Here is a 360,670-nt window from a genome sequence, read left to right as displayed (position 1 = left end):
CGCTTGCGCCGAAGGTAGTGCCAGGGTCACTTGGTGTGAGACTAGGAAGATGCACCTTCTATATAAAAAGCCAGATCAATGATCTGGCTTTTTTTGTTTGTGGGTAAAAAAATAAGTCACACTACTTCAAGATTGAATTTACCTTTTCAAGTACTTCCTCAACAGTAATAAGATTCATCATATCGTCTTCTTTTATACGAAAGCGCCAAGGGACATCGTTCTCTGTTTTATGAAAGTAGTGTTCTAAGGCCCTAGGGTAGGCATTAATACAGTTTTCTATTTGACCGAATGGTCCAGTGTATTCTGGAGGTACGGCCGTATATAAACCTATTACCGGTGTATTTAGCGCTGCTGCCATATGGGCAGGTCCAGAGTCTGGAGCAATCACCATTCTAGCTTTTAAAAAGACATTCTTAAGTCCATTAAGAGATGTTTTTCCACATAGATTTATGATATCGGCCTGTGATTCTTGTTCAATAGAATCACATATATCTTTATCGCTTGGAATTCCAGTTAGTACAATTGGTATATTGTGTAGCTCTTTTATTTTGTTTGAAAGCTCGATGTAGCGCTTTGTAGACCAAGTTCTTTGAAGTGAAGAAGCTTTTGGATGTATAACGATAAAGTCTTTTGGAGGAAGTTGTGAAACTTCTTCAGTCGTAAAAGGTAAGTTGAATTCGATTTCGTTTGAATTGATTCCTAAGTAATCAGCGAAGCCTAAAAAAGCGTCTACAGAATGCTCCTTCTTGAAAGGGATTGATTCATTGATGAATATTTTTTGTAGATCACGTCCTCTTTTTGAGTCAAAGCCAATTTTTCTCTTAGCTTTTATAAATGGGTAGATAAAATTAATTCTAAGGTTTGCCTGTGTACATAGAAGTACATCAAAGTTGTAAGGGGCAAATACACTTTTTAATTTAAAGTAGTCTTTTAACTTCTTTGGCTTATCAATTCTTATAAGTTCAATATCCTCAATTCCTTCGATTAAAGGGGCAAAGGTATTGCTCGTTATAAAATATATCTTAGCTTTTGGAAGGGCCTTGCGAATGCGATTAAGCATTGGAAGTGTCCAAATAATGTCCCCAAGGGCAGATGTTCGCATAATAGCGATTGATTTAATTTGATCTAATTTCATGTGGTTATTATAGTGATTTTTTGTGAAAAAGAAAGGCCCACTTTGCGTGGGCCTTAAAGTATTTAGCTAATAATTAAAATTAGAATTTTAATTGAACACCAGCTGCTGCCATTGATGCATCATTTTGTGTTGCACCAGTATCAACTTCATATGTTAGGTAAGTGATATTGAAGTCAATATTCTTATTAAGCATATATCTGTAGTGAGCTGCAATTTGAGTGTAGTCATTATTAAGATCTTTCTCATCACGATTTTGGTAAGTAACAGAGAAAACATTCTTATTTAGCATATAAGTGATACCAGCAAGAATACGATTAATTTCGCTATCAGCTACTGTCGTGTCGTTGTTTTCGATACTGTAACCAAGGTTGATTTTGAAGCTTCCTAGTCCAAGATTTACACCTGCTAGAGTGTAGTTGCTATCTTCAGTTGAAGCACTTGCCCATTGGTCATAACCAGCGTAAACGTCTAGATCTACCTTATCCATTTTTCTTTGGTATCTTACTAGACCTGAGTAGTGTGTATCGCCGTAGTTAGCTGTTGGGTCGTTATCATTTCCATTTCCACGATCTGTTGAAAGAGCGATTGTAAGACCACCCATACTTGGTGTTTCGTAAGAGAACATGTCTGTTCTTGCACGGTATCTAAAACCAAGACCACCTGATGCTGCTCCATCAATTCTAGCACTAGTATCAGAACCGGCCATTGAAGCTACTGTTGAGCTTAGTGGATCTGATTTTAGCATTACATAATCAAGTGGAGTATATGTTTGACCCATCTTGAATGTACCAAAAGAAGTCTTTGCTCCAACTGCAGCTTGACGCATTCTGATTCTGTAATCATTACCAGAGTTTGATTTACTTGAGTTAAGGCCCATTTCAAGTACGTAAGTACCTTCAATTCCTTCTGTTCCCCATTTTCCTGTAGCTCCTAGTCTAGACTCAGAAGAATCAACGTCTACAAAGCCAGAAAAAGAAGTTCTGTTTGAGTTTTCGTTGTCAGTGTAAAGTGCAACTCTGTTTAATTTTCCGTAAATTGTTGGCGCATCAATTGTTGCTGTCGCTGCGATTGCTGGAATTGCAACTAGCGTAGCTGCAACTGTCATTAGTTTTTTCATAATTCTCTCCATGAATAAATAATCTAATATAAATATTAAAACGAGAGGTTACAAAATTGGCAAGTTAAATACCTGAAAAATATAATGATGATTTAATGAAGAGAGCATGGTATAAGGCAGCATGAAGAAAAATTTAGAAAATATGGTTTTACTTGGTACGGCAACTAGGCCTCATGGAATTAAAGGTGCTTTTGTTTTTAATCTTGAAAATAAAGTGAATAGTGTCCTTGAAAATGGCTCAACTTTTATAGCTATGCCTTTAAGCGGAAGTAAAATAAGTAAAGATGGCGAAGAGAAGGAGATTAAAACAATTTCTTTTGGTAATAAAGTCATCGCATATTTAAGTGGTGTTGATAATCGTAATATTACAGAAGATATGCTTCCTTTTGAAATCTACGTAAGTCGAGATATTTTTCCTGATATTGAAGATGAGGACGAGTTTTACATGTCTGATATTGTCGGTCTTGATGTTTATGACTTAGAAAAAGAAGCGGTAGTGGGTAAAGTTGATAAGTACTTTGATAATGGAGCTCACATTGTTCTAGTGACAAAAGTAGGTGGCAAATTTGTGGATATCCCATTTGTTGATCATTTTGTTAAATTAGTTAATTTAGAAGAGAATCGTGTGGAATGTTATATTCCACATCTAATGTAAATGAAGAAAGTTTGGGTCCTTACATTATTTCCACAATTTTTCACTGCCTTTAAAGATAGTGGAGTCATTGGTAAGTTCTTAGGTAGTGAAGTTGAGTTTAACCCTCTCTACCTTGGAGACTTTTCACCAAAGAGTTTTAAAGGTGTTGATGGAGCTCCGTATGGGGGAGGGCCTGGAATGGTTATTCGCGCAGATGTTTTAGAGCGTGGAATTAATCATATCCTAGAGACAGAATCTCTTGATAAGTCTCAGTTAGAGATTATTTATACTTCTCCTCGTGGTGATGTTTTTAATAACGAGGAAGCCAAGTTGTTAGCCAAAGACTTTCAACAAAATAATAAGCAGTATGTTTTTATTTGTGGGCGATATGAAGGGATTGATGAGCGCTTCATTTCTCAGTATGTAACTAAAATAATTTCTCTTGGAGATTATGTGTTATCTGGTGGAGAGTTGGCCGTCATGACTATTGTTGATGCTATGATGAGGTTTTTGCCTAAAGCTCTTGGGAATGAAGATAGCGCAATTCTTGATTCTTTTGAAGATGGACTTATTGAAGGTCCTGTTTATACAAGGCCTTCTGAGTTTAATGGCATAAAAGTTCCCGACGTTTTACTCGAGGGAAATCATAAGTTGATTGATGAGTTCAATCACAGTAAAAAACTAGAATATACAAAGAAGTATAGGCCAGATTTGTATAAAGCCTATATGAGAAATAAAGATTAAGGATATACCAAAGATGAAAGATAATATTTATCTAGGCTTAGTACACCACCCAATTAAAAATAAAAGAGATGATATTGTTACGACTTCAGTAACGAATCTTGATATACACGACATCGCAAGAAGTTGTCGTACTTTTGGGATTAAGAACTACTTTATTGTAACGCCACTAGAGGCCCAACATAAGTTAGTTAATAGAATCCTAGGACACTGGGAAGAAGATGATGCAGGAGCTTATAATCCTGATCGCCAAGATGCACTTGCCATTGCACGCCTAGTAAACTCTGTGGAAGAGGGAATCAATAAAATCAGAGAGATAGAAGGTGTTGATCCTTTGGTCTGTGTTACTGGAGCAAATTTTGAATCAAATAACGGTGTAGAAACTGACCTGATCAATAATGCGCGCCTTGACAAAAAGCCTATCTTCCTGTTATTTGGTACAGGATGGGGTCTTCATGCACAAGTACTCGAACGGGCACATTTTGCGCTTGAGCCAATTTTTGGTGGAAGTGCTGATGGGTATAATCACTTGTCTGTTCGCTCGGCAGTTGCCATCTATTTAGATCGACTGAATAGTGCCTCTGAGACCATGAAATAGAACTTACTTAAGAACAACACGGTGTTGGTCCTCTGAGAAGTTCAAGACGTTAAAGTAGGAGTTCGTAATGAATTTAGTAGACGTTGTAAATGAAAATTACAAGAACACAAACGTAGAATCATTCCCAACATTTAAAACTGGGGATACAGTTGCTGTTCACGCAAGAATCACTGAAGGTCAAAAATCTCGTATTCAGATTTTCCAAGGTGTAGTTATTGCAATGAAAGAAGCTGGAAAACTTACTGGTCACTTCAGAGTTAGAAAAGTTTCTTCTGGAATTGGTGTTGAAAGGGTATTCCCATTCCATTCACCAAACGTAGAAAAGATTGAGATCGTTCAAAGAGGTAAATCTAGAAGATCGAAACTTTACTACCTAAGAGATCGTTCAGGTAAATCTGCTCGTATCGCAATTGACTACGATAGAAAATAATCAAAACTATTTAAGTCATAGAAGGGCCCCTAGAAATAGGGGCTTTTTTTATTTTAGGGTCAAAAATGTTTGAATCACAGTTTGTCGATAACCATAAATTTATCTTAGCAACAGATGAAGTAGGTAGAGGACCTCTTGCAGGCCCTGTTGTAACCTGTGCTGTAAAGGTATCAATTGATAACTTGAAGTCTCTCGTCGAAAGGCTAGATTCAGTTGGTGTGACAGATTCTAAAAAATTAACACTTAAAAAAATGGAGAGTATTCTCAAAGAATTGGGGGTAGAGAAGTTTTCAAAATTCAATGAACATGAACTATTTCAATACAGTGTTGAGAAAGTTGCGCCAAAAAAAATTGATGAACTCAATATCTTTCAGGCGAGTTTATTTGGAATGAAAAAAAGCTGTCATAATCTTCTTTGCGATTCAAGTTCAGTCGTTCTTGTTGATGGAAAGTTTCCATTCTCTTCAAAAAAAATTAACGATATTCATCCGATTATTAAGGGTGACTCAAAATCATCACTCATTGGACTTGCTTCAATCATTGCAAAAGTGTGTCGTGACCACCTTATGATAAGAGAGGCGAAAAAATATCCTCATTACGGATTTGAAAAAAATGCTGGTTATCCAACGGCCGTCCATCGCAAGGCCATAGAAGATTATGGTATCACCCCGATTCATCGAAAATCATTCAAAGGGGTAAAAGAATTTGTCACTCAGGAAAATAGCTAAAGGAAGTTCATTAGAACTTAGAAAGTCTCGACTTGTTCACTCTGAATCTGTTCCTCTTTTGGTTTGTTCGACAATGCTTCGTAGGCATGGTTGTGGGCAAGTCGATATAGCAGGTATTTATAAGCTAAATGGAGAGTTTCTCATTAAGCTGTTTGAAGTTAAATCGAGCGGTTTTATGTCAGAGTCTCAAAGGTTGAGGTTATTAAATAGTGCTCATTTTATCTCTTCTTATTTTGAAATATCGTGCATAGTGTCGCTAGTTTGAACAACATTTACCTTGCATCGAACGAGGCCTTCTTTTACAATTTTCATATGGTTAAAAAATTATTCTTAATTACTCTTTTTATTTCAACAACTTTTACTAGCTTCCAAGCAAAAGCAGATATGGATCCTCGTGTGAAAATCGTCGCTTTAAATGCAGGATATGGAACCGTTGGAGGAGCTCTGCTCGGTACTGCTGCCATGGCATTTGGTTCTTCGGGACGCTCAGTTGCAATTGGTGCATCTCTTGGTCTTTATGCTGGATTAATTTTTGGTGGGTATATTGTAGGAAGCCATGAGTACAGAAAGAATGATCGTATGCAGCCTAGCCAAGAAAATTATTATTATCCAGATACGAATGATAGTCCTTATCAAGATTCTCGCTACCAGGGTGGTGGTTATAATTACCAGGGATCAATTAATCAGGATGGCTTCTCTTTAGAAGGCCCGGCCGAAATTGGTTTTAAACAAGAGCGCCCAGGCCAAGATTTTTATGTGAATCTTTTAAATTATCAGTTCTGAAAAGTACGTTTTCTCTGACCGTAGAATTGTGAAAGCTCTGTATCGTCAGTTTCGAATTCGTTAATTAGAATATCCATTGCATCAAAGTTATAGATTTTGAAAACTTTTAAAAACTCTGGCGCAACATTTGAAAGTCTAACTTGATCACGTCTTTTATTTAATGCTTTGATTGTATCAACGAATACACCAATTCCTGAAGAGCCAACAAAGTTAAGGGCCGTCAGGTCAAGAGTGATTAATGAAGTAGGGTGAGTGTTAGTGATTGTAGCTAACTCTTGCTTAAGAGGAATGATATTTTCATAATCCATTCCACCTTCGATATGGACAGTGATATTTCCTGTTGAATCTGTACGTACTCTTGCTTGCATTGTCATTTAAACTCCTTCTTCTACAAAATAACAGCATCTAATAATTATTGTAACGCATTGCGTATTAAGATTTTAGATGGAAGTTATTTCTTATGTAAGTTATAAATAAGGGGAATCATTAAATATTAGGACTAACTTTGAAACTGACTCTAGTAACAACACCAATAGGAAACCTTGGAGATATAACTGAGAATATGCGTCAGGCATTTGTGAGTTGTGATCTCGTTTTGGCCGAGGATACTCGTGTTTTTCGCTCACTCTTATCAAAATTAGAAATAGAGCGTTCAGATTTAAAAGTTGTCTCATTTAATGATCATTCACAGGATCGTCTTAAGTATTTTCTTGATTTAATCAGATCGGCACAACACCCAATTCTTGTCTCTGATGCTGGAAGTCCTATCATTTCTGATCCAGGGCATATTCTAGTGAAAGAGCTCATTAATGAAGGCGGTGAGGTTACATCAGTAGCAGGGCCTAGTGCAGTTACTGTTGCACTTGAGTTAAGTGGAATGGCACCAAATCCATTCTGTTTTTATGGATTTCTTCCACGAAAAAAAGGTGAGATTTCGGCAAAATTCCAACAAGCATATCAGACAAATGTAACATCTTTATTCTTCGAATCACCACATCGTATTCATGGGACACTAGAGCAATTGTCACAAGAATTTCCAGAAGCGCAGGTAAGCGTTTGTCGCGAATTAACGAAGAAGTTTGAAGAGTGTGTACGCTTTAAAGCACAAGAATTTAAAACTGATTTGGTTAATGCAAAAGGTGAGTTTGTTTTGGTTGTATCATGGCCTAAGCTAGAATCTGGAGCAACAGCATCTAATGAAGAATTTGAAAAGTTGGCCCAAAATTATCTCGGTAAGCAAACGCCGAAAAACCTTGCAAAACTTCTTTCAAAGATTACAAATCGAAAAACACAAGAGATTTATCAAGAGCTTACTTCTAAATAAACCTATTTTTTCAGTATCTTATTACTAGTAAAAATTTCTAATCCAAGTTAAAATTAAATAAATTGGAGTTAGAATGATCGTTAAAGTCATTGGAGGCCACGGTGGGGTCTCACCACAGTGTCGGGCCACATCGTACTTGGTGGATGATAAATTATTAATTGATGCAGGATCTGTTGCAACAGGTATCAGTGTAAAAGAACAGATAAATATAGATAATATTCTTATCTCACACTCTCATCTTGATCATATTTCTGACTTAGCATTTTTGGCCGATAATTGTTTTGGTTTAAAAGGTGACCCATTTTATATTTGGACATCTAACGAAGTTCAAACAAGTATTCAAAAGCATCTTTTAAATGATGAAATTTGGCCGGATTTTACTAAGCTTCCAACTAAAGATGATCCAACTCTTAAGTTTTCAAATATTGAAAATGGTGAAACAAAGAAAATTGGAGAGTATACAGTTCACGCAATTAAAGTGAATCACTTTGCAGGCTCTCTTGGCTTTATTATCGAAAAAGGTGATTGTGCAATCATCTTTACACAAGACACCGGGCCTACAGATGCAATCTGGCAAAAGGCCAAAACAATCAAGAATATTAAAGCAATCTTTTCTGAGGTTAGTTTCCCTAATTCTTATGATCAGTTGGCCAAGGATAGTCGTCACCATACTGCGCAGACGATGGGGCTTGAGATCGCAAAGATGCCTAAAGATATTCCAATTTACTTAGGGCATCTAAAGCCAAATTACTTAGACCAGTTAACGAAAGAAATTGAAAAAATTAATACTCATGGACGAATTAATATTATTGGTTCTGAGAATAAGAGCTATCAATTTTAATAGATTTTTATAGTCAAAAATTTCTTTTCGTGAGATATCTCTTGCCGTGAAAAATACAGATAATTTCCAAAGTCAAAAACTTGAAGAGTCATTTCTAAAACGTCTTACACTTTTATGTGGAAAGGAGAGTTTTAGACCTAAGTTAGATCATATCAGAGATTTTCTTTCTCAAGACAGACGCGTTATTGAAGCAAGGTCTAAGGTTATTATCGTAGGTGGTACTAATGGGAAAGGTGAAACTTCCCATAGCTTAAGTTACTTATATGAACGTGCAGGGTTTACAAGTTGTCTTTGGACTTCTCCGCATGTTTTATCAATCACTGAGCGCTTTAAATTGAATGAAAAGAATATTTCGATTGAAGAGCTAACAGAATTATTAGATGAGAATGAAGAAGTCATCAAAAGTTTAAAGCTCTCTTTTTATGAAGCACTATTTGTTCTTTTCATTAAATTTGCACTTAAGCATGAAACTGACTTTGTCATTCTTGAGGTAGGCTTAGGCGGGCGCTTTGATGCAACAAATATCTTCACAAGGCCAATTGCTGCTATTACATCAATTGGATTAGATCATACAGAAATTTTAGGTAACACATTAAAAGAGATTTTATTTGAAAAATATGGAATCACTCGTTTTGGTGGAAAACTTTTTGAAAATATTGAGCAGACATTTCTAAAAGATATTCTTTCTCAGTGGTGTGAGCGCGATGATATCACTTTAACTTCTGTATCTAAACAAAGTGATTTACCATATTTTGAAAGAAATAGGCAGATGGCCGTTGCGCTATTTGAAGAATCAACTCAGCAGAGTCTTGATAAGGATTCGTTGAAGAAAATTGAGTGGCCTCTTACACCTGGACGTTGGGATAGTATGCTGGTTGGAGATAGGGAGTTTGTTTTTGTTGGAGCTCATAACCAATTAGGCCATAAAGTACTTTTAAAAAGTATTTCAGATTGTCAGGGCAAAGAGTCATTTGATGTACTGATGAGTTTCTCCACAGGTCGTGAAGATCAAATTAGTAGTACGATTAAGCTCTATAATACTTATCCTTGTATTATTAAATCAGTGAATATTTTAAGCTTTCAGCACGAGAGAGCATTAAGTAAGGAAACACTTCAACAAAACTTAAAGACTGGCACAAAAGTGTATGAAATACACGATTTTCTCGATACAATATTAAGTACTAATGAGGAAATTGACACAGAAAAACAATCAAATATCGAATCACTTAGATCTGGTTCCAACAAACTTCTTGTTGTGGGCTCTTATTACTTTATCGCTTGTATGCAAAAGTATCTTCGTACTAAGTATTCAAAATAATATCTACGCAGATACTCCAAAAGTTTTAGCTTTTGGAGAAAATGATGAAGTCCAAATTCTTTCTGATAAAGCCTATCGTAAAAGTAGTGATAACTCTTATGAAGCTCACGGCAATGTTATTATCAAGCTTGGTACAGATACAATCTATGGTGAAAAGGCCAGCATCTCTCTTGCGACGAAAATTGGTAAGATTTGGGGAAATGTTCGCTACGCCGGTGCCAAATTTAATCTTTATGGAACACAGATTTCATACTCTCTTCAAAAGGCCGAGTTTTCGGTACAAAATGCAAAACTAGTTGATGAAAACTTTGTCCTAAGAGGTAAGGAAATTGTTCGTCATGATAGTGGAGTTTTTAAAGCGATTGAGGCGGAGTTTACAACATGTAAAGATTGTCCTGAGTCTTGGAGTATTCAAGGGCAAGAAGTCACAGTTGTGCCTGATGATTATATTAGTCTAAAGCATGCATTTGTTAAGATTAATGGTGTGATCATTGTTTATATCCCATATGTTTCACTACCTATTAGAAAGGTTAGAGAGTCAGGGCTCCTTTTTCCAACGATCGGTCTTGATTTTGATGAGGGCTTCTACTTTAAGCAACCAATTTATTGGGCAATTAATGATAATAGTGATGCTACTTTTTCACCGACTGTTTTTGGTAAGCGTGGAAATGGTCTAGCTCTTGAGTATCGTAACTCTCTTGGTAAATATTCTAATATCGAATTTGATGGGAAAACTGTAAACGATAAAATTTGGCAGCCAGGCAAGCTCGATCTTGAACCAAGTGGCAAAGATGAGATTAGGGGGGCGTACAAGTTTAACTATTTTTATCATCCAAATAATAAATTATCATTTTGGGCAAACTCTACTTATTTAACAGATCTTGATATTCAAAGTGATTATGAGGAGTACTTCGAAAAAAATATCTATATGGGTAGTGAGAAAGGCTCTCGTATTTCTACTGATTATATGGGTGATTCAGTTATCGCAAACTTATACTCTAGTTTTATGAGCAATAGTATCTTCAGTGATCCCGAAGGTTTCGATACTGATTATGTACAAAATACTGTGAGACTAGGATTAGGACATAGACCTTTTAATATTTTTAATTCGAAAGGTGTTCTATCAAAAATAAACTTTTATCAAAATCTAAAGTTTGATTACTTTAAACAAGATGTTGTTAACGAAAATCTCTATTATAGAAATATTCAGCGTTTTGACTATAACCCTTCCTTAGAGTTTGTTTTAAGGCCGATCTCTCATATTAATATAAAAATGGAATCGGGTCTCGATGCTCAATACTATGTACTTCCTACAGAGAAATTTGAGAAGCAAAACGGTTATAAGTATGGGAACTATGTTAATACTTCAATGTGGGTCGATATCGAAAAAATTTATGGACGTGCTTATATTCAAGAAGAGATTATCAAGCCTGTTTTAATCGAAGATGAGGAAAGAAACTTAATTGCTAAAATTCCACGTACAGAAAAAGAAGAATTAGACGTAAGAAAGCTTTATCGTTCTTCATATAAACATAGTTTAAAATTCGGTGTGAACCATTTTTATTACAATGCTCAAAAATATCGTGGAAATAAGAGACTAGGGGATCAATTCGCTCTTCTTGAAGACAATGGGCGTTTTGATGAAAGAGATATTATTAGAGGTCGAAATAATACACTTCAAGATGTATCGACTCGTACTGATTTACCTGAATCAAATACGATTGAATTAGTGTTTAACAATAATATTTTAAAGAAAACTCCTAAGCCTAATTATCAGATGTTTAAGAATTTTAATTATCAACTTGATAATTATGAATATTCCAAAATTGCTTATTTCAATATCTCTCAAGGTTTAATCCTAGAAGATAATGAAGAGTCAACGATTGATACTGATGATAGGCTGACAAGGCTTGCAATTTTAAGTGGTCTTAACTTTAATAACTTTTCGCTTAATTTATCAGAGTATTATTTCCATACAGAAAGTAAGCATATTACTTCATTAACAATGAAGCATGATTTGAAAAGATTTCAATATGAACTAGGCTTCAACTACGACTCTTTCTCTGAAGATCGACGTTATTTTACTATTGATGTTGATTTTGAATTAAATGATATCTTTTCATTTAGAACTGGTTATTACTATGACTTCGAATTAGAAAGGGTATATGAATCTTATCTTGGAACTCGTTACAATCCACTTAATAATTGTTGGGTATTTGATATTGAATATCGTCAAAAGGATGAGTTTGTTAATAATAAATTAAATCTTGATCAATCAATCTCATTAAAGATTTTAATTAACTACAATGCTAAGAATTTTGATTCAGTCTTTGGGGTAACTTTGTGAGACTAGTCTTTATCGACTTTGAAGATAGTTTTACAAATAATATTCTCTCTTATTTTGATCAGTTTGATTTTCATATTGATATCGTAAACTTTCGAAATCTTTCTAAAAGCAATATTTCAGACCTCCTAGAAAATCAACTAGTCGTTTTAGGGCCAGGCCCTGGCCACCCAGAGGAATATTTAAAATCCTTTGTAAGTGTTGGTGTCAACTTTAAGGATGAACTTTCAAAGGCCAAGCGGATCATAGGGATATGTCTTGGTCATCAATTAGTTCTTAATATTTTTGATGAACTTCGAGTTGTGAGAAGCTCTAGGCCAATGCATGGTCAGGCCATTACGATGAAGCTTGAAGAAGATGAGGATCTGTTTGATTGTTTTAATCGAGAAGATAGGACTGAGCTAATTCATGCTAAGCTTCAGCGCTATAATTCCTTAAAAGTAGAAATCGATAGTGGAGAGTATAAGTCTGGTAATAAGGAGAGTCTGACTCAATTCATTTTCGACAATAACGATGAATTATTAATGGCATACCGCCCGAACTTCTTTTTTACGATGCAGTTTCATCCTGAATCAGTTGGTACCTCATGCAATAATATCCTCTTTGAAGCAATGAATAAGTTTTTAATGTAGAATTATTAGGATGAGATTTGTACTAGAAGGTATATACGACAAAAGAGGATTTAAATTTGCCAATGAAATGGCAAAAGGGGCCTATGGTTTTGATTTTAGACCTAGGAGTTTTAATTTTATCCAAGGTTATGTCATTGAAGAACTTTTAAAAGAATCACTTCTAAAGCTTGAAGATATTATTGAACTACATTTTGAAAATGATGCTCCATTTGTAGTGGATTCAATTATCGAACAAGTTGCAAAAATTCATCCAAATATCAGAATTAACTATGGTACTAGTGGACTTCACACTAAAGAAGAGTTGGAAAGATCTGGTAAACCTTTTTCTATTATTTTTGATATCTCTGACTCACAAGTTTACGAAAAAATTCAGTCTCACTTATGTCAAAGTGTCGTTTTCCTATATGATGATATTCATCAGATGGCGCAGCAGGGACAATTAAATAGCTTCATTGTTAATTTTTATACAAAGGTTATGTCTTCTAAGAATGAGAAGTTTGAATTAGGTATGAAACTAAACTGGGATTCAAATCTTTCAATTGGAATTATTGAGCAACTAGATCCTGACTATATTAAGTTTGAAATCTCATCTCAAGTTGAACGCTGTTATCGAAATATTGATGTTCCTAAGTTATCAGAATACTTTGGTGCTACGATAAAGGCCCTTGCTATTTAATAGCTTTTGATTAATAAGTAATCTATGAATATTTTACTCTCAAATGATGATGGATACTCTGCTGAAGGAATTCAGTGTCTTTATGAAAGTCTAAAAGATATCGCCAATGTTGCAATTGTCGCTCCTGATAAAGAGCGCTCTGCTACATCTCAGGCTTTAACTCTTCATGACCCAATTCGCGTAGAAAAAATTAATGATTACACTTTTAGTTGTAATGGCTATCCGGCCGATAGTGTATTAATTGGAATAAACTCTGTTTTAGACTTTAGGCCAGATTTGGTTATTTCTGGAATCAATCACGGGGCCAACCTTGGACAAGATATCTATTATTCTGGAACAGTTGGTGCTGCAAGACAGGCCGTATTTCAAGGAATAAGGGCCATTGCTGTTTCTACTGTTATGAGATCATCTGATGATGTTAGGCACTTTCAGACGGCCGCTGGAGTCGTTAGAGAGCTCGTTGAAAAGAAGTCTGAAGCATTGCTTGCAATGCCTGAGTGCTCACTGTTGAATATTAATGTACCAAATGTGTCGGCCAATGAGGTTGGAGAGATCGTTTGGACAACTCCTCAGATGAGAAGATACAGTGAAGAAGTCTATGAAAGGGTAGATCAAATGGGCCGTCAGTATTTTTGGATTGGTGGATCTCCTTTAGAAATCGATCCAGACACGACATCTGATCACCATGCCATAATGAACGGAAATATTTCGTTTTCTTTCCTAAACCTTTTGAATTTTTCGTCCGATGTATTCCATGAATGGGCGGCAAAAATTTCCAAATAATTTGAAATAATTGATCATTTTTGTCCTCATTTGAAAATTAAACGAATGAGGACGAATGAAGAAGTCATTGCTATTTCTTATAACATTAATGTCGCTACTTAGTTGTACGACCCTTAAAAATGGGCGCTATATTAAGTTAACGGATAATTATAATGCTAAGAAATTAGCAGAGATTTTTAGTATCCCTGAGTGGCAAATCGAAGAGTTTAATAAAGGTGCTGCCTTTAAAAAAGGTGATACGATCTTTCTACCTTATAAGAATGGTATTTTATATAATCGTGTTGAAGGACGATCTATTTCTTCTATTAACTATCAAAAGCTTCGTCAAAGCTCTCGCTTCCTTTGGCCTGTGCCATCATCTAATCGTGTAACTTCAGGTTATGGGCATCGCTGGGGCAGACCTCATGAAGGTATTGATATTGCTGCCCGTAAAGGGACATATATCGTTTCGGCCGATTCTGGTGTCGTTGTTTATAGTGGTAGGAAGTCAGGTTACGGTAATATCACAGTCGTTTCTCATATTGGTGGATTCTTCACTGTCTATGCTCATGCACATAAGAATTATACGAGAAAGGGACAAAAAGTTGCTCGTGGCCAAGTTATTGCTTCAGTAGGAAATACTGGTAAATCAACTGGTGACCACTTACACTTCGAAATTCGACATGACTCTAAGGCCTTTGACCCTCTAGAGTTTTTTCACAAGCACTAGGTCTAATAACTTAAAGTACATTAGAGCAGTGTTAACAGCATCTTCAAGTGCCGTGTGAGCAACATCACCCATATTTAAAAACTTCATAAGTTTTGAGCCTGACTCACATTCTGCTGGTATGATGTCCATATCAATGAGTCCGTAGGCAATACATGAAAGATCAAGTTGACGGTGCTCAAAGTAAGTTCTCATAAAATCCCAGCCAAGATCTCTTGTCATAAAAGGAAGATCAATCGCACTCATCGATTTTCCAAATAGTGTGATTTTTTTATTTCCAAAGTATTCTTTAACTTCTGGTGATTCAAAATATTTAATAAGCTCTTGTTTGAAGTCTTCAATTGCAACGCCTTCAGAGTGGGCCTTTTCAATAAGTTCTTTATTATGATCAATAACCCATTGGTTTAGATTTGGCTTTAACTCTTCAAAGCTTGGGCATTTTATATAAAAATGTTTTTGAAGTTCTTTATTAATTGTTTTTGTTTTTGCACAAAAGGGAACCATTGCAAATTCGATGATTAAATCTTTTTCTTCAAGTCCAGTAGCTTCAATATCGAATGATAAGTAACGCATAGTTTTTCCTTTTTTATATAAGTTTATAAATATGAAATAGTAATATTAGAATTATACTTTTGAATGATATCTTTTACTAGTAGGCCACATGCCAATTGATCTTCATTAATTAGGCAGAGTCTACATACTTCTTCACCATCACAACTAGATGCAACAGGTATGTTATGTTTTCTTAGGAATTCAAGAACAGTTAGCTCAAGTTCTGACTCGTTGACCTCTAGGGACCAACTCTTTTGTGAGGCATCTCCCTTGAGTGTTAATTGCATGTAAGTTGACCATTTCTTGGATCTTTATATGTACTTAATCCATTATTGAGCTCAAGTACCGTAAGCTTACCAAGTGCAGGCGTATAGTATTGTGCCGTACCTTGTTCGTTCTTAGTCGTTCCATATATTTCAGAGATTGTTCTTTTTGGATTTTGAAGAACTAAAGATCTTTTTGTATTCATATACTCTTGCGCCGAGGAAACACTTGGAAAGTTATTAATTAGTTCTGTTAATACTTGAGCATTATATGTGATTCCATTCATGAGTAGGATATAGCGTCTACCTTGCTTTAATTCACTCATACAAAGTGCTGTGTAATTATCATTTTCAAAATTCGACAGTAGAACATCTTTGATTGAATTATTAATCTCAGGTAGGGAACTTGTAATCCCAATAATATAATTATTCTGGTCTTTATAATGAGAAAAAGTGTTGTAGTAAGATTTCTTAGGCCTTTTTAAGATGGCCATTTTTGAGTCATGAAGTTTTGAATCAAATGAGCAACTATAATTACCTCTTCTAAACAGGTAGTTGGAGTTGTAGCTATTTATACTATTATGATCTTTAGCAAATTTTGTTAATTTACTTAGTCTTTTTACATAACTAAGTCTTGCAAATAATTCATTCTCACGTACACCTTGAGCACCTCTAAAATACAATCTTTTCAAATCTTTATTCTTAAATAATTCGGCCTGATTATCTTTAATAAATTGTTCCAAAGAGTTTGAGGCGTAGATGTATTCACTAATGTTCTTTTCGATAAGCGTTAGTCGATTTTTGATTGCGAGCGGTTTTTTATAGAAATTTGCCATTTGAGAAATGGCATTCAAAAAAGCGAAATCATTTTGTTTTTGTGGAATACTGTTAATGAAGAAATCTTTTCCTGCAACCTTTGCAATCAATAAGGTATGAGAGTTGAGCGTAGTCGCGTGCGGAGAGAAGTATAATTGAGAGAGTGTAAAATTTAATATCTGATTACGATAGCTTGAGTTTGTTGATTTCGAGCTAATTATCTTACTAATCTCGGGTTCATTTTTTTCGTTATCTAATAAAATATTATTTTTCTTTTCTACAATAGGACAAGTATGGTTAATACTTTGAGAAGTATTTAACTGCTTTTCAACTTCAGAGCATCCGATAAGAGGGATTAATCCTAGGAGTATAATTAAAGTTTTAAATTGATTTGTATTAAGCTTTGTAATTATCATCTTTATGAAACTCTTCATTTTCTTCGTAATAAATCTCAAGCTCTGAATCACTCTCTGTACTGTAACTCGAATTAAAGGAATCATTTAGCTCTTGAATTAATTTTGTAACTTCTTTTTGTTTTCCAAAAATCTCAATTATTACCCAAAGGCCTTTGTCATTAACAGCAGTATGAGCAATATGATAGGCCATCTCTTTTGCATTTAAGAACTGAGTAACTTGATCAAATGCTTTTTCTTGATATGGTGTCGATCTGGCCGGTGGGGAAGGAATAAAATATGTAAATGTTTGTTTGTATTTTTGAGACTCAAAAGCATGAGTGCTATTATTTGCCGCTTTATTCCTGTTGAAAATACTCATCTATTCCCCGTAAGTTTTTGTGATTACGTTTAATTATAAACGTGCTTCAAGGTAAATGGAAATGTTTACCCATTTATTTTTTTTCTGCATTTTTCATTATTGTGCGTTATAATTTAATTGATCGACAGGATGTCGTAGCAAGAGATAGGCATGAAGCCGAAAAAATGGAGGGCCAGTTGCAGGGCCCTCTTTTTTTTACTCAAAAATCTCGTTATCAAAATTCTTATTCAATTCTTTAATAGTTAATCCATTGGCCATATTTAAAACTTTAAATTTTCCATCTTCAATTTTAAAGCTTCCACATTCAGTTACAACGTAATTAACGACACTTTTTCCAGTGAGAGGGAGAGTGCACTCTGGTAATAGTTTAGGCTCACCAGTTTTGCTATAGTGACTCATCATAACAATGATATTTTTAGCGCCATTGACTAGGTCCATAGCTCCACCCATTCCCGTGATTTTCTTACCTGGGATCTTCCAGTTTGCAAGTGAGCCTTGTGTATCAACTTCCATTCCACCAAGGACGCAGAAATCGATATGGCCACCTCTAATCATTCCAAAGCTCATCGAACTATCAAAAAAGCTTGCACCTTTTTCAACCGTAATAGTTTCTTTGCCTGCATTAATTAAAGTAGCCGATACTTCGGCCTCTGTCGGGTTGTCACCTACACCAAGAACACCGTTTTCACTATGAATGATATAGCTATGATTCTTAGGAAGTTGTGATGGGATTATTGTTGGTAGTCCAATTCCAAGATTAATCGTAGAGTTCTCTGTAAAGAGAGTTGTAACTTCTTTGGCCATCTGCTCTTTCGTCCACATAATTATGACTCCCTCGTTTTTAAAAATTCAATAGCATTTTCATAATTTGAACCTTGATAAATTCGCTGAACAAAGACTCCTGGTATATGCACATCTTCAGGTTTGATATCTCCAAGTTCAACTATTTCTTCCACCTCAACGATCGTTGTCTTTGCTGCCATTGCCATAAGAGGGGAGAAGTTTCTAGCTGTTTCTTTAAACCATAGATTTCCATATGGATCTGCTTTTTGTGCTTTGATAATTGCAAAGTCTGCGTGTAGTGCTTCTTCTAAAATACATGGACGATCAAATTCTTTGACTTCTTTACCTTCGGCCACTTCTGTCCCATATCCTGTTGGAGTATAGAAGGCACGAATTCCCATACCTGCCGCTCTAATTCTCTCACTTAGCGTTCCCTGAGGTACTAGTTCGATTTCTATTTCATTTGCGAACATGGCCGCTTCTAGGTCTGGATTACCTCCTACATATGAACAGAATCCTTTTGAGATCATTTTCTTTTTCAAAAGTTTTACAAGTCCTCGTCCAGAGTTTCCAATATTATTTGAAACAACTTTTAAATCTCTTAGTTCCATTTGAGCTAACTGATTAATTGAGTTTTCCGGGATTCCACAAAGGCCGAATCCGCCACTCATTATCGTTGAGCCACTTGTTACATCCTTGAGCGCTTCTTGGGCACTTGGGTAAATCTTACTGTACATATGAGTCCTCGATTATATTTAATAAATTATTTAAGCAAGCTTCTAGTTCTTTTGGTGCGTAATTTAGATACGGACAAAGGATTAGAGAGCGGTTTGTGATATTAATGAAAAGACCATTTGAAAGTAATTTGTTCCATAATAGAGAACTTTCTATGATTACATCACTAAGGTCAATGGCCATGAGAAGGCCAATATGCCTGATGGAATCTATCGCATGAGAGTTTTCTAATTTGATCTTAAATTGATTTAAGAGGTCATAGTTCTGGTTTCTTATTTTAATAAAATCATTCGATTCAATTAATGACATAACTTCATCAAGAACTTTTAATCCGATAGGGTGTGCAGCATTTGTAAGTCCACAGCTTAGTATATTGTCATCAAAGTAAGCTGCATTATCTTCACTAACAAAGACTGCTCCAAATGGAAAGAATCCACCAGAGATATTTTTTGCAAGACTAATAAAATCAGCTTCTAAATTTGTATAATTTTGAAAACCAAAATTAGTCATTGTTCGACCAAATCCACACACGACCTCATCTAAAATGAGTTTGATTCCATTTTCCTTGCAAATTTTCATGATTTCATCATAGTAGCTTTGTGGGGGAATGAAGACGCCATTGCCACCTGTTATAACTTCGATACAAATCGCTGCAATATCACTACTTCCAATGTCTTGAATGACTTTTTTTGTTTTCTCTAAGTCTGGATCATTAAAGAAGTTTGGAATGAAAGCGTGAAACCTTGAAGGAACACCCGCACCATCTCGGCGCCAATCTCCTGTCAGAGCAAGAGCACCCAGTGTCGCTCCATGATAGGAAGTTTCACATGATAGTATAAATTGGCGCCCTGTAATTTGCCTGGCCATCTTTATGGCATTTTCATTTGATTCGGCCCCTGAAGTTGTATAGAAGATTCTTCCGTCAAGACCTATCAGGTTAACGAGCTTTTTCGATACAGTCTCTTTTAGTTCAAATTGACATTTTGGGGTTGCCATTGGCATTGACTTGATTTGCTCAATCATTGCCTTTTCAATTTGAATATTTCTATTGCCGAATGACTGATGATAACTTCCTGAAGAAAGGTCATAAATCTTCTGATTAGAAGATGTAATATAGCCCCATTCAAAAGTATTTTGGATATCGATTTTCTTGGCCTGGTTTTGTTTTGTCCATGTGTGAAAAAAAGGTAGATGGGCCATAAACTCTCACTTTAAAATCTAATTTCTCATAAAATTAGGGGTAGATGAATTTCTACATATTCAAAATTTTTGTCATATTTTTTGCAGCCTCTCCAGGCCTTAAATATCTGTGTTTGATAATTATAAAGTGCGCCACCACATGTTTGAGAAGGATCACTTGCTCCCTCTGGAGAGTAGTGTGAGCAAATTGATAAAGGATGGCCGTCGTGAGACATAAGAAGTTTCATAATAGATGCTTCATCCTTAAGTTCACTTCTATACTTTTCGACAAGATCAAACCTTGCATGTGTCGTTTTACTAATATTGTTTCGATCTTCTACTTTTCTAACAGTGCTACCAAGACAGTGATTTGTATGGAAGATCAGACCTTGTGGGTTTGTATTTAAAATTTCTTTTTGCGTAGGTGTGATCTCATAATTGAAGGCACTTTTTCCATCGCTTATAAGATAATTATGGCCTGATGTAATGGGAGCTTCCATTAGTAATTTTCCCATATCATTGAGGCTTTTTTGTTTCGCTGCTTTTCTAATTAATGCAGGCCAGATAATTCCATTTGTTCCATCTAGGACATTAATATTGTTAACACCAATGAATTGACCATGGTTATTAACGGCCATTAATCCTAAACATCCACAAACTGTGTAGATAAGTTCTTTTGTACCATTATCCTTATCGTCAATTTCAATTAGCATGAGATAATTTTTTGCACTTTGATGCATATCCCATGTCTGAGCAGCGATGCTATTTTTATCATCGATATATGAGACCGATGTACACCCTTCGTCTTGATTCTCACTATCGAGTTGAATATCTCTAAAGTCAGTGTAGTTATTTAGGATAATAATGTCTTTGATTGAAGTTTCACTGCCTTTCGCTATCCCTTCAATCTCTTGTGCTAGGCTTGCATCAAACTTCATGGTTTCTTTAAACTGTAAGTTTGCAAACTCATCAAGTTTATCTTTCAAATGCGGTGACCTTTTAAGAAGAAGGCCAGTTCTAATCTCTATAAGTTCTTGTATTGCTTCTTTAAAAGTTTCACCGTGCTTAAGCCCATTTTCGTATGGGCCACAAGCATCGTATTTGAATATAGGTAAATTTAAGTCTGTCATTAACATGTAAAATACCACTTCTTACTTGTTTGGTTACCAAAAATACTTGGCGCTTTTAATGTAAAAGCGTAAGAAGTGTCGTTAATAATTTTAAATTCTTTTTTAGCGTCAGCAGGTGACTCTAAATATGATACAGCTTGAGAAAGAGCATAAGCGTCACCATCCCACGTTGAGATCATCATTAGAGGCCTTGACTCATAGACTTCTTCTTGCAGCATACAAATACCAATTTGTCCTGCGATGTGAATGTAGCTAGCATCCGGAATAATTCCATGGTCTTTTGAAAAGAGTTTCTTTTTATTATGAAAATAAACACTTTCGTTAAAAACAACTTTTGTTCCGTTGTCATGTGCGATTTTTATAATTTCTTTTAGTTCTTCATTAGTAAAATTGACTAAAAGATCACCAATGAAAAGAGCTAAGTAATCTTTGGTCGCAAGTTTTTCTTTTAGTTGGCCAATCGTATCTACTTTAGAGTTCGGATAGAAGTCTAAAACGCCTGAAAGAGTAGCGGACATAAAGCTTTGCTTACCAAAATAGTCATGGTTAAAAGATATTACTTTTGTTCTTTCTTTTTGATTTTTGATAAGAATCGATTTGAATATTTTTTCTACACACTCACTATGTCCACTCGCTGTAAAAAAGTGTTGTAGTTCTTTAGGTGCGATATCTTTGAAACGCTTAAGATTTGCCATAAAACTTTCATCAATGAAGTTTGAAAGACAGATCTTGTTTACAAGTGTTGGCATACTCTCGAATGAAGCAGCATTTAAGATAGGGGAAGTTGAGTACTTTAATTTCTCATTACTCCATCTCAGGTTTTGGCGATAGATGATAACATCGCGATGCTCTTCATCATCGAGATAATTCTCTTTAAGTTTCATCTCAATGATGGCCCCAAGAGAACAGTTTATAGAAAGCATTGCTCCTGCGTGAATATCACGGTTTCTTCCGTAGATATATTCGTTGCCATTGGCACTTGCAATAAGTGTTAGCGCATACTTTAGGTATTTTCCCATTCCTTGTGATTGCTCCATATTTATAATTGTTGTATCGAGCATATAAAGAGTTTTTGGACTATTGAAATACTTAACTAAGCGTAGTCCACTCTCATGAGGGAAGTGAGTAATTTTACCTGCAAATGAGATTCCTACCAGTTGTCTTGTTTCGCTTAGTAGGGCCATCGCAATTGAATCTTTACAATGAGCAATTTTTTCGAATTTCTCAATGCTTGTTTGTCTCGTTGGCTCATATGTATGACGTTGGATTTCTTCAATCTTGTGTTTGTAATAGTCGAAGTTTTCACCATCAATTTTAATTAATTCTAAGTTAAATTCTTCATTAAAGAATTTTTGGGCAAAGCTAAATGCCGCTTTGTCTTGAAGGTTCCCACTGAAGGCTTCCACTAATTTTGCATGCCATAAGTATTCATTGGGAGAATTTACTTTAGTTTTTGGAGTATATTCTAGTTTATTTGTTTCACCTTTATAAATTCGGTTAGCAATCTCGTTAATTGCGTCGAATAGATAGTCGATATCTTCGTTAGTCCAGGCCGTATTAAGTCTAAATCTTAGTGTATTATCTCCAGCTTGATAATAGAGTAGTCCTAGGTCAAAGCGGTTTGAGATAAAAGGTGCAATATCTTTTGCATCCGATAGATCAAAAGCAAATGCGACACCAAAGCATCTAGGTGATGAAAGCTGATCCCACTTACTTATAAGTTGATTAAGTTTATTTCTTGTATATTCTTCGATTGTTGCAATTTTGTAGCGAAGTTGATCGATTGCTATTGCTTGATAGTAACCTCTGATAACAGAAGAAGTTTGAAACTCATTATTCTCCCAGCATGGATCTTGTGTCAGTACAATTCCACTTTGGGCCTTCTTTGCACATGTAATATACTCAGGATTAATTTGATTTCCTTGTGAATCTTTTAGATCAAATGTTCTGTGCCAGAAGAAGTCTCGTCCAAGTCCAAACCCTGTTTGAACCTCATCATAGATAAGTGCAACTTGATAAGATTTTACGATCAAATTAAGGGCCACATGGAAGCGATTTGTTGAATAGCGATCACCACCTTCGCATTGCATTGGCTCAACTAAAATTGCAAAGTGAGTATTCTCTTTTAGAACTTCATGAAGTTGCTTTAAAGAGGCGATTTCTGATTTAAGTAAATCATCAGCTTTACTTTCAAATTCTTTTAAATTTGCTTCAAAGCTTGGTGAAAATGGATTCTCCCATAATCTAATCCACTCTGGATCTATATCTAAAATAAATTGATCATTCTTTGTTTCAGGATAATCGATGAAAGTTGTTTCATGTCCTTCGATTTGATATGGCTCTCGCTTACTTGGATTCCAAGTCGAGAAAAGTGTTGATAGGAAGCGTCCGTGAAAACTGCCTTCAAAAGCTATGATTTTGTTTGCACCTGTATGGGCCCTTTTCATATAGGCCATAATAAGGGCCGCTTCATTGGCTTCCGCTCCAGAGTTCACAAATACTGGTGTAAGTTTGTCGTTAGAAGCTTTCTCTCTTAGAAGAGTTTTAAAAGACTCGGCGATTTCGATAAAAGTTGAATCGAGATAATTTCCTGTCCATGCACTTTCATGCATTGTTGTTCCAAAAAGGGCCGTTGCATTGAAACCAAGTCCTAGTGTGGCTATCTGTGAAGCAGCATCGAGGAGAAATTCTGGAGAATTTTCATCTCTTGTTTCCATCGCAAGGTATGCTCCTTGTGAAAATTTATGATGAGGAATATATTCTTTCTTCTCTGCAGAAGTGAAGTTATCCTTGTACATTGTTGCTAGCTTTTCTTTAGCGTGTTCGTGACTGTTTTTACCAATTAAGTTGATTTCCATCTCTTTAACCCTTAAGTGTTTTATATTATCTAACTTCTTTTTGAATCTTCTCTTTTAGAAAATCACTAAATTTGAGTCCTGTGTTTTCTAGCATTTTTGGAAACATTGAAATACTTGTCATACCTGGAAAAGTATTGATTTCATTTAAGTAGATATCCCCATCGCTTAAGAAGAAGTCTATGCGTGACAGATGTCTTAGCTTTAGGCATTTGAATGCTGTCTTAGCTATAATTTGCATTTGAGAGATCTGTTCATTAGTTAACTCAGGCGCCTCAACATAAGTTTTAGCTTTTGATTGCTCACTATATTTTTGCTCATAATCATAAAATTCATCACTTGCATTTACGATTTCACCAGGTTTAGATGCGTGGAGATTTCCTTCTTGCTCAAATACTGCAATTTCTAGCTCACGCCCTTTAAGTGTTCTTTCAATGAGAATATCATCGCTATACTCGAGTGCTTTATTGATTGCATCCACCAAATCTTCTCTATTTGTTACGTGGTAGCAACCTACTGAAGAGCCCTGACTAGCAGCCTTGATGAAAACGTCATTATTTGATTTTTCAAAAAAATCCACAACTTCACTTCGTTCATAAGGTAAATCTTTGTGAATCGACATCCACTTCGTATTTGGTATACCTAGATGATCAAACCATAACTTTGTCGTTACCTTGTTAAAACAAATACTACTTCCTTCATGGCGTGGGCCAAGGTAGGGAAGCTTATGCATTTCAAGGAAGCATTGTATTTCTCCAGTTTCTCCTGGAGGTCCATGAATAACTGGAATGACATAATTGATATATGGCCTTTCTGTTGCCGTTTCTAATATCTGTCCATTTAGGCTAACTTTTTGACCGTTTAAAGTAAGATCCCCCGACTTTGTCATTTCAACGACAATAGGGTTGAACTCTGGATTGATGGCGACTTGCTCTTTTATATATTGAGCAGAGCGAAGAGACACTTCATGCTCGGTAGACCCACCACCACATATGATTAAGATATTTTTCCTTTCCATGGAAACCTTCTTTTAAAGTGAATATATAAAAAACCCTAAAGCTTATGCTTTAGGGTATTTTAAACTATCTAGTGCCTTAAGTTTCTCAAGCATTTCTGCATTCGTCCAATTGAACGAACCTTTTGCTCCATGCTTTCTAACTGCTACGGCATTGTTTTCAATTTCACGATCACCAACAACGAACATGAATGGAATTTTAGACTTTTGAATTTGGCGAGTCTTATATCCCATTGTTTCATTACGATCATCTACGCTTACACGATAACCTTGCGCAAATAATTGCTCTTTAAGTTTGTGAGCAGCTTCCCCGTGTGCTTCATTATTAACTGGAACAATAACGATCTGCTCTGGTGCTAGCCAGAAAGGGAAAACACCTGCAACGTGCTCAGTGTAAACACCAAAGAATCTCTCAAGTGACCCAAGTAGGGCACGGTGTACAACAACTGGTCTTTCTTCGCCACCGTCTGCCGTCGTGAATTTAAGATCAAAACGGTCTGGTAGTTGGAAGTCTAGCTGAATTGTCCCAAGCTGCCACTTACGTCCAATTGCATCTGCAACCTCAATATCAATTTTTGGTCCATAGAATGCACCGTCACCTTCTTTGATAACATAATTGTGACCAGAAGCTTTTAGTGCTTCTTCAAGTGCGTTCTCTGCAATATCCCAAGTCTTATCATCACCAGCTTTCTTTTCTGGACGAGTTGATAAATTAACAGTGATATTATCGAAACCAAATAGCTCGTAAGCTGTGAAGATCATCTTCATTGTTCTTTGAATTTCTTCTTGAACTTGATCAAGTGCTAAGAAGATATGGGCATCATCTTGGCAGAATGAACGCACGCGAGTTAGACCTGCTAGTGCACCTGCTTTTTCATTTCTGTGAAGACGGCCAAAGTCCGCATAACGAAGTGGTAGGTCACGGTAGCTATACTTATAGTGCTTGAACATTAGCATGTGACATGGGCAGTTCATTGGTTTTACCGCATATTCACGATCGTCAATCTTTGAAAAGAACATGTCGTCTTTGTAGTGCTCATAGTGACCAGAAGTATGCCAAAGAGAGCTATCTAAGATTTGAGGCGTGATAACTTCATCGTATTCATAGATACGGTATAGTCTTCTAATATAGTTCACAAGTTCGTTAATAACGATTGTTCCTTTTGGCATAAAGAAAGGAGCACCTGGAGCAACTGGCTCAAAGTGGAATAATTCTAGTTCTTTTCCTAACTTTCTGTGATCACGCTTTTTTGCTTCCTCAAGCATCATAAGATGTTGCTTAAGTTCTTTCTTATCTGAGAACGAAGCAGCATAAATTCTTTGCATAACTTCACGCTTTTCATCACCACGCCAGTATGCACCCGCAATGCTAAGAAGCTTAAAACCTTGTGGTAGGTCAGTTGTATTTTCTACGTGTGGCCCACGACAAAGGTCAATGAATTCACCTTGCGAATAACAGCTAACTTCTTCGTCTTCAGGGATTGCTTCAATAAGTTCTACTTTAAGTTCCTGACCTTGCGACTTGAAGAATTCAACAGCCTCAGTTCTAGTCATAACTTTTCTTTCGATTGGTAATTTTTCTTTGATGATTGTTTTCATCATATCTTCAATTTTTGGAAGATCTTCCTCGCCCAGGGTTCGATCCATCAGAATGTCGTAGTAGAAGCCATTTTCAATAACAGGTCCAACGCCAAATTGAACGCTCTCATTAGGATAAAGTCTTGAAATTGCTTGCGCCATTAAGTGGGCGCTCGAGTGTCTGATTGTGTCTAAATCGTACTTGGGCATGTAATCTCCATAAAATTTTGGAATAATTCCTACTTTAAAGGCCCATAATATCAAATAATTAAAGGGTTCATCAATATTTTGAGTGTAATTATTTTAGTTATTATAAAGAGTTTTGACGGGCAGCGTGATGACATGTTATGAACATGTTGTGGTAAGATTCCACAAAATTCTCACAGCGGAATAGAAATAGGGAGTTGATATGCAGATTGTCGGGGGACAAGAATCTGGAAATAGTGTAAACAGCGGCTTTAAGACTGAGGTTTTAGGCTTTCTTGGTCATGGTGAAGGGCTTATTCCTTCACAAGATATTTTGACTAAGTTAGAGGTTGGTAAGGCTTATTACCAATTAGGAAAACTTCATTATGATAAAGCCGATCTTAATAAGGCCGAAGTAAACTTTTTAAAGGCCATCGACTGTGCTGAGTGTCCTCAGGATAATTATCGCGTTTTAAAAATTCTAAGTTTTCTTATTAGAATTGCTGCTGAAAAGCTTGAAGATGAAAAAGCCGCTAAGTATGTAAATCAGAGTGAGAATATCATTAATGACTTACAGGTAAACCTTGGTAGTCTTTCTGCTGAATACTTCTATTATGCAGGTTTAATCAAGTCGTATCGAAATGATTTTGCAGGTGCATTTAGCGACTTAGAGCTATCTTATAATAAATCTAAAGAAGAAAATGATCCTGATCTTCACTCAAAGTGTTTATTGGCCCTAGCTAATAATGCTTATAATAGAGGTGAATTCGACCTTTCTCTTGATTACATGGCCCAACTGGATAACTTATTAAAGATTATTAATAAGGAATATCTTGGTGGTTCGATGCATATGACTTATGGAAAAATCCTAATTGCCAAAGGTGATGTGGAGGCTTCTTTAAAGCACTTCAATCTTGCTAATATTACACTTCAGAATAAGAAGTGTTGGAATCTTTATGGTTATATTCTTTTAGGAATTGGTCAGGTTGAAAAAGTGAAGGGTGATTATGATAAAGCTACTCTTTACTATAACCTTGCAAAGCAAGCAGTTGATTCAACAACTTTTAAGCGTCTAACTAATGTACTTGATGCTGAAATTCATGAAGTTAATGATTCAAGTGTTGATATTTACCTTGATCGCAATAATAGAAAAGTGAAAGAAAAGAATATTGGTGTTATCGACTTTAAGCACCGTTTTGTTCTTCTTGAAATTCTATTCTTGCTAGCTAAGAACCGTGGTTCTTTTTATGACAAAGAAGATCTGGCACGTGAGATTTGGAAAGACGAGTACAATCCACTAATTCACGACAAACTTATTTATACGTCAATCTCTCGTCTAAGAAAGCTTATCGAGCCGAAAGACAATAGTAATACGAAGAGAAAGTACATTATCCGTGGTAAAGATGGATATACTTTCAACCCAGACGTTAAGATTCGTTATCAGATGGAGACAAAACTTACTGCAGGTAAAGCTGTAGCAAACGTTGACATTAGTTCTCCAGTTTAATTAGCATTATACTTAATGCGATTTATTCTAGTTTCAATATTTTTAATGAATACATGGGCCCTCAAAGATAGGGCCCTTTTCTCTGTAAATGGCCAAATCTATTTCGGTCAAAACACAAATGATCTTTTAAAAGCTTATAATCAAAGTTTGTGCCTGATAGGGAAAAAGAACTATATTGCTAAGTTAACTGGCCTAGCTCCTGCTCTTGAGCAAGTTACAATTGCGCCAGAGTCCCTTAATGCAAAACAGAAAGACTTAATAAAGAGAGTATTATTGCTCTCAAAGTCTATGGATTTAGAAAGTGAGTACGCTTCGTATCCAAAGTTTGGCACTTGTAAAATAAGTAAAGAGCTAACTAAAAAAGTGGTTCAGATTTATAACACAAATTACGAATTGAAGAAGAGATACCAAAATTTTCTAGAAACTCATAAATTAGATAATGGCCCTTATATAGATGAGGAATATAAAGACTTCGTTTTAAAGAATGTTGACTCAAGGTTATTCTTATAAAGATGAAAGAATTCAAAATAGACTTAATAAGCAATATTGACGAAGAGATACTGTCGAATTTATGCGACTTTGAAGCTGCATTTTTCAAATGGCCTTGGTCAAAAGAAAATTGGCAACAATTGGCATCCTCTGGTCGAGACATTTCATGTATCTGGGCCGAAGATGATCAAGTTGTGGGAATTTGTGTGTTTGAGGTGAATCAACCAGATTTTTGTCATTTATATAAAATTATCGTTCACCCTGACTTTAGAAGACGCTCAATTGCCAAAAAGCTATTTGAAGACATGCTGAGTCATTGCAAGAGTGTTTTTAATGGCCAAATATTTCAAGTTTATCTTGAGGTGGAGGCTTCAAATGAGGGGGCCATCAGGTTTTATGAGAGATTGGGCCTTGAAAAAATTCATCTAAAGAAGAATTTCTATGCAGATGGAAGTAGTGCTGTTATAATGCAGGCAGTCGTAAGCTGAAGTTGTTTTCATAAGTTATCAATGACAAACCTTGACAAGATTTCAAAATCTTTGATAATTAATAAGTACTTAGAAATTAGAAAGTTTTTTTCAGGTTTTTGAGTAAATAACGATTAGTTAAATATTTAACAAGATATAATCGGGTAGACTTTTAGGGCTACCCTTTTTTTTTATTTTTATAGGCTTTTTTGTAAAAGCATATGGGATGCGTTTTAATGGATTTAGATATCTCTTATTCAGGTATGGAACAAAAATTTTTCGAACTTGCTACTGAAGTTGTAAGTGGGGAAGGTTACCTTCTTTATGATATGGAGTATATCAAAGGTTCTAAAACTTTACGCGTCTACATAATGAATAAAGAGACAAGAACAGCTGTAATCGAAGATTGTGTGAACGTTGACCGCGCTTTTAGTGAGCCAATGGAAGCACTTGATTGGATTCCAGATGATATTGTTCTAGAAGTTTCTTCTCCAGGAATGTTTAGAAAAATTAAAACAAGAGAGCACTTAGAGTTAAGTATCGGCGAGCGTATTCTTGTTCAACTTAATAAGAAATTTGGGGATCTTTTCCCAGGTGAAAAGTTTGATAAGAAAACAGCAAATGCTAAGAAAGTTATTTGTAGCTTAAATAGCTACGGAGACGACTATATCGACGTGACTCTCGATAGTGATTTTGATTTAAAATTAAACTTAAATGATATTAATAAGATCGCACTTGAACCAGAAGTGTAATTGTTTGAGGTGAAAAATGAGTTTCTCAGAATTAAGTAAAATTATTGATGTGTTAGGTAAAGACCGTGGTATCGATAAGGCCATTATCGTAAACGCAATTGAACAAGCTTTCTTAGTAACTGCTAGAAAGAAGTTTGGAATTCAAGGTGAATACGAAACTCGTTATAACGAAGATGACGATGATGTAGAGATCTTCCAATATAAAAACGTTGTAGATGAAGTAAGAGATTCAATTATTGAAATCAATCTAGGTGATGCTAGAGAGCTTGATGAAGATGTTGAAATCGGTGACCAATTAGGGATCAAAATTGAAAACCCTAACTTCACACGTGTTGACGTACAAACTGCGCGTCAGATTATTATGCAAAAAGTTCGCGATGCTGAAAGAGAAATCCTATTCTCTGAGTTTAAGCACAGACAAGGTGATCTTGTAACTGGTATCGTTAGAAGATATGAGCGTGGAAACGTGGTTGTTGATCTTGGGAAGGCCGATGCTGTTCTTTCAAGAAGAGAGCTAATTCCTGGTGAGCAATTTAACCCTGGTGACAGAGTACAAGCTTACTTAACTGAAGTAGTTATGACTAACCGTGGGCCAGAAATTAGACTTTCAAGAACTTCACCAATGTTCCTTGTTAAGCTTTTTGAAATTGAAGTTCCAGAAATTCAAGATGGAACAATTGAAATCAAATCAGCTGCACGTGAGCCAGGTCAAAGAGCTAAAATCGCTGTTCAATCAGTAGATAAAGATATTGATCCAGTTGGTGCTTGTGTTGGTATGAAAGGATCACGAGTTCAAAATATTGTTAATGAACTACAAGGTGAAAAAATTGATATCGTAAGATGGAATGATGATCTAGCTACATTTGCTATTGCAGCTCTTGCTCCATCTGAAATTGAAAATATTTCTATTGATCACGATTCAAAATCAATGGACGTAATCGTAGAAGAAGATCAGCTATCACTTGCTATTGGACGTCGTGGACAAAACGTTCGTCTTGCAGCAATGCTATCTGGTTACAATATTAACATTATCTCGAAGTCTAAACTTCAAGAAAAAGTTAATAAGTCAGTTGAGAACTTACTTCAAATCCCATCTGTTACAGATGCAATGGCACAAGTACTTGTACAAAATAGCATCATGGCAATTGGTGACTTCATGGCAACTCCTGCGGATGAAATTGCTACTATGACTGGTGTTGATGCTGCTACAGCACAAACTGCAATTGATGAAGCTGCAAAGTTAGTTGAAGAAGGAACAATTGAGCTTCAACCAGAAGGTGAAGAAGAATTAGTATCTGCTTCTGCAGTTCCTAAGTACCTAGGTATTATTAATAAAGAAGGTGCTGAGCAGGAAGATGAAGGTTCAGACAAATTTAATGAAGCAGAAAGAAGATTAAGAGAAGAATTAGCTGCATTTAAAATTAAGTAATTTTAAAATAGAAAAGTGTAGTCATACTACGGAGATAAAATGCCTAAGAAAATATTTGAATTGGCCAATGAACTCGGAAAGAAGCCATTAGACCTCGTAGAAGAGCTGAAGTCACACGGATTCTCAGTAAGAAACCACATGTCGGTATTATCTGATGAAGATATTACTAAGTGGGAATCACTTACTGGAGGAAGTGCTGGAGATGCACCTGCTGAGAAGGCGACAAAGAAGAAAACGGTCAAAAAGAAAGCTGCAAAAAAGGCGACTGTAAGAAAGAAGTCTGCGGCACAAGCTGACGATGATAGTGAGGAAGATAAACCTGCTAAGAAGACAGTTACTCGTAAGAAGAAGACTGTTGTACGTCGTAAAGCTTCATCAAAATCTTCGGAGGCAACTTCTGATGATGAAAACACTGAAGCTATTGTTGAATCTTCTGAAGATATTGAAGTAAATGCAGAAGAGACTGTAAGTACTCCTGTTGCTGAAGAAGCTCACGCTCCTGAAGTAGAGGAAGAAAAAGAAGTTGAAGCTAAGGAAGCAAAAGAAGAAGTTGCTGTCGAGGCTAAGACTGAAGAGAAAAAAGCTTCTGAAGAAAAAGAAGAGAAGAAAGAATCGACGACTCTAGATGGAAAGCCATTTGGTCTAAGAATTGTTTCAGCTCCAACTAAAGAAGATAAAGAGAAAGCTGCTGCTCGCAAGGCAAAGAAAGCTGCTACTAAGGACGAAGAAGTTCAAGATGATATCAACACTAAAGCAGGTGTTGTTGAAGGTGATGAAGATCGTACAGCTAAGAAGGATAAAAATCGTCTAAGTGGTCTTGCTTCTATGTTAAGTGCTAAGAAGACGGTTAACCGTTCACAAGCTCTTAACGAAGAACGTGCAACTTCAGAGCTTAAGTCTTACTCTTCACTTCAAGGTACTGGACGCCCAATGTATACTCAAGTTAAGAGAAAGCGTCAGTACTCAGGACCTTCGAAATCAACTGAGATTACAGAAGTAAAAGAAGCAAAGAGAATTATTAAGCTTCACGGTGGTGCTTACGCTGAGCAATTAGCGAAGAAGCTATCTATTAAGCTTAAAGATATGATCGATAAGTGTCTTGACTTAAATCTACTTGTTAGAAATGGTGACTATATTGGTCTTAAATTAGCGGGACAAATTGCGTCTCTTTACGATTATAGAGTAGAGGATCAGACTTTTGATGAGGATGCGGCACTTGGGAAAGAATCTCTTTCTGAAGAGCAACTAAATAAGCTTCCACTTCGAGCTCCTGTTATTACAATTATGGGTCACGTTGACCACGGTAAAACAACTCTACTAGATTATATTAGAAATGAATCGATTGCTGCTGGCGAAGCTGGTGGGATCACTCAGCACATTGGAGCTTACTCGGTAGATGTTAAAGACTCTAAGCTTACTTTCCTAGATACTCCAGGTCACGCGGCCTTTGGTGCTATGAGACAGCGTGGTGCTGATATTACAGATATTGTTATTTTAATTGTTGCTGCTGATGATGGTGTTATGCCTCAGACTGTAGAGTCAATTAAATACATTCAATCTGCAGGTAAGCCTTTAATTGTAGCGGTTAACAAAATGGACCGTGAAGGTGCTAACCCAGATCGTATTAAACAAGCTCTAACAGAATTTAATATCACTCCTGAGGAATGGGGTGGGGAAACTCAATTCTGTCATATTTCTGCACTTAAAGGTGATGGAGTTGATGAACTTCTTGAAGCAATTGCACTTCAAGCTGAAATCATGGAGCTTAGAGCTGAACCTAAAGGGCCAGCTGAAGGTGTTGTTATTGAATCAAGAATTGAGCACGGACGTGGTCCTGTTGCAACTGTTCTTGTTCAAACAGGGACACTTAAAAAAGGTGACTCAATTGTTGTTGGAGAAACTTTTGGACGTGCAAGAAGTTTAACTGACCATAAAGGTGTTCAACATAATAAAGTTGGGCCTTCGATGCCAGTACAAATTATTGGACTTGCAGAAGCGCCATCTCCAGGAGATAGCCTAAACGTTGTTAAAAACGAAAGAGAAGCAAAGAAGATTGCTCAAAACCGTATTGATGAAAGAATCAGAATTGAAACTGCAGCTCAGACTCAAGGGCCAAAAGTTTCTCTTGAAGACTTCTTTGCAACTGCTGTATCAGATGAGGGACAAAAGAAAGATCTTAACCTTATCATTCGTTCAGATGTTCAAGGATCTTTTGAAGCGATTAAATCTGCTATTGAAACAATTTCAAATCCAGAGGTTGAAGTTAAAGTTATTCGCGGTGGTGTCGGTCAAATTAGTGACTCAGACATTGAACTGGCAAATACTTCGGGTGCCTTTGTTCTTGGATTTAATATGAGACCATCAACTTCTGCACGTAAGCTTTCTGAGCAGTATGGAATTGATGTTAAAACTTACTCAATCATCTATGAACTAATCAATGATGTGAAACTAGCTGTTGAAGGTCTTCTCGATCCTGAGTTTACTGAAGAGTACATCGGGCGCGCGGAAGTACGTGATACATTCTCTGTTCCTAAAGTTGGAACAATTGCTGGTTCAATTGTTGTTGATGGTGCTATCCAAGTTGGTTGTAACGTACGTCTTCTTAGAGAAGGTAAGATCATGTTTGATGGTAAGATGTCTTCTCTTAAGAGATTTAAAGATGATGTTAAAGAAGTTAAAAATGGTTACGAATGTGGTGTTGGCCTAGAAAATTACAACGATGTAAAAGTTGGCGACCTATTCGAAGCATATAAACTGAAAGAAAAGAAACGTAAGCTTGAGGATGTTTTAACAGCAGACTCACCAATTCTTTAATTCGGTTGGAGATGTCATGAGTGGCAATAAGAAAAAACTTCAATATGAAGAACAAATTAAAAATGAAGTAAATCAATTACTTCGTCGTGGACTAGATAACTCTGCGTTCACATTTTGTTCGATTACTAAGGTTGAGATAAGCCCAGACTTTTCTACGGCAAAGTTATATTGGGATACATTCGATCCTTCTAGAAGAGGTGATATTGCTAAGGCGATGGATACTTCTCTAGGTAAAATTAGAAGTCACCTTGCTAAGACTTTACAAGTAAGACACACACCTTCATTAACTGCTGAGTATGACTCGCAATTTGAAGATGAGCAGGAAATTGAAAAACTACTGCAATCTGAAAAAGATAAAGGAAAGTCTTTCTAATGGCTTCAAGAAATAAGAAATTTAAGGGCCCAATCTTTGGGCCTTTCTTTTTTAAAGTTGATAAACCAAAAGGGATAACTTCCTTTGATGTTATTAGGCGCTTTAAAAAAAACCTTCCTAAAAATATTGGTAAGATCGGACATTTTGGAACTCTTGATCCATTTGCAACTGGTCTACTTGTTATTGGTATTGGACCTGCAACAAGATTAAATCAATACACTCAAATTGATTCTAAAGAGTATATTGCGACAGGAATTCTTGGTGTTAATTCTCCAACAGGTGATTTTGATACTGAAGAAGGTACAATTGAAGAATTAGAGTTTTCTGACGTAAGCTTCGATGAGGTAAAGAGTCAGCTTGAAACTTTTATTGGTCCGTATATGCAAAGCCCTCCCGCTTTCTCAGCAACTAAGCACGAAGGCAAGGCGCTTCATGAGTGGGCACGAGAAGGTGTATTTATTGAAAAGCCACCTGTTGAGCGAACAATTCATGAAATTGAACTATTAGAGGTTCAGGGCCGTAAGATCGTCTTTCGTGTTTGTGTTTCTTCTGGAACTTATATCCGAGTTCTCTTTGATGACCTTGCTAAGAAATTAGGAACAAGAGGTGCTCTGGAAGACTTAAGACGAACTAATTCAGCAGGAATTGATTTAGAAAATAGTATTGATTTGGCAATCTTTGATGATGAAAATTTCAGTGCTAATGATTTTTTATTGAACTACACAAATCCGATAACTGAACTTATTGGATTTGAAAAAATAGAATTAGACGAGGCCATGAGCCTATGTTTTGTTAATGGCCAAACATTAAAAATGGATGTGGCCGATGGCCACTATTGGATGAGATCGCAAAATCAAACACTTGGACTCGCGGTCGCTAATGGTGGACTACTTAAGAGTTGCGTGGGCTTTAGTCCAGCTGCGTTAGATAAAATCGATTTAACTATGTGTAATTCCTTAGACGAATAATTTTAATTCGTGCTATACTCTAGGAAATTACAAGTGAAATTTAAGGAGATAAAGTGAATACTACTTTAATTGCATTAGCTATTGCATTATTAGTTGTAACAGGGATGGTTGTCCAACTAGGTGTTTTAAGCCTTCTTTCAGGTTCATTCTTCTTCCTATTTGGGAAGTCGAAGTTTGAAGTTCTAAAATCTTCAGATGATGAAAGTTTTGCTTTTGGTTACCGTTGGAATAATTCTAGGCAGCCTGCTAAGTTTAACCACGTTACTGTAAGGCTATTCAACCCATTTGGTAAGAAAACTCAAGTAACTGTTTCAAGTGACTTTGCTGTTCAAGATTCTGACTTTGGTATTGAAGTTAAAATGGGACCGGCTTTTAAAGATATTTTAGAGCTTGAAAACCTTGATTCTTCAACAGTTGAAATCGAACTTAAGTCTAAAGACGGTGTTACTCAATCTCGCACAATGAAGGGACGCAAGTTTATTGAAGCATTCCGTGGTGCTGAAAATACTGTTGAAACATTTAATGAAAAATATGGTTACGTAAAACCAAAGATGTTTTATCACCAAACAACTCGTTCATTTATTGCAGATGCCATTCCACAAGGTGATATTCCTGTAGGACTTAGAATTTCTGCAAACCCACAGTTTGCTGGTGAATTCGCTGGTGCTGCTGGTGCAGGAGCTCCTGCTCAAGAAAACTTTGCTGTTTCTAAGGTATGGATTGAAGAAGGTTGTATTGTTTGTAACGCTTGTGAAGGTATTTACCCTGAAGTATTCGAAGTTACAGATACTAACTGTGTGATTCGTCCAGATGCGCCACTTGATAACGGACTTTTAATTCTTGAAGCTGCTGAAGCTTGTCCAACTGAAGTTATCAAATTCAATAAAGCATAATTCAGATTTTAAATTTTGATATAAATAAGGCCCTCGAAAGAGGGCCTTGTTGTTTCTATTTTCTGTTATAATTATTAAATGGAAGTAGATAAATATTCAACACTCTTATCTCCTGCTGATAACGAGCATTTTAAACGCCGTTTTTTCTTAACTGAGAACCAATTAACGAATCCCTTATAACCAATGTTTTCTTTGTTCCTAGGGCCGGTGACAAGTGGCTATACCTTGTTAAAGACAGTGGTAAGCTTGACTATCCTGGAGGAGAATTAAGAGAAGGGGAAAGCGTTATTTTTGGTTTAGAGCGAATGCTAGGTCTTGAACTTGGCATTAGTATGAAAAGTATTAACAAACTTGGGCATTGGATCTTAGAAGATAAATACGAGACGCCCTTGCGAGAGCATTTTTCTCATCCTATCTCAGCTGCTGTCGTTTTCACTGGAGATGCAAATTTCGTTAACTCTAATAATTTAAAATCAGCTACCACTGAAGAGGTTTGCCGACTTCTAAAGTCAGAAAACCGTCATTTACAAGCAGATATTTACTTAGCATGCGCTGAGTATTTAGAGTCTTTGGATTAGTTTAAGACGAAGGGGATACATGAATAGAATTACTCTAAGATATTTAACTCATGAGGATAAAGATGAATTCTTTGCTGCTTTCCATGAGGACTGGGAAAACAATTTTGACTTTGTTCATTACTGGGAAACTCTAGCTAATAGAGAGTTTGAGAAATATGTTTCGATAGCTCCGGAGTTTGCAAGGGGAATTCATATTCCAAAAGAGCACGTAGCTGCCGCATTACTTTTTGCCTCCAACGAGGACGGGAGAATTGTAGGCCGTACATCAATTCGTTTTGAATTAAACGATCATCTTTTAAAGGTTGGTGGCCATATTGGTTATGGAGTATGCCCCAGTTTCCGCCGTCAAGGATATGCGACTAAAATTCTTGCTGAGTCCTTAAACTACGTTAGGGCCAATATTAAGGGCCTTAAAAAGGTTCTTGTTACTTGTGATGAAGGTAATATTGGATCTGAGAAGACAATTCGTAAAAACCGTGGCCAGCTTGAGAATGTTATTGAGGTTAATGGTGTTAAGAAGATGAGGTTTTGGTTCGAGTTGTAATTTTTTAGGGACTTTAATTCAATGAGTAGTAGTGTGGTCTTTGAAGTTGGTTACCCGAAGGCTCCCTTTATGTTCAGGAAGAATTGTATGCCTGCGTGAGGCAGGAGCCGAAGCAGGCCGAGGTCGCCTCTGGGTTGTTCGGCATCATTTTGCCATCGTGGTTTTAAATTATAACATTCTTTAATTCAATGAGTAGTAGTGTGGTCTTTGAAGTTGGTTACCCGAAGGCTCCCTTTGTGGTCGCCTCTGGGTTGTTCGGCATCATTTTGCCATCGTGGCAAATGACGCCTCCAAAAAAAGAAACCCGCCTGGACAGGGCGGGTTTCAAATTTAAGAACAATTTATCGGTAGATGGTTCGGATTATTTTCCTTCCATCGGATTAATTAGTCTGAAGTATAATCCAAGAAGTTTTACGTTTCTCTTCATATCACCGTAGAAGCTATCTACATCTTTAGTAACTTTCATTTTCGTCATCGCTTCACCAACAAGCTGATCCATTTGCTGAATCTGAGCGAAGCTGTTTTCTTGGATATCTCTTAAGAAAACATCTCCTAACTTGATTTGCTCGTTATTATTTAGACCTTGGATGATCTTTGTAATAACTGGTGCGAATAGCTCAACTTGACCTTGCTCGTTCACAGAAGGCATTGAAAAGTTGTTCAGAAGGTTAGTGATCTTATTGTCTAAGTAAGTATCCTTGTTTCCAGTCTTTGCCATTTGAATCATATCAACTGTTGAACAGTATTGCTCAGAAAGACGACATGCTTCAGCTTCAAATGCGATTGGAGCGATTGCCTGGCTTAGTACTTGGTTAATGTATTCAAGTGACACACCTTCAAGACCAATCTCATTCATCATCGTTGTAAATTGTGCTGATACAAAGTATGAACCAGCTTGTTTTACAAGTGCTCTTTGAGCAAGGAATCCTGCAATCATCTCTTTTTGATTTTGTGAAGCAAGAAGAGCGTTGATCTGAGCGAAGTATTTCTCCATCTCTGATTTAATTGCTGTTGCATCACCAAGAGCTGCTGCCATATCAAGCTCTGTCTTTTGAGCTTTCATTGTATCTTCAGTTGCACCTTGTGCCGCTGGAGTTTGAGCAAGTTGAAGTCCTGCGATTTGTGCCTGCTCCCATTCTTTAAAGAATGTTGACCAACGCTCATCGTGAGAGATTAACTGCATCATACTCGCTTTCTTAATAACGTTACCAGCTACATATGAATCTTGTGCGTAAGGTACATATGCTTTTCTGATATCAGTTTTCTCAGCTACATAATCCTCTGGGATTTGGTAAGTTTGCCCTTCGTGCTCAAAAGTCTCAGTAAGTAGGTCGTTTTGAGAAATGTGGTTTACCCAAAATGCACGAGCAGGGTTAGCTGTTTGTTCAAAAGTATCAATGTTACCGTAAACTAGACCACCGATAGCAGCATAGTTAGTTTCAACTTCACCAACTTCAACTTTAAAAGCTCCGTTAGTTAGTGGGATATTACGTCCAGTTTCTGGGTCATATACTAGTGGTGTAACTTGACCAGAAAGAACTTCTCCAATTGTTGATTGTACAATTGAATCTTTAATATCAATTCCAAATAGGTACTGCTCTAGTAACTGGTATGGAATTCTTAAAGAGTTTGAACGGTACTTATAAGAGTACGACTCTGACTCTGTAAGTGCTACAAGAGCTGCAGCCTTATCATATTCAACACCACGGTTTTTAGCTCTGTATGAATCACTATCTAGTGAGATTGCCTCATTCCACTTAGTTTCAACAACCATTGGTTTTTGCGTTGCTACTTGTAGAACTGTTCCATCTTCAGCTGTTACTTCAGTTTGAGATGGTACAAGAGTCGAAACAAATCTCTTGTTTCTTTGTGCTTCAGTATCAAGTCCAGCACCTGGAGTGATATCTGGAGTTGCAACTACCGACTGTAGGAAGAATAGTGATTTAATTACACCATTAACTAGGTCGTTAGTTGTTGCATCATGAGTTGCTTGATCTGCTTGAGAGTACAACTCTGGAGTATAAATTAGGTGGTAGAATACCTCTTCATTCATCATTCTAAGCTTGTAGAACTTGTCCATTAGCCAACCAAATGCTGCTCCACCGTAGAATTCCTTACGCTTACCTGGGAAGTAGATATACTCATACATCTGACGGTAGTCTGCAATTTGGTAATCTACGATTTCTTCAAAAGATGAACCAAAGTCGTGTCTGTTACACTGAGGAGAGTTTCCAGCGTCCTCATCTGAACAGAATCTAATTCTCTTAAGACCAGCTTCCGCCATAAGTCTATGCTTAGAGATATTTGATGGGTTTCCATTTTCTCCAACTAGTGCATCAACAACATCTTTAATTCTTACTAGGTGATAGTATAGACCTGGTTCGAATTCAGACTCTACAGAAGATACCTTAACGTCAACACCGTTGATCTCTACAGATTTCTTTCTTGAGTTTGTGTAACCTTCAAGTTCAACCATCCCTGTATAAGCTGCACGTAGTGCGTATACATCGTATGGAGCTAGACCATCGTAAGTAGCGTGGTCATCAATTGTATAATCCATAACAGAAGATGAAGTTCTCTTAGTTTCTTTTTCTCCTGGGAATACCCAGTTCTTCTTATCAAATGATCCAACGAAGTTGTGACGTAGACCAAGGTTGTGTCCAATTTCGTGAGCAAGAGTCGGCATCCAAATATCAATTAGGATATCGTTCTTACCTTCGTCAGTTTGTGCCATCTTTAGAACATCGTAGTTCTTAGCAAGATTACTTAGAGCAAACTCAGCTGTTTCGTGGTTACAAATTGGGTTTTTATTACCTTTTGCATCGTACTCCATTGAGTGCTTGATCTTCGCTTGAAGGGCCTCAATTGAGTTGTCACCATGAATCGCAGCTTGTAGTGCAACATCATCTTTATTAGCAATTGCTTGCCAAGCAGCATGTACTGCTTTTGCTTCTTTTTGGTTAGCTCTTGTGAAGTTAGAAAGAACTTCATCTTTATCAAATGAGCTAGCTCTAAAGTCGTTCTTCATTAGACGGTGAGCATCTTTGATTTTCCCCATCTGTGAAGCGATATTTGGACGCTTAATTGTGTTAAGTAGGCTGCTCTTTAAGTTAGTATGAGCAACACCATGACGGTGAGATTTCATCTCAGCTTTCTTTGTGCTTTGAGATACTGTTTCACCTTCAATTTCAACTTCAACTTCATCAGAGTCAGCAACTTGTGTATTTTGTCCTGCCGCTTGAGTCTTTGCCTTGTGCTCAGCTAGAGCATCTTCAATAGCTTTCTTATTAAGCTCATCAGCAAGGTTTTTAAGCTCTTTAGTTGGAGTAATATTCTTAACAAAGTTCTTCTCTGCGATGGCCTTATCAACCATCCAGTTAATTGAAGACTTCATGTTACCACCGTATAGGTAAACAGAAGCTGATTCAACAACACCATTTCTTGGGTTAAATGACGGTCCACCAAGTCCAATGATTGAACTTGAAGTTGCTTTTTCTACCCAGTAGATGTGGTTACGTTGTAGATCACCAAGGTGAGTTTTTTCTACTACCTCGATATTTACTGAACGTGACTCACCATCAAGATTGTGAGTAAGAGAAAGATTCTTCGTTCCTGCTGGAATTGAATCATCTTTTTCTATTTTTAGAGTGATAATATCACCACGTCCTTCATATTGTGTACCTTTGAAAGCACGCTTGAAGCCTAGGTTGATATCATCAACAACTTTTTGAGAAGAAACGATAATCTTATTTCTTAAATCAAGTTCTGTTTGAGTCAGTTTTCTAATTAGCTTCCCATCTTTATCATATTTATTTGATGGAATACCTGTAAGTACGTACTCGATATTTTTACCATTTCTGATATCAAATACCATTGGTAGGTCTACTGTTGTATCAAAGTCACGAGTTTGCTCAGTGTATCCTTTTGGTACTAGCTTAGAACCAGTGAATAGACCAAAGTTAAACTTCTTTTGTACTTCGTAAGAAAGGTTTTGCTCTGGTTCTTCGAACTCTTGATTATACTTCATGAAAGTAGTTCTTTCTTTGAAAGTCATCGTTTCATTCTGTTGTCCCCAGTAATCTCCACCGAAGTCAGCACAGTTAAAGAAGTTTCCTTTCTTATAAGTTGATTGAGTAGAGAAGTTAAGGAATTCATCTCTTCCGTCAACTACTTGTACGATGTCACTTACTTCTGTAAGACCATGGGCCTTACCTCCACCACATACGCTCATTAGGTAAGGGTCTAGTGACGTAAGAACATCACCAATTTGATCGTTTCCAAGATTAACTACTGCAATTGCTCTTTCATCATTGTGACTAGCTGGAACGTAAACGATTCCACCTTTGTCATTCTTACTTTCACGGAAGTATTCTGCTTCAAAAGCTAGTAATGGTTCAGTGTCAAGATCAGTTGATCCTGTCTTATCAAGTAGTGGTCTTGATCTTTTTACTAGAACACGATCTGGCTCAAAGTGGAACTTAACGATTTCAACGTGGAAAGTCGCTTTAGAACCTGCAAAACTGTAGTTAAAGATATTTGGAGAGTCTTCTAATACTCTTCTAAAAGTGAATTCTTGATTCTTAAATTTTTCAAGTTTTAGCCAAGCTGTCGATAGCTCTTCTCTGATCTCAGTTGGGTAAATCTCTTCTGGTTGAGAGTCTTTTTCTAGTTGAATGAATTTTGCATCTTCTGCAACAGTACTAGAAGAGATTTTCGTCTCAGCTAGGATCTCATCATTATCATCGATATCGTACTTGAATTTAACGTACTTAATTTTTTCAGAAATTTCTGAACGTAGGAAACAGTTATCAAGAGCGATTCTAGCCCTCTTTGCTGTATCAGCGTCACATCTAGAAAATAGTAGGTTAAATCTTTCTGCACGAACTAATTTTTCTTCGTTATCAGTTAGGTCTTCTTTCTTGATAACACGAGCAAAGTAAGCTTTGCTTTCATTGTCATCAAGAATAACCTTGATTAGATCCTTGTTTTCAAAAATATGACCATCATGCTTTGACGTTGTGAAAGCATTTTCGTTATTAAGGATTCGGTCTTCAAGTTGTCCTACTGTGAATAGGTTATTTTCAACTTTATCACGACGGTAGATTGTCGCGATTTCTTTTTGATCCATTCCGAAAACACCTGTGTAAGTTCTGTTTTCGATTAGGTAGTCAACTTTATAGTGAGTTGATTCCGAACGGTCCTTCTCAACATATCTGATATGTCTTGTTTTCTCATCAAGATCATTCTTTACATTTTCTCTTTGGTAGAAATCAACACCGTATTGAAATAATGGAATACGATCAAGCTTTGAAGCTTTAACTGGAAGAACATCGCGAATGATTTTATTAGAAGCGCTAAGAGTTTGTGCACTAGCATTTACTGGAGCGATATACGCTACTAGGTAGTTTGTCGTAAGATCAAATGTAATCTCAAACTTCTGACCTTCTTTTTCTGCGAAAATAAGAAGATCTTTTACAAGAACATTATAAGTCTTATCATTAGAACTAACGATTTGAGTTGAGTAAAGAGTCTTTGCTTCACTTCCAACACTTGTGTCGATTAGGTCTGTTGAAATTCTGTTTTTAGAAAGCTCTTCTTGAGTCGCAACTGCTTTTGATTCAATAACTAGCTTAGCTGAAGTAACAGAGTTCTTAGTACGGTAACTTTCTTGTGCAAAATCAGGCTCTTTGTCCGGAAGAGTCTTTGCACAACTTGAAAGGATCGCTGCCAATGCGAAAGCATGTGTAAGGCCTCTGAGCATTCCAAACTTGTTTTCATTTTTGATTTTCATTTTTTCTTCTACCTTTGTTCTTTTTGTCATTTGTTCTTCTTTCTCTTTGTCTTCGTTATGTGTGTTCTATATTTTTATTGTTAGTGATGCATAAACTGATGAATCTCTTTCATCAAATAGGTCGATCTCAACCTTCTTCCCATCAGGTGATAGGGGAGTTCCTCCAAATTCATGACCTACCTCTAGGTTGTATTTAGGGCCAAAGCTATAGCCAATGGCCTGTGAGAACGAATAAGCATCTTTTGTATTATTCTGGTATGTCCAACCCTTCATATACGTTCCTCCAAGTGATAGGTATAGCGCATCCGACACGCTGTATGTCAGATATGCAACTGATGAAAGACTATATGAAGTATTTGAGCTTCCAGTCATTGTTGTTTCATACTCATGGAAGTTCTTGGATGCACCAAGAATAACTAATGCAGATAGGTCCTTAATCCCAATAACACTATCGGCTATTGATAGGCCTTCACTTAAGCTAATTCCTGCTTGAAGCTTAGAATATTTTCTAGAAACCTTACTTGTTGGAAGTTTTAACGATGCTGTACCAAATGAAACAACACCATCAAATGGCTGAGAAGCCTTTCTAGTAAAGGATACTGACGTATCGCTGATTCTACTTTTTCGCTCATCAACAAAGTCTTTTGATACTGTTGTTTTAGCGGCGAAACTACCTTTATCTGTAATAATATTGAAACGAAATGAGTTATACATTCCACTATAGTGGCCTGCCTCAGATGTCTTTAATAAATCTCTTGAAACTGTCGTATCAACTCTAGCTGACCAATTTCTAGTCGCACCTGGTGCTTTTTTGACACCCTGGATATTACTAGTGCTACTTTGGGCAACAACAGATGTTGTTGTAAGCGCAAGTAAAATTAATGAGATACACTTAAATGGTGTCACTCTGTCTCCTTTTTTCGTTCCTGAAAATGAAATTCGTTCAATACTTGATGCAAAAGGTATGCCATTTGTTCATCTTCGGACGAGTTCGCATTTGAAGTAAATATATAACAATAGGGGTACGAAGACGCTGACTTTGGAAAATCTACAGGGTTGTTTAGGGAGTTGACGATTTTTGAGGGAAGTATAAAGGGAGGCCGTGGGACGGCCTCCGATTACACCTAGGCCCAAAAGAGAGAGGGATTATGAGGGATATTGGGGCCTAAATGATATTTATACCAAAATATAAACATGGGCGCCGCAACGCAGCACTCTCATTTTGAATATGCCTTATTAACGGATTTAGCGCTATCGAAGATAAGTTAATTTTGTTTAAGAAGAGTAAATTAACCTTTAGAGGAATCGTTTCAGAATTCCTGATGTGATCATTTCTTTGAATCCGACTTCATTTTCTTGCCACACTTCTTCAACAGTTACACCAGTGTCTACTGTTGGGCATTCAAATGTAAGTACAGGTGCTCCAAGCTCAACACTTCCGTAAGTTCCGAGTGAGCCAGGAGTTGGGTAGCCGATATCATCTGCAATTGGATAATTATTGTGTTTGGCCAAAAGCTGCGCAACATCCTTACAGTCACCATTGTAATTTACAATTGGTTTCCATGAGTGAATTGATAAAATAAAGGCCGGAGGATACTCATTAAAGAGCTTATTTAGGAATTGGTTTTCAGGCTCACTTAATGGAGCACTTCCTGGATTGTACTTATCTTCTTCGAATTCACTTTCCCAGCTTTGAGTAGGTAAGTTTCGATTAAGATCAACACCATTAGCATTAACGCGCGTTCCTGCATTAACACCATCTTTATTGACGATAGGAATAACGACTAGAGGTAGATCTGTCTCAACCTCAGTTTTAAGCCATGAAAAGATTTCTTTTAGGCAGTGAACTCCCTCGATTTCATCTCCATGAACTCCTGCCATCAGATAGATATAGCGAGGTGAATCAACTTTATTTTTAAAAGCTTCGATTTCAAGGTTGTTAACTGTTTTTCCAGACTCTAGTTTAATAAATTCCATAAAGAAATTGTGGTGGAAGTTTCCTTTTTTGTAAATGAAGTTTTATACTTATGACTTTAAAAAGGAATACTTAAGTAATGAAAAAGAAAAACATACTAAAAACTTTAGAATATTTAGAAAGTGTACTTGATACACAAGATGATCATGATGCAATTGCTCAGCTTCGCGAAAGCGTCGAGCTCCTTGAGGATGTCGATAATGGCGTTGCAAGTGGCAATGGACACTTCAGTATACCAATGGAGGCCATGGGGGCCTACACTGTCTATAGTGACGGTGGATGTCGTGGAAACCCTGGACCTGGAGCGTGGGGGGCAATGGGACAAAATCCAGATGGCGTCGTTTTCTTTGAAAGCTCTGGCTTCGAGTATCAGACAACTAACAATCGAATGGAGCTTACTGGTGCCATTGAATCATTGAAGTCACTAGAGAATGAATTGGAAGAGATGGGGCTAGATCATGGACATGCCGCTTTCCTTTATAGTGATTCGAAATATGTTGTTGATGGAATTACGAAATGGGTTCCTGGTTGGAAGGCACGTGGTTGGAAAAAAGCCGACAAGAAGACTCCAGAAAATATTGAGCTGTGGCAAAGTTTTGATGAAGTGGCAGGACGTTTTTCTAATCTTCAGTTTCGTTGGGTAAAAGGACATAGTGGTCATCCGCAAAATGAGCACTGCGATATGTTGGCCAATAAGGCAATGGATGAAAATATTTAAGGCTTGAAAAGCAGACCAAAGCACTTTAATCTATTTATATAAATATTAATTAGTAAAAAGACTTCAATAAATTTAGACAAAGGATGTTAAATGAAGAAACTACTAGCAACAATGGCAATCGCGCCATTACTATTTGTTTCATGTGGTAAGAAAGAGGAAGTAAAGCCTGAGACTGAAAATGATAAAATCTTCTATTCAGTTGGACATGTTTACGGAAAGAGATTTAAGGATTTCAAACTTACTGAAAGAGAAATGAATAACCTTGTTCAAGGTGTTCGTGACGGTATGACTAAAGATGCAACTGATATTGATACAAGACAATTTGCATTTAAATTTAGAGATATCGTAAACCAAAGAATGAGCGAAGTATCTAAAACAGAAAAAGATGCAGGTGCAAAATTCCTAGAAGAATTTGTTGCTAAAGAAGGTGCTAAGAAGACTGAATCTGGTTTAGCTTACAAGATCATTGAAGCTGGTTCTGCAAAGAAGCCAACTGAAACAGATACTGTAAAAGTTCATTACAAAGGTACTTTAAGAGATGGAACTGAGTTTGATTCTTCTTATAAGAGAAATAAGCCAATCGAATTCCCTCTTAACAGAGTTATTAAAGGTTGGACTGAAGGGATGCAACTTATTGGTGAAGGTGGAAAAATTAAGCTAGTAATTCCATCTGAGCTTGCTTATGGTGATCAAGGTGCTCCTCCATCAATTCCTGGTGGCGCAACACTTACTTTCGAAGTTGAACTAATCGAAGTTCTTCCAGCTGCAAAGAAATAATTCTTAATCGAATTAATCAAATAAAAAGTCGATAAAGTATAGGCCTTCTTAAGTTATCTTAATGAAGGCCTATTTTTTTTCACATCAAATGACATTCAATTTTCGTTATGCTTTCCTTTTACTATTGTTTCTAATTAGGGAGGAAAGATGAAAGTAATTCTACTGATTGCCTTATTGTTACAACCTGTCTCTGAAGCTTCTTTCTTTAAGCATAAAAGAGAGAAAGAATCATTCTTTGCTTATATTATTAGGATATTGATTAAGCCTTCAATTCCTCATGATGGTGAAGGTGATACTTAAAAGGCATATCCAACAGATAGGCCAAACATTGTTTGATCTGTCGATTGTTGGAAGCCATCTGCGAATTCTTCATCAGTTTGGATAGCATCAAAATTAGCTTTGAAAATAAGTGATTGAGAAGTTGAAACCTTATACTCAAGACCTAAGCTGACTGATGGAAGAAGCATTGCGCTTCCAACTCTAACTGTATCTTGGATACTCGTTTCAGAACGGCCAAAGCCTGCGCCTAGTGAAATAAAGTAGCTGAAGCGATAACTCCAACTATTATTAAATGAAATTTTTAAGGCCGCTGTCCCCATCATTCTTTTGGTTTCCTGCTCAACATTTGGATTTAGAAGTGTCAGAAGGTCTAGATCGTAGCGAAATCCTATGATTGTTTGAAAAGTTTGATTAATAGGGATGGCGTAGTTAAATTGAAACGTGTCACCAGTTCTCGTTCCATCATTATTAATACTTGAACTTGTCGATTCACTTAAGCCTTGATTCTTCCCGTAGAAAAATTCAAATCGATTATCATAGCGTTGAAATTGTTTTTCTCTAAGAGACATCTCTTCTTCTGCTAGCATCTGTTTGTATTTTGCATCTCCAAGAATTTTAGGGATTTCTAACCATACTCGCTCAGGAGAGTAGTTAACTGTAACAATTTGACCTTTTTCAAAAGGCACGCGCATATTATTATCAGTCACAATCCACTGAGAGTATTCTTTCGTTATGGAGATAGCACGGGCCGTAAAAGAAATCTTCTTTGAAGAAAATAGAGAGACTTGTCCCTTTACAATATTATCAACTCGTCCTTTTCGAATAACAAAAGACATTCCATCATTAGCAATATTTTGAATAACAATTAGGTTTGTATTGAGGTCATACTTTTCGGCAAAGGACGTTGTGGCCAATGATAGAAATGTAATTGTGACTAAAAGAGTTTGCAAAAATCTTTGAACGCTATTCATATAAGTATTTTATAACCAATGACAAGTTTAAGAAATCATTGGCAAATACTCCTTATTTGTAATTGATAACCAAGTGCTTTGGTATAGTAATATTAATAGTTTAACTTTATTTATTAATCTCCGATATGAAATTAGGGATTTATGGATATGAAACTTAATAATGCATTTTACATTCTCTTCGTTGTACTTTTTGTCGCGTGTAAGCCGGTGAGTAATACCGCTCGCAATAACGTTGATTCATCAGACACTTCTGATATTACTAAAAGACATCAGATTACACTTATTGAAGTTTCTTCAAATCAATTGATTCTTAATGGGACAAACCTTTCAACAATAAGTGCTGTTAAAACAAAGAATGGCCCACAAGTTATTAATTTAAATATTTTATCAAAGTCAGCAAATATGGTGAGGTTAGGAGTACCTAATGGTTTAAAGATCGTTGGTGGCTTTATTTATGACCTTATTGTTACAGATGCCTTTGGACAAACAGTGACATCTGTAAGTTTTGATGTCCAAAATAGTTCGATTTCTACAAGTAAAATTCAAGATGGAGCAATTACGAATTCGAAATTGAGTTCTCTTGGCGCATCTAGTGCAGGACAAGTTCTACAGTATAATGGATCAGCTTGGGTTGCTGTTGATTACCTTGGTGGCTCAAACTACTTAGGTCGATTAATTCTTGATGCTGGAGGAGGAGTTACACCACCTTCTGTAGCAGGAGTTAATAATGGTGACTTCTATGTTGTTAATGATGCAGCACCAGTTGTTGGTGATCTAAATGGTGATGGAAATATTGAAACCTTCACTGCAGGGGACATCATTCGCTTTAATGAATCGACTAATAAGTGGGATCTGCAATTAAGTAATGGTAGTTATGCTGGCCCTTGGGATATTAGTGGTTCACATATTAGACGAGTAGGTTCAGGTGGAAAAGTTACAATTTCTGATGATCCTTATGAAGGCCCTTCAAAATTAACTGTAAGTGGAAATATTGCAGGCCCTACTACTGCTGAAGAAAGTATTCTACTGCATGTTGGTGGAAATGTTAGTTCTGGTTTAGGATCTAGTTGGGCAAGGGCATTATCATTTGGTTTAAGACAAGAGCATAATGCCACGATGGGAGTATACGGAAGTAACACTAATGTCGGTGGGATGAATTACTTCTTTATCGATGTTGATGGAGACGGAGATAGTTTAACTTCATCTTTTTGGAATTCTGCTGAATTCTATATCGACTCTTCAGGGAGAACATCAGTTGGTGGTATTCCTAATCCACTATATCTGTTCTACGTTTATGGTAACTCGGGAATAAATGGAAACTTTAATGTTTCATCGACTGTTACAGCTGCTGCATTTGTAGGGGACGGTTCTGGGATTACAAATATTAATGCTATCAATATGACTAATTCTGGAACGACGACAATAACGGCCGGTAGTTCTGGACCTGGTGATATTGCATTTCAATCTGAATCTTCAGATTTTGCTCTCTACGATGCAAATGGTTTTCTTTCATTTGGGCACACATCAAATCTTGGAACATTCAATGCGACTGCTCAAATTGATGTTCGTAGTGACTCTGGAGATGCGAGTGGACAATTCTATTCTTATGGTGGAAATCAGTCATCAATTAATCTTGCAAGTTCACAAGGTCTAATTACTGCACCTTCGATGACAACAACTAACGATGTTCTAGGTCTCTTAAACTTTGGTGGAGATACTGGTAGTGGAATAGTTAATACTGCAAGTATTCGCTCAACTGCGACAGAAAATTTTAGTGCGACAAATCTTGGTACTGAATTGAATTTCTATACAACTGCAAATACTTCTAATACTCAACAAGAAAATATGAGACTGACAAATAATGGAAGGCTATTAGTTGGTAGTTCTGCCGTTTCCAATACATCGGGTTACCAGATGGTTGTTGGTGGAAGTACTCAACTAGCAGGCAATCTGAATGTTACAGGTATTTCTCAGTTAAGTAGTACTGTTGTTTCTGGAACACTTTCTCATACCGGAAATTTATCAACAACAAATTTAACAGCAAGTGGGACAATTCAAGGAAATGGAATTACTTCAACAGGTGGCCTTGTAAATACAGGCGTACTTACAAATAATGGAAATGCTGTTGTAAATGGAGCTCTACAGGTTACGGGCGCCGCTACTTTTGACAGTGATATTACTGTCACTGGAAATGTGGATTTTGGAAATATTTCTGTTAATACGATTGCAGGTGATGCAACGACAAGTTCAGCATTCTTTGGTCAAGTTACTTCAGCACAAAAGATTATTTCTCAAGGTGGAATTGATAATGTTGTTTTTAAAGGTGGAACGCTTAATAATTTTGAAGTTCTTGTAGATAATGGAACTGGTATAAAGCTTGGAAATATGAACTCAGCAGGAGTAGTTGGCTCAAGCCTTCCTGTTACAATCACTACAGCAAATACTGATCGTATGACTGTTACGGCAGCAGGTCGTGTTGGAGTTGGAACAACGACACCTTCAGAGCAATTTCATGTCGTAGGCAATCTAAGAGTTCAAGGTGCAACAGACTGTACGCTTGGAGGTGGTGCCGGTGCCACGAACTGTACATCTGATGAAAGATTAAAAGATAATGTTGTCGAAATTGAAAATGCACTTGATAAGATTAAGGCACTAAAGGGGGTTGAATTTGATTGGAATGAAAAATCACTTTCTCCTGGAATGCACTCAATCGGTGTAATCGCTCAAGATGTTCAAGCGCAATTTCCAACGGCCGTCATTGAGAATGCAGATGGATGGCTATCTGTGGATTATGCAGTCTTAGTGTCGCCACTTATTGAAGCTGTAAAAGAGCTAGATAAGAATATTTCCATGTATAAGCTTATGAGTGAAGGTGTTGAAGTTCAGTTGGCAACAAATACTCGTGAGATAGCTACACTAAAAGAAGAAAATAATAAGCTTAAAGAAGAAAATGAAGAAATGAGGCAAGCACTTTGCTCGCTTAATCAAAGTTTCAAATTTTGCAAATAGAAGAGAGCGCCTGTCAGTTATTTAAGGCGTTTTCATTCTTTAGTGCATATCTAAGTATCCATAATTACATAAATATAGAGGCGGGATCAGCTATCTTCTATAATATTGAAATAACATAAGTGTTTGTTTGTCTTTATTTAAAGTTAAGAAATATTTTGGCGATAAGTTATTGGGATACTTGGGAAAGATAATGAATCGTTTACTTTTATTTACAATATTTTTAAGTGCTTTCATCGGTTGTACACCGCAGATGAATTCTTTGAAGCAGGCAAGCTGTGATGATGGACACTATTTCGATGAGATCACAAGAAGTTGTGTTCTAGATGTATCTCCCAAAGCTCCAGTTATCACGACAACTTCAGTCTCTATGATGGAAGATGCGCTTAAGACAAGTTTTCCAATCTCTTTTACTGATCAAAATGGGGGAATCCCAACTTCATGTACGATCGTCAATAGCTCTTCAGGCCTTAATCAATCGATTACAATTGGATCAATGACTTTTGAAAGAGTTAATACTTGGCAAAATGCAATTAACTATGCTGATCTATATATTGAACTTGTGGATAATCCTTCTGTTATTGCAGGATCAGAACTTGTTTCAATTGCAACAAATACAATCACAGTACAAATTGATTCTGGATTTTCAACTTCACTTCAAATTACGAATGCTATAAATTCTAGTTCATTGATTAACCCAATTATCGTGGCCTCAATTACTGGGCCTAACACAACAGAGAGTCCAACTCCTGGAATAAAAATGTTAGGTGCTACTTGTGAATGTATTAGTGGTACTTGTTCAATGGATATTGAACCATCACGCCATATTAATGGTTCATCATATATTGATTTCTATATCAGTGATGATGATGGTGATAGTGCCGTTTCAAGATTATATGTTGATGTGACAAATGTTGATCAATCACCAAGTGTTGCTGCAACAAGGTCTGCGACAGTAAGCGAAGATGACTTAATTACTTTTGTTTTTGATAGTGAAGTAAATGAAATTCCAGTTTCTGGATATTTTGATTATGATGGAGACTTTGCAACTTTCTGTAGTGCTAACTCAATTCATGCAAGTGTCCAAAACTCATCAATTTCATGTAACTGTTCGCTAGGTAAGTGTACTTTAGCCTTTAGAGCAAATACTGATTACTTTAATGCTTCTTCAGAGGCCATGGTTGAGTATCAAATCTATGCAAATGGAAAGTACTCTAATACTGGTGTTGCTTCTGCAAGAATTGTTGAAGTCGATGATGAGCCTGTTGCTGCTAATATTATCACTGTTACAGTGGATGAAGATAGCACAGGAACGCCAGGTGCCCAAACTGCCGTTGGTTTTTACTTTCCAACTGCATCAGATGATTCTTATATGGGATTTCCAAGTTCAGATCTCCGTTATAAATTTAAAAATTTAACAAATTATTCAGATATCCAAGGTTCATGTACAGGTGCTCCTGGAGATAACTTTCATGCTAATAGTGTTGATGATGCCACTTATTGTAATCTCTACTTCGATGGAGATGCTAATGGTGTCTATACAGTAGAATATCAAATTTCTGACTCACCATTACCTTTAACGAGTATGGCAGATTTCCATACAACAGGTTATATCAATGTTGTTATCAATGCTAAGAATGATCCGCCAGTTGTTGCAGGTGGGCCATTTACGCATACAATGAATGAGTCTTCTGATTGGAATAGCGTAAGTGAAACGATTTCATTAGGTAGTGTTTCTGATGTCGATAATACAACATCGACTCTTACTGTTTATTTTATCGATGGTAGCGGAAGTCGTATTAATACGATGGCCGGACAAAGCTCTGTCTCAGGAACAGAGGGGACAATTAAGGATTGTGCAATTTCTTCAGGTGGTGCAATTACATGTTTATACGAAACCCTCAATGGTAATAGCGCTAATACGCTAGGTACACCTGATGATTTCCAATTTGTTGTAAGAGATTCAAGTAATGCGGAGTCTGTTGTTCAAACACTTGATGTTGTTGTTCTTGAAACATCTGATGCACCTGTTATTTGTAATTATTCTGTATATAATCGCCGCGCTGGACGTACCGAGTGTGGTGTAAATAACTGTATTGGAAATGGAGCACCTAGCTTCAATCCTACGTCACACGTAAGTAATGACCCTGTCATTTATTTTGATCGCACAAACGGCCTATGTTATGAATCAATTGATACAGACGAGTGGTCAGTGGCTTCTAATAACGGTACTCAAAACGCTAGTTACATGAGTGATGTTATCGTTGGTGAAAAAGAAGATATTATTATTGATAATGTTATTATTAGTGAAGGTGGAAGTATCAATGAAGCTTCTCAAACAGTAACGATTGAAAATGTTGTTTCAACTAATAATGTACTGATTCAGCCAATGAATATTCAGTTTTTAAAAGATACTGATCTAGATGGTGAATATAGTGAAGCCGGAGATCTTGCTGCTGTAAATGGTGCTATGGCAAGTGGTGTAATTGATAATGGAATTTCTATTAATGAAATTCTAAGAATAAAAATGATCCCAACGGCATCTCAATTTGGTGAGACAACGATTTCATTTGATCTTGTGGATAATGGAACTGGATCACCGAGAACTTCTGTTTCTTTCAAAGTTAGAGTTGAGCCGCAGACAGTTGCTCATCATGGTTGGGCAGATGTAAAGGCCCTTGGTACAAAGGTTAACCATTTTGGAATTCGTGTTGAATCAAACTTTACTTGTTCACATTCTCTTACTAAGTGTGACGGTGGAAAAGAGTGTTATGGAACGGTTGCTCCAAACACATCAAATGTAAAACCTGATTCTGCTGGTGCTATTTACCGTACGGCAGGAAATCTTTGTTATTATTCAACTGGAACGACTTCAAGTGATTGGGTACTAATTAATAAGTCTGTTGCATGTAATATCTCAGAGGTTAATCGCGACTACACAACTGATGGACTTTTAGAAGATACGACAACAACTTGTGATGATCTTGGAAGTGCAAGTTGTATTGGTGATGTAACATATGATTCAGGTGATGCTAGCTCTGTAAGTGTTGTTTTCAATTCTCAAACTGAGACATTACTTGCAAGTGATAATAACGGAAAATTCTTATTTAATACTGCTTATCAGGCAACTACTGGTCAGGATTGTTTTTATTCAGATGGATCAAATTGGATTCCTTATCATGGTACTTCTAGAGTGAACCTTGAATGGGAGAATTTCACTGTCGGTACTTCTGGAGCAATTCAAGGCTACAATGTATATCGTAAGAAGGCCGGCCCTCTTTATACGTTTAATTATAGCAATCCACTAAATAGAGAACTTATTACTTCGTCAAATACATATGTTGATAACGGTGAGAACTCGCGTTTAGCTCCTGTTCCAAACCACACTTATGTTTATGAAGTTAGACCAGTTCTTAGCTACACTAATCAGCTAGGGGATAATGAATCTCTAGAGATTACAACTAATAATAATGTTGCAAAACTAACTGTGGTTGCACCTCAAGAAAACTTTGCATTTGTACATCGCTGGATGGTTAATAAGAAGGCGTGTGAGATGATGCATTCTGATTCGTTTATCGATAGTAACTATGTATGTGAGTATAAAGGCTTTGGTGATACTGCCTCAGCTCTTGGAACGATTGGTTCTGTCTATGACTTTGGTAAGGACTTACTTGTACCTCGTTTTGAAATGGGATGCCCTTATTCAAAAACAAGCTGTGATACAACTGATGGACAGTGTGTGGCCCAAAATCTTGGAGCCTATGATGGTCCTGACGGGTCAATCTTCTATGAAAGATCAACTGGTACTTGTTATGTTAAAAACGGAACTTGGCAAAACTTTTCAACTCAGACTTTAGACTCTGCTGTTGCATTCCAGTCGTTCTTGCCACCATTAACTAATATTACTAACTCTAGTGCTGTTAATGCATGTACAACACTAACTGGCGCTCCAACGATCGTTGGTTATGGTGCTGCTACTACTTATAAGCTGCCAACTCGTGATGAGCAAATTGCTTATAGTGCATGGGATGTTAGAGCGACTTCTGATGCTAATGTTGAAGTTGTGGAAAGAGGACTTGCGCTTAATTCTTCAAGTAAGTGTAATGCTTCATTAGCAAGTGGGCTTGAGTCTTCGTTCATGGATATTGATAACTTAAGCTCATCAGATATTCATACAATTCCTGGAACAAATTCTTCAGGAATTCGCTCTTTGCATACAGGTTCTGTATTCACGCAAGATTGTACATCTGCCTTTGGTGTTCAAGATGCTGTAGGAAACGTTTCTGAGATTTCTAATACGGCCTATAGCTTCAATGCTAATATTTATTCTTTTGCTTCAATTGTTTCAACTAAAGCTGATATCTATGGTGGGACAGGTGATTATCTGATGGATTCACTCATTGGGCCATGTAATGACTCTGATGGCGACAATGATTGTGACCTAGAGCTTGAAAGTCATTTATTTGAAAATGTTTCTGATTATAGTGCAAGATATTTTAACTATGTTTTCGGTATTCCTATTTCAAATGCAGCAAAAGCTACTGAAGATGCTATGCCAGGAAGTGTTATTAATGATTATACTCTAAGAATCGGATCGACTGCTGGTATCACTAACTCACAACTTCACGATGATGAGATCTTTAGAATCTTTGACAATACTGGTGGAGTTAACGGAAGTATGGCAAGTGGTGGTGATTATTCAAGTCTTTCGGGTGCTGGCGTGTACGCATTTGAGTTTCTTCCAGATACTGAGGCAAGTAGTCGAATTGGTCTGCGTTGTGTTATCGAACTTGATCCAAATCAGTATGACTAATTGGTACCCACTTCTAAATTTATGATATAATCTTTAAGCATCATGACAATGAATGATTCTTGGGAGAAGGTTATGTTCTTTGGTCGCAATCGCACAAATACTTTAGAAGATTTAGGTAAAGGAAAGATAATATCTTTTCTTAATCAAAAGGGTGGGGTTGGTAAAACAACAATGTGTTTTAATACTGCCCATGCCTTGGCCCAGAAAGGTCACAAAGTTCTTGTTATTGATATGGACCCTCAAGCGAATATGAGTTACTTGTTTGGTCATGAAGAAAGTAGAGAGAGTATTAGTATTTTCAATCTGCTTCTTAATTCAATTAAAGAACTTAAGCATCTGCATTCTTCAACGATTTTCGAAAAAGTTGTTTTCAAGTCCGAGTTAGGTGTTGATCTACTTCCGGCGGCCCAAGAATTATCTGGATTTGAATTATGTGTCGCTGCCATTAATTCTCCAAGACAAACAATTCTAAAAAAATATGTAGAACAAGCGGGATTAAGAAAACGCTACGATTATATTCTTATTGATTGTCCACCAACTCTTGGGCTTTTAGTTGTTAATAGTATTTGCGTCAGTGATGGAGTGATTGTTCCATTTAGACCAGATGATTTTTCAATGAAGGGGCTAGAGCATTTTTATGGGATGTTATCAGACATAGAAGATATGGATATAGTGAAGCTTCCAGAGATCATCACTCATATTCCGAATCTAATGGATACGAGACGTAAGCAAGAAGAGAGTGATCTTGATGAGATTAAGGAACTGATTCGTAAAGTAACTGGAGATGACCGCTTCATTGCTCCATTCTTTAATAAGGCCCAAATCGTGAAATCACAGGCCGCTAAGAAGTCAATTTATGCTTATAATTCTAAGGAATATCAGCCGCTTCATGAACAATTTAATAAAATCGCAAATTTAATTGATTCGTGGAATGATTCGACTTTATAACTATAGTTAAGAGACAAAAAAGGAGCTTTCGTGGCCACTATTAAGAACCCATTATATGTTGTAACAAACGAAGGACGTGACGTGGAAGGTGTCGCTACTTATATCGAATTACTAGTCAAGAAATTTGGTTTGCAGCCGTATCTTGATATACTGGACTCAATGATTGCGATGCTAACAAATCAGGTTGGAAATTACGGCTTTTTCATTGCCCTTCAAAACTTTATTGACCACATTGCCGCTCAAATTGAAAAAGTAGTGGAGTTTGCTTCACGCATTATCTAAAAAATGCTAGACTCCGACTCATATTGACTTAAGGAGTTCATTTTGCAAATACAAGAAAGAGTTGACGCACTTATTTCAGAATTTAATGGATTTGGTGATTGGGAAGATCGCTACATGCACATCATTTCTCGCGGGAAACAGATGGAGTCCCTACCTGAAGATTTACAACAAGAAGAATATAAAGTTAAAGGATGCCAGTCTCAAGTTTGGCTAATTCCAGAGCTTAAAGATGGAAAAGTTTTTTTTCGTGCCGATAGTGATGCGGCCATCGTAAAGGGGATTGTTTCAATTCTAGTTGGTGTCTACTCAGATGCTACACCTGATGAAATTCTCGCAACTAAGCCTGACTTCTTAGATACTATTGGTCTTCGCCAGCACTTATCAATGTCTCGTGCGAATGGACTTTCAAGTATGATCAAGCAAATTTCAATGTATGCCCTTGCTTATAAAACTAAAATTCAAATGGGATTATAATCTATGTATTTAAATAATATTCGTCCAAGAAGAAATAGAAAGAATCACGCCATGAGATCTCTAATGCGTGAAACAACGCTAACAGTAGATGATCTGATTATGCCACTTTTTATCGTTGGTGGAGAAAATCAAACGATTCCTGTAACTTCAATGCCTGGGATTAATCGCTACTCACGCGATCTAATTGTAAAGGAAGTGAAAGAGCTTTGGAACCTTGGCATTAAATGCGTTTCTCTTTTTCCTGCGCTTGATGATTCTATTAAAGACCGTTTTGCAACAGAATCAAAGAATCCAAATGGGCTTCTACAAAAAACAATCAAAGATATTAAAAACGCATGTCCTGATATGCTTATCATGACTGACGTTGCCATGGACCCATACTCAAGTGATGGTCATGATGGACTTGTTTGTGAAAAAACAGGTGAGATCTTAAATGATGAAACTCTGGATATTCTAGCAGGGATGGCACTTGCTCAGGCCCAAGCGGGAAGTGATATCATTGGTCCTTCTGATATGATGGATGGACGAATTGCAGTTATCCGCGATGCCCTTGATGGTGAAGGTTTCTCAAATACACAAATTATGTCGTATACGGCCAAGTATGCTTCAGCCTTCTATGGGCCTTTCAGAGACGCTCTGGATAGTGCTCCTAAAGCAGGTGATAAGAAGACTTATCAGATGGATCCGGCCAATGCTATCGAAGCTCTACGTGAGATTGAGCTTGATGAAGCAGAGGGGGCAGATATCTTAATGGTTAAGCCAGGTATTAGCTATCTAGATATCATTGCTAAAATGAAAGAGCGCACTAATCTACCTGTTGCCGCTTATAATGTATCTGGTGAATATGCCATGGTTAAAGCAGCAGCTCAAAATGGCTGGGTTGATGGTGATGCCGTAGCAATGGAGATGCTTACGAGCTTTAAGCGCGCTGGATGCGATATGATTTTAACGTATTTCGCTAAAGAAGTGGCCGTTCAATTTGCCAAAAACTAAATTTATTTGACCTTAATAGGGATGTAGGCCTTAGCTCTTTTCTCGCGGGCCTGCTTCTCTTTCACTGAAGCAATTCCAACTAAAATACCAACGATAATAACAGGAATCCACATAATCACTCCTTGGTTCCTTTCCTAAGGAAATTATATCATTATTATCGGATAATATTTGATAAAACTAAGTCAATTTTTTGTGAACTTACTCTAAATGCTTGAATCTACGTAGTCTTTTAGGCTCTGGGCCGACTCTTTAGTGCCATCTTTAAACCACTTTGCCTCTGGATAACTGACAATATGGATACCTTCACGGCATTTTCCAAGGCAGTCGCTTGAAGTAACTCTAACGACACCTTTTCCATATTTTTCGTTGAAATATGTCTTTAACTCGCTCTTTAATGCCATGGCATCATCAAGCATAGGGCAATCATTCTTCTTACAGCTCTTGCAAATAAAGATGTGTTTTTTAAAGAGATTCGTGTCGTGTTCTTTTGCCATATAGAGTCCTAAGCTGTTATTATAATTAAAAAATTTTAAGGATTTATACTATGGATTTTTGCCAAATTCTATCAGCAAAACAAAAAGCATTACAAATTAATTTAGATAATAAAATTTACGGCAGTTTCGCAGAAATTGGTGCAGGACAAGAAGTTGCTCGTGAGTTCTTTAGAGCTGGCGGTGCAGCGGGGACTGTTGCTAAGACGATGTCTGCTTATGATATGCAAATTTCGGATGCTATTTACGGTGTCGAGACATCTGGACGTTATGTTTCTCAAGGACGTCTACATACGATGTTAGAGACAGAATTTACAAAAATGTACAAGCGTCTTAAAGATCAAAGAGAAGAGGGAACAAAATTCTTTTGCTTTGCTGATACTGTTGCAGCAAAAAGTTACTCTGGTCGCGGAGAGTGTCATGGTTGGCTTGGTGTACGTTTCCAACATCAAGCAGGGGCAGCTCCTTCTGATTTAATCATTCACGTTAATATGCTTGATCAAGAAAATCTTCAGCAACAAGAGGCCATTGGTTTTCTTGGTGTGAATATGATCCACAGCTGTTTTTATAATTCAAATGATTCATCTCATCTTGTTTCATCTCTAATGGATAACTTATCTGCTAGTCGTCTTAAGATTGATATGATTGACGTTAAAGGTCCGGCCTTTGATGGAGTTGATCCTCGTATTCTTTCTTTAGAACTTGTTAAGAGAAAGTTTACTTCTGCTGTTATGTTTGATGAGAATGGTAAAGTTGTTCAAATCAAAGATTACTTATATCGAAAGCCACTTGTTGTTTTAAGAGGCTCTTTTAGGCCGCCAACAAAGGGAAATGTTGATGCGCTTAAAGTAGGGCGTGAGCTTTTATGCACAAGTGAGAAGTGTGAGAATATTGTGACTCTTTCTGAGATCTCAATGTCAAAATTACTTTCTCGTTCATCTTCAATTGATAACGCTGATTTTTTAGCTCGTGTTGATTTACTTGCAAAAATTAAGCAAAAAGTTTTAATTACAAACTTCGCTTCTTACTTCGAACTCAATCAGTTCTTACAGCCAATTGCTAAGAATCAAATTGCATTTATTACTAACACTTATAATTTAAATGAGATTTTAAATATCAAGCATTATGAGGATACTTCATTTGGGATCCTAGGTGGATTAGGTGAATTATTTGGCCTTAATACTAAATTATATCTTTATCCATGTGCAGATGATAATGATGCAAAAAATCGCCTAAGCTTTGCTGATGTAACTTATGACAAGTCTCTTGAGTTTCTTGTTAAGTATCTTCGTGAAAATAAGTTAATTGTCGATCTTGAAGGTTATGATCATGAAGCATCAGGAATCTGGTCTCGTACAGTTATTGAGATGATCTCAAGCGGCGAGAGCGGCTGGGAAAAAATGCTTCCAGAAGAAGTTGTTGAATTAGTTAAGAGTAATAATTTATTTAAAAATTAAGAGAACATCATGAAAAAGATTCTAAGTATTATTGCAGGCCTTCTTATATTAATCATAGCAAGCGTCTACTTTATGCTATTGGGATCTTTTCCAGTAATGCATGGTAGTCTTAAAGTTGATGGCCTAAATGGTCTCACTAAGATCTATCGTGATCATGAAGGAGTTGTTCATATCGAAGCAGACTCTCGTCACGATATGAATTATGCTCTAGGCTTTTCAATGGCCGGTGATCGAAGCTTTCAATATGAGCTAATTAGTCGTGCTGGCCAGGGAAGACTTGCAGAAATTCTTGGGCCAGATCTTGTCGCTGTTGATAAATTATTTCGTACTTTAAACTCTAAGTATATTCGTGATGGCATCTTGGCCTCTCTTGATCCGGTTGTGAGAAAAGATCTTGAGTCTTTTATGGCCGGCTATAACTACTATCTTGAAAATAATGTTAGGCCGATTGAATTTTTCTTACTGGGAATAAAGCCTAAGAAAATTGATATCGAAGATATCTATGGTGTCTTCGTTTACTTAAATTATAGCTTTTCGCCATTTATGAGAAATGAAGTTGCTTATCAAAATATTATGGCAAATGTTAAGCATCGTGATTTTAAGTATCTCTTTGCTAATAATGAGGTTGATTTCTCTAAGCGTGTAAGACGTGTCGTTGATGCAAGCTTTATTGACTACGAATCATTATTAAAAGGAATTGGTACTTTTACTGGCTCAAATGCTTGGGCGATCTCTGGAAAGAAGACGAAGTCTGGAAAACCAATCCTAGCAAGTGATCCGCATATCAATTTTTCTGCACCTAATATTTGGTATGAAGCAAATATTAAGAATAAGGAAGAGGGCTTTCATATGTATGGCCACTTCCTACCACTTATTCCATTTCCGGCCATGGGCCACAATCGAAAACTTGGTTGGGGATTAACTATTAGTTACACAGATGATGTTGATCTTTATCAGTTAGAAGATGATTTTGAAATTGTACGAGTTGAAGACTCTTTGATTAAAGTGAAGGGAGAAGAGTCAATCGATTTCCAAATCAAGTGGAGTAAGAAGGGTCCTGTTGTTAATGAAATCGTTCAGGCCGTAAACAAAGACGCAAAGAATATTGCGGCCCACTTCAGTTTCTTTCAAGAAGGTAACAAGCCTATTGAGGGATTTTATGGTCTTGGCCGTGCAAAAAACTTTGAAGAGATAAAGAAGGCCACAAGTATCGTTAAGTCACCTGGCCTTAATATTGTCTATGCGGATGCTGATGGGAATGTGGCAAGACTTATCATGGGGGATAGTTACAAAAGATCACATCCATTTGAATCAGATCTTGTTCAAACACCTGATCGCAAGATTCTAGGGGTCTATACATTTGATGAGAAACCTCATGAGATTAATCCTGAAAATGGTTTTGTTGTTTCCGCTAATGATGCACCAAAGACAATGAAAAGTGGTATCTATCACCGTGGTGGTTGGCATTCAGATAATCGCTATAATACTATTTTAAAGTCACTTGAGCTTCGAGATAATTGGGATATGGATTCTCAAAAGATGGTTCAAACTGCAAGCTTCAGTACGAATAATCGTAGGATGCAAAAAATTATTAATAATGCGCTAAAGAAATATCCAATGACTGCTCTTGAAGAAGAAGCCTTAAAATTCTTTATGGATTGGAAAGGTCATTCTCGCAAAGAACAGGTTGGACCGACAATATTTCATGAAACAAATATGCGTATTCGTAAGCTTCTAATGGATGAGATGGGTGAGGACTACGTTAAGTATTGTAAGGCCATTAACTCTTGGATTTATTATTACCGCTTACTTGAAATGCCAGATAACTCTTGGTGGGATATTGAAAAGACTGCACCAATTGAAGATCGTGACCAGGTCATTTCAATGGCATTTAAAGAGGCCGTGAACTATCTAAAGCAAGAGCTTGGAGATGATGTCAGCAAGTGGCGCTGGGGACTTATTCATCAGCTAACAATGCCTCACCCATTTGGAAAAAATGAGTTTCTTGCGAAAATATTCAATCAGGGCCCATATGAGGCCAACGGATCTATCAATAGTATCAACCATATTCGTCGTGTCTCATGTGAAGCAGGACACACTCCGGTGACAGGACCAAGTACTCGTCGACTAATTGACTTTGCTAATGTCGATATTTCTTACGGTATCCTTCCATTAGGAAACTCTGGGCATATGCTTTCTCCTTATTATGATAATCAGAGAGAACGCTTTATGAATGATGAGTATCGTACACAAATCTTTAGTTTTGATTTAATGAAGAAATCAGGCCCTAAAGTCTTAACTCTAAGGCCATTATAGAAGTTTATTTAAGTCTAAATTGTGAAGAGCGATTAGGTGCATTCCACCTATCGCTCACAAGCTCACTTGCAACCTGCTGAGAACGACTGAAGTCCACATTTTCTGGCGCATAAGTTACGCCTGGGTCTTGTTGAACGTGAAGAGTTTGGGTCGGGAAGGCAAAGTTAATACCATGCTTCTTGGCCGCTCTTAAAATATCTAATAAGAATTTATGCTTTTCATTTAATTCGTCATCCCAACTTGGAACTTCCCAAAACATATAGACAAGAATATTTAGAGAGCTTGCTCCCATTGAATTAAAATATACTTGGAAGTTATCCTTTCTTGTCATTGGATGAGCAACGATAATCTGACGGATACTCTCACAAAAGTTTTCAATCTTTTCTGGAGGAGTCGCGTAATCGATACCTAGAGTTGTATTAAAGCGACGATATCTTCTGCGTCCAAGGTTGTCGATATTGGCATTGATAAGGTTTCCGTTTGGAACTGATAGCAGGGAGTTGTGAAATGTTCTGATACGAGTTGAGCGCATACCAACTTCTTCAACAATACCTTCGATATCATTATTAATCTTTACCCAATCTCCAATTGTGAATGGGTTATCAAAGAGAACTGTAAATGAACCAAATAGGTTAGAGATTGTATCCTTGGCAGCAAGAGCGAAGGCGATACCACCAATCCCCATACCTGCAAGAATTGATTTCATATCTAGCTCGAGTGCATCTCCAATGAAGATGATTCCAACTGCGTAAATAAAAAATCTGGCAGTCTTTCTGATAAGTGGAACGACAATATCATCAAATTTATTTTCTGTTTCACGTGCCTTGTCCTCTAGATAGAGACAAATGACAGTGAGAAGTTGATTTAGGATAAATACCACTGAGATTGCCATGACAATATCACAGGCCTTAACGACAAGAACGAGTGCATCTGCAGGGAGATCAATCCATGTTGCTAGCGTTTGAAACACATAGGCAAAAGCAAGACTACCAAAAGGAGAGGTTAGTCTATTTTGTTGCTTCTCTGTAAAAGTGATATTTCTTTTCTTTAAAATTGAAATTGTTTTTGCTGCAATATAGTAGCGAATGATTCGGTCAACGATAAAGCTTAAAAGAGTAATTACAAGAAGCAGAATCCAGTGAATATTTAAAAGCAGAAAGCGCTGATGAAATGTCCATGCTGGAAGGTATTCTTTTAATCGATCCTTAGGGGATTGGCTGTAAACGACATCCTTAGCAACTTTTTTACCTTTAAGAGAGAGGTCATAGAAGCGAAGGGAGTTCATCGTCTCCTTTGTAAATAGCCACACCATCTTATCGCCACGTTGTACTTGGCGAATTGATATCTCAACATTGTGATCTTTATTTTCTACTTGGACGACTTCTTTACGGTAGTACCAAACTCCATCATCTACCTTTCGTGGGATCTTCTTTACATCTATATATTCAATACGATCAAAAATAGTGATTAGAGTTCGTGAGAAATCTTTAAGCTTAAAATCTTTTACTGTCTCTGGAATATGGCGGCCATCAAGCGCAAGTATTGCTTGATCGAGCCCTCTTTCATTTCCAAGCTTGTAGGCCTTCATTGACTTTAAAAAATAATTCATCGTCGATCGTGGTGAGCTTAGATCAAGAGGTGGTAGTTTTTGGGCAAATACCTGTGCCTTTAAAATTAAAACTAGGATTAGAAAAATCTGAAGAAAAAATTTATTCATAATAATCTCATTTATTTCGAAAAAAATATTTTGGTTACCTTGACAATTATAAAACACGTCCCATCTTTATAGTAGAAGGGGAAAAATACCTCATAATTTTAGGTGTTTATACCCATAAAATTGCGTGGAGGAATTTTTATGAATAAGTACGATTCAATCGTTGCAGGCAGTCTCGATATTGCCCAATCTCTTCTTATGGAAAAGAAGAATACTCAACTATCTGAGTGGCACCTTGCTTACGGGCTGGTGAAAAATCCTTCTTCTTTTTCATCAAGAGCACTAAAGAATAAATTAAAAGATATTAAGGCCGAAGTTGAGCGCTTACCTCAAGCTTCTCAAGAAGTTTCACTTGATAATGTTAGACCAACTGCTGGCCTAAGTAAGTGGCTAACATTGGCATCTTCCAATGCTATTCAATCAGGCCGTCAGGAAGTAACAGAAACTGATCTTCTAAAGCATATTGTGACAACCCTCTCCAGTCTCAATATCGATCCGAATGTCTTTAACTCTGCTATGAATGAAGACGAAGAAGAGGTTCCTGCCTTCCTGACGAACCTGAATGAAATGGCCCAAGAAGGCAAGCTTGATCCTGTCATCGGTCGCTCTAAAGAGATTCGTGCCGTGATGGAAATCCTAGGACGTCGTGGAAAGAATAACCCTGTTTTAGTTGGGCCGGCCGGTGTTGGTAAAACAGCTATCGTTGAAGGCCTTGCTGAAATGATTGTTAAAGGGACTGTCGCCGATGTACTAGAAGGTAAAACTGTCTATGCCCTTGATATGGGGGCCTTGATGGCCGGAACAAAATTTCGTGGTGAATTTGAAGACCGTCTACAAAAGCTTTTAAAGTATATTAAGCAAAATGCGGCCACTTCAATCCTATTTATCGATGAGATACACCAATTAGTTGGTGCTGGTAAGACAGATGGTGCGATGGATGCGGCCAATCTTTTAAAGCCAGCTCTAGCAAGAGGTGAGCTAAATTGTATTGGTGCAACGACTGATGAAGAATATCAAAAGTATATTCTAGGTGATAGTGCACTTGAGAGGCGCTTTCGTGCGGTACCTGTAAATGAGCCTTCAAAAGAAGATGCAATTGAAATATTAATGGGTATCCGTGAGAAGCTAGAAATCCACCATGGAATTAAGATCTCTGATGATGCAATTTATAACTCTGTCATTTTATCTGATCAGTATATTACGGATAAGAACCTTCCTGATAAGGCAATTGACTTAGTTGATGAAGCAGCAAGTGCTCTTAAACTTTCTGCCGAAGCTATGCCTGCTAAGCTGGTTGAATTAGAAGCGGATATTCGTTCTAAGAAAGTTAATATGCAGATTGATAAGGATAATGAAAAGCTTGCTAAGGAAGTCGAAGAGTTAGAAAAAACTTTCAATGCACAAAAAAGTACATGGGAAGAAGAAGTTCTTTCTCTTAAAAGAGTCTCCGAGCTAAAGAATCAGCGCGATCGCTTAAATTTTGAGCTTGAGGCAGCTGAAAGAAATCAGGACTATGAAAAGGCATCAATGATTAAATATTCTCAACTTCCTGAAGTTGAAAAAGAACTAGAAGCTTGCCATCATGATTGGGTTCTAGCGACAAAGGATATTGCACTTGTGATCTCAAGACAAAAAGGGATTCCTGTTGAGAAAATCCTTAAATCTAAACAAGCGCAAATTTTACAGCTTGAAGGATTCTTAAAGTCTCGTGTTTACGGACAAGAGGAAGCCTTGACTGAAATAGCTGATACAATTGTGTCGGCCCACGCTGGTCTTACTGACCCTTCTCGACCACTAGGTTCATTCCTCCTAAAAGGTCCTAGTGGTGTGGGAAAGACGGAAACAGCAAAGGCCCTTTGTGAGTTCTTGTTTGATACACAAGATAACTTAATTCGCTTTGACCTCTCAGAGTTTAGTGAAAAACACTCTGTGAGTAAGCTCATTGGAGCGGCCCCTGGTTATATTGGTTATGAAGAGGGTGGTGTTCTAACTGAAGCAGTAAGACGTCACCCTTATTCAGTGATCCTATTTGATGAAATTGAAAAGGCCCATCATGATTTTGGCGATATCTTGTTACAGATTCTTGACGATGGAAGGCTCACAGATAACAAAGGTCGCACGATTGATTTTAAAAATACGATTATTCTTGTCACTACAAATGCGAAAGAAGTAGAAACGGCATTTAAACCAGAAGTTTTGGGTCGTCTTGATGCTGTTCTGACATACAATGCTCTTGATCGCTCAATTATGAACTCGCTAATTGATAAGCAAGTACGCTTACTTAACTCGAGACTTCTTGGACGTAAACTTAAAGTTGATCTATCTGAAAGTGTACGTGCGAAACTTAATGAGCAAGGGTATAGCGAAGCCTATGGAGCAAGACCTCTGGCATCAATCTTTAACAGACTCGTTACTAGGCCTTTATCAAAAGAGATAATGGCACATGACCTAGAAGAAAAAGACTTAAAGATTGATTATAAAGATTCTCAGTTTACAATTAATTAAAAACTTAGGGACTACTTTTGAAAGGAAGTAGTCCCTTTAAATCCTCATGATATTTTTTCACACTCAAGTTTTGATTATGTACATGATTGGCAATCGCTTCATGTAATTGTACATTTTTTAAATGGTGCCATGACTCAATCTCTACTGGCCTAAAGCCACGATAGAGCTTTTGTTCTCCTTGAGCACCAGCTTCAAAGATCGCTAGGTTATTTTCAATCGTATACTCAATTGCTTTGTAGTAACACATTTCAAAGTGGAGAAATTCGAAATTGTGTTGGTGTAGTGGGTGAATTCCCCAGTAGCGTCCGTAGAGTTTTGTTTCAGATTCAAAAAAGAGCGCCATTGCAATAATTGAGTCTTCTTTATAGGCGAGGTGAAAAAAACAATTATCTAGTGTGTTTAAACCTAAGAAGAATGCAAGTGTAAGATAGGCGTAAGCCGATTTCTTATCAATTGTTGTTAGATATAAACCATAAATTTGCTTAAGCTCATCTGATGAAAGCTCTTTAGCGAAAACTTTTTTTATCTCAATATCGTAAGAGTGACAGGCCTTGCGCTCTTTCTTAATACTCTTTCTTTTATTCTTTTTAAGTTTAGAAAGATAGTCGTCAAACGATTCGAATTCGTTAATAAAATGATACTGTGTTGTGATTTGCTTAAAAAAGCCAAGCTCCTTAAGTTCAAGATAGCTCTCATCTGTAAAGTAGTAGTGCTCACTTGATAGCTCGAGTCCTTGATACATATCAAAAGACTTCGTTAGAAGTTTACTATCAAATTCTTGAGTGAATTTACTATTATTTACTGGTGTAAAAGGGATGGCATGAATTAGTTTTGGGTAGTATTCAATTCCCATACGGTGATAAAGATCTGCCCAGGCCCAATCAAAGATATATTCACCATAGCTGTGAGATTTTATATAGGAGATGAGTTGATTATTTTCTCCCTCAATGTGGACAGGCTCCCAGCCTCTTTGAGGGCATGCACTCCCACTATCTTCAATTAATTTTAGAAAGTGGGAGTTGGCAAATGTATGCATGTTATTTATTTAATTCTTCTCGGATCTGTAATTCAAGTTGTTGGTAGCTAAAGCGCTCTAGTGGCTTGCCGTTGATAAAAAATGTTGGTGTACCACGAACTCCAAGGGCCTTACCGTCTTCAGCATCTTGTCTAATCCATTCCATAAACTTTGGATCATGCATATCACTCTTAATTTTGTCGATATCTAAATCAAGAGTTGTAAGGTAGTTCCAAATAAGATCTGGTCTCGGGTTATGATGATTTCCCCATGCTGGCTGACTTTTAAATAATAGATCAAGTGTTTCCCAATACTTTCCTTGTTTTCTTGCGGCTTCTAAAATTGAGATTGCATATGCAGAGTTCTTATGAAATGCAGCGTAGCGAACGACTAGTTTTACCTTTCCTTCATATTTATTCATGATTTCTTTTACATATGGAGAAAACGCACGACATGATTCACATTCCGGATCTAGAAATTCTACGAGAACAACTTTTGCATTATCTGGTCCCATTGATGGAGAGTAATCACGTACAAATAGCTTGTGGTTTTCATTGGCCATAAAGCCTAGTTTAGCCGCCTGCTGTTTCTTGTAAAATGTTGCACTAATAGCAAATACTGCAATAACTGTAATAATCGCAGCTATGATCTTATGACTTTTTTGCATTTAAAAATTCCTTGTTGTTATAAATTTCTAATAAGAATAGTGATAATAAAATTGTAAAAGCAAAGAATGCCAGCATTGGGATTGAGATGAAACCAAACCAATTAATCCATTTTTCTGAACACGGCACACCACTAACACATGGGCTAGCGCTTTCAGGAATGACTTTAAGCTGGACAAGATTGTGATAAATCGAAATGAGCCAGCCTGCAAAAATGAATGGTGCACTATAAAGTATGCTGCGCTTATCATCTTGATAGAAGCCAATTAATAATATGGCCGCAAGAGGATACATTGCAATTCTTTGCCACCAACAAAGTGCACATGGAACAAATTCCATGATCACACTAAAAAATAGCGAGCCAGCTGTTGCAAGTACTGCAACAATCCACATAATGAAGAGAGTGTTTTCTTTGATTAATTTCATGACAATAATCATAACGAAACTTTAAACAGATGACCAAGTAATTCGTCATCTGCTTAAAGCGTTATATTGTCAATTTTTTGTAAAGTGGTTTTTATTAAAGAGAATATTCAGGATTGAACTCTTGTTGTCCTTCTTCAAGCACAACTGTAGGCTCCGCCACGATATCTTCATCTTGTACTTCTACAGAAGATGTATGATTTGATGTCGTTCCCATGTTAAAAAAGCGCTCAAGATTTTCTTGCATCTTTCTAAGCTCTTTCATAATTGAGTCTGCTTCTTTACCTTCATAAGTTAATTCTTCTAAAAGAATTCGAGTAAGGTTCTTATTCATTCTCTTTGATAGGTTTCTTAGGTGTGCGTATTCAGCTGGTAATGGCTCCATTGTCTCCATTTCCTGTTCTGCTTCTTGAACTCCACCTCGTTTAGCAGCTGCAACGATTTGCTTTACTTCTTTTACTGTCTTATCTGCAATCATTGGAAGAACGCTATCTTGCACTTCCTTGTCTAATTTGATGATTTCATTTGTTACACTTGCATTGATGTGACCAAGCTGGCGTGCTTTCTTAACATGTTCTGAAGCAAGAGCATCTCTTTTGATTGCTCCTTTAATAACACTCTTTGAAAGACCAGTCTTTTGTGCAGTAATGGCAGCAAATGAATCTTGATCTTGCTCTTCTTTAGCTTTTTCCAGCTTCTTCTCTTCTGTTGTTGTTGCGATTACATCAACTTCAATCTTAGTCGCTGTCGGATTAAGCTCTTCAAAGATTTCGCGCCCACGATTAAGGCACTTTTCAAATTCAAGTTTATCAAGTGGTCTTCTCACTAAGTTTTCATCAATTGAAATAAGTTCTTGCTCAAGGCTTTGTCTATCAACTACGTGAACAGGAATCTCTTCAATACCGAGTTCTTTGAGTGCTTGATATCTTCTAGCACCTGCTAGTAATTCATTATCTTTATTAATTGTTAGAGGATTAATTAGACCAATATTTTCGATACTGATTTTTAATGTATCAACATCAGTATTTGTTCTTAGGTATTCACTATTAAGTTTAATATCATTGATATTAACAGTCGTTGTTTGCATGGAGTCCTCTTAATTTTCAAAAATTTGTGTGTTGTGTGGGCCCTAGTTTAATAGGGAAATGTATATCTGACTAGAGGTGTAAGGTATTTTTAGTAACCACGCCCTGTGTTGACGCGCTCAATTATTCTCAGTGTAAGTGTGTGAGGTATAGTGGTTAATAGGGTTTTGAAGATTTTGTTTAGAAAACCTGGGACAATATAAAATTTGTTTTTGCTAAGTGCGCCTATCGTCTCATTCACCACTTGCTCTGATGAAATACCACTGAAGTGCTGCTTTTCGGCCTTGCCTTGGTTAATTCGAAATTGAGTGTAAACAAGTCCAGGGCAAACTGAAATAACTTGTTTGTTTGTCCCGCTAAGATCTCTTCCTAGGGCCAAGCTAAATGAATGAATCATGCTCTTTGAGGCCGCATAGACACTTTGTCTTGGAACAGGGAAGAAGGCATAGAGTGAAGCGATATTGATTATTTTAAGTTCTTCTTTTTGCTGTAAAAAGTGATGGCTTAAGCGCATTGGTACTTCGACATGTACTCTTTGCATGCTTACTTGTTTTTCAATATCTGTTTCAGGATATTTTCCAGCTACTCCAAAGCCTGCATTATTAACAAGGTATGACAAAGGTTCTTTGATCTTAGAGATTACGTATTCACAAGCTTCACTTTCGCACAGATCCTTAATAATGATCTCACAATTTACTTGGTATTTCTCTCGGTACTCTTTAGCATTTTGATCGAGAAGAGTAAGGTTTCGGCCATGAAGATAGAGGTCGTATCCAAGAGAGGCAAAATAGTCAGCAAAGGCCTTACCCATACCTGTTGTTGCGCCCGTGATAAGTACTGTCTTTTTATCTCTATGATTGCTTACGTTCATGATACCAAATTCCAATATTTCGAGGGGACTCTACTTCATTGAAGAATGCCATTAGTTTTGCTTCTTTGCCTCGCTCTTGTAACATGATAGCACGATCATAGAGAAGGTAAAGCTCAAGAGCACGGCCAAACTGCCAGCGAACAATATTGGCAAAGAAGAGCTTTTCTAATAACTCTTGATTTTTTGCATAGAGTTCATCAAGTTGCTGTGCTGTTAAATTAATTGGAATATTGTTTTCTGTTAGCTTTGAAATAGCGTATTCACTAAAGGATTTAGCATAGAGTCTTTTATGAGCATCACCAATTGAGATCACATCAATATCACTTCCTAGTACACTATCAATGTAGATTTGAAGGCAATAGCGATAGTTCTTAACTTTTTTCTTTTGCTCGAATTCTTCGAGGCTCATGCTTTGATGGCCGCGAGTTGCCAAAGTTAAGCTATTACTCTCAAGCTCTAGTGGCCCAATTTCTTTTGCATAATTTGAAATATTAATATGCTTACTTGGTTCAAGTTTATTATAGCAACAACCAAAATTTAGAAGTCCACGAGTTTGATTTCTACTTGCCACCTGCATATGCTTAACCGCAAGAGAGCCACAAGTGTGAAGTCCTAGGGAGAAAGAGTCATTACAAAAAATACGCGCATTCTCATCTCCATCAAGATCAATACTAAAATCATGATTGATGAAGTTTACGTCCTTTGCCAGGTCTGGCCTTGGATACTTTTTTAAACGATTTTTTCCAATTTCTTGAAATTCACTATTAATATCAAGACTGATCATTTCCATGCCAAAGTAGTGGGCAAGGGTGCGCGAAAGATGACCAACACCACCGCCAATATCAACAGTATGCTTAAAATCGCCTTCCTTATTTCTAAGTTTCTTAAGAAAATTTGCAATGATTAAAATTTCGTCTTGCTTCTTTCCCTTAACTTTATTAAATGCCCAACTCGGAAGCTCATCCACGCCGCGAATGAGTTCTTCATCCACCGTTTCATAAACTTCATTTTCTCTAAGAGAGCATAGTAAAGTTTTTAAGGGGCCATCTTCTAATTTCGAGTAATCGCGAAGACAGTCCATCTCATAGAGTTCTTCGTGAGTAAGCTTTTTTAGAGGTGTGAGGAATTCTTCAGGATACAGCTCGTCGATTTCTCCAGCGCGCCATGCTTGGAGAACTTCTCTTTGCCATAGCTTAGTGTATGGCCTTAAAATAGTGGCAAGATTTAAAAAAAGCTGCTGATAATTCATGCACAGCAATGTAGCACTTTTATCCATATTTTGGAAGGTAATAGTCATATGATCATCAATGAATCGTTAAATAAGTATAATAAGATAGCTGTTGTAGGCCTTGGGGTTTCTGGAGTTTCAGCACTTCGCTTGCTGGCCTTCCTAGGTAAGGATATTTATTTAGTTAATCAAGGACCTATTGATAAGTGGCCTGCCTTTGAAGATTCGACGTGTATTAAGGCGAGACTTCCTCAAGATGAAGCTGCCGATATGCTAGGGGAGATGGATCTGATTATTCTCTCACCGGGGATGTCTAAGGAGTTGCCATTATTTTCAAAAGCATCATGCCCAATATGGTGTGAAATTGAACTTGCTTATAAATTTGCTGATGCACCAATTCTTGGAGTGACAGGAACAAATGGTAAGACAACAGTTGTCTCTTTCCTTGAAGAATGTGGCAAGCAGGATCCAACTGGTGACTACTTTGTTGGTGGTAATATTGGAACACCATTTTGTGACTATATCTATGAGCGCATGAGTGGAGAGCGTGAACCTGCCCAAGGTATAATTCTAGAGCTTTCAAGTTTTCAACTAAACCTCATTGAAGAATTTCAGTGTGATGTTGCGGGAATCTTAAACCTGACTTTCAGCCACGGTGAACGCTATGATGATCTAAGATCATATGCACTTGATAAATTCGAAATCTTTAAGAATATGGCCAATGAAGGAATTGGATTCTTACCGAATAATTTAGAAGTTAAAAATGAATACCCAATTCGCAACGAGCATCAACTTGATCTCTCTATTGCTAAGGTTAAAGAAGAGCTTTCTGAGGTTATTGATATTGGTTCACTTAAAATCTACGGTGAACACAATCTCGTCAATACATACTTTGTCTATCTTATGTGGGATGCTTTTACTGGCAATATCAAGGCATTTCAAAATGCCTGTGAAGTCTTTGGTGGTGTGGAATACCGCTTGCAGATGATAAGACACACGCAAGAAGGACGCTATTTCTTTAATGATGCCAAGTCCACAAATTGGGAGGCAACTCTTACGGCCTTAAACGGTGTGAAGGAGTTAGGGGAAGTTGAGCTGATCATTGGCGGTCAGCTTCGTGGTCATGGTGATAACCAGCTTGAGAAGCTTCTTCCTTTTAAGAGTCAGATTAAGAAGATTCTCTTCTTTGGTGAATCTGGAAAGGTTCTAAGTGAATCAAATTTTGAAATTGAATCTGAGTATTTTGAAAATTTGGATGAGATTTTTAAAGCAGGCTTTAGCACAAGTGTCGTTCTATTTTCTCCAGCGTTTCCTTCTTTTGATCAGTATGCAAATTACGTCAAAAGAGGAGAGCACTTTACGAAATTAGCACTTACTTAAGAACTGAAATTGTTACTTTTTGCGACTTGGAATCCCTCATATTATCTGCAACAGCAATCTTAAATAAGAAAATAATGAGAATTCCAATAATAAATTTACCTGACTTTGATTCCATAATGTGATTATCGGTACTTAGTGATAATACTTTAGTAAATATTATCTTTTGTTAATAAATTTTTGCTTGCGCAAATCTCTTTGTTGAAACTAAGACCAATAATAGCATGCACAGCCCTGCGATCAAGGCGGCGGAATCCTTTGCTGGCGGGTGTTCAGAAAATTCCGTACTTATCTTTTTCTCAATATCCTCATAAATATGGCCATCATACTTGGCACTATCTTTTATCGGTGCAATTGAGCCACACATTGGTATTTGTTCCTTAGGATAAAGGTAAGTGGCACCATCCCAATCGTCTTGCCCAATCGTTTCTCTACCTGTGAGGTTTCTAAAGTACATAAGTGAGCTTTCTTTTGAAGAGTGGCCAAGGCCAAAGGCATGTCCGATTTCATGGGCAAAAAGAGCAATCTTCTGGGCCCTTGTCTGGTCGTTGTAGCGAGTTCCTGCAATGTCATTTAGGCCAATGACAGAGCCTTGGATAACTGTTCCGTTTAGATTATTTGGTAGTGTTACAGCTAAAATTCCTGTGGAAGTAAAAACTGTATTATTACTATTACAAACGATCAGAATCTGTGTGTTAGTACTTGGTACTTGGCTGACACAACCGGCTTCTCCTGCAGCACAGATTTGTTCAGTTGTATAATCATTGTTAACCGTTAAGATATCGCCACCTTTTAGGTGTAAACTACTTGTCGCAATCTTATTCCAATATTCACTAACTGCAATCTCTACCATATCCATGATTTCATCAGCAGAGTCTGTAATATTTGCGCAAGCATTATCCGCTATATCGACACGAATTTCTGGACTTGCAAAGCGAATAGGAATATTTGCGTTGATCGTAAATGCTAAGGTGTATGTTGAAAGAAGTAAGCTTATTATAAATTTCATTAATTATTTCCAAAAGTATAGTTAAGAGATAATGCATAACTAAATGCGCGCTCATCACCATCTTCAAGGTTGAAGACGCTTAATTGTCCATTTACAAAGTAAGTCTTATTGAAGAGGTAATCTGCACCAAGAATGACAATATTATTAACTGCTGTTTGGTAATCATCCGGTGTGTAGAATTGTTGTGTTGATGTTCCATTGCCAAGAGTTTGCATTTTTCCATCCATTGCTGTGTAGGTAAAGAAAATACCAACTCCTGCTTGTACTCTAAAGCTTTGATTGAAGGTGTGTTCGATAAGTGCATGAATCCAAAGGTTTGTAACAGTTACTGCACTATCTTCACTCGATTTTGGAAGAGTTAAACCTGTTTCAATATTTAGCTTTTTTTCCCAAGCAATATCTGTGCGATAATTGGCCCTGATAAATGGATTGAAAGTGAAGTAATTTCTCCCGCCATCAATATCGGTTTGAATTTTACCGACGTATTTCGTCAAATTCCCAACTCCAAGTGAGAACTCGCCAGGAATATTAAGTTCCTGTGCCTTTATAGAAAATGGAAGTATGCATATAATGCACAGAAGTAAAGAATGGGCTGCTTTCATGTAATAATTGTTAAGAAGTTTTCAAGCTTTGACAACTTCTTATTTGTTTCCAAATACTGGCATTTTATTTAAAATGCCAAGAGATTTAAAGAAACTTAAAAAGGATTTTAAATATGTTCGAAAATTATAAGATACCTAATGAATTAATTCCTAGTGATCCACGCTTTGGTGTTGGGCCATCACTTGTTCCAACTGAATTCGTTCAAAGACTTGCTGATACAAAAGCAACGCTACTTGGGACTTCTCACAGAAAACCGGCAGTGAAAAATCTTGTAAAAGAAGTACAAGAGGGATTAAAAAATTTCTACAACTTACCTGAAGGTTATGAAGTCGTTTTAGGAAACGGTGGAGCAACTTTTCTTTTCGATATGATCGGTCTTGGTCTCGTTAATAAAAAAAGTGTTCACTACACATGTGGTGAATTCTCAAATAAATGGTTTAAGTCACATCATGCAATTCCATGGATTGAAGCACAGGAAATTGCAAGTGAGTATGGCCAAGGTTGTGAGCCACAAGGCTCAGATGCTCATGCTGATGCTGACATGATTTGTTTTACTCTTAATGAAACTTCTACAGGTGTTCAAACGACGACAATCCCAAGTGTTAATGATGAGACACTTGTCGCTGTGGATGCAACAAGTGGTGCAGGGCAAATTCCTCTTGATCTAACTAAAGTAGACTGCTATTTCTTTTCACCGCAAAAAGTTTTCGCATCTGAAGGTGGTCTCTTTGTCGCTATTATGTCACCGAAAGCACTAAAGCGTGCTGCAGAGATTGCAAAGACTGATCGCTATATTCCTGGTATTATGGATTGGACTGTTGCTATTGATAACTCTCTTAAGAATCAAACTTATAATACACCAAGTATCTCAACTCTTTTCTACTTAAATGAGCAGGTAAAGCTTATGAATTCTCAAGGCGGAGAAAAGAATGCAGTAGAACTTGCACGCAAGAAAGCTGATATGATTTACGGCTGGGCAAAGGAAGAAAGCTTTCTTGAGGCATACGTTTCTGATGAGAAGTATCGTTCAACTTCTGTTGCGACGATTAATATCGATGATAAGTATGAAGCTGCAGCACTCATTAAAGTACTTGAGCAACAAAATGCAGTTAACGGAATTGATTCGTACAGAAAGTTAGGAAAGAATCAATTTAGAATTTCTCTTTTCCATAATGTGAAATTTGAAGATCTACAAAAGCTAACCAAAATTATTTCAAGCGCTGTTAATCAAGCAAATAATTAATTAATAAAGAAAAGGGAGTACTAAGTGCTCCTTTTTTATTTCAAAGAAATCGCTCTTAGATCAATTGACATGGAAGAGTTAGTGTAAAACTCTAAGTAATCGCTTCCTAGGTTATCCCAAATCTCTTGGGTTGATAGAGGATTCTTTCTATTTTGATCAGCTACACCAAAGAAGAGTCCGATGATCTCTCCTGTATCTCGATTCATAATAGCACTTCCGGAATCTCCGGATTGAGCATCACAGGCAGTAAAGAAAACATCTCTTACCTTATCCTTGTTGAATCTAATATCCATATTCCCTGTAAGATAAATGCAGTCAGTATCTTGTGCTATCTTAGCATCATACCTTCTCAGATCGGCCTTGCCACCACCAAAACCAACAGTTACGAGAGGATCTCCAGCTACAGGATTTGAAAATTTAGTATTAAGCGATGGAAGTTTTGAGAGAAAGTTTAGCTTCTCACTTTTCTTAATTCGAAAGTAAAGATAATCGCTACCTGATTTAATTGAGCCTATGCTTATAACACCATCACACTTTGCTACTATCTTATTGTGGCCTTCATTAATGAGTAAAAGGGAGGATTCGCTACATTCTTTCTCGCCACTTATTACATGATAATTAGTGAGAAAGATATAATGCTCAAGTTCTTCTTGGTAAAGAAAAGCAGTTCCAATTTTTCTCTTTATTTTGTTAACGACCTTGGCGGTACGAAGAACTAAGCTCTTTGTGTTTGTATCAAGTGTTTGAAAGAGCTTCTTTGTAACCCTTGGCCTACTCCATTCATCTCCACCAACGTAGCGTTTGGCCATTGTTAGATTAGAAAACAATATCAATGTAAGTATAAGAATTATCTTGATCTTCCCCATAGTAGGGTTTTAGCTTAGATTATTTTTTGGGTCTAGAAATGTGAAAAGTTTATAAGAAAAAGGGACACCGAAATGTCCCTCTATATGGTTTTATTTTTTAGTTTTTAGCACCATCATCTTTATTGTAATTTTTTAAAAATTCAGTTTTCCACTCGTTGTAGCGATTATCTAAAATTGCTTCACGAGCTTCTTCTGCCATATTCTTATAGAATTCAATATTGTGCATTGTCGCTAGAACTTGTCCTAGGATCTCATTTGAATCAAAAAGGTGCTTAACATAGGCACGAGTGAAGTTCTGGCAACAGTAACACTTACAATTTGGCTCAATAGGGAAGAAGTCACGACGATAGTTCTTGTGACGAATTCTAATCTTTCCACGTTTCGTAAATAGCGTTCCACCACGTGCAAATTTTGTTGGAATGATACAGTCACTCATATCAATTCCATATTCCCAGATCATACATAGGTCTTCTGGATTACCAACGCCCATAACGTAGCGTGGTTTATCTTTTGGCATCTTAGGCCCTGTGTACTTAACGATTTTTTCCATAAGCTCAGGCCCTTCTCCTACGGATACACCACCAATGGCATAACCTGGAAGATCGCGCTTAACAAGTTCATCAAGACACTCATCTCTATAATCATCGTAAGTAGAACCTTGGATAATACCAAAAAGGGCCTGCTTTGGATTTGTCCAAGCATCAATACAACGATCTAGCCAGCGGTGAGTACGATCGATTGAATTCTTTGTATACTCGCGAGTCGCTGGGTATGGAATACACTCATCAAAGGCCATCATGATATCTGATCCAAGCTCTTGTTGGATTTGAATTGATGTCTCTGGAGAGAGCATAATTGATTTACCTTTATGGTCCTTAAACTCAGCTCCTTCTTCTTTAATGGCCTTTCTTTGAAGTGAGAAAACCTGGAATCCACCTGAGTCTGTAAGAATTGGACGATCCCAATTCATAAACTTATGTAGTCCACCTGCTTTTTCAACCAGTTTTGAACCTGGTGATAAGTGAAGGTGGTACGTATTTGAAAGAATAATTTTAGTGTCCAGATCCTTTAGGAAGTTTGGTGGTAGTGCTTTAATTGCACCGTGCGTACCAACTGGCATAAATACTGGAGTTGGAATTTCACCATGAGGAGTAGTGATAACACCTGCTCTTGCTCCTGAATTCTTATCTTCGTGGACAACTTTGAATTTGAAGTGTTCTTTGACTTGATCTTGAATGCGCATAGATCACCCTTTGTCGTAACTCGACTGTTGAAATATTTCTACTAACTTTAATTATTTAAAGTACTTAGCTTTAATATTTCTTTTGCTGCTTCTTGTCCAACAGTATTTGTGCTACCTTGTAAAAATTTGGCCAGATCTCGGGCAAATTTTGTAAATGAAGCACGGTTCTCTCCGTTATCCTTAATTGAAACGAGCTGATTGATCTCGTCAAGTTGACTCATTAAAATTGATTTATTTGTACCGAGAAATGCCTTTTCAACACTATCAATATATTCAATCTTAACTTTTGGCTTTGCTAAGAATGTTAGGCCTTCAAGTTCACTTGATTTCATATTGCCGCCAACCTTTGAGAATTGCATAACTGAGTCATCTGAAATATAGAGATAGACTTCATCAAGATTGCTTCTATAGAAAGACGTGAATTTATTTAAGTTACGATATTGCTTATAGTTCATTTTAAACTCTGCAAAGGCCTTCTTTGATTGGCCAATGGCAAGTAGGTCAACATGAACTAAATCTTTTGTCGATCGTCCTTTGATGATCTCTCCGGCCCAAAATAATTTTCCAAAATCTTCTCGCGTTAAATAGCTCGATTTTTCATCTTTATAGAAAGAGCTTAAATAAGGATAGCGATACTTGAAGAATGGAATTGAGCTAAAGCTTTTTTGAAAATTTCTAAACGACATTTCATCTGTTAATTTTAAAACATATGTATTTGCTGTTTCTTTATTGATGATAAAGTAGCTTGGCCTTTGCCCTGCAATTCTTAAGATAATATTTTCCTGAGAGAATTTTTTTGAAACTAAAACCTCTTTAATTTTCAGCGGTCGTTTACCTAGCTCTTTTGGCACATTGATTTGTTTAGGAACAGGCGTGTCCGAAAAGCTTTCCTGAATAATAGGATAACCAATTACTAGCATTGTAAAGATTGCTAAGTTGATAAGTGAGATGAACTTAAATCCCTTTATACGATAAGTAATTCGCCCTTGAGTGATCAATTCTTTAAGAGATGGTGAATCAAAGATAACAGGGAGCTCAAATAATGGAATAAGGTGAGCAATAAGATCTAGTGGAGTTCTAAGAACAGCTTTTGCTCTTTTTGTAAGAAATGATCCTGTTGTTGTTGCACCACTAATAAAAAGGGTTGGTGAAACACTTAGAATTAAATTTGAAATAAATAGAATACCAAAAAGTACAATTACAATTTTTGCAATATCTGGGCTTACACTAAATTCGACAAATTTTGCAATTTCTGAATTTAGTAGAGTTGCGAGTTTGTCACTTAGGCTCTCTATTGCTTCAACATCAATCTGAGTTGAAACTATCGTTGTTGCAAAGACGAGTGTTAATGCACTAACGAAGCGAGTAAAAGGGCCTACTAGTTTTCCTTCAGACTGTTTAATTTTTTTCTTTTTTTGTTGTGCTTTTCTGATCTTCGCACCTTCGTAGTCACGGGCAACACCAAGTTTTAGATCAGAGTCTTTATTCGTTGATTTAGTACTCTTTTTTTTCTTCTTCGCTTTCTTCTTTTTTTGACTCGTAAGTGGTCGGCTTACGTGTTCATTAGATTTTACCGACTTCTTACTTTGCTCTGCCTCTGCACTTTGAAGACGGGCAACGTTTAGAACTTGAGTAATACTTAAGGAGTCAGTGTCTTCTTTCATTCGAGGTTGTGAAGGCTGATCACCATTTGTATCAATGACAAAGGAGATATCATCTTCATCGCTATCTGATTCGTCATCTGACTCATCTCTATTAAGCATATCACTACTTGTCATTTCAAACGAAGGTGTATGCCCTTGTGTTTGGGCCTTTATTTCTTCAACGCTTTCTTCTTGCTCATTCGTGGCAAAATTACTTAAGTCATCAAATTCAAGATCATCCTCATCATTTGCTGAGGCAATATCAAATTCATCAGGAAGTTGTTTTTCAAGAGATAGAGACTTGAGTTTAAATTCGCTACTTTTGTAGCTAAGTTTTTCTCCAATCTCCATGAAGTAAGTTGATCCTTCTTGCAGTGGAGTATCTTGTAATTTAGCGTCTTGTATTTTTTGAATTAATTTTAAAACTAGGCAATCGTCATCGACATGAACTTTTATGCTACCACCGTTTTCAGAAATAATGAGTTCATTATTTTCTTCTTTAAAAAAAAACTCTTTATTTGAGATTGTGATTTCTTGATTTTCGTTAGAGTTGCTGTGGATAAAACCAACTTGCATAGTCAACCTTTGTTAATTTTCAATTAAATTCCTTTTTATTTTAAAGGGATTATATAAATTTTCCTACTAATTTTTAGAATTGATTCCGTGTTAATATTGGTAAAGAGAATTAAGAAGATTTAACCACGGAAGGGGACAAATAGATGAAAAAATCTTTTTTAGTAAGAGCGACGTTTGCTACGCTCTTAGCAGGACAAGTGGCTTTTGCGGCCGATGCAGATTACAATGTACAGGAACGCTTTCGCCTAATGGAAGACAAATTCCAAACTCAAGAGTTTCTAAGAGAACCAGGACATGACTTTCTTATTGATATGTCTGTTTATGCTAATACGGATCTAATGGAACTTGTTGGTGATGTATCTGATGCTTCAGATGCTGCTGACCCAGATCAAGCAGCTGCTGATGTTCTTTCAGCTTATGCTGATACTGAACAAAACCTTAGACTGAATGTAGAAGTAGGTGTTCCACTTCCATCATTTAATGCTTTTAAAGGGACAATTAGTCCAAGTGTTAGGCTAGGTGTAAATGTTGGATCACTAATTGGAATTGGTGAAGAGGATATCATGATTGATACTTTCATCTCTGCAGTTCCTGGTGATGCTGAACTTAAAACAGTTCTTCAAGATAAAATCACACAAGGTGTATTAAATGACATTATCGGTGGTACAGCGGGTTACCAAAATGTTACAGATTTAGCAGCGACACTAGGTTTAAGTACTGAAGAAGAAACGGCCCTAAGAGATGCCCTTGGTGGTGAAGCTATTCCATTTGCTGGTTCAGGTTCAACTGCTCCAATTATCGATGCATATGTTAAGGCAGACGTTACTGCTGGTTTAAACTTTGATTATAAGAATGAGAGACACTTCGGTTCATTTTCTCTATATGGTTTATATAGAGCTGACGTAAGACGTGTTCTTGATCAAGATGCAATTGCTGGTGACGGTGATGTAATTGATACTGAAAACCTTGATCAAAATATGACTCTTTATGCGATGGCCGACATTACTTATGGTTTCCACTGGCTATCAAATTTCAGAACGATGTTTAAGATCCAAGATATTGCTCTTGCAACAGTGATTGAAAATGATGAAGGTTATCTTCCATTGTATGAGCCAGAAATTGGCTACCGTATGCACACAGATTATAGCTTTAATCTTTCAAATATGAGACTTCGTCCATTCGTAGGTTTCCACATGAGAGATGGTTATGATTTTGCTGATGGAGTTTATGCTGGTACTGATCTAATGTTCCATGTTTGGAAGGAGAGACTAGCTGTTACAGTAAGAGGGATGGTTGACTCTGAACACCTAACTCTAACTCCAAGAGTTAAGCTTGGATTTATGGATTTCATGTATTCTCTTAAGCAACCAATCACTTCTGAAGTAAAAGGTGTGAAAATCTCGACAATTCACTCTGTAAACTTCAGACTTCACTTCTAATTTAAGAAACATTGTGTTAAATATCGGGGATCAAATTGATCCCCTTTTTTATTTTGTCCACGTTAGGCCAGGGGACCGTGAGTGGATGTGTCTATTTAGGAGAGTATAAAATGGCAAAAAGCACAAGAGAATTTGTTGATATTGTTGATATGGACCTATTTGCAGGTTTCCTTAAAGAGAATAAACTAACAAAACCAACTGAAGTACAAGCTGAAGCAATTCCTCAGTTTCTAGAAGGTCACAACCTACAAGTACAGGCCCAAACTGGTAGTGGTAAAACACTAAGTTATCTTCTACCACTATTTCAAAAGCTAAAAGAAACAGAAGCAGACATAAAAAATCAAAAGGCAGGCTCGCCTCGCGCGATTATTCTTCTACCAATTAAAGAGCTTGCGATGCAAGTCTCTGATGAGTGTAAGAAGATTTCTCACCATGCAAAGATGCGTGTTCGTCTTGCCCTTGGTGGTGAAAAAGGCAAGAAGGTAAGTACACTTAAAAAACAAACTTTTGATATTCTTATTGGAGGCCCTGGCCGAATTAAATCAATGATTGAGAAAAAAGAGATCCGTCTAGATGAACTTGAGTATCTAATTATTGATGAAGCCGACCAGCTTCTTGATATGGGATTTATGCGTGAGCTTAAGGCCATTCGTCGTCATCTTACGTCTTCGTACCAAGCATGCCTTGTTTCTGCAACGATGGCCGATGACTTTGATATGCTAAAGGCCGACTTCTTCTCAGGTATGGAATTTAAATCAGTAAGCCTAGTTGGCTCACACGGACTTTCTCAAACTATTGAAACTTTCAATATTGCTCTCGAATATACAGAGAAGAATGCCATGCTTGATGTTTTCGTTAAAAAAGAAGCAAAGGGCAGTGGGATTATTTTTGTTAACCAAAAAGAGAAGGCGGTAGAAGTTTATAACTATATGAAGCAAGCAAAACTTCATAAAAACCTTTACGTTTCTCATGGTGATATTACTGCAAAAGAAAGAAGTGAGAACTTTAAAAAGTTTAAATCAACTGGTGGTATTCTTATCACTACTGATATGGCGGCCCGTGGGATCGACATTAAGACTCTGCAATGGGTACTAAATTACGATCTTCCATTTGAAGCAGTTTATTATATTCACCGTTCGGGACGTGTAGGTCGTGCTGGAAGGGCCGGAAGTGTCTATAACTTTGTAACTAAGAAAGATCAAAAACTTATTGGGCAAATTAATGATGCCATTAAGAATCAAGATACTTTGAAGATTGATCCAATCTTTCTTAAGTCGATGGCAAAGAAATCGGGAGCTAAAAAGGTTGCAAAGAAAGTTGCTAGACGTGGGCCAGCACCACAGAAAAAGACTTCAAAAACGACGACGAGATCAACATCTCGCACAGGTGGACGTACACCTTCTCGTACTTCAAAAACTTCTCGCGGCAGACGCCGTTAAATGATAAAATGCTAATATGTTTAAACATATTAGCATTTTCTTTCTTCTATTAACTTCACTTATTACTTCATCATGTTCTGAAAAGGATATTTATACGCCTTTGGAAATGTTTGATATGGCCTATAAATTCGACAATACAATTGAAGAAGTTCGTCTTAGTGTGAAGGAGAAGGAGAGACACCTTGACTGCAAGGATTATCCGGCCGGCTGTATTGAAGGCTCTCCTAAGCGCTTTAAGGTGAGACTAGTTGAAATGATTGTTGTCCAGTACTTATCATCTAATGAAGCATGTTTGGCCGCTTATAAGCTTGGTCAATATTATGCTCGTAATTGGCTCTTTGATGATGTTGCAGATGAGCCTGTTCTTGTTGATTTTGTTAAACAGGTTTATAAGGCGAAAAGTCCTAAGACAAGACAAGAGTGTAATTAAACCTCACTTACTTTAACCACTGCCTAATCTCTTCATAGTATTGTTCTAGTTTTTTATTAGCACCTATAAAGTCACTACTTGTGATTTGAAAACTCTTGTTATTATTTAATCGTATTTGAATTGCATGATTAGAAGCTGTGGCGCCTTTGGTTTTCAAAAGCTCTACACGTTCAATTTCATCAAGTCCAAATTGTGTGATTTGTTTTCTTAGCAATGAGCGAGCGACTAATCTTGCAGTATTTCTCGGCTTGCTCATTTCCAAGTGTCGGTATTTTATTAAGGATAAGACGACAATGGGTGTGAAGAGAAATAGAAGTAGATCTTTTTGAGCAAGCTTATTATTGAATGTTAAGTAACTTCCAAGCCCAACAACAAGTAGTAAGATACACATAAGTGCTAGCTTAGTTGGAAATGAGTTAAGTGTTAAGTTTTGAAAATTAGTTTCAAGTTTTAACATATCGATCTCCGTTACGCTCTATACTTTATCAGGCCTTAAAGAAGTACTTTTTAAAGCCCGTCTGGAATGCATCAATTTTTACTTCCCAAGAATTGATAAACTCAGGGGATTGCTGTCTATATTCATTTAATGTTTCTTTAAAAAGCATTACCCAACGACCAAGCTCTCCCATATGAATATTTAAGTACTCATGTGCCTCAAGTAAGTGTGCCGCAGGACGAGGAAATTTTATTCCTAGCAATTGTGCCTGCCAAAAAGCATTTATATTAACGAGATGCTCTTGAAAATCATCTATGCTTGAGAGTGGAGCGCTATTAGCAGTTATTTTTCGAAAGTGATAGCCGATGAATACGTCATTAATGGCCTTCTCGTAAAATGACCGAGTAACTTTCTCTATTAATTGAATTTCCAACTGATTGCCTGTCATGACTAAAGTCTACACTAAATATTGCGCTTTAAATACCGATGAAAGTTTATGAACAAAATAATTATATCTTTATTTTCATTACTACTTAGTAAATTTATTTACGCCGGAGCATTAACTTCTGTTAATAACGACACTTGTTGGTACAAGGAAGATGAGGGGCGCACTAAAATAGCTTCCTTTAATGATCAGGTAAGTATTAATACAAATCGTGATGAGATTTTAGGCCACGTTGTTAAGTACTTACATGAACAAAAATTTGCGGCAGACAAGATTGATATGATTCATTCGTTCGGATTATGTGGACCAAGACTTTCTTTGGCCTTTCGTATCTCTTACGATAAAGTCGATTATTGTCTTAGAGCAAATGTAAATAAGAATACTGAGTTAACTTTCTCAGGAATTGGACTTGCTCAAGATAGCAAAGGAGCTTGCCAGTCAATTGCTAGTGATAAATTGATAGTTTCTATTGATCAGAAAAATATTGTCGATCTACAAAAGCTCTTGGGTGAGCAGGGGATGTCGCCTAAGAAAGTTGATAAACTCTCATCTAAGGTTTACGTTTTATACTTTAACGTTGAAAGAGATGAAATTAAAGATGTAAGAAAGAGTATCGTCACATCAAATCTAGTTAACTCTGCGGAGTATTCAACTGGACAATATCATATTGCAGATGAATTCGAGTTATTAAGTATTAGCTACTTTAGAAAGTAGCTCAAACAAATAAAAAAGCCTCGCGATGCGAGGCTTTTTTAATTATCTTTTTCCAATTTCAGCAATTGTTTTTCCAAGAGACTTTGAACGTTTTAAGTATACGTTTGATCTCTCTTCGTGCTCAGCTTCTTCTTTACATGAAATACAAAGTTCCGCTGTGTTTCTCGCCATTAGACGATCGTAACCAATTTCAATATCACACTCATCGCATAGGCCATATTCACCTTTTTCGATTTTTGTAAGTGCTTTATTGATTTTCTTTACGTAGAAGTTTTCACGATTTCTGAAACGAATTTCCTGCGATGTTTGAACGTTAGCTACTGCCTCATCTAGAGGGTCAAGTAGTTCGTTCTTGTCCATGCAATACTGCTCTTTCTCACTGTTTTTGTTAAGAATTCTTTCTTTGTCAGCAAGTAGCGCATCTTTAAGTGCAGCTATTTGCTTGTCCGATAGATACGAGTTAGCTCTGTTCATTTCGACTCCCTTGTGCCGTGTTTCTTCCAGTGAAACAAGTTGCTTGTAACCTTTAATTTGCGCTTAGGCAAAACAATTACGCACAACAAATATTGTGTTCGTGTGTTGTAGAAAGAATTTACTGGTCGGGAAAGTGTTAGTAAAAGGTATTTTTCTTACAAAGGATTACTTTGTCACGAAATTTCAACAGTTTAGATCTAGTTTTTAGGAAACGCTGCTTCACAATGAGGGCAAAACTTCCAAAACTGCTTATCTACCTCATTTTGACAGCTTGAACATGTGATTAGTGCGCTTAATTCCTCAAAGGCTTCGTCATACATATTGGCAAAGAGATCGCTTCTCATGGCCGCTATCGTTGTTGGATGGGCCCTAAAAGTTCCAGGCATGGTTTTATTTGGAATGAATTTGGCCGGTGTTACGCTCTTGTCTGGAAAGATCTGAACCTGAACTTCTTGCGAAGGCTGCATTTGATACATCTGCCTATTTGCAATATTGCGTTCGTTCTTTAGTAATTCAAAATTCTCATTGGCGCTAAACTTTCTTTCCATATGCTAATTGTAGCACACTACTTCCAGCGACGTTCTAGTAGCTCAATTATTTCCACGCAGGCCTTCTTATGCTGGTTAAATCGTGCAAAGAAGCCTGGTTTTGCTTCTAATACGTCCTTTTTGAAATAAATTGATTGTGAACCAAGGGATTCAATAAGGCGCAGAGTCCATTCAAAGACCTCAGGGTCTTGATGGCCAATAAGTTTTTCAAGTGCCTCTAAGAAGTCAAAAGGTAGTCTTTCACCTCTTTTGTGGAATTCATCTATTATCTGCTTTCTGGCAACGCCTAAACACAGAGTAAGGACTTCTGGATCGTGGCAAAGTGCAAGGCAGTCCATAATCTCTGGGTAGATAATATGATCAAGAGTAATGGTATTATCAAGTAAACACAGTAGGGGGATAAGTGCATCCCAGTTTTCTTCGCGATTTAGCTCCTGAAAACGTAGCTTAAAAACACTGAAATCTTCTTTTGTATAAGTGCAGTTGGGCCTTTTTCCCGCCTGTAAATCAGCGATGACGACGCGAAACTGTTCATCTATATCAATCATATTTCTTCCCTTGGGCCATTTTTGCGATTTTTCATGTAGCAATTACTCGATTTACTTTTAAATATATGACATTTTAAGGCCTTATGCTATATAAATACCTTTTAAGAAGGTTTTCAATGCAGCAGTATCTTATTAACGACATTTACCGTGCTACAGAAGGAGAGGGAGTCTTTGTTGGACGCTCTCAGGTCTTTGTGCGCTTTCAAGGTTGTGCCGTTGGTTGTATTAATTGTGATTCAATGGATACTTGGAGTTTTGATATTGGGCCAACTTCGATTGAGTCGATTTTTGAAAAGATACTAGAAGAATCTTATCAGGGAAAAATAAATTGGATTTCAATTACAGGTGGAGACCCACTTCATCCTAAGCATGTTCCAAGTGTTGTTGCTCTATCAAAATTTTTAAAAGAAAAAGGCTTTAAGCTTAATCTTGAAGCTGCAGGGACACGAGTTGTTGATGAAGTATTTGAAAACCTCGATTACATCTCATTTGATCTAAAAACACCTTCGACAGGTGTACAGACTCGTCTTTCACTTATTGAAAAGCTTGCTCAAAACTATAATGGAAAGTTTCAGCTAAAGGCCGTTATTGCTGATCGTAAGGACTTTGACTACACTCTAGGAGCTTATCGTAAGCTTGAGGAGAGTTTAGGTTCAATTGATTTTCCTTGGGTGCTAACACCGTGTTTTGAACCAAGTGAAGAATTTCCAATGCAAAGATTTATCGATATTCAGGATTGGAATCAGTTAGAGGGTGGACCATTTAGAGTCATCGGACAGCAGCATAAGTGGATCTACGGTGCTGATAAAAAGAGTGTTTAATTAAGCGGCCCTTCTCGTTCTTGCTAAGGTCTCACGTTGCTTGGCCTCTAGTAAATCAACTCCATATTTTTTAATCGTTCCTAAATCTGTAATCGTGTAGGAATTAGAGTCGGCCTTAGTTCGATCTTCCTGAGAGAAGTTATCACAAATAACAACAAGTTTTGTGTCTGTAGGAAGTTTCTTAAGAGCAATTTTGATAATCCCTTGAACCTTATCAAGAGAGTTTGTACAGTAGACTACATATTTTTTGTCGTCTTTAGAAACGCTAAAGTGCCAAAGATTGGATTTATTTTTTGATTCAACGACATGATAATCATATGATTTAAAAACCATCGTACATTGAGTAATAAACCCCTTAATAATTTTTTTAGAATTTGCTATCTTTGCCATTAGATCTCCGCTTAACATCAAGCATATCGGTTTATTGGCCAAAATATTAAGAAATTTTAGAAAGATTATTCCGTATCAATTTTTAGTTAGTTAGAAGTTTTGTGGAGGATTTTTGTCCAATTCCTTTACCCATTTTAAATTGTTTACCGGCCTTAGCGCCAAGATTCCATGCATTTGCATCAAAGCTAGTTGCCTGACTTGTTTGCGATGAGACACGAGGGTAGACTCGGTTTCGATGGGCCTCGGCAAGACCTTTAATATGGATTAGTTCACGTGAGCTTATTTGCTTGCTCTGATGACCTTTAAGTTCACTTAGGAACGATTTCGTAAAACTCTTATAATAAGAATTACGAGCACGAACACCTTTTAAATTTGAGTTTTTCTTGGCCTGCTTCCAAAGTCCTTCCATCGCATTTACTGTATAGTCATAGATATAGTGAGCGGCCTCAACATTTTCTTTGGCCCCAATAATTTCGAGGTAGCCCCCGCCACGTCCCGAGCTGAAGACTGGAGAGACTGCATATTCCTTAAGTATATCGTAGAGGCAATCGTGAAGAAGGTTGCGTCTTTTAAAAGAGGCGACTCGTCTGACATAAGTATCTTCAAAGTCTTTCATATCAAAATTATCTCGTGCTAGATGATTAAGTTTAAGTTTGTCCAAGTTGTGTTTTTGAATGAGATCATTTGCTTTTTTGGCAGCAAGTTTGGCCTCAAATTCATTTTCTGACTTAGCAAGCTCCAGAAGCTTTTGAATCTTTGCCGTGATATTATCATTGCTTTTTACAAAGGCACTTAAGTTGACTTGCGACTTTGAAAAGTTATCATCCCAGCCAAAGCGTTTAAAAATACCTCTAAACTCGATACCGTGTGCCTGCTCGTGTATGCCACATTCAATATGAACTAAGAAGTGGGCAAGCTCATGCTTGAGAACATTTTCTAGAAGCTTGTCATCGTTAATTGTAAGAAAGCACCTATTGATTCCAATTTGATAAATAAGTGGATCGTAGAAGCCTAGGATTTTGTCAGAGTCATTTACAACAAATGTAAGCGGGTACATCACTCCTTTGTAGTGGAGGCGTGAGCGCTTAAAAGAGAGACCAATTCCCGCGAATATATCACAGGCCATAAGACGAATCTTTTTTATAAATAATTGGGTATTTTCGTTATAAATAAACATTAATATTTAACACTGCATCCATACGGTTTTGTTCTCGCTGGATTTACTTTCTCATTGTTCTTAAGTTGTTCTAGCGCGTTTTTAACATAGTTTCGAGCGTTTTGAATATCACTTTTGTCGGCCGAAGGAATACTGTCGATGGCCCCCATATAGTCAATTATACCGCTTTCATTAATGATGAAAATCTCTGGCGTTGTCTTTGCATTATAGCGTCTACCAACAGTTCCGTCTGTATCAATCAGAAGGTGAGAAGCATTTGATTTTTCGACCTGTAGGCGATTCTTTGCAGCAGCGGCGTCTCTGATATAACCCTGTTTTCCAATATTAGATGAATTAATTGTAAGCCAGTAATGGCCGCTATCTTTTGCAAGCTTCTGTGTCTGCTGCATATTTAGTGAATCATAATGTTTTCTAACGAAGGGACAGCCTTCGTTATACCACTCAAGAATAACTTTCTTGCCTTTAAAAGAGGCCAGTGTAATCTGCTTTCCGTCTTGGTTTTCAAGAGTAAAGTTTGGGGCCTTATCTCCTGGAGATAAAGCGAGAGTAAGTGTAGTCATAAAGAGAGAGACGATTAATTTCATAAATGCTCCTTTTGGATATTCTACGCTGTGAAAAAGGAGCATTCAATAAATAAAGGCCTACATTTGTAGGCCCTTATTTTTATTTGAATTTAATTTATTAAATTAAACAGTTGGTGTCGTCTTAGATGTTACAGCAGCTTTTAGAAGCTCTCTGTTCATACGAGCGATATTTGTGATTTCAATTCCTTTCGGGCATGAAGCTTCACATTCAGCTTCGTTAGTACAGTTACCAAATCCAAGATCATCCATCTTCTTAACCATGTTTTGAACACGTTGAGAAGCTTCAGCTTGTCCTTGTGGAAGAAGTGCCATTTGAGAAACTTTGGCCGATACGAAAAGCATCGCAGAAGCGTTCTTACATGAAGCAACACAAGCTCCACAACCAATACAAGCTGCAGCGTCCATTGCTAGGTCTGCTTGCTCTTTTGGGATTAGGATAGCGTTTGCATCTTGAGCATTTCCTGTGTTTACAGATACGAAACCACCAGCAGCGATGATTTCATCAAATGCACTACGATCAACCATAAGGTCTTTTTCTACTGGGAAAGCTCTTGCTCTAAATGGTTCGATAACAATCGTATCACCATCAGAGAACTTTCTCATGTGAAGCTGACAAGTTGTTGTTTCAGCTTCTGGCCCGTGAGCTTGACCATTGATCATTAGAGAACACATACCACAAATACCTTCACGACAGTCGTGGTCGAAAGCTACTGGCTCAACACCTTGTGGAATTAGTTCTTCGTTTAACTGATCTAGCATTTCAAGAAATGAAGCATCCGGAGAAACGTTTTCTAAAGTATAGTCGGCCATTTGACCTTTATCTTCACGATTCTTTTGACGCCAGATTTTTAAATGAAGTGTCATATTATTATTGCTACTCATATCATATACCTCTTATTTGTAACTTCTTTGTGTTAGTGGAACGTTAGGGAAGTCTAGTTCTTCCACGTTTCTAATTGGCTCACTAGCTTCACCAGTGTATTCCCATACAGCTGCGTGACAGAAGTCATTGTCATTTCTTAGGGCCTCGTTCTCATCTGTTTGAGACTCTTCTCTGAAGTGACCACCACATGATTCTGGTCTTTCAAGAGCGTCGCGTGCCATTAGCTCACCAAGCTCTAGGAAGTCTGCAAGACGGTTAGCTTTTTCAAGCTCGATATTAATTCCATCTGCTGTTCCTGTAACCTTAACGTCTTTCCAGAACACTTCACGAAGTTTTTTAATTTTATCAATCCCTTCTTGAAGACCTTTTGCATCTCTTGCCATACCAACATGGTTCCACATGATTTGCCCAAGTTCCTTGTGAATTGACTCAACTGATCTTGTTCCATTGATTGAAAGTAACTTAGAGAATCTTTCTTTTGAGTCAGTAAGTGCCTTGTCAAATTCTGGGTGATCAGTTCCAACTTTATTACCCATAAGTTTTTCACTTGCTAGGTAGTTAGGAACTGTAAATGGAGCAACAAAGTATCCATCTGCTAGACCTTGCATTAGTGCAGATGCACCGAGACGGTTTGCACCGTGGTCTGAGAAGTTTGCTTCACCAAGAGCAAATAGCCCTGGAACTGTTGTTTGTAGGTTATAATCAACCCATAAACCACCCATTGTATAGTGAACCGCTGGGTAAATTCTCATTGGAACTTTATATGGGTTTTCATCAGTAATTCTTTCGTACATATCAAATAGGTTACCGTAGCGCTCTTTAATCGCTTCTTCACCATCGCGCTCAATCGCCGCTTGGAAGTCTAGGTAAACTGCTTCTTCACCGGCACGTACTGATTTACCTTGGTCAATTTGTTCTTTTGCATTTCTTGAAGCAACGTCACGAGGAACAAGGTTACCGAATGAAGGATATTTTCTCTCTAGGTAGTAATCTCTTTCTTCTTCTGGGATCTCAGCTGCTTTTCTGTGATCACCTGGAGTCTTTGGAACCCAAACACGTCCATCGTTTCTTAGAGACTCTGACATAAGAGTAAGTTTCGACTGGTTTTCACCATGTCTTGGAATACAAGTTGGGTGAATTTGAGTGAAACATGGGTTAGCAAACATTGCACCTTTTTTATAAGCTTTCCAAGCTGCTGAACCATTTGAAGTCATTGCGTTTGTTGATAGGTAGTAAACGTTTCCGTATCCACCTGTACACATTAGAACGGCATCAGCTGCGTGCTTTTCGAATTCACCAGTGATTACGTTTCTTGTGATAATACCACGAGCGCGACCGTCAACCATAACTAGGTCAACCATCTCACGACGAGTTAGCATTTGAACCTTACCACGTCCAACTTCTTTCATTAGAGAAGAGTAAGCACCAAGAAGTAGCTGTTGACCAGTTTGTCCACGAGCATAGAATGTACGTGATACTTGAGCACCACCAAATGAACGGTTAGAAAGAGTCCCACCGTATTCACGAGCAAAAGGAACACCTTGGGCCGCACATTGGTCGATAATATTATTTGCAACTTCAGCTAGGCGATAAACGTTAGCTTCACGTGCACGGTAGTCTCCACCTTTTACAGTGTCATAAAATAGACGCCAGATTGAGTCACCATCATTTGGGTAGTTCTTAGCAGCGTTAACACCACCTTGAGCTGCAATCGAGTGAGCACGACGTGCAGAGTCTTGAAGGCAGAAACACTTAACATTGTAACCTTGCTCTCCAAGAGTTGCAGCAGCAGATGCACCAGCAAGTCCAGAACCAACAACGATAATTTCAAACTTACGTCTGTTGGCAGGGTTAACAAGCTTCATGTTAAATTTATGTTGAGTCCATACTTTAGTGATATCGTCACCAGCTGGAACTTTTCCATCCATTTTTTTGATATTCATATTAGTCATTACATTCCTCCCTTAACGTGACACCAAATTGCAATTGTAGAGTATCCAACAGTTAAGACAACAGCATATAGTTTCGATAGAAACTTGATTGCTGGCATATACTTAGGGTGGTTAAATCCAATTGATTGAAAGGCCGACCAGAATCCGTGAGATACGTGGATTCCAAGTACAATCATGAAAACTACATACATTCCCACATTAAGAGGAGAAGCAAAGTATACGATTACTGTTTTGTAAAGGTCACGAACTTCCATTCCGTTTAATGTCGTCATATATACAGCACCATACTTAAAGTTAATTAAGTGCATGATGATGAAGAAAAGAATTAGCATACCTGTGTAAGGCATAGTCGATGATGCGAAAGTTGCTCCGCGTCCTGTTGGTTGCTTCATGTAGTACTTAACTGGACGAGCTGCTTTATTTTCCATCGTAAGTTTCAGGGCCATAAAGAGGTGAGTTAAGAAGATTACTAGAAGACCTGCTTCAGCAACATAGATTAGCGGGTTTGAAGTAAGCGTGTAAGCGTACTTGTTAAAAGCGTCTGCTCCAACCATTAGTAAAAAGTTACCAAGCATGTGTGATAATAGGAAACCACATAGAAGAAGTCCCGTAACTCCCATTACTTGCTTTTTAGCAACGGAGTTAGTCAAATAAAAGCGTAATGCTGACATTGATACATTTCCTTTGTCTAATTTAATAAAAATTTTAAAATGTTATTTGAATGGATTATAATCCTTAAATCACCAAAACTTAAGTGAATTTTTAAGTGATTTTCATTTTGTGATGCACAATGTAAATATGCCTCAAGGATTAGGAGAATTTTAAATGTTGATCCACTCTTTTTTTGATAAAGACACTAATACTCTGACTTATATCATTTACTCTTTGGCAACAAAGAAGGCAGTGGTTGTTGATCCCGTTTTAAATTTTGACTACGCTAGTGGATCTGTGTCAACAAAAGAAGTCGAACTCATCGACGAGTTTTTAAAAGCAAATAATTTAGAGCTAACTTATATCTTTGAGACTCATGTTCATGCTGATCATTTATCTGGTGCATCGAGCCTAAAGAAATTTTATCCAAATGCAAAAATTGTCATTCATGAAAATATAAAGCAGGTACAAGTTGTCTTTAATCAAGCTTACCGTTCACAAGTTAAAGAGGATGGCTCTCAATTCGATTTATTAACACGAGAAGGAGAAACTTTTAAAGTTGCAGATGATCTTGAAGTTGAAATTATTGAAACACCTGGTCACACGCCTGCTTGTATGAGCTTATATGTAAATAAAGAAGCGTTATTTGTAGGAGATGCGATCTTCATGCCTGATATGGGAACAGGGCGATGTGATTTTCCTAAAGGCAGTGCGGATGACCTTTATGAATCCATACAAAAAATCTATGCCTTAGATGATAATTGTACCATCTACGTCGGTCATGATTATGGGCCTGGTGGACGTGAGATTATGTTTAAGACTACTGTAGGAAAACAAAAGCGTAATAATATACAATGCAAGGCAAGTACTTCTAAAGATGAGTTCTTAAGCTTTCGAACAACTAGGGATGCACACTTAAGCGCTCCAAGGTTACTGATTCCTAGTATTCAGTATAATATGAATGGGGGAGAGTTTATCTTTAATGAAGAGGATGGGGCACCATTTTTGAAAGTTCCAGTTAAATTATAAAATCTAACTAGCTAATTTTATTTAAGTTTATACTTAGAATGTCGATTAGTACTTTGTGGGAGCAAACTAAATGACAAACGAAACTCATCCAGAAATTGAGAACACGATGCAATTTACTAAAATTGGTATCGCCCTTAAAGATTGGCCTTCTCTTTCTGAGTCTGAGCGTCTCTCAACTTTTAATAGTATGTCTGAAGAAGAGGCATTGGACTTCTTTGACTCTCTTGATTCAAACTACCAAGCTGATTTATTTGAACAATTTGACCGCGATCTTAAAAGACGTTGGGCAAATGACTTGGCCTATGATGACTTGGCCGATATTCTTCAACTTCTCGATCGAGACCAAGTAGAAGAAACTCTATCTCTTTTAGCAAAGCATGCGCGTGTTGAGGTAATGGCCCTAATGGCCTATGCCGAAGACGTTGCCGGTGGTCTAATGAACTCCAATTATATTCGCCTGCGTGCAAATATGATGGTGGAAGAGGCCATTCGCTATATTCGTACTCAAACGCTGAGTAATGTTGAAACGATCTATTATACTTATGTTATCGATGCTTCTCAAAAGCTTTTAGGGGTGGTTTCTTTGCGAGAGCTCTTTGGTGCACGTGATGGTCAAAAAGTATCAGAGCTTATGAGTAGTGGACAGGATCTAATTGCGATCCCCGATAATATGGACCAGGAAGAGATTGGGCGTGTGTTTGCCCGTCACGACCAGGTTGTTCTTCCTGTTGTTGATGAAGAATTTCGTATGAAAGGTATCATTACAGTTGATGATATCATTAAAGCGGTAGAAGAAGAGACGACAGAAGATATGCAAAAGATCGGTGCCGTTGAGTCTCTTGATGCTCCTTATCTTGAAGTTGGTTTTTTTGAAATGGCAAGAAAGCGTCTAGGCTGGCTTATCATTCTCTTTATTGGCCAGATGTTAACGGCAACTGCCATGACTCACTTTGAAAATGCCATTGCTCAAACCGTTGCTCTTGTAACATTTATACCTTTAATTATTTCATCAGGTGGAAACTCGGGCTCGCAAGCTTCTACACTTGTTATTCGCGCCCTTGCTCTTGGTGAAGTTAAAAATTCTGATACTGTCAGAGTCTTTTTCCGTGAAATCGGCTCAGGACTTTTCATGGGGCTTATTCTAGGGGTTTTTGGTTTTTTAAGAATTTATTTTTGGCCTCATGCAAATGAAATTTACGGCCTAAACTTTGCTCGAATTTCCATGATCGTTGGCTTCAGTATTGTTTGTATTGTGACGTGGGGAACTCTTGTGGGTTCAATGCTGCCATTTATTCTTAAGAAGCTTCGCTTTGACCCGGCCACGGCCTCGACTCCGTTTGTTGCAACAATTTGCGATGTTACGGGAATCATTATCTATTTCTCTATTGCTCACGCGCTCCTATAGCTTATGGTAAATACCTCAGGGGGGAGTGTTTATGTTTCATCGACCATGCTAAATATCAGAAAAAATATTTAGGAGAGTTTATGAAATTAGCTTTGGTAATTTTAGTAAGTGCATTTAATTTTTATGCAGTAGCTGGTCTACAAACTTTAAGAATTGTTGATTTAGCAACAGTATCTTCAACGAGTTGTTATACGGCCGAACAAGAAGAGTCAGGAAGTATTTCTTCAGTTAGCTTTTATCTTGGTAACTATAGCGGTGAAGGTGAGGATAGAACATTTAATTATTATGAAACTTCAGAGACTTATTATGCATCATCTGTAGTTTGTAAGAGTATCAAGTTATTTAATAAAGCATTTGATAGCTCTCTTCCTCAGGAAGAGAAGGTATTTAAGTTATTTGTTGATATGAATGATCACATAAAGGGATTTATGCTGCGAAATAGTGATAAAGTTTTATTTTTTGAAGAGTAGAGTTTTATAAGAAAAGGCCCTCAAGTGAGGGCCTTTTTTTTATTTTGATTTTTTCTTTGCCGTTTTCTTTGCCGTCTTTTTGACTACTTTCTTTGCTGCTTTTTTTGGTGCAGCTTTCTTTGCTGTTTTCTTAGCTACCTTCTTTGCTGTTTTCTTCGTAACTTTCTTGGCAACTTTCTTGGCAACTTTTTTGGCAGTCTTCTTAGCTACTTTCTTTGCTGCTTTCTTCGCAACTTTCTTGGTAACTTTTTTGGCCGTCTTTTTAGCTACCTTCTTTGCAGTTTTCTTTGCAGTTTTCTTTGCAGTCTTCTTCGCTGTCTTTTTGGCCACTTTTTTCGCAACCTTCTTTTCTGCTTTTTTAGCTACTTTCTTTGTCGCTTTCTTTACAACCTTCTTAGCTTCTTTCTTAGCATCTTGTGCTTTCTTTGATAGATCATTAGCAACTTTCTTAGTCGTGCGTTTAACTTCGTTTACCGCTTCTTCAACATCATCTGACATCTCTTTTGCGGCCTTTGCAACTCTGTTAATTGCTTTCTTTGTCGACTTCTTAACATTCTGATATGTTTCAATATGACCAATGGCCTCTAATTCTTTTTCAATAAGCTTGTCGTATTCAGCTAGAACTTTCATTGGATCTTTACCCAGGCGATCTAGTTCTTGTTGAAGCTCTTCAAAGAATTTTTCAACCTTATGCTTTTGTACATTTACTTTGTCATAGCGAAAACGAAAGTGAGCATAGAGTTCATCATATTTCTCACTACCTTCTTCTTGAATTCTTTCTAACAGGTGTCTACACTTTTTCACAATCTCATCACTTGATGACGTTAGCGCATGTTTGGCCTGTTTGTTCTTCTTTTTTAAAAAATCGTCTAAACCACTCATTGTTTCCCCCTGTAGCAAGATTATCTTGATACACGTAAATAATATTACGTTATAAAGTGTAACGTATTAGAAAGTATTTTCAACACTTTAATGATGGTATTTTTTTAATATTTACTTGCTTTGAGTCACAGAATTCTCTATATATACTTATATCAATCAATTGGACGCTTATGGACAACGAAATGGAAGAAGTAAAAACAACAAAATATGACGAATCAGCGGATCGAGCAGGACTGATTGTTTCTGTCCTATGTTGCCTACATTGCATGGCAATCCCGCTATTGATTATTTTTGTTCCTTCACTTGCTAGCTATTTCGAAAATCCATTAATTCATAGTCTTGCGATTTTTATAATTGTGCCTGTTGGACTTTACGCTTTTATAAAAAATCTAAAGGTTCATAATGATAGAAGACCACTTTTTATTGGAATTCTTGGTATGGCCACTATTTTAGTTGGTCACTTTAACCAGTACTTCCTAGCAGAGCATGCTGGTCATATGCATATGCACACTCATGCACATTCAATTGGTACTGTAGAAGTTGTTGCCTCAATTATTGGTGGTCTAGCTCTTATTGCAGCACACTTACTTAATATCAAACTATGTCGCTGTAACCACTGCGAGCACTAATAACGTAAGTTTGTTCTTTGTGAAATTTTTAACGATGAGTTGCTCATATAAAGATCAATGGCATCGTTATATTCTTTGGCCGTCTCTAGTGCAAAGAGCTTCTTCGTAAAGCTATGCCCGAAGTTTAGCCATACATGTCCGACTTTTAAAAAGAAGCGAATGCGTTTAAGTGCTGCTTTTTTATCAAAGTATTTAAAACAAGCGTTCACGTAAGCCTTCACAAACTCACCATAATAGCTAGCATGGAGATAAGGGTCTTCACTTAGAAATTGCTGTTGAAATTCATTAAGTTTATGGCCTTGCTGGGCCGCAAACTGTGTTATTAACCAGGGCTTGGCAGTTAAAGAGCGACCTAGCATTACTGCTTGGCAACCTGTCTCTATAAGCATTTGAGAAATATCGCCGTGATCTTGAATATCTCCATTCCCGATAATAGGAAGATCGATACTTTCTTGTAAGTATTTAATTTGTTCCCAATCAGCGACACCCTTTCTTTTTTGGGCCGCAAGTCTTGGATGTAAGATAAGCCAATCGGCACCAGCTTCTTTAAGGGCATGGCAGAAGTCTAAAAGAAAGCTCTTATCATTTTGATGGCCCGCCCTAAGCTTTACAGAAACAGGTACTGTGGCATGTCTTTTAACCATCTCTACAACACTTGCCGCGTATTTAGTATCTCCCATTAAAGAGACGCCGTAATTGTGTTTTAAGGCCTTCTTAACCGGACAGCCCATGTTGATATCGATTGCACTTGCTCCCCAGCTCTCAAGCTTAGGGATGGCCTTTTCAATATATCTCTCTTCGTTGCAAAGAATTTGCGGATAGAGGCCGTAATCGAGCTCACTTTTAAATGTCTCAGGAGTTTCACCTAGAATTTGGTCAGGGAGCCTTCTTGAATTTAACATCTCTGTGGCCCACAAGGTCTTCATCTCACTTGGAAAGTAAGGTCTTAGTGCATCTCTAAGGGCGACATGTGATAAACCAACCATTGGCGCAAGAAGGGCCTTGAATTCTATTAAGTCGTTAAATTTCTGCCAAGAAGGCGAGATAGGTTGTGCCAAATTCTTTCCTTTAGATCTGTTAGCTCGAGCTCTTGTCTAGTGGCAAACTCTTCATAAATATGAGAAATCTCCACATCGCTACGATCATCAGTTTCAAAGAAGATATACTCTAAGTCCACTTTATTATTCAAGATGGTGCTGCGTATTTTCGCATTAGAGGATTCATAGAAGCGTGGACCTAGGCTTGTATAAATCTGGCGCTCATGACAGTCATTCAAATCCTTGAACGTGCCGTTAAAGTCATGAAGCACCCAGGCAGTATGTCCTTGATAGAATTTATGAAGACGAAAGATATCAGATAGACATCTCACATTATGAATAATTAGAGGCTTTCCAAGTTCATTGGCCAACTCGATATGCCAGCTAAAGATTTTTTCTTGTTCTCTAAGATCTGTTTCAATGGCACGGTCCAGGCCTGCTTCTCCAACCATAAGGCAATTGTCTAAGCGACACATCTTCTTTACCTCTTCAAAGCTAGTTACGGCATCAGAGAGCTTCCATGGGTGGACTCCTGCGCTGTAATATTGACCATCTACAGGTAAGTCATTGATTTGCGGTGAGTAGGAATAGATGCAGAAATCCTCAATAGAGGTCGTTTTATTCGGTCCCGAATGGCCGTGAAGGTCGATAAATTTTGCACTTTCGCTTTCTTTGCTTGTCATATGGCATATATTTTAATACATTACCGTTCTAATTAAAAATTTGAAAAAAGATATTGCTTATCTTTTTAAAATCAATTATTTATTTAGGAATTATTTAATATATTTATTATAAGCGTTACAAATTGATGTAGGAGTACTTAATGTTAACAATTAGATTACAACGCGGTGGTAGAACTCACATGCCTATTTACACAATCGTTGCAGCTGACTCAAGAAATGCAAGAGACGGAAAATTCAGCGAGAAGTTAGGTCAATATAACCCACAACTTAAAGAAAATAACCTTATCGACGTTAAAGCTGAGAGAATCACTGAGCTTGTTGGTAAAGGTGCTACAATTTCTGATACTGTAAGAACACTTCTAAAGAAGAACAAAGTTACTCTTAACTAGTAATTTTTTGTTTTTCATTTAAAAAAGCATAAACGGCATTTTTGTAGAAGGAGTTCATGATGAGTGAGTTAAAAGACTTAATCAATACAGTTAGTCGCGCATTAGTTGATATGCCAGAGCAAGTAGAAGTAAACGAGATTGTTGGTGAACAAACAACAGTTATCGAACTTAAGGTTGATAAAACTGACCTTGGTAAAGTTATTGGGAAGCAAGGGAAAACAGCTCGCGCACTAAGAACAATTCTTAATGCTGCTTCAACTAAGTTGAAAAAAAGATCTGTTTTAGAAATTATAGAATAATTTACTTGAATCAATAAATATTGTGTTTTAAAAAGACCTATCGAAAGATAGGTTTTTTTATTTTTGTTTAAACGAAAGCGAGCACATATATGATTGAAACAATGACGATGTCACAGAATCCTGAAGTAAAGCGTATTTTACTGGTTGATGACCAAGTAGAGATACTGGAGCTCTTACAAGATGCTCTTCGTATGGAAGGTTATGAAGTCGATGCATGTGCTGATGCTAGTGCTGCCTTAAGTGCACTAGGTGAGCATACTTATTCACACGTTATTTCTGATTATCAAATGCCCGAAGTAAATGGAATGGAATTGGCCACAAGAGCACAAGGTGTTCTTAAGGAGAAGATGCCTCCATTTATTCTTGCAACAGGTGATTGTTCGATTAATTCTGATACGATTAAGGGCAAAGGTGTTAGTGGTATTCTACCAAAACCATTTACCCTTAAGCAGGTAATAACTGTTCTACAGAGCTAGAAACTAGCTATTCTTATTTTCGTTATTTGATTGGTCTTCGATTTTACTAGCAGTATTAGTGTTATTCTGCTCATCTTCCTCTTTAAGTCCATGCTTAAAGCCTGTGATGGCCTTTCCAAGAGACTTTCCAAGTTCTGGAAGCTTCTTACCTCCAAACAGTAGAACAATAATAGCTAGGATAATTAAACTTTCAGTAATTCCAAGGCTCATATTTTCCTCATTTTACGCTAAATTAATAAATTTTAGATAAGTCCATTGTATACTTACCTGGAGCATATTCGCTAAACCTTTTTGCACGAATATCCTTATAAATCTTCTTATTGTTGGAATTTGAGGCATATGGATAGATGCAAATTCCACCTCTTGGCGTAAATTCACCAATAACTTCAACGTATTTTGGCTTCATTAGCTTGTTTAAATCGTCACAAATTTTTTGCACACAATCTTCATGGAAATCACCATGATTTCTAAAACTAAATAGGTATAGTTTTAATGATTTAGATTCAACCATCTTCTTGTCCGCAATATAGTTAATATAGATACGAGCAAAGTCTGGTTGTCCTGTTTTTGGGCATAGTGAAGTGAACTCTGTACAGACAAAAGTAGTCCATGCATCACTTCCAGGGTTTTTGTTGTCAAAAGCTTCTAGGACCTCTGGAGCATAAGTATCCGGGTATTCAGTGTTGGCCGAACCAAGAGCAAATGCGTCTAGCTCTTTTACATTTCTTCCTTTTGGAGATTGTTTAGGTTTTGACTTTGATTTTGTTTCTGTTTTCTTGATAGATTTTTTCGATGCTGACATTTATCGACTCTCTTGAATTATTTTGATAGGTTATATTTACTTAATTTAACATTATCAAGGAACAATGGCAATGCGTCATGATCATTTAACATTTCCAGTTGGTAAAAAAGGTGAGCACAAGGTCACTAAAGTTGTTCTTGTTCAACTTGGTTCTCCAAAGTCACCATCAACTTCAGATGTACGAAAATATTTAAAAGAGTTCTTGGCCGATCCACGAGTTGTGGATATTGATCCACGAGTTTGGAAAATCATTTTAAATCTCTTTGTTCTACCTTTTAGGCCAAAGAGGTCGGCAGCTCTTTATAGTAGAATATGGGAGGGAAGTGAATTTCCTCTAACTAGAATCACGCGTGAGTTTACCCATCGAGTAAATGAGCTAACGCCTGAGCATATCGAAGTTGAGCACGCGTTTCTACTTTGTGAGCCAAAAGTTGCAGACGTTTATGCTAAGTGGGAAAAAGAGCTTGATGAGAGAAGAGATCCAGCTCAAAAGTTAATTGTTATTCCAATGTTTCCACAATACTCGGAATCGACAATTGCAAGTGGGATCGATTTCTTTGGAAAGCTTTTAGAAACTAAGGTTAGGATTCCAAACTTTGAAGTCATTACAAACTTTCATCGTCTACATGCTTTTATTGATAATTCGGTTGCAAAGATCAATGAGAAGTTGGCCAATGAAAATATCGATGATCTCGTTATCTCTTTTCACGGGATTCCAAAGAGGAGAGTCATCTATAAGAAAGATCCATATTATCAACACTGTTTTGAAACTTTCGAGTTAATCAAGAGAGGCGTCGTAGGGATTGATCCAGAAAAGATTCATATGACTTATCAATCTCGCTTTGGCAGTGAAGAGTGGCTAACTCCTTATACAGATGAGTATACGGCCAACCTTGCAAAAGCTGGTGCAAAGAATATTGCTGTTTATTGTCCAGCGTTCGTTGCGGATTGTTTAGAAACGATTGATGAGATTGGAACTGAGTTACAAGAAGAAGTTGAAGAGTATGGTACTCACATTCATGCAATTGAATGTTTAAATGACGACGAAAATTGGGCCAAGGGTTTTGCTAATTACGTTGAAACTCTTTGTGAGAATCCAAAAGAAGTTGAAAAAATCGAATACCAAATAGAAGAGGAAAAATACATGGATATGCCAAAGCAAACAATGGAATCAGAGCCATTAAGTGATAATGCTAAGAAGTCGCTTAAAATTGTCTTTTTAACATTATTCTTAGATCTTGTGGGATTCTCAATTATCTTCCCTCTATTTCCAGCACTTGCTAAGTATTATTTAACAGTTGATGCCGATAACGTTTTCTTAAAAGCAATCTTTGGCTCGATTGATACGCTAACACAAGCAGGGGGAGCAAGTAACTTCTCTGCCATCGTTCTTTTTGGTGGTGCGCTTGGTGCACTTTATTCTCTGTTACAATTTGTTGCAGCACCTATTTGGGGAACGATCTCAGACCGTATTGGAAGAAAGCCAGTTCTGCTAGTTTCTGTGTTTGGTCTTTTTATCAGTTATGTCCTATGGGCCGTTGCTGGTAATTTTACAATCCTAATTATTGCAAGATTCATTGGTGGGATCATGGGTGGAAATATCTCAACAGCAACTGCTGTTGTGGCCGATGTGACAACTAATAAGAACCGCTCTAAAGGAATGGCAACAATCGGTATTGCCTTTGCCCTAGGTTTTATTATTGGGCCAGCAATGGGTGGAATTCTTTCTCTATTTGATCTAACAAAGTTTTATCCAGTTCTTGCTGACTATGGTGTAAATCCTTTTTCAATGGCCGCAATTGTCGCTGGTGTTCTTTCGTTATTTAACTTAATTAATTTATTTAATAAGTTTGATGAAACACTTCCTGAAGCGAAGCGCGGAAAACATGAAAGTGAAAGAAGTGCTAACCCAATTACTCTTTTTAAGCCTCTTCCGTACAAAGGTGTTAACCTTACAAACTTTGGTTACTTCTTATTCTTACTAGCATTTAGTGGGATGGAGTTTACATTAACTTTCCTTGCAGCAGAAAGACTAAGTTACTCATCAATGGATAATGCTTATATGTTTATCTTTATTGGTTTAATCTTAGCTCTTGTTCAAGGTGGTTATGTTCGCCGTAAGGCACATACTGTAGGTGAGAAGCGTATGGCACTTCAAGGCCTTGTGACAATTATCCCGGGTCTTATTCTTATTGGATTTGCACAATCTTCTTGGTTAGTTTACGCAGGTTTATTTTTCTTAGCAGTGGGATCATCTTTAGTTATCCCTTGTCTAACTTCGCTTGTTTCAATGTATTCTCCGGCACAGAGTCAGGGACATGTTATTGGTGTTTTTAGATCGCTTGGAGCATTAGCAAGAGTGATTGGGCCAATTGTTGCCTCTCTTGTTTACTGGCGCTATAGTTCGGCAGCACCTTACTATCTTGGAAGTATCTTTTTGATTATTCCAATTCTTATGATTGCAAGACTACCAAGTCCACAAGAAACAAATGAATAGTCTGCCATACAGATAAAAGAAAAGCCTCGCTTTGCGAGGCTTTTATCATTTTGGACTAGTGTCCCGTTTTCATTTCAATTTGCGATTGCATGTAATTTTCGATACCAACTTTCTCAATTAAAGATAGTTGAGTCTCTAACCAATCCACGTGCTCTTCTTCAGAGTCAAGAATCTTTGAAAGAAGATCGCGAGAAACATAATCTTGCTTCTTTTCACAAAGTTCAATTGCTTCTTTAAGTAATGGTACAGTTTCAGCTTCTGTTTCAAGATCAGCTTCGATGATCTCTTTTACATTTTGACCGATTCTAATTCTTTCAAGCTTTTGAAGATTAGGAAGTCCCTCTAAGAATAGAATTCTCTTAATTACTTCATCAGCATATTTCATCTCATCAATACTTGCTTTGTATTCAAGATGGCCAATCTTATCGAGTCCCCAGTCTTCAAGCATTCTTGCATGAAGAAAATACTGATTAATGGCCGTTAATTCTTTTGTAAGAACATTATTTAATGCTTTGATTACGTCTTGATCACCTTTCATGATTAATCCCTTTCATTAATTTACTATGGATTAATGCTATAGAAGATTGGGATGTGTTTCAAGGATTTTATTTTTTGACTGGAGTTAAGTTATTCTTAACCTCATTGCCTTGCTCATTTTGATTCGATTTGAGGTTCTTCTTAGCAAGACCGGCAGAGACTTGTTCTAATAAGCAAACACCGCATGAGTTACCGATTCCAAGGCTGTTGATTACCTCTTTCTCTGTTTGTCCCTGCTTTATCGCATTATCGAGCATATCTTGTGTAATGGCGTTACAAATACAAATATACATTTACTTGTCTCCTCATTTGATCTTATCGTCAAAAGTTTTGTTAATCAAACAAAAAATTGAAGAATGATATAGAAATTTGGAGGGTCTAATATAATTTCAGTGGTTTATGACTTTTTCAACGAAGTATTGGGCCATCGTTGAACGGTATTGGGAAGATAATAGTAGCTCATCGCTGTGACTCATTCCGGGACATCCGTTCACTTCAACAAGCTTATATTGGCCATCTATGGTCTCAAGAATATCAATGCTGATGAAGTAGAAATCTAAGGCGTTTGAAACGCTCGTGGCCAATTCTAAAACCTTAATTGGGACATTCTCTTCGTTAACTAGAATTGTGTTACTAGCGGCAAAGTTTAGAATGTGAAATGCTTCTTCACTTGCCTTAGGCGTCTTCTTTATAACGAGCTTTTGAATTCTTTTAGAATGAATATTTTTAAAAAGCAGCACGCGCCATTCTGCACACAACTCAATATAAGGCTGGATAATATAATTTAGATCTCCCTTACGCAGTAACTCTTGTCGATCTTTTAGAATATCTGTTGAAGGAAAAACTCCCTTTGCCTGTAGGCCTCTAGTCGTTTTAATAATCCACTTCGATTGCGTGTCACAATAATGAGGCTCTTGTTGCAGTGAATAGGTTTGTATTAAATGTGAAGGCGCTAGAACTTCCTTAAAAAACGGCCATTGTTTATACTTATCTCTAAGGATTCGTGAACAAGTGATAGGGTTGATGACTTTTTTATTGCTAAGTGTGGCCAATTTTTCAAGGTCATCATCATTATAGCTTAGTCCCGTGTTACGATTAATCACGAGATCGGCCCAGGCCAACTCTTCATAACTTACGGAGTAAGGATCACTGAATCGGCACGAATGAGTTGCTTCTGTGATCGCTGCTTCGAGTTGAACACAAGCATAAAGCTTTGGGTTCGTGGTTAAGATGAGTAAGTTTAGACTTTCCATATTGCGTAATATCTCACTAAAATATTGAATATCTATAAATTATATATGATATTATAACACTATACTAATTTGGCCTTAATGGTAGCTATGAATCGATTATCAAAATTTAATTACACAATTTTATTCTCATTAATTATCTTTTTACTTTCTTGCTCTGGTGTTGAGGTTATTGAAAATGGCCAACTCAATAAGGAAGTTGTTGTTACCAATAGTGCTGAGCATAGTGATCATCAGGGGGAAGTGGCCAGAAAGAAAATCGAGCACCCGAAAAATGATGTTAAAAGTGATAAGTTCAATTTTACTGACCACTCACATAAGAATGAATTTTCAGCAGTAAAGAATACAAAGCGCGTTGAGTCTTTTTGTGGCGATATTGATGCCAAGTTTAAAAAATATGGTTGGGGTAAGTCTCATTGTGATTCATATAAATGGATTCATGTAAGAGATACTCATCAGGGCCGTCCTATTATGTGGACTGTTTTTGGTGATGAAGAAGAACACAAGCAAGAACCTAAGAATATGACTTTAGTTCTATGTGGTGTGCATGGTGATGAAATCACTCCAATTAAATTCTGCTTTGATATCCTTCACCATCTCTATCACGAAGTAGCGACAATTGAAGGTCAAAAAAAGCTTAAGGATAATCTTGTGGCAGTTGTTCCAATTGTTTCTCCTGATTCATTCTTTAAGAAAAGACCAACTCGAACAAATTCTCGTGGCATTGATCCTAACAGAAATTTTCCAACTAAAGATTGGGAGAATAAGGCCCTTCATCTTTGGAAAACTCGCTACGGAGCTGCTAAAAGAAGGTTCCCTGGTAAGGTGGCAAATTCTGAGCAGGAAACAATATTCCAAGTAAATATTATTGCTCGTTATAACCCAAATAAGATCATTACTGTTCACGCACCTCTAACTATTCTCGACTATGATGGACCGGTTGTTTCAAATCATATTCATGAAGAAGATGGCCTTGCTCTAAAGGCAGAAGAGCTTCTAAATACAATGAGTGAAAAGGCCAATGGTTACCGCGTAAAAAATTATCCTTTCTTTCCTGGAAGCTTAGGGAATTACGCTGGAAATGAGAGAAAGATTCCTACTTACACACTTGAACTTCCTTCAAGTGATAACCGCAATCATAAGAAGTATTGGAAGATGTTTCGTGAGTCAATTGACTTCGCTGTTTTCCATGCTCCAATGACTCGATCGGACGTTACGGCCAGAAAGAACCGAATTGATTAAAGTTTAGTCATTTTAGTTACTTAATGGGCCTTTAGGGGCCACTTTTTTACACTTTCATATCAATTTAAATTGACTGAAATTCCATTAGGATTTATTAGTAGCCTATGGAAAAGAACTTATGGAAATTAGCGGGCCTAGAGGCTCCAAGTACCCCTTATGATATGGCAATTGTTACTGACGAAGTTAGGCCTCACAGCGTCAACCTTGTTGGTTTTGGTTTTGATGGAACGGCCTGTTTTAGAAAAGGAACACGCCTTGGGCCAGATGCCTTAAGAGAAGTCTCGGACGGTATTGAAACGTATTCACCATATCTCGATCTTTCGACTGAAGATTGCACTTTCTATGATCTTGGAAATCTTCCTGTTGCTGATCAGCAAGAAGAGAGTTGGAAAGTTGCAACTGCTTGTTTCGAAAAAAACTTCGACCATATTAATTTAAAAGAAAATGATATTAAGATTATGACTCTTGGTGGAGAACATTCAATTTCTTATGCACCAATTAAAAAGTACCTTCATGATTTTGACGATCTAATGCTTATTCATCTTGATGCGCATGCAGATCTTCGTGATGGTTATTTAGGCTACCATTACTCACATGCTTCAATTATTAAAAGAAGTCTTGATCACTTTGGTCCAAAGCATAACCTCATTCAATATGGGATTCGCTCTGGAACGAAAGAAGAATATGATTATATGAATGAGCATGGAACAATTGCAAAGTCTCGCGCAGAGTTCTTAGACCGAGTTCGTGCGATTCCTGCAGAACGTCCTGTTTATTTAACTCTGGATCTTGATTATTTTGATCCAAGTTTCTTTCCGGGAACAGGAACACCTGAGCCTGGTGGAGAGGATTTCCATTCATTCATCAGTTTTGTTAAAATCCTACTAGAAAAGAATATAGTAGGTTGTGATATTGTTGAGCTTGCCCCTGAGATTGACTCTTCTGGGAATAGTTCTGTTTTTGCTGCGAAAGTTGTAAGAGAGATGATCCTACTACTGACTAGTAAAACGAAGTCTTAATAAGAAAAGGAAATTTAAGTAATGACAAATGAGACTTGGACAATTCAAGATTCTGATCGCCTCTACAACGTAAGTAAGTGGAGTAACGGTTATTTTAAAATTGAAGAAAACGGACAACTTAAAGCAACTCCAAATCCAAATAAGAATGTTGGAATTGTTATTAATGACGTTATTGAAGAAGCTAAAGAACAAGGGATTCAATTACCACTAGTAATTCGTTTCCATGATATTTTACGCTCACAAGTTAAGCTTTTAAATAATACCTTTCAAAAGGTAATTGATGATGAAGATTACCGCGGAAAATTCTTTGGTGTTTATCCTGTTAAGGTAAACCAAATGAGAGAAGTTGTAGAAGAAATCGTTGATGCAGGCTCTCGTTATAATTATGGACTAGAAGCTGGTTCAAAGCCTGAGCTTTTATCTGCACTTGCATATAATAATAATGCTGATTCTCTTACTGTACTTAACGGTTACAAGGATCGTGATTATCTAAAACTTGCTATTCTTGGTGCAAAACTAGGACGCAAGGTTTTTGTTGTTATTGAAAAATTCTCTGAACTTCGTATGCTTGTAGAGTTAGGCAAGGAGCATGGAGTAATTCCATTTATTGGTATTCGTGGACGCATGTCTGTAAAAGGCCGTGGTAAATGGGAATCAAGTGGAGGCGATAAGGCCAAATTTGGTTTAACGACTTCTGAAATTATCTTAGCTATTGAATATTTAAAAAAGCATGATCGTCTTGATATGCTAAAACTTTTCCACTTCCATATTGGATCTCAAATCACTGATATTCGCTCGATTAAAGAAGCAATTGAAGAGGGTTCTCGCATCTATTGTAAGATGCAAAAGATTGGAGCTCCTCTGCAGTACTTTGATGTTGGAGGTGGACTTGGTGTTGATTACGATGGAACAAACTCGACAAATGATTCATCAATTAACTATTCAATCACTGATTATATTACTGATATCGTTTATGGACTAAAGTCTGTTTGTGATCTTGAGGGTGTTGAGCATCCACATATTATTACTGAGAGTGGCCGTGCAATTACTGCACACCACAGTTGTGTTATCACTAATATTATCGGTGAAATCGATAATACAAAAATTGAGTTTTCAACTAAGCAAGAAACTGGTGAGCATAACCTTGTTACAGAAATGAGACAAGTTGGTGAAGTTCTTGCAAAGACTAAAAATTGGCAAGAAGCATATAACGATGCAATGAAGATTAAGTCGGATTCAATTCATGCATTCAAACTTGGTATTCTAGAGCTTGAAGAGCGTGCAAAAATTGAGACAATGCACCTTCGCATCTTAAAGGAAATTAGTACATTAGTTCCAGAAGAAGATTTTCAATCAGAGCTAATGGAAGATTTAGAAAATACTTTAAGTGGCCAATACCTTTGTAACTTTTCAGTTTTCCAATCTGCATGTGATAGTTGGGCAATTGAGCAAGTGCTACCTGTTGTTCCATTGACTCGCTTAAATGAAAAGCCTGGTAAGAGATCAACACTTGCTGATATTACTTGTGATAGTGATGGTAAGATTGATCGCTTCTATGACCCAGATGAAGGGTTTAAGAAAACAATTGCTGTACATCAACTAACTGAAGGTGAGGAGTACCGTATTGGAATCTTCCTAACAGGTGCTTACCAAGATGTAATGGGTGATATGCACAACTTATTTGGGCGTGTAAATGAAGTTCACGTTTATGCAGATAGCGATGATCCAAAAGGATTCTATATCGAAGAAACAGTTGAAGGAAACTCTGCTCGTCAGGTTCTTTCAACAATGCAATATAACCCAGAGTTTATGGCATTTAAGGTTAAGCGTTATATCGATCGCCAAGTTTCTCGTGGCCGCATTCGTCCACGTGATGGTGTATCACTTGTAGACTTCTATGAGGATTGCCTTAAGAGTTACACTTATCTTAAATAAAACGGACGTAACTTATTAGTTACATTGTAAAATTATCGGTCCCTGATAATTGACTTACTTACTTTAGTGTTTGATAATTATTGTATTATTAAAAGAAAGTTTGTCAGGGATCGATAACATGTCTTTAAAATTTGAAAAGAATTCAACCAAAACAGCTAAATCACCAACATCTAAAACTAATTATTTCATTATATGTACACTGTCTTTAATGACACATGGTGTATTAATTTACAATTGGCTCATCACAAGAAGCTTATATAACTTAATCTTCATGGTTGCTGCCATTGCTTTTGCTATCTTTGCTATGATTCCAATGATCAAAGAGTATTACGCAAAAGTAAGACTCTTTAATGATTCAGAGTTACTTCGTTTAGAAGTTGATCGACTAAAAAATGATATCAAGGATTTGAAAGATAGTAAGAAGTCTCTTCAGATTAAACTTTCTCAGGAAATGGATATTGTTTCTGGTCAAAAAGAACAAATCTCTGAATATGAACTAATGACGATTGAACTTCAAAATACAATGGAAGATATCAAGGACCAGCTGCTTGTTGTTAATGATGGCCATAAGGGTATGGAATCAATCGTTGATGCAGTTAATGAGTTAAGAGAGAAAGGTCTTGAGTTCATTAAAGAGCTACCAAAGCAAAAAGATGCACAACTTCAAGCAGAGCAAGGGGATGTGAAGTTCAAGGAAACATTTGAAAAGTTCATGAGTGAATTCCAAGATATGAAAGATATCATCTTTCAACTTAAAACACTTAGCTTTCGCGTTGATGTTCAAGCAAGTCTTCTAAATGACTCAGAAATGACTCAAAGTAGTAGCGAACTTGAAGGACTAAGTCGCAATCTTGCTAAATTCTTCAATAATGTTATTGGCCTACTTTCAAACCTAGAAGAGACATATCGTGGAAATCAAGATGAGCTTATTGAGAAGCTTTCTAAATGTCGTGATGAAATGGACTCTTTCCTAGATTCAAAGCAAGACATTGCTTGTGAAATAGAAGAAGTAAGAGGACAAATCGAGGCCGCTAGCGAAATTATTGCAACTAAAATGGATTTAGTTGAAGAAACTATTGGCAGTGAGGAGAATTCTCTTTCTGACTTTCTAGACGATGAAGACGTTGATGCAGACTCTGAAATCGTAAAAGAAAATACAATGATTTCAGCTACTAACGCTCAAAATTTAGATTCTCAAATAATTCAATAATTCATATATTAAAATATTTTAATCTTTTTACCGATACTTCTCATGTCAGCGACAAAGCTGATGTGAGGAGTAACGGGAAATGCCAATTCAGGACCTATCAAATGTCGATCTAAGTGCTGCCGATAGTACACAAGAATCAAGTGTGCAGGAGTATAAATTTGGTGGTGTTCATGGCCATAACGACCTCTCACATCTTTCTCTCTATTATAAACAACCTATTAAAGCTCTTATTGGACGAACAGGAATTGTTATTCTTAGTTTTTTTACAATAGGGCTTATCTTGTCATTTGTGACTTTATTCCTTAGTTATACAACCTTTGGAAGAGAGTTTTTACAAACTCTAGTCTTTAAAATTTTCTAAGAAATATCTTTTAAAATAGTGCTCGCAATTTGTTTGGGAATAGGCATGATTGAAAGGCGAGAACCCTTCTTTACAAGAGGCATCTCATCGTAGCGAGGATCTGCTTTCATCTCTTTAAGGGTTAGTGCTTTTGGAAATTTTTCGACAAATTTTACATCCACAAGAAACCAACGAGGATTATTAGTCGTGGCCTTAGTGTCAAAGTACTTTGATTTTTCATCGAATTGAGTTTTATCTGGATGAGACTCTTTGACAACTTCAGCAAGTCCCACAATTGCTGGCTCCTTACAACTTGAGTGATAGAAGAAGACCTTGTCTCCAAGCTTCATTTCATCTCTCATGAAGTTACTTGCCTGATAATTTCTCACACCATCCCAAGACTCCGTTTGTTTCGGTCTTCTTGCAAGGTCATCAATTGAGAAAGCATCAGGTTCGCTTTTAAAGAGCCAGTACTGCATGAACTAAGTCCTTATGGGTTTTGGATTAAACCTTCAAGATTCTTCTTCATAAATGTTGGCAGATAGAAAGCTGCCTTATGAAGTCCTGCATTGTAGTAAGAGAACTCAAGTCCAGATTCTGCTACTGCTTCTTCTCTAAAGTCATTAATTGGGTGAGTGTCGCCTTTAGTTGCAAAAGTAAATGACCACAGTCCACCAGGGTAAGTTAGGTTAGAGAAGTTATAGATAAATGTATTTTTGAAAATATCATTTAAAACACCAAGCATACTCTTTTGAATCTCTGCTTCAAACCAAGGTGATTCACCTTGAGAAACAACGATACCATTATCTGCAAGACACTTATTTACGTTTGTGTAAAATTCTGGACCAAATAGAGGGGCCGCTGGACCGATTGGATCAGTAGAGTCGATAATGATAACATCAAACTTTTCAGTAGTTTCTTGAACAAATTTAACACCGTCACCGATGATAAGGTCTAATTTTGGATGACCTTTAAGTACTTCAGCAGTTTGTGGAATGAATTCCATACATGCTTCACATACGGCGCCATCAATTTCAACCATTGTACACTTCTCAACAGAAGCGTGGCGAAGAACTTCTCTTGCTGTACCACCGTCACCACCACCGATAACGAGAACGTTTTTTGGATTAGGGTGAACAAATAATGGAACGTGAGAAATCATGTCGTGATAAGCGATTTCATCTCTTTCCGTTACCATTACTAGACCGTCGTTAAGAAGCATTTTTCCATGCCCTTTTGTTTCAACAACGTCTACTGTTTGGAATTCTGTTTTTTTCGAGTAAAGAACGTTCTCGACTTTATATCTCATTCCGTAAAAATCTTTATATCTTTCTTCAATCCATAGGTTACTGTGCATAGTTGTCTCCTAAAATATTTAAATTAATTAAAGTAATTTGTAAGGTTTTAAGCGGTTTGTACGTAGCTTGTAAAAATGAGAAAAGTACATGATGTATCCACATTTTAAGAAGCTTTCAACTTGCGTCTTTGCCTTGTATTCACCTGGGTTAACATTTAAACCACATGTCCCGTCTTGATTAGGGCAGAACTCGATGAAGTCATAAGAAATTGGTTCCATGGCATCGATTAGAACACTTGCAATTTCTTTCATATCAATATCAGTTTCAAAACTAATATATGGGCACTCTTCTTGCGGAGTAATATGGCAAGTGAAGTAGTTATCATCTTTAATCGCATTTAAAGAATATCCGTAAGGATTGAAAACAAAATCATCTAGTTCAAATCCTGGAAGAATCTTATCAAGCTTTAATAAGTCTCTAATTTGATTTTTTGTCACATTCTCATCTGTAAGAAGTTTTCTTGCTTCACAAGAGATCTCATACATTAGAAGCTCATAAGTATGATCATCTGCTGAAGGAGTGTATTCTTGATCTAGAAAATAAATATAATTGTGATGGTCGTCGATATTTCCAAAACGAAGCGCTGTTCCATTAAATTTATTTTCTAATAATTTTATATCATCCATAAAAGTTGAGTGCTGCATATGTGAGAAGTACTCATTCTTTCTTTGAAATATAAGTTGTTTAATTGAATCCTTGCCATATTCGCTTGTGAAGAAATCAATGGCCTGAATCAATGTCGTTTGTCCACAAGTGATGATAAGCATACGATCTTCCCAAACAAATAGGGAAGATTCTGAAAGTAGGAAAGCTTTCAGTTTGTCATTCTTTACACTAGATAGGATTGTCGCTTTCGCTTTTTCAACTAGCTGGGCCCAAAATGTATCAGGGATTTCTAGTAAGTTAAGGCCATCTTTAACGATAATTTCGGCCTTCTTTTCTGAACCTTCAAAAATCATAATTCATCCAATTTTAAATGCATTTATACCTGCTTACTTTACGCAAGTACTCAATATTACAACTAATTTTAATATCACATCTTATTGCTTGTGGGCCCATCAGGCAAGTAATAAGGAGCAAATGCGGCCAATCATATAGATTTTATAGCCAATAATTTTGGGCAACAGCCTAAAGTTTTAACCAAATTTTACCGATTAATAACTGTATAGCATTAATGAGGGGATTATCATGCTCGCCAGTTTTTCAGAATTTAAGTTCTTTCAGTCTTTCAGAATACCTGTAGAGGAAGCAGATAACCTACGTTTTCTTATTCAAAAAGAAGATGAAGTAGGACATCTAGAATATATCGATGATGCAAAGCTTGTTGATATTTCAATAACAGGTTTTGGCTTTAAAACTCATGAGAGAATATCTGTAGGAACGGAGCTTGAAGTTTCTTTGCAATTTAAGAAAAAGCATCTTGATCTTACGGGGCGAGTTGTTCGCGCTTTCTCGAATGTATTAGAAGACGAAGAAATTATCTACGGTGTTGAGTTGGATGTTGAAAAGGGAATTAATAAATTCCTCGAAAGCTATATCATGAGCTTCTCTTCAGAAAGACTTAAAGACTGTTTAATTCAATCAGCACTAAAAGAGCGCTATACAGATCCTAATGAAGGATTTGAAATGTTCTCTCTTTTACTTTCTCTATTTAAAGACATCACTCACTTTGGTGACAAAGAAGGGTTTCTTGATACTATGCTTGAAGAAGTTATCCGCATCTTAAATGCACAACGCTCTTCAATCTTTCTAATTAATCCAGATACAAATGAGCTTGAGGCCATTGCAGCGTTAGGGCTTGATAAGACTGGTTTAAAGTTTGATTACCGTCTAGGTGTTGCTGGATCTGTTTTTACAACAGGTGTTGCGCTAAATATTTGTACGGAAAGTGATGAATCACGTTTTAATAATGCTTTTGATGAGCAAAATGGATTTACGACAAAGTCGATTATCTGTTATCCAATTCATAACCGCGAAGACAAAATTATTGGTGTCATTGAAGTAATTAATAAACGTAACGAAGACCGTTTTACAATTGAAGATGAAAAAACAATGAAGGTTCTTGCCCTTGTTTTCTCTTCAGTATTTCATAGCTTCAATCCGATTTCGAATAATTCTAAAATTCGTAGGTTCTCAGCTCCGTATGATCGTCAGTATGCAATTATTGGAAACACAGCTGGTGTTAAGTCGATGAGAAATTCAATCTCAAAACTTAAAGATCTAGATAGTCCTGTATTAATCACTGGAGAGAAAGGTGTTGGTAAAAATCTTTATGCAACTGTTTTACACTTTGAAGGTAAGCGCGGTCTGCATGAAGTTAATACAGTAAATTGTAAATTACAAGATATGCAAAAATTAGAGGCCCAGCTATTTGGTCCTGATGAAGAGAAATGCGTTTTTTCAAAGACTCAAGGTGGAACAGTAGTTCTTAACCACATTGAGAATCTATCTTACGAATGGCAAGAGAGACTTTTTGAAGTTATTTCAAATAGAGGAACTCCTGGTGGTATCGTAAGTATTGATTGTCGAATTATGGCGACTTCTATTAAGGATTTAGGAATACTAACAGATGAAGGTTTATTTCACCGTGATCTTTTTGAATTCTTATCACAAGCGCAAATTAATATTGACCCACTAAGACGTCGTGAAGATGATATTGAAATGCTTGTTGAGTATTTCTTAAAAGTTGAGTGCAAGAGACAAGGCCTACTTCTTAAGAGTTTTTCTAAGAAGGTTATGGAACAGATTCTTCAGTACGACTGGCCAGGAAATGTTTACGAGCTAAAAAAATGTATTGAGAGAGCTGTGCTATATCATCCGAAATCACATATTATCTCTGATATTGAAATCAATGATGGTGTATCACCTTTAGTTGATATCTCAATGAAGCAAAAACAGTTTGGTCAAATTGATCACGTAACGGATTTTACTTTACCTCTAAAAGATCGTCTTGCACTAGTTGAGCGTGAGATGATTCTTAATGAGATTAAGAGAAATTTTGGTAACAAATCTAAGGCCGCAAAAGAGATGGGAATTTCAAGAGAGGCACTTCGTAAGAAGCTAATTTTCTCTCAGGAAGTACTTGATGCTCTTGAGAGTCCAGCAGAAATTACGAAAGAAAAGAAAGTTGCTTAAACTTAGTAATAGTAGAAATAAAAAGGCCTCGCAATGCGAGGCTTTTTTATTATAATTTATAGTTCAATAATAGGTTTCCATTCAAGCCAATCTTTATCGGCTTTTTTATGAATTCTAAAATAATCTTTTTTACGCTGTGAAAACTTCTCTGGGGTTGCAAACTCAACTCCACCCGATAAAAGCGTTTCTAGTGATTGTGTGCTGATCTTTGCGCCTGAAAATAATCCGAATTCAACATCAACTCCACTTACATTCCAAAACTTTGTCTCTTCTTTCAAAAGTCTGTGGTATGGAGAATTCACAAAGATGTCTGCGATAACATTCTTAGCGCGTGTATTAAGTCTTACGTCTGTAATAACTCCCACTTGAATGCCACGATAATAAACACCTTGGCCTTTTGCTAGAGAGTTTCGACGATCACTATAAAGGCTGAGTCTTTGTCCATATTTATTATGAACTTCTTTGAGTGGAGCTTGTTTCAAGGCCTTAAATCTATCAGTTTCTTTACTCTTTCTATATCTTGAGCGACTGATATCAACAGCTATATAATTTCCTGTAAGTGCATCTAGTGACTCAATCCCACTAAGAGAAATTTTTGGTTTAACTTCCCAAAACTGTGCACCTTTAACTACAACTTTTTCAAACTCTTTCTTTATATTGGCCTGTACTGTTAGTGTTGATTTATTACGATCAACTTTTGAGCCTGTCACATAACCAATAATGATATTTCTAAATTTAATAGGTGTTTTAATCTTTGAAACAGCACTTCCCAGTGGGAACTCTATTGAAATTTCTTTACCTGGAATTGTTTCTTCGTACGATGAGTAGAGCTTATAGCTCTTTTCGAAGTTTTCTTTTAAGATTGTTTCATCATCACTTTCAAAATTAACAAATGAAATTCCTCCTCTTACAAGAGAAGCTAAAGATTCAGTTCTAACTTTTACTCCAGCAAGTGAAGCATCAACACTTATTCCGCTAACATTGTAAAACCTAGATGTTGAGTGAATAAGATTTTGGTAACGATCTTCAATGAAAACAGTAATATCAACACCATCTCTTTCCATATCCAGATCATAGCCTGTTACTTCACCAACTTGAATCTTGTTATAGTAAATAGGTGAACCTATTGAGATAGGGCCAAGTTTGTCGGCGTTTAGCTTGATATAGATACCATCTTTTCTAAGACTTCTTGGTGTTTCATTTAGGGCATCAAATTTTCTAATGAACTTGCCTTTAGCTGGATGCATGTTGATAAATTTACCACTAATAATTGTGCTTAAGCCTGAGATACCTGAAAGATTAACAGTTGGGCTTACTAGCCAGAACTTTGTATCCTTTGAAAGATACTCACGCATGCGTGGATTCATCTCAACATGAACGGCAACACTTGTAAGGTTTTCATTTAGTTCCGTATCTTTTACACGTCCTACAATTGTTCCTTTATAGATAATTGTCGTTTTACCTGGAATGATCCCATCAGCATTTCTGAAGTTGATTGTGATATATGAGCCACGGGCCATTAAGTTTGTATACAAAAGCCAGATTCCAATAGAAACCGCAGCAACAGGAAAAAACCATATTGGATTTATTCCTTTTTTGTTAACAACTTGAGGTTTTGCATTACTCATATCTTTCCTTATCATCCCAGATTAATCTAGTGTCCACTTCGTTTGAGGCCAGGATGGTTAGTATTACAACTGCTGTAAAGTAGAGCACTGCGGGCTCTGCCTTTATTTGAGAAATGAATTCAACATTAACAAGAATAACGAGTAGGGCGATGACAAAGATATCAAGCATAGACCATTTTCCAACGATATGAACAACTCGATATAACTTTGTTAACTTCTTCTTTTTTCTCTCATCTAAAGTATTTATATTATCAATGATATACCAAAGTGAAATGATTTTAAATATTGGGACAATTATACTTGCCGCAAAAACAATCATGGCAATGGGATACATTTTTAAATTGATTAAGTTTATGACACCACCAAGAATTGTTCTTGGTGTACCTCTGTTAAATGTAAGAACGGTCATCATGGGAAGTAGATTCGCTGGTATATAAAGCGCGATGGCCGCAATTAAATAGGCTTTACAACGTGAGATTCCTTCGTAGTTTCGAAGCTCAATCTTTGCTCCACATCGTGTACATGTAAGAATAGAATTTACTTTCTGACACTTCGGGCACAGGGCCTTTTGATGATCAATTCCTCTCATAAAGCCTCTTCCATAATTCATCAAAATGAGTAACCGATTGAAGTAGAATGTTATTAACCATGAGGAGGATTAAGCTCAGAGTCCCAATTGTGAGCTCAACATCTGAGCGGTCGACCATTTTGGATACGGTAACAATAATCCCCATAAAGTAAACATCAACCATAGACCACTCATGTGAAGGTGCAAGGTACTTCAAAAGAGGCCTACCAATATTTCGATTAATAAATTTGTTTTTAAAAATTATTGATAAATATACAAGCAGTCTAAAGAGTGGAATAAGGATAGCGAAGAGAACCACGGAGATTGCTATTGGCCAATAAGCTTTAGTGGCAAATGCGAAGACTGACTGATAAGTCGATGTTTCTAAATTACTACCTGCCATATGAATTTTTAATACTGGTAAAAAGAATGCCGGATAAAATAAGAGAAGGCCTGAGATTGTAAGAACTCTTACCATGCGAATCGTGCTATCTCCGCGGTAAAGAGTGTAGCCACAACAGTGACAAACGGCCTTTTGTCTCGGGGCGATTAATTCAAATTCATAAAGCTCATCACAGTCAGGACAGAGGATTAATTTTGAATTATCCTTTAGCGTTTCCTCATCAATTGGAAGAGACGTTTTGTCTGTGTCGTCTAGAATTATGGCCATACTAATATTAGGCCATAAATTACTGATATTTTTAAGAGAGCAAACCTTGCACTATGGACTAAAAGGCCTTGTGAGAATCAATTAACTTACCATCGAGGTAGTGTTGGCATGAGCCATCTGTGCGAAGTTCAATATAGCCATGAATAAGCTTTGGCGGCTCATCCGATTCTTCATTACCTGACTCATCTAAGCTGGCATCTGTACTTCCTAGTGCTGCAGCGCGGACACCTGCAGTCATGGCCGTGGCATTATCATAGAGGTTTTCGATGGTTTTAGAGTCGTAGAAGCTTAGAGTTCTCTTCTTTTCACCACCACCAAGTTGTGGATACATAATTGATTCAACAGATTTTGAATTAGTATGTTTTAATCCAATAAGGTGACCTAGCTCGTGTAGGATGACTGAAGGCATGTCGTAAAACGAATTGGCCGTTTCTGTATTATCGAAAGTAAACCAGTAGTCACGAAGATTAACGATAATATCACCGTGAACCATTCGAAGGTAATCACCTTTGTGTTCAGCAAAGTATGAAGTAATGGCCAGAACGCCATAGCCAACTTCTGGGTACCAATCCTTGGTGATATAGATTCCGACTTCGCCGTCATAGAAGTCGTTTAGATTTGAAGAAGGTGTTCGCGAAGCCGCTTGCCCGTGGCCAAGAACAAAGTAGTCTCTCTTTGAGTCTGCATCATTCCATGCCTTTTGCATCTCTTCCATTAGATCGTACTCTAGGTAATCGCCATCATCTTCGGCCGCTAGAGGCAGACTATCTGATCCACCATCCAGCTCATTTATAATATTGAAGTCATTGTGAACTTTTACAGTTAAAGGCAGGGCAGAGGCATTCCAACGAAGGGGTAATGCTGCTAGGGATGGGCCTTTTTCTGGCTCAGCAACACACGAGATTGTAGCGGTACAAAAACACGCTAATAGAAAAGTTGATTTTAAAAAATTCATCCCAAACCTTTACCAAAATTAAAAGAGCGAAACGCTCGGATATGTGCTGGTAAGCACTATTTTAATAGATATCGGTCTGTGGGAATTTAAATTTAGAAAAAATAAAGAAACGGGGAGCATAACTCCCCGTAATCACAAATATTATTTATAGATATTCTTTAGATGTGATAACTGCTGATTATTTCTGTGACTTCGCGTGATCGGCCAGAAATTGTGCCAGTCCTTTTTCAGTCAGTGGGTGAGCGAAAAGTGACTTGATTACACCAAATGGCATTGTTGCGACGTCTGCACCTACCATTGAGCAGTGCTTAACGTGATCAGCGTGGCGAACTGAAGCAGCTAGTACTTCTGTTTCAAATCCATAGATATCATACATATGGCGAATTTCTTGGATTAGAGTCATTCCATCTGCACCGATATCATCTAGTCTTCCGATGAATGGAGAAATATAAGTTGCACCATTTTTAGCTGCTAGTAATGCTTGGTTTGAGCTAAAGCATAGAGTTACGTTTGTTTTGATTCCGTTCTCGCTGAACCATTTACATGCAGCAATTCCATCTTCAGTTAGGGGAAGTTTGATGACGATATTGCTGTGAATTTTAGCAAGCTCGCTTCCTTCCTTAATCATACCTTCTTTGTCAGTTGCAATAACTTCAGCTGAAATAGGCCCGTCGATAATTTCACAAATATCTTTGATAACATCAACTTGTGAGCGTCCTGTTTTAGCAATGATTGATGGGTTAGTTGTTACACCATCAATGATGCCCCATTTTGCTGCTTCTTTGATTTCGTTAATATCACCTGTATCGATAAAAAATTGCATTCTTTGCTCCTAAGGGAAATATAAAAATTAACTAGTGAAATTTATCATGGGCAGGGGTAATGGACAAGTTTTCTGCCTCTTTTAGTAAAGACGTTTTGCGCTATAATGAACATATGAGATTAATACTTCTAGTATTTTCATTGATTATTGCCCAAGCTCAGGTCGTGGCCAACGCTGATGGTTTTATCATCAAAAAAGATGATGTTCGCAATAAGAATATAAAAAAGGACTATAACGCCTACGAAAATTATATTAACGATCATGGCTTTGATACTTTCTATGATCCAAGTGTTGATTATTCAAAATTTTCAGGACGTGTGACAGATAAGGATCCATCTTCAACAGTTTTTAAAATTCAGGTCGAGTCTCGAAATGTTAAATTTCTAAAACCATCTGATACAGTCTTTTTTAATGTTGCAAGAAATATGGATAATGATCGCTGTAAAGGACATGTGCGCTCTAGTGAAGATAAGTATATAACAATCTATGCTAAAGACCTTGAAGACTGTTGGGGTGAAAATTCGTCTTTAAGAAGAGGTACAATTCTTGTTTTTGAAAGCAAGATGCTCTCGGCCCGAATCAAGGAAGCATCACGCTATCGCTTGTCTCTACTTGCTAAGAAGAGAGATTTTACATTTCAGTTGAATGACGTGAATAAATTTGTCTGGGGATTTTCTCAAAAGCAAGTTGAAGTAGCGGCCGATTATGATAAGCAAATTCTTGAGCTTCAAAGAAAGAAAGACGAGGCCTTAAATTTACTACTTTCAAAAAAGAACGATCAAGTTCGTCTGCAGGCTGAACTCATTTATAAATTGGATAAACTTGATCAAGACCTTAACTTTTACCGCGTTGAAAAAGATGAGCTCTATACTGATCGCTGGCATCTTGATAAGGATGCAGGCCTGCCTGTTTATGACAGACCAGTTCCAATTAAAAACTCTTATTAATATTTTAGATTAATTTATCTTCATTCATTGCCAATTCAATAAATTGGTCGTTGTAGAAGTGCTTATCCATATGTTCTTTATATGGCCTTAGAGAATATGCTGGCGAAACTCCTAACCATTCCTTCATTGTTGTCTCATTAACTCCATTATGAAGCCAAGTGAAAATACAAGACTGACGAAGTGATTTAGGTGTTATTTGAATCATCAGTTGGCTGCGCCACTCTTCGAATAAGAGCTCCATTCCACGTGCGGAAAGCCCTCCTGAGAGGATTTTGTGTGCATTGGCATTAAAGAGTAAGTGAGGGAAGTTATGTCCCTGCTCTTTTTTAACTTTCTCTAAGAGCTCAACATATTCATAAAATAGTCGTCCAAATATAGCTGGAAAAGTAACTGTATAAGGATCACGCTTTTCATGGGTGATAACCGCTTTTATTTCATCTCTAAAAGAGAAACTAGAAACTTTAATTTTTGAAAGCTCGCTTACTTTAAGACCACCAAGGTAGATGGCACTAAAGATAATCCCATTTCGCTTGGCCTTTAGTTTTTCTAGGTCATTCTTGGCCGTACGCTGATCATTTAAGATTGTATGCCACAAGCTTTTAATGTGGGAGAATGTCGCAGGTCTGGGAATATCTAAAAACTTTGGTGAAGTTGGAATCTTTCTAACAGGATTCGCGTTAAAAATACCTTCTTCAACTAAGTGATCAAAAAAAATTCTTAGTGCCTGTACTCGACGGCGACGAGAGTTATCTGAGTTGTACTTGGCCTCTAGAAATTTACCGTATTCAAGAATCTCAAGGATTGAGTATTGTTCAATACTGGTTTGCTTTGCACTTTCTGTAACATATTGGTTAAAACAGGCCAAGTCTGTTCGATAATTCTTAATTGTGTTTAGGCTTCGGCCCTTGGCCTCTATCTTCTTGAAGAAGGCTTTTTGCCACTTTTCTAACTTGTTTTTATTGGCTGTAGTGATTTCCATATCCATCCTTAAACTACGTATATTACTGAATATATTAACGAACCTGTTATTATTTCACAAGAAGAAGCTTAGGCTTGCTTTTGGTGGGATAAAGCATTATAAATGGCCTTAACAATTTAATATTAGGTGATTTATGCTCGAGACGACCTCACTCGCCCCGCAAGGGAAGAGTAATCCATTTGCCCATGCATTTTATGTGCACACGATTGCAAATTTTAAGCAATCTGGTGACGCTAATGCTACTGGTGCATCTGAGCAAAATCACAAATTCTTAATCGATACATTCCTTAAATATTCAAATATTGAAGAGAAGCTTCTAGCTACTTTCAATTTAAATTTTACAGACAGCGCACTTCTTATGCGTGCTTTTACGCATAGTTCATATGCTCACGAGGCCAAAGTAAAAGTGAAAAGCTATGAAAGACTTGAGTTCTATGGTGACTCAGTTTTAGGTGCTTTTGTTACTAAGAACCTCTTTTTAAATTTCGAAAATATGAATGAGGGGCAACTCTCTAAGCTTCGTAGTGCTCTTGTTAATGAGGAGAGTCTAAGTGCTCTTTCGAACTTTCTTGGTCTATCAAATTTTCTGATTGTTGGAAAAGGTGAGCTAGATGAGGAAGTGAATAGTGGGATTCTTTGTGATCTTTTTGAATCTCTACTGGGAGCTATCGCAATTGATCAAGGTGTTGATCGTGCCGATCAGTATTTAAATACATTACTATCAATGTATGAAAAAGAAGTTGGTGAGAAGTTTTTTTGTGAAAAGAAGCTTTTGGACTTTGATCCTAAGACAAAGCTTCAAGAAGAAACACTAGCGCGTTTTAAATGTTTACCAGAGTATCGCGCCACGAAGATTGAGCAAGAATTTAAAATTGAGCTCTATGTAAATGAGCAATATATCTGTGAGTTAATCTCTCATAGCAAGAAGAATGGAACAAAAGAAATTGCAAAAAAATGCTTAAAAGATAATTTATTAGATCGACTTTAATAGGTTTAATTTGACGGAGAAATTATGTTATTAGAAAATCAACACCCAGACAACAAATCACTTATGGCAGCAATCGTTGGAGCTCCAAACGTAGGAAAAAGTTCACTTGTAAACTACTTACTAGGAATGGATTTATCAATTGTAACAAGCAAGCCTCAAACAACTCGTAATAAATTTCACGCAGTATTTACAGTTGATCATACTGAAGTTGTTTTAGTAGACACTCCAGGTCTACATAAAGCAAGTCAAGAACTTAACAAAAGAATTAATCAACAAGCAGTAGAAGGTGTTGATGGTGTTGATGTAAACCTTCTTCTAATTGATTTAACAAAGGATATCCTTGGCCAAATTAAAGACTTTAAAGAATATATTGGTGGTAAAGAGTTATCAAAAACTTGGTTAGTATTCACGAAATCTGATCGTGTTGAAAATGCTGAAGCTCTTCCTCTTGATAAAGTTTTTGAACAAGCAAAAGAAGTTATTCCAGCACTTGAGAAGTTTTTCTGCATTTCAACTAAGTCAGGGGATAATGTTCACTTACTAACAGCTGCTCTTTGTGATAACGCACAACCAGGGTCACACCTTTACTTAGATGGTGCAATTTCAAATAAGTCACAAAGATTCTTCGCAACAGAATATATCCGTGAGCAAGCTTTTGAATTATTAAAAGATGAGCTTCCATATGAGATGGCCGTAGTAATTGATGAGTACAAAGACTTTAAAGATAAGACAGGGGAATTTGCTGCTCACATTTCGGCTTCAATTCTAGTTAACCGTCCTTCTCAACGTGCAATCGTTGTTGGATCTAAAGGTACAATGATTAAAGAGATCGGTATGCGTGCTCGTAAGAAAATTGCTGCAATGACTGACGGGACAGTTCACTTAAACCTACACGTTAAAGTTTCTCCAAAATGGTTTAAGAATAACTTCGTACTTGAAGAGCTTGGTCTTCCAAGAGCAACAAACTCTGCACGTGTTTGGAAGAAAAAATAATTTAATTTTAAGAAAATAGGACTTTAATATGCAAAAACGATCAATGATCATTTCATTAATTGGGCGACCGAATGTTGGAAAGAGTTCCGTATTCAACCGATTAATGAAGAAACAATTTAAGGCCATTACGCATGATATGCCAGGTGTTACTCGTGATCGTCACTATGGAATTACAACTTTTAGTGATGCCGATGAGGATCGCCCATTAGATGCTATTCTTGTTGATACTGGAGGGTTTTACCCAACACAAGTTGATGAACAAGGTAAGAATGAGCAAGAGATTAATGCTAATAAATTCTTTAATATCATGACGGATCACGCACATCAGGCAATCGAGGAATCAGATCTGGTTCTTTTTGTTGTTGATGTTAGAGAAGGCGTACTTCCATTTGATAAAACGATTGCTAATTTCATTAGAAAACAAAAAAAGAAAATGTGGCTTATCGTTAATAAGTTTGATTCAAGCGCTCAAGATGGTGATGAGTATGCTTTCTATGAGCTTGGTGTAAATAATGACGAAATGTTTGTCACTTCTGCGGCCCATGGCCTTGGAATGGAGAACCTTCGTGAGAATATTCACCGTGAAATGATGGCATTTTCTGAATCTAATAATGTAATGAATGTTTCAGCACTTCAACGTGGTGTTACTCCACGTGAAAACGTTGTTGCCAAACTCGCTCTTATTGGTGCTCCTAATGCTGGTAAATCAACTCTTTTAAATCAGCTTCTTGGAAGTGAGCGTGCGCTTGTTTCTGATATTGCTGGAACAACAGTTGATCCAATTGATGGCTACTTTGATCTTTTCCTTGGGGAAGATGCAAGGAAGCTTGATGAAGCAAAGGCATTCTTTAAAAACGATAACCTTCTACGTTCTCAGTATGAAGATTTTAAAAAGAACAATCCTGATCTTTATAATGAGCTGATTTCATCATATGACCTTGAAGAAGAGATTGAGACTGAGCTTGACGAGTTCGAACTTGAAGGGCTTGAAGATGTTATGCTTGAGCAAGAAGAAGAACTTGATGAAACTTCTGCGACTCGTATGGAAGCACAAGTTTTCGGTGATGATGTTGAAGCTGAATCTTCTGAAGAGGCAAGTGAAGACGTAGTCGAAGCGTTATCTGAAGCAGAGGATGAAGGTAGCCACTGGCGATCAATCCACATCGTGGATACTGCGGGAATTAGAAAGCAAAAGAAGATTGATGACTTTGTTGAGTCTCAGTCTGTATATCGCTCCCTAAGAAGTATTGCAGATAGTGATGTGTGTATCTATATGATTGATGCTGTAAAAGGTGTTTCACACCAAGACAAGCGTCTTCTAGATATCGCAATCGAAAAAGGTGCTTCTGTAATTGTATGTCTTAATAAAGTTGATCTTATGGGAGATACTTTCAAGGATCAAGAAGCACGTAAAGAGTGGCTTTTAAATATTCGCGATAAAATGCCATGGCTTAATTACTGCGATATTATTCCTATATCGGCTAAACACAAAAGAGGACTTAAGCGTCTTAAAAAGATTCTTGCAAAGACAATCTTCATTAGAAGACAGTCAATTGCAACTGGTGCTCTAAACCGTTTTGTTTTTGAGTTAATTGAAAGACACCCAATTATTCTTAAAGGTTCACGTGGTAAGAGATTCCGTGTTAAGTACGCATCTCAAATTAAGGCAGATCCACCAACTTTCTTATTCTACACGAATAAGTCTAAGGGGATTCCTGAGAACTATCGTCGTTATCTTAAGAATGGTCTACGTGGAGCTTTCCCACTTGATAACACACCAATTCACCTGATCTTTAGAACAGGGACGGATTTACAAAACCGCATGAAAAAAGTTTCAAAATAAAACCAAGGCCCTCGATTGAGGGCCTTTTTCATTTAATAAATTCTTAATTATTCTCTAGATTTGACTTTACTCGCAATTACTCGAACGGCTTGCCGATAAGTAAAGGTATGAGTAGTGATTTTCCTTTCTCCCTATTTAGAAAACTTCCTGTAATGAATTCTAGCGCTAATAAGTATAGCTTTGGCCATGTTGTCATTATTGGTGGAAATCTAGGCTATGCTGGTGCTGCCAGGCTTGCTGCTGAAGGGGCGCTTCGTTCAGGTGCCGGGATGGTCAGTGTTTTAACACGAAAAGCAAGTGTATCAGGTATCATTTCAGCTCGACCAGAAATCATGGTACGTGGAATTGATGCTAATGATAGAGGACTAGCTCATGCTAGCGCAATTTTGGAAAAGGCATCGTGTGTTGTTCTTGGCCCTGGTCTTGGGCGAGATGAATGGGGTAAATTTATGTGGGATCATTTTTGTCATCTTAATCTAAAAAAAGTTGTTGATGCGGATGCTCTTTGGTTCTTATCTCAGGCACAAAGTACTATGAAGCTTGTTAATTCTATTATTACTCCTCATGAAGGAGAGGCAGCAAGACTACTTAATGTACCGAGAGAAGAAATTTCAAAGCATAGACTTTCAAGTGTAAAAAAAATAATGAAGTTTTCAAATGTATGTGTACTAAAAGGTCATGATTCCTTAGTCTCCTCACAAAATGAAGTATATGTTAATAAAACAGGAAATCCCGTTTTAGCAATGGCCGGAACAGGGGATATCTTGGCCGGCATAATAGGCAGCTTTATAGCGCAGGGACTTAGTCTTGAAGAAGCAGCTTGTCTTGGTGTCTGGGTACATGGCCGTGCTGCCGATATATTATATGAAAGTGAAGAAGGAATAAGGGGAAGTGTGGCCAGTGACCTCTTCCCCTATATTAGAAAAGTTATGCTTTGACTGAGTACTTCCCACCGTTTGAAAAGAAAATAGCGATATACGCTACTGCATAAAGTAGTGCTTTTTCTTTTGAAGCAAATGGATCATTTCCATGTATTACAAAAGCAGCAACTAACATTGTTACAGCAGAAATAGCTGCAAACCAACGAGTTTTGATACCAACGATAATGAAGGCCTGGCAGAAAACTTCTGCAAAAACTGTTGCTGTAAGTGAAAATGGAATCCCCAGTCCAATTGGGTCAGGGAATTTTGTTAGTAGTGTTGTGAAGTTAGCAAGCTTGCCCCAGCCATGTGCTAAAAGCATCATTAGTGCTGTTGAAACTCTAAGTACAAGCCAACCTAAGTCTGAGTTCAATCTGTTCATTTAACTGTCCTTGTTATGCATTATTTTGTGTTCTATTTTTTATCAACTCGCTAAAGCTCGTTGAGATTAATGTTGCTACGTCATTGCAGACCACTGCGCACGCACCGCTCAAAATGATTATTAATCATTTTGCAGCGGATGCGCTACCAATTCCAAACATATCCAACCATCAGCGTGAATGCAAAACCAGTCAGATCACTCACGCCTGGACCACCCTTCGTTGCTGGGGCATATTTGATTGTACGTACATCTTGAAGAGCAACTGAGTGAACAAGTGCTTCAACATTTACGTATGATTCTTTTATTTTAATTGGGAATTCAAGTCCTCCACCAAGAGCGATACCGACCCCTCCGTAAGAGTCTTCAACTTCACCGTCTTGATTTGAGATTTTTTCCTGCTCATACCAATATTCAAATCGAGCTGTTAAGTAAGGATTTGAATAAGTGATGGCGGTTCCTAAATTTGATGTATCAATATAATAGCGGTAACCAAAATAAAATCTAAGCATTGAGATATCAACAGAAGTTGGAAATTGCTGGATCCCCTGAGTTGGATACGTCAGTGTAATATTGTGTTTTGAATAAGCAAAACCTATATTCCAGGCCGATTGAAAATCAGAAAAATATTGGATTGTTAAACCAAAAGTAGGAGGTAGGTCTTCATATAACATTCCACGGTTTCCTGTCCAAGTTGTAAAACCGATTGCCATTGAGAAAGAGAAGAAGCGCCCGTACTTATAATAGCGTTCGTCTTCATAAATTTGAGATTCTTCAAGGTCTTCATTGAAATCAGAGAAGATATCTCCACCAATATTTAGGTCATCATCAGCACCGACCATTCCCTCTTGGGCAAGAGATAGGCCTTGCAGGCAAAAAAGTGTGATGAAGAAAATAATTTTATTTTTAAACATTAAATTGTCCGTATTTTATAGGTAGAAGTGAAAACCTGCTGTGATAAAGTGTTCACCCATTGTTGTCACTTCAAACTCGTCGATATTCTCAAAGCGAATACCAAATTCTGCACTAAGGCCAATGCTATCCACTCCCTGAAACGAAAACTCTGTTCCAAAGCCTAGGTCTCCTTGAAAACCTGAATCTGAATCTTGTCCCGGTGTTTTGTTATTCAAGAGAACAGCTGCACCAACAGCATAGAAAGTTAAGTATGGTTCATCAAAGATATTGCGGTAGAGGCGCACACCACCGTGCCAGCCACCATTTTCCGCCGTATTTACACCAAAAATCGCGCCATATGCGAACGTTGTACTGCGTTGAACTTTAATCGACAACGATGGGATATCATTGTTAACTGTATTAGAGAAACCAATCCCCAGACGTCCAACACGCTCTAGAGCGAAAGTGTTTAGTGAGATAATAAAAGCTGCTATTACTAGTGAAATCCTTTTCATGGTGCGTAATTTTCCTTTTTCCTAATTATGAGTAAATATATTTTAACAATACTCATGTATTTTTGACAACTTTCAATGTTCTTTATTAAAATGATAAAAATTTTTAACCAGAGGGTAATGGATGACAACACAGGTAGCGCCAAATGAAGGCCTTAATTCTGAATTAAATTCAACTGAGCTTGGAGCGTTTATCGCTCAAAACAAAGCTTTATTTCTAGGACTGATTCTATTAGTTGTAGCTGCTATTGGTGGATACGGAATCTTTTCTTACACAAAAGCACAAACAAATGAAAAGGCCGCAACTGCTTTTTATCAATTTGAGCAAGGGTCATTAAAGAAATATCAAGAAGGTGGACTTGATGCGAGTGCAATGAGTGCAGAACTTGGGCTGCTTCTAAATGACTTTGCAGGTACTTCGGCTTCTTTCGCAACTAGCTTACTTGCTGTTGATTACCTTACAAATAAAGGTGAAAACAAGATTGCATTTGAAGTTCTTACGAAGATGCAGCCGGTAAACTCTCTTCAGTCTTACTTTGTAAACTTAAGAAAAGCCGTAGTTCAAGAAGACTTAAATGATATTGATGGTGCAATTGCTTCATTAACTGAACTTAAGAATAATGAAAATAACCTAACAATGGGACGTGTAGAGTTAGACTTAGGACGTATGTACTTTCTTAAAAATGATATGGCACAGGCCAAAGCTCATTTTGAAAAAGTTCTTACATTAACTACTCAAAACGTCTACAAATCACTAGCGAAGAGCTATTTAGCAAAAATTAAGTAATTCTATGATAAAAATTCTAACGGCCACAGCAGTGGCCATTCTTCTTACTTCTTGTTCAACACTAAATGGTGTTAAGACTAAAATTTCTGCTGATAAGTTAGAAAAAAAGCCGCTAACACTTGCTTGGGCAAAGAATTTAGAGCCAAGATATGAAAGTGGAAATCTTCCAATTTCATTAGCATCTCCCTTAATCCATGATGGACAGTTATTTGCAGCTGATGGCCGTGGCCACTTTAATGCATATAATGTTGAATCAGGTAGACTCCTTTGGACTTTAAATATTAAAGGACAAATGACAAGTGCACCTATTGTTTACGAGAATCTTTTGATTTTTGGAGACAATACAGGCCGTGTTTATGCTTACGATCTAAACAAAGGTGAGTTGGCATACGAGTTTGACTTAGACGCAGGTGTTGACTCAACTCCAATTGTTCATAACGGAAGACTCTTTATCCATACAAGAAATCATAAGCTATTTAATATTGATGCCTATACTGGGAGAGTCATTTGGTCTTATAAAAGATCTGTTCCTTACTACTCAACAGTACAAAGAACATCGACTGCTTTAATTTCTGGTAACAAGGTTTATGCAGGCTTTGCTGACGGCTACTTCATTTGTTTCTCACTAGAAGAAGGACAAGTTCTTTGGGAAAGACGTATGAGTACTGGACAGAAATTTGTTGATGTCGATATGAGGCCAACAATCTTTAATTCCAAAATTATTGTAGGATCTGTTGACGATAAAATGGAAGTTATTGATCAGAAATCTGGGGTTCTTTTTAAGAAGCTAGGTTTTCAGTCTAATCGTAAAGGCGTTCTGATTGATGGTGGAAAGCTTGCTGCTTTCGGTAGTGTTAATGGTGAAGTCGTTTATATCGATTCAACTTTTAATGAAGTTAAAAGAGTTAAGGTTGATGATGTTGCAATCTCTTCTCTAGCTGCTTGGAAAGATGGACTTGTTGTAACGACAGTTGGAAAAACTGTATACTATATCGATTCTCGTGGGCAAATTTCTCAACGATTTGATCTAGGATCTGCTTATTCAGCAGTATTTGGAAATATGACACAGGACGAAGATTTTATCGCATTTATTTCATCGCGATTTCGTCTGTACACCTTCAAATAAATCCAAGACATAAACTCTAAAAATTACCTTGTGCGTGTTATTTCGACAATGTTATTATTTGCTCGTTATAACACACACAAGTTTCTAATTTCAGGGGAGAGTAATGGATTTAACATTCAAATCAAATGGTATTCTAAGTCGTGGTAAAGGTCTTACTTTTGACGATGTTTTATTAGTTCCGAGATATTCTGAAATCTCTTCTCGAAGACATACTGATTTAAAAACAAAAATTACTAAGAATCATACTATTGATATTCCAATTATTGCGGCCAATATGGACACAATTACTGGGCCAGAGATGGCCATGGAAATTGCTCGTCTTGGTGGTGTTGGAATTCTTCATCGCTTTATGTCACCTGAACAACAAGTTGAGGATGTAAAAGCGATCCAAAAATATTTTAAGGAACACTCGATTACTCTACCTATTGCTGCTTCTGTTGGTGTTAAGGAAGAGGGGATGAAAAGAGCTGATCTTTTAGCTGCACTTGGTGTTGAAATTCTTACCGTTGATATCGCTCATGGTGACTCTATTATGATGATGGAGGTTCTTGAGTATATTAAAAAGAACTATCCTCAAATTGACGTTATCGCTGGTAACGTTGCGACTCCAGATGGTGTTAAACGCATGATTGATAAGGGTGCAGATGCTGTAAAGGTTGGTATTGGACCAGGAAGTATGTGTACAACAAGAATCATCACAGGACATGGTGTTCCTCAGTTAACAGCTGTTGCAATGTGTGTTGCTGAAGCCCAAAAAGCGGGAATACCTGTTATTGCCGATGGTGGACTTAAGAACTCAGGTGACATGGTAAAGGCCCTTTGCGCTGGAGCTAGCTCATGTATGGCCGGATCTCTCTTATCTGGTGCACTTGAAACTCCAGGTGAAGTTAAGGGTGGTATGAAAGAATATCGTGGGATGGCGTCTAAGGCCGCTCAAGTTTCATGGCGTGGAGAGCTTCCTAAAGGCATGGCCGCAGAAGGTGTTGATACAATGATTCCTTGTAAGGGACCAGTTGAAAATATTATCAATGAATTAACTGGTGGTATTCGATCTGGAATGACTTACCTAGGTGTTGATAAACTTGCAAACATGAGTGAAGCAGCACTATTTATGGAAATGTCTTCATCTGGTATGGCCGAAAGTAAACCACACGGTAAACACTAATAAATTTTAAAAAGACGATAAGGTCATCGATTATGGAAAATACTATTCTTGACGATTTATTAAGTTATCCAAAACTTATTAAAAGAATTGAAGAAAGTGATAACCCTGAACAAACTAAGAAGAAGGTTGTTGCTAACTTTAATGAAATGCGAGCAGATTATTCTCCATCTTACCTAAAGTCGATGGCCAAGTTTTTCGATGCAACTCTTCCTCGTTTATACGATGGGGTGAGTTTCAATGAAAATGGAACCGACCTTAAGGCACTCTTAGAAGAGGCCAGTGTTGTTCTGGTTCCCAATCACCAATCTCACGCTGACTACATTGCTATCAATTATAAATTCTTTAAAGAATATAAACGAATGCTCTATGTTGCTGGTGGTGATAACTTAAATATTTTCCCAATTGGAAAGATTTTTAGGAAGTCAGGTTGCTTCTTCATTAGAAGAAGTTTCCAAAACGACATTCTCTACAAGTTCACAATGGAAGCGTATCTCTTTGCCTTGTTAAAGCGTAAGGAGCCCATCGAATTCTTCTTTGAAGGTGGAAGAACAAGATCTGGAAAACTTAGACCTCCAAAGTATGGGCTATATCAAATGCTACTTGAGGCCCACTCGCATCTTCCAGATGCGAAAGAAAAAGGCCTTGCCTTCGTTCCTGTAAGTATCGCACACGAATATGTACCGGAGCAAAAAGCATTAGCTAAAGAGATGATGGGTGGCAAGAAAGTTAAGGAATCAACAGGGCAACTTTTTGGTCTTTTTAAACTTATGGCCTATCAGTTTGGAAAAATTCATATCTCTCTTGGAAAACCACAATATGCACATAAACTTGATGATGAGCATGAAAACAAAGTTAACGTGAGAGAGCTTGCTTTCAAGTGTTTCAGAAGTGTTGGTGACCAAATGGTAATCACACCAACGAATCTCTTGGTTTTAATCTTACTTGATGAGCCAAGTGGTGCCTTAAAGTGGAATGATATTATTTTAAAAGCACAAGCTATTTTAGAATATTGTAAGCGTTATGATATTCCTTTTACGGAAGGTCTAAAGGCAAATAAATTAGAAGATTCTATAGGTCGCGCTATGGATATTCTTATTGGTAATAATAAAGTTGATGTTATTGGACAAAGTGAAGGAACATCTCTTTTTTATGCGATTAAAAAGAATTGTCGCGGCGAACTTTTATTCTTTAAAAATACGATTGTTCATCATTTCATCATTCCTTGGACGATTTCACTAGCGTGGTTTAATGTCTTCAGCGGCGAAATTGATAATGTTGATGATCTTAAAGCATTCTTTGTTAAACAACGAGATATGCTTAAGATGGAATTCTATCTTCCAACTGTCAAAGAATACTATGCAAAGACATTACGCATTTTAAGTAACGCCGTTGGCAGAGATATTACTAATCTTCAAGATGCCATCGAATTCACAAATAAAGACCTATATGAAGTTGCTTCAAAGCTTAGCCTTTTTGCTCGAAGCCTAACTTATATTAACGAAGCTTATTTTGTATCAGCACTAACACTTGAGAGTTTTCAAAAAGATGGTGTGGATCACTTTAAGTCGGCAGACTATATGAAGCGTTTTGTTGAAGTATTTAAGGCCGAGATTCAAAGTCAGCGCATTATCCGCTTTGCGGAAAGTCAGAATGTTGAGCTTATGAAAACTGCTCTGACTTATTTTGAGCAAATTGGTGTTCTTGGTTACGAAGATAATTCTTATGTAATTGCTGATAGAACAAAACTTGATGATTTTATTGAATCAACAGAAAAGACATTGAAAGACCAACTAAAATTAAATTTTAAAGTTGTCTAAATAGGAGATCTTTTGCATTTAGAGCTATCTAAGAGAGAAAAAGAAATAAAGAAGGTTTTAATTATTACTTTCTTTTTAAATTTAATTGTCGCTCTAATTAAGATTCTTGCTGGAATCGAGTTTAATTTTATATCTCTACGTTCTTCAGGTATTGAATCTATCTTTGATGGAACTTCAAATCTCCTAGGCATCGTGACTATAGCACTTGCTTCAAAACCACGAGATCGCAGACATAATTATGGCCACCATAAATTTGAAAATATTGGGGCATTAATCATTGCTTTCATGCTTTTTGGCTCTGCAATTAAATTAGGGCTTGATTACCATGATCTTATTCTTGGTACACAAACTAAGTACGGACAATTCGGACTTGTTCCTGTTTTATCAATTCTTATTTCAATGGCAATGAGTTTTGGAGTTTCGACCTACGAAGGTAGAAAAGGGCGTGAGCTTAATTCTCAAATATTAACTGCAGATAGTAATCACACCTTTGGCGATATGATTATCAGCTTTGGTGTTCTCATATCAATTATTGCTGCATATTTTAAAATTTACATTATTGACTATATTGTCGGTGGATTGATTATTTTATATTTGATTTACCTTGGTATTCAAATAACTTTAGAAAATTTAAATGACCTTTTAGATGTAGCTCCTATATTAAAAGATAAGTACATTTCTTCACTTGAGGATATTAAATATGTTCGAGATATTCACAATTTTCGAGCACGTGGAAATTCTACGTGGATGCAAATTGATTTTCACTTGTTACTCGAACCTGACTTATCGCTGAGTCAGGCCCATGATATAGCTCACACAGTAGAAGATCGACTTAGGTTGATGCTAAAGGATTATTGTCGCGATATCGATATACTGATCCACATGGAGCCAGATGATGAAGGTCATAAGGATTAGAAGATGAGAAATAAAATAAACAAGAGAAAAGTTGGAAATATTAGACTTGCAATCGGTCCGTGGGAAGAAGATTTTACGAAATTATTTTCATCTGCTGCAAAGCTGATGGCACTAATTGTTCATGGACAGCTGATTCATTTCAAAAGTGACGAGATCTTTGTTTTTGCTGATAAAGAGCTTAAAAACTTTCGTGTTGGTGTTCCAATGATAGGTAATCTTAAAGATAAATACCTAGAAAGCTTTGATCTTCACTCTGGTGAAGTTGAGAGTACTGAGTTTGGTATCGAAAAACTAAAGGAATTCGAAAGAATTAAGAATTTATATACTGATCTTTGCTTATCTGAAGAGTATTTTATAAGAATTACGTCTCACGGCGGGCAATATCTGTCATTTTATGAGAAATATCTCATTCAATAATGTATACTGTGGGTATATTTTTTGTTATGTTTGCAATCCTAATAGCTAGATATTAGAATTGAAATTATTGAAAATAACTAATTCGCTAATAATTGGTTTATTTCCGGAGGTGATTTATTAGCAACAATTTTAAAGGTGGAAGGGTTAAAAAAGAAAGAGGCCCAAGAATTAACGAGCAAATTAGAATTTCTGAATGTCGATTAATGAGTGATGAAGAGCAGTACGGAGTTGTATCAATTGATAGAGCACGTGAGATTGCGGAAGAACTTGGTGTCGACTTAATTGAGATTGCTCCAACAGCTAAACCACCAGTTGTAAAGCTAATGGACTACGGAAAGTATAAATATGCTCTTCAAAAGAAAGCTGCAGAAGCTAAGAAGAAGCAGGCCAAGGTTCAGCTAAAAGAAATTCAACTTCGTCCAAATATTGAAGCACACGATCTTGAGACTAAACTTAAGAGAGCCTATAAGTTCTTAGAGGGTGGTGACAAGGTTAAATTTGTTATGCAATTTAGAGGTCGTGAAATGGCCTATAAGGACATGGGAAAAGAGAAATTTGAAGCGATTCTTAATGGTGTATGCGAAGAAGCTGATGGAGTTATTGAGTCTCCAATTAAGATGATGGGTAATAGAATTATCACAATCGTCGCTCCAGGAAAGAAAAAATAATAATTCTTTTATAAGTGCCTGATATTACTTCAGGCACATTCCATTTATTCTGTCTAAGTACCCGATATTTTTTCACTTATTTTAAATAATCCTTTGCATTAATAGCTTGAAGCTGTTAAAAATATGCACTTATAGTTTTGTTGTATTTTGTTGAATTCTCAACTTGCTTTCGAGTGAGTAAAATTCAAGGAGTAAAAAATGCCAAAAATGAAGACTAGAAGAGCTGTTGCTAAAAGATTTAAGCCAGTAGGTAACGGTAAGTTCAAAAGAAAAAGAGCTAACCTAAGACACATTCTTGAAAAGAAGCCAACTGATGCGAAGAAGAGAGCAGGTAAAACTGACTACGTACACGCTTCAGATGTTGCTCGTGTAAAGAGATGTCTACCTTACGCTTAATTAGCGCAAGCGATTCAAAAAAAAGATTGAGTTGGTCGAAACTTTAAATCGACAAAATTGTTTTTTTAACCTGATTTTTGGGAAAGAACGAAAGAACCATTAGCTTGGTCCCCAAACGTCAAAAAAATGGAGTAAATTATGTCTAGAGTTAGAAGAGGTTTTAAAGCAAGAGCGAGAAGAAATAAAGTCTTAAAACTAGCAAAAGGGTTTCACTTTTCTAGAAGACAAAAGTACTATCACGCTTCTGAAACAGTAAAAAGAGCATTACACTACAGATACATCGGTAGAAGACTTCTTAAAAGAGATATGAGAAGACTTTGGATCGTACGTATTTCTGCAGCTGCTAAGCTTCTTGGTACTTCTTATTCAAAGTTCATGGGACAGCTTAAGAAGAACAATGTTGAAATCAACAGAAAGATGCTTGCTGAAATCGCTGCAAGAGATTTCGACGGATTCAAAGCAATCTACGAATCAACAAAATAATTCATTAAACTATTTGATTTAATAAAACACAAACAAAACTATATAGTGCTTGGGCCTCATTTTTGAGGCCTTTGTCTTTTTGCGCTTACCCTGCAATAAATTTAACTTTCACTTTCCTCGTATGAGGAGCATCTCTGAATTCACAAAGATAAATTCCAGACCATCGGCCAATATCAAGTTCACCATTTTCAATAATCATCGTAAGGGAAGTTTGCATAAGAATTGACTTCATGTGAGAAGGTGAGTCATCAGGCCCTTCAGCTGTATGAGTGATAAAAGAGAGGCTTCTTGGGGCCAGATGTTTGAGGAAGTTTTCCATATCAACTTTTGCACTTGGGTCAAAAGCCTCGTTTATACATAGCGCAGCACTGGTGTGTTGTATTTGACACACTAGGATACCATCTTCATCACTAGGGTTGAGTTCTTCTAAGCATTGTCGCATCTGGGCCGTTATGTCGTAAAAGCCTTCACCTGATGTGTTTACTATCTGCGTTTTTATAGGCATCATTAAACTCCTAACATTTTAAATATTTAGCAGTTTATATATTATGACATTATTTTCAACGCTTCTAAAGCAATTAAGCATTAAAGATTTTTTCGACATGGGCATTGTCGCCCTGATGATCTATCAGGTTCTAAAGATCGTAAAAGGGACAAGGGCCATTCAGGTATTACTTGGTATGGTTTTTCTCGCTATCCTCTATACTCTTGGGATTAAGTACAATCTCTACACGGTAAATTGGATCCTTGAGCACTTCTTTGATTATATCTTCATTATTTTCATCGTTATCTTTCAAGACCAGCTTCGTGCTGCTCTTGCAACAGTTGGTACGGGAAGAAAGATGTTTAACTTCTTTGATCGCTCTCCTGTTAACTATGACATCGAAGAGGTAATTAAGAGTGTAACGGCCCTTTCTAAAGAGAGAACAGGTGCTCTTCTTGTCATTGAAAGAAAAAACGGTCTACAAAACTATATCGATACTGGAACAATTATCGATGCAACGATTCATTCAGACTTAATCTATTCTATCTTCCAAACAATTTCGCCTCTTCATGATGGTGCCATTATTTTAAGAGATGGAAAACTTCTGGCCGCAGGTTGTTTCTTGCCATTATCTAAGAATATTGAAATTGATCGCCACTTCGGAACTCGCCACCGTGCAGCTCTTGGTGTTTCAGAAGTATCAGATGCCATTGTTATAATTGTAAGTGAAGAAACCGGAAAGATTAAACTGTGTATTAATGGCCAGTTCTTCTATTCTCATAACGAGAATGAGCTACGTATGATGCTTAAGAAGGCGTGGGCAGGCAAGAGACTTGATCTACAATCTCAAATCGTAGGGCAGGTATAAGATGTTAAAGAAAATTAAAAGCAATAATTTATTTGAATTAATTCAAAATCAGCTACTAACTCTACTGAGTATTATTCTTGCAATTTTTCTTTGGTTCTATGTTGTAAACTCGGAGCCAATTACAACTGAAAGAATCTATAACCTAGAAGTTCTTCCAGCAACAAGTATGGATGTTACTTCAGTGTCTGCTCACGAAATTCATGTGACATTAAAGGGAGCTCGTGCATTCCTAAAAGACTTTCATGGCGATGATCACTTGAAGCTTCAAGTTGACCTTAAGAAAATGAAAGTTAATCGCACAACGAAACAAGTAAAATATTCGATTAGCGAAACGGATTTAATTGTTCCTTTTGGTGTTGAGGTTGTGGATATTAAGCCAAAGCATATAGCCATCAAGCTAGATAAATTAATTTATAAGAATGTTCCTATTAAGGTAAATTACATGAATAACTTACCTAAGGAATTAAAGCTCATTTCTTCATCTCTTAGTCGCAATCAAGTTAAGATTGAGGGAGCACGTGATATCATGAGAAATGTGGGGCAGGTGAAAACACGCCTAATTGATCTATCGGAGTTATCTGGTCAGGGGGAAGTTCCGATTCAACTTGAAGATCTTCCAGAGTTTCTTCGTTACGGTGAGAATGACACTCTTTCGTTTAAGTATGATATTAGGCCACAAAAAGCTAATCTCACGTTAAAGAATATCCCAATTTTATTTATTGCGCCTAATATGAAATTTCGTTCTCGCATAAGAAAGGTCTCTTTAGATGTACTAACTACTGGTAGAGATGATATAAAGGCAAGCGAAGTTAAGGTTTATGCAGAAATTCCTTCTGATATGGGAAGAAGTGCAGATATTCGTCTAAGGGCCGAGCTTCCTGAGGACGTTCATTTATTAAAAATTCATCCAGAAATAATTAAAGTGAGTAGATAATGACTGAAAGAAAACTATTTGGAACTGATGGAATTAGAGGTAAAGCAAATATTTATCCAATGGTTCCTGAAATTGCGACAGCACTTGGACGTGCAGTAACTTTCTATTTTCAAAAAAAGAATAAGAATAAGAAAACACCTCTAATTATCGTTGGTAAAGATACAAGACTAAGCTGTTATATGATTGAGCAAGCTTTTTCGGCAGGTGTATTATCTCAAGGTGGACGAGTGATTTTTACTGGACCTCTTCCAACTCCTGGTGTTGCTTTTGTGACAACTTCTATGAGAGCGGATGCTGGTGTTATGATTTCAGCTTCACATAATGATTACGATGATAATGGTATTAAGTTATTTGATGCCCACGGATTCAAGCTTCCAGACGAAGTTGAGTTAGAGCTTGAAGAGTTAGTTCTTAATCCTAAACTTATTCCACCAAAAGTTGGTGCCGAAATCGGTCGTGCAAAAAGACTTGAAGGTGTTGAAGGCCGCTACGTTGTTCACGTTAAGTCAGCAATTGATGAAGAGTGTGACCTAAGTGGTATGCGTGTGGTTGTGGATTGTGCAAATGGTGCTAGCTATAAAGTTGCTCCTCTTGTCATGAGTGAGTTAGGTGCAGAAGTTTTTCCATTAGGTGTAAATCCAAATGGCCAAAATATTAATTTAAATTGTGGAAGCTTACACCCTGCTCTTGCAAGTCAAGAAGTAGTAAAGCTTCGTGCAGATATGGGCTTTTGTCTTGATGGTGATGCTGATCGTATTCAAGTAATAGATAAAGACGGTGGACTTATTAAAGGTGATAAGCTGATTGGAATTTTTGCGAAGCTTTTACTTGAGCAAGGCAAGCTTAAAAAAGGTGACACTGTTGTTGGAACGATTATGTCTAACCTTGGGCTTGAGAACTACCTTAAGAAGTTAGGTCTTAAATTTCATCGTACAGCAGTTGGTGATCGCTATATTATGGAGTATATGAGAAGTGAAAATGCTCTTCTTGGTGGTGAACCATCTGGGCATATTATTTTTCTAGAGCATGCAACTACTGGAGACGGGACTCTTGCAGCTCTTAAGTCAATTGAGGCCACTTATTTCTTTAAGAAATCAATTAATGAACTGTCTCAAGAAGTAGAATTATATCCACAAGTTTTAAAGAACGTATCTGTTTCTCAAAAGAAGAAGGTTGAAGAAATGCCTACATTTGCAGCAGAACTTAAGGCCTGTGAAGAAGAATTAGGTGAAGAAGGACGTGTGATTTTCCGATACTCAGGAACTGAACCTCTAGCACGTGTTATGGTTGAAGGACGTTGTGAAGATAAGATCAATACAGTTTGTGATCGTCTTGTGAGCGCTCTTAAAAAGGAAATTGCATAATGACTGATAAAATGATTCCAAGACTTGGTGTAAATATTGACCACGTAGCAACTCTTAGACAACAAAGAGATGAAGGCTACCCAAGTGTTGCAAACGCCGCTCAAGATGTTTTAATGGCCGGTGCTGATCAAATTACTATTCACTTACGTGAAGACAGAAGACATATTCAAGATACGGACTTAACAAGTGTTATGGCCGTAACAAAGCGTTTTGAAAAACCATTAAATCTTGAAATTGGCTGTGCTAAAGAGATTGTTGAAATTGCAGCTGATTTTAAACCAGATTGGATCTGTCTTGTTCCAGAAAAAAGAGAAGAGAAGACAACAGAAGGTGGACTAGATCTTTCTGCAGCTAATTTTGATAAAGTATCACAAACTATGTCATACCTAAGAGAGCATTCTCCAAAAACAAAAATCTCTCTTTTTGTTGAAGCCTCGACAGATGTAATGAAGAAGGCCATCGAATTAAAAGCAGATGCTGTTGAAATTCATACGGGAGCTTATGCTATCGACTTCCTAAAAGAAGGAGATCTTAATCCTCATCTTAATAACTATGTTGATTGTTTTAAAGTTCTAGAGGGGACAGGTGTTGCTTTCCATGCTGGCCACGGATTAACAATGGAGAGTGTAAGACCTCTTCTTGAGCAAGGTCTTTTTGCTGAATATAATATTGGTCACTGGATTGTGTCTCAAGCTGTATTTAGTGGAATCTCTAATGTGACTAGAGATATGTTAAATTTGTTTAGAAACCATCCAGTTAAGTAAGGTATGGTTTGCCTTTGATTGCTAATTGATTTTTATCGTGGAAAATAAATATCTAAGCAATTAATTCTAAGGAGCACCTGTTGTTTGACTATCAAGATGTTAGGCATTGGAAAAAAGTATACCAAAGTGATATTTCAAATATTATTGTCGAACTAAAAGAGTCGTTAAATGAGCCATCTGTTGTGATTTTAGATGGAGCAGTTGGCGCGGGAAAGACAACATTCACTAATGTCTTCTTAGGTGAAGACAAGTCAGGTTCTCCAACATATTCCCTTATCAATGATTGCGGCGATGTTGTCCATGCAGACTTCTATCGTCTTGATTCGCCAGAAGAGATCATTCATCTTGAACTTGCAATGTACCTCGATGAGAAAAAATACTTTCTTGTTGAGTGGGGCAAGGACTATATCAGAGATATTTACCGTGAACTTTCTGATGACTTCAATTATTTTCAACTAAGCATTGAGGCCAATGACAAGAAAGATGATGAAGAAAGTGCATCTCGTAATTATTTTTTGAAGAAAATTATTTTTTAACATCTTCTAACAAGTGGGCAGAAATAACCGATTAACTCTGTTTGGCATATCTTGTCATCGCAGTTGAATAATTCCCTAACATATAGATATTATTGATATTATGTGCTCCAGCATTGTCTCCAGTAAAGAAAAAATATTTTTTTATAATAATTGATTAAATCAAGTTGACTTTAAGACTTGTGGGCTGACATAATATTTAGGAAGAAAGATTTTAACGGAATAAATCTTTCAACAGAAAGGATAGCACGGAATGCGAGTCCTAAATTAGCACACAATTTATTTGCTTTAAGTTTAAAACTATTTTTTTATTTAACATTTGGATTTATGGAGGAAGACCAATGAGACTCACTTCGAAAGGACGCTACGCAGTTAGAGCAATGCTTGACCTAACTACTCACAGCAACGGAAACCCTGTAAGACTTCAGGAAATTTCAGAAAGACAAAACATTTCACTTCACTACCTTGAGCAACTTTTCAGAAAGCTTAGAAATGGCCAAGCTGTTAAGTCAGTAAGAGGACCAGGTGGTGGTTATGTTCTTGCTCGTTCGATGGAAGAAATTACAATTAAAGATGTACTTGAATGTGTTGGTGAAAATATCAACCCAGCAAAAGACATCCTAGGAACAGAAGCAGAGCAAGCTAGCACTGTTGAATTCCACCTGTCTAAGAATTACTTTCAAAACCTTGGTTTCATTATGAGCGAATACCTAACAACTACTTCTTTAGGTGACCTTGTAAGAAAATCTGGTGAAGTTGAGTCAGAAGTTAGAGGTGAAGAAGCTTCTAATGAACAAGCTACTCAAACAGTAGAAGCAGCTACTCAAAACACTTCAAATGAAAGTGCATTTAGCGAGTACGCTTCAGGAATCAGATCAGGTTTAGGTGAAATTAATCAATAATTATCTCTACTTAGATTATAATGCTACGGCCCCCTTAGTTAAACCAGTCCAAGATTGGCTTTGCGAGGGGGCCGTCTACTTTGGTAATCCAGCTTCGATTCACCAGGTAGGAAAGAAGTCAAAATCTCTCATTAATCAAACAATCAAAAAGATTCAAGATACTTTCAATGCGACAAGCTACGATGTTTTTTTTCACTCAGGTGCCACAGAGGCAATCAATAGTGTAGTAAAAGGTTTTTGCTTTAATGCTCTAAAGCTTAAATCAAAATTCCACGTATTCTGCTTTGATGTTGATCATTCGAGTATGGTGAATCAAAGAGAACATGTAGAGCTTCTTGGTGGTACTTTTCACGTGTTAAAAACACATGGAGGTGACTTTGATAGACAAGAAGTAATACAAGCTCTAAACGAGCTTGAAGGAGAGAAGCTCATTAATTTCACTTATGTGAATAATGAGAATGGTGTCGTGTGGGATCTGGCCGATGTTTTAAAAATCAAAGATGAGACAGGCGCTTGTGTTCATGTTGATTGTGTACAAGTTGTTGGAAAAATCAAAGATTGGAATGAGCTTACCCTAGGACTTGATTACTATACTTTTTCTGGACACAAATTTGGTGCTCTTAAAGGTGTAGGCTTTACACTTGTTTCAAAGGATGCGAGTTGGACTCCACTTATTCGTGGTGGTGGTCAGCAAAAGGCAATGCGCTCAGGAACTGAGAATGCTTTTAGTGTTCATACAATTAATCTCGCTCTTGATTACAATCTGTCACACTTAAATATTGAGCGAGCTCAAAAAGTAAAAGATGAGCTTGAAGCGTGGCTTCTTGAAAAATTTGGTGAAAGAATTACTCTTATCGGTGCCAAGGCAAAGAAGAGAAATGCGACAACTATTTTCTTTAGTGTCCATGATAAGAATATTAATACTGTTATGACGGCCCTAGATATGGCCGGAATCTGTGCTTCTAGTGGTTCTGCTTGTGCATCTGGAATCATTAAACCATCACGAGTTGCAAAGGCATATGAACTCAGTGATGAGGCAGCAACTAATGTTATTCGATTTTCTTTATCTCCATTTTCAGAAGAAGCGGCCCCGATTATTTCAAAATTAGAACCTGTTCTAACAAAATTTCTATCTTAATTCTTTATTTAAAAGATATACGAACGATGCGGCGCAGTGTGCACTTTGGGCTCTTTTGTATTTACTGTAACGAGTTCATTTTGACCTCAGTGACCTTTTTACTCCAGTAATAAGTGTTTGATTTTATTGAAATTGATGTCTTTGGATATTGTTCAAAAGTTGGCACGATCATTGCTTTATTAATAGTATCAATGGTTGGACGGCCTTGGTTCTTTAAAAAGAGTCCCAATAACACTTCTACCGGCCATGCTGAAAAACAGGAATCTGTTTTTTTCTCTTGTTCTAAAATCCTATCTTTTCTTCTTTAAAGTAAAAACCAAGGCCCAATTTTTTTCTTTAGATCGCACCTGAGTCGTTTAGAATTTTGATACAATCTTCATTGCCATTTCTTTTTGCATAGTCAAGAGCGCTTCTTCCGTGACTGTCTTTTATCTTTAGATCTGCTCCTGCATCAATAAGAGCTTTTAGAACAGTGGGGTTACAATTTAAGCTCTTGTCCATCGCCATTGTAAAACGTCTATTGTTAAAGATGATATTTGGGTTTGCTCCTTTGTTTAGAGCTTCTATAACTAAGTCCTCGCGCTCATCTGCAAGTGCGGCCATTAGGATGTGATTAGCCTCTTTGTTTTCTTTCAAGGCCGTAGGAGCTTTTCGTGCAAGAGCTGCTCTTTTGTGAACGATTTGTGATTCAATTGCGTTTATCGGGGCCGGTTCATCGTATTTGTTTTGAACAGACTGTGTGCTCTCTTTTGAGATATAAGTAGCAAGGGCCAAAAGTATTACGACGATGGGGATAACTGATTTGTTCATTTATAACTCTTCTATTGGTCCTTCTAGAGGCAGGAAAGATTGTGGTTTGGTGTAGTTTGTTATTTTCTTTGCACCAGCGAATTCTTCAATCAAAAACTCTGTCATAAGATCTTGAACTATCTTAGCATTGTACTGATCTTGTCCATTTGATTTAAAGACTTGATGAAAAAAGCCGAAGTAGATCGCTCCTGACTTTGTCGACAATTTACCTGCCAAAGACTTGGTATTCATAAGAGTGCCTGTCTTTGCAAGGATAGAGCCTAAGTTTCTTTGAGAGTTTAATCTTTTCGATAGAGTCCCAATATCAATTCCTGCAATAGGTAGGACTTGTTCAAGCTTATGGCCACTTTGATTCAAGTTATTTTCTAGTTCCTGGTAAGAGCTAATTACAATAGCGCAAGTTGCATAGTTGTCGACGCGCTTCCCATCTATTTTTGAATCCAGGCCTGATCCTGTATAAAGATAAGTATTTTCTTCAGTATCGTTAAACCCAATTCTTTTTTGAAAGTAATCATTACCAAGTTTTTCTTCAATAAGATTTTGAAGATACCACTTTGAGTATTCTTGAGCTCCATAACTTTTATAAGTTATGTCAGAGAGCCAATTGTGAGAAACTGAGTTTTGAAACTTTAGATAAGTTAGAAGCTTAGGAGATTGAACTAAGTAAGTTTTTTTGATGTCTTTAATAGGATTCGCTGCGGAATACACAACATTATCGACAGTCATTCTATAGGCCGATACTTTTAAAGGAAGACCTAGTTCTTTAAGTCTTTCTTCTTTGGTATTTTTTAAAAACTCTTTAAGTCTTGTTTTTATTTTCTTATTGTTATCAAGGTTAAAGTATTCTTTAAGCTGTTCGATGTTATATTCTTTCGAATACCAGGCTTCGCTCATACTCATATAAGGCCTTAGGGCAATTGCAAAAATAGGAGTATTAGCATCAAAGCTTATGGTGTTGAGTTTAACGATTCCATTTGCATTGAGGGCAGCGATTAAGTAGAAGATTTTTTCTTCACTAAACATTCCATCATTTGCTCCTTCAAGATGGATATTTTCTCCATCAGAAATCACTTTTGTTTCATATTGAAAATTTGGCCCTAGAGTTTCGAGTGCCATTAGTGAAGTTATGGGCTTTGTCGTTGAGGCAAGTCGGCTTTTTAAGTGTGCTGTTGTTCCAAAGATTTCACCTTGGTACATATAACAAAAACCGTGCTCATTTGGATTTAAGTTGAACTCTTTAGATAGTGATAACCATTTCTTTTCGATAGTGTCGTGATTAGCTCCAAGGACACTGGTAAAAGTTAAGAATAGTGGGAGTAAATACTTAATAATAAACATGAAGTTTAATTCTAAAGAATTAGAATAAGTCGGTCAAGAAAGGGGAGCGCTCTGTGTTATTTATCGAGCTAGAGCTTTGCTTTTAAGATAGGGAGAATATTTGAAAGTCCATGAGTGATCATCTGAATTGACATGGCCAGTAGAATTAGCCCCATGATTCGTGTTGTTACGTTTACTCCAAGCGTTCCTACTTTTTGACTAATACGATTTGCATTAATAAGAACAACATAAATAGCTAGGACACTAACAAAAATAATTGGAATACTAAGGGCCCAGTCAATTGGAGAATCTAATTTTTGCGCGTAGATAATTGTCGTTGAAATAGCTCCTGGACCTGCTAGCAGAGGAATGGCCAAAGGGACAATTCCTATCTCACGGATTTCATCATCATCAATTTCATCTTGTGTTAGCTTTGATTCAACATCTTTGGCATTGATCATGGAAGTTGCCATGGAAAAAATAAGAATCCCTCCACCAACTGTAAATGAGGCAATCGAAATTCCAAAGAAGCTAAGAATTTTTTCTCCAATAAAAAGAGAAACTACAAGTGTGACAAAAACAGCAATCGAGCAAACTCGAACCATGCTTCTTCTTTGTGTCTCAGATAAGTTTTGAGTCAATGACATAAACATTGGCAGGGCACCAATAGGATTTACAACTGAGATTAAAGCAATAAAGAAAGAGGCCATGATACTAGATTCCATTGGTTCATTATGACTACTTTCATGGATTATTCAAGTTAGTTTTTTGTTAGCGTCATCTGCAGGAGCAGATGACGCTATTCAACCCAGCGAGTCCCAGGAAGGGACGAGTCGGGTAGAGTTCTTTGCAAAGTTAAATAACTTTAAATTGAATGAATTTATATGCACAACTAGATAAGAGCGCAGCTCGCGTGATTCGGTTATGAACCTAAAAGACACCTTAATAACTCTCTTGAGCTAAAGTTTAGAGTTGTGCCTCAACCATCTAATAGTACATAAACAATGAAAATAAATAATGTTTTTTAAACATCTCGAAATGAAAAAAAATATATTTTTTTAAAGTGTTTTTGTTTTAGTTCGATAAAGAAATAACATGTTCATTTACTGAGGTATTTATTAATTATCTAATTTTTCTTTTGTCTGTCCTTTTTTTAACTTCTTGTGTTTCCCATGTCGATTTTAATTTTGATGATGATAAGCCGGCCCCTTCCTCTGGAGATGGAGTTGGAAAGGTTATTACAACATCAGATTTTTCATTCTTAATGATTAACGATACTGGATCTGGTAATGAAGTTTATCTAAGCTACGGACTAGCAGCAGACACGGTTCAAGTCCCTAATGCTAGCTTTGCTTATTCAAAGATGACTAATCCAGACACGCAGGCAACTGACTCAGTAGGAAATCACTACACATTTTCAAATGGAATGATTGTAGCTGGTTTTAATTCTCCTAATTACGACATCATTCTAATTGATAAGAGTAATAACTTTAATGTTCTGGCAACAATTCCTGGTTTTGGTGATACACAGTCTGATCCAATCTTTGTCAATCGAGTTGGAAATCAGCTGTTTTTTATCATCAAGTCTACTGCCACAACTTATGATCTTTGGGTGACTGATACGACAGTTGCTGGAACTAAGATGCTAAAAACTGTTTCAAATACTTACTATAGTACTTTAAATATCAGGGAACGAAATGTCCTCTTTAATAACAAGATGTATTTTAAAGGTGGCGACGCTGTCAATGGACCTGAGTTATGGGTTACAGATGGAACAGTTAGTGGAACGAAAATGGTTGATGATTATATTGCTGGAGCTTCTGGACTTGATCCTCGTAGGTTTAGCGTTGCTAATAATAATCTCTATATCTTTTCACAAACAAATCAGACAATTTATCAAATGGGAGCAGATGAAGTTATTTCTGAAGTTACATCTCTTCCGGCATCAATGACTTCTGCAACCTTTAATGAAGCACAGGTCGTATCTAATGATTCCTATTTCTGTTTTAAGCTGTCTGTTTCTTCAACTAAGTATCTCACTTGCATCAATACAGATACTCAAGTTGCAGAGTCTAGGCTTTATACGAGATCGGCAGATTTTCTAGGTGAGGATGGAGGAAAAATCTACTTTGCTGATGTTGTTGATGTAGACCCTACTGCAGCGACTGACTATACGGCCTATATTTATGAAACTTCTGGAGCGATATCATCACAGGCTCCGAGCCAAATTCATGAAATGTCTGTTCCTGTAGAGATTCTTAGAACGAGTCAAATTAATTATGACAATAGTAACGGGGCAATAAGTTATCTTAAGTATGATCATACTGATGATGGTGATAAACATATGTTTGTTAAAATCAAGGACTCAGTGGTTACAGAAATTGATAATATAATCTATCCATTTAGTACTGATCCAAATATTACTCAAATCAATCTCTATACGTCTTATAGTGCGTACCGATCGACTACACCAGGAACCTTTGTCTATTTGGTAAATGATGCTGCAATGATGTTAACGGTGTTGCAGTCAGACGGAACGCTGGCCGGTACACAAGTTCTTACACAGGTCGATTTGGCCGATATTATGGCAGATATTTCAGGTGGGAATGCAGCACAGGGATATGCTCGATATATCGTTGGCCTACTTGATGGGATGTCAGTTGTGCGTCCTTATGACTTTAGTGTGGATCAATACTTTAATCCGAATGCTAGTGGGTTGAATTAGGGGGGAGCTGGTTTTGGAGTTTGGTTTATTTTGTTTTATGAATTGTTGCTAAATTTTACTGCGTAAAATTATCGCTTATTTTTCACTTCGATTACTTTCCCATTCGTCAGCGCTGAGACAACACATCGTGCGGCAAAAGTGCCCTAAGGGGCAGTTTTGAAGTACAGGTGAATGTTATTCAAGAATCAAAGAGCGAAGCTCGCGTGATTCGGTTATATGAGAAAGGTCCTTTACTCATTTTCACTTCGTGAAAATATCGTTTCTTTTATTCGTTTACTTTCCCATTAGTCAGCGCTGAGACAACAAAGCCGGGCTTGAACCCGGCTTGTTGAAGATATATTTCATTTCAGGCGACGTGCGCTATCGGCGCGTCCAATAGATTGCCTTTGGGCAATCAATGCCGCGCCTATTCATCAATAGCGTCCCAATCAAGGTCTTTCGAGATTGTGACACCAGAGATCGTTTTTTGGATTTCTTTCTTAATAAAAGGGAAGTTGATTGCTTCAAAGTTATACTCATTCAACAGGCCTTCTTCCATGACCTCATCAAATGCAATTAAAATATTCTTTGGTGAAGCATCAACAAGGTGTGTGAAGTAAAAGTCTTCTGGTAGCTCAGGGATATCGACTTTCGCTTCTTCGTGTCCTTCAAGAATGGCCTCATTCATTGCAGCTTCTGCTTGGAGGGCCATGATTTGTTTAGCAGGAGATTCTTCACTAGTATCGCGTACGATTAGAGATCCTTTGATATTGGCCGGGTTTAAATCTCTAGTGATATTCCAACTAGCAATATTAAAGAAGTCTAAGTAGAAAGTTGATTTTCCATACTTGATCTTTCTTGGAATTTGCAATTGCGTAAGGAATTTACGCGTTGATTCATCTTTTGATTTTCGAGCAAGTTTTTGGGCCAGTTTTGCGTCTTGGACACGGATAATATAGGCACCAGCTTCCTTCGTAGACTTAAATAACATATATTGGAACGCCACACTAAATAGCGTATATAATTTATGTTGACCTAAGTGGATTCGTGACGCGTCGCTTTCGACAAGGGTTTTAACAGACTCATATAGGTCTTGTTTGCTAAGTTGTGAAGACATTCAGTTTATTCCTTTTATTTTGTGCGAAAGATTTTTTAAGAATTAGGTCATTTTTTGTCAACACGTTTGTCAAAAATAAATACTTAAATATTCTTTATTTTAAGCTCAAAAAAGCCTTATAACTCGTTGACTTGAATGGGTTTTTTCTCTAATATGCAACACTGATTATTTTATCTTATGAACGTTACTTTATAAATTTGGTCATCCATTTTTATTTGGACTCAATTAAATATTAACAACCTCAAAACGGAGTTAAGAATGATTAACAACAAGCTGATGGCGAAAACGAGAAACATCGGTATTTCGGCGCACATCGACTCTGGTAAGACTACTCTTTCAGAGCGTATCCTTTTTTATTGTGACATGATCCACAAAATCGAAGATGTTCGTGGTGGTGGAGCTGGTGCAACTATGGACCACATGGAACTAGAGAAGGAAAAAGGGATTACAATTACATCTGCTGCTACGACAGCACACTGGAAAGGTATTAGCGGTAAAGGGACAACTTTTGCTGACGGTATTGAAAAAGATACTCGTATCAACCTAATCGATACTCCGGGTCACGTTGATTTCACTGTTGAGGTTGAAAGATCACTACGTGTTCTTGATGGTGCGATTCTAGTTCTTTGTTCTGTTTCAGGTGTTCAGTCTCAGTCAATCACTGTAGATAGACAGATGAAAAGATATAACGTTCCAAGAATGGCCTTCTTAAATAAGATGGACCGTATGGGAGCAAACCCATTTAATGGACGTGACGCTCTTAAGGAAAAACTAAACCACAATGCTGTTCTTATGCAAATCCCTATTGGAGCAGAAGATCAGTTCACAGGTGTTGTTGATCTAATTACTAAACAAGCAATGTACTTTGATGGTGATAACGGTGAAAACGTTAGAATCGAAGAATGTCCAGCTGATCTAGTAGATCAAATGGAAGAGCTAAGAGCTGAGATGATCGACGCTGTAGCTGAGTACGATGATGATGTTATGGAAGCATACCTAGAAGGTAATGAGCCAACAGAAGAACAACTTCACCTATGTATTAAGAAAGGTGTTCAATCACTTCAGTTAACTCCAGTATATATGGGTTCAGCATTCAAGAATAAAGGTGTACAAGCACTTCTAGAAGCTGTTGCAAGATACCTTCCTTCACCACTTACTTGTGCACTTCCAACTGCACAAGATGCTGATACTGATACTAAAGTTGAGATCATCCCTGATCCAGCTGGTGACCTACTTGCTATGGCATTCAAGATCACTGATGAGCAATTCGGTCAGCTGACTTATACAAGAATCTATAGAGGTACACTAAATAAAGGTGATACTGTTTATAATACAAGAACTGGTAAGAAAGTACGTATCGGACGTATGGTTCGTATGAACTCTAACGATAGAGAAAATATTGATACTGCTCACGCAGGTGATATCATCGCTATCGTAGGTATCGACTGTGCATCAGGGGATACATTCGTAGGTAACGACGATAACTTAAACCTTTCTCTTGAAGGTATCCACGTTCCAATCCCAGTTATCGAGCTTTCGATTTCTTGTAAGGATAAGAACGAGCAAGCGAAGATGTCTAAAGGTCTTGCTAAATTCATTAAAGAAGACCCGACATTCCACGTTTACACTGACGAAGAATCAGGTGAGACACGTATCGCTGGTATGGGTGAGCTACACCTTGAAATTTACGTAGAAAGATTAAAGCGTGAATTCGGTGCAGAAGTACAAGTTGGTGCTCCTCAAGTTAACTACCGTGAAACAATTAGAACTGAAGCTACTTTTGATTATACTCACAAGAAGCAAACAGGTGGTTCTGGTCAATTCGGTCAAGTTGTTGGTCTACTTAAGCCACTTGCTGACGAAGACAAGGATAAAGAAGATCAAGTATTTAAATTCAATAACGAAATTAAAGGTGGTTCGATTCCTAACGAATTCATCGGTGCCTGTGAAAAAGGTTTCCAAGACGTTATGGATAAAGGTCCTCTTGCTGCATTCCCAGTTATTAACTGTGAAGTATTCTTAAGAGACGGTAAGTCACACGACGTTGACTCTTCAGATATGGCATTCCGTATTGCTGCAAGACAAGCGATGAGACAAGCTATCAACAAAGCACAACCAGTTCTTATGGAACCAGTTATGAAAGTTGAAGTTACAACTCCAGATGAATTCCAAGGTTCTGTAATTGGTGACCTTTCTTCAAGAAGAGGGATGATCCAAGGTTCAGAAACTGATCCAGGTGGAGAAGTTATCATCAATGCTGAAGTACCACTTTCAGAAATGTTTGGTTACTCAAATGACCTAAGATCTATGTCTCAAGGTAAAGCATCATACACGATGGAATTTGCTCGTTACGTAGACTGTCCTTCAAACATCCAAGAGACAGTTATGAAAGAACGTAAAGAGAAACTTGCGAACGAAGATTAAGCCGATATTTAAAAATATTGATTTATATTCGAAGGGCCGTATTTATACGGCCCTTTTTTTATCTTGCGTGAATTACTTTTAGGATACTACTCGAAAGTGTTTTAGCATCAACCCAGATCTGTCCCTTCTCATCAACTTCCCAGGCCTGATCATATTTACGATAATCACCCCAGCTATTTCTAACAAGGTATTGGCATGAGTTATCTTGGGCCTTACGTTGTCCAATAACAAGGACAGAGTGATTGCTACAACTTCCATTCATAGCAGGAAGAGAGCGTTTAAAACTTTTGTTTTTTTCTGTTAAAACTTCTGCACAGATATCGACGATAACTGGTAAGTTGTTTCCTGATTCAAGACTATCACTTATGTTTTGGATAGCGTTTTGGTTAATTTCATCAACTTGAAATCGCTGTTTGAATTCTTCATCAGTTTCATGAAAACCAATGTCACTTGGAGAGTAGTCATGGTATTCAAGCTCTGGCAGATTTAAGTTTATCTTGTGGCCTTCACATAGTTTTTCAAAAACAAGTTGTTCTCTTAAGTAAAAACCTTTTTTCGAAACGGCCTGGGCCAACGTTTCATCTTCAACAATATTAAAGAATTCATCTGCTACACCACGAAGTTTTAGTTCGTTTTTTAAAGTAGAAACTTTTTCTTCAATTGATTTATTTGCATAGAATTCGTAAACAAACGGCTCCCAAAAAGTATTAGGGTCTTTGATTCCAATTGACGTAAGAAAGTTTTGATCACAGCTATATCCTTGCTTCATCTGTTTAAAGAGAATATTAATTTGTCCGACACCAAGGCCTGAGCGACCGGCCCCTCTTGATATATTCGAAAGGAGATTAACGCTACTACCATTGTCTCTTGTTGGTGATAGCTTTGTTTGTAAAGCTGTCGTGATAGGGGAAGTTATATGCCCTTTTACTTTCATATCATTTTGAATAACAGCATCAATAAATTGTGAGCCAGCAAATGCATAACACATTTGAGAGTCTGTCTTCTTCCCATACATTTGGTCGTGTATAGGGAGGTCTTTAAAAGGAGCATTCTCTCCTTTATCAAGACGTATCTCTTGGCAATCATTTGCATAAATTGTTGTTGATAGGAGTGTTAGTGATGTGATGAATAGTTTTTTTATTTTTATCATTTGATAAATATACAGTGGAATAGTTTCTATTCTTTGTTTGATGTAGAAATTTCTAGCGTGTTAAGTAATAAGACAGAACTCATTTCAAATTTAATGTCATTTTATAAAAGCGTTTATATTATTGACTCTTTTGCGATAGTGTTCATTTTTTAGACGGCCTAAGTGATTGAATGCCTTATAATAAATTGGCACTAGCATTGCTTTATATATCCATGTGAAGAAACTTATTATCGCTCTATTCTTGGTCGCAACTAATGCATACGCAATGAATCTTACATATATTTATGGAGGCATTACACCGCATATTCAAAAGCCAACAGGGCCTAATGCAAGACCACTATGTAATGAGTTATCAGAAGGTAGTGGAGTAATTTTTAATGAATTGCACTCAGTACGATTCAACTATGCCCATGACTGGTCCACTGGACTACTTGTTGGTGAGAATTCGTACTGTGAGCCAATTTGGGGAGTAACCCAAAGCTATAACTTTTACCGCAATAGATATGTAGAGATCAATGGAACTGTAGGGTTTTATCACTTCGATGAAAATGGTTTCGATTTTAGCGAGGGTGCATACTTTGCTAATATTGGTGACTTCTACTTTGTTCCAATCGTAGGTGCGGAAGTAAATTTTAGTCTTTACAAAGATAAGGACTTTCAAATATCTTTCATGAACCTGCTTACTCCGGTTATTACAAATCATTCTTTTGGAGTAACGTTTTTCTTCTAATTTACAATTATTTGACAGAGTTCTTATTTACAAATGTTCATTTTTGGTATAAGGTATAACTTATACTTAAGATAAGGTTGAAATTATGTTAGAAACAAGCCAATTACAAACTCTCGTGGCCGTGGCCCGTGCTGAAAGCTTCTCTCGTGCAGCTGAGGATCTCAATGTGACTCAATCTGCTATCTCTCAATCAGTTAAGAATTTAGAGACTAAAATAGGCGTTAAGGCCTTCAAGAGGACTGGTAAGAAAGTTGTTCTAACTCAAGAAGGTGAGAAGCTCTATGAGCTTGCGACTAACTTTTTAAATGATATGGATGAGACTCTTGTCCAGATTAAAGATAATAAAGATGAAATGAAGGGAAAGATTCGTATTGGGACACTTACCGGTGTTGGTAAATCCTGGCTTGCTAACGAGCTTCTAACATTTGCTGAGCAAGAGAAAGACCTTTCAATTCATATTTCTTTAGGTTTCCAAGAAGACCTAATTAAAAGTTTTGAAGAAAATAAAATCGACTTTTTAGTTCTTCCTGAAGGAGCACTACCGAAGGCCGGTGAGAAGCTACTATTAAGTGAAGAGGCCGTTACTCTTGTTTATCCGAAAGGGAATCCTTTTAATATAACTGAGCAAACTTCTCTTGATGAGCTCACTAAGATGCCTACAGTTCTTTTTGAGCAAGGTGATCGTCTTTACTATAACTGGTGTGTTGCAAAGTATGGGAAGAAGCCTAAAAAGGTAAATGTTCGCTACTCAATTAACTCACATGGAAATATGCTACAGGCCGTAAAGAGTGGCCTTGGTATCGCTGTTGTTCCTAATCACGTTTTAAAACGTTGGTACTATAGTGATGAAATCGAAACTTTAGGCAAAGCATTTGAAGTTTCTAATGACCGTTTCTACATTGTCTATCATAAGGAATCGACAGAGCTAGTACGTATTAGAAAGACAATTGAAATGCTTACTAAAGAGGTAAATCCATTTCTTTAGACTCTGCTATGAAGAAATATGACCTCTCTAATATTCCAAACTCGATACAACTTTTCATTAGAAAGAGTTGGGAAAAAGGCTTTAGGCTTTGTCTTGTCGGTGGAAATGTTAGGGACTGGTATCTTGGTAAGAAATCTACAGACTTTGATTTTGAAATCAGACATCTTGATCGCTACGAAGGGGAGAGTTGGATTCAATTTCTAACTGAAAGCTTTCCTGAGGCCAAGTATATTGGAATGGGAGTTTTTCGTATCAATCTCGGTGAGGCCGAAATCGAATTCTCGTCTGCTCGTCTTGAAGTATTTAATGAAGATATAGGTCATAAGAACTTTACTCCATTTTTCTCTAGTAATTTAAGCTATGCTGATTCATTTAAACGAAGAGATCTTAGGCTAAATGCCATTGGTGTTGAGTTTAATATCGTTAATGACGAAATTCAGTTGAACACCATAGATCCATTTGAAGGCATTAAAGATATTGAAAATAAGGTGATCAATTATATTGATTCCGATTTCTTTAATGATCCTGTAAGGCTTCTTAGAACAATTCGCTTTAGTATCAATACAGGATTTGAAATTATTGAAGATGATAACTATCGAAAGTTTGATTTGAGAAAAATTTCTCTTCATTATCTAAAATATGAATCATCAAAGTGCATTAATTGTCAGCTTTTTGTTGAAACACTAGTGAAATTAATAAAACGTTTTAATATAAAACTACCAATTGCTCTAAAGGATCTTCCTTTGTTAGAGAATCATTATCTTGTAAATGATCTACACTCGATTGAGGAAGTTGTTTTGTATAACTATGCAGGCTTTAGTGAAGAACTTTACTCTTTCTTTGCTATTAAGAAAAACCAATACAAGAAAATTTTAAGCTTTATCACTGCTAAAGAAGAGCTTTCTAAATGTGATAGCATCGAATCTCGAATCGATTTTATCAACTCTATTTGTCGTTTAGATGATGATAGTAGACTAGAAAGCTACGACTTGTTTACAAAGATAAGAAGTTATTTAAGTGAACATCGTTCGAAAGATGCTAGAAATAAGGCAATCAGCACTTTGGCCAAAAGTGAGCTAGGCAAAAACCTCCTAAATAAATAATGCACTAGATTTCTACAGGAATTTCATGTCATAATAAAAGAAGGAAAATCCTTCTTGGGGGAGTTATGGTTGACATACATTCAATAATTGCAACTCATAAAAATAAAGAAGTTGATTCAAGTAAGATCGATACGAACTCTTATCCTATTCCTACGTTTTCTGATATCCCTGAAATATTTTTTGATGAGATTCTTGTTAACTATCGTTTAACAAGAGTTGAAATAGTTGTTTTAATGTATCTCTATCGTCGTGTTTGGGCGAAAACAAATCCATATCGTGAACATGGAATCTCTCAACTAATGTCTTTGTCTGAAATAGTTGAAAGGCTTCAAATATCTTTAGAGGAAATTCATCAATCAATTCTTAAGCTTGAAAACTTTGGATTCATTTCTACTATCAGAGTTGGCCAATATTTTGTCAGAAGATTCTTTACGAAAGAATATGACGAGTATTATGGTCAAAATTATGATGACTTTGAAGTTTAGATTTTGTGTCAAACTTATAATCCCTGTAAAACCAATATGTTGTGTACTCTTTTTTAAAACATGATATCATGTAGATAAGATTAATTTGCTGGAGCTAATTTGTGTCAAAAAAGATTGCTTATCTAGGACAGGATCTTGGTTATTGGGATGACCTAAAGAAAGTTTACGCCAAGACTTATCCTGATGAAGAAAAGAGTTTTCATCATTTTTCTTATAATGAGAAAAATATCAATCTTTGTATTTATGATCTCTTTGAGTTGGCCCCTTCAATTATCTATATCGACATAAAGAAAGAAGAAGTTTTTGGACATAATTTAGGAATGATTCTTAAAAGAATTCATTTTTTTAGATCGATACCTGTCGTTGCAATTGTTAGTAATTTAGATGAAGTTAAAAAATTAATATCAATTCATTTTGACTTCGTATTTGTTAAGGGGATTGAAGTTCACGATGTTGTACACCACCCTTATAAGCTTCGCTATCCTTCAGAAGCTGTTTCTTCAGAGTTTGCTTTAGCTAAATTAACAGCACCTATTAAATTAAAAGAGATTGCTCGTGTTGGTTTTTACGGACTAAGCACAATGCACATTGAAAGTAATAATATCGCACAAGAAGGTAAGCTTGTTGAAGTCGAGCATTCTTTAGAAAAGAATTTAATGGCGACAAATTACTTCATTGCTCGCAAGCACGGGTTTGATAATATCTATTATGGAGCAAATGGCTGGTCAGAGTTAGAGTATTTATTCGTTGATCCTGCAAAGCGTGAAGATGGAAGCTTTAGTTTTAATGTAGAAGATTTATCAGAAGATGAGCTTAATAAAAAACTAAAGATTGGTAAAACGTTTAAGTCTTGGGTTAATGATAACTCTTCATATGGGTCACAAAAGCGTACAAAGCTATTTATGGTCGATCCTCAATTACATTATTTCAAGCAAAGTGAAAAGTTAATCGATACTTATGATTTTGTTTTCCGTATCAATGAAAAATTTGATCAGGACTATACTTATGTGGGCCGTTTAAATCCAGATATAATTGTCTATTGTTATCCTGATTTTATTTCAGATGTTGAGATGGAGGATGCTAAGGATAATCAAGATGTAGAGCAGATGGCCAATGTTGCTCAAAATCTTGAAGAGTTCCACAAGAGGCAAGACGAGATTCTTAAAGATGCGATTAGCAATATTAAAAAATTAAGTGATAACAATCCTTATTTTATCGTCATAAATTGTGATCGATATGATTCAAAGGCCTTTCAAGAAAGATTTAATTATCAATTTGCTCTCGTAAATCCAACAATGATTGGTATGAATGTTCTATCTCAAATGGTACATCAGTTAGAAGAAAGACGCCTTGTTAAAGAAGAACAAGAGCTTAATACTAAAATTGCAGCATTAAGAAAGAAAGATCCAATTAAGTATGCTAAATTGAATAAGTCATACTTTGATCCACCTAAATACTTCATTAGTAAAAAGTCACCTTTAAGTCATGCTCTAATTATAAGAGACGCTAAGTTAATTGAAATTTCTGAATCAATATGTTTCTTTTCTTTAGATCAAGAACTTGTTCTAGGGAATTACTATCTAACTCATCCTTTTAATTTTGCAGTAAAAATCATTCCTCAAGATGGTAATGTTTTTATCAAGGACGGCAATACTTACAAATATAAGGGGCTGATACACGCCATTGGCGAAAAAGAAAAGATGCGTCTTCGACAATTTGTAAATGATATCTACACTCAACATAAAAAAGAGATCCGAGAAAAAGAAGCACTTGAAATGCAAGAGGCCAATGCTCGATTCTTAGAAGAACAAAGAAAGGCCGGTCTAACTGAAGAAGAGGCCGCGGCCGAGGCTGAAGCGCAGGAGCAAGCTCTTAAGGAAGAAAAGCTTAAGAATACGGCCCCTGAGAATATGGATCTTTTAAATGATCTTGATGCTGCTATCACTAAAAAATCAGGACAGTAGTCTGAGTAGTTTGTTCAACTAAGTTGCTAAACATTCTCTTCTTTTCTTACATCTTGTGATTTATTTTCCAACTGCCATTAAAATGAAAGGATATTTTCATGGAGGAAGATAATGAGAAATCTAATGCTAGCATTGATGCTATTAGTATCGAGCAATGTTCTTGCGCTAAATTCAGATACAGTAAATGAGAAATTCAATAATAGATTCTCTTTTGAAAGAGATGACTCTGGAAAGCTTATTGCTGTAAGAGACCGTACTATTCGTACACAATTCAAATTCAAGGATTACGTTGAGTATATTAAAAACTCAATCCTAAATGAACAGGCCCTGATGTCGCAAAGTGGTTTAACTGGAAATTATGAAGCAGAAGTTGAAGGTCTATTTGAAACTGGTCACAGCTTTTTAGGAAATGATTTTCAAACTCAAAAAAATGTAAAAAGAGTTGTTACATCTATGCGTGCATTTGAAGGTGTTGACTTCAATGCAATTTTTGCTGATGAAAACTTTAATAACTTAATTGAAGAGTTTGGTTCAAAGATTAAAGATGCTTTCTATTATATTGATCCAACAATAATTGCTAAGCCTGATAATGCAACTTTCTTTTATCGTAAAAATGTAACTTATAAGATTGTAAATTGGGCGCTAAATCAAGCGCGTAAGCGTTTATCAACTGTTCCAGCTCTAAATACAGCTTTTTATGTAATTACAGAGACGGAAAAGCTTTTTAGAACAAGACGCTTTTATCACCAAAACCTTCTATTACATTATCTTGAATTTGCAACTCCTGTGGAGCTTGGTCTATCTAAGGAAGAAGCTGATCTTATTTATTCTTCTATCTATGAATCAAGAATTGATTGGATTGCATTTTGGGAGTCAAATAGTGCTAAGTTAAACTGGTCAAGATATGGAACAGCAAGCTTTTATTCTCAATTTAGAACAGCTACAAATCGATTTAGATCTTATAAGTCAAAGTATTCAGAGGTTGGCGAAAGAATTAACTATGGTTTCCAAGAGGTAACACTAGATGGCGAAAGAGTTATCGTTAACTTATTCGACGGTAATCATACATTTGATAAGTCTCCAGCGATTGCTTACTCGTTTGATCGTCCTAATCGTGTAAAGAGACTTAGAAGCGTACTTACTCTTGCTAGCCTTGGCCTAAGTTTTGTACCACTTCCTGCAATTATTAAGGATAATGTTGATGGTTTTATTAAGTCATACTATAAGCAGCAACAAATCACTGAAGGAGCGCTGATTGGATACTTCGAAATGAATGATGACCAATTTATGCTTCAAGAAATTAGATCTCAATATATCAATCCATTTATGTAATAAAAAAGGGCCTCTTAGAAGGCCCTTTTTTTATGCTGCTTTATGATTTGATTTTATGACTGTTAGAATTAAAAAGATCGTTTGCACTGCAAAGAATGTTCCTAAGAAGTAGGCACCACCTTGAGAGAATCCATAAGAGTGAAGTCCTGTTGCTAGGATGTAGTTAACTCCAAACCATGCCATCATTACACTCATGAAAGCTGCTGCAACTAGTACTGAAAAGCTCTTATTTGTGATCCAATTTGTATACTTTCCGTGAAGGATTGCCATGTAGATACAAAGTACAATTAATGACCATGTCTCTTTTGGATCCCATCCCCAGAAACGTCCCCAAGAGTAATCGGCCCATACACCACCAAGGATAATTCCTGCTGCAAGCATGATGATACCGTATTTAAGAGTCGTATAGATTAGATCGTTATAATATGTCTCATCTTCAACTTTAAAGTCTGTGAAAGCTCTTTTGAAAAGAATTGTATTTGCTAGAATCCAACTAAGAGCAAGGGCACCATAAGACATGATAATTGTCGTAACGTGTGTGCTTAGCCAGAAGTTATCTCTTAGAACGGGAACAAGTGGACTAATCGATGGTGAAACCATATTTGTCGCAAATGTAATCATCATAAGTGTACATAGGTTGTATGCAAGTCCCATGTATAGGTAAGTCTTTTCATTTTTCAGGTGACCAATGATCATCGATAGAAGTAGAGCACCATAGCCTGAAAAGATCACTGTTTCATACATATTTGTAATTGGCGCACGTCCTGAAATATAAACTCTTAATGCGATATAAACAGTTTGAACAATGATTGTAAGTGTTGATAGAGCAAGAGCTACACCAAATTTCTTGAAAAGAACTAATGCTGCCAAGCCAATTAAAGTAAGAGCGAAAGCGATTTTAGTTAGTTGTAGCTTATCGAATAAGAATTCTGTTAAATACTTCTCTCCTTTAACTTCGATATAGTCTTTCTTTGCTTTAGCAAATACATCTTTAAATGGAGTTGAAGATACTTGCGCTAGAGCGTCTACTTTTTCTTTTGTTAGAAAGTTTGTTACAGGCTCCCAGCTTATCTCATTACCCATTTTTACAGGTAACTGCCAGTTGTTCCCACTTGTTATATCTTGATAAAGAGCGATCTTGTTAAGGAGTCTATTAAGCTCCTTCTTGTAACCCGACTCAACCTTTTCTTTCTGGTAGGCCATTCTAATCGTTACATTTTCATCGATTAAGTCATCAAGTGCCATTGAACTCTTGCCGCCAAGAAGTTCCTTTGCGTTCTTGTGTTCAATCTTTGTCTCAAGCTTAAATGGAGCCTCTAGGCCAAATGCCTTAGAGCTAAGAAGACAAAATGTATCTACTGATGAGTATCCTTTTGCCTTGTACTTTCCTGTTAGGTGATGAATTACTTCCTTTGCATGTACAGTAAGCGGCTTAATTCTTCCATCTTGAAGAATTGGAAGCTTACCTAATTCATCATTACAAAAATTAACGTTTGCAAGTGTACTTGTTGCAATAAGTAAACTTAGTAGTATCTTAATCATTTCTTATCTCCTAGTTGGCCATTATCTGCTACTTCAAGACCTAATAGGTCCTTAGTTTTTCTCTTTGGGCGATAATTTAAGTAGTAATGCCATAGAGAGCCTAATACGAGTAGGATTGAGCCTAGGTATTTAATCCAGCGTCCTTGATCAAGGTTAACTGATAGGGTTGAACTATATTGTCCAGTTTCTGGGTCCTGTGAGTAAGAAGCCTGGTAAAATGTGAAGCCATCATACTTAAGGGGGTTATTCATATAGATATGATATGGAGATGTCTCTCCGTCTGTGAATAAGTTAACAAAACTCTCATAACTCGCTGGACGGTTAGTACCAGGGTCTTTATCCATCTTAAATCGAGTTAACGTAAACTCGAATGGTAGAAGAAACGATCTCTTTGTTAAGTAAACATTAGTCTTTACACCATCGATTAGAACAGAAACAGGCTTGTCATCTGTTAGCCAATATTCCTTGTCTCTAACTTGGATTTTTGCAGCTCTCGTAATACCTTTTACAAGGCCTCCGTTTTGCTGAATAGGAAGAGTTGATTGTGGAACCATTGTTGGAACAAGATTTTGTTCATTACGTACAAGTTTTAAAGTAAAGCCCATCCAAGGAAGTGACATTAGGCCTTGGCCATCAAAACTTTGGCTTACCCATTTATCTGCATCCTTATCAAAGAAAGATGCTGAATCCCCAAAAAGGAATAGGTTCGGTTTTTCTTTAAAAAGATTTTTTGAAAATACTCTAATTGGAGCATTCATTGCTGGCTTTAATTCTTGATCAAGTGCCCATGGGCTTAAGTCTGGAAGAAACGAGTAAACATTTTCTCCATCTTTAATGACAAAGAATCGTTTATTTGTTGCTGTCTCTTCTACCTTAATATTTTTCTCTTCAGCTGTGTAGCATTGAGATGTTCTTGAGTCCCATAGAATTAATCCACTATCACTTGGTGTAGAAAAGCATGGAGCAAGTGTCTTTGGTAAGTAAGTGATGCTTAGAAGTCCCATGCTTAGAGAGGCTTGAAAATCAAATGCTTCAGGATGAAGACTTAGAGTGAAGTCTTGGGCCACGTTATCATTAGAGATGATATAGCTTGATGAATGCATATTCTCAGAGTCATTTACGCTATCTTTGGCCGGCTGCCAACGCATAACTTTATCAGCAAATGGAATGTACTCTTTAATTTCAATTTCTTTATATGTAACATCAATACTACTATCAAATGCACTATAAGGTAGGGGAAGAACAGCTCTTGTATTCTCATCTGGACGAGTGATCTCAATTACATCTTCATTTAAAACAACTTGCCTCGATGGGCTCATTGGTTGTAAGTGAATTGTCCCGTCGATACCTGCGATATATGTGACAAAAGAACCAATACCAATAATGATAAGGCCGGCGTGAATTGTATAGAATCCGTAAAGTCTCTTTTTGACTGGAAGTCTGATTAATGCCGCAAATAGAATACTTAGGCCCATGAAGAATTGGATGGCCATAAACCACCATGTCTTATAGATAAGTCTTCCTACAAAATCTGTTCCGTAATAACTTTCAACGAATGTTCCTACAATCATTGCAAGTGAAAATAGTGAGATAATAAAAACTGCGAATTTCATTGAGCCAATCGAACGCTCAAAGTACTTGTAATTGAACTTGTTACTTACCATTGCTTTTTAGCCTTTTTCCTTTGCTAAATTAAATAGCATAGTTGGTAAAGAGAGGCTATGGATTTCAAAAAGTTTTCAAAAACCTTACAAAAGTGGCGCGCTTTTTATGATCATGTACGCAATATAAACAATTGAGTAGAGAAAGAGTTGATGAGTAACATAAATGATGAATGAGTGCTTACCTAAGAACTGAATAAAGCGCACGATTTTCCATTGAGGATAGTCGATTTGATGCCATTTTAGATGAAAGAAGGTGATACCAAGCATCGAGACTGCGGCCCATGGAAAGACTGCTATATAATCTAGTGAAGCGTGACTCATTTCTGGAAATGGAATGGCATATGGAGTCATTTGAAGCACGAGAATTACCAATGCAAGTAATGCGCTAAGCCAAGGCTTTTTTCTTATAGGAGTCACTAGGATTGTTGTGAAGAAGATACAGTGTAATGTTCCAAAATAGATCCAATTTTTTGGAAACATAAAATATGTTGAGACACTGATAATTAGTGCCGCTATTCCGATCTTTGCGAGGCGAATTAGGTAGGGACGTGGGTGAATCTTTCCTGGGTGTGCCATGCACATTGAGACACCTACTGAAAACATAAAGAGAGTCACAATAAGGCGTGGAAGATAGTACCAAAACCCTGGTCTAAAAAATTCAACATCCACAAAACCAAAGACATCAAGATCATAAGTAAAGTGGAAGATAATCATTAAAATGACGGCAACACCTCTGGTCAGGTCAATTAGGTGGTATCTCTTTTTTACTGTTTGTGAATCTTGTGTCATTTCTAAATGATAGCATAATCTCTTAATTTATGGTCAAAAGTATTCAAAGCTGATAATTTGATCCATACAAAAAGGTGGATAATGACAATTTCAAATAAAGCACATGAGCTTCTTAGGGAGCTCGATCCTGCACAATTTAATCAATATATTTCTGCAAACTTCTTTGATGATAGCTTTATGGCAAATGAAGAGGATGCATTGAAGAAAAAGGCCCTACTTTATAGTGCTCTTACTATTATAAAAAAAGTTGGCCCGGCATCACTATTTGTTATGACTTTTAGAGAAGCCGAAAGTTTTCTAAGAGATAATGCTAGTGAGCATAGCTGGCCTAATGTTTTGGATTTAAAAAAGTGGTTTGAAACAATCTTGCAAGAGATTCAAAAAGAATTTTTTGAAAATGCACTTATGAATAATAAGATTGAGATTCTTAATTGGGAGAAATTGTCTTTGCAAGAGCGAATTCAGAAAATGGCCCTACTTATAGATAATGTGAATACTACATTGGAGAGTTATAATTTAGGTCAAATTGAATTATTTAGCATTGAAGAAAATGAGGTCTGTGTAGATGATGGGATAGCTTTTGGTGGCTTGCGTCAGTTACAGGCCGATAGTTTAAAAGAAATTATTTACGATGGAATCGCTAAGTATTTGAACTTTAGCTTTCAATCTCAGCGTATAAAATTAGTTGCGCAGTGATGTATAAGCAGTTAATATTAGATAGCTATACGGTAAAGAAAATTAACAAATTAGATATTATAAAAGAGGAAGTAGAATGAAGTTAACGGCCCTTGCACTTATCACACTAGGTATTTTTTCAATGAATACTGCTCACGCTCAAAGCGCGGCCAAAGGTAAGACTCTATATTCACGTTGTATTTCATGCCACGGGGATAATGGGGAAGGAAAGAAGTCGATGAACGCTCCTCGTATTGCTGGACAATACGACTGGTATATCTATTCATCACTTGTTCAGTTTAAAACTGGTGAAAGAAAGAACCCAGATATGTTACCATTTATTAAAGGTCTGAACGACTCAGACTTTAAAGATCTTGCTGCTTATATCTCTACGCTATAATTGTAGAAAGATCTCAGTTTTTTACAATATTATTTACTAGGAAGGAATCATGGTAAAGGCCATTCAATTAGGTGAACTAAGTTTTGAGTCAGTTACATCTCAAAAGAAAGTAAAAGACGTTTACGACTATAACGTTGAGGCATTTTCTGATAGTCCAGATTTCAAGTGGACATTAGATGATATTAAGAAAGAGTTGTCTGATGGTTGGCAGCTTTATTCAGTAAAGTTATCTGAGGAGATTATTGCAGCTGCTTTCGTTAAGAAAGAGGGTGACAAACTTCTTTGTAAGAATACATCGATTAAGATGCAACATAGTGGAAGTGGTTTTTCTCACAGAATCATGGACTTTTTTGAGCAAGCAGCGAGAGAGTTTGATGTGAAGGAAATTGTTCACTTCTGTTCAATTGATAATTTCAGACAGTATTCACTAAATGAAAGTCACGGTTATGAGAAGACGGCCCGTCGTCTTGGAAATAACGGACACACTACTGAGTGGATTAAGCAAATTAGTAAGTAGTAGCAGGATAATGTCTTGTGCTTAGGGGAGACTCGTAGCGAGTCTTCCCCCAACTCTTTTCGATTCTTCCCGTCTTATTATCGATAATTGCTGTAAATGATTGCGGCATCCCATTTACATCACGATTTACAATATAAATACTCTTATCTGTTATTTTTAACCTCTTTACGATTTCGAATTCACTATCTGCAAGGATAGGCAGGTTCTTTTTAACTTTCTTAATTACAGCGATGTCTTCTTTTGTGAGCTCTTTAGCAACTTCTACGAGTGAGTCTGATTCGCTCACTTCTGTATTTGGCGTTGCTGTAGAAGGGATTGATGCAATTTTTCGTGAGTGATCGCTATGGCCGTGGTGATGCTTGCGCGCTTTAAATCGTGTCTTCTTCATACTGTCTGTAGGTGAGTATTCTTTAGAGATCGTTTTTGCATCATTTTGATATGAAGAAATAATAAATAATGCTGCTAACGAAATACTGCAAAATATTAAAAACTTTCTCATCGAGGCCTTCTTTTGATTGCGTCTATTGCTCAATCGTAAAGTTAATATTTAAAATACTAAAAGGTTCTTCACCCGCAAATTCATAGTCTTTAAAATCGTCATAGTTCGAACTACTAAGATCATGGTAACAGTCTTCACAATTTGCAAATGTCATACGTAGACGACAAGATACTTCTGTTCCTAGTGGTATATTTTTATTGATTTCAAAGAACATAATATTTGAGTCAGTAAAGAGTGGTGCTCCTTGCTCGGCCTGCATTGTTTCTTGCCAGTTTGACTTTGGTGCCATGAATGGAATGTTTTGAACATTTGTGCTTGGAATTGCTTTTACGAAACAATTATTTAAGTCATTCTGAGTGCGGTCTTCACCTTGACCTAAACAGTCTTTTTCAAGAAGTCCAATATCTGACTTCATTTTCTTTAAGAATTCATGTTGGTTTAAAAGTTTTGTACTTGTTCCATCATTATAAGTAAGCATACAAACAGGCATGATTCTTCCTGTGTCGTTGTAATTAGTTTCATTTATAGGGTCACAAGCTTTTCCACCTTGTGAAACAGAAGGGTAGCCATCACTTAGATTTGAGCATGGAACTCCATCTTGCATATGGGCCCAATCTGAAGCAAGGATTCGTGTTCCTGCCATGATTGAACTAGAATTGTTATAGACGCTAACAAATAGACCTACGATCTCTCCAGGTGAAACTTTACCGTTTCCATTATTATATCGTGCATCTACTGTTGTAACTTCTCCAACATCCATTTGATTTTGAATTGTTTGATACACTGAAGAGCGAATATCAAATACACTTAATGATGAGTAAGAAGAGCGTGTGTCTTTAATAAGTAGATTCTTGTTAATAAGCTCTGACTTTTTACGATTAAGAGGATTAACAGTAATATTTGTCGTTGAAACTGAGTTTAAGTTATTATTGTAAGTTCTAAAAAGTAGCAGCCCGTATGAATCAAATAGTTGTTCTAAATTGTCTTTAGAAAAATTTTGGTATGTGCATAGGTTGTATTGGCTATTTGTAATATTATAAACATTTCTAGCAAGTGATTGCGAAAAACGTCTGAAGTTAATTGGATTCACTGATTTAAGCCATTCTTTTGCATATTGTTGATCAAGGTTGATTTGGCCACTAAGACCATCTTTTGCCTGTGCTGATAGATCTCCTAATTCTCCTAATGATTCAACAAGTGCGTAGAAAACAAGTTTCTTTGCACCGTCAATATTACCTGTACAACGTGTACTAAGTTCCTTTGTTAAAGCAACAAGAAGGTGACTGATGATTTGGCCATCGACGTGAATATCGTCAACACGGCTCTCTGTGTTGTAAACGTCGTAACCTAAGTATTCAGGATAGCTTAGTCTTGAGTCTTCATCTGTTGAAATACCTGCAATGTGCATTGAATCGTCTTCTGAGATCGGGCGTGAAGCATTTGCAAATTTACCTAGTCCCCATTCACCCATGTGTTCTCTATTATTTGTGAAGTATGAGAAGTAATCTGCAATACCTTCATTTATCGAGTAGGCTTCATCGTGACCAAAGTAGCCTAATGCAGATTCTTCAAGACAAATTGGATTTGATGTATTTAAACAAAAGGCAGCGTTAAATGCTCTGTTTCTGTGGTTCATTAAACGATCAACAATAGCATGTCCAAATTCGTGATAAATGACAGAAGGGTCTTGGGCCATCTTAATATTTTGATAACCAGGAATATAACCTAATTTGATTAGGAAGTTACTAGGATCAAAACTCGCATTTTTTCTAAGGCTAGCATCTGCGTGGACAACCAGTTTTGCCTTATTAGAAGCATTCCAGTAGGCCTTGTGTAGGTCTGTGTTTGTCGGTACTGAAGTATCATATGAAACTTCATTTAAGCGGTCGTAGACATAAGTTGTCACATCACCTAGATAAGTATCGATTACTTTTGCTGTATGATAGAAAGCATTGATTTGTAAGAACTCTGTAGTCGTAACAGGAAATGCCCATTTCCTCGATTCATTTTGAAAAGCTGATACACCAGCATCTTCAGTTACTTCGAGGCAATCTCCAATAAGTGAGCACGACTTTGTTAAGTATTCATTGCTTGTAATGTAAACAGGTGAGCGAGTTATTAGCGTTGATAAATCAGTATTCTCATCAGCAGCATAATCGCTTAGAACTAGTGGGTTGGCCGTTAAGATACGGCCATAATTTGCTGATACAGTGTCTTGTGTATTATTTAATGCTGATCCACCAGATCCTTCTCTTGATGAAGATGCTTGATCGACTACACATGAAGTTGCAAGGATACTGATACACCCTAAAGTCCCTAGTGTATGAAGTATTTCTTTTCTTTTTTTAACTATACGTACCGCAAATTTCAATTAGGCCTCCCATGCCCTTGAATCAATATAATCTTTTATTCTTTTCGTCTTATTGAATCATTCCATCTGACGCTAGGTCACGATCGATCTTTTCAATAAGTCCTGGAATAAATCCTTTTTGACCGTATTGAGAACCATTGATGGCCGCACAAGCAGTTCCACTATATTTCTCACCAATACGGTTCCATTCACTTTGTAGTCCTGGAGAGCTAATTTGAGTAATAATCTTGGCCTCGTAAGCAACTCCTAAAGCGACTAACTTATCTTTTTCAAAGTCTTTTCTTTCTCTCGTAATACATTCTTCTTTTGCTGTATCGGCCTTGCTGTCACATAGTTTACCAACGTATTGGTCACGCCCAGAAGAGAGCATTTTACAAAGACCTTTTCCATCATAATCACCACTAATTTCTGATGCTCTATTCTTAAGAGACTGAATCTGTTGAGCGATAATTAGGTTCTTATCAGAAATCTCCTTAAGAGCATCTTCACTCATTTGAGTATCTTCTTTGATAAAGTTTTGAATCTCTTCTTTATACTTACTCTCATCTTCAGATAGGTTGTCTGTTAACTTGTCTGTTAGAGATGTAATAAGTTGCTCATCATTTTGTCCACTATTAGAACAAGCGCTTTGTAGCTGAGCTAGAGATTTACCACTATTTGTTGACTCTTTAGAATCTCCATCTGATGGAATACTTCCTTCCGCTGATGCACTTGCACATAACTTCTTATACTCAGAGATTTGTTCAAAAATTAGTGTACTTGATGATCCACCATTCATTGCCATTTGAAGAGGTGACTGTCCACCTGCTTGGGCCTGTAGGATTGAAGCGATCTCAGTTGCATCTGAATAAAGATCACTTGCATTATTGTCTCCAGTACAACCTGGTCCTGGACTAGAGTCCTGTAGACCTTTTAACTTGTAACAGAACTCAACCTGTTGTTGTGATGCCTCGGCAGCTTTCTCTGCACCTTCTTTCGCTGCTTTTTGAGCTGCTTGATTTCTGTCGTTAATTGCAGTGGCACAGTTCGATACGAACTCTTGCCATTTTCCTCTTTCTTCTTGAAGGCTCTGGTTAATTTTTTCAACTTGAGAAGCTAGGTGAGTATTTTGATTCTCAAACCATTTGTTAAGGTCTGCTCTCATGCTTGCACTGTTACCATTCATTCCTGCAAGAAGGTCACGCATAAAGACTTCAGGATCTTTTTCTAATAGAATACCTTTCGTTTCAGCTTCATCCATTGCTTGATCAAGGTCTTGAAGTTTTCCAAAAGTTAAACCTGAAGAAGCTGGAATACCATATGCTCTTGCCATTTCTGGTGTTAGGTTAGGGAACATATTTTTGTATGCATGATCCGAAACTTTTTGCATATGTGCTTGCATTTGCGCCATAAGTGCTTTTGCTTTATTTTCGTATTGCTGCATTTGTGCGTTGTAGACGTCTGCTTTTTGCTTAAGTTCTGCTGTTTTTGCGTTTACTAGTGTTTCTGTAAAAGTAGCACATGTATTAACATTGTCTGAACAAGCTGCGGCCTGTGTTACACAAAATGATTTACTAGAAGTTTCGTAAACATCTGGGCCACACTTGCTAAGCTCAACTGCATTTCCATTACAGTTGTAAATAAGCTCATCGATTTCGGCCATGATACTTCCACTTCCTTCAGAGGCAAGTGTTCTCTTTGTAAGAGACTGAAGTTCTTTAGCTTCTGCCTTAAGTGCTTTCGCTTCAGCACGGTATGTTTCAAGGTTTGCTACATCACCAGCTGGCTTAAGGTCACCATTGTAGATGGCCACACATTCATTTTTAATATCGCTATAGTATTCTCTAGCTGTTTTTGTCACACTTTTTCCACTGCTATTAGAAACAGTGATTCTAATATCATTATTATTAAATGAATTTGCTACGCTATCTAAAGAAGATAATGAAGTCGGATCAGAGAAGGCATTTGAAGCAGCTCTTTTAAAAGATGATAGTGTATCACCTTGGTTCCCAAGTCTAACGTTATCAAATGAGTTAACTGCTTGGTTAATTGGAGTCGAGTAGGCTGCGGCATTTTTACCTGTCATACATTCGATAATGAATTTTTCTTTGTATGAGTCTTCTGATTTTGAAGCTAAGCGATCAACTTTAATTAAAAAACTTGGATCATCAAATTTTGGAAGGTCTGCATCGCTTACACCAAGACTAGAAAGCATTGTTTGAACTTTCTTAAGTTTTGCTGTTGTATTTTGAGCAGCAAAAGTTCTTGCAGATGAGAATAGGTTAGCAAATTGAGTACCTTTGAAAAGGTCTTCTCTTAATGCTTCATCATATCCACCTGTAGCAAGTCTTTGAGCAACTTTCTTCTTATCAGACTCAATTTGATTTCTCATTGTGATAAGAGAGCTTCCTCTAAAGCGCTTTGCTTTACGGTCATCACTGCTCATTCTATCTTTTAATCCTACTAGGCCACCTTGCTTCTTGATGATTTTATTTACATCATATGCTTCTACACATGAAGCAGGCATTAATTTGTTAAAGTCAGTATTAATAAAGTCCTGACTTACGTTATTTCCACCACCATTTAGTAGGGCATGGATTTCTTTAATTTTGATTCTATTCTTCTTTTGAATTTCTGCTACTTGCTTAAGCTCTGCTTCGAATTGTTCAATCATGCGATCATACTGAGATGTCATTGAAGCAAAGTTATCTTGAATACTCTTCATACCATCTTCGATACATTGAGATCCAATGTAAGGAGGTGTGTTTCTTGGTTTTAGAAAACTTGTATATTCGTTTAAAATATTTTGTCCAAACTCTAGTGCCTGCTCTGGAATTTTTAGATTCCCACCAATATTACAAGCTCCGTTTGGTGCAAGGATTGGCTCAGGTGCAAGAGGACAATTAAATGCAGGGTGCATTCTTCTAGACTGAAGCTTTTGTTGAGCATCGGCCTTTGACTTGTTGAAAGCTTGAAGTGCTTGGATCTCTGTATTTGAAAGACGTCCTTGGTTGTACATTTGTTGAGAGATATCCCCAATCATGTTTAGACCACCAATAACCGTCTTCATACCTGAACCAGACGTGAACTCTGACCAAGACTCACCATTTTTCTTAAAAGCGAATGCGCTCATTGGAATAGATGAATGAATAAGAGTCAGTGCCATTACGCTAACTTTAACTTTTTTGAAAGAAGAACTCGTTCCTTTCTTTCCTAAGTTATTTTGCTCTTTGGCCTTCGTTAATCTTTTCACTTTACTTCCCCTGTCAATTCAATGCTTTATACTTATCGACATTTTAGTAATTTTCTTTATTTTATTAATGAATCGATGCCTGACCTAATAAATTGGTTAATAAAATGGCCAGGGGTGCAAATAAGTCGCTGATTTTATGTGATGGAACATGAGATTTCATAGTGTTAAAATACTTCTATAATTGAGAATATTTAAAATTTCAGTGCCAAAAATAGTGGCCGTTGGTTGATTTATCTATGACGTTTTATTCAAATCGCTACCTAAGAATTACTGCTACCATCATCGATTTATGCCTGTGCTTATTTATAAGTTATGCTCTACTTGGTAGTGAATTTATCTTATCCATTACAAATGCTATTTTTTCGATAAAAAATCTAAGCGCTTCACTACAGCATCTCTATGTTTATCTGATGACGTATTTTCTCTACGTTTTCTATTGCTCATTATTTTTCAGCATAACAATTGGACAATACTTTTGTGGTGTAAGGATCATTGCTAATACGGCCATGCAAAAGAGATTGGGTGCAATCATGCGCTTGATTCTCTTACCAGTACGCTTATTACTTGATGTTTTTGCAAAGGGGATTGAGTCTCCATTTAGTGTGAGGCTTACAGCATCCCGAATTACATATAAGTCAAAAGTAGTCTCTTATCTCATGGCCACAATCATCTGTGTTGTTGCAATTGGAGTAACTCCATTTAGTGCCTTAATGTATAAGCAACAATTGTTTAGCTCGCAGTTTGTTGATTTCGGCCTAAAAACTTTTGTTGAGGGTGAAATAACTGATTTTGAATCTTTTGCTGAAATTGGCTCAACATCTTTGGGATTTTCAAGTTTTACAAATTTAGATAATTCGAGATTTACAATTAGGCCTAGTTTTGAAATTAGAAAAGTTGATTCGAAAACGATTTATCGTCCACTAATTTCTATTTGGGATACGAAGCTTAATAATAAGGGAATCTTTAAAATTTCTTCTCGCTTTGATCTTTATTCGTTGGTTAAGATTGCTCGTGATAATCTGTTTCTATTTGATCTGTATTATCCCGAGTTGAGTAAAGTATTAGAGTTATCAAAAAGGGGAGATGATGAACTTTACTATTTAAGTAGTAGAGCTAGTTTGGAGTTATTTGAATTGATTTCAAATGCATTTCTCGTTAACTATAAAAGTATTCCGAGTTTACTATTAAGGGGTCATTTTCAATTCCTTCCTTATCTTCAACTTAAATTAGAATTAGAGAAGTTACTTGAAATAACTAATGATAATTATATCGACTTTATTAAAAGTGGTGAAAATATCCTGATTAGAAAAAAAGATTATTCAGGTGAAAATATAATTTACCGTGAGACTTTTTTCAGCCTTTCACTTCTAAGGCCTGTCGTTTATAAAAGCATTTGGGACAGAAACCTTGATAATGATAAAGCGCAAACTGCTTTTGCAAATGCTCTTTTTTTTAAAGCAAGATGGGGAGAGCAAGTAAGTGAACGCTTAGCAATTTGGGTAAAAGATCAGATTTTTAATCCATTGGCAGGTTTTGATCTTATCTCTAATAATTCACAAGTCGAGATCTCGAAAAACTACTCCCGTGGACTAGAGAACTACCTAGTTGAATATTACAAGAAAGATGCAATTAGAGCGATAGAGTCTGGAAATGATAATTATATTTCTAGTGTACGTTCGGCCTTACAGCGATTTGCATTAGTTTTTCAACTAGCAATGGAAAAAAATGTAAATTCTTATTCAAAGGCAACAATAAAAGGTTTTAATGATATCTTACTTGCTCTAAAATTAAAGGATGCAAAAATGCTTTCAGAATTAAAGAGTAATTCTGAAGACAAGAAAAAAGATACGTCAAAAAATACTAAAAAGAATAAAAGTAAGCGCAAACGCAAGCGTTAAGAAGTAACAAAGGAAGTTGAGAGATGACATTATGGATGGCAGTCGTCTATGGAATTATTCAGGGGCTAACAGAATTTTTACCAGTTTCTAGCTCTGGACATCTCGCTCTACTACCTTTTATCTATGAGTTTAAAGACCCAGGTATTTTCTTTGATTTGGCCATGCACGTAGGGACTGCTCTTGCGGTTGGTATCTATTTTCATCACGATGTGAGAAGAATTGCTAAGAACTCTTTCTTATTTTTTATTCCCGGAAAAAGCTGCGATAACTTTACTAAGAACTTTATTATAGCAACTTTCTTCACGGGCTTTTTTGGCCTAATCTTAAAATCTACGGCCGAAACTTATGGCCGAAACGAAGTCTTTATTGCATTTAATTTGGCGTTCTTTGGTATTTTACTTTTTATTTCAGATCGAATCGGTAAGACGAATAAAAATATGGAAGGCTTTAGGGCATCTTCTTCAATTGTAATAGGCCTTTCGCAAGTTCTATCAATCTTTCCTGGTGTTTCTCGTTCTGGAATAACTATAACGGCAGCTCGATTTCTAGGGCTTTCAAAAGAGGATGCTTCTTCTTTTTCATTCCTTTTATCTCTTCCCTTAATCTTTGCCGCATTCTTATTAAAGTCTTACAACTTGATTGGCAAACCACAAGACGCTCAATTTGAGGTTTTAAATTGTGCTATTGGCGTTCTTGTTTCTTTTCTTGTAGGCCTTGCGACAATACATTTCTTTATGAAATTGATTAAGCGAATTCAATTCAGCTACTTTCTGATCTATCGCTTAATCCTAAGTGCTTTAGTTTTTTATCTTCTCAATTGATTCGTCGATTGAAATTCTTGGAGAATAGCCAAAATCATTTAATGCGTTATTGTGTTTAAAATAATGAGATGTTCCCATTTGAAGGGCCACAAATCTTGTCATTGCCGGTTGGCCATCGTATTTACCGATTAACTTATAGATGAACTCACAAATTGCACCAATAATGTAGACTATCCTTAATGGTACTTTCTTTGTTAAAGGAGCAACTCCTTTTGCCATAAGTAGTTCATTAATAAAGTGCCATAGATTTACTGGTCGCTCTTGACCAATAAAATATGCTTTACCTTTATTCTTGGCCTCTCCAACTAGCTCATTTAGGGCCATTACATGCGCATAAGAGGCATTCTCGACATAGTTAATATCGACGAGATTATCTCCATGACCAATTATTTTTAATCGTCCACTCTTGGCCCTTTCAACTAGAGTAGGGATGATATTCTTGTCTCTTTCTCCGTAGATTAAATGAGGGCGAATTGCTGTTGTTAGAAGATCTTGAGTGTTTGCTGCAAGGACAAGCTTTTCCGCAATAGATTTTGTCCTGGCATATTCATTCAAATAATTTTCTGGATATTCTAATGCTTCATCACCATTTTTTATTTCATCTTTTCCAAAGACAACACTTGGGGTACTCGTGTAGACAAGATATTTAACGCCTGCTTCTTTCATTGCTTTTAAAAGATTTTTTGTTCCTTCAATATTAATTCTTTCAAAATCTTCTTTTCTTCCCCACATCCCAACTTTTCCGGCAACGTGGAAAACAGCATCTATTTCAGACAATGCGTTTCTGATATCTTGATAATTGGTAAGATCTCCTTGGTGTGTTTTTATACCCAGCTCTTTAACTTCATCAGTTTCACGTCTAGAGAAGTTAAATACATCATGACCTGCGGCCAAAAGATCCTTTGCAATATGATAGCCTAAAAAGCCTGTTACACCTGTGACGAGTATTTTCATTTAATTACCTAAGTTTTCCCTGTTGTGCCATTTGGGCCAGTGCTTTGCGATCAATTTTTATATTATGTCTAATATCTACTGGAAATTTAGAACAGATGTAGATCTCATCTATATCTTTAGTATGACTATATTTATTTGCCATAATCTTAAGCTCTTGCTTAAGGCGTGATTTATTAAGAACTCGTCCTTTCGGTTCAATACTCAGGGCAGGACGAACACGGTTATTTCTTAAAATCCAAATCAGTGCCGATTTATTTACTTGAGGGTGCTTATTGAAAATCGCTTCCGTTGAAATAGGGTAGTATGTCGTAGCGTGGGCCTTTACCTGATGGGCCTTTCTTCCATAAAACCATACACGCCCTTGTGCATCTATCTTTCCAAGGTCTCCCATTCGGTGCCAGAATGTATCACCATCATAAATTTTAGCTTCTCTCGTTTTGTTTGGAAGCTCATGATAGGCCGCTGTCGCAGTTTTTGTACGAACAATAATTTCCCCAACAACACCTTTTGCTAATTGCTTAGTATCTTGAATGTCTTTGATAACACCATCAACATCTTTAATGATTCTAATTTCGACACCAGGACAAGGTAGGCCTATACAAGTTCCACCACCTTGTGCCGTCTCAAATTGTGTGTTCGTTAAGACTTCTCTTCCATTAAAGCAGCTCACAGGCAAACACTCAGTTGCTCCATAAGGTGTATAAGTGTCAGCATCCTCTCGTTCAAGGCGAGCGATCAGTTTTTCATGGACTTCATTTCTAACTGGCGCTCCAAACATGACGACATATTTCACCGTCTTTAGTGTTTGGTTGGTTTTCTCTAGGTAGTCCCCAACGCGCTCCCAAATTGCTGGTGAGCCAGCAATGAAAGTGGCACCATTATCATTAATATTCTTAACAAGTGCCTCAGGATTACATTTTGCAGGCTTGCTTGGGTTCATATCTGGAATGACACTCGTCATCCCCATCGACATTGTAAAAAATGAAAAGAGGGGAAAGCCTGGTACATCAACATCTTCAGGTGTTAAGCCAAAGAGTTCTTGTAAGACATCAGTTTGACGATTAAAGATCTCATGAGTGTATTCTACACCCTTAGGTCTTCCTGTTCCGCCTGATGTAAAAAGAATTGCTGCAAGATCAGAATTTTCAACTTTCTCAGTATCATATCTTAGCTGATCTTTTTCTTTTAGTGACTTGATTGTTGTTAAATGTGAAAATAGTTTACCTTCAGTCGTAAAATATTTTTTTATACTTTTGAAGCTATCCTTTTTAAACATTCTTAGGATATGAACAATATTTACTGCAATTAGGTAGTCAGGTTTTGCATCTTTAATCGCTTTAAAAAGGTTTTTAAGTCCCATTCCAGGGTCAATTAAAATTGGTATTGCTCCAATTTTAAAAAGTGCAAATGTTAGGGCAGGAAAGTCAAAAGATGGCCTTACAAATAAAAGAACCTTGTCTCCTTTTTGAATTCCTTCCTGGTTTAATGCAGCTGCATAGTGAGAGCTTAATTGATTAAATTCTTTAAATGTCAGCTCATCATAGTGATAACCACTACCAGTTTTTTTAGGGAATTTTAAACAGATTTTATCAGGCGTCTTTTGGGCCCAATTTTCGATCCTATGCGCGATATTCATTTAAGAAACCTTTTATTTCCCTAAGGCAATTTTCTTTCTCATCTTCAATCACGTAGTGGCCAGCATCTTGGTATACTACATACTTGCTGTCAGGGTAAAAATCCTTCCAACGCTTTAGGAAATCCATATTAAAACAGAAGTCTTGAGCTCCCCAAAGAAACATCTTAGGGCATGTTACATTTTTCAAATTATCTTCAATTTGAGAAAGCTTCGCATATGTTGGATGTTTACTTGATAAAGGGATATCCTTTACAAAGCGTGCTGTCGCAATACGATTTGCATAGTTATTGTAAGGATGAAGGTATCCTTCTTTAATATGCTTTGCTAAAGGCTTTGTCGTCGTCATAAAAGTTGCAGGCCAAGCGAATGCATTAAATGCACGCACCATTGGCTCTCCAATTACAGGCAGCTTACAAAGGGCAATTCTTTTTGGAATATCAAGAGATCTGAATGCTGCTGTATTTAGTAAGATTACACCAGTTACATCTTGCGGGCGTGATGTTGCAACACCCATTCCAATCGCACCACCCCAGTCATGAACAAGTAGTTTAAATTTTTTCACTCCCAATTTATCTAGGAGAGTCAATACATTGTTAATATGATTTTCTAATGTATAGTCATAATCTTGTGGCTTATCTGAAAGTCCACAACCAAAATGATCTGGAACAATACAGCGGTATGTATCTTTTAATTCATTTACAATATTTCTGTAATAGAACGACCATGTTGGGTTTCCGTGAAGCATAACAATGACTTCAGCATCTTTATTTCCTTCGTCTAGATAGTGATAATTCTTATTCTCAATTTCGATGAAGTTACTCTTATATGGATATTCTGTTTTCCAGTTCATTACCAACTTACTCCTAGTACTGAGCATGATAGCCCAGACCCAATGCCTACAAGGGCAATTTTCTTACCTTTTTCAATTCCTTCAATGTCATTCATCTTTGCAAGAGTGATTGGTAGTGCGGCAGATCCGGTATTTCCCAATGTATCAAAGGTATCAAAAGTTTTATGATTAAGTAGACCAAGTTCCCCCAAGACTATTTCTTTGTGGGCCTTTCCTACTTGATGGCCAATCACAATATCAATCTCGTCTTGATTAAGTCCTGAGTCAGTAAATGTCTTTTTTGCAAGGGCCTTTCCATACTTTAGTAATTCCTCTGAATCCGTCTCCATTACTAAAGATTCTGGATTCCCATCACCTTGACATAATTTATTTGCCGCTGAATCACTACGATTTGTAATAGAAGTAATTTGCGGCGCACTTGGTGCTTCGCTTTTGTGAGCAAGGCAGTAGGCTACACCTGCTGAACCAATTGTTAAATTTGCAAAGAATTTCTTCACAGACTTTCTTGTAATTGACTCGTCTTCATTTAAAGTTTTGATAGTATTTTCTAATAGAGGAGCGCTGTTTTCACCTGAAACAATAATGGCCCTTTTAATCGCACCTGTTTCAATCATATTGGCAACCACTTCCCAAGCACTCACCATTCCAAGACAAGCATTTGAAATATCAAAGAGCATGCACTCGCTAGGCATCTCTAAATTTGAGTGTATTACTGATGCTGTTGATGGCTCAAGAAAGTCACGACATACACTTGAGTTGATAAGAAGATTTACATCTGCTTTTTTAATTCCTTTCTTAGATAATTTATCTAAGAGTTTATTTGCAGCTTCTGTTGCAATTGAACTTGGCCTAGTTGAGTTAGGCCAAAAACCACGTGATTTGATTCCCGTCATAAGCTCAAGCCTTCCTTGTGGAAGCTTCAGTCTCGTGTAAAGAGGTGAGAGCAGCTCTTCAAGTTTATCACTTGTTAGAACCTCTGGCGGTTCGATGTATGCATAGTCTTCTATTACAACATTATTATATTTCATATGGTGCCTTTTATTCCATTAATCCATGTAGGTTTGCCATGGAAATTCCACTTAGCATGGATCCGATAATCCCAAGGAAGCCTTGATCCGTTCCGCATAGATAAAGTCCTTCAACTGGAGTTCTTCCATCTCTTAGCTTATCTGTTGATCCATATACACATCCACGAAGGTGTCCAGTGTAGCGCTCAATTGTATGTGGAGTGAAAACATCTTTGAATTTCACATCAAGTGAGGCATTTGGATATATCTTTTTTAAAGTTTGAAGTGATTGCTCATAAACTTCATTTTTCATCGCAAGGTAGGCCTTGCGATCTGAGTTTACTAAATCTTTCCATTTTTCATAATTTGCCATATAGGTAAGGCGAATAACTCCCTCATCACTATCATCACTTGCAAAATTATTTGGAAAGCAGATTACGGCACTTTTATTATCGATGAATTCAGTTGGCCCGCGATACTGATAATCTTCTCTCTCATTATAGAAAAGAATAGTATCATTCATGTCAAAGTCTTTTGGTCGCTCATCAAGACAAAGAATTGTTTCACAAAAAGTCATCGGTCCTACTGCAACCTTTTGTGCGCTTTGACCTTCTGTAATGGCCATCGTTTCTGGATGTCCCATACTTGAAATGACCTTGTCACATTCAAGGATTTCACCATTTTCAAGAGTAACACTCGTTACTTTATCTGAGTTAGTGTTAATAGAAGCAACACCTGCGCGAAAACGAAGTTCTCCGCCAAGTCCTTCATACTTATCAAGTAAGAGGTTAATGATTTTTCTAACCCCACCATCAGGTCTTGCAAAACCTTCAAGGTAGATACTCTTAAACATGATAACAAATTGAGAGAAATCCATATCATCTTCCCATGCTGATCCGTAAATCAACAGCGGAGCAAAAATCATGGAAATTAGCTTTTCATTCTTAATATATTTTCTGGCAACATCTTTTGCCATATAAGTTTCATTATTTAGGGCGACTTCGTTGAAGTCTCTAATATAGGCAACAAATTGATTAAACTCATCAATTGATGCTGGGAATTTGTCTGCAATTTCTTGCGTAAGAACTGCAAAGTCATTTGTAAATGTCAGTGTTGTCTCAGGGAATATAATCTTTGATTGTTTCTGTTCAATAAGATCAAGTTCTGACCAAGGAATTCTTAGTTGTTTAAGAAGTTTTGTTAGAGGTTTTCCTCTTTCTCCTCTGGTCGCAAAATTTGTTAGGGCATGAAGGCCAACATCGAAATTTCTTTTACCGCGACGGTAGTAAGAGTTAAGCCCTCCTGAAATTGAGTGTTTTTCTAAGCACACAACTTTCTTGCCAAACATAGCAAGGCGAATGCTTGCTGCAAGTCCACTCATTCCAGCGCCAATTACAATTACATCATATTTTTGTGTCATAGTTTTTACTTTATAAAAGGGCCACGGTTGTGGCCCTTATTAAATTTATTGAAATTTTGGTGTTAGGTAAGCAACACAAGAGTTCATTGAAGCTAGCTCAGGGTAATCTTCTTGAGGTACTTCAATTGAGTGTTGTTTCTTAAGTTCCATTACGATATCAAGGAAGTCCATTGAATCTAGGTCTAGTTGATCTCTTAGTGGAGTTGCATCATCGATTGAAGTTACATCGTCATCAACTGCAATGTCTGCGATAATATCAACTACGATTTGTCTTACTTGTTCTGGTGTCATATTTTTCTCCTGTGATAATTTAAAGTTAAGCCTTAGCTTCGTATTTTTTTATAATTAAAGTTGAATTAATTCCTAACATCCCAAATGAGTTGTTAAGGATATATTTAACGTCTTTCTTTAGTGGTGCTTCAAGTACAAGCTGATCCATTGCACACTCAGGATCGATTTCATCAATCTTGTGACATGGGTGTACTAGGCCATCTTCAAAACTAGGTAGGTTCCCTGCAAGCTCAAGTGCTCCGGCCGCACCCATTGCATGACCAATTAAACCTTTGGTGCAATTTACTGCAACTTCTGGTGCATCTTTAAAAGCTTCTTTTATTCCTGCTACTTCTTGGATATCACCCATCTTTGTACCAGTTGCATGAAGGTTTACAATATCGATATCATTAATTGTGATACCTGCTTTTGCTATTGCTTTGTGGACACATTCCATCTGGCGCTCAGGATTAGGAAGAACAAAGTCTGTTGCATCACTATTTGTATGATAACCTGCAACTTCTCCGTAAATCTTAGCTCCACGAGCTAGAGCATCTTCTAATCTTTCTAAAGTGTAGACACATCCACCTTCTGAGATAACGATTCCATTTCTATTATTATCAAGTGGGCGCGAGGCACGCGTTTGATCTTCTGGAAAATCTGCTAGTGCACCTTGTGCTTTGAAAGATACATGGTTACCAAATGAGTTCGATGACTCTGAAACTCCACCAGCAAGTGCAAGATCAACTTCTCCAAGTTGAAGCATTTGAACTGCTTGAATTAGTCCCATATTTCCTGCCGCACACGCAGCTCCAATTGTATAGTGAGGTCCAGTAATTCCAAGGTTTAGTGAAACTTCCCCTGCAGGATTATTTGCAACTGTTCTTGGGTTATGGTGATGAGTCCAAAGCTCAGGCTTTTCTTCATTGTTTTTATAAAATTGGAAAAGCTCTTCTTCAGTTTCAACAGGTCCGTGCTCTGTAATACCTAAGTAAATACCAATTCTTGATTTATCAAGTGTTGCAAGATCAAGTCCAGCATCATCGAGCGCTTCTTTTGAGCAGTAGACAGAGATTCCACCGACGCGAGTTCCACGTTTTCTCATTTTTCCTTTTTGGTGCTTTCTTTCGTCAAAGTCACATTTTCCTACAGGGATCTGGCCCATAAAACGTACTTCTTCATAAGTGATTCCCGACTTTTGCTCTAAAAGAGCGCAGCGGAATTCATTTAAGCTATTTCCATTTGGTGCAGTAAGGCCTACACCCGTGATGACAACACGAGATAAGTTCATTCATTAACTCCATTATTACTATGTTTTTCATTTTCTATTTTTGAAACAATATTAAGGAAAGAGTTCCTTAAACCAGATGTGATCCCTGACTTTATTTGATTAATATCTGTCAGTGAGTTCTTCAGCACTTTAGTGACCATTGGAAACTTTTCAATGGCCATATAAGGATTATCAAGCTCCTTGCTAATAGAGATGATAAATTCACTTAGAGACCTAGCAAATCGAGTCGTTGTTAGGATGTTAGTTAAGCGCTTCTTTCTTTTTTCATCGTGAACAAATTTAAGAGATTCTTGTGTGATATTTTCAAATTCTTCGATTATTTCGAGCTCACGCTTCTTTACGATATTTGAGACAATATTGATGGCATCATCATTGGCCTCATGTATCTTCATACGTTTAATTTCTGGGTGATCATGAGTGATGATCATTTTATAAGTCGCAAGAGTCTTTAGAGCACTAGAGACTGCAGGCTGAGATAAGCCTAAGATTTTTTCAATTTCATCAGAAGCTAGTGGCCTAGATGAATAGACAAGTACACCAAAGATGGCACCTTCAATTCTTTTAAAGCCAACTTTTGAAAAAAATGCTTCATAATGAGGTAAGTACTCAAGTAGCTTCTTTTCAACAATCTCAATGTCCATATCAACAGCTTCTTTCATCTTGAAATAACCTTTATATTTTAAAAATAAAATATAAGTAATATTGTCTAAGTGGTCAATCTTAAAAGGATCCTAAATCTTTATTGGTGTGCACAGTGTCTTTATTTTGCGATGCAAGGTGCATCTTGGACCTGATATTTCTAACAGTTTCTTAAAGCACCAGTAAATAATCCAGTTTAGGGCCAATGTGGTACTAAAAACATCAACTTTATGAGACAAAAGTTGGCATGAATCTTGAACTAGTTTCATTATTCTAATTTTAAAATCACGAAGATTTTATTAATGACTGGCCTTGCTGAATAGCAGAGGTATCAATTTTTTTGAGGGAGAGTATAAATGAAAAAATTATTAGCGGTTGCAGCACTTGGTACGTTACTTGTTTCTTGCGGTGGGAGCGGAGGCTCAAGTTCATCGTCTACTTATGGAAGATACACTTCTCCATATGTGACAGCACAAGGTTTTGTATCGGCACTTAATAGTGTTGATCCTTATTACTATGACCTAAACACTCTTGAGAAGGATCAGTATGATTCTCTTAGAGAAGATTTCTTTGTTTATTTCGATGCTAAGTATAATGAGTTCGTAGCAGTTGATATTACATACCTAAGAACACTTGCATATTGGGATTACTATTCGAATAACCAAGGTTTAGCTGATGAGTTCCGTGACATTCAATCAGATGATGCTTGGGACTATGGAATCATCGGTGATGGATGGGGTGATAACTATGAAATCGTTGATTATGTAGGATCTGATGTATTTGGTGATCCAGTATTCCAAGGTTTTGATACTGGTTACTACTATGAAGATGAAGAAGAGACAATGGATACAGGTCTTATGGCCGCAAATGATGAAGAGCTACAGATGTTCAATAAAGCATCTCTATACTCTCAGGCCTTCAAGCTTCCTGCTGATAAGGCACTTTCTCTAGTAACGATGGAAAAAGAAGTTAAAAAGATGCTTGATAATGCAAAAGATGGTGAGCTACTTGAGCAAGATCAACAAGCAATCGCAAACAATATCAAGCACTTCACAGGTAAATCAATCGAAGAGTTTATGGCAGCTAAAAATGATCTAAATGCACGTGAACAAATCATTGATGATGTAGCTGGACACCTAGGAACAACGACTCAAAATATCGAAGACGTAATTCTTCCAGAGCTACTTTCAATTGAATTATAAGTAATTGAAATTATATCCAAATACCACACATTTAAGAGGGCCTGAATAGGCCCTTTTATTTTGAACTTGTACATCGCTTAAACAGCACTTGTAGATCTTTCAAAAGATCGGTCTCATGCGCCAAATATTGTTATTTTATAACGTAATGAAAATATTAAATTTAAGTATATTGATTTTACTGATCTCGATCTTAACGGCCAAAGTTTACGCCGCCGATGGACTTGTTGCCATTAATGGTGAATCACTTCCAGCAGGTGATCTTTATAGTATAGAATATGGGCCAATTGATTCAGAACAAGCATATGAGCTTCAGGCCGAAGGAGTTGATCTTTCAACTCTGTCTCCCGTTTTATCTAATCTTTGGAATGGCGCCAATAATTTCTCCGATTACAAAGATGATCTCAACTTACCAATTAACGACTTTGAAACTTTGAATTTTTCTGGTGTGATTAGCTCTCCTGCGGGAGTTTTGAGGTTTAATGCACAAAATGGAGAAGGAAATTTTCAGGTACATTTATCTAAAACACTTCATACGATTCTTCTTAGAAAGAATATGCTTAGAAGATTAGGTTATGTTGTCCCAGCTTCTAAGTATCTTAAAAATATCAGAATTAACTTCAAAGATGAAAAGCAAAAAGATTACTTCAAAGATGTTGAGCTAGTAATTAAGTTGGGTGCTTCTTATAAAAACTGGCTAGTTGAAGAGGGAAGTGATTTTCTTGTTTTAAAAGATATCTTTGTAAGGCAGCCTAAAGAAGACGATTTCTATGATGTTGCTCTTACATCAATTAATGACACAAAAGACTTAAGAACACTAAGAAGTCTTATCGTGGTTTATTCACTTCTAAATCTTGAAGAATCGATTAATAAGTATTCTTTTAATTTTCTAAAAATAAAAAATGATCACTTACTTTTTGAGTATCCTAGTTCAACTGATTTCAGTGCTACTTATGATGATGTAAAATGGATTTCGCGATTAATCGGTGATCTTAATCGCCACGAGATTACCCAAGTCGTAAAGCAGTCACACTATCCGGCCGTCGTTGAAAAACTATTAATTGAAAAGATTATTGGCCGTCGTAATAACCTTATATCAACACTTAAATTAAATGCACCACTTATTGAATATAGTAAGGATATTAAAGACCCTCTTGTTAAAGATGGATTTCTAATTCCACATGAATTTGAAGGTTACGCTGGCCAGTTTAGCTTCGGTGCTAGTAAGTCGCCAATGGATGATATTCCGGCCTTTCTCTTTTCTGAAGCGCAAAGTAGTACATTCAAATGGATTACGGGCAAAATTAGTGAAGGACTTAGCGCATTTGATCTATCAAAGGCCAAGGTTAAGTGGTTACAAGAAGATTTCCTTGCAAATAAAGACTACGCTATTGATTATTTTGCGGAACATGGAGAGTTTCCACCTCTACCTTTCTCATCTTGGAAGTCTCCAGTTGTTAGAGGAAATATTATATTTGGCCGAGACATCGTTGTTGGTCAAAGCCTTGGTACGGACAACTTTGTTCAGCTTGCTGACACAATTGGCTTCACAACAAACCTTGGCCTATTTATTGGCCTAGAAAGATTTATTTCTCAAACAACAGGTGGGTCAGTTTTTCCAAATATTGGGATCAATACAAGTTACACGCATGTAAGGCCAGTTCAAGACCTAAGAGTGGCCGTAAAGACTCCATATAAGAATATGCTAGTTGATAAGACACTTCGTAATATTGAAGAAAAGCTTAAGCAGTCAATCAATATCTCAGACCTTGATAATGAAACGAGAAGAGAGGATCTTCACGCAATTTATAATGAAATTTCTCAGCAATTTGGTGTTGGTGAGTCCATTATTATTTCGACTTCAGTTGTACCTGATGTAACTCTTTCTCTAAATGCTCCTTTATTTGGCGTTGCAAACGGTTATGGTTCAATCAGTACAAAATATAAGGAACTTTCGAGAATTCATATTACAAGAAAGTCAAAGTACAAGTTTCAAGTCTACTATGATGAGGCCAATGTTAGTGAGGTTAGGGCACGTGGTGGCCTTTCATATTTAATTCCAATTATTATGAGTGAAGCGGCCGCAATTAAGTCAAAGCTTGATTTAAAGTTTTATGAAATCAATATGGACCCTGAACAAGAAGATTTAGAATTTTCTAAAAATGCGGTTAAGTTCCTTTCTATTCTAAGAGATCGTTCTAATGAAGCAATGGGGCCAGAAGATATTCAAGTGTATAATCATTCAAAGGATTCTACTTTTAACCTAAATCTACTTTTCTTTGTTTCACGTACTTTAAAGTCTATTACAGAGCTTTTTGTGAAAATTAAGGATCAAGTCAATATTAAGTTAATATCATCGACTTATGGTGAAATGGATGGGATCGCTGCTGGAAAATTCTTAAAGAATATTGCCTCTTATCATCTAAAGAAATTTATTAATAATTTAGAAGTAAGCTTTGATAAGAGCTATATCCCTATGATTGAAGAGGCCAAGCACTACTATCAGAACCCAGGTAAAGAGCTTTTTGGGGCCGCAACGACTTATGAAACTAAGTTTGAATCTAAACTAAGTGATATAAATGCCAAGGCAAGCTTTGATAACATGAATGAGCTTTATCTTCACTATCGTAAAACTCATGAGAAAGCGATCATGAAGGAGAAGACAATTAAGAAGTATCTTAAAAAAGAGAATGAAGCTTTCAATCTTGATTTCTATACGCCTTCTGATGCGAATGATGCTGGTGATATGCACTTTGTTCGTCTTGAGAGTAAAATTCACTTCTTTGATAAGTCAGTTAAAAAAATTCTCTCAATTACTTCAAGAGATTTAGATAAGATTTCTCAAAAAATGAAAGTCAGAAATTGTTTTAGAGGTGGAAATCGAGACAATGATAACTCCGGGCGAACGATATCTGAAAAGCTACGTTGTGGCGACCTTGATCCAATTAAGAGTAAGCTCTATTGGTGTAATAAGTATTTAAATAAGGCAAAGACTGAAAAAGGCCTTAAGTGTCTAGCTCATGTTGGTCACTACTTTGCTAAATACGTTGATGCAAGAACTTTACTCGAATTTTTCGGTGAAGATAATATGTATATTGAATCTCAACTTTCTGGCTACCGTGTTGGAAGTGAGCTAATGACTAAGCCTATTGTTGGAAATTCGTATGGGAAGATTAATTCTCGAAATTTTGGTGGGCCAATTAATAAATTAGTTACTGTCCTTGGAATGATTAAGGCCGAAGTTTTAGGCCTTTGGTATAGGGAGACACTAAAATGATAATAAGAAATATAATGCTCCTTTTTATCATGTTATATGCTCTATCTAGTCAGAAGGCTTTTGCAGTAGATTTTTCTGGGAGACAGTGGAATATCAAAAATACTGGTCAGTCTTATATTAGGAAAATTTCTGAGCTTGGATTTGAAAATATAGAGGGTATAAAAGGTGTTGATGTAAATTACTTTACAGAGAAGCAATTAGCTTCATTTGGTTCTAAGAAAATTATCGTAGCGGTTATAGATACTGGTGTAGACGTTGATCATCCTGAGCTAAAAGACAATATTTGGAATTATCCAGGCTGTATCGGTAAGAGTGATGAAGAGAAAAAGGCACTACCATGTCGTGGCTATAATGTTCTTGATGGAAATGGAAATGTTTCAGATGATATTGGACATGGTACTTTTGTGGCCGGGCTATTGGCCGCTAAAAAAGATGGGATCGGCGTTGACGGACTCCTTCCTGAAAATATTGAAATTATGCCAATTAAAGCGATTACTAACTTTAGAGGCTTTACGCATGAGGGAAGTGTTGTTTCTAGCTATATTGCAAAGGCCATTGCCTTTGCCGTTAATAATGGTGCACAAGTTCTCAATCTATCACTTGGTATTCCTAAAGTCATTGAAACTCCACAGATAGTAAGTGCCATTGAATATGCACTTAAGAAAAACGTTATAATTGTAGCTTCAGCAGGAAATAATAATAAGAGAAGAAATATATTTCCATGTAATTATAATGGTGTTGTTTGTGTTGGAGGTTATGATATTCAGGGACAAAAAGTATCCTCGTCAAATTATGGACAAACTGTAGATATATTTGCTCCTGGAGAGAAGCTTGTTGGGACGATTCCATCTAGTATGGAGTCGACTGTACTACGTGTCGGAAATTATGATATTAAAACTGGTACATCATTTTCTATTGCTCATGTCACGGCCCTCGCTGCAGCAGCAAAGCTTAAAGAAGTTAAGACTAATAGTTATGAGTTTCTTGCAAGGCTTAAAGCAACTTCAAGAACTCTAGAGACATCAGAATTGAATTCTCCTGATTATCAACGTTTTCATAATTCATTTAATGAGATTTCTAATACTTTTCTTTCTCCTTTATTTCTAACAAAGAATATCGATAGTATTTCAGTTTCATTTGATAAGTATAAAAAGCCTTTCGCTAAAATGAGTTTTGATATTCATTCAAATCAAATTTTAGAAAATGTGGAAATTTGTTTGTCCTCAATTGTCTTTGATCCCACAAGAAGTTGTAAAAAGAATAACTTAAATAAAGGCCTTAATCGAATAGAGTTAAGTTCTTATTTAAGTGGCCTAGATATTGAGAGCTGGCAAAATCTTCATTTGGAGCTCATTCATGATGGAGTATCTCTTTCTTCAAAATCTTTTGAAGCTCAATTCTTCATTCCACTACCTATTGTTGAAAGTAAGAAGATTTCTAAAATTGCAGCAGGTGCTCTTTTAAGAATCGCTCCAAATATTAAGAGTTCCCAACTTCAAAAAGTTATCGAGTTCAATGCTAGCAAGAGTGAACAGGACTATTTTGTTTTAAATAGTCGCTCATTAAAAAGCATATTCTACCTATCTGAAGAGAATAAATCATTTGAGCCTTTTCAAATCAATTTCTCGCAAGACATAAAAGTTATTAGTGTCATGAAAGTCGATATGAATGTTGATGGTAAATTAGATATTCTAGTTTATGGAACTTCTGCTAATAATAGAGAGTATATTCTTGAGTCATTTGACTCAAGAGGTAGGCCGTTATTTGGCAAATATTCAAGCTGGAGCTTAAACGCGACTCAATTTGGTGGGCTTGATTTTAATCGTGGTAGGCCATATTTCAATTTTATCAAGGCCCAAACTAAAGAGTTGGGAACAGTCTTGGTTCCGCTTGTAAGTAAGGTATTTGAATTACCACAAATTGATAATAATGCAGATCCAATTGATTTTATGAATAATATCCAAAAGAAAAGGCCATATTATCTTCTACCTTCTCTTGAAGAGGAAAAATTGAAGTTGCAGATTCGAACTCTAGAATCATATAAATTTGATTCTAAATTAAGAAAGATGCTTGATCTTCCATTCTTCAAAAAACTACAATTCGTATCTTATCTTGAACAAGATAAATCCTCTCAAAATAGTGGGCGAGTTAGGCTTGTTTACGCCGTTGGAGAAGTTACATTTAATGAATATTATGAAATCGTATTTGATGATATCGACTCTTTTACAATTGATAAAAAGGGAAGATCTCTCCAGATTCATCAATCTAATATTGCAACAATAAGATCGACGGCAAATGGTGATTTTATTGATGAGTATCTTATTACACGCCAGCAGGAGTTGAATAAACTCTCATTTAAGCTCTCTGATGGAGGAAGAACTCTTCGTTTCCAAAGTGACTGGAATGATCCTTTAGCTTCAATTCTGGCCGTCTATAAAGAAGATGAAGCCTACTCTGTTTACATTGAAGGTCGTTATCATATTCATTTAGTTGTTACTGATGGTAAAAAAATTATTAGAACTTCGAAAACGGCCATTAACCGTGAATCAAGTTTTCCGGGTGGGAATTTTTCTCAGCTCTTTCAAATGGGCCAAATCAGTCCGACTCAAGGTGCTATCTATACTGATATGCAAAGACTTTTCGGTGATAATATTCGTTTGATTACAAGTGAAGATCAGAGTTTAAGTAGGATGCTAAAATATAATTATGCAGTACCTTCTCAATGTGCACTGATAGGGCATACACAAGTTGAAAAATATATGCAAATAAGGCTTCATTGCCTTGGCCCTGGTAATTTGTCATCTGTACTCATTTCAAATGGTGCAATTAATTAGTGAAAGGAAAGAAGAGTGTCGATAATGTAAAGATTTGATGCTCTTCACTGTTGCCATTTTCGCAGTCAAACTCTTCTGTAAATTCATCGATAAACTGCATGATCTTTTTCTTAGCATTTGAAAGCTCAGACTTTTTCACATTGATTAGAAAGTGTTCTAAGACCCTTTGTTCCTTTGGAAGGTAATAGCTGTCACTTGATAGTTCACAAATCTCTTTATGAAGAGGTAAGAACTGTGACATATCAAGTTTGTATTGTGGGGTATAATCTTTGTTCAGATAAATTTTAGAATTTTCTATATTGATGATTTTTGCACTCTTCATTTGTTTGATGATTTGTGCGTAATCTTCATGACCTTTATAGATTAATTTTTTAGAATTAAGATCTTTAATCGTATTAAAATCACTCCATTTAAGCATTTCTCTTAAAAGGGCCATTTCCCATTTAAATTCAACCTGTCGATCAGATCTTGTTACATCAGAAGTACGTTTTTCTACTATGGCCTTAAAGGTTTCTTCATCTCCTTTAGAATTCTTTTTAGCATCAACTAAGGTTTGAAAGAATTCGGCCTCTTTCTTATTGAGTTCAAGATTCTTAATGAGCATGGCCGTAATTTGTGGCCCTGGATGCCTTTGGCCTTTTATAATCATGGTTAGGCCTGAGACACTTGATATTCCAAGCTCCTTGGCCCAACGGCCAAATGTATACTTTTTATCGACTGCTTTACGACTTAGATAGATATCTTCTAAGTATTGACGATAATCAATATAGCTAAATAGGTCTATACCCCTAATTTCCATGGTTTACGTATCGACATCTCTTAGAAAACATTTAGTAAGTACCTAAATATATTACACACATACTTGATGAAAATGCTTGAATATAGGATAAATATCCCCATCATACATAAGGGACTGAAATGCTAAAATCAATTTTACTATCTATTCTTATCTCATTTAATACTTTCGCACTTATTTCAAGTGAGAACCCTTTCACGTACAAAGGAAATCAAATTGATATTGATTTTAAAACTGGATGGGGTGCTAAGACTGGTTGGGGTGCTGATGAAATTGAAGATATTGTAATCGATGTAATCAAAAGAGATTACAAGAAAGTATGTTTAGATGGACAGAAGTCAGCTTTATCGATTGCTGAAGATGAGCTGAAATTTAATATTTACTCTCTTAATAACTTCGATCAAGAAAGTCCTAGTGATAGTACAATTTATCTTTCTGTTTTTGTTTCAATGAAAAGTCGTTATATGTTCTCAGGTGTATTTGACAATTATCTTGTTAAAGTAGATTACGATGAGAATCTTGATCAGATTTTTATTAGTTATAGAAATGAAAACGGCGAAAATAATTCAATTAAATGCTTCTAGCTCTTTGAGCTAGAGGCGAAAGCTTATTCCAGCACCGATTGTCACACCACCTACAGATGAAACAGTCTCTGTGACAAGAGTATCCATTGAACTAGTATATAAAGTCGATATCCCGGCCTGTCCGTAGAAGCCAATTCTTGAGTACGGAGCAATCCTTATACGGCCACCAATATTATAACCATAGGCCATACCTGTTGCTTTTTCACCGAAGTTCTCTTGTTCAAAATCACCGGTTAAGATTGCACCAAAGTAGCCTTCTGCTACAAAGCTATTTCGATTAATGAAGCGATATTGGTACTGTAGTTCTCCGAGAATGCTGTTGATTGAGCTATAAGTTGCGGAGGCAAAAAGATAGCCAAGAGAAATTTTAAAGCCATGGCGATGTTTTGGGTCTCTGTATTCAATCGCAAGATTTATACGATTAAAAGCAGGTGAAGTCTCGTTGGCATATTGTGCTTGAAAGCTATCCCAGTCAGTTCCAACTTCAAGTCTAGAATAGTCTAGCGAGAAGAAGCTATTTTCTCTTAATCTTTGAGCATCATTAGTGAAAATCGTTTTTACATCGTGGTCTGTTAATTCTGGAACGTGCTCGAGTTTAGTGCCATCTATTGAGTAACTAATATCATTAGTTCTCACATATGCAATCTTTCCTGATACAACTAGTGGTACAATCGTGCCTTGTTTTAAGTCATTGTCACCAACTTTGATTTTACGGCCACTTCGAATGTAGCCAATTGGTGCCGATAAATTTACATCAGCATAAACAATTGTTTGGCGTGATTTTGTCACAGCAAAACGATAGGCGAGAGAACTTAATTGAGTAAGAGAAAAAATTAACACTAAAAGTTTTTTCATATATCTATTATAATCAAAATAGAATTTTTGACTACATTAGTTTAGGATTATTTATGAGATTTCCAGGTAAGAGAAGATCAAAGCATTATTTCCCAGTAAGTGCTAAAGGTCGACTTTCTTTTGAAACAGATTTTAACCGCAAAGAAAATGTTTATATTGTTGGTATCGATCAACTGCTTGTTGATATCGAAGTCGACGCTTCATTTGAGCTTCTAGAAGAATTTAAGCTTAAGGCCGGAGAGTCTTATGTTCTATCAGATAAGGACGTGGAAGACTTGTATCAGCGCTCTTACGAAGAGGGAAGAATACTTGGCCAGTATGCTGGTGGAGCCGTTGGTAATACATTACATAATTACTCGGTATTGTCGGACGACCAATCTTTTGCTCTTGGAACAATTTGTGAAACGATTAAAGTAGGTGACTACGCCTTTAAATATATTTGTAGCACTTCTTCAAAAGTAGACTTTAGCTATCTTCAGCCATGTGCTGGTAAGATGGCGAGGGCAATGTGTCTTATTACTCCAGATAAGGAGCGAACTTTTGCAATTGGTAAGGGGATTATGAATCAACTTACTGAAGAGTTTATTCCTGATGATCTTATTAAAAATTCTAGTGCATTACTTGTGACGGCCTTCTTATTAAGAGATCGCAATGCGCCTCTATTCAAGGCCACTCTTAAGGCCGTAAATATTGCTAAGGAAAATAATGTACCTGTCGTTTTTGCTCTTGGAACAAGCTCTCTTATTGAAAGTGATACACACTTTTTCAAAGAATTCATTAGAGAGAATGTAAATGTTCTAGCGATGAACCGTGATGAGGCCCAGGCCCTTCTTGATATTGATGATCCACTTCTAATAGGAGAATCTATTTTAGATTATACTGATCTTGCTCTAATCACAGATGGGGAAAGAGGGCTTTATATTGCCTCTTGGGCCTGTCAGACAAGGGCCCGTGAAACAAAAGATAAGCTACATTCTAAGTCGATTGAAAATTATAACCAATTCGAATATTCACGTTCTCAGTTAAAAGTTGATTGCCAAGAGCCTATGAAAATTTACTCTCATATTAATCCTTTTATGGGAGGGCCTGAGAATATTGAAAATACTAATGGTGCAGGGGATGCTGCTTTATCGGCCATTCTTCACGATATTGCTGCCAATGTTTATCACCAAAAGCTGCTTCCTCATTCAATTAAGCATGACGGGAAATACCTAACTTATTCTTCGATTCACCAACTTTGTAAGTATGCTAACCGAACAAGTTATGAAGTTTTGAAACAGAAGTCTCCTAGACTTTCTCATAACCTACCTGTTAAGGAACAAAGTCTAGAAGAGAGCTACTGGGATATGTAAGAAAATTTTCAAGGAAAGAGGTTTTCTCGTAAAACCTCTGGATTCTTTGTAATCGGTCTGCCAACCACAAGATAGTTAGCACCCGCCTTTATGGCCGCCTCTGGTGTCATGACTCTAACCTGATCGTCATGGTCTCCATCAAGTCTAATTCCCGGACATACTTTAGAAAAGTTGAGATTACTTTCATTTTCAAAGAAATTAACAATCTCAAGATCAAGACCTGAGCATACAATCCCTCTAACACTTGAGGCCTTAACTTCCTGGAGTAAGTTTATAAGCGCATCTTTGTGACATCTTCCCCAGATATTTTGAATATCATCTTGATCGTGAGAGGTTAGGATTGTTACCGCCAAAATCTCACAACCTGGAATTACTTTTGAAATACTTTCTTGAGCAAGACTTAGCATCGCGGCGCCTCCCGTTGCATGAACAGTGAGAAAGCGAATATCTAATCCCTCAAGAGCATTGCATGCTTTAGCAACAGTTGTTGGAATGTCATGTAGCTTTAGATCAAGAAATATTTGTACTTTAAATTTTTCCTTTATTTCCTTAACTAGCTCTCGTCCGTAGCGGAGAAATAACTCTAGGCCAATTTTTACATTTTTTATTTGTGGATACTTAGACAAGAGATCTAAGACCTCTTGTCTATTCATTCCATCAAGGGCAACAAAGGTTTTATTCATTCGTCATCTCCTGAAGGCTAACCGGTGTTGCCTGAGCTTTGTTGGCCGAAATAATGGCCTTACAGACAGCATTGATATTTTCAATTCTCGTAAAACAAGGGATTGCATATTGAATGGCCGTGTTTCTAATGAATTCACCATCTGATTTTGAGCGTCCTTGATTTAGAGGCGTATTTAAAACCATCGCAAGATCTTCATTCTTAATGGCCTCTAGCATTCCAATATTACTCCCATCATCTGAAAGTTTATCTACTAGTGTTGCCTTGATTCCACATTCATCACTTAAGAATGAGTAAGTTCCCTTTGTGGCAAAGAATTTAAAACCTAGAGAATTTAGCTCTTTTATATTTTGAATCAATTGCTCATCATCTTTTCTCGCAAGAGATAGGAGAACAGACTTCTTAGTTAGAAGATCTGGGTAATTTCCAAGATAAGACTTAATCATGGCGATATCCCCATTCTTATCAATCCCTAAAGTTTCACCAGTTGATCTCATTTTTGGACCAAGAATAATTGAGTCTTGTACGAAACGGTCAAATGGAAAAGTCGATTGTTTAATAATCTTATAATCACTTTTGAAATTGTGATGGTTTTTAATCTCTTTGCCTAGAAGTGCTCTTGTTGCGATGGCCGCAAGGTTTACATCATAGGCCTTTGATAGAAATGGGATTGTTCTTGAACCTCTTGGGTTGGCCTCGATACAGTAGATCTCGTCATTTTTAAGGGCAAATTGGAAATTAATTGGTCCCGTTATCTCCATTGTATTGGCCATATCAGTGGCAAGTTTTCTCATTTTATCCACTATTTCATCTCTGGCCTTTACAGGAGGAGAGATCATTCCTGAATCCCCTGAGTGAACACCTGCATATTCAATATGCTCACAAATAGTAAAAACAGTATTTCCATTTTTGTCTCGAATAAGATCGACATCATACTCAAGAGCATTCGAAATATAATTTTCAACTTGGAAAGTGATAGTGTTTTCGTGAAGGGATTTTAGAATTTCTTCTGGAAGGTTTTCAATGTCCTGTGGCCCTTCAAAGATAAACATACTTTCACCACCAATTACATAACTAGGCCTTATAATAACTGGATAACCGATTTCTGTAATTGTACTGATAAGGTTTTTATAACCTCTAACTTCTCTTGATGTTGTATGTGCAAGATCGATCTCTTTGGTTAGAAGATCAAAGCGCTTACGGTCCTCAACTGTATCGAGAAGTTCAAGACTTGGGCCTAGAAAATTAAATTCTTGGTGTTTTGTTCTAAAAGGTGCCTCAAGATGAGCACGTATGTTTATTCCTGTCTGCCCACTAAATGATGTAATAACATGAGTAGGGTTTTCAAAAGTTAGAATCTCATAAAGATCTTCTGAAAATAGTGGACTCAGGTAGAGTCTGTCTGAGCTATCATAATCAGTTGAAACTGTTTCAGGATTAGAGTTAAGAAGAATTGATTTAATACCTTGCTCTTTAAGCTCTTTAGCACTTTTTACACATGAGTAATCAAACTCAATACCTTGTCCGATTCGGTTTGGCCCTGAGCCAAAGATTGCACAACTCTCTTCGCTAATTCTTTGAACATCATTAAATTGTGTATAAGTCGAGTAGAAGTATGGTGTTAGGGCATTAAATTCCCCCGAACATGTATCAACGGCCTTAAAGACTGGCCTTATTCCAGCTTCAATTCTTTTGTCGAGAATTTGCTCCTGGCTTTTTCCAGAAAGAAGGGCCAGGTACTTATCTGAGAAACCGAATTTCTTTAATTCATAGAGTTCGTCTTGGTTGTTGATTATTTGTGAATCTTCTTTTAACTGCAATTCCTTATCTAAGAAGCAAACCATTTGATCGATAAACCAAGGAGTAATCGCACTTACTTCATGAATCTTTTGTGGCGATATCCCAAATCTTAGTGCTTCTAAAACAGTAAGTAGTGATAATTCTCTTTGACTCTTTAATCGCTCTAGTAAGTAATCTTGTGTTATCGGATATGGTGTCGTCTTAAGCTGCTCAAGACTTGGAATCTCAAGTCCTTGCTCTGTTGCTCTTAAAGCTTTCATAAAAGCTTCATTGAAACTTCCTCCAAGAGCTAAAACTTCTCCAACTGATCTCATTTGGGGACCGAGGATTTGAGAGCTTGAAGGGAACTTATTAAATGGGAAGATTGGAATCTTAATCGCCACATAGTCTAGCGTAGGCTCGAATGCAACAGGTGAGATACGTGTAATATCGTTTAGAATTTCAAATAGTGTTAAACCTACAGCAAGTCCGGCCGAAATTTTTGCAATTGGATATCCTGTTGCCTTTGAGGCAAGTGCCGATGAGCGTGAAACGCGAGGATTCATTTCGATAACAACGATATCATTTTCATCTTTTGGATTAACTGCAAATTGTACGTTGGCGCCACCTGCAACAACATTCATATGCTTGGCAATGTTTAGCGACATTGTTCTTAATTGCTGATAGCAGTGATCTGAAATCGTTTGTGCGGGTGCAACAGTAATTGAGTCTCCTGTGTGAATTCCACAAGGGTCGATATTCTCAATTGAGCAAATGACAACACCACAGCGGTTCTTATCAACCATAACTTCAAGCTCAAGCTCTTTCCAGCCCAGTAATGACTTCTCCATAGTGATTGGGAATTTAATATCACTTGAAGAAAGAGTTTGTGCCAGTTCTTCTAAATTGTGAACAAGAGCCGCTCCTTTACCTCCAAGGGCAAAGTCTCTTCTTATAATCAGTGGAAACTTCACTTGGTCATCAGCTAACTCTAGTGCGTGATCAAAACTTTTTGCACTAAATCTCTTTCCAGATTTGTAGCCAAGCTTATCCAGCTCTTTTGCAAAGAGCTCACGATCTTCAGTTTTTTCAATAGTATCAATATTGGCCCCTAAGAGCGCAACTGCGTGATCTTTTAGGAAGTTTTCCTTCTCTAGATCAATACACATATTTAGTGCTGTTTGGCCTCCCATTGTGGAAAGAACAGCGTCAACCTTTTCTTTTAGTATGATTTTTTTAATCGTCTCTTTGGTAATTGGCTCGATATAAGTACGATGACTCATATCCTTATCTGTCATGATTGTTGCAGGGTTTGAATTAAGAAGTACTACTTCAAAACCTAGCTCTCTTAATGACTTAAGGGCCTGTGTCCCACTGTAGTCAAACTCTGAAGCTTGTCCAATTTTAATAGGGCCTGAACCAATTAATAGGATCTTCTTATATGGTGAGTTGAGTTCTCCTTCGTGATACTCAGGAATATCTGTGATTTCTTCAGGAGTAATTTCCTGTGCTCCATTTTGGAGATACTCCTTGATCTCACTAAAGAATATGGACGCATCTTTTGGGCCAGGGTTTGATTCTGGGTGAAATTGTACACTTCTAACTCTTGAGTCATAACTTCTGAGTCCTTCAAGAGAGCGATCAAATAGTGAAGTGTACTCACAAAATAACTTAAGCCCAAATTGATTTTCCAATCTCTTGCTCTCAAAAGATTCTTTTTCAATTGCATAACCATGATTTTGACTTGTGATAAGAAGTTCTTGGTTATAATGAGAATAGACAGGGTGATTAGCGCCTCTTTGTCCGAAAGGAAGCTTGATTGTTTCCATCTCACATGCCAGACCTATTAGTTGGTGGCCTAGGCAAATTCCACGAATTGGAATATCTGTTTTAAGTAAATCTCTTACAGTATTGATTTCTTCTTTATAAAGCTTAGGGTCTCCTGGGCCATTAGATAAGAAGACCATCCTTGGTCTATATTCCTCAACTTCATGTGCTGGCGTATTATGTGGTACAACCACAAGAGGGTAACCTAAATCTTTTATATAATTTACGATGGCCTTTTTAATTCCGTAGTCGATAACGACAATTGGATTATCTCCATCTCTAATAACTTTCTTCACTTTAGATGAAACTTTTGAAAGCTCATTGCACTCTAGGTTGTAATCTGAAAAATTTGGCGCTTGCTCTGTTGTCGTTATTAGGCAGCGATGATCTTTTGATTTACATGAAAGATATTTTGTTAGCGCCCTTGTATCGACATCACTTATAAGTGGTAAGTCACAATTTTCTAAAAATTTATTATAAGAGAAGTTTCTTGCAATTAGGCTTGTGGCATAAGGTTTTGTGGAGTTTAGGCCTTGAGAGACTTCTTCATTGAATTCATAATTTCCTACGTGAGCAGTTGTATAAATAATATGTTGACCTAGAAAAGATGGATCAGTTGCTGTTTCTTGATACCCACTCATTCCTGTTGTAAATGCGGCCTCTCCAAAGATGCCATCTTTTAGACGAGTGTCATTTTTGTCGAGATTAATATAGGCTTTAAAAATTGTTTGGTCAGGAAAATGAAGGAAAATAGGAGTCGTTTTAAGAGATTTTTGAAAGAGTAATTCTTGGGATTGAGATAGGAGTGCGTGCCTATCAAACTTTGCTTTCGTCATTTTCCGTTAGTCCTTTTAGTGCTGAGATATGATTATAACGAGCACCAATTTTAGTGTCGCCATTAGTTATCATGGCCTCAATAATTGCCATTCGAATATAGATAGAGTTTTCAACTTGCTTATGGGCCATCCAGAGGTCTGAGTTAACGATTTCACTGTCAACTTCAATTCCGATATTTGCAGGGCCTGGGTGAAAAATTGGTGCGGTCTTTCCAATACTTAAAAGACGCTCCACATTGATTCCCCATTGAAGGTTATATGTCGACATATCAAAGCTCTTCTCATGTCGCTCATTTTGAATTCTAAGAAGATAAATCGCATCACTATTCTTAAGCGTTTCATCAAGATCATCACTTATTTTAATTAGTTTATTATCTGGCAGTTGGGCAGGCATAAACTCTTTTGGTCCACACAGTGTGATCTCGATGCCAAATAGTGGAAGTAAATCCATAAGTGAATGAGTTACTCTTGAATGAGTGCAGTCTCCAACAATACAAACTTTCTTACCAGCAAGCTCGCCTTTGAAATATTCTTTTAGCGTGAATAAGTCGAGAAGGGCCTGGGTTGGGTGCTGATTTGTTCCATCTCCACCATTAATTATCTTAATTGGCGGGTAATCCTTAAATTGCTCCAGTAGCTTTGTCTCTGTTGTACGAACAATACAAATATCAATACCTTGATAGAAGAGAGTTAATAGAGTTTGTTCGAGAGATTCGCCTTTTTTGAGAGAAGATTTCTCAGCATCGAAATTAATATGAATACCTTCAAGTTTCTTGATGGCCATTTCAAATGATAATTTTGTTCGTGTTGAATTCTCAAGAAAAGATGTTGCGACTGAAATTTTTCTTTTAAGGGGAAGTCTTGCCGGGGAACCTAATTTAAGTTCCTGGGCGCGGTGGAGGAGTTGCTCAACTTGCTCGCGGTTTAAATCTTCTATTCCTTCCAGAATAGATGGAAATCCAATCATGACATTCCAGTAGTGTTGAGATACATTTATTGAAGAAAGAATAATAAAGAGATACTCACTTGGCCACAAAAAAAAACATATTTTTTTGCAGCTTAACGAGTTAAGGAAATTAAGTGTCTACGAGCTCTGGCAATAACCAATTCATTAATAATTTCAAAGAAATTCATAACCGTACACAACTTGAAGCTTTGAAAAACGAGATCAAAGGTAATCTTTTTGAGTTTCTCGTTGCCAAGGAAATTTCCGTTTTAAATAAAATAGAAGCAAATTTTCTTAAAAATATTGATCAAGAGCTAATGAGAATGATGCGCGAATATGAAAGTTGGTTAAGGCTTTATGCGCGTACTCTTTTGGATGAACTTCCAAAACTTGCTAGAGAGATGGCCAGGGCTATAAATGTAAATATAAAAGGTGATATTACCAATATTACAGTTGTTGGAAAGTTAAGTGATCATCTGATAAAGTCACAACTCCATGAAGCAGATATTGTTGCTCAAGTGAAAATTGATGATGAAGTGCGAATTATTCCTATTAGCTTAAAGTTAGTTAAGAGTGGGGCCAATATCACAACTAAATCGGCCGGAGCTAAAAGTATTTTCCAAAAGTATTTCAAGTCTTACTCAGATATTGATTTTACTCAACATACATTGAATGAATATATCGATCAGGAATTTTCTCGCTTTAATAGAAAGCTCTATGAACGCTATGATCTTGAGTACAGTGGACGTTTTGATTCGCAATGGGAGATGACCCAACTTCCTGGGGAGCTTGAAGGAGAGGACCGCGAGGATCTATTTGAACTGTATCGAAGCTTAATCAAACATTATCACGATATATTTTCAGGATTACTGGAAAAGGATAAAGATAAATTTATTTCGTCGCTATTGCCACTTATGGGCCTAGGCAATAAAGATGTTGTCCAAGGGATATGTATTTATAAACACAATAGTTATAAATTAGATTTTTGCCACGTTGTCAATTATGCCCAGGCCGCTAAGATCTCTATCTGTGAACTTAATCCGGAGATCTCTTCATTTAATATTGAGATTGAAAACGATAAACTACAGATTCGCGTAAAACCTATGAATAAGTTTACAGCGCCATCGTACAAGATTAATTGCTCGATGAAATTTGACTACAAAAAGGATTAATATGTTTGATATTGTATTATGTCAGAGAGACTTTCAAGAAATTAAAGAATGCTTTGGTGACTCTGGAAAATTTGAAATTCATGAATTCTCTGGCGACTCCCAATTACGAGCATACTTGAATGAGAATAAAACAGTACTCTTAATTACGACAAAGAGTAGTGTGAAACCTGATCTTTTTAATCTTTTTGAAATGCCAAAAAAAGGCAATTGCGAATACTACTACCTTTCTAAGTTAAATCTCGATAGAGATGAGCTTGAGGCCTGTGAGAAATTCTTTCCAGATGTGAGAGATATCTCTGTTTGTGCTGATTATTATAGTGCTAGTGGTGTTTTTTATATCGATCAAATTGATCCAGTGGGAATGCCAAATTTTTCAAAAGAAATTATGCCTGTTCTAAAGCGCTACTTTAAAGATAGCGATTATAAAGAGGCGCTCTTTCTAGATCGTGATGGAGTATTAAATATCGACCATTCTTATGTTCATAAAATTGAAGAACTCGAATTAGTCTCAGGGGCCTACGAGTTTCTACTAGATGATTACAATAAGACTAGGCTTAAGATTGTTCTGACAAATCAGTCAGGTGTATCAAAAGGTATGTTTGAGTATACTGATGTTGAAAAATTTAATAGTGCATTAAATGAATCACTTCATCATTTAATTGATGCTTTCTATATTGCTCCATTTGAGTTTCTAAAGGGTGTTGGTCAGTATAAGTACCATTCTCTTTTAAGAAAACCTCACCCAGGGATGCTGCTAGAAGCTTGTTTTGACTTTGCTGTTGATTTGAAAAAATCATATATGGTAGGGGATAAACAAAGTGATCAACTCAACTTTCCTCTTCTCGAAACGATTCATCTAAAGAATCGCTATCCTTTAGAAGGTGTGAAATATTTGGCAAATAATTTTGCGGAAGTATTAAAATTTGCCAAGACGTTGCCAAATAAGACAAATTGAGTCAAAATAGCAGCTATGTAAAAGGAATTACATATGAAAATAATAGACTCTATGGGCCTAGCTAGATTTAATAATTTAAGTACTCTCTTTGCCCTATTTTTAACATTTATAACTTCTGCAACTTTTGCTCGACCTCTAATGAATACTGAGCTCGAGTTATCACGTCAGTTAGACTCTCTTAAAGAAAAAAGTAAAGAGTATATCTCTGTTATTAGTTCTCGCACTAATCTTGAAGAGCTTCCTATATCTAAGTATCTTTCTTTCGTTATCTTAAAAAATGGTTGTGCACCTTTTGAGCAAACAATCGAAGAGATTCAATTACAGGATGAGTCTTTTCCTGATCAGAGTGAAGGATTACTTGAAAAGCTAAACTTATGTCGTAAGTCAACTCGTGCGCTTAAGGAATTTGATGTAAGTGGCCTGGATGCAAGTGTCATTGAACGCTTAAGTGAGGAATAATAAGCTCATCACATGGCCTCTACTCCAATTAAATTCTACTATATCCATTCAACTAATCCCTATGTCAATTTAGCATTTGAAGATTATTTGTTTCGTAAACATCAGCTTGATAATAGTCATGAGCAAATTCTCATTCTTTGGAAGAGTGCTCCAAGTATTGTGATGGGGAAATTTCAAAATCCATGGATTGAGTGTCAGGTAAAAAAAATAAGAGAGCTTGGGATTAATCTTGTTAGAAGACAAAGTGGTGGGGGCTGTGTTTATCATGACCTAGGTAATTTAAACTACTCCTTCATTTGCCCTAAGTCTGCTTACGATAAATCTAAGAACGCTTCCATTATTGTATCAGGACTTAAGTCTTTGGGCATTGATGCTTTTGAAAATCATCGTCATGATCTTAGGCTTATACATAATGAAGTGGATTATAAAATATCAGGTTGTGCCTTTAAAGAAACAAAACATAGTGCCCTTCATCATGGAACGCTTTTAATTGATGCTAACCTTAATCAGTTAAATGATCTTCTGCGCTCGAAGCTTACGGCCGAAGCGGCCATGGGAGTTAAGTCTGTTCCTTCACAGGTGATAAATCTGAAGCAAGTAAATGCTGATATTAATGAGTCAGTTATTGTTTCTGCCATTAAGAAGTCTTTTGAGTTCAATTATAATACCCAGAGCGAGGCCTTTGAATTAGCTGAACAAGATATTTGTATGATCGATTCCCTGATGGAAAAGATTCAGTCAAATATGAGTTGGGACTGGGTTTACGGTGCAACTCCTAAGTTTTCATTCAAGGTCGCAGACTACTTGGTAACAGCTAAGTACGCTAAAGTTATTGCTTGTAATCCAGAAAATCCTTCTTTAATTGATCTAATCGTCGACAAGGATTATTATTTATCAAGACCAGATTTTAAACTTACTCAGCAGCAAAGCGAATTTATTAAGGAATGTCACCGTATTCTCTTTGTTTAGCTTATCGGAGAAGAAATGAGAGAGACTATTCATATTATTCCAGGTGAGGCCATCATCAATGAAGGCGAGGAAAGTAGTTGTATGTACCTCTTAAAAGAAGGCACGCTGGCCGTCTATAAAGATGTTGAAGGTGAACAGAAACAGATAGGAACGATTTATAGTGGTGAATTTGTCGGAGAAGTAAGTTTTCTTGATAAGAGAACTCGTTGTGCCACTGTTAAGGCCATTACTGATTGTGAGCTTGAGATTTTTGATGCACAAAAATTCAATGAGTTTATCGAGTCGAGGCCTAAATGGTTACAGAGTATGATGAAGACCTTGGCCGATCGCCTTCGTTCAACTAATGAAAAGATAAAAGTTTAAAAGGATAGTGATATGAGTAGCCCAACTAATTTATTCATTAATGCTAATCAATATCTTATTCGTGAAGGTGATGAGAGTACAGAAATCTATATCCTCGAAGAGGGAACTCTTGGGGTCTATAAAGTTAGAAATGACCAAGAGGTTAAGATTGGAACGATCTTTCCTGGAGAGTTAGTTGGTGAGATGAGTTTCTTTGATCGAGGGCCACGTTGTGCCACGATCAAGGCACTGACAAACTCAAGGCTAATAGTCATCCCTTCAGTTAAATTTGAAGCTTATTTAAGTAAGCAACCTAAGTGGTTTAGAAATTTATTAGAAACTTTAATTGATCGAATCCGAAAAGCATCAAGTCGTATTAGGCCAGAAGTTTAGCTATTTTTGAGTCTTCTAAAATCATAAAGATTTTCATCAGTGATTTCATTATTGTCACATGAAAGGTGGTGTAGCTTCTCTATTGTTGCAAGGACTCGTGGCACTTGCTCAAATTTGTTGTTATCGATATTTAAGCGTCTAAGTTCTTTGAGCCACTCAAACTCATTAGGAAGAGTTGTAAGTTGATTGTTTTGTAGCTCAAGGCTTTCAAGTTTGCTTTGTTCCACGCACCAATTAGGAAGTATTGTAAGATTGCAATTTGCTAATTGGAGTATTTTTAAGTTTTTAAGATGACTTCCTGCTAGCTCTTGTAAGTTGCATACACCCTTGAGCTTTAAGATCTCAAGCTCTTGAGCATTACTCAGTGTAAGTTTGCACTGAGCTTGGGCGTAGATATATAGCTTTCTTAAAGACGATAGTTTTGCACAGTCGATTATGATGTGACACGAGTGCTTAAGTGAGAATTCGAGATTTTCTACGGATAAGTAATTATCAATATTTTTGCTGGCCTCAAAGAGGTCATGCTTCTTACTTAGCTTTAGTAACATAACTACTATTGTAGCATAGCTAAAAAAATTAGAGGTATTGAATAAATTTATTATTCTTATCGACTAAGATCTGTTTTGGTCTAATATCTTTTTGGTCAGTCATTTGAAAACCAATAATGATAACTTCGTGGCCCACATTTATAAGATGAGCGGCAGCACCATTTAGACAAATCTCTCCTGAACCACGTTCGCCTTTGATAACATAAGTTTCTAAGCGCGCTCCATTCGTATTAGAGACGATAAGAACTTTTTGTCCTGGCCATAAATCGACAAGCTCAAGTAACTCTTCATCAATCGTAATTGAACCGATGTAATTTAAGTCGGCCTGTGTAACCACGGCCTTGTGAATTTTTGATTGTAACATTTCACGCATAAGAGCTTTTTATCAAATTAGTCTTGGCCCGCCAATGAAAAATTAAGGTTTTGTTAACTAGTTCACCTATAAAATTTCTAACAATCACAATACTTATTGTTTTGAATCTGGCCCTGGAATACCTAGGAAGTACAAGATAGATGTCATTGGTCCGTGACTCATGTGATTTTGAGCATTTTTACGCACGATGTCTTTTGCATGGAAGGCGATTCCTAGGCCGGCCTGCGCTAGCATTGGAAGATCATTTGCACCGTCCCCAATAGCAACAACTTGTTCAAGCGAAATATTTTCTTGTTGAGCAATAAGGTTAACAAGAACGGCCTTCTGGTCAGCGTTAATAATTGTTCCTTTTACACGTCCAGTGAGCTCGCCACCCTCAATTTCAAGTTCATTAGCAAACGCATAATCGAGGTCTAATTTCTCTTTTAGGTAATTAGCAAAGTAAGTGAAGCCACCAGAGATGACAGCAACTTTGTATCCATATTTCTTTACTGTGCGAATAAAGTCTTCAACACCATCTGTAAGAGGCAGATTTAAAGAAATATCTTGTAGTGTCTTCTCGCTTAAGCCTTTTAAATGTGAGACGCGTTCAATGAGAGATTGATTAAAATCAATCTCACCATTCATTGCTCTTTCTGTGATTTCTGAAACCTTGGCCCCTATTCCGTGCACCTTTGCAAGCTCATCAATGACTTCGGCCTGAATTAGTGTTGAGTCCATATCAAAGACGATAAGTCTTTTTGAGCGTCTAAAGACGTCATCACGGATGAAAGCAATATCTGTATGATGACGATTGCTTATATTAAGTAGATCGGACTTTACCTTATTTAAGCCAACTTTTTCAGGTACGTCAGTTAGAACCTCAAGAGAGTTAAAGCCTTCTTTTGATACATTATCAATTCGGTAAATGTTAATATCGTTATGTGCTAAGCATTGGGCAACATCAGCGATAAAATTTGCAGAGATCTTCTTTGGCGCAACACAATTTAAGATAAAGCTATTATAAGGAGTTTTATAAGTTGTCTCTGCACTTACAATCGAATACTCAAGTTTAAGTCCCATTTCATGGGCCGTGAAAAGTAGTTCTTTAAGAACATTTTGATTTTCACCTTTCTTCTCACTCATCTTAATAACAAAAGATAGCGACAATAAGTTATGTGTAATTGCTTGGTTGATATCAGTTATATCAGTATTGTTCTCACTGATAACTTTCATGAGGCCAGCTGTAATACCTGGACGGTCTTGTCCTGATACGGTGATAATGATTTCTTTTATTCCGTTTTCTAAGCTATTTGGCATGGCTGATCCTTCTATTTATTTTTGCTTTCGCTCTTTTCTTACTTCTGAAATCTTCTTAAATAAGCCAAAGGTATAAACTAGGGCCGAGAAAACAGAAAAAACGAACGAAAGGTAAATAAGTATTGTCCCTACTAATGGGAATGAGAAACCAAATGGTTTATCCCAGGCCATAAGCATTGGAATGGCCATCATTTGAAATGTTGTCTTCCATTTTCCAAGTTGGTTAACACTTACTTTTAGGCCTTTTTCCATCGCAAGTAGACGAAGCGCTGTCATATACATTTCACGCACAACTAAAACAATGACAACAATCACGTTGACGCGATCGAGGGCCTGTAAAAGAATAAGAGATGAGACAACAAGGAACTTATCTGCAATTGGATCAAGAAATGAGCCAAACACAGTAACGATATTTCTTTTGCGAGCTATATAGCCATCTAGAAAGTCTGTGAATGATGCGAGGACAAATGTCCATGCCGCAATATAGCCAAGTGTTTTAACAGTGGCCTTAAAAATATTTTCTTCGAATAAACAGAGGTAAAGGGTCAGGCAAATAACGGGGATGAGTGCAACTCGGAAAATTGTAAGGCGATTGGGGAGATTATCGATTTCCCATTCACTGAGAATTTCCTTTTGCGAGACAGTATTATGTGAGTTTTGCATTTTATTTTCCGACATATTTACTCAATGAAGATTTTTCCTATTTATTAAACTTTAAACCTTCGGCCCATAAACGTCTATAATAATTAACATAAATTACTTAAATCGAATAAAAGGATAACTCGAGCTATGAAAAAGCATCTCAATCTTATTAAAACAGGTCACCAATCTATTGAAAAGCGTGTGTTTCCACGTTTTCCTTTTAGTTACTTAGTTTTTAAAAGAGAAGATAATTCGAAAAATTATCAAGTTCGAGATATTTCATATGGTGGAATGAGTCTAACACTTAGTGATGGTGATTTAGGCGCGCAGATGGAAGATAAATTCTCTGGAGAGATTCACTGGTATGACCAAAAAGTAAAAGTAAAATGTATTGTAAGAAGAGTTGAAAAAGACAATCTTGGAATTGAGTTCATTAAAGATGATATCTTTGACAAGACGCTTTTAAACTTTCTATCAGTTGCTAATGTTTCAAAAAATCTTAGACCAATTCACGAGTATGATGAGCAGCTTGAGCTTCCTGTGGGACTTAAGACTTGGCTTCGTTGTGACGGGCCATTTGAGATTTTCATATGGCACCACAGAGATGGTGAAATTTCAAAAATTCAAATCCTTATGATGGACTCTATTCTAGAGTGGACTGATGGCGAAGGGATTCAGACAGGAAAAGTTCTTAATGTTAGAAGCTCTGACAAGCCATTAACGCACGAAGAAGAATTTGAATTCCTTATTGATACTCCAGTCGATCAGGATCGTTTAGACTTTGCACGTGAACTTGTTGCCCACGTTCCAAAGAGTCTTATTTCCGAAGGTGATCTTGAGTTTCTAACGCGAAAAGTTATTGGTTAATATAACCTTAAGCGCTTAATCGTTAGTTTAATTCATTTATTTCAAAACGAAGCTTTTCAATTGAGGTTTATCTCCTTAAAATAATGCTAAATGTTTTGAATTAAAAGGATTGATAATGAATAGAAACCTCGCTTTAGAATTTGTAAGAGTTACTGAAATGGCCGCTATTAGCTCAGCTAGGCTAATGGGACGTGGTGATGAAAAGGCCGCAGACCAAGCAGCAGTTGATGCCATGAGAACAATGCTAGACTCTGTTGAGTGTAATGCAACTGTTGTTATTGGTGAAGGTGAGCGCGATGAGGCACCGATGCTCTACATTGGCGAAAAGGTTGGTTCGGGCAATGGCCCAGAGCTTGATATTGCTCTAGATCCTTTAGAGGGAACGACAGTATGTGCAAATGGTGGTTGGAACTCAATCGCAGTAATGGCCATTGCTGAAAAAGGTAATTTCCTAAATGCTCCTGATACTTATATGGAAAAAATCGCTGTAGGTCCTGAAGGAAAAGGTCTTATCAATATTGATGATACTCCTGCCGAGAACTTAAAAAGACTTGCTGAGGCAAAGAAGTGTCGTATTCAAGATCTTACTGCTGTTATTTTAGATCGCCCTCGCCACGAAGAATTAATTAGACAGGTAAGAGACGCTGGTGCTCGTATCCAATTAATTGGTGACGGTGATGTTTCTGCTGCAATTGCTTGTAGTGAACCAGATAGTGGTATCGATATCCTTTTTGGGACAGGTGGTGCACCTGAAGGTGTAATCGCTGCAGCGGCCCTTCGTTGTATTGGTGGAGATTTTCAAGGAAGACTTAAGCCAAGAAATGATGAAGAAATCGCTCGTGCTAAAACAATGGGAATTGATGATATCAATAAGATCTACACAATCGATGAGCTGGCTTCCGGAAATGTAATGTTCTGTGCAACAGGTGTTACAGATGGAAGTTTTTTAAATGGTGTAAAATTCAAGTCATGGGGTGCGATTACTGAATCAATCGTTATGAGAAGTCAGTCGGGAACGATTAGAAGAATCGTTGCTGAACATAGATTTGATACAAAACCACGCTACTAATTTTTTAAATAATAATTACAAGGAAGTTGATTATGGCAAAGGCAAGCCGCACTGAAGTTTTTGATATTGATATTAATAAACTATATGACGTTATTGTTGACTTTGAATCTTACCCAGACTTTGTTCTTGGTGTGAATGAAATTAAAGTTCATGATATGACTGAAGCAAGTGGTGTTGTTGAATACTCAATCGATATGATTAAAAAATTAAATTACCAACTTGATATGGAAATGAGCCGTCCTAATAAGGTTGCTTGGACATTCAAGAAAGGTGATTTATTTAAAGTTAACGACGGTGGATGGGATTTAAAAGATCTTGGTGAAGGTAAAACTGAAGTAACATATAGTTTAGAGATCGAAGTCAAAGGATTTATCCCAGGCGCTAAGATGATCGTAAATAAGCTTACTGAAACATCACTGCCTTCTATGATGAAAAGCTTCTACGAGCGCGCAAAGAACTAGTGAGTCGATTATGAGCGAGTCTAAGAAAACAGATAAGTCAGATGGAATTTTAGGTGATACGATAAAGAAAGTTGTCTCAATTGGCATTGGGGCAGCTTTTATGACAGAAGAATCTGTAAAGAAGGTTCTAGATGATCTGCCTTTGCCAAAAGATATTGTATCTGGACTTATGACAAACGCTAAAAAGACAAAAGAGGATTTTGTCATTTCTGTTCGAGAAGAACTTCGTAGTTACCTAAAGAATGTTGATCCTAAAACAATTGTAGAATCAATACTTGAGGATTATGAAGTTACTGTAAGTTTTAAGAAGAAAGAGAAAAAATCTGAAAAATGATTTCTGAAAATTATCAAAAAATTCTTACTCAAGTTGGTGACAAGAATAAACTCTTGGCGGTAACCAAGTATAGTGAGTTTGAAGATATCATAACTGTTTACGAATTAGGACATAGAGACTTTGGTGAGAATCGTATTGAGTCACTTATGCCTAAGGCCCAAAAGGCACATGAATTAGGTTTTCATGATATTAGATGGCACTTCATTGGTCATATCCAATCAAATAAAATTTCAAAAATTTGTCAGGTTCCAAATTTAAAATGTATTCAATCTCTTGATAGCTTAAAGCATATGCGCCTTTTCAATGAAAAGCTTCAGTCTCCTTGCGAGTTTTATATTCAAGTTAACACTAGTGGTGAAGAACAAAAAGGCGGCCTTTGGGATCTTGACTCTGTTAGAAATTTTATCGACGAGGCCAAAGATCTTAGCAATATTCATATCGTGGGCCTTATGACCATGGCCGCTGCTAATGGAGCTGCTCCTCGTGATAGCTTTAAAAAGTTAGTAGAAATTCGTGATGCTGTCGATAAAGAGCTAAAGCTTTCAATGGGAATGAGCGGTGATATGGCCGATGCTCTTGCATTAGGCAGTGATTGTATTCGTGTAGGAAGTGCTATTTTTAAGGCATAATTATTGTATCCTTACTATCTAATTTCTCAAAATACCTTTCTAACTATATGTAATTGCACTGTGTATTAGTCGTGACTTATAATTGTCATTATTGACTTTAATTTATGCGCACTGTAATAAATTTTTATCTACTAAAATAAATCGACATCAAATATGGAGAGTCATTATGAGTACTGCAAATAATAATGAAAGAAGAGTTCCAGAATTAAGCCTTACTTCTTACACTGAAGGCTCGACTGCTGATCAGATTAAATTTGTCGACGACTTAATGTACGGCCTAAAAGAATACGGTTTTATCATTCTAGATAATCACACTGTTGATCAAAATAAAGTTGATGAAGCATATGATATGGTAAAGAAATTCTTCTCTCTACCTGTGGAAACTAAACTTAATTACCAAGGACAAAACGGTGGTCAACGTGGCTACACTCCATTTGGAATGGAGCACGCAAAAGATAGCAAGCACCCAGACCTAAAAGAGTTTTGGCACGTTGGGCGTGAGCTTGCAGCGACTTCACAATACAAAGGGGTTTATCCTGAAAATATTTGGCCTGCAGAAGTTCCTGGCTTTAAAGAAAAATTTCTTTCTCTCTATGAATCTATGGATGCTACTGCAAATGTTCTTTTAGAAGCAATTGGAAAAGGGCTAGACGTACCACAAGGCTTCTTTGCAGATATGGTTAATGATGGAAATTCAATTCTAAGAACGATTCACTACCCGCCAACAACTGGTCACGATACAACAAACTCAATTAGGGCCGGTGCACACGAGGATATCAACCTTATCACAATGCTTGTTGGTGCAACTTCATCAGGTTTACAGCTTTTAGATCGTGATGGAACTTGGCTAGATGTAGATTCTAAACCAGGACAACTTGTTGTTGATTCTGGAGATATGATGGCAAGGCTAACGAATAATGTACTTCCTGCAACTACTCACAGAGTAATCAACCCAGACAATTCTGGTGAAGAAAGATACTCTATGCCATACTTTGTGCACCCGCACTCAAAAGCATCTCTAGCTTGTTTAGAAAGCTGTGTAGGTGAAGGCAAGAAGTGGGAAGATATCACTGCTGGAGACTTCCTAAATCAAAGACTAAGAGAAATTGGTCTAATTAAGTAATTTTAATAAATACTGGGGAACCAGAACAACAACACTACGAATAATAAGAATGTAAAGGCCTCGCAATAGTGAGGCCTTTTTTATTTGTTGATTAAATGTCTATTTGTCTAAATTCTGAACACTTTCTAAACTCTAAATGCTTATAATTTAATCAAAATGGGTGGCACTTTTTTTGCATATTAATTGCCATGCAAAACCTAAAGAAATCGACTTTAATCAAGTTCGTCACTATTCTTGTATTCAATTTCATGATCCTAGCATCTGCTTCAACGCAATTTAATCGTGAAGTTTTATCAATGAAGAGGGCATCTTCTAAGATTCTTGTTCGCTTAAGAAATATGGCCAAAATCCATAATTCAGAATATCAGCGAAATGGATATACAGAAGCCTATTACCAATATGAGAATATTCATTCTGCTATTAGAAAGTTTCACAAGAGAGTTTTAAAGAAGGGCCAACTAGGCACAGATAAAGAAGGTGAGTACACAGATGAGCTTGCCTATAAAGAAACACTCGAGTTCATTCAATACTTAGATAAGCTTATCCCAACATTTTCTAAGACAAAGGGATACGAGAAGCTCCCATCTTCTCGTAAGATTCTTATCTCTCAAATTTCAGCATCAGTGCTTAATTTAGCAGAAATGTTAAAAGAAGAAGATATTTATATTCAAATTTCAAAACCACTTAGAGAGGTTGCAAGGGTATATCAAAAGCAGGAAGAATTCCTTAAGCAAAAAGAAGAATTACTAGGTGACTTCTATAATGCACAAGATGAATTAGAGATTTCACTAACAAGAATGATTGATCATCTTTCACTGTTTATTAAAAGGAATCATGGGCCAAGAAAAGAATATCGTCGTCCATATACTGCCGAATCCTATGACTATATCAAATATAAGAAGATCTTAAAGGAAGTAGAAGAGCTTCTCGAAGACTTTGATATCAATGATGGAGCACAGTTTGCAAAGCTTACACAGTTAGTGTCACAGACTAGACAGCTAGTAAATCTTACAAAGACAAATACAAAAAATGCGCGTGTACTTTTATCTCGTGTATATAAGACGTTCAACTTATTTTCTTTAGAAGCTAAAAGCTTAAATAAGAGATTAGTAGTGATTGAGCTTGATCCAACGCTTGGTCTTAAAGAGATGGAGTTTAAGTATTATCGTGCTACCCAAGTATGCTCACTACTTGGCGGGCCAGGAAATATTCTTCTTAGAAGATCACTAGAAAGTGATATCGATCTTTTTGAAGACTTTAGTCCTCGAACTTCAGGGGCCATCAAGCTTGTCGAGTTTTTAAAGTTTAATGATCGAAGTCTAGAGTTTAGACACGCTGAGATCATTACAGAAATAGAGCGTGATACGCGTATAAATACGATGGGATTTTACCCTCTTAGCTTTAATTGGGGAAAGGAAGAGGAAGATAAAATGCCTCCTTTTCTCGAGATAAAGAAGGGATATCGCAAGTGTCATTCTGATGGCTGCGATACTTATGATGATTATCGCACAAATTTTGCATGGCTTCGAGTTAATGAAAAGAGTGCAAAGAAGATGACTCGTACGAAAGAGAAGGCATTAAAGAAAGTTGAAAATAAAGAGGATTATTCAAAGCTAGGTGTTTGTTCTGACTTTGTGAATTGGGCATTTGGAAATGTCATAACTTCAAATTGGAACCAGATTCCAATAGTTAGAAATCTTATTCAGATTATTTATCCTCCAGAAGGATTGCAGACACCAGATAATCTTTATGACTCTTACAAGACTGATGTTATTTGTGAAGTGGAAAGAAGAAAACTTAAGTATCCACATTATATCAATGCCCACCATTTAAAGGATCAGGTATTGAGAGACTTAAATTCGCAAAACCCTGCGATAAGCACTCATGCGAAGAATACGTTAAATGAATTAATTAAGAAAAATATAATGGATAACGAATTAAATTTGAACTATGACGTTATTAATTTTGAAACAAAGTAAGAATAAAAACGAAAAAGGAGAGAAGAGAATGAACAACAAAAAACAAAAACTTCTAGTTGCCGCGTTCTTGATGACGCAAGCACCTGCTGTTATCGCGGGTTATTACAATTCTTCAATCGAAGGGATTTCTTTAGATGGTATTTATACACCGGAGAACCTAAGTAATATTTCTAAAACTGTTTGTAAGAAAGTTTATGATGATCCAAATATGGATAAAGAACACACTCAAATGTGTGAGCGTGGAGTTCAGTCTGCTCAACGCATGGCCGCTGTATATGCCGCTGGAGAAGGGACACATTTAGGTTGTGTTGATGGTTATCAACAAGGTCTATATCGTGGGTTTAATGTGACTTCAAACCCGTCGGTTGATATCTTAAGAGACGAACAACGTGCTCTTAAAGGTGTGACAATTGAAAACGCTGTAGCACTTGGTAAAGATAAGGCCGCAAAGGATTCACGTTATTCAACAGAATCTGAAATCATCTCACGTTTTAGAGATAATGTAAGAGATGATGCTTCTCAAACTGTAACAGCTCCATCAAAAGATTACTCTAATGTTCTTAAAGTTCCACGTTTTGAAGGTTTTGATGATGGTTATGCAAGAGATGGAAAAGGTGGATCATTTAGTGATGTAATTAACGCTGGGTGGGTTTCTTCTTCATCTGCAATCTCTAAGAGAATTCACGCTCGTGCTGTTGCTAGACAATTTGGTCTTAGATCAAGTTTAGCAGATAAGTGTTCTTCAACACCTATTCTATTCGATAAAGGTCTACACACTGTTTCAATGTGGGATCTATTCTCTGCATACGGAGAGTATAACTTCAAAGACTATGGTTGGAAGTCAACAACTCGCGCATGGAATAAGTTTCAAGCATCTGATGAACAAGAAGCAATTGCTTATCGTAATATCCAAGATGTTAAAGAAGCATATCAGCAAAGAATTGGTTATCACCAAAAAAGTGTAGCTGTTGAAATCGATGAGATCGGTGCTGATGGACAGCCAACAGGACGCAAAGTAGTAAAAAGAGATGCAAACGGAAATATCGTTTATAAGCAAGTTGATGACTTAAATCGTCCAATCTTTGAAACTCGCTACCGTACTGTTTCTGGAAAGTCTGCTAAAGACCTAAAGGCCGTATATGCTGACGCATTTGCTGAGTCTTATAGAAATCTTGCAAAAGAGCACTTTGGTAAGGCCTTCGTATCAACACATACAATGGCACGCAACCTTGGAGAAGATTCTGGGAAGGCCGTAGGTCTAATCGTTGCACGTGATCTTGCCAAGCAACAAGCTTATGATGAAGTTTACAAGGCACAGTCGGCAACTTCATTTGCTAAAGAATACGAAAACCTATTTGTAGCTTCTTGGAATAAGAATTTCGATTACTTTGTAAATAACCCAATGGTTGAGATCACTGGTTTCGATCTTTCTGGTGACGGAAATGGAATCTTTACAAGAGGTGAGTCACTTAAGTCTGTATTAGGTTTAAGAAACTTAGGTCTTAAGTCTGGAAATATTAAAGTTTCTCTTGATTCAGCTTCATTTGAATCAGGTTCAAGTCGCTCAGAGTACGTAACTGCTCCAGCTTCATTGAACTTTACTCACACTTCAGCAAAAGCTCAAGGTAAGCTTTCAAATAACCTAAATGTATTTGATTCAGCAAGACTTACAGTAAGTATTGATGGAAGCGATATCAAGAAGGTTTACGAACTTAAGAGTACAGATAGCAAAACTATCGAAATCTTAGATGTAGCACCAGTTTACCATGCACAAACTCAGATTAACTCTGTAGTAGCTGGGGACGCAACAGTATACGTAACTGTTAAAAACCCTTCAAACTCAGAAACTTCAGCCTCTGTTGATATCTCTGTAGCAATGAATGATGGTAAGACTTATACAGCTACAACAACAGCTCTAAAAGCAGGTGAGTCAAAGAGAGTTCCTGTTCGTGTTACAGGAGTTGATCCATTATTCATTATCAATAATGGGCTTTCTGGTAAGGTAACATCAAAAGTTGGTGGAAGAATCATGAATACACGTAGTGCTTCTTTTGATAATGTGAACTTTGATAAGTCTGTTGCGGATTACTTCAACTCAATCCTTACAAACTCAACAACTAACTACGGTGATGATGGGTATAAAGAAGATAGAGTTGAAACTTTAATCTCTATCATCTTAACTGCTACTGAAAGAGAAATTAAAACTGATTGGGATAACAACGCAAAAGTTGCTAATACAATGATCGGTGCTCTACAGAAAGAATACAAGGCATCTTCAGCTGCTGGTAAGCTTAATGAAGAAGCAAAAGAAACATATAAAGTACTAGCTCAAGAACTAGAAGCTTTATATGACTCGACTTTTGGATACAAAGATTACATCAATCAATTAAAAGTATTCAACGGTGATCTTGAGACTCGTTCAAAGAAAGATCGTAAGAAAGACTAATTCATAGTCCATTAAATAAGAAAGGCCCGCATCTTGCGGGCCTCTTTATTTTCAATAATTTAATTTTTAATTATTGTGCTTCAACTACAGCTTGACCTGGTTTGAACCAACATAGTGGTCTTAGTCCAGTTGTGAAGTTTTCAGTTCTGTTACAAGTACCGATGTTTGCATCGTTTTGATCTACATCTGTGTAAGCGTCAACAGTACATAGAGCACCTTGGTAGTAAGTATCTAGACGACACTGTGGTGCTGGGTGGTTGTCATTAGTTTTAGAAACTACAGCTGGATCTGGAGTGTCAAACTTAAGCTCAGAAGTCATGCTTCTTAGTGCTCTGAAAAGGTTAGCTAGTGACATACCTGCCATTGAACCTCTTAGACACATTGCATATTCGTTTTCGTTAACAAAGTTTTTCTCACAGTTCTTAACTGCTACAGCTGGAACTTCAACTTCGCTCATGATTGAAGCGTTATCATCGTTTTCCATGAACTTTCTTAGACACTTAGAAGTAGCGAAGTAATCAGCTTGACCTTCGTTTGAAGCCCATGAAGATCCCCACCAGCTAGCTTTCTTAGGTGCTCCACCTAGGTGGTGACCAAGCTCGTGACATACAACAGTTGCAAATCCGTCTCTTGTGATTGTTTCGTGTCTTGCAAGACCACCAAACATACTAACACGCCAAGTGTTACCAATTTGCTGAGCGTATGCGTTAACAGTTCCATCTTCCCATTTTCTTTCGATTTCTAAAGTTTTACCTTTAGCAGCGATAATCGGTGCATAGATCGCTTCAATCTTATCAATGATTGAGTTGAACTCACCTTCTGAAATTGTGTTGATACTTTTAACATTTGAAGGAATCCATAGGTTGTTGTCTTCTACGATTCCTGTTGTTCCGTGCTCGTCACATGCGAAAGAAAAAGTCGATACACATGCAAGTAGTAGAGCTAAAATTCCTTTTTTCAAATCAGTCCTCCCTGAAAAGTATATTATTGATTTGCCAATTCTTTTTCTGGTTTAGCGTAGATATGATTTTTCTGAATTTTTTACACTATGTAAAAGTCTTTTTTTGATTTGGGCCTTAATGTAAGATTTTGTTGGTTTCTAGATGCTGTGCTGCATTGTGAATGTGTTAAAGTTTTTCACCACTCTTTGGTTAAGTCATTAAAATTATGATAAAGTTTTAGCATTATGAAGAAGATAATTTGTATCACTTTTTTTCTACTTTCAGTTGTAAGTTATGGCCAAACTAATGATCCACTGGTTGATCAAATCACACAAATGCGTGATGAGATGTTTAAGCAGATGCAAGCAGGGGATAGCTTTGATGCCGAGATTCAAAAGATGTTTGAGCGAATGCAGAAGTTAGGCCAGATCAAAGGGCTTCCTGATCGCTTCAATCGTCATGTGAATATGGTGGAATACTTTTGGCAGGATGCTGACACTCTCGTTATCAAAATTTCTAAAGATGATGAAGTCAATGTCGAAGTGAAAGAAAACATCATAGTTATTAGTGGTCAAAAGGTCATTAAATCGCCAAATGGTATTTCAAAATCATCTTTTTCACAGAGTATCCCATTAAGAGCTAATCTTGACTCGACTTCAGTTAAGATGAGTATGAAGGATGGTAATATCGTCATGGACTTTAGGCCTTTAAAGAAATCTAAGCAGCGATAATTTCTCCATTTAAATTTTCGAGAATTGCGTAGAGCTTATGATTGAAGTCCTGGGCGTTAAATGGCTTTGTCAGAACTTCTTCTACATTTATCTTTGAAGCATCATGAATCTTGTCGACATCGATATCTCCCGAAATGAGCATGATATGTGGATATTTCTCACGTTGCTTTTCTTCGAGGTGATAGAGTCGTTCAATATATTGTAATACTTCTTGGCCACCCATTTCTGGGAGATTTAAGTCGATGACAATGAGATCATAATTATCATTTTTAATCATCTGACAGGCATCGACTCCATTTGAGGCCATTGATACATTTGCAAAATAGCCACTGCTTGCAATTAGTGACTTAAGGGATTCTGATATTGTTCTTTTGTCGTCAATGATGAGAGCTTTCATAGGTGATTTCCTTATCAGTTACAAATGCAGCGTTGATTCAAAATTATAAACAATATGAGCTTATTTTAATTCGTCACATTATTTTTTATAACTAAATTAATCTATAATATTTGTTAATGTTACTAAACTACTGAAATAACGAGCAAAGTAGTCGGCTAAATTTGAGCAGACGACTAAAGTATCCACTATAAGATACCGATAAATAATTTATGAAAAGCTTCGTTGTGACGTTATTGACATTGATTATTACATCCTTTGCCTTTGGCATCCAGGAGACTTACTTTCATAAGAAAGAGGAATTTGAGATTCCTAAGAGAGATCTGTCGATTATCGCTACAGATAAAGGTTTTTTTCCTTCAAAGGTTACGGCCTTCGTTGGTGAGAAGTTAAACCTTTATGTTACATCAGCGACAAAACAGCCTAGTTGTCTAATATTAAAAGAGCACGAAGTATATGTTGAGGCCAAGACTGGTGAAGTTAGGGAAGCTTCAGTTTTTCTTGATACGCCTGGACGCTTCAAATTTTACTGCCCGTCAGGACAAATCAGTGGAATTTTAACTGTTATTGAACATCCACGAGAGAAGGCAAAAAAAGACGAGCAAAAAAGAGAAATCGCATCTCGTGAAAGTGAGCGAGTGCGTGTTTGGCGTCCAAAAGACGACTGATTTATATTTAGAGATTGATTGTGAGGGATTATGTCTTCGGTATTTAACGATGCGATTAAGAATTTACTTTATCCAATAGGCGACCTTTTGGAAGATGAAGGTGTTTCCGAAGTTATGATTAATGGGCCCCATGAAATTTTTGTTGAAAAGAAAGGTCTCGTTTTTAAAGTTCCAAATCAATTCGAAGATGAATCATCACTTATCTCTGCAATGCGTGCCATTGCTCAATCGGTAAATCGAACAATTGATGAAGATAACCCGCGCCTAGATGCGCGTCTGCCAGATGGTTCACGTATTCACGTGGTACTACCTCCGATGGCAAAGAATGGAACGACGGTGGCCATTCGTAAATTTTCTAAGGAAAGTCTAACTCTTAAGGACCTTATCTCATTTGGTTCTATGTCTGATGTGGCCGCAAGGTTTCTGGATATATGCGTGTATCTTGGAAAGAATGTTCTTGTATCTGGTGGTACGGGTTCTGGGAAGACGACGATGCTAAACGTTTTAGGGGGAAGAATTCCTAAAACACAACGTCTCATCATTATTGAGGATGCGGCAGAACTACAAGTTGATGCCGAACACGTCGTAAATTTTGAAACGAGAAAGGCGGATGAGTTAAAGGGGATTGAGGAAGTTTCAATTCGTGATCTCGTTATTTCTGCCATGAGGCTTCGCCCTGATAGAATTATTGTTGGGGAGGTTCGTGGAGATGAGGCCCTGGATCTTGTTCAAGTTATGAATACTGGTCACGATGGTTCAATGGGAACTGTTCACGCCAACAACCCAATCGATGCCTGTACTCGTCTTGAGACACTTTGCCTTATGGGTGATACAAAAATTCCACCAGATGCTGTTAGGAAAATGGTTGGGAGTGCTCTGCAAATTGTTGTTCAGTGTAGTCGTTATCATGATGGGGGACGTCGTACGTCGCATATTTCAGAAGTATTAGGTGTCGATAATAATGGGAATTATATTGTTCGCGATATCTTTCGCTGGGTTCAAACTGGTAAGGATCCGCAAACTGGTAAGTATATAGGAGAGATGGTGCCGTGTAATTATGTACCAACTTTCTTTGAAGATATTGTTGTCCATAAGCTACCATTTCCAAAATCTAATTTCCTTGCCCCAGATTGGGTGAAGGATATGGTTAAGAAAAAGGTCGCTTAATTATTAGATATCAACTTCGATACCATCCTCATAGATTTCAACGATAAATCGGTTCTGATCTAGCTCTTTAGTCTTGTCGACGATTTCCTTGATATCATCCACTTCAAGTTCTGGTTCAAGCTCCATATCAGCGCTAAAAACCTTGATGATAGCGATGCTCATCTTAAAATCACTTAAGTCATTGAATTCAGATAGGGGGAATGTTACCTTGTAACCCCCTGAAAACTTGTCAATATCCACGTCTATTTTCATATAATTAATTGTAATTACATTAGAGTAAAAAGCAATAAAATTTAAACTACGTAGATTCCTGTAGTGCTGTCTAAAAATTGGTGCATAGAAAATGAACATGGCATTACTATTTTTCAACTAGGCCCAATAAAGTCATTTCTGCTGATATTATTGAAGGCGTCAAATAGCTTAATTTTATTTTTGAGGGAAAAATTAAATGAGAAATAGAACTACTTCATTCATCAAATCAACTCTTGTGATGACAGCGATTGCTCTATCTGCAAATATTTTTGCACTAGAAACAATTCAAGATGATATTGATTCTATTCGCTTTCAGCTTAAGTCTGAGCAGATCTACACTCTTAAAAATTATGGGCAGGGACAATATAAAGAACTTGCTTTTACTCGAATTGAAAAACCAAATCTTAAAGTTGGCCTAAATAAGAAATCTGCAACAGAAACACTAGAAGTTGCAATTGATGAATCTCTTTTAGTTGAAAAGAATTCTCTTGTTCACATAAAGTTAGAAAAAAATAACTTAGTAAATATTGAATCTGCCAATGATAAGGCGGCGGTTTTAACAAAGCTTAAAAATAACGGACTTGGCCTTGATAAAAATCAGGCGGCAAAAATACTAAAGAAAGATATTATTGCAAATCTTAATCGTGTTATTGCAAAAATTGGATTTCGCGATAATACAAAAGTTAGTTATGAGATTAAAAACCTTGCATTTAACTGTCCTTCACTAAAAGGGCGTATCACAAATTGTCGTGGTAAATATGATGTTATTGCTACATTAAAGAATGAAAAGAAGAAGACTTCAAATCTTTCAGAGATCCTTATTAACTCTACTAAGAATTTGAATAATTTTGGTTCTGAAATTGATATTAATGCATATATTGGGGAACTTCGTTCAATCAATAAGCAGCTTAATAAATTATCGGAAGGTAAGCCTAAGGGTGTTGATCTAAAGAAGCTTTACGCTCTTAAAAAAGATGTTCAATCAGAAATTCTTGATTCGTACCAGTACACTGCGATTGCAACATCAAGTGCAAGGGACTTCCTAACAAAGCTTAATTCAAAGCTTAACTAAAACTAGCTGACGCTTTGTTTTAAACTCACAAATAAATTAATTATTTCATTTAATACATCATTATGAAGCTGGCCAAAACTAGCTTCATATTTTTTTGCTTGAGAATCAAATTCAGCTCGATTCTCTTTATTTTTAACTTCTAGCTTTAACTGATCCTTATTGAAAATTAGCTTAATATCAAGATTGTAAATCATGACTCTAAGAATAGGGGATTGCTCCCATTGTCCAAAAAACACCTTGTAACTTAAAATTGTATTTCTATGATCAATACGGGCCAGTGACTTTTTTAGCGTTAGTAGAGTTACTTTTAGCCACTCAAGTGATTTGTCTTCGTTTAGTCCTGTCTTTGGTGGGATTGATTTTAAGTTCTCAATTGAACCATCGATCATGGCCTTAACGGCATATTGTTCAAATTTCTTTGCATCAAAATTTTCGACTTCGTTTTGATATTCGATAAATTCTTTATCCACTAAATTGAGAATGTTCATTTGATCAAAGTGCAAAAGTAAATTATGGTCATTGCTCTCAACGTGAAGATAGATATCATGAAGATTTTTTCGATCATCACGCAAAGGTGTCTTTTCAAAAACATTATGGGCCAAGCAAATTCTCACCGGACTTTGTAGCGACTCTTGCATAGACTTTAAGAGCTTGTCTCTGCTATCATCATTAGATAGACGGTTTTTATTAATTCTAGTGAAAAAGTTTACGAATTTATTTTTAATACCCATAAGGGATAAAATAACGACTTTTTTAGGGATGTCTAGCATTTAAGGTGAAATATTGAAGATAGGTATTTTTGATTCTGGCATTGGTGGACTTAGCGTGTTGCGTGAAGTCGCAAAACTTATGGATCGTTGCGAAATTTATTACTTTGCAGATCGCCTGAATGCACCATATGGCAATAAGACAAAAGAAGAAGTATTTACTTTTTGTCAGAGTATTGTCGAAGACTTTATCTCTTATGGAATTGATACCATTTTAATTGCATGTAACTCTGCTACGGCCATGGCCATTAATGAATTACGCACTAATTACCCAAATATTCGCTTTTTTGGGATTGAACCATTTATTAATGTCATTAACCTGCGCCCAGAGCTTAAAAAGCAAAAGGGAGTGGTTTTAACAACTAAGATTACTGCAGATTCTATGCGTTTTCAGAGCTTGAAAGAGCGCTATGATCCAAAACAACACTTGGTTTACCGCGTATCAAAGAATTTAGCTAAAATTATTGAAGACAGTTTTGATAGTGGAAGGCTCAATGAAGATGAGATTTCTAAAGAGATAGTTGATTCAATTTTTCCTTCAGGCCAGAAAGAGAGTTATGATTATATAATTTTAGGTTGTACTCACTATCCTTTCGTCAAAGAGCTATTTAAGGCCAATGTTGGGGCCCAAAGTATTTCTCCTTGTTATCATGTGGCCAAGCATATGGCAGATCAATGTGTCATAAACGAAGATGCTCAAATCGTCGATTTCTTCTATTATCGTGATAGTCGAAGCCCAGATTTATGGCGCAAAGTTAAAAAGCAAAATTTAGAAGGTTTTCCCTTTTTCTAAGTGACGATCCTTAAAAGCGTAAGTTAAAATATGGCAAATTTTAAACTAACGAAGGATTGGTATATGTCTAAAATTAAATCTATTACTCCACGTCAAATCTTAGACTCACGAGGAAACCCAACTGTTGAAGTTGATTTAGTAACTGAAAATGGTTTTATGGCCCGTGCAGCAGTTCCTTCTGGGGCATCAACTGGCTCTAAAGAAGCGCTTGAGTTAAGAGACGGTGACAAGTCTTACTACCTTGGAAAATCTGTTAGAAAGGCAATTTCAAATATCAATGAATATATCGCGCCAAAAATTATCGGAATGGATGTTTTTGACTTAAGAGCTGTTGATCAAGCAATGCTTGATGTTGATGGAACAGAAAATAAAGAAAAGTTAGGAGCTAATGCTATTCTTGCTGTTTCAATGTGTGTTGCTCGTGCAGGTGCTCTTGAAAAAGGAAAGTCTCTTTATGCTTATTTAAGAGAAGATCTAGGTGTTCCTGTGGCAAGTGATAAGTATCGCTTACCAACTCCTATGATGAATATTATCAATGGTGGGGAGCACGCTTCAAATAATCTTGATATTCAAGAATTTATGATTATTCCTCATATGGAAAAGTCATTTAGTGAAAACCTAAGAGCTGGTGTTGAAACATTTCACGCTCTAAAAAGTGTTTTAACAGAAAAAGGATATTCAACAAATGTTGGTGATGAAGGTGGGTTTGCACCATCTCTTAAGTCACACGAAGAGGCCCTAGATCTAATTCTCAGCGCTATTGAGAAGGCCGGTTATAAACCAGGTCAAGATATCTCGATCAGCCTTGATGCAGCTGCTTCAGAGTTCTATAAAGATGGAAGCTACAAAATGCAAGGTAAGAGCTATTCAAGTGAGGATATGGTTGAATATTACTCAAATTTAGTTTCAAAATATCCGATATATTCAATTGAAGACGGGCTTGATGAAGCCGACTATTCTGGTTGGGTAAAACTGACTGAAAAGTTAGGGGATAAATGCTTACTAGTTGGAGATGACTTATTTGTAACAAATAAGAAGATCCTAGCTGAAGGTATTGAGAAAAAGCAGGCAAACTCAATCTTAGTTAAGATTAATCAAATTGGTTCTCTAAGTGAAACATTTGATACGTTAAAGCTAGCTTTTGAAAATAACTTTAGAGCAATTATCTCTCACCGCTCAGGAGAAACAAGTGATGCCTTCATTGCTGATCTTGCTGTAGCAACTTCGAGTGGACTTATTAAAACAGGTTCTGCTTCAAGAAGTGATCGTCTTGCAAAATACAATCAACTACTAAGAATTGAAGAGGCCCTTGGTAGTGAAGCAAAGTACGACGGATTAATCTAAGTCAAAATATAAAGGCCTCGTTTTAAGAGGCCTTTTTTTATGTCTAAAAATATACCTAAGTCAGATAACGAAGCACTACATTTTCTCCATGATCTTCTCAATCACACACATGGCCTGAAGCTCTATTTAGAGTCTCGTCATGGTCAGATGGAGCAAGCAAGTCTTAATCTTATTTATAATGAAGTGCAGGCCTTAGAAAATCAAATATCATCCCAATTTAAGCGTTTAAAGGATACAGATTCATATAGTGTCGAAAGTCTTATTGATACTTGTAAGAGACAATTTGAAATTTATCAATTAAAGGTCGACTTAAAAGTTTCAATTTTTCAAAGTGATCTGGCCCCTATTGAATTTTCTTGTGATGGACAAATTTTTGAACGCCTAATAAAAAATATCTCAAAAAACTTATATCTTTGGTCGAGTCCCAAAAGTATGATTGAGTGTCACATCAGTGAAGTTGATGAGAAGATTCAACTAACTTTCTCAAATGAAATTAATGAGCACACAGACTTAGAACAACAATCAAATGGCATTGGCCTACTCTCAATGAAGCGTCTTGCTAGTGAAAATGGCATTACATTTCAAAGTTACTTAGAGAAAGAGAAATGGATAACGATAATCCTGATTAATAAAATCGGACATATTAAACAAAATATCGCCTGCTAGGTAAAAGAATTCTATCTATATTAAAAAGTAATAAAGAAGGTTATTCTATATAACATATGGAATTTATAAAGATCTTTATTTCGTTAACGATTTTGTTTGCCTCTGGCCTACAGGCCTTAGCAAACCCTCGAATCTATCAATCAGACGCTACTGCACTAAATAAAGGTGCATCCAAAGTTAAGATTGAAGGCAGCTTTTCTTCGACTCTTTCTCAAGTTGACAGTGAGGGTAATGAAGTGGTTTACAATGATGATGTAAGCTACAATTTACTTGATGCAAATATTGATTATCAATATGCCATCATGCCTAAGTTTCAACTTCTTGCTGGCCTTAAAGGACGATATGTAAGTAGTGGTGATACTCTTGAGACGCAAACGACAGCTGGGCTTGAGTCTTTTTATGTCGGAGCATTCTATGCTTTTGATAAAATGCATGGAAAAGATTTTGCTGTAAACGCACTTTATCGCTTCAGGCCTTATACTGTTGATACGTATTCTGGTTCAGCGCCAAGTGATGAATTAATTTTAGGTGACGGTGGAAATGATCTTGAGCTCAATTTCCTAGCTAAATTTGAATCAACAAAGTGGACATCATACGACTTCAAGGTTGGTTACCGTATTCCTGGGGCCCCTATTTCTTCAGAGATCATTTTTGATGCAAGACTTGTAAAGCATTATGTTGATTGGGCCTTTTGGCTTTCTGCAAATGGTGTCTACTCATTGGGTGGTGATGAATACACTGATAATCCGAACGCAAAGCCTGTTGTTGCTAGTGGTTACACTTCAAGGTGGAATTCGATTAATCGCCAATTCCTAAACTTAGACGTTAGTGCTCAAACTCTATTTGGAAAGAAGTATCTTGCTTATGCAACAGTTGGTGCAAAGGTTGTTGGAACTTCAACTGATAAAGACTTTTATACAACTCTAGGTCTTACTTGGACTACTGGTGGTGTAACTGCTCAGCAGAAATTTGAAGAGAGTTTTAAAGAGTACTCTGTCGAGGCCAATGTTATTAAGGTTTCTCCTAGGGGAGTTTTCATTAAGATTGATCATGGCTCTCTTGACGATATTCAAGTTGGAAATATTGTTGATATTTATAAAACAGACTACTTTGGCGGAAATATATTAGTTGCTCAAGGCAAGGTTTATGAAGTTTCAAGTGCTTCATCAATTATAAAAGTTGTGGCACGTTACCGTAAGGTGCCAATAGAAAAAGGCTTTGCTGCCAGGATTAAGTAGTTGAAATGAGGAAATATTTAGTAATTGATATAATTGTAAGTTAAGCTAAAATATTGAATATAAACATAAAAAGGATATTATCGATGATGAAGCAAATTCTAATTGCTTTCTACCTACTGGCCACATCAGCTGTAATTGCAAAACCTTATACTTCTAACTTTCTTGAGTTCGAACTACCAAATGGTTGGGAGTGTTCTATTGAGGGAAGTGAGTATGTTTGTCAGTCGACAAATGATAGAAGAAAGAAAGAGGCCATCATTATTTTCGCGGCCAAGCACCGTGGTAAACAAGATGACTTAATTCAATACAAGGCCTATTTAGAGCAGGCCAAAACATTTAAGCTACCTGGTGGAAAAACACAAATTTCAGAACCTTCATACACGAGAATGAAGAAGATTCAAGGTCAAGGTCATACTTGGGTTGATTCACTTCACTTATCAAGTGAGGTTCCTGGCTTTTATACTCGTTATCTTGCGACTGTAAAAGGAGAGTTAGGTGTAGCTGTAACGTTCTCAGTTGCAAAGGAACACTACCAAACTTATAAGCCAATTTTTGATAAAATCATTGAGACGATGCAGGTATTTTCTCGCATTAAGAATGATGCTGATGGGCTTAAGCTCGCTGGTAATAAAGGTGAAGCAGTTCCGGGTGCTTCAGGTGACTTCTTAGATAACGAAGCAGGTCTTAATGATATTGGCGTTGGTGGCCAAAGACAAAAAGGTAAAGGTGCCGGTGGTGATGATATGACTCTTTATCTGATCCTTGCGCTTGTTGTTGGTGCTGGAATCTTTATCGCTAAGAACCGCAAGAAGAAAGGTACTAAGAAAAAGAAAGGTAAGAAGAAAAAGAAATAAATTTATAAAATAAAGCCTCTCTTATGAGAGGCTTTTTTTATTCTGAATCAAGACAAGCTTGAATCGCTTTATTGAATGATATATTTGTCGAAACGCTTGTTCCAAGATTTGTTGTATTACTATAGTGATTGATTGAGCAGCCACCATGTGAGTGAACACCAACAATTTTTCCCGATTTTAGATTAATAATACTTGAGCCAGAATTACCACCAGTCGTATCAACCTTATGGCGAATTAGGCCAGTTCTTCCAATACTCTCTATATAACCGATGCCGTTTTGTTGAGCAAAAGATCTTTCTGCTTCAGTATCGACTCCGTAGCCAGTAATACTTATAAGTGATTTACTTGCTGCAACAGAGTAATCTAATTCATAAAAGCCTTGAACATCTCCAGCATACTTTTGTGTCGTCTCATTTGGTAGTATTTTCATAACGGCCCAGTCATTTCCTGGTCCAGCATCACTAAGAGTAATTGAGCTTTGATCTACTTTATATGTATCTTCTTTAGATGAGTAGTTTATGCCATTTTTGTCAGATTCAGGCGTATTGAATTCGATGATATTAAAGTACTTCTTGCAGTGGCCTACTGATAGGGCGCAACTTTTTGAAATCATCGTGACTGTACAGGCATCAGTTGCAGTTTCATTACGAAGAGCTCTACCTACCTTGGGTTCATTTGAAGGAATTCGATCATCATTACCACATATTGACTTTTCTAAGGCAAATATTGAAGGCGTGATAAGTAATATAAAAATAGGTAATAATCTATTCATGGAAATCCTTGTTGTTGCGTGATGCGTTAATTTAAAGGATTTCTGAATTGTTATCAATGCTTAGTGTAGAGTTTATAGAGATAAAAAGGCCTCTGATTTAGCAGAGGCCTAATATTGTAGTCAATAGAATTAGTTTTCTTTATTCACTTGCTAGGCAGTTTTCAACGGCCGCTTTAAACTCTGCATGTAGTTGAAGAACAGTTCCAGCATTCGCATTTGATTCATCACTTCCGTAGCATCCTCCGTGAGAGTGTACTCCAACGATTTCACCTGTTTCAAGGTTAAGTACGCTTGAGCCAGAGTTTCCACCCATTGTATCAACTCTGTGGTTTAAAATTGCAGCACGATGCTGTCCATAATAGTCACCACCGATTTCAGTTAATGGGCCAATATTATTTTGTTGAGCAAACTTTCTTTCAAATTCGTTATCGTTTCCATAACCTGTGATTGAAAGAATTGTCCCAACTGCAGGAATATCTTTAGCGATAGGGTAGAAGCCTTGTGCTTGACCAGGTAGTAGACCTGTCGTTCTATGAGGCTTGATTTTGAAAACGGCCCAGTCATCTCCTTGGCCATTGCTCTTATATTTAATAGTCGCTTTATCAGCTTCGTAAATATCTTTAGGGTCTGGGTGTGCAATTCCTCTTCTTGTTGAAGCAGGAGTGTTGAATTCAATAACATTGAATGTAGCAGCACAGTGACCTACTGAGATAGCACATGAGTTTGATACAAGTGTTACTGTACAACCTGCTTTATCTCTTGCTCTTTCAAGTGAGCGACCAACTTTTGGATCACTTGAAGGTACTCGATCATCCATTCCGCAAATTGTCTTATCCGTGGCAAAAATTGAAAATGGTAAAATCGCTAGTAGAAATATTTTTTTCACTCTTCTCTCCTTAGTTCGTGAAGAAATATATTAGGTCGTCAAAAAGTAAACGACAAATATGTATTTGAGATAGTAAGAAGTTGTTAGAAAGTTAAGATTTGAATATTTTTTTAAGAAGATTTGAATAAGTCTCTTTATTCATAAAGTGTATATTATGAGAAGCATCATCTATTATATAGCTATGAAATTTCACGTGATCAGATTGTGTGTAGGCGTTAGAGTATGCCTTGTACTTTGTATCTAGAGCGCCGCAGAGGTAATGATATGTGATGCCTTGTGGTAATTCGTTAAGATCTCTTAAGTCCCTTTGCATAGCAACAGAAAGTTGTGGTGATACCTTAGACCAGGCTTGAGCGTACTTTACATATTCTTTCTCTTTGCGAGTAAGCATTTCATCTATGCCAAGACAATCGTTCATTCCTTTAAAGACGCCTTGATCATACCAATTTCGGAAGAATGTTTTTTCATTCTTTCCATCAAAAAGGCCAGAGTCATGTGCGAGACGTTTTTGTCTTTCTTCTTCATTTCCTAGAAATCCTGGAGCGCCGCTTTCATTTATAAAATTCTTAATATTAGTAAGATCTGCTAATTCATTGTCTCGAAGAATCTCGTTAAAGATTCGCCCGGACATCGAATATGTAATGAAATGTACATTCATATCTCTATCAATTTTCTTAAGAGAAGAAATTAATTGTTGCTTAAATGTTTTAAGAGAATTTAATTTGTAATTCTTTCCGTGTCCCGGTAGGTCGAGATAGATAAGTAGGTAGTCCTTTGCCAGGCCATTTGTGGCCTCTTCTAGCTCTAGTGCATTTCCCATAAAACCGTGAGAAATGAAAATAAGATCACCATTAGGGTTTCCTTGAACGCTGATTGCAATTTCTTCATCAAATTTTAAAAAGAGTTTATTAGTGAGCTCTTTTATTTTTTCTCGATTTATTTTCACCGCCACTTGCACGTCTTTGAGGTCCATGGCCTTAAATAGTAGGTGTGGTCTCTCAAAAGAGATAAGCTCTCGCTCAATAGTCTCTTGCGCATCTTTTAATGAAATGTCATCGCAATAAGTAATGGCAATAAGATTTTCATACCTTTCGTTTTTTAAGGGTGACACATAAATATTCTTGAAGAATTTAGAAAGTTTCTCTTCAATGATTTCAGGATTTATATTCTCTGCAGCTTTTTGGAAAACGAAATCACTTCGCCCTTTGATTGTGTAATTACCGTCTTGATCAACTTCGATCAGGTCATTAGTATAATACTTCTGATTGAAGTCTTGGCCGTGTAGGTAGCCAAGAGCGATGCTCTTTCCCTCTAGAACACATTTAGCATCGATAATGCTAATTTTGCCATCCATGGGTTTGCCACATGTGCTTAGAAGTTTTATGTCTCTTGTAAAGGGGGTTGCCAGAAACTGCGCACAAGACTCACTTGCCCCAAATGAGTTTGATAAATAAATCCCTTCTTGTGTTGCTTTATTTATCAATGCTGTTGCCACTTTTGATCCACCAAGAACGACACCCTTCATTTGACTCATTCTCGAAATCATTTGAGGATCATCGATTAATCTTGCTAGTTGAAGTTGAACCAGAGAGCAGATTGTAATTTGTGTATTGAGTATTAAATCATTTTCTAATTGTGCGGCGTTAACAATAGTAAGTGAGCTGGCCGCAATAAGGCTGCGCCAAGCAATCATGATTCCACCGATGTGAAAAAGTGGAAGTGATAAGGCCCAGTTGTCATTAGGGGTTATATGATAATGTTCTACGGTTGCTTGTGCACTATTTAAAAGTGACTCAAGACTTAGTCTTACACCTTTAGGACGGCCCGTGGAGCCAGAGGTGTAAATGACACTTGCGCATGATTTTTCGTTTAGAATTCCCTCAAGCTTTGCATTTATTAAACTATCGAGCTCATAGTCTTTGGGCGAAGCTTCTAATCTTCTTGCATCAACTAGGATTGGAGTTATTCCATGCTCGATTAAGCGAAAGTATTCAATGAGGAAGCAAATATTATTGTCTGGACGCCAGGATAAAACTTTGTAGCTTAAGTTTTTACCATCGGCCTTTGATGCTTCGTCTAGTTCTTGTATTTGAGATTTTAATTCTTCATAGCTAAGAACACACTTACCATCTTGATAGATAAATGGCCCCGAGGCATTAGCAATGAGTTTTGATATAAAACCAATTTTATTCATAACTTCGCATTAGACCAACAACAACACCTGCGATTCGAAAGTCATTTTCTGCTGTGATGACAAAAGGTGAGAGGCGATCATTTGCAGGATGCAACTCAACTGAGTTTTTCTTTTTAAAGAAGTTTTTAACTGTGGCCTCATTATCAACAAGAGCGATGACTGTTTGGCCTTGGTTAGCATTTTCTTGCGCACGACAAACGAGAATATCTCCCTCGTGAATACCGTCGTTAATCATGGAGTCACCTTGTACATTTAGTGCAAAGTATCTTCCTGGCCTTGAGACCATATGACTTGGTACGAGAGTGTGCTCACTTGGGTTTTCGATGGCCTCAATTGGATTTCCTGCTGCAACATCACCAAGAAGGGGAATCTCGCTAAATTGTGGACTCATATTTGTTAAGGACGCTAGTTGTTGATCAACATTAGATGTTGTTTGCTCCACATCCAGTAACTTAATTCCACGACGAGCATTCCAGTCAACTTCGATTTTTCCGGCCTCTTGCAAATAGTGCATATATTTATTTACGGAACCGAATGACTTAAGGCCAAAATGCTCTTTAATTTCTTTTTGCGTAGGAGCATAGCCCTCGGCCAGGTAGTAATTCTTTATATAGAGATAAACTTGGTTTTGTTTCTTTGTTAATGCCATAACAATATGTTATGCGTAAGATATGCGTAAGTCAACATAAGTTTTGTTCACATACTTTGTGAATATTTTTCACGGTTTTTGTGAAAAAAACTTACAATCAAAAATCATCTCTTTCTTGAATTGACGTAGGGCCTTGAAATAGCTACTTATAGGTCATCAAATTAAAGGGAGGGTCCATGAAATCGTTTACAAGTTTAAGTCGTTTGGTAGTTATCGCTACATTACTATTTAGTACGAATGCATTCTCTCTAGATGCTAGAGCGCTGAATAAAGCGAAGTTTGAAAAGCTCGATGCAAGAGATCAAGAACAGTATCTTGAGATTGTTGATCGTGAAGTAACTGAAGTTTATCCTCGTTATGGACTTGTTTATAACAAGTTAACAAATGAGAAGAGTGGCGCAGGACTTGGTGAAGTCTTTATGACAGTTGATAAGATTTTGGCCCTTGGGCAAAAGATTTGGAAGATTGTCGATGCAGGAAAACCTGTTAGTAGCACAAAGTTTACAAAACCAATCAGTATCATCCCAAATATGGAAGATGTTAATGGAACATTCTCTTCAATGTCTCACTGGAGAGCTCCAATTGTTCGCTCATTCAAAGTTGCTTACCGCAATGGATTTGGCTCTGAGGTTATCTCATTCGTTTATACAGTTGTATTTCAATACGGTGGAAAGTTTGAAGGCAAGGGATCTTATATTACTGGCCTTTTTGTAAGTGCAAGTAACGTAAGTGTTTCTTGGGGATTTAACTTCTCAGCTTCAAGTGAGATTATGTCAATTGCAAATCAGGGAAGCATGGATTCACCAGTTGCTTCAGCAGTAGTTAATATTAACTACAAGGCATCATCAGTTTTGAAATCGATTGATGAAACAGATATCTTCTACGTAAATGGAGATGGCCTACTACAAAGAATGAATTAAGAATTAAAATAGAAAAGGCTTCCATCGGAAGCCTTTTTTTATAGTTTGTTTGCCTCTTTTAAAGCATCTGTTAGCATTGATTTGAAACGATCCAGCCTTTCTTCTTGCTGGTTCTTATACTTCTTAGAAGATGCCCTTTCCGCGCTTAAATCACGCCCTTCAATCGCTGGTGCAATAATTTCTTTAATTATATATTCTCGAGCACGAGCACCAGTTCTTGTTTTAGTAATTTTATACCATTTGAAATCTTTCTTATCGATAATATTTAGGAGGTCTCCTGCGTTTATCGTAAACTCTCTAAAGAAACCTCTTAGGCCACGTGAGCGATTTCTCATGCGATTAAGCTCAGTTTGAACAAGAGCATACGAGAGTTGATCGCCAAATGATCCATCTTTTGTATCACTTGTAAGTGCTTGAGCAAGTAGCTTTCTAAGATTAGTATCCTCTGCAATATTATCAATTGCACCTTCTTCAACTTTTTTAAGAATATATTCTTTAAGCTTGCGCCCTTGTGGTGTTCTCATAATATCTGTTAGCAGACGATTGTTTGTAATATCTTCAATCTTTTCGATAACAAGATTATCTGGCCCATTATAAGAAGCTAGCTCTTTTTTTAAGACTTCATTTAAATTCATTCCCAGTTGTGAAGTGATGAGGTTTTCAAGCAGTTCACTTTTCATGAGGGCCTGGGTATTTTGTGCTGTTGAAGACGAAGGATTATCAAGGCCATGCCTTTGCATTGCAATTGTTGTGTTGTGAATTGCCTGATCGCAGATAGCAGTATTATTTTCGCATGAATACTTAAGTGTAGATCCTACTAGCTCAAGAGTTGAAATAAGTTGTGCATTCGGCATTCCCTCAGAAGATGACGAATCTTGTTTGTGACCAGTTTCTTGAGCTTTTGCAGGAATGGTGAGGAGGATATCCATGACCTTTCCTAGTTGCTCTGGGTTTTGTCTTCCGTAGACTTGAATGAAACGAGTCTTAACTTCATCTTTTGCTTGTGCTTCAAGTTTAGCAACACAAGAGTTCATATTTTGAGTGGCCTCTTCTAGATCAGGGTTTCTAGGCCCATCAATACAACGTTCAAATTCGCGGTATGCTTGTGATTTCGTGAAGTCCTGTAATGTTGCATTTGGATTTGCAAACTTATTAAGATCAGAAAGGAGAGTCTTAGCAATTGATTTGGCGATATTTCCAATTTCACTGCTAAGGCAATCTTTTGCGTTATCCTGTGCTTTTATATCATCACTTACCGAGTCAAGACACTTCATTAAATTTCTTGAAGATGTTTGAGTTAGAGATGCTACTTTGTTTGGTTCGTTGCTAAAAAGTGGTGCAATCGTTTCTTTTATAATCTTTGGAGCAAGTGAACGGTAAGCATCCTTAACAGTCACTGACATACAAACACTCGCTGCCGTTGTTGCGTTTATTTCACTGTTTCTTTCTTTATCTGCAAGTGTCTTATCAAGACAATTGTTAAGTTGGGTACTGATTTTCTCTTTTGCTGCTTCAAATTCAGCTTTTGTAAATTTCGACTTAAAATCCTCTAGAGTCTTTTCAATTGCTCCAGGAGCAACTCTTTTAATAAGTAGAGGAGTTAGGGTGTCGACGTTGCTATCAAGATTATCAGGAGTACTATTAGTTATGTGATTCTCGATAAATCTATTGAGGGAATTAACCTCGTTTGTTGGTAAGTTAAACTCTTTTACCTGAGCATGTGCCATTTCTTTTGCAATTAAACCAATGACACTTCTTTGGGTTTTAAATGTACAGGCCGAAATAATATTGTTCATTTCATCTTGATATGAGCCTAATGATGTGTGTTTTGAAAGATCGCTTTCTAGGCAACCTTTCATTGTATTCTTTACTCTTGATAGCTCTTGCTCTGATATTGCCGCTTCAACTACTGTGTCAGCAATACCTTTGTCACTTGTTGCTTTATAAATACTATCTTTTAGAATTGATCCTGAAAGGGAAGTGATGGCCCCTGTTAAGCACTGGTTAATAAGATTTTCATCAATGTTTTTTGTCAGATCTCGATATATTTCTCTTTTTGCTCGTTCAATACAAATTTCATAATCTCCAATAATTCTTTGAGAAAGACGAACTCTTTGGGCCTCGTCGATATTAAGAGCATCAAATTGTTTATCAAACTCAAGTGCTAAAATTGACTTTGCAGCTTGTGCTGTTGCCATGGCCGTAATAAATGCTGAACATTCATTTCCGTCAGTTGTATTCTTTGCATTCATACAGGCCGGTAGATGCTTCGTTTTAATTTCTTCAATTAAAAGATTTTTTTCATTTTGAGATAGGCTTTCAGATATCTTTGGATTAGTTAAGATTGCAATTTCTACTACATCGTAAGTTGCACTCATCTTAAGACTATCAATACATTCACCAATTGTTTTTGTGAATTGTTCGGTACTCATTTTAGCAAGCACAAGATATTCTTGTGGTGTTTGACCCTTTTCATTAACAATAGGTGCATAACGACAGTTATTTGACTTCCTTAGTATATCTCCAACAATAGCGTTGTTTTGTGATTTTCCTGTGTAGCCTTTAATTGCATCATTAACACGTCCAGCACGAGTACGATGATAACTTTCTAGGATTCCTGTATAGACACAACCTTTAACGACTGATGTTGTGTCGATGATCTTTTCAAACTTATTAAAGTTTTCACTCACACACTTCATATATGCGTTTGTTGACTTTGATTTAAGTGTCGGTATGCCATCTTCTGGTGTGAAATTAAGGCCAATTTGTTTTTCTAATTCTTTCTCACCTATAGCTAGTGCAATATTATTTGTGAATATATTTGAACATTCGATGACTTGATCTTTTCTGACGGCCTTATTAAGACACTTATCTAAGTCTTTAAGGTAAGGTGTAACAAAGGCCATCTTTTCTTGTTCACTAGAAAAAGTCTTCATGTCATCAAGTAGTAAATTGACAACTTCTTTTGAGTAAGCGCTTGCTAGCTCCCTTATTTTATCGAAATTACCAATATCCTTCTTGTTAACATCATCAAATATTTCTTTAATTCTTGCCTCTGTTAAGTTTTCAGAAATTGCACCAATATTCTTAAATGTTGTATACAGAAATTCTTCTTTATCAAATGGGTTAATGCTTCCAAAGAAGTTAAAGACACCAATAGCACCTCTTTCAATGACTCCCATTGTTTTGTCTCCAAAGTCAGGGGATTCCATATTTGAGTAGCTAAGCCTTGCTGTAAGTGACTTACGATGACACTCTTTTTCAAGATCACGAAATTCATTTGTAAGCTCTTGCCTTTCTTTTGCAATAGAAGTTTTTTCGTATCCATTTAGCTTAGAGATGATTTCGTTTAATTGATCATTTAATTCAATGGCAGGAGTAATAAGGTTTGCAATACACTCTGCTGCATTATTACAAACGATAACTGCCGATTCTTCACTATAAGTTGTGTCCTCAAGAGTTGCTAAAAAATCAGACTCAAGCTCATACTGTTCTTTCAGTTTATTCATAGGGATAAACTGTCCATCACTAGAGATTATCCCAGCAAGGATCTCTTCTTGATTCGTTTGATTTTGGCAAATAATAGGTGAAGCGCTATATGACTTCGAAAGTTTAAGCTTTTTAATATCACTTATAAGATGTGTTGATCTTACATTAACTTCTTTTGATGCTGCTTTAATTTTACAATTAGAAAGTTTTTCGTCGCTATGATGCTTTGTTGGAAAGTAGGCGATGGGTGTGTCTAACTTTAGGGTTTTATGAGCAGCATCTCTTTGATTGTATCTGACAGCGGGAATTCGATAGCTAATGCTATCGTTATGACAAGATACATAATAGCGAGTTAATTGTAGGGCCCTTGGATTAGATGTACGTGTACAACTTTGTTCATATACTATCGTATTTCGATCGAGGATAGTTGCACTACATATCGGAGTTGCACTTTGTGCATCTGATTTAATATTGCCACGTTTTAAAACACAGGCCGACAGATCGTCTGAAGCATAGACTTGAAAGGTCGTAGATATAAATATGAATAAAATAATAATAAAACGATACATTTCATTGATCTTTTCGGAATGTTTAGATTAATACTTGAGGGAAATGTTGAGGTATTAGAAAAGACTTGGGCCAGAGATTGAGTCTAAGTAGCTGATAATCCCTTTTGCTGAGTATTTTGCATAGAGGTGATGAAACCAATCATCTAAAACAAGAGAGGCTTCAGTAGTGTTCGTAAGAAAGCCGGCCTCTAAGAGAATAGAAGGTCTTTTTGATAATGCTAGTACATAGAAAAGGCCCGGTTTTAGGCCTCGGTCTTTCATCTTATAATTCTTTGTTAGAAGCTTTCCTAATTCATCGTGAACTTTAGTCCCAAGCTTTTTAGATTCTGGTGCAACACGCTCAACGACAAGATCAGTTAGAATATTGTTGATGATGACCTGTTTTCCTTCAAGATCTCGGTTTTCTACCGCTTCAATTTTTGCGATCGCAGCATCTTGGTGATTGTTTAAGTAGTATGTTTCAAAGCCACTTGAGCTATTGTCTTCGGCCGCATTTAAGTGGATTGAAATAAAAATATCGGCCTTAATAATGTCGGCCATATCTGCTCTTTTTTGTAGAGAGACTGTTTTATCAATTGTTCTTGTTAAATAAGCGCGGTGCCTCTTTGTTTCATTGATATACTTTTTCAATTTAACAGCAATTTTTAGTGTGACATCTTTTTCACAAACAACGTTTAGCTTCTTTTTTCTCCACACTTTTGCCTTGGCCCCACAGTCTTCACCGCCATGACCAGGGTCAATCAGTACAGTCGCTGCAAACGTCTGTGATACGAGTAAGATGGAACAAATAAGAAGTAAGTTTTTAATCATGTATAGTTATTATATGGATATCCCTCTAGCAGTGCAAATGGATTTTATAAAGCTTATGAATCTTTTGATCATGAAAGTCCTCAGGGATGCTCCATCTTGTCATATCCTTGACTTCAAAGCTCTGTTGTACTTGCTCACTAAGTTTAAAGCTACGTAAGTTATTTGAAAAATAGAGGACGCCACTATCTTCAAGAAGTTTTGAACAGTGCTCAATTAAAAGCTCGTGGTCTTTTTGCACATCAAATACAACATCCATTTTTTTAGATTTTGACATTGATGGTGGATCAAGGATGATGACATCGTATTTCTTGTCCTGCTTTAAAGCTTCATCTTTTAGGTATTTTAAAACATCTTCTCTAATGAAAGTATGTTTATTGATATCTAATTCATTAAGTTTAAAGTTTTCTTTTGCCCAATCAAGATACGTATTAGACATATCAACACTTGTTACAGTTGCTCCAGCATATGCACTTGCAACAGATAAGCTTCCTGTATAGCAAAAAAGGTTTAATACTTTTTTATTTTGAAAATCTTCTTTTGCTAATAATTGCCTTAGTGGCCTATGATCGAGAAAGAGGCCTGTATCAATATACTTATTTAAAACTAGTTTAAATTTTAAATTACCTTCTTGAGAAATAAGGGGAGTTTCACCTTTAGATTTTTCATATTGAAAATCCTGTCCTTGTACCTTTCTTTCTTTTATGAAAATGGCATCATCGTTAAGTTCAGTGTGTTCCTTAATGGCCTCAACCAATAGGGGAAGATGGTTCTTATCAGCGTCAATCTTATCAATGCTTCTTTTATAAATAACACAGTAATTGGCGTGAATATCAACAATGAAAGGAAAGTCAGGAATGTCTCTGTCATAGAGGCGAAATGAATCAATATTATTTCTCTTGGCCCATTTCTTTTTATGTCGATAAAGTTTTTTGATGCGGCCATTGATTGCACTCATGATTTTTCCTTCTGTAAATTCAAGCAGCTGATATCACAAAGATTATGCTTAAATTTTAATATTTTGCAAGTACCTGACTAAAGTATGCGACTAAGGTTTCCGTTAAGTAAGACGATATTACGAAAGCTTATCAATTTTAACATATATACAATTGATTCACATTCTATTTCGTGAGGAGAGTTTAATGAAATTTATGGGTAGAAGTATGCTTGCGCTGTATGCGTTTGTAGCAATTTCTGGAAGTACTTATGCAAGTATCTTTACTTTTGGCGAGCTTTTATTGAAGCCGGTCTCAATCAAATCTAAAATTGTGAAAGAAGGGGTCTCTGGCGCTTCTGTTACAAGCCTCAAAGATTCGATTAATAATAGTGTCGCTTCGCTTTCGCATGGACATGCAAGTTTGAGTGATGCCCTTGTTGAGCTAAGGCCAAATACGACAAAAGAAGATGCTGCAAAAATAGGTCGTATTCTAGCTGCATTAAAAATGAATCACGATACCGTAACAGGGCAAGAGTTTAAGGATATTGTAAATGATCTTGCTTATATTGCATCTGTTTATGGTGAAGACTCTAGTAAGATTTTAAATTGTTCATATTGTAAATCGGATCAATTAGCTAGTCTTGGATTCAAGTCAAATATTACTGTTGTTGCTGATCCAGTTTTAAAAAAACAAGTTTCACGACTTCCAAAAAGTTCTACATCTATTTCTCGCTACATTAGCAAGATGTCTCGAAAGGGCAATGCTAAAGATGTCACTCGTTACCTCGATGCAGGTGAGCGTAAGACTCTAGCGTTATTCTTAAGTTTTAATGATCGAGGAGCAAAGAAAGAATACAAGCAGTTCTATGATGCTGTTTCAAAATACAATGCTGACAAGGCCGGAAATGTGACTCTTGCTGGACCTACTGCAAAGGCATCTTTCTGGAAAATTATTGATGGTAAGTTTTCGCCACAAAGAGCAGCGAAACTAGCTAAGGCCATTAATGAAGCAGCTAAGAAGCCAGTTTCTAAAAGAGAAGATGAGTTTTATAAGCAACTTTATAAAGTTAGCGATAAGACTCCTGAAACAGCAAATAGTATTGAAGAGCTAAAAGCTAAAAAGTGTTTTTTCAAATAATTAAATAAATAATAAAAAATGAAGGTATAGCGTATGAGTGATACTAATAGAAAATTTAAAGATCTTTATTTGCCAGTTGTTGGAACTGTTGCAATTGGGACAGCTGCTTTTTTTGGGGTATCCCAACTTAAGCATGGTGATTATCGAAATCCATCTTCTGATGGAAGTTTCAAAACTGCTTATGAAGCATGGGCCGATCTTCAGTATTCTGGAGCATCATATAGTGCCAAGGCGCTTTTAGTAGATGATAAAACTCTTCCAGGCATGCTTGGAGGGGTAACTTACGGTGCCGAAAAAGAAGCGTCTTCTTCTCTATTAACAAGAGTCATGTCTCCTTCGACGGCAATTATTAAAAAGAATATTGATACTCTTTCAGATGCAAATAAAGAGCTTTTCTTTCGCGATTTCTTAGAAAATTATGCAAAGGATTCTAATGGATATCGTACTTATAAAGACGTTACGACAGGTCGAAAGATTGATCTTGCAAGAGACGTTGTAGACGCCGAAGGTAACCCTAAGGTTATTGATCTAACCGAACTTAAGGCAACTGATATTAAAACAGCTGACTTAGCAACTTTAGAAAAAGTTTTCTACAATCTATTTGAGCAGATGGAAGATCGATCAATGACTTTCATTAAGCCGACTGTTAGGCGTAAGTTTTTTACTGGAAACCTTCCTGGTCTTCCAAAGATTGTTCAACCAGAAGGTGGTGGTTGGTATAGCAAACCACATAAATTTCTTGGTAACAAGCAAGACTACCGCGAGTGGAAGCCTAACTTTGGTAAGGCCGAAAGATTTCTTACAGATGCCCATGGCCACGGTGGTGGTAATGGTGGTTGGGAGATTAACTTTAAGGCCCAAAATACTTATGGTGAATTCGAAGAAATGGTTGCATGGTTTAGGGAATCTCTTTCTCAAGTTGTGCGCGATCCTTTAACTGGTAAGAATAAAGTTCAACTCTTTCAAGCTCCTGGTCACCAGAGACTTGTTTTTAGAAAGCACCCTGATCTCGATGAAGCAAAGCTTTCAGAGTTCTACCGTACGATTCAGTCTTATATTGTATTAAATGGTATTAAAGGTAACTCTGGAATTGAATTTGCCAATTATAAGAATGTTCAAACAGAATCAAACCTTACTAATCTTTATCATGGTGGACGTGGTGTAATTAGGCCAGACGATCAGTGGAAGCCATGGATTGAAAAGACTGGTGGTTTAGGTATAGAGTTTAGGGCCGGAACAAAGAACCTTGCGCCTGCAAGATTTTATCAAACGACACTGGCCGCTCGTATTGGGGCCAATGACTTTAGTGGCATTGCAAGTATTTCAGACTATAACTTAAATAGCCCTGCATTTAGAGAGCCTGAAAGTATTGCAGCGCGATTTGGTATTGAACTGAGTGTTGTCGAACAGGCAATCGCTAATATGCAAAAGGCAGGAATTAAGGCCGACTACCGTGTGATGTTCTGGGGCTGGACAGAACCAGAGGTTGCATTCATTGGGGATACAAAGCGCGAGATCATTAAAAATCTTGTTAAAGATTATACACAGAAGGTCGCTCTACTTGATCCGAATATGTCTCAAGACAAATTAAAGCAAGAAATTCGTGAAATGAATCGTACATGGGTTTCAGCTTCTAAGCTAATTGATGATCTTGAAGCCTATATGCGTCCTAAGAAAATGGACTATAATGCATTAACAATGGACTTTAAGGCCAACGTCGATGCTCCTAATAGAGTTGCAAATCCAGTCGATGTTAATAAGATTGATCTTGGTATCGAGTACTCTGGTAAGTTCCCATTAAGACTTAAGTCGATTACTTCTAAAGATCGTCTTGAAGATGGTAAGCGCGCTTGGGTACAAACTGTTATTGATCTGTCATCACAAGAGCGTGAAGCAATTATTAAAAGAGTTGCTCAAGATCTTTATGAAGAAATTGGTGGAGAAGAAGGTGAGGCACCTGTTAAATTAGAAGTTGATGGACACGGGCACGGACTTGATGTTGCCTATGCAATTCGCGATTCTAAAGGCCGAAAATGGCAAGTTGAATGGGATGGTATTGGCCGCTCATATACTCCTTCTGGTGAGATCATTGCAGATTCTCCACGTGGGGGAACGATTGAGCTAATTACGCCAAAGTTTACTCCTACTATTGAAGAGGTATCGTCGGTATATAAAGCTTTTGAGAAGAATAATGTTCTTCCATCATTAATGGCCGGTGGTGGTCACGTCAATATTGACCTTGCTGCATTTGATGGTAACCCCAAGGCCCTTGCAAGATTCTTAACAATCTTCCACGAGCATAGAGGGATCATTTCATTAATGTTCCAGCATATTAATCGTACACACACTTCAGAGCCTGTCGTTGTAAGTGATACACTTAAGAATGCACTTAAGGATTTTAATGGATCTGAAGAAGAACTTAAAAAGCTTCTTTATAATGAAAGGTACTTTAATACTCGCTTTGGACGTAAGACTCGTTATATCCAACTTGATGTTTCAGCTTACTTTCAGGATGTTATCCCTGAAGAGTTTGTAACAGATGACTTTGATATCTCTAATCCTACAACAGATTGGAGAAGAACTTTTAGAGTCGATCCAAAAATTAGAAAAGGTGAGTTTAGAATGTTCAATGCTCCTCGTGATGCGGCCGAATCAGCAATGCAGATTCAGCTTGTAAGAGCAATGCTTGATAAGGCCATCAATAGTACGACTGCCTTATCTGGTGAAATTGATAATACGACTCACGTTGATTATGTTAAGAAACCAGATATGGTTGAAGATGATCTTAAAAAGTTATGTGATGATTTAGGACTTGATGTTAACCAATTCCGTACAGCTGCAATGGAAGGTTTATCTATTTCTCAACTAGAGTCAGATAAAATCTTCTTTAGAAGTATTGATGAGAAAATGGCAATCCATCCTCATCAACCTGGTTGGGGAAAAGCTGTTGATGCAAGAAGTAGCGATGAAGCTCTTAACTCTACTGGACGTCAGTGGACTCCAGGGCCAGCTGATGAGTTAAATACAATGGATAATGAGCACCGTATCCGTGCAGCTCTTGCTGCCCAAGAGATGAGACAAGATATTGTTCCAGCTCGTGAGCTACCAGGAGAGTTTGTGAGAACAAATAGTTGTGAAGAATTATTAAATGAAATTTTATAGAAAAGAAAAGGGCCTCATCAGAGGCCCTTTTTTTTATATTAATTTTTAAGCTTGTAAATCCTGAATATAATCCATAAAGACTTGATGGCGAATTGGCTTATAAAGAATGTCATGTGCGCCTAGTTCTTTTACTTCATCAAGAGACACTTCTTGGTGGGCCGTTACAAAAATAAATTTCTTGAAATCTAGTCCTTCTAAAATAAGGTTTTTTAAGAAGTCGATTCCATTCATTTTTGGCATGCGAATATCAGAGAAAATATAATCGAATTTTCCATTCTTAACTTTCTCAAGCGCCTCTTCACCATTGTACGCAACTTCATAATCTAATCCGATGCGATCAAACATGTATTGATAGAGCTCTACTAATTCAACTTCATCTTCCACAAATAAAAACTTCAAATTAAAAATCCTGTTGTGCCGTGCTGTGTTGTCTAAAAGACACTTCATCATAGTTAATTTTTATTTGTTTATCAAGCAATTTAGTTTGATTGACTTAACTATTTGAAATCATTTGTCTTGAAAAACTCTACATCAGCATACTTTTCCGTTGCAAGCTTAAGGTCCCATTCCGTGCGGTAAATAAAGCAAGGGCGGTCCTTAATATCAAAAGCGATATTTGCACTATAGCGGGAAATAAACTCGTCTTTAATTTTCTCGCTTGGAAATTTTATCCATCTAATACCGTTGTAAGGGAAGCCTTCGTATTCTCCCTTAACATTATATTCGTCTTCTAGGCGACGTTGGACAACTTCAAATTGCAGGGCACCAACTGCACCAAGAATTTTCTCTGTTGAGTTATGGCGTCTAAACAACTGAACAGAACCTTCTTCTGATAGTTGCTGTAGACCTTTATCAAGCTGCTTTCCTTTCATTGGGTCTTTTAAGAGAACTCTCTTAAATAGTTCCGGGGCAAAGCTTGGAATCCCTGTAAACTGCATGATTTCACCTTCTGTAAAAGTGTCTCCAATTTGCAGCTTTCCTGAATCGTGGATACCAATGATATCTCCTGGAATTGCATATTCAGTAATTTCTCGATCTTGTGCTTGAAAGATTAGTGGAGTTGCTATTTTTAATTCTTTTCCTGTTCTTGCTAATGTAACTTTTTGGCCACGAGTAAACTTTCCTGAACAAACGCGGATGAAAGCGACGCGATCACGGTGCTTCTTATCCATGTTTGCCTGAATCTTAAATACAAAACCACTAAATTTAGATTCACTTGGCTCAACAATACGTGTTTCACCTTTTTCTAGTGGTGCAGTGATTACTTCACGCTTTCCTGGACCTGGCGCAAATTTAGAGAATGTATCTAAAACTTCTTTTACACCAAAGTTATTAAGAGCAGATCCAAAGTACATTGGAGTCATGATACCTGCTAAAAACTCTTCTTCGTCGAATTCTGGCATTAGTTCACTAATCATTTCAAGATCGTTTTCTAACTTCTCTAATAATTCTTCGCCAACAAAGTCGACAATATGCTGAGCTCTTAAGTCGCTTGCATCAATGATATTTGGACTAAATGGATCTTGAGCATCTTTAAAACTCATAATTGTTTTCTTCTTAAGATCGTATACACCTTTGAAGTCAACACCTGAGCCAATTGGCCAAGTCATTGGCACACACTGAATAGAACAAGTCTTTTCAACATCATCAATTAGTTCAAATGGGTCAAGAGAATCGCGGTCAAATTTATTACAGAAAGACACAATTGGAGTATCTCGCATTCGACATACTTCCATTAGCTTCTTTGTTTGAGTCTCAACACCTTTGGCCGAGTCAATCATCATTAGAACACTCTCTACAGCAGTTAGCGTACGATAAGTATCCTCGGAGAAATCCTTGTGACCAGGAGTGTCGAGAAGGTGCATGGCACGTTCATTATATGGAAATGACATAACTGATGAAGTGATTGAGATACCACGTTCTTTTTCCATCTCCATCCAGTCTGATTTTGCGTAGTTACCTTGCTTACTCTTTACCATACCTACGCTGCGTACAACTTGACCAAACCATAAAAGTTTTTCCGTCATTGTTGTTTTCCCCGCATCTGGGTGAGAAATAATTGCAAAGGTCGCTCTTTTTAAATCTTCCATTTAATTCGTATCCTAATTTTATAATTTTATGATGCGACACTGTAACACAGTGTGAATAAATTGAATAGCTTACTTCAAATCTTATTTATTTTTTAAATTTACTTAATTGAGTGTCTTGGGCATACTCTTAATCAATAATTTCTTTGTAGAAAAGTTAACAAAATTAACAATTTAAGGAGAACTGATGAAAGGTTTTAAATCTTTAATTGGTCTTATTTGTGTTGGTGCTATTTCAGTTAGTGCCCAGGCCGCAAAAAAGCCAAATTTTTTAATTATCTGGGGAGATGATATTGGTGTTGAAAATATCTCTGCCTACAGTCACGGTATTATGGGTTATAAAACTCCAAATATCGATCGAATTGCTAAAGAAGGGATGATGTTTACAGATTACTATGCTGAACAATCTTGTACAGCTGGTCGTTCAGCGTTCATCACAGGACAAGCAACTCTTAGAACAGGTCTTTCAAAAGTTGGGCTTCCTGGTGCTAAGGCTGGACTTCAAGATCGCGATATCACAATTGCAGAGGTATTAAAGACTCAAGGATATGTTACGGGTCAGTTCGGAAAGAACCACCTAGGTGATAGAGATGAGCATCTACCGACAAAACACGGTTTTGATGAATTCTATGGAAACCTATATCACTTAAATGCTGAGGAAGAGCCAGAAGATCCAGACTATCCAAAAGACAAGGCGTTTCATAAGAAATTTGGTCCTCGTGGAGTTCTTCACTCATTTGCCGATGGAAAAGTAAAAGATACTGGTCCACTGACGAAGAAGAGAATGGAAACAGTTGATGAAGATATTGTTAATCGTTCAATTAAATTCATGACTGATGCTGTTAAGAAAAAGAAGCCTTTCTTTGTATGGGTAAATACAACTGGAATGCACTACCGTACACACCCTCGTCCAGAGGCCAAAGGACTTTCAGGTCAAGGTGACTACAACGATGTATTCGTACAACACGATATGTATGTAGGTCGTCTTCTTGATTCTTTAGAGAAGAATAAGATCAAAGATAATACTTTTGTTATGTACTCAACTGACAATGGTGTTCACTTCAATACATGGCCAGATGCTGGTATTACAAAATTTAGATCTGAAAAGAATACGAACTGGGAAGGTGCTTACCGTGTTCCTGCTCTCGTTATGTTTCCTGGGAAGATTAAAGCTGGTCAAATCTCAAATGAAATTGTTTCTACACTTGATTGGATGCCGACGATCACAAAGTGGGCAGGATACTCTGATATCAATAAGAAATTTCTTAAGGGAACTCGTATTGGTAAAAAGAAGGTTAAACTTCACTTAGATGGGTTTGATCTTACAAAATATCTTGAAGGTAAGGAAAAGAAGTCTCCTCGTAATGAGTTCATTTACTTAGATGATCAGGGTGTTCCTGTTGCCGTTCGTATGGGAGATTGGAAAGTTGTTTTCTCTGAACAAAGAGCAAAGACAATGGCACTATGGGCCGAACCATTTGTTGATCTTCGTGTTTCAAAGGTATTCAATCTTCGTCGTGACCCTTATGAAAGAGCAGACCAAAACTCGAATACATACTGGGACTGGATGCAGTACAAAGCGGCTTACGTTTACATGGCCATGGATGTTACATCGAAGTTTCTTGAAACATTCAAGCAGTACCCACCAAGTCAAGCTGCTGACTCATGGAGTATGAAGGATATTACAAGAAATATTCTCCAGCAAAATAAAAAGAAATAACTTACTTTGATATGGCGGACCTAGTGTTCGCCATATTTATATTTGGAATGATTATGTCTGTTTTAAATGAAATTCAAAATATTCAAGAACAATTAAATAATCGAATCATTGGTCAAGAAGAGATCATTGAAAAGATCATTCTTGCAGTTCTATGTAATGGAAATGTTCTTCTTGAAGGTAATCCTGGAACAGGTAAAACGACAACGGTAAAACACCTGGCCGGACTGATTGGTGCCGATTTAGGTCGTATTCAATTTACTCCAGATTTACTCCCATCAGATGTTGTTGGTTCTGAGTTATATTTGACTGATGAAAGTGGTAAGGGCCGTATTGAATTTAGTAAAGGACCTGTTTTTAACAATCTTCTTTTGGCAGATGAAATTAACCGTGCCCCCTCAAAAGTACAATCAGCTCTTCTTGAGGCCATGGAAGAAAGGCAAGTTACAGTAAATGGTGTTACTCATAAATTACCTAAACTTTTTATGGTTTTAGCAACTCAAAACCCAATTGAACAAGATGGTACATATCCGCTTCCTGAAGCACAATTAGATCGCTTTATTTTTAAGTTAATTCTCAATTATCCTAATAAGGATAATGAAATGAAAATTATGCAATTAATTCGAGATAATTATAATGCTCCACAGATCAAGAGTGTCTCAAGTGAAGAGATCATTTTTGAGGCGAGAAATGAAATTCAAAAGATTACTTCTTCGGCCGCAATTGATCAGTATATTGTTGATATTGTCGATGCAACAAGAAGTAGCGATAAACTCCCTGATGATACACGTAAGTATATAACAATGGGACTTAGTACTCGTACGACCCTCTCGCTAGATATTGCTGCTAAGGCCAAGGCCTGGCTTTGTGGCAGCGAATTTGTCACTCCCGATCACGTGCGTTCAATAATGAAGCCAGTTCTAAGGCATCGATTATATATTAGTTATGAGGCCATCGCTGATGGAGTCTCGGCCGATAATATAATTGATCAAATAATAGACTCAGTAGCTGTATTGTAAAAACAATGATTCAAGAGAATACGATTTACATATCTAAGAACTATCTAATGGAGCTTAAAGCTAAGATGGTTCATTTTCGTACATTCATTGATCGTCCGATTAGGAATAAGTATGTAGGAAGGTTCGCATCTAAAGTAAAAGGCCAAGGCCTAATTTTTGAAGAGATGGATAATTATCGTCTAGGAGACGATATCAGAAATATGAACTGGAAACTTACACAGAAACTTTCTAGGCCTGTTGTTAAGAGATATACCGAAGATAAAGAAAGACCGGTCTACTTAGTTGTTGATCAAAGCTCAACCATGTTCTTTGGTTCAACAAGTAAAATGAAGTCTGTAGTGGCCTGTGAGTTAGCAAGTATCTCATATTGGAGCGTTGTAAATAACCAAGACCCAGTCGGGGCCTTTGTTATTTCTAATGATGGTCATAGCTTTATAAAAGCATCAAAGTCACAAGTAAGATCTGTTGCTATATTAAGTGAGTTAGAGAGCGCAAATCGTAAACTCGATGTAAGTAGTTTGACTAATAAGATGGATGTGGTTGAAGAAGCCTTAAAGCGTCTTAGACATGAAGTTAGACAGAATTCTCTCATTATATTTATTTCCGATTTTTTGGATTTTAATGAAGGTGCTTTTGCACAATTGAAGTTGTTGGCCAATAAGAATGAGTTAGTTTTAGCTCATATTGTTGATCAAAATGAAACAAGGCTTCCAGAGGTTAGTAATTTTGTCATTTCAAATAGTATTGATGAACTAACTATTAACTCGAAAGGGGAGAAGTTACAAAATGCTTATAAAGAAAATTGGGATAAGCATATTGATAGACTTTATGGCCTATGTCGGAAATTATCGTTTCCTATATTTGAAATAAATACTCATGAGAATATTTTTACTCAGTTAAAACAGAGGCGTTTTCATGAGTAAGGCCCTCGAAACAATTAAGCATGAGTATTTTGGGAATCTATCGATTAAAGGAATTCAAGAAGTTTCTGTTGAAGTTAGTAGTGTCTCATTGTTACCACAAACTTGGGGATGGGCCCTACTGCTCATTATAATAATTAGTTTTGTTCTCTACTATATTTATCAACGTATTCTTTATCTGAAAAAGTATGGCCCCTATCTCAGAATCTATAAGGGCCTTACTAATAAGGATAAAGTTGAAGATATTTATCTCTTATATAAAAAAGTTTTCAAATTAAGGTTTAAAAAGCAAATTAATGATCGATTCTTAGTTGATAATGGACTTGGAGAGTATTCTCAACTTGAGCAAGATGAGCTTAATGAATATATCTATTCAGCTAAAAATATAGATGTTGAAGATGAGATCATTTTAAAAAAGAAAATGCTTTTAGATATTGGAGTTATTTTAGGGAGGTATCGTGATTAGTTTCGAGCATCCTATTTTCTTTCTGATTGTGTTATTGCCAATATTTGTTCATTTCCTTTTTAAGCCTTTTAGGATGCGACAAACTTCTATTAGAGCATCATTTTACAATATCGTTGCTGAAAGTATGCAAACAGCAGCAGGTGCTGAAAATATTAGAAAACGTAAACATATTCAAAACTCCTTATTAATAATTTCATGGGTTTTGTTTTGTGTCGCTCTTTCTAAGCCTGTCATGAGTGGTAAAGAAATAATAAAAAATATTTCTTCAAAGAGCTTCTATATAGCATTGGATTTGTCTGGCTCGATGAGCTATCAAGATACCCAAACTGGTGAGACAAGACTTGATGTTGCGAAGAAGAATATCACAAAATTTATTAACGAAAGAAGTGATGACTTTCTAGGACTTATTGTCTTTGGAGACTCTGCTTACCTTCAGGCCCCATTATCAAATGATAAAAAATCACTTGTGTCACTTGTTGAGCAATCTAGTGTCGGGATGGCCGGTCTTAGTACCAGGTTAGGAGACGCCATTGGACTCGGAATTAAGCGATTTCGAGATACTAAGGTTAAAGAACGTGTTTTCATCTTATTAACTGATGGCAATGATACAGGTAGTGAAGTTCGTCCTATTGATGCTGCTCAAATAGCTAAAAATGAGAATATTAGAATTTATGTTTTGGGGTATGGAGATCCTACTACTGTAGGTGAGAATAGCCTTGATACAAATACACTCAAACAGATCGCCACGTTAACTAATGGCCGATTTTACTTACCCAAGAATGAGAAAGAGCTTGAAGAGGCATTTAAAGAAATCAACTCTATTGAAGTTCAGCAAATGACAAGATTAACATATCGGCCAAAGTACGACCTCTTTTATTACCCAATTATTATAATTTTATTATTATATCTCTTTGCCATTGTAATCGTGATATCTAGTCGACGCTTTAGACATAGGAGTGTGCAATGAGTGAAATCTTGGCGCTAGCTAAAGCATTTATTATACGCTTTTATACTAATATTGCTGCCTTCCACTTCATTAGGCCATGGTGGCTGCTTTTGCTTATTATCGTAGCTCTATTTGCTGTACTCTATTTACGAAGTAAGAAGATGGGGGAGCTTGGACAATATTTTGGCCGTGATATTTTAAATGCTCTTGTTGTAAAACAACGAGGAGAATACCTTAAAGATCCACAGTTATGGGCGCTAGCATTAGCTTTTATGCTTATTCTTGCCGCTAGTGGACCTAGTTTTGAAAAGGTAAGGACATCCTTTGATGAGAATGAATCTAAAACAATGCTTGTCTTTAATCTTTCTGAATCAATGGAGTCAATTGATATATCACCATCGCGTATTGAAAGAGCAAAATTAAAAATTATCGATCTATTAAAAGTTACTCAAGGCTCTTATTACTCTCTTGTTGTTACATCTGGTAACTCATATCAAATTCTTCCCTTTACAAGAGATTTTAATATCTTAAATAATTTCATTACAGCACTTGATACCTCTCTTGTAACAGGTGAACTCTTGCGCTTATCAAGTCTTGAGAAGGTAGTGGCATCTTCCTTTTCAAAAGATGGCCAGGGGCAAAACTTAATTTTTATCTCTGATCAAGTTGATGATGAATCGATTCCAATTATGGCCCGTGGGCTTGAATCTTATGATGTTAACTTAATAGTCTATGGTGTAGGCCGACCAGAAGTTGAATTAGATAGCAATACTTTTAATCCTACTTTACTTCAGAAGTTTGCTTCAGCAGGAAATGGTAATTATATAGAGTTCTCTAATGATAATAGTGATATTGCTCAAGTGAGTGCTTATTTAACAAAGTATTACCCCCTAGATAGCGATAGTGATCTTCCTTGGCATGATCTTGGTTATTATCTACTCTTTCTATGCATTGCCCCTTTTGTTATGTACTTTAGGCGTGGTTGGGTGGCCGTTATTCACTGTTTTATTATTTTTGTTTGCTTCTCTCCAAAGACTGTAAAAGCAAATATAATATTGGATCCATTCTTAACTTCAAATCAACAAGGCCATTTATTTTATAAGCTCGGTTATTTTAAGAAGGCCGCTAAAGAATATGATGATCAGTATAGTAAGGCCCTCTCTTATTATTTGGCTGAGGACTTTAAGAATGCTCAGCTATATTTTTCAAGCCTTGATTCTCCTGCTGCGAGATTTGCAAATGCAAATTGCATTGCACATATGGGTTATTACTTATCAGCACAATTAGAATACGAAAAGATTATTAAGAGTGGTGGCCCCTATGCAAAGAAGGCAATGCAAAATGTTGAGATTATGAAAAAACTTGTTGCTGAGATTGATGCAACTAGTTTGGCCCAAAGGGCCGAAGGGGACGAGAAGACAAAACTCTACCGTGAGAAATTTAAGATATCTCGCGGGGCCAAGGTATTAGAGACAAATACAAAAGATTCAAGGGAATCAAAAGATGCTCTAAATGTCGATTTATGGATGAATAAAGTTCATTCACCTCTGCGAGAGTTTTTGGCCCGTAAAATTCAAATCATAGATCAGCAAATAGAAACTAAAAAATCTGATAATGATGAGGTTGATAATGAATAGATCATTATTTTATTTCCTCTCATTTTTTATACTGGTTCTTCATGGTCATTCTTATGCATTAAATGGAATAAAAAGTTATTTGAACTCAGGCGAGATTGAGTTCTCGTTTGTAAGAGCTGGTGAAGGGAAGATTGTTCCAAAACAATTAGTTGTTTTCGATCTTTTTACAAAATATCAAAAAGGCTTAGAGGTTGATGTTAGAGTTCTCGATATCAACTTTTCCAAAGGACTAGCAACTCAGCAAAGCACTCGCGAATACTTCCTTCAGTCTTCTGGCAATGTTTTATTGAAATCTCAGAGTATTCAAGTCTTTCCAAGTTATAGTGGTAACCTTCTTGTTGAAGGCGTTAGACTTGCCGTTACTGTTCGTAATAAATCGACAGGTGTAAAAGGCCGTGAAGAAATCTTTTTGCCTGGCCCATCTTTTGAGGTTGAAGATGTGGGAGCTAATTATGATTTTGTTGCCTCGGGAGTTGAGGAAAGCCTCACTCAAATTAGTGAACAAAATGAAGACTCAGATGCTCTTGTTTTTGAATACAAAATTGAAGCGAGTCAGACAAGTGTGGCCCTTTTACCTCAAATGCGTTTTAAGAGGCAAGATGATGTCTCGTTTTATTATGAAGTACTTGAAAAGGATGATCGTTTTGATCGTGGAGAAGCGAAATCTATTATAAGAGAAAAGATAACTGTCGTCTTTAATCGTGCTGGTAGTGTTAAGCTTGAGCCCACAAGGATTCGTTATTTTGATATAGATAATGATGAAATTCAAAATAGTGAACTACAAAATATAATAATACACTTGGGAGGATTTTACTTCTCTACTAAGACTAAACTCTTAATCTGTGTCATCGCTTTAGTTCTTGTGTTTGTTTTTTATCTCTATCGACTAAATCGAGAATCACTCGCATATTTTTATAATAATTTAAAAGAAGAGTATAATAATCGACGTGTTTTCAAACAGATTATAAAAAAGCGAGATGCAGTTGGACTAATCAACTACTTATATCGATTTGCGCATGATGCCAATGAGCTTACTCTGATGTCATTTTTTGAAAATTATGGTATTGATGATTCTGCTATATCTAATATTTCTAATGAAGAGGCCATTGTCGGTATTGAAAAATTATTTGCCGATCTTTTTTTAGAATCTAAGCAGTCTGAGGATTATTGGCCACACTTCGAAAGATTATCGCTTAAGAGAGATCTCAAAATGGCATCACTTAAGTATGGTAATCACATAAGTGAGCTTAACTAGTGCAAATTATACTTAATATCATCTTCTTTGTTCTCGTTCTTATTGCTGCTCCTTCGTGTTTTAATAAAAAACTAGAAGTTACAAAGTTTGATCCCACAAAAATTTCTTATGAACAATTAAAGAGTAATAATGATCCATCAACATGTTTTCAGTGTCACGAGGATGTCGCATCTCAGTGGAGCAGCTCAGATCATTTTCATTCAATGAATAAGGGGACTAAGGAATTTGTAAAAGGTGATTTTAATAATAAAGTTTTTGAAGCAAATAGAACAAAGTATCTATTTATCGAGAAACAAGGTCAGTTTTATATTTCTATCAACGGCCTCGATTATAAAGTTCTTTATACATTTGGACATTATCCACTTCAGCAATATGTTGTTGATACTGGAAAAGATGGTAAATTCCAAGTACCTCCAATTGCTTGGGATATCGAAGCTAAGAGGTGGTTTAATACTTTAAGTGAAGTTCAAGTAAATCATCCACACCTTAGTGATTCACTAAAGTGGGATAATAGAGTTAATAATTGGAATAATCGCTGTGCAAGCTGCCACTCTTCAGGCCTAGATAAGTCTTATGATTTTAAAACTGATTCATATAAGACTAAGTCTTTAAGTGAAAATGTCTCATGCTTTTCTTGTCACGGTGATGCTAGTACACACCTTAAGTGGGCCAGTATGCCTTTAGAAGATAGAGACTCTAATCTGACAAACAAAGGCTTTTGGCGTAATTCAACAAATGGTTATAAAGAGATTATTCCTGCAAAAGATGGTGGTGTGCATACGTATATTACAGAACATGATGCAAACACGACTTGTCTTACTTGTCACAGTTTAAGAGAAGACATGAGTGATCATGCTGACTTTGCTGCTGACTTCTTTAATCAATTCTCTCTGACGATTGTAAATGATAATCAGTACCATATTGATGGCCAGCAGAAAGAAGAAGCTTTTGTAGGTGGCTCTTTTCTCCAATCAAAAATGTTCCATAATGGTGTCAAATGTATTAATTGCCACAATCCTCATAGTGGTAAACTTAAAAAAGAAGGAAATGCTCTTTGTTTACAGTGTCACGATCTTTCTTATGATAAAAAGGCCCATCATGGACATGAAATCGAAAGTGCAAGTTGTGTCGACTGTCACATGCCTAAAAAGGCCTTTATGGGAATTGATATGAGGGCCGATCATAAATTTGTCATTCCTAGGCCTGATTATTCTCTTTCCTATGGTGTACTTAATAGTTGTACTTCTTGTCATAGCGATATTTCAAAAGAGAAGATGAACTCGATGTTCCAAACTAAGTTTCCAAATCTTAAAACAAGAGATGAGCTCCTTGAGATAATTGGTGAAATGAAGAAGGGGAATTTTAAAAATAAAAATCGACTACTGTCGTATATCAATAATGTTGACATGCCAGAGATGAAAAGGGCCGCGGCCATTGTTCTTCTAAGAGAGTTTCCTAGCATGAAGAAAGTCGATTACGAGAAGTTATTAAGTAGTGATTCAATTTTGATAAAAAAAGCGACATTGGAATTGTTGTTAAACTTTCCAGATATTTCACAGCTTCAGACGGCCATTATCGATTTGGCAAAAAAAGGACCTAAGCTTCTATCTTTCTCAGCGGTTTATGTTCTAGCAACTCATGGCCTTAATTTTGAAAAGGCTCCAGGCATTGATCTTAGGCCTCAGCTTGATTCTCTACTAACTATGTTAGAGCTTCATAGTGATGCTCCTGATAATATTCTTAAACTGGCAACTTTGTCTCGTTTTGGCCTATTTCCTAAAACACCTGCACAACTTCTTGAGGCTTCCATAAAGAAGTATCCATATTTTATTGCGGCCTATATCAATTTGGCCGATCTTCATCGCTCAATTGGTAATGAAGCACAGACGGTACAAATATTAACGCAGGCATTGAATAAAAACCCACAGGATGGCAGTGTTTTAACTGCACTAGGTATGCATTACACGCGACTAGGAGATTATCCTAAGGCCCTTGATTATTTTAAATCTGCGAGTGACTTGAATAAAGATAATGCTTATTTTAGCTACCTCTATATACTTACCTATAAGCAGGTTTTTGGTGCTGAGCAGGCGCTTGGTGAAGCTAAGAAATACGAATCTCGCTATGAGGCATCATTCCTTTTTAACCAATTACTTTTTGCTTTAAGTGTAGAGCTTCAGGATGTTGAGAATACGAAGTTCTATAGTAAGAAAATAAATCGTTTTAGACAGTGATTTTGAAACAAAAATTACTGTGAAAAGTCGTGATTCTCTTACATTTTTAAGAATTTTTAATGAAGGCCATTAGGTCAACAAACTACTGTTGTAATATTTACATGTGCAAAAATGATAGGTTGTAACATCTCAAATCACGTCGTATAAACCACTCATTAATGTAGCAGGGATTGATGAATAAACATATCGATAAAGTTGTGTTGTTGTTCTTTGTTCCCCAAATTCGTGTTAATTTTCGTGTTGTTGTTATTCTCGAATTATTCGTATGTTTTTCAATTTCTGCTACACCTAATATATATAAAGGCCTGCATTGCAGGCCTTTTTTTTTCTTATTGTTTTAATTCTTTGTGCTTGTCTTGAATCATTTTAACAATTTCTAGTGTGTCTTTCGTGCGTAACATCTTAGGTGAAATCTCGTCACTTGGAAGCTCCCAAAGTTTATCTAGGGTACGGTAGAACTTAAGGTTCTTATTTGCCCATACCTCATCAACTTTACTAACAGCAGTGAAGTGAGGTGCTGTGTGTAGTACTTCTGGAGAATCAGAAAGAACATTTTTGATTGCTACTAGAACATCAGTAAAATCATCTAGCTCTTTCTTTGTGAAAGATTCAGTTGGTTCAATCATAAGACCAAATACTTCTGGGAAAGCAACTGTTGGTGCGTGAAGCCCGAAGTCTAGGAATAACTTTCCAACTTTTGCAATAATCTGATTTTTAAGAGTTCCTGACTTTTCGATATGAGCAAACATATCGTCACTTAGTGTAATAATAAATTCGTGCATACGTGGTGTTTCATCCGCTCCATGTGGCAGCATTGGATAAACATCCTTAAGCTTTTGGAAAAGATAGCGTGCGCTTAATACTGCAATTTGTGACATTGTCACAACACCGTCTTGACCTAGGGCCTTTAGATAAGTGTAGGCACGTACTTTGTGAGCAACGTTTCCATCGTGGCGGTGGAAGTCTCCAATACATTTTGGAGCACGTACTTTCTTGTATGAACCATCAGCTAATTTCTCAATTTGAGTTCCTGGAATATAGTCAACAAGTTTGCTACTTACAGCAACGATAGCGTCTCCTGGTCCTCCTCCACCGTGTGGTATAGTCCAAGTTTTATGAAGGTTGTTGTGGCAAGCATCCACTCCTAATTTCTCAAGTGAAACAATCCCTGCAATAGCGTTCATATTCGCACCGTCCATATAGACTAGGCCGTCAACAGAGTGAATAAGATCCGCTACTTCTTTAAAGTTCTCTTCAAAGATACCTGCTGTATTAGGATTTGTTACCATGATACCAGCAATGCGCTCGCCATCTGTTTTGATAATCTCTTTTAGTTGCTCAAGATCAATTTGACCTCTTTCATTAGCATCTAAAGTAATGATACCAACTTGTTTCCCGTCAACTTTAGCTGGGACAAAACCAGCTACTGCGGCAGTCGCTGGATTAGTTCCGTGGGCAGAGCGTGGGATAAGAATTACATTCTTAGTTTCAGCGTTACCTCTATCTGCATGATAGGCCTGGAACATCTTGATACCAACAAGTTCTCCCTGTGCACCGGCCACTGCTTGAGTAACAAGTCCTGGAAGTCCTGTTATCGCCTTAAAATCTTCTTGGATATTGTAAAGTAGCTCAAGTGTTCCTTGAGTATACTTATCATCTAGGTCTGGGTGTGCCATTGTAAAGCCAGCAAGCCCTGCTGCCCAGTCATTCACATATGGATTGTATTTCATTGTACATGAACCAAGAGGGTAGATGGCATCATCTGGAGAAACGTTTAAGCTTCCACACTTGTCGTAAAATGCTTTTACTTCTTCTGTTGTGAAAGTTGCAATCCCTGGTGCATCTTCTCTTATATATGTTTGAGGGATTTCCGGCATGAAGAATTCTGATTCACTTTGCGCTGAAAAATTTGCATTAAAAGCAGCAATTAATTTATCGAGATCTTCTTGAGTGTGCTGGTCACCAAAAGAGACTTTTAATAGGTTTCCTTCTAGATTGTGGCGGCCACTAATATCTTTACCAGCAACTAGATCTTCAGTTGAGGCAAGCATGTCACTTACTTTCTTATCTAGCTTTAGAACAACTTCATTAAAGTAAGGAGCATCAAAGGCAAGCTCCACACCATCTAGGTGTAGAATATTTGAAAGGAAGTATTGAGTGTTTTGTCTTGAAGTTGCAAGCTTATCTGATAAACCTTCATCACCAAGTGCTAAAAGTGCAGCACCTGCAATTGTTGCTACAAATGACTGGTTTGAGCAGATATTACTTGTGGCCTTCTCACGACGGATATGTTGTTCACGAGTTGATAGTACCATCGCAAGACATTCTTGATTATTCATATCAACTGCATTACCTACGTAGCGTCCAGCAGTTTGGCGAATTTGATTCTTATTTGCGTCGTTAAAACGAATTCCAAAGATACCTAAACCTGGTCCACCATAGTTTGCGTCTAGGCAAAGGTGTTGACCTTCACCAACGATCATTGTTGCACCGGCCTTGTCACTACCGTATTCACTTGGCTTCTTTAAACCACCCTTAGCAAGTAGCATTGGATCGATAATAGCAATTGAGAATACTTCGTTGTCACGACATAGGTCAGTTAAGGCATCAACATCTTCTAGTAGACCAAGTGAGTTTACTTGGCCAAATGCAAATGCAGCAATTTCTTTATTTGTTTCAAGTAACTCTTTTACTTTATCGAAGTCTGTTAGACCGCTTTCTTTATTAATTGGTGCCCATAGGATTTCCAGATCAGTATGTGCAGCATTTGTTTCAAGTACACTTCTATCTTGAGGATAGATTGCTTCACTTACTAATACTTTTGTTCTCTTGCGTGCAAGACGTACTCCTGTCTTTAGTGCTTCAAATAAACAAGTTGATCTTTCGTATAAAGACGCATTAACCGCTTCATAACCAGTTAGTGCTGTAATTGCACTTGAGTAGATCCAAAGAGTGTTTAGTGTTCCTTGTGATCTTTCTGGTTGGTAAGGAGTGTATGCTGTTGTTAGTCCTCTAATATTGCAAACATATGGAACGATCTCATGAATTTTAAACTGTGGAAGTCCATCACCTAAGAAGTTTGTAGGGATTTTATTCTTTTTTGATAGTTCATCAAGATTAGTAACGAGATCATCATAAGATAGTCCTTCTTTTAAAGGAATTTTTGATGAGAATTTTACATCGTCTTTAATATGAGAGAATAATTCTTCTAGTGTCGTTAGACCTAGTTCGTTTAACATCTGTTTAATTTCTTCATCACTTGCACTGATATAATTCTTTGCAAGTTCACGATTAAGATCACCAGAGTTTACTTTTAAATTTCTTGGGTCAAAACCAAGTTTCTCAATAGTTGAGTTTGATACGTCTTGTGTGTGTGACATCTGTTCTCCGTGTGTGTTATATCTAGATAAATTAATTCTAAAGTATGTATTTACGAAAAGTATATATAGCATAGAAAAAACTGGCCATCTACTTGATTTTAATATGAATGAGACTTCACTAATGACTAATATTGATATTGTAATTGACTGTGCGCAAGAAGAAGATTTAAAAATAGAATCTCTGAATCAAGCGCTGCGCAACTATTTGCAGAAGCTCTCTTCTTATAAATTGACTTATCAATTGCACATGACAGGTGAATCCTTACAAGGGGTTTATTTAGTTTGGAAAGATAATGAATTGTGCTTATTTGATCCGGCCCGAGATTCTTCATTGAAGCTTGATTGGGCAACAGACTTACAAACTCATTTAAAAAGGAATTATGCTGTAACAAAAGAGCCGCTTTTTCGTGCCCTAAAACTGAAAGGTGGTGACATCGAGCATAATAAAGTTGTTGATGCAACCCTAGGTACAGGTAAAGACGCTTGCTTACTTTTAAGCTTTGGCTGTCATCTCGATTGTTTTGAAAGAAATCCCTATGTTTTTGGACTTGCTCTTTGGGCGTACGAGAAGGCCATAAGTTTTGAAAATGAAAAGATTTCTAATATTTTCAAAAAATATATGAGCATCAGCTATGGTCAAGCAACTTTGGCCGATACGGGAAGTGATTTTAAGCGATGCTTTTACGATCCCATGTATGAAATGACAAAATCCAAGGCCAAGAGTGCGCTTAGTCGCAAGGAAATGGAAGTCTTTAAGGACTTAGTAGGTAAAGATACTGATCAGGATCTATACCTATGGTCTTTGTGTACCAAATTTCCTTTAGTTTGCTTAAAGAGGCCAATTAAAGCAAATGAGGTACAAATTCCTACTGATTGTAAGCATCAAAGAGTCGTCTACAGCGGTAAATCGACACGTTATGAGCGCTACTTTCTTCCTTAATATTCTTAAGAAAACATAGTCTTTTAATAAAGTTATTGTTATTATTTCAAGCGTTTAGTAACTCAAACTCAAATTAAAGGAATTTCATGGATATCGTTATTTCTCCAGCGAAGAAACTTAATTTTGATCACTCAGATATCACTGTTGCTCAAGATGTAAATCTAGAGAAACCTACGTTCATAAAAGAGGCCACTGAGCTTGCTACTAAGATGGCAAATTTTGAAAGTGAAGATTTATCTAAAATGATGAAGCTTTCAAAGGCCTTGGCCGATTTGAATGTTGATCGTTTTAATAATTTTAAGAAAACAAATGATCTTGGCGCTGCAATTTTTAGTTTTGCAGGAGATACATATCAAGGCCTAAATGCGGGTGAGCTTAAAAAGAGTGAGTTAAACTATGCTCAAAAACACTTAAAGATTCTTTCTGGCCTCTATGGTGTTCTTGCTCCATTTGATGAGTTACGTGCTTATCGTTTAGAGATGGGAACTCGTATTAATGGCCAAGGTCTAACAAATCTTTATAATTTTTGGGGCGAAAAAATTGTTGAGAAAATTAATGAAGATGCAAAAGCGAATAAGTCTAAGTATCTTGTTAACCTCGCTTCAGAGGAATACTTCAAGAGTGTTAAAAAAGACAAACTCGTTCCTGAACTTGTTAATGTGCGCTTCTTAGATTTTAAGAATGGCCAATATAAGGTTATTTCTTTCAATGCTAAAAGAGCACGCGGTATGATGGCACGCTTTATTATTGAAAATAAAATTAAGGATATTGAAGGCCTTAAAAACTTTGATGTTGCTGGTTACAAGTATGCTGACTTTGATGAAGTAAATAATGAACTTATTTTTAAAAGAAAAGAGTCTTAAATATAAAGGATTAAGTATGAAGAAGTATGATGTGTACGGAATGGGAAATGCCCTTGTTGATATGGAATTTAAAGTTTCTGATGAATTCCTAAACGACCACCTAATTGAAAAAGGCCTAATGACTCTTGTTGAAAAAGAAAGACAAGATCACCTTCTTAACTCTCTTAGAGGAAGTAATGTTGGTCATTCTCGTGCTTGTGGGGGATCTGCTGCAAATACGATTATTGGTGCTACTCAACTTGGTGCTAAAACTTTCTACTCATGTAAAGTTGCACAAGATGAAACAGGAGAGTTCTATAAGAATGACCTGCTTGCAAATGGTGTTAAGTCTAATATTGAACAAGGTCTATATGATGGTGAAACAGGTAAGTGTCTTGTCATGATCTCTGAAGATGCAGAAAGAACTATGAATACTTTTCTTGGAACGACTGCAACATATTCAGATGAACAACTTGATCTTGCCGCTCTAGGCGACAGTAAGTGGCTTTATATGGAAGGTTATCTTGTAACTGGTGCGGCGGGAATTGCTGCCTGTCAAACGGCCAGAGATTTTGCAAGAAAGAATGATGTTAAAGTTGCATTAACATTTTCTGATCCTGGTATTGTAGGCTTCTTTAAAGATGGCTTCAAGCAAATGATTGGTGATGATAAGTTGGATCTTCTTTTCTGTAACGAGGAAGAAGCAAAATCATTTACTGGAATGGATTCAGTTGAGAAAGCATTTGAAGCGCTAAAGAATATTTCACATTCTTTTGCAATTACTGCTGGCTCAAAAGGAGCTTTCCTTTATAATGGTTCAGAGCAAATTAATGTTTCAGCTCCAAAGGTTTCTGCTGTTGATACTAACGGTGCAGGAGACTTATTTGCAGGTGCATTCCTTTACGGGATTACTAATGGGCTAGACTTTAGCGCTGCAGGAACACTTGCATGTGCGTGTTCTGCAAAGCTTGTAACACAATACGGGCCAAGATTAGAAAAAGAACAAACTCATTCTATTTTAAAAGAAGTTTTATAAGAAGGTATTTAAATGACACAATTAAAGCGCATCGAACTTAAGCAATTATTTGATCAGGCATCTGACTTTATCGGCTCTGTTGTAACTGTTAAAGGATGGGTACGTTCGGTAAGAAAATCAAAAGCATTTTCTTTTATTGTTTTAAATGACGGATCTTCTCAGGATCTACTACAAATTGTAGCTGATCGTGGTATCGAAAATTATGAGGCCCTTTCGACTATGTTAACTGGTACTTGTGTATCAATTACTGGAAAGGTTGTTGAGTCTCAAGGTAAGGGGCAGACAATTGAGATGCAGGCGACAACTGGTACAGTAATTGGTGCAGTTGATGATTCTTATCCTCTACAAAAGAAAGGTACTTCACTTGAACACTTAAGAGATATTGCTCACTTAAGAGTTAGAACAAATCTATTTGGAGCAGTTTTTCGTGTTCGTCACGCACTTGCTATGGCAACTCACAAGTTCTTTGATGATAAAGGTTTCTTCTACCTAAACTCACCAATTATCACTGCAGTTGACGGTGAAGGTGCTGGAGAAATGTTTAATGTTTCAACGCTTGATAAGCACAATCCTCCAAAAACGGATAAGGGTGAAGTTGACTTCGCTAAAGATTACTTTGGTAAAGATGTTTCACTATGTGTAACTGGACAACTAGAAGGTGAGTGTCACGCATTAGGACTTGGAAAGGTTTATACTTTTGGTCCAACGTTTAGATCTGAAAATTCAAATACTAAGCGCCACCTTGCGGAATTCTGGATGATTGAGCCAGAAGTTGCATTTGCTGACCTTGAGGATGTGGCCGAACTTGCTGCTGATTATATTAAGTATATGATCGAGTATGCCTTTACACATTGTCGTAAAGAACTTGAATTCCTTTATTCAATGCCATTTACTGATGTTGATAAGAATCATTTTGAAACACTAGCGGCAGTTCGCGATAGTGAGTTTAAGAAAATTACTTATACTGAAGCAATTGAAATTCTATCTGCTTCAGGTGCAAAATTTGAATTCCCGACAAATTGGGGAGAAGAGCTTCAAACTGAGCACGAGAAATATTTAACAGATGTACACTTTAAATCACCTGTTATTGTTACGGATTACCCAAAAGATTGTAAGGCCTTCTATATGAAGCAAAACGATGATGGGAAAACAGTTCGTGCGATGGACGTTTTAGTTCCAGGTATTGGTGAGCTTATTGGTGGATCTCAACGTGAGGAAGATCTTGATAAACTTACAAAGCGTATGGATGAGATGGGAATGGAGAAAGAAGGTTACTGGTGGTACCTAGAGCTTCGTAAATTTGGCTCAGCTCCTCACTCTGGATTTGGACTTGGTTTCGAGCGTGCAATTATGTACATCACAGGTATGAGCAATATCCGTGACGTTATTGCATTTCCAAGAACTCCAGGAAATTGTGACTTCTAAGAATCGCGAAACGATTATATTTTTTCCGGGGCTTAATCAGGCCCCGGCATCTTTCATCTTTTCAAACCCAAATGTTAAATTTATCTCACTTTCTTTCAACAAGAATTCTCGTCCTGATATTGAAAAGGATTTAGAGCGAATTAGAAAAGTATTTAAGGAAAACGGGCGATCTAGTATCGTTGCTCATTCTTTGGCGGCCTTACTTATTGAGTGGTTAATTCAAAATGAGAATCTTGATATAAGAAATTGTAAAATTACTTACGTCGCCCCTGCGTTTTACCCACGTAATTTGCTTACTAAATTTGTTAAGGCATCAGCAAGGGGAGCGCTATCTCGTCTTCCTATTCCATCACTTGCGCCACTCAAGACTCGAGTTCGTTCCTATGTCGAACTTGGGGTTTACGCAGAGATTTTGGCCTTAAATGAGGGAGTTCTACTAAAGAAGATTAACGCTTCTGTTATAGTGGATAAGAGAGATGAGATGCTTAATGTAAAATACTTGAAAGCTATCTCTGGGCTTGAAATAGTGAGGGAAAATCATTTCCCTCACCATCGTTGTTATACATCTTTAAAAAGAATTATTGATTAGGTTTTGTTTCCGTATTCTTTGGTTTATCACCAGAAGGCTTACGGAAGTTTCCGCTTTTTGATTTATTGCGGTTCCTATTGCGATTGCGATTCTTGTTTTGTGACTTATTTTGGCCATCTTCAGATTGTGCATTTTTATCCTGAGGCCTTCTGTTTCTAGGCCTATCATCACTATCTTTGTCACCTTTTTCATTTCTATTTGTTGGGCGACGCTTTGGACGATTGTTATTATGGCGCTTCTTTTCAATTTTTTGCTTTGGAATATTGTCCGATTCATCTTCAGTTGAATCTAATGGAATCTTCTCAATGTCCTCGTCGTCACTATTATTTGATTCTTCTTCATCATCAAATAACTCGTGCGCATCTTCTTCAATATCATCGCTATCACTATCGTTATTTAGGCTCTTAAGGAAGGCCTGCTTTCTTAGACGTAGCTCTTCTTCTAACTCCTCAATTCCTATAATTGTCGAAGTTTCTTTTGTGATTGATCTAAATTCAGTAGGGAAGCTCCATTCTTTAGGTGGACGACAACGTTTTTTATCAAATTGATTCTTATAATAGCGACGGATATAGCCTCTATCAGTTAACATTTCAAATTGTTCTAATAGAATATGAAGCTTTAAAACCTTTCCGATATCACCATTCTTAGTGCGGATATAAGATCCTTCTCCTGGAAGGAATTCTCTCTTATTTGTGTAAACATCATCTTCGTATTTGATACAACACTTAACTTGTCCACAAACACCATTAATTTTTGAAGGAATTAGGGCAAGGTTTTGATTCTTTGCCATTTTTATGGATACGTTTCCGTAGTTTGTTAAGAAGTACGAACAACAAGTTTGAAGTCCACAAGCTCCTGTTGCACCAAGTGCCGCGGCACGATCTCTTACTGAGATTTGGCGAAGCTCGATCCTCATCTTAATCTCTGACACAAGGTCTTTTACAAGATTTCTAAAGTCTACACGCTCTGGAGCAGTGAAGTAGAATACGGCCTTTTTTCCAAATTGAATAAACTCAACGTGTGTTAAGTTCATATTTAGATTGTACTTTTCAATGAGGCGAAGGCAGATGATTTCGGCCTCGTTCTCTTTTTTCAAATAACTTTTTTGTTCGTCGATATCTTCCTGAGTTGCAACTTTTGAAATTGAACGAATAGGGAGCATCGACTTATCGAATGTGACTTCGTATGGGAAAGAGTTGATATAACCAACAGTCATTCCTCTGTCACTCATTGCTATTACTTTTTGTCCGTAAGTGAATTTTCTCTTACCTAGTAAGAAAGGCTGACTTTTAGCATTTCCTGGGAAGCGAACTCTTACCATTGTAAGTGTTTGACCTTCTTCGAATTTACCATCTTGCTCTTTAGCAAGTTTATCATCATGCTTGTTGAATTTATTTACTTTCTTCTTACCACCTGACTTATCATTGTCATGTGATTCAGATATATCTTGCTGATCTTGGTTCGTCATTTTGTCCCATCAATTTATTTTGAGTAGCTTCAATTGTCGTATTATTGGTAGCTTATGTCTAGCCAAATTGCATTAAATCACAAGTTGAAGTAGACGTGCTAGTCGTGATTTAGATGAACCATTAAATGGAATTTCAAAAGTTGAGGCCTTTGTCGCATCTAGACAGCTTTGAGCATCATCGAAGCTATAGTTATTGCTCTGATTCATATGTGAGGCCACTAAGTGATGTATATTTGCTTCTCTGCTTGGTTCTTCTTTAATTAGGTCTCTTAACTCATCTAGTTGAAGATTATTTGGCCTGATCGTTGATAGAGTTTTGGCCAACGCTTCATCCTCACATTCTTTTGTGATGAAATCAGAAAAGCTCATATTCGTTCTACGCTCAATACTACTATGATCGTGAGAGACAATGTTGATTTTGATTGTTCTTGAATCAATTGTAGGAAGAGTCTTTTCATCATTTGATTTGATAAAGATGAAAATATGGCCTTCTGGTGGCTCTTCAAGTGTTTTGAGTAGCTTATTTGCTAGTATTTGAGTGATCTTTTGCGATTGTTTAAAAATCGTAAATGAATATTTAAGTTTCGAAGGTTTGAAACGGATGAAATTGAAGAATTCCTCAATACTGTCATCGCTAACTTTATAGGACTTCTGGTCTGTTGAGACAAAGAGAATATCCTCATGTCCACGCTCGAGAACTTCTTTGGCGTGAGCTGGCTCCCAACCATTCTCATAGCAAAGAATATTTATTAGAAATTTATTGGCCCATTCTTGCAGAATTTCGTCTTTGGACGAAACTTCACGGTGACCACCTGTATGAAGAGTGTAGAAGTGGGCCAATTTTTGCTCTTTGTAACGAGCAAAAAGCGCTTCAAATGGAATATCTTTAACTTTTAAAGAATTATCCATTAATAATCGTTTCAATCTCTTCAATTAGTTTCTGAGTGACTGATTCAAGCTGTGCGCTTCCATCGATTGTTGCAATACGATTAGGAAAGATCTGTGCACAATAATCATATCCTTCAATCAGGTCTTGATGAAAACTATTGTCACGTGACTCAAAGTAGTCCTTTGGCATATTTCTTAAACGTTGTCTCTCTAGTGATTTTTCTAAATCAATTCTTAGGTAGAATGTTTTATGAGGGACAATATTTAATGGAAAGCTTGAGTGAATATTTAAGATATACTCTGGCCCTAGTTTTCTTGCCACTCCTTGATACGCAATCGAGCTATCTAGGAATCTGTCACAAATTACTACTGTATTTGGTGAATCGAGCTCTTTCAAAATCAGTGCATGTAGATTTTGTGCACGAGCACTCGCAAATAAATGTGCTTCTGCTGCAGGGTGAATATCTGTATTAGAAGTTAAAATGGCCTGTCTTAATTTTTCACCGAAAGCAGTTCCGCCTGGTTCGCGAATAACGATAACGTTAAAGCCTTTATCTTCAAGGTAATCCTTGATTTTTACAATTTGTGTCGATTTTCCTGAGCCTTCAATTCCTTCAAAGCTGAAGAAGAATGATCCAGGGAAGGCCGCTTGGCGAAATACATTAGTTAGTTGCGTGATATCTTTAGTGTGTTCCATAACTTAAAAGTAACATAAACAATCAATTATTGACTACTTATTCTTTCAATTTTTATGGAGACAACCTATTAGAATTGTTCACCTTCTATAGCATCTTCAGGTGTGAATTCATCACTAAGTCCTGGTGATTCATCTGGGTTTGCACCGGCCGCAGGCGAGCGATCTAGATACTCATCAACGATTTCTCGTGCCGCATCAAGCTCGTCATAATTATTTAGCTCTTGCTCTGGTGGATCAAATGTCTCTTTTGAGATTCTCTCTCGTACAGGATCTAACTCTAGTGCTTCATTGGCATCATCGAAGATAACCTCTGGTGGAAGATCAGCAGGGTCCATTACTGCATCATTCATCTGCCTTGATTCAGATAGAAAGTCAGCGTTTCCAATTGAATCGTTACCTTTTGTAATTTGACGCCTATTTTGCGCTCTCTTCTTAAAGGCGCTCGGAGCTTCTCTTCTTTTTGAAGTTTTAGTCACTGTCTTTGCTGAAGGCTTCTTTTGCACCTGTGCTGCAGGAGTTCTCTTTGTTTGTGTTCTGGCCGTTTTCTTCGTTTTTGCAACAGGAACATCAGGCGTTCCAGACATCTTGCTAAATACAAAGAAGATAGCAAATACAAATACAAAACTTGCAGCAAATGCTCCTAAACGAAACATTGTCGCTGGGTCTGATTTTTCTTTTTGTTCAAAATCGTCAATTGATGCTTTATTTGGGTTTAGCTTTTGATTTCCAATATAAGCAAGATCGTAAATGAATTCACGATCTTCAGAGTCTTGCTTAGATAGCTCAATTGCTTTGTCTGCGTCTAAGATTGAGTTTTTAAAAATATGACCTTGAGGCGATTCTGGTAAACTTTCGTTTGAGCGGCTGCGACGATCAAATACTTCAAATTCATGAATAGTTCCCCAACTTTGTCCGTTATCGACAGAAATAAAGTCAGTGTAGAGTAGTTCTAGAGAATCAAGCATTGCCATAATTTCACTACTCTTATATGGCCCGTCTTTCTTATTGCTTCTTAGTATAAAGAATTGGTCGTCTTCATCAACTTGAAACTCTTTAATGATCTCTGGCCTTCTTCTTTGAAATAGAGGATGGGCCGTAATGACAGACCATTGTTCTTCCAACATGCTTTTTACGAAGACCTTTTGGTTAAATAATGAGTATTCTTCAATAAATTCCTTTAGATCTTCTTGCCAAAATGGCCCAAGTTCCTTGCCACCATCTTTGATAAAGTAGACTTCATTAGGCTCATAGAGTCCTCCTGAAATTTGTTCTTTCGTAAGTAGGTATTCAGTAACTTTTTTCTTTGTACTAGTGGCCATAAATCCTCAAACCCTGATTAGATTAATCACTTTCTATTAGGTTTATCGGAAATTTTTGCCTGTAGTTTAATAAAGACTTAAAAAAACAAAGCCGACTATTAAAGTCGGCTTCGTAAGTATTTAAAATGGAGTAGTTAATTAAAAAACTGGGAAAAATGCTGATACGATTAAAGAAGCATTCTTTAGTGTACCATCAACGAAATCTGGGTCTTCACCTCTGAAGTCAACTGGCTCAAGAGCAAGTGCTGCAGATAGAGAACAGATTGGGAATGAGTAACCAATTTCTGGTGAAAGTGAAAGAGTTTCAGACTCTGTAGCACCAGTTTTTCTCTTTGTACGGTAGTACTCAATCGATAGAGCTGTATACCACTTATCATTGATATAATAAGTTGGAGCTACGGCAGCATAGTAGTTCTCTAGAAACTTAGATGAACCAGTATTTCTGATATAATTTTCATAGAACGCATATGTTCCAATCTTGAAGTTATCAGTGATTTTCTTACCACCAATTAGGTAAAGTCTATTCTTTACATCGTACCCTGAACCATTTCTAGTTGCTGCTGGGTAGTAGTAAATTCTGTTTTGTAGGTATAGATCAAAACCGTTCTTTTCATCAGTTAGGATATTCTTAACGTAAAGACGTGCTTGAGTTGCACCGTATTGTTGGTGAACTGTACGGCTTCCGTCTGCATTCTCTTGTCTCTTAGTAAAGTCTGTTTGCCAGTATGGAACAAGCTTAACTGCGAATGTCTTATTGATATTGTAACCAAGGTATAAGTAGTTGTAGAAACTGTAACCATTGATCGATTGTTTAAAGTTGTTAGAACCTTCAACTAGGTATTGCATATTAAAAGGTGAGTCTTTTAATTTTTGGTACCATGAAGTTCCTGTTGAAGCTTCTGAAGTTGTTGCAGAATCTGTTGAAGATGCTGCTGTTGAAGTTGATGAGCTTGACGATGGCACAGATACTGATGACGTTGATGTCGCCGCCATAGAACTTACTGCCACGAATGCAATGATTGCTCCCTTTAAAATTCCCATTTTTTCTCCCTCTTTCTTTTATAGACTGTAGATATTGGAATTTTTTTTATTGAATTGCAACAAATGATTGTAATTTAGTGAATTAATATTTCAGTTTGTAAGAACATGTCAGAAAAATATGTTGATTTAATTACTTTGGTGTCAAATGGACCTTATTTTGGCTTCTATATTAGAAAAAACCTCATTATAATATACCTATGTTATTGATTTTTCTTATTCAGGCAATTGTAAGAATTGCGCTCTATCCATTATTTTTTGTGCTTTATCTATTAAAAGTGGGACCTTTCTATGCTCGAGTCTCTTTTGAAAGAAAGAATTATCGAGATGAAGGTTGTAGGCCCTTTGCTCGATTTGGAAAAAAAGCACACTGTGTCTTTCACTTCTCAAGTGAAGGAGAGTTTGAGCAGATTAGACCTTTGGCCGACGAGCTTATCTCTTTGGGCAAGAATGTTGAGCTAATTTTCACATCTCCAAGTGTTGAGCATAAGGTTATTGATTACTATCAGGCCAATAGAGAAAATATTCGTTATTTACGTTTGCCTCTGATGATTTATTTCCCGCTTCTTTCACGCCAGAATATCATTGCTTGGTCGAGCGCAAAGAAAATGATGATGGTTCGTTATGACTTTTTTCCAGAGCTACTTTATCTTGGCTCTAAAATGAAAGAATTTATTCTTTTTTCAGCAACTGTTAAAAGCTCACGTATAAAGACCACAGATATTAGTGAATTACGCTTACCTGGCCTTAAGAAGTATATCTATTCAATGTTTAGTAAGATTATTTGTGCAACTAATGAAGACTATATGATTATCGGTAAAGATATTAGCGCTGATAAACTAGAGCACCCAATTGAGCTTAGAATGTTGCAAATTGATTCTCGTCAGCACTTCTTTCGAAGACATTCTTTATATGAGGACTTGAATAAGCTCTTATCTTTGGCCGAATATGAAAAGAGAATCTGCTTGGCCCAGACTTGGCCTGTTGAAATGGATGCTTTTTCTGATCAAGAATTTTGCAAGCTGATAGGAGCAGGTGAGTTATTTGTCTTTATGGCCCCGCATGTACTCAAAGAAGATAATATTGAAAATTTAAAAGTGCTTATATTGAAGCATTGCCCTGATTTATCAATTCATATGCTGACAAAAGAAATCATTGAAAATAATCAAATAGACTCATTTATCTCAAATTATAAGCAAAGACCTGGACTCATTATATCTACTCTTAGAGGCATATTATGTGAGATCTATCCTTATTTCCGAACTGTCTTTGTAGGCGGAGGACATGGGAAGGGGATTCACTCTGTACTAGAACCCTTTGTTGCTGGGGCAAATATATTTTGTGGGCCAAATGTAAAGCGCTCGACAGAGTACGATACTATTGTAAAGTCTGGGGTTGGCGTTGGTGTGATTAATAATATGAATGATGCCTATTCAATTATAAAAAGCACTAGCACCAATAAGATGGCCAATGAGTTGATTTCTGATATGATTAAAGAAAGTGAAATGGCCAAACGCAAACTTATCGCATTATTAACGAATTAAAAAAATATAATATATGAATAAAAAAATAGATACTCTCGTCATTGGAAATAATATTGCTAGTTTTTTAACAGCAACTCAAATTCTTAAAAGTGGATTTGGTGCAATCTATTTGAGGGATAAAAGAATTAAGGCAAGTGATCCTTATTTTAAGTTCTTTGGGCCTTTAGATTTAGCATTTATTGAAGCTTGGGCCAGTGATCTCGAATTAGATTCGACAATCTTTGATAAGGATTCATTTGTTCACGCTCCTTTTTATTTAAAATATAAGAGCGAGCAAACGCTTTGTGCAGGACTTAGTCCTTATTTAAACTTCTCTCAGATTTGTCGTCATTTTCCTGAGCTTTATAATGAGTTTATCAATCGTTTAAGAATTGAAGAAATTGATCAAGAGAAGTTTGACCAAGATTTCATGTCTTCTGTTAAGCGCCTTGGAGAGTCTTTGTGTCGTTATAAAACATTCCATCAGGTGACAGTTAATACTCTAAGATCTGCTCTTCCAAATTATATTCATGATATTTATGAAATTTTTAAAAAACATTTAAGACTTAATAAAGACCTTCAACGATTTGCTAGTTGCTTTCGCTGTGTTTATACAAAGACATTAGAGCTAACATTTTCAGATCTTGAAACAATATACTTCTTTATCCTTATGTTATCTCCTCGCTTTAGGTTTCAGTGGCAACTTGAAAAAGAAGAGCAGGCCACAAAGACTATTGAATGTTTAGGAGGAAGTAGCTTTGAGGATATCGTTGAAGAATTTAGCTTTTCTAGCAGAAGACCTTGGGCGGCTCAATTGTCGTCTTTTTCAGGGGTCGTCGCGCCTCAAAAGATCGCAATTTTTAGCTCTAATTTAGACAAATTAAATATCGCTCATAATATCACTGACCTCTATCGCTGTGTGAAGCTGGATTATGCCTTGGCCGATAAGCTAATCAGTGCTGATTACTACTACTTTAATGAAAGTTCATTTGGTGGTGATATCGTCTTTATCAGGAAAGAAATAAGCTTGGATGGTACTTGTCAGATTAAAATGTTTAAACAATTTGATGACTGCTTAAAGTATGATTTCTGCGAAAAAGAACTTCATCAATTTCTTTTAGATAACCAGATAATTGATAAAAATGACACTCTTTTAAAAGGTAAACTGACAAATGAAACTTGCATGCTTCGTAATCACAGTGTGATTAATTCTGGCTCAAGGATTAATCTTAAGTTTAGAATGGGTCAAGCTGGTAAGTTCGAGTCTGCAAAAGGCGTCTTCTACCATGGGCCACTAAAGAAGAATAACTTAGGTATCACGCAAACATTATTAGAGGCACGTGACTTTAAAACCTTTATTTAAGTATAGGTATAATGAAGAGAAGCTACACTACAACCATTCTAAAATCACAAAGCGGTCAAACCGCAGTTGAGTATCTTCTACTTCTAGTGGCCGTCGTCTCTATTCTCTTTGCGGTCTTTCAAACTCTTGATGCTCGCTTCAAGGCCGACCCTGAAGCATGCCAACAAGGTAGTATAAATCCTCTTTGTTTTCTTAAAACTATCGGAATTGATGGCTCCAATGAGGTCGATCCTAAGAAATTTCGTACATTCAGGCTTCGTTAGACAGTTCTAACTATCTAATTTTAAAGAACTTTTTCCGTTTTCATGAAATTATTTCATCAGCGTTCGCTTTTGAACAGATTAATCTCGCAATGTGTTATAAGAAACTGTAACTCTATTTAAAAGAGACAGGGAGAACATCATGAAAACAACAATGATTAACTCGGCCGTATTGGCCGCACTTCTAATTTCAAGTGCAGCCTCATATGGACAACAAGACGATCCATTATTAAGTGAAACAGATCAAGTTGTTCATACTGACGAAATCAATATCGACGGGTTCTACAAAAAGAAAAAGAAACCATCACAAGCTGACAAAATCCAAAAGCTACGTCGTGAGCTAGAGGAGAAACACGAGCAGATGATGAGAAAGAATGTTGAGGATATGCGTCTACAAGAAGAAAAGCGTATCGCTGACAAGATCCAAAAGGCACTTGAGGGACAACTTAAGGCAATGGATGAAATAAATAATCAACAAGCAGCACCTGCAAGAGTACAAGCGGTCGCTCCTGTTGTAGCAGAACCAGTACTTCCAGAACTTAGCAATAAACTAACAATTGAGACTGGATATAAGAGTATTACTGGTGAGCAAAAAGAATGGACAGCAGGGATCAATTTCCAAGCTTCTGTTGAAACTGTTATTTCTGAAAGAGTTTCAATCGGAATTAGCGCTGGATTTATGAACCTTACTATTCAAGGTAATGAGCTTAGTAACTACAACAACTATGGTTACTACAATTATAATAACTATAATGCTTATAACTCTTATTCTCAAAATGATGAGATTTCATATAATGAGTTTAACTTTGGTGGATATGGTAAATTTTATTTCTCACGTTCAGCTAAGATTAAACCATACTTAAGTGTTGGAACTGGAATTCACTTTGGATCTTTTGAAATCCAAAACCCAGTTGATACTTTTAACGAGACTAAGCAATCGATGAAGTATGTATCAGGTAGTGCATCTCTTGGAGCAGAAGTTAATTTTGCTAAAGAATTTAGCGCACAAGTTGGCCTATCTTACGAAAAGAATATTTTTAGACTTGGTGAAGAAGCACAATACAATGGTTCAACTAACCAGAAGGCATTAGTTGACCAAGCTAGAAATATTGAAAATGCTGACACATTTACTTTAGGTGTTGGACTTTCATACCTGTTCTAAACAATTGTTTAAAAAACCCATGTTCTCATAAAAAGGCTCCGCTCAGGGGCCTTTTTACTTTTCATTGCCACTGATTATCCTTACAATATTAAGCAAGTAAAATAATTTGAAGAAAGGAATCATCAATGAAACCAGTCTACATTGTCGAGGCAGTGAGAACTCCTCATGCAAAAGCCGGAACTATAATTAAAGATATTCAAGCCCCTTATTTAGGTGCTTACCTTGTTCGCCATATTATGGATGGAACTTCAATCGGTGACGATGAAGTTGATGAGGTTATTTTTGGAAACACAGGTACTCCTGCAAAGTATCCAAACGTAGGACGTGTTATTGCACTAGAGGCAGGCCTTCATAAGAAGACTTCTGGTTACTCTGTTCACAGAAATTGTGCTTCAGGACTTGAGGCCGCTTCTCAAGCTTTCATTAAAGTAGCAAGTGGACGTTGTGATGTCGTTGTTGCTGGTGGTGTAGAGTCAATGTCAAATATGCCACTTATTTATGGGAAGCAAATGACTGAGCTTTTTGCTTCACTTATGAAAGCAAAAACAACTGGTGATAAATTAAAAGTTCTTTCAACTTTTAAACCTGCATACCTTTCTCCAATTATTGCAATTGAACAAGGTTTAACGGATCCTTTTTGTGGCCTAAATATGGGACAAACTGCAGAGCTACTTGCACGTGAACTTGGGATCACTCGTGAAGAGCAAGATATCTATGCAAATGAGTCTCACCATAAAGCTATTAAGGCCATTGAAGAAGGTCGTTTTGCTGATGAGATCGTGCCACTGATCTATGGTTCAAAATTAGATAAATTACTTATGAATGATCATGGGCCACGTAAAGAATCTTCTGTTGAAGGTCTTGCAAAAATGAAACCTTACTTTGATCGTAAGTCAGGAACTGTTACAGTTGGAAATAGCTGTCCAATTACAGATGGTGGATCAGCGATTCTTTTCTGTTCTGAAGAGGCCGTAAAAAAATATAACCTAGAGCCACTTGCAAGAGTTGTTGATTATCACTTCCATGGACTAGAGCCTGAGCGTATGGGAATGGGACCACTTCATGCAATGGATGGTGTCTTTAGAAGATCTAATATGAATCTTGAGCAAATGGATCTAATTGAAATTAACGAAGCCTTTGCTGCACAAATTATTGCTGTTAAGAAAGCATTTACTGATAAGAAAGTTGCTGACTTCTTTGGTATTGATAAATTATGGGGTGAGATTCCTGCTGAGAAACTAAATGTTAACGGTGGTGCTATCGCTCTTGGACACCCAGTAGGATCAACTGGATCACGCTTAATTGTAACTCTTGCTCATGAGCTAAAGAAGAGAAAAGCAGGATTTGGTGTTGCTTCACTTTGTATCGGTGGTGGTCAAGGTGGTGCCATGATTATCGAGAACTTACAAAAGTAATTAATTTAGAAAATATAGGATATAGCAATGACATATAAGAGAATCAGTTTTGAAATCAAGGACAAGAAAGCATATATCGGCTTTGGTTATAATGACAAAGCTTCGATGACTGTTTTCGATGAAGAAACATTAAAAGAGCTTCAAGATATCGTTGAAGATCTTCATACAAAAGAAAAAGAGCTAGATGGAGCAATCTTCTTTTCACACAAAGACAGATGTTTCATGGCAGGCGCAGATATTAAATTATTCGATACCATGCATACTGCAGCAGATGGACAAGCAGGAGCTGAAGCAGGTCAGACAATCTTTAATCGCATTGAAGACTTGAAGATGCCTACTGTTGCTTGTATCCACGGTGTGTGTCTTGGTGGCGGACTTGAATTTGCTCTTTCTTGTAAATCAAGAATTGTAAGTGATGACAAGGCAACAGGTCTTGGCCTTCCTGAAGTTAAGCTTGGCCTAATTCCTGGATTTGGTGGGACTTTTCGTCTACCTAAAGCAGTAGGGCTTCCAACTGCTCTTGATATGATCCTTTCGGGAAAAACTCTTAACGCTAAAAAAGCAAAGAGATCTGGACTTGTTGACGAGGTATACGCAAAAGAGCGTCTTGTTGATCTTGCACCAAACCATTTCAAGAAGAAAGTTGATAAGCGTGGATTCATGGATAAGATGCAAGACGCTGCAACTGATAATGTATTCACAAAGAAGATTATTTTTCAAAAGGCACGTGAATCAGTTTTAAAGAAAACTAAAGGTTTCTACCAAGCTCCTCTAAAAATTCTTGATGTGATGGAAGCTGGAGTAATGAAAGGTCGCACATCTTACTTAACTTCTGAAGCTCAGGCTTTTGGAGAGTTATGTATTGGTGAACAATCAAAGAACCTTCGCCATATCTTCTTCCTAATGGAAGGATCTAAGAAAATGGACGATGCCAAGGGCGTTGGAAGAAAGCTTCGTCGTGGTGCTTGTCTTGGTGCTGGTACAATGGGTGGTGGTATCGCTTGGCTTATGGCAAAGAATGATATGTTTCCAATCATGAAAGACCTAAATCAGGTAGGACTTGAGCTCGGTCTTAAACAAGCTTCAAGTAACTTTGCTGGTGCAGTAAAAAGAAAGCGTATGTCTCACGATGATTTTGAGCGCAAAATGAGATCAATCAGTGCTCAAACAGATTACCGTGGATTTGAACACACAGACCTTGTGATTGAGGCCGTTGTTGAAAATATGGATATTAAAAAGAAGGTCTTTGCTGAAACTGAAACTAAAGTTCGTAAAGACACGATCCTTACTTCAAACACTTCATCTCTTTCAGTTCAAGAGATGGCAAGTGCGCTTGAAGATAACTCAAGATTTGCAGGTCTACACTTCTTTAACCCTGTTCACATGATGCCACTTGTAGAAATTATTAAACACGATGGTGTCTCTGATGAAACGATTGAGTCACTTTATGATTGGGTAGTAAAAGTTAAGAAGATTCCAGTTGTTGTTAACGATGGCCCAGGATTCCTTGTTAACCGAATTCTTATGCCATATATGAATGAAGCAGGCTTCTTATTAGAAGAAGGTGTTTCAATCAAAGATATCGATGATGCTTGTCTAAACTTTGGTATGCCAATGGGCCCATTTAGACTTCTTGATGAAGTTGGAATTGATGTTGGTGATAAAGTTTCTAAAATTATTTATGACGGACTAGGGGAGCGTCAAGCTTCAAATGGTATTGGAAAGCAAATGCTTGAAAAAGAATTCTTTGGAAAGAAAAATGCTAAGGGATTCTATCTATACGATGAAAAAGGTAAGCCAACTGGTCCTAACCAGGAAGCTTGGAATATGCTTCCAAAAGCGTCTAAGAAGCTGAGTGAAACAGAGATTCAAATGAGAATCTTTCTTCCAATGATTAATGAAGCTGCTACAACACTTGAAGATAAAATCGTTGCAAAAGCAAAAGACGTTGATTTAGGTCTAATCTTTGGTATCGGTTTCCCTCCGTTTAGAGGAGGTCTTCTAAGATATGCAGACACTCAAGGGATCGCTCGTTTAAGAGATGAAATGCTTAAGTTTTCTGAAAGTGTAAGTAAGGCCAGGTTCACTCCATGCGCACTTATTAATAAGCTTGCTGATGAAAACTCAACTTTTTACGAGTTATAGTTTAAATGTTTCTAAGTTTTTTTAGATTTTTTCTAAATTACTTATTTAAAGCTAAGACTCGCCAAAGGCTACTTATTATGGCCTTGGCGAGTCTTATCATATCAAGCTTTTCACTCCTAAGTGTTCAGTCAGTTCTTAAAGGACTTCAAACCAATCGCATCGAGCGTGGAAAGCAAACTCTTGGCCGATACATTATTGATCTTCCAAAAGGTCTCGACTTTGAAAAAACACAGTCTTACTTAGATGATAATAAATTAAGATATTCATTTGAGTATGAAATAGAGGGCCTTATTCGTCTTGAAGGCTACTTAGCACCTGTTATTTTTCATGGTGTTGCAAGTGAGACTTCTACGATTTTACCTAAGGCCATTGATCATTGGCCTGCAAGAGAAGAAATCCTCTTATCACCTTATTTAGGTCGAAAGATTTATGCAGGACTTGATGATAAGATTCAATTTATTTCTCCGGCCCATACAGATGTTTTCTTTGGTGAGCTTCCTCGTTTTAAGTCACTGATGATTGAAAATTTCACTGATTCAATGGACCCAGATATCGACGAACTTCACGCCTGGGGACATGCTTATAGTGCATTTTCAATCGCAAAGTCACGTCGTTATAATAAACTGAGGGTTTATAGTGTTTTGGGTGCCGCTGAAGCAGGAGAGCTCAAGCAGTATTTAACTTCAAAAGGTGCAAGCTTTAAAACATGGGAACAGTTAAATCAGAATCTTGTTTATGCTCTGGCGCTAGAAAATAATGTGGTTCTCTTTTTATTTTTAGCAACGATTGTTCTTGTTACATTTTCGATTATCTCAGGGCTTTCAATTTTCTATGCAAGAGTTAGAAATGACTTTGCTTCTTTTTGGATCCTTGGAATGAGTATGGATCAGATTAAGAAGTATGGGGGACTTAATATTGCCATTATTACAGTTTGTGCAATTGCTTTAGGTAATCTTCTGAGTTTTATTGTATTAAAGCTATTAGCGCAGTTTTCTCCTGTTATCATGCCGGCCATGTTTGTTGATCGTTCACTTCCAGTACGCTTTACTGGATCGTCGTTCGTCTTCTCATTTCTAGTGCCAGTGATTATTACAGTAATCTTCACTCTTTTTTCCAATTGGAGATTTTTCAAGGATAATGGGAATTTCATTAGTTTTGTCAAAAAAGTAGGAACTTAATGTTTAAACATTTTCTTCTATTATTTATTTTATTAAGTTTTTCTGGATGTACAGGTATGAGTAAAGTTGCCTCTGTGTTTATGTCTTCACTCGGGGCCCACCCGAATAAGAATGAGTTAAGAAGCTTTGAAAAGTCGGAAAACTTTGATGCCTCTAAGCAAATCTTTATAAACCGCAGACCTAATATTACTAAAGAGCAACCCATTCAAAAAGATGGTTTTGGTTTTTCTAAGTTTATTGAATTCTTAGGAAAGGGCGGAGGGCGCTATCCTGAAAAATCTTTGCCTTCTATAAAGCCTGATATGGAGAAGTTCTTAGAAAAGTCAGATCACGTTAAATCGATTTGGTTTGGACACTCAACGATTCTTTTAAATGTCGATTCAAAGATTGTTCTAATTGATCCAATCTTTTCAGGTTCTTCTTCTCCGGTACCTTTATTCGTTAAGCGCTTTGCACCTCCTGTTCTTAGCTTAGAAGAACTTCCAGAAATTGATTATATTATTATCTCTCATGATCACTACGATCATCTTGATATGACAACGATGAAATTCTTTGCCAAAAAGAAAGACGTCAAAATTATTACGCCTCTTGGAGTCGGTTCACATCTTAAAAGATGGGGAATAGATGACTCTCGTATTACTGAACTTGATTGGTGGCAAGATGTGGATTTTGAAGGCATAAAATTTACTGCAACTCCCGCTCAGCATTTCTCTGGGCGTGACCAGGACCATGAGAATACGACTCTGTGGGCATCGTGGGTTGTAAAGACTCAAAATAATAATCTCTACTTTAGTGGTGATACTGGCTACGATATTCATTTTAAAGAAATTGGAGCTCGTCTAGGGCCATTTGATGTAGCGTTCATGGAATCAGGTCAATATAACCCAGATTGGTTTGCGGTTCACTTGCTTCCTGAAGAATGGCCAAAGGCCTATGCCGATATCAACGCTAAGTACTATTTCCCAATTCATTGGGGTGCATTTTCACTTTCATTTCATACATGGGATGATCCGATCTTAAAGTTAGATGAATATGCTCAGCAAGGTGTTCTTAAGCTAATGGCACCAAAGTTAGGAGAAATTGTCTCTTTTGATGAACAAGAATATGTTACAAAGAAGTGGTGGTAATCCAAATAGTAGGAGGCCTTTTGAAGTTTCTTATCTTAATCGTATCTTTCTTTCTCTTAAGTTGTAGCTCGACTACTTATCATAAAACAGTGGACTATGTTGATATTGATCGCTTCATGGGGGATTGGTTCGTACTAGCGGCAAGAGGTACATTTCTAGAAGAAGGCCAACATAATTCAGTTGAGACTTATACGTGGAATGAAAAAGAGAAGCGTATCGACGTTAACTTTGTTTTTAATAAAGACTCTCTAGATGGAGAACAAAAAGTCCTCACACAAAAGGCCTGGATCGAGGATACAAAAACCAATGCCCATTGGAAGATTCAGCTTTTTTGGCCTCTTAAATTTGATTACCTTGTCGTTGCTCTTGATCCAAAGTACGAGTGGGTGGCCATCGGCGTCCCTGATGAAAAGTACCTGTGGATCATGTCTAGAAAATACAGCAATGACTATGCTTCTAAAACAGTTGCTAAGGCCATCAAGCAATTAGATGAGCTTGGTTACAACACAAGCGAACTCATCCTTATCCCGCACCGATAAAATTTCAGATAGTTAGATTCGTTTATTTTTTGATCATATGTATATTTATTTCAATTTTTCACACTATTTCTCTTTATACTGTATTGTGAACTTGTTTAGTTAAGAAAGTAAATTCAAGAAATTATAGTAATGGAGATTATTTATGAAAAAATTATTACTCGTTCTACTATCACTGACTGCATTTTCAGCTTATTCGGCTACATACTCAGGTCAAAATGAAATGGATAAGGCCCTCGTTGGAAATGAGAATGTTGAAGTTACGCAAATCGTAGCTGGTGAGAAATACAATCTTAAGATGAATTATGCTGGTCAGCTTGCTGTTGATACAACTTGTGAAAAAGATCGTGTTGAAAATGGATCTATCGTTTTCAGCTGTATGATCTATGAAGAAGAAAACCACAAAGTTGATCTAGTTTTTTGGAAGCAAATGGGTATTCAGGATATGATCACAATCGATCTTAACACTGGAATGGGATTAAGAGTAAATTTAGAAAGAATTGATTAATAACAGAGAGGTCAGAAAATGAAGAATATTTTAAAACTAGTTTTTGCTTTAATGGTTATTTCTAACATTAATGCAAGTTCGAATGATTGCCATTATTTCTTAGTTCTTTCAGATGTTGATGGACGAACTGATGTAACACAGAAAGTTATGAAAGTTTATGAAGATAAAGGTTATACTTTCACAAAAATCAGTAACTTAAATGAATTACCACAAGAAGGTAGTGTGAGTTATATGACAATTTTCTCTGATGTACATCACTACAGAGGAGCTTATACAAGTGTTAAGCTAAAGGATCTTGTTATAAATGATGGAGAGATTGTTCAAGAGGTAGAGTCTTCTTACAAGCTTACTAAGAAGCCACTATTTGGTTCTTGGACAAAGAGTCTTTTAAGATCTGTTAAGAGAAAAGTTTCTTCGTGTAAATAATTTTTAAAAGTTATATATCTGATTATAAAAGGGCCCATACCGGGCCCTTTTGTTTTTATTAAGTTAGTTTTTTATTGCTTCAGATACAATTATAGTTGCCTCCAATAGTCTGGCCTATGAGCAGACAATGGCGCACCTACTTTACTTTAAATCCTGCAAGCGCCGCAAATGCATTATTCTTTAAAGGTGCATCGTTTTGCTTTGGCATCTTAGGCTTTCCACCACCGCGTGGTTTACTCTGGCGAGGTCCACCTGAAGGGCGCTCATAAGTTTTTGCTTCTTCTGCACCATCTGATTTAAGAGATAGGGCAATACGCTTTCTATCCATATCAACATCAAGAACAACTGCTGAAACCTCTTGTCCAACTTTAAGAACATCAAGAGCATTATCAACAAAGTGGTCTGCCATTTGTGAAACGTGGACAAGGCCGTTTTCTTTGATACCGATATCAACGAAGGCACCAAATTGAGTGATGTTTTTTACGATACCTGGGTATCGCTCACCAATTTTAATATCTTTAATTTCACGTGCATCTTTTCTAAATTCCGTCGTCTTGAATTCTGTACGTGGATCTTGAGAAGGAGCTGTTAGTGATTTGTAGATATCATTAACTGTGAACTCGCCAAGCTTTGCAATTAGGTCCTTATCTGATTTAAGTTGGTTTGCAACAGCATTATCTGTTGTTAACTGCTCAAGTGTGAAGCCTTTCGATTGTGCCCAGTTCTCTAGCATTTCATAGTTTTCTGGGTGGATGAATGTTGCATCTAGCGGGTTTGCACCATTGTAGACACGTAGGAATCCTGCGGCCTGTTGGAATACCTTATCTGTAAAACGTGAAACTTTTAAGATTTCACTTCTATCTGAGAATAGACCGTTCTTATCTCTGTGCTTAACAATATTGCCCGCAACAGTCGGTCCAATACCAGAGATAAAAGAAAGTAGAGGAGCTGAAGCAGTGTTAATATCAACACCAACAAAGTTTACACAGCTTTCTACGACACCATCTAGTGACTTCTTAAGTCTGATTTGGTTTACATCGTGCTGATACTGGCCAACACCGATTGATTTTGGGTCTATCTTTACAAGTTCAGCAAGTGGATCTTGGAAACGACGTCCGATTGAAATTGCACCTCTTACTGTTGCATCTTTATCAGGGAATTCTTTCTTTGCAATTGCAGATGCGGAATAAATTGAAGCACCATCTTCTGAGATCATTGTTGCTTTAACTTTTCCATCTTTAACTGCTGTGACGTTATCTTCAACAAATTGAAGAGTCTCACGTCCAAAAGTTCCGTTTCCAATAGCGATATACTCAACATTGAATTGCTCAATCATGGCATTTAGAATTGTTGCTGACTCACGAACCTGATTTCTTGGTGGGTGAGGGTAAACAACAGTATCAACAACAAACTTACCTGTGTTATCGACAACAACTGTCTTACATCCCGTTACAACACCTGGGTCAAGTGCAAGAACCGTCTTAGGTCCTAGGTATGGTTGAAGAAGTAGGTTTTTAAGGTTTACACCAAAAACGTCAATTGCAGATTCATCTGAAAGCTTCTTAAGCTCACCCTTGATTTCTAAATCAAGTGAAGAGTGAATATAGTTTTTGTAGGCCTTTGAAGCACAGTCAACTAGTGCTTTGTAGCTTGTAACACCAGTGTCAGCAAAGTGTTTTGAAAGAATCATATTATTTGCGTATTCTTCATCAAATACGATTTCTACTTTCAGAATTTTTTCTGTTTGTGCACGACGGATTGCTAGGAATCTGTGGGCCGCTTTTGGATCACGAAGATCCGCTACTTTTTGTTCATACTCAAAATAGTCTTTGTATTTTTGCCAGTCTTTGATTTCCTCATAACCTTTTCTTGGTGATGACTTAATCATTGCCTGTGCCCAGTAATCATTTCGAAGAGTCTCTTTCAGCTCTGTATCGTGTGCGATTTCTTCAATGATGATATCGCATGCTCCTTTTAATACATCTTCAAAAGTTGCAACTTTCTTATCTTTATTAATGAATTTTAAGGCCTCTTTTGCAAGCTCTGGCATAGGAAGCTTCGAAGTCTTCATTAGGATTGCAAATGGCTCAAGCCCAGCTTCTTTAGCAATTTGTGCTTTTGTTTTTCTCTTTGACTTAAATGGCGCGTAGATATCTTCAAGTTGGTTGATATTTGTCGCTGCTTTAATCTTCTTTTCAATCTCAGGTGTCATCATCTCTTGTTTTGTGATGGCCTCAAGGATGAAAGCACGGCGTTTTTCACGCTCAATATATTCGTCGTATTTTTCTTGGATTAGACGGATTTGTTCTTCATCTAAACCACCTGTTTTATCTTTACGGTAACGTGTGATGAATGGGACAGTACAGTCTTCAACAAGTAACATGGCAAGTACGGCCATGATTTGTTTCGCTGTGATATCTGTGTTGTCTACACAAAATAGGACGGCATTTTGATCGATGATATCCATTGGGTTTTTTGCTGCTTTTTCTGTCGTCTCTGACATAATTCATACTCCATTAACTAAATTTGAATTAAAATTGTATAGTTATTGAATTTGGAATGACAATGGAAAACTTGAGTAAATTCGACTGGTTAACTTAAAAATATTGATGTAAGAAGTTATTATGACAAATGAATTCGATTATTTAGTAGTTGGTGATGGCATTGCTGGCCGCGCCATTTTATATTTCTTAACAAAAAAATATCCAACGGCACGAATCGCTCAAGTATATGATGACGAGGCGTTTCCAGCTTGTTCGAGACGCACGACAAGCGTTGTATCATTCGGATTATTTGAAGAAGGGATTTCGAAGCTTGGAAATATTCTCTTTCATGCTCATGAATTCTTAAAAGACTTCGTTGAAATAAATAGGCCATCTGGAGTTTATAGCTGCAAACAATTCTATCTTCCTCCAAATATTAAAGAGGATCCTCTAAAGTTTAAGCAATTTGAGGCCCGTTATGGTGCAGACTTTATTGAGTTTAAGAATCAGCAGACTGTTGCTAAAGATGCATATGTTATCAATCCTGATGAATTCCTTAATTTCTTTAAAACTGATGTCGAACAAATTAGGGCAAGAGTTAGTGGCGTTAATAAAGGCGAGCTCAAGACTAATATTGGAAGCTTCAATGCTCAAAAAATTATTTTAGCAACAAGTGCCTACACGTCATTAATCTTTAAAGATAAGAGTTTACCAGAGGGCAAGCCTGTTAAAGGCACTTACTTTACTTGGGATATCGATTTAAACGAAGAATCCTTTGTGATTTCTCGTGGTCACTTTAATCTTATTTATCGTGCTCAGGATAATCTTCTACTATTTGGTGCAAATTCAATTGAGGGGCTTTCTCATCTTCATTCTCCTAAAGAAGTGTATGAGAAACTAGAAATCTTTCAAGGCTTATTTCCTGAATTTAAAAATCTTGAAAAACCAATGATTCACACAGGAATTCGTCATAAAGGTAAGAGACGCACACCTTTTTGTGGTGAGGTTTGTGAAGGTGTCTACGCTCTAAACGCTCTGTATAAGAACGGTTGGAGCGCTGGAGTTTCTCTAGCAAAAGAATTAGTGGATAGGCTCTAAGTTTTCTGAACGGTTTGCTCTAATTTCTTCTAGAACATAATCCCACATCTGTGCTCTAAGTTTAAGTGAATCAAGAGCTACTTGCGTCGCTTGTTCTTCTTTTTCAGCAGTGTCACAAAGCTGTGAAAGAAGTTTTCCCGCAAGGTCACCATGCTCGTCACCATCAAGTTCAATATGACGAACAAGGTAGTGTTTAAAATATGGAGCATCAATATTCTTTTCTTCTAAAACATTCACAAATGGTTGAAACAGATCAGGGATCAGGTTTTCTCTTCCATAAAAGAATGCTGAAGCAACGGCACTTGGATGGGCGTTAGTGACAAGGTTTAGGTTAAATGCCGTAAATTTTGCGATCTCTTGAGGGAGCTCATCAAATGAGAAATCACTAAAGAAGTTTTCAATTGGCGTTGTATCAGCACCAACTTCCTTCATCGCATTTAAATACATTGTGAAGTGATCAATATGGCCACCGTTTAGATCTTCATCACTTTCTTCACCTAGAACAATCTCGTTAATGAAACGAACGCACTCTTTGTCATACTTTGAAGGCATCCATGGCGTTGTCACACATGTCACTTCACGTTGAAGGCCTTTTAATAGAGACATGAAATCCCATACTGCAAAGACGTGCCACTTCATAAGAATTTTCACATCATCAATATCGTTGATATTTGAATAAAGTGGGTGAGCGCATAGCTCGTTGTGGGCGTTTTTAATTGCTATATTGACCGTTTTCATATGCGGCCAATATAGCGTAATTTACTTAACTCTTAAAGTGCGAATTAACCCTTTAGCTTTAGTTGTGAAATAAGTGGTGGAAATCAGGCCTACTTAATGAGCGGCGTCTTCTTGGGCCATTGCGTCGACCACCTTGCATTTGAAGCTTTTGATTATACTTCTTGTCTTCAATATATTTTGTGTACTTATCTAAGTCTTCTTTTCGGTAACTCTCAAGTTCTTGAAACATTTCATTAAAAGAGAGGATTCCTCCTGCTTCTTTCTCCGCCTTTGCAATCCTTTCGTAGAGCTTCTCACCAACTTGGTCTAGAACAACAAAGAGATCAATCTGTTTTGAACCTAGATTGAGTGGAAATTTCTCTTCTAAGTTTACACCTGCTACAAATTTAATAATACCGCGACTGATAACTGAACGACGTGCAAGCCAAGCAAAATCATTACCTAGTTTTGTTCCAAAGCTAGGATCAAATTCATATCTTTCCTTTTCCATCCATTCAAAAATCTTTGAAAGAATCGCATCTTTGTAACGTGTATCCTTAAGTTTATCTGGGTTTCTCCATTCGGCAACGAGATCAAAGCGTGAATCAAATTGAATTTCGCCAGGGCCGAATGTTTTAAACTTTGCGATATTTTCACTTGTCACTTGGAGACCAAAGTCTTGTAGAAATGAAAGTAGGGCCGGGTTAAAGCTCGTTTTAAACTCTGGGATATCCATAGCTGTTCCAGAAAGCTTTTCACTGGCAACTTTGTAACCATGATAAATAACTTCAGAGCAAAAGATTTGCGAGTCATCGTTATAGTCCATGGCAAAGTCGTATGGGATATTTTTATCGTGTTTCTTAGTAAATTTAGAGAAACGCTCATGCATCTCTTTGGCCGCTAAATGCGCTAATTTAGCGTCTTTGTGACGAAAGACAACAGTTCTAGAATTTGCCTGATCAAGGTGTACTTGAAAGGGAGCAACAACATTACCCACTTCGATATGGGCCTCTGACGTGAAAAGCTCGCCTGTCTTCTTGTCTTTATATACTAATGTTAAGTGTGAAAATTGATGGTCATCATCGCCGATTCGAGCAATAGCGGCACTTGAGTAGGCATTCCCGCGTGATAGAATAATATCTCCTGATTTGAGATCTCTCGGGCCTGAAAAACTATATTCAGGATTAACCATAAAGTGAATAGGAGAGTCGCCATCAAAATTTAATGTGCTAAATTGGCGCGGTACTTTTCCCTTAGGCCTTGAGGCATAGTAGGACTCGATAAAGTAGTCCTCAAGATAGCGTAGGGCCCTAAAAATATCTTTTACACCCTTAAGACATTGCTTTTCATCTTGATCAAGTTCCTTAGTACTATTGAGATCTTTTAATTTCTCCTTGAGATCAAGGCGAATATTAAAGGATGCATTCACGAAATCTTGCATTTGATACTGCGAGAATTCAGAAAAATCGATATCTGTTGATTTAATGGAAAAGAGGCGATTGTAGTAATGTTCAGTCTTTGTCGCACATTCTGCAGGAGATTTTACGCCCTTGGATACCTGTTCGTGCATCTCGTGCATGAGGGATTCAAACTTTGAGCTCTTTAATGAACTTGGCATTCGATAAGACTTCTGATTACAAGATACTAGCAAGGTAGAGACGATAATCGCTCCGGCGATCCCTGTAAGTTTCTGATTTTTCATTGTTTTCCCCCACAATTCTGAAAAATATAAATAGCTAAATAATCAAAATTGAACATGACTCAATAAATTTTTATCGGATTTTACCTTTTAAAACTTAAGTATTATTATCGGGTATAGAGAGATTTATTTATGACAAGCAATAAAAGTGAAGAAGTACATTATCGAATTTTAAATGCAGTAACCAAATTAGAAGTTGCTAAGGGGCACCTTAACTGGAAAATCGCCGAGGTGGCCAAAGAGGCAGATGTTACTCGCTCACTCATCTATTATTATTTAGGCAAGGAAAAGGATGTAATCCTTAAGGAAGCGGTTAAGTATATGATTGCTCGTATCTTTAACCTATCTCAGGAAAACTCTGTTGGAATTCGTGAGCGTATTAAAATAGTTAGAAAGCAAATCATTCAAATGCCATATCTGTTAGCACTTTATATGATCAATAAGGGTGCTGGTAATGAATTGTCTGATATTATTGTGGAAGCCGAGGCCGAGTTATTTGAACTTCTAAAGAAGAAATATCCTAACGTTGATCCTCGTGAGCACTTAAAAATTTATCTTATGGAATTAGGGGTATGTCTTTACCGCGATGTGGATGATGATACTCTTGATTATATCTTTTCCAAATATGACAGCTTTGAAGCAAAGTAATTAAAATAGAAAAAGGCCTCTTTAGAGGCCTTTTTTATTTCTAGCAAAAATCAATTGATGCGTGATTGTACTGATCTGGTGGAAGTTCACACTTGTCTTCTGAGAAGTTGTGGTCTCCGCCATTTTTAATTGGGTCATACTTCTCAACCGTACCTGGAATTGCTTGGTCATCGATTAAGTCGTGGTTGCTATCAAATGCTTCTTTATAACTCTTGTACACATCTAGCATATAAACATCTGGTGACTGAGTCTTTCTTTCTTTGATGTTAAACATCGAGCTTGAAGCTTTTGCTAGGAAGTCAGTAAACTTATAAAGTGTCTTTCTTCCTCTAAACATCATTGTGTATTGGTTTTCAGTCATTCCAAGTCTATCTCTTAAGATTGAGTTGAATTGGAAACCTTCACCTGTAAAGTACCATGTTTCTTCTAGTCTTTCTTTTCCTGCACTTGGTTTACATACTTTGTAACGAATCGGATTGTTAACAGTGTTGTAAACTAATCTACCACCAAGTCCGTGATTTGATGGATACTTATCAGAGATCCATTCTGCTTTAAACTTTGATGTTCCTTCGATCATAAAACACTGGTGTGTTCTTGCTTCAAAGTTTAGTGTAATTGCTTCAGCGTATAGATCAATTGATTGTCCGCTGTCACTTCTATTGTTATCACCATTTGAACGATCTAGTGACCATGCCGTTGACCAGTCGTATCCTGCTGATACACCAACTCCACCGCTTACTGGTAACTTTTCTCCAAATGGAAGTTTGAAGTCAAGTTTTGCACCAACACCTGTTTTATATCCGTGAGAGAATCCAACTCTTCTGTTTTCAGTAAAGTAAGTTCCGCTACCAGTTGATTTAGAGATTCTAATAGTATTCGAGTGGCTAACTCTTGGTTTTGAAAGAATCTCTTGTACGTGACTTACTGGTGTAATCATCATGAATTCCCATGGAGACTCAATACACTTTTTCATATTGTAGTCTGAGTAAGATTTCCAGATTAGACCTGTTTTTTCTTGGCTAAAGAATGTCCCACATAGCTTAGCAAGTGTTGCTGAGTCGTATTGGTCTTCGTATAGCTTAGAGATTTCAGTCGTCGTAAGCTTATTTTCTTCAATAAGTTTTTTGTTCAGTCCAGTGTGATCAACTTTAATTGTCTCATCAAAAAGCTCGTGCTTCTTAAGTTCGTCAGAGAAGATCGCCTCAGAACTTTTGTTGTAACGAGGAGCTAGTTTAGCTGCAATGATATCTTTCTTTGTCACACCTTTTACATCGTTTGATAGCTTCTCTAGGTAGTTCTCAAGTTGTACCATTTCATTCATTTTCTTATCAATTTTTGTATTTGTGAAATCTTGCTCTTCAAACTTATCCGTCACTTGAAGTTGAGTGTGAAGGATTGAGTGAAAAGACTTTGATGATGCGTGGAATGTACCTGCTGCCCAAGCTGGACGAGGTGCATTTCTTGGATCATCTCCTTCTCTTAAGATCGGTGAAAGTTTAATTGCCGCATAAGTTCTCGTGTGGATATATGGCATGTCCACAAACTTGATTGGCATATCAATTCTTGCCTTTAGTAAGTTGTTTTCTACTTCTACTTCACGTGAAGCAACTGAGATAAGTTTAAACTTGTGCTTGTTCTCATTTGTTAAATCAATATCACCCTGTAGTGGTGCTAGGAAGTATACTTCTAGCTTAAGCTTTCCTTGGTAGAAAGGCTCAATTGGGTTCATGTGGTGTACGTAGTTACCGTAGTTAACTTTTGGGTACATCTTAACAATGAATGACTTCTCAATTACTAGATCAAGGTTCTTGTTAAGGTGGAAACCATTATTATTATCGTGTCCAAGGAAGCTATAGTTAACTTCATCAACAAATAGTCTTGCTCTTTGGTTGTTATTATCTTTTTCACACTTTCCAGTTCTTGAAACTTCAGCAAAAATCCAACCGTTATTTGACCATGGGTAAAGACATAGTCCACGTGTTACTTTTGCATTTTGAAGTGTTTCATTTTGAACTTCAATTTCTAGGTTAAATGGAATACGACGAGTGTTTGTGTATCTTTCGTGCTCAAGGTAGAACTTGATTTCACCACAACCTGACTCATCTAATTGACCGTCAGTAATGTCATACATTTCAGTTACTGCATGCTCTTCACCGTTTTCTTGTTTTTCAAGGTTGATTAGTCTTGCTTTAACAAATTCGTTTGATAGTGAGCTACCATTTGCCTTAAGGTTTAAACATCCATTTACAACAACTTTTTGATCAATAATTAAATTATCATTTCTTGGATCAACTTGACCAAAACCTTTAGGAGTGATTTTTACGTTCTTAACATTGATGATCTCGTCTGCACTTAGACGGTTCTTGTTAAGAGAAGTTTTCATCACATAGTTATTTCTGTGAATAATGCTATTTGTATACTGATTCATCGACAGTTTTAGGTCGTATGAAATATTAGCACTTGTTGCAAGAGTTACTACTCTTTCACCCATTGGAAGGTAAGTGTTTGGAAGAGAGTAGTCCATAGTAATTGGCTCATCCCAAAAGATACAGCTATTGTCATCAGCAGTTCTTCCTACAGTTTGAAAGTTTTCACCAGATACGTAGAAAGTTTGGTACTGTAAGCTCTTTCCAAGTTTTGAACTTAGACATGCTTTTACATGAAACGTCTTACCGTAAGCGATTCTTGACTTCATCGATGCCTTATCTTCTGTTACTCCTTCTACTGTGAAGCGTGAAACAGACACAAGAGCACTTTCATTTGCAGAAGCCTTAAGCTGTCTTGCAAGTTGCTGTCTTTCGTCGTTGGAAGTGTCACTTCCACAACTAACAAGCGTTGTTAGTGCAAGCATTGAGATGCTTAGGAGAGTGATGTTCTTCATGTTCTTACAAAATGTCATATTCTTTCCTTAGGGAGATTGTATAAACTTGTTCGTCACTGTAACCATCAATTAAGTACGCTGAGTCAAGGTTTCCAAGTACAGTGCGATTAATATAATTAAATTCTGTGCTAAATCCTTTTTGTGTTTCTAATTCAAATCCTACGGCATATCCTTTGTAGTCATTTGAAAAGATTCCACCACGGTAGAAAGCTGGAGCAGTATCTGCTTGGTTTTCAAATGCTAGGGCAGAAAGAGTAATTTTCTTGTCACCCATATTTGTTTTGAAATCTGCTCTGTATGAGTAACCAGTGTTCTTATCATCTGGAACTACTGATTCAGTGTTTTTAATATATGAGCCTGAAAGCTTAAGAGAGTTATCTCCTAAAGTAATTTCAATTCCTGCATTAGCAAAGATTCCTGTAAAGTCATAAAGGTATAGACTTTGATCAATTGGTGTACCGATGCTTACAGAGTTCCCCCAGTAGTAGTCTTTGTTAGCAAGATCACCTGAAAGTTTCTTGTAGCGGTAACTACCTACAGCACCACCAATGCGTAAAGCTTTTGTAAGGTAGCTAATGTCTGCTGACTCAGAGAAGAATTGTGGATCACCTGAATCATCAATATTAAAAGTTTCTCTTAAAATTGCATTTTGTGGCTTAGCTTGTGTTGCTTGAAGACGAAGGTAGAAGTTTCCAACCTTAGTTGCAATCACTTCTCTTGCACCAATAAACGATGTTCCACCGTTAATGAATGGAGAGATATATTGACGCTTAGTTGAGTTATCAAGAGCACCTGCACTGATCTTTACAAAACTAAGTGGCCTAAAATCAAAATAACCATAGTCATAAGTGAACTTTGGCTTGTAAGTTTTAACTCTTTCTGCTTCTTGTGAAGAAGAGTTACCTGATTGATAGCTAAAACCACCACTGAAGTTAAAGTCGATATTTTCAACAACCTCTGCTTCAAGCTCTAGGTTCATCTTTGTCTGATAAACACTTCCTTTATCAGTTCTTGAATCAAGAGCACCATAATCCGCCCCAAGCTCTAGCCCTACATTTTTGAATCCTGCTGTCTTTAGAGTAGAGCTAAGCCCTTCTGTAAAGATTTTTGCCGATTCGTTCTGTGCGAAAGCTTGTGCCTGGCTTAGTAAGGCCAGTAAAATTAAATGTTTAGTTACGTTTTTCGCTTTAATCATGTCATTCCTATTTGTTTTGATACTAGAATAGATGCATGAATGATGCCATGTGTAATGAAACAAGTTCACGGGTGTAAAAAGTTTAAACTGCTGAAATGTGGTGTAAGTATTGAAATTTAGTTTAGGAAGTTAGTGTTAACGAGCTGAACACTGTATAATAAATGAACAAACACTGATTTGTTATGTCTAAGAAGTAATTTGTAATTTATTGGAATTAGATAAGAAGAGAATGGTGCGAAAGGGCAGATTTGAACTGCCGACCTACGGGATATGAATCCGTCGCTCTAACCAACTGAGCTACATTCGCACATTTCGATTGATTAGGATATTAATGACTTGCGCCTCGTATGTCAATATTATAATTTATCAAAAAGTTAAATTTTGTGAAAATAATGGCGATGAATCTAAAACCTAAACAAAAAAAATCACATTCGCTTGAAGCTAAGATGATTTCTCATTTTAAGAAATTCAACGTTGATATGGGCCTTGATCTATCTCGACCTATGGCCGTTGCATGTAGTGGTGGCGTTGATTCTATGGTTTTGGCGCATCTACTGGTTCAAGCAGGGGCCAAGAAACTTAGACTTCTACATATTGATCATGGCACAAGAAAAGAGATTGAAGACGAAGTTGAGCTGATATCAAGTTTTGCTAACAGACATGGCCTCGAATTTAAGACATATAAGGTTGAACACTTATCTTTAAAGACAAGGAATTTCGAATCTATTGCACGCCAAAAAAGGTATCAACTATTATTGTCGAATCTAGCAGCGGGAGAGTTACTTCTTACTGGTCATCATCTTGATGACTGCTTTGAATGGTCACTTATGCAGCAGTTTAAATCTTCGGCAAAGCAGATTGATTTAGGTATGCCGTATCGTAATGGCAATATTTATAGGCCACTTTTTGCATTCTCTAAGAAACAGATTCTCATGTATGCTAAATTGGCCAAGCTAGAGTGGCTTGAAGATGCCTCTAATAAAGACCTACGCTACGAACGCAACTTTATAAGAAGTCTTGTTGCAAATCAGATTGCTCCACGCTTTCCTGGACACCTTAAACACTATTGTAATCGCATGAATAAGCTGAAAATGATTAAAAAAGAGCTTAGTCGTGCACAAGACTTCAAGGTTATTCAGCGTCAGTGGGGGATCGTGATTTCATATAATGGTGAAATTAGTGAGGGCATTGAGCAGGCGATTCTTTCACAATCTCATTCATCAAAAGGGCGAACTCATTCACAGTTTGATAAGCTACGCTCTCTTGTAAAGTCTTCGAGTATTGGGCCATTAAGCTTTAGCGGAGGGCTACGAGTATTTAATTTTAAAAATCATTTGGCCGTGGTCAAGAAAGGTCATAAGATTAATTTTAGCATTAATCATTCGCAGATTCCTGAAGGCATTCCATTTCTATCAAATAACACTAATACTAAGCATTCGCTTAAGATTTGTCCGATAGCTGATAGGGATGGGAACCTAAACAAGTTCTTTTCTGAAATTAGTCTTCCAGTTCATTATTCATGGCGTAAAAGCGGTAAAGTTTTAGTTTGGCTTTAAATTACTAGGCTTGACACTCACTAAAATGATACCATTTTAATAACTATAAGGTTACAATATAGCTTTATATTTTATTAAGAATTGTAATTAGTTAGTGAATATTTGATTAATAGTTAATTTGAAAATTAATTAAAAAGGATTTTAATGAAAGGACAAAACAAAACACTCCTCCTATGGATTATCTTAATCCTTATGTTTGCGGCCATCGCTAAAATTTCTTCTGAAAGCCGCCAGGCATACAAGCCTGTGACATACCCGGACTTTGTTAGTGCAATTAAAGGCAAACATGTTGATAAAGTTGTTCTAAAGGGTAAGGACAAGATCTTAGGAAAGTTTAAGGACGGCTATGAGAATGGAGCTTGGTTTGAAGCGACAGGAACGACAGGTGCCGAAACTTTTAAAATTTTAGAAACTCACGGAATCTATCCAGAGTACGAAGCGGAAGAGAAACAAAACGTTATCACAACTTTCTTGCTGCACTGGGGACCGATGATTTTCCTCTTCCTCATTGTTATTTTCTTCCTTCGCCAACTTCAATCAGGTGGTGGCAAGGCAATGAGTTTTGGAAAGTCTAAAGCACGTATGCTTTCTCCACACGATAAGAAAGTTACATTTTCTGATGTATCAGGTGTAGAAGAAGCAAAAGAAGAACTAGAAGAGGTTGTAGACTTTCTTAAGGATCCAAAGAAATACACTAATCTTGGTGGTAAGATCCCTAAAGGTGTAATCCTAGTAGGTCCTCCTGGTACAGGTAAAACTCTTCTTGCAAGAGCTGTTGCTGGTGAAGCAGGTGTTCCATTCTTTTCTATTTCAGGTTCAGACTTCGTTGAAATGTTTGTCGGTGTTGGTGCATCTCGTGTACGTGACCTATTTGAACAAGGTAAGAAGAATGCTCCTTGTATTATCTTCATTGATGAGATCGATGCTGTTGGACGCCACCGTGGACACGGTATGGGTGGTGGACACGATGAGCGTGAACAAACACTAAACCAACTTCTTGTTGAAATGGATGGTTTTGAATCAAATGAAGGTGTTATTCTTATTGCGGCAACAAACAGAATTGACGTACTTGATAAGGCCCTTCTTAGACCTGGTCGTTTTGATAGACGTGTAACTGTTGGACCTCCTGATGTTCGCGGACGTCTTGGAATCCTAAAGGTTCATACAAAGAAAACTCCACTTGATACAGCTGTTGATCTTGAAGTAATTGCAAAGGGAACTCCTGGATTCACAGGTGCAGACCTTGCAAACCTTGTTAACGAAGCTGCTTTATTTGCTGCTCGTTACGGTAAGAAGGTTCTTCAAATGATCGATTTCGAACAAGCAAAAGATAAGGTTCTAATGGGGCCTGAAAGAAAGTCGATGGTACTTTCTGATCTAGAAAAGAAAGTAACTGCATACCACGAAGCAGGACACACTCTTGTTGGTATGAATCTTCCAAAGACTGATCCTATCCATAAGGTTTCTATTATGCCTCGTGGTGGAGCTTTAGGTGTAACGCAAACTCTTCCAAACGAAGACATGCACAACCTAACTTTAGAGAAAGCTGAAAACTTTATTGCTTTCCTAATGGGTGGACGTGTTGCTGAAGAAATCGTTTTTAACGAAATTTCAAACGGTGCTTCAAATGATATCGAAAGAGCAACTCAACTTGCTTCAAGCATGGTTTGTTCATGGGGGATGAGTTCTAAAATGGGACCTCGTAACTTCCATCAACCAGGTAATTCTCCATTTGGTTCAACTGCACCAAGTGAAGGTGTAGGGTACTCTGAAGAGACAGCACGTGAAATCGATACAGAAATCACACGTTTCTTAGATGAGAACTATAAAGTTGCTAAAAAGATTTTAACTGATCACCGTGATGCGCTTGATAGAATTGCTGAAGGACTAATTGTTTGGGAAACTCTTGATTCAAAACAAATTCAGTCTTTAATCGATGGTGAAGATATTGGTGTTCCTTTAGTTGAAGAGGTTAATAACCAACAAGCACCTTCTCAAAAAGCAGCAGGTGAGTCGACAATTTCTAAACCAATTGACGATCCAAAATTAGCATAATCTAAAATGACTAAAATATCTTTTTTAGGGGTAGTTAACACTACCCCTAATTCATTCTCTGATGGCCACTTAAATCTCGATCAAGACTATCAAATCAAACAATTAGAAAAGTTTAAAAACGCCAATTTCGGTATCGATATTGGTGCTGAAAGTAGCGCTCCTTTTAATGATCCTGTCTCCTTACAAGAAGAATGGGCCAGGCTTGATTCGTATTTGTTCCAGCACATTAAGTATCTGAATGAATTTAAAACGATTTCAATTGATACCTATAAGCCTGAAACAATGAGGCTGTTCTTAGACAAGTACGCTAAAGAGTTTGAACGTATTATCTGGAATGATGTTTCTGGTGTTATCGACGATAAATGTATAAAGCTTTTAAATGATTATTCAACGATTGAGTACGTCCTTTGTCACACTCTTGTTCCTGGCCGCGATAAGACTCTTGAGCATATGAATTACTTGGATCCTAAGCTCAATGCTAACTCTCTAAAGACTTTTTTCAAGCAGGCAATGGATAAGCTTCAAAGCTCAGGCATAGCTTCTGAACGAATCATTTTAGATCCTTGTTTTGGCTTTTCAAAAACCACAGATCAAAATCTAAATCTATTAGATGAGTTACATGAGATTCAAACAATATCTAAGCGTTGGCTCATTGGTATTTCTAAGAAGTCTTTCTTGCGTCATCTTATTAGCTTAGAGCGCCCAGAGATTCGAGATGATAAACAGGCCTTACTGGCCGCGAGTGAAGGTCCGCACTGGATGTATCTTGGCCAGTTTGCACGTGATTTCAACGAGGTAGATGATCTTATTTTCCGTGTTCACGAGGTTGGAAAAATTACAAAAATTACGTAAATACTCGTGTTTATCAGCTTTTTGGCCTATATATATGAACATTATTTTATAAAGGGCCAAAATGAACAAATTAAAAGTATTATTTTCTATTACTTCACTTTTTATTTCATTCAATGCTTTTGCATATCTTACGCCAAGTATTTCAGATTTAATTGATAATATTGATAAGGCCATTTATGGTGATCTTGATATCGTTGATGTCAATGCAGGAACGTTAATGCATTCTCCTGCAGCAAAGATAAATGCTCATTCGAGTGCTATTGTTGTTAATCGTTGGAGTTTAAACGAAGTAATTAGCGGTAGGCTATTTTCTATAACCGGTTCTGATTTCACAAAGAATGCACGTCTTTGTGAGGGGGAAGAGAAGTTTCTTGACCAGAAAGCGTATGGAAAGTGTAGTGCTGTTCTTGTTGGGCCAAAGCAGGTTCTAACGGCCGCACATTGCATTCAAAATGTTCAAATCGCTTGTGATCGTAAAAGCTTTATCTTTGATGCACGTGAGGATCTTGGAAGTAGTAATGCAACTCAATACTTTGTGAAATCTCAGGTATATAACTGCAAGAAGATTCTTGCTTATAACCAAAGTCGCGATAAGACATTTGATTACGCACTAATTGAGCTAGATCGTACAGTTGAGGGTGGTAGAAAGCCTGTGGAAGTAGAAGAAACTAAACTAGAAGTTTCAGATGAAGTCTATATGATTGGTCATCCAAACGGTTTCTTATCAAAGTATTCTTATAATGGTTTTGTCAGAGATATTGATCCTTTATTTTATATCACTAATCTAGACGCTTTTGGTGGCAATAGCGGTGGGCCAGTATTTTCAAAAGAAAGTAATAAGATGGTTGGCCTTCTTATCCGTGGCCATGATGATTTTGAGTGGGATACTAAAGCTAAATGTAACCGCGTTGTTCACTGCCAAGAAGATGGTTGTGATGGGGAATACGTATTAAAAATCAATGCCATTATTGACGATATCGAAAAGGCCCGTAATAATTAAGAGATGAAATTAGGTCACATCGTTTTATTTAGCTCAAATGCTCATTTAACTTCCACTTTTTTAAGTGAAGTTTTTGATCTTGAAGTTGAAGGAGCGTCTGACTCAGTTGTTGTCTTTAACGATGAGTTACGATTTCTCGTGGTTGAACGTCCTAAACTTGCCCAAGTTGGTAATAATATCGTTTTTGATTTTGTTGTTGATAATTACGATGAGTTAATTGAGCTACAAAAGAAGGTTGAGTTCGTAAACTATCGACTAGAAAGCTCTGGTGAAAACCTTAATATTCTCTCTAATGAAAAGATACCTGAAATACTTGTGCATGAAGGTGTGCAATTCTTCTTTATAACTGATCCAGACAATCGTCGTTGGAAAGTTACCTTAATTGAGTCCAATTAAATCAAGCCTAATTTTTTTAAGCTAATTTAAATTTTATTTAAGTCACAATTCTGACACCTTTTTCTTCGCAATTTGGCCCTAGCGTGTGTCATTTTGACAGGTAAATGCTGGGATGTAGCTGATATCGTAAGATGAACAATTGGCACGGTTTGTGCTTAGTATATAGTAGTTGCCTCAGGCAGGATGCCACAGGCCTTTCTTTATATAAGATATATAAGATCAAAGAACTCAAGGATTGAGTATGCGACTTTTAGTACTTGCTTTGGCCGCCTTCAGTGCGGCCAATATTTCGGCCGATTTTATCATTAAATACAAAGATGGAAGTGTCGAAAAATCAAAAATTAATCCAAGCTCACAATTTTCTTCATTCGCTTTAAGTGACGATGTTGAATACGTGGAAGAAGATTTAAGGCTCTTTGCTAATGGTGGAGAGTACAACGACACTTACTATCCTAGTCAGTGGCATTTCACAAATTACCTCGACAATACTTTCTATCATGCACGAGAGTATGCAACTTCTGAAACAGATACGAGAGTTAATGTAGCAGTTATTGATACGGGGATAACAGACCATTTTGATCTGAATACAAATGTTGTAGGTGGATATGATTTTATATCCGACTCTGATAATTCAAGAGATGGCGATGGCCGTGATGCAAATCCAAATGATGAAGGGGATTATGGCTCTGCTACTACTGCATGTAATTCTGGTACAAATGCCTCAACGTGGCACGGTACACACGTAGCAGGAATTATTGGTGCAAGTTCTAATAATAGTTATGGTGTCGTTGGGGCCGCCAAAAACGTTAATTTAGTGCCACTTCGTGTTTTAGGTGCATGCGGTGGTCTTACTTCAGATATTGCTGATGCTCTGAGATGGGCAGCTGGCGGTAGTGTTTCCGGAGTCCCGGCCAATCCTTATCCTGCCCGTGTTGTAAATATGTCTTTAGGTGCACGTGGTAGTTGTAGTCGTTACATGCAAGAATCAATTGATTTTGCGCGCTCTAAAGGTGTTGTTGTTGTGGTTGCAACTGGAAATTCAAATGCAGACGCTTCTTTCTATACTCCATCAAATTGCCGTGGAGTTTTAAGAGTAGGTGCCGTTGCAACAACACGTGCTCGCTCTTCCTATTCAAATTATGGCCGTATTGTCGATATTGCTGCTCCAGGGGATAGTATTTTATCGACTGTTAACAGTGGACAATCAACGCAAGGAACTGCTGTCTTTTCAAGAATGAATGGAACTTCAATGGCCGCTGGCTTTATATCAGCAACTGCCGCAATGATCTTTCAAGCAAATCCTTCTTTATATCCAGATCAGGTTAGAGATATCATCACAAGAACAGCTGTTGATTATTATTGCGATCGCAGCTCTTGTGCAAAAGGTGCTGTCGATGCATACGAGGCAGTATCTCTAGCATTTTCGACAACTCCTAATGCAAGTTTCCGTTATAACGATCCCGTTCTAGTAGGTGGAACAGCTGCTTTAAACGATAGCTATAGTAGTGGCAAAAGTGGTGGAGGAGCCTGCGGAACGATTGAAGATGTTAATAATAGTGGCAGCGGTGGAAATATGCTAGCTGGACTTCTTTTGATTATTGCAATTGTCGTAGCTCATCGTATTAAACTTATGAGGCCTTAACGGGACTGCATTCGACTTCAATATTATTGTCGACTATTTTACAACTATCAACTTTATAAATTTGAGCTCTCGAAGAGTGACCATCTAATTTAATAATGGCATTCCTTGGAATCTCTTCCTTTGTTAAAAGCTTTAAGTGTTTATGATCTTTTTCAACGACACGATAACCTTGAACAACATCACTTATTTCAAATACCTCTATAATATCTCGACCGAGTCTATTTTCATCATTGATTATTTTATTAATCTGGTTAATCACGACATCAAAGCCTTGTTGTTTGAGTACAAAGAGATCGATACCTTTGCGTGCGGCCTCTTCTATTACTTGGCTGTCATTTTCATTTGTTACTAAGATAAAACTCATTTCTTTATCGAGTAATGAGATCTCATCGTACAATTCAATTCCATCCATCTGTGGCATCATATAGTCGCAAATAATATAAAGCTTCTCTCCGCGATTAAGCTTAATTGTTTGTATATCTTCAATGGCCTTAAATGGATTAGTGTGAAAACGAACATGTGAGTTAAATGTGTTCTCGAGGCTAGTGGCAAGGAGCTTGGCAGTTTCGTAGCAGTCGTCAATAACCATGATATGCTTTTTCATAGGAACAGTATAATTGACTTAAGTGCTACCATAGGGATAAGTCGTCTAAATTTAGCTTAATTTAGATTAAGTAAGACGTTATTTAAACAGTCTGTAGGCCTATTAAGACCTACAGTGATACCTCTTGAATTTTGTAACCTTCACCGTAAACACTTCTGATGATAAAGTTAGAATTTTTGATCTTCTTTCTAATTGAACTTATATAAGTATCAATCATGCGATCGTTAACCTTATGATTATCAGGAGCGATATGATTGAGAATTTTCTCTCTCGCCAAAACGTTTTGCTCATTTTTTAGAAGTAGATGAATTATTTTGAACTCTGAAGATGTAAAATGAATTCTTTCTCCACGTATTTTAACTTCTTGAGATGGGATATTAAGAGCAATGTCGCGGTAATTAATCACTTCAAGTGCATTCTCATTGTTAACAGACTTAAGAGTTGTGCTAATAATGCTTTTAACTTCTGAAGGCTCAAATGGTTTACTGATAAAGTTTATGCCACCAAGTTGATAACCAGTTACTCTTGTATTCACATTATTCTTTGAAGAAATGAAAACAATTGGTGTATCTTTAAGTTCATCATTCATTTTTAATTGCGAGCAAATTTCAAATCCAGATTCATTTTGTAATAGTATATCTAAGAGGATTAGGTCTGGCTTTTCTTGCCAGGCCGTCGCAATGGCCTCATCCTGATTACTTGCTTCAACGATATTATAATTACTTTCTAGTAGCGCCCTAAGCAGGTCTCTGATTTCTTGATCGTCATCGATTATTAATATTTTTTTCATGAATAACTCCTTTATATTCATGAATATAATGTATAAATATATCAAAAAATCTTCAGCTTAATTTAGGTAAACCTTATATAAAATTCTTAAACACTTGTTTTTAAATCTTCGTTATTTGCAAAGCTTTGAATATTATCAAAAATGAGCTTGGCCATATCAGAACGTGCAACATCATTTGCTGAACCAATATGTGGAAGAATGAAGATATTGGATAGTTCTCTTAAAGGAGAGTTACTACTTAGTGGCTCGTTACAAACAACGTCAAGTCCTGCCTGTGCTTCTTCATTATTTTTAAAGAAGTCATACATTGCATTTTCATTTATAATTTCACCTCTTGCCGTATTAATTAGAATTAAATCTTTCTTCATTAATTTAAAGGCATCGTGACTTAAAAGCTCATGTGTTGACTGAGTATATGGACAATGAATAGAGATGATATCACTTTCTTTTAAAAGTGTTTGAAGATCAACATAAGTTGCATTGCACTCATTTTCAATTTGATCTTTCTTGCTTGGGCCAGTGTAGAGAATCTTTTGGTTAAATGCGCCCTTACACATTTTTGCAAATTGAGTCCCAATTCTTCCTGCTCCAATAATTCCATGTTTTAAATCAAATAAAGATTTTCCAATAAAGCCTGCTGGCTCCCATGTTTGCCATTCTTTATTAATTACATTTTGTCTTGCTGCTTCAATTTTTCGTGCACTACAAAGCATCAGTGCCATCGCAAGCTCTGCCGTGGCCTTTGTGAGAACATTTGGCGTGTTTGTGACAGCAATATTATTTTTTCTACAGTAATCAATATCTATATTATTAAAACCAACTGCATATTGAGAGATGAGTTTAAGTTTTGGAAGTTTTTCTAAAGTTTGTGCATCAAATTTATTGCTCAGCATTGAGATAATAACATCACATTCCTTTGCATTTTCGACTATGTCATCTTGAGTGATTGTTCCATGTTTTAAACGATCCCAAATTTTAACTGTATGGCCTTGTTCTTTTAAATCTTGGAATAGGGGACCTTTGATGACATCTGTCGCAAATATCGTTAAATGACGCATGACTTCCTCTGCTGTATTTGAGTTCTTTATACTATATAGTATTTGTTCTATGTAAGACGTTGTAAGCTATCTTCATTTTACATATGCAATCTACATTTTAAAATAGATAATAGAGCTTAAATTTAATCAAAATATATTTCATTGGAGGAAATTTTGAAAATATTAGCAAATATATTAGCAGTAGCACTTTTATCAAGTGCGACAAGTGCTGCAACAATCGCAATTGTTGATTCTGGTACAGATATGATGCATGAGCAGATTGCTCCAAAAGCATGGATTAATGAACTAGAAATTCCTGGTAACGATCGAGATGAGGACCGTAATGGTTATCAAGATGATGTCTACGGTTGGAACTTTGCAGAAAGTAATAATCAAGTTATCGACTATAAGTACCTTGGTACTTTAAATGATGACATGGTTAAGTTCTTTGAGCTTCAAGAGAAGTCAATGAGAGGAACAATTACTGAAGAAGAGGTTACTTGGATAAGAACGATTGTAAAAGACGAAGACTTCATTAAGAGAATGACTGTGTATGGAAACTTTATGCACGGAACACACGTCGCTGGTATCTCTGCTGAAAAATCTGATGATGCTAAAATTCTTGCAGTTAAGCTTATTCCAACAGAGGTTAAGCTTCCTGGTCAAAAAATTGCTGTTAATTCATTCTTAGGTGGATTTGTTGAAAAACTAATTAAGGCAGGAATTGATCAACTTGCAAAAGCACAGACTTCAACATTTAACGAAATTGCTTACTATATCGCAGACCACGGAGCACGTGTTGCGAATGGCTCTTTTGGTACAGGTTACCCACAAGCAAAGATGATTGTTGAAACTGTAATGAAGACTTTTTCAAAGAAAGAACCAAATCCAGAAACAGTTGATATGTATGCAAAGTACTTTCTAAGTGCTCTTGTTAAAAACTCTCAATCAATGCTTCAGGCAGCTCCAAATACATTATTCGTTTTTGCAGCAGGTAATGATGGCCTTGATAATGATGTTTTCCCAACTTCACCAACAAATATTCAAGGTGATAATGAAATCTCTGTAGCTGCAACAATTGACTACGATCAACTAGCTCCATTTTCTAACTACGGTGCGAAGATGGTTGATGTTGCTGCTCCTGGTGTAGGAATTCTTTCTAGTGCTCCAGGAAATAAATACATTAAAGTATCAGGAACATCTCAAGCAGCTCCATATGTTGCTGGTGTTGCAGGTAAGGTATTTGATATCAATCCTGAACTGACGCCGCTACAAGTAAAGAGAATTATTCTTGAAACAGTTGATGTAAAAGGCTTTCTTGCTGGAAAAGTAAAAACATCAGGTGTTGTGAACTCTGAGCGTGCACATCGTGCTGCTGTTTTATCTCTAACAGTTTCAGTTGATAATGCAATTGCATCAGCGAAAAATGAAGTTTTAGATATGGAGTCACCTCGTCTTGAAAAAGGTGTAAAGAAGCCTATTTATATTGAAGGCTCAATTCTTCCACTTCCATCTAACTTTGTTATGTCAAAGTAATTAATAAGAAAGGCCGCTTTAAGCGGCCTTTCTTTTTCTTATAATGTTTCTTTTAATTCTTGTATTGTTCCTCTTTTGGCCGTTCCAAAATCCGGAGTCTTTCCCTTTTGCTCAAGCTCTTTTTTCTTAAGTCCTTTCATGTAGACGACAAGACTTAATTGATTTTTACGAGTAGGGTCTTCTATTTGATTGATGAATGTTTGTACTAAATCAAAGCCATACATTGCAGGCTTGCCCATCACAAGGTTTACATCCCATTCAATTCCTTGCTTGTCTTCATTAGGATTTGTTTCATAAGAGTATTGAATAAGTTCCGTACAAACGAAACGAGAATACGAATTTCCATTGAATGAATAATCATACTTCTTTCCAATACTTTTAAATGTACGCTCTAGTGCAAGCGCCTTATCTTTCTTTGTTAGGTTAGGTCGAAGAATAACCAAATTATCCCAGGCCATTGATGGACCTAGTTCCATAAAAACAACACCTGGCTTGAGTCCTTCAAGTGTTACATATGGCCTACCCTGTTTTTCACTATCTTCATATTCTTTCATAGACTCAGGATATTTCTCTTTTAAATACGACATATAGTCCTGGCATTTCATGAATTCGCTAACGCACCTTTTTGCAAAGACTTCATTTGTTTCTATATCGTCTTTAAAGTAATTATTAAATTTAGAATACTTTCCAATAAACATTAGGCCATGGGTCCAGTTACCTTTAAATACGAGATTAGATAACTTTCCATATCGTTGGATTGCACCAACGTCTCCTGGTTCAAATTCTGCCTCAGAAATTTTCTTGAGCTCATCGACTTTTATTGCATGCTTAATAGGCAGGGCAATATAGCTAAAACTTTTTAAAATAAATTCTTTGATATTGTAGAAGATTGTATAGCGGCCAGCATTCCAACTTGTTTCTCTAAGTAAGCTTTTAAATGAAGTTAGCTCTTGGCGAGATTCTTCAATATCATTTTCAATATCTTCAACAAGAAGCTTTAGGCCCTTATCGTTACCTGCAAGCTTTAACACTTCATCGTCGAGATTGTGAAAATCTGTGATTGTCGCAGCTTTAATGTATCTCAGTTGATAGCGATTATAAGGAGCTGAGATATGATTTCTGCCTGTCTGATTATTTACACGATTGGAGTCGCTTAATTGACGTTTTGTTTCTTTGAAATCTGCTTCAAAATGTTTCGACTCGTAATTTATATCTTCAAAGTCATCTGAAAAGACTGAGATAAAGTTTTCACCTGACATCATCATGTAGTTCATAAGTGACAGCATTGCTTTGTACTTGGAAGTACGAATTCTTATAAGCTCTAGTGCCTTGGCGTTATTTTTCTTTCTTATATGATGAGTGATTTTTTCTACTGCTTCATCATGTACATGTAGTAAGTAGTCGAGTTGTTCGTAGGCCGCTATTAATTCCAGTCTCTCGTGGTAGCGAACAATATAACGTGGAGTAAAAGTCGTTTGATAGGCAATGTCTTTTGTCTCATAAACGAAGTCCATCAAAGCAGCTTGAAGCTGCTTATCATATGAGGCCGCAGACTTTTGAAAGTCTAAACTATTATATTCTTTTGCCTTAATTGTTAAAGGCAGTGACGAGGCAATTAGTAGCGATATAAATAGAGTTTTCATTCTCTCTTTATAGCAAATTTATTTGAATAGCAGCTTTGGCCTGTAAAGCTTACAGACCAAGTATTAATAGGTTAGTCACTTACCATTCGTGATGACATTGTGGCGGTAAAGCCCATTAATCCAGTTACTTACATCACTTTTGTAGTTATTTGAGAACCTGCGATCACTTAAGCCTCCTGGTAAGACTGTGTAGACGTCTGCTTGATTGTGGTCAGTAACCATTTTCCATGAAGGTACAAAAGAAGTCGTCCTACCATGGGCCTCATAGACTGCCCCTTGGGTAATGGTCGATCGGTTGCCTGGTATTTCAACATTATCAATATCAAAGCCTAGGAAAGCAGGGAGTTTTCCATCAAATAAAATATGCTTCATCTTATAACGATTCTTATCTCCCCAGCGCATATTCTTTGGTGCTTGGAGTTGACTTTTTTCTAGTGCTTTTTGAATATAGTGTTCTTTTTCTTTTTTATCTTTAAACCAAATATGGTCAATATCATTTGTTAGGAAAATACGATCAAATAAACCGTAGAAGTCAGCGATAATTGACGTTTCATCCATACAATAAGTTGTGACTTGTTCTCCTAGAAGGTGATCACTAAAGAAGTCTTTAAGTAGGGTGCGATAGAAATCTTCAAATAAAGTTGCTTCACAATTGTCGACATCATAGTTGCGCTTCCAATTTATTAGGCGTTGGCCTATCTCATTCTTTTCAAAGACTGAATGAAAAACGTTAATATAAAGATCTGCTTGTCTTGAGAATGTGTCAGATTGCATCTTTTTAAACATTTCAACGTTATGATCTTTGTTGCCAATCAATAGCTCTTCAATTCTATCTTTTCGATAAGATGCCATCGGCGCATTGATGGCCGTTGGGAATTGCTCATGCTGAATTCGATTATTAGCAGTTGCAATTATTTTAATATCAGGGTTTTTGTAATGATATAGCTGATTGCCTTCATGATAACCTTGCCAGATATTTTGCTTAAAATAACCTTCAACAGGGTATAGGCCAGAATGGGCCCTCTTTGGAAGTACTCCAGATTGATGGTAACCAATATTTCCGCTTGAATCTGATAATAGCCAATTACAGCTAATGGCCACATTAGAAACACATGCGAATAAATCATCGACATTTTTTGCGTAGAGAAGATCTATGATGGCCTTTAGTGTTTTTGCGCCACCTCTTTTTCGACATGACCACGCCATCGATAAGTAGTGTCCATCAGTTATGCTCTCTAGCTCACTATTGACTTCAAGAAAGCCAGCATGAGTTTCACGCATATATATTTCAACATCTTCTTTCTTCTTTCTTTTAATGAGATCTCTTCTTATTTTGAAATCAAATAGGTTTGATTCAAAACGATACTTATTATCACGGACCTCTTCAATGAAGTGATCTACCATATCCATGAAGCCGTATGTGAAAGAAAAGGCCGTATCATCACTTCTTCCCATAACAAATCCTGGTACACCAGGCATAGAAATACCAAAAAAGTTACCAACATTTTTTATATTGGCCTTTATTTCATACCAAATTGCAGGAAGTCGATTACATTCTAAATGCGGGTCACAGGCATGTATTGCATGTCCCTGCATATTTGAAACCCAGTTATTTGAAGCTTGAATCTTTGGAATGTTTTTTAAAAATTTATAACTTTCAGGAATAAGTGGATTGTAGATTCTAACTTTATTAACAAGATTAACTTCACTATCTGTAATTGTATCAAGAGCACCTTTGGCCAGTGACTTAATTCTTTCGACCTGTGTTTGTTGATCGTTTTTGTCGTCTAATTTTTGCGCATTCTGTAGTAATTGAATAATTAATTTCTCTAGATCCTGTTGCCCTTGGGCCAGTCCTAGAAAGCTCATTGCTTTAATTGTTAGAATTGTATCACTTATTGTCCACGCACTTGGTTTGTGGCCAAGAATTTTGAATTCAAAGGGATAAGCTTCGTGAATGGCCTTATTTATCCCATCTACATAGTGTGTTAATAAGCTATTTGTTTCTTCATCAATATTTTGTACTTCTTCTTTAGCATAGTGATTAATACCCAACTCACGCATATACTTATCAATTGCAAAAGTTTCCTCACTATCTTTAATGCACTCACACAAACGACCTTGTGCGATTAGACGCAACATCTCCATTTGCATTAAACGATCTTTGCCGTGATAGTAACCTTGAGCGAAGAGAAAAGAGTTGACGCTCTCGCATGAAATCTGTCTAGTGACATTATCTAAAACATCTGAGGTATAATCTAAATTAGGTTTTTCCATATATTAATAATGACACGTTTAGCGTTTCCTAAAAAGGAATTTTTTAGGATATAATATGTAAAATTACATTCAAGGATTATTTTATGACGACAATTGATCAAGGCGTAGATCACTCGAAGATTCCAGATTTAGAACACAGAAATTTTAGAAATGATGACTTTTGGAAACAAATTCCTGCTTGGGAAAATGTTACTAGAGGCGAGTTCTCAGATCATATGTGGCAACTTAAGAATTCGATTCGAAAAATTGACCAAGTTAAAAAAGTTCTTGGTGATATAATTTCAGATGAGTTTTTTGAAGACCTAAAGCAAGGTCAACATATAACTCCAATGAATATTCGTATCACTCCATATGTATTTGCATTAATTGATTGGGATGACCCTGTAAACTGTCCTTTAAGAAAGCAATTCCTTCCTATTGGATCTCAATTCCTAGAAGATCACCCAATGCATATGGCCGACTCTTTAAGTGAAGATGTCGACTCACCAGTTCCAATGCTAACTCACCGCTATCCAGATAAGGTACTTTTTCTACCTCTAACAATTTGTCCAGTTTACTGTGCTTACTGTACACGCTCTCGTGTTATTGGTGGCTCTACTGAGACAGTTGAAAAAGAATCATATGGTGCAAATCAGAAGCATTGGGATAATGTATTTGCATACCTTGCAGCTCACCCAAAAGTTGAGGATGTTGTTATCTCTGGAGGGGATGCATTCATGCTTAACCCTAAGCAGATTCAATACATTGGTGAAAACTTATTAAAGATCCCTCATATTCGTCGTATTCGTTATGCTACGAAAGGGATTGCAATTTTTCCACAAAAGATCTTAACAGATGATGCGTGGATGGAAGCGCTTATTAAGGTTAATAATCTTGCCAAGGGTTTTGGAAAACAAATGGTGATCCATACTCACTTTTCTTCTCCACTTGAAATTACGAAATGGTCTCAAATGGCCATGGATCGTCTTTTTAGCGAAGGTATCCTTGTTCGTAATCAGGCCGTACTTCAAGAGGGCGTAAATAATCATGTTGATACGATGGTTCTATTAACTCGTAAGCTTGGTTATATGAATATACAGCCATACTATGTTTATATGCACGATATGGTTCCTGGTTGTGAGCACTTCAGAACAACTCTTGCAGAAGGTGAAGAGCTAGAAAAGGCCGTTCGTGGTACGACTGCTGGTTTCAATACTCCTACTTTTGTATGTGACCTTCCTGGAGGTGGTGGAAAACGCCATGTTGCTTCTTATGAGTACTATGATCAAGAAAATGGAATCTCTGTTTGGCGAGCACCTTATGTTAAGCCAGATAAGTTATTCACTTATTTTGATCCGATTCATAAATTAGCACCAGATGCTAGGGATCGATGGAAAGATGCGGCCACTCGTAAGGCCATGATTGACGAAGCAATCGCTAAAGCTAAGTAAAAGCTAAGTATCTAATATTACACTTGTGTGTGGCATTAAGTTGGCACACGCAAGTTGTTGATTTTCCGAATTTTGTACCTAAAATTAAAGATTTATATTCTGCTTGAGTAAATTACTCATTATTCCGATAAAATATATATAAATTTAATCTTAAGGGAATTAAGAGGGAAATATGTTTCGTCTCATAATATTATTCACATTCACTACCTTGTTCAATTTTCATACCTATGCTTCAAATGAAATGGCCAAGCTTGCTACTGAAGAAGCGAAAAAGCTAGAGGCAATTGTTGGCAAGGGAAAAGAAATCGATAAGAAAGCTTTAAAAGCTTATATGAAAGAAAACCTTGATGGCACTAGTGATGAATATATTCAATTTCTCATTGATAAAGTAAAGAAAAAGCCCGTAAACACTCGTGCTAGAGAATTATCTCTTCTAATTTATACAGAAGCAAAATTTATTCCAAAAGGTGGCCCATGTTATTCACCAACTAATCAATGTGTGAAAGGTACAGTATGTGGAATTCCTCTTTATTCAAATTCAAAACATGTTTATGAGAAGTGTCTGGTTTCAAAAAAAGAAAATCAAGCTTGTTCTCCTTTAGAAGACTTTTGTGAGTCTGGCTCATGCAAGAAGATGAAGCGTCTAACAAATATTAATACATGTAGTATTGAAAAAGACTCTTGTTCAAAAGATAGCGAATGTTGTTCAAATTCATGTGATAAGACTCGAAAAGTATGTCGTGCAAATTATAAGTGCTCAAGTTGTTTCAGTGTTGGTCAACGACCTGATAAAGGCGGTGAGTGTTGTGAGTCTCTATTTAAAAACTCAAATGGAGTTTGTGCTCCAATTCTACCAACATTCTCAAAGCTGATGAATTTATTAATTCCTAGTGCCCATGCCTTTGGCAATGCAGGTGATTCATCAGAGATTCAATCTAAGGTCTCTACTCTTAAGTCAAAATTGAGTGCTTTACTATCAAATAATCAGGTCACAAGCTCTAGAGCTAGTACATATATGGCAACTGTTGATAGTGAGTACAATTCATGTTTATCAAAACCTGAAAGAGTATATGATAATGACGCTCCAACTCGTTATCCTCGTAAGGAATGTTTTGAGCAGCTATACGTTGGTGTCTCAACAGAGTACTCTCATCAACAACAAGTTGCTGCAAAAACAAGTGAGGCCACTAAATTACTAGATCACTTTAAAGAAGAGACGCAGGCAAATCCAAAGCATCCTCAAAACTCAAGTGATGCCTTTAATAAATTTGCGGCCCCATATCAAAATGCTATTGTTTCTTGTGCCAATAAGGGTGCTCCTCTCGGTTCAGACCATAGCACTCGTATGAAACTTGTTAATCAATGTATTGATAACGCTAAGATTACTATTAATGATGGAGTCGTAGAGGCAAATTATATTTCAATGATGACAGGGAAGGAGACAACTGACCCTGACTACACTCTTTATAATGGCCATCAAAATGCTTCACCTCTATTTGAAGATGTTTACGTCTCAGATATGAAGTCTTGTCGTGTAAATCTATTTGGTGACTTTTTATCTGCTCAGTCAAATGACTACTTTGAAGTTATGATGATGATGTATGCAATGGACTATACTACTGGTGGTAAGGACGAAGGTGACTTCTTTCATATTAAGTCTCAGTACAATACATATCGTCCTGCTAGTGGAAGTTATACTGGAACAGACAACCAACCGTATAATTGGAATATTCAAACGAATTCAATGCGTGGATTTAATTTTTCTCGCTTCGATCCCTCTATCGTAGGACGTGGTAAACCGCTGTGGGATGAATTTGATTACACTGTGGGTGAAGAGGCCTTAAAAGAGATCACAAATTATATTGAAGATTTACCAAAGAATGAAAAGAAAATATTCCTTCACTTATTCTATAACGGAAAGCTTACACCAGAAGCACGTAATAATATTGTAAATTACTACATGAAAGACGATGCAAAGTTTCTTGAAACTTTTGATGGCAATGATCCTAAGTCTGGTGCTGGACGCTATAATATTCGCGATGTGGTTCGTTTTGAGGCCATTAAGTATAAGCACTCTCAATTTAAGCTCTATTCTGTTTTAAAGAAAAGATCTCTTGAGATGATGTGTCGTTGTGTTGATACTGTAGGGCCGATGAGTCCAGAAGACTGGCTTCAGCCAGATGTTGAGGCCAATTACCTTGCTAATTGTAATGGGTTAGGAAAGTATGACACTTACGTTTTAAATAATGAAAAAGAAGTTTGTGATGAGACTGGTGGAAACTGTAAGAAGGTTTCTGATAAAGACTATATGCAAACAATCACAGAAAAAGAAAAGCAAGGTGTTGAGGCCCTTGGTGGTGAGTCCGCTGTTGAAGAAAACTCTCTAGGAAATGCTGTTGTTAAAAATGATGGATATTCTCTTAGAGATAGAGAACAAGACTATTTTGTGCAAACCCTAGATCAAGTAACTGCTTGTATTGGAAGTGGTGAGTGTACAAAATCTTCTCGTTACGGAGAGTTTGTTCAAAATGGTAAGGTTACTTTTACAGATGCAAGAAAAGAGACAGCAAAGGGCCATGGTATGGACTTTACTCTCTTTTTACGTGATATGGCCCTGATGAAGATTAAGGCCATTGAAGATGCAACTCTACAAAATATTAGCGCTGGTACGGCCCTTTTTGAATACACTGTGCAGTGGCTTAAGGAATACAATTGGAATTACATCAAATACAATGGAAAGAGGTACACTCTTGGTAAGAAGTGTCTCTATCCTGTATGTTGGATTATGAAGTTAATGAAGTTCTTTGGACTCCATAAGAATAGTCTTATTGGAAATCTCGTAAATATCACAACAGGTGGGATACTATTTGGTAGTGACTACGATGTTGATCTTGACCCTGAAAGAGGGCCAGAAAATATTTGTGGACCAAGAACCAGCTCGACTTGGAAGATTGCACGCGTTCCAGTCGGCCGAAAATACAAGATTAAATGTATGAGTTTTCACTCCCAGAATAATGATGTCTGTAATAAGGAACTTGCTGCAGGTGCTTGTACGAGAAATACTTATGCTAAAAAAGAGGGAAGTGTTGCACTTAAACTACTAGATCCGTTCTTACCAGATATGTCGAGCCTGTATTCGACAAATTATACTTCACGCACAAAGATTCCATTTAATGCTGGAAAGAATGATATCCACAATTACTATGTGTTTAATGATCGAATCACAAATTTCTATCGTGACCATGCAAGAGGCTATTTCTTATCGACTCTTGTATCAGAAGATAATGGTGATGAAAAAGAAACTGAAGACCGTAGAAGAATGGCCGATGAATTTGCCCAATATGCTTATCGTTACCATTTTTATGCGCCAAAGGTGAGTCGTCTTGACTACTATATAACACCTGGTCTTATTCCGTACTTTGAAATGTTAATTGCAAAACTTAATAATTTCATGGGACAAACACTAGCAAACCTTTCTGGAACGGCAGCATATGCTTTAAAAATGCATAATTACTATCATACTGTTAACGACGGTATTAATGCTTCCACTAATGTTGAGCGCAAGCAAACACACCGTGGTATTCCAGATGTTCAATTAAATAATGGATTTGGCCAGTTTACAAATTGGTTAGGTGGTTTTAGTACTGCAGGCGTTAAATTTGCTGATGCACTTAAGGGTGAAAAAACTCTTGATTCGACAGTTAGTGGAAAACTTCAAACAGGTGGAAATTCAACTAATTCAGCTATTTCTCGTTTAAGTAATGGTATTAGAAAGCAGCTTGATCGCAATGCTAAGAGACGTAAAGATACACAACTAATGAAAGACACCCTTGCAAAACGTGGTAAGAGTGGTGAATTTGCTTCTCTTCAAAGAATTGCAGATAAAAGAAGTGCTGAGCATAACTCAAACCTTTCTTCACTTACAGATTCTTTCCTTAATTCAACTCTAGGAAGTTCAGCGGCATCTCGTATTAAAAATCGTATGGCCAATCAGGGCCGTGGTGATGGAAGTCTATCTGGTGAAGGTTATACTCAAGGGGAAATCAATCCAGATGCACTCTCTTCAAACTCTAAGAACGCACGAGCAGCAAAAGGATATGGAGCTGGAAGTGGTGGCGATGGCCTAAATGGTTCAGGTGGCGCTGGTACGGATGGTATCGGAGCTGATGGATCAATTGCTGCAATTTCATTTGATAACCTTGATGAGACTGACGGACTTTTTGATATGGATGATGGTGCGATGGTTATGCTTGGTGATCAAAAGATGACTGCAGGCCAACTTAAAAATTATATTTCAAATATTAAAGATAAGCGCCAGCGCCAAAACCTTTTTCATAGAGATGATAAGGAGTGGGAGCGTGAAGGTGTAACCCTATTTGAACTGATTTCTCAACGCTATCAAGAATCTGCATTTCCAAAAATGCTCAAATAAAAAAGGCCGCGATAAGCGGCCTTCTTTTTTAATCTTTCAGTATTATGATCCTGCAATCATTAAATCTTTGAAAAGAATTTTTGGTGTAAAGAATGAGTGGTCACTCGATTCTTCAAGCTTGTCACCAATTAGCTCAATTTCACTTAGCATTTTAAAGAAGTTACCACTAACTGTTACATCTTTAAAATAACCTTCAATTTCACCGTTATTCCATACACGCCCACTTACACCAAGTGAGAATTCACCACTAATTGGTCTAATCCCACTGTGAAGGCCCTGAGCTGTTAGGATTTCGACATAACGTCTAGAATTAAATTCGTCTTTTGTATTTGTACCAGCTTCGATGATGAAGTTTGAAGTCGTTGCTCCTAGTGCAGACTTCGCTCCACGAGTGGCACAGAAGTTATTGTCAAGACCTAGCTCTTTTGCTGTGGCACTATTGTGTAGAAACTGGGCAAGTTTACCATTTTCTAAAAGAGTATTTACTTGTTTCTTTTTTCCCTCTCCATCAAATGGACAAACACTATAACCACCAACGTAGAAAGGGTCGTCTTTAAATGTTAGGCGAGAGTCAGCAACTAATTCTCCTAGCTTGTCACGCCATGGATTTGACTTATCGATGGCCGCACGTGCACTAAATAGAAGCATAAAGCTTGAAAGAATATTATCAAATAAATCAATTTCAAAATTTACGTCATAGTCACCAGTTTTAATTTGTTTAGCATCGATGAAATTATTAGCTACTTCTAGCGAGCCATTGATGACCTTATCATAGTCAAGATCCCTAAAGTCTCTCTTGGTATCTGCTAGGTAGTGCATAGCATTTTTATCTCCCTTTTTAACAAGGGCCGAAGTATATGCTGTGTATGCCTTTGATTGATGAGTACAAAGAACACCTTTTGAGTTACCAATGGCAAAGTTTGAAACACCTTCTGCAATCCCGTTATAAGGAGCACTTTGGCAATTTTCATCACGACGCCTTACTTCTGATTCTAGATAGAGAGACTTTTCAATCATCTCATTTGCATCTGGTGTGTGAGCGATATTCACACTAGGATTAGCGTCATCGACAGAGATTCCTTCTTCGATTATTTGGTGCTCATCTATTTTTGAGAACTTTGAGTTTTGAGAAGCATTGTATAAGGTTGTGCGAATCGCTTCGTCACTTAAGTCCTCTGTAAAACTTAGTCCGATTCTTTGATCCTTTACAACTCGTACTCCAAGAGCTCCAGTATTTGACTTCTTATATTCACTTAATTCACCTTGTTCGGCCTTAAGTGAAAATGACTCAGATCCTGAGATGATAACGTCAACGTTATCGATTCCCATATCCTTTGCCATATTAAGGGTGCGGTTAATATAGTCTTTTTGTAGCTCTGTTTTATTCTTACTCATTATTTACCTCCACCCACAAGAATTTCATCAACTTTAAGGGCAGGTTGTCCAACTGTTGTGTTTACTCCACCTGAAATTGAACCACAAACACCGGCCGCAAAATCAAGATTATCTGAAACCATTGATATTTGCTTTAAAGCATCTGGGCCTGTTCCAATTAGAGTGGCCCCTTTTACAGGATCTCCAATTTTTCCATTCTTAATTTCGTAACCTTCGATAACAGAGAAGTTAAATTCACCTGTACCAGGACTTACTGAACCACCACCCATTTGAGCACAGTAGATACCGTGATCAATTGAAGCGATCATATCTTCAAACTTATCCTTACCCGCTTCAATATAAGTATTTCTCATACGTGAAGTTGGTGCATATTTATAGTTTTCACGACGTCCAGAACCAGTACGCTCAAAACCAGTCTTCATTGAACCCATCTTATCAACCATAAAGCTTGTAAGCTTACCGTCTTTAATAAGTTGAGTCTTTTGTGTCTTCATTCCTTCATCATCGATATTGATTGAACCCCAGTAGTTTTGATTAGTACCATCATCAACGGCACTAACTACACTAGAGGCAATCATTTGATCCATCTTATCCCAGAAAACAGAAGCTTTTTTAGCAACTGAAGTAGTTTCTAGTAAGTGACCACAAGCTTCGTGGAAGATAACGCCACCAAAACCATTATCAATTACTACTGGCATTTTTCCGGCCGGGCATGGCTTTGCCTTAAGCTTAGTTAAAACTTCTTTTGCCAGTTTTTCCGAAATATATTTAGGGTCTTGACCTTGAATGAACTCCCACCCAAGCATCGCTCCTGGTGAATAACCAGCACTATCTTGAATCGTTCCGTCAGATGCAATACAAGACGCTCTAAGGCGTACATAGTTTCTCTCATCTGTGACGTGAAGCCCTTCAGAGTTGAAAATTTCAACCTCTTGGAAGCGTTGACTTGTTCCAATTGGAACTTGTGTGATCTTATCTGTTGTCCCACGAGTCAGGCGATCAATTTCAAGTAGAAGTGGAATTTTTTGATCAAGAGAAATATTGTTTTTAAGTCCAGTTTGAACAAAGTGATTTTGAATTGGTTTCTCAAAATTAAAGTTTGTTGCAGTAACGAGAGGATCACGAAGATCTTTTGCACTTAAAGATGAAACAATATCGAGTAGTTCTTCTTTATTTGTTGAATTTGTATAACCGTAGAGAACTTTTGTTCCATAAAATAAACGGATACCAATTCCGAAGTTAATTCCGTTTTCAATATTTTCAACATTCGAACTCTTAATGCTGATTGATTCAAACGTTTGGCGATCGACAAAAATTTCTGCAAAGTCAGCGCCGCGAAGAAGTGCGTAGTCGATAACTTCCTTTGCAATTGTACTATCTAACATCATTGTGTTTCCTCCAAAATATTAGAATATCTTAACAAAGAATGGGGGTGATTAAAAGGCAACAAGCGTTTTTGAGTTGAATTTAAGCTGCTTCTGGTTCGTTTTTTTCCTGATCCTTAAGCTTTTGCTGAACACGTTTCACGCTTGGGCTGTGACGCTCTGAACGATCTGTGGAACGGCGAGTTGTTAAACTTGTGATACTAACGAGTAGGTCATTATGACGAGTTGTGATTTCATCAAATTGATCTTTATCAAGTCTATAAAGCTCACAATAACCAATGGCGCGAACATTAGCGTTTCGCTTGGTGTCGTGTAAAAGAGCACTCTCTCCAAAGAACTGGCCTTCGTGAAGAGTTGCAACAACATTTCCATCACTCAGGATAACCTCAACACTTCCGTGACCAATAAGGTACATTTCGTGTCCAGTTTCACCAATATTGATTATTGTTTGGCCTGGGCCATAGTATTTTTGCTCAAGGGCCGCGGCCACTTCTTTTAAGCAACTTGAACTTAGTGTTTTAAAGATAGGTAGATTACGAATAAGTTTTATATTCATATAAACTGTAAGCTCTCCTTGAAGTGCTTGAGGCAGTTCATTAATAATCTTATTGTCATTTTCAGTTAATCTTTTTGTGACAAGGTGATTGTAGTAACTATAAACATTTTGCTGAAGACGTTCAGGAACGTTGTAATGCTTCATAAAACTAACTAGATCATGCATTTTTTCACGGTTTTGCTGCTTATAGCGCTCACCATCTTGGACCATCTTGTTGACTGTACCAATAACAAAACCGTAGACACCAACGCCTAAGATCATAATAACCATGGTAAAGAGGCGCCCTTCATTAGTTGTTGGCGTAATATCTCCATACCCAATCGTTGTCAGTGTCGTTACTGTCCAATACATGGCAGTGATATAGTGAGTTGCACGATCTTGTACAAGAGACTGGTCAATAGGAGTGATCATAATCCAGCACAGACTAATCCAGTGTACAGCAACCATAAAGAGTGTAAGTACAGCTGTGAATTTAATCATCTTAGGAACAAAGGCCAGATTTGAAACCATCTCAAAGAGACGTGCAATTCGCACTAGGCGAAAGAGCCTAAAATAAGTAAAGGCATGAAAGCCAAATGCGTAACTTAAAATATCATAGGGTATAGAGGCGATTAAATCGATCCCTATTAGTGCATACCACTTATTCTTATGGGCCTTAGACGTAAAGCTCATATTCTGCGATCTCTTCTTACGAATTCTAATAATCAAGTCACAAACAAATAGCGAGGATACTGCAAAGTCACAAAAGAGTTGCCACTGTTGAATTTTAGTTTGAAAGATAAATGAAAACGGCGCTTCGATGGCCGTAAAGATAACTGCTGCAAAAATGATCGCATTCCATAAAATTTCTTTTCTTGTAATGTGTTTATTGTTGATCATTTTGCTCTTTTTAAATGAAAATCGTTAACAGTTCCTTATTAAATAGTCGGTTATTTATTATATTTCTTTAGGCCTTTCTGGTTTATTACTTTGAATTGTTAATTTTTTGTAAACAATAATTCGTCTTATTGACCAAATTTACGATTAATCTCTATCATATTGAGAATATTATTTTTTAGGAGTTAATCTAAAATGCTAAGAATTGGTTTATTTTTACTTACAAACATACTGGTCGTTGCCACAATCGGTATCGTTCTTAATTTACTTGGTATCCGCGGCTATATGACTGAAGCGGGGATGAATTATAATTCCCTGATCATCATCTGTGCTGTTTGGGGACTTGGTGGGTCTTTTATATCTTTGGCCCTCTCTAAATTCATGGCAAAAATGGCCTATCGCATGACAGAGATCTCTCCAAATGATCCTAATTATGGATGGGTTGCTCAAGCAGTTCATCAATATGCACGCGCTAGTGGAATTAAGAATCCAGAAGTTTATATTTATAACTCAAATGAAGTAAATGCTTTTGCTACAGGGCCAAGCCGTAATAATTCAATGGTTGCGGTTTCTGCAGGTCTGCTTCATACAATGAGTCGTGATGAGGCAGAAGGTGTCATTGGTCACGAAGTCGCTCACATTGCAAATGGTGATATGGTGACAATGGCACTTGTTCAAGGTGTGGTAAACGCTTTTGTCATGATCTTATCGCGAATTGGGGCCATGGTTATCTCAAATGCACTTCGCTCTGATGACGAAGAGGGACCAGGACTTGGGCCTTTTGCCCATATGGCGCTTGTCTTTGTTCTCGATATTATTTTTGGCCTACTTGCTATGCCTATTACGATGTGGTTTTCACGCTTTCGTGAATATAGAGCAGATGCAGGAAGCGCGAAATTAGCTGGCCGTGAGAAAATGGTTGCAGCTCTTCAAAAACTTCAGCAGAGTACAAAAATGGTTGATAACTCAGATCCAAATCTTACAGCTTTTAAGATTTCGAGTGGGCCATCTTTTGCTGAGCTTTTTAGCTCTCACCCAAGCCTTGATAAGCGTATTCGCGCACTACAGACAGGCCTTTAAGATTCCTTTAACGTAAAATTCGTAAAAGCTTCTAATATACTCATGCCCCTTTTCACATTTGAACTTGGGGCATGATTAATGACAATACCATCACATGGTGCAATGATAGGGGAGATAACTTCTTCTAAGCTTTCAAGTTTATCAAAGTGATAGACACTCATGATCTTTTCACCCTTCTTAAACTTTTCTCCAGGAGCTTTGTGATACTCAATAAAGCCTGCACTTGGTGAAAAGAAGCCCTTGTAATTCTTTAATTCGCAGAAGTATTGTGTATTCTCTTTTGTGTTGATTTGCTCAGAAGCAATAACACCTCTCTTTACAAGGTAATTGTAAATATTGATTGCATCTATTTGGCCGGCCTTAGAATCTATAACTTCCTCACTGCCTAACTCTAGTGTGTAGGATTCAAAAGCATTTTGACTTTGATGAACCTCATGAAACTTTACCCATGGAAAAAAGCACGCCTCATCCATTGCTCCTCCAAACTCAGGAGGTATAACGAGATGGAAAGGGAAATTAAAGTCGGCCATTTTCTCTTTAAGATAATCTGGCCCGTAGATATAGCGACAACCAACACCTGCTGTGTGAAGATCGAGGACTATATCCGCATCACTTGCTAATTCTTGAAGAGTAATAAAGAGCTGCTTATTTTCATCGATTCCATAGGCCTTGTGATAACTTCTATATTCAGAAAATTTACTTTTAAGAAGTTCCTTATAAGCCTGCTTATTTTCACAGGCCTTAATTTCTTCTTCACTTATGAATCCTTGTCCCTCTTTTTGAGCAAAGAGGTTTAGATACATTCGATTCCAATTATCTCCTGTAATAGGGTTAAAGCGTCCATAAGTATATGTTCCCATCTTTACCGATGTCGCATATGGGTTTGCATTAGGAATCATCCTAATTCTTGCATTTATCTCTTCGTCTTCTAAAAGGTTTAAGAGTTTGAATATTGCCATATTCCCTTGTAGCTCAGCTCCATGAACATTTGCTTGGATATAGATTGTTGGCACATTCTCATCAATTTTATCAGGTATTAAATCGTAGATATGAATTTGGTACTGGGCGTGGTTTGTTTCATCAATTGCAATTGTGCTTTTTTCTAGTTTCCAATTAGACATGCTCAACTCCCTAGTGCCTCATTTATAAGTCACTAAATTTTCGAAATTTGACAGATAACCATCTAATTATACATGAAAACCCGTAAGTTGTTTGAATTAATCAAAATTTAAATAATAATTAAGTAATTTCTGATGGCCAGACGATAAGGTAGCGATGATAAAAATAAGTCGACTTTTATATTCAGCTTTTCTAGTTCTAGCAGTAGTTCTATCAACAACTGCAAGTGCTAAGGTAGGTCAACGTATTTATACGCTTGATTTAACTAAACCAGAGTATAAGAACTTTATCACGCTTCAGTACTATCATAATTCAATTGTTGATTTTCATGAAAAAATTGAAAATGCAAGAAAGTATAAAAATCGTTATACATTCCAATTCTTAATTGAAGAAGCATACGCCGCTTCAAGTGAGTGCTTCCTTGCGGGACACAAGTCTACACTAGTAAATGGTAAGTGTCAGATCCCAAAAAGTATCTCATGTGAGACCAGTTTCTTTGGTAATAAAATTTTAAAGCTTAGATGTAATCCTCTACTATTTGGCCCAGGTCAAGATGGGCGTGGCGCTTGTGTTAATGCTCGTCAAAAGGGAAGTAGTAGCTCTAACTTTGGTACAAGAGCATGTAAGAATTCTGCAAGCGAATATACCACTCCTCAAATTGTGAAAGAATTATTAGACGATGAAAAGAAGATGCAGGCCTTTGATGATCTTGCTTCACAAGTTGAAGAGTTTTGTCGTGATAATATGGCCGATGCTTCTTGTTTAGAACAAAAAGATAGAATTGCTAAGATTAAAGAAAGTGTTGCTAAGGCAAAAGAGAATCAAGAAGGTATTGAAAAGGGTGTTGGCCTAGGGCTTTCTAAAGGCGTCGGTATCCTTTCACGTTGTGAAAAAGATTACCGTGCACAAGCTGAAGATAATACTCTTGGAACTTTCTTTATGAGTTCAAGAAATATTGGTGATACTCTTGTTCAAGTTGCTTGTAGTAATGACCAAGTAGTACAAAGTGTGAGTAGTTCTGAATTAAATACTCTTTCTGAGGATTTTGGACGAATTAAGAGACACTCTTCTATTAAATCTCTTCTAGATGATAGTTTAAAAATTGGAAGTGAACTTTCAATGAAGAATTATATTCTTCATAAACTTAAGTCTGATGGTGCTAGTGAGAATAATCTTGATCGTGCAATTGATAAAATTTTAAAGGAATCTCCAAGTTTCGCACAGGAGCCTTTTTTAGGTATTCTAAATAGTGCAAAAGATGAATTTAAAAAGGCCATCGCTGATGGAAAAATCAAAAAGACTAATAAGGGAGAGTTAAGATCAAAAGTTAATGATCTACTTGATGGAATCAATAATCAATGTGATAAAATTAAGACAAAATTTCCATGTGTAACTTCATCTCAGGTAGGAAACTACTACATGGGTGATACACCATATTGTACAACTGTAAGAAGTTCTCGAGCGTATAAAGACTTTATCGCGACGGAACAGAATAATTATGTTTCTAATTTAATGAGTTTTTCTAATGAAAACCCTGATTTTAGAAAGTATTACGCAACAAATGAATTTCGTTCGAAATTTCATGCACCATCAAATGACTTTGCAAAGGACTGTGCGGAGAAAACTTCTTTATTTGGGACAAGTAAGCCAGCAAGTGCAATTTCTACAAGTGATTTTGCAGATCTAGATAAGACTGTAAGTGAAAATATGCTTGAAGACTTAGAAGATCTTGAAGACAAGATTCCATCTTCGTCAAAAGATATTAACGATATGGATGACGATTTAAAGGATCTTCTAAAGTATAGGCCATATCTTGTTGCGCAAGCATTCAAGAACAATCGTGCAATTCCAGGCCTACAAGATATGCAAGCATCATTCCTATGCAGTCAGATGCGCGATATTTATGCCAATGATGAAACTTGGAAGCTAGCAAATATCACAATGGCCGGGGCAGGGATGGCACTATCTGGCGCCCTTGTCATGACAGGAATCGGAAGCCCAGTGGGGATTGCACTTGCTTCAGCGAGTTCTGCACTAATTGTTGGTGAGGCGGCCGTAGGTGTAAGAGAAATTAATGATGCTAATAAACAGCTTGATACAACTGATACAAAACACTCTCTTGGCCTTTCTTCAACTGAAGAAAATATTGAGGCCATTGCAGCTGCTGAGTCTCAAAAACTTAGTGGTCAGATTGCCGTTGGTTTATCACTTGTTAGTGTTGCAACCGATGGTGTAGCTGTAGCAAGATATGGTGCTGAGGCCCTGAGTGCAACAAGAGCTGGCCGAAGTGCAGGTTCTACGACTGGTGCAGCTGTCGCTAAAACAGCTAAAGGTACACAGGTCGCGACAACAACGACAAATGTATCTCCTGCACCAATTGGAATCTTAAATACTAAAACATTGCTGAACGCACCAAAGTCTCAATCTGTTATTGCACTACCTCCACCTAAGGTTCTTGGACTTCCGGCACCAACGACGACGAGTAAGGCCGTTGCTGTTGTTGATGATCAGTCACAAGTTCCAGCGATGCTAAGAAGACTTGAAAACCAATCTGGTGGTAAGTTAACTAATGCAAGATTCTTATCTGATAAGCTCATTCCAGAGGTGAGAAGCTATATTAATGGATTTGATGAAGCCGCTAACCCAAATGTTGTTTTCTATACGCGTTTAGGAAAGCGTATGGAAACATTAAAAGAAGGAAAGCTACTTGAGGATGGAAGTGGTCTAATTATCAATAAAGGTTCTGATAATTATCAGGCCATCATTGATTCAGGACTAGGAACAGTAACTGATAAAGGTGTTGTCCTTAAGTTTGGTATTGATATTGATAATATTAAAATTCTTTCTGATGCTAAGACTGCTCAAGGTCAGGCAATGAGAGCAGAGAGACACTTTGTTTTTAAAGAAACTCAACTTCCGCAAATGAATGGAGCTGTTCGTAGCCTTGATGATGTTAAGGATAGAATCTATGATTTTTCTGGTTTAAGTGACCTTCAAAAGGCCACGACTTACCAAAATATTGAAAGTAAAATTACTCGAGGCGAGCGCCTAAGTGATATGGACTTACTTGCTTTGGCCTATCGTAAAGATGTTGCTAAAGGTGGTGAGCAAAGAGCACAGGGGATTCTTGACCTTGTTACATCAAGAGATCCATCTATCATTGATAAGTTAATTAGTGGCCCAAGTGCTGCTTCAACTGCTCGTCGTGAAGTTCTAAGACAGGCGGTAAGCTCAGGTAAGCCTACGACGCCGCAAATAGCATCAACTACCTCAAATGCTCTTATTACAAGACCAGCTCGCGCTCCACATGGGACTCCGCAAGGAGCAATTGCTGGAGAGAAGGCCCTCGGACTTCCTGCTCCGACTCAAGCTAATCTTCCTGTTCCAACAAATCCGGGAAGCCTAATAAAGGAAACAGGACAACGTATTGTTGATAAGGCCAGACAATTGGCCCATACAATTGCCAGAACAGATGATAAGATAGAGCTAATTAAGGCAGCTAATAAAAAAGCAAGTGATGCAAAGACAGCTAGTGACACAAAGACAGCTGTTAATGATGGAATTACAATTGAAGGTGAGTTTACAGATATTACGAATCAGGTAAATGCACCTAGATTAACTTCTGGTTCTAATGGATCAGTGAGACCTGGATTACTTGCAAACCCAGGTGTTAGACTGGCCGGTGTTCACGCTGCTCAAGGCTCAAGTGCGATTGAAGCGACTATTGCTACAGTAGTTGAGGAATATTTAGGTGGCGGTGAGGATACTCAGCACGAGCTAGATATTAATGAGCCAGATCCACCAGCAGCAACAGAGCCTACTGATGAAGCTCAACCTGAACCTCCAGCAGCACCGGCAAGTACAGATGCAGATATTAATATTGATTTCAATGGTTCGAAACCTGCTATTACTGTAACTTTTGAAGCGACAAAGGTTAGTGCTTGTAAGATTAAAAAGACATATTTTGAAGAAGATGACGATGGAAACCGTAAAGAAAAAGTAAGTACCTTAAACTCTTCACTTGAAAGTGGTAAGGAATACGAGTTATCTTCTTATGATTATGCCTACATTGTCTCTGTTGAGTGTAAGGCCACAGAAGGTGACTTTAAATTAGTTACAACTGAAAACTTCAGTGATCCAAAACTATTTATTACAGGGTTAAATGAAGGTAAGGCAGAGTATGTCGTAAATGAGTGTGATGGCGAAAGTTGTGCTTCTGAAAGCTCTAATGGCCCAGGTAGAGCAGTTCCAAGACTTACTCCTGCGCAGCTTAGACAAATGGCCCCGCCTAATATTCAACTGGAAAATATTCCAATTTTAAATACTTTATAATTTGGTAGATTATTCAACCCAATCGGCACTTGTTTTAATTGTTCTAGGAATCATAACGTCTCCTTTGTATGAAACAACTTCCGCCGGTAGATTATGACAAAGAAAAAATGGCATACTCTCAGTAAAGCCATAAGCGCCACATTGAGTGAAAACTAGCCAATCTCCGTAGTCACAATCTTGTGGTAATTCAAAGACCCCAAGCTTGTCCAGAGATGTGCACAAAGGACCGTGAACGTGAAATTCCTTAGTTTCTTTGGCCTTTTTATCTTCATTTAAAACACGGCAAGGAAAGGCCTGATCCGTAAGGGCCGGTCGTGCGATATGATTGATACCGCCGTCAAGTACAAGAATCTCTTGGCCACGTACATTTTTTCGATCAATGACTTGGCTTAAATATAACCCGCATTCACCAACGGCAAAGCGTCCTAGTTCCATCCAAATTTTCTTAAGATTATGCTTCGCTTTCAAGCGCATAAGGGCAGCATTAATATCTTTAAAATCTATTCGCGCGTCTTGATTTTGATATGGAATACCAAGGCCACCACCAAGATCAATGACCTCTGGAGTGATATTCATCTTGCTAGCAAGAGTATTGATGCGCTCACAGGTTTTATCCCAAACCTCTTCAAGTCTTTTGGGATCAAGAATATTTCCCCATTGAAAAACATGAAAGCCAATGGCCTCTATATTTTCGTATTCATTTAAATCGATTGATGACCACGTGTCCTCATCAAGTCCAAAGGCCGTAATTTCATCTCCACCAAGAACAGACTTTTCTTGAGTGTCCCATTCAAGTTGTACCCTTAAAAGGGCACGGGCCTTAATCCCTAGCTCCTTAGCTTGTTCATTTAACCACTTTAGTTGATAGATACTTTCAACAACGACACAGTTAATTTCATGCTCGAGTAGAGTTCTAATATAGCCACGAGACTTACTTGGGCCAGTAGAGATAATGTCACAAGACTTCACACCACTGGCCACAACTTGGGTAAGCTCTCCCTTGGAAGCAACATCGACGCCGATTCCAAGGTTTCTGATAAGTTTTAAAATCGAAGACAGGGGATTGGCCTTACAAGCATAGTAAAGCTTTATACTTTCATCCTTATTGTCTGTGATATAGCGCAGATGCTCTTCAAGGGCATCTAAATCATAGAAATAAAATGATGAATCTAATCTCTTTGTTAACTTCGTTAAAACTTTTTCCATTAAAAATTTGCCTTATCTTAAAAATGCTTCTAGCTCAAGTGAGGCATCTGATTTTTCATCACGGTATTTAACAATCATGGCACAGTTCATTGAAAGGCCCATATCTCTTGCCCATGAAAGCTTCTCGTTAACAGGTCTTGTTCCTGGAACGACAATTGCGCCTTCTGGAATTGGCTCACCTGGTTCAAGTCTTCTTTCATTAACACAATCATATACCGGAACACCTTTTGATAAGATAACCCCTGGAGCAATAACAGCGCGTTTTAAAACTTGAATTCCTTCAACGATAACTGCACCGGCACCGATAAAAGCATCATCTTCAATGATTACAGGAGCAAGGCCAATTGGCTCAAGAACGCCACCAATTTGTACTCCTGCACTTAGGTGAACATTTTTACCAATCTGTGCACATGAGCCGACAAGAGCGTGAGAATCGACCATTGTTCCTTCATCAACATAAGCTCCGATATTTATATATGCAGGAGGCATGATAATAACACCACTAGAAACATACGCTCCACGACGTACACTTGATCCACCTGGAACCATACGAACACCACGGTCTACACTAAATTTTTGTGCTGGAATATTGTGTTTGTCGACAAAGCCTGGCCAGCCAAATTCAGATTGTTCAACATTTTTTCCAGCTTTAAAAACCTCAAGGATCATTTGTTTTACTTCAGTGTTCGCAACCCACTTACCATCAACTTTAGAAGCTGATCTTAAAGTTCCACTCTCAAGTCCTAAAAGGATTTCATCTACAGTCATTGTCATTATGCTTTTCTCCATTCATTAATTTTCTTATTTGCATTTAAAACATTAGCTTCTAATTTCATATCTTTGATTGAAAGTGGCGGTCGAAGACTTGCATCTTTAATTTGCCCATTCTCTTTCATAAGCCATTTTGCAGGAACTGGATTTGAAGCAACAAACATTGCGTTGCTCGATTCGACCCACATTTTAGTCTCTTCTTCACTTAATTCGCCACCTAAGCAAGCAACCGTGTATGCATGAGTTTGGGCCGGCCATGGATTTGAAGCGACTGAAACGAGACCTTTGGCTCCTAGAGGTGTAAATTCTGGAAGCATTCCATCATCACCACTATAGACTCGACCTAACTCACCAGCTGCTTCGACATATTTTGCAAATTTCTCAGGGCTTCCACTTGCTTCTTTAATTGCCCAAAATTGCTTATGCTTATTAAGGCGTTTTACGGCCTCAAATGAGAGCTCAATTCCAGCACGAGAAGGAACATTGTAAAGCATTACAGGTTTGTTTGAAACATCCATTAGGGCCTTAAACCATTCATACTGTCCTTCTGCTCCTGGCTTTGCATATAAAGGAGTAACCATCAAATAAGCATCGATTGCTAGGCCATCAAGGTATGATACCCATTCACATGTTTCAGTTAAGTTGATACCGCCAACCCCACACATTAATGGAACTTTTAAACCAAGATCAATAACGAAGTTTAGAATATTTTTTCTTTCTTCAAGATTTAGATTTAAGGCCTCACCTGTAGAGCCTAAGATTAGAATCCCATTTCCTGCTTTTTCTTGTTCTCTTAAAATAGACTCAAGTGAGTCCAGATCAATCGTTAAATCTGCGTTAAGGGGAGTAATTACTGCCGTCCAAAGGGGCGTTGAATTTATATAGTCGTGATTTGCCATTTATATAGCTCCTTAAATTAGTTTCTTTCTTAGCTATTTCTAATTACTTGTAGTGCAATATCGCTAAAGTCGTGTAAACCAGGCGCAAGATTACTTACGCGTTCACAGGCCCAAAGAGCACCTGCTGCAAAAATTTTTCGATCCTTAGCTTCGTGTTTAATTGTAATATATTCATTCGGAGTATCAATCTTTAATTCATGAATTCCAATAACATCTCCAATGCGCTCACTTGTAATAGTTGAGTCTTTTTCTAACCATTCTTGCCATGAAAGGGCAGTGCCACTTGGAGCGTCCATTTTTTTTGTATGATGAACTTCATGGATTTCATATTTTAGATCACTGGCAGGAAAGAGTGCTTGGGCCTTGGCCGCAATACGGATCATTTCTTTTGCTAGATTCATCCCAAGACTAAAATTAGTTGCTTTAATCCATGGTGACTTAATTTGACTAATTAATTGCGCAGTCCAAGTGAAACCAGTAGAACCAGTTACTACGCAGATTCCTGATTCGCTTAATAAATCGAAATAGTGCTCTAAAAATACATCACCATTCAAAAAAGAAAGGACTATATCAAATCTATTAAGATCATCTTTCTTTAAAGGATTTTTTGAATCAAAAACTTCTAATTGAATATGTGAATATTCTGGTGATTCACAAAGCTCAATTACTTTTGAGCCAGTTTTTCCTTTTCCTAAAAGTGCAATTTTCATTAAATGAATTCCTTATGTAATCTTTGAATCGTTTGATCAGCATCATTCTTACCTACTAAGAAACAAAAATTATGCTTACTTGCACCCAAGCAAATCATACGAACATTAATTCCTTCAACAGCATTAAAAATTCGTGCTGCTAAATTTGGTGTGTGATTGATTTCATTTCCAATTAGACTTACTAATGTTAAGTCCTTTTCCACTTTTACGCTACAAAGCTCAGATAAACGATCAATAATCTTCTTATTTAATAAAGCACTATCGTCTAATGTCAGTGCTACAGAAATCTCTGATGTCGTAATGGAATCAATACTGACTTTAAATTCATTAAAGATCTTAAAAATTTCAAATAGAAATCCGTGTGCTTGAAGCATTTTAGGTGTTGATAATGTGACAAGGCTTTGTTCACGTCTTAGCGCCATCGCACGAATTAGTGGCGCTGACTCAGTATCATTCTTAATCCACGTTCCAGGCTCATTTGGCTCATAGCTCGATCCAACAAAGACCTTAATTCCAGCACGTAATGCCGGAGTTAAGGTCGTTGGATGAAGTATTTTTGCACCAAAAGTTGCCAACTCGGCCGCTTCAGAAAACGTTATTTCATTAAGAAGCTTTGCTTCTTTCACTATTCTTGGATCTGTTGTGGCAATACCAGCAACATCTGTCCAGATCTGTAATGTGTCAGCACCCATGGCCTCAGCAACAAGGGCCGCTGAATAATCAGAACCACCACGACCTAAAGTTGTCGTAAGCCCATCACTCGTTGCACCAATGAATCCTTGCGATACATAGACAATATCGCCATATTTTGCATTCACAAGAAACTGGTCAGCACGAGCTTTTGTCGCTTCAATATCCGGAGCTGCCTTTGTAAAATTATCATCCGTTACAAGAACTTGTCTGATATCGAATAATTCAACTTTCTTATTTGATGCTAACTGTTCATTGATGCGTGCTAGAACTTCACTGAAGACAAGGGAAGAAAGTCGCTCACCAAGGCTTACAAGTGAATCATAGGCGCGATCCGAACACTCTCTTAGCAGTAGCATTCCTTTGGCAATCATCGTTACTTCAGATAGAAGTACTGTTACATCATCTTTTAAACTTTCAGAAGCCTGCATTTCTTGAAGGATTTGGCGGTGCTTGTCTTCGATTTCATGAATAAGCTCATTAACTCGTTCTTCGTCACCAGCAGGTGCCTTTTTAGAAATTTCGACAAGTAGGTTTGTGACACCATAGACAGCTGAGACAACGACCATATTAGCGCCTTTATTAACACTAATTTGAGCACTACGAGTCATGGCCTCGAGATTTGCCATCGACGAGCCACCAAATTTCGCTACAATAACTTCATTTGTTTGAGTTGACATAAGTCTCCAAAGTAAAAACGTTTAAAGTTTTAAAATTAAGTTAATTGTATGTAGGAGAATAAAGAAATGCAAAAAAACATCTAGCCAAAAGAATAAGCTAACATTTGCATTTGAAGCTCTCCACATAACTAAATCCTAATTTCGTTAATTAAAATTTACTATATGACAGTCCTAAGGCTTCTCCCTTAGTAACCAATAAGATAAGTTGCACACTCTGATCTTATTTCGGCAATGAACCCATTGTGTTGACTGATAACGGACTAATATAGTTGTGCATCCTTATCAACACGCTCTGAACACTGCGCCTCTTCAATTGAAATTAATTGTAGTGGATAGACACATTGATGTCTATACTTTTATAATTTTAGGCGTAATTATATGAAAAGGCCTTTGCCTGTGGAGATCAAAATGAAAAAAGTTGGAATTATTGGTTGGCGTGGAATGGTAGGATCTGTTCTTTTAGAGAGAATGGAAAGCGAAGGTGACTTTGCTAAGATCGATCCGTACTTCTTTTCAACTTCTCAAGCAGGACAAAGTGGTCCACTTATTTACAATGCGACTCATACTTTAAAAGATGCAAATAATATTTCAGAACTTGCAGATATGGATATCATCATTTCTTGCCAAGGTGGAGACTACACAAAGCAAGTGCGCCCAGAGCTTGAAAAAGTTAATTGGCCAGGATTTTGGATTGATGCTGCTTCAGCAAAGAGAATGGATGATGATTCTTTAATTATTCTTGATCCAGTAAATCGCGACATTATTGATAAGGCCCTGAATGATGGGATTAAAAATTTCGTAGGTGGTAACTGTACAGTAAGTCTAATGCTTATGGGAATTGGTAGCCTTTTTCAAGAAGGTCTTGTTGAGTGGATGAGTACAATGTCTTATCAAGCGGCTTCTGGTGGTGGTGCTCGTCATATGAAAGAACTTTTAACACAGATGGGAGTTATCGGAAATATGGCAACGCCATTGATGGATGGACCGATTCTACAACTTGATCAAGATATTTCAAATCTTTTGAAAAGTAATGAGCTTGATAGTGACTGCTTTGGTGTTCCATTAGCGCTAAATCTAATCCCTTGGATTGATAGCGCTGTTGAAGATGGCCAAACACGTGAAGAATGGAAAGCATTTAGTGAAACAAATAAAATTTTAGGTCGTACACAAAACCCTATACCAATTGATGGAACGTGTGTAAGAGTTGGAGCTCTCCGCTCACACTCTCAAGCATTAACTGTAAAATTAAATAAGTCTGTTGATCTTAAAACGATTGAAGAAATGATTAAAAACTTTTCTGAATACACTGAGTTTGTTGAAAATACACCTGAAGCAACACGTGAAAAACTAAATCCACGCTATGTTTCAGGAACTCTTAAAACAACAGTAGGACGTGTACGTAAGATGAAAATGGGTGATGATTACTTGAATATTTTTACAAGTGGTGATCAACTTCTTTGGGGAGCAGCAGAGCCATTAAGAAGAATGCTTAATATCGTGCTATAGTAATTATATGGAATTAGATTTTGATAAATTAGTTAATGATTTTTATGAAAATGGTTTTTGCATTGTTGAAGGCCTTTTTGACTATAAAGAAATAAAACGCATCAAACGCTCATTTGATAACCTTTATGAGGCGTCACAAACGATCAATGAGACGCAAATGCTAAAGCTTGCTCAATTTGTTTTTGATAAGAGCGCTCTTAATCGCATTGTCTGGTGTGGTGGATATGATGAGCACTTACTTGATATTGGTGCTGATAAAAGAATTTTAAATATTGTTAGTAAGATTCTAGAATCAAATGAAATGGTTCAACTCATTAATCAGGCCCACTTCAAGTTACCAGGACAAATTGTAGAGTTTAAGTGGCATCAAGATAGTGAACACCGTCGCTACGGCACTGAACTCTGGGAAGATGTTGATGGGCGAGGAAGTTATGTACAAACTGTAATGGCCATTGATGATATGAATTCTTTAAATGGACCACTTAAGTTTATACCTAAGTCACACTTACAAGGTCATCTTAATTATAAAGAAGATCCAAGTATTATCGACGAATTGCTAGATAAGCTTCCGTCTATCGACTTACAGCTTAAAGCTGGAGATGTTGCCTTCTTTGGCCCGTATACTTTTCACTCGTCATCTCTTAATAAAACAGATTCACCAAGAAGAGTTCTCATCAACGGATATGCACAGCCGGGAGCTAATAAGAGAGAGTATCCAGGTGCTGGATACGGCAGACATTTGACTCTTTAAATATTTAACTTTAATTCACGATTCTTAAGTCCATTGCTATTTTCCTTGCGCTATATTGTGACTAAGCACACAATAAAACAAGGAAATAGCTATGAGCAAATCAAGTTATAAGAAGTATCTTCTTCCTAGCTTAGGGGTGACTCTTGCCATTACATGGATTTTCACCGTTACCTATCTTATTCAATCTAATACACCTGAGAGTTCTCAAACACATTTAACGCGATCAGAACTTGATAAGATTTATTATGGGCAATCAACAGAAGCAGAGCGCTCGATTGCATCAGTTCCAGTTAAAGATGATCCGTTATTAAAAGAGGCCTATTCCTTAGGACTAAATGCTTACCTCTGGGGATCAACTCTTGTAAGAATGGAGAATATTGCTCGTACATATACTGATGTCGTCCAAAAACAATCTGAGACAAGTTATCGCGCACCCTTAAATGAATTTGGTCACTCAAGACGCTTACCTGGCCCTACTGATACTGATATGCCAACGGCCAATCAAGACACTCTTTATTCCAGCGCAATTTTGGACCTTAATCAATCAGCGATAGTCCTATCGACACCTGAAGTAAAAGATCGATACTATGTTATTGATGTTTTCGATATGTGGCACAACCTTATCAAATATGTTGGAACTAGGCAGACAGGTACGAGTGCTCAAAAGTATTTAATCGTCCCACCAAACTCTAAAGAAATGTACCAGAAGCAAAAAGGAGTGGAAGGTCTAACAATTATTGAATCTCCAACTTCTAAGGTTTGGTTATGGGGAAGAACCCAGATACTGAAGTCAGATGATATGGAAAAAGAATTAAATGATGTACACAAAATCCAAGACCAATACAAACTAACAGAATTAGATGAATATCTTGGTAAGAAAAATCGTGTCCGCATTTATCCTCTGTCAAAACGTGTTGGAAGTGATAGTGACCCTTTACGTTTTTTTGAAGAATTAGGAGAGTATTTAAAAACTAATCCTGTTAGTGAAAAGGAGAAGGCATTATTTGGGCAATTTAAGAAAATTGGTCTAACTAAAGAAGGATTTAAAAAAGAGATGCTCTCTCAGCAAGTACAAGATGTTCTAATACAAGCTTTAAATGATGGGCCCCAAGTGGTTGCTGCGCAAATAAGAAATCCAGCAAATACAAAATTCATTAATGGATGGAGCTATGTCTTTGATCTAGATAATTTTGGTGATGACTATGCTTTAAGATCAATGGTCTCTCATCCGTACCTAGGCGGGCAAGGGGCCAAGGAAGCTCTATATCCTTTGGCCGAAGTAGACTCTAAAGGAAATAAGCTAAGCGGTTCTAAGATGTATCGTATTCGTTTTGATCGTGAGCCAAAGGTTGGAGCATTTTGGTCTGTCACTGTTTACGATAGTGTAAGTAAAATGCTTATCGAAAATGATCTCAAACGCTACTCATTAAACAATAGTAGTAATTTAACAAAGAATTCTGATGGTAGTTTTGAGCTATACTTTTCTAACCAAGTTCCAAAAGATGAAAAGAAGAAAGCGAACTGGCTGGCCACACCGAAAGGAAACTTCTACGTTATTATGCGTTTATATATTCCGTCTCAAGAGATTTTAGACTTAAAGTGGAAGGTTCCAGGGATCGAGCAAATTGAGCCGAAGGTAATTTCAATGAAATAGGTGAAAATGTGGCAAAAAATGATTTTTCCAAATTTCGAAATATAATTCTCTCAGTCATGGCCGTCATTTTATGGGTGGCCATGATTTCATATCTTTATATTGAGCATGAAAATCGTAGCCGTATTCCTGCTTCAATGAAAGATAATGACTCAAAACAAAGACCTCATCGGCTCTATCGCAATTAGCTGACTTAGTTTTTGACACCTATGTAGATTTTTTGAAGACAATGAAAATAGGGCCATGCTTTTGCTATATTTTAGCTATGCGATTCCTATTACTTCTCATTCTTTTTTCAATTTTCAGTGTGAATTATTCATATTCTCAGGACTATGGACTTCTTGATGTGAAAGGATCAATTTATTCAAAAAGAAATGTCGACAATTATTTAAGGCCATTTCAAACAGATGGCTGCTCATCGATCTCCCCACAAGGTACTTTTAATGCTCCTAAATTATGGCAACATTGCTGTATTGAACACGATATAAGCTATTGGATGGGTGGCCCATTAATGGATAAAATTAAGGCCGATGAAGATTTAAAAAGCTGTGTATCTGATGTATTTTCAAGTATTTTTGGCAAGGCGATGCAAGTTGCTGTCTATATTGGTGGGAACCCAACTTTTCATACAGGTTATGCTTGGGGCTATGGTTGGAATCATATTCGAGGCTATCATGAATTATCGAGTTCTGATCGCTACGAGATTTCTAAAAAAATGCCACAAGATCCTTTAAATCAAGAAATCGTCGAGCTAGGTTTTGATAAAGAAACAATTCCTTTAAAAAATGACAATATCTGCTTAGAAGAAATTAATGACTTTCTTGAGAAACGCATTAAAGCAAAAGTTGATATTAAAGTTATCGAAGAAATTGATACATTCTTTTCGAAAGGATTCTTCATTGAAGCAAATAACTGTAAAGGTACCTTAAGAGCAATTATGAGACATGGTGTTGATCATAATGACTGTCGAGATATTCCTTATGAAAACAAATGGGAAAGAACGGTACGTTCACTTGAGGCAACTGGAGAGTGTGCTGAGATTTATGGAACCCAGCACTCTTTAAGAAATTAATAGTATCGAATTATGCTTTCTTAACAATATACTTTGCGAAATACTCATCTAATTTATGCTTAACTTTTGGTGCCAACCAAATTGTCGCAACCATATTTGGAATGGCCATTAGAGCAAAACCAATATCCATCGCATTTACCATATCATCAGGTGCCGAGATCGCTCCCATAAGAACCGTTGATGAATAGAAAAGTGCAAAAGTTAATCTTGCCCCAAGAATGGGGATACCCCCAAAAAGAAAATCCCAACATTTCTCACAATAGTTTGATGCACCTATTACTGTTGAAAGTGAAAAGAGAATGATTGAAAGTCCTAGTAAATGTGATCCTGCAACTCCAAAGTTTTTAACAAAGGCCATTTGAGTCATTAGAACTCCATTGGACTCTTGAAGCTCTTGTGGTGTCAGAGAACTTAGAATTACAATTGAAGTCATCGTACATACAATGATTGTATCAATAAAAGGGCCAATCATCGCAACAAGACCTTCCGCAACGGGCTCACTTGTCTTAGCATTTCCGTGGGCCATTGGAGCAGATCCGACACCTGCCTCATTAGAGTAAGTCGCTCTTTTAATCCCAGTCTTAAAAATGTGAACAACGGCCAGTCCAGATGCTCCACCAACTGCAGCTCGTCCATTAATGGCCTCATTAAAAATAAGAACAAAAACATCAAGAACACTTGATAGATTCATAAAAATAATAGCAATGGCACAGCCAACATATAAAAGGCACATTGTTGGAACAATTTTTGAAGTTGCTTCTCCAATTCTTCTAACTCCACCCATGAGAATATAAACCATCAAGGATGCAGTGATAAAACCAGAAATGTATGTAGGTATACTGTAATTTGATTCGATGAAGGTTGCCATTTGATTTGTATTGAATACACCGAGTGAACCGATTAAGCCTGCTACAGCAAAGAAATAAGCTAGGAAGTGCATATACTTAGGTAGGGCCTCTAAGATTGTATACATTGGGCCCCCTTGAATTTCTCCATGGTGGTCATTCTTTCGATACATAACCGCAAGCGTACATTCAAAGAATTTTGTATTCATCCCAATTAGAGCACCAACCCACATCCAAAAAATAGCACCTGGGCCACCTTGCGAAATAGCAACGGCAACACCAGCAACATTTCCCATTCCAACAGTTGAGGCCAAAGCATTTGTTAGTGCCTTAAAATGGGAAATTTGCCCCTTACTCTCATCATCGTGTTCATGGTGAAATTTACCTACGATAAGCTTTATGGCGTGAAAGAAACCTGCTAGCATTTTGAAACGTGAAACGGCCACAAGATAGAGACCTCCGCCAACGAGTAAGATTACCAAAGGTAGTCCCCAGACAATATCGACGGTTTGCGCAAGAAATGCAGAAATATTCATAAAGGTCCTTTAAAATGCGGGTAATAAAACTTATTTAAAATTTTTCCACACAATAACGTAAATGGCCAGACAATGGAATACAACCTCGATGTATTTGGAGGCAACTCAGGATCAGCGATTTATAGTATTGAGCAACAAGCTGTTATTGGAGTCCATACATTTGGATCTGCATCCCTCATGTACTGGCACAGGTGGCCTTGCAGGAGGTATGCCTATTCGTGAAATACCATCTTACTTTCTTAATGATCTAAATTAATAAAGTTGGCACTCTAGTTGCATCATATATCTCTAAGAAATCATTGAGAGAGGTATATGGTGTTAAAATCTAAGTTTTTACTAGTTATTCTTTTGACAGTGACTATTTTTTCGACACAAGTGCAGGCCAAACCTATGCACAGTGGTCCAATTAATTCTCGCGCCGATGAAGAATGGGGTAATGAAGAAGCATTAGTTTCACTTAAATGGCCTCTTAAATTTCTTCGCTATGATCTTCAGGACTTACTCGTTGGAGATGGTAAAGGTAGCTTTAAAGAGATCTCCAAGATTGACCTTGATCCAATCAATAGAACTTTTCACCTTGATGCCACCGTAAATATTCCAGACTCGATGCTTTTATCGATGGAAGATAAGGCCGGCGATAAACTCTTAAATGAACACTCAATCTCTCTTGTACTTGGCTTTCCTCCATATGTGCGTGGACAATATGTTGAGTTAACAATAGAGAAATTTGTCTTAGATGACGTTGATTATACAAATGGTATGCATATTGTAACTAATGTAACTGCGGCGCTTTTAAGAAATCGAAGCTTACTCAATTACTTCATGGCCGATGATAAGGCCCCTACAGATTATTCTGATGAAGACCTTTCTAAAACAATTAAAGATTTATTTGATAATGAAGATATCGTTTTAAAGGACAACCGAGTTCGTCTGCGTTTCAACTTTATGAAACTCTCCGGCCTAACACGTTACCGTGATCTCGAAAATCTTCAAGTTTGGTATATTGGCCCAAAGAAATTAAAAGGAACAAAGCAAGGAGCTTCATTTCTAATTGAAGGTGGAATTGGAAATCCTTCTCTTAGTTATATCAAAGGGATGAAAGAAGAAGGAAAGGTTGCTGCTGATGAGCTTAAAAAACTTCGTGAAGCAGAATATAAGACATATGCTTTTAGCGCTGATACTGAGCTAAGACTCTCCAAAATGCACTCAAGACTCCTAGAAGAGACAGGTATTTATAATTGGAATGATCGCGAAAGAATGATTATTAACGAAATTCTAAAAACGTCTATTACAAAAGCAAGAAAGGCCCTAAGCCTAAAAGACCTATATTTTATTGATGAGCCACAACTGGCAAATATCAAATTCTTTGAGCAAGCAGGCGAGTTTTTAAGAGTCTCTATTGCTGATTTAAAGCTTAGACATGCAGTTGATTGGGAAACTCGAAATGGAGGCCGTAAAGGCTCAGAGATGCCTTTTGTAAGCTCTCGCATCTCACAAAATGCGGTTTCACAATTCACAAATTTCTTTCGTGACTTCAAACTAATTGATAAGGAGCCACTATTTAAAGAATTGAATGTTGTGCTAGCTCCACATCTTCCTGGAATCATCTTAAGAGGACGTGTAAATCTTGAGCTAAACTCGCTATTTGAGATGGGCCTTGAAGGTGAAGGAATTGATTTTAACAATCCAGATATTCGCCTTGATAGTAAGACTTATGGTAACTCTGTTCCATTTGAAATTTCTTTATATACATATATGAGAGATAAGGGTGTTTTAGAGCTAGATATTAAAGATGCGACACTTGGTAGTGGAAAAAATAGCGTTCTTCTTACTCCTAAAACTGACAAAGGATACTTTCTTGAAGAGTTCACAAAGCTTGCAACAGCAAATATTTTAAAGACGTACCTAATTAGTGATCCTCTTGCGACAAAAGAAGATGAAGTTGTAGTTGATGAGGCAGAAGTAAAAAGAAAGCTTATCGAAAAACTTGAAAACTTCAAAAATAACTTTCAACTTGCACAAACTGTTAAGACAGAAGAAGAAATCATAGCGGTTAAAAAGCTTGATCTTCAAAGTCCATTTAATTCGATCCCTGAAGAGATGACAGAAGAAAACTTAGTTGAGTTCTTCAATAATATCCTTGGAATTGATCGCCGTACAGGTAGACTTCAGATCAATCTTGATCCGACTATTTTAAGTGAAAAGATTCTCTATGCTCAAAATAATGTACAAGTTTGGAATATAGAGCCAATCTTCGATAAATTAATGGATAAGACCTATATCGATCTAGCAATTGGTCACGGTGTAAGAACAAAAGACTTCTTATCAAATATTTATAATCGTCCAGAAAAGAAAGATAGCCTAAATTTTGTAGGTACTTCTGGTGATTTTAATAACGAAGGACCTACTGATTACTCATTTAAGATAAATCTTAGAGAATTCGAATCAATGGTAAACTCGATTCTTACTGCCTCAATTGCTCCACAAGTAAAAGAGGCCAAGGCCCAGCTTGCATCTCTTGAAGAAGGAAGTGTTAATATCCTTGAGGATCTTACTGTAAGGTCACAAGGTGATAATCAGCTATACTTATCAATTGCCCTAAATCAAGTTGAAAAGAAGAAGCGCTGGTTTGGAGCAAGAATTGTTAACAATATCTTTGGCAACGAAGACAAGAATTATGTTATTGAGAATAATCGCTCATCAATAAGTGCAAGAATTAAGCTGCATGCTGTGCCTTTAAAAGACTATAAGAGTGATCTAATTGCAAAGAATCAGGATGAAATCTTTTTAGGAAATACTCTTCTAAAGATTGAATTAGAATCAATTGGTCGCACGGCAAAGAATCCTGGACTATTCGGATCGGTTTTAAACGCCATGATAGGGGATGTTAACCTTAAAAATGGCATCGTAGGATCTAACCTTAAAAAGCTAGTCCTTAAGATTGCAGGGCCAATGCTAAACCCTACAGATGAGAGAAATGGTAATGCAACTCTAGCGGGATTTGCACTCAATAATTACTTAAAAGTATTTACGACTAAAAAAGATATCTTATTACAGCTTAATCCACGTCTTGCAGGCCCAGTATGGGATCTACTACTTGTCCAAGACCAGGACTTTAAGGGACGCAAGATTGGAATTGGTGTGGATTATCCAAGTGAGACAATTAACTTTGACTTTAAGATGGTCTTTAACCCATCGACAGTTGATAAGCATGAGCTTTATTTAATTATGAAGGAAGCAAGTGAGATTTCCCAATCAGTAAAAGATGGTAAGATTGAATCGACTGCAGACTTCTTAAAAGTTTATGATCGTCTTTTCTATAATAGTGACATCACAAAGCTTTCACTTAAGCATCGACTGATTAAAGTAATTGATAGCTACAATGCGCTTTCTGTTTTGAATGAAGAAGAGACTCATGCTGATAATTACTCAACAACTGGAGCAGAGCTTATGCAAATTGCCACAGCGGCAAAGGTTTTAAGAGATGCCTTAACAAGAGTAAGTGATCTTAAGCAACCAAAAGGTATTAGCACATATGCTAATAATGCACATAGAGTTTTAGCTGAGCTTGATGAAAGATTTATTGGGCCTTATTATCGACTTTATAATAAGCGCTACAAAGAGAACAATCTTAAAATCATAAATGCACAGATTACGGATTGGACGCTTTACATCCTTCCTGATGCACTCTTTGCACAGAAGGCCTTTGAGTTTCTTGACTAGATTTCACAAAAATCTAGCGAGTTGACTCTCCAAGAATATAATTTAGACCGAGAAAAATACTTTCGCGATAGCCTCTTTTAGTTAAGGGGCTATCTTCTACTGCTCCGGAATACTTCGTATACGAATAGAAGCTATTTAAAACGTATTTCTTTCCAATAGGGTAATTAACAATAAGCCTAGCACTTAGCTGATGAGAGGCCCCTGGAGTGTATTCAGGACGATCTGCACGAGCTTCAGCACTTGAGACACCAAAATAGTAGCGACTCCAATTGTCGCTATACTGAGAGTATGTGATACCTGGAATAAGAACGATCTTTTCACCCTTCCAAGGCTCAATTGGGAATGCCTTAGAGACTGAAACATAGTATTTGCTAGCTTCAGAGCGGCCACTAATATCGTGCGTATAACTAAATCTCGTCATAAACCACTTAGATGGCAGAATAAAGGTTAGCCCTAAATCAAGGGAGCGATCTCGCTCACGAAGTCCGTCATTATATGTACCAGCTTCGGCCTCGACTTTGTTAAAGTCTGGAGTAAGAGTTAGGCTTGTGAGAGGAAACAAGCGAAAGCTTGCTGCAATCCCACGAAATGAAAATCTCTTATAATTGTAGTTAATTGAGGGAACAACTGGGATATCGAATTGATCCCCAACTTTATAGAGAGAAGACGAGAAACTTGTTCCTAAACCAACTTGATTTGTTGGCGGCGGTCTCTTATCTCTTTGTCTTTCTAACTCGTTGATCCTCTCGGTTCTACCATTAGAAAAAACAGGGGCCGAAATAATAACGGCCCCTAATGTGATTATTTTGAAAAATAATTTTTTACGACTTGGCAAACGTACTCGCATTCTTCTTCCGTGATATAGGCGAAACATGGCAGGTTTAAAACTGCTTTACTAATATAATCAGCATTTCCGTGATCAATTGATCCAACACTATGGGCAGGAGCACCTTCTTGCTTGCTCATTGCACCTGGATAAATTGTTCCGAAACCTACATTTGCTTCTTTTAAAGCAGCTGAAAGCCCTTCTCTAAGCTCTGGCTCAATTAAAGCAACACTACAGTATCCATTTTCTCCTACGTGAGCTGGAACATCTTGAATCTTAAGAGGAAGACCCTGAAGATTCTTGCGGTAGTATTCAACAGCCGCGCGACGAGAATCAAGTCTTGCATCGATATGCTCAAGAGATAGGTTTAGAAATAGTGATTCATAAGCACCAATTCTTGAGTTCCAACCAATTAGGCCGTGGCTATAGTGACTTGTACGTCCGTGGTTAATTAGAGTCTTACAAGTGTTAATTAGCGTTTCATCGTTTGAGAAGATTGCACCTGCATCCCCAGAAGCTCCAAGAACTTTTGCTGGGTAAAAGCTTGTCGTTGAGATCTTAGCTGTTCCTAGAATCGACTCTCCATTGATTGTCGTTCCAAAACACTGAGCACCGTCTTCAATAAGCATTACGCCATTATCTTCAGCGATCTTTCTGATTTCCATTGTATCTGGACATGCCCAACCATATAGGTGAACAAGAATAGCTGCCTTAGGATTGAATTTTTCAACGGCCTCTTTAAAAGTATCTTTATCCCAGTGTAGAGTTTCACGGCTAACATCAACAGTTGCAGGGTTTGCACCTACGTTAACAACTGCCTCAAAAGTCGCCCAGAAAGTCATATCTGGAACTAATACAACGTCGTTTTTTTCAACGCCACTTGCTCTTAGAGCAATCTGGATTGCATCTGTACCGTTGGCACAACCAACTGCGTATTTTGCACCAGTCTTAGCTGCTAGCTTCTCCTCAAGCATATTAACCTGAGGTCCACCAATAAATTGTGTGTTATCAAAAAGTGTTTCAACGCCTGAAAGGAATTCATCACGAAACCCGTCTTCAAAGCGATTTAATGTAATAAATGGTACGCCGTTAACTGACATATTTCCTCGCATTTTTAAGTAATTACAAACATTATAGGGGAAAGAATATGACTTAGGAATAGCGAATATTGTTAAATTTGGGTCAAAAATAGGGGATTTCAAAGGCGATTTCAAGCTGAATTTTCAAGGCCTTACGGCCCAACTTTAATCAACAAAATCTATACACCACTATATATAGATTTCAACATCACTCATTGCGTTCAGATTATCTGTTATATAAATAAAATGAAAACAATCTCATTAGCTATTATTTCTCTAATATCAACTAATATCATGGCCTCTAGTGCGATCACGACGGAAAGTGAGTTTCGTGAAGTCATTGAGAGCGTCCTAAGTATCTACGACCAGAAGTTACCACAAGGCAATCAGCGCCAAGTTGATATTAACTGGGAATCTAAAACATTAAATGCGTCAGTTGGTTACAAGAGAAATTCAGAATCTGTGCGCTTTAGCTTTCACGGAGAGTTTGTTCGAAAAAACCAATTAACAAAAGATGCTTTTGCTCTTGTTGCTTGTCATGAAGTTGGCCATATCATTGGTGGTTATCCGAAGGTTATGCCGACCCAAAAGTATTCAAGTGAGGCGCAGTCTGATTACTTTGCTACTAATGAATGTTTAAAGAAATACTTTGCTTTAAATAACTCTGATAGCTTTGAGCTAAATGGTATTAGCGCTGAGAATCTTTTAGAGTGCAAGCAAGATAAATCATGCCTAAGAGGCCTTGGTGCCATTAGAGATGCTTCAGTCATTTATCCTGGAAGTAATATCAACGCTAAGTCAGATCATGTCTCAAAAGTGACAATCTTTAATGATTACCCACAAAGTCAGTGCCGTGTGGACACGCTAAAAGCAGGCCTTTTAAATCAACCAAGGCCAAATTGTTGGTTTAAGTCTTATCAAGCTGAGCGCTATGAATATCAGTATGACTATGAATATGAAGAGGCCCAAGGTGTCGCAGAGATTACTGAAGTAACAGCAACAGATTTCGGTTGTCATATTCGTACGAAATACCCCGATGTATGGATGGGAAGTTACTTAAACCCGCTGTCAGAAAGCGAATTATTACTTAGAGGCGTGCGCTACGTAGGTACTAATTGCAAGTATCAAGTAGGGGATACACTTAGTGGTGCCATGACCCTATTTCGTGGGAATTTATACCTAAATCTAAATCCAACGGATAAGTAAATCTTAAGTTTTCTTAACTATTAAGATCGCCCCCATTTGCATAATAATTGTTAAATATTATTTACAGTTGGGGGACAAATGAAGATTTTAACTAAAATCTCTATTGCATTAACATTAATTTCAGCAGTATCAACAATCGCAGCAACCGTAGACTTTGGGACAACGAATCACATTGCATTCCGTTGCCAAGTAGATATCTTTGAGAAGGTTGTTAATCCAGTCTCATACCGTGCATATGCCGGAAGACTTATTAATTCAGTATTTCACGAACAGTACAATAATATCACAGGCCCAGACCTAAAAATGCTTATGGATTATGGCAATGGGCGCGCACTTTTTTCTAATGTAATTATTGGTGGAAATGGCTATTTCAAATGGTCTGTTGTGGAAACCGATGATCATGCAATTGATATATTAGATGCAAAATGGCCTATTTCGGCCCGTGTTCTATACAGTCCGAGACACTTTGATCGTGCCAAAAATGGAAAAGCAATAGGAGAGTCAAACGACCATCTCTATCGCGTTGAATGTTTTGAAGTAAAACAAGCACCTGGTGACGACGATATCGTTATTGGTGTCTAAAATAGTGATTGAAAAATCCCCTTCTTTTATGAAATAATTTTTGCTTACTTATTGTTTTATAAAAGAAGGATTTTTCATGAAACTTTCCCTGGTCATTTTAGCAGCTATTTTTAGCTGTTACTCATACGGCTTAAATTTTCAAAATACACAGCAAAATACCTATGAAGCTGCGACTTTAATTGGTGGTGTTGGCATCAAGTGCGACAACGGCTCAAATCAGGCCGTAAAGGCGTTTGGATGTAAAACGCGACATCTATATCCCGTAAGATTTGAAGACTTCATTGTGGGGCAAAATCTAGAGGCCGATAAAATCGTCGTGTCATACACGGACGAAAAAGGCCGAAATAAATCGAAAACTCTCCGTTACGATATGACTAGTCAGCGCACGAAAACTTCAGTCAATCTATGGGCCAAAAACCTTCGAAAAAAACCTGTGCTACACACGGGCAAAAATATCATAAAAATGAGCGCATATTTCAAAGGCCGTTTAGTTGAAGAAAAAACACACGAAATCTTCGTTGAAGACCTAGGCCAAGTTTCATGTGGATCACAGATGTTTATCTCACGTGATATGTCAGATTGTTTCTCAGCGGCCAGAGCATGTGAGAAGCTATATCAACTGACAAATTTCTGTCGCTAGAAATAATACGAAAAAAGTGACGTTAATGGATTCTAAGAGATTCAAATAAATTACGCGACCAAGTTGTCGCGTTTTTTGTGCTAAAAATTGCCTAGGTGAACACAGCAAAAATTGGGGTTATAATCATTATTATAAGTTACAATATGGTCTTACCCCATATAACGAATATTATGTGGGGTAAAACATTTTCCCCTTTTATCACTATACCTATCTAATAAGATCTAAAATTACGCCTTAATTTTGGCATAAAAAAATACAACAACCCTTACCACAGAATCTCTATAACTGAACTCTTTGGCCTTGCCTATGTTGTTTGCTTGACTTCTTATTTTGCATAATTGTTATAACTATAAATGTTAGCCCAACCAAAATGCTAAATATCATTTCAATGTACTCACCAGTTTTTGGATTAGATGGCCTTATTAGATAAATACCTGAGACCGTATTGTTTATTCCGTGTAAAACAGCACAAACCCAAATTGAATTAGACTTTATTTTAAACCACCCCAGGGCAAAGCTCATAAAAATAATAATTAAAGGGAAAGTAATAAAGGTAGTCAGAAAAACGTTCTCTGCACCATTTACACCTCCTAGGTTTGCAGGAATATGCCAATATGCCCAAATCAATCCAACGAGAAGCGTTCCCTTTAAAAAGCCGTACTTAGTAGTTAAAGTATCTTGTAAATACCCTCTCCATCCAATCTCTTCTCCAAGAGTGGCCATAATTGTTGTTGGAATAGTTCCAATTAGAATTGTTATAAATAGATTCAAAGCAAGGAATGAATATGACTGCTCACCTGTCCCTAGCATTAAACCAATTTTTTTAACTTCAGCTATTCTGGAAAAATCGGGACTCAAAACAAAGCTTTCGCTATTCCATGCCCCTAAATCAAGCATATAAAAACTTAACTGTGACAGGATGTATGGCGTCAGTGCAACGATAGGCGTGAGTGCCATATATTTAAAAGAAAAAACTCTTAGATTTTTAATAACGTCTTTAGCTTCTTCACCAAGTCCCAGTAGGCCAATCGCAGGAGTCCACATCGCTATAATTAGGAATAAACTATTCTTATAATAAAGAAATAATCCCTGACAAAGAAAACCACTAATAAAAGTAATTAACAAAAATTTAAAAAGCTTCTTATCTTTAATCATAGAACCTGAGTAACCATATTGCATCGAACAAACCCTTTCTTCAGATTCTCTTTCAATCTTGTTGTACTAACTAAATCTGTTACTGAAGAATTATCTTCAGCATATTTAACTGCACAGCGGGTAACTTTCTCACCTTGTGATTTACAAAGAGCTGCAGTATCAAAAAATTGAGTAATAAGTTTTCCAAATGATGATTCGTTAGAGATATTTCCGACACACTTCACTGTTTCATAATCATACTCATGGCATAACATTAGATTGTAATTAAAACCGTAAGTCGAAAGAAGTGAGCTCGTCGTAACTGCACATTCAATAGTTTCACCTGAATACTTCTTACAAGTCGTTAAGTTGTCCTTAAATGAATTAGGTATCCACATTGAGTTATTATCAGATAAATCTAATGAGCAGTTTATATCTTCTTGGCGCTCGTTTGCGCAGTAGCTTACAGCTTCTTTGATATTTAAATTTGAAACTTTTTTATTCAGGTCTTTCCCGCACTCTAGTTGATCACGTGTGTAATTTAAGCATAATTCAATACCCGCTTTAATATCTCGTGGTGATAGATCTACCCCACACATTATATTTTCAATATCTAGTGAATATTCTCGGCAAAGATTAAGCGCCTTTACTTGGGAAAGTTTCGTGTTACTTGCTGTGTTTTTAAGGATCTCAATTGAGCAATCAAATTGTTCCTGTGTTACCTCGTTTACACTTGAACAACTGTCTTGTGCTACGATACGCATCGAAAACAGTAATGAAATTGTAACTATAGAAAATTGCATAATTTTCATGAAAAACTCTCCTAATGATAAACATTTAGAGAGTGATACTATTTTTATTGAAGTAGATAAATACGACCTATAATAATTACTTTCCTTTGATAGTGAATTTCATCCATTTTTTATCAGGAACTCCACCATTTATGATTGTTTGAAAGTCTTCGAGTCTAGAGTTTGTGATCTTTGCACCAAGATTAATCGAAGGCAATTCTGAGCTAACGATACCAAATACTTCATAATCATGAGAATTTTGGTTGTATCTAAGAAGTGGCCCTCCAGATTGACCTAAATAAGTATCACACTCAAACTTAATACTACTTCTATTAAAGAAACGATTTTTAACCTTACAATCTTTTTGAAAGTACTGAGTTCCTATTATTAGATCACCAGGATAACCAATTGTCAGAATTTCATCAGTCTTTTTTGTGGGTCCATCAGCTGTCATCTGAAATTCACCAAGTAGCCTACCAGCAGATTCACCCCGAGAATTCTTTTTGATTTTTAAGATCGCAATATCAGTATTAGGATCTACTGTTTCTAAATCTTCTTCGAAATATTCCTTTAGAATATAGGCTTGAGTAACAATGAAGCCACCTTCGGGCGTACTTTCACTCGTTAGCTGCCCAGGATAAAAAATAGTATCAGTCTTAATGTATATTTTCAGACTCATAATACAATGAGCGGCCGTAATAACATAATCATCTGCAATGAGAGAACCTGTACAAGTAGAAGTACTAATAGAATTCCTTAAGGGAATTGTTGAAACTAACTGGCCAACTCTATTGCTTAAACTGCGGGGGAGATTATTTGCACTTATTCTTCTGTCATCCTTACCTATAACACTATTACCTGCAATAATTTGATTATTAGTGTTAATGCTATCTTTTCCACAGCTAGTACTTAGAATAGCAAGCATGAGTAATGGTAGAATTTTTAACAACTTAGACATATAACTTCCCAATTTTGTTAAATAATAGCGTATTACTTGATTACAATGATATCTATTGAAGCTTTTACTGGTACTGTTAAATTAATATACGACCACTCCCCTTACCAAGAGCGCTTTATTAGTGATAAAAAAAGCAGAGAAAAATCTCTGCCTTAACTATATCTTTTTAAATTTTATTTCTTACTATTTACACACATCAATCGAACGATATTTCTCGTAGTCTGAATAAGCATCGCCATAACTCGAGTAGCATTTTGCGTTTAGCGCATTCTTCTTGATTGAACCATCGGCCGATAATGTAAAAGCAATAATTCGGTACTCATCACAAGTGTATTTACCTTCAACGGCATTCATATCATTACCTTCAAAAATTCCACAATTTAATGGAAATTGGTTAAGCGCCTGACTTGCAACAACGTTAAGTGCACAAAATGTCGAAATTAAGACTAATAATTTTTTCAAGTGGGACTCCTATTAACTAAAATTACAATATTTTATTTACTATGCCAGAAATTCTCATCCCAAAGGTCTTATTTGTAATGTTTTTAGCTATGTCCATAAAGTTAACGGCTTGTCTCCCCTACAAATTCTTAAATTCAATGGCAGTATATCCATTGAAGTCTATATTCATTACGTATTGGTTTCGTGTGACATATTCGCGGTAATCATCACAGTCATCATAGATTTCAAATTCTACTTCATTTAATTGTGCAATCAACTTCAGTGATTCATTTAATCTGTTAGTGATGAAATCATAAGCTTTTTGCGCTAGCGAAGGCTCCATAAATTTCGACTGAAAGAAGACCTTTTCATCATTAACTTGTGCCCAAAATACGATATTTGAAACATTAGTGTAGACGCTCTTGATCTGCAGGCTTTCACGATAGACTTTGGCCGTTGTGAGATACCCTGGTCTAATTGAAACTATATACTCATTATAACCAAAACAGCCTGATGCATATGCATTCGTAAAAGTTATTAAATTTACAATAAATAAAGCGGCCAAAACCTTCATAAACTCTCCTATTAATTATAAGTTGAAGTATTTATAGTTGAAACCACTCAATAGATATAATATATAATAAACATAATTATCATTCTTAATATGAATAATAGGAAGTCTTATGGAATTAGGTCATTTAAAGCATTTCTACTACGTCGCAAAGTACGGAGGCTTCACAAAGGCGTCTAAGAAGCTCTACGTCCAGCAACCATCGATTAGTAAAACAGTGGCCCTATTAGAAGATCAGCTTGGTGTGAAACTCTTAAACCGTGAAAAGAGAAAGACGACCCTGACTGATATTGGCCAAGAGATCTATGCCAAATGTGACCTTATTTTTAAAACAGTTGAAGATATCGAAAATATCGTAAGTGACGGAAAATTTGAATGCTCAGGCCCTTTAAAGTTTTGTGCTAGTGAGCCGATTTCTGCACATTTTGTCCCAGGAATCTTAAAAGAATTCCTTAGTGAATATCCGCAGGTACAACCAGCGTGTTTTACAAGTTTCTCATCTGATTTATTTAATAAGATTGAAGACGGAGAGTTTGAATTTGGACTCTTTTTTCATACGCCAGAGATGGCCAAATACGCCCACAAACTTGAATTGGAGGAAATTGCATCAATCCCCTATGATTTAGTTATTAAGGCCTCTGAGCACAAGAATTTGGACGTTATACGATCATTCATTGGCTCACGTGAAGTAGATGATGTGACGACGAAGAAATACCCGACTATTTCTAAGATGAATAAGGACTATAAGAACGTTAAGATTACTATCTCATCAAATAGCTTAACGTCACACAAGGAAATGGTCTTACAAGGCCTTGGGGTTTCAATCCTTCCGTCAATTATGGTTGAAAAAGAAATCAAGGCAAAAGAGCTTAAAAGATTATATCCAAAGGGGACATTTCACTTCCCTCTTAAGCTTGTCACAAAGAAGAATCACTTTCTTTCACGAAATGCACAGGCGTGGATTAAGTGCTTAAAAGAGCAATTATCAATCATTTAAACAGCTTGAAATAACTTGGTAGCCAGCAAGAATGATATCAAGTCTCCAGGCCGATGCTCTGACAATCTTTATAACCTGCTTCTTATCTTCCTTGCTAAGTTCACAGTAGCCTGCACTCAGATAACAAGGAACGTGGTGAGAGATGGCCGTTTTCTTGAACTCTTTACAACTAGACTCAGAAGAAATGTCATTCATGCCCGAGATTAGGCAGGCCTTAACATCCTGAATCCAATTCCGACCGTCTTCAGAAAACTTCTCAACCCTAGAATCGAATTTATTGCAATATTTTTGCCCAAAGGCCAAGGGATAACCGCGCTTTCCACATACTCGCTCTTTTTCTATACAGCTGTAATACGCACAGTCGTCACTTAGATCAGCACAATCATTTGCAGCAAACGAATGCGTGGCCAAAAGAATGGAGAAAAAGGTGAAAATAATTGTTTTCATCATTAGTAAGTAGCAAATTAATCATCGCTTAGTAAACTTAATGAAAAGTTTATATTCTCTATACAAGATGGCCTATGCAAAAAAGATAGCTAGAGCAAAGGCAACTAGCAAACTAATGACGATTGCTTCAAAGAAGTAGTTCTTCTTTGTCTCCGGTGCCTTAAACTCACCTGTTAAACGAAAGTGTGAGTCGTTGATATTGTTTATCACGTATTGAATTTCCCCTAGAGGAGTAAGTCCTGTGAAGTCATAAAGAACTTCTCGGTTTTCACAAATGGCCGTGTATGGAACTCCACGAACACCAAAGTGATCCGCAATCTCAGGACTCTCCATGGTATTTACTTCATAGACATTCACGTCTGGATTATTCTCATTTAAGGCATCAAAGACAGGTGCCATTGTTTTACATGGGCCACAAGTGTCAGAATAAAACTTGATAACGAAAACGCCTCTTTCACTAGATACAACAGATTCAAAGTTTTCATTATTTATTCTTTTTATATTCATAAAAGCACCACCCTGATAAATTCAATCTTACTATAACCATTCACATTAAAATTTACAACAAACTTAATTGGATATAACAATTTGTATTCAGGTGGCGTCTACCTTCTATTTACAGTAGAATAGTATTTTTAACCTACATAAAGAAAAGGCATATATTATGAGAGGGACTTTCTTCTTAAAACCATTAGAGTTGAATTTAGAGCTTGCTGGCGAGAGCTGGCCCCAGGGCGATCAGATTAATGGAGAGCTTACGATTAAGGCCCATGGTGAAGCCGATCTATCAAAAATAGGCATTCACCTGTGTGAAGTGAATATAAAGAAGTTTAAGGCCAAGGACGAAGCGGCATTTAAAGTTATTGAAACTGTTAAAGCAAGCGGTGAGCAGACAAGCTTTAGTTTTAAACTAGCTGAAAACTGCCTTATTACTGAGAAGGCCACTTCCCTTTATGTTATCTGTGGAGATATTGATACACCATTTGAGTGTGGGCATCTTCAACTTGATATCCTTCCAAATAAGAATATTTTGAGCTTCATTGAAATCTTTGAAAACTTTCTAAAATTCAAATTTAAGCCCCTTAAAAATAAGGCCGGAATGATTCAAGCAAAAATCACTCCGCCTGACATCAAAGACTGGACAAGTATTCAGACCATGAATCTAGGAATGTCTTGTATTGATAATATTCTTTCACTCGATTTCGCTTTTAAAGTGAAGAAGATGTCATACGAAGGCGGCGCTGTGGAGACGAAAGAAGTTAAGATTAACAATAAAGTTGAATTTAAACCTAAGGATTACATCCTTTTTGAAAGTACACTAAATCAAGATTTCATTACTGGAGAGTTAAACAAAGTTCTTGATGAGGTAAGGTTTAAGCCGGTTATTTAATAAATGAAATATGGCCACTGATGTGGCCCTTTTTTATTTCGAAGAAACCTTCATACAGTTCTTACTTTCATAATTCTTTTTAACGGCTATAATCTGACCTCTAACACTAGCAAGTTCAAAGGCTTCAACGCCATCGCCTTTTCCTATGCCTCCAAACATGAGTGCCTGGCTATAGCTATCATCAACCCTTCTTCGTTGAGCATCAACAAGAACCTTCTCATGCTGCTTTAATCCGCCATACTCACTTACAAGCATCTTGCAATCAAAGTTTGCGTATTTTTGTGGTGAAACATAACTTGCTTTTACATGCTCTGGTTCAGTCGACATATTTGCACAGCTTGTAAGCAGAAAAAATAGAACGATCTTTTTCATAACTCTCCCTATTGAATTCTTTTGTTTTATATCGGTGTAAAGTCACCAATTAGTGAACGATTTCAACACCTTGAGAATTATTCGAGAATTACTTGGTAAGCATACGAATTTATTATTTTGTGATTTGTACCCTTGCTTACTCTTTACATAGTTCAACTAACTATAGAGAATTAGAACAACACAATTACACAAGATTTATGAGACAATTACTATTACCTATTTTAATATCACTACTTATTCAGCAAGCTCTTTACGCATGTGAAATAAGTGTAGAAAACTTTAGCTTCGACTATGTCGAAGATGTTTCACTTACTAGTGATGAATGTCGCCTTATTAATAATAGAGTCATTCAGCTAAAGCAGGAATTTCAACTGACAAATAAAACTCAAAAACAGAATCAAGAAAAGTATGTCAGCAAAACTGAAACCATCAGCCTTCAGATTCAACAACTTCGAATTAATGGCCAGGTTTACGGACAAGTCTTGATCGGTAAGTTTTTACTTTAGGGGTGCGCTCATGGGATAAGCCCAATCTTTCGCTCTAGGCTTCTATCATTTTGAAAGAATTTCACTTGGCATCGGTAAAATTCAACGACTGTGTTTTCCATCTCAGGATAAACACTCTCCTTTAAGTAGCTAATTAGCTCTTGTGCATTCACTTGCATATCAGGCTTGTCCTGAACGTACTTAAAGTAAATTATATCTTGCACTTTCTTGTAGCTGATATCGAATTTAATATTCTCTGCTGGTTGTATATTCTTATTACCATCCATGTGAAGCCTTAATAAGATTGAAAATTTCCAATAACCATTTTCATCTAATCTTACGGCCCCATGTGGAGTGTAAGAAACATCTTCATTAATTGGAGAGTAGTATTCTCCTTCATCTTCCTCACTAAACTGAATGGTTGGAACTAACTTAATAAGATCGTACTCACTCTCAGCAATGCTCAAATGACTTTTAAAGCCTTTATATAAATTTATTGCGAAACCAGCGGCGTCATCGTGGGTTTTAAAGAATAGTTCACGTGATTTCTTGTATTCACTACATAGATCGAGATATGACATGAAAGTATCATCGGAACATCCTTAACTCACAAGTACTTAAAAAATCTTAATTTATTGTAAAGCTTACACACTTTTTGAAAACGTCACCTGATGTAAATGAGAGAAATTCAGCTATCGATTATCTTGTCCTCACAGAAAAACAATCAAACAAACAAAACATGATTATAAAAACGAGGAGAAAAACATGAGAAAATTATTATTAGCACTAGCATTAGTATCAACACTTTCAGCATCTGTTTCAGCTAATTGTGTAGGAATTTATGAAAACACTACAATCCAGCACAATGAGAAAGCTTCTAAAAATGTCTTAGCAGTTATGGGCAGTGAGTATAAAGATATGTTCGAATTTCTATTGGCAAGTGGAGATGCATACTCAATTATTGTATCGCCACTTGCTGCAGTATTGGTATCACCAATTGTTCTTTATAAGTCGATTCATTACAAAGGGACGTATAAATTCTATAAGAGATTTGTGTCGACGATGAACGAAAATAGTGAAGATCATAAGAAAGATTTTAAAAAGTTTAAACGCTCAGTTGCAAAACGTTTTAAAATTTCGAATGAAGAATTCCTTGATGTATTAAAGGATCTAAATGACAGCAGGTCACTTTGTGAAGGGTATAAGAGAAATACAGTTTTAACAGAAGAAGGTATAGCGTACCTTGAGTCAAGAGGCTATAAGACATTTCTTCAAGCAGCTCTAAACGGAAAAAGAGATCCTGTAACATTTAGAGAATTACAATCAAATCCAAGATACTTCACAGTTGTTTACGGCGGAGTAATTGATGCATATGATTTTAAAAAGATCGTAAGAGCAGAAATTGAAGCTCGCGGTTACGAAAAATAATTAATAAATTAAATGGCCTCGAATTTAGTTCGAGGCTCTTTACAAATTATACAAAAAGTATCGACGTACCTAATTAGAGCTTTATACCAATAAACCAATTTGTATCACCTCCGCCTTTAAAGCCAACACCATCGAGATCAAAACCTGGGTTTTGATAGTGTGAAACCCCAAAGGTTAAATAGTAATACGGATTAAAGATAGAGTAATCTGCTTTATATAATAAATAGTCGATAGAAATTTTGATTAGCCCACCTACTTTTGTTGTAGATTTATCGGACTCCTCCTTAGATATAAAGTTTGATACAAATGTCGGGGAAATTTCAACATTCGCATTCAGTTTAGATTCTAAGAATTGAGCTCTAAATGAATACCCATATGATAGTACATTCTGATGTAAGTCGTATTCTTGATTAAATTTTAATTTTTTAGTTTTTAAAAAAGATAATCCAATCAATAAGGCATGAGAGTACTTAGCATTTTCATGTGAAGTATAGAAAAAAGAATAATGCTGAGTTTTATCGCTGTTACTTATAGCTTTGTATGAGCTACTTCTTAGAAAGGATTGTCCAAATGAAAATTCATATAAACCAATTTTTTTCTTAGGATTTATTTTTCCTCTATTTTCATCTAAGTGTCTTTTTACATCTGAGGTCCTATAATTAGGATATTTCCTTGAAAGTTCCGACCAGCACAGGTAATTATTTTGATAATATATTTTTCTGGTGTTTTGCTGATTTTCACATATAAGATAATCAATTTCTTCTAGGCGAGCGCTATCAGGATTTTCTATTTTGTATATTTGAGCAAAGGCCGTAGAAATATTTAATCGTCCTGACTTTTTTAAATCTAAAACTCTATTATAACTAATCTCTTCTTCACTGGCCCCTCTCTTTGGCGGTAGAGAGCAAGAAGCACACACTAGAAGTAGTGCAATTAAAACTAATCTCATCAACTATCCTTTTCTAAGTAATTCACAATATTTGCAATTTCATTAATCTTTTCTTTTCGACGCTTATTATACAAAAAAGTCATACGCGGGTCTGAGTGCCTCGCATACGTTGCCTGATCCTCAAGGCTTGCTCCGTTCTCATAGAGATTACCAATGCCTGTAGCACGTGATGAGTGCGGAGATATCTTATGCTTAATCCCAGCAAGCTTTGCGTATTTTTGAAAGATCTGATCGATGGTATTTCGATTAAGAGGTTTAAGTTCCTGAGACTTACGGCCAGAGGTAAACAAAGGCTCATTTTCAAGAAATTCACGGCGAGCGCTAAAGACTTCCATATAGTGTTTAATGTCACTGAAGGTTTCATCAGAGATGTAGACCTTTTGTTTCTTGCCACCCTTACTTCGTACATGAAGGTAATTGCCAATATTATCACTAGCAAAGTCCCCTACTTTAAGCGCAATTAATTCCGACTTTCTCAGTAGAGTATAGAACATCACACGTAGAATCGTATAGTGAAGGACACCACTTAGATTATAGCTACCATCGCGGTTGTTTTGATTAACACTCTCAAAGAGGTCCATAACCTCAGGTGCACTAAGATCATTGGTTTTAACTTCCATGACAACTTTAGGGCGAAAGACTCCAGTTGCTGGATTCTTATAGCAAAGCTCTTTTTCAACTAAGAAGTCAAAGAAGCGCTTTATGGACGACAGATGTCTTGCCACCGTGGCATCTTTTAGTTCTTCGTTTTTTAGAAGATGGTCTCGGTAGGCCGAGATATGCCTCTGGGAAACATCAGATAGGCTTGAAAAGGTCTCAAATCCTTTTAGAAACGTTAGAAACTTTTTTAAGTCTCGTCTATAGGCATCTCTAGTATGAGCAGAATTAGACTTGGTTAGAAAGTCTTCAAAGATATCGTTAATTTTTGCATTCGATCTAGCAGGCCTTATGGCCCTTGACCTAGAATAGCTTACTCCAACCATTACTGAAACGATCCTTTATCAACTGTATGCTTATAACTCTTAGACCATGACTCTAGTGCTTCTAGAAGGTTTTCCTTAGGCGAGATAACCCATGTATTAATTTGGGCCAATTCTTTCTTTGTAAAGGCCTCTAAAAGGTCATCTTCATCAAACATATATTCGAAGTGAAGTCTCTTAAAAATATGGCGTCCTTTAAGGACACGCTCTTGGTAGTGCTGGGCCTGTGAGATACGGCCATGTTTCTTATTAGAGATTAAAAGCTCTGTATCATCAATGATTAGATCAAAAAGGTTTCTAAGCTTTGTTAGGAGTCTCTTCTTACGAATAAGCTCCTTATCATATTGCTCAACTAATGCCTTTAGAATTGTCCCAAGTCCTGGTTTCTTTCTTGTAATCTTTGAGGCCACAAGATCGTAGGCCCAAGAAATATACTTAGACTTAATCATGAGAGTCTTATGGATAACTTCATCATTATTATGCTTTTGGGCAAATTCACTCTGATTGCTTCCACTAGATAGAACAATCATATCGTATTCATCATATGTCGGTTTTGTATTATCGATTAAAGGTGTCGATGCTTGAGACGTCCTTCCAGACAGAGATCTAAGCTGTTTCATAAGCGCTCCTTGCTTATTATAATTTTATCATTCACATGGGTCATATATCAATTTTTCCCCACGTCGATTTCTATTTTTTTATATCTAGGCATAACTCCAATTATGCCTACATATATTACATGTTACTTTAAACCTAGAAACATGTCATGTTTTTGGGATCAAAATTTGTCACGGTAAATATTTTTAAGCGACATTAAAATTATAGCAATAGACACTATTGTTACGATGCAATCTTGTCTTTAGTCGATTTAGTTAGTGCTTTTCTTTTTTTCTTCCTTCTTTTTCTACGCCTTTCTTTTTCGGCCATGATCCTTTTGTGTCTTTTATGTAACACTAGAATTAAAAGTAAAACGCAAATCAAAGAAAATTCTTTTTTGTAATGTAAAATAATATTTATTACCAAATTTAGATTTTGATTATCACCATCACCGAGAACTGATGCGATATTTCGTCTTTGCTTTTCTTGCTCTATACGTTCTGGAGTAAACATAGCAAATCGATCACGATATTGTTGTGTAAGACTTTTTTGTGCATCAGATTTTGATAACTTTGATAGTGTACCTAGTACATTATTTCCATATTGAATTGCGGCTTTATCAAAGCTCATGAAGGCATAGTTATAAACAACACTTAGAATAAAGTTTACTGACTCGTAATCCTCCTTAACTTCCTTAACTTTAAAGAGCATTTTCATTTTTTTGTAGAAAACCGAGATTTCTTCTTTTTGATTATTTTTAGCGAAGTAATGAGCAGCAGTGGCCATCAAATATGTTTGATAAACAGGATCATTCTCTTCTGGATTCATCTCTTGTGAAAACTCTAATAACTCCTTATCCTTCTTTAGAGCTATTAAAGTATCTACCATCTGTTTATTAAAAGCATTTACATAGTAAGTATATTCAGGGTTCTTGAAAGCGAGGTTTAAATTCTCATATGCCTCATTATATCTTTTAAGTTTATTTAATGACTTGATCAGACCAAGGTATGCTTTACCAGTTTGCCTAATTTTCAAGCTTTTTTTGTACTGAGTAATTGCCAATTCATACTTCTTCTCTCTTCTTAGATGCGCTCCATAGTCAATGTGAGCATAAGTATACGCATCAACTCCATATCCGTTCTGTTTTATCTCATAGGCCTTCTTTCCCCACTTTATAGCATTTTCAAAGTCCTTTTCATCAGCATAGCTATACTTCATACTTATAGCGCATCTCTGGTAGTTGGGTCTTAGGCTTAAACATTGTTTAAGCTTCTCTCTAGCAAGTTCAAACTTTTTCAAGTAAACGTAATTAATACCAATATCACTATAGGCTTTATAAAGCTTTTCATATCGAACTTCATCGACAATGCTCTTTTCGAAGTAGTCAATCGACTTCTGATAATCCTTCTTATCCTTATAAATCTTTCCGATGAGTGCATAGAACTTATTCCTATCTTTCGGATACTTTTCAATCATCTGTTTAGCAACAGGTATCATATCTGCTTTTGGTGTTAAACGATGTGTTAACCAAATCTTCTCAACAATTGCATCAGTATAATCAGGATCAATCTTAATGGCCTTGCTAATAAGGGCGTCGGCATATCTAATTTTTGCTACATCAGCTGGCCCTCGAACAACAGAAAATGATTCATTTATTTTAGCTGCATGATAAAAGGCCTCCTTATTATTTGGATCATCATTTATAATACCCATTAACAATTCTAATTCCTTAAACCCACCACCATCTTTTTCAGCTATTTTACTTTTAACGTATTTTAAACGTTCATCGACATTCATTTTTGCAACTTCAACGAGATCACTTTTTTTAATTTCTCTATTCATTGATGTAAACTTGGCAATATCTCCAAAGAAGCAATTATCTATTTCAGTATTGAGCTTATTGTGTTCTTCACTTTTAATATCAGCTCTGCTGATCACATTTTTTTTAACTGTATAACTTTCAAAAAGACTAAGAGTATTGTTTTTATAATTAATCTTGCTTTCGTAATCGATCCATTTCGATCTAATTAAACAGTTAGACTTGTTGAATTCTCCGAGTTTTGCATTATTTATTGTAATATTTCTTTCAAATGAAATTTTTGGCCCAAGATACCGTGCAAAACTATGCTTACTCCAAAATGCCTTAGATAATGTCGTCAGTGGCTTCGCTTCCTTAGTGCTAATAGGGACACCATCCTTATCACTATCAGTTAACACATCTTTATATGAAAAACTTGCTTCTACATCTTTATTGAAACTATACTTATCGACATCTAGGCCTTTAAAATCAATCTCATTTACTGTATCGATATCACGCATAATACCGACAAGAAATTTATTCACCAAAGTGTCTCCACCTTGTTTTTTTATCTCACTAAGTAGAAGTTTATTTGAACCAGTAAACTTAACTTTTCCATTTACAGCAAAGTTTAGGTCATCAAAAAGGTCGTAGTTCTTATCAATACTAATAAGATTATCCTTGCCATTAATCTCAGGAATACTGTGAATAACATCTTTTTTGTCCCAAAGAACTAGTGCTTTTCTGTCTGCGATATCATCACGAATAGATAGGCCGAAAGAGCTAGGGTTAGTTGGATCAACCCAATAAGATTGACCTTTATGCTTTATGTGAACTATTGCATGGTTAAATGCACTACTTCTTGGAAGAGTCATGTCTATATATTCACTGTGACCGCTGGCACCACGCTTTACAAAAGCTGTATGTGCTTCGTAACCTAATTCTCGTAATATTTTAATGACACTAATTGAGAAGTCTTTACAGTCACCGTAGCCAGAAGAAGCGATATCTTTGAGTGATCGTGGTACATATCCACTCCCAATAGCACGCCAATCACCAATGTAATTGAATTTCTTAGCAATTTCGGCAAGAATATAATCAACTTGTTTTTCCAGTCCATTAATCTTACTTGCGTTATCCTTTATTAATTTTAGATTTTTTGGTAACTCATCTTTTAAACGATCCTCATACTTTTTATAATAAATTTGAGAATACTTAGACCAATTATCAATAGAGCTTAAGACCACCCAATGAACATCCTTATATTCCATAATTGCACCATACTCGTTAACTGGAACTGTAAGTAATGGTTTCAACTGAACAATCTTTACTTTGTAGATCCCGTCTAATTCAGTCGTTTCAACTAATACAGAGTCTGAAGGATCATTTTCTTTAATGTGAATGGGAACCTGTGAGCTTATTTCAACAACTGAGTTTTGTTCTAATATATTCATTCCATAGGTAAATACATTATCGAAAAAGTTACGAGGAATTTTTGTTTGTTTTGTATAAACAACCTTTAGCTTTGAATTCACCTGAAGATTAGGAATAGGAATAGCATAGTAGAAATTAGAATTTAGGCCATCATTTGATTGTGATGCAGGTGTTCTTTGTGCCTTAGAGAGGTCTACTGAAACCTCTTTGCCCTTGTTCGTAACAGTAATAGAATGAACATCAAGATTTACACTTAGTTTATTATATGGAAGTTTAAATATTTTAAAATTTTCGATCCCATGAGTATTTAAGATCTCATAAACAAGAGTATGTTTCTCTTTTTGATGACCTGAGCTTTTAATATTGTAATCTGAGTGACTATCAAGGATCTGATAACTTAAATCTTTTTTTATGGCATATCTAGCAAATGAGCTAAACCCAAAACATGATATAAATACAATAATAACTATGTAAACTCTGAGTTTCAAACCGTCACCTCTCTGTAATTACTACTACTTATCGGTGAAACAACAATAATTATTAAAAATATTTTATATTTAGGGAAACAATAGAAAAACTAGATAAGTTCATGATTTTAGCGACACTCACCATAAATAAGATACTTACTAAAGGCCGCATACTTTTCTCCCATAGCTAAGCAGCGATCAACTGCAACTGGACAAGACATGGGTATTTGGTCCATGGCCTTCTTGATATTTTTACGCATAAATTTCGATGTATAGGAATTACAATTTATCCCTTCATCCATTCCTTCATCAACAAAATCGGCCATATCGATATCACGAGTTGCTTTAAATTTCCCGTCTATACATTTTATCACACCGGTTCCAGTGAGGTCTTCATTAGTAAGAGGATCAATTCCTTTACCAAAGAGTTTCTGATAAAAGCGCATCCCTTGAAAGTTAGCGACAAGATCACCATTTGAAACAATGCCATTAAAGAATCCTCCCCACATGATATTTTCTGCATTCTTACCATAGTGAATTATCTCTTTAATTGATAGGCCATGTTCTAACTTTCGATAATAGAGGTAGCCGACATTAAATAGATGGCTAAATTTGTCACTTCCAACTAGAGCATCATTTACTTTTAGTAATGGAGAGTAAGGTGTTAGATTCAAAATTGGTTTATAGATAAGTGGAATATAGCGAAAGATGGACTCACTCTTTTTTGTCTTTACCAGATATTCTTTTCCAATTCTTCCCTTGTCGATATAGCGTTGAAGTGGAGCGCTGACAAAGAAACCTTTAAAACTTGCAACTAATTTCTTTTTTACTTTTCGACGTATTGTATATTCGCTACATGATTGTCCAAATATCTCATCCGCATGATTTGCTTCAGCAACCGCCGATCTAATTTTTCCATTAACGTACTTATTAACTTCATCTAAAGCATCATCCTTAACAAGGGCCTTATCGCGATGTGTGAAGCTATCAACTTCCAAGGCATATGAACTAAAATTGAAACAAATAAATACAATAAGAAATTTCATGAAACGATGCTAGCCCACAGGTAACAATCAAAATATTTAAAAAATCTTAATTTTCTAACTGCGTATATTATTAAATGTCCTTACCCTCTGTCGTAACTGAAAGTACTCCTGACTCAAAAGGATCATTTATATTAATAAAGTAATAGCATTTCGAATTATCTATCATGAAACCATTAGGTGTTTTAGAAGACATTTGCATACGCCAACCTCTAGCAAGAATTGGTACATCCACCTTTATCAGCGCACCTTTAGTGTCATAGTAGAAATTAACCATAGTCATTTTTAAAAAAGATGGGTCATCTCTAAGCTCACTACCGTGTAAGATATTAAATGTATAAACCATACCAGAAGATTGCTTGGCCTTTAGCACATAGGCATGCTCAGGTATTGCAAAGTAATAAAAAGCTCGCTCAAAATCCTTGATACACATATCTTGTTGGCCAAAACGATTTTCAATCATACCAAGGTTATCTCGGGCCTCAATTCCCCTATCACGCCAATTCTGATCGAGGCGTTCATAATCACTTAGTTCCTCTGAACTAGGCTTTCGCTCATCATCTTTCTTATTACTAGAACAAGAGAAAGCCGAGACTAAGATAAAGCAAATTATAAATATAAGGAGAGTGAGATACTTAATCATAAGAAGCTCATCGGGCATAAGTGTATTTAAACAACCATCAAAGTACTTTTTTAAGAATATTTAACTTATGAAATAGGCCCTTAAAGCTATCGGTATTCCTACTAGGTTCCGCTCGTTGCTTAGAAGCTAGGCCTTGTTCAAAACAAAACTGATTATTGATCTTTGCCGCAACACCAATTTTTCCAATCTTCTTTTGTAAGAAAGTCTTTGAGGTATTTTTTGGATATTGAATTTCATCCCAAGATTTCTTTAACGGCATAAGTTTGTAAATATCTAACTGAAATTCTTTTTGCGTGTACATTAACTCTCTATAGAAACAGCGTAAAATCTTGACTGACATGATATTACTTTGCTCATCATCGCTAGTGTATAGGTTCTCAATTGCGGCAACAACCTTATGAAGTGAATCAGTCATCGTTTTCTTAGCTTCAGCAGAAATTTGTAATGTTGATATGGCCTTATTAAGATCAGCAATTGGCCTTTGTGCATATCCATCAAAGAGACTCTTATCAAGTAATTGAGAATCAACATATTCTTTATACTTTCCAAAGCCAATGGCCGCGATAATTGTCGTGACAAATATTAGTATTAAAATTACCAGAACTTTCTTTTGTGACATTAGTAAAAATCATCCTCTTTTAAGCTATTTCGTATTTCCTGTAGCTCAAGAGTGTGTCCTGTCCCGAGACCGAGGTGATCATTTAAGTAGAGATCATCAATCACAATACTTAACGAATCTTTAACACTAGATGCATAATAGTCGTTATACATATCAGTATCTTTCATTCTCTTATTTAAATTATCCTTTATCGCAGATATATTATTTTTAAGTAGCTCTAAGGTTTTTACAGGGTCTTGCTTAATATAGGCTTCATGAAATACTGAAGCAACAATTCGAGCTGAAGGGTAGGCCGCATAATCAGCAGAACTCTCTGCTTCAATTTTATCAATCAGTTCATTGGCCATTTCATTATCATACATTTTTGGCCCCCAATCAGAGACAATTAAAGTCGATAAGTGCAATCCTATCGGATTAAAATATTCACCTTGAGCACGAGCAAGAAGCGCTTGTGCTTCAATGCTTCCTGGATTTTCCTTTATATAGTTTATTGTGGCACGCATTCCATTACTTGATAGGTAAGCATGTTTTGAATAATCTAAGAAATCTCTTACATAACGAACGTCACCTTCATTATTATAATCTCCCTTACATACTCGACAAGCAGCTTCAACTCGTGCCTTTTCATCGTCACTATTATAAGACAAGCAACAGTCCTCACAAGCGTAAGAAAACTCAAATCCCTCGCCATGAGAATAGCCTAGGTTATGAAGTTGCTCATGGAAGAGAGTTTTTCTAAGTTCATTTCTTTCTGCATCACCTTCAGGAGTAAACTCTAGAGATGTGGGTTGACCAGGATTGATGGCCATATAAGGGTGTTTAACTTTCCCACCATATGCGTCCTGTGTTTTTTCTGAAACAGAAGCATAGGCCAGAGTTCCTTCCCAGTACTTCATGTCATCGGCACGATCTGTACACATTACAGTAACTTCATTTTTACTAAGAAGTTGTTCTAAATCATATGCAATGCGAGTTGAACCCACGGGATTTTTAATATCTTTTCCTAGCTCCTTTAAGCATGCAATACCGTCATGAATAGAGCTCTTTAAGAAATTTGGAAAATCCTGTCCCCATTTAGAAAGACAAGCATTTTCAATGCGATAACCAAAATCAGTAGGTAGGAATCCATCATCAAAGCTTGCACTGACTTTATTAACAAGAGCAGATAGCTCGCCAATTACAGACTTCGATTGTGGTAAATGGCATTCTTGTTTCTGA

General features: G+C 36.9%; 323 protein-coding genes, 1 tRNA gene and 1 riboswitch (1 of these 325 only partly in view). Of the genes, 173 read left to right on the top strand and 151 right to left on the bottom strand.

The window, feature by feature from the left end:
• Positions 1-121: 121 nt before the first annotated feature.
• Both ACMAWV_RS10320 and ACMAWV_RS10315 read right to left on the bottom strand, forming a co-directional pair.
• The gene (locus tag ACMAWV_RS10320) at positions 122-1,135 is read right to left on the bottom strand and encodes a glycosyltransferase family 9 protein (RefSeq protein WP_412462495.1); all 1,014 of its coding nucleotides are present in this window, start codon (positions 1,133-1,135) and stop codon (positions 122-124) included.
• Positions 1,136-1,214: 79 nt separating this feature from the next.
• Positions 1,215-2,252, bottom strand: a complete 1,038-nt coding sequence (locus ACMAWV_RS10315; protein ID WP_158246790.1) for a porin — start codon at positions 2,250-2,252, stop codon at positions 1,215-1,217.
• A 121-nt stretch (positions 2,253-2,373) separates the two neighbouring features.
• Here ACMAWV_RS10315 and rimM point away from each other — a divergent pair, with 121 nt between their 5' ends.
• From rimM to ACMAWV_RS10285, 6 genes are all read left to right on the top strand, one after another.
• A complete protein-coding gene (gene rimM / locus ACMAWV_RS10310) occupies positions 2,374-2,907 on the top strand; it encodes a ribosome maturation factor RimM (RefSeq protein ID WP_103216953.1) in 534 nt (177 codons plus the stop codon).
• Positions 2,908-3,630 (top strand): tRNA (guanosine(37)-N1)-methyltransferase TrmD, encoded by a 723-nt coding sequence (gene trmD / locus ACMAWV_RS10305; protein WP_103216954.1) that lies wholly within the window; start codon positions 2,908-2,910, stop codon positions 3,628-3,630. It abuts the gene before it with no gap.
• 13 nt (positions 3,631-3,643) lie between these two features.
• Positions 3,644-4,225: an RNA methyltransferase gene (locus ACMAWV_RS10300; protein WP_412469432.1), complete on the top strand. Its 582-nt coding sequence runs from the start codon at positions 3,644-3,646 to the stop codon at positions 4,223-4,225.
• A 67-nt stretch (positions 4,226-4,292) separates the two neighbouring features.
• Entirely contained in the window at positions 4,293-4,655 is a 363-nt protein-coding gene (rplS, locus tag ACMAWV_RS10295) for a 50S ribosomal protein L19 (RefSeq protein ID WP_103216956.1), read from the top strand.
• Between the two features lie 65 nt (positions 4,656-4,720).
• Positions 4,721-5,383: a ribonuclease HII gene (locus tag ACMAWV_RS10290; protein ID WP_392992259.1), complete on the top strand. Its 663-nt coding sequence runs from the start codon at positions 4,721-4,723 to the stop codon at positions 5,381-5,383.
• A 312-nt stretch (positions 5,384-5,695) separates the two neighbouring features.
• Positions 5,696-6,166, top strand: coding sequence for a hypothetical protein (locus tag ACMAWV_RS10285; protein ID WP_103216958.1), 471 nt, complete (start codon positions 5,696-5,698; stop codon positions 6,164-6,166).
• Here ACMAWV_RS10285 and ACMAWV_RS10280 read toward each other — a convergent pair.
• Positions 6,157-6,540, bottom strand: a complete 384-nt coding sequence (locus ACMAWV_RS10280; RefSeq protein WP_103216959.1) for an STAS domain-containing protein — start codon at positions 6,538-6,540, stop codon at positions 6,157-6,159. The genes ACMAWV_RS10285 and ACMAWV_RS10280 overlap by 10 nt on opposite strands.
• 131 nt (positions 6,541-6,671) lie before the next feature.
• Between ACMAWV_RS10280 and rsmI the strand changes: the two genes are divergently transcribed.
• From rsmI to ACMAWV_RS10240, 8 genes are all read left to right on the top strand, one after another.
• On the top strand, positions 6,672-7,490 hold the full coding sequence (gene rsmI, locus ACMAWV_RS10275) for a 16S rRNA (cytidine(1402)-2'-O)-methyltransferase (protein ID WP_412469433.1): 819 nt from the start codon (positions 6,672-6,674) through the stop codon (positions 7,488-7,490).
• Positions 7,491-7,563: 73 nt separating this feature from the next.
• Entirely contained in the window at positions 7,564-8,331 is a 768-nt protein-coding gene (locus tag ACMAWV_RS10270) for an MBL fold metallo-hydrolase (RefSeq protein WP_412462497.1), read from the top strand.
• 46 nt (positions 8,332-8,377) lie between these two features.
• The gene (locus ACMAWV_RS10265; RefSeq protein WP_412469434.1) at positions 8,378-9,649 is read left to right on the top strand and encodes a hypothetical protein; all 1,272 of its coding nucleotides are present in this window, start codon (positions 8,378-8,380) and stop codon (positions 9,647-9,649) included.
• Complete coding sequence (locus ACMAWV_RS10260; protein ID WP_412470040.1) at positions 9,585-11,996, top strand: LPS-assembly protein LptD; 2,412 nt, start codon at positions 9,585-9,587, stop codon at positions 11,994-11,996. Before ACMAWV_RS10265 ends, ACMAWV_RS10260 begins: the two co-directional genes overlap by 65 nt.
• Entirely contained in the window at positions 11,993-12,625 is a 633-nt protein-coding gene (locus ACMAWV_RS10255; protein WP_412469435.1) for an aminodeoxychorismate/anthranilate synthase component II, read from the top strand. The genes ACMAWV_RS10260 and ACMAWV_RS10255 overlap by 4 nt, the downstream gene beginning before the upstream one ends.
• Positions 12,626-12,635: 10 nt before the next feature.
• A complete protein-coding gene (locus ACMAWV_RS10250; protein WP_103216965.1) occupies positions 12,636-13,301 on the top strand; it encodes a hypothetical protein in 666 nt (221 codons plus the stop codon).
• A gap of 24 nt (positions 13,302-13,325) precedes the next feature.
• Positions 13,326-14,084 (top strand): 5'/3'-nucleotidase SurE, encoded by a 759-nt coding sequence (gene surE, locus ACMAWV_RS10245; protein ID WP_103216966.1) that lies wholly within the window; start codon positions 13,326-13,328, stop codon positions 14,082-14,084.
• A gap of 55 nt (positions 14,085-14,139) precedes the next feature.
• The gene (locus ACMAWV_RS10240; RefSeq protein ID WP_103216967.1) at positions 14,140-14,793 is read left to right on the top strand and encodes a M23 family metallopeptidase; all 654 of its coding nucleotides are present in this window, start codon (positions 14,140-14,142) and stop codon (positions 14,791-14,793) included.
• Here the strand turns inward: ACMAWV_RS10240 and ACMAWV_RS10235 are convergent.
• The 11 genes from ACMAWV_RS10235 to thrS form a co-directional block, all read right to left on the bottom strand.
• Positions 14,770-15,363 carry an exonuclease domain-containing protein gene (locus ACMAWV_RS10235; RefSeq protein WP_103216968.1) on the bottom strand — a complete coding sequence of 198 codons (594 nt, stop codon included), beginning with the start codon at positions 15,361-15,363 and terminating at the stop codon, positions 14,770-14,772. The two genes, ACMAWV_RS10240 and ACMAWV_RS10235, sit on opposite strands and share 24 nt — an antisense overlap.
• A 23-nt stretch (positions 15,364-15,386) precedes the next feature.
• Entirely contained in the window at positions 15,387-15,629 is a 243-nt protein-coding gene (locus ACMAWV_RS10230; protein WP_103216969.1) for a hypothetical protein, read from the bottom strand.
• Positions 15,620-16,855, bottom strand: a complete 1,236-nt coding sequence (locus tag ACMAWV_RS10225) for a hypothetical protein (RefSeq protein WP_158246792.1) — start codon at positions 16,853-16,855, stop codon at positions 15,620-15,622. The genes ACMAWV_RS10230 and ACMAWV_RS10225 overlap by 10 nt, the downstream gene beginning before the upstream one ends.
• Positions 16,818-17,195, bottom strand: a complete 378-nt coding sequence (locus tag ACMAWV_RS10220) for a hypothetical protein (RefSeq protein WP_103216971.1) — start codon at positions 17,193-17,195, stop codon at positions 16,818-16,820. The genes ACMAWV_RS10225 and ACMAWV_RS10220 overlap by 38 nt, the downstream gene beginning before the upstream one ends.
• A 195-nt stretch (positions 17,196-17,390) precedes the next feature.
• Positions 17,391-18,017: a 3-oxoacid CoA-transferase subunit B gene (locus ACMAWV_RS10215; protein WP_103216972.1), complete on the bottom strand. Its 627-nt coding sequence runs from the start codon at positions 18,015-18,017 to the stop codon at positions 17,391-17,393.
• Positions 18,018-18,019: 2 nt separating this feature from the next.
• Entirely contained in the window at positions 18,020-18,715 is a 696-nt protein-coding gene (locus tag ACMAWV_RS10210) for a CoA transferase subunit A (RefSeq protein ID WP_103216973.1), read from the bottom strand.
• Entirely contained in the window at positions 18,705-19,913 is a 1,209-nt protein-coding gene (locus ACMAWV_RS10205; RefSeq protein WP_412469436.1) for an aminotransferase class III-fold pyridoxal phosphate-dependent enzyme, read from the bottom strand. The genes ACMAWV_RS10210 and ACMAWV_RS10205 overlap by 11 nt, the downstream gene beginning before the upstream one ends.
• Before the next feature lie 26 nt (positions 19,914-19,939).
• Entirely contained in the window at positions 19,940-21,022 is a 1,083-nt protein-coding gene (locus ACMAWV_RS10200; RefSeq protein WP_158246793.1) for a C45 family autoproteolytic acyltransferase/hydolase, read from the bottom strand.
• A complete protein-coding gene (locus ACMAWV_RS10195; RefSeq protein ID WP_392992243.1) occupies positions 21,022-23,880 on the bottom strand; it encodes an aminotransferase class III-fold pyridoxal phosphate-dependent enzyme in 2,859 nt (952 codons plus the stop codon). The genes ACMAWV_RS10200 and ACMAWV_RS10195 overlap by 1 nt, the downstream gene beginning before the upstream one ends.
• Before the next feature lie 25 nt (positions 23,881-23,905).
• Positions 23,906-24,895: a D-alanine--D-alanine ligase gene (locus ACMAWV_RS10190; RefSeq protein ID WP_103216977.1), complete on the bottom strand. Its 990-nt coding sequence runs from the start codon at positions 24,893-24,895 to the stop codon at positions 23,906-23,908.
• A 42-nt stretch (positions 24,896-24,937) separates the two neighbouring features.
• Positions 24,938-26,680, bottom strand: a complete 1,743-nt coding sequence (thrS, locus tag ACMAWV_RS10185) for a threonine--tRNA ligase (protein ID WP_392992242.1) — start codon at positions 26,678-26,680, stop codon at positions 24,938-24,940.
• Between the two features lie 199 nt (positions 26,681-26,879).
• On the opposite strand from thrS, the gene ACMAWV_RS10180 reads away from it, so the two are divergent.
• The 11 genes from ACMAWV_RS10180 (at position 26,880) to ACMAWV_RS10130 (ending at position 37,470) form a co-directional block, all read left to right on the top strand.
• Positions 26,880-28,163: a winged helix-turn-helix domain-containing protein gene (locus ACMAWV_RS10180; protein WP_392992240.1), complete on the top strand. Its 1,284-nt coding sequence runs from the start codon at positions 26,880-26,882 to the stop codon at positions 28,161-28,163.
• Between the two features lie 45 nt (positions 28,164-28,208).
• The gene (locus ACMAWV_RS10175; RefSeq protein ID WP_412470554.1) at positions 28,209-28,673 is read left to right on the top strand and encodes a hypothetical protein; all 465 of its coding nucleotides are present in this window, start codon (positions 28,209-28,211) and stop codon (positions 28,671-28,673) included.
• 2 nt (positions 28,674-28,675) lie between these two features.
• Positions 28,676-29,140 carry a GNAT family N-acetyltransferase gene (locus tag ACMAWV_RS10170; RefSeq protein ID WP_412469437.1) on the top strand — a complete coding sequence of 155 codons (465 nt, stop codon included), beginning with the start codon at positions 28,676-28,678 and terminating at the stop codon, positions 29,138-29,140.
• 215 nt (positions 29,141-29,355) lie between these two features.
• Positions 29,356-29,871: a ribosome maturation factor RimP gene (gene rimP, locus ACMAWV_RS10165; protein ID WP_392992236.1), complete on the top strand. Its 516-nt coding sequence runs from the start codon at positions 29,356-29,358 to the stop codon at positions 29,869-29,871.
• Between the two features lie 16 nt (positions 29,872-29,887).
• Positions 29,888-31,300: a transcription termination factor NusA gene (gene nusA / locus ACMAWV_RS10160; protein ID WP_103216983.1), complete on the top strand. Its 1,413-nt coding sequence runs from the start codon at positions 29,888-29,890 to the stop codon at positions 31,298-31,300.
• A gap of 39 nt (positions 31,301-31,339) precedes the next feature.
• The gene (infB, locus tag ACMAWV_RS10155; protein WP_103216984.1) at positions 31,340-34,114 is read left to right on the top strand and encodes a translation initiation factor IF-2; all 2,775 of its coding nucleotides are present in this window, start codon (positions 31,340-31,342) and stop codon (positions 34,112-34,114) included.
• A 16-nt stretch (positions 34,115-34,130) separates the two neighbouring features.
• On the top strand, positions 34,131-34,487 hold the full coding sequence (gene rbfA, locus ACMAWV_RS10150) for a 30S ribosome-binding factor RbfA (RefSeq protein WP_103216985.1): 357 nt from the start codon (positions 34,131-34,133) through the stop codon (positions 34,485-34,487).
• Positions 34,487-35,455, top strand: a complete 969-nt coding sequence (gene truB, locus ACMAWV_RS10145; protein WP_412469438.1) for a tRNA pseudouridine(55) synthase TruB — start codon at positions 34,487-34,489, stop codon at positions 35,453-35,455. Before rbfA ends, truB begins: the two co-directional genes overlap by 1 nt.
• 53 nt (positions 35,456-35,508) lie before the next feature.
• Positions 35,509-36,348 carry a ferredoxin gene (locus tag ACMAWV_RS10140; RefSeq protein WP_199177516.1) on the top strand — a complete coding sequence of 280 codons (840 nt, stop codon included), beginning with the start codon at positions 35,509-35,511 and terminating at the stop codon, positions 36,346-36,348.
• Positions 36,349-36,680: 332 nt separating this feature from the next.
• Positions 36,681-36,926, top strand: coding sequence for a hypothetical protein (locus ACMAWV_RS10135; protein WP_412469439.1), 246 nt, complete (start codon positions 36,681-36,683; stop codon positions 36,924-36,926).
• 19 nt (positions 36,927-36,945) lie between these two features.
• On the top strand, positions 36,946-37,470 hold the full coding sequence (locus ACMAWV_RS10130; RefSeq protein WP_412469440.1) for a GNAT family N-acetyltransferase: 525 nt from the start codon (positions 36,946-36,948) through the stop codon (positions 37,468-37,470).
• Between the two features lie 361 nt (positions 37,471-37,831).
• On the opposite strand, the gene ACMAWV_RS10125 is transcribed toward ACMAWV_RS10130, so the two are convergent.
• From ACMAWV_RS10125 to ACMAWV_RS10115, 3 genes are all read right to left on the bottom strand, one after another.
• Positions 37,832-43,291, bottom strand: a complete 5,460-nt coding sequence (locus tag ACMAWV_RS10125; protein WP_412462506.1) for a zinc-dependent metalloprotease — start codon at positions 43,289-43,291, stop codon at positions 37,832-37,834.
• A 36-nt stretch (positions 43,292-43,327) separates the two neighbouring features.
• Entirely contained in the window at positions 43,328-44,167 is an 840-nt protein-coding gene (locus ACMAWV_RS10120) for a hypothetical protein (RefSeq protein WP_103216990.1), read from the bottom strand.
• Positions 44,168-44,557: 390 nt separating this feature from the next.
• Positions 44,558-45,238: a M14 family murein peptide amidase A gene (locus tag ACMAWV_RS10115; RefSeq protein ID WP_412462507.1), complete on the bottom strand. Its 681-nt coding sequence runs from the start codon at positions 45,236-45,238 to the stop codon at positions 44,558-44,560.
• Between the two features lie 245 nt (positions 45,239-45,483).
• Here ACMAWV_RS10115 and ACMAWV_RS10110 point away from each other — a divergent pair, with 245 nt between their 5' ends.
• From ACMAWV_RS10110 to ACMAWV_RS10100, 3 genes are all read left to right on the top strand, one after another.
• Complete coding sequence (locus ACMAWV_RS10110) at positions 45,484-45,954, top strand: ribonuclease H family protein (protein ID WP_103217557.1); 471 nt, start codon at positions 45,484-45,486, stop codon at positions 45,952-45,954.
• Positions 45,955-46,044: 90 nt separating this feature from the next.
• Positions 46,045-46,731, top strand: a complete 687-nt coding sequence (locus tag ACMAWV_RS10105) for an FKBP-type peptidyl-prolyl cis-trans isomerase (RefSeq protein WP_103216992.1) — start codon at positions 46,045-46,047, stop codon at positions 46,729-46,731.
• A 147-nt stretch (positions 46,732-46,878) separates the two neighbouring features.
• The gene (locus tag ACMAWV_RS10100) at positions 46,879-47,031 is read left to right on the top strand and encodes a hypothetical protein (protein ID WP_158246795.1); all 153 of its coding nucleotides are present in this window, start codon (positions 46,879-46,881) and stop codon (positions 47,029-47,031) included.
• Here the strand turns inward: ACMAWV_RS10100 and ACMAWV_RS10095 are convergent.
• Positions 47,028-47,981 (bottom strand): hypothetical protein, encoded by a 954-nt coding sequence (locus ACMAWV_RS10095; protein ID WP_412469441.1) that lies wholly within the window; start codon positions 47,979-47,981, stop codon positions 47,028-47,030. The two genes, ACMAWV_RS10100 and ACMAWV_RS10095, sit on opposite strands and share 4 nt — an antisense overlap.
• A 147-nt stretch (positions 47,982-48,128) precedes the next feature.
• Here ACMAWV_RS10095 and ACMAWV_RS10090 point away from each other — a divergent pair, with 147 nt between their 5' ends.
• The 6 genes from ACMAWV_RS10090 to hemB all read left to right on the top strand — a co-directional run bounded on the left by ACMAWV_RS10090 (position 48,129) and on the right by hemB (position 58,497).
• A complete protein-coding gene (locus ACMAWV_RS10090; RefSeq protein WP_412469442.1) occupies positions 48,129-50,990 on the top strand; it encodes a tail fiber domain-containing protein in 2,862 nt (953 codons plus the stop codon).
• A 190-nt stretch (positions 50,991-51,180) separates the two neighbouring features.
• Positions 51,181-55,800 (top strand): hypothetical protein, encoded by a 4,620-nt coding sequence (locus tag ACMAWV_RS10085; protein WP_412462509.1) that lies wholly within the window; start codon positions 51,181-51,183, stop codon positions 55,798-55,800.
• Between the two features lie 42 nt (positions 55,801-55,842).
• Entirely contained in the window at positions 55,843-56,748 is a 906-nt protein-coding gene (locus ACMAWV_RS10080; RefSeq protein ID WP_103216996.1) for a ParA family protein, read from the top strand.
• A gap of 30 nt (positions 56,749-56,778) precedes the next feature.
• A complete protein-coding gene (locus ACMAWV_RS10075) occupies positions 56,779-57,030 on the top strand; it encodes a hypothetical protein (RefSeq protein ID WP_103216997.1) in 252 nt (83 codons plus the stop codon).
• A 42-nt stretch (positions 57,031-57,072) separates the two neighbouring features.
• Complete coding sequence (locus tag ACMAWV_RS10070; protein ID WP_103216998.1) at positions 57,073-57,504, top strand: SufE family protein; 432 nt, start codon at positions 57,073-57,075, stop codon at positions 57,502-57,504.
• 3 nt (positions 57,505-57,507) lie between these two features.
• The gene (gene hemB / locus ACMAWV_RS10065) at positions 57,508-58,497 is read left to right on the top strand and encodes a porphobilinogen synthase (RefSeq protein ID WP_103216999.1); all 990 of its coding nucleotides are present in this window, start codon (positions 57,508-57,510) and stop codon (positions 58,495-58,497) included.
• Positions 58,498-58,700: 203 nt separating this feature from the next.
• Here the strand turns inward: hemB and ACMAWV_RS10060 are convergent, their stop codons facing one another.
• A complete protein-coding gene (locus ACMAWV_RS10060) occupies positions 58,701-58,991 on the bottom strand; it encodes a (2Fe-2S) ferredoxin domain-containing protein (protein ID WP_103217000.1) in 291 nt (96 codons plus the stop codon).
• A gap of 50 nt (positions 58,992-59,041) precedes the next feature.
• On the opposite strand from ACMAWV_RS10060, the gene ACMAWV_RS10055 reads away from it, so the two are divergent.
• Both ACMAWV_RS10055 and ACMAWV_RS10050 read left to right on the top strand, forming a co-directional pair.
• The gene (locus ACMAWV_RS10055) at positions 59,042-60,445 is read left to right on the top strand and encodes a hypothetical protein (RefSeq protein WP_412469443.1); all 1,404 of its coding nucleotides are present in this window, start codon (positions 59,042-59,044) and stop codon (positions 60,443-60,445) included.
• 9 nt (positions 60,446-60,454) lie between these two features.
• Positions 60,455-62,761, top strand: a complete 2,307-nt coding sequence (locus tag ACMAWV_RS10050) for a penicillin acylase family protein (protein ID WP_412469444.1) — start codon at positions 60,455-60,457, stop codon at positions 62,759-62,761.
• A 4-nt stretch (positions 62,762-62,765) separates the two neighbouring features.
• On the opposite strand, the gene ACMAWV_RS10045 is transcribed toward ACMAWV_RS10050, so the two are convergent.
• Positions 62,766-64,478, bottom strand: a complete 1,713-nt coding sequence (locus ACMAWV_RS10045; RefSeq protein WP_412469445.1) for a mechanosensitive ion channel family protein — start codon at positions 64,476-64,478, stop codon at positions 62,766-62,768.
• Between the two features lie 138 nt (positions 64,479-64,616).
• On the opposite strand from ACMAWV_RS10045, the gene ACMAWV_RS10040 reads away from it, so the two are divergent.
• Entirely contained in the window at positions 64,617-66,980 is a 2,364-nt protein-coding gene (locus ACMAWV_RS10040; protein ID WP_412469446.1) for an ATP-dependent Clp protease ATP-binding subunit, read from the top strand.
• Positions 66,981-66,984: 4 nt separating this feature from the next.
• On the opposite strand, the gene ACMAWV_RS10035 is transcribed toward ACMAWV_RS10040, so the two are convergent.
• The 6 genes from ACMAWV_RS10035 to ACMAWV_RS10010 all read right to left on the bottom strand — a co-directional run bounded on the left by ACMAWV_RS10035 (position 66,985) and on the right by ACMAWV_RS10010 (position 72,288).
• Positions 66,985-68,016, bottom strand: coding sequence for a peptidogalycan biosysnthesis protein (locus tag ACMAWV_RS10035; protein WP_412462514.1), 1,032 nt, complete (start codon positions 68,014-68,016; stop codon positions 66,985-66,987).
• A gap of 1 nt (position 68,017) precedes the next feature.
• Entirely contained in the window at positions 68,018-68,662 is a 645-nt protein-coding gene (locus tag ACMAWV_RS10030) for a DsbA family protein (RefSeq protein ID WP_233189690.1), read from the bottom strand.
• Positions 68,646-69,086: a disulfide oxidoreductase gene (locus ACMAWV_RS10025; RefSeq protein ID WP_103217559.1), complete on the bottom strand. Its 441-nt coding sequence runs from the start codon at positions 69,084-69,086 to the stop codon at positions 68,646-68,648. The genes ACMAWV_RS10030 and ACMAWV_RS10025 overlap by 17 nt, the downstream gene beginning before the upstream one ends.
• A gap of 94 nt (positions 69,087-69,180) precedes the next feature.
• Positions 69,181-70,170 (bottom strand): ParB/RepB/Spo0J family partition protein, encoded by a 990-nt coding sequence (locus ACMAWV_RS10020; protein WP_103217006.1) that lies wholly within the window; start codon positions 70,168-70,170, stop codon positions 69,181-69,183.
• Positions 70,171-70,259: 89 nt separating this feature from the next.
• Complete coding sequence (locus tag ACMAWV_RS10015) at positions 70,260-71,039, bottom strand: SDR family NAD(P)-dependent oxidoreductase (RefSeq protein WP_103217007.1); 780 nt, start codon at positions 71,037-71,039, stop codon at positions 70,260-70,262.
• Positions 71,020-72,288: a methyltransferase gene (locus ACMAWV_RS10010; protein WP_392992202.1), complete on the bottom strand. Its 1,269-nt coding sequence runs from the start codon at positions 72,286-72,288 to the stop codon at positions 71,020-71,022. Before ACMAWV_RS10010 ends, ACMAWV_RS10015 begins: the two co-directional genes overlap by 20 nt.
• A 48-nt stretch (positions 72,289-72,336) precedes the next feature.
• Here ACMAWV_RS10010 and murD point away from each other — a divergent pair, with 48 nt between their 5' ends.
• Positions 72,337-73,647: a UDP-N-acetylmuramoyl-L-alanine--D-glutamate ligase gene (gene murD / locus ACMAWV_RS10005; protein WP_412469447.1), complete on the top strand. Its 1,311-nt coding sequence runs from the start codon at positions 72,337-72,339 to the stop codon at positions 73,645-73,647.
• Here murD and ACMAWV_RS10000 read toward each other — a convergent pair.
• Genes ACMAWV_RS10000 through ACMAWV_RS09990 form a run of 3 tightly spaced genes read right to left on the bottom strand, consistent with a single transcriptional unit; the run spans position 73,640 to position 75,147 of the window.
• On the bottom strand, positions 73,640-73,762 hold the full coding sequence (locus tag ACMAWV_RS10000) for a hypothetical protein (protein WP_255407609.1): 123 nt from the start codon (positions 73,760-73,762) through the stop codon (positions 73,640-73,642). The genes murD and ACMAWV_RS10000 overlap by 8 nt on opposite strands.
• Before the next feature lie 51 nt (positions 73,763-73,813).
• Positions 73,814-74,653: a matrixin family metalloprotease gene (locus tag ACMAWV_RS09995; RefSeq protein ID WP_103217010.1), complete on the bottom strand. Its 840-nt coding sequence runs from the start codon at positions 74,651-74,653 to the stop codon at positions 73,814-73,816.
• Positions 74,653-75,147: a hypothetical protein gene (locus ACMAWV_RS09990; protein ID WP_412462516.1), complete on the bottom strand. Its 495-nt coding sequence runs from the start codon at positions 75,145-75,147 to the stop codon at positions 74,653-74,655. Before ACMAWV_RS09990 ends, ACMAWV_RS09995 begins: the two co-directional genes overlap by 1 nt.
• A gap of 221 nt (positions 75,148-75,368) precedes the next feature.
• On the opposite strand from ACMAWV_RS09990, the gene ACMAWV_RS09985 reads away from it, so the two are divergent.
• Positions 75,369-76,499: an aminotransferase class V-fold PLP-dependent enzyme gene (locus tag ACMAWV_RS09985; RefSeq protein WP_103217012.1), complete on the top strand. Its 1,131-nt coding sequence runs from the start codon at positions 75,369-75,371 to the stop codon at positions 76,497-76,499.
• 35 nt (positions 76,500-76,534) lie between these two features.
• On the opposite strand, the gene ACMAWV_RS09980 is transcribed toward ACMAWV_RS09985, so the two are convergent.
• The 3 genes from ACMAWV_RS09980 to ACMAWV_RS09970 form a co-directional block, all read right to left on the bottom strand.
• Complete coding sequence (locus tag ACMAWV_RS09980; protein ID WP_412462517.1) at positions 76,535-77,365, bottom strand: S1 family peptidase; 831 nt, start codon at positions 77,363-77,365, stop codon at positions 76,535-76,537.
• Positions 77,366-77,462: 97 nt separating this feature from the next.
• Positions 77,463-78,608, bottom strand: coding sequence for a tRNA guanosine(34) transglycosylase Tgt (gene tgt / locus ACMAWV_RS09975; protein ID WP_103217014.1), 1,146 nt, complete (start codon positions 78,606-78,608; stop codon positions 77,463-77,465).
• Positions 78,609-78,655: 47 nt separating this feature from the next.
• Positions 78,656-80,827 (bottom strand): hypothetical protein, encoded by a 2,172-nt coding sequence (locus ACMAWV_RS09970; protein ID WP_412469449.1) that lies wholly within the window; start codon positions 80,825-80,827, stop codon positions 78,656-78,658.
• Positions 80,828-80,970: 143 nt separating this feature from the next.
• Here ACMAWV_RS09970 and ACMAWV_RS09965 point away from each other — a divergent pair, with 143 nt between their 5' ends.
• From ACMAWV_RS09965 to ACMAWV_RS09955, 3 genes are all read left to right on the top strand, one after another.
• Complete coding sequence (locus tag ACMAWV_RS09965; protein ID WP_412462519.1) at positions 80,971-82,266, top strand: hypothetical protein; 1,296 nt, start codon at positions 80,971-80,973, stop codon at positions 82,264-82,266.
• A 110-nt stretch (positions 82,267-82,376) separates the two neighbouring features.
• Positions 82,377-83,705, top strand: a complete 1,329-nt coding sequence (locus ACMAWV_RS09960) for a DEAD/DEAH box helicase (RefSeq protein ID WP_412469450.1) — start codon at positions 82,377-82,379, stop codon at positions 83,703-83,705.
• Between the two features lie 16 nt (positions 83,706-83,721).
• Positions 83,722-84,135, top strand: coding sequence for a hypothetical protein (locus tag ACMAWV_RS09955; RefSeq protein ID WP_103217018.1), 414 nt, complete (start codon positions 83,722-83,724; stop codon positions 84,133-84,135).
• A gap of 7 nt (positions 84,136-84,142) precedes the next feature.
• Here ACMAWV_RS09955 and ACMAWV_RS09950 read toward each other — a convergent pair whose 3' ends face one another.
• Both ACMAWV_RS09950 and ACMAWV_RS09945 read right to left on the bottom strand, forming a co-directional pair.
• Entirely contained in the window at positions 84,143-84,592 is a 450-nt protein-coding gene (locus ACMAWV_RS09950; RefSeq protein WP_103217019.1) for a hypothetical protein, read from the bottom strand.
• A 28-nt stretch (positions 84,593-84,620) separates the two neighbouring features.
• Positions 84,621-85,019 (bottom strand): hypothetical protein, encoded by a 399-nt coding sequence (locus ACMAWV_RS09945; protein ID WP_412462522.1) that lies wholly within the window; start codon positions 85,017-85,019, stop codon positions 84,621-84,623.
• A 48-nt stretch (positions 85,020-85,067) separates the two neighbouring features.
• Here ACMAWV_RS09945 and ACMAWV_RS09940 point away from each other — a divergent pair, with 48 nt between their 5' ends.
• The gene (locus ACMAWV_RS09940) at positions 85,068-85,730 is read left to right on the top strand and encodes a hypothetical protein (protein ID WP_103217021.1); all 663 of its coding nucleotides are present in this window, start codon (positions 85,068-85,070) and stop codon (positions 85,728-85,730) included.
• Positions 85,731-85,772: 42 nt separating this feature from the next.
• On the opposite strand, the gene ACMAWV_RS09935 is transcribed toward ACMAWV_RS09940, so the two are convergent.
• From ACMAWV_RS09935 to ACMAWV_RS09925, 3 genes are all read right to left on the bottom strand, one after another.
• A complete protein-coding gene (locus ACMAWV_RS09935; protein ID WP_103217022.1) occupies positions 85,773-86,204 on the bottom strand; it encodes a TraR/DksA family transcriptional regulator in 432 nt (143 codons plus the stop codon).
• Positions 86,205-86,401: 197 nt separating this feature from the next.
• Positions 86,402-86,752, bottom strand: a complete 351-nt coding sequence (locus ACMAWV_RS09930) for a hypothetical protein (RefSeq protein WP_412469451.1) — start codon at positions 86,750-86,752, stop codon at positions 86,402-86,404.
• A 17-nt stretch (positions 86,753-86,769) separates the two neighbouring features.
• Positions 86,770-87,300 (bottom strand): hypothetical protein, encoded by a 531-nt coding sequence (locus tag ACMAWV_RS09925; RefSeq protein WP_412469452.1) that lies wholly within the window; start codon positions 87,298-87,300, stop codon positions 86,770-86,772.
• A 116-nt stretch (positions 87,301-87,416) separates the two neighbouring features.
• On the opposite strand from ACMAWV_RS09925, the gene ACMAWV_RS09920 reads away from it, so the two are divergent.
• Positions 87,417-88,121, top strand: coding sequence for a 7-carboxy-7-deazaguanine synthase QueE (locus ACMAWV_RS09920; protein WP_158246799.1), 705 nt, complete (start codon positions 87,417-87,419; stop codon positions 88,119-88,121).
• On the opposite strand, the gene ACMAWV_RS09915 is transcribed toward ACMAWV_RS09920, so the two are convergent.
• The 6 genes from ACMAWV_RS09915 to ACMAWV_RS09890 form a co-directional block, all read right to left on the bottom strand.
• Positions 88,122-88,511 carry a hypothetical protein gene (locus ACMAWV_RS09915; RefSeq protein WP_103217026.1) on the bottom strand — a complete coding sequence of 130 codons (390 nt, stop codon included), beginning with the start codon at positions 88,509-88,511 and terminating at the stop codon, positions 88,122-88,124.
• 82 nt (positions 88,512-88,593) lie between these two features.
• Positions 88,594-89,637, bottom strand: a complete 1,044-nt coding sequence (locus tag ACMAWV_RS09910; RefSeq protein ID WP_412469453.1) for a SprT-like domain-containing protein — start codon at positions 89,635-89,637, stop codon at positions 88,594-88,596.
• 50 nt (positions 89,638-89,687) lie between these two features.
• On the bottom strand, positions 89,688-90,272 hold the full coding sequence (locus ACMAWV_RS09905; RefSeq protein ID WP_412469454.1) for a redoxin domain-containing protein: 585 nt from the start codon (positions 90,270-90,272) through the stop codon (positions 89,688-89,690).
• A gap of 102 nt (positions 90,273-90,374) precedes the next feature.
• On the bottom strand, positions 90,375-91,136 hold the full coding sequence (locus ACMAWV_RS09900; protein ID WP_103217560.1) for a succinate dehydrogenase/fumarate reductase iron-sulfur subunit: 762 nt from the start codon (positions 91,134-91,136) through the stop codon (positions 90,375-90,377).
• A gap of 30 nt (positions 91,137-91,166) precedes the next feature.
• Positions 91,167-93,107 (bottom strand): fumarate reductase/succinate dehydrogenase flavoprotein subunit, encoded by a 1,941-nt coding sequence (locus tag ACMAWV_RS09895; RefSeq protein ID WP_412469455.1) that lies wholly within the window; start codon positions 93,105-93,107, stop codon positions 91,167-91,169.
• Positions 93,107-93,778 carry a succinate dehydrogenase cytochrome b subunit gene (locus ACMAWV_RS09890; RefSeq protein WP_103217029.1) on the bottom strand — a complete coding sequence of 224 codons (672 nt, stop codon included), beginning with the start codon at positions 93,776-93,778 and terminating at the stop codon, positions 93,107-93,109. Before ACMAWV_RS09890 ends, ACMAWV_RS09895 begins: the two co-directional genes overlap by 1 nt.
• 154 nt (positions 93,779-93,932) lie before the next feature.
• Here ACMAWV_RS09890 and ACMAWV_RS09885 point away from each other — a divergent pair, with 154 nt between their 5' ends.
• The 3 genes from ACMAWV_RS09885 (at position 93,933) to ACMAWV_RS09875 (ending at position 96,662) form a co-directional block, all read left to right on the top strand.
• Entirely contained in the window at positions 93,933-94,787 is an 855-nt protein-coding gene (locus tag ACMAWV_RS09885; protein WP_412469456.1) for an MBL fold metallo-hydrolase, read from the top strand.
• Positions 94,788-94,857: 70 nt separating this feature from the next.
• Positions 94,858-96,192: a magnesium transporter gene (mgtE, locus tag ACMAWV_RS09880; protein WP_103217031.1), complete on the top strand. Its 1,335-nt coding sequence runs from the start codon at positions 94,858-94,860 to the stop codon at positions 96,190-96,192.
• 80 nt (positions 96,193-96,272) lie between these two features.
• Positions 96,273-96,662 carry a hypothetical protein gene (locus ACMAWV_RS09875; protein WP_412469457.1) on the top strand — a complete coding sequence of 130 codons (390 nt, stop codon included), beginning with the start codon at positions 96,273-96,275 and terminating at the stop codon, positions 96,660-96,662.
• Positions 96,663-96,701: 39 nt separating this feature from the next.
• Here ACMAWV_RS09875 and ACMAWV_RS09870 read toward each other — a convergent pair whose 3' ends face one another.
• Complete coding sequence (locus ACMAWV_RS09870) at positions 96,702-97,544, bottom strand: hypothetical protein (protein ID WP_412469458.1); 843 nt, start codon at positions 97,542-97,544, stop codon at positions 96,702-96,704.
• 170 nt (positions 97,545-97,714) lie between these two features.
• On the opposite strand from ACMAWV_RS09870, the gene ACMAWV_RS09865 reads away from it, so the two are divergent.
• Positions 97,715-98,173, top strand: a complete 459-nt coding sequence (locus tag ACMAWV_RS09865; protein WP_392992174.1) for a MerC domain-containing protein — start codon at positions 97,715-97,717, stop codon at positions 98,171-98,173.
• On the opposite strand, the gene ACMAWV_RS09860 is transcribed toward ACMAWV_RS09865, so the two are convergent.
• Positions 98,170-99,231 (bottom strand): tRNA-dihydrouridine synthase family protein, encoded by a 1,062-nt coding sequence (locus ACMAWV_RS09860; RefSeq protein WP_412469460.1) that lies wholly within the window; start codon positions 99,229-99,231, stop codon positions 98,170-98,172. The genes ACMAWV_RS09865 and ACMAWV_RS09860 overlap by 4 nt on opposite strands.
• Positions 99,186-99,893: a TatD family hydrolase gene (locus ACMAWV_RS09855; RefSeq protein ID WP_392992171.1), complete on the bottom strand. Its 708-nt coding sequence runs from the start codon at positions 99,891-99,893 to the stop codon at positions 99,186-99,188. The genes ACMAWV_RS09860 and ACMAWV_RS09855 overlap by 46 nt, the downstream gene beginning before the upstream one ends.
• A 140-nt stretch (positions 99,894-100,033) precedes the next feature.
• Here ACMAWV_RS09855 and rpsP point away from each other — a divergent pair, with 140 nt between their 5' ends.
• From rpsP to ACMAWV_RS09840, 3 genes are all read left to right on the top strand, one after another.
• On the top strand, positions 100,034-100,282 hold the full coding sequence (gene rpsP, locus ACMAWV_RS09850) for a 30S ribosomal protein S16 (RefSeq protein WP_392992170.1): 249 nt from the start codon (positions 100,034-100,036) through the stop codon (positions 100,280-100,282).
• 59 nt (positions 100,283-100,341) lie between these two features.
• Positions 100,342-100,581, top strand: a complete 240-nt coding sequence (locus tag ACMAWV_RS09845) for a KH domain-containing protein (protein WP_392992169.1) — start codon at positions 100,342-100,344, stop codon at positions 100,579-100,581.
• Between the two features lie 89 nt (positions 100,582-100,670).
• Positions 100,671-101,057, top strand: coding sequence for a response regulator (locus tag ACMAWV_RS09840; protein ID WP_392992167.1), 387 nt, complete (start codon positions 100,671-100,673; stop codon positions 101,055-101,057).
• Between the two features lie 3 nt (positions 101,058-101,060).
• Here the strand turns inward: ACMAWV_RS09840 and ACMAWV_RS09835 are convergent, their stop codons facing one another.
• Positions 101,061-101,267 carry a twin-arginine translocase TatA/TatE family subunit gene (locus tag ACMAWV_RS09835; RefSeq protein WP_103217038.1) on the bottom strand — a complete coding sequence of 69 codons (207 nt, stop codon included), beginning with the start codon at positions 101,265-101,267 and terminating at the stop codon, positions 101,061-101,063.
• Between the two features lie 22 nt (positions 101,268-101,289).
• Entirely contained in the window at positions 101,290-101,859 is a 570-nt protein-coding gene (gene queF, locus ACMAWV_RS09830; protein WP_392992166.1) for a preQ(1) synthase, read from the bottom strand.
• Between the two features lie 64 nt (positions 101,860-101,923).
• Between queF and hemH the strand changes: the two genes are divergently transcribed.
• Entirely contained in the window at positions 101,924-104,356 is a 2,433-nt protein-coding gene (hemH, locus tag ACMAWV_RS09825; RefSeq protein ID WP_392992164.1) for a ferrochelatase, read from the top strand.
• 55 nt (positions 104,357-104,411) lie between these two features.
• Here the strand turns inward: hemH and bfr are convergent, their stop codons facing one another.
• The 3 genes from bfr to ACMAWV_RS09810 all read right to left on the bottom strand — a co-directional run bounded on the left by bfr (position 104,412) and on the right by ACMAWV_RS09810 (position 106,146).
• Positions 104,412-104,894 (bottom strand): bacterioferritin, encoded by a 483-nt coding sequence (bfr, locus tag ACMAWV_RS09820; protein ID WP_103217041.1) that lies wholly within the window; start codon positions 104,892-104,894, stop codon positions 104,412-104,414.
• Between the two features lie 67 nt (positions 104,895-104,961).
• Entirely contained in the window at positions 104,962-105,186 is a 225-nt protein-coding gene (locus tag ACMAWV_RS09815) for a (2Fe-2S)-binding protein (protein WP_103217042.1), read from the bottom strand.
• A gap of 96 nt (positions 105,187-105,282) precedes the next feature.
• The gene (locus ACMAWV_RS09810) at positions 105,283-106,146 is read right to left on the bottom strand and encodes an ATP-grasp domain-containing protein (protein WP_412469461.1); all 864 of its coding nucleotides are present in this window, start codon (positions 106,144-106,146) and stop codon (positions 105,283-105,285) included.
• Positions 106,147-106,233: 87 nt separating this feature from the next.
• Here ACMAWV_RS09810 and ACMAWV_RS09805 point away from each other — a divergent pair, with 87 nt between their 5' ends.
• From ACMAWV_RS09805 to ACMAWV_RS09785, 5 genes are all read left to right on the top strand, one after another.
• Positions 106,234-107,385 (top strand): M14 family zinc carboxypeptidase, encoded by a 1,152-nt coding sequence (locus ACMAWV_RS09805; protein ID WP_412469462.1) that lies wholly within the window; start codon positions 106,234-106,236, stop codon positions 107,383-107,385.
• Positions 107,386-107,489: 104 nt separating this feature from the next.
• Complete coding sequence (speB, locus tag ACMAWV_RS09800) at positions 107,490-108,404, top strand: agmatinase (RefSeq protein ID WP_412469463.1); 915 nt, start codon at positions 107,490-107,492, stop codon at positions 108,402-108,404.
• Positions 108,405-108,425: 21 nt separating this feature from the next.
• Positions 108,426-110,339 (top strand): biosynthetic arginine decarboxylase, encoded by a 1,914-nt coding sequence (speA, locus tag ACMAWV_RS09795; RefSeq protein ID WP_103217045.1) that lies wholly within the window; start codon positions 108,426-108,428, stop codon positions 110,337-110,339.
• 208 nt (positions 110,340-110,547) lie between these two features.
• Positions 110,548-111,549, top strand: coding sequence for a hypothetical protein (locus ACMAWV_RS09790; RefSeq protein WP_146037782.1), 1,002 nt, complete (start codon positions 110,548-110,550; stop codon positions 111,547-111,549).
• A 79-nt stretch (positions 111,550-111,628) separates the two neighbouring features.
• Positions 111,629-111,910, top strand: a complete 282-nt coding sequence (locus tag ACMAWV_RS09785) for a hypothetical protein (RefSeq protein WP_103217047.1) — start codon at positions 111,629-111,631, stop codon at positions 111,908-111,910.
• On the opposite strand, the gene ACMAWV_RS09780 is transcribed toward ACMAWV_RS09785, so the two are convergent.
• From ACMAWV_RS09780 to ACMAWV_RS09770, 3 genes are read right to left on the bottom strand one after another with little or no spacing between them, the layout of a single operon-like run.
• A complete protein-coding gene (locus ACMAWV_RS09780) occupies positions 111,907-112,368 on the bottom strand; it encodes an EVE domain-containing protein (RefSeq protein ID WP_412469464.1) in 462 nt (153 codons plus the stop codon). The two genes, ACMAWV_RS09785 and ACMAWV_RS09780, sit on opposite strands and share 4 nt — an antisense overlap.
• A gap of 11 nt (positions 112,369-112,379) precedes the next feature.
• Complete coding sequence (gene speE, locus ACMAWV_RS09775) at positions 112,380-113,246, bottom strand: polyamine aminopropyltransferase (protein ID WP_103217049.1); 867 nt, start codon at positions 113,244-113,246, stop codon at positions 112,380-112,382.
• A 27-nt stretch (positions 113,247-113,273) separates the two neighbouring features.
• Positions 113,274-114,206, bottom strand: coding sequence for an adenosylmethionine decarboxylase (locus tag ACMAWV_RS09770; protein ID WP_103217050.1), 933 nt, complete (start codon positions 114,204-114,206; stop codon positions 113,274-113,276).
• 229 nt (positions 114,207-114,435) lie between these two features.
• Here ACMAWV_RS09770 and ACMAWV_RS09765 point away from each other — a divergent pair, with 229 nt between their 5' ends.
• Positions 114,436-116,382: a sigma 54-interacting transcriptional regulator gene (locus ACMAWV_RS09765; protein WP_412469465.1), complete on the top strand. Its 1,947-nt coding sequence runs from the start codon at positions 114,436-114,438 to the stop codon at positions 116,380-116,382.
• 56 nt (positions 116,383-116,438) lie between these two features.
• On the opposite strand, the gene ACMAWV_RS09760 is transcribed toward ACMAWV_RS09765, so the two are convergent.
• The 5 genes from ACMAWV_RS09760 to fsa all read right to left on the bottom strand — a co-directional run bounded on the left by ACMAWV_RS09760 (position 116,439) and on the right by fsa (position 121,026).
• Positions 116,439-118,010 (bottom strand): intermembrane transport protein PqiB, encoded by a 1,572-nt coding sequence (locus tag ACMAWV_RS09760; protein ID WP_412469466.1) that lies wholly within the window; start codon positions 118,008-118,010, stop codon positions 116,439-116,441.
• A complete protein-coding gene (locus ACMAWV_RS09755) occupies positions 118,003-118,599 on the bottom strand; it encodes a paraquat-inducible protein A (protein ID WP_412462534.1) in 597 nt (198 codons plus the stop codon). The genes ACMAWV_RS09760 and ACMAWV_RS09755 overlap by 8 nt, the downstream gene beginning before the upstream one ends.
• A complete protein-coding gene (locus ACMAWV_RS09750; protein ID WP_103217054.1) occupies positions 118,586-119,248 on the bottom strand; it encodes a paraquat-inducible protein A in 663 nt (220 codons plus the stop codon). Before ACMAWV_RS09750 ends, ACMAWV_RS09755 begins: the two co-directional genes overlap by 14 nt.
• 58 nt (positions 119,249-119,306) lie before the next feature.
• Positions 119,307-120,203: a matrixin family metalloprotease gene (locus ACMAWV_RS09745; protein ID WP_412469467.1), complete on the bottom strand. Its 897-nt coding sequence runs from the start codon at positions 120,201-120,203 to the stop codon at positions 119,307-119,309.
• A gap of 178 nt (positions 120,204-120,381) precedes the next feature.
• Complete coding sequence (gene fsa, locus ACMAWV_RS09740; RefSeq protein ID WP_103217056.1) at positions 120,382-121,026, bottom strand: fructose-6-phosphate aldolase; 645 nt, start codon at positions 121,024-121,026, stop codon at positions 120,382-120,384.
• Between the two features lie 113 nt (positions 121,027-121,139).
• Between fsa and ACMAWV_RS09735 the strand changes: the two genes are divergently transcribed.
• Complete coding sequence (locus ACMAWV_RS09735; RefSeq protein ID WP_146037783.1) at positions 121,140-121,973, top strand: hypothetical protein; 834 nt, start codon at positions 121,140-121,142, stop codon at positions 121,971-121,973.
• A gap of 4 nt (positions 121,974-121,977) precedes the next feature.
• On the opposite strand, the gene ACMAWV_RS09730 is transcribed toward ACMAWV_RS09735, so the two are convergent.
• Positions 121,978-122,952 (bottom strand): tyrosine-type recombinase/integrase, encoded by a 975-nt coding sequence (locus ACMAWV_RS09730; RefSeq protein ID WP_158246805.1) that lies wholly within the window; start codon positions 122,950-122,952, stop codon positions 121,978-121,980.
• 133 nt (positions 122,953-123,085) lie between these two features.
• Between ACMAWV_RS09730 and rnc the strand changes: the two genes are divergently transcribed.
• The 4 genes from rnc (at position 123,086) to ACMAWV_RS09710 (ending at position 127,714) form a co-directional block, all read left to right on the top strand.
• Positions 123,086-123,940: a ribonuclease III gene (gene rnc / locus ACMAWV_RS09725; RefSeq protein WP_103217059.1), complete on the top strand. Its 855-nt coding sequence runs from the start codon at positions 123,086-123,088 to the stop codon at positions 123,938-123,940.
• 24 nt (positions 123,941-123,964) lie between these two features.
• A complete protein-coding gene (gene era, locus ACMAWV_RS09720) occupies positions 123,965-124,933 on the top strand; it encodes a GTPase Era (protein WP_103217060.1) in 969 nt (322 codons plus the stop codon).
• A 28-nt stretch (positions 124,934-124,961) separates the two neighbouring features.
• Positions 124,962-126,776, top strand: a complete 1,815-nt coding sequence (locus tag ACMAWV_RS09715; RefSeq protein WP_412469468.1) for a ribosome biogenesis GTPase Der — start codon at positions 124,962-124,964, stop codon at positions 126,774-126,776.
• 107 nt (positions 126,777-126,883) lie between these two features.
• Entirely contained in the window at positions 126,884-127,714 is an 831-nt protein-coding gene (locus ACMAWV_RS09710; protein ID WP_412469469.1) for an NAD(P)H-hydrate dehydratase, read from the top strand.
• Here ACMAWV_RS09710 and ACMAWV_RS09705 read toward each other — a convergent pair.
• From ACMAWV_RS09705 to ACMAWV_RS09695, 3 genes are all read right to left on the bottom strand, one after another.
• Complete coding sequence (locus ACMAWV_RS09705) at positions 127,704-128,078, bottom strand: DoxX family protein (RefSeq protein WP_233189693.1); 375 nt, start codon at positions 128,076-128,078, stop codon at positions 127,704-127,706. The genes ACMAWV_RS09710 and ACMAWV_RS09705 overlap by 11 nt on opposite strands.
• Positions 128,079-128,221: 143 nt before the next feature.
• Positions 128,222-128,989, bottom strand: a complete 768-nt coding sequence (locus ACMAWV_RS09700) for a hypothetical protein (protein WP_103217063.1) — start codon at positions 128,987-128,989, stop codon at positions 128,222-128,224.
• Positions 128,990-129,004: 15 nt separating this feature from the next.
• Entirely contained in the window at positions 129,005-129,484 is a 480-nt protein-coding gene (locus tag ACMAWV_RS09695) for a hypothetical protein (RefSeq protein ID WP_103217064.1), read from the bottom strand.
• 121 nt (positions 129,485-129,605) lie between these two features.
• Between ACMAWV_RS09695 and ACMAWV_RS09690 the strand changes: the two genes are divergently transcribed.
• From ACMAWV_RS09690 to rplT, 9 genes are all read left to right on the top strand, one after another.
• The gene (locus tag ACMAWV_RS09690; protein ID WP_103217065.1) at positions 129,606-130,268 is read left to right on the top strand and encodes a YfgM family protein; all 663 of its coding nucleotides are present in this window, start codon (positions 129,606-129,608) and stop codon (positions 130,266-130,268) included.
• Between the two features lie 4 nt (positions 130,269-130,272).
• Positions 130,273-131,394 (top strand): PQQ-binding-like beta-propeller repeat protein, encoded by a 1,122-nt coding sequence (locus ACMAWV_RS09685; protein ID WP_103217066.1) that lies wholly within the window; start codon positions 130,273-130,275, stop codon positions 131,392-131,394.
• A gap of 103 nt (positions 131,395-131,497) precedes the next feature.
• Positions 131,498-132,559, top strand: a complete 1,062-nt coding sequence (locus ACMAWV_RS09680; RefSeq protein ID WP_392992136.1) for a guanosine monophosphate reductase — start codon at positions 131,498-131,500, stop codon at positions 132,557-132,559.
• Positions 132,560-132,591: 32 nt separating this feature from the next.
• Positions 132,592-134,376: a glycerol-3-phosphate acyltransferase gene (locus tag ACMAWV_RS09675; protein ID WP_103217068.1), complete on the top strand. Its 1,785-nt coding sequence runs from the start codon at positions 132,592-132,594 to the stop codon at positions 134,374-134,376.
• 12 nt (positions 134,377-134,388) lie between these two features.
• On the top strand, positions 134,389-135,291 hold the full coding sequence (locus ACMAWV_RS09670; protein ID WP_392992134.1) for a cation diffusion facilitator family transporter: 903 nt from the start codon (positions 134,389-134,391) through the stop codon (positions 135,289-135,291).
• 3 nt (positions 135,292-135,294) lie between these two features.
• The gene (locus ACMAWV_RS09665; RefSeq protein WP_103217070.1) at positions 135,295-135,708 is read left to right on the top strand and encodes a hypothetical protein; all 414 of its coding nucleotides are present in this window, start codon (positions 135,295-135,297) and stop codon (positions 135,706-135,708) included.
• A gap of 116 nt (positions 135,709-135,824) precedes the next feature.
• Positions 135,825-136,376: a translation initiation factor IF-3 gene (gene infC, locus ACMAWV_RS09660; RefSeq protein WP_103217071.1), complete on the top strand. Its 552-nt coding sequence runs from the start codon at positions 135,825-135,827 to the stop codon at positions 136,374-136,376.
• Positions 136,377-136,574: 198 nt separating this feature from the next.
• On the top strand, positions 136,575-136,772 hold the full coding sequence (gene rpmI / locus ACMAWV_RS09655; protein WP_021267185.1) for a 50S ribosomal protein L35: 198 nt from the start codon (positions 136,575-136,577) through the stop codon (positions 136,770-136,772).
• Between the two features lie 138 nt (positions 136,773-136,910).
• Entirely contained in the window at positions 136,911-137,255 is a 345-nt protein-coding gene (gene rplT / locus ACMAWV_RS09650; protein ID WP_103217072.1) for a 50S ribosomal protein L20, read from the top strand.
• Positions 137,256-137,340: 85 nt separating this feature from the next.
• Here rplT and ACMAWV_RS09645 read toward each other — a convergent pair whose 3' ends face one another.
• On the bottom strand, positions 137,341-137,760 hold the full coding sequence (locus tag ACMAWV_RS09645) for a secondary thiamine-phosphate synthase enzyme YjbQ (RefSeq protein WP_412469470.1): 420 nt from the start codon (positions 137,758-137,760) through the stop codon (positions 137,341-137,343).
• A 43-nt stretch (positions 137,761-137,803) separates the two neighbouring features.
• On the opposite strand from ACMAWV_RS09645, the gene cdaA reads away from it, so the two are divergent.
• The 7 genes from cdaA to ACMAWV_RS09610 all read left to right on the top strand — a co-directional run bounded on the left by cdaA (position 137,804) and on the right by ACMAWV_RS09610 (position 144,242).
• Positions 137,804-138,607, top strand: coding sequence for a diadenylate cyclase CdaA (gene cdaA, locus ACMAWV_RS09640; protein WP_103217074.1), 804 nt, complete (start codon positions 137,804-137,806; stop codon positions 138,605-138,607).
• Position 138,608: 1 nt separating this feature from the next.
• A complete protein-coding gene (locus tag ACMAWV_RS09635; protein WP_103217075.1) occupies positions 138,609-139,541 on the top strand; it encodes a YbbR-like domain-containing protein in 933 nt (310 codons plus the stop codon).
• Positions 139,541-140,905: a phosphoglucosamine mutase gene (glmM, locus tag ACMAWV_RS09630; RefSeq protein ID WP_103217076.1), complete on the top strand. Its 1,365-nt coding sequence runs from the start codon at positions 139,541-139,543 to the stop codon at positions 140,903-140,905. The genes ACMAWV_RS09635 and glmM overlap by 1 nt, the downstream gene beginning before the upstream one ends.
• Entirely contained in the window at positions 140,905-141,669 is a 765-nt protein-coding gene (locus ACMAWV_RS09625) for a pyridoxine 5'-phosphate synthase (RefSeq protein ID WP_103217077.1), read from the top strand. Before glmM ends, ACMAWV_RS09625 begins: the two co-directional genes overlap by 1 nt.
• 80 nt (positions 141,670-141,749) lie before the next feature.
• Positions 141,750-142,205: a tRNA (adenosine(37)-N6)-threonylcarbamoyltransferase complex ATPase subunit type 1 TsaE gene (gene tsaE / locus ACMAWV_RS09620; RefSeq protein WP_158246807.1), complete on the top strand. Its 456-nt coding sequence runs from the start codon at positions 141,750-141,752 to the stop codon at positions 142,203-142,205.
• 338 nt (positions 142,206-142,543) lie between these two features.
• On the top strand, positions 142,544-143,104 hold the full coding sequence (locus tag ACMAWV_RS15630; protein WP_392992130.1) for an Rrf2 family transcriptional regulator: 561 nt from the start codon (positions 142,544-142,546) through the stop codon (positions 143,102-143,104).
• Positions 143,088-144,242, top strand: coding sequence for a cysteine desulfurase family protein (locus ACMAWV_RS09610; RefSeq protein ID WP_412469471.1), 1,155 nt, complete (start codon positions 143,088-143,090; stop codon positions 144,240-144,242). The genes ACMAWV_RS15630 and ACMAWV_RS09610 overlap by 17 nt, the downstream gene beginning before the upstream one ends.
• Before the next feature lie 336 nt (positions 144,243-144,578).
• Here the strand turns inward: ACMAWV_RS09610 and ACMAWV_RS09605 are convergent, their stop codons facing one another.
• The 3 genes from ACMAWV_RS09605 to ACMAWV_RS09595 all read right to left on the bottom strand — a co-directional run bounded on the left by ACMAWV_RS09605 (position 144,579) and on the right by ACMAWV_RS09595 (position 147,094).
• Positions 144,579-145,052 (bottom strand): ankyrin repeat domain-containing protein, encoded by a 474-nt coding sequence (locus ACMAWV_RS09605; protein WP_412469472.1) that lies wholly within the window; start codon positions 145,050-145,052, stop codon positions 144,579-144,581.
• Positions 145,053-146,390, bottom strand: coding sequence for a D-alanyl-D-alanine carboxypeptidase (locus ACMAWV_RS09600; RefSeq protein ID WP_412469473.1), 1,338 nt, complete (start codon positions 146,388-146,390; stop codon positions 145,053-145,055).
• 68 nt (positions 146,391-146,458) lie between these two features.
• A complete protein-coding gene (locus tag ACMAWV_RS09595; protein WP_103217083.1) occupies positions 146,459-147,094 on the bottom strand; it encodes a MarC family protein in 636 nt (211 codons plus the stop codon).
• Positions 147,095-147,507: 413 nt separating this feature from the next.
• Here ACMAWV_RS09595 and ACMAWV_RS09590 point away from each other — a divergent pair, with 413 nt between their 5' ends.
• Entirely contained in the window at positions 147,508-149,094 is a 1,587-nt protein-coding gene (locus tag ACMAWV_RS09590) for a hypothetical protein (protein WP_412469474.1), read from the top strand.
• Between the two features lie 406 nt (positions 149,095-149,500).
• Here the strand turns inward: ACMAWV_RS09590 and ACMAWV_RS09585 are convergent, their stop codons facing one another.
• Positions 149,501-150,190, bottom strand: coding sequence for a hypothetical protein (locus ACMAWV_RS09585; RefSeq protein WP_103217085.1), 690 nt, complete (start codon positions 150,188-150,190; stop codon positions 149,501-149,503).
• Between the two features lie 258 nt (positions 150,191-150,448).
• Here ACMAWV_RS09585 and fusA point away from each other — a divergent pair, with 258 nt between their 5' ends.
• Positions 150,449-152,614: an elongation factor G gene (fusA, locus tag ACMAWV_RS09580; protein ID WP_103217086.1), complete on the top strand. Its 2,166-nt coding sequence runs from the start codon at positions 150,449-150,451 to the stop codon at positions 152,612-152,614.
• Positions 152,615-152,672: 58 nt separating this feature from the next.
• Here fusA and ACMAWV_RS09575 read toward each other — a convergent pair whose 3' ends face one another.
• A complete protein-coding gene (locus ACMAWV_RS09575; protein ID WP_412469475.1) occupies positions 152,673-153,764 on the bottom strand; it encodes a hypothetical protein in 1,092 nt (363 codons plus the stop codon).
• 214 nt (positions 153,765-153,978) lie between these two features.
• Here ACMAWV_RS09575 and ACMAWV_RS09570 point away from each other — a divergent pair, with 214 nt between their 5' ends.
• The 6 genes from ACMAWV_RS09570 to ACMAWV_RS09545 all read left to right on the top strand — a co-directional run bounded on the left by ACMAWV_RS09570 (position 153,979) and on the right by ACMAWV_RS09545 (position 160,363).
• Positions 153,979-154,494 carry a hypothetical protein gene (locus ACMAWV_RS09570; protein WP_146037784.1) on the top strand — a complete coding sequence of 172 codons (516 nt, stop codon included), beginning with the start codon at positions 153,979-153,981 and terminating at the stop codon, positions 154,492-154,494.
• A gap of 85 nt (positions 154,495-154,579) precedes the next feature.
• On the top strand, positions 154,580-155,479 hold the full coding sequence (locus ACMAWV_RS09565; protein ID WP_103217089.1) for a LysR family transcriptional regulator: 900 nt from the start codon (positions 154,580-154,582) through the stop codon (positions 155,477-155,479).
• A gap of 8 nt (positions 155,480-155,487) precedes the next feature.
• Entirely contained in the window at positions 155,488-156,582 is a 1,095-nt protein-coding gene (locus ACMAWV_RS09560) for a hypothetical protein (protein ID WP_412469476.1), read from the top strand.
• 65 nt (positions 156,583-156,647) lie between these two features.
• Positions 156,648-157,067 carry a hypothetical protein gene (locus tag ACMAWV_RS09555; RefSeq protein ID WP_103217091.1) on the top strand — a complete coding sequence of 140 codons (420 nt, stop codon included), beginning with the start codon at positions 156,648-156,650 and terminating at the stop codon, positions 157,065-157,067.
• A gap of 101 nt (positions 157,068-157,168) precedes the next feature.
• The gene (locus tag ACMAWV_RS09550) at positions 157,169-159,031 is read left to right on the top strand and encodes a hypothetical protein (protein ID WP_103217092.1); all 1,863 of its coding nucleotides are present in this window, start codon (positions 157,169-157,171) and stop codon (positions 159,029-159,031) included.
• A 111-nt stretch (positions 159,032-159,142) separates the two neighbouring features.
• On the top strand, positions 159,143-160,363 hold the full coding sequence (locus ACMAWV_RS09545) for a hypothetical protein (RefSeq protein ID WP_103217093.1): 1,221 nt from the start codon (positions 159,143-159,145) through the stop codon (positions 160,361-160,363).
• Between the two features lie 30 nt (positions 160,364-160,393).
• Here the strand turns inward: ACMAWV_RS09545 and ACMAWV_RS09540 are convergent, their stop codons facing one another.
• From ACMAWV_RS09540 to ACMAWV_RS09530, 3 genes are all read right to left on the bottom strand, one after another.
• Complete coding sequence (locus ACMAWV_RS09540; protein WP_103217094.1) at positions 160,394-161,905, bottom strand: cytochrome c biogenesis protein; 1,512 nt, start codon at positions 161,903-161,905, stop codon at positions 160,394-160,396.
• The gene (locus ACMAWV_RS09535; protein WP_412470580.1) at positions 161,902-163,569 is read right to left on the bottom strand and encodes a cytochrome c biogenesis protein ResB; all 1,668 of its coding nucleotides are present in this window, start codon (positions 163,567-163,569) and stop codon (positions 161,902-161,904) included. Before ACMAWV_RS09535 ends, ACMAWV_RS09540 begins: the two co-directional genes overlap by 4 nt.
• Before the next feature lie 84 nt (positions 163,570-163,653).
• Positions 163,654-164,358 (bottom strand): heparan-alpha-glucosaminide N-acetyltransferase, encoded by a 705-nt coding sequence (locus ACMAWV_RS09530; RefSeq protein ID WP_412469478.1) that lies wholly within the window; start codon positions 164,356-164,358, stop codon positions 163,654-163,656.
• Positions 164,359-164,439: 81 nt separating this feature from the next.
• Here ACMAWV_RS09530 and ACMAWV_RS09525 point away from each other — a divergent pair, with 81 nt between their 5' ends.
• The 3 genes from ACMAWV_RS09525 to ACMAWV_RS09515 all read left to right on the top strand — a co-directional run bounded on the left by ACMAWV_RS09525 (position 164,440) and on the right by ACMAWV_RS09515 (position 165,950).
• Positions 164,440-165,054 (top strand): hypothetical protein, encoded by a 615-nt coding sequence (locus ACMAWV_RS09525; RefSeq protein WP_103217097.1) that lies wholly within the window; start codon positions 164,440-164,442, stop codon positions 165,052-165,054.
• 76 nt (positions 165,055-165,130) lie between these two features.
• Entirely contained in the window at positions 165,131-165,433 is a 303-nt protein-coding gene (locus tag ACMAWV_RS09520; protein ID WP_021267353.1) for a c-type cytochrome, read from the top strand.
• 49 nt (positions 165,434-165,482) lie between these two features.
• Entirely contained in the window at positions 165,483-165,950 is a 468-nt protein-coding gene (locus tag ACMAWV_RS09515; protein WP_103217098.1) for a hypothetical protein, read from the top strand.
• On the opposite strand, the gene ACMAWV_RS09510 is transcribed toward ACMAWV_RS09515, so the two are convergent.
• Genes ACMAWV_RS09510 through ACMAWV_RS09500 form a run of 3 tightly spaced genes read right to left on the bottom strand, consistent with a single transcriptional unit; the run spans position 165,940 to position 172,052 of the window.
• Positions 165,940-166,449: a hypothetical protein gene (locus ACMAWV_RS09510; protein WP_412469479.1), complete on the bottom strand. Its 510-nt coding sequence runs from the start codon at positions 166,447-166,449 to the stop codon at positions 165,940-165,942. The genes ACMAWV_RS09515 and ACMAWV_RS09510 overlap by 11 nt on opposite strands.
• 22 nt (positions 166,450-166,471) lie before the next feature.
• Positions 166,472-168,820, bottom strand: a complete 2,349-nt coding sequence (locus ACMAWV_RS09505; protein ID WP_412462541.1) for a hypothetical protein — start codon at positions 168,818-168,820, stop codon at positions 166,472-166,474.
• 49 nt (positions 168,821-168,869) lie between these two features.
• The gene (locus ACMAWV_RS09500) at positions 168,870-172,052 is read right to left on the bottom strand and encodes a hypothetical protein (protein WP_412469480.1); all 3,183 of its coding nucleotides are present in this window, start codon (positions 172,050-172,052) and stop codon (positions 168,870-168,872) included.
• A gap of 236 nt (positions 172,053-172,288) precedes the next feature.
• Between ACMAWV_RS09500 and ACMAWV_RS09495 the strand changes: the two genes are divergently transcribed.
• Positions 172,289-173,950, top strand: coding sequence for an RDD family protein (locus tag ACMAWV_RS09495; protein ID WP_146037785.1), 1,662 nt, complete (start codon positions 172,289-172,291; stop codon positions 173,948-173,950).
• 23 nt (positions 173,951-173,973) lie between these two features.
• Positions 173,974-174,771: an undecaprenyl-diphosphate phosphatase gene (locus ACMAWV_RS09490; RefSeq protein WP_412469481.1), complete on the top strand. Its 798-nt coding sequence runs from the start codon at positions 173,974-173,976 to the stop codon at positions 174,769-174,771.
• Here ACMAWV_RS09490 and ACMAWV_RS09485 read toward each other — a convergent pair.
• The 8 genes from ACMAWV_RS09485 to ACMAWV_RS09450 are packed head-to-tail and all read right to left on the bottom strand — an operon-like array spanning position 174,748 to position 182,858.
• Positions 174,748-175,725 (bottom strand): NAD-dependent epimerase/dehydratase family protein, encoded by a 978-nt coding sequence (locus ACMAWV_RS09485; protein ID WP_412462544.1) that lies wholly within the window; start codon positions 175,723-175,725, stop codon positions 174,748-174,750. The two genes, ACMAWV_RS09490 and ACMAWV_RS09485, sit on opposite strands and share 24 nt — an antisense overlap.
• 4 nt (positions 175,726-175,729) lie before the next feature.
• On the bottom strand, positions 175,730-177,361 hold the full coding sequence (locus ACMAWV_RS09480) for a fatty acid CoA ligase family protein (RefSeq protein WP_412469482.1): 1,632 nt from the start codon (positions 177,359-177,361) through the stop codon (positions 175,730-175,732).
• Positions 177,345-178,211: an alpha/beta fold hydrolase gene (locus tag ACMAWV_RS09475; protein WP_412469483.1), complete on the bottom strand. Its 867-nt coding sequence runs from the start codon at positions 178,209-178,211 to the stop codon at positions 177,345-177,347. Before ACMAWV_RS09475 ends, ACMAWV_RS09480 begins: the two co-directional genes overlap by 17 nt.
• Entirely contained in the window at positions 178,211-179,239 is a 1,029-nt protein-coding gene (locus tag ACMAWV_RS09470; protein ID WP_392992109.1) for a 3-oxoacyl-ACP synthase III, read from the bottom strand. The genes ACMAWV_RS09475 and ACMAWV_RS09470 overlap by 1 nt, the downstream gene beginning before the upstream one ends.
• A 10-nt stretch (positions 179,240-179,249) precedes the next feature.
• On the bottom strand, positions 179,250-180,638 hold the full coding sequence (locus ACMAWV_RS09465; protein ID WP_412469484.1) for a phytoene desaturase family protein: 1,389 nt from the start codon (positions 180,636-180,638) through the stop codon (positions 179,250-179,252).
• Positions 180,639-180,683: 45 nt separating this feature from the next.
• Positions 180,684-180,929, bottom strand: coding sequence for an acyl carrier protein (locus ACMAWV_RS09460; protein WP_103217109.1), 246 nt, complete (start codon positions 180,927-180,929; stop codon positions 180,684-180,686).
• Positions 180,930-180,954: 25 nt separating this feature from the next.
• Entirely contained in the window at positions 180,955-182,199 is a 1,245-nt protein-coding gene (locus ACMAWV_RS09455) for a beta-ketoacyl-[acyl-carrier-protein] synthase family protein (protein WP_103217110.1), read from the bottom strand.
• Positions 182,196-182,858: a GbsR/MarR family transcriptional regulator gene (locus ACMAWV_RS09450; protein WP_103217111.1), complete on the bottom strand. Its 663-nt coding sequence runs from the start codon at positions 182,856-182,858 to the stop codon at positions 182,196-182,198. The genes ACMAWV_RS09455 and ACMAWV_RS09450 overlap by 4 nt, the downstream gene beginning before the upstream one ends.
• A 336-nt stretch (positions 182,859-183,194) precedes the next feature.
• On the opposite strand from ACMAWV_RS09450, the gene ACMAWV_RS09445 reads away from it, so the two are divergent.
• The 3 genes from ACMAWV_RS09445 to ACMAWV_RS09435 all read left to right on the top strand — a co-directional run bounded on the left by ACMAWV_RS09445 (position 183,195) and on the right by ACMAWV_RS09435 (position 190,148).
• Positions 183,195-184,040: a hypothetical protein gene (locus ACMAWV_RS09445; protein ID WP_103217112.1), complete on the top strand. Its 846-nt coding sequence runs from the start codon at positions 183,195-183,197 to the stop codon at positions 184,038-184,040.
• Between the two features lie 145 nt (positions 184,041-184,185).
• Complete coding sequence (locus ACMAWV_RS09440) at positions 184,186-187,314, top strand: hypothetical protein (protein WP_412469485.1); 3,129 nt, start codon at positions 184,186-184,188, stop codon at positions 187,312-187,314.
• Positions 187,311-190,148, top strand: coding sequence for a S8 family serine peptidase (locus ACMAWV_RS09435; protein ID WP_412469486.1), 2,838 nt, complete (start codon positions 187,311-187,313; stop codon positions 190,146-190,148). Before ACMAWV_RS09440 ends, ACMAWV_RS09435 begins: the two co-directional genes overlap by 4 nt.
• On the opposite strand, the gene ACMAWV_RS09430 is transcribed toward ACMAWV_RS09435, so the two are convergent.
• The gene (locus ACMAWV_RS09430; protein ID WP_103217115.1) at positions 190,141-190,947 is read right to left on the bottom strand and encodes a TIGR02147 family protein; all 807 of its coding nucleotides are present in this window, start codon (positions 190,945-190,947) and stop codon (positions 190,141-190,143) included. The two genes, ACMAWV_RS09435 and ACMAWV_RS09430, sit on opposite strands and share 8 nt — an antisense overlap.
• Positions 190,948-191,066: 119 nt before the next feature.
• Between ACMAWV_RS09430 and ACMAWV_RS09425 the strand changes: the two genes are divergently transcribed.
• On the top strand, positions 191,067-191,528 hold the full coding sequence (locus tag ACMAWV_RS09425) for a hypothetical protein (RefSeq protein WP_103217116.1): 462 nt from the start codon (positions 191,067-191,069) through the stop codon (positions 191,526-191,528).
• Positions 191,529-191,537: 9 nt separating this feature from the next.
• Here the strand turns inward: ACMAWV_RS09425 and ACMAWV_RS09420 are convergent, their stop codons facing one another.
• Positions 191,538-192,383: a hypothetical protein gene (locus ACMAWV_RS09420; protein ID WP_103217117.1), complete on the bottom strand. Its 846-nt coding sequence runs from the start codon at positions 192,381-192,383 to the stop codon at positions 191,538-191,540.
• 53 nt (positions 192,384-192,436) lie between these two features.
• Here ACMAWV_RS09420 and ACMAWV_RS09415 point away from each other — a divergent pair, with 53 nt between their 5' ends.
• Positions 192,437-193,735, top strand: coding sequence for an inosine/guanosine kinase (locus tag ACMAWV_RS09415; RefSeq protein ID WP_103217118.1), 1,299 nt, complete (start codon positions 192,437-192,439; stop codon positions 193,733-193,735).
• An 8-nt stretch (positions 193,736-193,743) separates the two neighbouring features.
• Here ACMAWV_RS09415 and pyrF read toward each other — a convergent pair whose 3' ends face one another.
• The 3 genes from pyrF to ACMAWV_RS09400 are packed head-to-tail and all read right to left on the bottom strand — an operon-like array spanning position 193,744 to position 199,826.
• Positions 193,744-194,418, bottom strand: a complete 675-nt coding sequence (pyrF, locus tag ACMAWV_RS09410; protein WP_412469487.1) for an orotidine-5'-phosphate decarboxylase — start codon at positions 194,416-194,418, stop codon at positions 193,744-193,746.
• On the bottom strand, positions 194,411-198,859 hold the full coding sequence (carB, locus tag ACMAWV_RS09405) for a carbamoyl-phosphate synthase large subunit (RefSeq protein WP_412469488.1): 4,449 nt from the start codon (positions 198,857-198,859) through the stop codon (positions 194,411-194,413). Before carB ends, pyrF begins: the two co-directional genes overlap by 8 nt.
• A complete protein-coding gene (locus ACMAWV_RS09400) occupies positions 198,840-199,826 on the bottom strand; it encodes an aspartate carbamoyltransferase catalytic subunit (protein WP_412469489.1) in 987 nt (328 codons plus the stop codon). Before ACMAWV_RS09400 ends, carB begins: the two co-directional genes overlap by 20 nt.
• Positions 199,827-199,939: 113 nt before the next feature.
• On the opposite strand from ACMAWV_RS09400, the gene ACMAWV_RS09395 reads away from it, so the two are divergent.
• From ACMAWV_RS09395 to ACMAWV_RS09370, 6 genes are read left to right on the top strand one after another with little or no spacing between them, the layout of a single operon-like run.
• On the top strand, positions 199,940-200,977 hold the full coding sequence (locus ACMAWV_RS09395) for a hypothetical protein (protein ID WP_412469490.1): 1,038 nt from the start codon (positions 199,940-199,942) through the stop codon (positions 200,975-200,977).
• Between the two features lies 1 nt (position 200,978).
• Complete coding sequence (locus tag ACMAWV_RS09390; protein WP_412469491.1) at positions 200,979-201,932, top strand: HAD-IIIA family hydrolase; 954 nt, start codon at positions 200,979-200,981, stop codon at positions 201,930-201,932.
• Positions 201,933-201,965: 33 nt separating this feature from the next.
• The gene (locus ACMAWV_RS09385) at positions 201,966-202,391 is read left to right on the top strand and encodes a hypothetical protein (RefSeq protein ID WP_103217124.1); all 426 of its coding nucleotides are present in this window, start codon (positions 201,966-201,968) and stop codon (positions 202,389-202,391) included.
• 12 nt (positions 202,392-202,403) lie between these two features.
• Positions 202,404-203,360: a lipoate--protein ligase gene (locus tag ACMAWV_RS09380; RefSeq protein WP_412469492.1), complete on the top strand. Its 957-nt coding sequence runs from the start codon at positions 202,404-202,406 to the stop codon at positions 203,358-203,360.
• A gap of 15 nt (positions 203,361-203,375) precedes the next feature.
• Complete coding sequence (locus tag ACMAWV_RS09375) at positions 203,376-203,723, top strand: Crp/Fnr family transcriptional regulator (RefSeq protein WP_392992088.1); 348 nt, start codon at positions 203,376-203,378, stop codon at positions 203,721-203,723.
• A gap of 12 nt (positions 203,724-203,735) precedes the next feature.
• Positions 203,736-204,095: a Crp/Fnr family transcriptional regulator gene (locus ACMAWV_RS09370; RefSeq protein WP_103217127.1), complete on the top strand. Its 360-nt coding sequence runs from the start codon at positions 203,736-203,738 to the stop codon at positions 204,093-204,095.
• Here the strand turns inward: ACMAWV_RS09370 and ACMAWV_RS09365 are convergent.
• The 4 genes from ACMAWV_RS09365 to pgsA all read right to left on the bottom strand — a co-directional run bounded on the left by ACMAWV_RS09365 (position 204,092) and on the right by pgsA (position 206,978).
• Entirely contained in the window at positions 204,092-204,643 is a 552-nt protein-coding gene (locus tag ACMAWV_RS09365) for a leucine-rich repeat domain-containing protein (RefSeq protein WP_412462556.1), read from the bottom strand. The genes ACMAWV_RS09370 and ACMAWV_RS09365 overlap by 4 nt on opposite strands.
• A gap of 28 nt (positions 204,644-204,671) precedes the next feature.
• Positions 204,672-205,016, bottom strand: coding sequence for an aspartate 1-decarboxylase (panD, locus tag ACMAWV_RS09360; protein WP_021267374.1), 345 nt, complete (start codon positions 205,014-205,016; stop codon positions 204,672-204,674).
• Positions 205,017-205,109: 93 nt separating this feature from the next.
• Entirely contained in the window at positions 205,110-206,315 is a 1,206-nt protein-coding gene (serB, locus tag ACMAWV_RS09355; RefSeq protein WP_103217129.1) for a phosphoserine phosphatase SerB, read from the bottom strand.
• A gap of 15 nt (positions 206,316-206,330) precedes the next feature.
• The gene (gene pgsA / locus ACMAWV_RS09350; RefSeq protein WP_158246809.1) at positions 206,331-206,978 is read right to left on the bottom strand and encodes a CDP-diacylglycerol--glycerol-3-phosphate 3-phosphatidyltransferase; all 648 of its coding nucleotides are present in this window, start codon (positions 206,976-206,978) and stop codon (positions 206,331-206,333) included.
• Between the two features lie 126 nt (positions 206,979-207,104).
• On the opposite strand from pgsA, the gene ACMAWV_RS09345 reads away from it, so the two are divergent.
• The 8 genes from ACMAWV_RS09345 to ACMAWV_RS09310 all read left to right on the top strand — a co-directional run bounded on the left by ACMAWV_RS09345 (position 207,105) and on the right by ACMAWV_RS09310 (position 215,865).
• Positions 207,105-207,824 (top strand): PilZ domain-containing protein, encoded by a 720-nt coding sequence (locus tag ACMAWV_RS09345; protein WP_103217131.1) that lies wholly within the window; start codon positions 207,105-207,107, stop codon positions 207,822-207,824.
• Between the two features lie 115 nt (positions 207,825-207,939).
• Positions 207,940-208,893, top strand: coding sequence for a class II fructose-bisphosphatase (gene glpX, locus ACMAWV_RS09340; RefSeq protein WP_103217132.1), 954 nt, complete (start codon positions 207,940-207,942; stop codon positions 208,891-208,893).
• 32 nt (positions 208,894-208,925) lie between these two features.
• Positions 208,926-209,354, top strand: a complete 429-nt coding sequence (locus ACMAWV_RS09335; RefSeq protein ID WP_412462557.1) for a type II toxin-antitoxin system RatA family toxin — start codon at positions 208,926-208,928, stop codon at positions 209,352-209,354.
• A 10-nt stretch (positions 209,355-209,364) separates the two neighbouring features.
• Positions 209,365-209,688: a hypothetical protein gene (locus ACMAWV_RS09330; protein ID WP_103217134.1), complete on the top strand. Its 324-nt coding sequence runs from the start codon at positions 209,365-209,367 to the stop codon at positions 209,686-209,688.
• A complete protein-coding gene (locus ACMAWV_RS09325) occupies positions 209,685-210,317 on the top strand; it encodes a YggS family pyridoxal phosphate-dependent enzyme (protein WP_412462558.1) in 633 nt (210 codons plus the stop codon). The genes ACMAWV_RS09330 and ACMAWV_RS09325 overlap by 4 nt, the downstream gene beginning before the upstream one ends.
• Before the next feature lie 166 nt (positions 210,318-210,483).
• On the top strand, positions 210,484-211,440 hold the full coding sequence (locus ACMAWV_RS09320; protein WP_103217136.1) for an isopenicillin N synthase family dioxygenase: 957 nt from the start codon (positions 210,484-210,486) through the stop codon (positions 211,438-211,440).
• Between the two features lie 188 nt (positions 211,441-211,628).
• A complete protein-coding gene (locus ACMAWV_RS09315; RefSeq protein ID WP_412469493.1) occupies positions 211,629-213,419 on the top strand; it encodes a hypothetical protein in 1,791 nt (596 codons plus the stop codon).
• Positions 213,420-213,447: 28 nt separating this feature from the next.
• Positions 213,448-215,865, top strand: coding sequence for a hypothetical protein (locus tag ACMAWV_RS09310; protein WP_392992075.1), 2,418 nt, complete (start codon positions 213,448-213,450; stop codon positions 215,863-215,865).
• A gap of 70 nt (positions 215,866-215,935) precedes the next feature.
• On the opposite strand, the gene ACMAWV_RS09305 is transcribed toward ACMAWV_RS09310, so the two are convergent.
• Positions 215,936-216,826, bottom strand: a complete 891-nt coding sequence (locus ACMAWV_RS09305) for an ImmA/IrrE family metallo-endopeptidase (RefSeq protein WP_103217139.1) — start codon at positions 216,824-216,826, stop codon at positions 215,936-215,938.
• A 225-nt stretch (positions 216,827-217,051) separates the two neighbouring features.
• Here ACMAWV_RS09305 and ACMAWV_RS09300 point away from each other — a divergent pair, with 225 nt between their 5' ends.
• Positions 217,052-217,537: an Hsp20/alpha crystallin family protein gene (locus ACMAWV_RS09300; RefSeq protein ID WP_412469494.1), complete on the top strand. Its 486-nt coding sequence runs from the start codon at positions 217,052-217,054 to the stop codon at positions 217,535-217,537.
• Here ACMAWV_RS09300 and ACMAWV_RS09295 read toward each other — a convergent pair.
• Complete coding sequence (locus tag ACMAWV_RS09295) at positions 217,524-217,934, bottom strand: response regulator (RefSeq protein ID WP_103217141.1); 411 nt, start codon at positions 217,932-217,934, stop codon at positions 217,524-217,526. The genes ACMAWV_RS09300 and ACMAWV_RS09295 overlap by 14 nt on opposite strands.
• Before the next feature lie 209 nt (positions 217,935-218,143).
• On the opposite strand from ACMAWV_RS09295, the gene ACMAWV_RS09290 reads away from it, so the two are divergent.
• Both ACMAWV_RS09290 and ACMAWV_RS09285 read left to right on the top strand, forming a co-directional pair.
• Entirely contained in the window at positions 218,144-218,599 is a 456-nt protein-coding gene (locus tag ACMAWV_RS09290; protein ID WP_103217142.1) for a cupredoxin domain-containing protein, read from the top strand.
• 30 nt (positions 218,600-218,629) lie between these two features.
• Positions 218,630-219,766: a CpaF family protein gene (locus ACMAWV_RS09285; protein ID WP_103217143.1), complete on the top strand. Its 1,137-nt coding sequence runs from the start codon at positions 218,630-218,632 to the stop codon at positions 219,764-219,766.
• Between the two features lie 3 nt (positions 219,767-219,769).
• Here ACMAWV_RS09285 and ACMAWV_RS09280 read toward each other — a convergent pair whose 3' ends face one another.
• Positions 219,770-220,018, bottom strand: a complete 249-nt coding sequence (locus tag ACMAWV_RS09280; protein WP_146037789.1) for a hypothetical protein — start codon at positions 220,016-220,018, stop codon at positions 219,770-219,772.
• Positions 220,019-220,214: 196 nt separating this feature from the next.
• Between ACMAWV_RS09280 and ACMAWV_RS09275 the strand changes: the two genes are divergently transcribed.
• The gene (locus ACMAWV_RS09275; RefSeq protein ID WP_412469495.1) at positions 220,215-221,090 is read left to right on the top strand and encodes a hypothetical protein; all 876 of its coding nucleotides are present in this window, start codon (positions 220,215-220,217) and stop codon (positions 221,088-221,090) included.
• A gap of 2 nt (positions 221,091-221,092) precedes the next feature.
• On the opposite strand, the gene ACMAWV_RS09270 is transcribed toward ACMAWV_RS09275, so the two are convergent.
• Entirely contained in the window at positions 221,093-221,821 is a 729-nt protein-coding gene (locus ACMAWV_RS09270) for a hypothetical protein (RefSeq protein ID WP_103217146.1), read from the bottom strand.
• Between the two features lie 52 nt (positions 221,822-221,873).
• Between ACMAWV_RS09270 and ACMAWV_RS09265 the strand changes: the two genes are divergently transcribed.
• The 5 genes from ACMAWV_RS09265 to ACMAWV_RS09245 all read left to right on the top strand — a co-directional run bounded on the left by ACMAWV_RS09265 (position 221,874) and on the right by ACMAWV_RS09245 (position 226,752).
• A complete protein-coding gene (locus ACMAWV_RS09265) occupies positions 221,874-222,650 on the top strand; it encodes a glutamate racemase (RefSeq protein ID WP_412469496.1) in 777 nt (258 codons plus the stop codon).
• Positions 222,651-222,713: 63 nt separating this feature from the next.
• Entirely contained in the window at positions 222,714-223,994 is a 1,281-nt protein-coding gene (gene eno / locus ACMAWV_RS09260; protein WP_103217148.1) for a phosphopyruvate hydratase, read from the top strand.
• 39 nt (positions 223,995-224,033) lie between these two features.
• Positions 224,034-224,660 (top strand): hypothetical protein, encoded by a 627-nt coding sequence (locus ACMAWV_RS09255; protein ID WP_412469497.1) that lies wholly within the window; start codon positions 224,034-224,036, stop codon positions 224,658-224,660.
• 56 nt (positions 224,661-224,716) lie between these two features.
• Positions 224,717-225,898, top strand: a complete 1,182-nt coding sequence (locus tag ACMAWV_RS09250) for a hypothetical protein (RefSeq protein WP_412462562.1) — start codon at positions 224,717-224,719, stop codon at positions 225,896-225,898.
• A gap of 83 nt (positions 225,899-225,981) precedes the next feature.
• The gene (locus ACMAWV_RS09245; protein WP_103217151.1) at positions 225,982-226,752 is read left to right on the top strand and encodes a hypothetical protein; all 771 of its coding nucleotides are present in this window, start codon (positions 225,982-225,984) and stop codon (positions 226,750-226,752) included.
• Between the two features lie 37 nt (positions 226,753-226,789).
• On the opposite strand, the gene ACMAWV_RS09240 is transcribed toward ACMAWV_RS09245, so the two are convergent.
• The 4 genes from ACMAWV_RS09240 to lexA all read right to left on the bottom strand — a co-directional run bounded on the left by ACMAWV_RS09240 (position 226,790) and on the right by lexA (position 231,253).
• Positions 226,790-227,524 carry a trypsin-like serine peptidase gene (locus tag ACMAWV_RS09240; RefSeq protein ID WP_103217152.1) on the bottom strand — a complete coding sequence of 245 codons (735 nt, stop codon included), beginning with the start codon at positions 227,522-227,524 and terminating at the stop codon, positions 226,790-226,792.
• Positions 227,525-227,663: 139 nt separating this feature from the next.
• A complete protein-coding gene (locus ACMAWV_RS09235; RefSeq protein WP_103217153.1) occupies positions 227,664-228,410 on the bottom strand; it encodes a trypsin-like serine peptidase in 747 nt (248 codons plus the stop codon).
• 91 nt (positions 228,411-228,501) lie between these two features.
• Complete coding sequence (locus tag ACMAWV_RS09230) at positions 228,502-230,604, bottom strand: AMP-binding protein (RefSeq protein WP_412469498.1); 2,103 nt, start codon at positions 230,602-230,604, stop codon at positions 228,502-228,504.
• Positions 230,597-231,253, bottom strand: coding sequence for a transcriptional repressor LexA (lexA, locus tag ACMAWV_RS09225; RefSeq protein ID WP_103217155.1), 657 nt, complete (start codon positions 231,251-231,253; stop codon positions 230,597-230,599). Before lexA ends, ACMAWV_RS09230 begins: the two co-directional genes overlap by 8 nt.
• Positions 231,254-231,429: 176 nt before the next feature.
• Between lexA and ACMAWV_RS09220 the strand changes: the two genes are divergently transcribed.
• Positions 231,430-232,173, top strand: a complete 744-nt coding sequence (locus tag ACMAWV_RS09220) for a hypothetical protein (protein WP_412469499.1) — start codon at positions 231,430-231,432, stop codon at positions 232,171-232,173.
• A gap of 38 nt (positions 232,174-232,211) precedes the next feature.
• Here ACMAWV_RS09220 and ACMAWV_RS09215 read toward each other — a convergent pair whose 3' ends face one another.
• Genes ACMAWV_RS09215 through ACMAWV_RS09205 form a run of 3 tightly spaced genes read right to left on the bottom strand, consistent with a single transcriptional unit; the run spans position 232,212 to position 237,996 of the window.
• Entirely contained in the window at positions 232,212-236,231 is a 4,020-nt protein-coding gene (locus ACMAWV_RS09215) for a hypothetical protein (RefSeq protein ID WP_412469500.1), read from the bottom strand.
• Positions 236,232-236,285: 54 nt separating this feature from the next.
• Positions 236,286-237,041 (bottom strand): N-acetylmuramoyl-L-alanine amidase family protein, encoded by a 756-nt coding sequence (locus ACMAWV_RS09210; RefSeq protein ID WP_103217158.1) that lies wholly within the window; start codon positions 237,039-237,041, stop codon positions 236,286-236,288.
• 25 nt (positions 237,042-237,066) lie between these two features.
• On the bottom strand, positions 237,067-237,996 hold the full coding sequence (locus ACMAWV_RS09205; RefSeq protein WP_103217159.1) for a class I SAM-dependent methyltransferase: 930 nt from the start codon (positions 237,994-237,996) through the stop codon (positions 237,067-237,069).
• A 184-nt stretch (positions 237,997-238,180) separates the two neighbouring features.
• Here ACMAWV_RS09205 and ACMAWV_RS09200 point away from each other — a divergent pair, with 184 nt between their 5' ends.
• The gene (locus tag ACMAWV_RS09200; protein ID WP_103217160.1) at positions 238,181-239,113 is read left to right on the top strand and encodes a hypothetical protein; all 933 of its coding nucleotides are present in this window, start codon (positions 238,181-238,183) and stop codon (positions 239,111-239,113) included.
• 33 nt (positions 239,114-239,146) lie between these two features.
• Positions 239,147-242,275, top strand: a complete 3,129-nt coding sequence (locus ACMAWV_RS09195; protein ID WP_103217161.1) for a hypothetical protein — start codon at positions 239,147-239,149, stop codon at positions 242,273-242,275.
• 45 nt (positions 242,276-242,320) lie between these two features.
• On the opposite strand, the gene ACMAWV_RS09190 is transcribed toward ACMAWV_RS09195, so the two are convergent.
• Positions 242,321-242,674 carry a response regulator gene (locus tag ACMAWV_RS09190; RefSeq protein WP_392992057.1) on the bottom strand — a complete coding sequence of 118 codons (354 nt, stop codon included), beginning with the start codon at positions 242,672-242,674 and terminating at the stop codon, positions 242,321-242,323.
• Positions 242,675-242,772: 98 nt separating this feature from the next.
• Positions 242,773-244,365 (bottom strand): peptide chain release factor 3, encoded by a 1,593-nt coding sequence (locus tag ACMAWV_RS09185; RefSeq protein ID WP_412469501.1) that lies wholly within the window; start codon positions 244,363-244,365, stop codon positions 242,773-242,775.
• 184 nt (positions 244,366-244,549) lie between these two features.
• Here ACMAWV_RS09185 and ACMAWV_RS09180 point away from each other — a divergent pair, with 184 nt between their 5' ends.
• The 8 genes from ACMAWV_RS09180 to ACMAWV_RS09145 all read left to right on the top strand — a co-directional run bounded on the left by ACMAWV_RS09180 (position 244,550) and on the right by ACMAWV_RS09145 (position 254,556).
• Positions 244,550-246,082 (top strand): arylsulfatase, encoded by a 1,533-nt coding sequence (locus ACMAWV_RS09180; protein WP_412469502.1) that lies wholly within the window; start codon positions 244,550-244,552, stop codon positions 246,080-246,082.
• Between the two features lie 53 nt (positions 246,083-246,135).
• A complete protein-coding gene (locus ACMAWV_RS09175) occupies positions 246,136-247,098 on the top strand; it encodes an AAA family ATPase (RefSeq protein WP_412469503.1) in 963 nt (320 codons plus the stop codon).
• 5 nt (positions 247,099-247,103) lie between these two features.
• A complete protein-coding gene (locus ACMAWV_RS09170; RefSeq protein WP_412469504.1) occupies positions 247,104-248,021 on the top strand; it encodes a DUF58 domain-containing protein in 918 nt (305 codons plus the stop codon).
• Positions 248,014-248,484, top strand: a complete 471-nt coding sequence (locus ACMAWV_RS09165; protein ID WP_392992048.1) for a hypothetical protein — start codon at positions 248,014-248,016, stop codon at positions 248,482-248,484. Before ACMAWV_RS09170 ends, ACMAWV_RS09165 begins: the two co-directional genes overlap by 8 nt.
• Before the next feature lie 73 nt (positions 248,485-248,557).
• Complete coding sequence (locus ACMAWV_RS09160; protein ID WP_412469505.1) at positions 248,558-249,451, top strand: VWA domain-containing protein; 894 nt, start codon at positions 248,558-248,560, stop codon at positions 249,449-249,451.
• Positions 249,448-251,067 (top strand): vWA domain-containing protein, encoded by a 1,620-nt coding sequence (locus ACMAWV_RS09155; protein ID WP_412469506.1) that lies wholly within the window; start codon positions 249,448-249,450, stop codon positions 251,065-251,067. The genes ACMAWV_RS09160 and ACMAWV_RS09155 overlap by 4 nt, the downstream gene beginning before the upstream one ends.
• Positions 251,060-252,322 (top strand): hypothetical protein, encoded by a 1,263-nt coding sequence (locus ACMAWV_RS09150; RefSeq protein WP_412469507.1) that lies wholly within the window; start codon positions 251,060-251,062, stop codon positions 252,320-252,322. The genes ACMAWV_RS09155 and ACMAWV_RS09150 overlap by 8 nt, the downstream gene beginning before the upstream one ends.
• Entirely contained in the window at positions 252,322-254,556 is a 2,235-nt protein-coding gene (locus ACMAWV_RS09145) for an ammonia-forming cytochrome c nitrite reductase subunit c552 (RefSeq protein ID WP_412469508.1), read from the top strand. Before ACMAWV_RS09150 ends, ACMAWV_RS09145 begins: the two co-directional genes overlap by 1 nt.
• 329 nt (positions 254,557-254,885) lie before the next feature.
• On the opposite strand, the gene gcvPB is transcribed toward ACMAWV_RS09145, so the two are convergent.
• Entirely contained in the window at positions 254,886-257,936 is a 3,051-nt protein-coding gene (gene gcvPB / locus ACMAWV_RS09140; protein ID WP_412469509.1) for an aminomethyl-transferring glycine dehydrogenase subunit GcvPB, read from the bottom strand.
• A 103-nt stretch (positions 257,937-258,039) separates the two neighbouring features.
• On the opposite strand from gcvPB, the gene ACMAWV_RS09135 reads away from it, so the two are divergent.
• The 5 genes from ACMAWV_RS09135 to ACMAWV_RS09115 all read left to right on the top strand — a co-directional run bounded on the left by ACMAWV_RS09135 (position 258,040) and on the right by ACMAWV_RS09115 (position 262,768).
• Entirely contained in the window at positions 258,040-258,876 is an 837-nt protein-coding gene (locus tag ACMAWV_RS09135; RefSeq protein ID WP_412470604.1) for a class I SAM-dependent methyltransferase, read from the top strand.
• A gap of 86 nt (positions 258,877-258,962) precedes the next feature.
• Positions 258,963-259,739 (top strand): peroxide stress protein YaaA, encoded by a 777-nt coding sequence (gene yaaA / locus ACMAWV_RS09130; RefSeq protein ID WP_103217166.1) that lies wholly within the window; start codon positions 258,963-258,965, stop codon positions 259,737-259,739.
• Positions 259,740-259,755: 16 nt separating this feature from the next.
• A complete protein-coding gene (locus ACMAWV_RS09125; protein ID WP_392992035.1) occupies positions 259,756-260,754 on the top strand; it encodes an adenosine kinase in 999 nt (332 codons plus the stop codon).
• 12 nt (positions 260,755-260,766) lie between these two features.
• The gene (gene asnS / locus ACMAWV_RS09120; protein ID WP_412469511.1) at positions 260,767-262,179 is read left to right on the top strand and encodes an asparagine--tRNA ligase; all 1,413 of its coding nucleotides are present in this window, start codon (positions 260,767-260,769) and stop codon (positions 262,177-262,179) included.
• Entirely contained in the window at positions 262,133-262,768 is a 636-nt protein-coding gene (locus ACMAWV_RS09115; RefSeq protein ID WP_412472213.1) for a hypothetical protein, read from the top strand. Before asnS ends, ACMAWV_RS09115 begins: the two co-directional genes overlap by 47 nt.
• Here ACMAWV_RS09115 and ACMAWV_RS09110 read toward each other — a convergent pair.
• The 5 genes from ACMAWV_RS09110 to ACMAWV_RS09090 form a co-directional block, all read right to left on the bottom strand.
• Entirely contained in the window at positions 262,758-264,236 is a 1,479-nt protein-coding gene (locus ACMAWV_RS09110; RefSeq protein WP_412469513.1) for a stage 0 sporulation family protein, read from the bottom strand. The two genes, ACMAWV_RS09115 and ACMAWV_RS09110, sit on opposite strands and share 11 nt — an antisense overlap.
• Positions 264,237-264,308: 72 nt before the next feature.
• Positions 264,309-265,160 carry a hypothetical protein gene (locus ACMAWV_RS09105; RefSeq protein ID WP_412475818.1) on the bottom strand — a complete coding sequence of 284 codons (852 nt, stop codon included), beginning with the start codon at positions 265,158-265,160 and terminating at the stop codon, positions 264,309-264,311.
• Complete coding sequence (gene tmk, locus ACMAWV_RS09100) at positions 265,138-265,821, bottom strand: dTMP kinase (RefSeq protein WP_103217171.1); 684 nt, start codon at positions 265,819-265,821, stop codon at positions 265,138-265,140. The genes ACMAWV_RS09105 and tmk overlap by 23 nt, the downstream gene beginning before the upstream one ends.
• Positions 265,822-265,889: 68 nt before the next feature.
• Positions 265,890-267,140 (bottom strand): hypothetical protein, encoded by a 1,251-nt coding sequence (locus tag ACMAWV_RS09095; protein WP_103217172.1) that lies wholly within the window; start codon positions 267,138-267,140, stop codon positions 265,890-265,892.
• Positions 267,141-267,278: 138 nt separating this feature from the next.
• Positions 267,279-268,181, bottom strand: coding sequence for a hypothetical protein (locus tag ACMAWV_RS09090; protein WP_103217173.1), 903 nt, complete (start codon positions 268,179-268,181; stop codon positions 267,279-267,281).
• 197 nt (positions 268,182-268,378) lie between these two features.
• Here ACMAWV_RS09090 and ACMAWV_RS09085 point away from each other — a divergent pair, with 197 nt between their 5' ends.
• The 11 genes from ACMAWV_RS09085 (at position 268,379) to ACMAWV_RS09035 (ending at position 279,821) form a co-directional block, all read left to right on the top strand.
• Positions 268,379-269,722: a hypothetical protein gene (locus ACMAWV_RS09085; RefSeq protein WP_412469515.1), complete on the top strand. Its 1,344-nt coding sequence runs from the start codon at positions 268,379-268,381 to the stop codon at positions 269,720-269,722.
• Between the two features lie 13 nt (positions 269,723-269,735).
• The gene (locus tag ACMAWV_RS09080; RefSeq protein ID WP_412469516.1) at positions 269,736-271,064 is read left to right on the top strand and encodes a hypothetical protein; all 1,329 of its coding nucleotides are present in this window, start codon (positions 269,736-269,738) and stop codon (positions 271,062-271,064) included.
• A gap of 11 nt (positions 271,065-271,075) precedes the next feature.
• Positions 271,076-271,327, top strand: a complete 252-nt coding sequence (locus ACMAWV_RS09075; protein ID WP_103217176.1) for a Flp family type IVb pilin — start codon at positions 271,076-271,078, stop codon at positions 271,325-271,327.
• Between the two features lie 139 nt (positions 271,328-271,466).
• Positions 271,467-272,486 (top strand): OmpH family outer membrane protein, encoded by a 1,020-nt coding sequence (locus tag ACMAWV_RS09070; protein ID WP_103217177.1) that lies wholly within the window; start codon positions 271,467-271,469, stop codon positions 272,484-272,486.
• 125 nt (positions 272,487-272,611) lie between these two features.
• The gene (locus ACMAWV_RS09065; RefSeq protein ID WP_412469517.1) at positions 272,612-273,901 is read left to right on the top strand and encodes a thiolase family protein; all 1,290 of its coding nucleotides are present in this window, start codon (positions 272,612-272,614) and stop codon (positions 273,899-273,901) included.
• A gap of 27 nt (positions 273,902-273,928) precedes the next feature.
• Positions 273,929-276,046 (top strand): 3-hydroxyacyl-CoA dehydrogenase NAD-binding domain-containing protein, encoded by a 2,118-nt coding sequence (locus ACMAWV_RS09060; RefSeq protein WP_412469518.1) that lies wholly within the window; start codon positions 273,929-273,931, stop codon positions 276,044-276,046.
• 77 nt (positions 276,047-276,123) lie between these two features.
• Entirely contained in the window at positions 276,124-277,224 is a 1,101-nt protein-coding gene (locus tag ACMAWV_RS09055; protein ID WP_412469519.1) for an ABC transporter permease, read from the top strand.
• A gap of 56 nt (positions 277,225-277,280) precedes the next feature.
• Positions 277,281-278,351, top strand: coding sequence for an MBL fold metallo-hydrolase (locus ACMAWV_RS09050; RefSeq protein ID WP_412475819.1), 1,071 nt, complete (start codon positions 277,281-277,283; stop codon positions 278,349-278,351).
• A gap of 20 nt (positions 278,352-278,371) precedes the next feature.
• A complete protein-coding gene (locus ACMAWV_RS09045) occupies positions 278,372-278,890 on the top strand; it encodes a lipocalin family protein (protein WP_412469521.1) in 519 nt (172 codons plus the stop codon).
• 142 nt (positions 278,891-279,032) lie between these two features.
• The gene (locus tag ACMAWV_RS09040) at positions 279,033-279,395 is read left to right on the top strand and encodes a hypothetical protein (RefSeq protein WP_412469522.1); all 363 of its coding nucleotides are present in this window, start codon (positions 279,033-279,035) and stop codon (positions 279,393-279,395) included.
• A gap of 18 nt (positions 279,396-279,413) precedes the next feature.
• Positions 279,414-279,821, top strand: a complete 408-nt coding sequence (locus ACMAWV_RS09035) for a hypothetical protein (RefSeq protein ID WP_392992016.1) — start codon at positions 279,414-279,416, stop codon at positions 279,819-279,821.
• Positions 279,822-279,957: 136 nt separating this feature from the next.
• Here ACMAWV_RS09035 and ACMAWV_RS09030 read toward each other — a convergent pair whose 3' ends face one another.
• The gene (locus ACMAWV_RS09030; protein WP_412469523.1) at positions 279,958-282,324 is read right to left on the bottom strand and encodes a Tex family protein; all 2,367 of its coding nucleotides are present in this window, start codon (positions 282,322-282,324) and stop codon (positions 279,958-279,960) included.
• A 121-nt stretch (positions 282,325-282,445) separates the two neighbouring features.
• On the opposite strand from ACMAWV_RS09030, the gene ACMAWV_RS09025 reads away from it, so the two are divergent.
• Positions 282,446-283,402 carry an FAD-dependent oxidoreductase gene (locus ACMAWV_RS09025; protein WP_412469524.1) on the top strand — a complete coding sequence of 319 codons (957 nt, stop codon included), beginning with the start codon at positions 282,446-282,448 and terminating at the stop codon, positions 283,400-283,402.
• Here ACMAWV_RS09025 and ACMAWV_RS09020 read toward each other — a convergent pair.
• Both ACMAWV_RS09020 and ACMAWV_RS09015 read right to left on the bottom strand, forming a co-directional pair.
• Positions 283,385-284,140: a DUF3050 domain-containing protein gene (locus ACMAWV_RS09020; protein WP_412469525.1), complete on the bottom strand. Its 756-nt coding sequence runs from the start codon at positions 284,138-284,140 to the stop codon at positions 283,385-283,387. The two genes, ACMAWV_RS09025 and ACMAWV_RS09020, sit on opposite strands and share 18 nt — an antisense overlap.
• A gap of 58 nt (positions 284,141-284,198) precedes the next feature.
• Positions 284,199-285,821 carry a YiiX/YebB-like N1pC/P60 family cysteine hydrolase gene (locus ACMAWV_RS09015; protein ID WP_412469526.1) on the bottom strand — a complete coding sequence of 541 codons (1,623 nt, stop codon included), beginning with the start codon at positions 285,819-285,821 and terminating at the stop codon, positions 284,199-284,201.
• Positions 285,822-285,950: 129 nt separating this feature from the next.
• Between ACMAWV_RS09015 and ACMAWV_RS09010 the strand changes: the two genes are divergently transcribed.
• A complete protein-coding gene (locus ACMAWV_RS09010) occupies positions 285,951-286,466 on the top strand; it encodes a TetR/AcrR family transcriptional regulator (RefSeq protein WP_103217192.1) in 516 nt (171 codons plus the stop codon).
• A 40-nt stretch (positions 286,467-286,506) separates the two neighbouring features.
• On the opposite strand, the gene ACMAWV_RS09005 is transcribed toward ACMAWV_RS09010, so the two are convergent.
• From ACMAWV_RS09005 to ACMAWV_RS08995, 3 genes are all read right to left on the bottom strand, one after another.
• Complete coding sequence (locus ACMAWV_RS09005) at positions 286,507-289,365, bottom strand: hypothetical protein (protein WP_412469527.1); 2,859 nt, start codon at positions 289,363-289,365, stop codon at positions 286,507-286,509.
• On the bottom strand, positions 289,352-290,542 hold the full coding sequence (locus ACMAWV_RS09000) for a hypothetical protein (RefSeq protein ID WP_412469528.1): 1,191 nt from the start codon (positions 290,540-290,542) through the stop codon (positions 289,352-289,354). The genes ACMAWV_RS09005 and ACMAWV_RS09000 overlap by 14 nt, the downstream gene beginning before the upstream one ends.
• A gap of 230 nt (positions 290,543-290,772) precedes the next feature.
• Positions 290,773-290,849, bottom strand: a tRNA-Met gene (locus ACMAWV_RS08995).
• Between the two features lie 91 nt (positions 290,850-290,940).
• Here ACMAWV_RS08995 and tilS point away from each other — a divergent pair.
• From tilS to ACMAWV_RS08965, 6 genes are all read left to right on the top strand, one after another.
• Complete coding sequence (gene tilS, locus ACMAWV_RS08990; protein WP_412469529.1) at positions 290,941-292,098, top strand: tRNA lysidine(34) synthetase TilS; 1,158 nt, start codon at positions 290,941-290,943, stop codon at positions 292,096-292,098.
• A 144-nt stretch (positions 292,099-292,242) separates the two neighbouring features.
• On the top strand, positions 292,243-294,153 hold the full coding sequence (gene ftsH, locus ACMAWV_RS08985; RefSeq protein WP_103217196.1) for an ATP-dependent zinc metalloprotease FtsH: 1,911 nt from the start codon (positions 292,243-292,245) through the stop codon (positions 294,151-294,153).
• A gap of 6 nt (positions 294,154-294,159) precedes the next feature.
• Entirely contained in the window at positions 294,160-295,005 is an 846-nt protein-coding gene (locus tag ACMAWV_RS08980; RefSeq protein WP_412469530.1) for a dihydropteroate synthase, read from the top strand.
• A gap of 61 nt (positions 295,006-295,066) precedes the next feature.
• The gene (locus tag ACMAWV_RS08975; protein ID WP_392991994.1) at positions 295,067-296,005 is read left to right on the top strand and encodes a trypsin-like serine peptidase; all 939 of its coding nucleotides are present in this window, start codon (positions 295,067-295,069) and stop codon (positions 296,003-296,005) included.
• 3 nt (positions 296,006-296,008) lie between these two features.
• A complete protein-coding gene (locus ACMAWV_RS08970; RefSeq protein WP_021267033.1) occupies positions 296,009-296,401 on the top strand; it encodes a glyoxalase/bleomycin resistance/dioxygenase family protein in 393 nt (130 codons plus the stop codon).
• Positions 296,402-296,642: 241 nt separating this feature from the next.
• The gene (locus ACMAWV_RS08965) at positions 296,643-298,043 is read left to right on the top strand and encodes a S8 family peptidase (RefSeq protein WP_412469531.1); all 1,401 of its coding nucleotides are present in this window, start codon (positions 296,643-296,645) and stop codon (positions 298,041-298,043) included.
• Here ACMAWV_RS08965 and ACMAWV_RS08960 read toward each other — a convergent pair.
• From ACMAWV_RS08960 to ACMAWV_RS08950, 3 genes are all read right to left on the bottom strand, one after another.
• On the bottom strand, positions 298,030-298,647 hold the full coding sequence (locus tag ACMAWV_RS08960; protein ID WP_103217200.1) for a response regulator: 618 nt from the start codon (positions 298,645-298,647) through the stop codon (positions 298,030-298,032). The genes ACMAWV_RS08965 and ACMAWV_RS08960 overlap by 14 nt on opposite strands.
• A 109-nt stretch (positions 298,648-298,756) precedes the next feature.
• The gene (locus ACMAWV_RS08955; RefSeq protein ID WP_158246814.1) at positions 298,757-299,437 is read right to left on the bottom strand and encodes a response regulator transcription factor; all 681 of its coding nucleotides are present in this window, start codon (positions 299,435-299,437) and stop codon (positions 298,757-298,759) included.
• Positions 299,438-299,523: 86 nt separating this feature from the next.
• On the bottom strand, positions 299,524-300,495 hold the full coding sequence (locus ACMAWV_RS08950) for a 2-hydroxyacid dehydrogenase (RefSeq protein ID WP_412469532.1): 972 nt from the start codon (positions 300,493-300,495) through the stop codon (positions 299,524-299,526).
• A gap of 153 nt (positions 300,496-300,648) precedes the next feature.
• Here ACMAWV_RS08950 and ACMAWV_RS08945 point away from each other — a divergent pair, with 153 nt between their 5' ends.
• A complete protein-coding gene (locus tag ACMAWV_RS08945; protein WP_412469533.1) occupies positions 300,649-302,010 on the top strand; it encodes a S8 family serine peptidase in 1,362 nt (453 codons plus the stop codon).
• A gap of 38 nt (positions 302,011-302,048) precedes the next feature.
• On the opposite strand, the gene ACMAWV_RS08940 is transcribed toward ACMAWV_RS08945, so the two are convergent.
• Entirely contained in the window at positions 302,049-303,653 is a 1,605-nt protein-coding gene (locus ACMAWV_RS08940) for a hypothetical protein (RefSeq protein WP_392991986.1), read from the bottom strand.
• Between the two features lie 75 nt (positions 303,654-303,728).
• Complete coding sequence (locus ACMAWV_RS08935; protein ID WP_412469534.1) at positions 303,729-305,930, bottom strand: penicillin acylase family protein; 2,202 nt, start codon at positions 305,928-305,930, stop codon at positions 303,729-303,731.
• Positions 305,931-306,013: 83 nt separating this feature from the next.
• Between ACMAWV_RS08935 and ACMAWV_RS08930 the strand changes: the two genes are divergently transcribed.
• Positions 306,014-307,360 (top strand): KamA family radical SAM protein, encoded by a 1,347-nt coding sequence (locus ACMAWV_RS08930; protein WP_412469535.1) that lies wholly within the window; start codon positions 306,014-306,016, stop codon positions 307,358-307,360.
• 172 nt (positions 307,361-307,532) lie between these two features.
• On the top strand, positions 307,533-311,792 hold the full coding sequence (locus tag ACMAWV_RS08925) for a hypothetical protein (protein ID WP_412469536.1): 4,260 nt from the start codon (positions 307,533-307,535) through the stop codon (positions 311,790-311,792).
• Between the two features lie 42 nt (positions 311,793-311,834).
• On the opposite strand, the gene ACMAWV_RS08920 is transcribed toward ACMAWV_RS08925, so the two are convergent.
• From ACMAWV_RS08920 to ACMAWV_RS08910, 3 genes are all read right to left on the bottom strand, one after another.
• The gene (locus ACMAWV_RS08920; RefSeq protein WP_412469537.1) at positions 311,835-313,187 is read right to left on the bottom strand and encodes a TldD/PmbA family protein; all 1,353 of its coding nucleotides are present in this window, start codon (positions 313,185-313,187) and stop codon (positions 311,835-311,837) included.
• The gene (locus ACMAWV_RS08915) at positions 313,187-314,572 is read right to left on the bottom strand and encodes a TldD/PmbA family protein (protein WP_103217567.1); all 1,386 of its coding nucleotides are present in this window, start codon (positions 314,570-314,572) and stop codon (positions 313,187-313,189) included. Before ACMAWV_RS08915 ends, ACMAWV_RS08920 begins: the two co-directional genes overlap by 1 nt.
• Before the next feature lie 82 nt (positions 314,573-314,654).
• Positions 314,655-316,007, bottom strand: a complete 1,353-nt coding sequence (locus ACMAWV_RS08910; protein ID WP_103217209.1) for a cyclic nucleotide-gated ion channel — start codon at positions 316,005-316,007, stop codon at positions 314,655-314,657.
• A gap of 192 nt (positions 316,008-316,199) precedes the next feature.
• Between ACMAWV_RS08910 and htpX the strand changes: the two genes are divergently transcribed.
• Positions 316,200-317,084, top strand: a complete 885-nt coding sequence (gene htpX / locus ACMAWV_RS08905; protein WP_103217210.1) for a protease HtpX — start codon at positions 316,200-316,202, stop codon at positions 317,082-317,084.
• Here the strand turns inward: htpX and ACMAWV_RS08900 are convergent.
• The gene (locus tag ACMAWV_RS08900; protein ID WP_412469538.1) at positions 317,081-318,205 is read right to left on the bottom strand and encodes a succinylglutamate desuccinylase/aspartoacylase domain-containing protein; all 1,125 of its coding nucleotides are present in this window, start codon (positions 318,203-318,205) and stop codon (positions 317,081-317,083) included. The two genes, htpX and ACMAWV_RS08900, sit on opposite strands and share 4 nt — an antisense overlap.
• Positions 318,206-318,359: 154 nt before the next feature.
• Here ACMAWV_RS08900 and ACMAWV_RS08895 point away from each other — a divergent pair, with 154 nt between their 5' ends.
• Positions 318,360-322,535, top strand: a complete 4,176-nt coding sequence (locus tag ACMAWV_RS08895; protein ID WP_412469539.1) for a hypothetical protein — start codon at positions 318,360-318,362, stop codon at positions 322,533-322,535.
• 9 nt (positions 322,536-322,544) lie between these two features.
• On the opposite strand, the gene ACMAWV_RS08890 is transcribed toward ACMAWV_RS08895, so the two are convergent.
• The 5 genes from ACMAWV_RS08890 to lysC are packed head-to-tail and all read right to left on the bottom strand — an operon-like array spanning position 322,545 to position 327,491.
• A complete protein-coding gene (locus ACMAWV_RS08890; protein ID WP_103217213.1) occupies positions 322,545-323,741 on the bottom strand; it encodes a PLP-dependent decarboxylase in 1,197 nt (398 codons plus the stop codon).
• A gap of 12 nt (positions 323,742-323,753) precedes the next feature.
• Positions 323,754-324,509: a 2,3,4,5-tetrahydropyridine-2,6-dicarboxylate N-succinyltransferase gene (locus tag ACMAWV_RS08885; protein ID WP_103217568.1), complete on the bottom strand. Its 756-nt coding sequence runs from the start codon at positions 324,507-324,509 to the stop codon at positions 323,754-323,756.
• A 5-nt stretch (positions 324,510-324,514) separates the two neighbouring features.
• Positions 324,515-325,411 carry a 4-hydroxy-tetrahydrodipicolinate synthase gene (gene dapA, locus ACMAWV_RS08880; protein ID WP_412469540.1) on the bottom strand — a complete coding sequence of 299 codons (897 nt, stop codon included), beginning with the start codon at positions 325,409-325,411 and terminating at the stop codon, positions 324,515-324,517.
• Positions 325,412-325,440: 29 nt separating this feature from the next.
• Positions 325,441-326,121: a 4-hydroxy-tetrahydrodipicolinate reductase gene (locus tag ACMAWV_RS08875; RefSeq protein WP_412469541.1), complete on the bottom strand. Its 681-nt coding sequence runs from the start codon at positions 326,119-326,121 to the stop codon at positions 325,441-325,443.
• Positions 326,121-327,491 carry a lysine-sensitive aspartokinase 3 gene (gene lysC / locus ACMAWV_RS08870; protein ID WP_103217216.1) on the bottom strand — a complete coding sequence of 457 codons (1,371 nt, stop codon included), beginning with the start codon at positions 327,489-327,491 and terminating at the stop codon, positions 326,121-326,123. The genes ACMAWV_RS08875 and lysC overlap by 1 nt, the downstream gene beginning before the upstream one ends.
• Before the next feature lie 105 nt (positions 327,492-327,596).
• Positions 327,597-327,809, bottom strand: a riboswitch (Lysine riboswitch).
• Between the two features lie 90 nt (positions 327,810-327,899).
• Here lysC and asd point away from each other — a divergent pair.
• The 5 genes from asd (at position 327,900) to ACMAWV_RS08845 (ending at position 332,471) form a co-directional block, all read left to right on the top strand.
• The gene (gene asd / locus ACMAWV_RS08865) at positions 327,900-328,997 is read left to right on the top strand and encodes an aspartate-semialdehyde dehydrogenase (RefSeq protein WP_103217217.1); all 1,098 of its coding nucleotides are present in this window, start codon (positions 327,900-327,902) and stop codon (positions 328,995-328,997) included.
• Between the two features lie 7 nt (positions 328,998-329,004).
• Positions 329,005-329,748 (top strand): phytanoyl-CoA dioxygenase family protein, encoded by a 744-nt coding sequence (locus ACMAWV_RS08860; RefSeq protein WP_103217218.1) that lies wholly within the window; start codon positions 329,005-329,007, stop codon positions 329,746-329,748.
• Between the two features lie 91 nt (positions 329,749-329,839).
• Positions 329,840-331,402: a DUF1254 domain-containing protein gene (locus tag ACMAWV_RS08855; protein ID WP_103217219.1), complete on the top strand. Its 1,563-nt coding sequence runs from the start codon at positions 329,840-329,842 to the stop codon at positions 331,400-331,402.
• An 8-nt stretch (positions 331,403-331,410) separates the two neighbouring features.
• Positions 331,411-331,587: a hypothetical protein gene (locus ACMAWV_RS08850; RefSeq protein ID WP_412462596.1), complete on the top strand. Its 177-nt coding sequence runs from the start codon at positions 331,411-331,413 to the stop codon at positions 331,585-331,587.
• 77 nt (positions 331,588-331,664) lie between these two features.
• Entirely contained in the window at positions 331,665-332,471 is an 807-nt protein-coding gene (locus ACMAWV_RS08845; protein WP_392991967.1) for a hypothetical protein, read from the top strand.
• Positions 332,472-332,481: 10 nt separating this feature from the next.
• Here ACMAWV_RS08845 and ACMAWV_RS08840 read toward each other — a convergent pair whose 3' ends face one another.
• A complete protein-coding gene (locus ACMAWV_RS08840; RefSeq protein WP_103217221.1) occupies positions 332,482-333,852 on the bottom strand; it encodes an alanine/glycine:cation symporter family protein in 1,371 nt (456 codons plus the stop codon).
• Between the two features lie 354 nt (positions 333,853-334,206).
• Between ACMAWV_RS08840 and ACMAWV_RS08835 the strand changes: the two genes are divergently transcribed.
• Positions 334,207-337,575 carry a hypothetical protein gene (locus ACMAWV_RS08835; protein ID WP_412469542.1) on the top strand — a complete coding sequence of 1,123 codons (3,369 nt, stop codon included), beginning with the start codon at positions 334,207-334,209 and terminating at the stop codon, positions 337,573-337,575.
• A gap of 13 nt (positions 337,576-337,588) precedes the next feature.
• Here ACMAWV_RS08835 and ACMAWV_RS08830 read toward each other — a convergent pair whose 3' ends face one another.
• Positions 337,589-338,422, bottom strand: coding sequence for a MipA/OmpV family protein (locus tag ACMAWV_RS08830; protein ID WP_158246817.1), 834 nt, complete (start codon positions 338,420-338,422; stop codon positions 337,589-337,591).
• On the bottom strand, positions 338,377-339,501 hold the full coding sequence (locus tag ACMAWV_RS08825) for a DegT/DnrJ/EryC1/StrS family aminotransferase (RefSeq protein ID WP_412469543.1): 1,125 nt from the start codon (positions 339,499-339,501) through the stop codon (positions 338,377-338,379). Before ACMAWV_RS08825 ends, ACMAWV_RS08830 begins: the two co-directional genes overlap by 46 nt.
• Before the next feature lie 225 nt (positions 339,502-339,726).
• On the opposite strand from ACMAWV_RS08825, the gene ACMAWV_RS08820 reads away from it, so the two are divergent.
• The 3 genes from ACMAWV_RS08820 to ACMAWV_RS08810 all read left to right on the top strand — a co-directional run bounded on the left by ACMAWV_RS08820 (position 339,727) and on the right by ACMAWV_RS08810 (position 341,908).
• A complete protein-coding gene (locus ACMAWV_RS08820) occupies positions 339,727-340,686 on the top strand; it encodes a hypothetical protein (protein WP_412469544.1) in 960 nt (319 codons plus the stop codon).
• Between the two features lie 78 nt (positions 340,687-340,764).
• Positions 340,765-341,268: a hypothetical protein gene (locus ACMAWV_RS08815; protein ID WP_103217226.1), complete on the top strand. Its 504-nt coding sequence runs from the start codon at positions 340,765-340,767 to the stop codon at positions 341,266-341,268.
• A gap of 76 nt (positions 341,269-341,344) precedes the next feature.
• On the top strand, positions 341,345-341,908 hold the full coding sequence (locus tag ACMAWV_RS08810; protein WP_412469545.1) for a hypothetical protein: 564 nt from the start codon (positions 341,345-341,347) through the stop codon (positions 341,906-341,908).
• 279 nt (positions 341,909-342,187) lie between these two features.
• Here ACMAWV_RS08810 and ACMAWV_RS08805 read toward each other — a convergent pair whose 3' ends face one another.
• The 5 genes from ACMAWV_RS08805 to ACMAWV_RS08785 all read right to left on the bottom strand — a co-directional run bounded on the left by ACMAWV_RS08805 (position 342,188) and on the right by ACMAWV_RS08785 (position 345,806).
• A complete protein-coding gene (locus tag ACMAWV_RS08805) occupies positions 342,188-343,063 on the bottom strand; it encodes a CPBP family intramembrane glutamic endopeptidase (protein ID WP_412475827.1) in 876 nt (291 codons plus the stop codon).
• Positions 343,060-343,854 (bottom strand): hypothetical protein, encoded by a 795-nt coding sequence (locus ACMAWV_RS08800; protein ID WP_412469547.1) that lies wholly within the window; start codon positions 343,852-343,854, stop codon positions 343,060-343,062. Before ACMAWV_RS08800 ends, ACMAWV_RS08805 begins: the two co-directional genes overlap by 4 nt.
• A gap of 76 nt (positions 343,855-343,930) precedes the next feature.
• A complete protein-coding gene (locus ACMAWV_RS08795) occupies positions 343,931-344,791 on the bottom strand; it encodes a trypsin-like serine peptidase (RefSeq protein WP_412469548.1) in 861 nt (286 codons plus the stop codon).
• 183 nt (positions 344,792-344,974) lie between these two features.
• Positions 344,975-345,253, bottom strand: coding sequence for a hypothetical protein (locus ACMAWV_RS08790; protein ID WP_412469549.1), 279 nt, complete (start codon positions 345,251-345,253; stop codon positions 344,975-344,977).
• A gap of 118 nt (positions 345,254-345,371) precedes the next feature.
• The gene (locus ACMAWV_RS08785; protein WP_412469550.1) at positions 345,372-345,806 is read right to left on the bottom strand and encodes a hypothetical protein; all 435 of its coding nucleotides are present in this window, start codon (positions 345,804-345,806) and stop codon (positions 345,372-345,374) included.
• Between the two features lie 109 nt (positions 345,807-345,915).
• Here ACMAWV_RS08785 and ACMAWV_RS08780 point away from each other — a divergent pair, with 109 nt between their 5' ends.
• On the top strand, positions 345,916-346,800 hold the full coding sequence (locus ACMAWV_RS08780; RefSeq protein WP_412469551.1) for a LysR family transcriptional regulator: 885 nt from the start codon (positions 345,916-345,918) through the stop codon (positions 346,798-346,800).
• On the opposite strand, the gene ACMAWV_RS08775 is transcribed toward ACMAWV_RS08780, so the two are convergent.
• On the bottom strand, positions 346,789-347,247 hold the full coding sequence (locus tag ACMAWV_RS08775; RefSeq protein WP_412469552.1) for a hypothetical protein: 459 nt from the start codon (positions 347,245-347,247) through the stop codon (positions 346,789-346,791). The two genes, ACMAWV_RS08780 and ACMAWV_RS08775, sit on opposite strands and share 12 nt — an antisense overlap.
• A 72-nt stretch (positions 347,248-347,319) precedes the next feature.
• On the bottom strand, positions 347,320-347,754 hold the full coding sequence (locus ACMAWV_RS08770) for a thioredoxin family protein (protein ID WP_412469553.1): 435 nt from the start codon (positions 347,752-347,754) through the stop codon (positions 347,320-347,322).
• A 157-nt stretch (positions 347,755-347,911) separates the two neighbouring features.
• Between ACMAWV_RS08770 and ACMAWV_RS08765 the strand changes: the two genes are divergently transcribed.
• Positions 347,912-348,637, top strand: a complete 726-nt coding sequence (locus ACMAWV_RS08765) for a hypothetical protein (RefSeq protein ID WP_412469554.1) — start codon at positions 347,912-347,914, stop codon at positions 348,635-348,637.
• A gap of 33 nt (positions 348,638-348,670) precedes the next feature.
• On the opposite strand, the gene ACMAWV_RS08760 is transcribed toward ACMAWV_RS08765, so the two are convergent.
• Positions 348,671-349,009 carry a hypothetical protein gene (locus tag ACMAWV_RS08760; protein ID WP_392991941.1) on the bottom strand — a complete coding sequence of 113 codons (339 nt, stop codon included), beginning with the start codon at positions 349,007-349,009 and terminating at the stop codon, positions 348,671-348,673.
• A 197-nt stretch (positions 349,010-349,206) separates the two neighbouring features.
• On the opposite strand from ACMAWV_RS08760, the gene ACMAWV_RS08755 reads away from it, so the two are divergent.
• Positions 349,207-349,515, top strand: a complete 309-nt coding sequence (locus tag ACMAWV_RS08755; RefSeq protein WP_412469555.1) for a hypothetical protein — start codon at positions 349,207-349,209, stop codon at positions 349,513-349,515.
• An 8-nt stretch (positions 349,516-349,523) separates the two neighbouring features.
• Here ACMAWV_RS08755 and ACMAWV_RS08750 read toward each other — a convergent pair whose 3' ends face one another.
• On the bottom strand, positions 349,524-350,075 hold the full coding sequence (locus ACMAWV_RS08750; protein ID WP_412469556.1) for a hypothetical protein: 552 nt from the start codon (positions 350,073-350,075) through the stop codon (positions 349,524-349,526).
• A gap of 184 nt (positions 350,076-350,259) precedes the next feature.
• On the opposite strand from ACMAWV_RS08750, the gene ACMAWV_RS08745 reads away from it, so the two are divergent.
• The gene (locus ACMAWV_RS08745) at positions 350,260-350,922 is read left to right on the top strand and encodes a hypothetical protein (protein WP_412462611.1); all 663 of its coding nucleotides are present in this window, start codon (positions 350,260-350,262) and stop codon (positions 350,920-350,922) included.
• Between the two features lie 73 nt (positions 350,923-350,995).
• Here the strand turns inward: ACMAWV_RS08745 and ACMAWV_RS08740 are convergent, their stop codons facing one another.
• The 8 genes from ACMAWV_RS08740 to ACMAWV_RS08705 all read right to left on the bottom strand — a co-directional run.
• Positions 350,996-351,871: a hypothetical protein gene (locus ACMAWV_RS08740; protein WP_392991931.1), complete on the bottom strand. Its 876-nt coding sequence runs from the start codon at positions 351,869-351,871 to the stop codon at positions 350,996-350,998.
• Positions 351,871-352,854 carry a tyrosine-type recombinase/integrase gene (locus ACMAWV_RS08735; protein ID WP_412469557.1) on the bottom strand — a complete coding sequence of 328 codons (984 nt, stop codon included), beginning with the start codon at positions 352,852-352,854 and terminating at the stop codon, positions 351,871-351,873. The genes ACMAWV_RS08740 and ACMAWV_RS08735 overlap by 1 nt, the downstream gene beginning before the upstream one ends.
• Positions 352,854-353,471, bottom strand: a complete 618-nt coding sequence (locus ACMAWV_RS08730) for a hypothetical protein (RefSeq protein WP_412469558.1) — start codon at positions 353,469-353,471, stop codon at positions 352,854-352,856. The genes ACMAWV_RS08735 and ACMAWV_RS08730 overlap by 1 nt, the downstream gene beginning before the upstream one ends.
• A gap of 220 nt (positions 353,472-353,691) precedes the next feature.
• Positions 353,692-357,168 carry a DUF3857 domain-containing protein gene (locus ACMAWV_RS08725; protein WP_412469559.1) on the bottom strand — a complete coding sequence of 1,159 codons (3,477 nt, stop codon included), beginning with the start codon at positions 357,166-357,168 and terminating at the stop codon, positions 353,692-353,694.
• Positions 357,169-357,275: 107 nt separating this feature from the next.
• Positions 357,276-358,193, bottom strand: a complete 918-nt coding sequence (locus ACMAWV_RS08720; RefSeq protein ID WP_412469560.1) for a hypothetical protein — start codon at positions 358,191-358,193, stop codon at positions 357,276-357,278.
• A gap of 70 nt (positions 358,194-358,263) precedes the next feature.
• Positions 358,264-358,833 (bottom strand): hypothetical protein, encoded by a 570-nt coding sequence (locus ACMAWV_RS08715; RefSeq protein ID WP_103217242.1) that lies wholly within the window; start codon positions 358,831-358,833, stop codon positions 358,264-358,266.
• A 37-nt stretch (positions 358,834-358,870) separates the two neighbouring features.
• Positions 358,871-359,452, bottom strand: coding sequence for a hypothetical protein (locus tag ACMAWV_RS08710; RefSeq protein ID WP_412469561.1), 582 nt, complete (start codon positions 359,450-359,452; stop codon positions 358,871-358,873).
• Positions 359,452-360,670 carry the 3' portion of a hypothetical protein gene (locus ACMAWV_RS08705; RefSeq protein WP_412469562.1) on the bottom strand. The gene runs 359 nt beyond the window's last position, so the window shows 1,219 of its 1,578 coding nt (coding positions 360-1,578); the start codon falls outside the window, past its right edge — the gene reads right to left on this strand; its stop codon occupies positions 359,452-359,454. The genes ACMAWV_RS08710 and ACMAWV_RS08705 overlap by 1 nt, the downstream gene beginning before the upstream one ends.

Source organism: Halobacteriovorax sp. RT-1-1 (assembly GCF_047085455.1).
GTDB lineage: Bacteria > Bdellovibrionota > Bacteriovoracia > Bacteriovoracales > Bacteriovoracaceae > Halobacteriovorax_A.
This window is presented reverse-complemented; position numbering and strand designations above follow the sequence as displayed.

Bases quoted from the DNA above. Each gene is read 5' to 3' on its own strand.
- ACMAWV_RS09935 (WP_103217022.1), bottom strand. From the start codon at position 86,204: ATGAACAGAGCTAACTCGTATCTATCGGACAAGCAAATAGCTGCACTT.
- ACMAWV_RS09745 (WP_412469467.1), bottom strand. From the start codon at position 120,203: ATGAATTTTTTAAAATCAACTTTTCTATTAGCGTGTTTTTGTACCGCT.
- ACMAWV_RS09440 (WP_412469485.1), top strand. From the start codon at position 184,186: ATGAAAATATTAAATTTAAGTATATTGATTTTACTGATCTCGATCTTA.
- ACMAWV_RS08935 (WP_412469534.1), bottom strand. From the start codon at position 305,930: ATGGAAAAACCTAATTTAGATTATACCTCAGATGTTTTAGATAATGTC.
- ACMAWV_RS08900 (WP_412469538.1), bottom strand. From the start codon at position 318,205: ATGTCTAATTGGAAACTAGAAAAAAGCACAATTGCAATTGATGAAACA.
- ACMAWV_RS09750 (WP_103217054.1), bottom strand. From the start codon at position 119,248: ATGGCCATAATTCTAGACGACACAGACAAAACGTCTCTTCCAATTGAT.
- ACMAWV_RS08770 (WP_412469553.1), bottom strand. From the start codon at position 347,754: ATGAATATAAAAAGAATAAATAATGAAAACTTTGAATCTGTTGTATCT.
- ACMAWV_RS08740 (WP_392991931.1), bottom strand. From the start codon at position 351,871: ATGAGATTAGTTTTAATTGCACTACTTCTAGTGTGTGCTTCTTGCTCT.
- ACMAWV_RS09035 (WP_392992016.1), top strand. From the start codon at position 279,414: ATGAAGAATATTTTAAAACTAGTTTTTGCTTTAATGGTTATTTCTAAC.
- ACMAWV_RS09385 (WP_103217124.1), top strand. From the start codon at position 201,966: ATGAAAATAATAGACTCTATGGGCCTAGCTAGATTTAATAATTTAAGT.
- trmD (WP_103216954.1), top strand. From the start codon at position 2,908: ATGAAGAAAGTTTGGGTCCTTACATTATTTCCACAATTTTTCACTGCC.
- ACMAWV_RS09995 (WP_103217010.1), bottom strand. From the start codon at position 74,653: ATGAAATTTATAATAAGCTTACTTCTTTCAACATACACCTTAGCATTT.
- ACMAWV_RS09520 (WP_021267353.1), top strand. From the start codon at position 165,131: ATGAAGTTAACGGCCCTTGCACTTATCACACTAGGTATTTTTTCAATG.
- ACMAWV_RS08775 (WP_412469552.1), bottom strand. From the start codon at position 347,247: ATGAAAACAATTATTTTCACCTTTTTCTCCATTCTTTTGGCCACGCAT.
- ACMAWV_RS09755 (WP_412462534.1), bottom strand. From the start codon at position 118,599: ATGAGAGGAATTGATCATCAAAAGGCCCTGTGCCCGAAGTGTCAGAAA.
- ACMAWV_RS09540 (WP_103217094.1), bottom strand. From the start codon at position 161,905: ATGATTAAGATACTACTAAGTTTACTTATTGCAACAAGTACACTTGCA.
- ACMAWV_RS09165 (WP_392992048.1), top strand. From the start codon at position 248,014: ATGAGTAAGGCCCTCGAAACAATTAAGCATGAGTATTTTGGGAATCTA.
- ACMAWV_RS09545 (WP_103217093.1), top strand. From the start codon at position 159,143: ATGAGAAATCTAATGCTAGCATTGATGCTATTAGTATCGAGCAATGTT.
- ACMAWV_RS09080 (WP_412469516.1), top strand. From the start codon at position 269,736: ATGAATAAAAAAATAGATACTCTCGTCATTGGAAATAATATTGCTAGT.
- ACMAWV_RS10135 (WP_412469439.1), top strand. From the start codon at position 36,681: ATGAAAAGTATTAACAAACTTGGGCATTGGATCTTAGAAGATAAATAC.
- ACMAWV_RS09325 (WP_412462558.1), top strand. From the start codon at position 209,685: ATGATTTCTGAAAATTATCAAAAAATTCTTACTCAAGTTGGTGACAAG.
- lexA (WP_103217155.1), bottom strand. From the start codon at position 231,253: ATGGCATTAACAAAGAAACAAAACCAAGTTTATCTCTATATAAAGAAT.
- ACMAWV_RS09200 (WP_103217160.1), top strand. From the start codon at position 238,181: ATGAAATTTATGGGTAGAAGTATGCTTGCGCTGTATGCGTTTGTAGCA.
- ACMAWV_RS10080 (WP_103216996.1), top strand. From the start codon at position 55,843: ATGACAATGAATGATTCTTGGGAGAAGGTTATGTTCTTTGGTCGCAAT.
- ACMAWV_RS09300 (WP_412469494.1), top strand. From the start codon at position 217,052: ATGAAGAAGATAATTTGTATCACTTTTTTTCTACTTTCAGTTGTAAGT.
- ACMAWV_RS09815 (WP_103217042.1), bottom strand. From the start codon at position 105,186: ATGTATATTTGTATTTGTAACGCCATTACACAAGATATGCTCGATAAT.
- ACMAWV_RS10280 (WP_103216959.1), bottom strand. From the start codon at position 6,540: ATGACAATGCAAGCAAGAGTACGTACAGATTCAACAGGAAATATCACT.
- ACMAWV_RS08760 (WP_392991941.1), bottom strand. From the start codon at position 349,009: ATGAAAAAGATCGTTCTATTTTTTCTGCTTACAAGCTGTGCAAATATG.
- cdaA (WP_103217074.1), top strand. From the start codon at position 137,804: ATGACATTATTTTCAACGCTTCTAAAGCAATTAAGCATTAAAGATTTT.
- speB (WP_412469463.1), top strand. From the start codon at position 107,490: ATGGAAAAGAACTTATGGAAATTAGCGGGCCTAGAGGCTCCAAGTACC.
- ACMAWV_RS08750 (WP_412469556.1), bottom strand. From the start codon at position 350,075: ATGTCATATCTCGATCTATGTAGTGAATACAAGAAATCACGTGAACTA.
- ACMAWV_RS09905 (WP_412469454.1), bottom strand. From the start codon at position 90,272: ATGAAATTAATCGTCTCTCTCTTTATGACTACACTTACTCTCGCTTTA.
- ACMAWV_RS09365 (WP_412462556.1), bottom strand. From the start codon at position 204,643: ATGTTACTAAAGCTAAGTAAGAAGCATGACCTCTTTGAGGCCAGCAAA.
- ACMAWV_RS08820 (WP_412469544.1), top strand. From the start codon at position 339,727: ATGAAAACAATCTCATTAGCTATTATTTCTCTAATATCAACTAATATC.
- ACMAWV_RS08915 (WP_103217567.1), bottom strand. From the start codon at position 314,572: ATGTTAGATAGTACAATTGCAAAGGAAGTTATCGACTACGCACTTCTT.
- ACMAWV_RS09625 (WP_103217077.1), top strand. From the start codon at position 140,905: ATGACTGATAAAATGATTCCAAGACTTGGTGTAAATATTGACCACGTA.
- lysC (WP_103217216.1), bottom strand. From the start codon at position 327,491: ATGTCAACTCAAACAAATGAAGTTATTGTAGCGAAATTTGGTGGCTCG.
- eno (WP_103217148.1), top strand. From the start codon at position 222,714: ATGTCTAAAATTAAATCTATTACTCCACGTCAAATCTTAGACTCACGA.
- ACMAWV_RS09870 (WP_412469458.1), bottom strand. From the start codon at position 97,544: ATGAGTGGTTTAGACGATTTTTTAAAAAAGAAGAACAAACAGGCCAAA.
- ACMAWV_RS09435 (WP_412469486.1), top strand. From the start codon at position 187,311: ATGATAATAAGAAATATAATGCTCCTTTTTATCATGTTATATGCTCTA.
- ACMAWV_RS08960 (WP_103217200.1), bottom strand. From the start codon at position 298,647: ATGAAAAAGCATATCATGGTTATTGACGACTGCTACGAAACTGCCAAG.
- ACMAWV_RS09895 (WP_412469455.1), bottom strand. From the start codon at position 93,107: ATGACTAATATGAATATCAAAAAAATGGATGGAAAAGTTCCAGCTGGT.
- ACMAWV_RS08755 (WP_412469555.1), top strand. From the start codon at position 349,207: ATGAGACAATTACTATTACCTATTTTAATATCACTACTTATTCAGCAA.
- ACMAWV_RS15630 (WP_392992130.1), top strand. From the start codon at position 142,544: ATGAGACTCACTTCGAAAGGACGCTACGCAGTTAGAGCAATGCTTGAC.
- ACMAWV_RS10090 (WP_412469442.1), top strand. From the start codon at position 48,129: ATGAAACTTAATAATGCATTTTACATTCTCTTCGTTGTACTTTTTGTC.
- ACMAWV_RS09050 (WP_412475819.1), top strand. From the start codon at position 277,281: ATGAGTAAAGTTGCCTCTGTGTTTATGTCTTCACTCGGGGCCCACCCG.
- ACMAWV_RS09950 (WP_103217019.1), bottom strand. From the start codon at position 84,592: ATGTTAAAACTTGAAACTAATTTTCAAAACTTAACACTTAACTCATTT.
- ACMAWV_RS09920 (WP_158246799.1), top strand. From the start codon at position 87,417: ATGCAGCAGTATCTTATTAACGACATTTACCGTGCTACAGAAGGAGAG.
- htpX (WP_103217210.1), top strand. From the start codon at position 316,200: ATGCTAAGAATTGGTTTATTTTTACTTACAAACATACTGGTCGTTGCC.
- ACMAWV_RS08845 (WP_392991967.1), top strand. From the start codon at position 331,665: ATGCGATTCCTATTACTTCTCATTCTTTTTTCAATTTTCAGTGTGAAT.
- ACMAWV_RS09205 (WP_103217159.1), bottom strand. From the start codon at position 237,996: ATGAGTGCAATCAATGGCCGCATCAAAAAACTTTATCGACATAAAAAG.
- ACMAWV_RS09980 (WP_412462517.1), bottom strand. From the start codon at position 77,365: ATGGGGAAGATCAAGATAATTCTTATACTTACATTGATATTGTTTTCT.
- ACMAWV_RS09195 (WP_103217161.1), top strand. From the start codon at position 239,147: ATGAGTGATACTAATAGAAAATTTAAAGATCTTTATTTGCCAGTTGTT.
- ACMAWV_RS09665 (WP_103217070.1), top strand. From the start codon at position 135,295: ATGAGAAATAAAATAAACAAGAGAAAAGTTGGAAATATTAGACTTGCA.
- ACMAWV_RS09150 (WP_412469507.1), top strand. From the start codon at position 251,060: ATGAATAGATCATTATTTTATTTCCTCTCATTTTTTATACTGGTTCTT.
- ACMAWV_RS09890 (WP_103217029.1), bottom strand. From the start codon at position 93,778: ATGTCAGCATTACGCTTTTATTTGACTAACTCCGTTGCTAAAAAGCAA.
- ACMAWV_RS09810 (WP_412469461.1), bottom strand. From the start codon at position 106,146: ATGGAAAGTCTAAACTTACTCATCTTAACCACGAACCCAAAGCTTTAT.
- ACMAWV_RS09690 (WP_103217065.1), top strand. From the start codon at position 129,606: ATGACAACACAGGTAGCGCCAAATGAAGGCCTTAATTCTGAATTAAAT.
- ACMAWV_RS09135 (WP_412470604.1), top strand. From the start codon at position 258,040: ATGAATGAGACTTCACTAATGACTAATATTGATATTGTAATTGACTGT.
- ACMAWV_RS08875 (WP_412469541.1), bottom strand. From the start codon at position 326,121: ATGAAAATTGCACTTTTAGGAAAAGGAAAAACTGGCTCAAAAGTAATT.
- murD (WP_412469447.1), top strand. From the start codon at position 72,337: ATGATCATCAATGAATCGTTAAATAAGTATAATAAGATAGCTGTTGTA.
- ACMAWV_RS08800 (WP_412469547.1), bottom strand. From the start codon at position 343,854: ATGAAAATTATGCAATTTTCTATAGTTACAATTTCATTACTGTTTTCG.
- ACMAWV_RS09930 (WP_412469451.1), bottom strand. From the start codon at position 86,752: ATGGAAAGAAAGTTTAGCGCCAATGAGAATTTTGAATTACTAAAGAAC.
- ACMAWV_RS08950 (WP_412469532.1), bottom strand. From the start codon at position 300,495: ATGCGTCATTTAACGATATTTGCGACAGATGTCATCAAAGGTCCCCTA.
- ftsH (WP_103217196.1), top strand. From the start codon at position 292,243: ATGAAAGGACAAAACAAAACACTCCTCCTATGGATTATCTTAATCCTT.
- ACMAWV_RS09695 (WP_103217064.1), bottom strand. From the start codon at position 129,484: ATGAAAAGGATTTCACTAGTAATAGCAGCTTTTATTATCTCACTAAAC.
- ACMAWV_RS10095 (WP_412469441.1), bottom strand. From the start codon at position 47,981: ATGAATAGCGTTCAAAGATTTTTGCAAACTCTTTTAGTCACAATTACA.
- ACMAWV_RS10105 (WP_103216992.1), top strand. From the start codon at position 46,045: ATGAAGAAACTACTAGCAACAATGGCAATCGCGCCATTACTATTTGTT.
- ACMAWV_RS09280 (WP_146037789.1), bottom strand. From the start codon at position 220,018: ATGAAAATAGACGTGGATATTGACAAGTTTTCAGGGGGTTACAAGGTA.
- ACMAWV_RS08965 (WP_412469531.1), top strand. From the start codon at position 296,643: ATGCGACTTTTAGTACTTGCTTTGGCCGCCTTCAGTGCGGCCAATATT.
- ACMAWV_RS09070 (WP_103217177.1), top strand. From the start codon at position 271,467: ATGAAAACAACAATGATTAACTCGGCCGTATTGGCCGCACTTCTAATT.
- ACMAWV_RS09095 (WP_103217172.1), bottom strand. From the start codon at position 267,140: ATGGCCACTAGTACAAAGAAAAAAGTTACTGAATACCTACTTACGAAA.
- ACMAWV_RS09285 (WP_103217143.1), top strand. From the start codon at position 218,630: ATGTCTTCGGTATTTAACGATGCGATTAAGAATTTACTTTATCCAATA.
- infB (WP_103216984.1), top strand. From the start codon at position 31,340: ATGCCTAAGAAAATATTTGAATTGGCCAATGAACTCGGAAAGAAGCCA.
- ACMAWV_RS08840 (WP_103217221.1), bottom strand. From the start codon at position 333,852: ATGAATATTTCTGCATTTCTTGCGCAAACCGTCGATATTGTCTGGGGA.
- ACMAWV_RS09985 (WP_103217012.1), top strand. From the start codon at position 75,369: ATGTTCGAAAATTATAAGATACCTAATGAATTAATTCCTAGTGATCCA.
- ACMAWV_RS10300 (WP_412469432.1), top strand. From the start codon at position 3,644: ATGAAAGATAATATTTATCTAGGCTTAGTACACCACCCAATTAAAAAT.
- ACMAWV_RS09910 (WP_412469453.1), bottom strand. From the start codon at position 89,637: ATGGCCTGTGATATATTCGCGGGAATTGGTCTCTCTTTTAAGCGCTCA.
- ACMAWV_RS10200 (WP_158246793.1), bottom strand. From the start codon at position 21,022: ATGACAGACTTAAATTTACCTATATTCAAATACGATGCTTGTGGCCCA.
- ACMAWV_RS09460 (WP_103217109.1), bottom strand. From the start codon at position 180,929: ATGACACCAGAACAAGTAAGACAAATCGTAGTTGATATTATCGCAGAC.
- ACMAWV_RS09000 (WP_412469528.1), bottom strand. From the start codon at position 290,542: ATGATTAAAGCGAAAAACGTAACTAAACATTTAATTTTACTGGCCTTA.
- ACMAWV_RS09110 (WP_412469513.1), bottom strand. From the start codon at position 264,236: ATGACGAACCAAGATCAGCAAGATATATCTGAATCACATGACAATGAT.
- ACMAWV_RS09085 (WP_412469515.1), top strand. From the start codon at position 268,379: ATGTTATTGATTTTTCTTATTCAGGCAATTGTAAGAATTGCGCTCTAT.
- ACMAWV_RS10195 (WP_392992243.1), bottom strand. From the start codon at position 23,880: ATGGAAATCAACTTAATTGGTAAAAACAGTCACGAACACGCTAAAGAA.
- ACMAWV_RS09735 (WP_146037783.1), top strand. From the start codon at position 121,140: ATGAGATTAATACTTCTAGTATTTTCATTGATTATTGCCCAAGCTCAG.
- ACMAWV_RS08975 (WP_392991994.1), top strand. From the start codon at position 295,067: ATGAACAAATTAAAAGTATTATTTTCTATTACTTCACTTTTTATTTCA.
- ACMAWV_RS08735 (WP_412469557.1), bottom strand. From the start codon at position 352,854: ATGGTTGGAGTAAGCTATTCTAGGTCAAGGGCCATAAGGCCTGCTAGA.
- ACMAWV_RS09345 (WP_103217131.1), top strand. From the start codon at position 207,105: ATGAAAAAGCATCTCAATCTTATTAAAACAGGTCACCAATCTATTGAA.
- ACMAWV_RS09600 (WP_412469473.1), bottom strand. From the start codon at position 146,390: ATGTTTATTATTAAGTATTTACTCCCACTATTCTTAACTTTTACCAGT.
- ACMAWV_RS10060 (WP_103217000.1), bottom strand. From the start codon at position 58,991: ATGGCAAAAGAACACGACACGAATCTCTTTAAAAAACACATCTTTATT.
- ACMAWV_RS09005 (WP_412469527.1), bottom strand. From the start codon at position 289,365: ATGACATTTTGTAAGAACATGAAGAACATCACTCTCCTAAGCATCTCA.
- ACMAWV_RS09310 (WP_392992075.1), top strand. From the start codon at position 213,448: ATGAACAACAAAAAACAAAAACTTCTAGTTGCCGCGTTCTTGATGACG.
- ACMAWV_RS09645 (WP_412469470.1), bottom strand. From the start codon at position 137,760: ATGCCTATAAAAACGCAGATAGTAAACACATCAGGTGAAGGCTTTTAC.
- ACMAWV_RS09605 (WP_412469472.1), bottom strand. From the start codon at position 145,052: ATGAACAAATCAGTTATCCCCATCGTCGTAATACTTTTGGCCCTTGCT.
- ACMAWV_RS09900 (WP_103217560.1), bottom strand. From the start codon at position 91,136: ATGACACTTCATTTAAAAATCTGGCGTCAAAAGAATCGTGAAGATAAA.
- ACMAWV_RS10015 (WP_103217007.1), bottom strand. From the start codon at position 71,039: ATGAACGTAAGCAATCATAGAGATAAAAAGACAGTACTTATCACGGGC.
- ACMAWV_RS09430 (WP_103217115.1), bottom strand. From the start codon at position 190,947: ATGGAAATTAGGGGTATAGACCTATTTAGCTATATTGATTATCGTCAA.
- ACMAWV_RS09230 (WP_412469498.1), bottom strand. From the start codon at position 230,604: ATGAATAAAATTGGTTTTATATCAAAACTCATTGCTAATGCCTCGGGG.
- ACMAWV_RS09840 (WP_392992167.1), top strand. From the start codon at position 100,671: ATGATTGAAACAATGACGATGTCACAGAATCCTGAAGTAAAGCGTATT.
- ACMAWV_RS09065 (WP_412469517.1), top strand. From the start codon at position 272,612: ATGAAACCAGTCTACATTGTCGAGGCAGTGAGAACTCCTCATGCAAAA.
- ACMAWV_RS09945 (WP_412462522.1), bottom strand. From the start codon at position 85,019: ATGACAGGCAATCAGTTGGAAATTCAATTAATAGAGAAAGTTACTCGG.
- ACMAWV_RS09380 (WP_412469492.1), top strand. From the start codon at position 202,404: ATGGCCTCTACTCCAATTAAATTCTACTATATCCATTCAACTAATCCC.
- ACMAWV_RS09760 (WP_412469466.1), bottom strand. From the start codon at position 118,010: ATGAGTAATGCAAAACCTCAAGTTGTTAACAAAAAAGGAATAAATCCA.
- ACMAWV_RS10285 (WP_103216958.1), top strand. From the start codon at position 5,696: ATGGTTAAAAAATTATTCTTAATTACTCTTTTTATTTCAACAACTTTT.
- ACMAWV_RS08745 (WP_412462611.1), top strand. From the start codon at position 350,260: ATGAGAAAATTATTATTAGCACTAGCATTAGTATCAACACTTTCAGCA.
- ACMAWV_RS09375 (WP_392992088.1), top strand. From the start codon at position 203,376: ATGAGAGAGACTATTCATATTATTCCAGGTGAGGCCATCATCAATGAA.
- ACMAWV_RS08925 (WP_412469536.1), top strand. From the start codon at position 307,533: ATGTTTCGTCTCATAATATTATTCACATTCACTACCTTGTTCAATTTT.
- ACMAWV_RS10040 (WP_412469446.1), top strand. From the start codon at position 64,617: ATGAATAAGTACGATTCAATCGTTGCAGGCAGTCTCGATATTGCCCAA.
- pyrF (WP_412469487.1), bottom strand. From the start codon at position 194,418: ATGAATAAAACCTTTGTTGCCCTTGATGGAATGAATAGACAAGAGGTC.
- ACMAWV_RS08710 (WP_412469561.1), bottom strand. From the start codon at position 359,452: ATGTCACAAAAGAAAGTTCTGGTAATTTTAATACTAATATTTGTCACG.
- ACMAWV_RS08910 (WP_103217209.1), bottom strand. From the start codon at position 316,007: ATGATCAACAATAAACACATTACAAGAAAAGAAATTTTATGGAATGCG.
- ACMAWV_RS10125 (WP_412462506.1), bottom strand. From the start codon at position 43,291: ATGACAAAAAGAACAAAGGTAGAAGAAAAAATGAAAATCAAAAATGAA.
- ACMAWV_RS10130 (WP_412469440.1), top strand. From the start codon at position 36,946: ATGAATAGAATTACTCTAAGATATTTAACTCATGAGGATAAAGATGAA.
- rbfA (WP_103216985.1), top strand. From the start codon at position 34,131: ATGAGTGGCAATAAGAAAAAACTTCAATATGAAGAACAAATTAAAAAT.
- ACMAWV_RS10115 (WP_412462507.1), bottom strand. From the start codon at position 45,238: ATGGAATTTATTAAACTAGAGTCTGGAAAAACAGTTAACAACCTTGAA.
- ACMAWV_RS09765 (WP_412469465.1), top strand. From the start codon at position 114,436: ATGCTCGCCAGTTTTTCAGAATTTAAGTTCTTTCAGTCTTTCAGAATA.
- ACMAWV_RS09465 (WP_412469484.1), bottom strand. From the start codon at position 180,638: ATGACACAAAAATATGATGTAATTGTAATTGGCGCTGGAATGAGTGGA.
- ACMAWV_RS09040 (WP_412469522.1), top strand. From the start codon at position 279,033: ATGAAAAAATTATTACTCGTTCTACTATCACTGACTGCATTTTCAGCT.
- ACMAWV_RS09965 (WP_412462519.1), top strand. From the start codon at position 80,971: ATGAAAAAATCTTTTTTAGTAAGAGCGACGTTTGCTACGCTCTTAGCA.
- ACMAWV_RS09595 (WP_103217083.1), bottom strand. From the start codon at position 147,094: ATGGAATCTAGTATCATGGCCTCTTTCTTTATTGCTTTAATCTCAGTT.
- tilS (WP_412469529.1), top strand. From the start codon at position 290,941: ATGAATCTAAAACCTAAACAAAAAAAATCACATTCGCTTGAAGCTAAG.
- tgt (WP_103217014.1), bottom strand. From the start codon at position 78,608: ATGCGCATTCAAGATCAAGTCAAAGAACACTTCAAATTCAAAGTTGTC.
- ACMAWV_RS10020 (WP_103217006.1), bottom strand. From the start codon at position 70,170: ATGCAAACAACGACTGTTAATATCAATGATATTAAACTTAATAGTGAA.
- ACMAWV_RS09295 (WP_103217141.1), bottom strand. From the start codon at position 217,934: ATGAAAGCTCTCATCATTGACGACAAAAGAACAATATCAGAATCCCTT.
- fusA (WP_103217086.1), top strand. From the start codon at position 150,449: ATGATTAACAACAAGCTGATGGCGAAAACGAGAAACATCGGTATTTCG.
- ACMAWV_RS10235 (WP_103216968.1), bottom strand. From the start codon at position 15,363: ATGCGTTACTTATCATTCGATATTGAAGCTACTGGACTTGAAGAAAAA.
- ACMAWV_RS09785 (WP_103217047.1), top strand. From the start codon at position 111,629: ATGCCAATTCAGGACCTATCAAATGTCGATCTAAGTGCTGCCGATAGT.
- rplT (WP_103217072.1), top strand. From the start codon at position 136,911: ATGTCTAGAGTTAGAAGAGGTTTTAAAGCAAGAGCGAGAAGAAATAAA.
- ACMAWV_RS09450 (WP_103217111.1), bottom strand. From the start codon at position 182,858: ATGAAAGAAGCTGTTGATATGGACATTGAGATTGTTGAAAAGAAGCTA.
- ACMAWV_RS08830 (WP_158246817.1), bottom strand. From the start codon at position 338,422: ATGCGAGTACGTTTGCCAAGTCGTAAAAAATTATTTTTCAAAATAATC.
- ACMAWV_RS09565 (WP_103217089.1), top strand. From the start codon at position 154,580: ATGTTAGAAACAAGCCAATTACAAACTCTCGTGGCCGTGGCCCGTGCT.
- ACMAWV_RS09705 (WP_233189693.1), bottom strand. From the start codon at position 128,078: ATGAACAGATTGAACTCAGACTTAGGTTGGCTTGTACTTAGAGTTTCA.
- ACMAWV_RS09220 (WP_412469499.1), top strand. From the start codon at position 231,430: ATGAAATCGTTTACAAGTTTAAGTCGTTTGGTAGTTATCGCTACATTA.
- ACMAWV_RS09675 (WP_103217068.1), top strand. From the start codon at position 132,592: ATGGAAAATACTATTCTTGACGATTTATTAAGTTATCCAAAACTTATT.
- mgtE (WP_103217031.1), top strand. From the start codon at position 94,858: ATGACAAACGAAACTCATCCAGAAATTGAGAACACGATGCAATTTACT.
- ACMAWV_RS08885 (WP_103217568.1), bottom strand. From the start codon at position 324,509: ATGACTGTAGATGAAATCCTTTTAGGACTTGAGAGTGGAACTTTAAGA.
- ACMAWV_RS10050 (WP_412469444.1), top strand. From the start codon at position 60,455: ATGAAAAAGATTCTAAGTATTATTGCAGGCCTTCTTATATTAATCATA.
- ACMAWV_RS09390 (WP_412469491.1), top strand. From the start codon at position 200,979: ATGTTTGATATTGTATTATGTCAGAGAGACTTTCAAGAAATTAAAGAA.
- gcvPB (WP_412469509.1), bottom strand. From the start codon at position 257,936: ATGTCACACACACAAGACGTATCAAACTCAACTATTGAGAAACTTGGT.
- ACMAWV_RS09215 (WP_412469500.1), bottom strand. From the start codon at position 236,231: ATGTATCGTTTTATTATTATTTTATTCATATTTATATCTACGACCTTT.
- ACMAWV_RS10230 (WP_103216969.1), bottom strand. From the start codon at position 15,629: ATGCAATTAACACTCAAGGGAGATGCCTCACAAAAGAGTTGGTCCCTA.
- rpmI (WP_021267185.1), top strand. From the start codon at position 136,575: ATGCCAAAAATGAAGACTAGAAGAGCTGTTGCTAAAAGATTTAAGCCA.
- ACMAWV_RS08930 (WP_412469535.1), top strand. From the start codon at position 306,014: ATGACGACAATTGATCAAGGCGTAGATCACTCGAAGATTCCAGATTTA.
- ACMAWV_RS09790 (WP_146037782.1), top strand. From the start codon at position 110,548: ATGACACATGGTGTATTAATTTACAATTGGCTCATCACAAGAAGCTTA.
- queF (WP_392992166.1), bottom strand. From the start codon at position 101,859: ATGTCAGCATCGAAAAAATCTATCAAGAAAACAGAAACAAAATCAAAG.
- ACMAWV_RS09415 (WP_103217118.1), top strand. From the start codon at position 192,437: ATGAGATTTCCAGGTAAGAGAAGATCAAAGCATTATTTCCCAGTAAGT.
- ACMAWV_RS09425 (WP_103217116.1), top strand. From the start codon at position 191,067: ATGCTAAAATCAATTTTACTATCTATTCTTATCTCATTTAATACTTTC.
- ACMAWV_RS09495 (WP_146037785.1), top strand. From the start codon at position 172,289: ATGACGTTTTATTCAAATCGCTACCTAAGAATTACTGCTACCATCATC.
- glmM (WP_103217076.1), top strand. From the start codon at position 139,541: ATGACTGAAAGAAAACTATTTGGAACTGATGGAATTAGAGGTAAAGCA.
- ACMAWV_RS09015 (WP_412469526.1), bottom strand. From the start codon at position 285,821: ATGAAAAATCAGAAACTTACAGGGATCGCCGGAGCGATTATCGTCTCT.
- ACMAWV_RS09370 (WP_103217127.1), top strand. From the start codon at position 203,736: ATGAGTAGCCCAACTAATTTATTCATTAATGCTAATCAATATCTTATT.
- ACMAWV_RS10220 (WP_103216971.1), bottom strand. From the start codon at position 17,195: ATGAGTATTTTCAACAGGAATAAAGCGGCAAATAATAGCACTCATGCT.
- ACMAWV_RS08780 (WP_412469551.1), top strand. From the start codon at position 345,916: ATGGAATTAGGTCATTTAAAGCATTTCTACTACGTCGCAAAGTACGGA.
- ACMAWV_RS10190 (WP_103216977.1), bottom strand. From the start codon at position 24,895: ATGGAAAGGAAAAATATCTTAATCATATGTGGTGGTGGGTCTACCGAG.
- ACMAWV_RS10110 (WP_103217557.1), top strand. From the start codon at position 45,484: ATGGGGGCCTACACTGTCTATAGTGACGGTGGATGTCGTGGAAACCCT.
- ACMAWV_RS09865 (WP_392992174.1), top strand. From the start codon at position 97,715: ATGGACAACGAAATGGAAGAAGTAAAAACAACAAAATATGACGAATCA.
- ACMAWV_RS10030 (WP_233189690.1), bottom strand. From the start codon at position 68,662: ATGCAAAAAAGTCATAAGATCATAGCTGCGATTATTACAGTTATTGCA.
- ACMAWV_RS09210 (WP_103217158.1), bottom strand. From the start codon at position 237,041: ATGATTAAAAACTTACTTCTTATTTGTTCCATCTTACTCGTATCACAG.
- panD (WP_021267374.1), bottom strand. From the start codon at position 205,016: ATGCGTGAAATGTTACAATCAAAAATTCACAAGGCCGTGGTTACACAG.
- rimM (WP_103216953.1), top strand. From the start codon at position 2,374: ATGAAGAAAAATTTAGAAAATATGGTTTTACTTGGTACGGCAACTAGG.
- ACMAWV_RS09710 (WP_412469469.1), top strand. From the start codon at position 126,884: ATGAGTAGTGATTTTCCTTTCTCCCTATTTAGAAAACTTCCTGTAATG.
- ACMAWV_RS09585 (WP_103217085.1), bottom strand. From the start codon at position 150,190: ATGTCTTCACAACTTAGCAAACAAGACCTATATGAGTCTGTTAAAACC.
- ACMAWV_RS09530 (WP_412469478.1), bottom strand. From the start codon at position 164,358: ATGACACAAGATTCACAAACAGTAAAAAAGAGATACCACCTAATTGAC.
- ACMAWV_RS10270 (WP_412462497.1), top strand. From the start codon at position 7,564: ATGATCGTTAAAGTCATTGGAGGCCACGGTGGGGTCTCACCACAGTGT.
- ACMAWV_RS09090 (WP_103217173.1), bottom strand. From the start codon at position 268,181: ATGGGAATTTTAAAGGGAGCAATCATTGCATTCGTGGCAGTAAGTTCT.
- ACMAWV_RS09490 (WP_412469481.1), top strand. From the start codon at position 173,974: ATGACATTATGGATGGCAGTCGTCTATGGAATTATTCAGGGGCTAACA.
- rnc (WP_103217059.1), top strand. From the start codon at position 123,086: ATGCTCGAGACGACCTCACTCGCCCCGCAAGGGAAGAGTAATCCATTT.
- ACMAWV_RS09470 (WP_392992109.1), bottom strand. From the start codon at position 179,239: ATGAAATATAATAATGTTGTAATAGAAGACTATGCATACATCGAACCG.
- pgsA (WP_158246809.1), bottom strand. From the start codon at position 206,978: ATGCAAAACTCACATAATACTGTCTCGCAAAAGGAAATTCTCAGTGAA.
- ACMAWV_RS09875 (WP_412469457.1), top strand. From the start codon at position 96,273: ATGAAATTAGCTTTGGTAATTTTAGTAAGTGCATTTAATTTTTATGCA.
- ACMAWV_RS09555 (WP_103217091.1), top strand. From the start codon at position 156,648: ATGGTTGACATACATTCAATAATTGCAACTCATAAAAATAAAGAAGTT.
- ACMAWV_RS09915 (WP_103217026.1), bottom strand. From the start codon at position 88,511: ATGGCAAAGATAGCAAATTCTAAAAAAATTATTAAGGGGTTTATTACT.
- ACMAWV_RS10010 (WP_392992202.1), bottom strand. From the start codon at position 72,288: ATGAATTATCAGCAGCTTTTTTTAAATCTTGCCACTATTTTAAGGCCA.
- hemB (WP_103216999.1), top strand. From the start codon at position 57,508: ATGTATTTAAATAATATTCGTCCAAGAAGAAATAGAAAGAATCACGCC.
- ACMAWV_RS09320 (WP_103217136.1), top strand. From the start codon at position 210,484: ATGAGTACTGCAAATAATAATGAAAGAAGAGTTCCAGAATTAAGCCTT.
- ACMAWV_RS09885 (WP_412469456.1), top strand. From the start codon at position 93,933: ATGTTGATCCACTCTTTTTTTGATAAAGACACTAATACTCTGACTTAT.
- ACMAWV_RS08855 (WP_103217219.1), top strand. From the start codon at position 329,840: ATGAGCAAATCAAGTTATAAGAAGTATCTTCTTCCTAGCTTAGGGGTG.
- ACMAWV_RS08810 (WP_412469545.1), top strand. From the start codon at position 341,345: ATGAAACTTTCCCTGGTCATTTTAGCAGCTATTTTTAGCTGTTACTCA.
- ACMAWV_RS10100 (WP_158246795.1), top strand. From the start codon at position 46,879: ATGAAAGTAATTCTACTGATTGCCTTATTGTTACAACCTGTCTCTGAA.
- ACMAWV_RS10225 (WP_158246792.1), bottom strand. From the start codon at position 16,855: ATGAAGAGTTTCATAAAGATGATAATTACAAAGCTTAATACAAATCAA.
- ACMAWV_RS10170 (WP_412469437.1), top strand. From the start codon at position 28,676: ATGAAAGAATTCAAAATAGACTTAATAAGCAATATTGACGAAGAGATA.
- ACMAWV_RS09030 (WP_412469523.1), bottom strand. From the start codon at position 282,324: ATGTCAGAGACGACAGAAAAAGCAGCAAAAAACCCAATGGATATCATC.
- ACMAWV_RS09770 (WP_103217050.1), bottom strand. From the start codon at position 114,206: ATGATTTTTGAAGGTTCAGAAAAGAAGGCCGAAATTATCGTTAAAGAT.
- ACMAWV_RS09255 (WP_412469497.1), top strand. From the start codon at position 224,034: ATGTCTAAAAATATACCTAAGTCAGATAACGAAGCACTACATTTTCTC.
- ACMAWV_RS09475 (WP_412469483.1), bottom strand. From the start codon at position 178,211: ATGAACTGGAAAACAGAATATCCATATAAGAGTAACTTCATCGAAATT.
- era (WP_103217060.1), top strand. From the start codon at position 123,965: ATGTTATTAGAAAATCAACACCCAGACAACAAATCACTTATGGCAGCA.
- ACMAWV_RS10025 (WP_103217559.1), bottom strand. From the start codon at position 69,086: ATGAAATTAATCAAAGAAAACACTCTCTTCATTATGTGGATTGTTGCA.
- ACMAWV_RS09010 (WP_103217192.1), top strand. From the start codon at position 285,951: ATGACAAGCAATAAAAGTGAAGAAGTACATTATCGAATTTTAAATGCA.
- ACMAWV_RS10290 (WP_392992259.1), top strand. From the start codon at position 4,721: ATGTTTGAATCACAGTTTGTCGATAACCATAAATTTATCTTAGCAACA.
- asnS (WP_412469511.1), top strand. From the start codon at position 260,767: ATGACACAATTAAAGCGCATCGAACTTAAGCAATTATTTGATCAGGCA.
- ACMAWV_RS08860 (WP_103217218.1), top strand. From the start codon at position 329,005: ATGGAATTAGATTTTGATAAATTAGTTAATGATTTTTATGAAAATGGT.
- ACMAWV_RS09055 (WP_412469519.1), top strand. From the start codon at position 276,124: ATGGCCTTGGCGAGTCTTATCATATCAAGCTTTTCACTCCTAAGTGTT.
- ACMAWV_RS10320 (WP_412462495.1), bottom strand. From the start codon at position 1,135: ATGAAATTAGATCAAATTAAATCAATCGCTATTATGCGAACATCTGCC.
- ACMAWV_RS09155 (WP_412469506.1), top strand. From the start codon at position 249,448: ATGAGTGAAATCTTGGCGCTAGCTAAAGCATTTATTATACGCTTTTAT.
- ACMAWV_RS08980 (WP_412469530.1), top strand. From the start codon at position 294,160: ATGACTAAAATATCTTTTTTAGGGGTAGTTAACACTACCCCTAATTCA.
- ACMAWV_RS09970 (WP_412469449.1), bottom strand. From the start codon at position 80,827: ATGCAAGTTGGTTTTATCCACAGCAACTCTAACGAAAATCAAGAAATC.
- ACMAWV_RS08890 (WP_103217213.1), bottom strand. From the start codon at position 323,741: ATGGAAAAAGTTTTAACGAAGTTAACAAAGAGATTAGATTCATCATTT.
- thrS (WP_392992242.1), bottom strand. From the start codon at position 26,680: ATGCCCAAGTACGATTTAGACACAATCAGACACTCGAGCGCCCACTTA.
- rimP (WP_392992236.1), top strand. From the start codon at position 29,356: ATGGATTTAGATATCTCTTATTCAGGTATGGAACAAAAATTTTTCGAA.
- ACMAWV_RS09160 (WP_412469505.1), top strand. From the start codon at position 248,558: ATGCGACAAACTTCTATTAGAGCATCATTTTACAATATCGTTGCTGAA.
- yaaA (WP_103217166.1), top strand. From the start codon at position 258,963: ATGGATATCGTTATTTCTCCAGCGAAGAAACTTAATTTTGATCACTCA.
- ACMAWV_RS10035 (WP_412462514.1), bottom strand. From the start codon at position 68,016: ATGCATACATTTGCCAACTCCCACTTTCTAAAATTAATTGAAGATAGT.
- ACMAWV_RS08955 (WP_158246814.1), bottom strand. From the start codon at position 299,437: ATGAAAAAAATATTAATAATCGATGACGATCAAGAAATCAGAGACCTG.
- glpX (WP_103217132.1), top strand. From the start codon at position 207,940: ATGAATAGAAACCTCGCTTTAGAATTTGTAAGAGTTACTGAAATGGCC.
- ACMAWV_RS09780 (WP_412469464.1), bottom strand. From the start codon at position 112,368: ATGCAGTACTGGCTCTTTAAAAGCGAACCTGATGCTTTCTCAATTGAT.
- ACMAWV_RS09420 (WP_103217117.1), bottom strand. From the start codon at position 192,383: ATGAAAAAACTTTTAGTGTTAATTTTTTCTCTTACTCAATTAAGTTCT.
- ACMAWV_RS08720 (WP_412469560.1), bottom strand. From the start codon at position 358,193: ATGAAATTTCTTATTGTATTTATTTGTTTCAATTTTAGTTCATATGCC.
- ACMAWV_RS09170 (WP_412469504.1), top strand. From the start codon at position 247,104: ATGATTCAAGAGAATACGATTTACATATCTAAGAACTATCTAATGGAG.
- ACMAWV_RS09925 (WP_412469452.1), bottom strand. From the start codon at position 87,300: ATGATTGATATAGATGAACAGTTTCGCGTCGTCATCGCTGATTTACAG.
- ACMAWV_RS09510 (WP_412469479.1), bottom strand. From the start codon at position 166,449: ATGAGAAAGTTTTTAATATTTTGCAGTATTTCGTTAGCAGCATTATTT.
- rpsP (WP_392992170.1), top strand. From the start codon at position 100,034: ATGTTAACAATTAGATTACAACGCGGTGGTAGAACTCACATGCCTATT.
- ACMAWV_RS10000 (WP_255407609.1), bottom strand. From the start codon at position 73,762: ATGGAATCAAAGTCAGGTAAATTTATTATTGGAATTCTCATTATTTTC.
- ACMAWV_RS09480 (WP_412469482.1), bottom strand. From the start codon at position 177,361: ATGAATATCGCGCATAGGATCGAAAATTGGGCCCAAAAGACGCCTGAT.
- speE (WP_103217049.1), bottom strand. From the start codon at position 113,246: ATGCACAGTAACCTATGGATTGAAGAAAGATATAAAGATTTTTACGGA.
- ACMAWV_RS08805 (WP_412475827.1), bottom strand. From the start codon at position 343,063: ATGATTAAAGATAAGAAGCTTTTTAAATTTTTGTTAATTACTTTTATT.
- ACMAWV_RS09560 (WP_412469476.1), top strand. From the start codon at position 155,488: ATGAAGAAATATGACCTCTCTAATATTCCAAACTCGATACAACTTTTC.
- ACMAWV_RS08785 (WP_412469550.1), bottom strand. From the start codon at position 345,806: ATGAAGGTTTTGGCCGCTTTATTTATTGTAAATTTAATAACTTTTACG.
- speA (WP_103217045.1), top strand. From the start codon at position 108,426: ATGACAAATGAGACTTGGACAATTCAAGATTCTGATCGCCTCTACAAC.
- ACMAWV_RS08715 (WP_103217242.1), bottom strand. From the start codon at position 358,833: ATGATTAAGTATCTCACTCTCCTTATATTTATAATTTGCTTTATCTTA.
- ACMAWV_RS09835 (WP_103217038.1), bottom strand. From the start codon at position 101,267: ATGAGCCTTGGAATTACTGAAAGTTTAATTATCCTAGCTATTATTGTT.
- ACMAWV_RS09175 (WP_412469503.1), top strand. From the start codon at position 246,136: ATGTCTGTTTTAAATGAAATTCAAAATATTCAAGAACAATTAAATAAT.
- ACMAWV_RS09680 (WP_392992136.1), top strand. From the start codon at position 131,498: ATGGATTTAACATTCAAATCAAATGGTATTCTAAGTCGTGGTAAAGGT.
- ACMAWV_RS09955 (WP_103217018.1), top strand. From the start codon at position 83,722: ATGTTTAAACATATTAGCATTTTCTTTCTTCTATTAACTTCACTTATT.
- ACMAWV_RS10175 (WP_412470554.1), top strand. From the start codon at position 28,209: ATGAATACATGGGCCCTCAAAGATAGGGCCCTTTTCTCTGTAAATGGC.
- dapA (WP_412469540.1), bottom strand. From the start codon at position 325,411: ATGGCAAATCACGACTATATAAATTCAACGCCCCTTTGGACGGCAGTA.
- ACMAWV_RS09845 (WP_392992169.1), top strand. From the start codon at position 100,342: ATGAGTGAGTTAAAAGACTTAATCAATACAGTTAGTCGCGCATTAGTT.
- ACMAWV_RS09575 (WP_412469475.1), bottom strand. From the start codon at position 153,764: ATGATAAAAATAAAAAAACTATTCATCACATCACTAACACTCCTATCA.
- ACMAWV_RS09515 (WP_103217098.1), top strand. From the start codon at position 165,483: ATGGTAAAGGCCATTCAATTAGGTGAACTAAGTTTTGAGTCAGTTACA.
- ACMAWV_RS08730 (WP_412469558.1), bottom strand. From the start codon at position 353,471: ATGAAACAGCTTAGATCTCTGTCTGGAAGGACGTCTCAAGCATCGACA.
- ACMAWV_RS08970 (WP_021267033.1), top strand. From the start codon at position 296,009: ATGAAATTAGGTCACATCGTTTTATTTAGCTCAAATGCTCATTTAACT.
- ACMAWV_RS09855 (WP_392992171.1), bottom strand. From the start codon at position 99,893: ATGACAAGCAAAGAAAGCGAAAGTGCAAAATTTATCGACCTTCACGGC.
- ACMAWV_RS08825 (WP_412469543.1), bottom strand. From the start codon at position 339,501: ATGTCAGTTAACGGCGTACCATTTATTACATTAAATCGCTTTGAAGAC.
- ACMAWV_RS09185 (WP_412469501.1), bottom strand. From the start codon at position 244,365: ATGGAAGATTTAAAAAGAGCGACCTTTGCAATTATTTCTCACCCAGAT.
- ACMAWV_RS09715 (WP_412469468.1), top strand. From the start codon at position 124,962: ATGCAAAAACGATCAATGATCATTTCATTAATTGGGCGACCGAATGTT.
- nusA (WP_103216983.1), top strand. From the start codon at position 29,888: ATGAGTTTCTCAGAATTAAGTAAAATTATTGATGTGTTAGGTAAAGAC.
- ACMAWV_RS09250 (WP_412462562.1), top strand. From the start codon at position 224,717: ATGGAATTTATAAAGATCTTTATTTCGTTAACGATTTTGTTTGCCTCT.
- ACMAWV_RS09125 (WP_392992035.1), top strand. From the start codon at position 259,756: ATGAAGAAGTATGATGTGTACGGAATGGGAAATGCCCTTGTTGATATG.
- ACMAWV_RS09455 (WP_103217110.1), bottom strand. From the start codon at position 182,199: ATGAACTTATCTCGTGTTGTCATCACGGGTGTAGGCCTTACTGCACCA.
- ACMAWV_RS09335 (WP_412462557.1), top strand. From the start codon at position 208,926: ATGGCAAAGGCAAGCCGCACTGAAGTTTTTGATATTGATATTAATAAA.
- ACMAWV_RS09330 (WP_103217134.1), top strand. From the start codon at position 209,365: ATGAGCGAGTCTAAGAAAACAGATAAGTCAGATGGAATTTTAGGTGAT.
- ACMAWV_RS08765 (WP_412469554.1), top strand. From the start codon at position 347,912: ATGAGAGGGACTTTCTTCTTAAAACCATTAGAGTTGAATTTAGAGCTT.
- ACMAWV_RS10215 (WP_103216972.1), bottom strand. From the start codon at position 18,017: ATGTGGACGAAAGAGCAGATGGCCAAAGAAGTTACAACTCTCTTTACA.
- ACMAWV_RS09020 (WP_412469525.1), bottom strand. From the start codon at position 284,140: ATGAAAACGGTCAATATAGCAATTAAAAACGCCCACAACGAGCTATGC.
- rplS (WP_103216956.1), top strand. From the start codon at position 4,293: ATGAATTTAGTAGACGTTGTAAATGAAAATTACAAGAACACAAACGTA.
- ACMAWV_RS09025 (WP_412469524.1), top strand. From the start codon at position 282,446: ATGACAAATGAATTCGATTATTTAGTAGTTGGTGATGGCATTGCTGGC.
- carB (WP_412469488.1), bottom strand. From the start codon at position 198,859: ATGACGAAAGCAAAGTTTGATAGGCACGCACTCCTATCTCAATCCCAA.
- ACMAWV_RS09240 (WP_103217152.1), bottom strand. From the start codon at position 227,524: ATGAATAGATTATTACCTATTTTTATATTACTTATCACGCCTTCAATA.
- ACMAWV_RS09060 (WP_412469518.1), top strand. From the start codon at position 273,929: ATGACATATAAGAGAATCAGTTTTGAAATCAAGGACAAGAAAGCATAT.
- truB (WP_412469438.1), top strand. From the start codon at position 34,487: ATGGCTTCAAGAAATAAGAAATTTAAGGGCCCAATCTTTGGGCCTTTC.
- ACMAWV_RS10315 (WP_158246790.1), bottom strand. From the start codon at position 2,252: ATGAAAAAACTAATGACAGTTGCAGCTACGCTAGTTGCAATTCCAGCA.
- ACMAWV_RS09180 (WP_412469502.1), top strand. From the start codon at position 244,550: ATGAAAGGTTTTAAATCTTTAATTGGTCTTATTTGTGTTGGTGCTATT.
- fsa (WP_103217056.1), bottom strand. From the start codon at position 121,026: ATGCAATTTTTTATCGATACAGGTGATATTAACGAAATCAAAGAAGCA.
- ACMAWV_RS09485 (WP_412462544.1), bottom strand. From the start codon at position 175,725: ATGAAAATACTCGTCACAGGTGTAACAGGCTTTTTAGGCTATCATATT.
- ACMAWV_RS09445 (WP_103217112.1), top strand. From the start codon at position 183,195: ATGAAAAAATTATTAGCGGTTGCAGCACTTGGTACGTTACTTGTTTCT.
- ACMAWV_RS08795 (WP_412469548.1), bottom strand. From the start codon at position 344,791: ATGTCTAAGTTGTTAAAAATTCTACCATTACTCATGCTTGCTATTCTA.
- ACMAWV_RS09635 (WP_103217075.1), top strand. From the start codon at position 138,609: ATGTTAAAGAAAATTAAAAGCAATAATTTATTTGAATTAATTCAAAAT.
- ACMAWV_RS10240 (WP_103216967.1), top strand. From the start codon at position 14,140: ATGAAGAAGTCATTGCTATTTCTTATAACATTAATGTCGCTACTTAGT.
- asd (WP_103217217.1), top strand. From the start codon at position 327,900: ATGAAAAAAGTTGGAATTATTGGTTGGCGTGGAATGGTAGGATCTGTT.
- ACMAWV_RS08940 (WP_392991986.1), bottom strand. From the start codon at position 303,653: ATGAAAACTCTATTTATATCGCTACTAATTGCCTCGTCACTGCCTTTA.
- ACMAWV_RS09960 (WP_412469450.1), top strand. From the start codon at position 82,377: ATGGCAAAAAGCACAAGAGAATTTGTTGATATTGTTGATATGGACCTA.
- ACMAWV_RS10055 (WP_412469443.1), top strand. From the start codon at position 59,042: ATGGATTTTTGCCAAATTCTATCAGCAAAACAAAAAGCATTACAAATT.
- tmk (WP_103217171.1), bottom strand. From the start codon at position 265,821: ATGGAACACACTAAAGATATCACGCAACTAACTAATGTATTTCGCCAA.
- ACMAWV_RS09075 (WP_103217176.1), top strand. From the start codon at position 271,076: ATGAAGAGAAGCTACACTACAACCATTCTAAAATCACAAAGCGGTCAA.
- ACMAWV_RS09275 (WP_412469495.1), top strand. From the start codon at position 220,215: ATGAGAAATAGAACTACTTCATTCATCAAATCAACTCTTGTGATGACA.
- ACMAWV_RS09245 (WP_103217151.1), top strand. From the start codon at position 225,982: ATGATGAAGCAAATTCTAATTGCTTTCTACCTACTGGCCACATCAGCT.
- ACMAWV_RS09730 (WP_158246805.1), bottom strand. From the start codon at position 122,952: ATGGAAATCACTACAGCCAATAAAAACAAGTTAGAAAAGTGGCAAAAA.
- ACMAWV_RS10085 (WP_412462509.1), top strand. From the start codon at position 51,181: ATGAATCGTTTACTTTTATTTACAATATTTTTAAGTGCTTTCATCGGT.
- ACMAWV_RS09940 (WP_103217021.1), top strand. From the start codon at position 85,068: ATGAACAAAATAATTATATCTTTATTTTCATTACTACTTAGTAAATTT.
- ACMAWV_RS09270 (WP_103217146.1), bottom strand. From the start codon at position 221,821: ATGGGTATTAAAAATAAATTCGTAAACTTTTTCACTAGAATTAATAAA.
- ACMAWV_RS08815 (WP_103217226.1), top strand. From the start codon at position 340,765: ATGAAGATTTTAACTAAAATCTCTATTGCATTAACATTAATTTCAGCA.
- hemH (WP_392992164.1), top strand. From the start codon at position 101,924: ATGGCAATGCGTCATGATCATTTAACATTTCCAGTTGGTAAAAAAGGT.
- ACMAWV_RS09805 (WP_412469462.1), top strand. From the start codon at position 106,234: ATGAATCGATTATCAAAATTTAATTACACAATTTTATTCTCATTAATT.
- ACMAWV_RS10045 (WP_412469445.1), bottom strand. From the start codon at position 64,478: ATGAATAAATTTTTTCTTCAGATTTTTCTAATCCTAGTTTTAATTTTA.
- ACMAWV_RS09685 (WP_103217066.1), top strand. From the start codon at position 130,273: ATGATAAAAATTCTAACGGCCACAGCAGTGGCCATTCTTCTTACTTCT.
- ACMAWV_RS10250 (WP_103216965.1), top strand. From the start codon at position 12,636: ATGAGATTTGTACTAGAAGGTATATACGACAAAAGAGGATTTAAATTT.
- serB (WP_103217129.1), bottom strand. From the start codon at position 206,315: ATGCCAAATAGCTTAGAAAACGGAATAAAAGAAATCATTATCACCGTA.
- ACMAWV_RS09525 (WP_103217097.1), top strand. From the start codon at position 164,440: ATGACAATTTCAAATAAAGCACATGAGCTTCTTAGGGAGCTCGATCCT.
- ACMAWV_RS10180 (WP_392992240.1), top strand. From the start codon at position 26,880: ATGCAGATTGTCGGGGGACAAGAATCTGGAAATAGTGTAAACAGCGGC.
- bfr (WP_103217041.1), bottom strand. From the start codon at position 104,894: ATGAAAGGTGATCAAGACGTAATCAAAGCATTAAATAATGTTCTTACA.
- ACMAWV_RS10205 (WP_412469436.1), bottom strand. From the start codon at position 19,913: ATGGCCCATCTACCTTTTTTTCACACATGGACAAAACAAAACCAGGCC.
- ACMAWV_RS09315 (WP_412469493.1), top strand. From the start codon at position 211,629: ATGCAAAACCTAAAGAAATCGACTTTAATCAAGTTCGTCACTATTCTT.
- ACMAWV_RS09290 (WP_103217142.1), top strand. From the start codon at position 218,144: ATGAAAAGCTTCGTTGTGACGTTATTGACATTGATTATTACATCCTTT.
- ACMAWV_RS10210 (WP_103216973.1), bottom strand. From the start codon at position 18,715: ATGTACAGTAAGATTTACCCAAGTGCCCAAGAAGCGCTCAAGGATGTA.
- ACMAWV_RS09535 (WP_412470580.1), bottom strand. From the start codon at position 163,569: ATGGTAAGTAACAAGTTCAATTACAAGTACTTTGAGCGTTCGATTGGC.
- ACMAWV_RS09700 (WP_103217063.1), bottom strand. From the start codon at position 128,989: ATGTTTAAAAATAAAATTATTTTCTTCATCACACTTTTTTGCCTGCAA.
- surE (WP_103216966.1), top strand. From the start codon at position 13,326: ATGAATATTTTACTCTCAAATGATGATGGATACTCTGCTGAAGGAATT.
- ACMAWV_RS08920 (WP_412469537.1), bottom strand. From the start codon at position 313,187: ATGAGTAAGAATAAAACAGAGCTACAAAAAGACTATATTAACCGCACC.
- ACMAWV_RS09400 (WP_412469489.1), bottom strand. From the start codon at position 199,826: ATGATTGGATTTCCATCTATTCTGGAAGGAATAGAAGATTTAAACCGC.
- ACMAWV_RS08895 (WP_412469539.1), top strand. From the start codon at position 318,360: ATGATAAAAATAAGTCGACTTTTATATTCAGCTTTTCTAGTTCTAGCA.